Annotated in this window: 407 protein-coding genes, 7 tRNA genes, 1 other RNA gene and 13 pseudogenes (1 of these 428 only partly in view); 238 read left to right on the top strand and 190 right to left on the bottom strand. The window is 62.5% G+C overall.

Features of this window, described 5'->3' with window-relative positions:
* A protein-coding gene (locus BJG93_RS06245) for an MFS transporter (RefSeq protein ID WP_154671819.1) crosses the window boundary here: on the top strand, positions 1–1,130 show its 3' portion. 223 nt of this gene lie to the left of the window's left edge; 1,130 of the gene's 1,353 nt are visible here — the last part of the coding sequence; its start codon lies beyond the left edge, outside the window; the stop codon is at positions 1,128–1,130.
* Between the two features lie 85 nt (positions 1,131–1,215).
* Here the strand turns inward: BJG93_RS06245 and BJG93_RS36375 are convergent.
* A pseudogene (locus tag BJG93_RS36375) lies at positions 1,216–1,439 on the bottom strand (IS5/IS1182 family transposase); the annotation flags it as partial.
* Between the two features lie 54 nt (positions 1,440–1,493).
* Positions 1,494–1,805 (bottom strand): annotated as a pseudogene (locus BJG93_RS36380) (transposase); the annotation flags it as partial.
* 520 nt (positions 1,806–2,325) lie between these two features.
* On the opposite strand from BJG93_RS36380, the gene BJG93_RS06255 reads away from it, so the two are divergent.
* Positions 2,326–5,106, top strand: coding sequence for a LuxR C-terminal-related transcriptional regulator (locus BJG93_RS06255; RefSeq protein WP_027197463.1), 2,781 nt, complete (start codon positions 2,326–2,328; stop codon positions 5,104–5,106).
* A gap of 24 nt (positions 5,107–5,130) precedes the next feature.
* Here the strand turns inward: BJG93_RS06255 and BJG93_RS36040 are convergent.
* Positions 5,131–5,455, bottom strand: a pseudogene (locus BJG93_RS36040) (hypothetical protein); the annotation flags it as partial.
* Between the two features lie 170 nt (positions 5,456–5,625).
* Positions 5,626–7,110 carry a MocR-like pyridoxine biosynthesis transcription factor PdxR gene (gene pdxR, locus BJG93_RS06260; RefSeq protein ID WP_027197464.1) on the bottom strand — a complete coding sequence of 495 codons (1,485 nt, stop codon included), beginning with the start codon at positions 7,108–7,110 and terminating at the stop codon, positions 5,626–5,628.
* A gap of 306 nt (positions 7,111–7,416) precedes the next feature.
* On the opposite strand from pdxR, the pseudogene BJG93_RS06265 reads away from it, so the two are divergent.
* Positions 7,417–7,688, top strand: a pseudogene (locus tag BJG93_RS06265) (amidohydrolase family protein); the annotation flags it as partial.
* An 89-nt stretch (positions 7,689–7,777) separates the two neighbouring features.
* Here BJG93_RS06265 and BJG93_RS06270 read toward each other — a convergent pair.
* Positions 7,778–7,888, bottom strand: a pseudogene (locus BJG93_RS06270) (IS5/IS1182 family transposase); the annotation flags it as partial.
* A gap of 566 nt (positions 7,889–8,454) precedes the next feature.
* Here BJG93_RS06270 and BJG93_RS06275 point away from each other — a divergent pair.
* From BJG93_RS06275 to BJG93_RS06315, 9 genes and pseudogenes are all read left to right on the top strand, one after another.
* Positions 8,455–9,561, top strand: coding sequence for an FAD-binding oxidoreductase (locus tag BJG93_RS06275; protein ID WP_082194626.1), 1,107 nt, complete (start codon positions 8,455–8,457; stop codon positions 9,559–9,561).
* 6 nt (positions 9,562–9,567) lie between these two features.
* Positions 9,568–10,254, top strand: coding sequence for a M24 family metallopeptidase (locus BJG93_RS06280; RefSeq protein ID WP_027197466.1), 687 nt, complete (start codon positions 9,568–9,570; stop codon positions 10,252–10,254).
* Positions 10,255–10,299: 45 nt separating this feature from the next.
* Positions 10,300–11,532 carry an ABC transporter substrate-binding protein gene (locus BJG93_RS06285; RefSeq protein WP_027197467.1) on the top strand — a complete coding sequence of 411 codons (1,233 nt, stop codon included), beginning with the start codon at positions 10,300–10,302 and terminating at the stop codon, positions 11,530–11,532.
* Between the two features lie 126 nt (positions 11,533–11,658).
* Positions 11,659–12,579: a carbohydrate ABC transporter permease gene (locus tag BJG93_RS06290; RefSeq protein ID WP_082194627.1), complete on the top strand. Its 921-nt coding sequence runs from the start codon at positions 11,659–11,661 to the stop codon at positions 12,577–12,579.
* Complete coding sequence (locus BJG93_RS06295; RefSeq protein WP_027197469.1) at positions 12,576–13,421, top strand: carbohydrate ABC transporter permease; 846 nt, start codon at positions 12,576–12,578, stop codon at positions 13,419–13,421. Before BJG93_RS06290 ends, BJG93_RS06295 begins: the two co-directional genes overlap by 4 nt.
* A gap of 199 nt (positions 13,422–13,620) precedes the next feature.
* Positions 13,621–14,697, top strand: a complete 1,077-nt coding sequence (locus tag BJG93_RS06300) for an ABC transporter ATP-binding protein (protein ID WP_027197470.1) — start codon at positions 13,621–13,623, stop codon at positions 14,695–14,697.
* A 99-nt stretch (positions 14,698–14,796) separates the two neighbouring features.
* Positions 14,797–15,606, top strand: a complete 810-nt coding sequence (locus BJG93_RS06305) for a PIG-L deacetylase family protein (RefSeq protein WP_027197471.1) — start codon at positions 14,797–14,799, stop codon at positions 15,604–15,606.
* A gap of 605 nt (positions 15,607–16,211) precedes the next feature.
* Positions 16,212–16,340: pseudogene (locus BJG93_RS36385) on the top strand (SIS domain-containing protein); the annotation flags it as partial.
* A gap of 319 nt (positions 16,341–16,659) precedes the next feature.
* The gene (locus BJG93_RS06315) at positions 16,660–17,649 is read left to right on the top strand and encodes an ROK family protein (protein ID WP_051374381.1); all 990 of its coding nucleotides are present in this window, start codon (positions 16,660–16,662) and stop codon (positions 17,647–17,649) included.
* Here the strand turns inward: BJG93_RS06315 and BJG93_RS06320 are convergent.
* The 4 genes from BJG93_RS06320 to BJG93_RS06330 all read right to left on the bottom strand — a co-directional run bounded on the left by BJG93_RS06320 (position 17,644) and on the right by BJG93_RS06330 (position 19,189).
* Positions 17,644–18,198 carry a tyrosine-type recombinase/integrase gene (locus tag BJG93_RS06320; protein ID WP_407675295.1) on the bottom strand — a complete coding sequence of 185 codons (555 nt, stop codon included), beginning with the start codon at positions 18,196–18,198 and terminating at the stop codon, positions 17,644–17,646. The genes BJG93_RS06315 and BJG93_RS06320 overlap by 6 nt on opposite strands.
* The gene (locus BJG93_RS36390) at positions 18,089–18,499 is read right to left on the bottom strand and encodes a phage integrase central domain-containing protein (protein WP_407675296.1); all 411 of its coding nucleotides are present in this window, start codon (positions 18,497–18,499) and stop codon (positions 18,089–18,091) included. Before BJG93_RS36390 ends, BJG93_RS06320 begins: the two co-directional genes overlap by 110 nt.
* Positions 18,500–18,792: 293 nt before the next feature.
* Positions 18,793–18,879, bottom strand: a tRNA-Leu gene (locus BJG93_RS06325).
* Positions 18,880–19,102: 223 nt separating this feature from the next.
* Positions 19,103–19,189, bottom strand: a tRNA-Leu gene (locus tag BJG93_RS06330).
* A gap of 353 nt (positions 19,190–19,542) precedes the next feature.
* Here BJG93_RS06330 and rnr point away from each other — a divergent pair.
* The 5 genes from rnr (at position 19,543) to BJG93_RS06355 (ending at position 26,261) form a co-directional block, all read left to right on the top strand.
* Positions 19,543–22,038, top strand: a complete 2,496-nt coding sequence (rnr, locus tag BJG93_RS06335) for a ribonuclease R (protein ID WP_027197473.1) — start codon at positions 19,543–19,545, stop codon at positions 22,036–22,038.
* 131 nt (positions 22,039–22,169) lie between these two features.
* On the top strand, positions 22,170–22,913 hold the full coding sequence (rlmB, locus tag BJG93_RS06340; protein WP_027197474.1) for a 23S rRNA (guanosine(2251)-2'-O)-methyltransferase RlmB: 744 nt from the start codon (positions 22,170–22,172) through the stop codon (positions 22,911–22,913).
* 181 nt (positions 22,914–23,094) lie between these two features.
* The gene (rpiA, locus tag BJG93_RS06345; RefSeq protein ID WP_027197475.1) at positions 23,095–23,790 is read left to right on the top strand and encodes a ribose-5-phosphate isomerase RpiA; all 696 of its coding nucleotides are present in this window, start codon (positions 23,095–23,097) and stop codon (positions 23,788–23,790) included.
* A 321-nt stretch (positions 23,791–24,111) separates the two neighbouring features.
* Positions 24,112–25,347: a glycosyltransferase family 4 protein gene (locus BJG93_RS06350; protein ID WP_027197476.1), complete on the top strand. Its 1,236-nt coding sequence runs from the start codon at positions 24,112–24,114 to the stop codon at positions 25,345–25,347.
* Positions 25,348–25,838: 491 nt separating this feature from the next.
* Complete coding sequence (locus tag BJG93_RS06355; RefSeq protein WP_027197477.1) at positions 25,839–26,261, top strand: helix-turn-helix domain-containing protein; 423 nt, start codon at positions 25,839–25,841, stop codon at positions 26,259–26,261.
* A 195-nt stretch (positions 26,262–26,456) separates the two neighbouring features.
* Here BJG93_RS06355 and BJG93_RS06360 read toward each other — a convergent pair whose 3' ends face one another.
* From BJG93_RS06360 to BJG93_RS06390, 7 genes are all read right to left on the bottom strand, one after another.
* The gene (locus tag BJG93_RS06360; protein ID WP_027197478.1) at positions 26,457–27,842 is read right to left on the bottom strand and encodes an undecaprenyl-phosphate glucose phosphotransferase; all 1,386 of its coding nucleotides are present in this window, start codon (positions 27,840–27,842) and stop codon (positions 26,457–26,459) included.
* Between the two features lie 36 nt (positions 27,843–27,878).
* Complete coding sequence (locus BJG93_RS06365; protein WP_006048767.1) at positions 27,879–28,613, bottom strand: Crp/Fnr family transcriptional regulator; 735 nt, start codon at positions 28,611–28,613, stop codon at positions 27,879–27,881.
* A gap of 618 nt (positions 28,614–29,231) precedes the next feature.
* The gene (locus BJG93_RS06370) at positions 29,232–31,889 is read right to left on the bottom strand and encodes a glycosyl hydrolase 2 galactose-binding domain-containing protein (protein WP_174566104.1); all 2,658 of its coding nucleotides are present in this window, start codon (positions 31,887–31,889) and stop codon (positions 29,232–29,234) included.
* A gap of 57 nt (positions 31,890–31,946) precedes the next feature.
* Positions 31,947–32,957, bottom strand: coding sequence for a DUF1839 family protein (locus BJG93_RS06375; RefSeq protein ID WP_027197480.1), 1,011 nt, complete (start codon positions 32,955–32,957; stop codon positions 31,947–31,949).
* Complete coding sequence (locus tag BJG93_RS06380; protein ID WP_027197481.1) at positions 32,954–34,015, bottom strand: amino acid--[acyl-carrier-protein] ligase; 1,062 nt, start codon at positions 34,013–34,015, stop codon at positions 32,954–32,956. Before BJG93_RS06380 ends, BJG93_RS06375 begins: the two co-directional genes overlap by 4 nt.
* On the bottom strand, positions 34,016–35,323 hold the full coding sequence (locus BJG93_RS06385; RefSeq protein ID WP_027197482.1) for an acyl-CoA dehydrogenase family protein: 1,308 nt from the start codon (positions 35,321–35,323) through the stop codon (positions 34,016–34,018).
* Positions 35,320–35,571: an acyl carrier protein gene (locus BJG93_RS06390; protein WP_027197483.1), complete on the bottom strand. Its 252-nt coding sequence runs from the start codon at positions 35,569–35,571 to the stop codon at positions 35,320–35,322. The genes BJG93_RS06385 and BJG93_RS06390 overlap by 4 nt, the downstream gene beginning before the upstream one ends.
* A 356-nt stretch (positions 35,572–35,927) precedes the next feature.
* Here BJG93_RS06390 and BJG93_RS06395 point away from each other — a divergent pair, with 356 nt between their 5' ends.
* Positions 35,928–36,461 (top strand): GNAT family N-acetyltransferase, encoded by a 534-nt coding sequence (locus BJG93_RS06395; RefSeq protein WP_027197484.1) that lies wholly within the window; start codon positions 35,928–35,930, stop codon positions 36,459–36,461.
* Positions 36,462–36,553: 92 nt separating this feature from the next.
* On the opposite strand, the gene BJG93_RS06400 is transcribed toward BJG93_RS06395, so the two are convergent.
* Positions 36,554–38,023 carry an oligosaccharide flippase family protein gene (locus tag BJG93_RS06400; RefSeq protein WP_027197485.1) on the bottom strand — a complete coding sequence of 490 codons (1,470 nt, stop codon included), beginning with the start codon at positions 38,021–38,023 and terminating at the stop codon, positions 36,554–36,556.
* Between the two features lie 354 nt (positions 38,024–38,377).
* Between BJG93_RS06400 and BJG93_RS06405 the strand changes: the two genes are divergently transcribed.
* The 5 genes from BJG93_RS06405 (at position 38,378) to BJG93_RS06425 (ending at position 44,169) form a co-directional block, all read left to right on the top strand.
* Positions 38,378–40,237 carry an alpha/beta hydrolase family protein gene (locus BJG93_RS06405; RefSeq protein ID WP_027197486.1) on the top strand — a complete coding sequence of 620 codons (1,860 nt, stop codon included), beginning with the start codon at positions 38,378–38,380 and terminating at the stop codon, positions 40,235–40,237.
* A gap of 14 nt (positions 40,238–40,251) precedes the next feature.
* Positions 40,252–41,403, top strand: coding sequence for a mannose-1-phosphate guanylyltransferase (locus tag BJG93_RS06410; RefSeq protein WP_027197487.1), 1,152 nt, complete (start codon positions 40,252–40,254; stop codon positions 41,401–41,403).
* Entirely contained in the window at positions 41,375–41,938 is a 564-nt protein-coding gene (locus BJG93_RS06415; protein WP_027197488.1) for a flavin reductase family protein, read from the top strand. The genes BJG93_RS06410 and BJG93_RS06415 overlap by 29 nt, the downstream gene beginning before the upstream one ends.
* 305 nt (positions 41,939–42,243) lie before the next feature.
* Entirely contained in the window at positions 42,244–42,963 is a 720-nt protein-coding gene (locus BJG93_RS06420) for a FadR/GntR family transcriptional regulator (protein ID WP_027197489.1), read from the top strand.
* A gap of 159 nt (positions 42,964–43,122) precedes the next feature.
* Positions 43,123–44,169, top strand: a complete 1,047-nt coding sequence (locus tag BJG93_RS06425) for a Gfo/Idh/MocA family protein (RefSeq protein ID WP_027197490.1) — start codon at positions 43,123–43,125, stop codon at positions 44,167–44,169.
* Between the two features lie 34 nt (positions 44,170–44,203).
* On the opposite strand, the gene BJG93_RS06430 is transcribed toward BJG93_RS06425, so the two are convergent.
* The 6 genes from BJG93_RS06430 to BJG93_RS06455 form a co-directional block, all read right to left on the bottom strand.
* Complete coding sequence (locus tag BJG93_RS06430; RefSeq protein ID WP_027197491.1) at positions 44,204–44,863, bottom strand: amino acid ABC transporter permease; 660 nt, start codon at positions 44,861–44,863, stop codon at positions 44,204–44,206.
* A 185-nt stretch (positions 44,864–45,048) separates the two neighbouring features.
* The gene (locus BJG93_RS06435) at positions 45,049–45,843 is read right to left on the bottom strand and encodes a cystine ABC transporter substrate-binding protein (RefSeq protein ID WP_027197492.1); all 795 of its coding nucleotides are present in this window, start codon (positions 45,841–45,843) and stop codon (positions 45,049–45,051) included.
* Positions 45,844–45,953: 110 nt separating this feature from the next.
* Positions 45,954–46,931 (bottom strand): quinone-dependent dihydroorotate dehydrogenase, encoded by a 978-nt coding sequence (locus tag BJG93_RS06440; RefSeq protein ID WP_051374382.1) that lies wholly within the window; start codon positions 46,929–46,931, stop codon positions 45,954–45,956.
* A 156-nt stretch (positions 46,932–47,087) separates the two neighbouring features.
* Positions 47,088–47,921, bottom strand: a complete 834-nt coding sequence (locus BJG93_RS06445) for an arginyltransferase (RefSeq protein WP_027197494.1) — start codon at positions 47,919–47,921, stop codon at positions 47,088–47,090.
* A gap of 102 nt (positions 47,922–48,023) precedes the next feature.
* Positions 48,024–48,761 carry a leucyl/phenylalanyl-tRNA--protein transferase gene (gene aat / locus BJG93_RS06450; RefSeq protein WP_027197495.1) on the bottom strand — a complete coding sequence of 246 codons (738 nt, stop codon included), beginning with the start codon at positions 48,759–48,761 and terminating at the stop codon, positions 48,024–48,026.
* Positions 48,762–48,770: 9 nt separating this feature from the next.
* Positions 48,771–49,316, bottom strand: coding sequence for an NUDIX hydrolase (locus tag BJG93_RS06455; protein WP_071336537.1), 546 nt, complete (start codon positions 49,314–49,316; stop codon positions 48,771–48,773).
* A gap of 49 nt (positions 49,317–49,365) precedes the next feature.
* On the opposite strand from BJG93_RS06455, the gene BJG93_RS06460 reads away from it, so the two are divergent.
* Entirely contained in the window at positions 49,366–49,590 is a 225-nt protein-coding gene (locus tag BJG93_RS06460; RefSeq protein ID WP_027197496.1) for a hypothetical protein, read from the top strand.
* 579 nt (positions 49,591–50,169) lie between these two features.
* Complete coding sequence (locus tag BJG93_RS06465; RefSeq protein ID WP_051374383.1) at positions 50,170–51,417, top strand: phytanoyl-CoA dioxygenase family protein; 1,248 nt, start codon at positions 50,170–50,172, stop codon at positions 51,415–51,417.
* A 731-nt stretch (positions 51,418–52,148) separates the two neighbouring features.
* Here the strand turns inward: BJG93_RS06465 and BJG93_RS06470 are convergent.
* Positions 52,149–52,225, bottom strand: a tRNA-Met gene (locus tag BJG93_RS06470).
* A gap of 220 nt (positions 52,226–52,445) precedes the next feature.
* Between BJG93_RS06470 and BJG93_RS06475 the strand changes: the two genes are divergently transcribed.
* Positions 52,446–52,943, top strand: a complete 498-nt coding sequence (locus BJG93_RS06475; protein ID WP_027197499.1) for a heme-degrading domain-containing protein — start codon at positions 52,446–52,448, stop codon at positions 52,941–52,943.
* Positions 52,944–53,038: 95 nt separating this feature from the next.
* Here BJG93_RS06475 and BJG93_RS06480 read toward each other — a convergent pair whose 3' ends face one another.
* Both BJG93_RS06480 and BJG93_RS06485 read right to left on the bottom strand, forming a co-directional pair.
* Entirely contained in the window at positions 53,039–53,428 is a 390-nt protein-coding gene (locus BJG93_RS06480; RefSeq protein ID WP_027197500.1) for a hypothetical protein, read from the bottom strand.
* Positions 53,429–53,516: 88 nt separating this feature from the next.
* Positions 53,517–53,708 carry a hypothetical protein gene (locus BJG93_RS06485; protein WP_027197501.1) on the bottom strand — a complete coding sequence of 64 codons (192 nt, stop codon included), beginning with the start codon at positions 53,706–53,708 and terminating at the stop codon, positions 53,517–53,519.
* 278 nt (positions 53,709–53,986) lie between these two features.
* Between BJG93_RS06485 and BJG93_RS06490 the strand changes: the two genes are divergently transcribed.
* Both BJG93_RS06490 and BJG93_RS06495 read left to right on the top strand, forming a co-directional pair.
* Positions 53,987–54,265, top strand: a complete 279-nt coding sequence (locus BJG93_RS06490; protein ID WP_027197503.1) for a hypothetical protein — start codon at positions 53,987–53,989, stop codon at positions 54,263–54,265.
* Between the two features lie 198 nt (positions 54,266–54,463).
* Complete coding sequence (locus BJG93_RS06495) at positions 54,464–54,748, top strand: DUF1488 family protein (RefSeq protein WP_027197504.1); 285 nt, start codon at positions 54,464–54,466, stop codon at positions 54,746–54,748.
* 35 nt (positions 54,749–54,783) lie between these two features.
* On the opposite strand, the pseudogene BJG93_RS06500 reads toward BJG93_RS06495, so the two are convergent.
* Positions 54,784–54,924: pseudogene (locus BJG93_RS06500) on the bottom strand (epimerase); the annotation flags it as partial.
* Positions 54,925–55,056: 132 nt separating this feature from the next.
* Here BJG93_RS06500 and BJG93_RS06505 point away from each other — a divergent pair.
* Both BJG93_RS06505 and BJG93_RS06510 read left to right on the top strand, forming a co-directional pair.
* A complete protein-coding gene (locus BJG93_RS06505) occupies positions 55,057–55,818 on the top strand; it encodes a TetR/AcrR family transcriptional regulator (protein ID WP_027197505.1) in 762 nt (253 codons plus the stop codon).
* Between the two features lie 46 nt (positions 55,819–55,864).
* Positions 55,865–57,001: an enoyl-CoA hydratase/isomerase family protein gene (locus BJG93_RS06510; protein ID WP_027197506.1), complete on the top strand. Its 1,137-nt coding sequence runs from the start codon at positions 55,865–55,867 to the stop codon at positions 56,999–57,001.
* A 75-nt stretch (positions 57,002–57,076) separates the two neighbouring features.
* Here the strand turns inward: BJG93_RS06510 and BJG93_RS06515 are convergent, their stop codons facing one another.
* Positions 57,077–57,502, bottom strand: coding sequence for a hypothetical protein (locus BJG93_RS06515; protein WP_027197507.1), 426 nt, complete (start codon positions 57,500–57,502; stop codon positions 57,077–57,079).
* A 410-nt stretch (positions 57,503–57,912) separates the two neighbouring features.
* On the opposite strand from BJG93_RS06515, the gene ssuD reads away from it, so the two are divergent.
* From ssuD to BJG93_RS06535, 4 genes are all read left to right on the top strand, one after another.
* The gene (ssuD, locus tag BJG93_RS06520) at positions 57,913–59,073 is read left to right on the top strand and encodes an FMNH2-dependent alkanesulfonate monooxygenase (RefSeq protein WP_027197508.1); all 1,161 of its coding nucleotides are present in this window, start codon (positions 57,913–57,915) and stop codon (positions 59,071–59,073) included.
* 70 nt (positions 59,074–59,143) lie between these two features.
* A complete protein-coding gene (ssuC, locus tag BJG93_RS06525) occupies positions 59,144–59,992 on the top strand; it encodes an aliphatic sulfonate ABC transporter permease SsuC (protein ID WP_027197509.1) in 849 nt (282 codons plus the stop codon).
* The gene (locus tag BJG93_RS06530) at positions 59,989–60,885 is read left to right on the top strand and encodes an ATP-binding cassette domain-containing protein (RefSeq protein ID WP_027197510.1); all 897 of its coding nucleotides are present in this window, start codon (positions 59,989–59,991) and stop codon (positions 60,883–60,885) included. Before ssuC ends, BJG93_RS06530 begins: the two co-directional genes overlap by 4 nt.
* A 59-nt stretch (positions 60,886–60,944) precedes the next feature.
* A complete protein-coding gene (locus tag BJG93_RS06535) occupies positions 60,945–61,160 on the top strand; it encodes a TOBE domain-containing protein (protein WP_008922916.1) in 216 nt (71 codons plus the stop codon).
* Between the two features lie 35 nt (positions 61,161–61,195).
* On the opposite strand, the gene BJG93_RS06540 is transcribed toward BJG93_RS06535, so the two are convergent.
* Positions 61,196–61,447 carry a hypothetical protein gene (locus tag BJG93_RS06540; protein ID WP_027197511.1) on the bottom strand — a complete coding sequence of 84 codons (252 nt, stop codon included), beginning with the start codon at positions 61,445–61,447 and terminating at the stop codon, positions 61,196–61,198.
* Positions 61,448–61,701: 254 nt separating this feature from the next.
* On the opposite strand from BJG93_RS06540, the gene BJG93_RS06545 reads away from it, so the two are divergent.
* Together BJG93_RS06545 and BJG93_RS06550 are read left to right on the top strand one after the other, a co-directional pair.
* Entirely contained in the window at positions 61,702–61,899 is a 198-nt protein-coding gene (locus BJG93_RS06545) for a hypothetical protein (RefSeq protein WP_027197512.1), read from the top strand.
* Positions 61,900–62,044: 145 nt separating this feature from the next.
* Positions 62,045–62,287, top strand: coding sequence for a DUF6566 family protein (locus BJG93_RS06550; protein WP_027197513.1), 243 nt, complete (start codon positions 62,045–62,047; stop codon positions 62,285–62,287).
* Between the two features lie 218 nt (positions 62,288–62,505).
* Here BJG93_RS06550 and BJG93_RS06555 read toward each other — a convergent pair whose 3' ends face one another.
* The 6 genes from BJG93_RS06555 to BJG93_RS06580 all read right to left on the bottom strand — a co-directional run bounded on the left by BJG93_RS06555 (position 62,506) and on the right by BJG93_RS06580 (position 66,215).
* On the bottom strand, positions 62,506–62,775 hold the full coding sequence (locus BJG93_RS06555) for a hypothetical protein (RefSeq protein ID WP_027197514.1): 270 nt from the start codon (positions 62,773–62,775) through the stop codon (positions 62,506–62,508).
* Between the two features lie 530 nt (positions 62,776–63,305).
* A tRNA-His gene (locus BJG93_RS06560) sits at positions 63,306–63,381 on the bottom strand.
* 89 nt (positions 63,382–63,470) lie between these two features.
* Positions 63,471–64,421: a tRNA dihydrouridine(20/20a) synthase DusA gene (dusA, locus tag BJG93_RS06565; RefSeq protein WP_231337440.1), complete on the bottom strand. Its 951-nt coding sequence runs from the start codon at positions 64,419–64,421 to the stop codon at positions 63,471–63,473.
* Positions 64,422–64,587: 166 nt separating this feature from the next.
* Positions 64,588–64,947 (bottom strand): hypothetical protein, encoded by a 360-nt coding sequence (locus BJG93_RS06570; protein WP_407675297.1) that lies wholly within the window; start codon positions 64,945–64,947, stop codon positions 64,588–64,590.
* Positions 64,948–65,491: 544 nt separating this feature from the next.
* Positions 65,492–65,737 carry a hypothetical protein gene (locus BJG93_RS06575; protein ID WP_027197518.1) on the bottom strand — a complete coding sequence of 82 codons (246 nt, stop codon included), beginning with the start codon at positions 65,735–65,737 and terminating at the stop codon, positions 65,492–65,494.
* 250 nt (positions 65,738–65,987) lie between these two features.
* On the bottom strand, positions 65,988–66,215 hold the full coding sequence (locus BJG93_RS06580; protein WP_027197519.1) for a DUF3820 family protein: 228 nt from the start codon (positions 66,213–66,215) through the stop codon (positions 65,988–65,990).
* A gap of 169 nt (positions 66,216–66,384) precedes the next feature.
* On the opposite strand from BJG93_RS06580, the gene BJG93_RS06585 reads away from it, so the two are divergent.
* The gene (locus BJG93_RS06585; protein ID WP_027197520.1) at positions 66,385–67,437 is read left to right on the top strand and encodes an NADP(H)-dependent aldo-keto reductase; all 1,053 of its coding nucleotides are present in this window, start codon (positions 66,385–66,387) and stop codon (positions 67,435–67,437) included.
* A gap of 95 nt (positions 67,438–67,532) precedes the next feature.
* On the opposite strand, the gene BJG93_RS06590 is transcribed toward BJG93_RS06585, so the two are convergent.
* Positions 67,533–68,954 carry a M20 family metallopeptidase gene (locus BJG93_RS06590; protein WP_027197521.1) on the bottom strand — a complete coding sequence of 474 codons (1,422 nt, stop codon included), beginning with the start codon at positions 68,952–68,954 and terminating at the stop codon, positions 67,533–67,535.
* Between the two features lie 505 nt (positions 68,955–69,459).
* Here BJG93_RS06590 and BJG93_RS06595 point away from each other — a divergent pair.
* The gene (locus BJG93_RS06595; RefSeq protein WP_027197522.1) at positions 69,460–69,882 is read left to right on the top strand and encodes a hypothetical protein; all 423 of its coding nucleotides are present in this window, start codon (positions 69,460–69,462) and stop codon (positions 69,880–69,882) included.
* Positions 69,883–69,899: 17 nt separating this feature from the next.
* Here BJG93_RS06595 and BJG93_RS06600 read toward each other — a convergent pair whose 3' ends face one another.
* A complete protein-coding gene (locus BJG93_RS06600; RefSeq protein WP_027197523.1) occupies positions 69,900–70,727 on the bottom strand; it encodes an ABC transporter permease in 828 nt (275 codons plus the stop codon).
* Between the two features lie 19 nt (positions 70,728–70,746).
* Positions 70,747–71,661: a nodulation factor ABC transporter ATP-binding protein NodI gene (nodI, locus tag BJG93_RS06605; RefSeq protein ID WP_027197524.1), complete on the bottom strand. Its 915-nt coding sequence runs from the start codon at positions 71,659–71,661 to the stop codon at positions 70,747–70,749.
* Positions 71,662–71,999: 338 nt separating this feature from the next.
* Here nodI and BJG93_RS06610 point away from each other — a divergent pair, with 338 nt between their 5' ends.
* A complete protein-coding gene (locus BJG93_RS06610) occupies positions 72,000–72,467 on the top strand; it encodes a universal stress protein (RefSeq protein ID WP_027197525.1) in 468 nt (155 codons plus the stop codon).
* A 118-nt stretch (positions 72,468–72,585) separates the two neighbouring features.
* Here BJG93_RS06610 and BJG93_RS06615 read toward each other — a convergent pair whose 3' ends face one another.
* From BJG93_RS06615 to lexA, 3 genes are all read right to left on the bottom strand, one after another.
* Complete coding sequence (locus BJG93_RS06615) at positions 72,586–73,203, bottom strand: DUF2939 domain-containing protein (protein WP_027197526.1); 618 nt, start codon at positions 73,201–73,203, stop codon at positions 72,586–72,588.
* 119 nt (positions 73,204–73,322) lie between these two features.
* A complete protein-coding gene (locus BJG93_RS06620; RefSeq protein ID WP_027197527.1) occupies positions 73,323–73,667 on the bottom strand; it encodes a hypothetical protein in 345 nt (114 codons plus the stop codon).
* A gap of 78 nt (positions 73,668–73,745) precedes the next feature.
* Positions 73,746–74,396, bottom strand: coding sequence for a transcriptional repressor LexA (gene lexA, locus BJG93_RS06625; protein ID WP_027197528.1), 651 nt, complete (start codon positions 74,394–74,396; stop codon positions 73,746–73,748).
* Positions 74,397–74,707: 311 nt separating this feature from the next.
* On the opposite strand from lexA, the gene BJG93_RS06630 reads away from it, so the two are divergent.
* The 5 genes from BJG93_RS06630 (at position 74,708) to BJG93_RS06650 (ending at position 79,745) form a co-directional block, all read left to right on the top strand.
* The gene (locus BJG93_RS06630) at positions 74,708–75,754 is read left to right on the top strand and encodes a sulfate ABC transporter substrate-binding protein (protein ID WP_027197529.1); all 1,047 of its coding nucleotides are present in this window, start codon (positions 74,708–74,710) and stop codon (positions 75,752–75,754) included.
* A 105-nt stretch (positions 75,755–75,859) separates the two neighbouring features.
* Positions 75,860–76,756 (top strand): sulfate ABC transporter permease subunit CysT, encoded by an 897-nt coding sequence (cysT, locus tag BJG93_RS06635; protein WP_027197530.1) that lies wholly within the window; start codon positions 75,860–75,862, stop codon positions 76,754–76,756.
* Positions 76,753–77,757 carry a sulfate ABC transporter permease subunit CysW gene (cysW, locus tag BJG93_RS06640; RefSeq protein ID WP_027197531.1) on the top strand — a complete coding sequence of 335 codons (1,005 nt, stop codon included), beginning with the start codon at positions 76,753–76,755 and terminating at the stop codon, positions 77,755–77,757. The genes cysT and cysW overlap by 4 nt, the downstream gene beginning before the upstream one ends.
* Positions 77,758–78,822, top strand: a complete 1,065-nt coding sequence (locus BJG93_RS06645) for a sulfate/molybdate ABC transporter ATP-binding protein (protein ID WP_027197532.1) — start codon at positions 77,758–77,760, stop codon at positions 78,820–78,822.
* Entirely contained in the window at positions 78,819–79,745 is a 927-nt protein-coding gene (locus BJG93_RS06650) for a CysB family HTH-type transcriptional regulator (RefSeq protein ID WP_027197533.1), read from the top strand. The genes BJG93_RS06645 and BJG93_RS06650 overlap by 4 nt, the downstream gene beginning before the upstream one ends.
* A gap of 147 nt (positions 79,746–79,892) precedes the next feature.
* Here the strand turns inward: BJG93_RS06650 and BJG93_RS06655 are convergent, their stop codons facing one another.
* Positions 79,893–82,703, bottom strand: a complete 2,811-nt coding sequence (locus BJG93_RS06655) for a YadA-like family protein (protein ID WP_082194630.1) — start codon at positions 82,701–82,703, stop codon at positions 79,893–79,895.
* A gap of 546 nt (positions 82,704–83,249) precedes the next feature.
* Between BJG93_RS06655 and BJG93_RS06660 the strand changes: the two genes are divergently transcribed.
* Positions 83,250–84,296, top strand: a complete 1,047-nt coding sequence (locus BJG93_RS06660) for an asparaginase (protein WP_034479954.1) — start codon at positions 83,250–83,252, stop codon at positions 84,294–84,296.
* Between the two features lie 295 nt (positions 84,297–84,591).
* Here the strand turns inward: BJG93_RS06660 and BJG93_RS06665 are convergent, their stop codons facing one another.
* The 3 genes from BJG93_RS06665 to gcl form a co-directional block, all read right to left on the bottom strand.
* A complete protein-coding gene (locus tag BJG93_RS06665) occupies positions 84,592–85,503 on the bottom strand; it encodes a 2-hydroxy-3-oxopropionate reductase (RefSeq protein WP_027197535.1) in 912 nt (303 codons plus the stop codon).
* A 73-nt stretch (positions 85,504–85,576) separates the two neighbouring features.
* The gene (hyi, locus tag BJG93_RS06670) at positions 85,577–86,386 is read right to left on the bottom strand and encodes a hydroxypyruvate isomerase (protein WP_027197536.1); all 810 of its coding nucleotides are present in this window, start codon (positions 86,384–86,386) and stop codon (positions 85,577–85,579) included.
* Between the two features lie 48 nt (positions 86,387–86,434).
* Positions 86,435–88,210, bottom strand: a complete 1,776-nt coding sequence (gene gcl, locus BJG93_RS06675) for a glyoxylate carboligase (RefSeq protein WP_027197537.1) — start codon at positions 88,208–88,210, stop codon at positions 86,435–86,437.
* A 172-nt stretch (positions 88,211–88,382) separates the two neighbouring features.
* Between gcl and BJG93_RS06680 the strand changes: the two genes are divergently transcribed.
* From BJG93_RS06680 to BJG93_RS06720, 9 genes are all read left to right on the top strand, one after another.
* The gene (locus BJG93_RS06680; RefSeq protein ID WP_027197538.1) at positions 88,383–89,297 is read left to right on the top strand and encodes a substrate binding domain-containing protein; all 915 of its coding nucleotides are present in this window, start codon (positions 88,383–88,385) and stop codon (positions 89,295–89,297) included.
* Positions 89,298–89,471: 174 nt separating this feature from the next.
* Complete coding sequence (locus BJG93_RS06685) at positions 89,472–90,389, top strand: RNA polymerase sigma factor (RefSeq protein ID WP_027197539.1); 918 nt, start codon at positions 89,472–89,474, stop codon at positions 90,387–90,389.
* Complete coding sequence (locus tag BJG93_RS06690) at positions 90,379–91,440, top strand: anti-sigma factor family protein (protein ID WP_027197540.1); 1,062 nt, start codon at positions 90,379–90,381, stop codon at positions 91,438–91,440. Before BJG93_RS06685 ends, BJG93_RS06690 begins: the two co-directional genes overlap by 11 nt.
* 192 nt (positions 91,441–91,632) lie before the next feature.
* Positions 91,633–92,007, top strand: a complete 375-nt coding sequence (gene rpsF, locus BJG93_RS06695; RefSeq protein WP_027197541.1) for a 30S ribosomal protein S6 — start codon at positions 91,633–91,635, stop codon at positions 92,005–92,007.
* A 69-nt stretch (positions 92,008–92,076) separates the two neighbouring features.
* Positions 92,077–92,376, top strand: coding sequence for a primosomal replication protein N (gene priB, locus BJG93_RS06700; RefSeq protein ID WP_027197542.1), 300 nt, complete (start codon positions 92,077–92,079; stop codon positions 92,374–92,376).
* 2 nt (positions 92,377–92,378) lie between these two features.
* A complete protein-coding gene (gene rpsR / locus BJG93_RS06705; RefSeq protein ID WP_013588504.1) occupies positions 92,379–92,654 on the top strand; it encodes a 30S ribosomal protein S18 in 276 nt (91 codons plus the stop codon).
* Between the two features lie 27 nt (positions 92,655–92,681).
* Positions 92,682–93,134: a 50S ribosomal protein L9 gene (rplI, locus tag BJG93_RS06710; protein WP_027197543.1), complete on the top strand. Its 453-nt coding sequence runs from the start codon at positions 92,682–92,684 to the stop codon at positions 93,132–93,134.
* A gap of 166 nt (positions 93,135–93,300) precedes the next feature.
* Positions 93,301–94,689 (top strand): replicative DNA helicase, encoded by a 1,389-nt coding sequence (locus tag BJG93_RS06715; RefSeq protein ID WP_027197544.1) that lies wholly within the window; start codon positions 93,301–93,303, stop codon positions 94,687–94,689.
* 473 nt (positions 94,690–95,162) lie between these two features.
* Positions 95,163–95,468 carry a DUF1330 domain-containing protein gene (locus BJG93_RS06720; RefSeq protein WP_027197546.1) on the top strand — a complete coding sequence of 102 codons (306 nt, stop codon included), beginning with the start codon at positions 95,163–95,165 and terminating at the stop codon, positions 95,466–95,468.
* Positions 95,469–95,651: 183 nt separating this feature from the next.
* Here BJG93_RS06720 and BJG93_RS06725 read toward each other — a convergent pair whose 3' ends face one another.
* Positions 95,652–96,023, bottom strand: coding sequence for a winged helix-turn-helix transcriptional regulator (locus BJG93_RS06725; RefSeq protein WP_027197547.1), 372 nt, complete (start codon positions 96,021–96,023; stop codon positions 95,652–95,654).
* Between the two features lie 100 nt (positions 96,024–96,123).
* Between BJG93_RS06725 and BJG93_RS06730 the strand changes: the two genes are divergently transcribed.
* The 3 genes from BJG93_RS06730 to BJG93_RS06740 all read left to right on the top strand — a co-directional run bounded on the left by BJG93_RS06730 (position 96,124) and on the right by BJG93_RS06740 (position 98,794).
* Positions 96,124–96,870: an NADPH-dependent F420 reductase gene (locus tag BJG93_RS06730; RefSeq protein ID WP_027197548.1), complete on the top strand. Its 747-nt coding sequence runs from the start codon at positions 96,124–96,126 to the stop codon at positions 96,868–96,870.
* A 287-nt stretch (positions 96,871–97,157) separates the two neighbouring features.
* A complete protein-coding gene (locus BJG93_RS06735) occupies positions 97,158–97,784 on the top strand; it encodes a DUF47 domain-containing protein (protein WP_027197549.1) in 627 nt (208 codons plus the stop codon).
* Positions 97,784–98,794, top strand: a complete 1,011-nt coding sequence (locus BJG93_RS06740; RefSeq protein ID WP_027197550.1) for an inorganic phosphate transporter — start codon at positions 97,784–97,786, stop codon at positions 98,792–98,794. Before BJG93_RS06735 ends, BJG93_RS06740 begins: the two co-directional genes overlap by 1 nt.
* Before the next feature lie 59 nt (positions 98,795–98,853).
* Here the strand turns inward: BJG93_RS06740 and BJG93_RS06745 are convergent, their stop codons facing one another.
* The 13 genes from BJG93_RS06745 to BJG93_RS06800 form a co-directional block, all read right to left on the bottom strand.
* Positions 98,854–99,660 (bottom strand): SDR family oxidoreductase, encoded by an 807-nt coding sequence (locus tag BJG93_RS06745; protein ID WP_027197551.1) that lies wholly within the window; start codon positions 99,658–99,660, stop codon positions 98,854–98,856.
* Positions 99,661–99,711: 51 nt separating this feature from the next.
* Complete coding sequence (locus BJG93_RS06750) at positions 99,712–100,815, bottom strand: C40 family peptidase (protein ID WP_071336535.1); 1,104 nt, start codon at positions 100,813–100,815, stop codon at positions 99,712–99,714.
* A 211-nt stretch (positions 100,816–101,026) separates the two neighbouring features.
* Positions 101,027–102,892, bottom strand: a complete 1,866-nt coding sequence (locus BJG93_RS06755; protein ID WP_027197552.1) for a PhoH family protein — start codon at positions 102,890–102,892, stop codon at positions 101,027–101,029.
* 103 nt (positions 102,893–102,995) lie between these two features.
* A complete protein-coding gene (locus BJG93_RS36045; protein ID WP_269217460.1) occupies positions 102,996–103,130 on the bottom strand; it encodes a hypothetical protein in 135 nt (44 codons plus the stop codon).
* Positions 103,131–103,247: 117 nt separating this feature from the next.
* Entirely contained in the window at positions 103,248–103,709 is a 462-nt protein-coding gene (locus BJG93_RS06760) for a peroxiredoxin (protein ID WP_027197553.1), read from the bottom strand.
* A 141-nt stretch (positions 103,710–103,850) separates the two neighbouring features.
* Positions 103,851–104,744 carry a polysaccharide deacetylase family protein gene (locus BJG93_RS06765; protein ID WP_027197554.1) on the bottom strand — a complete coding sequence of 298 codons (894 nt, stop codon included), beginning with the start codon at positions 104,742–104,744 and terminating at the stop codon, positions 103,851–103,853.
* 10 nt (positions 104,745–104,754) lie between these two features.
* On the bottom strand, positions 104,755–105,801 hold the full coding sequence (locus BJG93_RS06770) for a bifunctional UDP-4-keto-pentose/UDP-xylose synthase (protein ID WP_027197555.1): 1,047 nt from the start codon (positions 105,799–105,801) through the stop codon (positions 104,755–104,757).
* A complete protein-coding gene (locus BJG93_RS06775) occupies positions 105,798–106,727 on the bottom strand; it encodes a formyltransferase (protein ID WP_027197556.1) in 930 nt (309 codons plus the stop codon). Before BJG93_RS06775 ends, BJG93_RS06770 begins: the two co-directional genes overlap by 4 nt.
* Positions 106,724–107,767: a glycosyltransferase gene (locus tag BJG93_RS06780; protein WP_027197557.1), complete on the bottom strand. Its 1,044-nt coding sequence runs from the start codon at positions 107,765–107,767 to the stop codon at positions 106,724–106,726. The genes BJG93_RS06775 and BJG93_RS06780 overlap by 4 nt, the downstream gene beginning before the upstream one ends.
* 6 nt (positions 107,768–107,773) lie before the next feature.
* Positions 107,774–108,925 (bottom strand): DegT/DnrJ/EryC1/StrS family aminotransferase, encoded by a 1,152-nt coding sequence (locus BJG93_RS06785; protein WP_027197558.1) that lies wholly within the window; start codon positions 108,923–108,925, stop codon positions 107,774–107,776.
* Between the two features lie 174 nt (positions 108,926–109,099).
* Positions 109,100–109,471, bottom strand: coding sequence for an SMR family transporter (locus tag BJG93_RS06790; protein WP_027197559.1), 372 nt, complete (start codon positions 109,469–109,471; stop codon positions 109,100–109,102).
* A gap of 24 nt (positions 109,472–109,495) precedes the next feature.
* Entirely contained in the window at positions 109,496–111,241 is a 1,746-nt protein-coding gene (locus BJG93_RS06795) for a glycosyltransferase family 39 protein (protein WP_027197560.1), read from the bottom strand.
* Positions 111,242–111,355: 114 nt separating this feature from the next.
* Complete coding sequence (locus BJG93_RS06800; protein WP_027197561.1) at positions 111,356–111,730, bottom strand: Mth938-like domain-containing protein; 375 nt, start codon at positions 111,728–111,730, stop codon at positions 111,356–111,358.
* 449 nt (positions 111,731–112,179) lie between these two features.
* On the opposite strand from BJG93_RS06800, the gene BJG93_RS06805 reads away from it, so the two are divergent.
* From BJG93_RS06805 to BJG93_RS06830, 6 genes are all read left to right on the top strand, one after another.
* Complete coding sequence (locus BJG93_RS06805; RefSeq protein WP_071336534.1) at positions 112,180–113,427, top strand: pyridoxal phosphate-dependent aminotransferase; 1,248 nt, start codon at positions 112,180–112,182, stop codon at positions 113,425–113,427.
* A gap of 102 nt (positions 113,428–113,529) precedes the next feature.
* A complete protein-coding gene (locus tag BJG93_RS06810; RefSeq protein ID WP_027197562.1) occupies positions 113,530–114,861 on the top strand; it encodes a homoserine dehydrogenase in 1,332 nt (443 codons plus the stop codon).
* An 8-nt stretch (positions 114,862–114,869) separates the two neighbouring features.
* Complete coding sequence (gene thrC / locus BJG93_RS06815) at positions 114,870–116,321, top strand: threonine synthase (protein WP_027197563.1); 1,452 nt, start codon at positions 114,870–114,872, stop codon at positions 116,319–116,321.
* A 129-nt stretch (positions 116,322–116,450) separates the two neighbouring features.
* A complete protein-coding gene (locus BJG93_RS06820; protein WP_027197564.1) occupies positions 116,451–117,713 on the top strand; it encodes a molybdopterin molybdotransferase MoeA in 1,263 nt (420 codons plus the stop codon).
* A 45-nt stretch (positions 117,714–117,758) separates the two neighbouring features.
* Positions 117,759–118,016 carry a molybdopterin converting factor subunit 1 gene (gene moaD, locus BJG93_RS06825; RefSeq protein ID WP_027197565.1) on the top strand — a complete coding sequence of 86 codons (258 nt, stop codon included), beginning with the start codon at positions 117,759–117,761 and terminating at the stop codon, positions 118,014–118,016.
* Between the two features lie 50 nt (positions 118,017–118,066).
* Positions 118,067–118,543, top strand: coding sequence for a molybdenum cofactor biosynthesis protein MoaE (locus tag BJG93_RS06830; protein WP_027197566.1), 477 nt, complete (start codon positions 118,067–118,069; stop codon positions 118,541–118,543).
* Positions 118,544–118,615: 72 nt separating this feature from the next.
* On the opposite strand, the gene BJG93_RS06835 is transcribed toward BJG93_RS06830, so the two are convergent.
* Positions 118,616–119,161 (bottom strand): group III truncated hemoglobin, encoded by a 546-nt coding sequence (locus BJG93_RS06835; RefSeq protein ID WP_027197567.1) that lies wholly within the window; start codon positions 119,159–119,161, stop codon positions 118,616–118,618.
* Positions 119,162–119,412: 251 nt separating this feature from the next.
* Between BJG93_RS06835 and BJG93_RS06840 the strand changes: the two genes are divergently transcribed.
* Both BJG93_RS06840 and clpB read left to right on the top strand, forming a co-directional pair.
* Positions 119,413–119,943, top strand: a complete 531-nt coding sequence (locus BJG93_RS06840; RefSeq protein ID WP_027197568.1) for an Rrf2 family transcriptional regulator — start codon at positions 119,413–119,415, stop codon at positions 119,941–119,943.
* 169 nt (positions 119,944–120,112) lie between these two features.
* Positions 120,113–122,710, top strand: coding sequence for an ATP-dependent chaperone ClpB (gene clpB, locus BJG93_RS06845; protein ID WP_027197569.1), 2,598 nt, complete (start codon positions 120,113–120,115; stop codon positions 122,708–122,710).
* Positions 122,711–122,886: 176 nt separating this feature from the next.
* Here clpB and BJG93_RS06850 read toward each other — a convergent pair whose 3' ends face one another.
* From BJG93_RS06850 to trxA, 10 genes are all read right to left on the bottom strand, one after another.
* A complete protein-coding gene (locus tag BJG93_RS06850; protein ID WP_027197570.1) occupies positions 122,887–123,318 on the bottom strand; it encodes a YidB family protein in 432 nt (143 codons plus the stop codon).
* Positions 123,319–123,421: 103 nt separating this feature from the next.
* Positions 123,422–124,009 (bottom strand): ComEA family DNA-binding protein, encoded by a 588-nt coding sequence (locus tag BJG93_RS06855; RefSeq protein ID WP_027197571.1) that lies wholly within the window; start codon positions 124,007–124,009, stop codon positions 123,422–123,424.
* 295 nt (positions 124,010–124,304) lie between these two features.
* On the bottom strand, positions 124,305–125,684 hold the full coding sequence (locus BJG93_RS06860; RefSeq protein WP_027197572.1) for an MATE family efflux transporter: 1,380 nt from the start codon (positions 125,682–125,684) through the stop codon (positions 124,305–124,307).
* Positions 125,685–125,686: 2 nt separating this feature from the next.
* On the bottom strand, positions 125,687–127,444 hold the full coding sequence (locus tag BJG93_RS06865) for an ArnT family glycosyltransferase (RefSeq protein ID WP_027197573.1): 1,758 nt from the start codon (positions 127,442–127,444) through the stop codon (positions 125,687–125,689).
* 308 nt (positions 127,445–127,752) lie between these two features.
* The gene (locus BJG93_RS06870; protein WP_027197574.1) at positions 127,753–128,016 is read right to left on the bottom strand and encodes a type B 50S ribosomal protein L31; all 264 of its coding nucleotides are present in this window, start codon (positions 128,014–128,016) and stop codon (positions 127,753–127,755) included.
* Between the two features lie 176 nt (positions 128,017–128,192).
* Positions 128,193–129,026, bottom strand: a complete 834-nt coding sequence (locus BJG93_RS06875) for a M90 family metallopeptidase (RefSeq protein ID WP_027197575.1) — start codon at positions 129,024–129,026, stop codon at positions 128,193–128,195.
* A 14-nt stretch (positions 129,027–129,040) separates the two neighbouring features.
* Complete coding sequence (locus tag BJG93_RS06880) at positions 129,041–130,597, bottom strand: MFS transporter (protein ID WP_027197576.1); 1,557 nt, start codon at positions 130,595–130,597, stop codon at positions 129,041–129,043.
* On the bottom strand, positions 130,594–131,148 hold the full coding sequence (locus BJG93_RS06885; protein ID WP_051374385.1) for a MerR family transcriptional regulator: 555 nt from the start codon (positions 131,146–131,148) through the stop codon (positions 130,594–130,596). Before BJG93_RS06885 ends, BJG93_RS06880 begins: the two co-directional genes overlap by 4 nt.
* A gap of 183 nt (positions 131,149–131,331) precedes the next feature.
* Positions 131,332–132,600 (bottom strand): transcription termination factor Rho, encoded by a 1,269-nt coding sequence (gene rho, locus BJG93_RS06890; RefSeq protein ID WP_027197577.1) that lies wholly within the window; start codon positions 132,598–132,600, stop codon positions 131,332–131,334.
* Between the two features lie 252 nt (positions 132,601–132,852).
* Positions 132,853–133,179, bottom strand: coding sequence for a thioredoxin TrxA (gene trxA / locus BJG93_RS06895; protein WP_013089343.1), 327 nt, complete (start codon positions 133,177–133,179; stop codon positions 132,853–132,855).
* Positions 133,180–133,685: 506 nt separating this feature from the next.
* Here trxA and ffs point away from each other — a divergent pair.
* The 8 genes from ffs to BJG93_RS06935 all read left to right on the top strand — a co-directional run bounded on the left by ffs (position 133,686) and on the right by BJG93_RS06935 (position 141,960).
* Positions 133,686–133,784: signal recognition particle sRNA small type (gene ffs, locus BJG93_RS06900), an RNA gene on the top strand.
* A 183-nt stretch (positions 133,785–133,967) separates the two neighbouring features.
* A complete protein-coding gene (locus BJG93_RS06905; protein WP_071336533.1) occupies positions 133,968–136,496 on the top strand; it encodes a DNA polymerase III subunit gamma/tau in 2,529 nt (842 codons plus the stop codon).
* A gap of 73 nt (positions 136,497–136,569) precedes the next feature.
* Positions 136,570–136,896 carry a YbaB/EbfC family nucleoid-associated protein gene (locus tag BJG93_RS06910; RefSeq protein WP_027197578.1) on the top strand — a complete coding sequence of 109 codons (327 nt, stop codon included), beginning with the start codon at positions 136,570–136,572 and terminating at the stop codon, positions 136,894–136,896.
* A gap of 189 nt (positions 136,897–137,085) precedes the next feature.
* On the top strand, positions 137,086–137,682 hold the full coding sequence (recR, locus tag BJG93_RS06915) for a recombination mediator RecR (protein ID WP_027197579.1): 597 nt from the start codon (positions 137,086–137,088) through the stop codon (positions 137,680–137,682).
* A gap of 74 nt (positions 137,683–137,756) precedes the next feature.
* Positions 137,757–138,998, top strand: coding sequence for a CaiB/BaiF CoA transferase family protein (locus BJG93_RS06920; protein WP_027197580.1), 1,242 nt, complete (start codon positions 137,757–137,759; stop codon positions 138,996–138,998).
* A gap of 96 nt (positions 138,999–139,094) precedes the next feature.
* Complete coding sequence (locus tag BJG93_RS06925) at positions 139,095–140,132, top strand: ABC transporter substrate-binding protein (protein WP_027197581.1); 1,038 nt, start codon at positions 139,095–139,097, stop codon at positions 140,130–140,132.
* A gap of 118 nt (positions 140,133–140,250) precedes the next feature.
* Positions 140,251–141,063 carry an ABC transporter ATP-binding protein gene (locus BJG93_RS06930; RefSeq protein WP_027197582.1) on the top strand — a complete coding sequence of 271 codons (813 nt, stop codon included), beginning with the start codon at positions 140,251–140,253 and terminating at the stop codon, positions 141,061–141,063.
* A 72-nt stretch (positions 141,064–141,135) separates the two neighbouring features.
* A complete protein-coding gene (locus BJG93_RS06935; RefSeq protein ID WP_027197583.1) occupies positions 141,136–141,960 on the top strand; it encodes an ABC transporter permease in 825 nt (274 codons plus the stop codon).
* A 78-nt stretch (positions 141,961–142,038) separates the two neighbouring features.
* Here BJG93_RS06935 and BJG93_RS06940 read toward each other — a convergent pair whose 3' ends face one another.
* Positions 142,039–143,013 carry an NADPH:quinone oxidoreductase family protein gene (locus BJG93_RS06940; RefSeq protein ID WP_027197584.1) on the bottom strand — a complete coding sequence of 325 codons (975 nt, stop codon included), beginning with the start codon at positions 143,011–143,013 and terminating at the stop codon, positions 142,039–142,041.
* A 244-nt stretch (positions 143,014–143,257) separates the two neighbouring features.
* Here BJG93_RS06940 and surE point away from each other — a divergent pair, with 244 nt between their 5' ends.
* From surE to rlmD, 6 genes are all read left to right on the top strand, one after another.
* Positions 143,258–144,016 (top strand): 5'/3'-nucleotidase SurE, encoded by a 759-nt coding sequence (gene surE / locus BJG93_RS06945; RefSeq protein ID WP_027197585.1) that lies wholly within the window; start codon positions 143,258–143,260, stop codon positions 144,014–144,016.
* Entirely contained in the window at positions 144,013–145,236 is a 1,224-nt protein-coding gene (locus BJG93_RS06950) for a protein-L-isoaspartate(D-aspartate) O-methyltransferase (protein ID WP_027197586.1), read from the top strand. The genes surE and BJG93_RS06950 overlap by 4 nt, the downstream gene beginning before the upstream one ends.
* 5 nt (positions 145,237–145,241) lie before the next feature.
* Positions 145,242–146,192 carry a peptidoglycan DD-metalloendopeptidase family protein gene (locus BJG93_RS06955; protein WP_027197587.1) on the top strand — a complete coding sequence of 317 codons (951 nt, stop codon included), beginning with the start codon at positions 145,242–145,244 and terminating at the stop codon, positions 146,190–146,192.
* An 11-nt stretch (positions 146,193–146,203) separates the two neighbouring features.
* Positions 146,204–147,295, top strand: coding sequence for an RNA polymerase sigma factor RpoS (rpoS, locus tag BJG93_RS06960; RefSeq protein ID WP_027197588.1), 1,092 nt, complete (start codon positions 146,204–146,206; stop codon positions 147,293–147,295).
* 4 nt (positions 147,296–147,299) lie between these two features.
* Positions 147,300–148,076: a 3'-5' exonuclease gene (locus BJG93_RS06965; protein ID WP_027197589.1), complete on the top strand. Its 777-nt coding sequence runs from the start codon at positions 147,300–147,302 to the stop codon at positions 148,074–148,076.
* 119 nt (positions 148,077–148,195) lie between these two features.
* Positions 148,196–149,626 (top strand): 23S rRNA (uracil(1939)-C(5))-methyltransferase RlmD, encoded by a 1,431-nt coding sequence (gene rlmD, locus BJG93_RS06970; RefSeq protein ID WP_027197590.1) that lies wholly within the window; start codon positions 148,196–148,198, stop codon positions 149,624–149,626.
* A gap of 94 nt (positions 149,627–149,720) precedes the next feature.
* On the opposite strand, the gene BJG93_RS06975 is transcribed toward rlmD, so the two are convergent.
* The gene (locus tag BJG93_RS06975; protein ID WP_034479338.1) at positions 149,721–150,581 is read right to left on the bottom strand and encodes an outer membrane protein assembly factor BamD; all 861 of its coding nucleotides are present in this window, start codon (positions 150,579–150,581) and stop codon (positions 149,721–149,723) included.
* 38 nt (positions 150,582–150,619) lie between these two features.
* Here BJG93_RS06975 and BJG93_RS06980 point away from each other — a divergent pair, with 38 nt between their 5' ends.
* The 12 genes from BJG93_RS06980 (at position 150,620) to BJG93_RS07035 (ending at position 165,092) form a co-directional block, all read left to right on the top strand.
* Positions 150,620–151,870 carry an RluA family pseudouridine synthase gene (locus tag BJG93_RS06980; protein WP_027197592.1) on the top strand — a complete coding sequence of 417 codons (1,251 nt, stop codon included), beginning with the start codon at positions 150,620–150,622 and terminating at the stop codon, positions 151,868–151,870.
* On the top strand, positions 151,867–152,730 hold the full coding sequence (gene pgeF / locus BJG93_RS06985; RefSeq protein WP_027197593.1) for a peptidoglycan editing factor PgeF: 864 nt from the start codon (positions 151,867–151,869) through the stop codon (positions 152,728–152,730). The genes BJG93_RS06980 and pgeF overlap by 4 nt, the downstream gene beginning before the upstream one ends.
* Positions 152,731–153,333: 603 nt before the next feature.
* Entirely contained in the window at positions 153,334–155,148 is a 1,815-nt protein-coding gene (gene phaC, locus BJG93_RS06990) for a class I poly(R)-hydroxyalkanoic acid synthase (RefSeq protein ID WP_027197594.1), read from the top strand.
* A 198-nt stretch (positions 155,149–155,346) separates the two neighbouring features.
* Positions 155,347–156,528, top strand: a complete 1,182-nt coding sequence (locus BJG93_RS06995) for an acetyl-CoA C-acetyltransferase (protein ID WP_027197595.1) — start codon at positions 155,347–155,349, stop codon at positions 156,526–156,528.
* A 90-nt stretch (positions 156,529–156,618) separates the two neighbouring features.
* Entirely contained in the window at positions 156,619–157,359 is a 741-nt protein-coding gene (locus BJG93_RS07000; RefSeq protein ID WP_027197596.1) for a 3-ketoacyl-ACP reductase, read from the top strand.
* Positions 157,360–157,495: 136 nt separating this feature from the next.
* On the top strand, positions 157,496–158,113 hold the full coding sequence (gene phaR, locus BJG93_RS07005; protein WP_027197597.1) for a polyhydroxyalkanoate synthesis repressor PhaR: 618 nt from the start codon (positions 157,496–157,498) through the stop codon (positions 158,111–158,113).
* Between the two features lie 277 nt (positions 158,114–158,390).
* Positions 158,391–159,434: a tRNA dihydrouridine synthase gene (locus BJG93_RS07010; protein ID WP_027197598.1), complete on the top strand. Its 1,044-nt coding sequence runs from the start codon at positions 158,391–158,393 to the stop codon at positions 159,432–159,434.
* An 81-nt stretch (positions 159,435–159,515) separates the two neighbouring features.
* On the top strand, positions 159,516–160,910 hold the full coding sequence (gene rimO / locus BJG93_RS07015; protein ID WP_034479965.1) for a 30S ribosomal protein S12 methylthiotransferase RimO: 1,395 nt from the start codon (positions 159,516–159,518) through the stop codon (positions 160,908–160,910).
* Positions 160,911–160,913: 3 nt separating this feature from the next.
* A complete protein-coding gene (locus BJG93_RS07020) occupies positions 160,914–161,861 on the top strand; it encodes a sugar kinase (RefSeq protein ID WP_027197600.1) in 948 nt (315 codons plus the stop codon).
* A gap of 88 nt (positions 161,862–161,949) precedes the next feature.
* Positions 161,950–163,134, top strand: a complete 1,185-nt coding sequence (bktB, locus tag BJG93_RS07025; RefSeq protein ID WP_027197601.1) for a beta-ketothiolase BktB — start codon at positions 161,950–161,952, stop codon at positions 163,132–163,134.
* A 73-nt stretch (positions 163,135–163,207) separates the two neighbouring features.
* Complete coding sequence (locus BJG93_RS07030) at positions 163,208–163,825, top strand: hypothetical protein (protein ID WP_027197602.1); 618 nt, start codon at positions 163,208–163,210, stop codon at positions 163,823–163,825.
* Between the two features lie 82 nt (positions 163,826–163,907).
* On the top strand, positions 163,908–165,092 hold the full coding sequence (locus tag BJG93_RS07035) for a cystathionine beta-lyase (protein WP_027197603.1): 1,185 nt from the start codon (positions 163,908–163,910) through the stop codon (positions 165,090–165,092).
* Positions 165,093–165,237: 145 nt separating this feature from the next.
* Here the strand turns inward: BJG93_RS07035 and serB are convergent, their stop codons facing one another.
* Positions 165,238–166,077: a phosphoserine phosphatase SerB gene (gene serB / locus BJG93_RS07040; RefSeq protein WP_027197604.1), complete on the bottom strand. Its 840-nt coding sequence runs from the start codon at positions 166,075–166,077 to the stop codon at positions 165,238–165,240.
* 130 nt (positions 166,078–166,207) lie between these two features.
* Here serB and BJG93_RS07045 point away from each other — a divergent pair, with 130 nt between their 5' ends.
* The 5 genes from BJG93_RS07045 to BJG93_RS07065 all read left to right on the top strand — a co-directional run bounded on the left by BJG93_RS07045 (position 166,208) and on the right by BJG93_RS07065 (position 172,722).
* Positions 166,208–167,443 (top strand): cytochrome P450, encoded by a 1,236-nt coding sequence (locus BJG93_RS07045; RefSeq protein ID WP_027197605.1) that lies wholly within the window; start codon positions 166,208–166,210, stop codon positions 167,441–167,443.
* A gap of 168 nt (positions 167,444–167,611) precedes the next feature.
* A complete protein-coding gene (ku, locus tag BJG93_RS07050) occupies positions 167,612–168,631 on the top strand; it encodes a non-homologous end joining protein Ku (protein ID WP_027197606.1) in 1,020 nt (339 codons plus the stop codon).
* A gap of 45 nt (positions 168,632–168,676) precedes the next feature.
* Positions 168,677–171,505 (top strand): DNA ligase D, encoded by a 2,829-nt coding sequence (gene ligD / locus BJG93_RS07055; RefSeq protein WP_027197607.1) that lies wholly within the window; start codon positions 168,677–168,679, stop codon positions 171,503–171,505.
* An 85-nt stretch (positions 171,506–171,590) separates the two neighbouring features.
* Positions 171,591–171,905 carry a hypothetical protein gene (locus BJG93_RS07060; protein WP_027197608.1) on the top strand — a complete coding sequence of 105 codons (315 nt, stop codon included), beginning with the start codon at positions 171,591–171,593 and terminating at the stop codon, positions 171,903–171,905.
* A gap of 268 nt (positions 171,906–172,173) precedes the next feature.
* The gene (locus tag BJG93_RS07065; protein WP_027197609.1) at positions 172,174–172,722 is read left to right on the top strand and encodes a DUF6013 family protein; all 549 of its coding nucleotides are present in this window, start codon (positions 172,174–172,176) and stop codon (positions 172,720–172,722) included.
* Between the two features lie 72 nt (positions 172,723–172,794).
* Here the strand turns inward: BJG93_RS07065 and BJG93_RS07070 are convergent, their stop codons facing one another.
* Entirely contained in the window at positions 172,795–173,601 is an 807-nt protein-coding gene (locus BJG93_RS07070) for an ABC transporter permease (RefSeq protein WP_027197610.1), read from the bottom strand.
* Positions 173,598–174,338, bottom strand: coding sequence for an ABC transporter ATP-binding protein (locus BJG93_RS07075; RefSeq protein ID WP_027197611.1), 741 nt, complete (start codon positions 174,336–174,338; stop codon positions 173,598–173,600). The genes BJG93_RS07070 and BJG93_RS07075 overlap by 4 nt, the downstream gene beginning before the upstream one ends.
* A gap of 172 nt (positions 174,339–174,510) precedes the next feature.
* On the opposite strand from BJG93_RS07075, the gene BJG93_RS07080 reads away from it, so the two are divergent.
* The gene (locus BJG93_RS07080; RefSeq protein WP_027197612.1) at positions 174,511–176,994 is read left to right on the top strand and encodes an AsmA family protein; all 2,484 of its coding nucleotides are present in this window, start codon (positions 174,511–174,513) and stop codon (positions 176,992–176,994) included.
* A gap of 140 nt (positions 176,995–177,134) precedes the next feature.
* Here the strand turns inward: BJG93_RS07080 and BJG93_RS07085 are convergent, their stop codons facing one another.
* Positions 177,135–177,626 (bottom strand): hypothetical protein, encoded by a 492-nt coding sequence (locus BJG93_RS07085; protein ID WP_027197613.1) that lies wholly within the window; start codon positions 177,624–177,626, stop codon positions 177,135–177,137.
* On the opposite strand from BJG93_RS07085, the gene BJG93_RS07090 reads away from it, so the two are divergent.
* The 4 genes from BJG93_RS07090 (at position 177,625) to BJG93_RS07105 (ending at position 182,225) form a co-directional block, all read left to right on the top strand.
* Positions 177,625–177,993, top strand: coding sequence for a hypothetical protein (locus tag BJG93_RS07090; RefSeq protein WP_154671821.1), 369 nt, complete (start codon positions 177,625–177,627; stop codon positions 177,991–177,993). The genes BJG93_RS07085 and BJG93_RS07090 overlap by 2 nt on opposite strands.
* 16 nt (positions 177,994–178,009) lie before the next feature.
* The gene (locus tag BJG93_RS07095) at positions 178,010–179,620 is read left to right on the top strand and encodes a sensor histidine kinase (protein ID WP_027197614.1); all 1,611 of its coding nucleotides are present in this window, start codon (positions 178,010–178,012) and stop codon (positions 179,618–179,620) included.
* Positions 179,621–179,700: 80 nt separating this feature from the next.
* Positions 179,701–180,192: a response regulator gene (locus tag BJG93_RS07100; protein ID WP_027197615.1), complete on the top strand. Its 492-nt coding sequence runs from the start codon at positions 179,701–179,703 to the stop codon at positions 180,190–180,192.
* Between the two features lie 59 nt (positions 180,193–180,251).
* Positions 180,252–182,225, top strand: coding sequence for a hybrid sensor histidine kinase/response regulator (locus tag BJG93_RS07105; protein WP_071336532.1), 1,974 nt, complete (start codon positions 180,252–180,254; stop codon positions 182,223–182,225).
* A 30-nt stretch (positions 182,226–182,255) separates the two neighbouring features.
* Here BJG93_RS07105 and mscL read toward each other — a convergent pair whose 3' ends face one another.
* The 4 genes from mscL to mfd form a co-directional block, all read right to left on the bottom strand.
* Positions 182,256–182,702 (bottom strand): large conductance mechanosensitive channel protein MscL, encoded by a 447-nt coding sequence (gene mscL, locus BJG93_RS07110; protein ID WP_027197617.1) that lies wholly within the window; start codon positions 182,700–182,702, stop codon positions 182,256–182,258.
* Positions 182,703–182,803: 101 nt separating this feature from the next.
* A complete protein-coding gene (locus BJG93_RS07115) occupies positions 182,804–183,838 on the bottom strand; it encodes a threonine/serine dehydratase (RefSeq protein ID WP_027197618.1) in 1,035 nt (344 codons plus the stop codon).
* An 86-nt stretch (positions 183,839–183,924) separates the two neighbouring features.
* Positions 183,925–185,148 (bottom strand): acetylornithine deacetylase, encoded by a 1,224-nt coding sequence (gene argE, locus BJG93_RS07120; protein ID WP_027197619.1) that lies wholly within the window; start codon positions 185,146–185,148, stop codon positions 183,925–183,927.
* A gap of 163 nt (positions 185,149–185,311) precedes the next feature.
* Positions 185,312–188,794, bottom strand: coding sequence for a transcription-repair coupling factor (mfd, locus tag BJG93_RS07125; RefSeq protein WP_027197620.1), 3,483 nt, complete (start codon positions 188,792–188,794; stop codon positions 185,312–185,314).
* 121 nt (positions 188,795–188,915) lie between these two features.
* Between mfd and ispD the strand changes: the two genes are divergently transcribed.
* Both ispD and ispF read left to right on the top strand, forming a co-directional pair.
* Complete coding sequence (gene ispD / locus BJG93_RS07130) at positions 188,916–189,629, top strand: 2-C-methyl-D-erythritol 4-phosphate cytidylyltransferase (protein ID WP_027197621.1); 714 nt, start codon at positions 188,916–188,918, stop codon at positions 189,627–189,629.
* Between the two features lie 82 nt (positions 189,630–189,711).
* Positions 189,712–190,191 (top strand): 2-C-methyl-D-erythritol 2,4-cyclodiphosphate synthase, encoded by a 480-nt coding sequence (gene ispF / locus BJG93_RS07135; RefSeq protein WP_027197622.1) that lies wholly within the window; start codon positions 189,712–189,714, stop codon positions 190,189–190,191.
* A 33-nt stretch (positions 190,192–190,224) separates the two neighbouring features.
* On the opposite strand, the gene BJG93_RS07140 is transcribed toward ispF, so the two are convergent.
* The 3 genes from BJG93_RS07140 to ompR form a co-directional block, all read right to left on the bottom strand.
* The gene (locus tag BJG93_RS07140; protein WP_027197623.1) at positions 190,225–190,773 is read right to left on the bottom strand and encodes a peroxiredoxin; all 549 of its coding nucleotides are present in this window, start codon (positions 190,771–190,773) and stop codon (positions 190,225–190,227) included.
* A 75-nt stretch (positions 190,774–190,848) separates the two neighbouring features.
* Positions 190,849–192,198: an ATP-binding protein gene (locus BJG93_RS07145; protein ID WP_027197624.1), complete on the bottom strand. Its 1,350-nt coding sequence runs from the start codon at positions 192,196–192,198 to the stop codon at positions 190,849–190,851.
* 43 nt (positions 192,199–192,241) lie between these two features.
* Entirely contained in the window at positions 192,242–192,976 is a 735-nt protein-coding gene (gene ompR / locus BJG93_RS07150; protein ID WP_006048917.1) for an osmolarity response regulator transcription factor OmpR, read from the bottom strand.
* Between the two features lie 227 nt (positions 192,977–193,203).
* Between ompR and BJG93_RS07155 the strand changes: the two genes are divergently transcribed.
* Both BJG93_RS07155 and BJG93_RS07160 read left to right on the top strand, forming a co-directional pair.
* Positions 193,204–193,530: a hypothetical protein gene (locus BJG93_RS07155; protein ID WP_027197625.1), complete on the top strand. Its 327-nt coding sequence runs from the start codon at positions 193,204–193,206 to the stop codon at positions 193,528–193,530.
* Positions 193,531–193,668: 138 nt separating this feature from the next.
* Positions 193,669–194,889 carry a DUF1501 domain-containing protein gene (locus BJG93_RS07160; RefSeq protein WP_027197626.1) on the top strand — a complete coding sequence of 407 codons (1,221 nt, stop codon included), beginning with the start codon at positions 193,669–193,671 and terminating at the stop codon, positions 194,887–194,889.
* A 37-nt stretch (positions 194,890–194,926) separates the two neighbouring features.
* On the opposite strand, the gene BJG93_RS07165 is transcribed toward BJG93_RS07160, so the two are convergent.
* Positions 194,927–195,763: a squalene/phytoene synthase family protein gene (locus BJG93_RS07165; RefSeq protein ID WP_027197627.1), complete on the bottom strand. Its 837-nt coding sequence runs from the start codon at positions 195,761–195,763 to the stop codon at positions 194,927–194,929.
* A 230-nt stretch (positions 195,764–195,993) separates the two neighbouring features.
* Between BJG93_RS07165 and BJG93_RS07170 the strand changes: the two genes are divergently transcribed.
* Positions 195,994–196,080 (top strand) — tRNA-Leu (locus tag BJG93_RS07170).
* A 118-nt stretch (positions 196,081–196,198) separates the two neighbouring features.
* Here the strand turns inward: BJG93_RS07170 and BJG93_RS07175 are convergent.
* The 3 genes from BJG93_RS07175 to BJG93_RS07185 form a co-directional block, all read right to left on the bottom strand.
* Positions 196,199–196,486, bottom strand: a complete 288-nt coding sequence (locus BJG93_RS07175) for a hypothetical protein (protein WP_027197628.1) — start codon at positions 196,484–196,486, stop codon at positions 196,199–196,201.
* Between the two features lie 120 nt (positions 196,487–196,606).
* Positions 196,607–197,056, bottom strand: coding sequence for a MarR family winged helix-turn-helix transcriptional regulator (locus BJG93_RS07180; protein WP_027197629.1), 450 nt, complete (start codon positions 197,054–197,056; stop codon positions 196,607–196,609).
* 62 nt (positions 197,057–197,118) lie between these two features.
* Entirely contained in the window at positions 197,119–198,264 is a 1,146-nt protein-coding gene (locus BJG93_RS07185) for a glycerate kinase (RefSeq protein WP_027197630.1), read from the bottom strand.
* 538 nt (positions 198,265–198,802) lie between these two features.
* Between BJG93_RS07185 and tig the strand changes: the two genes are divergently transcribed.
* The 10 genes from tig (at position 198,803) to BJG93_RS07235 (ending at position 210,455) form a co-directional block, all read left to right on the top strand.
* Positions 198,803–200,149: a trigger factor gene (gene tig / locus BJG93_RS07190; protein WP_027197631.1), complete on the top strand. Its 1,347-nt coding sequence runs from the start codon at positions 198,803–198,805 to the stop codon at positions 200,147–200,149.
* Between the two features lie 195 nt (positions 200,150–200,344).
* Entirely contained in the window at positions 200,345–200,998 is a 654-nt protein-coding gene (clpP, locus tag BJG93_RS07195; protein ID WP_027197632.1) for an ATP-dependent Clp endopeptidase proteolytic subunit ClpP, read from the top strand.
* Between the two features lie 199 nt (positions 200,999–201,197).
* Positions 201,198–202,469 (top strand): ATP-dependent Clp protease ATP-binding subunit ClpX, encoded by a 1,272-nt coding sequence (clpX, locus tag BJG93_RS07200; RefSeq protein WP_027197633.1) that lies wholly within the window; start codon positions 201,198–201,200, stop codon positions 202,467–202,469.
* A 201-nt stretch (positions 202,470–202,670) separates the two neighbouring features.
* Positions 202,671–205,091 carry an endopeptidase La gene (gene lon / locus BJG93_RS07205; RefSeq protein WP_027197634.1) on the top strand — a complete coding sequence of 807 codons (2,421 nt, stop codon included), beginning with the start codon at positions 202,671–202,673 and terminating at the stop codon, positions 205,089–205,091.
* Positions 205,092–205,406: 315 nt separating this feature from the next.
* Positions 205,407–205,679: an HU family DNA-binding protein gene (locus BJG93_RS07210; RefSeq protein WP_008923411.1), complete on the top strand. Its 273-nt coding sequence runs from the start codon at positions 205,407–205,409 to the stop codon at positions 205,677–205,679.
* Positions 205,680–205,780: 101 nt separating this feature from the next.
* Positions 205,781–205,856 (top strand) — tRNA-Val (locus BJG93_RS07215).
* A gap of 1,024 nt (positions 205,857–206,880) precedes the next feature.
* On the top strand, positions 206,881–207,528 hold the full coding sequence (locus tag BJG93_RS07220) for a MipA/OmpV family protein (RefSeq protein ID WP_231337441.1): 648 nt from the start codon (positions 206,881–206,883) through the stop codon (positions 207,526–207,528).
* A gap of 11 nt (positions 207,529–207,539) precedes the next feature.
* Positions 207,540–208,262, top strand: a complete 723-nt coding sequence (locus BJG93_RS07225; RefSeq protein WP_034479351.1) for a response regulator transcription factor — start codon at positions 207,540–207,542, stop codon at positions 208,260–208,262.
* On the top strand, positions 208,262–209,083 hold the full coding sequence (locus BJG93_RS07230) for a response regulator (protein WP_051374386.1): 822 nt from the start codon (positions 208,262–208,264) through the stop codon (positions 209,081–209,083). The genes BJG93_RS07225 and BJG93_RS07230 overlap by 1 nt, the downstream gene beginning before the upstream one ends.
* A 37-nt stretch (positions 209,084–209,120) precedes the next feature.
* The gene (locus BJG93_RS07235) at positions 209,121–210,455 is read left to right on the top strand and encodes a sensor histidine kinase (protein ID WP_231337442.1); all 1,335 of its coding nucleotides are present in this window, start codon (positions 209,121–209,123) and stop codon (positions 210,453–210,455) included.
* 90 nt (positions 210,456–210,545) lie between these two features.
* On the opposite strand, the gene BJG93_RS07240 is transcribed toward BJG93_RS07235, so the two are convergent.
* The 3 genes from BJG93_RS07240 to BJG93_RS07250 all read right to left on the bottom strand — a co-directional run bounded on the left by BJG93_RS07240 (position 210,546) and on the right by BJG93_RS07250 (position 214,261).
* The gene (locus BJG93_RS07240; protein WP_051374387.1) at positions 210,546–211,700 is read right to left on the bottom strand and encodes a porin; all 1,155 of its coding nucleotides are present in this window, start codon (positions 211,698–211,700) and stop codon (positions 210,546–210,548) included.
* 136 nt (positions 211,701–211,836) lie between these two features.
* The gene (locus tag BJG93_RS07245; protein ID WP_027197639.1) at positions 211,837–212,853 is read right to left on the bottom strand and encodes an alpha/beta fold hydrolase; all 1,017 of its coding nucleotides are present in this window, start codon (positions 212,851–212,853) and stop codon (positions 211,837–211,839) included.
* A 79-nt stretch (positions 212,854–212,932) separates the two neighbouring features.
* Positions 212,933–214,261: a purine-cytosine permease family protein gene (locus BJG93_RS07250; RefSeq protein ID WP_027197640.1), complete on the bottom strand. Its 1,329-nt coding sequence runs from the start codon at positions 214,259–214,261 to the stop codon at positions 212,933–212,935.
* 437 nt (positions 214,262–214,698) lie between these two features.
* On the opposite strand from BJG93_RS07250, the gene BJG93_RS07255 reads away from it, so the two are divergent.
* The 5 genes from BJG93_RS07255 to BJG93_RS07275 all read left to right on the top strand — a co-directional run bounded on the left by BJG93_RS07255 (position 214,699) and on the right by BJG93_RS07275 (position 220,283).
* Positions 214,699–215,736, top strand: a complete 1,038-nt coding sequence (locus BJG93_RS07255) for an aliphatic amidase (protein WP_027197641.1) — start codon at positions 214,699–214,701, stop codon at positions 215,734–215,736.
* Positions 215,737–215,786: 50 nt separating this feature from the next.
* Positions 215,787–216,596 carry a CbbQ/NirQ/NorQ/GpvN family protein gene (locus tag BJG93_RS07260; RefSeq protein WP_027197642.1) on the top strand — a complete coding sequence of 270 codons (810 nt, stop codon included), beginning with the start codon at positions 215,787–215,789 and terminating at the stop codon, positions 216,594–216,596.
* A gap of 20 nt (positions 216,597–216,616) precedes the next feature.
* Positions 216,617–218,356 (top strand): nitric oxide reductase activation protein NorD, encoded by a 1,740-nt coding sequence (locus BJG93_RS07265; RefSeq protein WP_051374388.1) that lies wholly within the window; start codon positions 216,617–216,619, stop codon positions 218,354–218,356.
* 185 nt (positions 218,357–218,541) lie between these two features.
* Positions 218,542–219,645 carry a transporter substrate-binding domain-containing protein gene (locus tag BJG93_RS07270; protein ID WP_051374467.1) on the top strand — a complete coding sequence of 368 codons (1,104 nt, stop codon included), beginning with the start codon at positions 218,542–218,544 and terminating at the stop codon, positions 219,643–219,645.
* Complete coding sequence (locus BJG93_RS07275; RefSeq protein ID WP_051374389.1) at positions 219,642–220,283, top strand: ANTAR domain-containing response regulator; 642 nt, start codon at positions 219,642–219,644, stop codon at positions 220,281–220,283. Before BJG93_RS07270 ends, BJG93_RS07275 begins: the two co-directional genes overlap by 4 nt.
* Before the next feature lie 160 nt (positions 220,284–220,443).
* Here the strand turns inward: BJG93_RS07275 and BJG93_RS07280 are convergent, their stop codons facing one another.
* Positions 220,444–221,358, bottom strand: a complete 915-nt coding sequence (locus BJG93_RS07280) for a response regulator transcription factor (RefSeq protein ID WP_027197646.1) — start codon at positions 221,356–221,358, stop codon at positions 220,444–220,446.
* Positions 221,315–224,827: a hybrid sensor histidine kinase/response regulator gene (locus tag BJG93_RS07285; protein WP_051374468.1), complete on the bottom strand. Its 3,513-nt coding sequence runs from the start codon at positions 224,825–224,827 to the stop codon at positions 221,315–221,317. Before BJG93_RS07285 ends, BJG93_RS07280 begins: the two co-directional genes overlap by 44 nt.
* Positions 224,828–225,300: 473 nt before the next feature.
* Between BJG93_RS07285 and urtA the strand changes: the two genes are divergently transcribed.
* From urtA to BJG93_RS07370, 17 genes and pseudogenes are all read left to right on the top strand, one after another.
* Positions 225,301–226,596 carry an urea ABC transporter substrate-binding protein gene (urtA, locus tag BJG93_RS07290; RefSeq protein ID WP_407675290.1) on the top strand — a complete coding sequence of 432 codons (1,296 nt, stop codon included), beginning with the start codon at positions 225,301–225,303 and terminating at the stop codon, positions 226,594–226,596.
* Positions 226,597–226,715: 119 nt separating this feature from the next.
* Positions 226,716–227,633 (top strand): urea ABC transporter permease subunit UrtB, encoded by a 918-nt coding sequence (urtB, locus tag BJG93_RS07295; RefSeq protein ID WP_027197648.1) that lies wholly within the window; start codon positions 226,716–226,718, stop codon positions 227,631–227,633.
* Positions 227,634–227,656: 23 nt separating this feature from the next.
* Positions 227,657–228,802 carry an urea ABC transporter permease subunit UrtC gene (gene urtC, locus BJG93_RS07300; RefSeq protein ID WP_034479356.1) on the top strand — a complete coding sequence of 382 codons (1,146 nt, stop codon included), beginning with the start codon at positions 227,657–227,659 and terminating at the stop codon, positions 228,800–228,802.
* 31 nt (positions 228,803–228,833) lie between these two features.
* Positions 228,834–229,577 (top strand): urea ABC transporter ATP-binding protein UrtD, encoded by a 744-nt coding sequence (urtD, locus tag BJG93_RS07305; RefSeq protein ID WP_027197649.1) that lies wholly within the window; start codon positions 228,834–228,836, stop codon positions 229,575–229,577.
* Between the two features lie 53 nt (positions 229,578–229,630).
* Positions 229,631–230,320: an urea ABC transporter ATP-binding subunit UrtE gene (gene urtE, locus BJG93_RS07310; protein WP_027197650.1), complete on the top strand. Its 690-nt coding sequence runs from the start codon at positions 229,631–229,633 to the stop codon at positions 230,318–230,320.
* Between the two features lie 67 nt (positions 230,321–230,387).
* A complete protein-coding gene (locus tag BJG93_RS07315; protein ID WP_027197651.1) occupies positions 230,388–230,642 on the top strand; it encodes a hypothetical protein in 255 nt (84 codons plus the stop codon).
* 54 nt (positions 230,643–230,696) lie between these two features.
* Complete coding sequence (fmdA, locus tag BJG93_RS07320; protein WP_027197652.1) at positions 230,697–231,875, top strand: formamidase; 1,179 nt, start codon at positions 230,697–230,699, stop codon at positions 231,873–231,875.
* Between the two features lie 115 nt (positions 231,876–231,990).
* A complete protein-coding gene (locus tag BJG93_RS07325) occupies positions 231,991–232,269 on the top strand; it encodes an FmdB family zinc ribbon protein (protein ID WP_231337466.1) in 279 nt (92 codons plus the stop codon).
* Positions 232,270–232,647: 378 nt separating this feature from the next.
* Positions 232,648–232,968 (top strand): DUF4148 domain-containing protein, encoded by a 321-nt coding sequence (locus tag BJG93_RS07330; RefSeq protein ID WP_027197654.1) that lies wholly within the window; start codon positions 232,648–232,650, stop codon positions 232,966–232,968.
* A 292-nt stretch (positions 232,969–233,260) separates the two neighbouring features.
* A complete protein-coding gene (locus BJG93_RS07335; RefSeq protein WP_051374390.1) occupies positions 233,261–234,265 on the top strand; it encodes an SDR family NAD(P)-dependent oxidoreductase in 1,005 nt (334 codons plus the stop codon).
* Between the two features lie 193 nt (positions 234,266–234,458).
* Complete coding sequence (locus BJG93_RS07340) at positions 234,459–235,205, top strand: GntR family transcriptional regulator (protein WP_027197656.1); 747 nt, start codon at positions 234,459–234,461, stop codon at positions 235,203–235,205.
* 271 nt (positions 235,206–235,476) lie between these two features.
* Positions 235,477–235,705, top strand: a pseudogene (locus BJG93_RS07345) (gamma-glutamyltransferase); the annotation flags it as partial.
* Positions 235,706–235,816: 111 nt separating this feature from the next.
* Positions 235,817–237,130, top strand: a complete 1,314-nt coding sequence (oxlT, locus tag BJG93_RS07350; RefSeq protein WP_027197658.1) for an oxalate/formate MFS antiporter — start codon at positions 235,817–235,819, stop codon at positions 237,128–237,130.
* Between the two features lie 52 nt (positions 237,131–237,182).
* The gene (locus tag BJG93_RS07355) at positions 237,183–237,959 is read left to right on the top strand and encodes an ABC transporter ATP-binding protein (protein ID WP_027197659.1); all 777 of its coding nucleotides are present in this window, start codon (positions 237,183–237,185) and stop codon (positions 237,957–237,959) included.
* Entirely contained in the window at positions 237,956–238,810 is an 855-nt protein-coding gene (locus BJG93_RS07360) for an ABC transporter permease (protein ID WP_027197660.1), read from the top strand. The genes BJG93_RS07355 and BJG93_RS07360 overlap by 4 nt, the downstream gene beginning before the upstream one ends.
* Before the next feature lie 41 nt (positions 238,811–238,851).
* A complete protein-coding gene (locus BJG93_RS07365) occupies positions 238,852–239,832 on the top strand; it encodes an ABC transporter substrate-binding protein (RefSeq protein ID WP_051374392.1) in 981 nt (326 codons plus the stop codon).
* Between the two features lie 20 nt (positions 239,833–239,852).
* On the top strand, positions 239,853–241,202 hold the full coding sequence (locus BJG93_RS07370) for an amidase (protein ID WP_034479978.1): 1,350 nt from the start codon (positions 239,853–239,855) through the stop codon (positions 241,200–241,202).
* A 145-nt stretch (positions 241,203–241,347) separates the two neighbouring features.
* Here BJG93_RS07370 and BJG93_RS07375 read toward each other — a convergent pair whose 3' ends face one another.
* Positions 241,348–242,508: a porin gene (locus tag BJG93_RS07375; RefSeq protein ID WP_034479362.1), complete on the bottom strand. Its 1,161-nt coding sequence runs from the start codon at positions 242,506–242,508 to the stop codon at positions 241,348–241,350.
* 377 nt (positions 242,509–242,885) lie between these two features.
* On the opposite strand from BJG93_RS07375, the gene BJG93_RS07380 reads away from it, so the two are divergent.
* The 4 genes from BJG93_RS07380 to BJG93_RS07395 all read left to right on the top strand — a co-directional run bounded on the left by BJG93_RS07380 (position 242,886) and on the right by BJG93_RS07395 (position 250,037).
* Positions 242,886–243,809, top strand: coding sequence for a LysR family transcriptional regulator (locus BJG93_RS07380; protein WP_027197664.1), 924 nt, complete (start codon positions 242,886–242,888; stop codon positions 243,807–243,809).
* A 328-nt stretch (positions 243,810–244,137) separates the two neighbouring features.
* Positions 244,138–247,407 (top strand): efflux RND transporter permease subunit, encoded by a 3,270-nt coding sequence (locus tag BJG93_RS07385; RefSeq protein ID WP_027197665.1) that lies wholly within the window; start codon positions 244,138–244,140, stop codon positions 247,405–247,407.
* The gene (locus BJG93_RS07390; RefSeq protein ID WP_027197666.1) at positions 247,397–248,602 is read left to right on the top strand and encodes an efflux RND transporter periplasmic adaptor subunit; all 1,206 of its coding nucleotides are present in this window, start codon (positions 247,397–247,399) and stop codon (positions 248,600–248,602) included. Before BJG93_RS07385 ends, BJG93_RS07390 begins: the two co-directional genes overlap by 11 nt.
* Positions 248,595–250,037: an efflux transporter outer membrane subunit gene (locus tag BJG93_RS07395; protein WP_027197667.1), complete on the top strand. Its 1,443-nt coding sequence runs from the start codon at positions 248,595–248,597 to the stop codon at positions 250,035–250,037. Before BJG93_RS07390 ends, BJG93_RS07395 begins: the two co-directional genes overlap by 8 nt.
* A gap of 110 nt (positions 250,038–250,147) precedes the next feature.
* Here BJG93_RS07395 and BJG93_RS07400 read toward each other — a convergent pair whose 3' ends face one another.
* Positions 250,148–251,329, bottom strand: coding sequence for a porin (locus tag BJG93_RS07400; protein ID WP_027197668.1), 1,182 nt, complete (start codon positions 251,327–251,329; stop codon positions 250,148–250,150).
* Positions 251,330–251,650: 321 nt separating this feature from the next.
* Between BJG93_RS07400 and BJG93_RS07405 the strand changes: the two genes are divergently transcribed.
* A complete protein-coding gene (locus BJG93_RS07405) occupies positions 251,651–251,938 on the top strand; it encodes a DUF4148 domain-containing protein (protein ID WP_027197669.1) in 288 nt (95 codons plus the stop codon).
* Between the two features lie 353 nt (positions 251,939–252,291).
* On the opposite strand, the gene BJG93_RS07410 is transcribed toward BJG93_RS07405, so the two are convergent.
* From BJG93_RS07410 to BJG93_RS07425, 4 genes are read right to left on the bottom strand one after another with little or no spacing between them, the layout of a single operon-like run.
* Complete coding sequence (locus tag BJG93_RS07410; protein WP_034479367.1) at positions 252,292–252,978, bottom strand: response regulator transcription factor; 687 nt, start codon at positions 252,976–252,978, stop codon at positions 252,292–252,294.
* Between the two features lie 37 nt (positions 252,979–253,015).
* Positions 253,016–254,422, bottom strand: a complete 1,407-nt coding sequence (locus BJG93_RS07415) for a sensor histidine kinase (RefSeq protein WP_051374393.1) — start codon at positions 254,420–254,422, stop codon at positions 253,016–253,018.
* Positions 254,423–254,426: 4 nt separating this feature from the next.
* Positions 254,427–255,104 (bottom strand): response regulator transcription factor, encoded by a 678-nt coding sequence (locus BJG93_RS07420; RefSeq protein WP_027197672.1) that lies wholly within the window; start codon positions 255,102–255,104, stop codon positions 254,427–254,429.
* A gap of 43 nt (positions 255,105–255,147) precedes the next feature.
* Positions 255,148–255,522: a hypothetical protein gene (locus tag BJG93_RS07425; RefSeq protein ID WP_027197673.1), complete on the bottom strand. Its 375-nt coding sequence runs from the start codon at positions 255,520–255,522 to the stop codon at positions 255,148–255,150.
* A 473-nt stretch (positions 255,523–255,995) separates the two neighbouring features.
* Here BJG93_RS07425 and tcuC point away from each other — a divergent pair, with 473 nt between their 5' ends.
* Positions 255,996–257,324, top strand: a complete 1,329-nt coding sequence (gene tcuC / locus BJG93_RS07430) for an MFS transporter (protein ID WP_027197674.1) — start codon at positions 255,996–255,998, stop codon at positions 257,322–257,324.
* 39 nt (positions 257,325–257,363) lie between these two features.
* Here tcuC and BJG93_RS07435 read toward each other — a convergent pair whose 3' ends face one another.
* From BJG93_RS07435 to BJG93_RS07445, 3 genes are all read right to left on the bottom strand, one after another.
* Positions 257,364–258,701, bottom strand: a complete 1,338-nt coding sequence (locus BJG93_RS07435; protein WP_027197675.1) for a ferredoxin reductase family protein — start codon at positions 258,699–258,701, stop codon at positions 257,364–257,366.
* A 454-nt stretch (positions 258,702–259,155) separates the two neighbouring features.
* Positions 259,156–259,779 carry a heme-binding beta-barrel domain-containing protein gene (locus BJG93_RS07440; RefSeq protein WP_027197676.1) on the bottom strand — a complete coding sequence of 208 codons (624 nt, stop codon included), beginning with the start codon at positions 259,777–259,779 and terminating at the stop codon, positions 259,156–259,158.
* A 122-nt stretch (positions 259,780–259,901) separates the two neighbouring features.
* Entirely contained in the window at positions 259,902–260,798 is an 897-nt protein-coding gene (locus BJG93_RS07445; protein WP_231337444.1) for a sensor histidine kinase, read from the bottom strand.
* A gap of 18 nt (positions 260,799–260,816) precedes the next feature.
* On the opposite strand from BJG93_RS07445, the gene BJG93_RS07450 reads away from it, so the two are divergent.
* A complete protein-coding gene (locus BJG93_RS07450; protein WP_231337445.1) occupies positions 260,817–261,350 on the top strand; it encodes a hypothetical protein in 534 nt (177 codons plus the stop codon).
* Here the strand turns inward: BJG93_RS07450 and BJG93_RS07455 are convergent.
* Complete coding sequence (locus BJG93_RS07455) at positions 261,265–261,948, bottom strand: response regulator transcription factor (RefSeq protein WP_027197678.1); 684 nt, start codon at positions 261,946–261,948, stop codon at positions 261,265–261,267. The genes BJG93_RS07450 and BJG93_RS07455 overlap by 86 nt on opposite strands.
* 163 nt (positions 261,949–262,111) lie before the next feature.
* Here BJG93_RS07455 and BJG93_RS07460 point away from each other — a divergent pair, with 163 nt between their 5' ends.
* The 6 genes from BJG93_RS07460 (at position 262,112) to BJG93_RS07485 (ending at position 270,987) form a co-directional block, all read left to right on the top strand.
* Complete coding sequence (locus BJG93_RS07460) at positions 262,112–262,789, top strand: response regulator transcription factor (RefSeq protein ID WP_027197679.1); 678 nt, start codon at positions 262,112–262,114, stop codon at positions 262,787–262,789.
* Positions 262,790–262,982: 193 nt separating this feature from the next.
* Positions 262,983–264,398 (top strand): efflux transporter outer membrane subunit, encoded by a 1,416-nt coding sequence (locus tag BJG93_RS07465; protein WP_034479372.1) that lies wholly within the window; start codon positions 262,983–262,985, stop codon positions 264,396–264,398.
* Complete coding sequence (locus BJG93_RS07470) at positions 264,395–265,606, top strand: efflux RND transporter periplasmic adaptor subunit (protein WP_051374394.1); 1,212 nt, start codon at positions 264,395–264,397, stop codon at positions 265,604–265,606. Before BJG93_RS07465 ends, BJG93_RS07470 begins: the two co-directional genes overlap by 4 nt.
* A gap of 5 nt (positions 265,607–265,611) precedes the next feature.
* On the top strand, positions 265,612–268,716 hold the full coding sequence (locus tag BJG93_RS07475) for an efflux RND transporter permease subunit (protein ID WP_154671884.1): 3,105 nt from the start codon (positions 265,612–265,614) through the stop codon (positions 268,714–268,716).
* A 173-nt stretch (positions 268,717–268,889) separates the two neighbouring features.
* A tRNA-Asp gene (locus tag BJG93_RS07480) sits at positions 268,890–268,966 on the top strand.
* Positions 268,967–269,052: 86 nt separating this feature from the next.
* A complete protein-coding gene (locus BJG93_RS07485; RefSeq protein WP_027197681.1) occupies positions 269,053–270,987 on the top strand; it encodes a SurA N-terminal domain-containing protein in 1,935 nt (644 codons plus the stop codon).
* A 73-nt stretch (positions 270,988–271,060) separates the two neighbouring features.
* Here the strand turns inward: BJG93_RS07485 and BJG93_RS07490 are convergent, their stop codons facing one another.
* Positions 271,061–271,402, bottom strand: a complete 342-nt coding sequence (locus BJG93_RS07490; protein WP_027197682.1) for a hypothetical protein — start codon at positions 271,400–271,402, stop codon at positions 271,061–271,063.
* Between the two features lie 113 nt (positions 271,403–271,515).
* The gene (locus BJG93_RS07495) at positions 271,516–272,220 is read right to left on the bottom strand and encodes an arylesterase (protein WP_034479376.1); all 705 of its coding nucleotides are present in this window, start codon (positions 272,218–272,220) and stop codon (positions 271,516–271,518) included.
* Between BJG93_RS07495 and BJG93_RS07500 the strand changes: the two genes are divergently transcribed.
* The gene (locus BJG93_RS07500; protein ID WP_027197684.1) at positions 272,219–272,905 is read left to right on the top strand and encodes an ABC transporter ATP-binding protein; all 687 of its coding nucleotides are present in this window, start codon (positions 272,219–272,221) and stop codon (positions 272,903–272,905) included. The two genes, BJG93_RS07495 and BJG93_RS07500, sit on opposite strands and share 2 nt — an antisense overlap.
* Before the next feature lie 132 nt (positions 272,906–273,037).
* On the opposite strand, the gene pgi is transcribed toward BJG93_RS07500, so the two are convergent.
* The 3 genes from pgi to BJG93_RS07515 form a co-directional block, all read right to left on the bottom strand.
* Positions 273,038–274,660, bottom strand: a complete 1,623-nt coding sequence (gene pgi, locus BJG93_RS07505; RefSeq protein ID WP_027197685.1) for a glucose-6-phosphate isomerase — start codon at positions 274,658–274,660, stop codon at positions 273,038–273,040.
* A gap of 189 nt (positions 274,661–274,849) precedes the next feature.
* Positions 274,850–276,493 carry a bifunctional ADP-dependent NAD(P)H-hydrate dehydratase/NAD(P)H-hydrate epimerase gene (locus BJG93_RS07510; protein ID WP_071336529.1) on the bottom strand — a complete coding sequence of 548 codons (1,644 nt, stop codon included), beginning with the start codon at positions 276,491–276,493 and terminating at the stop codon, positions 274,850–274,852.
* A gap of 116 nt (positions 276,494–276,609) precedes the next feature.
* Positions 276,610–277,905 (bottom strand): FAD-dependent oxidoreductase, encoded by a 1,296-nt coding sequence (locus BJG93_RS07515; RefSeq protein ID WP_027197686.1) that lies wholly within the window; start codon positions 277,903–277,905, stop codon positions 276,610–276,612.
* A 300-nt stretch (positions 277,906–278,205) separates the two neighbouring features.
* Here BJG93_RS07515 and purL point away from each other — a divergent pair, with 300 nt between their 5' ends.
* On the top strand, positions 278,206–282,288 hold the full coding sequence (purL, locus tag BJG93_RS07520; protein ID WP_027197687.1) for a phosphoribosylformylglycinamidine synthase: 4,083 nt from the start codon (positions 278,206–278,208) through the stop codon (positions 282,286–282,288).
* Positions 282,289–282,388: 100 nt separating this feature from the next.
* Here the strand turns inward: purL and BJG93_RS07525 are convergent, their stop codons facing one another.
* From BJG93_RS07525 to BJG93_RS07545, 5 genes are all read right to left on the bottom strand, one after another.
* The gene (locus tag BJG93_RS07525) at positions 282,389–283,168 is read right to left on the bottom strand and encodes a peptidylprolyl isomerase (RefSeq protein WP_027197688.1); all 780 of its coding nucleotides are present in this window, start codon (positions 283,166–283,168) and stop codon (positions 282,389–282,391) included.
* 10 nt (positions 283,169–283,178) lie between these two features.
* Positions 283,179–283,490 (bottom strand): BolA family protein, encoded by a 312-nt coding sequence (locus BJG93_RS07530; protein WP_027197689.1) that lies wholly within the window; start codon positions 283,488–283,490, stop codon positions 283,179–283,181.
* A 1-nt stretch (position 283,491) separates the two neighbouring features.
* The gene (locus BJG93_RS07535) at positions 283,492–284,022 is read right to left on the bottom strand and encodes a septation protein A (RefSeq protein WP_027197690.1); all 531 of its coding nucleotides are present in this window, start codon (positions 284,020–284,022) and stop codon (positions 283,492–283,494) included.
* Between the two features lie 164 nt (positions 284,023–284,186).
* Positions 284,187–284,609 carry a peptide-methionine (R)-S-oxide reductase MsrB gene (gene msrB, locus BJG93_RS07540; RefSeq protein WP_027197691.1) on the bottom strand — a complete coding sequence of 141 codons (423 nt, stop codon included), beginning with the start codon at positions 284,607–284,609 and terminating at the stop codon, positions 284,187–284,189.
* Between the two features lie 84 nt (positions 284,610–284,693).
* The gene (locus tag BJG93_RS07545; protein ID WP_027197692.1) at positions 284,694–286,250 is read right to left on the bottom strand and encodes a protein adenylyltransferase SelO; all 1,557 of its coding nucleotides are present in this window, start codon (positions 286,248–286,250) and stop codon (positions 284,694–284,696) included.
* A gap of 211 nt (positions 286,251–286,461) precedes the next feature.
* On the opposite strand from BJG93_RS07545, the gene BJG93_RS07550 reads away from it, so the two are divergent.
* The 3 genes from BJG93_RS07550 (at position 286,462) to BJG93_RS07560 (ending at position 291,740) form a co-directional block, all read left to right on the top strand.
* Entirely contained in the window at positions 286,462–288,147 is a 1,686-nt protein-coding gene (locus BJG93_RS07550) for a 3-(methylthio)propionyl-CoA ligase (RefSeq protein WP_027197693.1), read from the top strand.
* A gap of 167 nt (positions 288,148–288,314) precedes the next feature.
* Positions 288,315–290,405, top strand: coding sequence for a 3-hydroxyacyl-CoA dehydrogenase NAD-binding domain-containing protein (locus BJG93_RS07555; protein WP_027197694.1), 2,091 nt, complete (start codon positions 288,315–288,317; stop codon positions 290,403–290,405).
* Positions 290,406–290,561: 156 nt separating this feature from the next.
* On the top strand, positions 290,562–291,740 hold the full coding sequence (locus BJG93_RS07560) for an acetyl-CoA C-acyltransferase (protein WP_027197695.1): 1,179 nt from the start codon (positions 290,562–290,564) through the stop codon (positions 291,738–291,740).
* Between the two features lie 40 nt (positions 291,741–291,780).
* Here the strand turns inward: BJG93_RS07560 and BJG93_RS07565 are convergent, their stop codons facing one another.
* Together BJG93_RS07565 and BJG93_RS07570 are read right to left on the bottom strand one after the other, a co-directional pair.
* Positions 291,781–292,287, bottom strand: coding sequence for an LEA type 2 family protein (locus BJG93_RS07565; RefSeq protein ID WP_027197696.1), 507 nt, complete (start codon positions 292,285–292,287; stop codon positions 291,781–291,783).
* A gap of 69 nt (positions 292,288–292,356) precedes the next feature.
* Positions 292,357–292,755, bottom strand: coding sequence for a hypothetical protein (locus BJG93_RS07570; RefSeq protein WP_027197697.1), 399 nt, complete (start codon positions 292,753–292,755; stop codon positions 292,357–292,359).
* Between the two features lie 178 nt (positions 292,756–292,933).
* Here BJG93_RS07570 and BJG93_RS07575 point away from each other — a divergent pair, with 178 nt between their 5' ends.
* The 5 genes from BJG93_RS07575 (at position 292,934) to BJG93_RS07595 (ending at position 298,047) form a co-directional block, all read left to right on the top strand.
* Positions 292,934–294,439, top strand: coding sequence for an aminotransferase-like domain-containing protein (locus BJG93_RS07575; protein ID WP_034479993.1), 1,506 nt, complete (start codon positions 292,934–292,936; stop codon positions 294,437–294,439).
* A 64-nt stretch (positions 294,440–294,503) separates the two neighbouring features.
* Positions 294,504–294,989, top strand: a complete 486-nt coding sequence (locus BJG93_RS07580; protein WP_027197699.1) for a PaaI family thioesterase — start codon at positions 294,504–294,506, stop codon at positions 294,987–294,989.
* A 74-nt stretch (positions 294,990–295,063) separates the two neighbouring features.
* Complete coding sequence (locus tag BJG93_RS07585) at positions 295,064–296,062, top strand: NADP-dependent oxidoreductase (protein WP_027197700.1); 999 nt, start codon at positions 295,064–295,066, stop codon at positions 296,060–296,062.
* Between the two features lie 51 nt (positions 296,063–296,113).
* Positions 296,114–296,995, top strand: a complete 882-nt coding sequence (locus BJG93_RS07590; protein WP_027197701.1) for an SDR family oxidoreductase — start codon at positions 296,114–296,116, stop codon at positions 296,993–296,995.
* Positions 296,996–297,087: 92 nt separating this feature from the next.
* Complete coding sequence (locus BJG93_RS07595; protein WP_027197702.1) at positions 297,088–298,047, top strand: alpha/beta hydrolase; 960 nt, start codon at positions 297,088–297,090, stop codon at positions 298,045–298,047.
* 69 nt (positions 298,048–298,116) lie between these two features.
* Here the strand turns inward: BJG93_RS07595 and BJG93_RS07600 are convergent, their stop codons facing one another.
* Both BJG93_RS07600 and ygfZ read right to left on the bottom strand, forming a co-directional pair.
* Positions 298,117–298,983: an NRDE family protein gene (locus tag BJG93_RS07600; protein WP_027197703.1), complete on the bottom strand. Its 867-nt coding sequence runs from the start codon at positions 298,981–298,983 to the stop codon at positions 298,117–298,119.
* 155 nt (positions 298,984–299,138) lie between these two features.
* Positions 299,139–300,191 (bottom strand): CAF17-like 4Fe-4S cluster assembly/insertion protein YgfZ, encoded by a 1,053-nt coding sequence (ygfZ, locus tag BJG93_RS07605; RefSeq protein ID WP_027197704.1) that lies wholly within the window; start codon positions 300,189–300,191, stop codon positions 299,139–299,141.
* 368 nt (positions 300,192–300,559) lie between these two features.
* Here ygfZ and mltG point away from each other — a divergent pair, with 368 nt between their 5' ends.
* The 10 genes from mltG to BJG93_RS07655 all read left to right on the top strand — a co-directional run bounded on the left by mltG (position 300,560) and on the right by BJG93_RS07655 (position 310,310).
* Positions 300,560–301,570: an endolytic transglycosylase MltG gene (gene mltG, locus BJG93_RS07610; RefSeq protein ID WP_027197705.1), complete on the top strand. Its 1,011-nt coding sequence runs from the start codon at positions 300,560–300,562 to the stop codon at positions 301,568–301,570.
* The gene (tmk, locus tag BJG93_RS07615; protein ID WP_027197706.1) at positions 301,570–302,190 is read left to right on the top strand and encodes a dTMP kinase; all 621 of its coding nucleotides are present in this window, start codon (positions 301,570–301,572) and stop codon (positions 302,188–302,190) included. The genes mltG and tmk overlap by 1 nt, the downstream gene beginning before the upstream one ends.
* Positions 302,191–302,284: 94 nt before the next feature.
* Entirely contained in the window at positions 302,285–303,319 is a 1,035-nt protein-coding gene (locus tag BJG93_RS07620) for a DNA polymerase III subunit delta' (RefSeq protein ID WP_027197707.1), read from the top strand.
* Between the two features lie 50 nt (positions 303,320–303,369).
* Positions 303,370–303,885, top strand: a complete 516-nt coding sequence (locus BJG93_RS07625; protein ID WP_027197708.1) for a GNAT family N-acetyltransferase — start codon at positions 303,370–303,372, stop codon at positions 303,883–303,885.
* A gap of 29 nt (positions 303,886–303,914) precedes the next feature.
* Entirely contained in the window at positions 303,915–304,706 is a 792-nt protein-coding gene (locus BJG93_RS07630) for a TatD family hydrolase (protein ID WP_027197709.1), read from the top strand.
* A gap of 52 nt (positions 304,707–304,758) precedes the next feature.
* Positions 304,759–305,481 carry an ankyrin repeat domain-containing protein gene (locus BJG93_RS07635; protein ID WP_027197710.1) on the top strand — a complete coding sequence of 241 codons (723 nt, stop codon included), beginning with the start codon at positions 304,759–304,761 and terminating at the stop codon, positions 305,479–305,481.
* Between the two features lie 191 nt (positions 305,482–305,672).
* The gene (locus BJG93_RS07640; RefSeq protein ID WP_027197711.1) at positions 305,673–306,029 is read left to right on the top strand and encodes a Rap1a/Tai family immunity protein; all 357 of its coding nucleotides are present in this window, start codon (positions 305,673–305,675) and stop codon (positions 306,027–306,029) included.
* Positions 306,030–306,188: 159 nt separating this feature from the next.
* Positions 306,189–307,412: a mechanosensitive ion channel family protein gene (locus BJG93_RS07645; RefSeq protein WP_027197712.1), complete on the top strand. Its 1,224-nt coding sequence runs from the start codon at positions 306,189–306,191 to the stop codon at positions 307,410–307,412.
* Positions 307,413–307,572: 160 nt separating this feature from the next.
* On the top strand, positions 307,573–308,985 hold the full coding sequence (otsA, locus tag BJG93_RS07650) for an alpha,alpha-trehalose-phosphate synthase (UDP-forming) (protein WP_027197713.1): 1,413 nt from the start codon (positions 307,573–307,575) through the stop codon (positions 308,983–308,985).
* Between the two features lie 257 nt (positions 308,986–309,242).
* Positions 309,243–310,310, top strand: a complete 1,068-nt coding sequence (locus tag BJG93_RS07655; RefSeq protein ID WP_027197714.1) for a glycosyltransferase family 4 protein — start codon at positions 309,243–309,245, stop codon at positions 310,308–310,310.
* 232 nt (positions 310,311–310,542) lie between these two features.
* Here BJG93_RS07655 and BJG93_RS07660 read toward each other — a convergent pair whose 3' ends face one another.
* From BJG93_RS07660 to BJG93_RS07670, 3 genes are all read right to left on the bottom strand, one after another.
* Positions 310,543–311,130, bottom strand: coding sequence for a BPSL1445 family SYLF domain-containing lipoprotein (locus tag BJG93_RS07660; RefSeq protein ID WP_027197716.1), 588 nt, complete (start codon positions 311,128–311,130; stop codon positions 310,543–310,545).
* Between the two features lie 386 nt (positions 311,131–311,516).
* Positions 311,517–311,966, bottom strand: a complete 450-nt coding sequence (locus tag BJG93_RS07665) for a hypothetical protein (RefSeq protein ID WP_027197717.1) — start codon at positions 311,964–311,966, stop codon at positions 311,517–311,519.
* A 262-nt stretch (positions 311,967–312,228) separates the two neighbouring features.
* A complete protein-coding gene (locus BJG93_RS07670) occupies positions 312,229–312,525 on the bottom strand; it encodes a PsiF family protein (RefSeq protein WP_027197718.1) in 297 nt (98 codons plus the stop codon).
* Here BJG93_RS07670 and BJG93_RS07675 point away from each other — a divergent pair.
* From BJG93_RS07675 to BJG93_RS07685, 3 genes are all read left to right on the top strand, one after another.
* A complete protein-coding gene (locus tag BJG93_RS07675) occupies positions 312,524–312,886 on the top strand; it encodes a hypothetical protein (protein WP_154671822.1) in 363 nt (120 codons plus the stop codon). The genes BJG93_RS07670 and BJG93_RS07675 overlap by 2 nt on opposite strands.
* Positions 312,887–312,976: 90 nt before the next feature.
* Entirely contained in the window at positions 312,977–313,276 is a 300-nt protein-coding gene (locus tag BJG93_RS07680) for a YciI-like protein (protein WP_027197719.1), read from the top strand.
* Between the two features lie 546 nt (positions 313,277–313,822).
* The gene (locus tag BJG93_RS07685; protein ID WP_027197720.1) at positions 313,823–315,034 is read left to right on the top strand and encodes a transposase; all 1,212 of its coding nucleotides are present in this window, start codon (positions 313,823–313,825) and stop codon (positions 315,032–315,034) included.
* Positions 315,035–315,103: 69 nt separating this feature from the next.
* On the opposite strand, the gene BJG93_RS07690 is transcribed toward BJG93_RS07685, so the two are convergent.
* Entirely contained in the window at positions 315,104–316,675 is a 1,572-nt protein-coding gene (locus tag BJG93_RS07690; RefSeq protein WP_027197721.1) for a mannose-1-phosphate guanylyltransferase/mannose-6-phosphate isomerase, read from the bottom strand.
* Here BJG93_RS07690 and BJG93_RS07695 point away from each other — a divergent pair.
* The 15 genes from BJG93_RS07695 to BJG93_RS07765 all read left to right on the top strand — a co-directional run bounded on the left by BJG93_RS07695 (position 316,584) and on the right by BJG93_RS07765 (position 334,689).
* On the top strand, positions 316,584–317,039 hold the full coding sequence (locus BJG93_RS07695; protein WP_154671824.1) for a hypothetical protein: 456 nt from the start codon (positions 316,584–316,586) through the stop codon (positions 317,037–317,039). The genes BJG93_RS07690 and BJG93_RS07695 overlap by 92 nt on opposite strands.
* 194 nt (positions 317,040–317,233) lie before the next feature.
* Complete coding sequence (locus BJG93_RS07700; RefSeq protein WP_027197722.1) at positions 317,234–318,631, top strand: undecaprenyl-phosphate glucose phosphotransferase; 1,398 nt, start codon at positions 317,234–317,236, stop codon at positions 318,629–318,631.
* Between the two features lie 80 nt (positions 318,632–318,711).
* A complete protein-coding gene (locus BJG93_RS07705) occupies positions 318,712–320,157 on the top strand; it encodes a UDP-glucose dehydrogenase family protein (protein ID WP_027197723.1) in 1,446 nt (481 codons plus the stop codon).
* Between the two features lie 33 nt (positions 320,158–320,190).
* Positions 320,191–320,646, top strand: a complete 456-nt coding sequence (locus BJG93_RS07710; RefSeq protein WP_027197724.1) for an arsenate reductase/protein-tyrosine-phosphatase family protein — start codon at positions 320,191–320,193, stop codon at positions 320,644–320,646.
* A complete protein-coding gene (locus tag BJG93_RS07715; protein ID WP_034479388.1) occupies positions 320,640–321,845 on the top strand; it encodes a polysaccharide biosynthesis/export family protein in 1,206 nt (401 codons plus the stop codon). Before BJG93_RS07710 ends, BJG93_RS07715 begins: the two co-directional genes overlap by 7 nt.
* Positions 321,846–321,980: 135 nt before the next feature.
* A complete protein-coding gene (locus BJG93_RS07720; RefSeq protein ID WP_027197726.1) occupies positions 321,981–324,179 on the top strand; it encodes a polysaccharide biosynthesis tyrosine autokinase in 2,199 nt (732 codons plus the stop codon).
* Between the two features lie 46 nt (positions 324,180–324,225).
* Positions 324,226–325,149, top strand: coding sequence for a glycosyltransferase family 2 protein (locus BJG93_RS07725; protein WP_071336528.1), 924 nt, complete (start codon positions 324,226–324,228; stop codon positions 325,147–325,149).
* Between the two features lie 49 nt (positions 325,150–325,198).
* The gene (locus BJG93_RS07730) at positions 325,199–326,356 is read left to right on the top strand and encodes a glycosyltransferase family 4 protein (protein WP_027197728.1); all 1,158 of its coding nucleotides are present in this window, start codon (positions 325,199–325,201) and stop codon (positions 326,354–326,356) included.
* A gap of 3 nt (positions 326,357–326,359) precedes the next feature.
* A complete protein-coding gene (locus BJG93_RS07735) occupies positions 326,360–327,862 on the top strand; it encodes a glucose-6-phosphate isomerase (protein WP_027197729.1) in 1,503 nt (500 codons plus the stop codon).
* A complete protein-coding gene (locus tag BJG93_RS07740) occupies positions 327,859–329,088 on the top strand; it encodes a glycosyltransferase family 4 protein (protein ID WP_027197730.1) in 1,230 nt (409 codons plus the stop codon). The genes BJG93_RS07735 and BJG93_RS07740 overlap by 4 nt, the downstream gene beginning before the upstream one ends.
* Before the next feature lie 71 nt (positions 329,089–329,159).
* Positions 329,160–330,326, top strand: a complete 1,167-nt coding sequence (locus BJG93_RS07745; RefSeq protein WP_027197731.1) for a glycosyltransferase family 4 protein — start codon at positions 329,160–329,162, stop codon at positions 330,324–330,326.
* A gap of 243 nt (positions 330,327–330,569) precedes the next feature.
* Entirely contained in the window at positions 330,570–332,948 is a 2,379-nt protein-coding gene (locus BJG93_RS07750; RefSeq protein WP_027197732.1) for an ATP-binding protein, read from the top strand.
* A gap of 37 nt (positions 332,949–332,985) precedes the next feature.
* Positions 332,986–333,717, top strand: a complete 732-nt coding sequence (locus BJG93_RS07755) for a methyl-accepting chemotaxis protein (protein WP_027197733.1) — start codon at positions 332,986–332,988, stop codon at positions 333,715–333,717.
* Complete coding sequence (locus BJG93_RS07760) at positions 333,714–334,253, top strand: hypothetical protein (protein WP_027197734.1); 540 nt, start codon at positions 333,714–333,716, stop codon at positions 334,251–334,253. Before BJG93_RS07755 ends, BJG93_RS07760 begins: the two co-directional genes overlap by 4 nt.
* A 70-nt stretch (positions 334,254–334,323) precedes the next feature.
* Positions 334,324–334,689, top strand: coding sequence for a response regulator (locus BJG93_RS07765; protein WP_027197735.1), 366 nt, complete (start codon positions 334,324–334,326; stop codon positions 334,687–334,689).
* Between the two features lie 42 nt (positions 334,690–334,731).
* Here the strand turns inward: BJG93_RS07765 and gmd are convergent, their stop codons facing one another.
* The 3 genes from gmd to BJG93_RS07780 are packed head-to-tail and all read right to left on the bottom strand — an operon-like array spanning position 334,732 to position 337,666.
* On the bottom strand, positions 334,732–335,775 hold the full coding sequence (gene gmd / locus BJG93_RS07770; RefSeq protein WP_027197736.1) for a GDP-mannose 4,6-dehydratase: 1,044 nt from the start codon (positions 335,773–335,775) through the stop codon (positions 334,732–334,734).
* Between the two features lie 56 nt (positions 335,776–335,831).
* Complete coding sequence (locus tag BJG93_RS07775; RefSeq protein ID WP_027197737.1) at positions 335,832–336,587, bottom strand: SGNH/GDSL hydrolase family protein; 756 nt, start codon at positions 336,585–336,587, stop codon at positions 335,832–335,834.
* Positions 336,584–337,666, bottom strand: coding sequence for an acyltransferase family protein (locus BJG93_RS07780; protein WP_027197738.1), 1,083 nt, complete (start codon positions 337,664–337,666; stop codon positions 336,584–336,586). Before BJG93_RS07780 ends, BJG93_RS07775 begins: the two co-directional genes overlap by 4 nt.
* A 488-nt stretch (positions 337,667–338,154) precedes the next feature.
* On the opposite strand from BJG93_RS07780, the gene BJG93_RS07785 reads away from it, so the two are divergent.
* The 3 genes from BJG93_RS07785 to BJG93_RS07795 are packed head-to-tail and all read left to right on the top strand — an operon-like array spanning position 338,155 to position 344,332.
* Positions 338,155–340,356 carry an NHL repeat-containing protein gene (locus BJG93_RS07785; RefSeq protein ID WP_027197739.1) on the top strand — a complete coding sequence of 734 codons (2,202 nt, stop codon included), beginning with the start codon at positions 338,155–338,157 and terminating at the stop codon, positions 340,354–340,356.
* Between the two features lie 59 nt (positions 340,357–340,415).
* A complete protein-coding gene (locus tag BJG93_RS07790; RefSeq protein WP_027197740.1) occupies positions 340,416–341,882 on the top strand; it encodes a flippase in 1,467 nt (488 codons plus the stop codon).
* Positions 341,879–344,332 carry a glycosyltransferase family 4 protein gene (locus BJG93_RS07795; protein WP_027197741.1) on the top strand — a complete coding sequence of 818 codons (2,454 nt, stop codon included), beginning with the start codon at positions 341,879–341,881 and terminating at the stop codon, positions 344,330–344,332. Before BJG93_RS07790 ends, BJG93_RS07795 begins: the two co-directional genes overlap by 4 nt.
* 163 nt (positions 344,333–344,495) lie before the next feature.
* On the opposite strand, the gene BJG93_RS36395 is transcribed toward BJG93_RS07795, so the two are convergent.
* Positions 344,496–344,801, bottom strand: a complete 306-nt coding sequence (locus BJG93_RS36395) for a lysozyme inhibitor LprI family protein (protein ID WP_407675291.1) — start codon at positions 344,799–344,801, stop codon at positions 344,496–344,498.
* 439 nt (positions 344,802–345,240) lie between these two features.
* On the opposite strand from BJG93_RS36395, the gene BJG93_RS36695 reads away from it, so the two are divergent.
* From BJG93_RS36695 to BJG93_RS07815, 4 genes are all read left to right on the top strand, one after another.
* The gene (locus tag BJG93_RS36695) at positions 345,241–346,050 is read left to right on the top strand and encodes a hypothetical protein (RefSeq protein ID WP_231337477.1); all 810 of its coding nucleotides are present in this window, start codon (positions 345,241–345,243) and stop codon (positions 346,048–346,050) included.
* Between the two features lie 93 nt (positions 346,051–346,143).
* A complete protein-coding gene (locus BJG93_RS07805; protein WP_027197742.1) occupies positions 346,144–346,554 on the top strand; it encodes a hypothetical protein in 411 nt (136 codons plus the stop codon).
* Positions 346,555–346,593: 39 nt separating this feature from the next.
* The gene (locus BJG93_RS07810; protein WP_231337446.1) at positions 346,594–347,307 is read left to right on the top strand and encodes a M35 family metallo-endopeptidase; all 714 of its coding nucleotides are present in this window, start codon (positions 346,594–346,596) and stop codon (positions 347,305–347,307) included.
* On the top strand, positions 347,304–347,798 hold the full coding sequence (locus BJG93_RS07815) for an OmpA family protein (RefSeq protein ID WP_027197744.1): 495 nt from the start codon (positions 347,304–347,306) through the stop codon (positions 347,796–347,798). The genes BJG93_RS07810 and BJG93_RS07815 overlap by 4 nt, the downstream gene beginning before the upstream one ends.
* A 223-nt stretch (positions 347,799–348,021) precedes the next feature.
* Here BJG93_RS07815 and BJG93_RS07820 read toward each other — a convergent pair whose 3' ends face one another.
* The gene (locus BJG93_RS07820; protein WP_027197745.1) at positions 348,022–349,269 is read right to left on the bottom strand and encodes an acyltransferase family protein; all 1,248 of its coding nucleotides are present in this window, start codon (positions 349,267–349,269) and stop codon (positions 348,022–348,024) included.
* Between the two features lie 257 nt (positions 349,270–349,526).
* On the opposite strand from BJG93_RS07820, the gene BJG93_RS07825 reads away from it, so the two are divergent.
* Together BJG93_RS07825 and galU are read left to right on the top strand one after the other, a co-directional pair.
* Positions 349,527–349,670: a hypothetical protein gene (locus tag BJG93_RS07825; protein ID WP_167544146.1), complete on the top strand. Its 144-nt coding sequence runs from the start codon at positions 349,527–349,529 to the stop codon at positions 349,668–349,670.
* 213 nt (positions 349,671–349,883) lie between these two features.
* The gene (gene galU, locus BJG93_RS07830; RefSeq protein ID WP_051374395.1) at positions 349,884–350,801 is read left to right on the top strand and encodes a UTP--glucose-1-phosphate uridylyltransferase GalU; all 918 of its coding nucleotides are present in this window, start codon (positions 349,884–349,886) and stop codon (positions 350,799–350,801) included.
* Between the two features lie 71 nt (positions 350,802–350,872).
* Here the strand turns inward: galU and BJG93_RS07835 are convergent, their stop codons facing one another.
* From BJG93_RS07835 to BJG93_RS07845, 3 genes are all read right to left on the bottom strand, one after another.
* Positions 350,873–353,047, bottom strand: a complete 2,175-nt coding sequence (locus BJG93_RS07835) for a malate synthase G (RefSeq protein WP_027197746.1) — start codon at positions 353,045–353,047, stop codon at positions 350,873–350,875.
* An 80-nt stretch (positions 353,048–353,127) separates the two neighbouring features.
* Complete coding sequence (locus BJG93_RS07840) at positions 353,128–353,532, bottom strand: heme-binding protein (protein ID WP_027197747.1); 405 nt, start codon at positions 353,530–353,532, stop codon at positions 353,128–353,130.
* A 354-nt stretch (positions 353,533–353,886) separates the two neighbouring features.
* The gene (locus BJG93_RS07845) at positions 353,887–354,144 is read right to left on the bottom strand and encodes a hypothetical protein (RefSeq protein ID WP_154671825.1); all 258 of its coding nucleotides are present in this window, start codon (positions 354,142–354,144) and stop codon (positions 353,887–353,889) included.
* 337 nt (positions 354,145–354,481) lie between these two features.
* On the opposite strand from BJG93_RS07845, the gene BJG93_RS07850 reads away from it, so the two are divergent.
* From BJG93_RS07850 to BJG93_RS07860, 3 genes are all read left to right on the top strand, one after another.
* Positions 354,482–356,416 carry a chloride channel protein gene (locus BJG93_RS07850; protein ID WP_027197749.1) on the top strand — a complete coding sequence of 645 codons (1,935 nt, stop codon included), beginning with the start codon at positions 354,482–354,484 and terminating at the stop codon, positions 356,414–356,416.
* Positions 356,400–356,654, top strand: a complete 255-nt coding sequence (locus BJG93_RS07855; RefSeq protein ID WP_082194635.1) for a hypothetical protein — start codon at positions 356,400–356,402, stop codon at positions 356,652–356,654. Before BJG93_RS07850 ends, BJG93_RS07855 begins: the two co-directional genes overlap by 17 nt.
* 131 nt (positions 356,655–356,785) lie before the next feature.
* On the top strand, positions 356,786–357,667 hold the full coding sequence (locus BJG93_RS07860; protein WP_027197750.1) for an MOSC domain-containing protein: 882 nt from the start codon (positions 356,786–356,788) through the stop codon (positions 357,665–357,667).
* 5 nt (positions 357,668–357,672) lie between these two features.
* Here the strand turns inward: BJG93_RS07860 and cobA are convergent, their stop codons facing one another.
* Positions 357,673–358,473 carry a uroporphyrinogen-III C-methyltransferase gene (cobA, locus tag BJG93_RS07865; RefSeq protein WP_027197751.1) on the bottom strand — a complete coding sequence of 267 codons (801 nt, stop codon included), beginning with the start codon at positions 358,471–358,473 and terminating at the stop codon, positions 357,673–357,675.
* Positions 358,474–359,067: 594 nt separating this feature from the next.
* Between cobA and nirB the strand changes: the two genes are divergently transcribed.
* From nirB to BJG93_RS07885, 4 genes are all read left to right on the top strand, one after another.
* The gene (gene nirB, locus BJG93_RS07870; protein WP_027197752.1) at positions 359,068–361,608 is read left to right on the top strand and encodes a nitrite reductase large subunit NirB; all 2,541 of its coding nucleotides are present in this window, start codon (positions 359,068–359,070) and stop codon (positions 361,606–361,608) included.
* Positions 361,609–361,646: 38 nt separating this feature from the next.
* Positions 361,647–362,012, top strand: a complete 366-nt coding sequence (nirD, locus tag BJG93_RS07875) for a nitrite reductase small subunit NirD (protein WP_027197753.1) — start codon at positions 361,647–361,649, stop codon at positions 362,010–362,012.
* 49 nt (positions 362,013–362,061) lie between these two features.
* Positions 362,062–366,246 carry a bifunctional nitrate reductase/sulfite reductase flavoprotein subunit alpha gene (locus BJG93_RS07880; RefSeq protein ID WP_027197754.1) on the top strand — a complete coding sequence of 1,395 codons (4,185 nt, stop codon included), beginning with the start codon at positions 362,062–362,064 and terminating at the stop codon, positions 366,244–366,246.
* 206 nt (positions 366,247–366,452) lie between these two features.
* The gene (locus tag BJG93_RS07885; RefSeq protein WP_027197755.1) at positions 366,453–367,820 is read left to right on the top strand and encodes an MFS transporter; all 1,368 of its coding nucleotides are present in this window, start codon (positions 366,453–366,455) and stop codon (positions 367,818–367,820) included.
* A 173-nt stretch (positions 367,821–367,993) separates the two neighbouring features.
* On the opposite strand, the gene BJG93_RS07890 is transcribed toward BJG93_RS07885, so the two are convergent.
* The gene (locus BJG93_RS07890) at positions 367,994–368,359 is read right to left on the bottom strand and encodes a hypothetical protein (RefSeq protein WP_027197756.1); all 366 of its coding nucleotides are present in this window, start codon (positions 368,357–368,359) and stop codon (positions 367,994–367,996) included.
* Between the two features lie 249 nt (positions 368,360–368,608).
* The gene (gene tam, locus BJG93_RS07895; protein ID WP_027197757.1) at positions 368,609–369,406 is read right to left on the bottom strand and encodes a trans-aconitate 2-methyltransferase; all 798 of its coding nucleotides are present in this window, start codon (positions 369,404–369,406) and stop codon (positions 368,609–368,611) included.
* Between the two features lie 94 nt (positions 369,407–369,500).
* Here tam and BJG93_RS07900 point away from each other — a divergent pair, with 94 nt between their 5' ends.
* The 3 genes from BJG93_RS07900 to BJG93_RS07910 all read left to right on the top strand — a co-directional run bounded on the left by BJG93_RS07900 (position 369,501) and on the right by BJG93_RS07910 (position 371,607).
* Complete coding sequence (locus tag BJG93_RS07900; protein WP_027197758.1) at positions 369,501–370,400, top strand: LysR family transcriptional regulator; 900 nt, start codon at positions 369,501–369,503, stop codon at positions 370,398–370,400.
* A gap of 82 nt (positions 370,401–370,482) precedes the next feature.
* Positions 370,483–371,106, top strand: coding sequence for a glutathione S-transferase family protein (locus tag BJG93_RS07905; protein WP_027197759.1), 624 nt, complete (start codon positions 370,483–370,485; stop codon positions 371,104–371,106).
* Positions 371,107–371,262: 156 nt separating this feature from the next.
* Positions 371,263–371,607 carry a hypothetical protein gene (locus tag BJG93_RS07910; protein ID WP_027197760.1) on the top strand — a complete coding sequence of 115 codons (345 nt, stop codon included), beginning with the start codon at positions 371,263–371,265 and terminating at the stop codon, positions 371,605–371,607.
* A 112-nt stretch (positions 371,608–371,719) separates the two neighbouring features.
* On the opposite strand, the gene fabV is transcribed toward BJG93_RS07910, so the two are convergent.
* Complete coding sequence (gene fabV / locus BJG93_RS07915) at positions 371,720–372,916, bottom strand: enoyl-ACP reductase FabV (protein WP_027197761.1); 1,197 nt, start codon at positions 372,914–372,916, stop codon at positions 371,720–371,722.
* 134 nt (positions 372,917–373,050) lie between these two features.
* Here fabV and BJG93_RS07920 point away from each other — a divergent pair, with 134 nt between their 5' ends.
* On the top strand, positions 373,051–375,585 hold the full coding sequence (locus BJG93_RS07920) for a penicillin-binding protein 1A (RefSeq protein WP_027197762.1): 2,535 nt from the start codon (positions 373,051–373,053) through the stop codon (positions 375,583–375,585).
* A 54-nt stretch (positions 375,586–375,639) separates the two neighbouring features.
* Here BJG93_RS07920 and BJG93_RS07925 read toward each other — a convergent pair whose 3' ends face one another.
* On the bottom strand, positions 375,640–376,992 hold the full coding sequence (locus BJG93_RS07925) for an MFS transporter (protein ID WP_027197763.1): 1,353 nt from the start codon (positions 376,990–376,992) through the stop codon (positions 375,640–375,642).
* 295 nt (positions 376,993–377,287) lie between these two features.
* Here BJG93_RS07925 and BJG93_RS07930 point away from each other — a divergent pair, with 295 nt between their 5' ends.
* Positions 377,288–377,695, top strand: coding sequence for a hypothetical protein (locus BJG93_RS07930; protein ID WP_027197764.1), 408 nt, complete (start codon positions 377,288–377,290; stop codon positions 377,693–377,695).
* Positions 377,696–377,767: 72 nt separating this feature from the next.
* Here BJG93_RS07930 and BJG93_RS07935 read toward each other — a convergent pair whose 3' ends face one another.
* Both BJG93_RS07935 and BJG93_RS07940 read right to left on the bottom strand, forming a co-directional pair.
* Complete coding sequence (locus BJG93_RS07935) at positions 377,768–378,154, bottom strand: cupin domain-containing protein (RefSeq protein WP_167544152.1); 387 nt, start codon at positions 378,152–378,154, stop codon at positions 377,768–377,770.
* Between the two features lie 269 nt (positions 378,155–378,423).
* On the bottom strand, positions 378,424–379,494 hold the full coding sequence (locus BJG93_RS07940) for a DNA-binding protein (protein WP_027197766.1): 1,071 nt from the start codon (positions 379,492–379,494) through the stop codon (positions 378,424–378,426).
* A gap of 923 nt (positions 379,495–380,417) precedes the next feature.
* Here BJG93_RS07940 and BJG93_RS07945 point away from each other — a divergent pair.
* Positions 380,418–380,802 (top strand): annotated as a pseudogene (locus BJG93_RS07945) (DDE-type integrase/transposase/recombinase).
* Positions 380,803–381,001: 199 nt separating this feature from the next.
* Here the strand turns inward: BJG93_RS07945 and BJG93_RS07950 are convergent.
* Positions 381,002–381,478 carry a bacteriohemerythrin gene (locus BJG93_RS07950; protein WP_027197769.1) on the bottom strand — a complete coding sequence of 159 codons (477 nt, stop codon included), beginning with the start codon at positions 381,476–381,478 and terminating at the stop codon, positions 381,002–381,004.
* A 99-nt stretch (positions 381,479–381,577) separates the two neighbouring features.
* Here BJG93_RS07950 and BJG93_RS07955 point away from each other — a divergent pair.
* Positions 381,578–382,015: pseudogene (locus BJG93_RS07955) on the top strand (integrase core domain-containing protein); the annotation flags it as partial.
* 140 nt (positions 382,016–382,155) lie between these two features.
* On the opposite strand, the gene BJG93_RS07960 reads toward BJG93_RS07955, so the two are convergent.
* From BJG93_RS07960 to BJG93_RS08000, 9 genes are all read right to left on the bottom strand, one after another.
* A complete protein-coding gene (locus BJG93_RS07960) occupies positions 382,156–383,301 on the bottom strand; it encodes a porin (RefSeq protein ID WP_027197770.1) in 1,146 nt (381 codons plus the stop codon).
* A 326-nt stretch (positions 383,302–383,627) separates the two neighbouring features.
* Positions 383,628–384,596 carry a dihydrodipicolinate synthase family protein gene (locus tag BJG93_RS07965; protein WP_027197771.1) on the bottom strand — a complete coding sequence of 323 codons (969 nt, stop codon included), beginning with the start codon at positions 384,594–384,596 and terminating at the stop codon, positions 383,628–383,630.
* Between the two features lie 40 nt (positions 384,597–384,636).
* The gene (locus BJG93_RS07970) at positions 384,637–385,338 is read right to left on the bottom strand and encodes an ABC transporter ATP-binding protein (RefSeq protein ID WP_027197772.1); all 702 of its coding nucleotides are present in this window, start codon (positions 385,336–385,338) and stop codon (positions 384,637–384,639) included.
* Positions 385,338–386,093: an ABC transporter ATP-binding protein gene (locus tag BJG93_RS07975; RefSeq protein ID WP_027197773.1), complete on the bottom strand. Its 756-nt coding sequence runs from the start codon at positions 386,091–386,093 to the stop codon at positions 385,338–385,340. Before BJG93_RS07975 ends, BJG93_RS07970 begins: the two co-directional genes overlap by 1 nt.
* A complete protein-coding gene (locus BJG93_RS07980; protein WP_034479402.1) occupies positions 386,090–387,079 on the bottom strand; it encodes a branched-chain amino acid ABC transporter permease in 990 nt (329 codons plus the stop codon). The genes BJG93_RS07975 and BJG93_RS07980 overlap by 4 nt, the downstream gene beginning before the upstream one ends.
* Positions 387,072–387,992 (bottom strand): branched-chain amino acid ABC transporter permease, encoded by a 921-nt coding sequence (locus BJG93_RS07985; RefSeq protein WP_027197774.1) that lies wholly within the window; start codon positions 387,990–387,992, stop codon positions 387,072–387,074. Before BJG93_RS07985 ends, BJG93_RS07980 begins: the two co-directional genes overlap by 8 nt.
* Positions 387,993–388,066: 74 nt before the next feature.
* On the bottom strand, positions 388,067–389,281 hold the full coding sequence (locus BJG93_RS07990; RefSeq protein ID WP_027197775.1) for an MFS transporter: 1,215 nt from the start codon (positions 389,279–389,281) through the stop codon (positions 388,067–388,069).
* A 56-nt stretch (positions 389,282–389,337) separates the two neighbouring features.
* The gene (locus tag BJG93_RS07995) at positions 389,338–389,919 is read right to left on the bottom strand and encodes a UbiX family flavin prenyltransferase (protein WP_027197776.1); all 582 of its coding nucleotides are present in this window, start codon (positions 389,917–389,919) and stop codon (positions 389,338–389,340) included.
* Positions 389,916–391,190: a UbiD family decarboxylase domain-containing protein gene (locus tag BJG93_RS08000; protein ID WP_407675292.1), complete on the bottom strand. Its 1,275-nt coding sequence runs from the start codon at positions 391,188–391,190 to the stop codon at positions 389,916–389,918. The genes BJG93_RS07995 and BJG93_RS08000 overlap by 4 nt, the downstream gene beginning before the upstream one ends.
* On the opposite strand from BJG93_RS08000, the gene BJG93_RS36405 reads away from it, so the two are divergent.
* On the top strand, positions 391,167–391,613 hold the full coding sequence (locus BJG93_RS36405) for a hypothetical protein (protein ID WP_407675293.1): 447 nt from the start codon (positions 391,167–391,169) through the stop codon (positions 391,611–391,613). The two genes, BJG93_RS08000 and BJG93_RS36405, sit on opposite strands and share 24 nt — an antisense overlap.
* Before the next feature lie 20 nt (positions 391,614–391,633).
* On the opposite strand, the gene BJG93_RS08005 is transcribed toward BJG93_RS36405, so the two are convergent.
* The 8 genes from BJG93_RS08005 to BJG93_RS08040 form a co-directional block, all read right to left on the bottom strand.
* Positions 391,634–392,806, bottom strand: coding sequence for an ABC transporter substrate-binding protein (locus BJG93_RS08005; RefSeq protein ID WP_051374470.1), 1,173 nt, complete (start codon positions 392,804–392,806; stop codon positions 391,634–391,636).
* A gap of 110 nt (positions 392,807–392,916) precedes the next feature.
* Complete coding sequence (locus tag BJG93_RS08010) at positions 392,917–394,152, bottom strand: aromatic ring-hydroxylating oxygenase subunit alpha (protein WP_034479405.1); 1,236 nt, start codon at positions 394,150–394,152, stop codon at positions 392,917–392,919.
* Positions 394,153–394,163: 11 nt separating this feature from the next.
* Positions 394,164–394,622: an aromatic-ring-hydroxylating dioxygenase subunit beta gene (locus BJG93_RS08015; protein WP_027197778.1), complete on the bottom strand. Its 459-nt coding sequence runs from the start codon at positions 394,620–394,622 to the stop codon at positions 394,164–394,166.
* 11 nt (positions 394,623–394,633) lie between these two features.
* Complete coding sequence (locus BJG93_RS08020; RefSeq protein ID WP_027197779.1) at positions 394,634–396,097, bottom strand: aldehyde dehydrogenase family protein; 1,464 nt, start codon at positions 396,095–396,097, stop codon at positions 394,634–394,636.
* Positions 396,094–396,423, bottom strand: coding sequence for a non-heme iron oxygenase ferredoxin subunit (locus tag BJG93_RS08025; protein ID WP_027197780.1), 330 nt, complete (start codon positions 396,421–396,423; stop codon positions 396,094–396,096). Before BJG93_RS08025 ends, BJG93_RS08020 begins: the two co-directional genes overlap by 4 nt.
* A 10-nt stretch (positions 396,424–396,433) precedes the next feature.
* Positions 396,434–397,660 carry an NAD(P)/FAD-dependent oxidoreductase gene (locus tag BJG93_RS08030; protein WP_027197781.1) on the bottom strand — a complete coding sequence of 409 codons (1,227 nt, stop codon included), beginning with the start codon at positions 397,658–397,660 and terminating at the stop codon, positions 396,434–396,436.
* On the bottom strand, positions 397,661–398,059 hold the full coding sequence (locus BJG93_RS08035) for a MarR family winged helix-turn-helix transcriptional regulator (RefSeq protein ID WP_162162792.1): 399 nt from the start codon (positions 398,057–398,059) through the stop codon (positions 397,661–397,663).
* 145 nt (positions 398,060–398,204) lie between these two features.
* Complete coding sequence (locus BJG93_RS08040) at positions 398,205–399,230, bottom strand: cupin domain-containing protein (protein WP_027197782.1); 1,026 nt, start codon at positions 399,228–399,230, stop codon at positions 398,205–398,207.
* Positions 399,231–400,026: 796 nt separating this feature from the next.
* On the opposite strand from BJG93_RS08040, the gene BJG93_RS08045 reads away from it, so the two are divergent.
* From BJG93_RS08045 to BJG93_RS08055, 3 genes are all read left to right on the top strand, one after another.
* Entirely contained in the window at positions 400,027–400,542 is a 516-nt protein-coding gene (locus BJG93_RS08045; protein ID WP_027197783.1) for a hypothetical protein, read from the top strand.
* A 315-nt stretch (positions 400,543–400,857) separates the two neighbouring features.
* Positions 400,858–401,340 (top strand): MarR family winged helix-turn-helix transcriptional regulator, encoded by a 483-nt coding sequence (locus tag BJG93_RS08050; RefSeq protein ID WP_051374401.1) that lies wholly within the window; start codon positions 400,858–400,860, stop codon positions 401,338–401,340.
* 359 nt (positions 401,341–401,699) lie between these two features.
* Positions 401,700–402,620, top strand: a complete 921-nt coding sequence (locus tag BJG93_RS08055; protein WP_051374402.1) for a LysR family transcriptional regulator — start codon at positions 401,700–401,702, stop codon at positions 402,618–402,620.
* A gap of 7 nt (positions 402,621–402,627) precedes the next feature.
* Here BJG93_RS08055 and BJG93_RS08060 read toward each other — a convergent pair whose 3' ends face one another.
* Positions 402,628–403,617: a substrate-binding domain-containing protein gene (locus tag BJG93_RS08060; protein WP_027197784.1), complete on the bottom strand. Its 990-nt coding sequence runs from the start codon at positions 403,615–403,617 to the stop codon at positions 402,628–402,630.
* A gap of 347 nt (positions 403,618–403,964) precedes the next feature.
* Between BJG93_RS08060 and BJG93_RS08065 the strand changes: the two genes are divergently transcribed.
* Positions 403,965–404,186 (top strand): hypothetical protein, encoded by a 222-nt coding sequence (locus tag BJG93_RS08065; RefSeq protein ID WP_154671826.1) that lies wholly within the window; start codon positions 403,965–403,967, stop codon positions 404,184–404,186.
* A 106-nt stretch (positions 404,187–404,292) separates the two neighbouring features.
* Here BJG93_RS08065 and BJG93_RS08070 read toward each other — a convergent pair whose 3' ends face one another.
* From BJG93_RS08070 to BJG93_RS08080, 3 genes are all read right to left on the bottom strand, one after another.
* On the bottom strand, positions 404,293–404,502 hold the full coding sequence (locus BJG93_RS08070) for a hypothetical protein (protein WP_154671827.1): 210 nt from the start codon (positions 404,500–404,502) through the stop codon (positions 404,293–404,295).
* A 334-nt stretch (positions 404,503–404,836) separates the two neighbouring features.
* Complete coding sequence (locus BJG93_RS08075) at positions 404,837–405,358, bottom strand: DoxX family membrane protein (RefSeq protein WP_027197785.1); 522 nt, start codon at positions 405,356–405,358, stop codon at positions 404,837–404,839.
* A 31-nt stretch (positions 405,359–405,389) separates the two neighbouring features.
* Positions 405,390–405,920, bottom strand: coding sequence for a hypothetical protein (locus BJG93_RS08080; protein WP_051374403.1), 531 nt, complete (start codon positions 405,918–405,920; stop codon positions 405,390–405,392).
* Positions 405,921–406,295: 375 nt separating this feature from the next.
* On the opposite strand from BJG93_RS08080, the gene BJG93_RS08085 reads away from it, so the two are divergent.
* The gene (locus BJG93_RS08085; RefSeq protein WP_027197786.1) at positions 406,296–407,408 is read left to right on the top strand and encodes a porin; all 1,113 of its coding nucleotides are present in this window, start codon (positions 406,296–406,298) and stop codon (positions 407,406–407,408) included.
* A gap of 1,004 nt (positions 407,409–408,412) precedes the next feature.
* Here the strand turns inward: BJG93_RS08085 and BJG93_RS08090 are convergent.
* The 6 genes and pseudogenes from BJG93_RS08090 to BJG93_RS08115 all read right to left on the bottom strand — a co-directional run bounded on the left by BJG93_RS08090 (position 408,413) and on the right by BJG93_RS08115 (position 413,205).
* Positions 408,413–408,676 (bottom strand): DUF4148 domain-containing protein, encoded by a 264-nt coding sequence (locus tag BJG93_RS08090; protein ID WP_082194636.1) that lies wholly within the window; start codon positions 408,674–408,676, stop codon positions 408,413–408,415.
* Between the two features lie 333 nt (positions 408,677–409,009).
* Positions 409,010–409,324 (bottom strand): hypothetical protein, encoded by a 315-nt coding sequence (locus BJG93_RS08095; protein ID WP_154671828.1) that lies wholly within the window; start codon positions 409,322–409,324, stop codon positions 409,010–409,012.
* Between the two features lie 137 nt (positions 409,325–409,461).
* A pseudogene (locus BJG93_RS08100) lies at positions 409,462–409,720 on the bottom strand (IS66 family transposase); the annotation flags it as partial.
* A 268-nt stretch (positions 409,721–409,988) separates the two neighbouring features.
* Positions 409,989–411,425 (bottom strand): DHA2 family efflux MFS transporter permease subunit, encoded by a 1,437-nt coding sequence (locus tag BJG93_RS08105; protein ID WP_231337447.1) that lies wholly within the window; start codon positions 411,423–411,425, stop codon positions 409,989–409,991.
* An 8-nt stretch (positions 411,426–411,433) separates the two neighbouring features.
* Positions 411,434–412,495: a TRAP transporter substrate-binding protein DctP gene (gene dctP / locus BJG93_RS08110; protein WP_082194637.1), complete on the bottom strand. Its 1,062-nt coding sequence runs from the start codon at positions 412,493–412,495 to the stop codon at positions 411,434–411,436.
* Positions 412,496–412,734: 239 nt separating this feature from the next.
* Entirely contained in the window at positions 412,735–413,205 is a 471-nt protein-coding gene (locus BJG93_RS08115) for a hypothetical protein (RefSeq protein WP_027197791.1), read from the bottom strand.
* An 894-nt stretch (positions 413,206–414,099) separates the two neighbouring features.
* On the opposite strand from BJG93_RS08115, the gene BJG93_RS08120 reads away from it, so the two are divergent.
* From BJG93_RS08120 to BJG93_RS08140, 5 genes are all read left to right on the top strand, one after another.
* The gene (locus BJG93_RS08120; protein WP_082194638.1) at positions 414,100–415,167 is read left to right on the top strand and encodes a porin; all 1,068 of its coding nucleotides are present in this window, start codon (positions 414,100–414,102) and stop codon (positions 415,165–415,167) included.
* Positions 415,168–415,235: 68 nt separating this feature from the next.
* A complete protein-coding gene (locus tag BJG93_RS08125; protein WP_071336525.1) occupies positions 415,236–416,606 on the top strand; it encodes an MmgE/PrpD family protein in 1,371 nt (456 codons plus the stop codon).
* 7 nt (positions 416,607–416,613) lie between these two features.
* Entirely contained in the window at positions 416,614–417,708 is a 1,095-nt protein-coding gene (locus tag BJG93_RS08130; protein ID WP_071336524.1) for a mandelate racemase/muconate lactonizing enzyme family protein, read from the top strand.
* A gap of 43 nt (positions 417,709–417,751) precedes the next feature.
* Entirely contained in the window at positions 417,752–419,149 is a 1,398-nt protein-coding gene (locus BJG93_RS08135) for an MFS transporter (protein ID WP_154671829.1), read from the top strand.
* A gap of 62 nt (positions 419,150–419,211) precedes the next feature.
* A complete protein-coding gene (locus tag BJG93_RS08140; RefSeq protein WP_051374405.1) occupies positions 419,212–420,258 on the top strand; it encodes a TauD/TfdA family dioxygenase in 1,047 nt (348 codons plus the stop codon).
* A 505-nt stretch (positions 420,259–420,763) separates the two neighbouring features.
* On the opposite strand, the gene BJG93_RS08145 is transcribed toward BJG93_RS08140, so the two are convergent.
* From BJG93_RS08145 to BJG93_RS08210, 14 genes are all read right to left on the bottom strand, one after another.
* Complete coding sequence (locus BJG93_RS08145) at positions 420,764–420,952, bottom strand: hypothetical protein (RefSeq protein WP_027197797.1); 189 nt, start codon at positions 420,950–420,952, stop codon at positions 420,764–420,766.
* An 11-nt stretch (positions 420,953–420,963) separates the two neighbouring features.
* A complete protein-coding gene (locus BJG93_RS08150) occupies positions 420,964–421,482 on the bottom strand; it encodes a hypothetical protein (protein ID WP_034479413.1) in 519 nt (172 codons plus the stop codon).
* Between the two features lie 307 nt (positions 421,483–421,789).
* Positions 421,790–422,302: a hypothetical protein gene (locus tag BJG93_RS08155; RefSeq protein WP_027197799.1), complete on the bottom strand. Its 513-nt coding sequence runs from the start codon at positions 422,300–422,302 to the stop codon at positions 421,790–421,792.
* Positions 422,303–422,373: 71 nt separating this feature from the next.
* Positions 422,374–423,546: a mandelate racemase/muconate lactonizing enzyme family protein gene (locus BJG93_RS08160; RefSeq protein ID WP_027197800.1), complete on the bottom strand. Its 1,173-nt coding sequence runs from the start codon at positions 423,544–423,546 to the stop codon at positions 422,374–422,376.
* Between the two features lie 66 nt (positions 423,547–423,612).
* Positions 423,613–424,950, bottom strand: coding sequence for an MFS transporter (locus tag BJG93_RS08165; protein WP_027197801.1), 1,338 nt, complete (start codon positions 424,948–424,950; stop codon positions 423,613–423,615).
* Between the two features lie 31 nt (positions 424,951–424,981).
* Positions 424,982–426,547 (bottom strand): FAD-dependent oxidoreductase, encoded by a 1,566-nt coding sequence (locus BJG93_RS08170; protein ID WP_027197802.1) that lies wholly within the window; start codon positions 426,545–426,547, stop codon positions 424,982–424,984.
* Positions 426,548–426,597: 50 nt separating this feature from the next.
* The gene (locus BJG93_RS08175) at positions 426,598–427,662 is read right to left on the bottom strand and encodes an aromatic ring-hydroxylating dioxygenase subunit alpha (RefSeq protein ID WP_027197803.1); all 1,065 of its coding nucleotides are present in this window, start codon (positions 427,660–427,662) and stop codon (positions 426,598–426,600) included.
* 237 nt (positions 427,663–427,899) lie between these two features.
* A complete protein-coding gene (locus BJG93_RS08180) occupies positions 427,900–428,745 on the bottom strand; it encodes an amidohydrolase family protein (protein WP_027197804.1) in 846 nt (281 codons plus the stop codon).
* 44 nt (positions 428,746–428,789) lie between these two features.
* Positions 428,790–429,893: a zinc-dependent alcohol dehydrogenase gene (locus BJG93_RS08185; protein WP_027197805.1), complete on the bottom strand. Its 1,104-nt coding sequence runs from the start codon at positions 429,891–429,893 to the stop codon at positions 428,790–428,792.
* A 27-nt stretch (positions 429,894–429,920) separates the two neighbouring features.
* Positions 429,921–430,715, bottom strand: a complete 795-nt coding sequence (locus BJG93_RS08190; RefSeq protein WP_027197806.1) for an amidohydrolase family protein — start codon at positions 430,713–430,715, stop codon at positions 429,921–429,923.
* Positions 430,716–430,722: 7 nt separating this feature from the next.
* Positions 430,723–431,976, bottom strand: a complete 1,254-nt coding sequence (locus BJG93_RS08195) for a Rieske 2Fe-2S domain-containing protein (protein ID WP_027197807.1) — start codon at positions 431,974–431,976, stop codon at positions 430,723–430,725.
* A 64-nt stretch (positions 431,977–432,040) separates the two neighbouring features.
* Positions 432,041–432,346 (bottom strand): hypothetical protein, encoded by a 306-nt coding sequence (locus tag BJG93_RS08200; protein ID WP_027197808.1) that lies wholly within the window; start codon positions 432,344–432,346, stop codon positions 432,041–432,043.
* 9 nt (positions 432,347–432,355) lie between these two features.
* Positions 432,356–433,540: an acyl-CoA dehydrogenase family protein gene (locus BJG93_RS08205; RefSeq protein ID WP_027197809.1), complete on the bottom strand. Its 1,185-nt coding sequence runs from the start codon at positions 433,538–433,540 to the stop codon at positions 432,356–432,358.
* Positions 433,541–433,612: 72 nt separating this feature from the next.
* Positions 433,613–434,596, bottom strand: coding sequence for a WD40/YVTN/BNR-like repeat-containing protein (locus BJG93_RS08210; RefSeq protein WP_231337448.1), 984 nt, complete (start codon positions 434,594–434,596; stop codon positions 433,613–433,615).
* Between the two features lie 358 nt (positions 434,597–434,954).
* Between BJG93_RS08210 and BJG93_RS08215 the strand changes: the two genes are divergently transcribed.
* The 9 genes from BJG93_RS08215 (at position 434,955) to BJG93_RS08255 (ending at position 443,031) form a co-directional block, all read left to right on the top strand.
* Positions 434,955–435,911 carry a PDR/VanB family oxidoreductase gene (locus BJG93_RS08215; protein WP_027197811.1) on the top strand — a complete coding sequence of 319 codons (957 nt, stop codon included), beginning with the start codon at positions 434,955–434,957 and terminating at the stop codon, positions 435,909–435,911.
* A 56-nt stretch (positions 435,912–435,967) separates the two neighbouring features.
* Positions 435,968–436,981, top strand: coding sequence for an amidohydrolase family protein (locus tag BJG93_RS08220; protein WP_027197812.1), 1,014 nt, complete (start codon positions 435,968–435,970; stop codon positions 436,979–436,981).
* Between the two features lie 26 nt (positions 436,982–437,007).
* Positions 437,008–438,009, top strand: coding sequence for a DODA-type extradiol aromatic ring-opening family dioxygenase (locus BJG93_RS08225; RefSeq protein ID WP_027197813.1), 1,002 nt, complete (start codon positions 437,008–437,010; stop codon positions 438,007–438,009).
* Between the two features lie 15 nt (positions 438,010–438,024).
* Entirely contained in the window at positions 438,025–438,687 is a 663-nt protein-coding gene (locus tag BJG93_RS08230; protein WP_027197814.1) for an RraA family protein, read from the top strand.
* Positions 438,688–438,689: 2 nt separating this feature from the next.
* Positions 438,690–439,367: an RraA family protein gene (locus BJG93_RS08235; RefSeq protein ID WP_027197815.1), complete on the top strand. Its 678-nt coding sequence runs from the start codon at positions 438,690–438,692 to the stop codon at positions 439,365–439,367.
* On the top strand, positions 439,364–440,035 hold the full coding sequence (locus tag BJG93_RS08240) for a 4-carboxy-4-hydroxy-2-oxoadipate aldolase/oxaloacetate decarboxylase (RefSeq protein ID WP_027197816.1): 672 nt from the start codon (positions 439,364–439,366) through the stop codon (positions 440,033–440,035). The genes BJG93_RS08235 and BJG93_RS08240 overlap by 4 nt, the downstream gene beginning before the upstream one ends.
* A gap of 94 nt (positions 440,036–440,129) precedes the next feature.
* Positions 440,130–440,675 (top strand): flavin reductase family protein, encoded by a 546-nt coding sequence (locus BJG93_RS08245; protein WP_027197817.1) that lies wholly within the window; start codon positions 440,130–440,132, stop codon positions 440,673–440,675.
* Between the two features lie 133 nt (positions 440,676–440,808).
* Positions 440,809–441,354, top strand: coding sequence for a tripartite tricarboxylate transporter substrate-binding protein (locus tag BJG93_RS08250; RefSeq protein WP_162162793.1), 546 nt, complete (start codon positions 440,809–440,811; stop codon positions 441,352–441,354).
* Positions 441,355–442,332: 978 nt separating this feature from the next.
* Positions 442,333–443,031, top strand: coding sequence for a GntR family transcriptional regulator (locus BJG93_RS08255; protein WP_034479420.1), 699 nt, complete (start codon positions 442,333–442,335; stop codon positions 443,029–443,031).
* 758 nt (positions 443,032–443,789) lie between these two features.
* Here BJG93_RS08255 and BJG93_RS08265 read toward each other — a convergent pair.
* The 4 genes from BJG93_RS08265 to BJG93_RS08280 form a co-directional block, all read right to left on the bottom strand.
* Positions 443,790–443,987, bottom strand: a complete 198-nt coding sequence (locus tag BJG93_RS08265; protein WP_027197820.1) for a hypothetical protein — start codon at positions 443,985–443,987, stop codon at positions 443,790–443,792.
* Between the two features lie 499 nt (positions 443,988–444,486).
* Entirely contained in the window at positions 444,487–446,052 is a 1,566-nt protein-coding gene (locus tag BJG93_RS08270; RefSeq protein WP_027197822.1) for a methyl-accepting chemotaxis protein, read from the bottom strand.
* Positions 446,053–446,440: 388 nt separating this feature from the next.
* Complete coding sequence (locus BJG93_RS08275; protein WP_027197824.1) at positions 446,441–446,980, bottom strand: MarR family winged helix-turn-helix transcriptional regulator; 540 nt, start codon at positions 446,978–446,980, stop codon at positions 446,441–446,443.
* A gap of 454 nt (positions 446,981–447,434) precedes the next feature.
* A complete protein-coding gene (locus tag BJG93_RS08280) occupies positions 447,435–448,553 on the bottom strand; it encodes a porin (protein WP_231337449.1) in 1,119 nt (372 codons plus the stop codon).
* Between the two features lie 1,086 nt (positions 448,554–449,639).
* Here BJG93_RS08280 and BJG93_RS36410 point away from each other — a divergent pair.
* Positions 449,640–449,862 (top strand): annotated as a pseudogene (locus tag BJG93_RS36410) (DDE-type integrase/transposase/recombinase); the annotation flags it as partial.
* A gap of 710 nt (positions 449,863–450,572) precedes the next feature.
* Here the strand turns inward: BJG93_RS36410 and BJG93_RS08290 are convergent.
* Positions 450,573–450,733, bottom strand: a pseudogene (locus tag BJG93_RS08290) (ABC transporter substrate-binding protein); the annotation flags it as partial.
* 156 nt (positions 450,734–450,889) lie between these two features.
* Between BJG93_RS08290 and BJG93_RS08295 the strand changes: the two are divergent.
* The gene (locus tag BJG93_RS08295; RefSeq protein ID WP_231337450.1) at positions 450,890–451,309 is read left to right on the top strand and encodes a hypothetical protein; all 420 of its coding nucleotides are present in this window, start codon (positions 450,890–450,892) and stop codon (positions 451,307–451,309) included.
* A gap of 196 nt (positions 451,310–451,505) precedes the next feature.
* Here BJG93_RS08295 and BJG93_RS08300 read toward each other — a convergent pair whose 3' ends face one another.
* Positions 451,506–451,757 carry a hypothetical protein gene (locus BJG93_RS08300; protein ID WP_407675294.1) on the bottom strand — a complete coding sequence of 84 codons (252 nt, stop codon included), beginning with the start codon at positions 451,755–451,757 and terminating at the stop codon, positions 451,506–451,508.
* A gap of 656 nt (positions 451,758–452,413) precedes the next feature.
* Here BJG93_RS08300 and BJG93_RS08305 point away from each other — a divergent pair.
* The gene (locus BJG93_RS08305) at positions 452,414–452,986 is read left to right on the top strand and encodes an IS110 family transposase (protein WP_231337451.1); all 573 of its coding nucleotides are present in this window, start codon (positions 452,414–452,416) and stop codon (positions 452,984–452,986) included.
* Between the two features lie 105 nt (positions 452,987–453,091).
* Here the strand turns inward: BJG93_RS08305 and BJG93_RS08310 are convergent, their stop codons facing one another.
* Positions 453,092–453,283: a hypothetical protein gene (locus tag BJG93_RS08310; protein WP_027197827.1), complete on the bottom strand. Its 192-nt coding sequence runs from the start codon at positions 453,281–453,283 to the stop codon at positions 453,092–453,094.
* A gap of 275 nt (positions 453,284–453,558) precedes the next feature.
* Positions 453,559–454,170 (bottom strand): GntR family transcriptional regulator, encoded by a 612-nt coding sequence (locus tag BJG93_RS08315; protein ID WP_082194642.1) that lies wholly within the window; start codon positions 454,168–454,170, stop codon positions 453,559–453,561.
* 687 nt (positions 454,171–454,857) lie between these two features.
* Here BJG93_RS08315 and BJG93_RS08320 point away from each other — a divergent pair.
* Complete coding sequence (locus BJG93_RS08320; RefSeq protein ID WP_027197829.1) at positions 454,858–455,550, top strand: NnrU family protein; 693 nt, start codon at positions 454,858–454,860, stop codon at positions 455,548–455,550.
* 106 nt (positions 455,551–455,656) lie between these two features.
* On the opposite strand, the gene BJG93_RS08325 is transcribed toward BJG93_RS08320, so the two are convergent.
* Complete coding sequence (locus BJG93_RS08325) at positions 455,657–455,857, bottom strand: hypothetical protein (protein ID WP_027197830.1); 201 nt, start codon at positions 455,855–455,857, stop codon at positions 455,657–455,659.
* 244 nt (positions 455,858–456,101) lie between these two features.
* Positions 456,102–457,202 (bottom strand): NAD(P)H-dependent flavin oxidoreductase, encoded by a 1,101-nt coding sequence (locus BJG93_RS08330; RefSeq protein WP_027197831.1) that lies wholly within the window; start codon positions 457,200–457,202, stop codon positions 456,102–456,104.
* A 371-nt stretch (positions 457,203–457,573) separates the two neighbouring features.
* Here BJG93_RS08330 and BJG93_RS08335 point away from each other — a divergent pair, with 371 nt between their 5' ends.
* Entirely contained in the window at positions 457,574–458,170 is a 597-nt protein-coding gene (locus BJG93_RS08335) for a cytochrome b (protein WP_027197832.1), read from the top strand.
* A gap of 57 nt (positions 458,171–458,227) precedes the next feature.
* Here the strand turns inward: BJG93_RS08335 and chrA are convergent, their stop codons facing one another.
* Entirely contained in the window at positions 458,228–459,469 is a 1,242-nt protein-coding gene (gene chrA, locus BJG93_RS08340) for a chromate efflux transporter (RefSeq protein ID WP_027197833.1), read from the bottom strand.
* A 154-nt stretch (positions 459,470–459,623) separates the two neighbouring features.
* On the opposite strand from chrA, the gene BJG93_RS08345 reads away from it, so the two are divergent.
* Entirely contained in the window at positions 459,624–459,782 is a 159-nt protein-coding gene (locus BJG93_RS08345; protein WP_231337390.1) for a hypothetical protein, read from the top strand.
* Positions 459,783–459,911: 129 nt separating this feature from the next.
* Here BJG93_RS08345 and BJG93_RS08350 read toward each other — a convergent pair whose 3' ends face one another.
* Entirely contained in the window at positions 459,912–460,262 is a 351-nt protein-coding gene (locus BJG93_RS08350) for a hypothetical protein (protein WP_027197834.1), read from the bottom strand.
* Positions 460,263–460,274: 12 nt separating this feature from the next.
* A complete protein-coding gene (locus BJG93_RS08355; protein ID WP_154671830.1) occupies positions 460,275–461,072 on the bottom strand; it encodes a hypothetical protein in 798 nt (265 codons plus the stop codon).
* Between the last annotated feature and the right edge of the window lie 301 nt (positions 461,073–461,373).

Raw genomic sequence — 461,373 nt, forward strand, 5'->3', positions numbered from 1 at the left:
TTGCATTCGGCGCCATGGGCGGCGGTATAGTTGCGGATCGTATCGGACGACGAAAAAGCCTTATCGCCGCGATTACCCTCTTTGGTATAGCAACGTTGCTATCTGCGTCAACGAATAGTGTTGCGTCCTTGGCGGCGGTGAGATTCTTTGATGGACTCGGATTGGGCGGTGCATTGCCTATCTGCACGGCGTTGCTTGCAGAGACCAGTCCCCGTAATCGGCGCGCTATCGCTATCGCAGCAGGGATGTTGTTTATTCCTGCGGGCGGCGTTATTTCGGGGCTATTGAGTACAGTCATCGTGCCGACATTTGGCTGGCGCGGCCTTTTCGTGGGTGCTGGTTTGCTGGCTCTTGCATCGGCGGTGTTCTTCGCAATCGCTATTCCGGAAAGCCCTTTTTATCTGGCGTTGCGCCCCGAGCGGAAAGACGAGTTGGGTCGCGTCATGCGTCGCCTGAAAACGAATGTTGATCCGAATATTGTTTTCTACGACGTCATTCCGCCGCGCGAGGAGCGAAAGATCTCGACACTCCTGAATAGCGAGTATCGAACGATAACCATCGGCGTATGGGTTGGCTTTTTCTGCTGCCTGCTGGCAAGTTATACCCTGTTCAGCTGGCTGCCGTCACTTCTGTCGGCTCGGGGCTTCACTCATGCACGCACTGGCTTCGTGATGAGCCTTTTCCATAGCGGATCGATCGTCGGCGGGCTGATCAGCGGCATTCTTTTCCAGCGATATGGCGTACGTAAGCCCCTATTGGGAATTGCTGCTGCCGCTTTGATTATCGCCATAGTGCTCTCAGTGTGTTCGATCGATCCCGATCACAGCGTCGTGCTGACTATTATTTTCATGGCCTTGGGATTGCTGCTGGCGGCGATGCATAACGGCTTCTATACGCTCACGGCTTTTGTTTATCCTTCGGCTATTCGGGGCAGCGGCATCGGTGCTGCGTCAGGACTCGGACGACTTGGTGCGATTACGAGTTCGTTCACGGGTGTCTTTTCCATGGGGCTCAGCGCAGAGTCGAACACCTACTTTTTGGTGATCGCGGCTTGGCTTTTTATCGGGCTCATAGGCGTATCCGTAATTCGTGCGCCGAAAACACTGGTGCCGGCCGCGAGCAGCGCATAAGCTCAGCTACAAAAGTCCCGAGGCGAACCCTCCTCGGGGCCTTGCGGCCGGCAGGGCGCGCGGCCGATCTTGTGCGCGGGCACTTCTTGCGATGGCGGAACAGATTCTTGACGACATGAAACGGATGCTCGACCCGTGCGCGAGTCTGCGCCTTGGTTCGCTAGACCTGGATCGGCAGATCCTTCAGCGCACCGTCACGCATTGCCTTGATTTTTCCGTGCTTGACAGCCACACGCCACTGCACCGGATTGCCGTGCATCTCGTCGCGGTTTTCAACGCCCGTGTAGCCGGCATCGCCGAACGCTTCCTGCTCATGCCCGTGCAACGAAGCATGGGCTTGCGATCCGTCCGATACGTTGGCCGGTGTACCCACAGGCTATGCACCAGACCCGAGTCGGCATCGACGCCGATATGCGCCTTCATGCCAAAATGCCATTCGTTGCCCTTCTTCGTTTGATGCATCTCGGGATCGCGGCTGTTCCCGGCGTTCCTGGTCGACGGCGGCGCCTCGATAATCGTCGAATCGACCAACGTGCCTTCCTTCATCAGCAAGCTGCGTTCGCACAGCGAAACGCCGATCTCGTCGAACAGCTTGCGCGTCAAGTCATGCTCGACCAGCAGGCGGCGGAACTTCTACAACGTGGTCGCGTCTGGCACGTCCTCGACCGCCAGATCGTCCTCGGTGGCCGGTGCGATGACCGCCGAGCCGAATAAATCAGTGTTGCCCAAGTCGTTCATGCAGGCGAGCGTTACCGGATGCCGGCTGATGTTGTCCACGTTACTACTGCCGGGCGCTGCAGGCGCGAAGGTAATTGCAACCTGGGCTTGGAAACCCGGAAAGCCGTTCAATGTCCGCGTGCCGAACTAGCTGGTGCTGATCGACACCAGCAACATGTCCAACGTTTCGGGGGTCGGTTCAAAAATGGTGACACATGCGGCGCTATTTTCTCTTCGCAGCACACGTGGGGTATGTCGCGCGTACGACTCGACAACATGCCCCTTGTGGCATGGCTCGAATGCATCACTAGCGGCAATCCAGGCATTTGAAGCGCGGACCGTCGGTGCGGCGGGCTCGCGGGTCTGATGTCAGTCTGCTGAGTGACCTGGACGGAACGCTGTGCCATGGGTCGCAGCAATAGCGCTGGTAAAATTTCGCGCTATTATTTCTGCATTGGGGCGCCAGTAGAGGACAAACATGGATGCGTCGTCAGACAGTACCGATCGCCCATGGAGCGTGTCGCTGATTCAGACCAAGATGCTCCCGCCCCGTCTTCCGTCTGGCTGCGTGCAACGATCCGTGTTGCTTAAGTGGTTGCATAAACAGCCGGCTCGTAGCATCACCGTCGTGACCGCCCCGGCGGGGTTCGGCAAGACGACATTGCTTGCTGGTTGGTGTGAAGCGCTGTCGCAGCGAAAGCATGTTGTTGCATGGCTCAGCCTCGACGCTGAAGACGATGATCCGCAGCAGTTCTGCGCTTACCTGGTGGCCGCATTCGCCAGGGCCTCGGCGGAAATTGCCTCGCAAGCGCAACACATCCTTAATAAAGATCCGCTGACTCCTAACAGAACGGTCATTTCACTACTCCTGAACGGGATCGCTGCATCCGGCAGGCGCGTTTTCCTCGTGCTGGATGACGCCGACCGTCTGACTGCGAAACCAGTTCTTGCGATTACTTCCCGTCTGCTTCGCTATGCCCCCGAGAACATGCATATCCTGCTCGGGGTGCGAGGTGAGCCGGCCTTGATGGTTGGCCAGTTTCGAGCGCCAGAGGAACTCGTACGTATTGACGTCGACGATCTCCGTTTTTCGATCGCCGATGCGCAAGCATTTTTTGACCGGACAGGCACCGTGCCGCTTGACCGGACCAGTGTTGAGTTGCTGAACGACGCAACGGAGGGATGGGTCGCTGGCTTGCAACTTGCCGCTCTTTCGCTACGCGATGTGGGCGATGCGGCCAAGGTCGCCGGTGCGCTGGTCGGAGTCAGCTCCGGAATCGATTCGTACCTGAACGATTCCGTGCTCGCACATCTGCCGCTCCCTGTGCTCAAGTTTCTGCTGCACACGTCGATTCTTGAACGACTCGCCCCTGAGTTGTGCGATGCCATCATGGGCAGGGGAAGTGGAAGCGGGGGCCAGCTCGACTGGCTGGAGCGACACAGCGTGTTCATCCGGCCGCTGGACGAAACACGGCACTGGTACCGCTATCATGCGCTCCTGTCCGACGCACTTCGTCGGCGCCTTCTTCGCCAGATGCCGCAACAGGTCCCGTTGCTGCACCGTCGTGCGTCCCAATGGTTTGCAGGAGCACGTCTTTGGCCCGAGGCAGTCAGACATGCCTTGGCTGCGGGCGAACTCGAGCAGGCGGCACAGTGGGTTGAAAACTGTGCGACGGAGATGCTCGAGCGCGGTGAGTTGAACACGTTGCTAGGATGGATCGGAAAACTGCCACCGGATGTCATCCAGAGACGGCTTCGTTTGCGCCTGACGAAAGCATGGGCGCTCGTGTTCTCGATTCAGCCGGACGCCGCCTCGAGGGAAGTTGCTGCTGTTACCAACGAATTCTTTCGGGGGCGTCGCAAGGATACCCGCATGGTAGAGGAAGCGGCATTGGCGGAGATCAACGCGGTCAGCGCACAGATCGCCATTATGGTAGAGGACAGCGAGCGGGCGCTCGAACTGGGCCTTGCTGCTCAAACCTCAATGGCGCCTACGGCGCCTTGGGTGCAGCGATGCGCGCAATTCGCGCAGCTCTTCGGCTTGATGCACAGGGGCGGGTTCGACCAGATACGTGAAATACGCGACGCCGTCGGCGAGCGAGTTGAACAGGGCCAGGAGCCCGACTATTCGGATATGTTTCGGCGCTCGTCGTTCGGTGTTGCTGCATTTGTGCATGGCGAGCTGTCTGAATCAAGGCGAATTTTTGAGGCGATGTTCCACGACATCGAAAAAGCATGGGGCCGCTCGTCGTCCTGCGCAACCTGGGCGGCCAGTTGCCTTGCTGCGATCTACTATGAGTGCAACGAACTGCCTGAAGCGCGGAGGATGATCGCGGGCCGCACGATCATCGCACTGGAAACCTCGCCGCTAACTGGTTTGATGCGCCATATACTGTCTGCAGCACGCTTGCTGTGGCGCGACGGGGAGGTGGGTTCGGCGTTGGCTATGCTCGAAGACGGTCGACAGGCCGCCGTAACCCGACACTGGCTGCGTCTGAAGTTGGCGCTGGATGCCGAAACGGTAAGATTGCTCCTTGTAGAAGGCAACGTTGCTCAAGCCAGGCAGATCGCCGACGAGCTGAGCAAGAGCGTGCCAATGATGTGCGAAGGGCGGACTGGATGCGCGGTAGACACGTGGACAAGCTATTGTCTCCTGCAGGCTCGCGTACTGATCGCCGGGGATCGTGCAGATGAAGCCGTCACGCTTCTCACACCTTTGCTTGATACCCTGGCTGCTACGGGCAGGCGCTGTTCGGAGGCTGTGGTTACCTTGCTGTTCTCATGCGCGCTCGCGCAATGTGGAGCGTCGGAAAAGGCGCTTGGTGCGCTCGAACGAGCGCTACGGCTCGGAATGCAGAGCGGCATGATTAACAGCTTCGTGGATGAGGGGCCACCCGTGCGCGCGTTGCTACAGCAATTTCGCTTGGCTTCAGCGAACGTTCCTACGGCAGAAACGGCGTATATCGACGGGCTGCTTGCAGCTTTTGATGCCTTCGGCAATTCACCGGCTGCGTCGCCCGCGCATGTTGAGGCCGCGCCGCTGTCACCGGATGTTCTTAGTGCAAGGGAGTTCGAGGTACTCGAGTGGGTTGCCCGCGGTCTTTCGAACAAGGAAATCGGCCGGTCGTTGAAACTGGCACCCGAGACGGTCAAGTGGCATTTGAAAAACGTCTTCGAAAAGCTCGACGTAAATTCGAGAATTGAAGCCGTACAGAGAGTTTTTGGACCTGGGGTAGGAAAGGGCCGCGCGGCCATGTAGTAACGAGCCATATGCAATAGCCCTCACCAGATTCGGCGCGGACATCCCCAGATCGCCTGGAGTTTTTTTCTTAGTATCACCAGCGCAGCCGCTTCCGCCAGCGCCCTTCTGCTGCTGCTGCAATTGCTCCTCAAGCTGCTGGATGCGCTTCTTGTCAACTTTCGACTGATGACGCTGCTCGCGCGCCTGCTTGGCAGCATTCGCGTTGGCCGCCTGGCAAGCAGCCCGCCACGCCGCAATCTGTTCGGGATAAAGACCTTTGCTGTCGGCGCCACGTGTACAACGTCTGTTCTGTAATCCCCGTTTTTATGGCCAGCGCCGAAACCAGCGCATTGTCCGGCGGCATCATGCGGCGCACTAATGCTTCTTTTCTCTCTGCTGAGTAGGCTTTTCAGTCACCCTGATTTTACCGCCCCCGGACCATGTCTATAAGAATCAGATAACACGACAACGATTCTGACGCCGGGGGAGGGTGACATGAGCAGCATTGCTGTCAAAACTTGCCGCGAACGAAGTCGCCTAAGAGGATGCTCCTAGAATCAACCCCAGTTTTCGGCCTGAAAACCTGGCTTGCGACAAGCTTAAGGCGGAGTACCCCATGATAAAGGCCGGCCCAAAAGACGCTCTGCGACAGAGCGATCCAAGCGATTGCAATGCAATTCCGACAGTTGCCGCTTGATTGACGATGTCTTGCTCGTCCGTCCCCGGCTTTAGCCAAAGAATGAAGTGAAACCCTGCATGGCCGCCAGTTACGTTGTATTTTCCGGAAGCGTGACGCTCAAGCTCACGAATCAGGACGTCACGGCGTTGCTGATAAGCCTGTCGACACCGCCGCAGATGACTCGAAAAATCGCCACTCGCCATGAAAGCAGCCAAGGCAAGCTGGGTCGTTCCACTGACGGGTGACCCGATCATCTCCGACAATGCAAGCATTCTATTCTGAAGGGCTGGTGGCACTACCATAAACCCGACGCGCAGATTTGCCGCGACAGTTTTGTTGAACGAGCTGCAATAGATGACCCGTTGGTGCTGATCCTGCGACTTGAGTGCGGGAAGCGGCGCAGACTGAAAACTAAACTCTCCATCGTAGTCGTCCTCGATAATCCACCCCTGATTTTGGTGAGACCACTTCAAGAGGCTCTCTCGACGGTCAACTGACATAGTCACGCCGAGCGGCGACTGATGTGCGGGCGTGGTGTAGACAAGCGAAATGTCGGGATGCTTTTCTAGATCGGCGACTTTCATCCCGTACTCGTCGACCGCGATATCGACCATGTCAGCGCCGGCTAGCTCAAATATCTGACTTGCTCCGGGGTAGCCAGGATCTTCGATCGCTACCTTACTGGACGGCTCCAACAGCACTCGCGCCACCGCGTCAATCGCGTGCCTGATTCCTGATGTAATGAAGATATCCTCTGGGCGGCATAACAGCCCGCGGAAAACACCAAGGTAAGCGGCAACCTGCTGACGCAACGGGTACAAGCCTCGGGTCGGCATGAAATCTGCATCTATCGTCCCGCTGTCTTTCGCTGCTTCCGCCGCGTGCTTATGCCAATGCGACGCCCGCAATAGGTCCGGCGCTGCGAGACGAGCGATGAACGGGATACCCGCCTGGACCGGAGCCTCCGCAGACGTTAACAACATGCCCCTGTCCAACACGTCGGCTGCAAGTCGATCGTTAGGCTTGTGCAGATCCGCCGTTAAGGATGGCAGAAAGCTGTCCGGGACGGCCGCGCTCACGCGGGTCCCCGATCCTGGTGTTCGAGTGATATATCCCTCCGAACACAGTCGATCAAACGCCGCCTCTACCGTTCCACGTGATACATGCCATCGGTCGGCTAACGTGCGCGACGAGGGAAGGCGGCCCTGCGCGGAAAGCAGCCCTGTCGAGATCGCGTTGCGGATCGTGTTCGCTATGCAGTCGCGCTTTGAGCGATTCCCAGCTTGGGGAAGCGTTGGCGGAAAGGGAAGATCGGGCGATAAAGCGGTCTTTCCTCGGGCCATAGTGGTCTAACTTCCGCTGCGTTATCTGGTCCTTTAGTTTACACCGAACGATTTGTATAGTCGTCACATGGGATCAGTCACGGCGTCTACTGCAACAACGTGCTGTCTGCATCAACCCATGACGACAGGTCGGAAGCCGGCATTATGCTGCGAGTCGGGCCGAACGCCGCGACACCGACTTTTCACGCGGGAGTCGTGTAGCCCGAAGCATTTTGACTCCACTGATTACTGAAGCGATTGTCCAACCGAAAGTTGCCGCTTGTTACGCGTTTCCAGTAGCCCTGGATCTGATGAGTTGTTATTTATGTGGTCGAGGCTGAAGGACGAGTGCTAGCGCCGGGTTTTATCGATGCTCATACGCACGACGATACCAACGTCATCCGCTTGCCACAGATGCTACCGAAGATCCCGCAAGGCGTGACGACGGTGAGTGTAGGCAATTGCGGAATCAGTGCGTCGCCGGTGATGCTCAACGGCGATCTGCCTGATCCGATGAACTTGTTAGGCGTTCAAGGTGATTTTCGGTATTCGTTGCGTACATCGATGCCGTGAACGAAGCCCGCCCGGCTGTGAACGTTACAACGGGTGGGACATTTCGTGCCGCGTGGCGTAGGTTAGAAACTCGACGCGCTTGGGCACTTTTGACTAGAAGGGTTAGAGCGTGCCAGGAATCTTGAAATAAAGGTACGGCGTGAACGAACATAAGCATGGCGAGGATCACAAAATGAAGACCGGTGCCGGTTTCGGGTAGTCGTTCATAATCGCGCGCAAGGCAACGCCGAGCAGAGGCTCGAGCGATAAAGCGGTCTTTCCTCGATGCATAGTGGTCTAACTTTCGCCGCGTTATCTGGTCCTTCAGTTTAGTCAGAACGATTTGTATAGTCGCTGCGTGGCGCCAGGCAAAGTGTTCAACGCAACGACGTGGTTGTCGGCCATATCCCTTTTCAAAGTTCCGAATACGGCAACATTCTGTGAATCGGGGCGAGCTCCGCTTCATTGGTCTGGCATGCAGAACATCGCATTGCCTGAAGCCGTTGACTCACTGACTACTGAAGCAATCCTCCAACTACAAAGTGCCCCACGTCACGAGCTTTTATTAGCCAGGATGTTGACGGTGGGCAGGGATTTGGGCTCCGGTTTTTTTCGAGCGGCGCATACCGGGTGACTTGAAGCGAAGTTCGACTGCGTCGCGTTGGCAGGCTGTTCCCTGGGAAGAAAAGCGACGGAAACGTAGCCTTAAATCGTCGAAATAGGCGTTGCAATACGAGGCGCTTCACGCAGTCAGAGCGTCAGTAGTTTATCTCTAGGGTAAGTGGGAACCTTTCAAACAAATCAGGAAAAACCATGAGTTCGTCAGTATCGGCAGGCGAAGTGCAGGCGCAGGTGGAGAGCCTCGAACGTCGTGGAGAGTCGGTTGTAATACTCCGATTGCGTCCCGTGGACGCACCATTCGCCTATACCGAGGGCCAGTACCTAAGTATCTCTGTTCCTGGCACGGCGGAGCGGCGCTCGTACTCAATGGCTTCGCGCTGTCATCCCGATGGCGCTATTGACCTGCATATCCGTTTGCATAAAGACGGCTTGTTCTCGCGTATGCTGCGCGAGCAAATTGGCGCCGGAAGCTCATTGACCTTTTCCGGACCCTACGGAAATTGCGTCTGGAGTGTCCCTGACACTGAGGCCGCTACAGTGATTCTTCTCGCGACCGGGACGGGAATCGCGCCTCTCAAAGCCATGGTCGAAAGGCACTTACCTGATGCCGCCCGAAATGATGTCTGGCTGTACTGGGGTGCGGAAACTCCTGACGACTTCTATGTGGCAGACGAACTGCAATCACTTGAGCAAGCTTTTCCATATTTTCACTTCATTCCCGTGGTGCGATCCGAAAACGAGCGTTGGACCGGATCGAAAGGGTTCGTTCAAGATGTCGCGGCTTCAGCTCACCCCGATTTGCGGAATGCCTACGTCTTTGCATGCGGTGCTCCAGCAATGATTCGTAGCGCCCGTGATCTTCTCGTGTCCCGTAATCATCTGCTTGCTGACAGATATTTTTTTGACGCTTTCGAACCCTCAATGTTCCCTCGTGCCGCTAGTCTGAACCCGTACTCAGTTTCAAGCGTCGCAGTCGTCGTCTCCATGCCAGATCAATCTGTCCGTTCTGTTCGTTGCCCAGTGGGAGCGTCGCTGATGCTATCCCTGGTGTCCAAAAACATCATCCATGCGATCTGCGGTGGCAATCAATCGTGCGGCACCTGTCGGGTAACGATCGAGGGTTCCGCGATATCAAGGTTGCCCGAAATAACGAAATCTGAGAGGCGTTTGCTTCGCGCATTACCTGACAGTGGTCCGTTCGACCGCTTGTCGTGCCAACTGAACGTGGCTCCTGAACACGAGGGCATGCACATCACGATTCCTTGCGGAATGTTCGATCAAATTGTTACTTCGGAGTAAAGCGCCGTGAATCACCACGAAAATCCGCTTGAAGCAGTTGGGAAAAATTATGATGCAGACCAGATGATGGTGGTGCGCGAAAAAACCCGTGAAGCTGTCAGAGCGATCGCCTCAGCGATAAAGCCTGGAATGATTGAGGAAGAGACGACCGAGATGGCGAAAGACATCTTGAGCGATCTAGGTTTGCTCCGAGGCTGGCACGACGTCTGTATTCGGTTCGGGGAAAATACCGTGACCATGACCACTGCTCCTCTCAACCCAAAGATGGTACTTGGTGAAGACGATATCTTCCTTGTTGATATCGGGCCCTGCTGGAAGCACTGGGAAGGCGATGGCGGGGACACATTCGTCACCGGTTTGAATGCCGACATGGCACGTTGTGCCGCAGACGTGAAAAACGTGTTCCATGATGTACGGCGCCACTGGTTAAGTACTCACGCGTCGGGTAAGGAACTTTATGACTTCGCAAAGAGTTGCGCGGCGCGACGAGGCTGGGAATTGAATATGGACTTGCCCGGTCACCGAATCGCCGATTTTCCACACAAGGTCATTTCGAACACCCCGTTATCAGCCATCGACTTCCACCCGTCGAAAGAACTCTGGGTTCTGGAGATCCATATCTGTGACAAAGATCGTCGCTTCGGTGCTTTCTTCGAAGACATGCTGCTCGACGATTCGCATTTCGAGTTGTAAGGCAGGCTCGCTAATTTAACCAGGTAGATCCAGGAGGAGAAGGCGATGAGTTTGTGTTCGCGCGCGTCCTTTACATTCAGGAAGATTGGCGTAGCTATCGTATTTGCTGGTGCAGCTCTGTCTGCGCGCGCCGACACGGTCCGAATCACCGTTTCACACTACAGCGATTCGACTGGCCCATATTTCCAAAAGATGGCGCAGGAGTTCGAAAAGGCTAATCCTGGAACAACGATTAAAGTCGAAAGTGTGAACTGGGATTCGCTGCAGCAAAAGTTACAAACGGACATCATGGGAAATGCCAACGCAGACCTCGCAATTATCGGTACTCGCTGGTTGCTGGACTTCGTGAAAGACGATGTGGCCGAGCCGCTTGACGGCTACATGGACGCAAGCTTTAAGGACCGATTTATTGGACAGATGTTGGTCCCAGGTCAAATCAACGGTAAGGTCTACGGACTGCCGAACGCAGCTGCGGCGCGTGCATTGTATTACAACAAGGATTTCATGACGAAAGTCGGATATCCCAACGGACCAAAGACCTGGAGCGACGTGATCAACGCATCGAAGAAGCTGAAAGCGCTGGGCGTGGCCGGCTTCGGTCTGCAAGGCAAGGAAATCGAAACAGACGTCTACTTTTACTACGCCCTCTGGAGTTTTGGAGGCGACGTTGTGGGCAAAGATGGTAAGGCTGCCTTTAATTCGGCTGCCGGTGTGCAAGCCGCGACGCTGTATAGGTCAATGATCGACGAAGGTTTAACAGAATCGGGCGTAACAGGTTACAACCGGGAAGACGTGCAGAACCTTTTCAAGCAGGGGCGGGTGGCGATGGTGATCTCGTTGCCCTTCCTCGCAAAGCAGATCGCAAAGGAAGCGCCCAATCTGAAGTTTGGTATCAATCCGATTCCGACGGGGACCACCCACGCTACCTATGCAACAACTGATTCGATCATGATGTTTAAGAACTCCAAGGTAAAAAAGACTGCTTGGAAATTTCTCGACTTTCTTTTTTCAAAGGACCCGCGCGTGGAGTTCACCAGGACAGAAGGTTTCCTGCCGACCACGAAGGCTGAAGCGGCGGATCCCGCGCTCAACGATCCCATTACGAAGTCGTTCAGCGCGTTGTTACCAAACGCACACTTCGCACCGACCGTAACCGGTTGGGAAGACACCGCGAAGGCGGTTTCAGATGCAATGCAGGCAATCTATCTAGGCCGGGCACAACCGGCTATGGCTTTGAACGTGGCAGCTGCAAAAGCAAACCAGGCATTGGGCAAATAGTTTGCACTGAGCGTCTGGTATCAAGAAGGCCACGCGTGCTGTCCGACGTCGGTCAGCACGCACGCACTGAACATAAGCCAAGGTTCGCGAGCCTGCCGCGAACTCGTCCCATGAAAGGAAGTTCGAATGTGTTCAGCTATATACAACCGATTCCGCGTGAGCCGTTTTGTCTTCCCGCGCTTTTCTGCGGCATGGTTACTAATAGCGCCGAGTCTGATTTTGACGGTAGCAATTATTGGTTATCCGGTCTTCAATCTCATGTATCAATCGTTGCACGATATCTCGCGATTTGGCGCGATACGGGGCTTCGTTGGGCTCGGCAACTTTTCACAAGTCCTGGCAGACCGGGAATTTGTTGACGCACTGGAACGTACCGTCTACTGGACCGCTGGCGTCGTGGGCGGAACAATCTTTATTTCAGTGCCGGTCGCGCTGATTCTTAATCAAGATTTCTACGGACGCGGCCTCGCTCGCACCATCGTTATGTTGCCTTGGTCCATATCTTTGACCATGACCGCCGTTGTTTGGCGTTGGGCGTTTAACGATGATTATGGCATGGTTAATGTCACGCTGCATCGACTTGGTTTAATTGCAGGGCCAATCCATTGGCTAGCATCCGCAGGGCTTGCTTTCCCGGTGGAGATCTGCATTGGAATCTGGGCGTCCATTCCATTTACCGTGACTATTCTGCTCGGAGGCTTGTCATCAGTTCCGGGCGACATCTATGAGGCTGCGCGGATTGACGGCGCGAGCATCTGGCAGCAATTCCGACGATTGACGCTGCCTCTGATGAAGCCTTTCATCAACATGGCGATTTTGCTGAATGTGATCTACGTGTTCAACTCATTTCCGATTATCTGGATCATGACGCAAGGAGGGCCGGACAAAGGCACGCACATTCTCGTTACATATTTATACGAACTTGGGTTCCGCCTGGGCCGTCCAGGTCAGGCGGCAGCGGTTTCTCTCATCATGCTGGTAATACTGTTTCTGTTTGCAATGCTGTATCTACGTCTGCAGTCGTCGAAGGAAGCGGAGTCAATATGAACAGTGTAATAAGGCGTTCGCTATGGTCCTGGATTGCGTTGTTCCCGTTGATCGCGGGAGTGCTATTCCCGTTTGCGATCATGCTGTTCACGGCGCTCAAGCCGGCGAATGAGGTGTTCGTCTATCCTGCCCATTGGTTGCCGGTTCAGTGGCAATGGAGCAACTTCGCCGATATGTGGAACCGGGCAAACTTCGGGGTGGCACTGCGCAATAGCATGATGATCAGTTTGCTGTCTATGGCCCTTTCGTTGTTCGTCGCTCTGCCCGCAGCATACGCTTTGGTCCACTTCCGGTTCGGGGGTAAGGACGTGTATCGGAAATTTCTGCTAGTTACACAGATGATCTCGCCCATCTTGTTGGTGGTTGGTTTGTTTCGACTTGCTGCAATGATTCCATATGGAAGCGGCAATCTTGTTGATTCGAAGTCCGCAGTCGTGATCTCCTATGCGGCATTCAATGTTGGGTTCGCTATCTGGATGCTTTCGTCATACTTTGAGACGATACCCCGCGATCTGGAAGAGTCGGCGTGGCTCGAAGGCTGTAGTCGAACCAAGGCGGTTTTTAAGGTCTTTTTGCCGCTGGCAGTGCCCGCCGTCGTTGTCACGGCCATCTTCACATTCATTAACGCCTGGAATGAGTTCGCGGTCGTCTATACGCTAATTAGGTCAGCCGAAAACAAGACACTGACCGTTCAAGTCACCGATATGGTTGCCGGTAAATACGTTGTGGAATGGCAGCTTGTCATGGCGGCGACATTGTGCGCCACGTTGCCAGTTTCTGTCATTTTCGCTTGGTTACAGCGCTATCTTGTCAGGGGTCTCGCATTGGGCGCTGTGAAGTAGCGTCAGACCTAAGGCCGACTGCGAATGCATGGAGAACCGCGACACGGCAGCTAGCTACCTTTGCCATGTTCCCCGCCAGCGTTTCCGGCGGCTCCGGTGATCGGAGCGAAGCAAGTTGTCGGCAGCGCGGCCCTGCTTACGCAACCGACCTGTGGAAGAGATGCAAACAAAACATGCTGTAATCGAAGAAAGGGAAATCATGGCAGCAGTGCAATTGCATGGTATTCAGAAGCGCTATGGCACCACGCAGGTAGTTCACGGGATCAATCTGAACATCGACGATGGAGAGTTCATTGTGCTTGTGGGCCCGTCTGGATGTGGAAAGTCCACTTTGATGCGAATGATCGCAGGATTGGAAGATATCAGCGATGGTGACCTGATGATTGGTGGCACCCGCGCCAATGACTTTTCTCCCCAGAAGCGAAACATCTCGATGGTGTTTCAAAGTTACGCGTTGTACCCAAATCTAAGCGTGTACGAAAACATTGCGTTCGGCCCGCGAGTTCGAAGGGAGCAACCAGGCAGCTTCAAACCTCGCATCGAAGCTGCGGCGAAAATGCTCAATCTAAGCGGTTATCTCGACCGGTTGCCGCGCGCGCTTTCCGGTGGCCAGCGCCAGCGCGTTGCAATGGGCCGTGCGGTTGTTCGAGATCCGTCGCTCTTCCTTTTTGACGAGCCCCTCTCGAACCTTGATGCAAAATTGCGGGTCCAGATGCGCGCAGAGATCAAGTCGCTGCATCATCGTCTCAAAAGTACGGTCGTGTATGTTACCCACGATCAGATTGAAGCGATGACAATGGCCGACCGGATTGTGGTAATGAACGCGGGTCGGGTCGAGCAATTCGGTCGTCCATTGGACCTCTACGACCAGCCTGCAAATCTGTTTGTTGCCAGCTTTCTTGGCTCGCCGGCAATGAACTTCGCAGAAGGAATTATGGTTGCGTCACCCGACGGTGTAGGAGTGAAGTTGGCTGATGACAACGTTATCGGAGTGCCGCAGGATGTAGCTTCTACGAGGATTGGCAGCAAGGTCACGCTCGGTGTTAGGCCAGAGCATGTCGACGCGAGGTTGGAAGATCAGAGATTGTCGATGAAAGTCGACATGATGGAGCCGACTGGTGCGGAGACTCATTTGTACGGCACGGTAGGTGGGAGCACGTGGTGTGTGACGACCCGTCACCGGGTCGACGTTGCTCCTGGTCGGACCGTTGCGCTGCGGATACCGGGGGCGCATGTTCATCTGTTCGATACGGTGACCGGTTTAAGGATCGGTTAATTGCGTTGGAAAGACGCTGAGACGTGAAACGCATCGGACGTTCTTGGATGAGCGCATTGGCTTATCCGGAAAGGTGCGGTTATTTTTTCTAAAACAGGAATGACGCGAGCTATTGGCCGTAACGATCGGATTTTGGTTCTATCCCCTCACCTGGACGACGCGATTCTTAGTCTTGGGGGCAGCATTGCATCCTGGACAGACGCTGGCGCCGTGGTTACAGCGTTGACCGTTTTCACGGCAGAAGGAGATGACAGTGCTCTGAGATCAAAGATAGTAAAGAAGATGCATAAGCTCTGGAACCTCGGCGAGCATCCGTATGCAACCCGCAGAATTGAAGATATTGCTGCGTTAGAAGTCGTCGGTGCCAATTATATTCACGGTAACCTGCTTGATTGCATCTACAGGCAGACCGAAAACGGTAAGAGCCTTTATCCTTCCGAGGCATCCGTTTATTCGGCGGCTCCTGCCTCCGCGGAAACGATATACGGACCTCTTAAAGAATTGATCATCGGATGCTTGGACACAATCAACCCAACGCTCGTGCTTTCTCCAATGGGAATCGGCCGGCATGTCGATCACTTCATTACGTCCGAAGTGTTCAGGGAAATTTCGCACGGCGCCGAATACGACGTCGCCCTGTATGAAGAAATTCCGTATGCGACGGGCAAGTATCCGATGATTAACCCCGACAATGTCCAGGCAGCCAAAGACAGGAGCGCATGGGGTATCCGGTCCTCCAGGCTCGTGGAGATTGATTTTGAGCGCAAAAGGCGCGCCATCGAATGCTATAGCTCTCAGCTTGTAGACATCTTCCCTGACGGGTTTGGGGTTCTCGAGGACTATATGTCGACATTGAACGGAGAGCACGCGGTCGAGCGCATTTGGCAGGCCGACACAAATTCTAATTGAGGTGCCCAGTTCGGAGCGTGCCTGGTTGCGGTGAGGAGAGCCGGTTTCCCAAGCGTTATAGAAAATACAACCAGGAGATAGGGTTTGCGGTGTTGGAGCCTGTCGAAGTTGCTGCTCGAAGCTCCTACAGTCGAAAGGACGACGCGCCGTACGTCCCGCATGGCTTCATCTATCCGGACGTTCATCGGGGCGTGATTAGCTCTACATCGCGCACATTGCCGGGTCTGCATATGGGACGGGCAATACGCGAGGCACCGGCATGTGTGGCAGCGAATACCGTCTCGGAAGCCAGCATGTCGGAAATGCCTGGCAGCAGGTGGGCCGTCGGCATCGAACACAGCAGGCGTGTCTCGCGCGCGGTGCGCGGCCCACCATCGTCGTTTTCGATTGTGAACCGCGTTGGCCGCGATTTACGCCGAAGGAGATGTAATTGTCGAATATGCTTAAAGAGGCGCTGGCGTCCGCTGAAATAGTCGCCGCGCAACACTCGGACACTTCCGGCGTCGAGGCACTCGCGGCGATGCTCGCGCAGCAGCCGCGCCTTGTCGCGCTGACCGTCGCTCGTGGAAGCTCGGACCGCCGCTCACGCGTCGCTCGATCCGATCGCCGCTCACGCGTCGCTCGATCCGATCGCCGCGCTCCTGTCCTTTTACGTGATGGCGGCTGCTCTTGCCGACGCGCGCGGACGCAATCCCGACGTGCCACGCCATCTTAAGAAAGTCACTGAAACTCACGGATGCGAAATCAGGTTCAGCTGCGCGCGAAGCCGCACTGAAGCATGGGCATCCGGTGCAATTGTGCGCGAGGTCCGATGCATGAAAGCTGAAGGCACGGATGCCATGAAAGTATGGCTGTTCATGCGCTCCAAGACTGCGGCGACATCGACGCTGACGACGGTTGGTCTCGTTGAGGCCCCGGCTAATGCTTAGCCTCGGGTGCGTGTTGCCGGATACGTCCAGGACCTTTAGCAGTAGCTCGATTCGTAGCGCGAGTCATCTATCGTTCGCTGCAATATGCCAGAAATGAACGATCACATCCGATACGTGAAATCTCATGAACCTTAAGACCGTGAAGAACCGTCCCATCGAAATTGAAGAAGGATTCATCCTCGCAATCGATTTCGGTGGAACGAAGATTGCGATGGCGACGACCACCTTATCAGGACAACGTCTCTACGAAGCCGAAATCCCGACGTTCGCCCAAGACGGCGCCCAGTCGGTTATGCGACGCATGTTTGAGGCTGCGCGGACACTGATCTTGCGGATCGACACAAATCTCGGCGTGCCGCTGCGCGCAGTGGCCGCGGTAACGCCAGGCATCGTCGAAGCGGACGGTATCTGCCTTGCTCCGAATAACCCCGGATGGGATACGCTTGCGCTTGCGGACATGCTGCGGGAAGGGTTTGAGGTCGAATGCATCGCGGTCGAAACCGATGTAAAGGCCGCAGCCTTAGCCGAGGCGCGGCTCGGTGCACTCGTCGGTGTTGACTGTGGGCTGTATTTGAATTTGGGAACCGGACTGGCCGCCGCCGTCGTTATTCACGGAAAGGTGCTGCGCGGCGCACATGGCGCGTCAGGAGAAATCGGTTATCAGCTATGCGGTGTACCCGGAGAAGCCGGTTTTGCGCACGGCCGCGCACCGCTCGAGGAATTTGTATCGGGGCGTGCGATCAGCGATCGGGCAAGTGCGTTACTTGGCCGCCCGATCACTGCGCGCGAAGCATTCGACCTCAGTTTGTCCGATCCGACAGTCGAGGCGCTCCTCGCCGACGCGCTTGAATGTCTGGGCACCCATGTCGCAAATATGGTGCTTCTGCTCGATCCGTCGCGGATCGTACTGGGCGGCGGAATGTCGCGTGTAGCAAGAGTCGCCGTGCACATCGGCACGCGATTGCGCACCGCCGTGCCATATTCGCCCGAGATTCAGACTTCAGCATTTGCGCATGGTGCGGCGTTGGCGGGGGCCATTGTATTGGCCAACGATGCATGGGCTTCGTCGCGACGGTGCGACAAATCGAATGATCGGCGCGGCGTCCTTTTATAGGTCGTGCACGGCACGTGTCGGATGTTGGGCCGCAAACATATGCATTGTCGGACCTGGCGTACGTGAGTAGGAGACGGTCGTCGTCGAACGTTGTTCTGTCGGAGGCCTTCTGTACGTCACCTCGTTTCGCGTGAGCGAGTTGCGCTTCGAGAACATCGATGTCGATGCCGAGCCGCTCCCTGCCAACCGTTCGTAGCATGCCGCGGGAATCCCATCTGCGGCATGCATTCCTTGAAATCTCATGTCGCGTAGAGCCTTGCTTAACGCGTCTTGGTGCAAATGCGGCGTCTTCTGACGGGCGGGCGACGCAAACACATCATGTCCGCGGCCCGTCAGCGGCCGCAAGTTCCTAAGTAACGCCACCGCTTGTCGAGGTAACGGCACGATATGGTCGTGGCGCATCGTCATTCGGCTGGCTGGGACATGCCACTCGCCCGCGTCAAGATCGATCTCGTCCCAAGGTGCAGTGGCCACTACCCCGGGGCGTAAGCCAGTGAACATGGTCAGCTTCAGACCGGCCCTCGTGATTGGCGACTGATATGCATTGATGGCTTGGACTAGCGGGACAATCTCGGCGGGCTTCGTGGTCGCCGGGGATGTGTCCTTTCTTGTGTCGCGGGATGACGCCGCGTAGCGACAAGGGAACGCCGTCTTCCCTCAGGTCATGGTAGATCGCGTAGGTGACGATACCGCCTACATATTGCCGTGCCTTGGTTGCCAGGTTGGGCGCATGAATCGCTATTCCTTCTAGCACCGGTTTGACCTCCGATGTCGCGAGCGTCGAAACTGGCTTGTCGCGAAGTGGCCGCAGAAAATACTGCCCGACCGCGAATTCGGCTTTACGGTAAATCTCGCCGGCTCACTCCTTCCGTTTGAAGGCGAGCTAATTGTCGGCGACGAGGTGGAATGCGCCTTCGGCAAGAAGGTAGGGCGTTGTCGTACCTTGGCTCCGCGAACGCCAACTCCGACTTCGGTTCGGCTCGTCTGGGCATGGCAATAGCCCAAGATCCGGTATGCGCAACAGTATGCGCAAAAAGGATCGACGTCAGTGGAATGTACGGAATCTGAAGGCAACAAAAACCCCGTAAGTCTTTGATCTTACGGGGTTTCTCGAACTACTTCGGCTTACGCCGGACCATCTGATGGTGCCCAGGAGAGGACTCGAACCTCCACGGTGTTGCCACCGCTAGGACCTGAACCTAGTGCGTCTACCAATTCCGCCACCTGGGCACGTCTTAAAGCTAGACAGCTATTTTAGCAAGATGATTAAGTTTGTCAATTTCTGCTTCGGACAAACCTGTCTCATCCGCCCGGTGAACGCGCAGCGAAGTGATCCAATCGCTACCGAGCCACCGTCCTGCTCACCGGGCAATTGAGACGCAAACAACGCTCTCGACTGCCAAGCTCTAACAAAAAGTAGAGCCGCCAGAAGGCGGCTCTACTTTTTCGAATCTGGTGCCCAAGAGAGGACTCGAACCTCCACAGTGTTGCCACCGCTAGGACCTGAACCTAGTGCGTCTACCAATTTCGCCACCTGGGCAGGTGATGAACAGCAAAGACCGCCATTATAGCGACCGGTTTTGACCTGTCAAGCGATTCGCCAATCGCGATCGAACCTTGCGGCGAGCCGGTCCGCCACGTGTCCGAACCACCGCCGCAAGCCCGCTTGGCGCATGGGGCGCGGGTGTTAGAATGCCTCGCAGTACTCCATCGGCACATTGCACATTCGGTGTCCCACGGACGCCGGCAATTTCCGGTGCAAATCGCGGTAGAGCAGAAAGCAGGCAGGTGCAATGACCGAGGCAGCGCAGCCGCCCTGCAGATGCAGCCAGGCGCGACTGTGCGCATTACGCAAACGCCTTCCAGGCCGGGCCCCATCGCCGACCGACGTCCATGCAACGAGAAAAAATCATCGACAAGCCCTTGAGCAAATTTCCGTATCCGATTCCAAGCCGCGAAGAAATCCTCGGCGTGCTGCGCACGAGTGAAACGCCGCTTGCCGCGAACGACATCGCCGAAGCGCTGTCGATCAAGCGCCAGGAGCGCGAAGGATTTTTCAAGCGTCTCGGCGCGATGGAGCGCGACGGCCAGATCCGGCTCGATCAGCGCAATCTCTATCAATTGACGCATCCGTCGAACTTCGTCGCCGGCCGCGTGCAGGGGCATCGCGACGGCTACGGCTTCCTGATTCGCGACGACGGCCAGGACGACCTGTTCCTGCCCAATGGCGAAATGCAGAAGGTCATGCACAACGACCGCGTGCTCGCGCGCATCGTCGGCTATGACCGGCGCGGGCGGCCGGAAGGGCACATCGTCGAGGTCACGGACCGCGCGAACAAGCGTGTGATCGGCCGTTTGCTCAATGAAAACGGCGCGCTGATCGTCGCGCCCGAAGACAAGCGCATCGGCCACGACATCCTGATCACGCAGAACACCCGCAAGGCGAAGGTCGGCCAGGTCGTGGTGGTCGAGCTGACCGATTTCCCGAGCCGGCATTCGCAGCCGCTTGGCCGCGTGGTCGAAGTGCTCGGCGATATCGATGACCCCGGCATGGAAATCGAAATTGCGGTGCGCAAGTACGGCGTGCCGCACGAATTCAGCGAGGCCGCGCTCGGCGAAGCGGCCAAGCTGCCCGACGAAGTGCGTCCGGCCGACATCCGCCATCGCGTCGATCTGCGCGACGTGCCGCTCGTCACGATCGACGGCGAGGACGCGCGCGACTTCGACGACGCGGTCTATTGCGAGCCCGTGAAGGTCGGCCGCGGCGACGGCTTTCGTCTGATCGTCGCGATCGCGGACGTGTCGCATTACGTGCATCCGCAAAGCGGGCTCGATACCGACGCCATCGAGCGCAGCACGTCGGTCTATTTCCCGCGCCGCGTGATCCCGATGCTGCCGGAGAAGCTGTCGAACGGACTGTGCTCGCTCAATCCGCAAGTCGACCGCTGCGTGCTCGTGTGCGACGTGATCGTCACCGCGCGCGGCGACGTGAAGGCGTATCAGTTCTATCCGGGCGTCATGCATTCGGCCGCGCGGCTCACCTACACCGAAGTCGCCGCGGTGCTGACGAACACCAAGGGCCCGGAAGCGATTCGCCGTGCCGCGTTGCTGCCGCAACTGCAGAATCTGTATGGCGTCTACAAGGCGCTATTCGCCGCGCGCCAGAAGCGCGGCGCGATCGACTTCGATACGACGGAGACGTACATCGTCTGCAACGCGCAGGGCAAGATCGAGCAGATCGTGCCGCGCACGCGCAACGACGCGCACAAGTTGATCGAGGAATGCATGCTGGCCGCGAACGTGTGCGCGGCGGATTTCCTCAAGCGCAACAAGCATCCAGGCCTGTTCCGCGTGCACGCGGGCCCAAGCGCGGAAAAGCTCGAGAACCTGCGCACCTTCCTTCGCGGCATGGGCCTGACGCTCGGCGGCGGCGACTCGCCGCACGCGAGCGACTACGCTGCGCTGATGGCACAGATCCGCGACCGGCCCGACGCCTCGATGCTGCAGACGATGCTGCTGCGCTCGATGCAGCAGGCGGTCTACAGCCCCGACAACATCGGCCACTTCGGTCTTGCCTACGAGGCCTACGCGCACTTCACGAGCCCGATTCGCCGTTATCCCGATCTGCTCACGCATCGTGCGATCTACGCGATTCTGCAGGGTCGCAAGTATCAGCCGCAGCCGTCGCATGGCGTCGAGCTCAATACCGCGCTGTCGCCGCGCGCCCGCGCGATGCAGCAGGCCGACGAGGAAAAGCGTGGCGCCCGCGCGCGCGCCAACAACGTGGCGATCTGGGAAGAGCTCGGGCTGCACTGCTCGGCGAACGAGCGCCGCGCGGACGAAGCGTCGCGCGACGTCGAAGCATGGCTCAAGTGTTATTTCATGCGCGACAAGCTTGGCGAAGAGTACGGCGGCAGGGTCAACGGCGTCACGTCGTTCGGCATCTTCGTGCAGCTCGATTCGCTGTTCATCGAAGGTCTCGTGCATGTGACCGAGCTCGGCTCCGACTACTTCCAGTACGACGAAATCAAGAACGAGCTGCGCGGCGAGCGCACCGGCATTCGCTATCGGCTGTCGGATCGCGTGCGGGTGCAGGTGAGCCGCGTCGATCTCGACGCGCGCAAGATCGACTTCCGACTCGTGCGCGATACCCCGATCAAGCCGCCTGCGGCACGCGGCATCGCGGCGGACAAGGGCGAAGGCGCGGGCCCGCGGCTGCGCGCGTTGCCGTCGGCGGAAAGCGGCGCGTCGGTGCCGGGTCCGCGGCGCAACAAGGCCGCGCCCGCGCAGAGCGTGGCCGTCAAGGAGGCGCGCGCGGCGCGTGGCGCGGGCAACAAGCACGGTGTCGCGACCAGGCCGGCGTCGAAGCAGCCACGCAAGAAGCGCTGAGATTTCACGGTGTCAGGACCGCGCGCAGCGGGCACGCGAACGCGTGCCGGCTGCGCGCGGTCTGCCTTTTGGTTTCATATTCATCACAGTGGCGCGCGTTGAATGCGCGCCCAATCACAGGTTGTTCAGTCATGGCACGTCATAAGGTTTTATACGGTTTCCACGCAGTGACCGCGCGTATTCGACACGATGCGTCGACGGTCGAGGAGGTCTATTACGACGCGACACGCAAGGACCGTCGTATGACCGAATTCCTGCATGCCGCGAAGGACGCCGGCGTACGGCTGATCGCTGCCGACGAAACGCGTCTGTGGGGCCTCGCGCGCACCGAACGCCATCAGGGCGTGGTCGCGCGCGCGGGCGATCTGCCGCTCGCGCAGAATCTGGCCGAACTGCTCGACGGCATCAGCGGCTCGCCGCTGATCCTCGTGCTCGATGGTGTGACGGATCCGCACAATCTCGGCGCCTGCCTGCGCGTCGCCGACGCGGCCGGCGCGCACGCTGTGATCGCGCCGCGCGATCGCGCGGTGGGGCTGAACGCGACCGCCGCGAAGGTCGCGAGCGGCGCGGCCGACACGGTGCCGTACATCACGGTCACGAATCTGGCGCGCGCGCTGCGCGAGCTCAAGGATGCGGGCGTGTGGGTGGTCGGCACGGCCGGCGACGCGGACAAGAGCGTCTACGAAACGGAGCTCGACGGGCCGGTGGCGCTCGTGATGGGCGCCGAAGGCGAGGGCATGCGGCGTCTGACGCGTGAAACGTGCGACGTCGTGATGACCATTCCGATGGCGGGGACGGTGGAGAGTTTGAATGTGTCCGTGGCGAGCGGGGTGTGTTTGTTCGAGGCTGTGCGGCAAAGGGCGGTGAAGAAGTAGTTCTTTGTCGCTTTTGTCGTTGGTCGATGGTGGGCGCCCGGAACGCGGTGATGGTTCCGGGCGCTTTTTGATTCCTGCGACTCAATGTGTGCACAGGTGCCCGGCAAACGCCGCGCCAACCGAGCCTTCCCAGCGCCGCTCCGGTAAACTATCGGTTTTTCACGCTTCCGCCGCCTCTCCCATGACTCAAGACGAACTCAAGCAACTGGTCGGCCAGGCCGCCGCCGATTACGTCAACGCCAACGTACCGCAAGGCTCGGTGATCGGCGTCGGCACGGGCTCCACCGCGAACTGCTTCATCGACGCGCTGGCGGCCACCCGAGCCCGCTATCGCGGCGCCGTGTCGAGTTCGCTCGCCACCACCGCGCGTCTGCAATCGCACGGCTTCAAGGTGCTCGACCTGAACGAGATCGACGCGCTGCCCGTGTACGTCGATGGCGCCGACGAAATCGATTGCAGTGGCGCGATGATCAAGGGCGGCGGCGGCGCGCTCACGCGCGAGAAGATCGTCGCGTCGGTGTCGGACGTATTCGTCTGCATCGCGGACGCGAGCAAGGTCGTCGACACGCTCGGCAAGTTCCCGCTGCCGATCGAAATCGTGCCGATGGCGCGCACCGCGATCGGCCGCCGCGTGACGGCGCTCGGCGGCGTGCCCGTCGTGCGCGTGACCAAAGAGGGCGTGCCGTTCATCACCGACAACGGCAACGAGATCATCGACGTAAAGGGCTTGAGCATCGGCGACCCGCGCACGCTCGAGGCGCATCTCAACGCATGGCCCGGCGTCGTCACGGTGGGCCTGTTCGCGGGCCGCGGCGCGAATCTGTGTCTGCTCGGCACGGACTCCGGCGTGCAAACCATCACGTACGGCCAGAATTAAGCGGATTGCGTTTCCGTTCGCTCTGACGCGTGTGAGCTGTTCCAACGGCTCACACGCGTTTTTTATTGCGCTCGCGCAAAGCGATCTCCGACGCCCGCGCTACCCGCATCCAGGCGCACCCGTGAAGTGATGCCTCCGGCGTACTACGCATACGAAAGCGCACGAATGAAGCCGTCATTTCGCGGGCGCAAACGAACTGTCTGAACGACGACTCCGGTACTGTCGCATGTCGAATGTGGGCACGCGCACGCACAGCCGGGAGCGCGGCACATACACTCTTCCCTGAGGCCAAATGGCGTTTTGCGACAGATAGGACAGAACATGAAAGTGGCGATCGTGCACGATTGGCTGGTCGCTCCCGGCGGCGCCGAGAAAGTGCTCGAGCAGATCATCGAGTGCTTTCCCGACGCCGACGTTTTCAGCGTCGTCGATTTCCTCGAAGATCGCGCGCCGCTTGCCGGCAAGCCGGTCACCACCTCGTTCATTCAACGTCTGCCGTTTGCGCGCACTCGTTATCGCGCCTATTTGCCCTTGATGCCGCTCGCCGTCGAACGGTTCGATCTGTCGAGCTACCACCTGGTCATAACGAGTTCTTGCGCGGTCGCGAAGGGCGTGCTGGTCGGTCCCGACCAGACGCACATCAGTTACGTGCATTCGCTGATGCGGTATGCGTGGGATCTGCAGCATCAATATCTGCGCGACGCGAATCTGTTGCGCGGGCCGAAGTCGTGGGCGGCGCGCGTGTTGCTGCATTATCTGCGCGGCTGGGATGCGCAGTCCACGAACAGTGTGGATCGTCTGATCGCGAATTCGCAATCGGTCGCGCGGCGCATGATGAAAACCTATCGGCGCGATGCCGCGGTGATTCCGCCGCCGGTCGATGTGGACGAATTCGAACTGCGCACCGAGAAAGACGATTTCTATCTGACGGTGTCGCGCATGGTGCCGCGCAAACGCATCGATCTGATCATCGAGACGTTCAACGCGACGCCGCAGCGCAAGCTGATCGTGATCGGCGACGGGCCGCAGATGGCGTCGCTTCGCGCGAGCGCCGGACCGAACGTGACGATTCTCGGCAATCAGCCGTTCGGCGTACTTAAGGATTATCTGGCGCGCGCGCGAGCTTTCGTGTGCGCCGCCGACGAAGATTTCGGCATCGTGCCGCTCCAGGCGCAGGCCTGCGGCACGCCGGTCATTGCGTTCGGTAAGGGCGGGGCGCTCGAAGCGGTGGTGCCGGTCGGCGACCCGCATCCGACCGGGGTTTTTTTCGCGCGCCAGACGGCGGTGTCGATACTCGACGCGATCGACCGCTTCGAGCGGCTGAGCGCGTACATCACGCCAGCGGCCTGTCGCGCGAACGCCGAGCGGTTTTCGGCTCCGGTGTTCCGGCGCGCGTTCATGGCCGAGGTCACGCGCACGATCGCGGCGGGCGCACAGGGTCTGCCGGCGCTGGAGCCCGGCGAGCAGGTGGCGTGGGCGGAGCCCGATCTCGCGACGCGGGAACTCCGCATCGCCAGCGACACCGCGCCCAACAGCAGGAAGAGGGCATTGAGGTGAGCGTCTTTCGCTGTTCTCGCCTCGTGGGGTTTTCGATAGGAGAGCAACAGGTTTTCGTCGTCATGCAGTGACTTCGCAACGGGCAGTAACGAGCCGTTCTGACCAACATGTGTCCGGGCGGCTATTGGTGTGGGCGCGTCCGCTTCGCGCTTTGTATCGGCAGCGCGTATCGCGTACCGCGCGAGATGCGCCGCGCGTGCAAGGCCCGCTGTGGCGGGCCAGTGTCAAGCAAGCAGGATTGGACTTCAAAAAACGAGATCGGGGTGCGCGCCACGCGCTACGGGCGAGATATTCGCTGGCGCGGCATGCCTCGCGTGGCCATAACGACCTGAAGCAGACGTTCGCTATCGTGACCGCCGAATGACCTCACTGCGCAGTTCGCCGTGAAGGTAGCCCGGCGTGCCACGGCGATTCACTACAACAGGCAGTCGTCATTCGCGCGTCATCGATTAACGCGCGGACGGCTTTTGGACGAGGACGAATTTAAACACATGAATGCCGATCGCCTTCCGGGACCCTTTCCCGACATCTCCGCAACGTGGGCTGCGCTGAAGAGCCAGTTGCCGATCACACCGATTCGCACCGAGGAGGACTATCACCAGATGGTGCGCGTCGCGAACTCGCTGTCCGATCATCTAAGTGGCAACGACAGCGATCCGCTCGCCGATCTGCACGCGATCGTGACGGAACTCGTCGGTCACTGGCAAGCGCGCCATCTGACGATTCCAAAAGCGGAGCCCCGCGAGGTGCTGCGCCATCTGCTGATCACCCATGGGCTCAAGCAGAAGGATCTGGCCGGCATCGCGTCGCCGACCGTGGTCAGCGATATTCTCGCGGGGCGCCGCGCGATCAGCAAGAAGGTCGCCAAGGCGCTCGCGGTGCGGTTTCAGACCGACGTCAGCGCGTTTCTGTAAAGGCGGGTGTCGCGCGGCGGATCCATGCACGACGTGCTCCGCAGCGGCTGCTCATGGTGCGTCAACGACGGCTGCTGTCGATCGGGCCGCCGCGGTTGGCGTTTCTATTCGCAGCGACGTAGCAAGCGAGATCGGCGGTGCGCCGCAGAGCCGGCGCGATCACCGGCACGCGCCGATGCGATTGCCCGCGCATAGTCAGAACGCGTTGCGGCCGACAAAGCCCTTGAAAATGGTGATGAAGACAATCTTCATGTCGAACCAGAACGACCAGTTCTGGATATAGAAGAGATCGAACTTCACGCGCGCTTCCATCTTTTCGACCTTGGTGGTGGCGCCGCGATAGCCATTGACCTGCGCCCAGCCGGTGATGCCGGGCTTGATGCGATAACGGTGCATGTAGCCGCGCACCTGGTCCTTGTACAGATCGTCGTGTTCGACCGCATGCGGACGCGGACCCACCACCGACATCTGACCGAGCAGCACGTTCAGAAACTGCGGCAGTTCGTCGAGACTCGTGCGGCGCATGAAGCTGCCGAGCTTCGTCACGCGCGAGTCGTTGCGGGTCGCCTGCGTGATCTGGCCGTGCTCTTCCTGGTGCACGGTCATCGAGCGGAATTTGTAGATGCCGAACGGCCGGCCGTCGACGCCCTTGCGGATTTGCCGGAAAAACACCGGTCCCGGCGAGGTGAGCTTGATGCCGATCGCGAGCGCGACGAAAACCGGCGCGAGCGCGAACAGCGCGAGCGCGGCGAACACGCGGTCGAACATCAGCTTGGGCCACATCTGCGGCGGCGAGAACGGCGTCGCGCTCAAATTCAGCGTCGGCAAACCGACAACATCGGCGATCGCATGATTGAACAGCGACAGACTGCGTACATCGGGAATGAAGCGCAGATTGACGAAGTCGTGTCTGAAGGTGCGCGTGAAGCGGTAGATCGTGCGTTCCTCGGAGAGCGGCAACGCGAGCCACACTTCGTTCACGCGTTCATCGCGCACCTTCGTCGCGAACGCCTTCAGATCGGTCAGCACGGGTAGCCGGGTCAGACGCGCGCCATATGCGTCGTGGCCTTCCACGCTGGTATCGAACACGCACACCGGTTTGAAGCCCGCTTGCGGCGCATGCTCGAGGTGTGCGAGCAGCGTGCGCGCAAAGCCCGGTGCGCCGACGATCGCGACGGTGCGCGCGTTCATGCCGCGGCGGCGCATGAAGCGTAGCACCACGTGCATGATGCAGCGGGTCGCGATGATGAGCGCGCCGGAGATCAGTGTCGAGTAACCGAACCACAGGCGCGACACCGCATCCGTCCGATGCAGCGTGAACGCGAGCACGAGCGCGGTGGCGACCACCATGAGCCACGCGGCGGCGATTCTCGCGAGCACCGGCGCGAGCGCCTTGCCGCGCCAGGTCTCATAGACGCCAAAGCCCGGAAACAGCAACAGAACCAGCACACAGTTGAACGCGATCAAAAGGCGCTCGGTATCGGCTAACGCGATTGGCGTGGAGAAGCGCATCCAGTGGGCGAGCATGCCGCCCACAATCACGAAGAGCGCGTCGAGGCATCGAGCGGTCATCCTGAACATAGGCAAATCGATCCCGGTCATCGAGCGGCGTGCCGCTTATTCAACGGTCTCGGCCTGGCGCAGCCGCGGCAGCAGACGATCGAATTCGCGCTTCACGAGGCCGTAGCATTCGCACGCGCGGGCTTCGAGGCCCTTGCGGTCGAGCACCTTGATATGACCGCGGCTATGATGAATCAGACCTTCGTCGTGCAGCTTGCCGGCCGCTTCGGTGATGCCTTCGCGGCGCACACCGAGCATGTCGGCGATCAGTTGCTGCGTGACGGTCAGGTCGTTCGATGCCACGCGGTCCACTTCGATCAGCAGCCAGCGGCACAGTTGCTTGTTCAGTGCGTGATGGCGATTGCACGCGGCGGTCTGCGCGACCTGGGTCAGAAGAGCGTGCATGTACAGCAGCATCAGGCGGCGCAGAAAGTCGGAACGCGCGAACTGTTGCTTGAGCGCCTGCGCGCTCATCCGGTAGGCGAAGCCCGCGCATTGCACTTGCACGCGGTTAGGCATGGTCTCGCCGCCCGTGAGGACCGGCACGCCGGTCATGCCTTCGCGGCCGACCGCGGCGATCTCGACCGAACTGCCGTCTTCCATCGTCGAGAGCATCGAGATGATCGCGGTGGTGGGGAAGTACACGTGATGGATCCGTTGACCCGAATCGCACAACAGCTGCTCGGTGCGCAGATGAACCAGTTCGAGGTGCGGAGCTAGCGCTTGCCATTCGTGCGACGGCAATGCGCCCAGCAGATGGTTACCGTGCAGATCGGATTGAAGTGTCAACATGATCGGTCCTCGATGAGAGAGTCGCGCGTCGCGTGACGCTCTCCGTTTCTTTGATCCGATGTCCGCATCCTCGGGGCTGGCTAGCAGCTAGGATGAACAGCATCGGCCCCGTTTAGGCCTGTCTGCCGCCGCCTCTGTCGTTGCTCGTGTGCGGTGGCGCTCTGTTGCGCAAAGGTAATAGCGAGGACCATGCCAACGATACTGAGAACGTGCGCTGATGCGGCGCAGCGAAGAACCCCTCGACGCATCGCGAGGAGAAAAGCGGTTTTTTGTTTCAGTTCTGCACACTGCCGCCAGATCGGGAGTGCATCCAATGAAAGCTTCGGGTTTCGGCGCATCCCTTGATATCACAGGCCTCACGGCCCAAAACAGGGTGGCTGTCGAAGCTGTCGCAGATTTGAACCTGGCGCCGCATGCACGTTTTGAAGCGCTCCGCGCGCAGTGCCCGAAATGATTCAGAAGTGTTAAATGCAATGCGTATGCTGCCGCACGCAAGGCCCCGCAGACGTGGCAACAGTCGCGCTCCAGCCAACAGTGAGCGCGCACAGCAGACAGTTCGAAACGTGCGAAGCGAGCTTTGGCGCGCTTCGCGGGCATGTGACTAGTTCGGAATGACCACTAGCCGTAGAAGATGGCGGATAGCGCATTGATCGCGCGGACTTCCCCCCGGGGTGCCGCGCATGTTTCATCAACTTTAAAGACTGCGTTCGATGCAGTTGCAACGACTTCCTGCGGCGACGCGGCGAACGCGGTCGGCAGCAATGGGTCGAGCGCAAGCAACGGCACGATGGTGCGCCGGTTCGGCGCGAGATGGAACCAGTCGCGCGCCGCGCGGTAGTACGGATCGATAATATGAACGAAGCGCGCAAAGCGCTTCGTTTCGATCGCGAGATGCCAGCCGTTGCCGTCGCCGCTACGTTCGAGCTCGACGGTCATACCGATGTCATCACGCGCGTGCACGCTACGCTCGGGCAGATGAAACGCTTCAGACACGATCTCGCCGCTCGCGGCATCGTAGAGCGTTGCAATCGTGACATCGTGCGCGCGCGGGCCGAAGCGGTACGCATGCGTGAAATCGAAGAACTGGCCGAGATACGCGGCCGCGCTGATGCGTCGCAGGCTGCGCGGGGCAAGCGTCAGCGCGTGGCGCGCTGAGGCGACCTTTATGCTGCCGTCGCGCAGACAGACCAGTTCGAGTTCGCCGCTAAACGTTTGCGCATGCTCGTTGATCAGGTGAATGTCGAGGCCGTTCAGGCCTTCGTCGGTGAGCGTGACCTGCAGGGACTGCAGCGTCTGCGCGAAGCCGTGTAGCGCGCTTTTGGGCCGTCCTGTCGCATCGATTACGCCCCAGCCCGCGCCCGCTCGCAGATCCTGCAACTGCCAGACGAGACCGCCACGGCACGGAGAACCCGCGCGCCGCCATTCGGCGAACACGTCGCCGATCAGCTCGGCGACCACCGCGCGCGACAGATCCAGATAACGCGCCGCGTCTTCATAGCGCAAGCGCGCCGGCTCGACGCCGTAGAGCGACTGCAGATAGAAATCGCGCACGTCGTCGAAATCCCAGCCCGCGCCGGCATCACGCGGCACGGCGGCTTTCCAGCGCGGATCGTGCCGATGAATCGTGCCGAGCGCCTCATGCAGCGTCGCCTCGTCGGGAACGTTGGCAAACGCCAGACATTCGGCGGCGAAGCGGACCTGGGCACCGCGCACGTCGGCGAGCGGGCGCTGATACGCGCCCACTCCGTAGTAATGCGTGATGCCCTCGTTAGTCGAAAACGGCCATGGTCCGCCAGACGGCGAGTTGCTGACATAGGGGACGTCAGCGCGTTCGCGCGCGACGAGCGCAGGCAACAGCTCGGTAAACAACGGATGCGCGCGCCGCGCCACGGGCAGTCCGAACATGGCCGCCTGCTGATCGACCTCGCTGCCGCCGCACAGCACCGCGAGCGACGCGAAGCGACGTGTGCGAGTCAGGAACTGGCTCGCTTCTCGTTCGATCAGTGCGCTGAACGCGGCATCGTTCGGGTAGTCGAAGTTCGCCAACGCGAAGTCCTGCCAGATCAGCAGGCCGTACTCGTCGGCGAGTGCATAAAACAGATCGGACTCATAGAGCGTCGTGCCGCCCACGCGCAGCATGTTCATGCCAGCGGCGCGCGCGAGCTCGAACGTATGGCGCAATTGCGCCTCGGTGCCGGCGAGCGTGACGAGATCGGCGCTCGTCCAGCACGCGCCGCGGCAGAACACGGGCACTTCATTCACGCGCAACGCGAAGTCCCCGCCGTCGGCGCCGCGGTCCACTTCGATCCGACGAAAGCCGATCGAGCCAAGAGAATGAGACATCACCTTGCTGTCGGCGAGCTGCAACGTCACAGGATATAAAGTGGGCTCTCCGTGCGTATGCGGCCACCAGCGTTTCGCGTCGCGCACGCGAACGTTGCCCGTGAGTGTGTATGCATCGCGCCATTGCAAAGACGAAACATGATCGCCGCAAGAAAGTGTCGCGCGGCAGATGGTGGGGTCATGGGGGTGGACGAAACGTAACGTCAACGAAACAACCCCGTCGTCGCGCTCGAGCCGGCTGGTCAGATCAATCGTGTCGAAGGCGTGCGGCGCGTCGCCAAGCATCTCGATCGGACGCCATGGACCGACCGCCTGAATCGTCGGACACCAGCCGGGCATATGACCGAGCAGCGTGGTGCGCACATTGCGAAGCGTCGGCGGCGACACGAGCCGCGGTCGCCAGCGTGCGCGCGGGCGTTTAGCGGTCAACGCTGGGGTAAGGGAGCGAAAGCACAGCACGAGCGTTGCGCGTCCATTCAGTTCGATATCCAGATCGTGTGCGATGAACATCGATTCGGAATCGAGCCGCTTCACATCGTCGAGCCACACTTGCGCGAGCGTCGCGAGTCCATGAAAACGCAAACGGCGCGACCCCTCGCCGATCAGTGTGACGCGATACCAGTGATCGTCGAACGCGAGTTGTGGCGGGTGATCGACATCGAGCAGACCCGCTGCGCGCCGCGCACTCGCGACGGTGCCGGGTACGGGTGCGGCGAGCCAGCCTTGGGCGGGCAGATCGGCCGGCGACTCGTACGCGTGCGGTGGCGTGCTCAGACATGCCCAGCCGGTGTCGAGCCGTTGTGGCCATAGCGCGGGCGCGGTGGGCGCAGTAGGCGCAGTGCTAGCCTCGTGCGCCGGCGCGAGCGCTCCGGCCGCGCGCGGCCGGCCGGCGCCGCCCTCGTCAGCCGCCGGATCGAGTGTCGATACATCCACGGTCAATTCCCCGGAAAAGCTGCGCGGCACCAGGCGCGCGCATCAACGCATCAACGCTTAGCGCACCAGAGCGGCCAGCGGCGGCAGCGTTTTTTCATAAGCGCTTTCGAGCACGTCGAAGCAGTCTTCGCAGCTATCGCGACGGCCGCGCGCGAGCGCGCGAATCAGCCGGAATTGCATCACCATCGACTCCGACGCGATGCGTTGCGCGGCGGCCGGTATCGTCGGCGGAATCTCGAAGCCTTGTGCGAACAGCCACTGCAGATACTTCGACAGAAACTCGAAGTTCGCGCCGAGCTGCCGCATCAGATTGAACGAGTACAGGTGGAAGTACGCCTCGTCGCGATCGAACAGCATGTCGAGATGCGTGGGAAACGCGGCACGCCATTGCGATATCGGATTGGTCAACGGGCGCCGTTCCAGATGCGCGCACAGCAAGTCCGCCGACGCCTGCGCGAGCGCGCTGCCTTCAAGCGCGGGGCGCGCCTGCTTGGCGAACTCGACGTAGGGAAACAGCAGATCGGCTTGCGCGGTGAAATGCGGCAGCTTGCGAAACACGCCGTCGTAGTCGTCGCCCTCGAGCCGGTGATAGCTGGTGTTGTGGAAATAGCCGAGGCGACGCGCGGCGGTGTCGACGAAGTCGATGCCGATCGTGGTCTTCGGATGCTCACTGCGATACGAGGTCGCGCGCGTATCGGGCAGGTAGTAGCCGTCCACCTCGACGAGCACGGTATGTCCGCGCAGTGTCTGCGCGAGCACGCGTTGTTCGAGCGAGTCGTAGATCGCGAGCTCCTGCACCTGGATGCCGTACAGGCGTCCGAGATCGTCGAGTGGAAACTTGAAGAACGTGAACTGATCGCCTTCGAAATCCTGTGTGACCGTAAACGCGAGCGCCGCGCGCGGATCGAGCCCGAAGCCGTGCAGCAGCTCGATCCATAGATCGACATAGCAGTTGGTCTCCTGCCACACGCGCTCGCCCTGATGCAGCGCGTGCGCGACGTGTTCGCGCCACGGCGTGTCGCCACGGGGCGCCGCGCCGTCAAGCGCCGGACTCGGCGATGGCTTCATGCGCGCTCCGTGGCGACGCTTGACGTTGGCGTCGACGGCGCCGCCTGCAGCGCATGCGCGACGCGGGTTTCGGTATCGCCCCACAGCAGCGCGCGCACTTCGTCGGGCCACGTGTTGACGTCGAGCCCATGATGACGGAACAGCGCGAGGGTGATGCGTTCCATGCCGAAGCCCACACAGCCCGTATGCGCAGTCGCACCGTCGTGGCAGGCGATCTTCCAGATCGCGCCGAAGTGGTCCATGTGATAGTTGAACGACAGGCAGGCCGTCTTGCCGCGCGGGTCGGCGACCGGGATCAGCAACTCGAACTTGAGCGCCTGCGAGCGCTGGCTATCGGCGACGATCTTGCCGCCGCGGCCGAAGAACGGATCATTCGCGAGATCGACTTCGACCGGCAAGCGCAGCAGCTTCACGAGCAGCGAGCCGCGCTCGATCCACATCTGGCGGAACGCCATCACCTGCTCGGGACTGCCGAGGCGCACGTATTCGCGTTGGCGGAACATCTGCATGCGGCCCGGATCGAGCGATGGCTCATGGCGAAAGCAGTACGACAGCACGTCGACCGTGCGGCCGCCGGCGGGCAGGGGGCCGCGCCGCGCCATCACCGGATAGATCGGATAGCAGGCGGCCGGCGTCAGCACGACGCGCGTCGGTTTCTGTTGCGCGAGCCATGCGTCGCCGCGATCGTCTTCGCTGTCGGCCATCGCATCGTCGAGCGCGCGCAGCAGACGGTGGTGGCCCATGTCGTTGCCGCAGAACGAATGAATGGTGCCCGCGAGATTCGGAAAACTCTTCAGGTACTCGCTATCCTCGAAGTCGGTGCGGCGCATCGCGGGCGGAAAACGCAGTACTTCGGGCTGCTGATCTTTACCCAGCTGCGTAATCGCCACGTTCAGACGGTCGATCACGTCCTCGAAAATCTGGCTGCGGCCATACAGCCCGTTTTCCCCGGTATCGATCAGCAGGCCGGCGGCCAGCATCTCGTCGCGCAGCGTGAGGGAAGGCCCCAGATCGGCGGCGGCCGCGGCGACAGCGGCGGTATGGGTCATCAGCTTCATTCAGGCTCTCCCCGGCGCGGCAGGACGTTGCGCGAGCAGCAGACTCGCGGTGTTCTGCGCGATGCGGTCGTTATTGATCATCAAGGGCGCCGAGTGCAGGTCGCGCAGATGGCGGCCGACGCTATAGGGCGTGCCGTTCTTGTAGCCCGCCATGCCGCAGATCATCAGCACCTGCTGGACGACCTGCAGCGCGGTGGTCGAGATGCTGGTCTTCAGCGTGTTCATGTCCGACGCGAAACCCAGCATGGCCGCGAGCGGGGCGTCCGCTTGTGCTGCGCCGTCGCGTGCCCGATGCGCGGCGCGCGCGGCTTCCAGCGCGACCGACAGACGCGCCTGCATCATCTGCAGCAGGCCGACCGCTTCAGCCAGCCGCAGGCCCGCGGGCGGCATCGTGCCGGGCTTGGCGCGCGCCTGCGCACGGAAGAACGCCTTCGCGCGATTGACCGCGTCGAGCGCGATGCCGGTCCACACCGACGCCCACAGTATGTGCGACACGGGCAGCATGGTCTGATCGGCGATGTCGGCGAACGGTGTCGCGAGAATCTGTTCGGCCAGTCCCGTCGCGACGAGCCGGAAGCCCTCGCTGCAGGTGCCGCGCATGCCCATCGCGTCCCAGCCGCCGCGCCGCTCGAGCTGCGTATCGGCGCGCAGCGCCACGATCAGCAGCTGGTCGGACGCGGCCGCGTCGGCGGTGCGGCGCGCGGTCACCAGGATGCCGTCGGCGTGCGCGCCGTAGGAGATCGTCGGGGCGAGCTTGTCGATCCGAAACCGCGCGCCATCGAGTTCGACCGAGCACGCGCTGGTGCGCATGTTGCCGCCGATCGTCTCTTCCGACGTCGCCGACGCGAGCAGCCATTGCTGCTCGGCCAGCTGCGCGAGCAGGCTCGCGTGCCAGGCCGAGGCGCCGCGATGCGAGTCGATGCACGCGACCTGGATCTGATGCATCGCATAGATCATCGCCGTCGACGCGCAGCCCTGCGCGAGCGTCTCGCAGATCGCGCCGATATCGGCAAGCGACAGCCCTGCGCCACCGTAAGCGCTCGGCACCATCGCCGAGAGCAAACGCTCGCCCTTGAGCGCGTCGAACGCCTCGGCCGGAAAGCGCGCCTCGCGGTCCACGGCGTCCGCGTGCTGCGCGGCGATGGCCGCGCAACGATGCGCTGCGGCACGCCATTCGGGACCGGACGCGAGCGCGGTCAGCGCCACGTTGGCAGCGGCGTGGCCATCGTGGGTCTGTGTGTCGGTAGTCGAGTTCGCGGCCGCCCCGGAGGCCGCCGCGGCGGCCTGATCCAGCAGCGGTGCACTCATGCCGCCGCCTTAGCCCGCTGCAGCTCCGTGATCGCGGCGGCCATCGAGTCGAGGCTCGAGAATAGTCGGCGCGTCAGCATACGGTCAGGAATCTCGACGTTGAATTCGTCTTCCATGGCAAGCATCAGATGCACGGTCGCGAGCGATGAGAGTCCGGCAGCATAGAGGTCGGCGTCGTCGGCAAGACTATCCACCGGGACATCCAGGCGTGCGGATTCGGAAAGGATGCGTCTCAATGCAGTCTTCATGCAGTGTTCCCCTTATGTTCGAAGGTCTGTCGGTTGGTGCCCAGCTCGAACGATCGGCGGCACCTGATTTTCGTGTGTAGAGTCCGGGCGGTGCGATGACCGCGGCGCGCGTGCGCGATGTCGCAGTGCCGTGATGCAGATGGATCTCGGTTGAGCCATCTGCGATAAGCGGCCTGCGCTTCATTGACTCGTATTTAAGAATTGTCAAGCCCGAGCGTCAGTGCGATGGCGCACGGAAGCGCATCTTTCGCGCACGTACCGTGTAGCCCATGATGAGGGACCGTCATGGATCGGGCTGCCGTCGCGCACGCCAGGCGTTGCCGGTCCGCCGAGATTGTTGACCACCCGGGGACGTGATGAACTGGAAAACGCTGGAGTTCGATCAGCTATCTGCACGTGAGCTATACGTCGTGCTGCGTGCGCGCAGCGCGGTATTCGTCGTCGAGCAGTCGCATGTATGCCTCGACCCGGACGGTCGCGACGAGCAGGCCTTGCATGTGTTCGCGGTCGAGGACATGGCGCGGCCGATGCCGGTGCTCGCCTATGCGCGGGTGCAGCCCGGCGATTCCGAAGATCCGGAAGTGACGATCGACAAGGTGCTGACGAGCCCGCTGCGGCGCGGCGACGGTACCGCGGAGATGCTCATCGAGCGCGTGCTCGAAGCGGTCGCCGAACGCTGGCCGGGACGCGCCACGCGCGTGAGCGCACCGCTCGGCTTGCGCGGGTTCTACGAGCAGTTCGGTTTCCGTAAGACGGAGGGGCCGTACCTCGAACACGGCGCGCCGTTCATCGGTCTCACGCGTCAGGTGCGCGGCGCGCCGGCGCGCTTCGGTTCGCGGCGCCGCGAGCGCGGCGCCGCATCGTTCGTCAACACGTTCGAGCTGTTGTAGTGCGCGTGGGCCGGTTACGCCTGGTCAACCCTGCATCCAGGTCTGCCGCCGCTTAGCGGTGAACCTGCGTCATTGAGTCGTGCGCCGCGCGCTTAGCCTTGCGCCGGTCCGGACCACGGCACGAAACGCAGCCACAGCCTGTAAAGCGCAGCGCGCAACTCGCTCGATCCAAGCAGCGACATGCCGAAGTTCGCTGCGCTCAAACCGAGCGCGACGGCGATCGCCAGCAGCAACGCGTCGATCGAATCCGCGAGCGCGAGCGCGACAAGTAAAAACGCCAGATGCGCGAGCATATTGCGCACGATCGTCCACGCATGCAGTCGTGAGAATGCAAGCAATACGGAATAATCGAATAGCGCTTTCAGCACGACGACGAGCGCCGCGCCCATGATCCCGAACCAGTGGATGCCGCACCACAATGCGCCGGTGAAGAACGGCAACTGCAGCCAACTGACGCTAGCCACCGCCGCGGGATGGGTCTGCGCCTGCAACAAACTGCTGAGGATGCTCGACTGCCCGCTCAGCCACACGCCGAGGATCAGCACGCTCGCGACCGGCGCCGAGGCGGCGAGCTGCGGTCCGAGCCACAGCAGCAGGAACGGCTTCAGCGCGAACAGCGCGACGATCATGCACGGCGTAAAAGCCCCGTTGAGAAACGCGAGCGCGTGGTGCGCGAGCACATCCGCATCCTCGCGCGACGCCGCCGACAGACGCGGAAACAGGGTTCGCACGATCGCGAGCGGCAGCAGGTTCAATCGATTGATCAGGTTTTGCGGCGTCGCATAGTAGGTGACGAAGCGCGCGCCGAGCAGCCCGCCGACGAGCACCCGGTCGAGCGTCGACGCAATCATGTTGGCGCCGGAAAACATCAGCAGCCAGCGGCCGTAGCGAAACAGGCCGATCATCAAACGCCAATGCGGCATGCGCATGCGGCGAATGTGGAGCGCGCGAATCGCGGCCACGCCGAGCAACAGGCCGGCGACCAGACGCGCGATCACGGCGGCGGGAATCGCGATCGCGAGCGACGGCGAAAAGCAGACGATCGCCGCGATCGGCAGCAACTGGAACAGCGCGGTGCCGAACATCTGGTTGATGTTGTAGCTCGCGAAGCGCTCGACGCCGGTGATCGCGCCCGCGAACACCCAGGTGACGTTCGCGATCGGCACGGCGACCGCGATCCACGGCAGGCTCGCCATCACTTCATGCTGGAACGTCGGCTCGATTTTTACGCCGTAGGTGATGTAGACGATGGTGGCCGCATAAATCAGCGCACCGCCGATGATGCCGGTGCCGAGATTCATGAAACACGCGCTCCAGAAAATCGGTTCGATCGAATCGTCGTTGGCCGCGCGGGCCTTGGCGATCTGATTTTCCGTCGCGAGACTGGTGCCCAGATCGAGGACGCTGAAGTAGCCGATCAGCGTCCACAGCAGATTGATCACCCCATAGCGCTCGACGCCCAGCAGATGAATGTAGGCGGGCACGGTCACGAGGGAAACGAAGGTCGGCGCAACGGCGCCGGCAAAGTTGACGAAGATGTTCCTGACGATGCTTCTTTCCATGTTCCATTGTCCGGCCGTTGAGGCGTGAGCCTATCGTGTGATTTTTCTCGTCGGCGTTGCCGCTGGATAGAGACATTTTCGCGCGCACATGGGCGGCGGCGGGAACGCGTCGCAGTGTTGCATCTTGCCCCCAGGTGCCGCGTGGCTGTGTGGGTGGCCGTACAGATAGCCGCGATTGGGCGGGGGTTAAATGTCAGAGGTGTCGATGCGCGGGCATGCTGCACTGCACCACCTGGCCATCGAAGCGCAAGCGCAGCTCGAATCGGAGTCCAAACGAATGCGGTGGGACGCACATAACGGGAACAGCACCTTTGTTGTAATGACTTGAAAGAAAGAAACCGTAAGGAGCGGACTGTGAGACCCATCGTCTTCGACGGCAACTTCGGCTGGTTGCATTCAGCCCACGGCCCGGATGGCGTTGTGATGTGTTCCCCGTTTGGCTACGACGCGCTGTGCACCTATCGCGGCATGCGCCGGCTCGCCGAGCGACTCGCCGCGCGCGGCATGCCGGTGCTGCGCTTCGACTACCCGGCGACCGGCGATTCAGCCGGCGATCCGAGCGACGCCGGCCTGTGGCGCGCGTGGATCGACAGCGTCAAACAGGCGGTCGCGCAGCTGCGCGCGGCGACCGGCGTCGAGCGTGTGACCGTGTGCGGTTTGCGTCTTGGCGGCATGCTGGCCGCGCTCGCCGCGCAGGAACTCGGCGACGTCCACGGTCTGGTGCTGATGTCGCCGGTGCTCTCGGGCAAGACCTACCAGCGCGAATTGCGCGCGCATTACCGGCAGTGGCTGAAGTTGCCGGCCGCGATGGATTGCGTGGTCGAGCCCGATACCGACGAGTTCGTCGAAGCCTATGGATTCCGCATGTATCGCGACACGCTCCAAAGCCTGCACGCGGCGGAGCTGTTTCGCGCGACGAGCCGGCCGGCCGCGCGCGTGTTGCTGCTCGATTCGCTCAACCCTGTGCGTACCGATGCGCTCGCCGCCTATTACACGAAACATGGCGTGGAAGTCGAGCGTCGCCCGTTCGACGAATATAGCCGCTTCATGATGGAGCCGCTCGACAGCGAGATACCGCACGCCGCGTTCGAATCCATCGAGAACTGGCTGGCGGCGGGTGGTGCGCGAGCTCACGGCATGGCGAGCGTGCCCCGGCGAGGCGAAGAGCCGGCGAGCGGTCACCATGTCGCGCCGGGGTTGCGCGAAACACCGGTGTGGCTGAACGACGGCAAGGTGTTCGGCATCTACTGCCTGCCCGACGGCGCCGCGGCGGCGAGCGCGCCCGCGGTGCTGCTGCTCAATACGGGCGCGGTGTCGCGGATCGGCAATGGGCGTTTCGGCGTGCATTTCGCGCGGCGCCTCGCGCGCCAGGGGATCGCGTCGCTGCGCATCGACGTCGGCGGTGTCGGCGACAGCATGCCGTCGTGCGACACGCTGAGCCTCGACGCGCTGTACTCGCAGTCGAGCGCCGACGATGCGGCGTGCGCATCGCGCTGGCTCGCCGCGCGCGGCCATGCCGGCGCGGTGCTGCTTGGCATCTGCTCCGGCGCCTACACCGGCCTGCATGCGGCGACGCGCGAACCGGCGGTGGTGGGCGCGGTGATCGTCAACGTGCAGAAGTTCAGATGGCATAACGTCTGCGACGAACACGGCAAGCCGATGATCCCGGTGTCCGAGTTCGGTTCGACGCGCAACTACATGCGCTCGATGAAGCAGCCCGGCAAGTGGCTGCGCATGCTCAAGGGGGAGACCGGCGGCTGGCGCATCCTGCGCGAGGTGGTGGTGCGCCACCTCGCACGGACCGGCGAAACGCTGGCGGACCGCATCGAGCAGCTGTGCGGCCTCCAGCTCGGCGCGCGCGAGGAGCGGCATATGTTCGCCAGCCTCGATGCGCGGGGCGTCGACACGCATCTGGTGTTCGGTGTGCTGGACGAAGGCGTCGAGGAACTCGAGCGCTACTTCGGCGTGCGCGGTGCGCGGCTCGCGCGCTTCGCCCGCATTCACGTGGCCTTCTGCAAGCACACCGATCACGCGATCCTGTCGTCGGTGGCGCAGCAAAACATCATGTCCTACGTCGAGAACGTCTATCGCGACGGCTTTGCGAAGCTGCGTCAACCCCGCGGCGCGGCCCTCGACGGCGAGCTGCGCAGGCAGCAACCGGAGCATGACGAAGATCGCGGCGCGGACGCGTTGCGTCCGTTCGAAGAAGCATAGGGAGTGTGTGCGAAATGAATCGGATAGTTGAACCAGGCAATCCGCTCGCGACACAGGGCGGGACTGCCGCCGCGCTTCGCGAACTGACCGTGCAGCCGGTGATTCTCGCGGGCGGCTCCGCTACGAGGCCGTGGCCGCTGTCGCGCGAACGCGATCGAAAGCAGCTGATCGGGCTGATGGACGAGCAATCGCTGCTCGAAGCGACGCTGCGCCGGCTCGACGACGCGTTCGACGCGTTCGACCCGGCCGCTCACGACGCGGCGCGCACCGCGCCGCTGGCCGTACCGCTGGTGGTCTGCGCCGAGGAACCGCGGCTGCCGACGCTCGAGCGCGTCGGGCAGTACCGCAAGCCGGTGCGCATGCTGCTCGAACCGGTGGCGCGCAACACCGCGCCGGCGCTCAGCGTCGCGGCGCTCGCCGCGCGTGCGTCGAGCGTGGCCGGCGACGATCCGATCCTCGTCGCGCTGTCCGCCGATCATCCGATCGCCGATCGCGCGGCGTTCGGCGCGGCGCTCAACGAGGCGCTCGGGTATGCGTCGCGCGGCGCGATCGTCACGCTCGGGGTGCCGCCGCAGCGCGCGGCGACCGGCTACGGCTATATCCGCACGGCCGCGGCATTGGGCGACCGGGGGGCGCGGGGGATCGCGCGCTTCGTCGAAAAGCCCGATGCCGAACGGGCCGAGCGCTATTTGGCGTCCGGCGAGTACTGGTGGAACAGCGGCATATTCGTGGTGCGCGCGTCAGTGTGGCTAGACGCGATCGGCCTGTGCCGTCCGCTGATCGCGGCGGCCTGCAAGGACGCATTCGCGGGCGCGAGCGTCGACGACACCGGCGCGTGGCATCTCGCGCGCGACGCGTTCGCCGCATGTCCTGCCGACTCGGTCGACCATGCGGTGATGGCACGCATCGGCAGCGACGCGCGCCTCGTCGGCGTGACGGTGCGGCTCGACGCGGGCGGCTCGCACGTCGGCGCAGCGGACTCGGTGCGGGATGCGTCGAGCAAGGTCGCGCGGCCGTGGGGCTTTGATGATCCGCTCGGACGTGGCGCGCGCTTTCAGGTGGCGTCGGGCGGCTATCCCGGCGAAGACGACCTGGTGCGCTTCGACGATCGGTACGGCCGCGGGCAGGGGAGCGCCCATGCGCGCCACGGCACTTCAGGCCGATAAGCCAGCCGATGAAGCGCCGCCGCCGTCATTCGACGAGCGGCGCTTTCGGCATGCGCTCGGGCGCTTCGCGACCGGCGTGGTGGTGATCTCGACCGGCAGCGGCGAGAGCCTTCACGCGATGACCGCCAACGCGTTCATGTCGGGGTCGTTGAAGCCGCCGCTGATCGTCGTCTCGGTCGGGCATCGGGCGCGCATGCATGCGCGGCTGATGGATGCCGAGCTATTCGGCGTCAGCGTGCTATCGGCAGCGCAGGAGCCGTACAGCCGCCATTTCGCGGGCGAGGCGCAAAGCCGCTTCGCGCCGCCTTGCGCGCCGCGCTTCGCGGCGGTCGACGGCCTCGTCGGCGTCGTGCTGCTCGAGCACGCGGCTGCGCGCTTCGCCGCGCGCGTGGTGGACCGCCATGCGTGCGGCGACCATACGCTGTTCGTCGGCGAGGTGCTGGTGTTCTCGCTCGACGAGCACGCGCCGCTGCTGTTCTTCGGCGGCCGCTATACGTCGGTCGCGGCGAGCGCGTCGAACGAAGATTCGGTGTGATGCCGAATGCTGACCAGACCCGCGTAAATCAGACGATTTCATCTCGCAACGTGCGAATGCGCACTAATCAAAGCCCGCAACGCAGGCACGCTTTGACGAGCGAGCTGTGTGCCTGGCGAAACAGATGGCGTTACATGAAAGAAACAAATCTTCAGAGGGATAACCCTGTCAGGAAGTGTCCCAACTGGCGCATCTGTTTTGAAGCTAGCAACGTATCGAAAAACGATCCTATTTGCATAGCAACGATACGTACGGGCCCTTCATTCACAGGCCACGCGGGGTCAACACCGCTTCGGGGATATGTCATGGAACACGCAAACAAGGATCGCTCGTTGGTGAGCAAAGTCATGGACGGCCTCGTCAGCGGCATCGTCGAGGAGAAATACGGCGCGATACTGCCGCCGCAGGATGTGCTGTCGAAGGAATTCGACGTGAGCCGCACCGTGATGCGCGAGGCGCTGTCGATGCTGCTCGCGCGCGACATGCTCGACGTGCGGCCGAAGATCGGCACGCGCATCCGGCCGATGAGCGACTGGCGCATGATCGACGAGGACGTGGTCAACTGGCGTTTTCGCGCGAAGCCCGATCCGATGTTTCTGCGTGACGTCATCGAGTTTCGCATCCTGATCGAACCGCGCGCGTCGGCGCAGGCGGCCGCGCGCGGCAATGCGGCGGACGTCACGGCGATTCGCGAGGCGTTCGAGGCGTTTCGCGTGATCCGTCCGGCCGAGGCCGGTTATCAGGAAGCCGACGAGCTGTTCCACACGCGTATCGTGATCGCGAGCGGCAATCAGTTCTTCAAGCAGATGGCGGCGATCATTCGCGGCGCGCTGTCGACCGTCAATCCGATCGTGCACGACCGGGAAGGGCTGTGGGAGAACGCGGTCGCATCGCATCAGCGCGTCGTCGAGGCGATCGAGCGGCGCGATCCGAAAGAGGCGGAACTCGCTTCGCTCGCGATGATCGATGACTCCACCGAGGACGTCGGCGGCCGGTTTTCCGTGGAGCCGCCGGCGCGGAGGTGAGCGAAGGTTCGAGTGCGGATTCGAGTGCGGGTTGAGCGTATCGGGGAGCGCTTGGCCGCGGGAGCGGCGCGCGGGTGTCGAAGGTCGGTGCGCGGCGCGCGCAAGCGGCATCGGTGACAATAGCGGCTGTTTCGAACCGCACGGACCTTTGCACACACGATGACAGACACGACAGCGGCACCGCACGCACCCACCGCCCAACCGACCCAGCGGGCAGCGCAGGACAACACTTCATCGCGCGAGATCCGTTGGGGGATCGTCGGTGCCGGCCGGATTGCGCACCGCTTCGCGCAAGGGCTCGCCTACGTGCCGCGGACGTGTCTCGCCGCGCTGTGGTCGCGTCGCGTGGAACCGGCGCGGGCGTTCGCCGACGAATTCGGCGGGACCGTGTGCGGCAGCTTCGACGCGTTGCTCGCGAGCGGCATCGACGCGCTCTATATCGCGACGCTGCAGGACAGCCACGCCGACTACGCGATCGCCGCCTTGCAAGCCGGGCTGCACGTGCTGTGCGAGAAACCCGCGTGCATCAATCGTGCGCAGCTCGAGCGCGTACTCACGGCCGCGCGCGCTTCGCAACGGCTCTTCATGGAAGCGATGAAGCCGCCGTTCTATCCGCTCTACACCCGCTTGCGCGAGCACCTGGCGGCCGAGCCGATCGGCGAGGTCGGCCTCGTGCGCGCGGGCTGCTCGGTGCCGGGCGTGCCGGACGATCATCCGTCGCTGTCGTTCGAGCATGCGGGCGGCGCGTTGCTCGATATCGGCATCTACGAGATGTTTCTCGCGGTCGACTGGCTCGGCGCGCCGCGCGACGTACAGACCTTCGGCCGGCTTGGCGCGACCGGCGTCGATACGTTCGCGAGTCTGAACAGTCAGCACGAGCGCGGCGGTATCGCGCAGCTGTTCTGTGGGCTCGACCTGCATGGCAGGGGCGATGCGCTGTTGATGGCCAAAGGCGGCCACGTGACGCTGCACGAGCCGTGGTGGAACCCGTCGCGCGCGACGATCCGTTACGCGGACGGTCGCGTCGTCGAACTCGACGAGCCGTTCGAAGGCGGAGGCTTGAACTACGAGACCGCGCACTTTTGCGAGCTGATTCGCGCCGGTCGGCTGGAGAGTCCGCTGATGCGGCACGACACGTCGCGCCAGATGATCGCGATGGCCGACGCGGCGCGCGCGGCGCTGGGACTCAGGTTCGCCGGAGAATGAGCCGCTCGCGTGAACCAAAGGGCGCGGGCGGCGCTCAGTGCCGCGTCGGCAGCGACAGACGCCGCTCGTACCAGCGCTGCGCCCACTCGAGCACCTGGCACAGCACCCAGTACACGGCCGCGGCCGCAAGATAAAGCGGCAGCGGCTGATAGGTCGACGCGATGATTTCCTGCGCGCTGCGCAGCAGCTCAGTCACCGTAATCACCGACACGAGCGAGGTGTCCTTGATCAGGCTGATCAGGCTGTTCGACAGACTCGGCACCGCGATACGCAGCGCCTGCGGCGCGATCACGTAGCGCAGCGTCTGGCGCCGCGACAGCCCGAGGCTGTACGAGGCGAGCCACTGGCCCTGGTGGATGCCCAGAATCGCGCCGCGCATGCTCTCGGACAGATACGCGGCGACGTTCGCCGACAGCGCGATCACGCCGGCCGGCGTCGGATCGAGTGAAATGCCGAAGCTCGGCAGACCGTAATAGATCACAAAGATCTGCACGAGCAGCGGCGTGCCGCGCATCACGCTCACGTAGACGCGCGCGATCCAGTTCAGCGGACGGCTGTGGCTGATGCCCATCAGCGCGAGCACGGCGCCGCCGATCAGGCCGAAGATCATCGACAGGATCGCGAACTTGATCGTCAGCAATGCGCCTTGTGCGAGCACCGGCAGCGATTGGAGCAGCAGGGAGGTGATGGACATGGGCAGTGTTCTTATTGACGCACAAAGCGCACATCATAAACTTTGGCGCGCCTTAAGACGCGGGGCGCTCGATGGCGCTTGGGGTATACGCGACGCGCGGTTCGGACCCGGGGCCTCGCGCGTGCCCCGCAAACGCGAAGGGCGGCACCGTGGTCGATGCCGCCCTTCGTTGGACTCCACGCGCGTTACTTGATCGGCTTGCTGACGTCGATGCCGAACCACTTGTCCGAGATCTTCGTGAAGGTACCGTCCGCTTCGAGCTGGGTCATCGCGTTGTCGATCGCCTGCGCGAACTTCGGGTTGCCCTTCCTGAACGGAATGCCCGACGGATTGCCCGGGCCGACGTTCGCGCCGGTGCGCAGCGGCAGGTTCGAGTTCTTCAGCAGGTACGCGAGCATCAAACGGTCGTTCAACGCCGCGTCGAGCCGGCCGGCGGCCAGATCACGCAAGTATTCGGGCGCGCCCGGGTAGGTCTTCACGTCGATGCCCGGCACCGCTTTCGCCATGTCCATGTAGTTCGTGCCGAGACCGACGCCGAGCTTCTTGCCCTTCAGGTCTTCGAGCGAATTGAACTGGCGCGTGTCGTCCTTGCGCTGGATCAGCTGCGCGGCCGAGTAGGTGTAAGGCGGCGAGAAGTCGAGCGTCTGCTTGCGCGCATCGGTGATGCCAACCTGGTTGACGATCACGTCGAACTTGCCCGCCTGCAGACCGGCGATGATGCCGCTCCACTCGGTCGTGACGAACTGCGGTTTCACGCCGAGCTTGGCCGCAACCGCCTTGGCGATGTCGACGTCATAGCCGACCAGCTCGCCCGACGGCGCTTTCGAGTTGAACGGCGGGAAGGTTCCTTCGAGACCGATGCGCAGTGTGCCGCGCTGCTTGACCTGGTCGAGCAGGTCTTCCGCGTGCGCGGCAACGGCGGTCAACGACGCGCCGACGAGCGCGGTGGCGAGGAGCTTTTTCAGCAGGCCAAATTTCATCGTGTTCCTTTTGTACGTCTGACGTTTTGACGGTCGAGAGCATAGCAAACGGCACTATCACAACCTAAATACCGTTTGTTTATGTCTATATGCGCCGGCGGCGCGAATGCCTAGCGCAGCGCCTGCGCGCATTCGGCGACGAGCGCCGGACCGCGGTAGATGAAACCAGTATAAAGCTGCACCAGCGACGCGCCGGCCGCGAGCTTCGCGCGCGCATCGTCGCCCGAGAAAATGCCGCCGACGCCGATGATCGGCACCGCCTCGCCGAGTTCGGCGCGCAGCTTGCGGACCACCGCGTTCGACGCGTCGAACACCGGCTTGCCCGACAGGCCGCCGGCTTCGTCGCCGTGCTGCATGCCGGTGACGGCAGTGCGCGAGAGCGTCGTGTTGGTGGCGATCACGCCTTCGAATTGGTGGCGCAGCACGGTGTCAGCGATCGACTTGATCTGCTCGTCGTCGACGTCCGGGGCGATCTTCAGCGCAAGGGGCACGAGCTTGCCGTGCAGGTCGGCGAGCCGTTGCTGTTTGTCCTTCAGCGCGGCGAGCAGCGCGTCGAGTTCGTCGGCGCCTTGCAACTGGCGCAGATTTTTCGTATTCGGCGACGAGATGTTGACCGTCACGTAGCTCGCGAACGGGTAGACGCGCTCGAGGCAGTACAGGTAGTCTTCAGCGGCGCGCTCGATCGGCGTATCGGCGTTCTTGCCGATGTTCAGGCCCAGAATGCCGCGATAGCGCGCGGCCTGGACGTTCTTTACGAACTGGTCGACGCCAGCGTTGTTGAAGCCCATCCGGTTGATCACCGCGTTGGCCTGCGGCAACCGGAACATGCGCGGGCGCGGATTGCCCGGCTGCGCGCGCGGCGTCACGGTGCCCACTTCGATGAAGCCGAAGCCGAGCGCCGCCAGACCGTCGATGCACGCGCCGTCCTTGTCGAGGCCCGCCGCCAGTCCGACGGGGTTGCGGAACGTCAGGCCCATCACGGTGCGCGGCGAATCGGGCACGCGCGCCGCGAGCGCGCCGGCCAGACCGGTGCGGCCGGCGGCCCCGAGCATGCGCAAGGTCAGATGGTGAGCGTCTTCCGCGTCCATGCGAAAGAGTTGGGCGCGAACGAGCGGATAAAGGGAACTGAGCACGGGAAGAAGCCGGACGGCCGGAAAATGGGAACCCGCTATTTTACCGGCTTTAGGCTCTATAACACTGGCAGCGCGTGGCCGGCGACGACCCGGACCTGGACGATGCCTCGACTACGGCCTGAGCGGCCCGCGCCGACCATGCAGCGCAAAATCGACCGGCGGCAGGTCGATAGCGGACGGATCGAGCACGCGCCACGCGCCGTCGATCAAGCCTTCGAGCGGCCGGAAATTCGCCTTGTAGGCCATTTTCGGGCTTTCGCGAATCCAGTAGCCGAGATACACGTAAGGCAGGTTCAGGCTGCGCGCCTGCTCGATCTGCCAGAAGATGTTGTAGGTGCCGAAGCTCGCGTGCGGCAGGTCCGGCTCGAAGAACGTGTACACCGACGACAAGCCGTCGCCGAGGATATCGATCATGCTGATCATGCGTAGCGCGCCCTGCGCGTCGGGGCGCCCATCGGACCGCGGCGACGCCGGCTCGCGAAACTCGACGAGCCGCGAGTTGATCCGGCTTTGCAGCAGGAATTGCTCGTACTGGTCGCGGCTGTCGCGATCCATCCCGCCGCCCGCGTGGCGCGCCGACTGGTAGCGCATATACAGCGCGTAATGCTCCTCGTCGTAGTGCAGTGGCGCGACGGTTGCCATCAGGTCGCCGTGCTTTCTCCATACGCGCCGTTGCGTGCGGTTCGGCTGAAAACGCTCGACCGGCACGCGCACCGGCACGCACGCGCGGCAGCCGTCGCAGTACGGGCGGTACGTAAACACGCCCGAGCGCCGGAAGCCCGCCTTGACGAGGTCCGTGTAGACGTCCGAATTGATCAGGTGACTGGGTGTGGCGACCTGCGAGCGCGCGATGCGGCCGTCCAGGTAACTGCAGGGATAGGGCGCCGTTGCATAAAATTGCAGCGCGGAAAGCGGAGATAGAGGCAGCTCGTTGGGATGAGTCACGTTGGCAGCTCTCGAAGCGTCTCTGGTAATGCAAACCCGGCGCGCCCGGCGGTTGATGCCGCTATTCGATGGGCGGCGGACCCGGGTACGGGCTGACTTTTCCTACGCCGCCCGCGCGAGGATTTCGAGCAGGGCGCTCTTGTCGAACCGCCACGGGATGGCCGGTGCGCCGACAGACGCGCGAACGTGCGCGACGAACGCCTTGCGCGCTATCTCGCGGCCGCCGAGCGACGCCAGATGCGACGTATTCTGCTGGCAGTCTATCATTTCTATTTCGTGACGTCGCAGGTGGCCGACCAGTGCGGCCAGCGCGATTTTCGAGCCGTCGGTGACGTCGGTGTACATCGATTCGCCGAAGAACATCCGGCCGAGCGACACGCCATACAACCCCGCTACACGCTTGCCCTCGAACCAGGTTTCGATGCTATGCGCATCGCCCAGGCGGTGCAGCGACGCATAGGCTTCGACGACGTCGGCGGTGATCCACGTACCGCGCTGGCCGCGGCGCGGCGCCTGCGCGCACGCGCGCATCACGGCCGCGAAGTCGTGATCGACGCGGATTTCCCACGCGTCGTCGCGCAGCACGTGCTTGAGCGTCTTGCGCAGCGATGGCGATACCTTGAACTCGGCGGGGCGCAGGATCATGCGCGGATCGGGACTCCACCACAACACCGGCTGGCCGTCTGAATACCAGGGGAAAATGCCGCGCTGGTAAGCGTCGATGAGGCGCGACGGCAGCAGATCGCCGCTTGCCGCGAGCAGACCGGGCGCGCCGCTCGCGGCGCCGAGCGCGCGCTCGACGGGGGGGAACGGATCGTCAGCGCCGAGCCAGGGAACCATGCGCGGCGCTCAACCTTCGCGCAGGGAGCGGAAGATGTCGCCGGTATGCAGGCCGAAACTGCCGGCCGCGCGATCGGCGAAAAAAAAGCGCAGCGTCTGGCCGACGGTCGGAAACGCGATCTCGTCCCACGGAATCTCTTGTTCTTCGAAGAGCTTGACTTCGAGGCTTTCCTCGCCAGCAGCAACGTCGAGATCGAGCAGCCGCGCCATGTAGAACAGATGGACCTGATGCACGTGTGGCACGTTCAGCAACGAAAACAGATTCTGCACCTCGACGCGCGCGCCGGCTTCCTCGAGCGTTTCGCGCGAAGCGGCTTCGGCCGTCGTTTCTCCCATTTCCATGAAGCCGGCGGGCAGCGTCCAGTAACCGTAACGCGGCTCGATCGCGCGACGGCATAGGAGCACTTTGTCGTCCCACACCGGTACCGTGCCGACTACGTTGCGCGGGTTCTGATAATGTACGGTGCCGCAACTGCCGCATACGAAGCGCTCGCGATTGTCGCCCGGCGGAATGCTCAGGCTGACGTCATGGCCGCAGACAGAACAGAATTTCATGGGAAAGGGAACGAGAAGGGGTGATAGGAGTTTATCACCGGGGCGGGGCGTGACTGAGGCCCGGGCAGAGGCGGCGCGACATGACGTCACCAATGCGCAGGTGGTCTCGGTGATGGACGGTTCAACGCCCACCGTGGGGTTCCTGTCAATTCTGCAGATGACAGCACCGCTGGCAGACACTGTCAGCGCACGGATTTTAGTCAATCCCGATTGCGGCGCGAGCTTCAGACAGACTGAAATATTCAACCGGCATCAGTCGATCAAATACGGATAAGTGACAATAAATACGATTTATACTCATCATCAATTCGCGGCACCGGTATTTAGTGATATTCGAGGAGCGACGTCTAGTCGGCAATCGGGACTTGGCGCCGTTGTGTAAGGATTCGAAAACGCCGCTCCGTTGCGCATGGCTTCGTCCGGCATTACAGGTAAAAGAACAATGAATATCCGTTGTTTCCGACGTGGGTTTAGCAGGCATCGGGGTATGCTCACTGCCGCTAAAGAAACGGCAACCGAACGTGGAAACTTGAGCCACGGTGAGGCGGGGTCATCGCTCGCGACTCAGCCCTTCATGCTGGTAGCTACCGGATTCGCTGCCGATCTCCCGGACACGCGGATCCGATCCACCCGTCGGTTCTTCCTTATGTTGCTCACATTCCTCATTTCGATGCAGTGCAATCGCTTCAGAGGAATCCCGACGTAGCACAAGCCGTTGCGCAAGAGCACGTCAGCCCTGCGCAAAACACCTCACCCGCGATGGCCGTGCGGGAGGGCGCTCGTTCAGACGATCGACACGGCACAGCCAGCGTTACCTTAAAGCCAGTTACCTCGAAACGCGAACCGTCAAAAAATGAATACTCTCGAGAATCAGCGCTTTTTCGATAAGCCCGTCGTCGCGGACGTTCCGATCGACAGTCAGACACAGATCTTCAAATTCGAAAACTTTCCCGCGGCTGGCCCGACGCCTTGGCTCGATCGTCCCGATGCGCTGGAGCGCGTCGCGCAATTGTTGTCCGACCGAGTGATCAACGAAGAGCAAGCCGAGTGGTGCCGAAAATGGGTGAGCGACGGCTACCTGATCGTTGAAGGTTTCTTCACGGACGAACAGCTCGATGCGACGTGGCAAGCGTACGAAAACGCGATTGCCGACGGCACGCTGCGCCCGCCGCACGAGCCGCTCTTCGAAGGCGATACACTGCCTGGGCGCACGCTGAATCCGCATTTCAACGTACCGGCTATTCGCGACATGTTGTTCGACGCGCGCATGAACGAGATCGTGAGTCTGCTGCTGGGCGCGAAATCGGCGCCGTTCCAGACGATCGGCGGTCACAAGAGCAGCGAGCAACTCGAGCATTCCGATTCGATTCATATGTCGACCTATCCGAACGGGTATCTGGTCGCGAACTGGATCGCCTTCGAGGATATTCATCCGGACTCGGGGCCGCTCGTGTATCACCCCGGCACGCACAAGCTGCCGTATCTGATGTCGACGGAACTGGGCATGCCGTTCGGTTGCGGTTACTCCGCTTACCACGATATCTATGAGCCCGCGATCCAGAAGCTCATCGCCGAACGTTCAGCGGGCCCGAAATATTTCTACCCGAAGAAGGGGGATGTGCTGTTGTGGCATGCGAATCTGCTGCACGGCGGCAGCAAGATGAGCCATCCCGAGCACGTGAGTCGCAAGGCACTGGTTTGCCATTTCTTCGCGCATGGCTGTCTGTGCTATCACGACCTGACCGGCATGCCGTCGAGCCTGACGCCGATCGTCGACTTCGACGGCGAGGCGTACTTCGACGCGAATCCGGACGTGGCGGCGAGCGGCGGCAATGCGTTGCAGCACTACATCTACTACGGTCGATTCGAGGGGCGCCCCTTGAGCAGCGCCGAATCGTTACAACGCAAAGCGCGGCTGGCCGCACTGCCTAACGGGTTCGATCCGACGCTCTACCTCGAGGCGAATCCCGACGTCGCCGCCGCGGGTGTCGACGCGGTCGATCACTTCATCGAATTCGGCCGCGTGGAAGGCCGGCCGCTGCGGCCCCAAGACACGCTGGCGCCGAGGCAGATGCAACCTGGTGCGACAACCGTTTCATGACAGCAGTCGGACGATTGGCGATCTTGTGAACTCGGACGGTTTGCTTTCGTCGGCACCAGGCTGTGAGCTGACGTTTCTGACGAGGCAATGGCTTGGCGCGAAATCGACCTATGGATTTCACTGCCCTGCCGGGCACGAATTCACGCGCGTAGGAACGGTCGCGATGCGCGGCACCATGACCTGTCTGGAGCGCGTGGAGGAAAGCACGCAACGCGGCTTTCTGGAAATCCTGAGTGAACGCGACACTGTTTGCCACGAGGTGCGCTAGCGTCTCTCCGACCTCCACGCGAAGGCGGTCTCATACGGTGGCCAGTGCTTGGACGACACCCGTGGTGGGACGAATGCCATTTACCGGTTCGGCTGCGCCGGGGCGTGAACGCTCGGCCCGCGCGCATTTTGTGCTGGCCGGGACGTGGTGCGGAAAGTGTGCGAATGCGGACCAGCGTCTGGCGATCGAACGGATGCAGCAGGTCGCGCAGGAGCGTGGCGGGCGTTGCCTGAGCGAGACGTATGTCAACGGGCGGCCGGGCTCACCTGGGAATGCAGCGTTGACCCTGTCCGGGAGTTCACGCCGGGCACCGTCATCTATGTGGCGCGTGGTGCCCGAACTGCTTCCGGCTGCGGGGCACGAAGCACGCGGGGAGACGCCAGATAGTACGCCCGGTTACACGGACGCCAGAAACAAAAAAGGGTTACACGCCAATGCGTTGTAACCCTTCGATGATTTCGTTTGGTTGCGGGGGTAGGATTTGAACCTACGACCTTCGGGTTATGAGCCCGACGAGCTGCCAGACTGCTCCACCCCGCGTCCGTCGAAGAAAAGATTATAGACCACCCAGACAGACAGCGCAATAGCCATGTAAGGATTGGCTTCATTGAGTTTGCCCGGCCGCGCGATGTCACATATCGGTGAGGCTGCGGAAAGCCGCACGCGGACGCTGCGCTAGAATTCAGATCTCCATGCGGCTCGCCCGATCTTCGAGACGGCGGGCCGTTCGACTCTGATCCTCCGACCCGTTCTGAACCTCATGGATATCGCTCACGATCTGCAGGTCATCGCCATTCAGGAAAAGACCCTCGTGTTTCCGCGCTTCGATGCCGACCGCGCGTGGCAAGTCGGCGCGTATCTACACGAGGTCGCGAAAGCGCGCGGCATTGCCGCCGCGATCGACGTGCGCACGTTCGGCCAGCCGCTGTTCTTCAGCCTTCTCGATGGCGCCACGCCCGACAACGTCGACTGGGCGCGTCGCAAGGGCAACACCGTCGCGCATTTTCGCCGCAGCTCGTACGCGATCGGTCTGAAAATGCAACTCGCGGGCGCGACGCTCGCCGACAAGCACGGTCTGCCGGCCACCGAGTACGCATCGCACGGCGGCGCGTTCCCGCTGACGGTGGAAGGCGCGGGCGTAATCGGTTCGATCACGGTGTCCGGCCTGCCGCAGCGCTTCGATCACGAACTCGTGGTCGAAGCGCTGTGCGCGCATCTGGGCCACGACTACGGCAAGCTCGCGCTCGCGAAGGGCTGACCGATGCGCGTGCGCCCGCATGCGCGGCTCGCGAAGAGGGGGCCATCGAGTGCCCGCGCAGGCCGCCACGATGGCCGTCAGCAACGTAAATAGGCTTACTTGCAGCGCACGATCATCGAGCGGTTCTTCACGTTCGCCGACACCACATTCGTGACGCTGCCGCCGGCGGTGCCACCTTCGTCGTTATCCTTCGACACGATGTCGTAGCCGGTCGCGCCGCAGGCCTTACCCGCTTGCACGTAGCACGAGGCCCAACTCGAGCCGGCGTCGGCGCCGCTGCAATTGACCGCGAAGCCGGTCTGGCCGTTCGGCAGATTGATCAGCGTGGTCGTGTTCGACGACGCGCAGCCGCCCAGTCCCGCGGCGAGCAGCAGCGCGGCGGGCAATACGGCCGACAGCGACGCGCGACGCACGAGGGCAAGCGCGGCGCTGGGTCGAAGGCGGTGGAATCGGCCGGCGCGCCGCGGTTGCGTCGTGAATTGCATCGTAGTGTGTCCTTTCATTCGGATAGAGGGTCTGCCGGATCGGCGCGGCCGTGGTTGGCTGCTGCGCAACGCCTTGGCGCGCCGCGCGTCAAATCGCTTCGACCTTGATGCCCGCTGCGCTGACGAGCCGCCGGGCTTGCGCGCCGTCTTCAGTGGCCGCGTCTTCCCAGATGCTGATCGCTTTCGGGATGTCGATGCCGTGACTTTCGGCGTATTCAAACCAGTGGTTCGCCGCATCCGGCTCGGGTAGTTCGTGATTCTGCAGAAAATATTTTCCCATATTGCGCTCGGTGGGCTCGAAATGGCGTCCTAACCGGTACCGATGCGACAGCATGGAGTATGCCGGTCCGGACAGTTGGACCGGCGCGCGCGGCCGAGGTGCGAGGCGCCTTGGGTGCGATGCGAGGGCGGGTTTCGCGGCAGAACTTATCGCGCTGCAACGCGCCTTATCGTTATGGGGCGGGCCGCCCGCACACGGTAGCGCGGCCCGCGGCATGCTGAAGACGGAGGCGGCGCCGCGATTGGCGCCACCTCTCAAATCGCAACAGGAGGACGAAGATGGCTGAACGGGTCAGTGGCCCTTATCGCGGCTATTACATCAGCGCCGCCGCGCGCCTCGTGCCAGGGGGCAGCGCGTCGGTCGACGCGCACGCCAAAGCCGGTGGCACTTACGTTGGCTCGGTCAGCCTCGCCGAACTCGGTCCGGACGATCCGCATCGCATGGAAACGCTGCTCGAACTTGGCGATCGGCAACGGTTCGGCAGCGAAGAAGAGGCACTCGCGTTCGTCGAACGGGCGGCGCGCGAGTATGTCGACCGATTGCTGGATGGGCAGTGAGCGTGGCGCCGAATCCCGCGCAATGGGCCGGCCCCAGCGCTCGCCAAGACAACGCGCGATGCCCGCAACCAGGCGCCCGCGTGCGCTGGACCGTGATCCGGCGGCGCGAGTACGATAGCGGGACTCGCGAGCACCGGCGGCAAGCAGCCGCATTGCGCGCGTGCTCCGTTCCCGCCGCCACCTTCTGACGAGGCGACCATGGACATCCGTTTTCTCGCAGACGCGCCTGCTTACCGCGACGCCAACCTGACCGTCGTCTTTTCGGCGCTGGTGGACGGTGAGCCGGTGCCGTGCGCGATCTCGGTGGAAGCGCTCGAGGATCATTTCGGCGCTCACAGCGAGGACCTCGAAGGCTGGCTGCGCGCGTTCGATGCGGGGCGCCCGCGCATCGAGGCTGTGGCACGCGAGCATTTGCAGATCAGCAACGGCGCGCCCGTGCTGCTCAAGAGCGGCCATTTTCCGCCGGGGCAGATGGCAGGCTAGCGACCTCCCGCTAACGCATCGTCAATGGCTTGCCGCTAATTTGCCTCGCGCGCCCGCTCTGCCTCGCGCGCCGCTTCGAAGCACCGCCTGATTCCTTCCCGATATGACGTTTTGCTGAGCGGGCCGATCAACGTCGCCAGCGCCGAATCGTCGAGCACGACCGGCTCCGTCATCAGGCGGCGCGACATCGCCGCGTGAGCTTGCGACTACGGAATCTTCACAGATCAAAATTTTTCCTGAACAACGTTCAGTAAACGATGTTCAGTTTAATTTGACATTTCAGTTTGTGAATCCGAGAATTGCGCATCATGGGAATCGCCGAACGAAAACACCGGCAGAAACAGGCGCTGCGCGAACGCATCCTTGATGCCGCGCGGCGCATCGTCGTGCGCGAGGGCTTTGCCGCACTGTCGATGCGCAAGATCGCCGACGCGATCGAATATTCGCCCGCCACGTTATATCTGCATTTCGAGAGTCGCGATCACATTGCGCACGCCTTGTGCGCGGAGGGTTACGCTCAACTGCTCGCGAGCTTCGCGCCGCTCGCGCAAATCGCCGATCCCGCCGAGCGGCTGAGGGCGCTTGGGCGCGCGTACGTCGCGTTTGGTGTCGCACATCCGGAAACGTATCGGCTGATTTTCATGGAAGATCCGAGCTATACCGGCGCGGCGCTGGCCGGCGCGGCGGGCGTTAGCGAAGACGACACCGCCGGTGACGCCGCACTGCAGATCATGATCGATGCGCTCGACGAGTTGCGCGGAGCGGGGCGTCTATCCGGGTCGGTCGCATCGACGGAGCCCGCGGTCTGGGCGGAGGCGCTGTGGGCGAGTCTGCATGGCATCGTCGCGCTGAATCTCACCTGCTCGGTATTTCCGAGCGCGCCGCTCGAGACGCTTGTCGGCGTGACGCTCGACGCGTGGCTCGGCGAGCCGCAGGCCGCAGGGGCCGGTGCTTCGACCAGCGCCGCCGGCCGCGGCAAAAAAACCGCCGCGCGGCGTCGCCCGTCGACCGCCAGCTCCAAGCACACGGCCCCCGAGCCTGCCACCAAACGCAAAGCCGCAGGCCCGTGATAACGTTCAGTTCCACTTCATCACGTGCCGCCGCGCCCAAGTCCCCATGTCCACGTCCGCCTCACCCGCCGTCAGCGACGAAATCGCCACCCACGTAGCCAACCGTATCGGTTTCATCGAACTGGAGCGCCCCAAAGCGCTGAACGCGCTATCGACCGGCATGATCCGCGCGATCCACGGGGCGCTCGACCAGTGGCGCGAAGACCCCGAGGTGCTCGCCGTCGTCGTGCGCAGCCAGCACGCGCGCGCGTTCTGCGCGGGCGGCGACATCCGCATCATGTACGAGGCGGCGCAACGCGGCGACCAGCAGGCGCGCGACACGTTTTTCAGCGAGGAATATCGCCTCAATCACGCGATCTTCGTGTACCCGAAACCGTATATCGCTTTGATGAACGGCATTGTGATGGGCGGCGGCATGGGCATCTCGCAGGGCGCGCATCGCACCGGCGGCCTGCGCGTCGTCACGGAATCGACGAAGATGGCGATGCCCGAAACGCGCATCGGCCTGTTTCCCGACGTCGGCGCAAGCTGGTTTCTCGCGCGCACGCCCGGCGCGATCGGCCGCTATCTGGCGGTGACGGGCGAGACGATCGGCGCGGCCGACGCACTGTACGCGGGCCTCGCCGATGCCTACATCGACGACGCGGCGTTGCCCGCGCTCATCGATACGTTGCGCTGCGAACGGTTCGAGCGCAGCGCGGATGTGGTTGCGTGCGTCGAGCGCGAGACGCGCGCGCATCAGGTCGCGCCGCAGCCCGGGCAGAGCGCGCTTGCGAAGGCGCGGATCTTGATCGACCGGCATTTCGCGCTGCCCGACGTCGCTCGAATACTCGCGTCGCTCGAACAGGAACGCGAGCGCGGCGGCGACGCGGCGGAGTGGGCCGAGCAGACGATCGCGGTGCTGCGCGAGCGCTCGCCGCTGTCGATGGCGATCTCGCTCGAAGTGGTCACGCGCGCGGAAGGGTCGATGGCCGAGGTGCTGCGCGTCGATCTCGATCTGACGCGCTCGAGCTTCCTGCTCGGCGATACGGTGGAAGGCATACGCGCGCGCATCATCGACAAGGACAATGCGCCGCGCTGGCGCTTCGCGCGCATCGAGGACATCGATCGCGCGTACGTGGAGAAGATGTTCGAGAGCCCGTGGCCGGCAAGTGAGCATCCGCTGGGCGCTCTACGGGGGTGAACGCGCGCTGAACGCGCGGCCTCGCGATCCCGCCGGCGCGAATCAACCCGTTGCGCGAATTCACGCGCGATACGCTTACTCCTCTGCCTCGCTCGCCATGAACGCGCGCATGAACACGAGTGCGCCCCAGCCCCACATCGCATTCGCCGCGAAGCCGACCGCGAGGCGCGGCAGCATGTTGCCGCTCGGCCAGATGCCGCGCAGCGGGTCGACGACGAACACGCTCGCCGCCGTCAGCACGATGCCGCCGAACACGAACGCCGGTACCCACGGCGCGTGCCGTTGCGGCGCGACGCGCAAGAGCCAGGCCATCAGCACCGCCCAGCACGCGCTCCAGATTGCGTTCGCGATGAATTCAGGCAGGCCGAGCGGCAAAAACGGCGCGGTCGAAAAACCGCTGGGATCGATCATGCCGGCGGCATGCATCAGCGCCAGCGTCGATTCGCGAAAGAACAGGGAAGCCAGAAAACCGGCGATGAACGGCAGAATAATTTTTTGCATGCATGGCACCGGCAACGTACAGGCGTCGCGAATCGTAAGACCTGTACCGGGTGATTGGAAACGAGCGCCATTATATCGACCGGGGTAGGACCGGCCGGGGCCGCGTGTATAAAGCGCAACAACCGTACGCGGTAGCGCCGGGCTAATCACGAAAGCGGAAATCCTAAGCTCGAAAAAATCGTTCAAAAGCCGTGGACCGCTCCATAGACTGTTCCCTCATGCAAACGGCGCGGGTGTCGCCGTCAGCCGTTAAATCGAGCGCATCATGCGCACGTTGGTGGTCTGAGTCCATCGTCCGTTTTTCAATCCGTTGACACGTCGCAGCGCCTTGTCTTTGCCGGCTCGATGCCGCGCGGCCGGCGCTCGCGCTCACCGTTTTCATTCCGTCAAGAACGGGCAGGAGCAACCGCATGAATGTGTTCTGGTTCATTCCGACTCACGGCGACAGCCGCTATCTCGGTACGTCCCAAGGCGCACGCGCAGCCGACTACGACTACTTCCGGCAGATCGCCGTCGCCGCCGATACGCTCGGCTACGAGGGCGTGCTGCTGCCGACCGGCCGCTCGTGCGAGGACGCCTGGGTGGTCGCGTCGAGCCTGATTGCCGCGACGCAGCGGCTGAAGTTCCTCGTCGCGATTCGCCCCGGGCTGTCGTCGCCGGGGCTCGCCGCGCGCATGGCGGCGACGTTCGACCGGCTGTCGAACGGGCGTCTGTTGATCAACGTGGTGACCGGCGGCGACGCGGCCGAGCTGGCCGGCGACGGCGTGTTCGTCGATCACGACACGCGCTACGAAATCACCGACGAATTCCTGCATATCTGGCGCAAGCTGCTCGCGGCGTCGCACCGCAAACAAGCGATCGATTTCCACGGTGAGCATCTGCAATCGAAGGGCGGCAAGGCGCTGTATCCGCCGGTGCAGAAACCGCATCCGCCGCTGTGGTTCGGCGGCTCGTCGGCGGCCGCGCACCATATCGCAGCCGAGCACATCGACACCTATCTGACGTGGGGCGAGCCGCCTGAAGCAGTCGCTCAGAAAATCGCCGACATTCGCGCACGCGCCGCGGCGCGCGGCCGGCAGATCCGCTTCGGCATCCGTCTGCACGTGATCGTGCGTGAGACCGAGGAAGAGGCGTGGGCCGCGGCCGACAAGCTGATCAGCAAGCTCGACGACGAGACCGTTGCGCGCGCGCAGGCCTCGTTCGCGAAGATGGATTCGCAAGGGCAGCGCCGCATGGCCGCGCTGCACGGCGGCAAGCGCGGTGGGCGCGAGCAGCTCGAGGTCTATCCGAACCTGTGGGCGGGCGTAGGGCTCGTGCGCGGCGGCGCGGGCACCGCGCTGGTCGGCAGTCCGCAGCAGGTAGCCGCGCGCATGAAAGAGTATGCGGCGCTCGGCGTCGAGACCTTCATTCTGTCGGGCTATCCCCACTTGGAGGAATCCTACCGTTTCGCCGAACTCGTTTTCCCGCTGCTGCCGCAACGATCGACCAAGCTCGCCAATGGGCCGCTGTCGGGGCCGTTCGGCGAAATCGTCGGAACCAGCTATCTGCCGAAGGCGGCGAGCGCAAGCTGAGCGGACACGAAGCGTGGGTTGCGCGACACACGCGCGACGATCGACAGGCATGGGATGGAGAAAAGCCAACATGAGTGACACTACTTTTCGCACGGGAACGGGGGCAGCCCCACAGCCCGTGCCCGCGGCGCGCGCTGCCGCGCTGCGCCGCTTCGGCGCGCACCTTCTGCCGTGGCTGGCGCCGATCGCCATCCTGCTCGCGTGGGAAATCGCCGCGCGCAGCGGCGCGCTGTCGACGCGCGTGCTGCCCGAACCGCTCGCGGTCGTGAAGGCCGCATGGTCGCTCATTCAGTCCGGCGAAATGTGGGCCGACGTGAAGGTCAGCACATGGCGCGCGGTGTCGGGCTTTGCGATCGGCGGGGGCATCGGTCTCGTGCTCGGACTCGCGACGGGTCTCTTCAAACCCGCGGAAATCGTGCTCGATTCGACGGTGCAGATGATTCGCAACATCCCGGCGCTCGCGATGATTCCGCTCGTGATCCTATGGTTCGGCATCGAGGAAGAAGCGAAGATGTTCCTCGTCGCGCTGGGCGTGTTTTTCCCGATCTATGTGAACACGTTCCACGGCATCCGTTCGATCGATGCGAACCTGGTCGAGATGGCGCGCAGCTATGGCGTCAAAGGCTTCGCACTGTACCGACATGTGATTCTGCCGGGCGCGCTGCCGTCGATTCTGGTCGGCGTGCGCTTCGCGTTCGGTCTGATGTGGGTCACGCTGATCGTCGCCGAGACTATTTCCGCGCAATCGGGCATCGGCTACATGACGATGAACGCGCGCGAATTCCTGCAAACCGATGTGGTGGTGGTCGGCATTCTGCTGTACGCGGTGCTCGGCAAACTCGCGGACATGCTCGCGAAGAGCCTCGAACGTGTGTCGCTGCGCTGGCATCCGGCCTATCAGCGAGGAGCGAAAGCATGAGCGCAACGACGCTGTCGACGACATTCCGCGTCATCGCGGGCAGCGATCGCGAGGCCGAACTCGACGCACGCCCCGCCACCGACTACGCCGTGCGGTTGCGCGGCATCGGCAAACGCTATGGCGAGCGCGAGGTGCTCTCGGGCTTCGATCTGTCGATCGAGCGGGGCAGCTTCGTCGCGATCGTCGGCCGCAGCGGCTGCGGCAAGTCGACCTTGCTGCGGCTCGTAGCGGGTCTCGAAGAAGCCAGCTCGGGCCTGCTCGAAAAACGCGCCACCAACGGCGGTCCGCTCGACACCCGCATCATGTTTCAGGACGCGCGTCTGCTGCCGTGGAAAAACGTGCTGCAAAACGTGATGCTCGGCCTCGGGCGCGGCGCCCGCGACGATGCCCGCGCGGTGCTCGCCGAAGTCGGCCTGCTCGAACGCGCGAACGACTGGCCCGCGCAACTATCGGGTGGACAGCGGCAGCGCGTCGCGCTCGCGCGGGCGCTCGTGCATCGTCCGCAATTGCTGTTGCTCGACGAACCGCTCGGCGCGCTCGATGCGTTGACGTGCATCGAAATGCATGCGCTGATCGAGAGGCTGTGGCGCGAGCATCGCTTCACCGCGCTGCTCGTCACGCACGACGTGCACGAAGCCGTCGCGCTGGGTGACCGGATCCTGCTGATCGAGGAGGGCCGCATCGCGCTCGATCAGCCGGTCGCGCTCGCGCGTCCGCGCGCGCGGGCGTCGGCGGGATTCGCCGCGCTTGAAGATCATGTGCTGCAACGCGTGCTGAGAAACGCGCCGAACGACGACACGCGGGCGCATCGCGCGTATGAGCCTTATGACCCGGACGGCCTGCCCGGAGCTGGCCGACTTACGCGGCCGACCGACGTGCGCTGGGCCGTCTGAGTCTTCAACCGATTCGATCCATCCGTTCCGCTATCAACCGTTTCTATGGAGTTATCGACATGAGCATTTCCGCCATCAACGTGCGCAATCAATTCAAGGGAAAGGTCAAGGAGATCATCCGCGGCTCGGTGGTGTCCGAAGTCGACGTGGAGACGCCGTTCGGCATCGTCACGTCGGTGATCACGACGCGCTCGGTCGACGAACTCGAGCTGAAAGTCGGCTCGGAGGTGGTCGCGCTCGTGAAGTCGACGGAGGTGTCGATCGCGCGGCTTTGACGACGCTTAACTGATGTGAGCGGCGCGCACGCGAGTTACTTCGCGTTCGCGCCGCTCGCGGGCGGCTCGTGCGACATGCGGTCGTTGGTCGGCTTGGCCGGCCGCTTGATTGGCATATTGTCCGGATTGCTGGAACCGCCGGCGCTTGACGCCGCCTCGGGCTGTTTGGCCATCGGCGCATGGCTGTCCGGTGGCGCGCTGGCCGCCGTTTGCGCGACGGCGCTCGCTATCAGCGCCGCCAGCGCGGTGCCAGCGGCCGTTTGCATGGCCCATTTCCGTCGCTTCATGTCGTTCTCCGTCAATCGCGCGTGCCGTCGGTCGGCTCGCGGCTGTGTGCACAATTTGCTCGTAGCAGATCGTGTTCCGGGGCCGCTGCCGGCGCGCTGAATCGTGCTTCTGCCCGTGCTCTCACTTCTCCGCGCCGCCTTCAGACGCCAATTGCCAGATTCGGCGCTACAGGCAGTGGGCTTGTGAGGCGCGCCCGCCTGCATCCGCCGATGAAACTTGCTACGATAAATTGAGCAATCCGACGGAGACGGCCATGTCGAAGTCCTTGAGTCCCGAAGCGGTCGAAGCGTTGCGGCGTCTGAACGAAGTCGGCGTCGGACAGACGGCGCCCGAAGTCGCGCAGTCCGTCGCGGCCGAGTTGCTGGCATGCGACCTCGTTGCCGAAGCGGGCAGCGGTGGGGTCGAAATCAACTGCAACGGCCGGCAGTACCTTTCCGGCGACTGCAACTGATGCGCCGATCGGCGGTCGGCCAGCAGGCTGGTGTGAAGAGTGAGACGGCGCGTCGCGGGTGAGTCGTGAGCAGGTGGTTGGCAATCGCGACGCCCGTGATGCCTGTGTTCGCTTACCCGCGATCAGCGTCACCACGGAGGCGAGCATGGAGCCGAAGGGCATCGACATGGGCGACTACCAGGCGCGCTATGGCGACTACGACATCGAGGTGGCGGTCGAACAGGTGTTGACCGGCGTCAAGGCGCACTTCCGGGTGCTGCGCGACGATTCGACGGTGGTCGACTGGCAGCTAGTGCATATCGATAGCCTGTGGTCCACCGAGCATGCGGCCGCGGAGGCGGGTTTTCGCGCGGCGCGCGAGTTGATCGATGCGGGGCTGGCGGGTTAGAGGCGGGTAGGCGCGGCACGACGGGAGGGATGCCGCGAGGCTTGTGCAAGACGCGGCATGTGCGTGGCAGAAGGGTTGCAAACCATTGGCCGCGCACGGCGTGCCAGACGCAATAGTCGACGTAAACGCAACTGGGCGCCGGCATCGATACTGCATGCGCGGCGCCCAGTTTGATCGCTGCCTTCGGAGGCAGCGGATCTAGCGGTACGGCTGGCGGCTTAGTGGCCGAAATACACCGATTGCGGGCCCGAAGCCGATTCGCTGCGAGTGCCCGATTGCGTCGACACGCTATTCACACCACCGTATGCATTCGATTGCACGTTGGCGCGTTCAGCAGCGACGGTCTGCGCATTCTGGCCTTGTTGCGATGCCGGCGCGCCAACCGACGGACGGTAGTACGGTGCGGGACCGTAGCCGCTTGCAAAGGCGGGAGCGGCGATCGAGGCAGAAGCGGCAACCAGCAGGGCGGCGATGAACTTGGTCTTCATGGTAGGACTCCGATAACGGTTGGACTGCGTTTCAGGAAGATGTTGCAGGAGCCAGTGGACCAGGTGTCTGCAACGTCGATGGAATGCAGTGTATACCCCTACTATCGAAAATTTGTGCCGATAATCTGAAATTACTATTCCCGATCGGGAAACAATTGTTGCGACGTATGCGCGACAGGGCACAGCGGGGATCGTGCCCTGTTGGCCAAGCGGTTTTTTGAATGAAGTTGGGAGAGTGCGCCGCGTCGCGGTATCCGGCCTGACGTGCTGGTGGCCCGACTATTTCGTTTGTCGCGCGCGCACTGCGTTCGAGCGTGGGGCTGCGTCCCCCGGCCGTGGGCGGCTGCATGGTGGGGTGGGGTGAGGTGAATCGCCGTGTGTCGGCGTCTGGATTCGAAGTGGCGAACGTCGAAATGTTTCGCCAGTTTCCATCACTCTTGTGAGAGCGGCGGCGCTTGCGCCGGCACTGACATAAATCCCAGAAAGCAAAAAGCCCAGCGGCTATGGCTGGGCTACGTACTTGAATTCTCTGGGGTGGCTGATGGGACTCGAACCCACGACGACAGGAATCACAATCCTGGACTCTACCAACTGAGCTACAGCCACCACTAACATCTGCTTGACACACTGTAAAAAGCTGTCTCGCCGACGAAGAAACGAGATTATAGAGACCGGATCCGCGTTTGCCTAGTCCTTTATTCAGAAATTCCGACGGGCTCGCGCAGATGTTGTCTGGCTTCGTCGAAGATGCTCAGATCTCGGGCCGCGAGCCGCTTGCTGTCGGACAAAACTCGACGCCAACCACGCGCACCCGCTTCGCTGCGATACAGGCCGAGCGCGTGACGCGTGATCGCGCCGAGATAGGTGCCGAGCGCCATTTCGGTCGCGCAATACTCGATCAGTTTCGCTTCGACCTGATCGCGTGTCAGCGGCGTCTGCGCAGACCCATAGAAACGCGCGTCGACATCGGCGAGTACGTAGGGGTTGTGATAGGCCTCGCGCCCGAGCATCACCCCGTCGACGTGCTGAAGATGTGTGTCGACTTCGTCGAGCGTCTTGATGCCGCCATTGACGATGATCTCCAGCTGCGGAAAATCGCGCTTCAACTGATATGCGAAGTCGTATTTGAGCGGCGGGATCTCCCGGTTCTCCTTCGGACTCAGGCCCTTCAGGATCGCGTTGCGCGCATGAACGATAAAGACCTCGCAGCCCGCCTGCGCAACCGTGCCGACGAAATCGCGGACGAAGCCGTATTCCTCGACCGTATCGACGCCGATCCGGTGCTTGACCGTAACCGGTACCGATACGACGTCGCGCATCGCCTTCACGCAATCGGCGACGAGTTGCGGCTCGTTCATCAGGCACGCGCCGAACGCACCGCGTTGGACGCGCTCGGACGGGCAGCCGCAATTCAGGTTGATTTCGTCATAGCCCCATTGTTCGCCGAGCTTTGCCGCACGCGCGAGATCGTCGGGCTCGCTGCCGCCGAGTTGCAGCGCGACCGGTGCTTCATGGGGCGTGAACGCCAGGTGACGCGGCACGTCGCCATGCAGCAGCGCACCGGTCGTCACCATCTCCGTATAAAGCCAGGTATGGCGCGAAATCATCCGATGCAACGAGCGGCAATGCCGATCGGTCCAGTCCATCATCGGTGCCACGCAGACGCGGCGAGGGCTCAGAGTGTGAGGTAAAGACATGGGACTGCCAGACGGCGCGGATCAAAACAGCAATTTTACCGCAAGGCCAAGAAGCGCCGAGCGCGCGGAAACCGTGCCACTCTCGCGACGGAGGCGGGCACCGGTTCGTCAATCCTCAATGTCCATGCCCGCCCGTCCCGCCGCCACTGCTCCACGAACTGCCGCCGCCGTGCATGCCGCCATAGCCGCCGCCATGCCATCCGCCTTCCCCGCCGTGCCACCCACCGTTCCCGCCGTGCCCGCCATGCCAGCCACCGCCATGCCATCCGCCGCGCCCGTGCCAGTATCCATGTCCGTAATAGCAGCATGGGCCGCCGAACCCCCCGTAGATGCCAACCGAGCCGTACGCCGGTCCGTAGTAAGGCGGTCCATACGCGTAGGGATAGTAGGGCTGCGCATACGAATAGCCGTATCCCGCCGGCGGCGCCTCGACGCATCCAGTGATGCTCGCTGCGGCAGCCGCTAGCAGCGTCATCGATGCAATGAGCCTGATCACGATTTTCTCCTCGCATAAAGCTCAGAGAAACCGGGCGCAACGGAGTTCAGCCGCATTTGTGTCCGAGCGTTACCGGCATCGGCGCGGCCGTGCTTGCTCGGGGCCTGGACTGCGCGAGCTATTGCCGCGATGCTCGAGCCTTCCATTAATCCTTACGCGCATTACCGGGCGGCGCTGCGGTAACAGTTCGTTAACGGTCCGAAAACGCTACGGAAGGGCACGGCTGCCGGGTTCCGTCGGACGTTCGACTACGACCTGGGCGAACTGGGCCGCTATGACCGCGCGTACTAGGAGTTGGTCGACGATCTCGACGCGAGCGGGCGTCACATGCTCGCGCATTGCGGGCGCGTGTGGGACCAACGTTGCTCGCGTTTCACGAGCCGACGCGGCGTGTGAGCACCGCGAGTTCAGCGCAGGTGCGCCGAGCGCTGTTTGGAACGCCGATGTGGCGCTGGCAGCCGCGACGGGAATCGCTCGAATCGCTACGGGACGGTCACGGACCGGAGCTCGCAGCGGCCGACGCTCAACGCGCGACCACCGACACGTGATGTAGCCATGGGTACACCCCGGCGATGAACGCCGCATAGAGCGCGGCCATCGTCACGCCGGCGGCCGTGCCCCAGATGTCGCGCGAGGCCGCACCCTGGCGAAAGTGCACCGGCAGTCCGACCACGACGTAGCCGATCACGAAGAACAGGATCACCGCACGCACCGGCGACAGATCGTGGCCGATAAATTCGAGCAACGCGAACAGGTTGAAATGGGACATGATGGACATGCAGGCGATCACGAAGGCGGGGGATCGCACGGCGCAAGAACAGCTTGAAACGGTTCGAACCAACGACGATTGCTCCGCTCACCATCGACGTTTCATAGCGCGACGACCTATGCCGATTAAAGGCCACGCGAACGCGATGCGCAAGAAAAATCCTGCGCGAATTTGTGCGCGCGTACATTGCTTGCAGCTTGCCTGCGGCGCGACTTTCGGCCGGCTTCGCAACGCTTTCACGACGACGGTCTCAATGCTGCCGAGGCTGCGATTTGCGCAGCGGGTCGAGCAGTGGTTTCAAACCGTTGTGATCGATCTCGTGCATCAACGCGAGCAGACGGCCGATCTCACCGGGAGGAAAGCCCTGGCTCGCGAACCAGTTCAGATAGTGGCCGGGCAGATCGGCAATCACGCGGCCTTTATATTTTCCGTAGGGCATCACGCGCGTGACCAGCAATTCGAGGTGTTCGTGGTTCATGGCAATGAAGTCGTGATGAAGCGCGCATCAGTACGGAAAGCACGTACCGCGCGAATCGCCAGGCAGCGCGATAGAGCGCATGGGCCCCGCATTCTAGCGTTGCTGCAGGTATGGCGCCGGCGTGGTAACGTCTGCGGTTTCCGTTCACCTCTTCAACAGGACAAGTTAGATGGAATACCGCAGACTCGGCGACTCCGACGTGCACGTTAGCCTGATTGGTCTCGGCACGATGACGTGGGGCGAGCAGAACACCGAGCAGCAAGCGCACGCGCAGATCGACTATGCACTCGATCACGGCGTGAACCTGATCGACACCGCCGAAATGTATCCGGTGCCGCCGCGCGCCGAAACGCAAGGCTCGACGGAGCGCTACATCGGCACGTGGCTCGCGCAGCACAAGAGCGCGCGCGAGAAGATCGTGCTCGCCACCAAGATCGCGGGCCCGGCGCGTCAGCCGCACAATCCGCGTCATATCCGCGGCGAAGGCAACCAGTTCGACCGCAAGAATCTGACCGAGGCGCTCAACGACAGCCTCAAGCGCCTGCAAACAGACTACATCGATCTGTATCAGCTGCACTGGCCGGATCGCAGCACGATGACGTTCGGCCGCCCGTCGTATCCGTGGGTCGACGACGCGTACACGGTGCCGATCGAGGAAACGATGACGGTGCTCGCCGAATTCGTCAAGGCTGGCAAGGTGCGCCATATCGGCGTGTCGAACGAAACGCCGTGGGGCGTCGCGCAGTTTCTGCGCGCGGCCGAAAAGCTCGGCTTGCCGCGCATCGTCAGCATTCAGAATCCGTACAGCCTGCTGAACCGCACGTACGAAGTGGGTCTGTCCGAATACGCGCATCGCGACAACATCGGTTTGCTCGCCTATTCGCCGCTCGCGTTCGGCTGGCTGTCGGGCAAGTACGAAGGCGGCGCGCGTCCGGCCGGCGCGCGCATCACGCTGTTCGAGCGCTTCCAGCGCTACAGCAAGCCGCAAGCCGTGCAGGCGACCACGCGGTACGTCGAGCTCGCGAAGCGCCACGGCCTGTCGCCCGCGCAATTCGCGCTCGCGTTCGTCAATAGCCGGCCGTTCGTGACCAGCAATCTGATCGGCGCGACGTCGCTCGAGCAGTTGAAGGAAAATATCGCCAGCGCGGACGTGAAGCTGTCGGTGGAAGTGCTCGCGGAAATCGACAGGCTGCACGAGCTGCAGCCGAATCCGGCACCGTGACGTCGACGTAATCGCGGTGTGCTTGCCGCGGTGGCACCGGTCGATTGCCGGTGCGGCTGCGGCAAGCGCGTCGAATCAATCGGCGCCAGCCGAACTCAACCCGCGGCCTTTGCCGTATCCACCTCGCGCTTCGCCGCAAGCGGCGAATTCTCGCCGAGATCCCAGAACAGTCCCGCCATCATCTGCAGGCCCTCGCGCACCACCGGGCTCAGAAGATGCTCGTTCGGCGCATGCTGCGAGCAGGCCGGATACGAATGCGGCACCCAGATCGTCGGCAGACCGAGCGTGTCGGCGAATACTTCGTTCGGCAGCGTGCCGCCGAGATTCGGCAGCAGCGCGGTCTTTTTGCCGGTGGTTGCTTCGAGCGACGCGGTCGCCCACAAGACCCACGGATCGTCGGGATTGAGCCGCGTGGCTGGCGCGCCACGTTCGACGTCGATCTCGACCAGCTGAAAACCGTGCGCGTCGAGATGGGCCCGCAGATGCTCGCCAAGGTTTTCCCAATCGGTGCCGATCACGAAGCGCAACTGGCAGACTGCGAACGCCGACGGCGGAATCGCGTTGACCGGGTTCTCCGGATTGCCCGCCTTGAAAGCCAGCACTTCGAAGCTGTTCCAGCCGAATACGCGCTCGGGCGCGGAAAGACCGGGCTCGCCCCAGTTGTCGTCGACGGTGGGGTCGCCCGGACCGCCGCCCACCGCGATGTCGGCAAGCGCATCGCGCACGGCCTCCGGGATCGGCGGCGGACGCAGACCCTCGACCCCGATGACCCCGCGCGCATCGACGAGACTCGCGAGCGCATTGGCGAGCACCGTCGCCGGATTGCGCAGCAGGCCGCCCCAGTTGCCCGAGTGATGCGCGCCGTCGCGCAAGTTCAGCGACAGTCTGAAATTGACCGCGCCGCGCGAGCCGAGAAACACGGTCGGACGACGCGCGGCGAGACGCGGACCGTCGGAGGCAATCAGCACGTCGGCACGGAGTTCGTCGCGATGTGCATGGCAGATCGCGTCGAGTCCCGGCGAGCCGGTTTCCTCGCCCATTTCGATCAGCAGCTTCGTGTTGAAGCCGAGCTTGCCGTCGCGCGCGGCGAGCGTGCTGGCGAGCGCGGCGAGGTTGATCGAGTGCTGGCCTTTATTGTCGGCGGTGCCGCGGCCGAACCAGCGCTCGCCTTCGACGGTCACGGCCCACGGCGTCAGCGGCGCGCGCCACTGGCTGTCGTAGCCGCGCACGACGTCGCCGTGGCCGTAGATCAGGACGGTCGGTAGATTGTCACCTTCGTGACGGTTGGCGAACAGGAATGGGCCGAAGCCTTCGACCGGGTTATCGACGATGCGCGTGCCGAAGCCGAGGCGCTCTGCTTCGGGCGCGATTTCGTCGGTCAGATAGGACAGCAGCAGCGCGCCGCGATCGGGTTCCTGACTTTCGGTGCGAAAGCCGACGCGGCGGTTCAGATCGGCGAGAAAAGCGCCGGATTCGAAGTGCCGGGTGGCAAGCTCGATGGCCCGGTTGCGGCTCATGTTGATGTCTCCAATACGGGTGGGTGAGTCGGGCACATGACCGCGAGACTCGCCTGCTCGACGCGCGGCGTGGCGTTCGGGGGAATCGTCTGCGATGTCATTGCGACCGATTCTAGAAGTGCGCCCTTTTTGTCACAATGATCATGTTTCGAAGCGTGCATTGCCGGAAAAGCAAAGCGTCGTGCGGCAAGCGTGCGCCGTCGGCGCCCGTGAGCCGATGCACGAAATGCGCCATATGCAACGCACCGAGCGGCAAATGTTCTCCCGGAATCCGAATCACGACCTAAACTGTGGTGGACGGCAAGGACGGCCATAAGAAAACGACCCTGATGGTGCGCGCAGCGATCAGGCAAAACCGCAGAACAATGACTGTCGAACCGCTGACATGCCGCCCGGCCGGGATGCTGCAATGCACACGAGCGGCAACCGGTGGACCCAAAAAGAAGCGCGGCGCGTCGACCCAATGGCGCGTCGCCCACAACAGAGCGATAGGACCAACACATCCATGGCGCAACAGAAAACCAATCCGAAACTCGAGCAGGCGCTCACGCGTGGCGATCTCGCGATCCGTCAGGCAAACTCGGCGAGAGCGACCGCGCTGTTGCGTGCACTCGCCAAGATGATCGTCGATGCGTCGGCGACCATCGGCGTGGAAGCCTTCACGCTGATTCACGACGGCGACAAGATCTACGATCCCGCCGATGGTCTATGGCCGCAGGCGCTGCTGATCTCGCTCGATGGCCCAGTCGAGGATGCCGATCCCGACGAATTGCGCACGGTGCGGCTGATCGCGGATGATCCGGCCACTGTGTTCCGGGTCGAATGGCAGCGCGCCGACGGCAAGATCGGGCGTCACGAGGGCGGGCCGTTCGCGACGGTCGCGTTCATCTCCGACGTCGAGATTCCGTGGACCGATGACGAGGACTGACCGGCGCGTGGGGGCTATTACTTCATCATCCGGCGCCGAAACAGAATCGCCGACGCGATAAAGCCGCCGATCGCATAAGCAGCCAGCACGCTCACATGCAGCGTGGCGTGCTCGATCGGCCGGCCGAGCATCGCCGGGCGCATCAGGTCGACCGCATTGGCGAGCGGCAGCGCTGCGGTCACGGCTTGTGCGGCGGCGGGCAGTTGCGAGATCGGAAAGAACACCCCGGAGAGCAGCAGCATCGGTGTGAGCACGAGCGTCTGATAGAACATGAAAAAGTCGTAGGACGGCGCGAGCGCCGTCACGATCATCGCGAGGCTCGCGAACGCGAGTCCGGCCAGCACGATGATCGGCAACGCGAGCAGCATCGACGGAAAGTTCGCATAGCCGAGCGCGCCTGCCACCAGCATGATCGCCGCACCCGACAACACTGATTTGCTCGCGGCCCACACCACTTCGCCGAGCACGATATCGCCGAGCGTGAGCGGCGTATGCATGATCGCTTCCCATGTGCGTTGCACGTGCATGCGCGAAAAGCCCGAATACATCGACTCGAAGCTCGCCGACATCATCACGCTGGACGCCACCGTGCCCGCCGCGAGGAACGAGATATACGACACGCCGTCGACGTGGCCGACCATCAGCCCGAGCCCGAGGCCGAGACCGAACAGATAGATCATCGGATCGGCGAGGTTGCCGAACATCGACGCGATCGCGAGCTTCTTCCACACCAGATAGTTGCGGCGCCAGACCGCGATCCAGTTCGTGGCGTTGGCGGGGAAGGCGCCGAAGGGCTCCTGTGCCGATGGCGTGCCGTCGTGGGTTTCGTAAGTGCGTGCGTCCATGAGTTGTCTCGTTGCGTAATCAGTCCTGCATCTCGCGTCCTGTGAGCCGCAAAAATACGTCCTCGAGATTCGCCGGACGATGCAGATAACGCAAGTCAGCCCGCTGCTTGAGCCGCATATGCATGGGCTGCGCGTCGTTCACATAACAGAACAGTGTCTCGCCGCTGATCTCGGTGCGCTCGGCGAGCGGCGCCAGTTCGTCGCGCAGCGCAAGCGGATCGGCACCGTAGATCTCGATCACGTCGCAGCCGATCTCCGACTCGATCAGCTCGCGCGGCGCGCCCTCGGCGATCTTGCGTCCTTCCTCGATCACGCATAGTCGATGACAAAGCCGTTCGGCTTCTTCCATGAAGTGGGTGGTCAGCAGGATGGTCTTGCCGCGCGCGAGCAGCGAGCGTAGCCGCTCCCAGATCAGATGGCGCGCTTGCGGATCGAGACCGGTGGTCGGCTCGTCCATGATCAGCACGTCGGGATCGTTGACCATCGCACGCGCGAGCGTGAGGCGCCGTTTCATGCCGCCCGATAGTTCGCTCACGCGCGCGTCGGCCTTGTTCTCGAGGCGTGCGAATTCGAGCAGACCGGGCACTGCCGCGCGACATTGCGCGGCAGTGAGACCGAAGTAGCGGCCGAACACGAGCAGATTTTCGCGCACCGTGAAGTCGGGATCGAGGTTGTCGAACTGCGGCACCACGCCGACGCGCGAGCGCGCGAGGCGTGCGCGGCCCGGGATCGGCTCGCCGCAGAGGCGGATCGCGCCGACGTCGGGCGCCGCGATGCCGAGCAGCATGCGCAGTGTCGTGGTCTTGCCGGCGCCGTTGGGGCCGAGCAACCCGAAGCATTCGCCGGTGTTGACATGAAACGACAATCCGTCGACGACTGTTTTTTCGCCGTAGCTTTTCCTGACCTGATGGAATTCGATGGGGGCGGCAGCCATGAGGCGAGCGAAGCTCCTGAAGAAGACGCAGCGTACGCGCGAGACACACAACATACCTGCGATGCACCGACTGCGCACGCGAAGCCGTTTATTCTAGGGTATGGGCATCGCCGATGCGAGCGAGCCTCCGGGAACGCGTAATGCGCGCGTTGCGTGGTGGTGTACCGTTTTGCATTGCGGCATCCGCGCGTAAACGCCGCTTCGGATCGCCCGACGCTTGTGCGGACGGGACCTGCGTGCACCGACTATGCACTTAGCGTTTTCCATCCCTTGCAAGCCGAATTGCGGCGCACCATGATTGATTCAGACCGCGCCTTCCGCGCGAATGGAGAAAACTGATGGCGAGCTACCGGAAAATCCTGTTGTGCTATGACGGCTCGCGCGAAGGCCGCAAAGCCCTGCGTTGCGGTGCCGATCTGGCGTTGGACCTGAAGGCGGAAACGCATCTGTTATCGGTCGTCGACATGCGTTCGAGCATTGCGCAAAGCGCGGGCTTGTTGACGGACGTAGCGTGCGGCAGTTTCGAAAAAACGGCCCGGGAGATTCTGCAGGAAGGCGTGAACTGGCTGACCGAGCGCGGCGTGAGCGCGCAAGGGCATTTCGCGTTCGGTCATCCGATCGACGAGATCGCCAATCTTGCCAACGAGTTGCAGGTCGATCTCGTGGTGGTCGGCCATCGCTGCCGCACCGGTTTGTCGCGTTGGTGGATGGGAGCGGGCAACACGCCGCTGCTCGACAGGGTGTCGTGCAGCATTCTGGTGGCGTGCTCGTCCGTGCAGGAGCAGCAGCAGGCGGCTGCGGCGTAACACGCTAGCCGAGGGCGCGAAGCGGTGTGCCCTCTCATGTAGCCAAGATGTGAACAAAGCTGTCATGTGGCTGGCCTCGGATGGCCAGCCACGCATTCCTTCCGGCCAGGCTTCGATCTCACTCGTTCAGATTGATCGCGGCGAGCTTCCACGTGACGAGACCTTCGCGACGGAAGATTGCCGAATAGTTCGCATTGCCTTCGCCACGTCGGTACGTGACGACGAATTCGTTGAGACTGCGATAGCCGGCCGTGCTTTGACGCCCGGGTGGCGGCGAGCTTGCCTGATTGGCGGTGTCGCCCGCGGCTGGTGCGGCCGGCGCTTCGCCGCCCGCCGCTGGTGGCGCGGACGGTTGTTCACCCGGCATACCGCGTGGGGGCATGCCGTTCAGCAGCGCCGCGACGCCGTCGGGTGTCGCATAGGCATCGACGAGCGGGCCGATCAACGTCACGCCGATCACCGCGCCGATCGTGGCCATCTTGTTGCCGGCGTCCGCTTCGAGCCGTCGTGTCAGCATGGCGCCGACCTGTTGTTTCAGGCTATCGCGCAGCGCGGGAAAGTCCACGTACTGATTGACGGTTTGCGCGTCTCGCGCGTCTGCTGCGCGTTTGAGATTGTTCACCGCGATATACGGTGACGCATAAATAAACCCCAGCGCGGCAACCACGATCACCACGATCAGCGTGATCAGCAGCGGCCGGGTGGCGCTGCCTTGTATACGTTTCGGAATTCGCATCGAATGGGACTCCACGTCAGTGATGATCTAACGTCGACCACGGCGAGGTCGAAACGATCCCATCCCACGCGAAACGCTGAACATCCGAAGTGCGTATTGCATGCGTGCTCAGGATTCGCTCAGGCTTCGAACACCGCGCCGTGCACGTTGGCTTCGTCGGCTATGCAACGATCGATCATACGGCATACGGCGTCGACCGTGCCGACCATGATCAGTCGCGACGGTCCATGGTAGACCCGCACCGGTGCGCGACGCGCAGGCTCGGCGATGTTCAGCGCTGAATTCAGCGACACGCGAGCGAACGCCGGCAACGACGACGGCAGAGCGGAAGCTGCGGCAGGCACGTCGAACAGCGACGGCGTGCGCGTTGCGGGCGCCTCGATCAGCGCGCAGGGCGTGAGCTTGCGCAGATGGCGCAAACGGCCGAACTGGCGAAAAGGCAGCAGGCGGGCAAGGCGTTCCATGAGTCTCTCCAGGCGATACGGCGTAAATGCGGCTTGAGTTGGACAAACCGGCGCAAGCGTTCCGGCGACAGTGAAAGATCAGAATTCGCCGGGGCGGATGAGCCCGACCGCAATCCCTTCCAGCGCAAAATCGGCGCTGCCGGTTGCCACGAAGATGTTGTCGTAATCGGGGTTTTCGGCGATCAGCTCGATGCCGTTCGGCCGGCGCTTCAGACGCTTGACCGTCACGTCGTCGCCAAGCCGCGCAATGATGATCTGGCCGTCCTTCGCTTCGCTGCGCTTTTGCACCGCGAGCAGGTCGCCGTCGAGAATGCCGGCGTCGCGCATCGACAGGCCGCGCACTTTGAGCAGGTAGTCGGGCTTGCTCGAGAAGAGCGCCGGGTCGCACGCGTAGTGCTGCGCGATATGTTCCTGCGCGAGGATCGGACTACCCGCCGCGACCCGACCGATCAGCGGCAGTGACAACTGCATCAGGCCCGCATGCGGGAGCGTGAACTGATGTGGGGCGTCCTCTTGCCCGGACAGCAGACGGATGCCGCGCGACGCGCCGGCTGCGAGTTCGATCACGCCCTTGCGCGCCAGCGCGCGCAGATGCTCTTCCGCGGAATTGGCCGAACTGAAACCGAGTTCGGCGGCGATTTCCGCGCGAGTGGGCGGAAAGCCGGTGCGTTCGATCGCGCGGCGGATCAGATCGAAAACCTGCTGCTGTCGTGCGGTGAGTTTTGTCATGGCCACTGTATGTATGAACAGGTGACTGTATTTTTATACAGTATTCGGCGCATTTCAAGCTTTACTTTAGGTTCGATGGAAGAGGCGCGCTGCGGCGTCGCTTATCGGCGACAGCGCGTCGTTTTTGGCGCGTCAGCAGCCGTCGCATCTGCCGTTACCACTTTTAAGCATTAAAAAATGAAGAAACATTATTTTTAATGATGAAAGCCCTTCGATAGACTGCCTCGGGGTTAGCGCTCATGTGCACGTGACCGCGACGCAGAACAACATCGGACGCTCATCAGCGGACCATCACGCGGAGAAAAATTGAGATGAACTATCGGCACACGGGGCTTGCGGCTCGAACCAAAAAACGGATCGCGGCTCTCGCCGTCGCCGCGGCGGGCGCGCTGGGCATGTTGGGCGCGAGCGGCGTTGCGCACGCCGACACCACGCTGCTGAACGTGTCCTACGATCCGACGCGGGAGCTGTATCAGGACATCAATCAGGCGTTCGGCAAGCAATGGCAGGCGAGGACCGGCGAAACCGTCACCTTCAAGCAGTCGCACGGCGGCTCGGGCGCGCAGGCTCGCTCGGTTCTCGATGGGTTGCAGGCCGACGTCGTCACGCTCGCGCTCGCTTATGACATCAACGCGCTCGCGAACAAGGGGCTCGTCGACAGGAACTGGCAGAAGCGTCTGCCGGACAACGCGTCGCCGTACACCTCGACGATCGTGTTTCTCGTGCGCAAGGGCAACCCGAAGCACATCAAGGATTGGGACGACCTGGTGAAGCCGGGCGTGTCGATCGTGACGCCGAATCCGAAGACCTCGGGCGGCGCGCGCTGGAACTATCTGGCCGCATGGGCGTACGCCGAGCATCAGCCGGGCGGCAACGTGCAGACGGCCAGGGAGTTCGTCGGCAAGCTGTACAAGAACGCCGGGGTGCTCGATTCCGGCGCGCGCGGCGCGACCACGAGCTTCGTGCAGCGCGGTATCGGCGACGTGCTGATCGCGTGGGAAAACGAGGCATTCCTGTCGCTGAAGGAGTTTGGTCCGGACAAGTTCGAAATCGTCGTGCCGTCGGTGAGTATCCTCGCCGAGCCGCCGGTCGCGGTGGTCGACAAGGTCGTCGACAGGCACGGTACGCGCAAGCTCGCCGAGGCGTACCTGAACTTCCTGTATAGCGAGCAGGGCCAGGAGATCGCCGCACGCAATTTCTATCGGCCGCGTTCGAACAAGGTACCGGCCGATCTGACCGCGAAGTTTCCGAAGCTGAAGCTGTACACCATCGACGATTCGTTCGGCGGCTGGGCCAGTGCGCAGAAGACCCATTTCGCGGACGGCGGCGTGTTCGATTCGATTTATCAGCCGCAGTAACGACCGCCGCCTGAATCATAGGCAGCGGCAACAGGGCGCGCTCAAGCGGCGCGCCTTCGGCGAACGAATGACCGCGCGAGCATCAACCATGAATGAGTATCCAGCATGACCACGTTGACCTTCCGCAAGCCGAGCGCATTGCCCGGTTTTGGCCTGACACTCGGCATCACGGTGGCTTATCTGAGCCTCGTGGTGCTGATTCCATTGGCGGCGACCTTTCTGAAGACCGCGACGCTCGACTGGGATCAGTTCGTGCGCGCGGTCACGTCGCCACGCGTGCTCGCGTCGTATCGGCTGACGTTTTTCTCGGCGCTCGGCGGCGCGCTGATCAACGCGGTGTTCGGCTTTCTCGTCGCGTGGGTGTTGGTGCGCTATACGTTTCCGTTCAAGCGCATCGTCGATGCGGTCGTCGATCTGCCGTTCGCGCTGCCCACCTCGGTCGCGGGCATAGCGCTCGCGGCCGTGTATGCGGGCAACGGCTGGATCGGCCAGTTCCTCGCGCCGCTCGGTATCAAGATCGCGTTCACGCCGGCGGGCGTGCTGCTCGCGCTGACGTTCATCGGCCTGCCGTTCGTCGTGCGTACGGTGCAGCCGGTACTCGAGGAGTTCGAGCGCGAGCAGGAGGAGGCGGCCGCATGCCTCGGCGCGTCGCGCTGGCTCACGTTTCGCCGCGTCGTGCTGCCGGCCGTGTTTCCGGCGCTCCTGACCGGCTTCGCGCTCGCCTTCGCGCGCGCGCTCGGCGAATACGGCTCGGTGATCTTCATCGCCGGCAACGTGCCGATGAAGTCGGAGATCACGTCGCTGCTGATCATCACGAAGCTCGAGCAATACGACTATGCGGGCGCCACGGCACTCGCGGTCGTGATGCTGGTCGTGTCGTTCCTGATGCTGCTGTTCATCAACACGCTGCAGTGGTATCTGCAGCGGCGCACGAGCCGCGGCAACGCGCGGGCCGCGCCGGTGGTCACGAACGTCGTCGCAATCGGTGGGGGTGTGCAATGAGCCGCGTTCCGGCGAACCCGGCGAGCGCCGCGCGTCGCCCCGATCCGGTCAGCGAACCGCCCGTCGTGCGCTGGCTGCTGATTGGCCTCGCGCTGCTGTTTCTCGCGCTGTTTCTGCTCGTGCCGCTCGCCGCGGTGTTCTATCAGGCGCTGAACAAGGGGCTGGGGTTTTACTTCGCATCGCTTGTCGATCCGGATGCGCTATCGGCCATCAGGTTGACCCTGACCACCGCGGCGATCGCGGTGCCGCTGAACCTCGTGTTCGGCCTTGCGGCGTCGTGGTGTATCGCGAAGTTCGAATTCCGCGGCAAGGCGCTGCTGACCACGCTGATCGATCTGCCGTTTTCGGTGTCGCCCGTGATCTCCGGCCTGATCTACGTGCTGATGTTCGGCGCGCAGGGCTGGTTCGGCCCATGGCTCGAGGATCACAACGTGCAGATCATCTTCGCGGTGCCGGGCATCGTGCTCGCGACGATCTTCGTCACGTTCCCGTTCGTCGCGCGCGAGCTGATTCCGCTGATGCAGGCGCAAGGCAACGACGAGGAAGAAGCGGCCCACGTGCTCGGCGCATCGGGCTGGCAGACGTTTCGCCGCGTCACGCTGCCGAACGTCAAATGGGGTCTACTGTACGGCGTGATTCTTTGCAATGCGCGCGCGATGGGCGAGTTCGGCGCGGTGTCGGTCGTGTCGGGCCATATTCGCGGGCAAACCGACACGATGCCGCTGCACGTCGAAATCCTTTACAACGAATACAACTTCTCGGCCGCGTTCGCCGTGGCCTCGCTGCTCGCGCTGCTGGCGCTGGTCACGCTGGGGCTCAAGCTGCTGGCCGAGCGCCATATGTCGGCGGAACTGTCGGCGGCGCGCGAGGTGCCCGCGTATGCGGGGCCGGCGCCGTCCGGTGCTGTGCGGGCCGGCAGCGCGCAGTCCGCTTCTGATTCGTTTTTCATCAACGCCACGCCTGCGTCGCCGCGACATCCGCTCAAGCAAGGAGAGCTGTAAATGGGTATCACCGTTCGTAACCTGCACAAGCGCTTCGGCGATTTCGTCGCGCTCGACAACGTGTCGCTCGACTTTCCGCCGGGCGAACTGGTCGCGCTGCTCGGGCCGTCGGGTTGCGGCAAGACGACCTTGCTGCGCGTGATCGCCGGCCTCGAATACGCGGACGGCGGCCAGGTCGAGCTGCAAGGCCAGGACGTCGCGGCGGTCGGCGCACGCGAGCGCGAGGTAGGCTTCGTGTTCCAGCATTACGCGCTGTTCCGTCACATGACAGTGTTCGAGAACGTCGCATTCGGCCTGCGCGTGAAGCCGCGCAAGGAACGTCCGTCGGAGAAGGTGATTCGCGAGAAGGTGCACGAGTTGCTGAAACTCGTGCAACTCGATTGGCTCGCGCAACGCTATCCGTCGGAGCTGTCCGGCGGTCAGCGGCAGCGCATCGCGCTCGCGCGTGCGTTGGCGGTGGAGCCGAAGGTGCTGCTGCTCGACGAGCCGTTCGGCGCGCTCGACGCGAAGGTGCGCAAGGAACTGCGCAGCTGGCTGCGTCGCTTGCACGACGATCTGCATATCTCGACGATCTTCGTCACGCACGATCAGGAAGAAGCGCTCGAGGTGGCCGATCGCATCGTCGTGCTCAATCGCGGGCATGTCGAGCAGGTGGGCAGCCCCCAGGACGTGTACGACCATCCGCAGACGCCGTTCGTCTACGAGTTTCTCGGCGCGGCGAACCGTCTGCACGGCAGCGTCGATGCGCAAGGCTTCGTCGTCGACGGCGCCGCGCTGCCGGTCGCCATTGCGGCTGGTTTCAGCGGTCCTGCGTTTGCCTATGTGCGGCCGCACGATCTGCGGTTGTATCCGCAGGCGGCTGGGCATCGCGACGGCATCGTCGTCGACGTGCGGCGCGTGGTGACGCTTGGCGGCTCGGTGCGTGTCGAACTCGCGGGCCGCGAGGGCAATCTGCTCGAAGCCGAACTCGATCGCGAAACGTGGCGTGATCTGCAACTGACAATAGGCGACGGCGTGACGGCAGTGCCGCGCGCGTTACGCGTTTTTCCGGAGACAAATCGATGAATTTCCAGCAGTTGCGCTTCGTGCGCGAGGCCGTGCGTCAGAACATGAATCTGACCGAAGTGGCGAACGTGCTGTACACGTCGCAGTCGGGCGTATCGAAGCAGATCAAGGACCTCGAGGACGAACTCGGGGTCGACATTTTCATCCGCCGCGGCAAGCGTCTGACGGGGCTCACCGAGCCGGGCAAGGCGGTGCATCAGCTGATCGAGCGGATGCTGCTCGATGCGGAGAATCTGCGCCGTGTCGCGCGTCAGTACGCCGATCAGGACAGCGGTCATCTCGTCGTCGCGACCACCCACACGCAGGCGCGCTACGCGCTGCCTAAGGTGGTCCGGCAATTCACGAAGGTGTTCCCGAAAGTGCATCTGGCGCTGCGCCAGGGCAGCCCGCAGCAGATCGCGCAGATGATCATCAACGGCGAAGCGGATATCGGCATTTCGACCGAAGCGCTCGACCGTTTTCCCGACATCGTCACGTTCCCGTGCTATTCGTGGCATCACGTCGTGGTGGTGCCGAAGGATCACCCGCTCGTGGGCCGCGTGAATCTGACGCTCGACGAAATCGCCGACTATCCGATCGTCACCTATGACCAGGACTTCACGGGCCGCTCGCATATCGACCAGGCGTTCGCCAAAGCGGGCGCATTGCCCGACGTCGTGCTGACCGCGATCGACGCCGACGTGATCAAGACCTACGTGGAACTTGGCATGGGTATCGGCGTGGTCGCTGCGATGGCCTACGACCCCAAGCGCGACACGGAACTCGTCGCGCTGGACACGCAGCATCTGTTCGAGGCGAGCACGACCCGCGTCGGGCTGCGCAAGGGGGCATTCCTGCGCGCGTACGCCTATCGGCTGATCGAGATGTTCGCGCCGCAGTTGAGCGAGGCGGACATCGCGGCGCAGTTGCGCGAGGCGGCCTAGCGTCGCGAACAGCTTAGGGGTGAGACTTGCACCCGCACGGTGGGCGCAAAAAAATAGAGTCTTGCCGTGCCCGGCAAGACTCTCTCTAAACACCCGCTATACAGCTATTGGACTAACGGACCTTCTGCTGCTTACGTGACATGGCTATTAGAACTCGTAGCCAACCTGCGCACGTACACCAGCGTCACCCGTCGACGTGACCGACATCGCAGCGTTGACGAGCCACTTATTGTTCCGTGAGCGGTACGTGGCTCCTACTGCTGCGGCGCTGCCGCCCTTATAGGTCGCTCCACCCGCTGCGACGATTGTTTTGCCCGGGCCCGAAGGCGTCATGTTCGGCATTGCCATCGCTGCTGCGATACCTGCATAGGCGTTCTTCGCGACGTCGTTGATTGCCTGGTTGGTTGCGTTGATACGCTGATCGGTGTAGTTGTTGGCCTGCTGAAGGCCCTGTGCGACCGAGCTGTTCATCTGACCAACATTGACTGCATCCGTGTCCGCCGTACCCGCCGCGACGTTGGTGATCTGGCGTTCATTACCCGCTGAGCCCACCGATACCGAGTTATCGCGATCCGTCATCGAGCCCTGACCCAACGCGACCGAGTTCGCATTGCCAGCCTGCGAGCCGGTGCCGATCGCCGTCGAGTTGACGCCGGTCGCCGCTGCGTTGGTACCCACTGCCACCGCGTTCCCCGCTGCGGCGCTGGCGTTTGCCCCGACCACCGTGCTGCCCGCACCGGTACCCGGCATCGCCGCGTTAGCCACTGCGTCATTGTTGCGGTCCGGCGACGAAACATCCGGGGTGACCGGCTGGATGTTCGACACCTGGGAACCGAGATCCGTCACCTGGCCGTTGAGATCCGTCACCTGGTCCTGCAACGCCGACAGCTGGCCGAAGTTCACCGCGTCATACTGGCTCGTGCCGTTCGCCACATTGCTCAGGATCACCGGGCCTGCGCTCAGGCTTCCGCCGAGCGTCACAGAACCGAAGTTCACCGAGCCGTCAGCGTGACGGTCGTACTGCACCGCGCCCGACAGTTGCGTTCCGACGTCGCCCACCTGGTTCTGCAGCTTCGTGATGTCCGTGGTGTTCTCCGTCACCCGGTCATCGAGGTTGGTGACGGCATCGCCTACGCTATGCACCGTTGTACCACCCACGCTGTAGCTCGGTGCGCTGATCGTGCCATCCGCGTTCACGGCCGAGCCGCCACCCAGACCCGCGGCGACGCTCGCCGAGTTCGCATGCAGTTGGCTGCCATTGACGGCTTCCTTGCTGCCCGCAGCAATCGCACCTTCGGCCACGCCGCTCAGCGTGCGCGCGCCATCGGTGCCACCGAAGTCCACCGTCGTGCCGTCCAGGCCCCTGGCCACCGTGATGGCCTTGCTGGTCGCGTCCTGCTGCACCAGGCCGACGCTGCCGCCGTCCAGTTGCTGCGTCAGGTTCGTGACCGAGCCTTCCACGTTGGTCACGCGGCCCTCGATGCTGGTGATCGCCGTCTTGTTGGTCGCGACGTTCGTCGCGTTGTCCGCGATGCTGGCCGTGTTGGTCGTCACGTTCCGGTTGGTCGCGTGCAGCTGCGAACCGTTCACCGCTTCGGTGCTCGTGTCGCCCAGCGCGCCAGCCTTCACGCCGCTCAGCGTGCGCACGCCATCGGTGCCACCGAAGTCCACCGTCGTGCCGTCCAGGCCCCTGGCCACCGTGATGGCCTTGCTGGTCGCGTCCTGCTGCACCAGGCCGACGCTGCCGCCGTCCAGTTGTTGCGTCAGGTTCGTGACCGAGCCTTCCACGTCGGTCACGCGGCCGTCGATGCTGGTGATCGCCGTCTTGTTGGTCGCGACGTTCGTCGCATTGGCCGCAATGTCGGCCGTGTTGGTCATCACGTTCTGGTTGGTCGCGTACAGCTGCGAACCGTTCACCGCTTCGGTGCTGGTGTCGCCCAGCGCGCCAGCCTTCACGCCGTTCAGCGTGCGCACGCCATCGGTGCCGCCGAAATCCACCGTCGTGCCGTCAAGATCCTTGGCCACCGTGAGGTTCCGGGTCGCTGCGTCGTGCTGCACCAGACCGATGGTGCCGTCGTTCAGGTTGTTGGTGACGTTCGTGATGTTGGCTTTGTTGATCGCGATGTCATTACTGTTGTCGCGCGCGATGTTGTGGATCATCACCAGGCCATCGTTGAGGTCGTCCATCTTCGAGGCGTTGCGGCGCACGTTTTCGTCGATGTTGGCAACCGCGTCACCCACGTTGTTGACCGTCGTACCGCCCACGCTGTAGCTCGGCGCGCTGATCGTGCCATCCGACTTGATCGCCGCCCCACCGCCTAGCGCATTCACCACTCCTCCGAGCTGGCTCAGATTGACAGCATCCGTACCTTGGGTACCTGCAGCCAGGTTCACAATCTGGCGTTGGCCGGTGGTCGCGCCTACCGACACCGTATTCGCCCGGTCGGCCACCGAATTCACGCCCAAAGCTACGCTATTGGTGGCGGTGACGGTGCTTCCGAAACCGAGCGCCACAGAATTTGAGGCACTCACGGTTGAAGCTGGGCCGAAAGCTGCCGAGTGATCACCGTTGACAACGGCCATTTCGCCGAGTGCAATCGCGCCACCCCCGTTCGCCTTCGCCGAATCGCCGATGGCGATGGCCGAGCTACCGTCATAATTAACGTCGCCTTTAGCGTTTGCACCAGCACCAATCGCTATCGATGCAGCAGTGCTGGCAGAAGCAGCGGCGGTAGTAGTGGTCGCATTGTTAATAGCAATGTTGCCATAGGCGCCAATAGGATTCGTAACATTAGCGGCAGCATTCCCACTGTAGCCGGCAATCACACCCAAGGCTACGCCGATGCTACCCATCACGCAGTGTGACTTGCTGCGCTTGCCGCGACGCGCAGTGTGCTCGGATGCAGCCACCCACGACCCAAGGGCTTCACTCCAGATGCTGACATAGGACTTGTTCATGGCATGATTCCTTTTAAAGTTTGAAAAGAATTGAGTTATGCGAACTAATGCCAAATCGCCGTTGCCATTTCTTGCTGTTCAATATCAGCTGCAAAAACGGGGGCGATGACGATCCAGAAAGCTCATGGCCGCAGTACGAATCGGCCAGATTTCTGCTGAGCCAATCCAGGGCCGGCCTTTGCTAAATCTCTGTAACTGGGTTCAGTCTATATTTTTGAGATTAGGCAAAAATAGGTCAGGTCCGAATCGACGCTGACCGGCATTTGAGCGCTGCAGCGCGTGAGTTGGCGGTACCTGCCTGTAATTGCGGAAAGCGTGGCAACGCCAGCAATCTCGACACGACGACAGATAGTAGAAAGGGGCCCCTCATGTGTTTCATCAAGTATCAGCAGTTCAGCGATGTCCGCCTTCAATACTTGCGCTGAGGAGTGCAACTGGGCGTCGCACGGGATTCAGGCCCGCTCGCATGTTGCGCGCACGCGGGGCGAGCCTGCGTCCGGTTTTTCACGCATGGCGGCGCATAGCGCATCGCTTACAATCGCCGCCATGAATACCTCGACTTCTCCCTCTCTCCCGATTCCCCCCGGTCATAGCACCGCGCCGCCGCTGCCGCGCATCGCGGTGCTCGCGACCGGCGGCACGATCGCCGGCTCGGCCCCGGATGCCGCCAATACGTCTGGCTATCAGGCGGGCGTCGTCGGCGTCGATCAGCTGCTCGCGGCGGTGCCGGCGTTGTCCGCGGTCGCGCGAATCGCGCCCGAGCAGATCGCCAGCGTCGACAGCAAGGACATGGCGATGCCGCTATGGACCACGCTCGGGCAACGCATCGACACGCTGCTCGCGACGGACGACGTCGACGGCGTGGTGGTCACGCACGGTACCGATACGCTCGAAGAAACCGCTTACCTGCTGCATCTGACCGTCAAGTCGGACAAGCCGGTCGTGCTGACCGCGGCGATGCGCCCAGCGTCGGCGCTCTCCGCCGACGGTCCGCTGAATCTGCTCAATGCGGTGACGGTCGCCGCGCACGCGGCGGCACGCGGGCAGGGCGTGCTGGTCGCGTTCAACAACCGGATCCACAGCGCGCGCGACGTCGTGAAAACGAGCACGTATGCGGTCGATGCGTTCCAGTCGCCAGAGATCGGCGCGCTCGGTTGGGTGCAGGATGGCCGGGTCGAATTCCAGCGCGGCGTGGTGCGCGCGCATACGTTGGCGAGCGAATTCACGCTCGATGCGGCGTGGCCGCAGGTGGAGATCGTCACGAGCTATGCGGGAGTGTCGCGGATCGCTATCGATGCGCTGGTCGCCGCGGGTGTGCGCGGCATCGTCGTGGCGGGTACGGGCAATGGCTCGATCCACCAGTCGTTGCAGCAGGCGCTGGCGGATGCCGCGTTGCGCGGCGTGGCGGTGGTGCGCTCGTCGCGCGTGGGTTCGGGGCATGTGATGCGCAACGGCGCGGCGGCCGACGATGCGCTCGGGTTCGTCAGCGCTGGTTCGCTGAATCCGTACAAGGCGAGGGTGTTGCTGATGCTGGCGCTGGCCGCGGGCCATACCGCGCCGGCGGCGTTGCAAAAGGTCTTCGATACGTATTGATCGCGACGATCGCGACCGCGCAGCCGATACCGGTCGTATCGACACGGGCAGCGAAATGGCGCAACGCAGAATCCGACAGCCGGACACCCGACGACGACGTCTGACCGACCAAGGCTTCCCCGGCGTCGCCGGGTGCCGCTGCGGACCCCACTTGCCGCTCTCAGCCCAGAGCGGCGCGATTTGCCCGTTCGGCCGCGCCAGCAGCCCTCGCTGCCACGCGACCAACGGGCGCCCCACCAGTGCTCACGGTGACGTCGCCGATGCCCAGGCGAATCACAGAGCAATCACGCAGACCTCAGGCCGCGTTCGCTTCGTTGCTGTCCGGCGTCTGCGCGACCTCATGATTCGCCATGATCTCGAGTGCACGCACCATCGCGGAGTGATCCCATGCCTTGCCGCCGTTCGCCGCGCAGACGCTAAACAGCTGTTGCGCGCTCGCGGTATGCGGCAGCGCGATGCCGAGCTTGCGCGCGCCGTCGAGCGCCAGATTCAGGTCCTTCTGATGCAGCTCGATGCGAAAGCCCGGCTTGAACGTGCGCTTCGTCATGCGCTCGCCATGCACTTCGAGAATCCGCGACGCCGCGAAGCCGCCCATCAGTGCCTTGCGCACTCGCTCGGGATCGGCGCCCGAACGCGACGCGAACAGCAGCGCTTCGGCCACCGCCTCGATGTTGAGCGCGACGATGATCTGGTTCGCGACCTTGCAGGTCTGACCCGCGCCGTTCTCGCCGATCAACGAAATATTCTTGCCCATCAGTTCGAACAGCGGCCTGGCCAGCGCAAAGGCTTTCTCGGGACCCCCGACCATGATCGTCAGCGACGCGTCGCGCGCGCCGATTTCACCGCCGGATACCGGTGCATCGAGATAGTCGACGCCGAGCGCGTTGATTTTCTTCGCGAACGCCTGGGTGTCGAGCGGCGAAATCGAACTCATGTCGATCACGAGCTTGCCTAGGGTGAGACCCGTGGCGACACCGTCGTCGGCGAACAGCACATTGGCGACGTCAGGTGTGTCCGGCACCATGATGATGACGATGTCGGCAGCCCGCGCGACCGCGGTCGAACTGGCGACCACGCTCGCGCTCTTCGCGATGTCGTCCGGCACCGGATACGCGCCGTTAACGAACAGCGCGTGACCGCCCTTGATGAGGTTGCGCGCCATGTGGGCGCCCATGATGCCGAGCCCGATGAAGCCGATCTTTGCCATGTGTGTGAATCTCCTGGGTGATAGGGGCGTGCGTCGATGATCTTCACGTAGTCGAGAGGATGCTCGATGCGTGTCAAGCCGCCGCGTGCGCGGCGCCGCACGTCTGACCGGCCACGCTTTGCACCCAGCCGAGGCCGGCCGCGGTCGTCGCGCGCGGCTTGTATTCGCAACCGACGTAACCGTCGTAGCCGAGTGAGTCGAGTAGCGCGAACAGATACGGATAATTGATCTCGCCGGTGCCCGGTTCGTGCCGCCCGGGGTTGTCGGCAAGCTGGATGTGCGCGATCTGCGCGAGGTTCTTTTCGATCGTCGCCGCGAGTTCGCCTTCCATCCGCTGCATGTGATAGATGTCGTATTGCAGGAACAGATTGTCCGAGCCGACCTCGCGAATCACATCGAGTGCGTCGCGCGAACGGTTCAGCGCGAAGCCTGGAATGTCGTACGAGTTGCACGGCTCGACGAGCAGCCGGATGCCGGCCTTCTTCAACTCGCGCGCGGCGAAGCGCAGGTTGTCGACGATCGTCGCGCGGGCGGTGTCGGCGTCGACGTTCGCGCCGGGAATGCCGACGAGGCAGTTCAGTTGCGGCACCTTCAGTGCGCTGGCGTATTCGATCGCGCGGCCGACGCCTTCCTGAAACTCGCCGACCCGATCGGGCAAACACGCAATGCCGCGTTCGCCGGCTTCCCAGTTGCCCGCCGGCAAGTTGTGCAGCACCAGCTTCAGGCGGGCCTGTTGCAGACGTTCGCTCAATTCGGCGATCGAATACGGATACGGAAACAGGAATTCGACGGCATGAAAGCCGGCATGTGCGGCCGCCGCGAAGCGCTCGAGGAACGGCACTTCGTTGAACAGCATCGTCAGGTTCGCTGCGAATTTCGGCATGGTGCGTATGTCTCTCAGGTCGGTCAGGGAATGGCGCGGGTGCCACGCTTAGTCGAGCAGGCTGATCGCAGTCGGCGCGTCCGCGCGCTTTTCGGCCAGTTCTTCGAACTCGTTGATCGCATCGATCTCGGTGCCCATCGAGATGTTGGTTACGCGTTCGAGAATCACTTCGACGATCACCGGCACGTTGAATTCGGCGAGCATCGACTGGGCTTTTTGCAGCGCCGGCTTTAGCTCCTCCGGCTTGAACACGCGAATCGCCTTGCAACCCAGACCTTCGGCCACCGCGACGTGATCGACGCCATAGCCGTTCATCTCCGGCGAGTTGATGTTTTCGAAGCCGAGCTGCACGCAGTAGTCCATCTCGAACGCGCGCTGCGCTTGACGAATCAGCCCAAGGTAAGAGTTGTTCACGACCACATGCACATACGGCAGCTTGAATTGCGCGCCGGCCGCGAGCTCTTCGATCATGAACTGGAAGTCGTAGTCGCCGGACAGTGCGACGATCGGCCGTTGCGGATCGGCCGCGCGCACCCCGAGCGCCGCCGGAATCGTCCAGCCGAGCGGGCCCGCCTGGCCGCAGTTGATCCAGTTGCGCGCCTTGTAGACGTGCAGGAATTGTGCCGCGGCGATCTGCGACAAGCCGATCGTGCTCACGTAGCACGTATCGTGACCGAACACCTGGTTCATCTCTTCGTAGACGCGCTGCGGCTTCATCGGCACGTTGTCGAAGTGCGTCTTGCGCAGCATCGTGCGCTTGCGTTGCTGGCAATCGGCGACCCACGCGCTGCGATCCCTCAGCTTGCCCGCGGCCTTCCATTCGCTGGCGACTTCGACGAACAGTTCGAGCGCGGCCTTCGCGTCCGACACGATGCCGAGATCCGGGCCGAACACGCGGCCGATCTGCGTCGGTTCGATATCGACGTGCACGAACTTGCGCCCCTTCGTATAGACATCGATGCTGCCGGTGTGACGGTTTGCCCAGCGGTTGCCGATGCCGAGCACGAAGTCGGACGCGAGCATCGTCGCGTTGCCGTAGCGATGCGAGGTCTGCAGACCGACCATGCCGACCATCAGCGGATGGTCGTCGGCAATCGCGCCCCACGACATCAGCGTCGGGATCACCGGCACGCCGACCGTTTCGGCGAACGTCACGAGCAGGTCTTCGGCCACCGCGTTCAGCACGCCGCCGCCCGATACGATCAGCGGCTTGTCGGCATCGTTGAGCAGCGTGAGCGCCGCCTCGATCTGCTTGCGGGTTGCCTTCGGCTTGTAGACCGGCAGCGGCTCGTACGTGTCGATGTCGAATTCGATTTCGGCGAGCTGCACGTCGATGGGCAGATCGACCAGCACCGGGCCCGGACGGCCCGAGCGCATCAGATGAAACGCCTGCTGAAACACACGCGGCACCAGTGCCGGCTCGCGCACGGTCACGGCCCATTTGGTGACGGGCTTCGCGATCGATTCGATATCGACGGCCTGGAAGTCCTCCTTGTACAGCCGCGCGCGCGGCGCCTGGCCTGTGATGGCCAGAATGGGAATCGAGTCGGCCTGCGCGGAGTACAAACCGGTGATCATGTCGGTGCCGGCGGGACCCGACGTGCCGATGCACACGCCGATGTTGCCCGGCTGCGCGCGGGTGTAGCCCTCGGCCATGTGCGACGCACCCTCGACGTGACGCGCGAGCACGTGGCTGATGCCGCCGGCTTTGCGCATCGCCGAGTAGAACGGATTGATCGCGGCGCCTGGCACGCCGAACGCGGTATCGATGCCTTCCTTTTCGAGCACCAGAACGGCGGCGTCGACGGCTCTCATTTTGGCCATGAATGTCTCCTGAATGTCGGGGAATTACGTCGGTTGGAGGACACTGTAGGCTTGCGCCAAAGGTTTGATAAGATCAGTCCGGGTCGCTTATTCCGAAACAAAAAGTATTGAATGGCGTGAAGGCCGGCGCACTGCCAGCGGCAGCTCGCCGGCAGCCAGGTGGGAGACGAGCATGGACCGCTTCAAGCAGATCGAAACCTTCGTGCGGGTCGCCGATGCCGGCAGTCTCGCCGCGGCGGCGCTGGAGGAGGGGGTGTCGCCGGTGATCCTCGGGCGGCGTATCGACGCCCTCGAAAAGCGCCTCGGCGTGAAGCTCATGTATCGCACCACCCGGCGGCTCGTGGTCAGCGAGGACGGCGCCGCATTTCTCGAACGCTGCCGGGGGCTCCTCAGCGAATGGGATCAGGCGGAAAACGAACTGAGCGCGGGGCGTCGCGCGGTGAACGGCCATCTGATCGTGTCGGCGCCGGCCGCGTTCGGGCGCAAGCACGTCGCGCCGCTCGCGCCCGCGTTCTTGCGCGACAAGCCCGGATTGCAGATGTCGTTCAATCTGACGGATCGGGTCGTCGATCTGGTGCGCGAGGGCTACGACCTGTCGATTCGCATTGGCGGCGCCGTCGATCCGAACTTCGTCGCGGTGAAGCTCGCGTCGAACCGGCGTGTGGTGTGCGGCACGCCCGACTATTTCCGCCGCCACGGCAAGCCGAAGACGCTCGAGGATCTGCCGGCCCACAACTGCCTCGCGTTCAATCTGCAAGGCGGGCAGAACCGCGGCTGGTACTTCCGCCGCAACGGCAAGCTCGCGACGGTGCGGGTTGGCGGCTCGCTCGACTGCAACGATGGCGAACTGCTGCATCGCTGGGTCTCGGAGGGGCTCGGACTCGGCTGGCGCTCCACCTGGGAAATCCAGCGCCAACTCGCGCGCGGCGAGCTCGAAACCGTGCTCGACGAGTATGCGTTGCCCGATTACGACATTCTTGCGGTGTACCCGCAGCAGCGCTACGTGCCGGCGCGCGTGCGCTATTTCATCGACTATCTGAAAGACGTCTACGCGAGCGACGACTACTGGAGCCGGTCGTCGTACTAGTTGGCGCGCGGCGCGCGCAGCCGATCGCGGTGTTTTTGCGAATCTTCGCGTGAGTCGGGAATAAACTGGGTCTATGGCCAGTTCTGCCGTGAAAGACACGTCACGAACGACGCGTCGCGGGGCGCGCAACAGCAGCGACCCGCACGACGCAGCCATGCCCTTGGAGGGGCCCACGTGGTCCAGACCGACTCAGACGCCGCCCGCGCGCGGGGCGACTCAAACGCCGGCACCGACGCCGATGCCGATGCCGCGAAAAGCCGCCGCTTCCAGCAGCTGGCGTTGCCGCATCTGGACGCCGCGTACAACCTCGCGCGCTGGCTGTGCGGCAATCCGAACGATGCCGAGGACGTCGTGCAGGAAGCGTTCATGCGCGCGTTCCGCTTCTTCGATACTTTTCGCGGCGACTCCGCGCGGCCGTGGCTGCTCGCGATCGTACGTCGCACCTGGTACACGGAATGGCGGCGGCGCGCGCCGTCGCACGACATGCTCGAATTCGACGAAACCATGGACGACGCGACCCTCGACGGCTGGAGTGCGGGCGGCGACGATCCGCAGACGCTGCTGATCCGTGACGAGGACGCACGACAGGTGCACGAGGCGTTGGCGCGTTTGCCGGTCGAGTATCGCGAGGTGCTCATTTTGCGTGAATTCGAGGAGATGGGATATCGCGAGATCGCGCTGGTGGCCGACGTGCCGATCGGGACGGTGATGTCCCGGCTCGCGCGTGGGCGGCGCAAGCTGGCGGAGGTATTGATGGCGCTGCAGCAAGGCGGGGGGGCGGTTGGCGGGGGGCGCAAAGGCGGGCAGGGTGGGCGGCGCGCGCCGACGGATGCGCCGCTTGATCCGGCTGCGCAGTCGGGGCGACTCGCGCGGTCTGCGGCCTCGGCGTCTTCTCCGTCCTCTGCGTCCTCGGCGTCCTCTACGTTCCCCGCCCAGCCAACGCGAAGTTCCGGCGAGGGTCGCCCAGCATCATCGGCGGACGGGCCCGCCACCGCATCGGTGACACAGCTCCGGGCGTTTGCCGACGGCCGGCCTCTCAACATTCCCGGCCCCGCCGCTGGCCCCGCTCAGGAGACGCCGGATGGACTGTAACGAAGCTCGGCCGCTCCTCGATGCGAATGCCGATCACGAACTACCGGCGCCCGATGCGCGCCGGGTGCAGCAGCATATCGAGAGCTGCGACGACTGCCGGCGCGTGAGCGATAACCTCCGCGCGCTGAGCGGTGCGCTGCGCGCAGCGCCGTATCATCGGGCGCCGCAGGCGTTGCGGGCGCGAATCGTGGCGGGCTTGCCCGGCGCGCTCGATAAAGCGACCGCGGGGTCGGCCGCGACGGCGGCGCCTGACGATGTACCGAAGGAGTCCGCGGGGAACGCTGCCACCGGCATCACGGAGCCGGCGACGCAGGAACCGCGGCGTCAGCGTCGCGGCGCGCGATGGCCCGCGTGGCTCGCCGGATGGTTCAGGGGCTTCAGCGGTTCAGGTGGCGCGGACCGCTCGGGTGCACCGAGTGGCCGGTGCGATTCACGGGGGCGGCAAGCGGACGCCGGCGGTGGGAGCGGCTGGACCGGCTTCGGCGGCCCGCTCGCCGCGGGCGGTGTGAATCGCGCGGCCGCGCGCGGCGGTCTCGCAGCACTGGTGATCGCGTTGTGCGCGGCCGCCGCGGTCCTGACGCTGACGCTGCGCCGCCCCGCCGAATTCACGGCATTCACCGACGAACTCGTTGCAAGCCATGTGCGCGCGCAGATATCCGGCCGAGACATCGACGTCATTTCGACCGACCGTCACACGGTCAAGCCGTGGTTCAACGGCCGGATCGACTATTCGCCGCCGGTCGAGGATCTCGCGGCGAGCGGCTTCGCGCTGCAGGGCGGCCGGCTCGACTACCTCGCGCATCGGCGGGTCGCGGTGCTCGTCTACCGCTCCGGCAAGCATGTGATCGACGTGTACGTGCTCCCGCAGTCCGCGGCGGGGGGCGCGGCGCCGGCATCGCTCGGTCACGACGGCTATTCGATCGCGCACTGGGACGCGGCGGGCATGACCTGGTGGGCGATCACGGACGCCGCGCCGGACGCGCTGAGCGGCTTCGAAGCGGCGCTCAGAGCGCGTCTGCAGAGCGGCAGCCAGCGCACGGAAGCGGGTTGAGTGGCCATAGCGTTCCGGCTCGCGCGACCCGCCGCCTCTAAGCTCTTGAAAACACATCCGATTCCGCCGCAGAATCGGCGCTATACCTTGCAACCCGTCCCCATTCGAGTTACACTCTTCGGCTTCTCACTTGCCGCACCGGTTCCGACGCCCGGGCGGCTTCTATCCAAAAGTCAGCACAAGGAGTGTGTAATGCGTCATTACGAAATCGTTTTTATCGTGCATCCGGATCAGAGCGAGCAGGTGCCCGCCATGATCGAGCGTTACAAGAGCACGATCACGTCGCACGGTGGTCAGATCCACCGCGTCGAAGACTGGGGCCGTCGCCAACTGGCCTACATGATCGAGAAACTCGCGAAGGCTCACTACGTCTGCATGAACATCGAATGCGACCAGACCACGCTCGACGAACTGGAACACGCGTTCAAGTTCAACGACGCCGTTCTGCGTCACCTCATCGTCAAGATGAAGAAGGCCGAAACCGGCCCGTCGCCGATGATGAAGGAAGTGCACCGCGAAGAAGCCAAGAAGTCGGCAGCCGCTCAGCCGACCGAAGCGCAGGCTTAAGACTCACTATTTAAGCTGCCAGACACGCAGCGTCGCTCCGCTCAAGTACACGAAGGCATACACAGGTACATGAACCGGCTGCAACTCACGGCCAGCGTCGTCGAACGCGAACCGGTGCGGTATACCCCCGCTGGCGTTCCGATTGCAGGCTGCACGTTGCACCACCGCACGGAAGTCGTCGAGGCGGGCATTGCCCGTCAGGTCGAACTCACCATGCAGGCGGTTGCCGCGGGCGAAGCGAGCGGTAAGCTCGAAAACTGTCAGATGGGCGTCGAAACGCTCTTCACGGGTTTTCTGGCTAAAAAGCACCGTAACGCGCGAACTCTGGTATTTCACATCACAGCATTGCAGGACATTGGAAAGGACTAATCATGCCCCGCCCGACTGGTAAAAAATTCGACAAGCGTCGTCAGCAACAGAACCCGCTGTTCAAGCGCAAGAAGTTCTGCCGTTTCACGGCTGCTGGCGTCGAGTACATCGACTACAAAGACATCGAAACGCTGAAGGACTTCATCGGCGAGAACGGCAAGATCACGCCGGCGCGTCTCACGGGTACGAAGGCGCATTATCAACGCCAGCTGGACACGGCCATCAAGCGCGCGCGTTTCCTCGCGCTGGTGCCGTACACCGACCAGCACAAGGCCTAACCCGACGACGCGATAAGGAGCATTCGAATGCAAATCATTCTTCTGGAAAAAGTCGTCAATCTGGGTAACCTGGGCGACATCGTGAAGGTCAAGGACGGTTACGCACGTAACTTCCTGATCCCGAACAAGAAAGCTCGCCGTGCAACGAAGGAAGCCCTGGCTGAGTTCGAAGTGCGCCGCGCGGAACTCGAAAAGACCGCTGCCGAAAAGCTGGCAGCCGCTCAGGCTCAAGGCGAAAAGCTGGCAGGCCAGACCGTTCAGGTCAATCAGAAGGCTGGCGTCGACGGCCGTCTGTTCGGCTCGGTGACGAACGCCGACATCGCCGCAGCGCTCGGCAAGCAAGGCTTCCAAGTCGAAAAGTCGCAAGTGCGTCTGCCGGAAGGCCCGCTGAAGATGGTCGGCGAGCACCCGGTTCAGGTTTCGCTGCACACCGACGTTCTCGTCGATGTGACGGTGGCTGTGATCGGCGAGCACGCCTAAGTCGACCGCTGAGCATCACGCAGTACCAGCCAGCACTTGGCTGGTGAAGGGCAGGGGCCGGGCAACCGGCCCCTGCTTTTTTTGTGCCCGACTATCTGTCGAGTATTCCCGGGTTTGCGTTTATTCCGCTCGCAGCCGTCGCTGGATTGCCCGATAATTCCTCCCCATGAACGCACCGTCCAAAGATCCCCAACTCGAGTCGCTGAAAGTCCCGCCGCATTCGATCGAAGCCGAGCAATCGGTACTGGGCGGCCTGTTGCTCGACAATGCGGCGTGGGACCGCATCGCCGACTTCCTCGCGCAAAGCGACTTCTACCGCTACGACCACCGCATCATCTTCGAGCACATCGGCAAGCTGATCGCGGCCACGCGGCCGGCCGACGTGATCACCGTCTACGAAGCGCTCGGCACCGCGGGCAAGGCGGAAGACGTCGGCGGCCTCGCTTACCTGAATGCGCTCGCACAGAACACGCCGAGCGCGGCGAATATCCGCCGCTATGCGGAAATCGTCCGCGACCGTGCGGTGCTGCGCCGGCTCGTGTCGGTCGCCGACGAAATCTCTGCCGACGCGTTCAACCCGCAAGGCAAGGAAGTCCGGCAATTGCTGGATGAAGCGGAATCGAAGGTGTTCTCGATCGCCGAAGACGGCGCGCGCGGCACCCAGGGCTTTCTCGAGATCGGGCCGCTGCTGACCGAAGTGGTCGAACGGATCGACACGCTCTATCACACCGCCAATCCGAGCGACGTGACGGGTACGCCGACCGGCTTCGTCGATCTGGACCGCATGACGTCGGGGATGCACGGCGGTGAGCTGATCATCGTCGCGGGCCGTCCGTCGATGGGTAAGACGGCGTTTTCGATGAACGTCGGCGAATATGTAGCGGTCGAGTACGGGCTGCCCGTCGCGGTGTTCTCGATGGAAATGCCGGGCACTCAGCTCACGATGCGTATGCTGGGCTCGGTCGGCCGGCTCGATCAGCATCGCATGCGAACCGGGCGGCTGACCGACGAGGATTGGCCCAAGCTCACGCACGCGGTGCAGAAAATGAGCGAGGCGCAGATCTTCATCGACGAAACCGGCGGTCTTAACCCGATGGAACTGCGCTCGCGCGCGCGCCGGCTGTCGCGCCAGTGCGGCAAGCTCGGCCTCATCATCATCGACTACCTGCAGCTGATGAGCGGCTCGTCGTCGGGCGAGAACCGCGCGACCGAAATCTCGGAGATCTCGCGCTCGCTGAAAAGCCTCGCGAAGGAACTTGACGTACCGGTGATCGCGTTGTCGCAGCTTAACCGCGGCCTCGAGCAGCGGCCGAACAAGCGCCCGATCATGTCGGACCTGCGGGAGTCGGGTGCGATCGAGCAGGATGCCGACGTCATCCTGTTTATTTACCGCGACGAAGTGTATAACCCGGACAGCCCCGACAAGGGCACCGCGGAGATCATCATCGGTAAGCAGCGAAACGGTCCGATCGGTCCAGTTCGCCTCACGTTCCACGGCCAATACACGAAGTTCGACAACTTTGCCGGAGCGCAGAACTTCTACGGCGGCGAATGACGCGAGACGTCGCGAGCGAGTTGTAGCTGCACTGTCGCGAGCGCGGCAACCGCATCCCACGATGTCTGAAGACAGCGCGCCGAGAGCTCGCGCCGCGCCGCGGCCCGTCTTGGGAACGCATCGCCTTGGGCGTTGACGTCGGATTTCGAAAACTCGAAGCGGGCGGCCCACGCGGATCGGCCGCCGCAAACACGGCCGGAAAAGATCAGTGCATTCGGTGACATTCTCGGGAACGACGCAGCGCGCAATCTGATCGAGAAACTGGCCGATGAACCGCCGGTCGGCCTCCGACAATCAGCCGTGCTTTTGCTTGCCGAGTGCCTCGTGCCGTTTTTTCATTGTTACGCGGGGATTGTTGATGTGGCTCGAATGCTGTTGTCCATGAGGGCCACTTTATCGACGAAGATGGAGCGGGCACGATTCGACGTTCGAGCTGCGCACTGTGTGCAGCCGCTAAAACAGGAAATCCGATCATGCCAAAAGGCTACCTCATCGCCCACGTGAACATCACGGATGCAGCGGCCTATGCGATCTACTCACAGGCCGCCGGCGAGGCAATCGCCAGCTTCGCAGCGAAGCACGTTGCGCCGAAAGTCGTCGCGGTCTCCGGCAAACACGAGCACGTGGAAGGCGAGACGCACACGAAACACATGGTGATCGAGTTCGATTCGTTCGCTGACGCGAAGGCGTTCTACGAGAGCCCCGAATATCAGGCGGCAAAGGCGCTGCGTGCGCAGGCTGCGAGCGGGAATTTCGTGCTGCTTGAAGGAACCGCGTAGCAAGCGGGCATTTGAAGACGCTGACCGGATTCGGTGAGTGTGGTTGCGCCATAGGAGCCCGCCGTGTGCGGGCTTTTTTTATTCCGGCGCGGCCGCGGGCTGCCGTGTATGCGCTCCGCGGCCAAACGGATTGGTTCACCACGTCATGCTCGAAACTGATGCTCGCGCCATCGCAACGCGTTTCTATCCGATTTGACCCGCGAGTTCGCGCCTTGCCTCGGCCCATTCTATGAGCGCCTGCATTGACGGCCCCAGCGCGTACCCAATGGCGCTCAGTTCGTACTCAACCCTCGGCGGAACTTGTGCGAACACCGTTCGCGTCACGATTGCGTCTTTCTCTAACTGCTTAAGCTGCTGGATAAGCATCTTCTGGCTGATTCCGTCGACCATTCGCTCGAGATCAGAAAATCGCAGCGGGCCTTTCGCCGCAAATAGTTGGCAAAGGACGATGATCTTCCATTTCCCTTCCAGGACTCGAAGCGTCTCTGTCGTGGCGGCGGCCCATTCCATGCGTCGTTGAGGATCGTCGCAGTTCCATTCACGTTGCTCCGGCATCACACTCTCACTGTTTGTTACTGACCTTTTGGTGGGTACTTACCATTATGACAGCAGCAACATAGACTATCCGTTGCACGATCAGACGAGGGCCAAGCAAATGCGAATCGGAATCATCGGAACAGGCCACATCGGCGGGACCATCGCCCGAAAATTGAAAGCTGTCGGACACGACATTCGCGTTGCGAATTCGAGAGGGGTGCAGAGCGTGCGCAGCTTTGCCGCAGAAATCGGCGCAACGGCCGTCGATGTGAGTGGTGCCGTCCGCGATGTTGACGCGATCATTGTGGCGATACCGCTGCCTGCCATGGCGCTATTACCGAAAGAGCTGTTCGACTCTGTTCCTGCGGATGTACCGATTGTCGATACAAGCAACTACTATCCCGGCATGCGCGATGAGTCGATACCGGAAATCGAAGACGGGATGCCGGAAAGCGTCTGGGTCTCGAAGCAACTCGGCCGTCCGGTTATCAAGGCATTCAACAATATTCTCGCCTATTCTCTTGCCGAGCTAGGCCGTCCCGAAGGTGCGCCTGATCGTCTTGCTGTAGCCGTGGGCGGGGACAATCCGACATCGAAGCAGATCGTGATCGCACTGGTGAATGACGCCGGCTTCGATCCCGTCGATTCGGGCTCGCTCGAAGACTCCTGGCGGCAGCAGCCGGCGACCCCCGCATATTGTTGCGATTACGGCATCGAAATGATGCGCAAGGGGCTCGCCGCAGCCGTGAAGGGGATGGCGTCCGGGAAACGCGGCCGGATGGCCGAGCTATTCGCCCAGCTAGGACCTGATCCAAGCCATGCCGATATCGTGAAGATGAACCGGTCGCTCAATCCGCTTGCTTGACTTTGCGAGCCGACCGACCACGAGAACTAATCTATTTGCGAGCCGGGAAATTCTTGTCGGTTGCGCCCCCGCCACGAAGGTAGGGCACAAGGGTTGCGATCATGACGGCGACCCGGCGCTTTCCGGTACACTGTGCGCCGTCACAAATGTGTCACCTACAGCCGCCGCGCGTAGCCGCCATGCAACCCCGCGATTCATACGGGCGGACAGCCAAACTCGGAATACGTAAAGAATACGTAGGTGCCACACTCCTAACCGGTTGATTTTAAATAGTTTGAGTGGACTTTATGTTAGGTCGCCTACTGCCCACCGAGGGCAAGTTCTTCGAAATATTCAATTCGCACGCAATCTGCATCATCTCGGCAAGCCGCGAACTCGAACTCCTGATCGACAATCTGCAGGACGCCGAAACCCACAAGCAGAACGTGCAGAAGGCCGAGAAAGCGGCTGACAAGCTCACGCACGAAGCCATCGATCTGCTGCACAAGACCTTCATCACGCCGCTCGATCGTGACGAGATCCACAAGCTGATTACGACGATGGACGACATCCTCGACCTGATGGAGGACGTCGCCACCGCGATCTCGCTGTATGACGTGCAAGCGGTCACGTCGGAGGCGAGCCAGCTCGCGCATATCTGCACGGCGACCTGCGAGCGCGTGCAGTTCGCGGTTAGCCTGCTGTCGGACATGAAGCAGGCGAGCCAGATCCTGAAGGCCTGCGAGGACATCGACCGGCTCGAATCGGAAGCCGATCGCGTGCTGCGCGCGGCGATGTCAAAGCTGTTCCGCGAGGAAGACGACGTCAAGGTCCTGATCAAGCTGAAGGCGATCTACGAACTGCTCGAAACGATCACGGACAAGTGTGAGGATGTGGCGAACATCATCGAAGGCATCGTGCTGGAAAACGCATAATGCAATCGATACAACTCGCTATCTGGGTCGTCATCGGCCTGGTTGCTATCGCGCTGGTGTTCGACTTCATGAACGGTTTTCACGACGCGGCGAATTCGATCGCCACGGTCGTGTCGACTGGCGTGCTGAAGCCGCAGCAGGCGGTGGCGTTCGCCGCGGCGTTCAACGTCATCGCGTATTTCGTGTTCCACCTGAAGGTGGCCACGACCGTCGGCAAGGGGACGATCGACCCGGACATCGTCGATCACTACGTGATCTTCGGCGCGCTGGTCGGCGCGATCGCGTGGAACGTGATCACCTGGGTGTACGGTATCCCGTCCAGCTCGTCGCACGCGCTGATCGGCGGGCTCGTGGGCGCGGCGCTCGCGAAGTCGGGCTGGGGGTCGCTCAACTGGGACGGCCTGATGAAGACCGTCGCGTTCATCTTCATTTCGCCGCTGCTCGGCTTCGTGCTCGGCTCGTTTTTCATGCTGCTGGTGTCGTGGCTGTACTTCCGCACGCCGCCGAGCAAGGTCGACCGGCGCTTCCGCCGCCTGCAGCTGATCTCCGCTGGCCTGTATAGCCTCGGTCATGGTGGCAACGACGCGCAGAAGACCATCGGCATCATCTGGATGCTGCTGATCGCCACCGGCTTCGCGTCGATGAAGGCGGATGCGCCGCCGCTGTGGGTGATCGGCGGCTGCTATCTGTCGATGGGCTTGGGAACGCTGTTCGGGGGCTGGCGCATCGTGCGCACGATGGGGCAGAAAATCACAAAGCTCAAACCAGTCGGCGGCTTCTGCGCGGAGTCGGGCGGGGCGATCACGCTGTTTACCGCGTCGGCGCTCGGCATTCCCGTGTCGACCACGCACACGATTACCGGGGCGATCGTCGGGGTCGGCGCGACGCAAAAGTTGAGCGCGGTGCGCTGGGGCGTGGCCGGCAACATCGTCTGGGCGTGGATTCTGACGATTCCGGCTTCCGCGGTGCTGTCCGGCGGGGCCTGGTGGCTGGGTCACCACTTGCTGTAGTCACCGTGGGATGCGGCCCACGCTGCTCTGCTTTGCAGCCGTCGGGTCGTCGAACCCGTTCAGATTAACGGTGCATTCGCGCCATCCATCGGCACGATCGCGCCCGTCACATAGCTCGCGCGGCGGCTCGCGAGGAACATCGCCACATCGGCGATTTCCTCCGGTTTTGCGTAGCGGCCGAGCGGCATCCCGGCCTGGCCGCGCGCGAGCGCTTCGTCGTTGTTGATGCCTTGCTGCGCCGCCTCCAGCCGGACGGCTTCCTCGACGCGCTCCGTTAGTGTCGCGCCGGGATTGATCGCGTTGATGCGGATGCCGTAGCGCGCGTAGTAGTGCGCGAGGCCTACCGTCGCGAGCATCAGCGCCGCGTTGGCCGCGCCGCCCGCAATGTGAATGTCGCTCGCCACCTTGCCGCCCATGCCGATGATATTGACGATCGCGCCCGGCTCGGCACCACCGTTGGCCTTCGCGCGCTCGGCCATACGGCGCAACACTTCCTGCTGTGGATAGATGTACGGGAAATACTTCGCTTCCATCGTTGCGCGGAATGCGTCGGCATCGAGCGTTTCGGGGTCGTACCGGCGCGCGGCGCCGGCGCTATTGATCAGCACGTCGATCGGGCCCACTGCGGTGCTGACTTCCTCGACGATATCGGCGGCGCTGTGCGGCTCGTGCAGGTCTGCGCGCGTGCGGTGTACGTGGAATCCTTCCTGTTTCAGCTGCTCGTAGGCGCGCGCCAGATTGGCGGGGTCGCGCGACACGATCGCGACCTTCGCGCCTTCCTGCGCGAAGGCTCGCGCGCAGGCGAAGCCGATGCCTTTGCTGCCGCCGGTGATCAGCACCACCTTGTTTTTGAGCCCGAGTTCCATGGTCGTCACCCGCCGTCGAAAGAATATCGATGACGATAGCAGATCGCGGCGTCAGAAGTTGCCGTTCGCGAAACGGGCGATCGGGTCGTCGCTGCTTTGCGTGGGCGCAGGCGCGCCGTGGGACGCCGTCGACGCGCGCATGAGCTGAACGCCGCCAGTGCCTTCGGTCTGCTGGGCCTGCCGGGCCTGGCGTTCCGCGATCGAGGCGGGCGGGGGCGGCTCGAACGCGTCGGCGGCGGCGTCGATTGGGTCGGGCGCAGTTTGCGCAACGGTGCGGGCGGTCGTCGCGGGCTGCATCGGTTGCGCGGGCGAAGAAACGCCGCTTTCATACGTGCTCGCGCGAGCCATCGGGGTCTCCGGCGGTGCCACGGCGCCCGCCGAGCGCGCCTGCATCTGCGCGGCGCTGAGGCCGGACGGCGGCGGCTCGAACTGATCGGCTTGCGCGACGGGCGTGCTGCCTGCACTGGTCGCCCGGCTCGCCGGGGTTGCGCGCGCGGCCGGCTGGGCGGTCGCCATCGACGGCGCGCTAGACATCGCCGTCGCCGCGACCGCGGCACCACGCTCGGGCTGCGGCGCCGCCGCCTGATAACTCGGCGTATCGAACGGCGCCGGCGTCGCCGCCGGCCCCGCCATCCGGCGGATGCCGTCGAAGCGCCGCGCCCAGTAGGGATTGGTCAGATAGTCGAGCCGCACCGTGCCGCCCGTCGACGGCGCGTTGACGAAACGCAGCTTGCCCACGTAGATGCCGACGTGCGAATGCGCACGCCCGGTCGTGTTGAAAAAGATCAGATCGCCGGGCGCGATTTCGTCCGGTTCGATCGACTCGCCGCGCCCGCTCATCTCTGCCGTCGTGCGCGGCAGGTTCACCGACGCCGCGCGCAGCACGACGTAACGCACGAGCCCGCTGCAATCGAAACCGCTGTCAGGCGTATTGCCGCCCCAGCGGTACGGCACGCCGACGAGGCTCATTGCCTGAATCGAGATTTCCTCGCGGCCGATGCTGTGATCGACGAAGTGGGGGAAGCCGGGCGGCGGCGCGTGGTAGGCGCCGTTCGCGACAACGATGCCGCCGGACCCGCGCGAGCTCTTCTGCGGCGCGCCGGCGCAGGCGGCGAGCAACAGGACGGGCAGCAGCGATAAGGCGAGTCGGCGCATGAAGAGGACACGGGCGGTAAACGCCCGCTTACTCACTGACGATGTCGCGATGGTAGCCGCCCAACAAGGCTGCCGCAAGAATTGTTGATAAATTACTTGAAGTTCGGGCGCTAAGTGTTGCCCGCATGGAACGCCGGCGCAATAAAAAAAACCGCGTCCGGAATCAACCGGCCGCGGCTTGCGATGAAAAACCGAAAAAACCGGCGAACGCCTAGAGGATCTCCGACGCGTAATCAGCGAGGCGCGAGCGCTCGCCGCGCGCGAGCGTCACATGTCCGCTGTGCGCCCAGCCCTTGAAGCGGTCGACCACATACGTCAGGCCGGAACTGCCCTCGGTCAGGTAAGGGGTGTCGATCTGCGCGATGTTGCCGAGGCAAATGATCTTCGTGCCCGGACCCGCGCGCGTAACGAGCGTCTTCATCTGCTTCGGCGTCAGGTTCTGCGCTTCGTCGATGATCAGATACTTGTCGACGAACGTGCGGCCGCGCATGAAGTTCATGCTCTTGATCTTCAGGCGCGAGCGGATCAACTCCTGGGTCGCGGCGCGGCCCCATTCGCCGGCGGCGTCGTCGGTTTTCTGCAGGACTTCGAGGTTGTCGTCGAACGCACCCATCCACGGCTGCATCTTTTCCTCTTCGGTGCCCGGCAGGAAGCCGATGTCTTCGCCGACCGGCACCGTCGCGCGCGTCACGATGATCTCGTTGTAGCGCTTGTCGTCGAGCACTTGCGCGAGACCCGCCGCGAGCGCGACCAGGGTCTTGCCGGTACCGGCCTGGCCGAGCAGCGTGACGAAGTCGATCTCCGGATTCATCAGCAGGTTCAGCGCGAAGTTTTGCTCGCGATTGCGCGCCGTGATGCCCCACACGTTGTTCTTGTGGTGGCCATAGTCACGCAGTGTTTGCAGCAGTGCGGTCTTGCCGTTCAGCTCCCGCACCAATGCATGAAAAGCGGGCTCGCCGTTTTGCGGCTCGAGATAAACGAACTCGTTGACCAGCATCGACGCGCACAGCGGACCTGTCACACGGTAGTACGTGGTGCCGGTTTTCGTGTCCTGCCAGCTTTCCATGCCCTTCGCGTGCCGGGTCCAGAAATCCTGCGGCAGCGCGCGGATGCCCGTGTACAGCAGGTCGCTGTCCTCGAGCACCTGGTCGTTGAAGTAGTCTTCGGCGGGCAGGCCGAGCGCATGCGCCTTGATGCGCATATTGATGTCTTTCGACACCAGCACGACCTGGCGATCCGCGCGATCGCGCTGCAGCGCGCGCACGACGCCGAGAATCTGGTTGTCCGCCTTGCCTTCGGGCAGACCTTCGACGCGCTCGATGGCGGTCAGCCGGGTCTGGAAGTAGAGCCGCCCGGACGCCTCGCGGCTACCCAGACGCGCGAGCGAAATGCCGTCGGCCATGTCGCCCGCGTTGGCGACCAGTGCGTCGAGCGTGCGGCTCACCTGACGCGCATTACGCGCGACTTCCGACATCCCCTTCTTGTGGTCATCGAGCTCTTCCAACGTCATCATCGGCAGATAGACGTCGTGCTCCTCGAAGCGGAACAGGCAGCTCGGATCGTGCATCAGCACGTTGGTGTCGAGAACGAAAAGCTTCTGGACCTCGGCTGGCGTGGCGCCCGTACCGCGTTTCTTGCGCGTGGTGCCCCGGGCTGCCGCGGCGGGTGCTGGGGCTGTTTCCGCCGTGGGCTGCCTTGCCGCAGGCGCGCGCGCGACGACCGGCTGCGCGTCAAGCTGCGCTTGGGCCGCATCGGTTTCGAGCTGCGCGCGCCCGGCGGGGACCGGCTGCAACAGCGCGGCGGTTTGCCTGGTCCGGCGGCCGCGCGCGGGCGCGGGCGCCGGTTGTGCGGCGGGCGGCGATTCGACGGCGGGCACGGGCCACAACGTGGTGGCGGCGTTGGCGGCGTGCGCCATGGGTGTGGCGACATTGGCGCGGCCGTAATCGGCCGAGTCTGCGGATTCCCCTTCACGCGCCGGTTTTTTCGCGGTGGAGCGCGCGGGCGTGACGGCTTTGGCCTTGTATTCGTCAGGCGACAAAAGATTGCCGAGCTTGTTGGGGGGGGTAGGCAAAGGCATGGTTTCCCTCGAAATGATCGGGTCACATATCGTGCGCCGCCCGTCGCATTCTGACGATGCCCTTATGGGACACCCAGTTTGCGCGAGGAGGCGCGCATTCGGTCTAGAGATGCCGGTTCGCCTGGTCTTCGATAGGCTCCTTGACGGAAGCGCGCGAACCAATGAACGAACGGTCGCGCGCAATCAAAAAAGCCGCCGCCCCGGCATTCGGGGCAAGCGGCTCGACGATGACGCTCACGTTGCGCCTCACGCTCGGAACGGCACCGGTGGATCCGGTCAAGCGGCCGTCAGAGCTGGCGCAGCGGAGAAAAATGTGGGGTGGACAGGCACTCATTGCGGCCCAATATAACGCGCATCAAAGCGCTTGTACAGCCTCCAGAATATCGTCGACGTGGCCCGGCACCTTGACGCCGCGCCACTCCTGGCGCAGCACGCCATCAGCGTCGATGAGGAAGGTGGAGCGCTCGATTCCGCGTACCTCTTTGCCATACATTTTCTTCATTTTGATGACGGCGAAGAGGGCGCACAGCGTTTCTTCCGGATCGGAAATCAGCGGGAAGGGTAATTCGAGCTTGGCCTTGAAATTGTCATGCGACCGTAGGCTGTCACGCGACACGCCGATCACTTCCGCGCCGGCCTTCTTGAACTTCGGATACAGATCGCGGAACTGCAGCCCTTCGGTGGTGCAGCCCGGCGTGTTGTCCTTCGGATAGAAATACAGCACCACCTTCTTGCCCCGCAGCTTTGACAGCGTGATCTCGCCGCCCGTCGCGGCGGCGGTGAAGTCGGGGATGGGTTGGGCGACTGCGATGGACACGAGGTTCTCCGGTTATTGGTGCCGGCGTCGCTAGGTGCCGCGGCGTCGGCTGGTCTGTCGTCGGGGTTGTTGTTCTTGTTCGGGAACTCGGACGGGCGCGCGGCCGTGCATTTGACGACTACCGCGCCGGGCCGCGGCCCTTCAGGGCTGGATGATCAGTTCGCCGGAGCGCCCCGGAATCTCGCCCCACGTAACAGGGTACGATGGCAGCGTGTCCCGGTCTAGCGTGGCGTAGTAATCGCCCATCGTCGCAAACGTGTGGCCTTGCGCGCGCCAGCCCTCGAGCAGCTGTTCGAATACCGGCGCGAGCTTCTGTCCTTCGAGTTCCGCGTGCAGTGTGAACACCTGGTCGTGCGGATTTTTTTCGGTCTGCTTCAGCATCCACGCGGCGACGTTGTGCGTGTCGACACCGTCGACACCGAGCACTTCGTCGAGGGTCGGCAGCGTGGTCGGCATCTGCACGTGCGCAAGCGTCTTGCCGTCGACCACCGGCCGATACGGCGAGTGGCCGCGGCCGTCGGACGCGTAGCGCATGCCCCACGCGTCGATCTGTTCGAACGCGTGGCCGTTCATCTGCCAGCCCGCCGCGCCGTGAGTGACGGGCGACGCCCCGAACACGTCGATGAATCGCGCGTGGCTCCGCTGCATCTGCGCGACGGTCCACGCGCGATCTTTGGCGCGCACGTTGTCCTGCCAGTACACGTGATCCCACGTATGGATGCCGCACTCGAAGCCGGCTTCGTGGATCGCGCGCATCTCGGCCGCGGCCTTCGCGCCGATATCCGGAGCGGGCAGCAGCACGCCGTACATCAGCTGCCTGACACCGTAATGCTCGACCACCGAGGTGCGCGACACCTTCTTAAGGAAGCCCGGCCGCAGCACCCGACGCATCGCCCAACCGGTGTGGTCGGGCCCGAGGCTGAACAGGAAGGTGGCGCGCGCCTTGAAGCGGTCGAAGATGCGCGCGAGATTCGGCACGCCTTCGCGGGTGCCGCGCAGCGTGTCGACGTCGATCTTCAGGACGATGCGAGCCAAGGACGCGCCCTTATTGCTGTTCGACGAGTGCGCGGGCTTCGGCGACGTGGCCGCGATACGCTTCGAAAATCTTGCGCAGCGCTTCGTCGAAAGTCGAGGTGGGCGCCCAGCCGAGTTCCTGCATCGTGTTGTCGATCTTCGGCACCCGATTCTGCACGTCCTGATAGCCGGCGCCGTAGTACGCGCCCGACGACGTCTCGACCAGTTGCACCTGCCTGGCCGAGTCCGCGTATTCGGGGAATTCGGCCGCGAGTGCCAGCATCTTGTGCGCGAGCTCACGCACCGAGAAGTTGTTGGTCGGATTGCCAATGTTGTAGATCTTGCCGGTGGCGACGCCGTTCTTGTTCTCGATGATTTTCATCAGCGCGCCGATGCCGTCGTCGATGTCCGTGAACGCACGCTTCTGCGCGCCGCCGTCGACGAGGCTGATGTTCTCGCCGCGCACGATGTGACCGAGGAACTGTGTGACCACGCGCGAGCTACCTTCCTTCGGCGTGTAGATCGAGTCGAGGCCCGGGCCGATCCAGTTGAACGGACGGAACAGCGTGAAGTTCAGGCCTTCCATGCCGTAGCCCCAGATCACGCGGTCCATCAGCTGCTTCGAGCACGCGTAGATCCAGCGTGGCTTGTTGATCGGGCCGTACGACAGCTGCGATTCTTCCGGATCGAACTGCTCGTCCGAGCACATGCCGTAGACCTCGGAGGTCGACGGAAACACCAGATGCTTGCCGTACTTGACGGCCGAACGCACGATCGGCAGGTTCGCCTCGAAGTCGAGTTCGAACACCCGCAGCGGCTGCTTCACATAAGTAGCGGGTGTGGCGATCGCGACGAGCGGCAGGATCACATCGCACTTCTTGACGTGATATTCGACCCATTCCTTGTTGATCGTGATGTCGCCTTCGAAGAAGTGCATCCGCTCATGATTGAGAAGGTCGCCCAGACGTTCAGTCTGCATGTCCATCCCGAACACTTCCCAGTCGGTGGTTTCGAGAATGCGTTTGGACAGGTGATGGCCGATGAAGCCATTCACACCCAGAATCAGGACTTTTTTCATGAATGAGATTGGATGAGCTGGGCGAATTCCGCCGGACTGACGGCAGTCTCGCCGCCGTCGTGCTGGTGCCGCAATTCTTGGATGTTGATCGCGCGGCCGTCGCCGCAGATCGCGAAAACGGCATTATCGCTTACGTGCAGGCCCGGGGGCAAATCCGAGCGGAGCGCCCCGGGCGCGGCCAGACGCGCGCGCGCGACGATGAAACGATGCCCGTTCAGATCGGCAAAGGCGCCCGGATACGGCGGCGCGACCGCGCGGATCAGGTTGTAGACCTGCTGCGCGGACTGGTTCCAGTCGATGCGGCCGTCTTCCGGTTTGCGCCCGCCGTAATAGCTGCCGTGCGCGAGATCGTTCGGAAGATGCGGCGCCTCGCCCGCGAGCAGCGCCGGCAGCACGCGCCATAGCGTCTGCTCGGCGGCGACCGTGACCTTGTCGAAGACCTGCGCGGCCGTGTCGTCGGGCAGGATCGGCACCGCTGTTTGCGCAATGATCGCGCCCGCGTCGGGCTTCCCGGCCATTTCGTGCAGCGTTGCGCCGGTTTCGCTTTCGCCGTTGAGCACCGCCCAATTGGTCGGTACGCGACCGCGATACTTCGGCAGCAGCGAGCCGTGCATGTTGTAAGCGCCCCGTGCAGCGATCGCGAGCAGGTCGAGCGGCAACATGTGGCGGTAGTAGAACGAGAAGATGAAGTCCGGCCGCGCGGCGCTCACCGCGGCGCGCAGCTGTGGGCTTGTCGGATCGGCCGGCGTGACGACGGCGATGCCGTGCTCGGCCGCCACCGAGGCCACGCTGCCGAACCAGATGTTTTCGCTCGGGTTGTCTTCGTGCGTAACGACGAGCGCGACGTCGACGCCGCGCGCGAGCAGCACCTGCAGGCACCGCACGCCGACGTTGTGATACGCGAATACGACCGCGCGCGGCTTCATGGATTGCGCCCCTGATCGACAACCGGCACCGGCTGCACGGCCTGCACGACGGTCTGACGCGGCGCGTCGGTGACGGCCGCGCCGTCGCGTTCTTCGAGAATGGTCTGCACCAGATAACGCGGCCGCGCACGCACCTGCTGATAGATCCGGCCGATGTATTCGCCGAGCAGGCCGAGCGCGAAAATGATCACGCCGAGCAGGAAGAAGGTGATTGCAAACAGCGTGAACACGCCTTGCACTTCCGCGCCGATGATGAAGCGGCGAATCAGCAGCAGGACGAAGAGCGCCGCGGACCCCAGCGACAGGATCACGCCGATGAACGACAGCCATTGCAGCGGCACCACGGAGAAGCCGGTGACGAGGTCGAAATTCAGACGGATCAGCGAGTACAGCGAGTATTTCGATTCGCCGGCGAAGCGTTCTTCGTGCGCAACCTCGATTTCCACCGGATTCTGCGCGAACGTGTACGCGAGCGCCGGAATGAAGGTGTTGATTTCTCCGCAGCGGTTGATCGTATCGACGATATGGCGGCTATAGGCGCGCAGCATGCAGCCCTGATCGGTCATCTTGATACGCGTGATGCGCTCGCGCAGATGATTCATCGCGCGCGAGGCCTTGCGCCGCCACAGGCTGTCCTGGCGCTGCCGACGGATCGTGCCGACGTAGTCGAAGCCCTCGCGCATCTTGGCGACGAGCTTGCCGATTTCCTCGGGCGGATTCTGCAGGTCGGCGTCGAGCGTGATCACGATGTCACCACGCGACTGCTCGAAGCCCGCGAGAATCGCCATGTGCTGGCCGTAGTTGCCGTTCAGCAGGATCACGCGTGTCGTGTCGGGGCGCGCGCGGAACTGCCCGGCGAGCAGCGCGGCGGACTTGTCGCGGCTGCCGTCGTTGATGAAGATCACTTCATAACCGGCGCCGAGCGCGTCGAGCGCCGGATAGAGGCGCGCAAACAGCGCGGCCAGTCCGGCTTCTTCGTTGTACACCGGAATGATGATCGACACTTCCGGTGCGACGGCGCGATGTTCCGAATAAGTCATGTCCGCTTACTTTCCGTAGTGTTCGCAAATTTCGTTGACCGCACGGCACACGCGCTCGACGTCGCCTTCGCGCATCAGCGTGAAGAGCGGCAGCGTGACGGTGGTGGCGCCGAAGCGCTCCGCGTGCGGGAACATGCCTTCCTTGAAGCCGCGCGCGCGATACAGGGAAAACAGATGCAGCGCCGGGTAGTGCACACCCGAGCCGATGCCGCGCTCCTTCAACTCGCCCATGAAGCCGGCGCGGTCGATCGACAGCTTGTCGAGCGGCAGCGTGATCTGGAACATATGCCAGTTGCTGTTTTCGAAATCGGCGAACGGCAGGCCGACGCCGAGCTTCACCGCCGCGCCGCCTTCGAGTTGCGCGAAGTATGCGCGCACGAGCTGCTTGCGCTGCGCGATGAAGCGCTCAAGATGCGGCAGCTGGCCGAGACCGACCCGCGCGGCGACGTCGGTCAGGTTGTACTTGCCGCCGAGCACGTCGCAGTCCATGCCGTCCAGGCCCGTGCGCGTGATGCCCTGCAGCCGGTACTTCTGAGCGAGCACCGCCTCTGCCTCGTTGTTGAGCACGAGCGCGCCGCCTTCGATCGACGTCAGGTTCTTGTTCGCGTGGAAGCTGAACGACACGATGTCGCCGAGCTTGCCGATGCGCTCGCCGTTCCAGCTGGAGCCGAACGCCTGCGCGGCGTCTTCGATCACGCGCAGCTTGTGCGCGCGGGCGATCGCGTACAGACGGTCCATGTCGACCGGCAGGCCGGACAGGAACACCGGCAGCAGCGCCTTGGTGCGCGGCGTGATCGCTTGTTCGAGCAGGTCGAGATCGATGTTGCGCGTGACCGGGTCGATGTCGGCGAACACCGGGGTCGCGCCGGTCTCAAGGATTACGTTGCTGGTCGATACCCAGGTGGCCGGCGTCGTGATGACTTCGTCGCCGGGACCGACACCGGCGATGCGCAGGCCGATTTCGAGCGTCGCGGTGCCGGAATTGAAGGTGCGCACCGGGCGGCCGCCGCAGAACTCCGAGAGCGCGGCCTCGAACTTCTGGTTCTGCGGGCCGGTGGTGATCCAGCCGGAACGCAGCACGTCGGCGACCCCCTGGATCGTTTCCTCATCGATCTCGGGTTTGACAAACGGCAAAAACGGGACTTGTGACTGGCTCATGAATGCATCGCTCGATTGAAAGGGGGGCGGCCCGACGGGCGCGAAGTAAACCACAAACTACGCGCAAACCCAAGGCCGCGGCTGAAAAAACGCAACCGCGCAGCTTACCGCGGCCTACCTTACGTCTGGCTTAGGCGGCGCGCGTGCCGCGCGGGTTTCTGCGAGGCGCCACGCCTAGCTGCGCGCGAGCACGACCACGCCGACGAGAATGATGCCGATGCCGACCAGCTTCTGCACCGACATCACTTCGCCGAACAGGTACCACGCGGCGACCGCGTTGACCACGTAGCCGAGTGACAGCATCGGATAGGCGATCGACACGTCCACGCGCGAGAGCCCGATGATCCACACCGCCACGCTGATCACGTAGCAGGCGAGCCCGCCGATGATCGGCGGCTGGGTTGCCAGCTTCAAGCCGATGGGCAGGATGTTCGCACGGGTGAATTCGAAGTGTCCAACGGCATTGGTGCCGGCTTTCAGCAGCAGCTGCGCGCCGGCGTTCAGCGTGACGCCGGCGAGGATGCAGAAGAGGGAAATCGGGTTCATCGAACGGTCCGGTTCTCGAAATGGTTATGGTTTTGCCGCGGACGTGGCGGAGGCGGCCGCAGCCGCGTCGGCGAGCGGCTTCATCACCACCACGCGCCGCGGGTCGCGCGCGATCACCTGCATCGGCACGCCTTGCTCGACGAGGCGCTCGTAGGTCGGCGGCGGGATCAGCGCGAGCGCGTAGCGATCGGCCTTCCAGCGCTCGATCCACGCGTCGACCGTCGGCACCCATTTTTGCGGCTCGACGGACACGCCGAACGCGAGCTCGTCCGGATGCGCGACCATGATCATCGTGTGACCGACGTAGAACGGCAGCGTGTGGTCGAGCACGCCGACCGAGTAGAACGGCGTGTCGGGCGGCAGCTTCGCGAGTTCGGCCTTGATCGCGGGCGCGAGCGGCGCGCCGGAACTCAGGCGGCCGAACACGTCGTGGCCGGTGCCTGCGATCGTGGCGAGCAGCAGCCAGCCCGCGCCGAAGGCGGCGAGGCTGCCTAGGCCGACCCGTGCGTTGGCGCCCGTGCCTGCCTGGCCGCGGCGATTGAGCCACAGCGCGACGAGCGTCAGCACGAACGCGACGGCCAGCGCGGCGAGCACCCACACGCGGAATTCGACATACAGGGCGGCCGGATTGCGCTGGGTGCCCAGACGCGGCAGGAACAGCGCCGCGAACGCGGCCACCACGAAAAACAGCGCATAGCCCGCCAGATGCCGGCGCAGCTGCTCGCGCGTGACGAGCGACAGATACATGCCGATCAGCATCGCGATCGGCGGCGCGATCGGCAGCGTGTAGGAGAGCAGCTTCGAGTGCGACGCGCTGAAGAACAGGAAAATGAAGACGATCCACGTGAGCATCAGCGTGATCGGCGCGAAGCCGTTCGGCTGACGCGGCTGGCGCCATGCATGGCGCACGCTCTGCACGCTCACCGACAGCCACGGCAGGAAGCCCACCAGCAGTACCGGCACGAAGTAGTAGAACGCGCCGGGACGATTCTGCTCGGGCGTCAGATAGCGCTTGAACTGCTGGACGACGAAGAAAAAGTTCAGGAACTCCGGATTGCGCTGTTGCACGAGCACGAACCACGGCGTCACGATCGCGAAGAAGACGATCAGGCCGCTCACCAGATGCAGACGCTTCCATAGCCCCCAGTCGCGCGCGATCAGCGTGTAGAGCACCAGCACCGAGCCCGGCAGGATCAGCCCGACCAGGCCTTTCGAGAGCACCGCCAGCGCCATCGACGCCCAGCACGCCAACATCCAGCCGCGCACGCACGGGGGCCGCAGGCCGGGACGCTGCGCGAGCAGCAGCGCGCATAGCGTGAGCGTCATCCAGAACGACAGGCCCATGTCGAGCGTGTTGAAGTGGCCCATCAGGCTCCAGTACGGCGAGCAGGCGAGTACGAGCGCCGCGAACACGCCGGTCGCCGCGTTGAACACGCGCGCGCCGGTGAAGCCGATCAGTAGCACGCCGGCGAAGCCCGTCAACGCGGTGTAGAGGCGCGCCTGCCATTCGCCGATGCCGAACCACGCGAACGTCAGCGCGTTCGCCCAAGTCTGCAGCGGCGGCTTCTCGAAGTACTTGTAGGCGTTGTAGCGCGGCGTGATCCAGTCGCCGGTCAGGAACATTTCGCGCGCCATTTCGGCGTAGCGGCCTTCGTCGCTCGGCAACAGATGGCGCCAGCCGAGCGGCACGAACCAGATCACGGCGAGAACCAGCACCAGCAACAGGATCGCGGTGCGATTGAGCGGTAGCCTCGACGGCGTATCGTTCATGAATTTAACCTTTTTGTTATCGGCGGCGCACAGACGGGCGCGGCGGGGGGCCAGAACAAGGCGGCCGGGCGCACCGGCGCGGGTCCGCGCGGGATGCGCCAGCGCCGGGCACGTTCAGGCTTCGATCAGCAACGCAGCCGCGACCTTGCGGCCCTCGGCCATCAGAATGTTGTAGGTGCGGCAGGCGGCCTTGAAGTCCATCGTTTCGACGCCGATGCGTTTCGCGGTGAGCCCGGCGGTCAGGCGCGGGTGCGGAAAGCGCAGCCGCTCGCCGCTGCCGAACACGACCACTTCTGGCGCGGCGTCGACCAGCATCGCGAAATGCTCGGCGCTCAACTGCTCGAACGACGAGACGGGCCAGGCAATGACCGGTGCGTCAGGCAGCACGAGAACACTGCCCGCGTGACGCACCAGATTGATTTCGACGTAGTCGGCGCCGTAGCCGGTAACGGTATTGAGCGCGCCGCTGGAATCCTGATGTAATTTCAAATTGGTTTTCCGAAGTCGTCGTGAGACGTCATGCGTGTTGCCGGCCTGGCTGCACGTCGCACAGGCCGCGCGGTTCGACGCGTGTGACACACGAGAAGGCCGAAAAGGCTTGCCGTTGCGGGTGGTGCATTGCGGAAGTCGGCCAAAATCCGCTAAATTATAACTTTTTAGCCGCCTTGCGGCGCCCCTCGCTCAAGTGCCGCCACAAGCCGCGCTGAGCGCCTCGGCTTGGCCTACCGGCCACCTGTGTCGGCATCGCCCGCTTTGGCCGCGTTTTTTTCCGCGCCGGAGCCCGGACAGCCGCAGTCGCTCGACAGCTCGACCCATTTCGCGGCTGGCCGCCGTCGCCGCCGCGTCCGAATTCTCAGTAGCGGTGAATCCAGGCGGCCCGGCGTCGTCAGCCGCGCCCCGTTTGCCCAAGATTCGCCCCAGCCATCAACCAGGATGAAGTGCCCGCCGTGAAACCGATTCTCAAATCCAACAAGCTGTTGAATGTCTGCTACGACATTCGCGGGCCCGTCCTCGAACATGCGAAGCGGCTCGAAGAAGAGGGCCACCGCATCATCAAGCTGAATATCGGCAATCTGGCGCCGTTCGGTTTCGAGGCGCCGGACGAGATCATTCAGGACATGATCCTGAACCTGCCCAGCTCGTCGGGCTACTCCGATTCGAAGGGCGTGTTCGCCGCGCGCAAGGCGATCATGCACTACACGCAGCAAAAAGGCGCGCACGGCGTCGAGCTCGACGACATCTACATCGGCAACGGCGCGTCCGAGCTGATCGTGATGGCGCTGCAGGGCCTCGTCAACGATGGCGACGAAGTGCTGCTGCCCGCGCCCGACTACCCGCTGTGGACCGCCGGCGTGAGCCTCGCGGGCGGCACGCCGGTGCACTACATCTGCGACGAGTCCAACAGCTGGATGCCCGATCTCGACGACATCCGCGCGAAAATCACGCCGAACACGCGCGCGCTCGTCGTGATCAACCCGAACAATCCGACCGGCGCGCTGTATTCGGACGAACTGCTGCTCGGCCTGATCGGGATTGCCCGCCAGCACGGCCTGGTGATCTTCGCCGACGAGGTCTACGACAAGATCGTCTACGACGGCAAGACCCATACGTCGATGGCGTCGCTGTCCGAAGACGTGCTGACCGTCACGTTCAACAGCCTGTCGAAGAGCTACCGCTCATGCGGCTACCGCGCCGGCTGGATGGCGATCTCGGGCCTGACCGGCGAGAACCGCCGGCTCGCGAAAGACTATCTGGAAGGGCTCGGCATCCTCGCGTCGATGCGGCTGTGTCCGAATGTGCCCGGCCAGTACGCGATCCAGACCGCGCTCGGCGGCTATCAGAGCATCAACGACCTGATCGTGCCGGGCGGGCGCCTGTATAAACAGCGCGAGCTCGCCTACGACATGCTGACGGCGATCCCCGGCGTCAGCTGCGTGAAGCCCGAGGCGGCGCTGTACATGTTCCCGCGCCTCGACCCGAAGGTGTATCCGATCCAGAACGACCAGCAGTTCATTCTCGACCTGCTGCTCGAAGAGCGCGTGCTGCTCGTGCAGGGCACCGGCTTCAACTGGAAGACGCCGGATCACTTCCGCGTCGTGTTCCTGCCGAACGTCGATGACCTCGCGGATTCGATCAACCGGATCGCGCGCTTTCTCGACGGCTATCGCAAACGTCACACGGCCTGAACCGGCCTCGCGTACGATGTGGCGCGTGATGTGGCAAATGAAGCGCGTCGCGCGTGCGACCCTCGACACCCTTTTCAAACCTCTACTACAAACACACGCTGCATGGAACCGATCAAAGTTGGACTGCTGGGCTTCGGCACGGTAGGCAGCGGCACCTTCACGGTACTGCGCCGCAATCAGGAAGAAATCAAACGTCGCGCGGGCCGCGGCATCGAGATTGCGCGCATCGCCGTGCGCAACCCGGCCAAGGCGACCGCGGCGCTCGGCGGAGAAGCCGGCAGCGTGGCGCTGACCGATGACTTCAACGCGGTCGTCGACGATCCGTCGATCGCGATCGTCGCAGAAATGATCGGCGGGACAGGCATCGCGCGCGAGCTCGTGCTGCGCGCGATCAAAAACGGCAAGCACGTGGTTACGGCCAACAAGGCGCTGCTCGCCGTGCATGGCACGGAGATTTTCCAGGCGGCGCGCGCCAACGGCGTGATGGTCGCGTTCGAGGCGGCGGTGGCCGGCGGCATTCCAATCATCAAGGCGCTGCGCGAAGGTCTGACGGCCAACCGCATCCAGTACATCGCCGGCATCATCAACGGCACGACGAACTACATCCTGTCGGAGATGCGCGATCGCGGTCTCGATTTCGCGACCGCGCTGAAGGCTGCGCAGGAGCTCGGCTACGCGGAAGCGGACCCGACCTTCGACATCGAGGGCGTCGACGCCGCGCACAAGGCGACGATCATGAGCGCGATCGCGTTCGGCGTGCCGGTGCAGTTCGACCGCGCGTACGTCGAGGGCATCAGCAAGCTGGCCGCGATCGACATCACGTACGCCGGGGAGCTCGGCTACCGCATCAAGCTGCTCGGCATCACGCGCCGCACCGACAAGGGCATCGAGCTGCGCGTGCACCCCACCCTGATTCCGGAAAAACGCCTGCTCGCCAATGTCGAAGGCGCGATGAACGCAGTCGTCGTGCACGGCGACGCAGTCGGCACGACGCTGTACTACGGCAAGGGCGCGGGTGCCGAGCCGACGGCTTCCGCCGTGGTGGCCGATCTCGTCGACGTGACGCGTCTGCACACGGCCGACCCCGAGCACCGCGTGCCGCATCTGGCCTTCCAGCCTGACAGCTTGTCGAATACGCCGATCCTGCCGATCGAAGAAGTCACGAGCGGCTACTACCTGCGCCTGCGCGTCGCCGACGTGACCGGCGTGCTCGCCGACATCACGCGCATTCTGGCGGACAGCGGCATTTCGATCGACGCGCTGCTGCAAAAGGAATCGGAGGTCGTCGACGCGAACGGCAAGGGCGAAACCGACATCCTGCTGATCACGCACGAGACGGTGGAAAAGCAGGTCAACGCCGCAATCAGGTCGATCGAGGCGCTCGAAACCGTCGTCTCGCAAGTCACGAAGCTGCGCATGGAAGCGCTGAACTAGGCCGAACTATGAACTACCTCTCCACGCGCGGCGCCGGAGCCGGCGAGCGCCATACCTTCTCCGACATCCTGCTCGGCGGTCTCGCCAAAGACGGCGGCCTGTATCTGCCGGCCGACTATCCGCGCGTCACCGCGGACGAACTCACGCGTTGGCGCACGTTGCCGTACGCCGACCTCGCATTCGAGATTCTGTCGAAGTTCTGCGACGACATTCCCGCCGACGATCTGCGCGCACTCACGCGCAAGACCTACACGGCCGCGACCTACTGCAACGTGCGCGACGACGAAAGCGCCGCGCAGATCACGCCGCTGAAGACGCTCGGCGTCGAAGACGGCGCGCCGCTGTCGCTGCTCGAACTGTCGAATGGGCCGACGCTCGCGTTCAAGGACATGGCGATGCAGCTGATCGGCAACCTGTTCGAGTACGCGCTCGCGAAGCACGGCGAAACGCTGAACATTCTCGGCGCGACGTCGGGCGACACCGGCAGCGCCGCCGAATACGCAATGCGCGGCAAGAAGGGCATCCGCGTGTTCATGCTGTCGCCGCACGGGAAAATGAGCGCGTTCCAGACCGCGCAGATGTACAGCCTGCAAGACCCGAACATCTTCAACCTCGCGGTGCAAGGCGTGTTCGACGACGCGCAGGACATCGTGAAGGCGGTGTCGAACGATCACGCGTTCAAGGCGAAGTACAAGATCGGCACGGTCAATTCGATCAACTGGGCGCGGGTCGTCGCGCAGGTCGTCTACTACTTCAAGGGCTACTTTGCCGCGACGAAGTCGAACGACGAGCGGGTGTCGTTCACGGTGCCGTCGGGCAACTTCGGCAACGTGTGCGCGGGTCACATCGCGCGCATGATGGGTCTGCCGATCGAGAAGCTGGTCGTCGCGACCAACGAGAACGACGTGCTCGACGAGTTCTTCCGCACCGGCATCTACCGCGTGCGCAAGGCGGCCGAGACGTATCACACCAGCAGCCCGAGCATGGATATCTCGAAGGCATCGAACTTCGAGCGCTTCGTGTACGACCTGCTCGGCCGCGATCCGGCGCGGGTGCTGCAACTGTTCCGCGACGTGGAGGAGAAGGGCGGCTTTGACCTCGCGGCAAGCGGCGACTTCGCGCGTGTGAAGGCGTTCGGTTTCGTGTCGGGCAGCAGCAGCCACGACGCCCGCGTCGAGACGATCCGCGACGTGTTCCAGCGTTACGACACGATGATCGACACGCACACGGCCGACGGCGTGAAGGTCGCGCGTGAGCACCTGCAGCCGGGCATGCCGATGATCGTGCTCGAGACCGCGCAGCCGATCAAATTTGGCGAGACGATCCGCGAGGCGCTGCTGCGCGAACCGGAGCGGCCGGCGGCGTTCTCGGGCATCGAGTCGCTGGCGCAGCGTTTCGAGGTCGTGCCCGCCGATGCGCAACGGGTCAAGGACTTTATCGTCGCGCATACCGGCGAATAGCGAGCAGCCGGGCCGCGCGAGCCGTTTTACGGCTCGTGCGGCATTCGCGAAGCCCCATGACGCCCGCCGCCCAGGCTGTCGGCATCGGCCGCTACAATGTGCTTTTAACCTGCGGCTTCGATACTCCAGATGTCCATTCCCACGCCCCGCGCTCCGCTGCTCGCCACTGCCGATGCGTTGGCGATCCTGCTCGACGCCGCGCGCCCGATCGACGGTACGCAAACGCTGCCGACGCTCGACGCGCTGAATCGCGTGCTCGCCGCCGACGTTACGTCGCCGCTCGACGTGCCGCCGATGAACACGAGCGCGATGGACGGCTACGCGGTCCGCATCGCCGATCTCGCGCACGGCAGCCGGCTGCGGGTCTCGCAGCGCATTCCGGCCGGCCATGCACCGACGCCGCTCGCGCCTGACAGCGCGGCGCGCATCTTCACCGGCGCGACGGTGCCCGCTGGCGCGGACGCGGTCGTGATGCAGGAGCAGACCGAGGTGGCGGGCGACGAAGTCACGATCGTGCACCGTCCGCGCGCGGGCGAGTGGATCACCGCGCAGGGCGCCGATATTCGCGCTGGCTCGGTCATCCTGCCGGCCGGCACGCGGCTCACGCCGCAGGCGTTGGGACTTGCCGCGTCGGTCGGATGCGCGGGGCTCCAGGTGCGCCGCCGCGTGAAGGTCGCCGTATTCTTTACCGGCGACGAACTGACGATGCCCGGCGAGCCGCTGAAGCCCGGCGCGATCTACAACTCGAATCGCTTTACGCTGCGCGGCCTGCTCGACAAGCTCGGCTGCGACGTGACCGACTACGGCATCGTCGCCGATCAGCTCGACGCGACCCGCGCGACGCTGCGCGAAGCCGCCCGGGCGCACGATCTTATTCTCACCTGCGGCGGCGTGTCGGTCGGCGACGAGGATCACGTGAAGCCGGCGGTCGAGGCCGAAGGGCGTCTGTCGATGTGGCAGATCGCCATGAAGCCGGGCAAGCCGCTTGCGTTCGGCACGGTGCGCCGTGGCGCGGGTGGTACACGTGATGCCGTTGGGGGCGAGCCGGCCGAAACGTTTTTCATCGGCCTGCCCGGCAATCCGGTGTCGAGCTTCGTGACGTTCCTGCTGTTCGTGCGTCCGTTCGTGCTGCGGCTGGCCGGCGCGCAGGCGGTCGCGCCGCGCGCGCTGTCGCTGCGCGCCGACTTCACGCAGGGCAAGGCCGATCGCCGCAACGAGTTCCTGCGTGCGCGCGTCAACGCGGCGGGCGGGCTCGATCTGTTCGCTAACCAGAGCTCGGCCGTGTTGACGTCGACCGTCTGGGGCGACGGCCTGATCGACAATCCGCCGAACCACGCGATCAGCGCCGGCGAAACCGTGCGCTTCATTCCGTTTTCCGAACTGTTGAACTGAGACCGGTCATTCGCGGCATGCGCGGCACAGACCGGCGGTACCCCGATGAAGATTGAACTCCGATACTTTGCGAGCGTGCGAGAAGCGCTCGACACGTCCGACGAAACCGTCGAGGTGCCCGACGGCATCGCGACCGTCGGCGACGTGCGTGCGTGGCTGCGCGTGCGCGGCGGCATCTGGGCCGAGACGCTCGCCGAAGGCCGCGCGCTGCGCATGGCCTGCAACCACGTGATGACCGACGCGAGCACCCGCATCACCGAGGGTTGCGAGGTCGCGTTCTTTCCGCCTGTCACCGGCGGCTGAGCCGCGCTCACGCACCTCTCGCCAGCGACACAAGCCCTCAGGAGCCATCCATGCCCGTCCGGGTTCAGACCGAAGACTTCGACCTCAGCGCCGAGGTGGCCGCGCTGCGCGCGCGCAATCCGAAGATCGGTGCGCTCGCGTGCTTCGTCGGCACCGTGCGCGACGTCAACGAGGGCAGCGCAGTCGAAACGATGGAACTGGAGCACTATCCGGGCATGACCGAGAAGTCGCTCGAGGCGATCGTCGAGCGCGCGCGCGAACGCTGGCGCGGCATCGAAGTGCTGATCGTGCATCGCGTCGGCAAGCTGTATCCGCTCGATCAGATCGTGCTCGTCGCGACGACGGCCGCGCATCGTGGTGACGCGTTTGCGTCATGCGAATTCGTGATGGACTATCTGAAGACCGAAGCGCCGTTCTGGAAGAAGGAGAAAACCGACGCGGGCGAGCGCTGGGTCGACGCACGCGTGACCGACGATGCCGCGCTCGCGCGCTGGCGCACCGAGGCGGGAAAGCCGAGCGCGGAGTAGGCGAGCCCGCCGGCCGCCGGGCTGCCACGGCGGGAGCGGCGTCCTTGTGTCAGGGCGGGTGCCGGCTCGAGTTCACTCGTCCCGTGGGCGTCCGATGATCGGCACCGGAAACGGTTCGCCGGCCGGCCGCGACAGATGCTCGCCATCGTCATCATCGCGCGCCCGACGCTTCGGCGCGACGCGCTCGAGCAGCGCCTGCTGCTCCGGCGGAATCTTGTAGTCCCAGCCGAAACGGCTCAGTTGCAGACTCTGCGCGATCCGCAGCGCCGGCTCCATGAAACGGACCGCCGCGGCCGGCTGATAGCGCGATTCGACCGTATCGAGGAACAGGTGCAGCCAGCGGCTGAAATGCTGCGGCTCGATGCCTTCGAGCGGTTGATGCGCCTGCTGCACATTGCCGCGATACTGCTTCGCACCGAGCACGAGGCTGCTCCAGAACGTGCACATCTTCGGCAGATGGTCGTCCCAGCGGCCCGCGAGCTTCGCGTCGAAGACGGGGCCCAGCAGCGGATCGGCGCGCACGCGATCGTAAAAGCCGTGGACGAGGTCGCGGATATTCGCGTCGGTGGGTTCGGCCGCGCGCTCGACCGGTGGCGCGGCGGGGAAAGACGGATTCATGCGGATTCCAAAAAATGCGGGTGCCGATGGCGGCTGAGCAGAGCGCCGAACCCCCCGTTTTTCTAACAAACGGTTGATGCGGAAAAAGATACTATTGCTATCCGAAACAGCCATGCAACGCGATTCGACGAACGACGCCGCCAGCCAGTCATGTTAGGGCGCGGCGCTCGTTCAGGGCAAGCTTTGCGTCGATGCGGTTATCGGCACGTTCAAGGCACTTGCTCGCAGCCTTTCACGCTATACCAGGACTTATGAGACTTACCGACTATACGGATTACGCGCTGCGCGTGCTGGTGTACCTTGCCGTGCGGGGCGACGGATTATCGACGATTCAGGATATTTCGCAAGCTTACGGCATCTCGAAGAACCATCTGATGAAGGTCGTGCAGCAACTCGGCGAACTCGGCTGGGTGGAAACCGTGCGCGGCCGCAATGGCGGGCTGCGGCTCGGCGCGCAATCGCTCACGCTGACCGTCGGCGACGTGGTACGCGTCACCGAAAGCGACTTTGCGCTGGTCGGCTGCCTGCCAGACCGGCAGGGCCAGCAGCGGCCTTGCGTGATCACGTCTCAGTGCCGGCTGCGTGGCGCGCTGCAGGCGGCGAACCTCGCTTTTCTCACCGAGCTCGATCACTATACGATCGGCGCAGTCGCGCAGCCGGAAAGTCACCTCGCGGCGTTGCTGGGATTAGGTCCCACGATTCAGGTGGTGCCGCTGCCGGTTCCGGTGGCTTCGCAGAGCACGCACAGCGGCGGTTCGGCGCGGCTGGGCCTGAAGAACTAGAACATCCGGACGGCTGAGCGATGCGCAAACGCGCGCAGCCACGGCACGGGGAAACATCGCGGCAGTTCTTGCGCTCAAATGTTAAATAGTTGCGACCGAGGCCAAAAAAGCGCTTGAAACCCTAATAAAACGCCTCATTTTGGTGGTAATCGAAATTGGAGGTCTCTTGATGAGAATCGACAAACTCACCACTAAATTCCAGGAAGCGCTCGCGGACGCCCAAAGTCTGGCGGTTGGCCACGACAACCAGTACATCGAACCGGTCCACGTACTGGCGGCGCTCGTCGCGCAGCAGGACGGCTCCGCCCGTTCGCTGCTGTCGCGCGCCGGCGTGCATGTGCAGCCGCTGCAAACCGCACTGAACGATGCGATCACGCGGCTGCCGCAAGTGCGGGGCACCGACGGCAACGTGCAGATCGGCCGCGAACTGACCGGTCTGTTGAACCAGGCCGACAAGGAAGCGCAGAAGCTCAACGATACGTTCATCGCGAGCGAAATGTTCCTGCTCGCGGTCGCCGACGACAAGAGCGAGGCCGGTCGCCTCGCGCGCGAGCACGGGTTGTCGCGCAAGTCGCTCGAAAGCGCGATCGCCGCGGTGCGCGGCGGCTCGCAGGTGCATAGTCAGGACGCCGAAAGCCAGCGCGAGGCGCTGAAGAAATACACCATCGACCTGACCGAGCGCGCCCGCGCCGGCAAGCTCGATCCCGTGATCGGTCGCGACGACGAAATCCGCCGTTCCATCCAGATCCTGCAGCGCCGCACCAAGAACAACCCGGTGCTGATCGGCGAGCCGGGCGTGGGCAAGACCGCGATCGTCGAAGGTCTCGCGCAGCGCATCGTCAACGGCGAAGTGCCGGAAACGCTGAAGAACAAGCGCGTGCTGTCGCTCGACATGGCCGCGCTGCTGGCAGGCGCCAAATATCGCGGCGAGTTCGAGGAGCGCCTGAAGGCCGTGCTCAACGACATCGCGAAAGACGAAGGGCAAACCATCGTCTTCATCGACGAAATCCACACCATGGTCGGCGCCGGCAAGGCCGAAGGCGCGATGGACGCGGGCAACATGCTCAAGCCTGCGCTGTCGCGCGGCGAGCTGCATTGCGTCGGCGCGACCACGCTCGACGAATACCGCAAGTACATCGAGAAGGATGCCGCGCTCGAGCGCCGCTTCCAGAAAGTGCTGGTGGACGAACCGTCGGTCGAGGCGACCATCGCGATCCTGCGCGGTTTGCAGGAGCGCTACGAGCTGCACCACGGCGTCGACATCACCGACCCGGCGATCGTCGCGGCCGCGGAACTGTCGCATCGCTACATCACGGACCGCTTCCTGCCGGACAAGGCGATCGATCTGATCGACGAAGCCGCGTCCAAGATCAAGATGGAGATCGACTCGAAGCCGGAAGAGATGGATCGGCTCGATCGTCGCCTGATCCAGCTGAAGATCGAACGCGAAGCGGTGAAGAAGGAGAAGGACGAAGCATCGCAAAAGCGTCTGCAGCTGATCGAAGAGGAAATCGAACGGCTCAATCGCGAATATTCGGACCTCGATGAAATCTGGACCGCGGAAAAAGCAGCGGTGCAAGGCAGCGCACAGTTGAAGGAAGAGATCGAGAAAACCCGCGCGGAAATCACGCGTTTGCAGCGCGAAGGCAAGCTCGAGAAGGTCGCCGAACTGCAGTACGGCAAGCTGCCGGGTCTCGAAGCGCAGTTGAAGGAAGTCACGCGCGCCGAAGCCGAGGAGCAGAACAGTCCGAAGCGTCCGCGTCTGTTGCGCACGCAGGTCGGCGCGGAAGAAATCGCCGAAGTCGTGTCGCGGGCCACCGGTATTCCGGTGTCGCGCATGATGCAGGGCGAGCGCGAAAAGCTGCTGCAAATCGAGTCGAAGCTGCACGAGCGCGTAGTCGGTCAGGATGAGGCGATCAGCGCGGTTGCTGATGCGATTCGCCGCTCGCGCGCCGGTCTGTCGGACCCGAATCGACCGTACGGCTCGTTCCTGTTCCTTGGGCCGACCGGCGTGGGCAAGACCGAGCTGTGCAAGGCGTTGGCGTCGTTCCTGTTCGATTCGGAAGAGCACCTCATTCGTATCGACATGAGCGAGTTCATGGAGAAGCACAGCGTCGCGCGTCTGATCGGCGCGCCGCCGGGATACGTTGGCTACGAGGAGGGCGGTTATCTGACCGAGGCCGTGCGTCGCAAGCCGTATAGCGTGATCCTGCTCGACGAAATCGAGAAGGCGCATCCGGACGTGTTCAACGTGCTGCTGCAGGTGCTCGACGACGGCCGCATGACCGATGGCCAGGGCCGCACCGTCGACTTCAAGAACACGGTGATCGTGATGACCTCGAACCTCGGTTCGCAGGTGATCCAGTCGATGGTCGACGCGTCGCAGGACGCAGTGAAGGACGCAGTGTGGGAAGAGGTGAGGCTGCACTTCCGGCCCGAGTTCCTGAACCGGATCGACGACGTCGTCGTGTTCCATGCGCTCGACCGCTCGAACATCCAGTCGATCGCGCGGATCCAGTTGCAGCGTCTGCACGAGCGGCTGGCGAAGCTCGACATGCAGCTGGTGGTGTCGGACGCGGCGCTAGAGCACATCGGCAAGGTCGGCTACGATCCGCTGTTCGGTGCGCGACCGCTGAAGCGCGCGATTCAGCAGGAGATCGAGAACCCGATCGCGAAGCTGATTCTCGCCGGCAAGTTCGGTCCGAAGGATGTGATTCCGGTCGAAGTGGACGATGGCGAACTGCAGTTCGAACGCGTCGTGCACTGAGCGCGATGGCTCGGTGACACGACGGCACGGCGGTAGATGAGCCGTGCCCGCCGACGTTAAAAAAACCGGCAGCGAAGGTCACTTCGTTGCCGGTTTTCTTTTGCCCGAGGATATTGAACGGGCGTTGGCGTCGAGCGACGGCCAAGGCAGCCGCCAGCGACTGGCGCTCCGCGCGCTTAAGCGTTGCCCTTGTTGCCGAGCAGCGCCGACAGCCCGCCGAGCGCGCCGAGCACGGTGGTTGCGTTCAGCTTGCCCTCGGCCGGCACTTCGCCTTCCGGCGTGGCCGCGTTGACGACGTGCGGCAGAATCTGCGACAGCAGCCCCGTCACCTGATCCGGCTGGACGCCGGCCTTCGCGGCGAGGTCGGTCACGGCTTGCGAGCCGAGCACGCTGTGCAGCGCTTCGGGCGCGATCGGCTGGTTTTCGCCGTTGCTGACCCACGACGACACGACGTCGCCGAGGCCCTTTTCCTGAAAGCGCTGGATCAGGCCGTTCAGGCCGCCCGGCTGGTTGTTGACGAATTCGAGCGCGGCTGCGATCAGCGCTTGCTGGCCGCCGCCTTCTGGCGATTTGCCAAGCAGGGAACCGAGGGTATCGAGTAGGCTCATGACGGTCTCTCTTGAATGCCGGCGCGCGCATGACGGCCGGACGGTGACAACGACGCGCGGTTGCGCGGCGCGGTGAAACGCAAGGGCGGCAGCCCGTCGGGCATCATGCGCCGGACGCAGCCGCGGCGGATGCCGCCTTGCTCTTCTTTGCTTTCTTCTTCGAAGCCTTGGCGCCGGACGCGTCGGCCGGTGCGCTAGCTGCCGCGGCGGCCGGTGCGGTAGCGGCTGCCGCAGCGGATGCAGCGGCCTTGCCCTTCTTCGACTTCGACGGCTTCGCGGCCGAGGCGGGCGCAGCCGGGGCGGGCGCCGCCGTCGTGGTAGCGGGCGCGGCGGCGGTGGTTGCCGCGGGCGTGGCCGGAACCGTCTTCGTGGCCGCCGTTCCGGCCGGCTTGGTCGACGTCTTCGCGCCGGTCGGCGGCGCCGACGAGCCGTTGATCGTGAGCCCGGCTGCTTCGAGGTTCTCGACCGATTTCTGCCCGATGCCTTTCACGCGCGCGGCGAGATCGTCGGCGTTCTTGAACGGGCCGTTTTTGGCGCGTTCGTCGACGATCGCTTTCGCATGCACGGGGCCGATGCCCTTGACCGATTCGAGCGCGGCCTGATCGGCGGTATTGACTTCCACGGCCGCGGCAAATCCGGCCGACAGCGACAAAGCCACAGCGACGCAAAGCATCAAAAGCTTTTTCAGCATGGCAAGCACTCCATTGAGGGCAAAAAAGTTAGCCGGGAACGGACGACGCATCCTGTCAGCGGGCGCTGCGTTTAAGGATAGGACAAATCGCAGGCCCGATTCGAGATCGCGGACGAGTTATACCGATCGATCGATGACAAGTAAATCGGGCAAACAATATTTAAAGCTTTTACGACCGATGCAATCCAGGTGAATGAATCGATCGATCTCGGTCGCGATAAATCGCCCGCGAAACCATTGCACGCGTCGATCAGCTGCAATGGGCACCGCCCGACCGAGGCGCTGTGCGCTGCCTTCAAACCGCCGAATCCGCCCGCGCGCCCGCGCCCGCACGCAGATGCCGCTGACTCACCACTTGCCAGTACACGAGCAGGCCGACCCCGGCAATCGCCAGACTCGCGGTATTGGCAACCCAGAAGCCGCGCGCGCCGGTCAACCACGGCGGCGTGAGGCCGGTCGTATCGAAGCCGAGCGCGTAGCCGCCGCCGAGCCCGACGCCCCACAGCGCCAGCGCATAGATGACGGTCGGCACGACCGCGACCTTGTAGGCGCGCAGCACGAACGCGGTCGAAATCTGCAACGCGTCGAACAGGTGATAGCCAGCGACGATCAGCACCAGCGGCAACGCCTTCGCCGCTACCTGCGCGTTCGTCGTATAGCCGTCGACGATGTACGGCCGCAGCACCAGCACGAGCGCGCCATAACAGCACGCGATCGCGACTGCCATCGCGATGCCGTGACGCGACAGCGTGCGCGCCGCCTGCGGCCGATGTGCGCCGAGCGCCTGCGCGACCAGCGTCGACGATGCGATGCCGATCGATAGCGGCGTCATGTACAACACGGCGCCGATGTTGCCGGCGATCTGATGCCCGGCGAGCGTCGTCGTGCCGAGCCGCGCGATGAAAAGCGCCATGAATGTGTACGACGTGACCTCGATCAGATACGACAGCCCCATCGGAATACCGAGCCGCAGCAGCGCGGCCTGGCGCTTCCAGACCGGCCAGCAGAAACGCGTGAAGATACCGAGCGCCTTGAAATCGTCGACGCGCACGAGCAGCAGCATGCCGAGCGCCGCGAGCCCCCAGTTGAGCAGCGTGCTCGCGAGCGCGCAGCCCGGGCCGCCCAGCGCGGGCACGCCGAAGCCGCCGAAAATGAACCAGCTGTTGAGCGGAATTTTCAGCAGCAGCGCGGCGATCTGCAGGAACATCACGAGCCGCGGTTTGCCGAGCGCATTGGCAACCGAGCCGTAGACCCGGAAGGCGAGGCCGGCCGGCAGCCCGAACGCGAGAATCCGCAGATACGCGAGCGTGCGCTCGTGCAGCGCGTCGGGCACGCGCGACAACGCCAGAAGCGGCCCCGGGAAGAACAGGATCAGAAAGCCGATCACGGTCAGCGCGGCGGCAAGCCACCATGACTGACGCACCTCTTCGCCGATCTCGCCGTAACGGCGCGCGCCGTACAGTTGCGCGGTGATCGGCTGCAGCGCGGTCAGGATGCCGGTCAGACCGATGTAGACCGAGACGTAGATCGACGAGCCGAGGCCGAGCGCGGCAAGATCGACGGCCGAGTAGCGCCCGACCATCGCCGTGTCGATCACGCCAAAGGCGATGATGGCCAGCTGGCCGATCAATACGGGCCACGCGAGCGCGGCGATTTTCCGTACATCGGCGAACATCGTCAGTCGAGCTTCTTGCGCCAGTTGCGACGCTTGCCGGGCGGCGGCTTTGGACGGTCGATGCGCACGTACAGGCGGAAGCGCTCGTCGCGGTCGGCGGCGCGGCGGCCTTCCCACACCAGCTTCCAGGTGTAGTCGGGCATCGCGCTCGGTTCGCCGTAGTCCTGCGAATCCTGACGCAGGATCACGTCGCAATCCTGGTCGAACGAGAAGTGCATATCGCCGAAGTAGGCGAACGTCGCGATCTGCGCATTGCCGAGGCGCACCGGCGCAATGCATGTGTAGTCATCGGGCAAGTGGTTTGCGATCTGCTGCGCGACGTCGCGATAGGTTCGGCTGTAGTTGACGACCGGCAGCCACAGCGTCATCAGCAGCACCCACATCAGCGTCGTGCCGGCGCTCGACAGCACGACGCTGCGCCACAACACCTTCGGATGACGCGCGAGGCGCCAGCGCACCAGCAGGAACCAGCACACGGTCACCGCGACCGCGCACGCGAACGACAGAATCTTGAACTGAGGCACGAAGCCGGGCGCGAGCCGCGCAAGATTGCGCGCGAGCGGGTGAGGAAAGCCGGTCAGACCCGCCACATACACGAGCCACACGAAGCTGCCGAGGATCGTGAAGCTCAGCAGCGCGAACCAGTCGATCGCGTTGATCGCGCCGCGCTTGAGCGTCGGCAGCGCGAACGTGGCGAGCACGGCGAGCGGCGGCAGTAGCAGCATGTAGAGTCGGTTCGACTGATGGCTTTGCAGCACGACGAGCACGAACAGCGGTCCGATTACCGACAGTGGAATCGCCACATGCGGCGCGCGCCGCAATCCCTTCCAGCTGAACCACGCCCACAGCGCGAGCGGCCAGGCGGGCCAGGTGAAGAGCGGCAGGTTCTTCAGCGCATACGCGGCGACCGAGCCGGGTGGGCCCATGAACGAGTTCACGCTTACGTGCAGCCACTGGTTCAGATACCAGACGGCGTCGTCCGGGAAAGCGGCGAGCGCGATGATCGGCCACGACACCGCGAGCGCGAGCGCGACCGGCAGACCGGCGAGCAGCAGCCAGCGCGAACGCGTTTCGCGTACGATTAGCGTCATCGCCAGCGTGCCGAGCAGCAGTGCGCCGACTAGCACCGGGCTGCTCGCGAGTGTGACGAGGCCCATCGCGAGACCCCAGACCAGCGCGCCCTGGATCGGTTTGTCGATCATGCGCACGAGGCCGTACACGAGCATCGCGATGCAGACGAACTGCGCGAGCTGCGGCGTGGTTTCGTGGCCGCGCTCGGCGAGGCCGAAGCACGCGAGCAGGATCAGCAGGGCGCCATCGGCCAGCGTGCGGCCATAGTCGCGCGGTTCCGGCTCGCCGCCGAACGCGTACTTGAACGGCTGAACTTCGGCGCGCCGGCCGAGCAGATACGCTGCGTACCAGACGAACGCGCAGCCCGCGCAGAACAGCAGGCCCGTGAATACGCGCGACGCGTTGCTCGCGTCGACCCATGGCGCGAGGACGCGGATCGCGCTTGCGCCGAGCCAGTAGCCGAGCGGGCCGTCCTCGGTCAGATATTTGCCGACGAGATTCGGCAACAGCCAGTCGTGCGCGCCGCCGTTGGCCATCGTCCACATGACACCGAAGCCGGCTGCGTCCTCGTTCTTCCACGGATCGCGGCCGAACAGGCCGAACGAGGCGTAGACGATACAGATGGCCAGCAGGAGCCAGCGCGGCAACGCACTGGTCGCAGAGGCGGTGAGGCGAACGACAGGTCTCATGCGGTGTGTGAAGTGTGGAGGATCGATGCAGCCGCGGCGGCCCGGCGGGTCAGCGCGGCAGGGCCAGTTTCGAGCATCCGGCATTGTAGTCGTGCCGTGCGATACGCGTCACGGCCGGTAACGCGCGGCAACGTCAATGGACAAGCTGTAACGCGGTGTCGCGACAGCGCGGAGTGTTGATGCCGGACCGAGGCGTCGCGGGGGCGTGCGACCCAGCGGCTGCACAAGCACAGGCGACAAAAAAGGGCAGCTCGCGCTGCCCTTTCCGTTTGCTCCGCTGCCGGCCGGAAGCCGGCACCGTTGCGGTATTACTTCACTGCCTTGCCCGAAGCGCGCGTGCCGAACTTCTTGTTGAACTTCTCGACGCGGCCGGCCGTGTCCATGATCTTTTGCTGGCCGGTGTAGAACGGATGCGATTCCGACGACACTTCGATCTTCGCGAGCGGGTAGCTCTTGCCGTTGAACTCCGCGGTTTCGCGCGTCTGGATGGTCGAGCGCGTTACGAACCTGAAGTCGTTCGACATGTCGACGAACAGGACTTCGCGGTATTCCGGGTGAATGCCTTCTTTCATGGTCTTTCCTTTAATCTGGCGGTAGCCAACCCGCGTGCAGCCTAGTATTAGACTGCCTTCAGGCGCGAGCCACTTGCCTACGGTCGAAAAACCGCAATTATGCCAGAGAATCAGTCGCTTGACGATTTTTCTGCCAGCGGATTCTATTCAGGCGCAAGCGCTCCGTTCGCGGCGTCTCAAACCGGCGCGAACGTCAATCCCACGCGCGCCGGATCCTGCCGGTAGTAGCGTGCGAGCAGTCGGTACAGTTCCGGATACTCCGCCTCGAAGGCCTGCGGCTTCACGAACAACGCCTCGCTGCACACGGCAAAAAATTCCGACGGATGGTCCGCCGCATACGGGTCGATCAGCGATTCGCGCTCGAAACGCGCCCAGCGTCGCTCGGGCACCGCGTCGACTTTCGCGCAAAAGTGATCGTACGCATGATCGAACACGTCGGCCCATGCCTGCGTATCGAGCGGCGCATGCCAGCGGCGCATCAGCGGCGGGTGGCCATCCGCTTCGCCGTTCAGCATGTCGATCTTGTGCGCGAACTCGTGAATCACGACGTTGTATGCGTCGCCGCCGTCGGTCATCTGCGCGTCTTCCCACGACAGCACCACCGGGCCGCCTTCCCACGCTTCGCCGCTTGCGTCGTGTTCGATCTCGTGCACGACGCCGTCTTCGTCTTCGACGGTCTTGCGGATCACGAATTCGCCCGGATAGACGATCACGCCGACCCAGCCGCGATACAGATCGAGGCTCAAGTTCAGCACCGGCAGGCACGCCTGCGCGGCGATGCTGACCGTCATCGCATCGGTCAGTTCGAGCTCGTGCGCCGTCGAGAACTCCTTTTGCGCAATGAAGAGACTCGCCAGCTCGCGCAGCCGGGCGAGATCGTGAGCTTCCAGATGCGTGAGAAATGGCAGCCCCGCAAGCGTCGCCTGCCACAAGGAATCGTCGATCGCGTAGTCACGCAGCGTGCGCTCGCGGCGGCGCATGCCCAGCCAGTTCGTGAATTTCGACAGCATGCTTGAGTCCACCTTCAGTCGATCTGTTTTTGCCACGCGGCGAACAGGCCGCCGCATATCGCGACGCCAATCAGAAAATAGAAGCCGTCGACCGACGCGAGGAAACTCGCCTGCTGCGCGACCGACCGGCTAATCGACGCGATCGCGAGCGCGTGGACGTCGCTCGTCGCATGACCGGCGGCGGCGAAGCCGCGGGCCAGCGTCGCAAGCGTGTTCCGGTAGACCGGATTGTACGGATTCACGGACTCCGCCAGGCGACTTTGATGCAGCGCGAGCCGATGCTGCTCGATGATGATCACCGAGGCGGTCGCAAAGGAGATCGTCAATTGCCTCACGATGTTTTTCAACCGGTAGCCGTGCGTGAACTCCTCGATCGCGAAGATGCGGAACGTCAGATTCGCGACCGGCAGCACGATGAACAGCAACAGCAGGCCGCGCAGCAGCAGTGGCACGACGAGCGCCGCCTCGCCGACCTCGGGCGACATGCGCGTCATCCACGCGGCGGTGAACGCGGCAAGCGCGAAACCCGGCACGATGATCCACTTCTTGCGCGGCAGCAGCTTCGCGTAGCGCAGATAGACGAACAGCGCACTCGCCGAAATCAGCGACGTCGCACCAACCAGTCGCCCGGTGTTCTCGACCGGATAGCCGAGGCCGCCTTCGAGAAAGCGCGAAATCAGATAACTGAACACCGTCGTCATGTAGTAGTAGAACATGTACAGCACGATGCCGACCTGGAACACCTTCTCGCGCAATGCATGTAGGCGCACGAGCGGCGCGGGGTGATGCCACTGGTGATACACGAACCAGCCGAGCGCGGCGCTGCCCGCCACCGTCAGCACGATCAGCGCCGGCGACGCACTGAACAGCTCGAAGCGTACTTGCTGCATGACGATCTGCAGCGCGCCTTGCGCAAATGCGAAGATCAGGTACGGCCAAAAATGCGCGGAGCCGCGTTCCTCGGGCAGCCGATTGCCGACCTCGGGCAGCGCCAGCAGCGCGAACACCGCGAACAGCACGCCGGCGGGCAGCGTGCACGCGAACAACGCGCGCCAGTCGAAATAGCCGACCAGTTGTCCGCCGACGAGCGGCGCAAGCGCGCTCGCGAATACGATCAGCAGCAGGAACGCGCGCGTGGCCGCGGGCCGCTGCTGCGTCGTGAAACTCATCTGGATCAGGATGCGGCAGGTGCCCATCATCGGGCCGATGAAGTAGCCTTGAAAGCCGCGCGCGAACGCTAGTTCGATCGACGATTCGCTGAGTGCCGCGGCGGCCGCGCCGGCCGAATAGAGCAGCATGCAGCCGGCCACATAACGTCGGTAGCCGAAACGCTCGACCCACCATTCCTGCTGCAAGATGCCGAGCACCGCCGCGACCGCATAGGCGCTGGACGCCCACACCAGCTCGTCCGGCGATGCATTGACGCCACCGGCGATATAGCTGGCGAAAAACGAGAAGATCGCGTTGTCGAAATAGTCGAGACCGGTGATGACCGCGAGCACCCACGGGAAAAAGTCGCCGCGCAGCTTATCGACGCTGAACCATGCGGCGCGGAACGAGCCGGGGTTCATGACGATTTGGCCGATGTGACGGTGCGGGATTTGCCTGTGCGCTTGCTGCGCGCCGTGGCGGGTTTTTCAGCCGCGCCGGTCTGTCGGGCGCGCGCGCGCCGACGCTGTTCGAGCAATTGGTCGGCGTTTTCGCCGGCGAGGCGTCGCTCCAGATAGTCGAGGTCGGGGACCAGTTCGGCGCGCAATGCCTGTGCTTCTTTCAGTTCGCGGCGCACCGCTTCGATGCGGGCGTCGAGCGCTTGCACCTGCTTGGCGATCGCGTCGCGAATCTGCTGCAGCGATTCGGTCGAAAAACGATGACCGCCTTCGACCGGTTCGAGCGGCCGCTTCAGCATTTCGGTGATGCTATGCAGCGAGAAACCGAGCGAGCGCAAGCGCAGAACGCGCGCGAAGCGCTTCAGGTCTTCCTCGTCGTACAGACGGTAGCGGCCTTCGCTGCGGGTCGGCGACACGAGGCCGCGTTCCTCGTAGTACTTCAGCGTGCGCGGTGTGACGCCGAGACGGTCGGCGGCGTCGCGCACGGTCAATAGCGCGGGGGAGTCCTTCGGCATGGCGGTGACGGCAGGGGTGAATTGTCGGCATTGTACTGCAACGTGTACGTTAACGTTCACGTTGAGGCGGCGCACCGCTTCGGGCGGAGGGGACGATGGACGAAAAAAAACCGCTCGCAATTTGCGAGCGGTTTTTCATGCGGTTTAGTTGCCGGCTAATGCAGCCAGCATGGACGTCGCGTGTTAGCTGCCGCCACCACGACGCATCATGTCGAAGAACTCGGAGTTGCTCTTCGTCTGGCGGATCTTGTCGAGCAGGAATTCCATCGACTCGACTTCGTCCATGTCGTGAATGAACTTGCGCAGCACCCAGATCTTCTGCAGCACTTCCGGCTTGATCAGCAGTTCTTCACGGCGCGTGCCCGACTTGTTCAGGTTGATCGACGGGTAGACGCGTTTCTCGGCGAGACGGCGCTCGAGGTGCACTTCCATGTTGCCTGTGCCCTTGAACTCTTCGTAGATGACGTCGTCCATGCGGCTGCCGGTTTCGATCAGCGCCGTGCCGATGATGGTCAGCGATCCGCCTTCCTCGATGTTGCGGGCCGCGCCGAAGAAGCGCTTCGGGCGCTGCAACGCGTTCGCGTCGACACCGCCCGTCAGCACCTTGCCCGAGGCCGGCACGACGGTGTTGTAGGCGCGCGCGAGACGCGTGATCGAGTCGAGCAGAATCACGACGTCGTTCTTCATTTCGACGAGGCGCTTGGCCTTCTCGATCACCATTTCGGCGACCTGCACGTGACGTGCGGCGGGTTCGTCGAACGTTGAGGCGATCACTTCGCCGGCCACTGAACGCTGCATTTCCGTCACTTCTTCCGGGCGCTCGTCGATCAGCAGCACGAACAGCACGACGTCGGGATGGTTCTGCTTGATCGCGTGCGCGATGTGCTGAAGCATCACGGTCTTGCCCGACTTCGGCGACGCGACGAGCAGCCCGCGCTGGCCCTTGCCGATCGGCGCGATCATGTCGATGATGCGGCCGGTCACGTTCTCTTCGCCGCGCATTTCGCGCTCGAGCAGCAGCACCTTGTTCGGGTGCAGCGGCGTCAGGTTTTCGAACATGATCTTGTGCTTCGAGGCCTCCGGCGGCTGGCCGTTGACCTTATCCACCTTCACCAGCGCGAAATAGCGCTCGCCGTCTTTCGGCGTGCGCACTTCGCCTTCGATCGTGTCGCCCGTATGCAGGTTGAAGCGGCGGATTTGCGACGGGCTGATGTAGATGTCATCCGTGCTGGCGAGGTAGGAGGTTTCCGGCGAACGCAGGAAGCCGAAACCGTCCGGCAGCACTTCGAGGGTGCCGTCGCCGAAGATCGTGTCGCCCGCTTTGGCTCGTTTTTTTAGAATGGCGAACATCAATTCCTGCTTGCGCAGGCGGTTCGCGCTCTCGATCTCGAGGCCATTGGCCATCTCGATCAATTGGGAGACGTGCTGAGTCTTAAGCTCGGATAAATGCATACGGAGAACCCGCAGGAGAAGGTGCGACGAAATGAAATCTGGGAGGAGGGTGAGCGGAGCGCTCAAAGACTTACACGTCTGTTCGACGTTTTGTGGATTCTAGCATAGCACACGCCAATTTCCGCCAGTGCGGCGGCGTGGCATCTTTGTCGTCAAGCGTGTTGCCGGCTGACAACACGTTTGACCGGCGGGCGCGACGGTTTGCTTACCTGATGCGCCCGCTTCTCGAGCGGGTTGTGGCGCGCTGCTGCTTTACAGGTTGCCGTCGAGGAACGCGGTGAGTTGCGACTTCGACAGAGCACCGACCTTCTGCGCCGCGACCGCGCCGTTCTTGAACAGGATCAGCGTGGGGATGCCGCGCACGCCGAACTTGACCGGCGTGGACTGATGCTCGTCGACGTTGATCTTCGCCACTTGCAGGCGATCGGCGTAATCCTTCGCGACTTCGTCGAGGATCGGCGCGATCATCTTGCACGGACCGCACCATTCGGCCCAGAAATCGAGCAACACGGGTTTATCGGATTTCACGACGTCCTGTTCGAATGATGCGTCGCTGATATGCTTGATTTGTTCGCTCATTTATGAATACCTCTGTCGGTTCGAGGCCCGCCTGAATTGCTCGCCACGATACGTCAAAAACCGGGAAATTTCCGTTCGCTTTCCGCATCCAGAGCCTCGCCGCGCACGTCTGTGAATATCGGAAAAACCACCTGAAAAAAGCGCCGGATTTTCACGAATGTGCGGAAAGCGTCATGTTTGCGGGTCTTCCAACTGGCAGTGTAGCTTAATTCGCTATGCGTTGCCGATGGCGATAGTACTGGTTAGGGCAGTGGGGCTAATGCGCCGCCGCGGCAGCGTCGGCCGGTTTCTGCGGCTGCCGGATGCCGCGTTGAAAGCTAGATGGTAGCGGGCCCGGCGAACTCAAGTGCCGCGCGTGGCGGGCGTCGCCGCGCTTGCCGGCAGAGCGCGAGGCGGCGCGCAGGAAGCGCGCAAAAAGCGGCGCGATGCAGTCCGAACCGGCGCGTCCTCCGCTTTGCGCGGATCAACAGTCGCACAATGTGCGCGGCAATGATAGAATCTTTCGTGACGGGCCTCCTCGCATGGAGGGATGGTCAATCTGGTCAGGTCGGGAACGAAGCAGCCACAGCCGTTTTCCACCAGTGCCGAGGGTCGGGCTCGTCACCTTCCTTTGTTGTTCTTTCTTCGCGGCCGTTTTCACGGTTTCTCTGCAGCTTCCCCACAGTCATTCCCAGCTTCCGCATTGATCGCTCGCCGCGTTTTGACGCAGCATCAGCGTGGCCGCGTGGCGCTCTCGTGCGTCTTCCTGAATCGGTTTTGCGCGGCATTGTTACTGATACAATTTCCGGATGACCTATCAAGTTCTCGCACGCAAATGGCGGCCGAAGGATTTCGCTTCGCTCGTCGGACAGGAGCACGTGGTGCGCGCGCTCACCCATGCGCTCGACGGCGGCCGTCTGCACCATGCGTATTTGTTTACGGGTACCCGCGGCGTCGGCAAGACTACGTTGTCGCGCATCTTCGCGAAGGCGCTCAATTGCGAGACCGGCGTGACGTCGACGCCGTGCGGCGTGTGCCGTGCGTGCCGCGAGATCGACGAAGGGCGCTTTGTCGATTACGTCGAGATGGACGCGGCGAGCAATCGCGGCGTCGATGAAATGGCCGCGCTGCTCGAGCGCGCGGTGTACGCGCCCGTCGATGCGCGCTTCAAGGTCTACATGATCGACGAAGTGCACATGCTGACGAACCACGCGTTCAACGCGATGCTGAAGACGCTCGAAGAGCCGCCGCCGCACGTCAAGTTCATCCTCGCGACGACCGACCCGCAGAAGATTCCGGTCACCGTGCTGTCGCGCTGTCTGCAGTTCAATCTGAAGCAGATGCCGGCCGGCCATATCGTGTCGCATCTCGAACGCATCCTCGGCGAAGAGGGCGTGCCGCACGAGGCGCAGGCGCTGCGCCTGCTCGCGCGCGCGGCCGACGGGTCCATGCGCGACGCGCTGTCGCTGACCGATCAGGCGATTGCCTATTCGGCGAATCAGGTCAGCGAAGACGCGGTGCGCGGCATGCTCGGCGCGCTCGACCAAAGCTATCTGATCCGATTGCTCGACGCGCTCGCGCAGGGCGACGGCGCGGCGGTGCTGTCTGTCGCCGACGAGATGGCATTGCGCAGCCTGTCGTTCTCGACGGCGCTGCAGGATCTGGCGAGCCTGCTGCATCGGATCGCGTGGGCGCAGTTCGCGCCTTCGTCGGTGCTCGACGAATGGCCGGAGGCCGCCGATTTACGCCGCTTTGCCGATGCGTTGAGCGCCGAGCAGGTGCAACTGTTCTATCAGATCGCGACCATCGGCCGAAGCGAACTCGGCCTCGCACCCGACGAATACGCGGGCTTCACGATGACGCTGCTGCGCATGCTCGCGTTCGAGCCGGCGCCGACAGACGGCGGTGGTGGAGCGGCGGGAGCCGCCGGCACGCAGACCGGTGCGGCCAGCGCCGGTGTAAAGCGCTCCGGTGCGCCGACCGTGGCGGCACTGCGCGCGCTGTCGCCGTCGTCCGCAACGGCCATGGCCGCAGCCACACCGGATGGTGAACCGCCGGTTGGCGTGGTCGTCGAGGGCCACGGCGATGCGACGAAATCCACCGCGCAGCTTGCTATGCCGATTGCGAAGCCCGCAGCCGACCCCGTGCAAGACAACGTAGCGCGGCCATCGCTCGAAGTCGAAGCCGCGCGCACGACGGTCCGGTCGCCTGCCGCCACCGCACGCCCGCTGGCGCCGTGGGAAGACGCGCCCGAGAACGATGGCGCCAGAATCGCCAGTTCGAGCGCGCCGGTCTCGAACGAAGTTGGCGACACCGACCCTGCGTCGGCATCGAGCGCGCCTGCCACTGCCGCACCGGCGCGCGCGGAGCAAGCCGCGTCGCCAGAGCCGGAGCCGCGGCAGGAACTGGCGACGACCGCTTCAGCGGCGGCGGAGCCGACCGCAGCCGACCCCGCGCCGCGCCGCCCCGGCGGCGCCACCGCCGCGCTCGACGTGCTGCGCAACGCAGGCATGAAAGTATCGTCCGATCGTGGCCGCGCAAATACCGCCACCGCCGCGCCCGGCACGTCGACACGCGCCGCGCCGCGCGTGATCGTGCCTGTGCCGACGCCTGCCGTGCCGCGCCGCGCGTCGCAAGAGCCGGCCGCGCATGCTGCGCTCGCCGCCAACGCAAACAACGGCATCAGCAGCAACGCGCAAGAGCACAGCGCGTCGCTCCCACCTTGGGACGACATGCCGCCTGACGACTACATGCCGCTATCGGCCGCGGACGATGCCTACTTCATTCCGCCAGACGAAAATTTCGTGCCGGTCTTCGACCGCGGCCCCGACGACGTCCGGATGGACGGCCCGGCCGGGCAGGCCGCCGCGCCCGCGCCGGTCGTCGATACGCGGCCGCTGCCGCCAGCCGTGCCGCTCGATCCGCTCGGTTTCACCGGCGACTGGCCCGCGCTCGCCGTCGATCTGCCGCTGAAAGGCATCTCGTATCAGCTTGCGTTCAACAGCGAACTGATGGCGCTCGAGGGCAGCACGCTGAAGTTGAACGTGCCGGTGCCGCAATACGCTGAAGCGTCGCAAGTCGCTAAACTGAAGTCAGCGCTCGTCGAGCGGCTCGGCCAGAACGTCGACGTGCAGGTCGAAGTCGGCCCGGCGCGCCGTACCGCCGCCGCGCACGACGCGAAGCTGCGCGCGCAACGCCAGCAGGAAGCCGAGCGCGAGATCAGCGCCGATCCGTTCGTGCAGTCGCTGATTCGCGAGTTCGGCGCGAGCATCGTGCCGGGCTCGATCCGCCCGATTACGCCCGACGCCGCGCCGAACGGCGCGTCGCCGGCGGCTTGATTCATCGTTCGCGGCGTCGTCGCAGCGCGGCGCCGGAATACCCGATTTCACGCTATCTAGAAGGAGCACGTCCATGATGAAAGGCCAACTCGCCGGGCTGATGAAACAAGCCCAGCAGATGCAGGAAAACATGAAGAAGATGCAGGAGCAACTCGCGCTGATCGAAGTCGAGGGGCAGTCGGGCGCCGGTCTCGTCAAGGTGACGATGACCTGCAAGAACGACGTGCGCCGCGTGTCGATCGACCCGAGTCTGCTCGCCGACGACAAGGACATGCTGGAAGATCTCGTCGCCGCTGCGTTCAATGATGCCGTGCGCAAGGCCGAGGCGACCGCGCAGGAAAAGATGGGCGGCATGACCGCCGGCCTGCCGCTGCCGCCGGGCTTCAAGCTGCCGTTCTAAGCCCGCGCACCTGATAGCGGGCTCGAGCGGGCAAGCGCCGCGGCGGTGATCGCCCCGGTGTCAGCGCAAACGCTCGCTGGCCGCGCGCCGCGCGCAGGCTGGCAACGTCGAAAGCGCAGCCCGGTTCGAGCTCTGCCCCCGCATCCAAATTCGCCTACCCGGGCACCACCCACGTCGACGCCGATCCGCATGAAACAACCTTCCGCCCTGTCGGCGCTCGTCGAAGCGCTGCGCGTGCTGCCCGGTGTCGGGCCGAAGTCCGCGCAACGCATGGCGTATCACCTGATGCAGCACGATCGCGAAGGCGCCGAAAAGCTGGGCCGCTCGCTGCTGTTCGCGACCGAGCATCTGCGTCACTGCGAAAAGTGCAACACGTTTACCGAGGCGCAGATCTGCGAGGTGTGCCTCGATGAGGCGCGCGATCCGTCGCTGCTGTGCGTCGTCGAGACGCCGGCCGACCAGATCATGCTCGAACAGACGATGACCTATCGCGGCCTCTATTTCGTGCTGATGGGGCGGTTGAGTCCGCTCGACGGCATCGGCCCGAAGGAAATCCATTTCGACCGGCTCGTGAAGCGCGCGTCGGACGGCGTCGTCAAGGAAGTCGTGCTGGCCACCAATTTCACCAACGAAGGCGAGGCCACCGCGCATTACCTCGGGCAGACGCTGAAGGCGCGCGGCCTCGTCGTGACGCGTCTCGCGCGCGGCGTGCCGGTGGGCGGCGAGCTCGAGTATGTCGACGCGGGCACGATCGCGCGCGCGATGCTCGACCGTCGTTCGATGTAGCCACGCGACGTCCGTTGCCGGCCGCAGTCGCCGTGCACGCACGCGTCGCCATTTCTGGCCGACAAAGGAGACTCATGAGCGCCACCCCCGAATCAGGCGCGAGCGCCGCACCGCACGACGCGCGCGGTCCGCTCGCCGGTGTCAAGGTGCTGGAGCTCGGCACGCTGATCGCCGGGCCGTTCGCCGCGCGTTTTCTCGGCGAATTCGGCGCCGACGTCATCAAGATAGAAGACCCCAAAGGTGGCGACCCGCTGCGCAAATGGCGCAAGCTGTATCCGGAAGTCGGTGGTACGTCGCTGTGGTGGGCCGTGCAGGCGCGCAACAAGAAGTCCGTCACGGTTAACCTGAAAGCCGAAGAGGGCAAGCAGATCGTGCGGCGCCTCGCGAAAGAGGCCGATATCGTCGTCGAGAATTTCCGCCCCGGGCTGCTCGAAAAGCTCGGGCTCGGCTACGACGTGCTATCCGCCGAAAACCCCGGTCTCGTGATGGTGCGTCTGTCGGGCTACGGCCAGACCGGACCGTATCGCGACCGCCCGGGCTTCGGCGCGATCGCCGAGTCGATGGGCGGTCTGCGCCATATCACCGGCTATCCGGATCTGCCGGCGCCGCGCATCGGCATTTCTATCGGCGATTCGATCGCCGCGCTGCACGGCGTGATCGGCGCGCTGATGGCGCTCCACTATAGGCAGGTGAACGGCGGCAACGGGCAAGTCGTCGACGTCGCGCTGTACGAGGCGGTCTTCAACATGATGGAAAGCGTGGTGCCCGAATACGGCGTGTACGGCATGGTGCGCGAGCGTACCGGCGCGTCGCTGCCGGGCATCGTGCCGTCGAACACTTATCCGTGCCGCGACGGCAGCATCGTGATCGGCGGCAACAGCGATCCTATCTTCAGGCGCCTGATGATCGCGATCGAACGCGACGATCTCGCGAACGATCTCGCGCTCGCGCATAACGATGGCCGCGTGCCGCGCACCCGGGAAATCGACGCGGCGATCGCCGCGTGGCTGTCCTCGCGCACGATTGACGAAGCGCTCGCGGTGCTGAACGCGGCCGATGTACCGGTGGGCCGCATCTACAGCGTCGCCGATATGTTCACCGATCCGCAGTTCATCGCGCGGCAGATGATCCAGCGGTTCAAGTGGCAGGACGGCAAGGAAATTACGCTGCCCACGGTCACGCCGAAGCTGTCGGCGACGCCCGGCGAGACGCGCTGGCTGGGGCCGGAACTGGGTGAACATACCGATGAAGTCCTGCGATCGCTAGGTTATGATGCTGACGGCATCGCGGGGTTGCGGGCGCAACAGATCGTCTGATGCGCACAGCGCAACGCACAGAGACAAGCGCGTAAAGCGCGGCACTGACGCACGGCGGCAAAAGCCGGACTACAAGAAATCTGGAGACAACGGACCATGCAACGCAGAACCTTCCTCGCCGGGGGTGCGGCACTCGCGGGCGCTTCGCTTGCGGCCGCACCGTTCGCTTTCGCCCAGGGCAAACCCGAGACCACCAAGGTGGCGATCGCGGTGGGCGGCAAGAACCTGTTCTACTACCTGCCGCTGACGATCGCCGAGCGCCGCAACTACTTCAAGGACGAGGGGCTCGAGGTCGACATTTCCGACTTCGCGGGCGGCTCGCAGGCGTTGAAGGCGGCAGTCGGCGGTAGCGCGGACGTGGTCTCCGGCGCGTTCGAACACACGCTGCTGTTGCAGGCGCAAAAGCAGATGTTCCGCGAATTCGTGCTGCAAGGCCGCGCGCCGCAGATCGTGCTCGCGGTGTCGAAGAAGACGATGCCAAACTACAAGTCGATTGCCGATCTGAAGGGCAAGAAGATCGGCGTGACCGCGCCAGGTTCGTCGACGGCGATCATGGCGAGCTTCGTGCTCGCGAAAGCAGGTCTCAGTCCGAAGGACGTCGCGTTCATCGGCGTGGGCGCGGGTGCCGGCGCGATCGCCGCGCTGCAGTCCGGGCAGATCGACGCGATCGCCAATCTCGATCCGGTCGTCACGCGCCTCGAGCGCGCGGGCGACGTGCGCGTCGTGTCGGATACCCGCACGCTCGCCGATACGCACACCGTATTCGGCGGCGACATGCCGGCGGGCTGCCTGTACGCGTCGCAGTCGTTCATCACGAAGAATCCGAACACCACGCAGGCGCTCACCAATGCGATGGTGCGCGCGCTCAAGTGGCTGCAGAACGCGAGCGGCAGCGAACTGATCAACACGGTGCCGGAGAGCTATCTGCTCGGCGACCGTGCGCTCTATCTCGACGCGTGGCAGCATGTGCGCGAAGCGATGTCGCCCGACGGCCTGATGCCCGCCGATGGTCCCGCGACGTCGCTGAAGACGCTGAAGGCGTTCGATCCGATGATCCAGAACGCGCAGATTGATCTGTCGAAGACGTGGACCAACGACTTCGTGAAGAAGGCGCTGACGACCGTCAAGGCGTAAAACGAAACGCGCGCGTAGGCGTATCGAACAGCACGTGGACAGTGCGATTCGCCGCGTCCACGCCCGCAGCGTCGCCGCGACGCCCCCCGCAAACCCGATCCCCCAAGCGAGCCGTACGATGACCGTTGCTGCCCTGGCGCTCGAAAACATCACCTGCACGTTTGCTGCGCGCGACGCTCGCGCACAGCGCTACACGGCGGTCAAGGACACGACGCTGCGCATCGAGCCGGGCGAGTTCGTGTCGGTGGTCGGGCCGACCGGCTGCGGCAAGTCCACGCTGCTGAACATCGGTGCGGGGCTGCTGCAGCCGTCGGCGGGCGAGGTCAGCGTGTTCGGCGAAAAGCTCGGTGGCCTGAATCGCCGCGCGGGCTACATGTTCCAGGCCGATGCGCTGATGCCGTGGCGCTCGGCGCTCGACAACGTGATGGCCGGCCTGTCGTTTCGCGGCGTGTCGGCCCCGGAAGCGCGCGCGAAGGCCGAAGAGTGGTTGAAGCGCGTCGGTCTCGGCGGCTTCGGCGACCGCTATCCGCACCAACTGTCGGGCGGCATGCGCAAGCGCGTCGCGATGGCGCAGACGCTGATACTCGATCCCGACATCATCCTGATGGACGAGCCGTTTTCCGCGCTGGATATTCAAACGCGGCAACTGATGGAAAACGAGCTGCTCGATCTATGGGCTGCCAAGCGCAAGGCGGTGCTGTTCATCACGCACGATCTCGACGAAGCGATCGCGATGTCGGATCGCGTGGTGGTGCTGTCGGCCGGTCCCGCCACGCATCCGATCGGCGAGTTCCGGATCGACCTGCCGCGGCCGCGCGATGTGGCCGAAATCCGCTCGCATCCGCGCTTCGTCGAATTGCATGCGCAGATCTGGGGTGTGCTGCGCGATGAGGTGCTCAAGGGGTATCAGCAGCAACTGACCGCTGTTTGACCAGGCCGCGCATCGCTGCGCGCGCATTAAAAAAGAAGACGTGTTCGATAATCGTCGAAGGCGAACCAAGTCATGTGGAAGACGTTGCGCCCAAGCCGGGCGAATCTGGTGATCTGGCAGTGGCTGCTGCTCGTGCTGTGCTTTGTGCTGTGGTATGTGCTGACGAGCCCGACGCTAATGCCGCCGTTCTATTTCGACGATCCGAACAAGGCCGCGTTCTTTTTCGGCGAGCCGCAGAAAGTACTGCAGCGGATCTGGGAGTGGTTCACGGGCGGCGAGATCTATCTGCATTTGTGGATCACGCTCGTCGAGACCGTGCTCGCGTTCATGTTCGGCACCGCGATCGGGCTCGGCGTCGGCCTGTGGCTCGCGCTCGCGCCGACCGCGAGCGCGCTGTTCGATCCGTACGTGAAGGCCGCGAACTCGATGCCGCGCGTGATTCTCGCGCCGATCTTCGGCGTGTGGTTCGGCCTCGGTATCTGGTCGAAGGTCGCGCTCGGCGTCACGCTGGTGTTCTTCATCGTGTTCTTCAACGTGTATCAGGGCGTGAAGGAAGTGAGTCCGGTCGTGCTCGCGAACGCGCGCATGCTCGGCGCGAACCGCCAACAGCTGCTGCGCTTCGTCTATCTGCCGAGCGCGATGAGCTGGGTGTTTTCGAGCCTGCATACGTCGGTCGGGCTCGCGTTCGTGGGCTCGGTGGTGGGCGAGTATCTCGGCTCGGCGCGCGGTGTCGGCTATCTGATCCTGCAGGCCGAAGGTACTTTCGATATCAACACCGTGTTCGCGGGGATTCTGGTGTTGACCGCATTCGCGCTGGTTCTCGATGCGATCGTCGGGATGGCGGAGCGGCGCTTGATGAAGTGGCAGCCGCGCAGCGGAGAAACCGAGAAGCTGTGAGCGTGGATCGCGAGCGGCGCGGCGTCCGAACGAGGCTTCGGCCGCCGCGCTGTTTTTCATGCCGCTTGATGTGCTGCGCTACGGCGTGATCACCACCTTGCCGATCACCCGACGCTCGGCCATGTCGCGCAACGCGCGGCCGGTGTCGTCGAACGAATAGCGGGCGGACACGTAGGGCTTGAGCTTGCCTTCGCGAATCCAGCCGGTCATCTGCTCGAATGCCGCGCGATTGCGCTGTGGCTCACGCTTCGCGAAGTCGCCCCAGAACACCCCGACCACGCTTGCGCCCTTGAGCAACATCAGATTCAGTGGCAGCTTTGGGATCTCGCCGTTCGCAAAGCCGACCACCAGATAACGCCCCCGCCAGCCGATGCTGCGAAACGCCGGCTCCGCATACATGCCGCCGACCGGGTCGTAGATCACGTCCGGGCCTTTGCCGTCGGTGAGCGCCTTGATCCGCTCGCGCAGATCGTCGGTGCTGTAATTGATCGTCGCGTCCGCGCCATGCTTCACGCAGATCGCGAGCTTTGCGTCGCTCGAAGCGGCCGCGATCACGCGCGCGCCGAGCGCCTTGCCGATTTCGACCGCGGCGAGCCCGACGCCGCCTGCCGCACCCAGCACGAGCATCGTCTCGCCCGGCTGTAGCGCGCCGCGATCGACCACCGCGTGATGCGAGGTGCCGTACGCGAGCGTGAACGCGGCCGCGAGTTCGAACTCGACGTCGTCGTCAAGCGGCACGCAGGCCGCGGCGGGCGCGAGCGCCTGCTCGGCAAACCCGCCCGAGCCGATGAACGCGGCGACGCGCGAGCCCGGCCTGAACTGCGTGACACCTGCGCCCACCGCGCGTACGATGCCCGCCGCTTCCGAGCCCGGCGTGAACGGCAGCGGCGGCTTGAACTGGTATTTGTTCTCGATGATCAGCACGTCGGGAAAGTTGACGGCGGCGGCCTTCACATCGATCACGACGTGGCCAGGCGGCGGGTCGAGATCCTGCAGGTCGTCGACGACCAGACTCTCGGGCGGCCCGTACTGCTTGCAGCGAATCGCGCGCATCGCGTCTCCACATCGTTGAGGGTTCGCAACGGTTTCGAGTGTAAAGCAAGGCGTACGACCGTGCGATTTATTGCGCTGCTGTTGAGCACGTGCGGCGCGCGCTTCGTCGCAAAGCAGCATCTTCACCTTCGACGCAAGCATCCGCGCGCCGGAAAAACATCGGCTCACGCGACACTCGGGCCTGCTATGCGGACACGCCGGCCATGTCGTTCGCCTGCCATCTTTCCTCGGTTACAATCGGCGCATGCGAATCCTACTCAGCAACGACGACGGTTATCTGGCGCCGGGCCTCGCCGCGCTTTACGAAGCGCTGAAGCCGATCGCCGACATCACCGTGATGGCTCCCGAACAGAACTGCAGCGCGGCATCGAACTCCCTGACGCTGTGGCGGCCGCTGTCAGTCCTGCGTTCGGCGAACGGTTTCTACTACGTGAACGGCACGCCGACCGACTCGGTGCACATCGCGCTGACCGGCATGCTCGACCATAGGCCGGACCTCGTCGTGTCGGGCATCAACAACGGCCAGAACATGGGCGACGACACGCTGTATTCCGGCACCGTCGCAGCCGCCACCGAAGGCATCATGTTCGGCGTGCCGGCCATCGCGTTTTCGCTCGTCGACAAAGACTGGGCGCATCTCGAAGACGCGGCGCGGGTTGCCGCCGAAATCGTCGCGCATTATCTCGACCGTCCGTTGCCGGGGCATCCGCTGTTGAACGTCAATATTCCTAACCTGCCGTACGACCAGCTGCGCGGCTGGCAGATCACGCGGCTCGGCAAACGTCATCCGTCGCAGCCGGTGATCCGCCAAACCAATCCACGCGGCGAGCCGATCTACTGGATCGGCGCCTCGGGCCAGGCGCGCGACGCGAGCGAAGGCACGGACTTCCACGCGGTGGCCAACGGCGCCGTGTCGATTACGCCGTTGCAGCTCGACCTGACCTACACGCAAATGCTGCCCGCGGCGCGCGACTGGCTGCGCGCCGGGAGCGGCACTTCATGACCGGCGAGCGCGCGAAGCGCTTTCCGCTGGGGCTCGAGGACCTGGTGCGCGAACCGCGCCGGTCCGAGGGACGTCCGGGTGAGATGCGCGCGGCGGCGCTCGCGGCGAGCGCGGCGTTGAATACGCGGCAGCAGTCGGCGAAACCGACGCAGGGCGGGGCGGCCGCACGAGCGCAAGCGAAGACCTCCGCCGCTGCGCAACCTGCGCCGGCGACGCGACCCCAGGTGATTCCCCAGGCGAAGACGCCAAGCGCTTCGTCGGGCACGGCAACGGCCGCGACCGGTGCGATGCCGCCGAAGCCGCAAGCCGCACCAGTCGGGAAGACGACGGCGAACACGTTGGCTGGTGCATTGGCGGGCCAGCCTGTCCAGCAAGCACCGAAGTCGTCGGTCAAGCCGGCCAAGACCTCGACGCATGCGCGAGGCCATGGCGTACGCGCGACGCCATCGCCGCTTCGGTCGCAAGCGCAGCAAACCGCGAAACCCGCGCCGAACGCAGCGCTGGCCGGTGCGATGAGCGGCGCATTCGGCGGCGCGTTCAGTGGCGCAAGCAACGGCGCGATGAATAACGCGTTGGCGCTGACGTCGGAACGGGTTCGCGAACGCATGGTCGAACGCCTGCGAGGCAATGGCGTCAGCGATCAGCGGGTGCTGAACGCGATGGCGGCGGTGCCGCGCCACATGTTCGTCGATCCGGGCCTCGCGGCCCAGGCATACGAAGATGCCGCGCTGCCGATCGGTCATCACCAGACCATCTCGAAGCCGTCGGTGGTTGCGCGAATGATCGAGCTCGCGGCCGCCGGGCGCGCGCTGAACACCGTGCTCGAAATCGGCACCGGTTGCGGTTATCAGGCGGCCGTATTGAGCCGGGTCGCGCGCGAGGTTTATTCGATTGAACGCATCAAGCCGCTGTCCGAACGCGCGAAGACGAACCTGCGTCCGCTGCGCATTCCGAATATCCGGCTGCATTACGGCGACGGGCGGCTCGGTTTGCCGTCCGCGGCGCCGTTCGACGCGATCGTGATCGCGGCTGCCGGACTTGACGTGCCGCAGGCGTTGCTCGAGCAGCTTGCGATCGGCGGACGTCTGGTTGCGCCGGTCGGTTCACAGGAAGGACAGAGCCAGGTGCTGACGCTGGTCGAGCGCCTCGGGCCCGCGCAGTGGCGCGAGTCGCGGCTTGATCGCGTTTTCTTTGTACCCTTAAAATCCGGAGTGATTTGACACCGATGAGTATGTTGCGCGCGATGCAGAGAACCACCCCGAATACCCCCATGACCGTAACCCAGCGCAGCGTGTGCGTGCTCGCCTTGTCCCTGTTGATGACGGCCTGTGCATCCCGGCTCGACCAGGCGCCCGTCGTCGACCGCTCCGGCGCCGGCACGCTCGGCACCGCGCAGGCCGCGGCGCAACCGGCCGTGCCGCTCGGCCCGCCGCCGCCCGGCTACTATCGCGTGAAGCCGGGCGATACGCTGTACCGCATTGCGCTCGAGAACGGCCAGAATTACCGCGATATCTCGACGTGGAACAACCTGACCAACCCGAATCAGATCGAAGTCGGTCAGTTGCTGCGCGTCGTGCCGCCGGGCGCGAATACCGCGGCCACGACGCCGGGCGTGTCGACCGCGCCGATCGGCAGCACGGGCTCGGTGCAAAGCGCACCGCTGAACAACAACGCGCCGGCCGTGGTCGGCGCTGCGATGCCGCCGCTCTACGGCGGCCCGACCAACGGTACGCCCGCGAATGGTGCGCTCGCTGCGCCTGCGGCCAATTCCTCTGCGGCGAGCGCCGACACCGGCAGCGTCGCGGCGGGCAACGTAGCATTTGCATGGCCGGTGCGCGGTCCGCTACTCGGCACGTTTAACGACTCGACCAACAAGGGCGTGAATATCGGTGGCTCCGCGGGCGAGCCGGTCAAAGCGTCAGCGGATGGTCGGGTCGTCTATGCCGGAAATGGGCTGCGTGGTTACGGCAATCTCATTATCATCAAGCATGATGCAACTTATCTCACCGCGTATGCACACAACCGCGCTTTGATGGTAAAAGAGGGGGACGCGGTAACGAAAGGACAGAAAATCGCGGAGATGGGCAATAGCGATTCCGACCGCGTGATGTTGCATTTCGAAGTTCGCCGACAGGGTAAACCAGTCGACCCACTGAAGTATTTGCCGCCGCAATAAGCGATACGACCATGCCGAAATCGAAGCGCCGCCCACCGCAAGCCGAGTCTGAAAAGATCAGCGAAGTCACGTCCGCCGCAGCAGTGGACGAAAGCGGCGCTTCGGAAGTGGAAGACGAGGTCGTCGAGGAGCGCGGACTCGACGAACGCCAGAGCGGCCTCGACGACAGCGAGGGCGCTGACACGCGCGAAGGCACGGCCGACGCGCTGCCCGATGCCGACGATTTCCGCGCACTGCTGCAGGCCGAACTCACGGCCGACACGATCCAGCATTATCTGAATCGCATCAGCGTGAAGCCGCTGCTCACCGTCGAGGAAGAGCAGAAATATTCGCGCCTTGCCAAGGCCGGCGAGTTCGAAGCGCGGCAGGTGATGATCGAGCGCAATCTGCGGCTGGTCGTCAGCATTGCCAAGGGTTATCTGAATCGCGGCGTGCCGCTGCTCGATCTGATCGAAGAGGGCAATCTCGGCCTCATGCACGCAATCGAGAAATTCGATCCGACGCGCGGCTTCCGTTTTTCGACTTACGCGACGTGGTGGATCCGCCAGAGCATCGAGCGCGCGATCATGAACCAGGCGCGCACCGTGCGATTACCCGTGCATGTGATTCGTGAGCTCAACCAGGTGTTGCGCGCGAAGCGTCATCTGGAAAAGAACTCGATGAATTCCGGCGAGGCGGCCGAGCGCCGTGACGCGAGCATCGACGACATCGCCTATCTGACCGGCAAGACCGCCGACGAAGTGACCGACATCCTCGCGTTGAACGAGCACACCGCGTCGCTCGACGCCCCGCTCGACCTCGATCCGGCCAGCAGTCTGCTCGATTTGCTGTCGGACGACCAGAGCCAGTCGCCAGACGCCGAGGTGCAGCATCGCGAGCTTGAAACGCTGACGCGGGCCTGGCTCGCGCGCTTGTCGGACAAGCACCGCCATGTGATCGAACGGCGCTTCGGTCTGAATCACATCGAGCCCGCCACGCTCGAGGAACTGGCCGACGAAATGGGCCTCACGCGCGAGCGTGTGCGCCAGATCCAACAGGAAGCGCTGGTGCGACTCAAGCGCTTCTTCGCCTCGAACGGTGTCCGCAAAGACGCCGTTCTCTGACCTGATGACACCGATTCTTGTTTTCGACATCGAGACGATTCCCGATGTCGCCGGCATCCGCCGTCTCGAAGATTTGCCCGCGTCGATGAGCGACGCCGAAGTCGCCGAGCACGCGTTCGCCGCGCGCCGCGAAAAAACCGGCAGCGATTTTCTGCCGCATCACCTGCAAAGGGTCGCGGCGATTTCCTGCGTGTTCCGCGACAACAACGGTTTTCGCGTGCGCTCGCTCGGCGCGCCCGAGGACGGCGAGGCGACGCTCGTGCAGTCGTTCTATCGCGTGATCGAGAAGTACACGCCGCAGATCGTGTCCTGGAACGGCGGCGGTTTCGATCTGCCGGTGCTCAATTATCGCGCGCTCGTCAACGGCATCCCGGCCTACCGGTTCTGGGATCTCGGCGAGGACGACCGCGATTTCAAGTGGAATAACTACATCAGCCGCTACCACGCGCGCCACACCGATCTGATGGACGTGCTCGCGATGTACCAGGCGCGCGCCAATGCGCCGCTCGACGCGCTCGCGAAGATGTGCGGCTTCCCGGGCAAGATGGGCATGGACGGCAGCCAGGTCTGGCAGGCGTTCCAGCAAGGGCGCATCGAGGAAATCCGCAATTACTGCGAGACCGACGTCGTCAACACGTACCTGCTGTATTGCCGCTTCCAGTTGATTCGAGGCGGCTTTTCACCGTCGGAGTATGCCGACGAGATCAACCTCGTGAAGAACGCGCTTGCGCTGGAAACGGCGCCGCAGTGGGCCGGGTATCTGGCGGCGTTCGAGCAGTAAGCGCGAGCGAGCAGGGCTCGCGTGCGGCAGCCGCGCCGCGATCCGCACGCAGCGCAGGCGAGCCCGGCGCTTCGTCTACAATCTCGCCTTTCCCCACAGTTTGTCCAGGAAGTCCGCAGGTGTCCCGAACTGCCCCCCAACGTCGCTCGCCGCGGCGCTCATCGAAGCATGCCAGGGCGCAGGCCCCGGCGCCGGCGCCCGTCATCACCGGCAACGAACCGGTTATCGAAATCGTGTCGCTCGACATGGAAGCGCGCGGCGTAGGCCGCACCACGAGCGAAGACGGCACGTCAGGCAAGGTCGTGTTCGTCGAAGGCGCACTGCCGGGTGAACTCGTCAGCTATGCAACCTATCGCAGCAAGCCGAAATTCGAGCAAGCCGAAGTGGTCCAGGTGTTGCGCGAGAGCGTGATCCGCACGACACCGAAATGCGCGTACTTCGACATCTGCGGCGGCTGCTCGATGCAGCATCTCGACACGCGCGCGCAGGTGGCGGTCAAGCAACGCGTGCTCGAGGACAACCTGCAGCATCTGGCGAAGCTGCGCCCCGAAACGGTGTTCCGGCCGATTCACGGGCCGTCCTGGGGTTATCGCTATCGCGCACGGCTCGCGGTGCGCTTTCTACCCGAGCGCGGCGGCATGCGCATCGGCTTTCACGAGAAGAAGAGCAGCTATATCGCCGACATGAAGACCTGTGAGGTGCTGCCGCCGCATGTGTCGGCGCTGCTGATGCCGCTGCGCTTCATGGTCCGCAAGCTGTCGATCTACGACCGGATGCCGCAGCTCGAGCTCGCGGTCGGCTCGTCGGTGACGGCGCTCGTCGTGCGCAACCTCGAACCGCTGACGGCCGGGGACGAGCAGGTGCTGCGCGAGTTCGCCGACGAGCACGACGTGCAGTTCTGGATCCAGCCGGGTGGTCCCGACACGGCCACGCCGTTTTATCCGCTCGACGTGCAGCTCGAGTACACGCTGCCCGAATACGGTATCCGCATGCCGTTCAAGCCGACTGATTTCACGCAGGTCAATCACGCGATCAACCGCGTGCTGGTGAGCCGCGTATTGCGCTTGCTCGCGCCGTCGCGCACCGACCGCGTGCTCGACCTGTTCTGCGGGATCGGCAACTTCACGCTGCCGCTCGGGCGAATCTCGCGAGAAGTGGTCGGCATCGAGGGCAGCGAAGCGCTGGTCCAGCGCGCGCTCGCGAACGCGGAGCTAAACGGCGTCGCGGGGCATACGTCGTTCGCGTGCCGCAACCTGTTCGAAGTCACCGCCGACGACCTGCGCGCGCTCGGCCACTTCGACAAGTTCCTCATCGATCCGCCACGCGAGGGCGCGCTCGCGATCGCGAAGGCGCTCGCGGAGATCGCGCAGAGCGGCAACGGACCTCTGCCGAAGCGCATCGTCTACGTGTCGTGCGCGCCGGCGACACTCGCGCGCGACGCCGGCCTGCTCGTGCACGAGGCCGGCTATCGGCTGGTCGGCGCGGGCGTCGTCAACATGTTCCCGCATACGTCGCACGTGGAATCGATCGCGCTGTTCGAGCGCGATTGAGTCTCGCGGCGCGCATAAAGCAAAAACGCCACGACCGAGGTCGTGGCGTTTTTGCTTTCAGACGACGCTCAGCGTGGCGTCGGCGCGTGGGGCGTCAGAACTGCCACCACGACTTTGCCGTGCCGGCCCGTGCGCGGCCGGTGACATACGGGCTGTCGGGGAAGGTGCCGGCCAGCACGCGACGCGTGTCGTCGGCCAGTTGCTGGTTGTTCAGCTTCTCGTACGACAGGATCATGATGTGCAGCGCGTCTTCGATGGCCGGCGCGTTCTTGTACTCACGCAACGCGAGCTGCGCGCGGTTGATTGCGGCGACATAAGCGCCGCGGCGATAGTAGTAGTCCGCCGTGTGGACTTCGTGCGATGCAAGCGCATTCACGATGTAGCGCATGCGCTGCGCGGCGTCGGGCGCGTACTTGCTGTTCGGGAAACGGTCCACCACGACCTTGAACGCGTCATACGACTCGCGCAGCGACTTCGGATCGCGCTCGCTCATGTCCTGGCCCGAGAAGCGGCCGAACAGACCCAGGTCGTCGTTGAAGTGGATCATGCCTTTCAGGTAGTACGCGTAGGCGATGTCCGGATGATCGGGGTGCAGCTGGATGAAGCGGTCGATGGCCTGGTCGGCGGCGGCGTTTTCGTTGTCCTTCCAGTTGCAGTACGCGACGTTGATCTGCGCCTGCTGGGCGAAGTGGCCGAACGGGTCGCGGCCCTCGAGCATCTCGAAATACTTCGCGCACTTGCCGAAGTCACCACCGGTCAGGGCGTCGTTCGCCTCCGTATATAATTTGTTGTTGGGCCACGTTGCCGTTTCGTCGGTCTTCTCCGGCAGGCCGTGGCAAGCCGCGATAGCGACGACGGCCGCGGCGCACGCGACGTATCCGGCCACTTTCCGGGCCGCCTTCTTGATGGCCGCCAAATTGATCGCCGCTTCAGTGATGGTGTTCAAGGCTCGCATTTTCCAGTCTAGCTTTACGTCCAGGTGACCCAGACTCAATGACCCGCTCAAATACTCCAGGCACCGCAGGCGCCGGGAATGGCAACGAAGATTATAGCGTAAGCGCCGACCCCGCCGACGCGTTGGGCGCCGATTCCCTCGACGACGATTTCACCGGCGACGCGCTCGCGGCAAGCGGCCCGCAAGGCTCCGCGGCCACGGCCGCAGCCGTGCCGGTTCGCCCGGCCGACGAGGCGCCGCGCAGCGTCGTGGCGCCCGACGAACTGGCCGGCGAACGCCTCGACAAGGTGCTCGCGAAGGTATTTCCGGAGTTCTCGCGCAGCCGTCTGCAAAGCTGGATCGAGGCGCAGCGGGTACACGTCGACGGCAAGCCGGCCAGGATCCGCCAACCGGTGCCGCTTGGCGCCACGATCGAACTCGTGCCCGATCTGCTGCCCGAGCAGCTCGCCTTTACGCCCGAGCCGGTGCCGCTCGACATCGTCTACGAGGACGACACGCTCGTCGTCATCAACAAGCCGGCCGGCATGGTCGTGCATCCGGCCGCCGGCAACTGGAGCGGCACCGTGCTGAACGGTCTGCTGCACCGCTACGGCGAGGCCGCGGCGGGTCTGCCGCGCGCGGGCATCGTGCATCGGCTCGACAAGGAGACCTCGGGACTGATGGTGGTCGCGCGCACGCTCCAGGCGCAGACCGACCTCGTGCGTCAGTTGCAGGCGCGCACGGTGAAGCGCCGCTATCTCGCGCTCGTGTGGGGCAACATGCCCGACGAAGGCACGATCGACGCGCCGATCGGCCGCGATCCGCGCGAGCGCACGCGCATGGCCGTGGTGACGGGCGCGGCCGGCAAGCCGGCGCGCACGCATTTCCGGCGCGTCGCCTCGGCGATCTGGCAGCGTCAGCCGGTCACGGCGATTCACTGCGATCTGGAGACCGGGCGCACGCATCAGATTCGCGTGCATTGCGCGCATATCGGCCATCCGTTGCTTGGCGACCCCGTGTACGGACGCGCGCGCGGCAAGCGCTCGGTCACGCCGCTGCCGGACGGCTTCGCGCGTCAGGCGCTGCACGCGTGGCGGCTCGGGCTGATCCATCCGAACACCGGCCGCTCGATGCAATGGCGCGCCGACGTGCCCGCCGATATGGAGGCGTTGTCGGCGGCGCTCGGTCTGGGGCGCGACGACGCGGGCGGGTTCGACGACGCGTATGACGAGGATGAGGACTACGATGCATCGCTCGACGACGGCGCGTACGATGAAGACAGCGACCAGGACGAGGACGATCGCGCATGAGCAGGAATTTGCCGGAACTGAGTTTTGCCGATGTCGTGCAACCCCCGTGGAACGTGTCGCCGCGCGTGCGCGCGCTGGTGACCACCCGTGACGGCGGCGTCAGCGACGCGCCGTTCGGCCGCTGGCGCGACGGCGCTGACCGGCCAGGCGGTCTGAATCTGGGCCTGAAGACCGGCGACGATCCCGCCGCGGTCGCGAGCAATCGCGCACGGCTCGTCGCGCTGACCGGTGTTCGCGAGGCCGCGTGGCTCGAACAGATCCACGGCGCGGCCATCGTACGTGCGGAGGATGCGCTCGCGCACGCGCGCGAGCATGGCGCGCCGGCGCGCGCCGACGCGGGCGTCACCGATCGCGCGGGCATCGCGTGCGTCGTGATGGTGGCCGATTGCATGCCGGTGCTGTTGTGCGACGAAGCGGGGCGCGCGGTCGGCGCGGCGCATGCCGGCTGGCGCGGACTCGCGGCGGGCATCGTCGAGCAGACGGCAGCGCGGGTCGCGGCGCTGGCGGGGGTGCAGGCGAACGAGCTGCATGCGTACTTGGGACCGTCGATCGGGCCCAACGCATTTGAAGTCGGCACGGACGTGCGTGACGCCTTCATGAATGGGACCGACGGCGCACAACGCAATGCGGCCGCGAAGGCATTCGTCGCGCATCCCGAGAATGCCGGCAAATATCTCGCCGATCTGCCCGCGCTCGCGCGCCTGCGTCTGCAGCGGCTCGGCGTGACGCGCATCAGCGGCGGCGATCTGTGCACGGTCACGCTGCGCGAGCGTTTTTACTCGTATCGCCGCGACCGCGAAACCGGCCGTATGGCCGCGCTGATCTGGATCGACGAACAGGCGCAATCCATTGCCGATTAATTCGGGATGCCGCGCGTGCGCATCTCGTCATACTTTTAGAATCGAACGGTGGTTTTATTCCATCTGAATGAGCCTCGGCTCATGATTGTCGAATCTGATTGCGGGTGCGCCGCCGAAAGCCTGTGTCCGGGCCGTCAGCCGGATTTTTGTTGCACTGCCGAAACGCCCGCCGATAGCGCGAATCGGCCGCCGGCTGTGTGGGCGGCCGAACGGATAAATATGCTTAAATGCCATGCGTCGCGGGAGTTTGTCGATCTGCGCCCCGCGTGAGTCATTGGGTCCGTGATAGCGCGATTAGCCATACAGGGAAAACGATAATTAAAAAGCTATCGCACTGCGGCAAAATCGGGAACAAGCATTGACATGCCTTGTGATGGGGAGCAAGAATGTTCGTCCAAGCTCCTCCTTGTTCATGGGCCAGGGCGTGACGGATTCGCGAGTCATCGCTACGCGCACATGAACCTGCCTCTCAACCCGTCCGCGAGGACTTACCGGTCAAAAGCAGGCATGGCAGCATCTCATTCCTCAGCTTCCCCCAGCACGGACTCCTCGAAGGAGCACACGCAGCAGGCCGGTACGAGCGGTGCATCGTCAGCCGCAGGCATGCAGCAATTTCTCGACGCCTGGATGAACGCATGGCGTTCGTTCGGCGCCCCGCCAAACGGCACGATGTTCCAGATTCCCTCACTGCCGCACATGCCGGACCTCGCGCAGATCGCGGCAGGCTTCCCGCAAATACCCGCGTTTCCCGGCATGCCCGACTTCAGCAAGCTCGCCGCCGGCGCGCTGCCGTCGTTGCCGGCGCTGAGCATTCCCGCCGCCGCGATTCCGCCCGAGCGTTTGCAGAAGCTGCAGACCGACTATTCGCGCGAAGCGATGGAACTGATCCAGCAGGCCACCACGTCGGCGAGCAAGGCGCCCGAACTCAAGGACCGGCGCTTTAGCGCGGACGCCTGGAGCGCGGCGCCGGCCTACGCGTTCACCGCCGCATGGTATCTGCTGAACGCGCGCTATCTGCAGCAGATGGTCGACGCGCTCGACACCGTGCCGAAAATGCGCGAGCGCATTCGCTTCGCGGTTCAGCAGTGGACCGCGGCGGCCTCGCCGAGCAACTACTTGGCGCTGAATCCCGAAGCGCAGAAAACGCTGCTCGACAGCAACGGCGAGAGCCTTCGCCAAGGAGTGATGAACCTGCTCGGCGACCTGCAGCGCGGCAAGATTTCCCAAACCGACGAATCGCGTTTCGCGGTTGGCGAGAACCTTGCCAACACCGAGGGCTCGGTCGTGTTCGAGAACGAGCTGCTGCAGCTGATCCAATATAAGCCGCGCACGCCGAGCGTGCGCGAGCGGCCGCTGCTTATCGTGCCGCCGTGCATCAACAAGTTCTACATTCTCGATCTGCAGCCCGAAAACTCGCTGGTCGCGCACGCGCTCGATTCGGGCCACCAGGTGTTCCTGATTTCGTGGCGCAACGCGGATCAGTCCATCGCGCACAAGACATGGGACGACTACATCGACGAGGGCGTGCTCACGTCGATCGATACCGTGCGCAAGATCAGCGGCCGCGAGCAGATCAATACGCTCGGCTTCTGCGTCGGCGGCACGATGCTCGCCACCGCGCTCGCGGTGGCCGCGGCGCGCGGCGAACATCCGGCCGCGTCGATGACGCTGCTCACGGCGATGCTCGACTTCTCCGACACGGGCGTGCTCGACATATTCGTCGACGAGGCGCATGTGCAGATGCGCGAGCAGACCATCGGCGGCAAGAACGGCGCGCCGCCGGGACTGATGCGCGGCATCGAGTTCGCCAACACGTTCTCGTTCCTGCGTCCGAACGACCTCGTATGGAACTACGTCGTCGACAGCTATCTGAAGGGCCGCACGCCGGTGCCGTTCGACCTGCTGTACTGGAACAGCGACTCGACCAGTCTGCCGGGGCCCATGTACGTCTGGTATCTGCGCAACACGTATCTTGAGAACAAGCTGCGCGAGCCCGGTGCATTGACCACCTGCGGCGAGCCGATCGATCTAACGAAAATCGACGTGCCGACCTTCATTTACGGTTCACGCGAAGACCATATCGTGCCGTGGCAAACCGCGTATGCGTCGGCGCCACTGCTTACCGGACCGCTGAAGTTCGTGCTCGGCGCATCGGGCCATATCGCCGGCGTGATCAATCCGCCCGCGAAGAACAAGCGCAGCTTCTGGAAGCTCGATACCGACGCGAAGACGCTGCCCGAACGCGCGGACGATTGGTTCGACGCGGCGACCGAAGTGCCCGGCAGCTGGTGGCCCGAATGGACCGGGTGGCTCGATCAGTACGGCGGCAAGAAAGTGAAGCCGCGCGCCACGCTGGGCTCCGACGAATTCCCGGTCATCGAGCCGGCGCCGGGCCGCTACGTGCGGCAACGGGAGTAAGGTTCACGCACAGGCTCGACGCGCGCGTCCGATGTTGCTGTCGACGTCGGCCATAGCGCGCAGTCAGCAGGTGCGTAGCTGTTTGGCAGGTGAATGAGCGTCTGGTTGACGAAGGCGTGAGAGCAACGCGAGTTGCAACGCAATTTTTAACGTAACGGGCTGCGGCGCGGTTGGCCGCGATGCCCGGAGGATATGGAAATGACTGATGTTGTGATCGTATCGGCCGCTCGTACTGCAGTGGGCAAGTTTGGTGGGTCGCTGGCGAAGATCGCCGCGCCCGAACTCGGCGCGCTCGCGGTGCGCGCCGTGCTCGAACGGGCAGGCGTGAAGCCGGAACAGGTGAGCGAAGTTATTCTGGGCCAGGTGCTGACCGCGGGCTCCGGTCAGAACCCCGCGCGTCAGGCGCTGATCAAGGCGGGGTTGCCGTCGTCCGTGCCGGGCATGACGATCAACAAGGTCTGCGGCTCCGGTCTGAAGGCCGTGATGCTCGCGGCCAACGCGATCATTGCCGGCGACGCGGACATCGTCGTCGCAGGCGGCCAGGAAAACATGAGCGCCGCGCCGCACGTGCTGCCGGGTTCGCGCGACGGTTTCCGCATGGGTGACGCGAAGCTGATCGACTCGATGATCGTCGACGGCCTGTGGGACGTCTACAACCAGTACCACATGGGCGTGACGGCTGAAAACGTCGCGAAGGAACACGGCATCACGCGCGAACAGCAGGACGCGTTCGCGGCGCTGTCGCAGAACAAGGCGGAAGCCGCGCAGAAGGCAGGGCGCTTCAACGACGAAATCGTGCCGGTCGAGATTCCGCAACGCAAGGGCGAGCCGCTGCGCTTCGCCACCGACGAATTCGTGCGTCATGGCGTGACGGCCGAATCGCTCGCGGGCCTGAAGCCGGCGTTTTCGAAGGAAGGCACGGTCACGGCGGCGAATGCATCGGGTCTGAACGACGGCGCGGCCGCGGTGCTCGTGATGTCGTTGAAAAAGGCGGAAGCGCTCGGCCTCACGCCGCTCGCGCGCATCAAGGCGTACGCGAACGCGGGTGTCGATCCGAAGGTGATGGGCATGGGCCCGGTGCCGGCTTCGCGCCGTTGCCTCGAGCGCGCGGGCTGGACGCCGGCCGATCTCGACCTCATGGAAATCAACGAAGCGTTTGCCGCGCAGGCGCTCGCCGTGCATAAGCAGATGGGCTGGGACACGTCGAAGATCAACGTGAACGGCGGCGCGATTGCGATCGGCCACCCGATCGGCGCGTCCGGTTGCCGGATTCTCGTCACGCTGCTGCACGAAATGCAGAAGCGCGATGCGAAGAAGGGTCTGGCGTCGCTGTGTATCGGCGGCGGCATGGGTGTGGCGCTGGCGGTCGAGCGCGTTTAAAGTGCGCTGAGTACGCCGCGCTGCAACCCGCATCAGGCGAGGCACGAGGCGGCCGGCGGGCGCCTCGACAACGATAACGGAGTATGGTTTATGACACAGCGAATTGCGTACGTAACGGGCGGCATGGGCGGCATCGGCACCAGCATCTGCCAGCGTCTGCACAAGGAAGGCTTCAGGGTGGTCGCGGGCTGCGGCCCGAACTCGCCGCGCCGTGCCAAGTGGCTCGACGAGCAGAAAGCGCTCGGCTACGACTTCGTCGCCTCCGAGGGCAACGTCGGTGACTGGCAATCGACCAAGGACGCATTCGACAAAGTGAAGGCCGAAGTCGGCGAGATCGACGTGCTGGTCAACAATGCCGGCATCACGCGCGACGTCGTGTTCCGCAAGATGACGCACGAAGACTGGACGGCGGTGATCGACACCAACCTGACCAGCCTGTTCAACGTCACGAAGCAGGTGATCGACGGCATGGTCGAGCGTGGCTTTGGCCGCGTGATCAACATTTCGTCGGTGAACGGCCAGAAGGGCCAGTTCGGTCAGACCAACTACTCGACCGCGAAGGCCGGCATTCACGGCTTCACGATGTCGCTCGCGCAGGAAGTCGCGACCAAGGGCGTGACGGTCAACACCGTGTCGCCGGGCTACATCGGTACCGACATGGTCAAGGCGATCCGCCCGGACGTGCTGGAAAAAATCGTCGCGACGATTCCGGTGCGCCGCCTCGGTCAGCCGGACGAAATCGGCTCGATCGTCGCTTGGCTCGCGTCGGAGGAATCTGGCTTCGCTACCGGTGCGGACTTTTCGCTGAACGGCGGCTTGCATATGGGCTGAGCCATCGCTGCGCCGGACCGCAGGGCGGCGCACTTCGGCTCAGATGGTTTCGCCGGCGTCCCGGCTGCGCAATCGCTCGATTGCACAGCCCGGACGCCGTTTCCGCGTTTGCTTAACTGGAGCTTAAAGGCGTTACATGACTACTACTACAAAGAAAACGGCCGAACGACTGATCAAGAAATATCCGAATCGTCGGCTCTACGACACCGAGACGAGCACCTACATCACGCTGACCGATGTGAAGCAGCTCGTGCTCGATCAGGAAGATTTCAAGGTGATCGATGCCAAAAGCAACGAGGACCTGACGCGCTCGATCCTGCTGCAGATCATTCTCGAAGAAGAGAGCGGCGGCCTGCCGATGTTCTCGTCGTCGATGTTGTCGCAGATCATCCGGTTCTACGGTCATGCGATGCAGGGCATGATGGGCACCTATCTGGAAAAGAATATCCAGGCCTTCATCGACATTCAGGCAAAGCTCGCCGACCAGTCGAAGAATCTCTATGAAGGCAAGGCGATGAATCCCGAAGTCTGGTCGCAGTTCATGAACATGCAAGCGCCGATGATGCAGGGCATGATGACCAGCTATATCGAGCAATCGAAGAACATGTTCGTGCAAATGCAGGAGCAGATGCAGAACCAGGCGAAGACCATGTTCGCCACGTTCCCGTTCACGCCGGGCGGCGCGGTCAACGCGAGCAACGCGAGCAATGCGCCGGCTACGCCGCAGGGGAATCCGGAGACGGAAAAGAAGTGAAGCAATGAGTGGCCGCGAGCTCGCGGGAGTGCGCAGCCGCCGACGCGCTACAATGGCGGCCCGCGCGTGCGGGACGCTGGTCCGTCGGAACCCGATTCCGGCGGCGGCTCAGTGTCCGTTGCGTCCACTGCCGGCACACCGCTGCATGCGCCGTTACCGTTTTCCTTCCGCTGGCCCCATCCTATGTTTCAGACCGTCTCCCTGATCGCGTCGGTGTCTTGCGTTGCCAAGGCGGCGCGGATCATTCTGCGGTGACCCGCTGTTCACCCACATCCTTATGAGTCGGCTGTTTCTCGCCCCAATGGAAGGGCTTGCGGACTACGTGCTGCGCGACGTGCTGACGAGCGCGGGCGCTTTCGACGGCTGCGTGTCCGAGTTCATCCGCATCACAGGCTCGCTCTTGCCGACCCGCGTCTACGAGCGCGAAGCGCCCGAAATTTTGCACTCGAACGTGACCGTCAGCGGCACCCCGATGGTGATCCAGCTGCTCGGCAGCGATCCTGAATGGATGGCGCGCAATGCCGCGCATGCGGCCACGCTGTCGCCCTACGGTATCGACCTGAACTTCGGCTGTCCCGCCAAAGTCGTCAATCAGCATGGCGGTGGCGCGATGCTGCTCGCGAACCCGAAGCTGCTGAACCGGATCGTCGCGGCCGTGCGCGCCGCGGTGCCGACCGACATCGCGGTGACGGCAAAAATGCGCCTCGGCGTGGCCGACACGTCGCAGGCGATCGAATGCGCGCAGGCGCTCGCGGACGGCGGCGCGGCCTCGCTCGTCGTGCATGCGCGCACGCGCGACGACCGCTACCGGCCGCCTGCCCACTGGGAGTGGATCGCGCGCATCGACGACGCCGTCGACGTGCCCGTGATCGCGAACGGCGAGGTCTGGACGGTGGCGGACTGGCAGCGCTGCTGCTCGGTCAGCGGCTGCGCGGACGTGATGATCGGGCGCGGCGCCGTATCGGATCCGTTCCTCGCGCAGCGAATCCGCGGGCTCATGGACCCGTGCCCGTCGTCCGACGAATGGCAGCAGGTGTTGCGATCGATCATCGGCTACATCGACAAGCTGCGTGCGCACGGCACGCTGACCCACGAGCACGGCCGCGTCAAGAAGTGGCTCAGCTACCTGCAACGGACGTGGCCGCAAGCGGCCGAACTGCATGCGGCGATCCGGCGAGTGCAGGACTCTGACGAAATTCTTACGGTGATCGGCCAGGCGCTGACGGTGGCAGGCGCGTCCACGCCGACGCGTCAGGACGTTTTCAGCGACGAAAACTGCGAGCTGGATCAGCCCGATCGGGCCGAATCCGTCTCCGTTTGAAGACTAGAATTCAAAGACTTACGAGCGGTGGCGGTGGCGAACCGCTACAATTCAGGGTTTAACGTCTTCAAGCGGTTCCCCATGTCTTCCACCCCCTCGAACGCTCCCGTCGTGCCGGGCGCCACGCCGAAAGTCGGCTTCGTTTCTCTCGGCTGCCCCAAGGCCCTCGTCGATTCCGAGCAGATCATCACCCAGCTGCGCGCCGAAGGCTACGAAATCTCCGGCACCTATGACGGCGCGGACCTCGTGGTCGTCAACACTTGCGGCTTCATCGACGAAGCCGTGCAGGAAAGCCTCGACGCAATCGGCGAAGCGCTCAACGAAAACGGCAAGGTGATCGTCACTGGCTGCCTCGGCGCGAAGAAGAGCGCGAGCGGTTCGGGGCTGATCGAGGAAGTGCATCCGAAGGTGCTCGCGGTGACCGGCCCGCACGCGCTCGGCGAGGTCATGCAGGCGGTGCACAGCCATCTGCCGAAGCCGCACGATCCGTTCGTCGATCTGGTGCCCGCCGCGGGCGTCAAGCTCACGCCGCGCCACTACGCATACCTGAAGATTTCCGAAGGCTGCAATCACCGTTGCACGTTCTGCATCATCCCGTCGATGCGCGGCGATCTCGTGTCGCGCCCGGTCGCCGACGTGATGCTCGAAGCGGAGAATCTGTTCAAGTCCGGCGTTAAAGAACTGCTGGTGATTTCTCAGGACACGAGCGCGTACGGCGTCGACGTCAAATACCGCACCGGTTTCTGGAACGGCAAGCCGATCAAGACGCGCATGACGGATCTGGTCGCCGCGCTCGGCGAACTCGCCGCGCAATACGGCGCGTGGGTGCGCCTGCACTATGTGTATCCGTATCCGAGCGTCGATGAAGTGATTCCGATGATGGCCGCCGGTCCGTACAAGGGCCACGTGCTGCCGTATCTCGACGTGCCGTTCCAGCACGCGCACCCGGAAGTGTTGAAACGCATGAAGCGCCCGGCCAACGCCGAGAAGGTGATGGAGCGCGTGAAAGCGTGGCGCGAGATCTGCCCGGATCTGACGATTCGCAGCACCTTCATCGCGGGCTTTCCCGGCGAGACCGAAGAGCAGTTCCAGACGCTACTCGATTTCATCCGCGAGGCGGAGCTCGATCGCGTTGGGTGCTTCGCGTATTCACCGGTCGAAGGCGCGAGCGCGAATGAACTCGACGGCGCGCTGCCCGACGAAGTGCGCGAGGACCGTCGCGCGCGCTTCATGGAAGTGGCCGAGCAGGTGTCGGCCAAGCGCATCGCGAAGAAGGTCGGCAAAACGCTGAAGGTGCTGGTCGACGACATCAACGCGGACGGCGGCATCGGCCGTACCGCGGCGGACGCGCCGGAGATCGACGGCGTTGTCTATATCGCGCCGTCCACCAAGGCGTCGAAGCGCTACAAGGTCGGCGAATTCGTATCCGTGAAAATGACCGGCGCGGACGGTCACGATCTGTGGGGCGAGGTTTAAGCGATGACGCTCAGCGCAGCAGGTTCCGAAGCTCGAACACCGGACATCCTCGCGCTCGGCGAGGCGATGATCGAGTTCAACCAGTCGGCCAAGGATCAGCCGAACTATCTGCAAGGTTTCGGCGGCGACACGTCGAACTTCTGCATCGCGGCCGCGCGCCAGGGCGCGCGGACCGGCTTCGTGTCCGCAGTCGGCGCCGATCATTTCGGACGCCTGCTCGTCGATCTGTGGGAGCGCGAGCGCGTCGATACGTCGTTCGTGCGCATCGATGCGCAAGCGTCGACCGGCGTCTATTTCGTCTCCCACGGCCCCAACGGCCACGCGTTCGACTATCTGCGCGCGGGCTCCGCGGCGAGCCGCTATGCGCCGGCCGATCTGCCGCGCGACGCGCTCGCGGCGGCGAAGGTCGTGCATCTGTCCGGCATCAGCCTCGCGATCAGCGTGAGCGCCTGCGACGCCGCGCTCGAGGCGATCGCGCATGCGCGCGCGAATCGCGTGCGCGTGAGCTTCGACACCAATCTGCGGCTGAAGCTGTGGCCGCTCGCGCGGGCGCGCGCGGTGATGCTCGAGGCGATCCGCCAGACCGACATCTGCCTGCCGAGCTGGGACGACGTGACCGAACTGACGGGGCTGACCGGCCGCGACGAAATCGTCGATTTTCTGCTGTCGCACGGCCCGCGCGTGGTCGCGCTGAAGCTCGGCAAGGACGGCTCGTATATCGCGACGCCTGACGAGCGGCGCGTCGTGCCGGGCCACGTCGTCGATGCGGTCGATGCGACCGGCGCCGGCGACTGCTTTGGCGGCGCGTTCATCGCGCGCATCGTCGCGGGCGACGATCCATTTACCGCCGCGCGTTACGCGAACGTCGCCGCCGCGCTGTCGACGCAAGCTTATGGCGCGGTCGCGCCGATCCCGTCGCGCGAGACAGTCGAGCGGGTGCTGGCGGGCTAGCTATGACGTGAGCCGAGCGCGGCGCAGCCTGGCCCCGCGCTTGCGCAATCATCCAGGCAGACTGAACAGACGACAGGAGGGGCAAGCTATGCAACGGGACGTCGTGGTGGTAAGCGGTGTACGCACGGCAATCGGCACGTTCGGCGGCAGCCTGAAGGAGTTCGCGCCGACCGATCTCGGCGCGCGCGTCGTGCGCGAAGTGCTCGAACGCGCGAGCGTGTCGGGTGACGAAGTCGGGCACGTCGTGTTCGGCAACGTCGTGCACACCGAGCCGAAGGACATGTACCTCGCGCGCGTCGCCGCGATCAACGGCGGGGTCGCGCAGCATACGCCCGCGCTGACCGTGAACCGGCTGTGCGGATCGGGCTTGCAGGCGATCGTGTCGGCCGCACAGAGCGTGCTGCTCGGCGACGCCGACATCGCGATCGGCGGCGGCGCTGAAAACATGAGCCGCGCGCCTTACTCGATGCCGGCCGCGCGCTTCGGCCAGCGCATGGGCGACGCGCGCCTCGTCGACATGATGGTCGGCGCGCTCAACGATCCGTTTCAGTCGATCCATATGGGCGTGACCGCCGAGAACGTCGCGCGCAAGTACGAGATCTCGCGCGACGCGCAGGACGCGCTCGCGCTCGAGTCGCATCGTCGCGCAGCCCACGCGATTACGAGCGGCTACTTCAAGGAACAGATTCTGCCGATCACGATTCCGTCGAAAAAGGGCGACGCCGTGTTCGACACGGACGAGCACGCGCGGATGAACGCAACGGCGGAAGACTTCGCGAAGCTGAAGCCGGTGTTCGCGAAGGACAATGGCACGGTGACGGCTGGCAACGCGTCGGGCATCAACGACGCGGCCGCGGCCGTCGTGCTGATGGAGCGTAGCGTCGCCGAGCGGCGCGGCGTGAAGCCGTTGGCGCGGCTGGTGTCGTACGCGCATGCGGGCGTCGATCCGGCGTACATGGGTATCGGGCCGGTGCCGGCGAGCCGCAAGGCGCTCGAGCGGGCGGGCATCACCGTCGCCGAGCTCGATGTGATCGAGGCCAACGAGGCATTCGCCGCGCAAGCGTGCGCGGTCAGTAAGGAGCTCGGCTTCGATCCGGCCAAGGTCAATCCGAATGGCTCGGGCATTTCGCTCGGCCATCCGATCGGCGCGACCGGCGCGCTGATCACCGTGAAGGCGCTGTACGAGTTGCAGCGCATCGGCGGGCGCTATGCGCTCGTCACGATGTGCATCGGCGGCGGCCAGGGCATCGCGGCGGTTTTCGAGCGTCTGTGACCGCGCGCGGCAGGCCGGCTTCGCACGGGTAGCAAGCAGGAACCAGCAGGAACCAGCAACAAGGATGGACAGCATGCAGGAAGCGGAAGTGACGAAGGGGTCGGCAACGCGCAGGTTGCGCCGCCGCACCGGCGCGGTGACGTGCGCCGCCGCGCTGTTGTGCGCCGGCACGATACTTTGGATGCCATCGCAGGCGTGGGCGGAAAGCGATGCGGTCAAGGAGCTGGCCGCGCCGCCGCCGATCCAGCTGCCGCTGAAGCCGAGCCCCGAGTTCGCGAAGTTTCCGCGCTACGTGGGCACGCTCGGCGCGCGCCCCATCGTGCTGCGGCTCGGGCCCAAGACCGACGATCCGTCCGGCGTGCACGGCGAGTATCAGTACACCGATAGCGGCGAGGTGATCCTGATCGCCGGCGATCGCGACGGCGATACGCTCGAAGTCGAGGAATCGAACGACGGCACGCATATCACCGGCAACTGGGTCGGCAAGTTCGCGGCGGACGGCTCGCTCGAAGGCGACCGCATGAACGTCGACGATTCGAACCCGCAGGCGTTCAACCTGAAGCCGCTGGCGGCGGCCAAGGCTGCAACCCCAGCTCCGCAACCGGCCGCGGTCAACGGCGCTCCCGCGCCGGCGCCCGCTGCCGGCGCACACCCGGTAGGCGGCGTCAGCAACCTGCAAACGGGCGACTGACGCGCTCGCCCGCCGGGCCTCCGGCATCGTGAGGCGCGGCGGCTGTGTCAGTGCCGCTTCCCTGGTTTTCATCGAACTTCACATGACAGAATCCAAACGCAAACGTGGTCTGCAAACCCGCATCGTGCATGCCGAGGACCAGATCACGCCGGGCTTCGAGTCGTTCTCGACGCCGGTCACGCGCGCGTCGACGGTGGTGTTCCCCGACCTCGCCGCGATGCGCGCGCTCGACTGGAAGAACGACGCGCAATGGCGCTACGGCCTGCATGCGACGCCAACGCAGATCGCGCTCGCGCAGCGCCTCGCCGCGATCGAGGGCGGCAAACATGCGTTGCTGCAGCCGTCGGGGCTGTCGTCGATCTCGAACGTGTACTTCGGTCTTTTGAAGGCCGGCGACGACGTGCTGATCCCCGATAACGTCTACTCGCCCAACCGCGACCACGGCGACTGGCTCGCGCGCGATTTCGGCATCACGGCGCGCTACTACGATCCGCTGATCGGCGCGGGCATCGCCAGTCTGATCCGGCCGAACACGCGCCTGATCTGGATCGAGGCGCCGGGCTCGGTGACGATGGAAGTGCCCGACGTACCCGCCATCACCGCGGCGGCGCGCGCGCGCAAGGTCGTCACCGCGATCGACAACACGTGGTCCGCGGGCCTCGCGTTCCGGCCGTTCGACCACGGCGTCGACATCTCGGTGCAGGCGCTGACCAAATACCAGTCGGGCGGCGGCGACGTGCTGATGGGCGCGACGATCACGGTCGAGCGCGACGTGCATGTGAAGCTGAAGGCGGCGCGCATGCGCATGGGCATCGGCGTGTCCTCGGACGACTGCTCGTTGATCCTGCGTAGCCTGCCGAGCATGCAACTGCGTTTCGCGCAGCACGATCGCGCGGCGCTATCGCTCGCGGCGTGGTTGAAGAGCCGGCCGGAAATCGTCGCGGTGCTGCATCCGGCGCTTGCCGACTGTGCGGGGCACGAAGTGTACAAGCGCGACTTCACCGGCGCGGGCGGCCTGTTCTCGGTCGTGTTCGACGAGCGGTATAGCGCGGCACAGATCGACACGTTCTGCGAATCGCTCGAACTGTTTTCGCTCGGCTGGAGTTGGGGCGGCGCGCATAGCCTCGCGATGCCATACGACATTGCGTCGATGCGCACGGCGGCACAGTGGCCGCACCGCGGCACGCTGGTGCGCTTCTATATCGGTCTCGAGGACGAGGCGGATCTGCGTGCGGATATCGAGCAGAGCCTCGCGACGCTCGCTTAGCGCGCGAGCCCGGTTCGCAACGGTGGTCAGCGAAGCCCGCCGGGAAGCGTTCCCGGCGGGCTTTGTCGTTCCGAACGTATCCCGCAGGCCTGACCGTTCGGCCGGATCTTCGATGCCGCGGCGCGATGCTGCGATGGATGCCGCGTCAAAGCAGCCGCAGCAAGCCGTCCAGTCCCACGAAATTGAACGACACGCTGGCTGCTTCGCGCACCACCGGTTTCGCGCGGAATGCCACGGAGAGTCCGGCTTCGGCCATCATCTTCAGGTCGTTCGAGCCGTCGCCGATCGCGATTGCGCGCGACGCTTCGATGCCGAGCGTCGCGCAGGTTTCGCGCAGCATGCGCGCTTTCACGTCGGCATTGACGATCTCGCCGATCACGTTGCCCGTCAGCTTGCCGTCGATGATTTCGAGCGTGTTCGCACGCGTGAAATCGAGGCCGAGGCGCGCCTTCAGCTTCGCGGTGAAGAACGTGAAGCCGCCCGACACGAGCAGCGTTTTCAGGCCCGCCTGTTTCGCGCCGGCAAGCATGCGTTCGGCGCCTGGCGACAACTGCAGGCGCTCTTCGTACACACGCTCGAGCGCGCTGGCGTCGAGCCCCTTCAACAGCGCGACGCGACGCGTCAGACTTTCGTTGAAGTCCTTGATCTCACCGCGCATCGCAGCCTCGGTGATCGCCGCGACTTCGGCCTTGAGCCCGCAGAAATCGGCGATTTCGTCGATGCACTCGATCGTGATCAGCGTCGAATCCATGTCCATCGCGACGAGGCCGAAGTCGCGCAACTGGCGGCCCGCTTCGACAAACGCGTAATCGAGCTGATGCGTGTAGCAATACGCTTCGACGTCGGCGCGCTGCGCAGGGTCCGCATCGGCGATGCGAATGGCGTTCGCGTCGATGACGGCGGCGTGCGAGCCGCGCGCAAGCGCGACGAGGATTTTGTGGTGGTCGGTGGAAAGGGGGGCGACGCTTTGAATGACGAGGTTCATGGACGACCAGTGACGCGGAAAAAGAGGCGCGTGGGGCGCGGAAAATCCCGCTATTGTATCGGTTCCGTCGTTTGCGCCGTCGCAGGCGGCTGCGCGCGAGGCGCAACAAGACGCCCCATGGAGACAACGCATGACCCTAGCGAGCGCCAGCGATGCATCCTCCCTTGCCCGCGACTTCGATCTGCGTGATCCGGACCCCGCGTTCTACGCCGATCCCTATCCGGTCTATCACGCACTGCGTACCTACGAGCCGATCCGGCGCATGCCCGACGGCTCGATCTTCTTGACGCGCTTTCGCGACGTGCAGGCGGTCTACCGCGACCCGAACACCTTCAGCTCCGACAAGACCGTCGAGTTCCGGCCGAAATATGGCGACTCGCCGCTCTACGCGCATCACACCACGAGCCTCGTGTTCAACGATCCACCGCGCCACACGCGGGTGCGCAAACTGATCGCCGGCGCCCTGACCGCGCGTGCGATCGCGGCGATGGAGCCCGCGCTGATCCGGCTCGTCGACAGCCTGCTCGATGCGGCCGCGCAACGCGGGCGTATCGATCTGATCGGCGAGTTCGCAGCGGCGATTCCGCTCGAGGTCATCGGCAATCTGCTCGACGTGCCGCACGGCGAGCGCGCGCCGCTGCGCAACTGGTCGCTGGCGATCCTCGGTGCGCTCGAGCCGTCGCTGACCGGCGCGCAGTTCGAGCGCGGCAATCGCGCGGTCAGCGAATTCGTCGACTATCTGCGCGGCCTCGTCGCACGACGCCGTTGCGAGCCGGGCGATCCGCAGCACGACGTGCTGACGCGACTGATTCAGGGCGAGGGGCCGGACGAACAGCTATCCGAAGTTGAACTGCTGCAGAACTGCATTTTCATTCTGAACGCCGGGCACGAAACGACCACCAACCTGATCGGCAACGGGCTCGTCACGCTGAGCGAATGGGCCGAGGAGCGCGCCGCGCTGCGGCGCGAGCCGGCGCTGATCGCTAGCGCGGTCGAGGAGTGTTTGCGCTTCGAGAGTTCGAATCAGCTCGGCAACCGCATGACTACCGTCGATACCGAGATCGGCGGCGTCGCGCTCGCGCGCGGTACGCCGGTCACGCTGTGCATCGGCGCGGCCAATCGGGACCCCGAGCAGTTTGCGCAACCGGACCGCTTCCACATTCGTCGCGACCCGAACCGGCATCTCGCGTTCGGATTCGGGATTCACCAGTGCGCGGGCTTGTCGCTGGCGCGGCTGGAAGCGCGAATTGCGATCGGGCGCTTCGTGCAGCGCTTCCCGGCGTATCGCCTCGACGGCGAGCCGACGCGGGGCGGGCGCGTGAGGTTTCGTGGGTTTGCGTCGGTGCCGGTCCTGCTCGCGCCTTGAGGCTAGCTTCACCTCTACCGCGCCCACCCGCAACGCCGTAGCTTTTGCCGCCTCATCGCAAGACTTACAGCCCGATGACAGCGCGCCGCCGAGTCGACTACGCGCTGAAACGCGGGCACGCTTGCTGCTTCCCGTCATATCTCAAGCCCACGGGACACGGAGCGCGCGATGGCACACATGATCTGGAAAGGCGCAATCAGTTTCGGGCTCGTCCACGTGCCGGTTCAGCTCTATCCGGCGACGCAGTCCGAAAAGGTCGGCTTCAATCTGCTCGACAAGCGCTCGATCGACCCGGTCGGCTACAAGCAGATCAACAAGCGCACCGGCAAGGACGTGACTCGCGACAACATCGTGCGCGGCTTCGAGTACGAGAAGGACCGCTACGTCGTCCTATCGGACGACGAAATCCGCTCGGCGAACCCCGAGTCGACGCAGACAGTCGACATCCTCGCGTTCGTCGACGCCCCTGACATCTCGTTCCTCTATCTCGACACGCCGTATTTCCTGACGCCCGACCGCAAGGGCGAAAAAGTCTATGCGCTATTGCGCGAGGCGATGACGGCGTCGGGCAAGGTCGGCGTCGCGAGTGTCGTGCTGCACAACAAGCAACATCTGGCGGCGCTGATTCCGCTTGGTCCGGTGCTGGCGCTGAACACGCTGCGCTGGGCCAACGAGGTGCGCAGTCTCGACGAATTCAAGGTGCCGCCCGAGGGCATGAAGGCCGCTGGCGTGTCGGCGAAGGAACTCGACATGGCGAAAAAGCTGATCGACGACATGAGCGAGACGTGGGACCCGACGCAGTACCACGATACGTTTCGCGACGACATCATGGCGCTCGTCGAGCGCAAGATTCGCGCGGGCAAGACCGAGGAGATCACCGAAGTCGAAACGCCGCGCGAGTCGCGCAAGTCCGCCGACATTCTCGACCTGTCCGATCTGCTGCGGCGCAGCCTCGGCCGCGGCAAGGGCAAGCAGGCCGCCACGGGCCGCAAGCGCGCAGCCGACGAGGACGAGGACGAGGATCAGGCCGACAGCGAGGCCGACTCCGAAGAACAGACAACCGCGCCCGCGCGCAAAAAGTCTCGCGCCGCAAGCACCGCGCGCAGTCGCAGCGGTGATGGCGGCAGCAGCGGCCGCGCGAGCTCGAAAACCACGGCGACGTCCCGCAAACGGCGTGCGGCGGCCTGAGCGCACGGCCGGCCCGCCAACACCCAACGCACCGGAGTCATCGCCATGAACGACCGACTCGACCTCTATCACCGCAAACGCCGCTTCGAGGACACGCCGGAGCCGGCCGGCGCGGCGGCCCGCAAGCGCGCCGCGAGCAAGACCGGCAAGCGCGCACCGCGCGCCGCGCCCGACACGCTGTCCTACGTGATCCAGGAGCACCACGCGCGGCGTCTGCACTACGACTTCCGGCTCGAACTGAACGGCGCGCTGCTGTCGTGGGCGATTCCGAAGGGACCGAGCCTCGACCCGTCGGTCAAACGGCTCGCGGTGCACGTCGAGGACCATCCGATCGAATACGGTACGTTCGAGGGCGAGATTCCGCCCGGCAACTACGGCGCGGGCACGGTGATCGTGTGGGATCGCGGCACGTGGGAGCCGGCGGGCAGCGCGGCCGAAGCCGCGCGATCGTATGCGGCCGGCAAGCTCAAGTTCCATTTGCACGGCGAGAAGCTGCACGGCGGCTGGACGCTCGTACGTAGCCACATGCGCGGCAGCGGCGACAAGGAACAATGGCTGTTGATCAAGGAGCGCGACGAGCAAGCGCGCGACGAAAGCGACTACGACGTGCTCAAAGAGCTGCCGGGCAGCGCGCTGACCGACGGGGCTTCGAAAGGCAGGAGAACCAAGCAATCGAAAGCGGACACGGCAACGCCGCGCGACGGCACGTCCGCGAGCGCAGGCAAGCCGGCCAGGTCCGCATCCTCGCGCCGCACCACCGATCCCAAACGCCCCGACATCGTCGCGACCCGCAGCGCGCAATCTCTGCGCGAACTCGCCGTGTCGCCATCGATAGAAGGCGCGCTCAAAGCCGCATTGCCCGCGAGCCTGAAGCCGGAACTGGCCACGCTCGTCGACACCGCGCCGCCAGGCGACGACTGGCTCTACGAGATCAAGTTCGACGGCTACCGCGTGCTTGCGCGCATCGACCATGCATCGAAAGCGAAGGGCGGTGCCGTCAGTGTTTTCACGCGCAACGGCAACGACTGGACCGCCAGGTTCAGCAAGCAGATCGAGGCCTTCGCGGCGCTCGAGCTGCAAAGCGCGTGGCTCGACGGCGAAGCGGTCGTGCTCGACGAACGCGACGTGCCGAACTTTCAGTTGCTGCAAAACGCGTTCGACGCGCATCGTCCGCAGGACATCGTGATCTATCTGTTCGATCTGCCGTTTCTGAATGGCTACGACCTGCGCGGCGTACCGCTCGAACAGCGTCGCGCGATTTTGCGCGCGCTGCTCGAAGGCGTCGACGATCGCGTGCTGCGCTTTTCAAACGACTTCGCGTTCAGCGCCGACGAGCTGCTCGAGAGCGCGTGCGACATGGCACTCGAAGGCATCATCGGCAAACGGCGCGACAGCAGCTATGTGTCGGGCCGCTCGCCGTCGTGGATCAAGCTGAAGTGCCGGCGCCGCCAGGAGTTCGTGATCGGCGGCTATTCCGAGCCGAGCGGCAGCCGCGCGGCGTTCGGCGCGCTGCTGCTCGGGGTGTACGACGGCGACGGCCGGCTGCGGTACGCGGGGCGCGTCGGCACCGGCTTCGACGCCGCGCTGCTGCGCTCGGTCAAACGGGCGCTCGACGCGCACCCGAGCAAGCGCATGCCGTTCGCGAGCGAGCCGCGCGAGCGCAGCCGCACGCCCGTGCATTGGGTCGATCCGGTGCTCGTCGCCGAATGCAACTTCGCCGAATGGACGAGCGACGGCATCGTGCGCCAGGCGTCGTTCGTCAGCCTGCGCGACGACAAGCCGGCGCGCCAGATCGTCAGGGAAACCGCCCGACAAGGAGCCGACGTGCAACAGCAAACCGACACCGCTTCCGACGATACACCGCAAACAAGCGCGCCGAATCAGCGCGCGGCCAAAAAGACCGGCAAGACCGCCAAGAGCGGCAAGACGGCCGCCGCCGCCGAAACCGCGCCCGCCCGAACCACGGCAACACGCTCGCGCGCGCACAGCGAAATCGCCGGCGTGCGCATCTCGCATCCCGATCGCGTGATCGACAAAAGCAGCGGCGCCAGCAAGCTCGAACTGGTGCAGTACTACGCATCGATCGCCGAATGGATGCTGCCGCATCTGCGCGAGCGGCCGGTCGCGCTGGTGCGCGCCCCCGAGGACATCGGCGGCGAGCTGTTCTTTCAGAAGCACAGTCAGAAGCTGTCGATTCCGCACGTCACGCAGCATGAGGGACTCGATCCGGGGCATCCGCCGCTGATCACGATCGACACGGCCGCCGCGCTGGTCGGCGCCGCGCAGATGGGCACCGTCGAACTTCATACGTGGAATGCGGTCGCGTCGAATATCGAAAAGCCCGATCGCGTGGTGTTCGATCTCGACCCGGATCCGTCGCTCGGTTGGGAACGCATGGTCGAGGCCGCGCAACTGACCCGCTCGCTGCTCGACGAACTGGGCCTGAAGTCGTTTTGCAAGACGAGCGGCGGCAAGGGCTTGCACGTGATCGTGCCACTCGCGAAGCAGGCCGGCTGGGACGAAGTGAAGGCTTTCTCGCAGGCGGTCGCGCAACATATGGCGTCGACGCTGCCGCAGTACTTCAGCGCAAAGATGGGCGCGCAGAATCGCAAGAAGAAGATTTTCATCGACTATCTGCGCAACAACCGCGGCTCGAGCACGGTGGCGGCCTTCTCGGTGCGCGCGCGGCCGGGGCTCGGCGTGTCGGTGCCGCTCGCGTGGGACGAACTCGACAGCACGACGAGCGGCGATCAATGGAACATCCGCAACGTCCACGAGCGCGTGGACGGCCTCGACAACGACCCGTGGGCCGACTACGCGAAGACCCGTCAGCGCATCACCGCGGCGATGAAAAAACGTCTGGGCGTCGCGTGATCCGCGCTCGTCCGGGTGGCCGAAATCAACCCGCGAATTCGCCGTGCGCACTCAGCGCGAACGCGATTCGCGAAGGAGCAATGCAATGAAGACCCTGCCGCAATCGACAGACGGCGACCGGCAAGCGAACCCGCCAGCCGACCCGCACGCGAAGAAGGATCCGAAGTCGTTGCAGGAAGCCGCGGCGCCGCTGCCGCATGAAACCGATCAGCGTCCGGAGTCGCAGCACGAGGACCAGCCGCGCGATGTCGGCAAGCAGGCGCATGAGGATATCGAGCATGGGCAACAGGACACCGACCGCCGCGGCGGCGGCGAGTATCAGCAACGCACGCAGAACGACGCGCATACCGATGTGAACTCGGATCGCAAGGAGGGCGGCGCACAGAGCGGCAAGCGCTGACGAGCACGCTGACGAGGAGCTCGGCGGCATCGACGCGGCGAATCGACGCGCAGAAAGCGTGTCGCCGCAAGCGGGTTAACACCCGAGCCGACACGACACGCGCGCTAGCGCGCTTGGCGTTAGACTGACGACGCAGCATGCCAAAACGGTTGCGCGTCTTGCGGCGAGGCAAGCCGGTATGAACCGGCCGGTCCCTGGCAGTGTGCGAACAGTGCACCGGCAGTCGCGTCGGCGCGAGCGCGCAGCGGCACAACAACGAGGTGACAGTATGAGCTTTAGCTTCAAACTCTCCGCCGTTTCCGTTGTCGCTTCTCTCGCCTGCGCACTGGTGCCGGCTGCTCGCGCGGCCACGCCGATCACGGTGACCAACCAGGCCGCGCTCGACGGTCCGATTCGCTACACCGTTCGCGTCACGTCGAAACAGTTCGGCAATTCCCAGGAGACCCGCACGATCCGCTCGGGCGAATCGGACGACTTCACGTGGAAGACCGTGCCGCCCGGCGGTCCGGTGGCCGCGACGGACGCATGCCCGGACTATTCGTCGCTGCCGGTCGACGCGAATGGCGCGATGATCCGTCAAACGCAGATCCGCTTTGCGCCGGTCGTGTCGAGCGACGGCACCGCGACCGTGCAGCTGAGCTTCCAGGCGCAGACGCCGCATGGCGTGAAAACCGTGACGAGCGGCGGCAAGACGCTCAAGTGTCCGAACGATGTGCGCGCGAGTCAGATCGTGCGGTTCACGATGCCGGTCAACGGCACGACGAAAACGCTGACCCTCAGCGACGGCACCGAGGTCGCGGTTACCGCGAAGCGTTGAGCGCTCGAACGCGCGCGCTGCGAGCGCCGCCTGCGCGCCGCGTGGCATGCGCCAGCGCGTGATGCTGGCGCGTCATCCTTGACGCGCGTCACGCTCGACGAGCCGCGCCGGCAAGAACTGATGCTCGGCCGAAAAGAGCCGCCGGTACGTGAGCAGCACCGCGCCCACGGTCCCTAGCGCCGACGCCGCCGCGATCAGAAACATGATGACGATCTGGTAGCGCACCGCCTGCAATGGCGATTGCCCGGCTAGCACCTGACCGGTCATCATGCCGGGCAAACTCACGACGCCGACCACCGCCATCTGGTTCAACGTCGGCATCATGCCCGCGCGCACCGCCTGACGCGCCGGCGCCTGCGCGGCCTCCCAGCGCGTCGCGCCGAGCGCGAGCGCCATGTCGACGCGATCGCGCCGCGCGGTCAACTCCTCGGTCATCCGCTCAATGCCAAGCGACACGCCGGTCAGCGTGTTGCCGAGGATCATGCCGAGAATTGGAATCGCATATTGCGGCGCGTACCACGGATGAATGCGGATCACGACGAACAGTCCCACCGCGGCAACTAGCCACGAGCTGACCCAGATCGACAGCACGCTGTCGGCGCGCTGGCCGGCATAGCTGCGGCTGCCGCGCTGCGCGCCCGCGAAACCGGCGATCAGCGTCATTACGATCATCAGCGGCAGCACGACGTACCAGCGATCGAAGCGGAACACCCAGCCGAGCACATAGCCGATCGCGAGCAGCTGGACGACGGTGCGCACCGCCGCCCATGCGAGCTTGCGTTCGAGACCGAGCTTCAGCGCGACCGATACCGCGCCGTTCACGACGATCAGCAGCGTCGCGATCGCGACGTCCCACAAGCTCAGATTCTGCAGGCTCATTGGCGAGACTCCCGGGGCAGGTCCGCGGGGGCGGGTCGCTCCGCGTCGCGCCGCACGAGCGTTTCTTCGGTCAGTACGCCGGTGCGCATCGTCAGATGCCGTTCGCTCATGCGTGCCGCCTGCCCGAGATCGTGCGACACCCACATCGACGCGTGAGCGTGCGGCGCGGCATCGAACCACGCCTGCACGAGCGCTTCGATCGCGCGCGACGATGCCGGGTCGAGCGATGCGGTCGGCTCGTCGAGCAGCAGCACTTCGGGCGCGAGTTGCAGCACGCGGATCAACGCAGCGATCTGCGCTTCGCCACCCGACAGCTCGCTCGCGCGCTTGCCGAGAAAGTCCTCGCCGCGGCCTGCTTGCATGGCAAGCCCGGCCGCGTGCGCGCGATCGAAGCGCACGTCGCGATACGCGCGCAGCTCGAACGGATAGCGTAGATTGTCTTCGACGCTGCCGTCGATCAGCGCGGGCCGCTGCCGGATATACGCGACACCGCGCCGGTAGCGCGGAATCGCGGCGCGCTCGACCGGCGCGCCATGCCACAGGATGTGGCCCGCATCGATCGGATCGAGCAGCGCGAGCGCGCGCAGCAAGACGCTCTTGCCGGAACCGGACGGTCCGGTTATCGCGACGCGCTCGCCGGCGCGCAGGGCGAAGGTGGTCGGCTGCAACAGCGTCTGGCCGCGCTGCGCATCGCGCCGCACGATGCCGTCGGCGAGGACGAGGGGAGCATCGGTCATGGTTGGAACGTCGTTGACGGAGCGTGTAAGGGTTGGTCCGCGGGAAAAGCGTGCGCCATGATAAAACGCGAGGGCGCGACAACGCACGACAAGCGCGGCGAATCATCGTAGCGTGTTGGGCACGATAACTGCTGCAGCTTGCGCAACGTAGAAGAACACGCGGAGCCTTGCAATGGCAGTGTCGAGCGGCACCGGACGACGGATCGCAAAAATCCTTGCATGGCTGCTGGCGGCGCTCGTGATCCTGATCGTCGCGCTCGTCATCTTCATCCTGACCTTCGACTGGAACCGCGCACGGCCTTATATCGACGACAAGGTCAGCCAGGCGATCGGCCGGCCGTTCGCGATCAACGGCGATCTGAAAGTGGGCTTGCGTCATCCTGTCGGCGAAACCGGCTGGCGCGGCTGGGTGCCCTGGCCGCGCTTCTCGGCGGCCAACATCACGATCGGCAATCCCGACTGGACCAAACACCCGCAGTTCGCGACGCTCGACGAAATCGACTTCGAGGTCGAGGTGCTGCCGCTGCTCGCGCACGACATCGTGATTCCGGCGATCAATCTCGTGAATCCGTCGGTCGATGTCGAGCGTCTGCTCGACGGACGCAATAACTGGACCTTCAAGCTGCCGTCCTCGAGCGGACCGTCCGAGTGGAAGCTCGATCTGCACGATATCGCGTTCGCGAAGGGCAATATCGCGCTGTCGGATCAGCAGAAGAAGATCGAGCTGCAGATCGTCGTCGATACACTCGGACAGCCGATCCCGATCGGCGACGCGCTCAAGCAGCAGGAGGCGGCCTCGCGCAGCGCGTCGGCGCAGGCGATCGGCCGCGCGGGCGCGAGCAAGCTGGCCGCGCAGGCCGAGGCGCAGGCGGCCTCGGAGGCGAAGGCGGCTTCCGCCGCGGCGGCTTATGAAGCGGCAGCTCAGGCGTCGGGCGCCTCGGGCGCATCCGCCACGTCAGGCGCGGCCGTGAGTTCCGGCGCGCTCGCGACCAGCGGCGCCGCCGCGCCAGCCGAAACCGCCAGCGGGAGCGCCGCCCCCGCCGCGGCTGTATCGGGGGCGAGCGGCAGCGCAGCTGGCGCCACACGCGCGACGCCGCTTTATGCGATCGCCTGGACCGCCAAGGGCACGTATAACCGCGCGCCGATGTCGGGCAGCGGCAAGCTCGGCGGCGTGCTCGCGCTGCAGGATACGAACCGGCCGTTCCCGGTGCAGGCCGACCTCAAAGCCGGCGACCTGCATATTGCCTTCGTCGGTACGATCACCGATCCGGCGCATCTCGCGGCGCTCGATCTGCGTCTCTGGCTGCAGGGCAACAGCATGGCGCGGCTGTATACGCTGACCGGCGTGACCTTGCCCGAGACCCCGCCGTACGCGACCGAGGGTCATTTGATCGGCCGGTTCAAATCGAGCGGCAACGTGTTCACGTATGAAAACTTTACAGGCCGGGTCGGCGGCAGCGATCTCAATGGTTCGTTGACCTACACTGCGCGCAAGCCGCGTCCGCTGTTGCAGGGGGAACTCGAGTCGCACTTGTTGCAGTTCTCCGATCTCGCGCCGGTGATCGGTGCCGATTCGAACAAGAGCAAGGCGAAGCGCGGCGACGCGGTCGCGCAGCCGAGCAACCGCGCGCTGCCGGTCGAGGAGTTCCGCACCGAGCGCTGGAAGGCGATCGACGCCGACGTCAAGTTCACCGGCCGGCGCATCGTCAAGAACGCGAACCTGCCGATCACGGATCTGTACACGCACGTGGTGATGACCGACGGCGTGCTGTCGCTGGTACCGCTGAAGTTCGGCGTCGCGGGCGGCTCGCTCGCGTCGGACATTCATCTGGATGGCAGCGCGGCGCCGCTCAAAGGCCGCTTCGCGATGTCGGCGCGGCACGTCAAGCTGAAGCAATTGTTCCCGACCTTCAAGACGATGCAGAGCGCGCTGGGCGAGATCAACGGCGATGCGTCGCTGTCGGCGACCGGCAATTCGCCGGCGGCGCTCGCGGCGACCTCGAACGGCGAGTTGAAGGCGCTCGTGACCGAAGGCACCGTGAGCCGTCTGTTGATGGAGGCCGCCGGGCTCAACGTCGCGAACGTCGTCTATGAAAAGCTGTTCGGCACGAACGACGTGAAGATCAACTGCGCGGCCGCCGATTTCGTCGCCACCGACGGCGTGCTCGAAGCACGCGTGTTCGCGCTCGACACCGGCGACGCGGTGATCAACATCGACGGTCACGTGAATCTGCGCGACGAGACCATGGACCTGGGCGTGCATCCGCATACGAAGGGCTTTCGGGTGTTTTCGCTGCGCTCGCCGCTGTACGTGAAGGGCACCTTCAAGGATCCGCACGTCGGCGTCAATGCGGCGGCGCTCGCGTTGCGCGGCGGCGCGGCGGTCGGGCTCGGGCTGATCAATCCGTTCGCGGCGCTGATCCCGCTGCTCGCGCCGAGCAACAACAAGCCGCTGCCGTGTGCGCGATTGCTCGCGCAAGTGCGGCAGGCGCCGAAGGCGCCCCCGCCGGGCGTGAAGCAAGCGCCGAAGGCGCCGATGTCGCTGGAGGGCGCGCCGGTCAACAAGTCTTCAGCCGGTGCGTCGTCGCCCGCCGCGGTGGAGCGCAAGCCCGCGACGCCGTCGCCGGCGAGCGCGGCCGAATACAAGGGCAGCTGATGCGCGTCGATGATGCGATCGTCGAATCACGGCACGATGCCGCGCGATGCACTGCGCGCGGTGGCCGTCGAGCCAGGGTTGGAATGAAGCGAAGAGAACGACCCGTCAGTAACCCTGAACTTCAGGGTGGCTGATCGCCGCTATCTGAGCGAGCGCGGTGTTGCATCACCGGACGCGTCCTGGCGACGCACGCCGCGGCGCGTGCCGATCCGCGTCGCACCGAACTCCGTCAGGATCTTGCTGCGCGCACGGCTCGCGAACACGAGGAAGCCGAAGCCGTCGGCCTCGTACCAGTAGCCGCCGTTCTCGAGACCGTCGAGCGGCTGCTCCAGCGCGTTGGTAATGGATTCGATGCAGCGCCGCCGTAATTCGGCGGGTGCGGGGTAGGGTGGCTGCGCGCCGCGCACACTGCATAGAAGCACGTCGAGTCCGGGCAGCACGTGGGCATAGAGCACCGGTTCGTCCTGCGCGCGAGCCCGCGCGATCTTCGTGTCGAGTTGGCCGAACGGCTTGAAATGCCGCAGAACCGCGAGGAACGACTCGTCGCCGTCCACCTTCGCGCGTCGACGCTTTTTCGGGAAGGACATAAAAATTCGCCTGAAAAAGAATTGCAAGAAACGCTGCGTCCTCATGCGACCACTCCCGGCTTTGGCGCGCCGCACGTCGATCTTTTATAGCATACGACAAGGCCGGATTCACGATGATTCGACGCTGCCGCATCGCCCCACCGCCTTCCGCACGAATCATGCCGAACCGCCTCGCCGCGCGCATTTGCATCCCAGCACACCTGTCTCCATCATAGACGCAGGCGGCGCGGAAAAAACATCCCATCCCAATAAAAAAGTCATTTTTGTGTGGTCGAACGCTTGCTGGCGCGCCGTTGAAATATCCGCCATTCACGTCGATAATGGCCCGTCTGGCCGCGCTGTGCGCGCCTTCGAGGGCGCGACGGGTATGCGCGAGCCCCGCCGTTCGAGTGACAGCCTGATCGCAGCCTGAACGCCCTGACGGAACCATGAAACTATTCACCAAAGGCCTGCTGCTGATCGCGATACCGAGCGCGGTCGAACTCGCGCTGCTCGGGGCCGTCTTCGATTCGCAGCAGCGGACCGCGCAGGCCGCGCGATGGGTCGATAACAGCAAGCAGATCCTCTATCAGTCGTCGGCCATCGTCGATCCGCTGCTGCGCCAGGCCGCGCGCGTGCGCACCGCGATGGTGACGGGCAACGCATCGCTGATCGACCGCCCCGCCGTGTGGATCGACCTGAACGACCGGCTCGCGAAGCTCGATGCGCTCGTCGCCGAAACACCGGGCCAGGCTGAGCGCGTACGCAGCATGCGGCGCGCGATCGACGCATATCGTCAACAAAGTGTCGCGATCTCGCAGGCGTTACGCGAGGGCCGCAGTCTACGCCCCTATATCGCGCTCGAAACCGGCGCGTTGCCGGAGCAGATCGCCGTGTTCCGCGAGGAGCTGGCGCAGTTCGGCGCGGCGGCCTCGGAGCTCGACGCCGAGCGCTCGACCGCGCTTGGCGAGCGGCGCGAGCTTCAGCAGCGTGCGCTGATCGCCGCGGTGTTCGGCTCGATGCTGATCTGGGCGATTACCGCCTTCGTGTTCGCGCGTGGCATCGGCCAGCGCCTCGAAGTGCTGACCGATAACGCCGAGCGGCTAGGCAGCAGCCGTCCGCTCGCGGCGCCGTTGTCGGGCAGCGACGAAATCGCCGCGCTCGACACGGTGCTGCATCAGACCGATGCGCGGCTGCGCGAGGCCGAAGCGGGGCAGCAGGCGTTGAAGACGGAGCTCGAAGCACGCGCGCGCGAGCTGGCATCGGTCAATGAGGCATTGCGCCAGGAAACGCAGGACAACGAGATGTTCATCGATAGCGTGTCGCACGACCTGCGCTCGCCGCTCGTCAATCTGCAGGGGTTTTCGAACGAGCTGCACGTGTCGTGCGACGAACTCGACGGCCTCGTCGGGCAGGCTCGTCTGCCTGCCAACGAACAGCGGCGCATCACGCAGATCCTCGATGGCGACGCGCGCGAGTCGCTGCACTATCTACACACCGCGGTCGCTCGCGCGGCGGCGATCATCGATGCGCTGTTGCGTATCTCGCGCGCGGGACGGCTCGAATACCAGTGGCAGCGGGTCAGCGTCGGGCGCGCGGTGGCGCGCGTCGTCGATGCGCTGCAAGGCACGATCGAGCAGCGCGCGGCGAGCGTCATGGTGCGCGAGCTGCCGCCCGCATGGGGCGATCCGGCGGCGGTCGAACAGATTTTCAGCAACCTGATCGGCAATGCGCTGACTTTCCTCGATCCGGCGCGCCGCGGACGCATCGAGGTCGGCGCGCTCGAGCCCGAACCCGTCGATGAAAGCGAGCCGCGCGCGGTCCGGATGCGCACCTATTACGTCCGCGATAACGGGCTCGGCATTCCGGCCGCGTATCTGTCGAAGGTGTTTCGCGCGTTCCAGCGTCTGCATGGGGACGTCGCGAGCGGCGAGGGCATCGGCCTCGCGGTGGTGCGGCGCACCGTCGAACGGCACGGCGGGCGTGTTTGGGTCGAATCGGCCGAAGGCGCGGGATCGACTTTTTTCGTGGTGCTGCCCGAGCAGCCGGTGCGCCTCTGAGCGAGGCGCATGCCGGCGCGAGAGGGGCCGCTGCCAGCCGACCGGCGGCGCGGATGACGAATCGTTAGCACGGAGAGCTTATGAATCACGCGCAAACGGTCAGCATCGTTCTGATCGAAGACGACGATGGCCACGCGACGCTCGTCGAGCGTAATCTGCGCCGCGCCGGCGTGTCGAACCGCTTCGTGCGCTTTCGCGACGGCCAGCAGGCGCTCGATTACTTCTTCGGCCCCGCGCCCGCGCAGCCGTTGAGCGATGCCGACGGTCGTCCGTATCCGCCGCGCGAGAATCTGGCGAATTTCGTCGTGCTGCTCGATCTGAAGATGCCGCGCGTCGATGGCGTCGAGGTACTGCGGCGGCTGAAGGAAGCCCCCGAGACGGCGGCCGTGCCGGTGATCGTGCTGACCACCACGGACGACCCGCGCGAAATTGCGCGTTGCTACGAGCTCGGTTGCAACGTCTATATCTGCAAACCGGTCGAATATGATGCGTTCATCGAAGCCGTGCGCCGGCTTGGTTTTTTCCTGCAAGTGGTCAAGCTGCCGGCGGGGTATCGGCTCGGCCCGCCCTGAAGCTGTCCGAAAGCCGTTCATGACAACATAAGCACTGAACTCAGCCAGAGAGCACCTGCATGACCGAAGAAGTGTCCATCCCGCACGCCGCGTATGTGCTCGTCGTCGATGACGACGAGGGCATCCTGCGGCTCGCGCGCAAGTCGCTCGAACGCGCCGGCTGCCGGGTGGCGATCTGCGCCGGTGTCGAAGCGGCCCGTGATCACCTCGCGAGCGGCCGCCCCGATCTGCTGGTACTCGACTATCAGCTGAGCGGGCCGGAGACCGGGCTCGACTTCTTCCGGCGTCTGCGCGCGGAGGGCGTGCGCGTTCCGGCGATCCTCGTGACCGGCTTCACCGACGAATCGCGCGTGATCGACGCACTGCGCGCGGGCGTGTCCGACGTGGTGCCGAAGTCCGGCGACTATCTCGACTATCTGCCGGAGGCCGTGGAGCGCGTGCTGTCGCAGGTGCGGCTGCAACGCGCGTCCGACGAAGCGCTGCTGCTGCGCGATCGCGAGCTCCATTACCGTACGCTGTCCGAGGCCTTGCCGCATCTCGTGCTGACCTGCGACGCGGCCGGCGATTGCGACTTCCAGTCGAAGCAGTGGTACGACTACACCGGCTTGCCCGAGCACGCGTTGCACGGTCTCGCGTGGCTCAACGCCGTGCACCCCGACGATCGCGAGCAGGTCCGTCAAAGCTGGTTGAAAGCGGTCGCGAGCCGCAGCGGCGACTATCGGCACGAGCTGCGGATTCGTCGCCACGACGGCGAGTACCGCTGGTTCGACGTGCGGGTGGTCGCGATGCGCGACGCCGATGGCAACGTCAGCAAATGGTTCGGCAGTTGCACCGACATCCATTCGCAGCGCGAGGCGATCGCAGAGCGCGAGCGGCTGCTCGAGTCCGAGCAGGCCGCGCGCCAGGCCGCCGAAGAAGCGAATCGCGCAAAGGACCGCTTTCTCGCGATGCTGTCACACGAATTGCGCACGCCGCTTACGCCGGTGCTCGCGGGCGCGAGCGTGCTGGAGATGATCCCCGAACTGCCCGAGCAGGCGCGCGCGAGCGTGCGCATGATCCGCCGCAACGTCGAGCTGGAGGCGCGGCTGATCGACGATCTGCTCGACCTGACGCGGGTCGCGAACGGCAAGCTGCGATTGTCGCTGGAGACCGTCGACGTGCACGAGGTAATCGACAGCGTGCTAGAACTCTTTCGCAGCGAAATCCAGGTCAAGCAGCAGGACGTGCATATCGACAAGCACGCGACCCATCACTACGTGCTCGCCGATCGCGCGCGCCTGCAGCAGATGCTGTGGAATCTGATTCGCAACGCCGCGAAGTTCACGCCGGACGGCGGCCATATTTACGTGCGCACGTGCGACGAACGCATGCACGTGCAGATCTCGGTCGAAGACACCGGCATCGGCATCGAGCCGGAGCAGATCGGCAAGCTGTTCAACGCGTTCGAGCAGGGCAATCAGAATATGACGCGGCAGTTCGGCGGGCTGGGCCTCGGTCTCGCGATCACGAAGGCTTTGACCGACGTGCACGGCGGCATCGTGACCGCGCAGAGCCCGGGTGCGCATTGCGGCGCGACCTTCACGATCACGCTGCCGACCGCGGCCGCGCCGGCCGCCACTGTGCCGGTCATCGTGCCGAGCACCGTGCAGCCCGCGAGTCCGCTGACCGTGCTGCTGATCGAGGACCACGCCGATACCGCCGACGTGATGGCGCAATTGATGCGCGGGCTGGGTCATCAGGTGACGGTGGTCGGGCGCATCGACGATGCGCTGGCGGCCACGCAGTTGCAGACGTTCGATCTGGTCGTCAGCGATGTCGGGTTGCCGGATGGCACCGGCCTCGATTTCATCAAGGCATTTCGCGAACATTCCGAGGCGCCAGCCGTCGCGCTGACCGGCTTCGGCACCGACGAGGACGTGCGCCGTTGCTTGAGCGCGGGTTTTACGTCGCATCTAACCAAGCCTGTCAATTTCGGCCAGCTCGAGGCGACGATTGAAAGCGCGGCGCAATTGAAGGCGCGAAAGGGTGCGTAAGCCGAGCCTTAGCCGAGCTTTATCTGGCGATTAACGCTGCTGTTCCTTTAGCGTATCGCGGATCTCGCGCAGCAGCAGCACGTCTTCCGGCGGGGGCGGGGCCGCAGCCGGCGCGGCTTCCGGCTCCTTGCGCAGATTGTTGATGAACTTGACCATCAGGAAAATGATGAACGCGAGAATGATGAAGTTGATCAGCACGGTAATGAACGAACCGTAGCCGATCACCGCCACGCCCGCCGTCTGCAGGTCTTTATACGATTCGGGGTTGCCTTTGTAAGTCGCCGGAATATGGCCGAGGCGAATGAACATATTGGAGAAATCGAGGCCGCCGGTAGCGAGCCCGACAATCGGCATGATCAGGTCTTTAACCACGGAATTGACAATGGTGGAAAATGCGCCGCCGATAATCACACCGACCGCCAGATCCATCACATTGCCTTTGAGGGCAAATTCTTTAAACTCCTTGATCATGCTCATATAAGCACCTCCCCAGATATGAATAGCCGAATCATACCAACCCGAAGCGGATAGGCTAGTGCTTTTAACCGCGATGCAACAAGTGCATTCGCTGCGCGTCGCTAATGAGGAAACTGTGACTCGCTATGACGCGCGCGCTCCAGATGCGCGGCAAAACTGACCGGATCGATATTGGCACCGCATAGCAGCACGCCCACGCGTTTGCCCTGCAAGTGCTCGCGCAGCGGGCCGAGCAGTGCGGCGGTGGCGGCTGCGCAAGCGGGCTCGACCGCGAGCTTGAGCTGATTGAACAGGATCAGCATCGCCTCGCGCAACTGGTCGTCGGACACGGTCACGAGCCGATCGATATGGCGGCGGCACAGCTCGTAGCTGTATTGCTCCGTATGCGGCGACATCAGCGAATCGGCGATGCTGTACATATGGCCCATTTTGACCGTATGGTTGGCGGCAAAACTCTTGCACATCACATCGGAGCCTTCGGGTTCGACGCCGTACACGTGCACGTTCGGATTCGCGAGTCGCAGCGCGGTGGAGATTCCGGCCGCGAGTCCGCCGCCACCGATCGGCACGATCACCGCTTCGAGGTCGGGCGTTTGCGTCACCCATTCGTAGCCGAGCGTGGCCGAGCCGAGCACCGTGCGATAGCCGTTGAACGGATGCACGAAATAGCGGCCTTCCTCGGCCTCGATGCCGCGCACCAGCTCGAACGCTTCGGCGAGATCTTCCGCATAGACGATCTCGGCGCCGTACTCGCGGCACAACGCGACGCGCGCCGGATTGGCCGCTCTGAACAGCACGACCTTCGCACTGACGCCGAGCCGCATCGCCGCATAGGCGAGCGCCACCGCATGATTGCCGCCCGACACGCAGGTGACGCCCGCGCTCTTTTGCGCCTCGTCGAGCGCGAGCAGGTTCGTGAATGCGCCGCGTGCCTTGAAGCTGCCGCCCGCCTGCAGCAGTTCGAACTTGAAATTGACGACCGTGCCGTGCAGCGACGAGAAGTCGAGCCGGTCGAACACCGGCGTGCGCGCGACCCACGGCGTCAACGCGAAGTGCTGCGCGGCGATGTCGTCGAGCGTGGGGATCGGCTCGCCGTCGATGGTGTGATCCGTGTGCTGCGGCAAGGCGCTGGACATGGCGGTCGCTCCGGAGTCGTCGATGTCGTTAAGACCCGTGGCGCGGCGCGCAGGTTCAGTGCTGCGCGCCGCTGCAACGAAATGGCCTAAGCGGCTTCGACCGACATGCTGTGGATGAACTTGCGCAAGAAGCGCTCGCACGCGACGAGCTGCTCGAGTTCGACGAATTCGTTCGCCTTGTGCGCCTGCTGGATGTCGCCGGGGCCGCAGACGATGCTTGGAATCCCCGCGTTCGAAAAGAGGCCGGCCTCGGTGCCGTACGCGACCTTGCGCTTGTCCTGATCGGCCGTCAGCGCACGCACGAGTTGCGTGATCGCGGCCTGTTCAGACGAATCGAGGCCGGGCGCCGCGGCGATCTTCGTGATCTCGATCGCGGCAGACGGATGCTCGCGCAGCATTTTCGGCAGCAGCGTTTCGCGCGCGTAGGTGTCGATGCGCGCGAAGATCTGCTCGGGGTCGAGCGTCGGCAGATTCCGGAATTCGAACTGGAACTGGCATTCGGCCGGCACCGTGTTGATCGCGTTGCCGCCCGCGATCGTGCTGGTCTGCGCGGTGCTGAACGGCACGTCGTACAGTTCGTCGAACGGGCCTTGCTCGCGGAACCGGTCGGCCATGTCGCGGATGTAGCAGATCAGGCGCGCCGCGTACTCGATCGCGTTCAAGCCCTTCGGTGTCAGCGACGAATGCGCGGCCTGGCCTCGCACGCAGCACTGATACGCGTTGATGCCCTTGTGCGCGATGATCGGGCGCATGCCGGTCGGCTCGCCGACGATGCAACCGTCGGGCTTCACGCCGCGCTTGATCAGATCGGCGATCAGAAGCGGCGCGCCGACGCAGCCGACTTCCTCATCGAACGACAGCGCGAAGTGGATCGGCTTCGCGAGCTTCGCGCGCTGCATGTCCGGCACGAGCGTAAGTGCGGCGCCGATGAAGCCCTTCATGTCGCAGGTGCCGCGGCCATAAAGCTTGTCACCGCGAATCTCGGGTTTGAACGGATCGCTGTCCCATTGCTGGCCGTCCACCGGCACGACATCCGTGTGGCCCGACAGCACGACGCCGCCGTTCGTGTCGCCATCGTGCGCGGGAATCGTCGCGAACAGGTTCGCCCATTTGCCGCCTTTGCCGTGCGTGAGCGTCGCGTCGATACCTGCCGCGCGCAGTTCGTCGCGCACCGTTTCGATCAGACCGAGATTCGGATTGCGGCTCACCGTGTCCATCGACACCAGACGGGTGACCCAGGGCAGCGATGCGGGCGAAGCCGGGGAGGTGGACGACTGCGGCGATTGCGCTGTTTCAGCGACGTGGGACATGACATGACTCCAGCGTTTTATGTCTATCGATCATATCCCAAATCGCATTTTCGTCAGGTCTCGCCCACAGCCGGGCGCGCGTTGGCGCAGCGCAGCATCGATGCGAAAAACGCCGGACATCCCCACGTTTTCCGCCGTATTCGCGAACCTTGGTGCGCAGCGCTCAACGCGCAGGCGTCGCCGTGGCCTTGCCGCGGCTCGGCGAACCGAGCGCGCGCAACGTCTCCTTGACCGTCGCGACGCGCACCGCGAGATCGGGGCTGCGCGTTTCGATACGCAGCTTGTCCTGTCCCGCGAGTTTGATGTGCTTGTGCTTCTGCACCATCTCGATGATCCGCATCGCGTCGACCGGCGGGTTCGGGATGAACTGCAGGCCGATCACCGCTTCGCCCGCATCGATCTTCGAAATGCCGAGCGGCTTCGCGGCGAGCCGCAGACGATGCGTCTCCACCAGCGCATGCGCTTGCGGCGGCAGCTTGCCGAAACGGTCGATCAGCTCCTCGTGGATGCCGTCGATCGAATCGTCGTGTTCGCAGTTCGCGAGGCGCTTGTAGAGCGACAGACGCTCCTGCACGTCGCCGCAATAGTCCGACGGCAGGATTGCCGGCGTGTGCAGATTGATCTCGGTGGTCGCGGCGAGCGGCGCGGTGAGGTCCGGCTCCTTGCCGTTCTTGAGGGCCTTCACCGCGTCGTTGAGCATGTCGGTATAAAGCTGGAAGCCGATCTCCTGAATCTCGCCCGACTGTTTGTCGCCCAACACCTCGCCGGTGCCGCGAATTTCGAGGTCGTGCATCGCGAGATAGAAGCCCGAGCCGAGTTCCTCCATCTGCTGGATCGCTTCGAGCCGCCGTTGCGCCTGCTTGGTGAGCCCTTGCGGATCGTGCACGAGCAGATACGAATACGCCTGGTGATGCGAGCGTCCGACGCGGCCACGCAATTGATGCAATTGCGCGAGACCGAACTTGTCGGCGCGATGGATCAGGATCGTGTTCGCGCTCGGCACGTCGATGCCGGTTTCGATGATCGTCGTGCACAACAGCACGTTCGCGCGTTGCGCGACGAAGTCGCGCATCACGCGTTCCAGTTCGCGCTCGTGCATCTGGCCATGCGCGACCGCGATGCGCGCTTCGGGCACCAGCGCTTCGAGCATATGCCGGCGATTCTCGATCGTCTCGACTTCATTGTGCAGGAAGTAGACCTGGCCGCCGCGCTTCAACTCGCGCAGCATGGCCTCGCGAATCACGCCGTCTTCCTCGCGCCGCACGAAGGTCTTGATCGCGAGCCGCTTTTGCGGCGCGGTCGCGATCACCGAGAAGTCGCGCAGTCCTTCGAGCGCCATGCCGAGCGTACGCGGGATCGGCGTCGCGGTCAGCGTCAGCACGTCGACTTCCGCGCGCAGCGCCTTCAGCGCTTCTTTCTGGCGCACGCCGAAGCGATGCTCCTCGTCGATGATCACGAGCCCGAGCCGCTTGAACTGCACGTCCGACGACAGCAGCTTGTGCGTGCCGATCACGATGTCGACCGAGCCTTCGTTGATCTGCTGGATCGCCGCGTTCACTTCCTTGGTCGACTTGAAGCGCGACAGCTCGGCGATGCGCACTGGCCAGTCGGAGAAGCGGTCGCTGAAGGTTTGCGTGTGCTGCTCGGCGAGCAGCGTGGTCGGCGACAGCAGCGCGACCTGCTTGCCGCCCATGACCGCGATGAACGCCGCGCGCAACGCGACCTCGGTCTTGCCGAAGCCGACGTCACCGCACACGAGCCGGTCCATCGGCTTGCCGCTCGTCATGTCGCCGATCACGGCTGCGATCGCCGCGGCTTGGTCCGGCGTCTCCTCGAAGCCGAAGCTCTCGGCGAACTTCACATAGTCCTTCGGTTCGAGCGCGAACGCGTGGCCCTCGCGGGCGGCGCGGCGCGCGTACAGATTGAGCAGCTCGGCGGCGGTGTCGCGGATCTGCTGCGCGGCCTTGCGCTTGGCCTTTTCCCACTGGCCCGAACCGAGCGAATGCAGCGGGGCGCTCTCCGGATCGGCGCCGCTATAGCGCGAGATCACGTGCAATTGCGCAACCGGCACATAGAGCTTGCTGTCGCCCGCGTATTCGAGGTGCAGGAACTCGGTTTCGCCTTCGCCGAGGTCCATCGTCACGAGACCCATGTAGCGGCCGATACCGTGCTGCGAGTGCACGACCGGATCGCCGAGCTTCAGCTCGGACAGATCGCGTACCATCGAATCGACGTTGCTCGCCTGTTCCTGGCGGCGACGTCCCGCGCGGCGCGCGAGCGGCCCGTACAGCTCGGTTTCGGTGATGATCGCGATGCCGTCGCCCGGCACCGCGAAGCCGTTCGCGAGCGGCGCGACGCCGAGCGAAAAACGTGCGTCGCCGGCGAGCCAGTCGGCGAAGCTGTCGGCCGAGGCCGGCTTCAGCTGGTTGTCGGTGAGCAGTTGCAGCAGCGTCTCGCGGCGGCCCGCCGATTCGGCGGCGAACAGCACGCGGTTCGGCGTCGCGCCCAGATACGCGCGCAGCGACGAGACGGGGTCGTCGGCGTGACGGTCGATGGCGAGGTTCGGCAAAGCGATCGACCAGGCGCCGCCGCCGTTGGTGGAGAGCACGAGCCGTGCGAACGGTTTCGCGAACGTGAAGAAATCCTCATCCGACAGGAACAGCTTCCGCGGTTCGAGAATCGGCCGGTCGCGGTCGTGCGACAGGAAGTTGAAGCGCTGCTTCGTGTCGTTGGTGAAGCGCCGGATCGCCGCGTCCAGATCGCCGACGAACGCGAGTTGCGAACCGTCGGGCAGGTAATGGAAGAGCGTGGCCGTCTCCGCGAAGAACAGCGGCAGATAGTATTCGATGCCCGCCGACGGCACGCCGTTGCCGATGTCTTTATAGATCGACGCGCGACTCGGATCGCCCTCGAAGGTCTCGCGCCAGCGGCTGCGGAATGCGGTGCGCGCGGCTTCGTCGAACGGGAATTCGCGGCCCGGCAGCAGACGTACGTCCTTGACCGGATAGAGGCTGCGCTGCGTGTCGGGGTCGAACGCGCGAATCGAATCGACCTGGTCGTCGAACAGGTCGATCCGGTAGGGCAGCGGTGAGCCCATCGGGAACAGATCGAGCAGCGAGCCGCGCACGCAGTATTCGCCGGGACGCACGACCTGACTCACGTGCTCGTAGCCGGCGAGCGTCAATTGCGCCTTCAGCTTCGCTTCGTCGAGCCGCTCGCCCTGTGAGAACGAGAACGTGTAGGCGGCCAGAAACGATGCGGGCGGCATCCGGTACAGGGCCGTCGTGGCCGGCACGAGCAGGATGTCGCAGCGGCCTTCGCCGAGATCGTGCAGCGTCGCGAGACGTTCGGACACGAGATCCTGGTGCGGCGAAAACGTGTCGTAAGGCAGCGTTTCCCAGTCGGGCAGCAGACGCACCCGCGCATCGGGCGCGAAGAAGCCGATTTCTTGCGACAGCCGCTGCGCGTCGACCGCGCTTTCGCAGACCACCGCAAGCAGCGGCATCTTCTCGCGATACGCGAGATGGTAACGGGCGATCAGCAGCGCGTCGGACGAACCGCGCGTGCCGTCGAAGGCGAAACGCTGGCCGGCCTTGACGAGCGCGACGGGCGGGGAGGACTGCGAGGTTGCGGCGATGTCTGGCATAAAGGAGAAAAAGGGCGGCTCGGGGCTCACGCGACGGCCAAGTTTACGCGTGTACGGGCGTGGATGCGAAGGACCTATTATAAAATCCGTCCTTTACTTTGACCTGGCGGCATCCGCACTCGTGACTTCCCGTCTCTTCGCCCTGATTCCGTGCGCGGGCACCGGCAGCCGTTCCGGTGCCGCGATGCCCAAGCAATACCGCACTGTCGCCGGTCGCGACATGCTGCATTACTCGCTTGCCGCATTCGACGCGTGCAGCGAATTCGCACAGACGCTCGTCGTGATCGCGCCCGACGACCAGCACTTCGACGCCCGCCGCTTCGGCAATCTGCGCTTCGCGGTGCGGCGCGTCGGCGGGGCGTCGCGCCAGGCGTCGGTGCTCAATGGTCTGCATGCGCTCGCCGAGTTCGGCGCCCGCGACGACGACTGGGTGCTCGTGCACGACGCGGCGCGCCCGGGCATCACGCCGGCGCTGATCCGCACGCTGGTCGGATCGCTGAAGGACGATGCGGTCGGCGGCATCATGGCGTTGCCGGTCGCGGACACGCTAAAGCGGATCGACCGCGCGTCGGTCGATGGCCGCATCGCCCGCACCGAAGCGCGCGACGGCTTGTGGCAGGCGCAGACGCCGCAGATGTTCCGCATCGGCATGCTGCGCGAGGCGATCCTGCGCGCGCAGGCCGACGGCCACGATCTGACCGACGAGGCGAGCGCGATCGAATGGGCGGGCCATGCGCCGAAGCTCGTGCAAGGCAGCCTGCGCAATTTCAAGGTGACGTATCCCGAAGACTTCGATCTGGCCGACGCGATCCTGAGCCGCACGGCCGGTTCGTGACGCGTGGCCGTGGGCCGTTAGAACGATTTGGAAAGGCTTTAAAGAAGCTTTAATTGCTTCAGCACTCGAGGACGTGACGCACATGGATTTCAGAATTGGGCAGGGCTACGACGTGCATGCGCTGGTGCCGGGACGCGCGTTGATCATCGGGGGCGTGACGATTCCGTACGAGCGCGGGCTGCTCGGCCACTCGGACGCGGACGTGCTGCTGCACGCGATCACCGACGCGCTGTTCGGCGCCGCCGCGTTGGGCGACATCGGCCGACATTTCTCCGATACCGACGCGAAGTTCGCCGGCGCCGACAGTCGCGTGCTGCTGCGCGAATGCGTGGCGCGCGTGAAGGCGGCGGGCTTTGCGATCGGCAACGTCGATAGCAGCGTCATCGCGCAGGCGCCGAAGCTCGCGCCGCATATCGAAGGGATGCGCGCAAATATCGCGGCGGACCTCGGCGTGCCGATCGAGCGCGTGAACGTGAAGGCGAAGACGAACGAGAAGCTCGGCTATCTCGGCCGCGGCGAGGGCATCGAGGCGCAGGCCGCGGTGTTGTTGATCAGGAGCTGACGGCTCTTGTGTGAGGGTGATCGACGGTGTCGCTTACAGCGTCGCGCCGCCGATCGCCCGATTGCTCGGACATAGCTCGTCCGTTTGCAGGCCGTCGAGGATGCGCAGCACTTCTTCGGGGTTACGGCCCACGTACAGATTGTTGACCGACACGTGCTGGATCGTGTTGTCCGGATCGACGATATAGGTCGCGCGCAGCGCGACTCCCGCTTCCTTGTCGCGCACGCCGAGCTGGTCGATCAGCTCGCCTTTCACGTCGCCGAACGAGTAGTGGTTGAGCCTGTCGAGATCCTTGTGCTCGCGGCGCCAAGCGAGCTTCACGAATTCATTGTCGACGCTGCCGCCGAGCACGACCGCGTCGCGGTCCTCGAATTCCTTGACGAGCTTGCCAAACTCGACGATTTCCGTCGGACAGACCAGTGAAAAATCCTTCGGATAGAAGTAGATGATTTTCCACTTGCCTGGAAACGACTGCTCGGTGATCGCTTCGAACGCCGAGACGCCGTGTTCCTCATGGTGGTTGAAGCCCGGCTTGGCGGCGATGACGGTGAACGCTTCGAGTTTATCGCCAACGGTTTTCATGCTTGAGCTCCTTCGGAAGTCGCAAGAACGGCATGGTTCGCATGGCGGCTGCGCGCCGTGCCGTGGGTCGTCGGCTCACGCGCCTTTCGCGAGCGGAAACTCGATCGTCACCTCGAGCCCGGGCCCGGGCGAACGGTTGCGCAGCCGCAGCGCGCCGCGATAACGCGCGACCAGCCGCTGCACGATCGCCATGCCGAGCCCGGTGCCGTTGGCCTGGGTGCGCGCCGAATTCACGCGATAGAACGGCCGCGTGACGAGCGCGAGCTGGTCTTCGGGAATGCCGGGGCCTTCGTCGACCACCGTGAGTTCGACGCGCGAATGCGACACGCGCGTTTCGAGGATAACGTGTGGCACGCCATCGTCTTCGCTGCCCCCGTACTTGCGCGCGTTCTCGAGCAGATTGCCGACCACGCGCCGCATGTCGGTTTCATCGGCCTCGATCACCGCCGACGGAGCGAGCCGCGTGATCAGTCGCATGCTGTCCTCGCTTTGCATGCGCGCGGCGAGTTCGCTCGCGATCACCGAGAGGTCGACCGGCTCCGGCACGCGCTGCACCGGACGCGCGTAGTCGAGGAAGCGGCCGATGATCATGTCCATCTGCTCGATGTCGTCGACCATCGCGTCCTTGGTGGCCTGGTCGGACGGGCTCATTTCGGTCTCGAGCCGCAGCCGCGCGAGCGGCGTGCGTAGATCGTGCGAGATGCCCGCGAGCATCAGCGCGCGATCCGCCTCGAGCTGCTCGAGGTCGCGCACCATCTGGTTGAAGCTTCGATTGGTTTCGGCCGCGACCCCCATGCCGCGCTCGGGCAGCGGCTCGGGCGATTGCCCCGAGCCGACCCTGCGCGCGGCCATCGCGAGACGCGCGAACGGCCGGTTCACCAGACTCGTGATGAACGCCGCGCCGAACAGCGACAGCGCGAGCGCGAACACGCCCCAGCCGGCCCATTGCAGGCCGGTCGCGTTGTCGAGCTGATCGCGATCGAGTGCGACCCAGTAATCGTCGTCGTCGATCTTGAAGCTGATCCATACGCCGTTGATGTCGTTCACGCTCTGCGCGATCACGGTGTCGTCGCCGAGACGGCCGCGGATGTCGTGCTCGATCAGGCGATTGAGCGATTCGTCGGGTTGGAGTTTGTATTTGTCGGTGGCTTCGCGCGGGTACACGCGCACCCCTTCATTGCTCTCCAGATCCTGCAGCAGCGCGCGCCGCAGGTCGGGATCGGAATAGAGGAGTGCGGTGCGCGTGAGCTTGACGATCGCGACGAGTTGCAGCGCCACGCGCTGCGCGCGCGGCTCCCGTTCGATCACGCGAAAGCTCTGGAACCACGCGGCCAGACTGACTGCGATCAACAGCGCGATCAGCAGAAAGGTCCGCCAGAAAAGGCCGCCGAACGCGAGCGTCAGGAGGCGCCGGTCGATCCGCATGGGCCCTTCTTATGTGACACAGAAACGAAAACGGAGCACAAACTCAGGCTGCACCGTCGGGGATGAACACGTAGCCGAGGCCCCACACGGTCTGAATGAAGCGCGGGCTGCCCGGATCCGGCTCGATCAGCTTGCGCAGACGCGAGATCTGTACGTCGAGGCTGCGGTCGAACACCTCGTATTCGCGGCCGCGTGCGAGTTCCATCAGCTTTTCGCGCGACAGCGGCTGACGCGGATGACGGGCGAACACCTTCAGCACCGAGAACTCACCGGTGGTCAGCGGAATTTCCTGGCCGGCCTTGGTCAATGTGCGGGTGGCGAGATTGAGCGCGAACTCGCCGAACTCGAACACCTCGGTGGTCTCCGACGGCGCACCCGGCAATTCGGACGGCGACTGACGACGCAGCACCGCGTGAATGCGCGCGACCAGTTCGCGTGGATTGAACGGCTTGGGCAGGTAGTCGTCGGCGCCCATCTCGAGGCCGACGATGCGATCGACATCTTCACCCTTGGCCGTCAGCATGATGATCGGCGTACGGTCGTTGCTGCCGCGCAGGCGCCGGCAGATCGACAGGCCGTCCTCACCGGGCAGCATCAGATCGAGCACCAGCAGGTCGAAGCGCTCGCGTACCCAGAGCTTGTTCATCGACGGCGCATTTTCGGCGACGTAGACGTTGAAGCCCTGCTCGCCGAGATAGCGGCGCAGAAGATCGCGCAGGCGTGGATCGTCGTCGACGACGAGGATTTTCGAAGGGTTTTTGGTTTCCATGGTCGGCATCTTAGCGCGATTAGAAAGTGGTGCGCGGTTACACCATTTCTGGGGTTACAGTCGGTTACAAAATTTACCCGCGGCGTGGCGCGACGTAAAGTATGCGCGTTTAGACTCCTTTACTGAATGCGGCTGTTCGGTGGATACTTCACTCGACAAAACTCTCGTACCCGGCTGTTACCGGGGTTTGTACACGCATCTGAGGTCGCCGGTTGCCGCGCCACGAAGGGAACAACATGAAGGGAGGGGTTTGGCCAACTGTGCGCTTGAGCGTGATTGCACTGGCGGTAGCCGGTACGCTCGCAGGCACACTGGGCCCGACGCTCGCCCATGCGCAGCCGTCCTCGGACCGAGCGGCGAGCGAGCATGCGTCCCGCTCCGGCAATAGCAGAGTCAGCCGTCATAATACGAGCATCGATCGTCCTGCCTCTGAGGTGATGCTGCGTACCGCCGTTCCCCCCGATCTCGATCAACGTCGCCGCGACGGGCATATGACGCCCGAAGAGCGTCGGCTGTTGCGGCAACACATCGAAGATGCCGTGCGCGAGTTGTACAAGCGTTAATGTCCGCGCGCATCGTCGCGTGAAAGAATCCTGTTGCGCGTTCAGCGACAACTTCCAGATCCGATATTCGACGTGTGAATGGTGAGCCGCGGCCTGATGTCCGACCGGCGTGGCAGCGTATTCGGAACGAGGTGCAGCATGAAACGACGCAGCTTTCTTTCGATGAGCGCGGCCGCCGGCGCGTCGCTGTGCTTGCCTCGCTCATTCGGCGCGTCGAGCGCGGTGGACGCGATGGATGCGCAGTGGCGGAATGCGTCGCGTGCGCCGGTTGTGCCGGGGCGCGGTGACGACAGGCTGCTGATCCTGATCGAACTGAAAGGCGGCAACGACGGCTTGAACACCGTGATCCCGTTCGCCGATCCCGCGTACTACGCGCTGCGCAAAAACATCGGTATCCAACGCGAGCAGATGCTTCAGCTCGACGAGCGCACCGCGCTGCATCCCGCGTTGCAGCCGCTGATGCCGCTATGGCGCAGCCGGCAGTTCGCGATCGTACAGGGCCTCAGCTACGCGCAGCCGAACCTGTCGCATTTTCGTTCGATCGAGATCTGGGACACCGCGTCGCGCTCCGATCAATATCTGCGCGACGGTTGGCTCACGCGCGCGTTCGCGATGCGTCCGGTGTCCGCCGGTTTTGCGGCCGACGGCGTCGTGATCGGCAGCGCCGAAATGGGACCGCTCGCGAATGGCGCGCGCGCGATCACGCAGCGCAATCCGGCGCTCGCCCCTATTCTCGACGTCGAAAACGACATGCCGAAAGCGGCCGATCCTCTGCGCCCAGTGCAACCGCAACCTCGGTTGCAGACGGTGTTTCCGGGCGGCACGTTTGGCAACTCCATCAAAACGGCGATGCAGTTGCTGGCGGCTTCAGACGCGCCGAAGGTAAGCGCCGCGGGACCCGCGTCACGAGAGCAGCCATTGAGCGGACAGAGCGTGGCCGTGATCCGGCTGACGCTCAACGGTTTCGATACGCACCACAACCAGCCGGGACAGCAGGCCGCGTTGCTCAAACAGCTTTCGGAAGGGATGGTGGCGATGCGCGCCGCGCTCGTCGAGTTCGGCCGTTGGAACGGAACGCTCGTGATGACCTATGCGGAGTTCGGGCGGCGTCCGCGCGAGAACGAGAGCAACGGCACGGATCATGGCACGGTAGCGCCGCACTTCGTGATGGGCGGTCGCGTGCGGGGCGGTTTGTATGGCGTGCCGCCGATGCTTGCGCGGCTCGATGGACAGGGCAATCTGCCGGTCGGCGTGGATTTTCGTCAGCTTTACGCGACCGTGCTCGGGCCGTGGTGGGGGCTGGACGCGTCGGCGATTCTGCAGCAGCGGTTCGAGCCGCTGCCCTTGCTGCGGGCGTGAGCGGCTCGGCGCGAATCGGCGCGCCTGGCTGTCGGGACTACTTCGCGCGCCAAGCGATCCAGAGCTTGCGGATCGGCGTCAATGCGATGCGTTGATGCAGCACGTGATAACCGTCGCGCTCGATTTCGTCGAGCAACGCCAACGCGAGCGCGGCCAGCGCGAGCAGCGTGCGCTGCACGCGCCGCGCGTCGGCGGGTACTGCGGCGAGCGCGGTTTGCACCGCATCGCGCGCGCGCTGCGTTTCGAAGCGCATCAGTTCGGTGAACGCGTCGGTGTATTTGCGGTTGATCAGATCGGCGGCGGTCACGTTGAAGCGCTGCATCTCGTCGATCGGCACATAGATGCGGCCGTGACGCGCATCGTTGCCGGTCTCGGCGACGAACTGCGCGAGCATCAGCGCCTCGCCGAGCGGCGCGGACCACTCCGACGCTGGCGCGGCACCGTAAGCCAATCCCGTTGCCGCGGCGCGTGACACCAGCGACGCAAAATTGCCGCCGACCCCTCGCACATAGCGCCGCAGGTTCGGATAGTCGAGATAGCGTGCCTGGTCGAGATCCATCTCGAAGCCCGCAAGCAGTTCCTGCAGAGCCGGATATTCGTCCCGCGCGTCGGGCAGATAGGCCGCCAGCGCCTTGGACACGGGATGCGACGGCGAGCCCGCGGCGAGCCCGGCGATTTCTTTGTGCCACCACGCGAGCTTGGTGCGGCCGACCGCGGGATCACTCGTTTCCTTGACCGTTTCTTCGAGCTCGCGACGCAACGCGAAGAGCGCCGTCAACAGCGGCTGACTCGCTGCGCGCGCCCGGCGAAGCGCATAGTAAGTACTCGATCCTGGGGGTGCCGCTTTCTGCTGGCAATAGTCGTCGAAATTCACGGGATGAGATTGTGGGGAAGGGCTGGCGAGAAGGGCGCCGGCGTTCGTCGCGGCGCTTTTCTCGACGAGCCGAAAATTGTAGCATCGGCGCCGCGCGCGCAGATACCGCCGGGTGCAGACAAGCGCGAATCAATCGGTTAGAATCTCGCGCTTACGCTTTCGGGCACGTGTTTAGCGCGCCCTGGGAGTGCCAGGACAATCGGGCGCGACGCATCGCGGCGTACCCGGCTGCGAGGGTGGCGAAATTGGTAGACGCACCAGGTTTAGGTCCTGACGCCCGCAAGGGTGTAGGGGTTCGAGTCCCCTCCCTCGCACCACTTATCGGTAGTCAAGAAAAACCCCGTCAGATCTTCGGACCGACGGGGTTTTTTCTTTCTTGCGCGGTGGCTGGAAGGCCGCCGTGTTGCCCGCGGCCCTTCATTGCGAACGCGTCACTCAGGCGCCCGGCGTTCCCGGGGCTTCCTGCGAGCCCGGCAATTCCGCCTGCGCGGCGCCTTCGAGGAAACGGCGCGTCGACTCGAATGCCTGCAGCATCGGGTCCGGCCACGGCGTTTGGAGCATCACCGCCTGATGATTTTCAAATGCCGACGACAGCAGTTTCGCCAGCTCGGGCGAACGAAGATGACGCAGCACGACGCTGACCGCGATCGCGGTCGCCTGGCTCGCGCCGGCGGTCTGAAGTTCCGAAGCGGTGAGTGCCGCGACCTGTTTGTTGATATCCACTGAGACGTCCCCGGATGGAAAATAGGGTGAAGGCGCGTTGGCCGAATGCTCAATTTTGACACGCGTGGCCCGATGCCGAGATACGGCGCCTTTTCAATCGCGGATTCGCCGCGCGCGTTGTCACTCCTGCGGGCTCAGGGTGCTGATCACCTTGTCGAGCGCCGCGCCGAACGCGGCCCTTTCTTCTTCGTCGAGACAGTCGAACATATCGCCGTTCCACTTACGCGCGATCGGCATCACCTTGCGATAGAGCGCGCGTCCTTCCGGCGTCAGCGAGACCAGCACCACGCGGCCGTCCGCCGCGCTCGCCTCGCGCTGCACGAGTCCCCGCCGGATCAGCGCTTCGGCCGCGCGACTCGCCTGGCTTTTGTCGAGATTGGCATGGCGCGCCAACGCCATGATCGAGAACGGTCCGAACGATCCCACCGACGCAATCACCCGCGCTTCAGGTAGCGTCACGCCGAGCTTTGCCGCGTAGCGCGCGCTGATGCCGCGCTCGGCCAGTTTGTTCAGCACATGCAGACGATACGTGAGGAACTGCTCGAGCCCGGCTTTGGCGGAGTCCTTCATGGTCACCCCGTAATGAGTGGAACGGTCGTGGGCTGTGATTGTTGCCGCAACCGTTTCGCGGGTCAACGCACGCCGTACTTCAAGCGCGTCAGCTGCTCGGCCTCGTTGGCGAGCAGGCGCGCCGCGTCGCGAATCGCGACGTCGAGCGTGATCGGTCCCGGCGCCGGCGAAAAGCAGCCGCTGAAGTATTCGGCAAGCCGCGGGAGCGCGGCGGGGTCGACCGCGCCGGACAGCAGCGTGGCGGGCACGCCCGCGGCCCGTGCATGCGCGCACGCGACGAACGGCGCTTTGCCGTGCAACGTCTGCACATCGGAGCGGCCTTCGCCGGTGACTAGCCAGTCGGCGCCGGCAAGCGCGGCGTCGAGGCCGATTTGCCGCGCGACCGTTTCCGCGCCCGGCTCGAACCGCGCGCCGAGCATGTGCAATGCGAAGCCGAGACCGCCCGCCGCACCTGCGCCCGGCAGGTCGCGCGCGGTACGGCCGAGCGCGGCTTCCAGCAGATCGGCGAAGCGTGCGAGCGCCGCGTCGATCGGCGCGACCTGGTCAGGCGTCACACCTTTTTGCGGACCGAAAATCGCGGTCGCGCCGTGCTGCCCGGTCAGCGGATTGTCGACATCCGACATGCCGACGAACTGCGCGTCGGCAAGCCGCGCGTCGAGCAGCGACGCATCGACCCGCGCCACGTGCGCAAGCTGCTCAGGCGTGGCTTCGAGCACGTTGCCTTGCGCGTCGAACAACTGCAGGCCGAGGCCGGTCAGGAGGCCCGCGCCGCCGTCGTTCGTGCTGCTGCCGCCCAGCGCGACGAAAAAGCGCCGCACGCCCGCATCGAGCAGCGCGCGAATCGCCTCGCCCATCCCGCGCGTGCTGCGCGCCTCGACCGGCACGCCCATGCCGACCGGGTCCGTAATGCCGACGATCTCCGCGGTTTCGATGATGGCGCTGCCGTCCGCGAGAAGCGCTGTCAGCGCTTCTCGCGTCGGACCGGCCGCGCCGCGCACGTTGAGCGTGCGACGCTCGCCGCCGCTCGTGAGCATGGCGTCGAGCGTGCCTTCGCCGCCGTCGGCCATCGGGCAGATGCGCACGCTCGCATCGGGGCGCGCGCGCTGGATGCCGGATGCGATCGCCTGCGCGACCTGTTCCGCGCTGAGCGAGCCTTTGAATGAATCGGGAGCGATGACGACGACAGGCGAGGGCGACGAATTCGGCATGGTGTCTCTGGCAGGTTTGAGTCGTTGCAAGCGGTTGCTGGAGCGGATCGAACGACTGGCTGCGGGGGCCGGCTCGACCGAGTGCGTTAGCTTATCAGCATGGGGGCGTCGGCTGAATATGTCGAAAGGCATAGGCGGGATCGCCGCCGCCACGCGTCGGCGGGGGCGGGCGTAGGCGATCGTTTGCGCGAACCCATGCGTTGCATGACGCAAAAGCGCCGGAGGAAAGCGCGGGTGCCAACCGGATAGCCAGGCCAACGGCGAACCGCGCTCCCTGTGCCAAAACTACCCGAAAATGGCCCTCAAAACGCCTGGAATGCAGCGGAAACTGGATGCAATCGTCGAATCCCGGTTAGGCGCGCGAATAGTTTGCTAAAATATTCGGCTCTTTGGACTCAACCGTGCTGCCGGCGGCCTGCAAGCCCGCGGCGCAGGTGCGTGATCGATGCAAGCGGCGCAAATCGATGCGAAGCGACATCGACGGGCAGCACGGAGAAGATAACTGATTCGCTCGAATAATTTTAGGACGATTGAAGCCATGGCTAACGTTGTTGAAAACCTCGGCAAGCTCGAACGCCGCGTGACGATTTCCCTGCCGAAGGATGCCGTGCAGAAGGAAGTGGATTCGCGTATCCGTCAACTCGCGAAGAACGTGCGCATGCCGGGTTTCCGCCCGGGCAAGGTGCCGCTCAAGATGGTGACGCAACAGTATTCGGGCCAGGTGGAAGCCGAAGTGCTGAGCGACAAGGTCGGCAAGGAATTCTTCGACATCAGCCGTGCCGAGAATCTGCGTGTCGCGGGTCAGCCGAGCTTCGCGCCGAAGGTCGACGCCGCGGAAGGTAGCTACGCATTCGACGCGACTTTCGAGGTGTACCCGGAAGTCAAGCTGGGCGACGTCGCCACGGCTGAGATCGAGCGCACCACGACCAGCATCAGCGAAGCGGAAATCGACCGCACGTTAGATATCCTGCGCAAGCAGCGCGTGCACTTCCACGCTCGCGGCGAAACCGGCGAGCACGGCGACGGCGGCACGGATACGGCCGCGAAAGAAGGCGACCGCGTGACGGTCGACTTCGTCGGCAAGCTCGACGGTGAAGCATTCCAGGGCGGTAGCGCCGAAGACTTCGGGTTCATCCTCGGCGAAGGCCGCATGCTGCCGGAATTCGAAAAAGCGGCCATCGGCCTGAAGGTCGGCGAAGCGAAGGAATTCGACCTGAAATTCCCGGACGACTACCACGGCAAGGACGTGGCAGGCAAGACGGCGCAATTCACGATCACGATGAAGAAGATCGAATGGCCGCATCTGCCGGAAGTCGACGCTGAATTCGCGAAGTCGCTCGGCATCGAAGACGGCGATCTGACCAAGATGCGCGCCGAAATCAAGGACAACCTCGAGCGTGAAGCGAAGCGCCGCACGCAAGCCATCGTCAAGAACCAGGTGATGGACGCACTGCTGAAAATCGCGGAACTGGAAGTGCCGAACGCGCTGATCGAACAGGATCAGGAACGCCTCGTCGCGATGGCTCGCCAGGATCTGGAGCAGCGCGGCGTGCCGAACGCGAAGGACGCGCCGATCCCGGCCGAAATGTTCAAGGAGCAGGCCGAGCGCCGCGTCAAGCTGGGTCTCGTGCTGGCCGAACTCGTGAAGGCGAACGAACTTCAGGCGAAGCCGGAGCAGATCCGTGCCGAAGTCGACGAATTCGCGAAAAGCTACGAAGACCCGAAGGAAGTCGTCCGCTGGTATTATTCGAACCAGCAGCGCCTTGCTGAAATGGAAGCGTATGTCGTTGAAGCCAACGTCGTCGAGTTCGTCCTCAGCAAGGCCAAGGTGACGGACAAGGAAGTGAGCTTCGAAGAACTGGCGAGCGCAACGGCGCAAGCGTAAGCGCTGCTGCAACGGCGTGCCGGCTGTCGGAGCGACCGACGGCTCGCACGCCGTTTTTGTGTGCCGCGTCAATGTGTGTCGTAACGGATCCGGTCGTGCGGCGCATACATGAGACGGGACTTGAATACGGGGTCGTCGCACCAACCTGTGTCCAGCAGCTAATATTCGGAATATTTCCAGACAAGGATCCATTGCATGACCTTTCGCGCCCAAATGCTGGACACGTTGACCTCCCTGCCGTCCCGGGATCTCGAAGCGCAGGCACTCGGTCTGGTGCCGATCGTCGTGGAAACGAGCGGCCGGGGCGAGCGTTCGTATGACATTTATTCGCGCCTGCTGAAGGAACGCATCGTGTTTCTCGTGGGCGAAGTGAACGACCAGACGGCGAATCTGGTGGTTGCGCAGATGTTGTTTCTCGAAAGCGAGAATCCGGACAAGGACATCTACTTCTATATCAACAGCCCAGGCGGCTCCGTGTCGGCGGGTATGGCGATTTACGATACGATGCAGTTCATCAAGCCGGACGTCTCGACACTGTGCATGGGGCTCGCGGCGAGCATGGGCGCGTTCCTGCTCGCGGCCGGCGCGAAGGGCAAGCGTTTCGCGCTGCCGAATTCGCGCGTGATGATTCACCAGCCGCTCGGCGGCGCACGCGGTCAGGCATCGGACATTGAAATCCAGGCACGTGAAATCCTTTACCTGAAGGACCGGCTGAATCATCTGCTCGCGCATCACACCGGTCAGCCCGTCGAGCGTATCGCGCGCGACACCGACCGCGACAATTTCATGTCCGGTGATGACGCGCAGGCGTACGGCCTCGTCGACCAGGTCGCGCACAAGCGTCCCTGATCGGGTACGGGTTTGCCCCGCTGCGTCGTCCCTGTTGCGGCAAAACCGTCATTGGGTCGGTTGTGAATGTTCAAGTTCCTTCCGTCCGGGCGTCTACGGCAAGCGCCGTTATCGTGCTCACTAGCCCCGCCGCGCCCAAACTGCGTGACGGGGGCAAACGGCGTATTATGTAATTCGGTGTCCGGAGGCTCACACATTTATGGCGGACAAGAAAGGTTCTAACAGCGAAAAGCTGTTGTATTGCTCGTTTTGCGGCAAGAGCCAGCATGAGGTCAAGAAACTGATTGCTGGTCCGTCGGTGTTCATCTGCGATGAATGCATCGATCTATGCAACGAAATCATCCGCGACGAGGCTGCAGGCGCGGGCATCGAGGCAGGCCTGTCGAAGTCTGAGCTGCCGACTCCGCAGGAAATCCGCGAAATTCTCGACCAGTACGTGATCGGTCAGGAACGCGCGAAGAAGATCCTCGCGGTCGCGGTCTACAACCACTACAAGCGCCTCAAGCATCTCGACAAGAAGGACGAAATCGAACTGTCGAAGAGCAATATCCTGCTGATCGGCCCGACCGGCTCCGGCAAGACGCTGCTCGCGCAGACGCTCGCGCGCCTTCTAAACGTGCCGTTCGTGATCGCCGACGCGACCACGCTGACGGAAGCCGGTTATGTCGGCGAAGACGTCGAGAACATCATTCAGAAGCTGCTGCAGAATTGTAACTACGAAGTGGACAAGGCTCAGCGCGGCATTGTCTATATCGACGAAATCGACAAAATCAGCCGCAAGTCCGACAACCCTTCCATCACGCGCGACGTGTCGGGCGAGGGCGTGCAGCAGGCTCTCCTGAAGCTAGTCGAAGGTACGATGGCGTCGGTGCCGCCGCAAGGTGGCCGTAAGCATCCGAACCAGGACTTCATCCAGGTTGATACGACCAACATCCTGTTTATCTGCGGTGGCGCGTTCGACGGCCTGGAGAAGGTCATCGTCGATCGTACCGAGAAGACCGGCATCGGTTTCGGCGCGAGCGTGAAGAGCAAGCAGGACCGCGATGCCGGCGAAGTGCTGCGCGAAGTGGAGCCGGAGGATCTGATCAAGTTCGGCCTGATTCCGGAGCTGATCGGCCGTCTGCCGGTGGTCGCCACGCTTGGCAAGCTCGACGAAGCGGCGCTGATGAAGATTCTCGTCGAACCGAAGAATGCGCTGGTCAAGCAGTATCACAAGCTGTTCAGCATGGAGCGCGTCGAGCTTGAGATCCGTCCGGCCGCCTTGCAGGCCGTGGCGCGCAAGGCGATCCGCCGCAAGACCGGTGCGCGGGGCCTGCGTTCGATCTTGGAACAGGCGTTGCTCGAGGTGATGTACGACCTTCCACAAATGAAAGGTGTCAGCAAGGTCATCATCGACGACAACGTTATTGACGGCGACGGCAAACCGCTGCTGATCTACGAAGACGCGCCGAAGGTCGCGGGTTCGAACTGATCGGCTTTCGAGTTCTGCAAAAAGGCCGTTCATGGCGACGTGAACGGCTTTTTCGTTTATCGTGTGGTCAGGCTGGTTGTTCTCAACTATGGAGTCACTGAACCTTCGGAGTCACTGAACTTTTCCCACACGCGGAGGCTTGCAATATTTTCTGCTGGCCTCACCTATCGAACGAACTGATTCCACTCATGGGGAAATGAAATGTCAGGAACCCAACTCCTCCCGCCGGAACGCATTACGCTGCCGCTGCTCCCGCTGCGCGACGTAGTCGTTTTCCCGCACATGGTGATTCCGCTCTTCGTAGGCCGCCCGAAGTCGATCAAGGCTCTCGAAGCAGCGATGGAAGGCGGCAAGCACATCATGCTCGTCGCCCAGAAAACGGCTGCGAAAGACGAGCCGACCGAAAAGGACATGTACGAAGTAGGGTGTATCGCCAACATCCTGCAGATGCTGAAGCTGCCCGACGGTACCGTGAAGGTGCTCGTCGAAGGCTTGCAGCGCGCAAAGACGCTTTCCATCGAAGAACAGGAAACGCAGTTCTCGTGCGAAGTCATGCCGCTCGAACCCGACCACGCCGACAGCGCTGAAACCGAAGCGCTGCGTCGCGCGATCGTGTCGCAGTTCGACCAGTACGTGAAGCTGAACAAGAAGATCCCGCCGGAGATCCTGACGTCGCTGTCGGGTATCGACGAAGCCGGGCGTCTGGCCGACACGATCGCGGCGCACCTGCCGCTCAAGCTCGACCAGAAACAGCACATCCTCGAGATGTTCCCGGTGATCGAGCGCCTCGAGCATCTGCTCGCGCAACTCGAAGCTGAGATCGACATCCTGCAGGTCGAAAAGCGTATCCGTGGGCGCGTGAAGCGTCAGATGGAGAAGAGCCAGCGCGAGTACTACCTGAACGAACAGGTCAAGGCCATCCAGAAGGAACTCGGCGAAGGCGAAGAAGGTGCGGATCTCGAAGAACTCGAGAAGCGCATCACGGCTGCCCGCATGCCGAAGGAAGCGAAGAAGAAGGCCGATGCCGAACTGAAGAAGCTCAAGCTGATGTCGCCGATGTCCGCGGAAGCGACGGTCGTGCGCAACTACATCGACACGCTGATCGGCTTGCCGTGGCGCAAGAAGAGCAAGGTCAACAACGACCTGTCGAATGCGGAGCGCGTGCTCGACGAAGACCACTTCGGTCTCGAGAAGGTGAAGGAACGCATTCTCGAGTATCTCGCGGTCCAGCAACGAGTCGACAAGGTCAAGGCGCCGATCCTGTGCCTCGTTGGGCCTCCGGGTGTCGGTAAGACTTCGCTTGGCCAGTCGATCGCGCGCGCGACGAACCGCAAGTTTGTGCGCATGGCATTGGGCGGCGTGCGTGACGAAGCCGAGATTCGCGGCCACCGTCGTACGTACATTGGTTCAATGCCGGGCAAGATCCTGCAAAGCCTGACCAAGGTCGGCGTGCGCAATCCGCTCTTCCTGCTCGACGAAGTCGACAAGATGGGCCAGGATTTCCGCGGCGATCCGTCATCGGCGCTGCTCGAAGTGCTCGATCCCGAACAGAACCATACGTTTGCCGATCACTACGTCGAAGTCGACTTCGATCTGTCGGACGTGATGTTCGTCGCGACGTCGAACTCGCTGAACATTCCGCCGCCGCTGCTCGACCGGATGGAAGTGATCCGTCTGGCGGGTTACACGGAAGACGAGAAGGTCAGCATCGCGCAGCGTTATCTGTTGCCGAAGCAGAAGAAGAACAACGGCCTCAAGGAGGGCGAGGTCGATGTGACTGAAACTGCGATTCGCGACATCATTCGTTACTACACGCGTGAAGCGGGCGTCCGTTCGCTCGAGCGTGAAGTGTCGAAGATTTGCCGCAAGGTCGTGAAGATGCTGCTGCTGAAGAAGGCGGAAGGCGCGGTGAAGGTCGACGGTAGTAACCTCGACACGTTCCTCGGCGTGCGCAAGTACGACTTCGGTCTGGCCGCGAAGGAAAATCAGGTGGGCCAGGTCACGGGTCTCGCGTGGACGGAAGTGGGCGGCGATCTGCTGACCATCGAAGCCGCGGTGATGCCGGGCAAGGGCAATGTGATCCGCACGGGTTCGCTCGGCGACGTGATGAAGGAATCCGTCGAAGCGGCGCGCTCGGTCGTGCGTTCGCGTTCGCGTCGTCTCGGCATCAAGGACGAAGCGTTCGAGAAGCAGGACATTCACATCCACGTGCCGGAAGGCGCGACGCCGAAAGATGGTCCTTCGGCCGGCATCGCGATGACGACCGCGCTGGTGTCGGTGTTGACCGGTATTCCGGTGCGCGCCGATGTCGCGATGACGGGCGAAATCACGCTGCGTGGCGAAGTCCTGCCGATCGGTGGCCTTAAGGAGAAGTTGCTCGCGGCGCATCGCGGTGGCATCAAGCTGGTGCTGATTCCGGAAGAGAACGTGAAGGACTTGACGGAGATTCCGGACAACGTGAAGAACGCGATCGAAATCGTGCCGGTCCGCTGGATCGACAAGGTTCTGGAGCTTGCGCTCGAACGTGTACCGCAAGCGCTGCCGGAGGAAGAGCCGAAGCCCTCGGCGCCGGTTGCGGCTGAAGCGGGCAAGGATGCCGCGACGGACGTCGTCAAGCACTAAGGCTCGAAGCGCATGAGAATGCGCTGACGCCGGTACTCTGCAGCACTGCTGCTTGCTGAAGTAGACAACCCGCGGTCAAGGCCGCGGGTTTTTTTTGCCCGCACGACTCGGTCGCTGAGTCGCATCGCCAGTCTTTCCGCTGCAACATACTGTGACGAAAGCGCCCCCTCTAAGACCCCCTGATCAGGCTCAACCCCGGTTGACATAAGGGTTTCGGCCGCTTCTAATGAGGCGGCCTGGCGTTAGCGCCGGCCGCGTGGCGGGAGTGCTGGAAAGCACTGTCTGGGTTGCCAATAACTATTCACGGGGGTTTGAATGAACAAGACGGAATTGATCGATCACATCGCACAACAAGCCGACATTTCCAAGGCCGCGGCCGGCCGTGCGCTGGATGCAGTCATCGCGGGTGTCAAGAGCACGTTGAAGAAGGGTGGATCGGTCACGTTGGTCGGCTTTGGCACGTTCGCGGTCGGCAAGCGCACAGCGCGCACCGGACGCAATCCGCGCACGGGCGCTGCGATCAAAATCAAGGCAGCGAAAGTTCCCAAATTTAGGCCTGGCAAAGCGCTGAAGGATGCGCTAAACTAATTGGCTTGCTGCATCAGGAATTGCATAGTCCGATTGCATGAACGATTCATGTGGAGAGCGGCAGCACGACAGAAAGCACATCAAGCACTGAATCACGAAACGGGTGCTTAGCTCAGTTGGTAGAGCGGCGCCCTTACAAGGCGTAGGTCGGGAGTTCGAGCCTCTCAGCACCCACCAGTTTCGCGATTTTCTGTTGTCCAAGGCAGTCTGAACAAGGCTGTTGCAGTACCCGGAAACCCGCACGGCCATCGGCTCTGCGGGTTTTTTCTTGCCCGCGGACAGTACAAAGATGGCCACGGTCGGCTATTAGAATCCGCGCTTTTATCGTCGTATTTTCCGTTATATGTTTTGTCTTTTGTCAGCCCCCGTCAACGATCCATTGTCCGCAATCGTCGGCATGGCCACCGTGACGCGCAACCTGTGCTTCGGTTTCACTTCATCGGTATTTCCGAGCGCCCGTATGTGTTCGCGCGGCGTATCTCGACGCTCGACCAGCTAACTGACGGTCGCGTCGCATGGAATGTGGTGACGTCGTATCTTCCCGCCGCGATGGGGAATCTTGGCGTGTCGCAGCCTCGCTGCACGTGACCGGCGTTGCGCGTACGCGGACAAGTCGGCGCCTTTTTTTGACGTGCCCGGCGTGCACCATGTCGAGTCGCTAGGCTCACGAACGCCCCTGCTATTCCCGACCGGGGCGCCGAGTCGTGGAGTAACGTTCTGCGCCGAGCACAAGCGCGCAAAGCGGGTCCGCGCGGTCGTCATGACGGTCGCGGCAGTGCCGGCGAGCATGCTACCGGGCGCGTGCGGCACGTCTGCTGACATCGACCGCGTCAAGTCTTATGACCGTCCCAGTGGTGTTTTCAATGTCGATGGGTTGCGGCGCAGAACCGATGGCCTGTCGGTCCAACTGGTGCGGTCCGTCGCGTTGGGCGATCACGCCGATCAGCAAAGCGCTCATCCGAGTAAGTGAGCGGTAAGTCTGCCAGTCCTAAAGTCAATTCTGTCTCATCCCACGACTTTAGGACCGACAGTGAATAAAAGACTTCGCCGCAGACATCATTTGCTTCTGGCCGTCGCATCGGTCGCCCTGTATTCGGGCTCCGTCCGGGCCGATGACGACGGCGCCGAGTCGCGCAACCCGGACGACTCCGGACTGACCGTTCTGAGCAACGCGACGAACGTCACACATTGGGGCCTCGGTGTGGCCGCCGGAATCGAAGCGGCGCCTTATAAAGGCTACGGCACGAAGTACACGCCGATTCCGCTGCTTTTCTTCGACAACAAATGGGTGCACGCTTTCGGCACGTCGGCCGATCTCAAGCTCGGCAGCTGGGCAGGCGTCAGTGTCGCGCTGCGTGGACATTTCGCAATTGGCGACGGCTATAAAGGCTCGGATGCGCCCATTCTGAACGGCATGCAGGACCGCAACGGAGCTTTCTGGTATGGTCCCGCGCTGGCGTGGCACACCGCATTTGGCACGCTGTCCGGCGACTTTCTCGAAGGCGGCAACAAAGGCCAGAGGGCCGCGATCGACTTCGGCAAAGTATTCGACTACGGCAGATTCTCGATCGAGCCGCACGCAGGTGTGGAATGGTTGAGCAGCAAATATGTCGACTACTATTACGGCGTGCGACAGTCCGAAGCGCGCGCCGGCCGGCCCGCCTACACAGGGAAGTCGACCTACGACATGTCCCTCGGCACCCGAGTGGATTATCACTTCACCCGGCATCAAGGCGTGATATTCGACGTCGGTATATCGCATCCCGGCGGCGGCATTACCGACAGCCCGCTGGTCGGAAAGCGCTATATCCCTGAGGTCAAGATCGGGTACCTCTATCAATTCAACTGAGCGGAATTACTATGTCGCGAGTTGCACTGATCGAAGACCATGCACGTCTCGCCGCGATGGTTCGCCAGGCCCTCTCGTCCGCCGGAATCGAGACTGATCTGTTCGCCACGCTATCCGAGGCCCGGTACGGCGTCACCCGGGCCGAGTATGCGGTGCTGATCATCGACCGTGGCTTGCCCGACGGCGACGGCCTGACGTTTCTGCGAAACCTGCGGGCAGCCGGCCAGATGACGCCCTGTCTGATGCTGACCGCTCGAGACGCGCTGCACGACCGCGTGGATGGACTCGAAAGCGGCGCGGACGACTACGTGACCAAACCGTTCGCGATGAGCGAACTGGTCGCGCGAGTACGCACGCTGATGCGCCGGCCTGTCGTGCTGACGGCGTTGTGCGCGTGGTTCGCCGACATCGAGGTCGATCCCCAGGAACGCGCGATCCGCTGCGGTGAGCAAACGCTGCCGCTCGCGCCCGCCGAACTGCAGATCATTCTGCATCTCGTCAGGTCCAAAGGCGGTACCGTTCGCCATTCCGCGCTCGAACATGCCGCTTGGGGACTCGGCGAAGCCGTCACCCCGAATGCACTGGAAGTGACCGTACACCGCCTGCGCAAGAAACTGGCCGCGATCGGTGCAGCGACGCGCATCGTCAACGTGCGCGGCGCGGGGTTTTCGTTGCACCATACCTCCGCACCCGCCAACGTTCCTCACCATCCGGCGTCTGGACGGAGCGACTGATGAAACCACGGATTCTCGTCGTCGATGACGACCCCGACTGTCGCGACGCGTTGCGCACGTGCCTACAGTCGAACGGTTTCGACGTGGCCGTCCTGTACGAGCCCGCGCGCGTGCTCGAGCGCCTTGAGCTCGAACGCCCGGCGTTGATCGTGATGAAAAGCGGTCCGTCGTTCGGCGGCGGCCTCGCCACATTGCGCATGCTGCGCGAGCATCGCGACGACATGCCGGTCATCCTGCTCGCCGAACCGGACGACGTCGTCGAACGGATTGTGGCGCTGGAATGCGGCGCCGACGATGTCCTGTCGCGACCGTTCAATGTGAAGGAAGTGCTGGTCAGGATCCGGTGCGTACTCAGGCGTGTCATGGACGAACCGCTGCACAGCCCAGTCCATCGCCAGCCGTTCCGGTTCGGCGGCTTTGAATTGAACTTCGCTTTGCGCACGCTCTCGTTTGAAGGCCGTCCGGTCCCGTTGCAGCAAACAGAATACGCAGTGCTTCATCTTTTTACGACCGCGCCGGACCGGGTGCTGTCGAGAGAATTCATTGCACACTGCATTCACTCCAATGCGCGGGACCAGCTTCCCGTCGTGGGTCTGTGGATACACCGTCTGCGTCGACGGATCGAAATGGATCCGTCGTACCCGAAGCTGATCCAGACGGTGCGCGCAAGAGGCTATGTTTTCCACCCTTGGGCCACAGACGATGCCACGACGGGCGCACTTCTTTCGCCGCCTCACGGCACGCTACAGCGCTCGGCTTCTACCCGGACCGACTATCCGCTTGCCACCCACCAGCCGGCCATCCGATCTCGGCAGGCCTGAACCACTCTCTACCATGCTCAATCGATGGCTTCGAAGTTTGTCCGTCCGTGTCTGGGTGACGAGCGTTGCCGCGCTCGCTGTCAGCCTTGCGGTGCTGTCCGCCGTCGTCGCCTACGCGTTCAATCACTTTCCCGAACAGATGCTCGGGAGGCACGAGCAGATCGAAAACGCCGTCAAGATTGCGGACGGCCTGAAGTTCGACGCGTCGGGTCGCCCGGTATCGATACGGCTTCCGGATAAGACTGCGTGGCTTTTCGAGGTCGTGCCGGCCGAGCTCAAGTACCGAGTACTGGATGCGCAGGGCAACGTGCTGCTTTCATCGAATTCTGCCGAGCGCGACGCGCCCTGGAGCGTGGCTGATCTGGAGACGATCGCCGGCGGCGTTCAACGCGTTCACATCGACGGGAAACCGTACGACATCATGACGCTGCGCGTCCCCCATGGCAACGCTGTGTTCTACGTTCAGACCGCAATGAGCAGGCGTCTTCTCAATGCCATCATCAGCCAGAAAATCACGCCAATCCAGATCATTGTCCCGGTGACGATTCTCGTGGCAATGGTTACCTTCGGCCTCACGCTGACATTGACGGTTTATTGCGTGCTCCGCCCGCTGCGGGAAGCATCGAAGGCTGCAGCGTCGATCACGCCGCGCAACCTCAAGACACGTCTTTCGCTGACAGGGATACCGGGTGAGATCACGCCGCTTATCCATGCGTTCAATGACGCGCTAGGCAGATTGGAGAATGGTTTTGCCGTTCAGCAACAGTTTCTCGCATCTGCCGCCCACGAACTTCAAACGCCGCTCACGCTGATTCGCGGGCAGATAGAACTGCAACCGGACATTGAAGACAAGGACCTGCTGCTACGCGAGATCGACATGATGGCGCGTCAGGTGCGGCAACTCCTGCATCTGGCGGAAGTGAGCGAATCGCAGAACTTTACGTTCGGCAACGTCAATAGCCTTGACGTCGCGCAGGACGTGGTGGCCTATCTTTCGCGCAAGGCCGACGCACGACAGATCAAGCTTGAACTCCATTCGGCGGGCAACGGACCATCGATCTGGGCGGACCGCAGCGCGCTGTTCATCCTCATCAAAAACATTCTAGAGAATGCGATTAACGTAACGCCAGCGAACAGCACGGTGTCGGTCCTCGTCGACGACGTTTCGGTGCAGATTCGCGACGAGGGGCCCGGGATCAAGGACGAACATCTGCCATTTCTTTTCAAGCGTTTCTGGCGCGCGCCCGATTCGCGGCACGATGGCGCTGGGCTGGGTCTGGCCATCTGCAAGGAGATCGCTTTGGCCCACGACTGGCGGCTAACTGTCAGTAGCCTGCGCCTCGGCACCTGCTTTGTCGTCCGGTTCTGCTGAACTGACGCTGCAGCAGATGCAACGTTCGCGCGCTCAATGTCATGACTTGCCGGCGCGCCCACACGGATGCACGCCGGTCTGCCTGGAAGCTCAGAAGCTATGGCGCACACCCACACTGACCTGCGTCTGGCTGTTAGTACCCGAAGGAATGCCGGTGTCCGTTATTTCCGCGTAGGAAAGGCTGAGGCCGTTGCCTCCGGAGACGTGTTGATAGGCTGCCTCGGTGTACAGCAGCGTCCTCCTGCTCAGGTCGTAATCGACCTCCATCGTGACCTGCTGATTATGCAACGTTGCGCTCGTAGCACCGGAAAGGTGTTCAGTCGTCAAAGTGTAGCCGGCGCCAAGGCTCAGCGCGTGCGTGAGCGGGTAATGTCCGTAAGCGCTGTAGTTATCGAAGCGGAGGTCTTCTCCGGCGCTCACACCGAGCAAGTTGCCGCTGGCGAGCGAGAGGTATGTGGAATGTGTATACAACAGACCGGCCGTCCCGCCGCCGATGTCGAAACGGGCACCCGCGCCCAGCACGGTCTGATCGCTCGCGGCGATGGCGTACCCCATGTTCGAATTCACCGCACCGGCGGCGTTCGCGCTCGCCGGATTCGTTGCGCTCATATAAGCCGCTGCTACATGGACCGGACCGTGGTCATAGCCCGTGCCGACGCTCACGAGACGGTTGTTCTGAAACTGGCCAGCCGCGTTGGAAAAGGCATACATGCCGCCGAAATGCCAACCGCCAATCAACGGACTTTCATATTTCACGGCGTTGCTGACCGTGTAGCTGCCGCCCACCGTATCGTTGTCATACACGTGTGCCGATGTGTTTCCACCAAACGTGCAGTAGGCCGAGACAGGGCATAGATAATCGGTGACGGACGTGTACTGCTTGCCGAGAGTCAATGTACCCCAGCGGTCATCCTTGAGGCCGACCCATGACTGTCTTGAGAACATGTAGCCGCTGATGGAACTAGCGCCGTTATTGATGCCGAATTGACTTTCGAGATCGAAGATGGCGTGCGTGCCGCCGCCAAGATCCTCGCTGCCTTTGATGCCCCAGACCGTGGTGTTGTTGGCGGAATTCGCCAGCGCCCATGCGGGGCCGGCTTTACCGCCTGCGGTCTTTTCGCTGTTGGTGAACTGGACGCTTTCGTCCAGCGTACCGTATAGCGTCACGCTGCTTTGGGCATGAGCGACGGATACGAGTGCGCCCGCAACGGCGGTCGCCGCCAAATGTTTGATTTTGATGGACATGACTAGCGTAATTACGTTTTAGTTAATAAGGAATCCGGTGTAAACGGGGCAGGCATTGACTTACATCTCACGATTTTTCGATCATTCGCCGCACCACCGGTCTATCGGCGGCGCGGCGCTTTCCCGGTGTCAGGCTTTAGCTTGCGAGCAGCTCACGCAGTGCGTTGTGGAGCACCTCGATATCGACGGGGCTGGTGCCCGGGCCGCCCGCGAAGTGCCCCCAGATCGAATCGACCACGACCAGCTTTGCATGCGGCATATGCTTGACTTCAAATTCGCTGTCTTCCGGCGGGAAGTAAAGATCGGTCTTGCAAGGCATGACGATTGCCTTTGCGCGAATCGACGAGAGCGCCTTGACGAAATCGCCTTGGTAAAGCTCGTTATTGCTGATATCGCCGTTTTGCCACGTCCACAGCATGCCGAGCAGATTGTTTGCGTCCTTCGACAGCAGCCAACCCTCCCAAAAACCGACGAGAAAGTCTTCCAGCGAGGAATAGCCGAGCTTCTCGAGATCGAACTTCTCGCGATAAAACGCTTGCGACAATCCCCATCCCGCATAAACTCGTGCCGCCGCGCGCAGCCCTTTTTCGGGCTGCGTTTCGTACCAGCCGTCAAGAAATGCGGCGTCGGCGGTGAGCGCTGCCTTGACGCCTTCGAGGAATACAAAGTTGTGCCTTGAGCATTTCGACGATCCCTGGAACGGCAGAATTCGCTCGACCATGTCCGGATACATCGCACCCCAATGGAACGTTTGCAACGCACCCATCGACCAGCCCGTGACGAGCGCGATCTTCTCGATGCCGAACAGCTCCGTGACCAGCCGCCATTGCATGCGCACGTTGTCATACGCGGTCACGTTCGGGAAGCGCGCCTTACTGTATGGAGCAGGCGTATTGCTCGGGGACGATGAAAGTCCGTTGCAGAACATGTTCGGCACGATGATGAAGTACTTGCGCGGATCAAGTCCCTTATCGTCGCCAATCAGCCATTCATTCTCGTAATGCTGCCCCGAATACCACGTCGGGTAGATAATCACATTGTCTTTCGCAGCGTTGAGCGTCCCATACGTCTTATAGGCCAGTTTTGCGTCGGGGATACGTAACCCGCATTGGAGCTCGATATCGCCGAGAGAATAGATCTCGTAGTCCGACATGTTGATACATTCCTTATGAAAGATACATCGAGGTGGGCGCGGCCAAGCGTCCGCTCAGGCCTTCTCGCGCCGATAATCGTCAAGCGCGATCGGTAGCCACGCCCGCTTTCTTCGTAACCTGCGCGATCAAGCCGTAGACGATTGCGCTCACTACGAACGCCGATACGGCTGTCGAGAATTCGGGAATCTGTTTTTCCACCGCATACGCTGCCACCGATCCTATCGCCCACGCCGCGAACGCTTGAGCGCGCCACTCGCGGTCAATGCCGGCGCGGGGACGGGCCAAATACAGGTCGACGATCACGATTGCCCCGATCGGCGGGACGATGATGCCCAGCAAAGAGAGCCAGGGAATGAACAGCGCCCAGACGTTGGTTGTGGCCACGGCAATGCCGATGGCGGCCAGGATGACTGCGGCCGTGCGCATCTTGATGCCGACGATCCTCGACCAGCCGACGGCGGAGTTATAAAGACAGTGTGCACAAACGGAGCCGAGGCTGCAAAAGAGGAAAACGACTGCAGCCGCGCTCAGCCACGTGTGATGCTGATTCAGCATGTATCCAAACATGTTGTCCATCGCGAACGGTTGCGGATCCGGCAACGCGAGGGCCGCCGTCATGATGCCGCCCATCAGCATCGCGTAGCAGTTCGCGAACGGAAAGGCCGTGAACGTCGCGATCCATGAATCGCGACCATTCTTCGCCCAGCGATTGAAGTCGGCCGAGACTGTGCCGGCATCGACAAAAAGACTGATCACGATTGTCAATCCAACGCCGAATGCCATCGACGATGCCGGGTGGGTGCCGGTATAAGCAGACACCGCATGCCATCCCGCATGTTGGGCCGCATCGATTGCCACCCAGGTCCCGAGCACTAGAAAGAGCGGCACCGAAACCATGCCGAGCCAGTGCAGCCCGCGGATGCCTACGAAGGTGACCGCAAGATAGAGCACGCCCGCGATCAACGTCATGGCGAGGTAGTTCGCGCCAGACGATGAGTGAATAAGATTACCCGTAATGCCGGTCTGTACCGCGTACCAGCCGAGCAGCAGGCTTGAAAGCAAGCCCGAAGCCAATGCATAGCCCTTGCGCCCGAAGACCTGACTTGCCAACAGGGCGAAGTTGAATCCGTGCTTCGCTCCCAGGCCGCCAAGCAAGCCAACATAAGCGAACATCAGGAGGTTGCCGGTGATCATCGCGCTCAGCGCACGCCCGAAACCCATTCCCGCGACCAGAATCGAGCCCGTCATCGCACTCGTGATGATCATCGGAAAACTGACCCACACGGTTGCAACCGAGGTCACACTGCGCCGCGCTGTTTTGGGGACGGGAGCGTGCTCGTACTCTTCGCCGAGCACGTGGTCAAGCGCCGTTTCTCTGCCGATGCCTACTGATTGTGGAGATGACATGACGTAGTTCCCAATGGGGCCAAGCCGCCGTCGCGCGAGCCTGAGCCGTGACCAAAAAAAAAGCCCACCAGGCGCCTTTGCAGGCTGCGCGGTGGGCTCTGTTGCCTCTTGCATTCGTCGCTGTTGACGAAAGGATGTGTTGCTGGACCGAAGCATCTGGCAACGAAAAAGGACTGTCAAGTCATTTACCATTTCATCATGTTTCATTCAACGAGTAGCCTGTATCGCGGTTCTCAACCGTCACGTTGCAGCCAAGGCGAGAGACGAATTCTGATTCCTTGACAAGCGTTCGCTTGTTTCGTACGCTTGAGCGCAATGAATGTATCTCCTTGTCGCCAACATTGTCGGCAAGAGCGAAAAGGCAATAGAGCCCGAACAGACTGATGAGTCTGCTCGGGCTTTTTTTTTGTTTCCCGACTCAACCCGGAGAGAAAGCAATGCGTCATGGTGATATTTCGAGCAGCAACGACTGCGTTGGTGTAGCTGTCGTCAACTACAAAATGCCGCGCCTTCATTCGAAGGCTGAGGTACTCGAGAACGCGCGCAAAATCGCCGACATGGTGGTCGGCATGAAGCAGGGTCTGCCCGGCATGGATCTCGTCATCTTCCCCGAGTATTCGACGCACGGGATCATGTACGACCCGAAGGAAATGTATGAAACGGCTGCCACCGTACCCGGTGCCGAGACCGAGATTTTCAGCGCGGCGTGCCGGAAAGCCAATGTGTGGGGTGTGTTCTCGCTGACCGGAGAGCAGCACGAAGAACATCCAAGCAAGGCACCGTATAACACGCTTCTGCTCATTAATAACCATGGCGAGATCGTCCAGAAGTATCGGAAGATCATGCCGTGGACACCGATCGAAGGCTGGTATCCCGGCGACCGTACGTATGTGTCGGAAGGACCGAAGGGAATGAAGATCAGCCTCATCATTTGCGACGACGGCAACTACCCGGAAATCTGGCGTGACTGCGCGATGCGCGGCGCCGAACTGATCGTGCGCTGCCAGGGTTATATGTATCCGGCGAAAGAGCAGCAGGTCATGGCCGCAAAGACGATGGCGTGGATGAACAATGTCTACGTCGCAGTGGCGAACGCCACCGGTTTTGATGGTGTCTATTCGTACTTCGGCCATTCGGCGATCGTCGGTTTCGACGGTCGCACGCTTGGCGAGTGCGGAACGGAAGAAATGGGTATCCAGTATGGCGAACTGTCTGTCAGCCTGCTGCGCGACGCACGCAAGAACATGCAGTCGCAAAACCATCTCTACAAGCTGGTGCATCGCGGCTATACCGGAAAGATCAATTCGGGCGAGGACGTCCACGGTGTAGCGGCATGTCCTTACGAGTTCTACACCAAGTGGATCAATGACCCCGAAGGCACGCGCCGCGAGGTCGAAGCCATCACGCGCTCCATGCCGGGGACCCCGGAGTGTCCGATCGAAGGCATTCCGCACGCCGATCCGCAACACCGCTAACACGGCTGGCGCCGGGAAACCGGCGCACCGATCGACAAGGAACGATGCCGATGAAGGATGTCCTCGCGCAATACCGATTGGCGACGGAGCGTTATTACCGGCCGATTGGGCAAGAGATCGAACTATTCGCCGCGGCACACGCGCGGCGCATGCCGATCATCCTGAAAGGCCCGACCGGATGCGGCAAAACGCGCTTCGTCGAGCACATGGCGGCAAGCCTGAACAAGCCCCTCATTACGGTCGCATGTAACGAAGATACGACCGCTTCCGATCTCACCGGTCGCTTTCTGCTGCGCGGCGATAGCACTGAATGGCATGACGGACCGCTAACCACGGCGGTCCGTTATGGTGCGATCTGCTACCTTGATGAAGTCGTCGAGGCGCGTCCCGATACGCTGGTTGTCATTCATCCACTGGCGGATGATCGCCGGGTTCTGCCGCTCGACAAGCGTGGCGAATTGATTCACGCGCATCCCGACTTTCAGTTGGTCGTGTCATACAACCCCGGATATCAGTCGTTCGGCAAGGAGCTTAAGGCTTCGACGCGGCAGCGCTTCGGCGCGATCGATTTCCAGTACCCCGACGAGGCGGCCGAGACCGATGTGGTCGCTCATGAGGGCGAAGTCGATCGCGACATCGCGCTCAAACTCGTGCGTATTGCAACTCAATCGCGCGAGCTCCGCGGTCGAGGCCTGGCTGAGGGCATATCCACGCGCATGCTCGTGCACGCATGCGGCCTGATTCGAGGCGGAATCGACGCTCATGCGGCCTGTGCGCTCGCCATGACGCGCCCGCTCAGTGACGACGATGAAGTGCAGAGCGCGCTCGACGGCTTTGTCCGCGCGCAATTCGGAGCTTGATTCCGATGCCCGCGGAACGGATGGGTAACGAAAGCGGGTCGGCGATGCAAGGCGTCGTCGACGCATCGTTCACCGCAGCGACGCGGATGCTTGAATGCTATGCAGCCGGATTCGGGCAGTGGGATGTCGACGCAATGGAGGCGCGAAAAGAACCTGCGCCGACACGCGTCTGTGTGCAGACCGAGCGGCTCGACGAACTCGGCGGCGGCGCATTACGAACGTCGATCGGCGAAGGTGGCGTGATCCGCGTTGCGCCAGCCGTCGATGAGGGCAGCGAGCGCTCTGGCGCGGCGCGCCTATATCAAGCTTCGGTGGCCCATGCGCTGGCGCATTTGCGCTATTCGCGTCCCGCTTCGCCGATCGGCAAGCGGGGAGCGTTAAGGATTGCGGTGGCGTCGTTGATCGAGGATGCTCGTGTCGAGCGCTTGTTGATGCGTGATTACCCGGGCCTGCACAGCTTGTGGGGTGCGTTTCATACGGCATCGGGCGAACTCGGTATGTTGACCTTCTCGTCACTGGCGGCTCGCCTGGCGCGCGCGTTGCATGATGTCGGCTACGAGGATCCGAACGAATGGGTCTGTAAAGGCCGGAGACTTTTCGACGCCATTGCCGCGCATCACGACGATATGGCCGCCTGTCACGAAGTTGCCGACATACTGGCCGTTGACCTTGCGCAGATGCGCGTGAGGTTCGATGTATCGTCGTACCGCACTGAGCCGCGGTACCGCGACGACAACAGTTATTTGTGGACGACCGAGTCGGAACCGGTGCATGCACGAATGGAACCGGCCCCCGATGCGACCGACCGGACCATGGCGCGGCCGAACGCGGCGGACAACATGCGCCTACTCGACAATCCGCCCATCGAGACTGAAGCCTGGCGTGCTTATAGATATCCAGAGTGGCACTCACGAGTAGGGCTCCTTTTACCCGATTGGACCTGCGTCTACGACCGCGCGCCGGCCGCGGAACCTCTGAGCGAGAGCGAGCGTGCCGACGCTGGACTACTCGCCGTCCGGCGAGCGTTGCCATCCGGTTGGCAGCGATCGCCCACGCGCCTTCGCCGCCGATCCGAAGGTCCTGAGCTCGATCTCGACGCGCTCATCGATGATCGCATCGCCCGACGCATGGGTGCGGCCGGCGATGGAAGAATCTTCGAACAAAAGCGGCGCACGCCGCCAAGCATGTCCGTACTGTTTCTGCTCGATTTGTCCACGTCGACAAACGACAGAATCGGCGTAACACAACAGACCGTGCTCGATATCGAAAAAGAGGCCGCTGCGACGATCGCGTCCGCGCTGGAGCCGACGGCCACACGCGTTGCACTGCACGGGTTTTCGTCAAACGGGCGTCACGATGTCCGATACACGCGAGTCAAGGATTTCGACGAACCGTTTGGCAAAGCGCAGCGAGAGCGGCTGCTAGCACAGAAAGGCGCATTGTCGACACGCATGGGCGCGGCGTTGCGACATGCGGCAGCGCAGTTCGATGAAGAGCAAAGCGAGGCGAAGCTATTGGTGCTCGTCACTGACGGCGAGCCGTCGGACGTGGATGTCCACGACTCCATGCATCTGATCGAAGACGCCCGCCACGCGGTATCGGCTCTATCATCGCGCGGGATCTTGCCGTTTTGTTTCGCATTCGATCGCGATGGGCACCGGTATGTCCGGACCATCTTCGGTCCCGGCCATTACCTCGTACTGAATGGCGCCGGGAACCTCGCCCAGCAGGTCAGCAAGGTGCTCGCAAGCTTGAGGTGAGCGGCCGATGCTACTGGGACGGTGCCGAACATATGCCGGCTTTTTTTGGTCGGAGACAATGACGTATCGGGTCGCGCGGCGCCCGGTTATTCTGGATCAGGCGAACCAGGCAATTACAGGCGCGTAAAAACGTGGCAAATACCGAAACGATCAAAGTGGGCGTTCTGTTTTCCGAGACGGGTGTGATGTCGGCGATCGAGTCGTCGCAGCTTTACGGAACGCTTTTCGCAATACGCGAGATCAATGAGGCAGGGGGCATCGGAGGGCGCGAACTCGTGCCGATCCACCATGACCCCGCCTCCGATCCCGCGAAATATCGCATGTTTGCGGAACGGCTCATTCTGGCAGAAGATGTTCAGGTCATTTTCGGTTGCTATATGTCGAGCGCGCGAAAGGCCGTATTGCCGATTGTGGAGCGCTGCAATCGGCTGCTTTTCTACGCCACGCTCTACGAAGGCTTTGAGTTCTCCGATAACGTCATCTATACCGGTGCAGCGCCCAATCAGAACAGTGTGCAGTTGGCCGATTTCATGACGTCCAACTTTGGTGCGCGCGTCTATCTCGTCGGATCGAATTACATCTATCCCTACGAGTCGAACCGCATCATGTCTGACCTCGTGTCGCAATACCGGGGTGGCGTGAAGTTGGGCGAACGGTACGTCCGCCTTGGTGCCACGGAAGACGATTTCGCCGCAATCGTCGAAGACATTCGCGCGGCACGGCCTGATTTCATTTTCTCCACGGTGGTCGGCGACGCAACGCGGCACTTTTATCGCGCCTATGCGCGAGCCGGCCTCGATCCGGCATCGATGCCGATCGCGAGCCTGACGACCTCGGAAGTGGAAGTCGCCCAAATGGGCACGGACGTCGCCGAAGGTCACTTTACTGCGGCGCCTTACTTTCGCTCGATCGACTCTGCGGGCAATCTTGCCTGTCTGGAGAAATTCGGCCGGATGTTCGGCTCCGAAACGATTCCGAACGCGAGCTGGGAGGCGGCGTACTTTCAAGTTCATCTTTTTGCGCAGGCCATGCGGGCCGCCGGCTCGCCCGAGCTTGAAACGCTCATGCCGGAATTGCTGCGCTGCGAACTGGACGCGCCGCAGGGACGCGTCAAGATCGATCCGTCGACTCACCACACGTATCTGAATCCGCGTATCGGCCGGGTCAATGGCGAGGGACAATTCGACGTTGTGTGGCAAGCCGTCGCCCCTGTACGGCCGGACCCGTATCTCGTCGCGCATACGCTCGGCGACTGGATGGGTTCAACGATGAGCTGGAGCAGTGAATGAACGACGAAGAGGAAGCCGGCCGAGGCGTGCCGGCGCCGGCTCTCCCCATCTCTCACTTGCTGATGGATTTGCGGTCACTGCGCGTGTGCGTGTTTCATCCGCACGACCGCGACGGTGCGCAGCTTACCCAGCAGCTGCAGCGCATCGGCTGCCACGTGCAGGCGTTCTGGCCGCCGCTGGCTTCCGCACCGGCAGGCACCGACGTCGTTTTCTTCGCCTTGTTTCCGGACATCCTGGACCTCATTGACGATTGGTGCACGGACGACGACGCACCACCGTCGATTGCCGTTCTCAACTATGAGAACCCGACGCTCATCGAGGCGATGCTGCACATCGACGCAAAAGCCGTCGTTACGTCGCCCATCCGGTCGTTCGGTCTCCTCAGTGCGCTCGTCCTTGCACGCGAGCTCGGGCGGGAGCGCAGGAAACTGCGCAAGCGCATCATGCGTCTCGAAGAAAAGCTCGGTAGCGCGCGCAAAGTCGCGGAAGCACAGGAGATACTCTGCCGCCAGCGCGGCGTCAACAAGGCCGAGGCCTATCGCATCATGCGCGAGCAGGCGATGGCCAAGCGGATGACGGTAGAGGACATCGCTTCCGCGCTTATCAACGCGAACGACATTCTGTCGTCAGGCCGCTGACGCAGCGCCTGACGCGGCAACGTGATTCCGCCCCGGCGTGCGCGTTCGCTAGATCGCCGTGCGCGCAGCCGTGCCCGAGGCTGCAATCCGTCAGTCGTCATGTCGCGCACCGCGCGGTAACACGCCGTGTAGCCAGCGCCCTTCAGCCGACGCTTTGCCTTTACTGCGTGGTCTGCGGTGTGACCAGATTCAACGCCATGCGCGCGGCCGTGGTCCGAGTCTCCACGCCCAGCTTTGCGAAGACGTGTTCCAGGTGTTTGTTGGCCGTGCGCGGGCTCATACCGAGGATATCGGCGATATCGCGATTGGTCTTGCCGACAGCGACCCAATACAGCACATCGGCTTCGCGAGGGGTCAGCCGGAACGCCTGCATCAACGCGGCGGGTCCGGGCGAACCGGGCTTGGACTGGATCACCAGCAGTTCCTCGCCGTGAGCGCCGCGACGCGGTCGGCTGACTATCAGTTGTTCCGTTGCGGTCAGCAACTCGAACGGTCCGACCTCGGGCGCCCGCAGCGCCTCCTGGAGCCAACTGCACAATGCCGCCGGCAAGCGACCCTGGGCGTCGAGCGAGCCGCGTAGCCGCGCCTGGGCAAGCGGCGTCAGCCAGAGCACTTCGCCGCTGGGGCCCACGGCGACCACAGCCTGGCCGGCCGCATCCATCGCCGCACGGGTCTGCACGACCTGGCGCGAATTGCGCAGATGCGACGCGATGCGCACCATCACTTCCGCGGGACGGATCGGCTTCGTGATGTAATCGACACCACCCGCCTGGAAGCCCTGCAGAACATGCTCGGTCTCCGTCAGCCCGGTCATGAATATCACCGGAATCGGACGGGTCTCGAGGTCTTCCTTGAGCCGTCGACAGGTCTCGAAGCCGTCGATACCGGGCATCAGCGCATCGAGGAGAATCAAATCCGGCGGCAAGCGGCGCGCGCGATCCAATGCCCCGGCGCCGTCGGTTGCCACCAGCACCGTATAGCCCGATTTGTCGAGCAGGCTGTGCAGGATGGACAGGTTTTCGGGCGCGTCGTCAACAATTAGAACGACATCGCGAAGCGGATCGGGGCGTAGCATCGGAGTGGGCCTGCAAGGTTCGGTCAAGGTGTCGCACATATTCAGCCAGATCGAAGCGCTCGACGTGCGCGCGCAAAACGCCGGTGAAAACGCCATAGGACGGGTCGAGCTGGTCGATTTCCTCGAGCTTGTCGAGGATGCCGCGCACGTACCCAAGGCTGCCCAACTCGTGCAGACTGCGCAGCAGTTCGGGGCCGGGCAGCGCCGCCTTGGTCGGCAGGGGCGAGGGCGCGGCGGCGAGTGACAGGTCGACCGACGGTGTCTGCGCCGCTACAGCGGACGTTGCCGGGACCCATCGCAGGTCAAGGCGCTCGCGGATCAATTCGAGCAGTTCCACCACATTGACAGGCTTCACGAGAAAATCCTCGTTGCGAATGCCCGCGGCGTTTTTGCGGCCCTTGTCGAAGGCATTGGCGGAGACGACGATGATCGGCGCATTGCTCATCAAGTTGGCGCGAAACAGACGCGCGGTTTCCCAGCCGTCCAGCAGCGGCATGCCGATATCGAGCAGAATCAGGTCGGGCGCGAACGACGAGACGGCCTTCAGTGCCTCGAGCCCGGAGCTTGCTTCCTGAACCTCGAAGCCCAGCGGTTCGAGCAACTTGACGTGCAGCTCACGGTCCACCCGTTCGTTGTCTACCACCAGCACCCGCCGCGTCGGACCGGCGTAGCCGCCTATGGGCAGTTTCGGGACGGCTTGAACCGGCTGCGGCTCGCGTACTTCCGGTAAGAACAGCTGGACGCGAAAGGTGCTTCCGCGGCCGATCTCGCTGTCGACGGTGAGGGTGCCTCCCATGACGTCAGCGAGCATTTTGGCGATGGTCAGGCCTAGCCCTGTGCCATTTTCCGAGCCGCCCGGGACATTGCCGCCGCGCTGGAACGGCAAAAAGATGCGAGTCAAGTCATCGGCATCGATGCCCATGCCTGAATCGATGATTTCGAAGACCGCCATCTCCCGGCGGTATTGCAACCGCAGCGTAACGTTGCCGCGATCGGTGAACTTCACCGCGTTGCCCAGAACGTTGATGAGGATCTGGCCCACCCGCTTTTTATCGGCGCGCACCGCGCAGGGCAAATTGGGAGGAGCTTCGTAATGGAAGGCGATGCCTTTTGCGCTTGCCTGCAAGCTCACCATGTCGGCCAACTGCGAGACGAATTCGGGAAAACGGACTTCCTCGAATTCCAGCGTCATTTTGCCGGTCTCGATTTTGGCGATATCGAGCAACCCGTCGATCAACGATACAAGGTGTTCGCCGCTGCGGCGGATCACCGCCAGCGCGAGATGGTGGTGTGGGGGAATGGACATATCCTGCTCGAGCATCTGCGCATAGCCGAGAATGCTGTTTAGCGGCGTGCGCAGTTCGTGGCTGATGCCGGTAACGTAGCGGCTCTTTGCCAGATTGGCTTTTTCGGCTGTCTGCTTGGCACGCTGCAACTGCGCATCGGTGCGCTGATGGGCGTCGATTTCCTCGAGCAGCAGATGCGTCTGCCGATTCGATTCCTCTTGCGCAACGCGCCGGCTTTCGGACGTCAGCACGCTCCACCAACAACCAATCCCGCTCGCGAGCGCCAGTACCGCAAACAGTTTCAGGAATGCCGTGCGCAGCAGCACATCAACGGCCGGCGAGAGTTGGTCGACAAGCACCGACTCCTGCGTATAGATCAGGCCGAGAATGGCGGCCATGATCATGGTCACCAGCAGGAACAGCAGCAGGTATTGGCCGATGCGGGTATTGAAACGGGTTGACAGGGCCTTGGGCAAAAGCCAGCGTATCGTCGCACTGGTTTGTTCGGATAGCCGTGCGCCCGGTTTGCACATGTCATGGCAGCGCGCATCCACCGTGCAGCATAAAGAGCAGATGGAACCTTCATAAGCCGGGCAGTGCGCCATGTCTTCAGTTTCGTACGCCTTGTCGCAAATGCAGCAACGAATCGACTGATAGCCTTTGCCCAGTGGAACCCCGGCGAACGCAACCGGTTGGCGCGCGATGTAGTATTTGCCACCGGTCGCCCAGGCAATCGCCGGCGCGGCAATCAGAGCGGTGGTGAGCGCGATCAGCGCCGAAAACGCGTGGGCGGTCTCCCCCAGCACGTGAGTAAACGCCAGCACCGACAGCGACGAGGCAATCAGTGTCGCGCCGACGCCCACCGGATTGACATCGTACAAATGCGCGCGCTTGAACTCGATGCCCTTTGGGCTCAGGCCAAGCGGTTTGTTGATCACCAGATCAGCCACTACCGCACCGACCCAGCTGATCGCGATATTCGCATACAGCCCGAGTACTTGTTCGAGCGCGCGGAATACGCCCAGCTCCATGAGCATGAACGCGATCAGCACATTGAACACAAGCCACACCACGCGACCCGGGTGGCTATGCGTCAGCCGCGCGAAGAAGTTCGACCATGCGAGCGATCCCGCGTAGGCGTTGGTCACATTGATCTTGAGTTGCGACAGGACGATGAAGAACGTGGTGACCAACAGCGCGCATTCCGGCGAACCGAACAAATACTTGTACGCAACCAGGTACATCTGGGTCGGCTCGACCGCGCGGTCGGGCGACACGCCATGCCGAATCGCGAGCACCGCGAGGAAAGACCCGCCGAGCAGCTTGGCTACGCCGAGAACGATCCAGCCTGGGCCGGCGCTCAGCATGCTCAAAGTCCAGCGGCGCTTGTTGAGCGAGGTCCGCTCGGGCAGAAAGCGAAGAAAGTCGACCTGCTCTCCTACCTGCGCGATCATCGAAGTGAGCACCGTCGTGGCGGTGCCGAACATCAGCAGGTCGAAGTGTCCATGCCCGCCGGCGTTGCCGCCGAAGCTGGGCAACGCTCGCAATAAGCCCGGCTCTTTCCAGATCACGGCCGCATAAGGCAGCATCAGCAACACGAGCCACAGTGGCTGGGTGACGGCTTGCAGGCGGCTGATCAGCGTAATGCCGTGGGTGACGAGCGGGATCACGATGACTGCGCAGATCAGATAACTCAGTGAAAGGGGAATCCCAAAGTACAACTGCAACGCCATCGCCATGATGGTGGCTTCCAGCGCGAAGAAAATGAACGTGAACGACGCGTAGATCAGCGATGTGACGGTCGAGCCGATGTACCCGAACCCGGCGCCGCGGGTCAGCAGATCCATGTCGACGCCGAACTTCGCTGCGTAATAGCTGATCGGCAGGCTCGTCAGAAAAATGATCGCGCCGACAAGCACGATGGCCCAAAGCGCGTTGGTGAAGCCGAAACTGACGGTGATCGAGCCGCCAACCGCTTCGAGCGCCAGAAACGAGATCGCGCCAAACGCCGTATTGGCTACCCGGAACTCGGACCACTTGCGAAACGTGCGTGGCGTGAAACGCAGCGCATAGTCTTCGATGGTTTCGTCGGCGACCCAGGTGTTGTAATCGCGCCGCACCTTGATGATGCGCTGCACGGGTGTTGCGCGGGGGACCGCGGGTTCGGGAGACTGGTTCACCAAATTGTCCGGAATCGGGCTGTGGTTAAAGCGAAGCAGCCAAGAGTTGCAAGGCGCATGCCACATGTACGCGGCGCGTGATGCAGTCATCAGCGTGCAGCACTCCGCGCGAGCGCGCACGCGCGGCGCAGACTCAAAGCGGTGCGCGACGCATCCCAAATGTCGCATTGGCGCACCGCCACAGCGCGCCCCGTCACGTTGATCGCCAGGCCGTGGCCTACGCCACGCTTGCCCGCGTCGAGCATAGCGATGTGTGCCCGACCTGCCGATACGTCATTTGACGTAGGCCTGCGCATGCGCCACGCAGGTAAGTCAAATGACGTATTCCGACCGGAAATTCGGATCCCTATTCTGCGTCAGCCGCTCAACGACCAAAGAGCCGCCGTGTCCGCGCCATGCAGGCTGGCGCGCGCACTTCGCGTCACGCCGGGCTCGCCAGCCAGACCTGAAACCCACGCAGACAAGGACCTTGAAAAATGACACAACGCTTCGACGACAACGGCGACGACCAAGCTGGCGAATCATCCGCCCGCGCAGTGCAACTCGCTTCTCCGGGCCGCCGCAAAGTCGCACTGACACTTGCTTCTCTGCCGCTTGCGATGATGGTCAAGCCATCGTTCGCTGCTGCTCCGCCGACTTCGCAAGTCAACACGACGGGCAGGGCGATCACGGATACGACGGTGACGGTCGGTCAGCTGCATTCGTCGACCGGCACGATGGCGATCAGCGAGACCGGATCGATCCGCGCCGAACGCCTCGCGATCGAACAGATCAACGCGATGGGCGGCGTGCTTGGCCGCCAGATCAAGGTGATCCGGGAAGACGGCGCCAGCGACTGGCCGACCTTTGCCGAAAAGGCGACCAAGCTGCTCGAAAGCGACAAGGTTGCCACGGTGTTCGGCTGCTGGACCTCAGCGTCGCGTAAAGCCGTGCTGCCGGTCTTCGAAAAAGACAATGGCCTGCTGTACTACCCGACCTTTTACGAAGGCCTCGAGCAGTCGAAAAACGTCTTCTATACCGGCCAGGAAGCGACCCAGCAAGTGCTGGCCAGCCTGAGCTGGTTCGCCAAGGAGAAGAAGGCCAAGACTTTCTATCTCATCGGCTCCGACTACATCTGGCCGCGCACCTCCAACAAGATCGCCCGTAAGCACATTGAAAACGTGCTGCATGGCGAAGTGGTCGGCGAAGAGTACTACCCGCTCGGCAATACCGAGTTCGGTTCGCTTATCAACAAGATGAAGTTCAAGAAGCCGGACGTGATTTTCGCGGACGTGGTGGGCGGCAGCAATGTCGCGTTCTACAAGCAACTGAAGGCTGCCGGCGTGACAGGCGACAAGCAGCTGTTGCTGACCATCTCGGTGACCGAAGATGAGCTGCTGGGTATCGGTGGCGAAAACTTCGAGGGCTTCTACTCGTGCATGAAGTATTTCCAGAGCCTGGACAACCCTGCCAACAAGAAATTCGTTGCGGCGTTCAAGGCCAAATATGGCAAGGACGCGGTGATCGGTGACGTGACTCAGGCCGCGTACCTCGGCCCATGGCTCTGGAAGATGGCCTGCGAGAAAGCCGGCAGCTTCGACGTCAACAAGGTCGTGGCGGCTTCGCCGGGTCTGGAGTTCAAGGATGCGCCAGAAGGCTACATCAAGGTTCACCCGAATCACCACCTGTGGAGCAACACGTTGATCGGCCAGGGCCAGCGCGATGGTCAATTCAAGGTTGTCTACAAGTCGGACTTGATTGAACCGAATCCGTTTCCGAAGGGCTATCAATAAAACTGAGCATCATCGCCGGCGGCGGCCATGGTTGGCGCCGGCGGGAATCGCAAGTCGATATTGCACTTTTCGATGTTCAACACCGCCTGCTCGAACGCAGGCCGCGCAGGGGATTGACCATGGCTTGGTTCTCGCAGTTCGGCGCGATCGTCGCTATGCAGGGCTTCAACGGCCTCTCGGTATTCAGCGTCTTGCTGCTGATGGCGCTCGGTCTGGCTATCATCTTCGGGCAGATGGGCGTGATCAATATGGCGCATGGCGAGTTTTTGACGATCGGCGCCTACACGACTTATGTGTTGTCGGCCTTGACACACAAATATGCGCCGGCACTGCAACCTGTCTATTTCTTTGCGGCCATCGTGGCCGCGTTCGCGGTTGCTTTCGCCTTCGGCTACCTGGTGGAATGGCTGCTGATTCGCCATCTATACCGGCGTCCACTCGACACCCTGCTGGCGACCTGGGGCCTGTCGCTTGCCATGCAGCAAACGTTTCGTTCGGTGTTCGGCTCACAGGAAGTCAGTCCGGATCTTCCGCAATGGCTAATGGGTTCACTATCGCCCTATCAGGGCCTCGACATCCCGATCAACGGCCTGATGGTGATGGTCCTTACCGTGATGCTCACGGCGATCCTGCTGCTGTTTCTGTATAAATCGCATTGGGGTGTGACGGTGCGGGCTACCACCCAGAACCGGATCATGGCCGGCGCCGTCGGGATCAACACCGGCAAAGTCGACCGCCTGACCTTTGCGCTCGGATGCGGGATTGCCGGCATAGCAGGCGCGGCCTTCACTACCGTGGGCTCGACGGGTCCGACAAGCGGTTCGCTGTATATCGTGGACACCTTCCTGACCGTGGTATTCGGCGGCGCGCAAAGCCTCTTCGGCACGATTGCCTCCGCGTTCTCGATCGCCCAGACCCAGTCAACCACAGAGTTCTTTCTGTCTGGCTCAATGGCGAAAGTGCTGACCTTGTCAGCCGTTATCGTCATTTTGATGCTACGTCCGCAAGGTCTTTTCGCACCGAAAGTGCGGCGCTAACTGTTCGATCGCAGGAGAAAGCAATGAATTCGGGATCTCTCAAGTGGCTGGGTGGGCGCTCCGGTGTGATGGGGTTCGTCTGGCTGGGTCTTCTGATACTGGTGCTGCTGCCGTTGACGCTGGACATTTTCAGGCTGAACCTGGTGGGCAAATACCTCACCTACGGGTTCGTGGCGATAGGACTGACGCTGTGCTGGGGCTACGGCGGGATCCTCAGCCTGGGGCAGGGCGTGTTCTTCGGTCTGGGCGGCTACTGCATGGCCATGTTCCTGAAGCTGGAAGCATCGGATCCGGTCAGTACGAAGATCCAGTCCACGCCGGGAATTCCAGACTTCATGGACTGGAATCAGATTACCCATCTGCCGCTGATGTGGGAACCATTCAGGCACTTCTGGTTCGCTATCGCCGCGGTGCTGGTGATACCGGCTCTGCTTGCGTTTGTCATCGGTCTCGCCATGTTCAAACGACGCGTCGGCGATGTGTACTTCGCGATTGTGACTCAGGCGATTGCCGCCATTCTGTCTATCCTGATCATCGGGCAGCAGGGGCTGACCGGTGGCGTGAACGGTATAACCGATCTGCGCACGGTGCTCGGCTGGGACATCCGCACGACTTCGGCGCACTACGTCCTGTACTTCGTCAATGCCGGCCTGCTGTTCCTGTGCATCGCGTTTGGCAAGTTTCTCCTGTCGAGCAAGCTCGGCAAGCTGCTGGTGGCGATGCGCGACAAGGAGGAGCGGGTACGTTTCTCAGGCTATGACGTTGCGGCCCTGAAGATCTTCGTGTTCTCGGTCGCCGCCGTGTTCTCCGCCATCGGCGGCGCGATGTTTTCGCTGCAGGTCGGCTTCATGTCTCCGTCGTTCGTGGGCATCGTTCCGTCGATCGAGATGGTGATCTTTTGCGCCGTGGGGGGCCGCACATCCTTGTTTGGTGCAGTCTACGGCGCGTTGCTGGTGAATTTCGGCGAGTCGTATTTTTCGGAATCGTTCCCACAACTGTGGCTATTCCTGATGGGGGCGCTCTTCATCGGTGTGGTGATGTTCTTCCCGAATGGCCTCGCTGGTCTTTATGAAAGTCATGGCAAGCAACTGCTTGCACGCTTATCGGTGAGCGGCTATCTGAAGCGTCGCGCGCTCGTGACGCTGCCGGCTTCCGATCCCGAGGCCTGACGCAGGTCTATCCGCAAAAACAGAGAACACCATGGCTAAAAAAGATTTCGTACTATCGGTCGAGGATCTGACGGTTTCGTTCGACGGCTTCAAGGCCGTGGACGGGCTGAACCTCTATGTGGACCGCAACGAAGTGCGTGTCGTGATCGGACCGAACGGAGCGGGCAAGACCACGGTACTCGACCTGATCAGCGGGAAGACGCGAGCCACCAGCGGCAGCATCAATTTCAAAGGCCTGGAATTGACGAAGATGAGCGAGCACATGATCGTGCGCGCCGGGATAGGCCGCAAGTTCCAGACTCCTTCGATATACGAAAACCTCACGACGTACGAAAACCTCGAAGTGTCGTTTCCGCGTGGGCGCAGTGTGTTCGGCGCCATCGCTTTCCGCCGTACCGCTGACGTGGATGAGCGAGTGCGCCAGATTGCGGAGGAAGTGTTTCTCACCGAGATGCTGGATCAAACGGCTGAGTTACTGAGTCACGGGCAGAAACAGTGGCTCGAGATCGGCATGTTGCTGATGCAGGATCCTGAACTGATGCTTCTCGATGAGCCGGTTGCGGGCATGAGCGTGTCGGAGCGCGAAAAGACCGCCGAATTATTGTCGCGGGTCGCCAAAAATCGGTCGGTAGTCGTGATCGAGCACGACATGGAATTCGTCAAGAACATCGCACACCGCGTCACCGTGCTGCATCAGGGCAAAGTACTGGCCGAAGGAAGCATGGAGGCCGTGCAGTCCAACCCGAAAGTGATCGAAGTGTATCTCGGGCATTGAAGCGCGATCGCGTAGCGCCCGAACGGCAACTTGGCATTCAAAAGGAACAGTTTATGTTCAACGTTACAGGACTGGTCGCGGGCTACGGTCAGAGCGAAGTGATCCATCAACTCGATCTGAGCGCGGCCACCGGCGAAATCGTCGCCGTGATGGGCCGCAACGGCATGGGTAAAACGACCTTTTTCAAATCGTTGATGGGCATTCTCACGTGTCGTGCGGGCAAGGTGGAAGTGGCCGGTGTCGACGTCGCAAAACTGCCGCCGTTCGAGCGCGTCGCGCGAGGGATTGCGTATGTGCCGCAAGGCCGGATGATCTTTTCGACGCTCACCGTGCTCGAAAACATCAAGACGGGCTTGCCGAAAGCGGCGCGGGGCAGGGTGCCGGCGGAAATCTTCGATCTCTTTCCTGTTTTATACGATATGCGCGATCGCCGCGGCGGGAATTTGTCGGGCGGGCAGCAGCAGCAACTTGCCATCGCGCGCGCGCTGGTCACCAATCCAAAAGTACTGTTGCTCGATGAGCCTACTGAAGGCATTCAGCCCTCCATCATCAAGGACATTGCCCGCTCGCTGAAAGAGATTCGGGATCTCAGGCAACTCACCATCATCGTTTCGGAGCAAGTGCTGAGTTTCACGATGGAAATTGCCGACCGTCTGCTGGTGATCGAGAAGGGCCGCTTCGTCCACGAAGATGGCCGCGACGAAGTCGATATCGCGAAGATCAGCGGCTACCTCTCTGTTTGACGTCCCAACGGATGCAAGACAAGGCGGGCGTTTATCGCACGCTGCTTACTGGAAAGGAGTGAACACGATGCTGGGTTATATGTACTACAACCGCTTCGGCCATGCCGGCTTTACCGACAGGCATAAAGGCCGCAGTGTAGCCGGCGTGCAGACCTGTGCGGTTTGCCTGCTGCGCTTCGATGCACGCGGCGGCACCTTGCCTGACGGTACGGTGCTGGAAAAAGCCGAATGGACCGCCAAAGTATGTACGCAGATCAAGGACGACACGGTCAATGGCGGCTACCAGGCCGGTTGCGCCGCATGCGTCTATCGCGCAGCTTAGATCGAGCCCGCCCGCCGTCACCGCCAACACGTTCTGATACCACGGAGAGACTACATGCAACATTTCACGATCAAGCCAGGCGTGCCGCTTGCCGAACAAGCGGAACTGGGCCATAACCGCTGGCATCCGGATATTCCGTTCCTGTCGACCGTTAAGCCCGGTGAAGAGATCATCATCGAGTCGCTCGACTTTCTGGACGCGCAAATCAAGGACAACGACAGCACTGACGATGTGCGCGATATCGACCTGACTCGCGCACATCCGCTTACCGGTCCGTTCCATATCGAAGGAGCGGAGCCTGGCGACCTGCTGGTCGTCGATCTTCTCGATATCAAACCGATCACGCCGGTGGGCTTTTCCGGCGTGTTCGCGAAGAGCAACGGCGGCGGTTTTCTCGGCGACTATTTTCCGGATGCGGCCAAGGCGATCTGGGACCTGAAAGGGCTGTACGCCACTTCGCGCCATATCCCGGGTGTGCGCATCGCCGGGTTGACGCACCCGGGCCTGATGGGCTGTCTTCCATCGACCGAATTGCTGGCCGAGTGGAATCGCCGTGAGGCGCCGCTGGCGGAGCTGGGTCTTGCAAAACCGCCGGAGCCGTCGACCGCTGTGCTGCGCGGCGTACGCGGAGCCGCCTTTGACCGGATGGCGAAAGAGGCGGCCCGCACCGTTCCCCCGCGCGAGCATGGCGGCAATACCGACATCAAGGATCTCTCGAGCGGAACCCGGATCTTCTTCCCGGTTTACGTCAAGGGCGCGGGCTTCTCGATGGGCGATCTGCACTTCTCCCAGGGCGACGGCGAAATCAGTTTTTGCGGCGCGATTGAAATGGACGGCGCGACCCATGTCGGCTTCGACCTCATCAAAGGCGGCATGGCCAAGTACAACCTCAGCGCACCGGTTTTCATGCCTAGCCCGATCAGGCCGCATTACGACCGATGGCTGACCTTTGAAGGAATCAGCGTCGAGAACGGAAAGAACTATTACATGGACGCTACGGTCGCCTATCGCCAGGCTTGCCTGAAGGCTATCGACTACCTGAAGCAGCATGGATTTACCGGGCCGCAAGCATACATGTTGCTCACCGCGGCGCCGGTTGAAGGTCGCATTGGCGGCATCGTCGATATTCCGAACTGCTCGGCCACGGTGTCATTGCCACTCGCAATCTTCGAGAAGAACATTGCACCGACCGGAATGCTCAGCGAGCGCGCGTTCTGGGGCCACAGGGACTGACGGGCAGGTCCAGAGTCAGGGCGGCGGAGTGGGCGGCTCCGCCGCGAGACGCGCAGCAATGCGCGTCCGATCTTTTTACGACTGAAGGGGAGTACGTAACATGCCGCTTTACGACATGCGTTGTCCGTCATGTGGGGGAATCTTCGAGAAATTGCTAGCGGTGTCCATGCGCGACAATGTTCTCGACTGTCCCTATTGCGAGCAACGCGTTGCGCCCGAGACGATGATCACGGCACGCAACGTGCAACTCAACATCACCGAACGGTGGAGGCCGCAAAGTCAGGCCGAGCAATTGACGGGAGCCGGCGTGCAAGGGCCCGGAACACGCGCCGAGGCGGGACGCGCGAGTGTGTTGCATGTGTGCAAGGGCGGCAATTGCAGCCTTTGCGGCTAACGGCGTAGCTGGACACCGGCCTGCAGCACGAGGCCAATCTCGCATATGGGTGGGTGAAGCTCAGCGAGACCTACACGAATGGGTTCGTCGAAGAGGCGCGGCGCAAATCGCGCCGACACCGTTGGTGCCCCGTTCCTCAACGAACCAGAAGCGCCACTAGCCATGGGCTCGCGCGAGCTCAATCGTGCAACCGGCCGGGACATCACCCCTGGATCGCAGCCAGTTTGATTAACTAAGCTTCACGTTTGCGATGTGTAATCGCGCTGACCGGCCAGATATCGTGATGGCACGCATTCGTGTCGTTGGGCATCGGGCTCGCAGAGTCGATGACGACGGCGGTTTGCGATTTCTTAAAGTCGCGATAACCTGGAGCTCGATATGAACAGCCGATTCAAACTAACCTCAATCATCGCCTTGATGGTAATTAGCGTATCCGCGAGTGCAGCGGAAAAATTCTCGGCAGAGGAATGTCACTCGTATCCCTTTGTAGCGACCAAAGCGGGGTTAACACATCGCGACATCATCCGGGAATTGTCGGAGCTCGAATCGGTTGGATACCAACCGGCCAGAAACGATCCGGAGTATCCGAACCAACTCGAGCAGGCGGAGGCGCGCCTGCATGCCAAGTTCGTTGCCGATTGCGCCCCGGCAACGCAGACGTCCGCAAAGGGGAATCAGGACACCGCGGCAAGCTCCTGACCTGTTGGCTCGGCCCACGCCCGCGCCAACTGCCTGGCGAGCTGCTTTCCGAGTAAGGATCGCGAGATTTAGTCCTCCGAATTCGATTCGCGCTACGCCTGGCCTCCGAAGATTCCGATTTCAGGGTCTGCACATCGCTGCGTCGCCGCCCACGGCATGACCTTTCTGTCACGCATCGTCATCGGCGAGGCGCGCTGCCCGAACCCTATCCGAAAGGAGCATTGCATTGGTAACGAAAGAAAAAAAATCTGACAGCGACCACGACGATCCCGATCGCTCGCGACGAAAGTGGATGGTTGGCGGCGGCGTGGCCGCAGCCGGCATGTTGCTGTCAGGCGTCGCGCAGGCTCAGAAGTCGACCGGCGGCGCTGCGACGATGGACGGGCTGCCCGTGCCGGTACCGCCGGCGGATAAGACGGCCGGGCCGATCGTCGCTGGCCGGGATTCCAGGTTGCAGGGACGCGTTGCGGTCGTCACCGGAGCGGCCCGCGGAATCGGTCGCGCCATTGCGGTCGAGTTCGCGGCAAATGGAGCGGACGTCATTGCGCTCGACATCTCGGGACCGGTCAGTCCCGCCTCTGATGCAGCACCCGCCACGCCGCAAGAGCTGGCTGAGACGGTCAGCATGATCCACGCGTATGGGCGCCGCGCCGAAGGTATTCGCGCGGACGTCCGCGACCCGGGCGCGTTGCGCGCCGCCGCTAATCGCATCGAACAGCGTTACGGAAAGATCGATATCGTGGTAGCCAACGCCGCCATTCAGTACTGGAAGCCGCTTCTGGATCTAGAGGATACCGAATGGACGGACGTCATCGACAATAACCTGAACGGGACCGCGAATACTATCCGGGCATTCGCACCCATGATGGTGAAGCGCAACTATGGCCGCATCATCGTGGTGTCTTCGATGCAGGGACGGCACGGTACGAAAGACGCAGCCAGTTATGCGGCGTCCAAGTGGGGCATCTTTGGACTGATGAAGTCGGCGGCCCTCGAACTCGGTCGCTACAACATTACAGTCAACGCCGTGGTGCCGGGGCTCGTCGCCACCGCGTTGACGCTGTACGAAAAGCGACTGACCGAAAGCGTCGGTGAGACCGGCTACCACAAAACGAACGGTTTCCTGACGCCGCAGGAGGCGTGGGACCGCCGCGCGGCAACGATGCCGCTTGGAGTCGGGTGGGTGCAGCCGGAAGACATCTCGCCTGCGGCGGTCTATCTTGCCTCGGATGCCGCCGCGATGGTCACCGGCTCCGAAATCGAAGTGACGGGCGGCGACAGCGCGAAAAGCCTATAGCGGGATAACAACGGTCCAACCGGCGCAGCTGCCGCTCGCGTATATCCGGCACAGGAAAGATAACAAGAGATAGGGGGGGGCTCACGCATAGGCGGGCTTGTGACTGACTCCGGCAAGCTAGATTTGTGTTGACTAATGTTTTGAAGTTGACCGATAGTCACTGCCGAAAAGTCCGTTACTTCCAGGCCCGTGCGTGAAAGACACAACCCACTCCCGCTCATCGCGCGCTGACCATGTTTACTTCAGCGTGCGCGACGATATCTTCGAGATGCGCCTGCTGCCCGGCGATCGTATGACCGAAGGCAGTATCGCCGAGCGCTTCGGCGTTTCGCGCACGCCGGCGCGCGAGGCGCTGCAACGGCTTCAAAGCGACGGTTTGATGCGCGGCTATGTGCGAGGCGGCTGGGAAGTCGTGCCGATCGACTTCAAGCGCTTCGAAGATCTGTACGAAATGCGCAAGCTGATCGAGACGTTTTCGGTCAGCCGGCTCTTTGGGGTCGACGGCACCTTGTCCGCGACCGCCTTGCAGATGCTCGACCGGCTCCACCGTATCTGGAACGTTCCTCACACGCAGCGGGTTCGCGACGGCCGGCAACTGGTGTCGCTCGACGAAGCCTTTCACGAGGCGCTGGTCCTCGCCGCCGGCAACGCCGAGCTGAGCGCGGCCATGCAGCGCGTGACCGACCGCATCCGCTTGGTGCGGCGGCTCGATCTCGTTTATGGCGATTGCATCGACGACACTTACGACGAGCACATTGCGATTCTCTCGGCCATCCGCGATCTTGCGGCGGACCGTGCGGTCGCGTTGCTGGGGTCGCACATACAAGGGAGCCGGGCGGAGGTACGCACGCTCACGACCGAGCGCCTGCAACGCGCCCGCACCGCATCGGAGCCTCACAGCGCTCCCTATGCACCACCGAGGTTGCGCGGCACCATCTAGCAACACGGATTCGAGCGCCTCGATTGCTCAAGCGCCTTCTGCACGCGAGCTTTGCCGGGACTCTATCCGTTGGCATGGTTCTCGCATATGCATTGGCCATGTATACAAGCAAGCCCCTGTGCCGCCAATGCCATCCGAATTCCTGAACCCGAGCCGCGCAACCCGCGGCATGGCGGTCGCGCCCCACGCGCTCGCCGCGGCCGCGACGATCGCGGTCGTCTATCCGCACATGAACAGCATCGGCGGAGATGGCTTCTGGTTGATCTCGCGTCGTTGGCTGCTGGGCCGCACCTGGGGCCAGTCGACCGACACGCTCAAGCTCGAAGCGCGTTTCGCGCCGGACACCGTCGCGCGGCTCGTAGCGCTCGGCCACGACGTCGAGACGATGCAGGCCCTATGACGAGGCAATGGGACATGCCGGCGCGATCGTTCGGTATCCAGATGGATTGATCGAAGCGGGCTACGATCCGCGCAGTGACGGGGCAGCCGCGGGCTGGTAGACGCACACGCGCGCTTTTTTCAATCAGATTGCAGGTCCGGCCCTCGCGGCCCGGAGGACGCTGCACGCCTGCCGGTCGCCGGCAGTCATTTGCTCAGTAAATGGAGTCACCATGACCACACGCTTGCAATCTTCGTTGCAACCTGTCGCATCGGCGGAACTCGGCACCACTTCGTCGGGCGCGATCCATAACCGCTGGCTTCAGCTAGCCTTGGGTCTCGTCTGCATGATGGCGATTTCGAGTCCGCAGTATGTATGGACACTGATGACCAAACCGCTCGCCGCAAAACTCGGCGTAGCGCTGCCTGAACTGCAAGTCACGTTTTCGCTGCTGATCATCTTGCAGACGTTTTTCTCGGCGTTTCAGGGCAAGCTGATCGACCGCTTCGGGCCGCGCATGCCGATCTCGATCGGGACCGCGATGGCGGGCCTGAGCTGGGTGCTGGCCTCACAGGTGCATAGCGCGCCGATGCTCTATCTGACCTACGGTGTGATCGGCGGACTGGGCACGGGCATTGTGTATGTCGGCGTAGTGGGACTGATGGTGCGGTGGTTTCCGACCAACCGCGGCTTCGCGGCCGGCGCGGTCGCGGCCGGCTATGGCATGGGTGCGATCGTCACGACGTTTCCGATTGCCACGTCGCTGCAGGCACGCGGCGTCGAAGCCACGCTGTGGATGTTCGGCATTGCCTTCGCGGTGGTCGGTCTGCTGGCTTCGCAGGGCCTACGTGTGCCGCCTTCGCACGACGCCGCCGCCGCCGCCGCTTCCGCGAGTTCTATTTCCACACGAACGGTCGCGAATTTTCGCCCGTCGCAGACACTGAAGACGCCGCTCTTCTGGCTGATGTTCGCGATGATGACCATGATGTCCACGTCAGGTCTCATGGTCACCTCGCAGATGGCCACCTTCGCCGCCGACTTCGGCGTGACCAAGGTGCTGGTGTTCGGCATGGCTGCGCTACCGCTGGCGTTGACCATCGACCGCTTCACGAACGGGCTCACGCGGCCGCTGTTCGGCTGGGTGTCGGACAAGGTGGGGCGCGAGAACACGATGTTCTTCGCGTTCGCGCTCGAAGGCGTGGCCATGGCGCTGTGGCTGCTCACGCGCGATGACGCCGTGCTGTTCGTACTGCTGTCGGGCGTGGTGTTCTTCGGCTGGGGGGAAATCTTCTCATTGTTTCCGGCGACGCTGACGGACACCTTCGGCACCCGTCACGCCACCGAGAACTACGGCTGGCTTTACATCTCGCAAGGGATTGGCTCGATTTTCGGCGGCCCGCTCGCGGCATTGCTGCATCAGCACGCGGGCAGTTGGGAGCCGGTGTTCTCCACCGCGATCACGCTCGACATCGTCACCGCACTGCTGGCCATTGCCTTGCTCAAGCCGATGCGCCGCCGCTTTCTCGCCGCGCAGCGGGGCGTTTGACGCCGCCCGCCGTCTGCCGCAATGCACACCGAACCGTCGTCGAGGAACAAACATGTCAGTTCAGCTTGCGTTACGCAATATCCGTAAATCGTTTTCGAACAAAGTCGGTTCGGTCGACGTCCTCGGCGGCCTGACCTTCGATATTCACGAACGCGATTTCGTCAGCATCATCGGGCCGTCGGGCTGCGGGAAAACCACCGTGTTCAACGTGATCGCCGGTCTGCTCGAGGCGGATAGCGGCGAGATTATCTATCGCGGGAAAAGCGTCGACGGCTTGCGCGGCAAAGTCGGCTACATGATGCAGCGCGATCTGCTGCTGCCGTGGCGTACCGTGCTGCAAAACGTGCTGATCGGACCGGAATTGTCACGTATGCCGGCTGCCGAGGCGCACGACATGGCGATGGAATACCTCAACACGTATGGTCTCGCGGGCTTCGAACATGCTTATCCCCGCATGCTGTCGGGCGGCATGCGTCAGCGCGTCGCGCTCATCCGCACGCTGATCAACGATCCCGACATCATCCTGCTGGACGAGCCGTTCTCGGCGCTGGACTACCAGACACGCCTGTATCTGGAAGGCGTGTTGATGGAAGCTGTCGACACGTTCCACAAGACAGTGGTGCTCGTCACACACGACATCGACGAAGCGGTCGCCTTGTCCAGGCGCGTGGTCGTGCTCGGCGGCCGGCCTTCGCAAGTCAAGAAAATCTATGACATCGACATCGCCGCGCGCTCGCCGATCGGTGCGCGCAGCGACCCCAACTTCGCGGGTTATTTTCATGCGTTGTGCGGCGAGCTCGATATTCAGACGGAGGTAAAGGCAGCATGACGCAGTCCGTTTCCATCGATAAATCCGCACCGGCACGGCGCGCGCCGAAGGCTCGCGGGCGTTACGCACTCGACAGCGGCTTGGGCCGCTCGCTGTTGCAACTGGCGGCCGTGGTTGCGTTCTTCGCCATCTGGGAGGGTGCGGCGCGCCTTGGCTGGGTATCGAATTTCCTCGTCGGCTCACCGTCGAAAATTCTTGCGGCGCTCGTGCGCGACATCGAATCGCAGCAGCTTTTTATCGACACCGGTTATACGCTTTTCGAAGCCATTCTCGGTTTCGTGTTCGGCACGGCGGTCGGATCGGTGTGCGGGCTCGCGCTGTGGTATTCGCCGTTCGTCGCTCGGCTGATCGAGCCATTCATCGTCGCGATCAACAGTGTGCCGAAGATCGCTTTCGCACCGATCGTCATTCTATGGTTCGGCACGGGGCTGATCTCGAAGGTCGCGCTGGCCATTTCGCTGACAGCGATCGTCGCGCTGATCGCCGCCTATGAAGCGGCCAAAGACGCCGATCCCGATTTGCAGGCGCTGCTTGTCACGCTCGGCGCGAACAAGAACGATGTCTTCATGAAAGTGGTGGTGCCGTTCACCCTGCCTTACGTGATCTCCACCTTTCGCATCAACGTCGGCTTCGGTCTGGTCGGCGCGGTAGTGGGCGAATTCATCTCGTCGGAGAAGGGCCTCGGACACATGATCTTCACGGCGTCGAGCCTGTACGACCTCAACACCGTGTGGGCGGGCCTGTTCGTCCTGATGGCGATCGGCTTCGTTCTGTACTTTTTGATCGACCTGCTCGAGCGCAAGCTGCTGCCGTGGCGGCAGGCGTCGAATACCACCACGCTCAAGGTCTAACGCATTTCCGGCAGTCCCACCATTTCATCTTAGGACAGACGATGGCACGAACCGCAATAAAGGCGCTGAGCGCGCTGAGCACCGCGTTAATAGTTGGCGTTGCAGCCGTTTCGACACCGGCGCTGGCAGCCGGCAAGAAAGTGACAATCTCACAGGCGTTCCAGTCGATGCTGTATCTGCCGCTCTATGTGGCGATCGACGGTGGCTTCTTCGAGAAGCAAGGACTCGACGTCGACAAGCAGACGGCGGGCAGCCCGAGCGCGGCGCTCTCCGCCGTATTGTCGGGCAGCGCCGATTTCTCGCTGCACGGGCCGGAGTGGACGGCCGTGGCGGCCGAGAAGGGCGCGGACGTCGACGTGATCGCCAATGTCGTGAACGGCGCGGCGGTATGGATCGCGGTTGCGCCGGACGTGAAGTTCAGCGGCATCAAGGATGTGAAGGGCCAAGTTGTCGTGGCGGGACAGATGCCGACTACGAGCACGTCGCTGTTCTTCAAACTGCTGAAGGAGAACGGCATGTCGCAGAGCGACGTCAAGCTGGTTCAGGTGCCGCTCGGCTCGGAAATTGGACCGCTGGTCGCCGGCCAGTCGAAGATCGCGGTGATGTATGAGCCGGGTCTCGATCAGGCCGTCGCGAAGGGCATGAAAGTCGTGCTCGGCTTCCCGAAGCTCTATGGCGAGTACGCGTTCTCGTCGATCTCCGCCAAACGCAGCGTCGACCCCGATGCGGCCGCGCGGTTCGTGAAGGGGCTGCAGAACGCGCTGGTCTACATGCAGGGCCATCCTGCGCAGACCGCGGCGATCGCTCGCAAGGAATTTCCCACGCTCGATCCTGTGGTAGTCGATGCAGCCGTCAAGCGCATGCTGGACGAAGGCGTGTATCCGAGAAACGTCGGCATCACGCCGAAAGCGCTGACCGTCGCGATGGACACGCAGATCGCACTGGGCAACCTGAAGCAGCAACCCAACTACGATAGGTTCATCGTTCAGAGTTACATTCAGCCGGCGCTTGCCGCGAAATGACACCGTTTGCCGACGCTTCCATGACCACGTTCGCTGCTTCTTCCATCCCCCCGATTCCCACCATTGCCCGGATTCGCGCCGAGATTGCGTCGGGCGACGCCGGCGTCGAGCAATACGTCGCGCGCGCCTATGACGCGGCGTGCGAATCGCAGGCGTCATTGCATGCGTTCTGCTATTTGCCGGAGGCTGCGCCGATCAATGCCGCTGATGCGACGGCCCCGTTGGCGGGCGTGCCTGTCGCGGTGAAGGATGTTCTGGATACCGCCGACATGCCGACCGAATTCAACTCACCCGCCTACAAGGGCCGACGCCCTGAGCGCGATGCGTGGGTGGTGGCGCGTCTGCGTGCGGCGGGAGCGTCGATTATCGGCAAGACCGTGACCACCGAATTCGCGTGGCGTCAGCCGGGTGCGACCGTCAATCCATGGAATGGCGCGTTCACGCCGGGTGGTTCGTCAAGTGGCTCTGCGGCGGCGGTGGCGGCGGGCATCGTGCCGCTCGCGCTCGGCACGCAGACCCAAGGCTCGGTGATCCGACCGGCGGCGTATTGCGGCATCGTCGGGTTCAAGCCGACTTACGGCGCGATCGCGCGCACGGGCGTGTTGCCGCTCGCGTGGTCGCTCGATCACGTCGGCATCTTCGCGACGCGCGTCGCCGATGTGGCCTACACACTGGCGCTGGTTGCCGGCGCCGATGCAGCCGATCCACACGTCTCGTGCGTTCCGCACTCTGCAGCGACGGCGCGCGGCACTCGGACGCGGCGTATCGGCGTGCTGTCGAGACAGGCCGGCGGCGAAATCGAGCCGGCGCAGCAGGCCGCGCTGGACAGGCTCGCGGCCCAGCTCGCGCGAGACGGCGCGGAGATCGTCCCGGTCGATCTGCCGGCCGAGATTTTCGAAACGCCCGCGTATGCGTTGAAACTGATGTCCGTGGAAGCGGCGGTCGCCCACGGCGAACTCGTCGATCGCACGCCCGAGCTCGTGAGCCCGGCAATGCGCGGTCTCGTCAACGACGGGCGCAAGCTGCCCGCCACCGCATACGCCAGCATCAAGGCGGCGCAGATGCCGATGGCGCGTCGCTTTCACGACTGGCTGACGCGCACGATGGCGCTCGACGCGCTACTGGTCGCGCCGGCCACCGGCGAGCCGCCGCGCGGCCTCGACTACACGGGCGACGCATCGTTTTGCGCGCCGTGGACCTTCCTCGGCGTGCCGGCCGTGACCGTGCCGGCGGGGTTCGGGCCGGCCGGCTTGCCGCTTGGCGCGCAACTGGTGGGCGCCGCTCACGGCGACCTGGATTTGCTGATGCTGGCGGAATGGGTCGAAGCGCGCACAGGTTGGCAAACGGCCGTGGCACAGCGGCGAGCTTGAATGCGGTGGCAGACTGGGGCATCGAGATCAAGGCGGCCGATGCCCATGTCGCGGCAGGCAATGACTGAACGCTATCTCGCCCAGCGCTCTGTGGAGCGCTGGGCTCAAACGTCATCGTTTGTCGTGCGTGCGATAGCTCGCCGCCTTAGAAGCGATGAATCATGGCGACGCGATAGACCATCTGGTTCTCGCTGCTAGACATACCGGCCGCGGCAGGGATATCAGCAAAGTCGAAGTCAGTGCCGGTGTGCGCGCTGACGACGTGCTGGTAGGCACCTTGTGCATAGACCGACGTGCTCTTGCTCAGATCGTAGTTAAGCGTGAGACCCAATTGATGCCACTTGGGAGTAAAGGAACCGCTGGTGGAGTGAAGGTGTGCGACCGTAAACGTGTAAGCCGCTCCGAGCCACAGGTCCGGTCGGAAGAAGTACTGCTCGTTTGCTTCGAAGTTGTCGAATTTCCAGGAATTCCATGTCCCGCCGGAGGGCCCGTTGTTGGACGTGAAATACGAATTGGAAGTCGGGTCGTACACGTCGACGTGCGAATAGGCGAGTCCGGCCAGCGAATGCGCAAAGCGGTAAGTCGCGGCCACGCCGATGTCCTGCTGCGATGAGGCGGCAAACAGCGTGTCGCCGGAAACGGCGCCGCTGGCGTTTGCACCGGGGTTGTCGAGCTTAAGATAGGAAGCCGCCGCCGTTAAGCCACCGTTCTGGTAGTTCAACGTCGCGCCCCAGGTGCGGTTATTCGCGAACCCGCCCGCCTGGTTGCTAAAACCGTACATCGCTTCGCCAGTCAGGCCGCGGTATGTCGGGCTCACATACTTGACAACGTTGTTGACGCGGAAATCCCAGTCTGCGTTGTCGTTGTCGAACGGATGCGCGTTCACATCGCCAGCATAATTTCCGGCCGCAGTGAGGCCGCCGAAGCCAAGCTCGTCGACGCTCGTATCGTACTGACGGCCGAACGTGACGGTGCCGTACTGATCGGACGACAATCCTACGTACGCCTGCCGGCCGAATAGACGCCCGCTCTGGCCTGCCTGTCCACTGTTTGTATCGAAGCCGCTTTCCAGCTTGAATACCGCCTTCAGACCGCCACCGAGATCTTCCTCGCCTCGCAAGCCCCAACGGCTCCCGTACGTGTCACCGCTTTTCATTTGATACGTGGCGTGTCCGTTTGCGTTGCTCGTGAAGTTGAGGCCCTCATCGAGAAGCCCATAGAGTGTCACGCTCGATTGTGCGTGCGCGACGCCGGTGACCAGCGTCAACGAGGCGACAGCTGCCCACGTCAAATTCGTCTTTTTCATTTTGACTCGCTATTTAAGGATTGTCCGCATGATGTTGCCAGGAGCCGCAGAGACTGCCTACGCAATTTCGCTCGCTCGGCTCCAAAGGCGAAGCCAGTCTAGGCAGCGAGAATTGCTACCGTTCACAACAAAATGAAATCGAGCATTCAGTAAAGTTGAACAAGGCGCGTGAGTTGTTCTCGGCGGGGAAAGTGCCGGCAGACAGACGTGTTGCGGTGGCGCAAGCCGTTGTATTTGGCTACCCCCCGCTTGACTTGTTTTTTTTAGCGTTGGTGTCGGCACGAAGCAAAACTAAAAAAGGCTTCATCAACGTGGAGCGGGCACTTTAGGGGAAGCGAGCAATGATGCATCCATCGTTCAACCATGGGCATTGCGTCATGAATCAGCTTCAGGCTATGCGCGTCTTCACCCGTGTGGTCGGCCTCGGCAGTTTTAATCTGGCGGCCAAGCAGCTTGGCGTGTCAGCGGCATCGGTCACGCGCAGCATTGGCTTGCTGGAAGCTCATCTGAACACACGCTTGATCAACCGGACTACGCGCACGCTGTCGCTAACGGAGGCAGGTCGCGATTATCTCGAAGGCTGTCGCGTGATTATCGAGCAGTTGGACGAAATGGAAACGTCCCTCGTACAGTCGACCCGGGAGTTGCGCGGGGCGCTGCGGATTGCAAGCGTGGCAACCTTCGCTGACGGCGGACTCGTACGCCTGGTTGCCGCCTACCGCGAGTTGCATCCTGGCGTGTCTTTCGAGGTAACGACTTTCGATGTCCATATCGACATGGTCGAAGGTGGCTTCGACGTCTGCTTCTCGGACGATCCTGGGCTATTCAGCTCAGCGCTCGTTTGCCGGCCACTTCTGCGCATCCCACAGGTTGTCGTCGCATCGCCTCAGTACCTGTCCAGGCACGCCACGCCGATTGCCCCCGCGGATCTGACCCGACACACGTTGCTGTACCGGTCGGGAAGCGGGGCGCGCTGCTGGGAGTTCGTGGATCGTAGCCAGGTGTCACGCGTCACCGCATCTGCCGGGATTGCGTCGTCCAGCTATGCGATGCTGAAGTCCGCATCCATGCACCACTTGGGAATCGCTTTGTTACCCCGTTCGATCGTCGAACCGGAATTGCAACGCGGCGCATTGGTCGAGCTATTCGAACAGTTCAATGTCGGCAGCGGCGCGAGAAATCTTTGCGCGTTGTATTCGTCGCCTGGGCTGTTGTCGAGGAGGGTGCGAAGCTTCGTAGACTTCGCGGTGGACCACTACCGCGCAATGGATCGCACGTCATCGCTCAAGGCGGTTGCTTGAACTTCGAGCCACCGTCTTTCAATGAGGCTTTGCGGCAAGCTCCGCACTGCACGTGAGAACTGCGCGTCCAGCCGGCTGGGTGAAAGTTATCTAACTCGCAAAGCCCCGCAGCGGGCAGCAATGCGCACAAGTGTCCCCGATCTCTGCGGTGCTGCGTCGAGCTTTCGTCCATGCGAGTCTCGCTAACTAAAAGTTCCTTAATGTTCGAGGTAGAACACTGTTAGCGCCCTACGTCGAGAATCCCCATATAAACATGCGTGCCATGCATCAGGCGCATACCGATGCCTGCGCGCGATGACCATGCGCTTTCCTGAATGGAGCTGTTCCAATGTTGAAACTGGTCAGGCTGGCGTTGACGCGGCCCTATACGTTCGTCGTGCTCGCGATGCTCATTCTAATTCTGGGCCCTTTATCGGCATTGCGCACACCGACGGACATTTTCCCCGACATACGCATTCCGGTGATTAGCGTCGTATGGAGCTATACGGGACTTCAGCCTGACGACATGGCGGGTCGAATCGTTACTTACTACGAGCGCACGCTCGGTACGACAGTGAACGATGTTGCGCATATTGAATCGCAGTCGTTCACGGGCTACGGCATCGTCAAGATATTTTTCCAGCCAACGGTCGACATCCGGACCGCGACGGCCCAGGTCACATCGATCTCGCAGACTGTGCTCAAGCAGATGCCACCCGGCACGACTCCGCCGCAGATTCTCAACTACAACGCATCGACTGTTCCCGTATTGCAGTTAGCGTTGACAAGCGACACACTCGACGAGCAGCAACTCGCCGACTACGCGACAAACGCGATTCGCCCGCAATTGCTGAGTGTGCCGGGCGTCGCGATTCCGACGCCATACGGCGGAAAGACGCGCGAGGTGCAGATTGACCTCGATCCCAAAGCGTTGCAGGCGAGAAAGCTGTCGGCAGAAGACGTCGCCGCGGCGCTTGCCCGGCAAAACCAGATCATTCCTGTCGGCACGCAGAAGGTTGGTGCATTCCAGTACAACGTCAAGCTGAACAATAGTCCGGTGGACCTCGAGGAGTTGAATGCGCTGCCCGTGAAAGTAGACGGTGACGCGACAATCTACATTCGCGATGTTGCGCATGTACGCGACGGATATCCGCCGCAAACCAACATTGTCCGCGTTGACGGCCGCCGCGCGGTGCTGATGAGTATCCTGAAGAACGGGTCCGCTTCGACACTCGACATCATTTCTGGCGTCAAGGCGAAACTGCCGCTCGTCGAAGCTTCGCTTCCCCCGCAATTGAAGCTGGTCACGATGGGCGACCAGTCAAAGTTCGTCAAGGGTGCCGTGAGCGGCGTGGTGCGTGAAGGCGTCATTGCCGCGGCCCTCACGTCCGCCATGATCCTGCTCTTCCTCGGCAGTTGGCGCTCGACCCTCATCATCGCGGCGTCGATTCCGCTAGCCTTGCTTGCGGCAGTGGCGGCGCTTTCGGCGATGGGCGAGACGCTGAACGTGATGACGCTAGGCGGGCTCGCGCTGGCAGTAGGAATACTTGTCGACGACGCCACGGTCACCATTGAGAACATCAATTGGCACCTGGAACAGGGGAAAGATGTGCAGCGGGCGATCATGGACGGCGCGCAGCAGATCGTCACGCCAGCACTGGTTTCATTGCTGTGCATCTGCATCGTGTTCGTTCCGATGCTGTTGCTCGACGGCATTGCGCGGTTCCTTTTCGTGCCGATGGCGGAAGCCGTGATGTTTGCGATGATCGCTTCGTTCATTCTGTCGCGCACGTTTGTGCCGATGATGGCACAGTACCTCCTCGCCCCTCATGCGTCGGGCGGGCATTCAAGCGGTGAACTCGCGGCGATAATCGAATCTCACGGCAGCATGTCCACAAGCCCAACGTCGCGCAATCCGTTTGTACGTTTCCAGCGCGGCTTCGAGCAATGCTTTGTGCGCGTGCGAAACGTTTACCGCGTGCTTCTCGGCCTTGTGCTGACGCACCCGAAGCGCTTTGTGGTCGGCGTACTGGCCGTCGTATGCGTGTCTTTCCTGCTTTCACCGTGGCTCGGACGGAACTTCTTTCCCGACATCGACGCGGGCGAGATCGCCTTGCATGTTCGCGCGCCGGTTGGGACACGCATCGAAAATACGGCAAGTATTTTCGATCACGTTGAAAACACCATTCGCCAGGTTATTCCGCCGGATCAACTCGGCAGCGTGGTGGACAATATTGGCCTGCCAGTCAGCGGTATCAACCTGACATACAACAACAGCGGCACCATCGGCTCGCAGGATGGCGACATCATGATCGCGCTGCGTGAGAATCATGAGCCGACGGCGGGATATGTGAAAAGGCTACGCGAAGTGCTGCCCGCAGCGTTTCCGGGTACGACCTTCTCTTTCCTGCCGGCGGACATCGTTAGCCAGATCCTGAATTTCGGCGCACCGGCACCGATCGATCTGCAAGTCGCCGGGCCGGACCAGGCCGGGAATCATCGATACGCGAACGAACTGTTGCGACGTGTGCGGATGATCTCCGGTATTGCCGATAGCCGTATCCAGCAGGCGGTCACTTATCCGCAGTTCACCATCGCGGTGAATCGCTCTCACGCGGGACGACTGGGCATTAGCGAGGAGGATGTGACGAACTCCGTCGTAGCAACGCTCGCCGGTACGAGCCAGGTGGCGCCCACGTACTGGCTCAATCCAACGAACGGGGTTTCGTATCCGATCGTCGCGCAAACCCCCGAATACTGGATGGCATCGCTGTCCAATCTCGAGAACCTGCCGATAACGGACTCGAGCGGCAGGTCGCAATTACTGGGCGGTGTCGCGAGCATCTCGCGCGGCGTTGGCAGCGCGGTGGTATCGCATTACAACATCGAGCCGCTGTTTGATATTTATGCCACTCCGCAGGGCCGCGATCTGGGTGCGGTCGCGAGCGACATCGACGGCATCGTGCGTGCCACAGCGAAAGATGTGCCCAAGGGCTCAACGGTCACGCTGCGTGGTCAGGTGCAGACGATGAATAGCGCATTTACCGGGCTGTTACTCGGCCTCGTCGGTGCAATCGCGCTCATCTATCTGCTCATCGTCGTCAACTTTCACTCGTGGGGCGACGCCTTTGTGATCGTCTCCGCGTTGCCTGCGGCGCTGGCTGGCATCGTGTGGATGCTGTTTGCGACGCACACGCCGCTGTCGGTGCCTGCTCTCACTGGTGCCATCCTCTGCATGGGTGTGGCAACCGCGAACAGCGTGCTGGTCGTCAGCTTCGCACGCGAACGGCTCGCGGTGACTCACGACGCATTGCGAGCGGCCTTCGAAGCGGGCTTCTCGCGGTTTCGCCCTGTGTTGATGACGGCACTCTCGATGATCATCGGCATGGCTCCGATGGCGCTGGGTCTCGGCGACGGCGGCGAGCAGAACGCACCGCTCGGGCGAGCCGTTATTGGTGGCCTGATCTGCGCAACCTGTGCCACCTTGCTGTTCGTTCCTGTCGTTTTCAGTCTGGTGCACCGGCGCGACGCCGCCCCACCCGACGCTGGGCCGAGCGAACCACAACGCGAGTCATACGACCATTCATCTTCCGAACCTGGAGTCATCCATGTCAACTGACATCGACATCGCAGCGCCGCGGCGGCTGCGGTCTCTCAAACTCGCAGGAGTTGTCGCTCTGCTGGCTGCCGCAGCGGTTGCAGCGACCGGCATCGCAACGCGCGTCCATGCAAAGGAGCAGATGGCCAAATGGTCGGCCGCGCAGGCGATTCCAACGGTCGTCGCCAACCCGCCGTTGCATGACAGTTCCGCGCAGGTGCTAGTCTTACCAGGCCAATTGTCGGCCTATGTGAAGGCACCGATCTATGCGCGCGTGTCGGGTTATCTGCATGCGTGGTATGCGGACATTGGCGCGCACGTGAAGGCCGGGCAGTTGCTGGGCGTAATCGATACACCCGATCTCGATCAGCAACTCGCTCAGGCACGTGCCGATCTGCGCACCTCACAGGCGAACGAAACGCTCGCGGCATCCACGTCGCGCCGGTGGACCCAGATGCTGCAGCAGGACTCCGTATCGCAGCAGGAGACAGACGAAAAAACGAGTGACCTTGCGGCAAAGCAGGCGATGGTGGCCGCGAACCAGGCGAATGTTGCACGGCTGGAAGCGCTTGAATCGTTCAAACGGATCACCGCACCTTTCGACGGCGTCGTGACCGCGCGAAAGACCGATGTCGGCGCGTTGATCAGCGCGGGCGGCGGCAACGGACCGGAGTTGTTCACCGTCTCCGACGCACGGCAACTGCGCGTGTACGTCAGCGTGCCACAGAACGAAGCCGCCGTGATCCGGCCCGGACTGGTCGCGAGTCTGACCGTGCCTGAACGCCCCGGCATGCAGTTCTCCGCAAAGCTTGTCGATACGGACGACTCCATCACGCCTTCTTCAGGGACGCTGCTGGTGCAATTGGCAGTCGACAATTCCAGCGGCGTGCTGATTCCGGGCGAATACACGGAAGTTCATTTTGAACTGCCCACGGACAAGCATGCGATGACCATTCCTGCTAGCGCGCTGATGTTCCGGGAAAGCGGTTTGCAAGTGGCAGTGGTCGGTCCGGGCAATCACGCCATGCTGAAGCGGGTGAGCGTCGCGACCGACTTGGGTACCACGATTGTGATTGCATCGGGTTTGACTGCCACCGACCGGGTGATCGACAACCCGCCTGATTCGCTGGCAAACGGCGATTCAGTGCGACTGGCTTCGACATCCGCGACGACCGCGCTGACACAGCATAATGAAGCGGAGCGCAGTCATGGTTAGGCGTCGCGTATGCACGGTTCTGATTGCCGCAGCGCTCGTCAGCGGCTGTTCGTTCGCGCCGCCGTATCAGGTGCCGCCGTCCGCCATACCGAGCGCGTTCAAGGAGGCCCGCGGATGGCAGCTCGCGCATCCTGCCGACCAAATGCCGCGCGGTGAATGGTGGACTGTGTATCGCGATCCGGTGCTCGATGGACTGGAAAGCAAGGTCGCCAGCGCTAACCCCGACGTGGCCGCCGCGATCGCTCGCCATGACCAGGCGCAAGCGTATCTGGACCAGGCTCGCGCTGGCCTCTTTCCCACCATCGGCGCGTATGCGCAGGTCTCACGTTCGCGTCAGTCCGACAACCGGCCATTGAGGGGCGCTACTCAACCAGCGCTCTACAATTCGGCGACTGTCGATGTCGGCCTGAACTACGACCTCGATCTATGGGGAAAGGTGCGCAATGAGGTTGCCGCGGGCAAGGCGGCCGAGCAGGCGAGCCAGTACGACATCGAGTCATTGCGATTGAGTTTGCAGGAAAAGCTTGCTGAGGCGTATTTCCATCTGCGTGGTCTCGATCAACAGCAGGAATTGCTGGGAAATACCGTTCGCACCTATGAGCATGCATTGCAGTTGACTGAAAGCCGGCACGGTGGCGGTATCGCATCCGATCTCGATGTGTCTCGTGCTCAAACCCAACTTGAATCGGCAAGGGCGTCGGTTGAAGACGTGTCGGCACGAAGGGCCTTGTACGAGCATGCGATCGCGACTATTGCGGGTGAAGCGGCCTCAGGATTCTCCCTGGCGCCCGCCGTCGCCCCGACGTATTTGCCGTCGATCCCAGCTGGCGTGCCTCTCGCACTGCTGCAACGTCGGCCCGATATTGCGGCCGCCGAGCGCCACGTCGCCCAGGCGAACGCGCAGATCGGCGTCGCCAAAGCAGCTTTTTTCCCGGATGTGTCGTTAGGTCTTGACGGCGGCTATCAAAGCACAACTTTATCCCCGTGGCTGGCAGCGCCTAACGAGATGTGGTCGATCGGTCCGAGCCTGCTGATGACCTTGTTCGACGGCGGCCGGCGAGCGGCTGTCACGCGGCAGGCGCAGGCCAAGCTGGCGGAAAATGGTGAAAAGTACAAGGCCACGGTGCTGCTGGCGGTACAGCAGGTGGAAGATCAGCTGTCGCAGTTGCATTACCTGGGCAACGAATCCGCGAAAGAAGGACGCGCGCTTGCGGCTGCGCAACGTACGCTCGAGTTGTCGATGTCGCGTTACCGCGATGGCGTCGTGAGTTATCTGGACGTCGTGAGTGCGCAGGCAATGGAACTCGAAACGCAAACCTTGGTGCTGGATTTGCAAACTCGCGAGTTGATCGCCTCGGCTGCATTGATAGACGCGTTAGGAGGTGGATGGGCCAACGAACCCGCCGGCACGCCCACGTCCACAACGACCAGGTGAACCGTCACGTTTCGCAGAACAGGATGCCTCGCAGCGGTTTGCGGCGGTTTGCAGCGACCGGCGGCGAGGCGTCCTGCTCGTCATGCGCAACGCGAGTTAAAGACAGAGGTCTAGAAGCGGTGGCGCAAGCCCATTGCGACCACGGTCTGCTGATTGCCTGCTGACGGTGCCAGCGTGAAGATCGAAGCGTTGCCGAGCGCCGGTATGCCGCTGGCGCCGGACACATGCTGATAGACCCCTTCAAGATAAACGTCTGTCTGGTGCGACAGCGCATAGTCGGCTTGCAGCATCACCTGATTCCATTTCGGCGATGCGACGCCGCTCGCGCTGCTGAAATGCCCATCGGTGAAGGTATACGAGCCACCGAGGCTCAGGGCCGGCGTCAGCGCATATCGCGCGTTCAGTTCGTAGTTGGTGAACGTCAACAGGTCCCCGTTCAGAGCGACGTAGGTACCCCCTTGCGCGACTTGAGCTGGGTCGTCCATGATCGTGCGCGTGACGACCAGGCCGACGGTGGCGGCCCCGAATGCGTAACGGCCCGCTGCGCCGAGGATGCGTTGACGCGCGCCCGTCAGCATCGCGTCGCCGTCACTGCTGCTGATCGCACCGCCTGTGTTGGTGGGCGCGTCGACGCCGCCTGGATGATTACCCTGAAAATATCCGACTGCCAGGTCGACCGGCCCGCGCGACCAAGCGGCGCCGGCGCTGAATGCGTTATTGTTGCTGAAGCCGCCAGCCGCATTGCTGAATGCGTAAGCCCAGCCGAATTTGAAACCGTGGTAATCCGGGCTGCGGTACTTGACCGCATTGTTCATGCGGAAGTCGTTAGCCAGGTTGTCGTTATCGAATGGGTGATCCGCGAGATTTCCGCCGAAGCCAGAGCCGGTTGCCGACAAGGGCGCGACAAAGTCGACGAGGAAGTCGTATTGGCGCCCCATGGTCACCGTGCCCCACGTGTTGCTCGACAATCCCACCCACGCCTGCCGCCCGAAGAGGTCTCCGCCATTAGCCAGTTTGCCGTTGGCGATGTTGAATCCGTTCTCCACATCGAACACCGCGTGCAAGCCGCCGCCCAGGTCTTCGGTGCCGCGCAGCCCCCAGCGGTCACCGTTGAGATTACCGCTCGCCATCATCCAGTTGTTATGTCCCTGACCGTTGGCTGTCTTCTGGTTACTCACATAGTCGATAGCCGTGTCGAGCGTGCCGTAGAGAGTGACGTTGCTCTGAGCGTGCGCGGCTGTGGCGAAAGCCGCCGCCAGCGCCGCACAGGTTGTTGCCAATGCTTTATTCATGTGGTTTTTCCCTGGAGATAGATAGGTCTGCCGCGCTTTTCGGGCGCGGGTTCACGCCTCGATGCGAGCGACTGGCGGGAATGTATTCGGACACGATTGGCCGCGGATGATAAAAAGCGATCGATTAAATGAAATTCCTTTAATTTTTCGATCCGCGCGGGTTCAGCGAGTCGTGATCACCACTATGTCCTCGATAAACTAATTTTCACCGTTCAGCTAGTCATCCGATAAAGGTGGCTGGTTATGCTGATCCTCAACCGGTTCTCGCGAGGCATAACGCGCAGCGACCGGCCAATTAACCTAAATGTTGAGGATTAGAAAATGAAACGGATCACATTGGCGATCGTTCTCGCTGGAACACTGTCGGCCGCAACGGCCTTTGCACAGTCGGCTCCGGCCGGTTCCGCGGGTAGCATGCAGATGAGCAGTCAGGCGGCTCAGGTCGCGTCAAATGTCACATCGGCGGGTGCTGCCAGTGGCCAATGGGTGGCGCCATATGGTCAACCGGAGGCGCCGAAGACCCGCGCTCAGGTCTACCAGGAACTGGTGCACGCCGAGCAGGATGGGCAACTTGCTTACCTGAACTCGACGATCTATGCGCACCCGTAACGCAGCAAAGCGCTTGGCCAACGGCGGCACGATGACGTCGTTGGCTGAGATTCGTGCCCTACAAACGCTTCTAATCTGGAGCCGAGATGAACCGAAGCCGAACCACGACATTCCGCGTGGCCCTGATTCTGGCGACCGTTGCTAGCGCTCTCCTGTCCGGCTGCGCGTTGGAAGCAACGAACACCGCCGACCAATGTGTCGGTCCACCAAGCTTTTGCAACGTCTACTTTGGTGGATCATAGGGAGTGCGCTTCCCTTGCTCGGGAAGCGTACAGTCAGCGGCTTGCGAAGCGGGAGAGAAGCGGAGAAGAAGCGGGAAAGCCACTATGTGTCGGATCGACCGGCAACTGTCGTCAACCATTCGTCAGCGTGAGCTGATAGCCGTAGCGTTTTAACGTATCGATGTGCACATCGGGATGATGCGGCGCGAGCTTGCGACGCAGACGCGATATCACAAGATTGACGCTCGAAGCAGCAACGTCATCGTGATCAGGCCACGCGTATCGGATCAGATCGAATCGTGATACAGGCAGATTCGGCTGGCGCAGCAGGCATTCGAGCAGCATGGATTCGCGGCGCGTTAGAGAGAGCCGCTGTCCTCTCAGCACCAACTCCCGCGTGGCGGTATCGAAGGTGGGAGAAACGGGCACCTGTCCCTCGCGTTGGACCGCATCAGGGCTAATGCGCCGCAATGCATGCATGCGCTCATGCAATTCAATGAAAGACAGCGGGTGGCAGAAGCAGGCGTCAGCACCGGCTCGCAGTACCTGGGTCCTTTCCTTTGCGTGAGCCGCACCGAGCGTCACAATAATCGGTGCACCGCGGCTTTCGCTCGCGAGTTTGGGTAGCGCAGCTAGCAGGCAGGCATATGGCGGAACGTCTGCCGACATGACAATCACTGCGTCAAAGCGCTCCTGCCCTGCGAGGAAGATCGCATCCTTCAAATCGTCGACCTGCTCGAGGCTGTGCGCGCTCTCGATCAGGGCTTTGTGAAGCCAGGCGGCTTCCGGTTGTGTACCGATCACTAGTAGGACACGCATGAACTGTCGAGTGCGAGGGGTTGTTTGAGAAAATCGGTCATGTCAATGTCTTGGTCCAGCACTGAATCGTCACGCGCGTGCCCGGGTTCGCATCGCTGATCTGCATGCAGTAGTCATGCACGTTCACGACTGCCGAGACGATGCTCAGCCCGAGACCGGAACCCGGCAAATGTCGCGTCCGGTCGCTGCGGTAAAAGCGCTGCAGGACCGCGTTGCGTTCATCCGCCGGAATGCCGGGACCACTGTCGATGACATCGATCTGCGGGCCGCGCGACGTCCGAATGAGTTCGAGCCTGACGGTGCCGCCATCCGGCGTGAACTTGATCGCGTTGTCAAGCAGATTGCTGAGCGCTTCGAAAATCAACGCGCGGTCCGCATGCGTCGTACCGACGTTCGCAATGTGTGTGACGACGCCGATCGATCGGCTCTCGGCCAGCGGTTCAAAGAGTTCGCCGACTTCCGTCAAAAGCGACGCCAGTTGCATTTCCTCGAAACCGCCGCGACGTTGCAGGCTTCCGATCTCGGAGATGCGCAGCATCGCGCGGAAGCGCTCCAGCAGCGCATCGGTGTCGCGCCGCGCGTCGTTGACTAGCCTGTTCAGCTCTGCGTCCGGTAGTCCGGCTATGCGCTCGTCAATGTGCAGCAGCGACGTGCGTATATGGCTAAGAGGCGTTCTGAGATCGTGAGCGATTCCGTCACAGGTTCCTTTCACCTCGTTCATCAGCCTTTCGACTTCGGCAAGCATGTGGTTGACCAGTTGAGCAAGCATATCGATTTCATCGCGTCCCCCGGTCGGCAGACGCTGTCCGAGCTCGCCGCGTTGCGCGATACGTTGGGTCACGCGGCGGATCGCTTTCAGGCGTCGAGCCTGTCTGACGCTCAGTGCTAGTCCGGCAATGATGCCCGCGCTGAGACAAAAAAGACCACCGCCGATCAGCGCGATGATCATAGTTTCCCGTATGCGCAAGACGTGGGTGAGATCTCTCGCGATTACCAGTGTGTCGCCGTTCGCGCGCTGGGCGGCCATGACGCGAACCATCGGGGCGGTTTCGTTGCCGCCGAGTGCGAGTTTGTCTCCGAGCGTCATACCCACGCGATTAACGGGGACACCAGGCGGGCGCGCGAGTATATCGCCAGCCAGATGCCGTCCGTCGGAACCAAACAGGCCGTAAAAGTTGGGGTGCATGCGCTCGTGTTCGGAACGCTGACGAACGGCGTCGGCGAGACTGTCGACGGGCGTGGTATCGAAGTAGATCAATTGCCAGTGGAGGACTGCATCGGTTTCGCGGTCCATGACGAACGTGACCGAACGTTCCACCAACACTAACAGCAGCATGACGGAGACGGAGAAGATCGCCGCGTAGACCGTCACGATGCGCAAGGTCGTTGAATGCCAGCGGCCGCCCAGCACCGGCTGCGAGGAGAATGGCTGGTCGCTCGACATGCCGCTAGCCAAGTAGATATCCTGAACCGCGTACGGTCTGGATCAATGGTTGCACGCCAGGCGGATCGATTTTCTTGCGCAGACGGCCCATATGAACATCGATCAGATTGGTGCCCGGGTCGAAGTGATAGCCCCATACTGCTTCGAACAGCATCGTGCGGGTGATGGTCTGACCTGCATGGCGCATCATGTATTGAAGTACACGATATTCGGTGGGGAGCAGCACGATCTCTGTGTTGTCTCGTGTAACCGTGCGTGCGACCAGATCGAGTTCGAGAGGACCGACTCGCAAGGTTGCCTCGGACTGTGCCGGTTGCATTTGCCGGCGGCGTAGCAGCACTTCTATACGTGCTGCCATCTCGTCGGCGTCGAAGGGTTTGGTGAGATAGTCGTCGCCGCCGGCGCGCAAGCCGCGAATGCGTTCGTCGACGTCGCCCAGCGCGCTGAGCATGAGCACAGGCGTCTGAATGCCGATGCCGCGCATTGTCTTGAGTATCGTCAATCCGTCGGCGCCTGGCAGCATGCGGTCGAGGGTGATGACGTCGTACTCATCGCTGAACGCGCGCGCCATTCCCTCGCGGCCGTCCGCAACCCAATCGACGGTGAAGCCACGATCATTTAGCTCTCGCACGATTTCGCGCGCCGTCATCTCGTCATCTTCTATGGTCAACACTTTTGACATCGTCTTTCCTCGGTTCGCGTCCAACAGAGCAGCGCGAGATGCGCTAATTCGGCATGCAATGTTCCTGGTCGAGGGCCGCCAGATGCCGGGTTATCGCTTCGCGCAGTTGTGTGAGGCTGTGCGTCGGTAATGCGAATCCGGTCCATCCCAACCCGCTATGCCGAAGGATCAGTACCGCACCGTCGTACAGCGGGTGCTTTTCGGTATGCCAGCATGGGTCCATCTCCAGTACGAACTGCTGCTGTGGGGACGGCTGCAAGGGAATATCGGGGCGCATGCTCGCACGCAGGTAGCTCAGACGGTGAATCACTGCGTCGATGTCTTCCGCGTCTAGAAGCACCCCTGCATGTCCGATACCCACGCGTACCGCGGGTTTTCCGTGTTCGTTGACGACTTCCAGGCTCATAGCTTGTGGCATTGCGTGCTCCCAGGATAGTTTTTCCTCGCCCATTATTGCGCGCGGAAAACCCCGGCTGTCTGAAAGAGCGCGACGCTGCGATGAAACTTTCTTTAAGCACGAGACTAGCCTGAGAATTCCCGCTTGGAAGAGGCATGTTGCAGCTTAGTCCGGGTCGTATTTCGGGGCTTTCGCCCGCACATTAAAAAATTTTAATGTGGCGTCGGCTCCTCAACGCTGCCGCTGGCAGATTAACTAATCTTCATCGTTTGGCTAGCAAGCCGATACCGGCGGCAGACTACGCTGGTCAGCAGCCTGTTTACACGTTTAGTACCCAAGCGGTCGGCTATCCGGCTTGCCCGGCAACTCAGTATCAACGTCGTGATGTCGCATTCGCGCCGATTCACTACGTCTTTGGTCGTGCCCAAACGACGATAGCCAGCACCTGCAAAACGCCAACAAAACGGGAGATCGCCATTCCTTGGAGACAATCCATGCAGTCCAGCTCAACTGACGCCCACCGCCGACAGTCGCCGCTTATCGCCATCTTTCGCGTGACAGCCGGTAATTTTCTCGAGCAATTCGATTTTTTTCTCTTCGGCTTTTACGCCACGCAGATCGCCGCCGCCTTCTTTCCTCTGCATAGCGAGTTCGCTTCGTTAATCTCCACCTTTGCGGTATTCGGTGCCGGGTTTCTGATGCGCCCGCTTGGCGCGGTATTTCTCGGCGCCTACATCGACGACGTCGGCCGGCGCAAGGGCCTTATCATGACGCTTGGCCTCATGGCCAGCGGTACCGTACTGATAACGTTCGTGCCTCGGTACTCGACAATCGGGCTGCTGGCGCCGGCTCTCGTGCTGATTGGCCGCTTGCTCCAAGGCTTTGCGGCGGGCGCCGAGCTGGGCGGGGTTTCTGTTTACCTGGCGGAATTGGCGTCGCCAGGAAAGAAAGGTTTCTATACCAGTTGGCAGTCAGCCAGCCAGCAATTGTCGATCGTCGTTGCAGCGAGTCTCGGGTTCGCGCTGAACCGACTGATGGATGCGGCGGCTGTCGCGGCATGGGGATGGCGTATCCCATTCTTCATCGGTTGCCTGGTTGTGCCGTTCGTGTTCATGCTCCGATACAAGCTCGAGGAAACAGAGGCGTTCAAGAGGCGCGAGACTCGACCCGCGATGCGCGAGGTGATCCGCACCTTGGCCGCTAACTGGAAGGTCGTGGTAGCTGGAGCGATGCAGGTAGCCATGACCACCACGACCTTCTACCTCATTACTGTCTATGCACCGACATTCGGCAAGACGGCCTTGCGCTTGGGTACGGCGGACAGCCTGCTCGTGACCGTCTGTGTCGGCCTGTCGAACTTTATCTGGCTGCCGGTGAGCGGTGCCTTGTCGGACCGGGTAGGGCGCCGGCCGCTGCTGCTGTCGGCAACTGCGCTTGCGCTCGCCACCGCGTACCCCGCACTTTCGTTTCTGGCCGACGCGCCGACATTCGGCAGAATGCTAGCAGTGCTGCTTTGGCTTTCGTTCCTCTACAGTATGTACAACGGGGCAATGGTCGCGTCCCTTGAGGAAGTGATGCCACCGGAGGTGCGCGTTGCGGGGTTTTCGCTTGCTTATAGTGCTGCGACAGCGCTATTCGGCGGCTTCACGCCGGCAATCTCCACCGCATTGATCCACGCCACGCACGACAATGCGGCGCCTGCCTGGTGGTTGAGCTTCGCTGCGGCATGCGCATTCTTCGGTACCTTGGCTTTGTGTCGGCATAAGCCGGCGTCTGTGAGTCCGTCTTCAGCAGCCGAATCTCGGTCTGTTCCGCGACCTTAGTCGGCACGGCCGCTTATCCCTTCTGACCGCCAATCCGAATCAGCGCATGTCGAATAGCTCCTGATGGAAGTCTTCGTGCGCTAATCCACCTGCAACCAGATCGTGCCGCAAGTTCTGGCCGAAACTCGCTGGCCCGCAGAACCAGACATCGGAGCACATCCAGTCGGGCACGATCTCACGGACGCGCTGCCCGGTCAGGCGGTCGTCCTTGCCGCTAATCAGCACGTGAAGACGCACTTGGGCGGCAATTGCCAGTTGACTCAGCTCACGGACGAACTCGTCGTCCATCGCGTTGGTGCTATAGAACAGGTCCACTGCGCGTTTATCGGAATGACGCTCTCGCGCTTGCATTCGCGCGAGAAATGGGGTTATTCCAATTCCGCCGGCGATCCAGATCTGTCCTGGTTTGTCGCTGCGAAAATCGAAGCGGCCATAGGGCCCCTCAACGCTGACGCGGTCGCCAGTCTTCAGAACGGCCGGCAATTGCTCGGTGTAATCGCCAATGCTCTTGATATGAAAGCGCACTTTGCCATCGTCGTGCCACGCCGAGGAGACGGTGAACGGATGCGCGCCCTCGTGCGCGTCGAACGTGACGAAGGCAAATTGTCCAGCGGCATGACCCAACCAGCGGTCCTTGAGTTTGATGACGATGCTCAGTACCCGCATCTCCCGGTAATGCACAAGCTCCTCGATATGCCCGGCTGCTTGTCGCGTTCGTCCGATACGGCGCAGCAGCGAGACGGACGTGGCCACCATAGCCAGAAAAATCAGCAGTGTTATGACTGGGCCAATCGCCGTGGTCCAGTAGCCGTGATTCATGAGTACCACCGCATGGAACGCTAATAACGGGTACGCAACTGCCAGCAGACGATGTGTCTTGGAGAAATGTCGGTAAGGAAAGACTTTCAGCAATGCAACGACGATGATCGCAACCGTTGCATAGAATGTCCATTCGCCAATCCCTTTCGCGAGCCCATGCTGCGCGTCGAGAATCTGGACCAAGGCTGACGGCGCGACCGATGATGCCAAGGCGCGCTCGCGCAACGGCCTTTGTATCCACCCCAGGCCGATTAGCCAGTTTGGAGACTTTACACACAGCCAGTGAAGTGTGGAAAGCAACAGTGCGCTGATACCGAGCCATTTGTGCAGTCGGTACATCTTGTCCAGCCCGCCGAGAAAGCGCTCCATGCTGGTCGGCCGAACTGCTATAACGATGCCCGCGCTCATGCAGCCGATCGCGAGAATGCCGGTCAAATTGATCACTGACAGTTGCAAGGCGCGGAATCCATGCGACCCGGGCAATGAAATTTCAGCGATTAGCCAGAGCAGGGCCAGCCCTGTCAGCAAAAGCAGATAGGTTAATCTGATGTTTTTCATGATGTCGATGCGCCGCAGTGTGACTCCGGTGCGCAGTCGTCGAGCCGCGCTGGAGCTGAGAACACGGTTGAAACGGCCTGCCGTCAGTTGACAGCAGCCGCGAGCCTTGGTCCGGCTATGTCGACGGTTTTTCGGAGTGCCGAGCTTACTGCCGGACGGTGACCGGACCAGACTGACGCAATCGATCAATAGCCGGGGGGCGGGCGATTGGATGTATGCGATGTTGAGGGTCGGCAGATCCGGAAAGAAGCTTCCGACCCGTCGCCGTTTCGTGCCTGCGCCCGGTCACTATTCTCGTGAGCTAAAGAAAGTTTGCGGACGAGCCAATGTAGCCCGTACAGCCTAAAAGGTGAGCTGCCGGAACATGAAGTTATTTTTATGCAGTTGTCAGTGCAATCGCTCACCGAGCGTTGCCTGGGCCGCGTCGCGGCGAGACGCGGACTTGCGAGATGAACTAGCTTGCCTTGCTGAGAGTGCTAGAGTCAACGTGACTGAACGACTTGCCGTACACATGTAATTGCGTTTTTTGCGCGTATTTCAATGTATCTCCCGTCATGTCGAACGTGATCGAGAAAACACTTGTCGCGTCGTTCTTCAGCATGTACTGAGATTCGGCTACCCCGTGAGATTTTGACGTTAGCGTCATCTTATCGCCGGCTTTTCCTTCCGCCACAACGCAGACCGCCCGGGGAATACAAAATGAGTCATAGACAGTCTGGTTCTTCTTGTCGTAAATCAGATAGCCGCGTTGGTCATGGAACTGTTTGTTGTCTCTTTTTCGGAACACCTGCAGCGAGTAAGCCATGGCCACCAGGTATTGATCACTGGCATTCGTTGCATCCGCTGCGGGTTCAAAGGTCAACTGTTCGTAATAAGGTTCCACTGCGGGATTGCCTGTGCCCACTTTGGAACCCACTTGACCGGGCGCCACGTCGAGGCCGCCGGCAGCAACGGTTTTCCAGGTTCCGGCCAGTTTGGCTAATGGACCGAAGTCCATTCCTTTAAGGACGGTTCCCTGCGCGTAGGCGGTGGACATCGTCGACAGGGCGATTGCAAAACAAACGACGTATTTATTCACGATTGGCGTTCCGTTATTCAAAAAAAGTTTTCGTGTCTGACGGCTATTTGACAACAGAAGCTCACGCGAATTGTTTTATGTCCTGTAATTCCGGGTTTCAAAAAAGTCCGCGCGCCGATCGATCATCGGCTATCTGCCAGTTGGCTTTGCGCGGGTTTGAACAGACTGATCTCGCAACCGACGTCCGCGTCGTGGAACGCCAGCGTCATGCCGTGCATGCCGGCCACGGCGGCCACAAGACTGAGCCCCAGGCCGCTGCCGGGCGTACGACGGCTGGCCTCGCCACGATAGAAGCGGCGCAGGACGGCATCGCGCTCGGCCGGTGCGATGCCTGGTCCATCGTCCTTGACAGTGACGCCGGTGCCTCTCGCGTCGTGCCACAGCGTGATATGCACGACTCCGCCATCCGGTGCGAACTTGATGGCGTTTTCGACCAGATTCGCCAGCGCCTCGAACAGCAGGTTGGGATCGCCCCGGATCTCCAGCGGCCCGGACACGGTGCGCTGCAGTCGGAAGCCGATCTGCTTGTCTTCGGCGGTCGGCTCGTAGAATTCGAACACGTCGTCGGCCACCGCGGCCAGATCGACGCTGGTGAAGCCGGCGCGCCGCACCCCGCTTTCGATCTCCGAAATGCGCAGCAGGGCGTTGAACGTGCGTAGCAAGCCGCTGGTTTCCACGATGGTTTCATCAATGGCCGCGCGATACTCTGCCTCGGTTCTGGCGCGCCGTTGCGCACGTTCGAGTCCGCCGAGCACCCGCGTGAGCGGCGTGCGTAGATCGTGCGCAATCGCATCGCACACGCCTTTGACCTCGTTCATCAGGCGTTCGATTTCGTCGAGCATGCCGTTCACGACGACCACCAGCCGGTCTATGTCGTCGCGTTTCGCATGCACCGGCAAGCGTCTGCTGAGATTGCCGGCGACGATCTCCTCGATCGAAGCGGTCACCGCATCGAACCGCCGCATCGCCGAAATGCCAATCAGGGTCGCCCCGAGCAGGCCGATCACGAGCGTGATCATCGCGGTGGAGAGCAGCGCATGCAGCAGTTCGTTGTCGAAGTGGTCGAGCTCGAGGGTGTTCTGGCATTGCAAAGCGATGCGGTCATCGGGCACGTGCGCAGCGATGCATCGCCCAGGCGGTTGGCCCGGCAGATTGACGAGTCGCATCGAAAACGGCTGGTCAAAGACCGGGATCGCCGGCTGAGCGCCCGCATAGCCGCCGGCAAGGTGTTTGCCGCCGGCTTCGAACAGGCCGAACGGGCGCTGGCGGCGCGGATCGAACTGGTCTTGATGTTCGAATCGCGCGACCAGTTCATCCGGCGCTTCGCGTTTCAACTGTGCGTGCTCGCGAAGCAGCCAGTCGTCGATGCGTTCCTGTTCGAAGCCGGTGATCTCGCGGTACAGGTAACCGAACAGCAGCAGCGCGATCACGCCGAACAACACCAGAAACAGCGTGGCGAGGCGATAGCCGGTGGTGCGGTGCAGTTCAGTCAGGCGCATGGAGCATGTACCCGGAACCGCGCACGGTATCGATCATCGGAGCCGTGCCGTCCGGGTCGAGCTTCTTTCTGAGACGGCTGATGTGCACGTCGATCACGTTGGTCCGCTCGTCGAGCCGGTAGTCCCATACGGCTTCGAACAGCATGGTGCGGCTCACCACCTGGCCCTGGTGCTGCATCAGATATTCGAGCAGCCGGTACTCGCGCGGCAGCAGCGGTACCGGGCGGCCGGCGCAGGTCACTTCGCGTTTGAGCGGGTCCAGACGCAACGGGCCGACCAGGTACTCCTGGACACCGGGCGCCGCCTCGCGACGGCGCATCAACGCATCGAGGCGCGCGGTCAGTTCGATGAACTCGAACGGCTTGGTCAGATAGTCGTCGCCGCCGGCGCGCAGACCGCGCACACGTTCGTCGACCGCCGACAGCGCGCTCAGGATCAGCACCGGCGTGAGCACGCCGGCGCTGCGCAACGCCGACAGCATGCCGAGCCCTTCGAGACCGCCCGGCAGCATGCGATCGAGCACGATGGCGTCGTAACTGTTGGCGACCGCGAGCATCAAACCGTCGCGGCCGGTACTCGCCGTTTCGACCCGGCAGCCGTGATCGTTGAGCGCTTCGACGATCTCGGCGAGAGTCTGCTCGTCGTCCTCGACGACCAATACGTTCAACATGCCTTTTTCCAGAAATGAGCGAGCGTCGAACCTGCGCTGGCCGGCCGATTTACACTAGGCTCGTACCTACGACGTGGGTAGTATGCCGTGTGAAGCCGTGCAGGCGTTTCGCGCCAACATGAAAAAATTTTAATGTAAGCCCCTCAAACGTAAGCCGCAGCGCATGCGAATCCTGCTGATCGAAGACGACCTGCGCGCCAGCCAGTTCCTGGCGCGTGGCCTGAGCGAGAGTGGTCTGGTTGTCGACACGGTGGCCGACGGCGCGACCGGGCTCGCCTATGCGCGCGAAGGCATCTACGACGTGATCGTGACTGATCGGCGCTTGCCGGCGCTTGCCGGCACGGTCCTCGTCCAGCAGTTGCGCGCCGGCGGAAATACGACGCCGGTGCTGATGCTGTCGGCGGTCGGCGGCCTGAACGAACGCGTGGAGGCGATTCGCGCAGGCTGCGACGACTATCTCGTCAAGCCATATGCCTTCGTCGAAGCGCTGGCAAGAATCGAGGCGCTCGCGCGGCGCGCCGATCGCAGCAGGATGAGCGAGCGGCTCGAATGCGCGGATCTGGTACTCGACACGCGGGCGCGGACCGCAAACCGCGGCGGGCGCGATCTGCGCCTGCAGCACCGCGAATTCCTGCTGCTCGAATGTTTGTTGCGCCGCGAGGGGCAGGTGGTGACGCGCAGCATGCTGCTCGAGGCCGCATGGAATTACGATTTCGAGCCGCGCGGCAACATCATCGATATGCACATGCATCGGCTGCGGGCCAAGGTGGACCGCGACTTCCCGCTGGCGCTGATTCATACGGTGGTCGGCGCCGGATACGTGCTGAACCCGGCGCCCTGACACGCGCGCAAAGCCTTGCAAGCCCCGATTCGGTGCGCCGAGGCTACCTATCGCGCCGCATTAAATTTTTTTAATCGATGGGCGAAAGCGCCGACAGGACCCGCTGACTAATCTGGCGACATTGCCTTGTTAGGGTTCTCCCATGTCAGGACTGTCCCGTTCCGCGCAGACGTCGCGCACAGCGAGTCCTCCCGTGCTCCTTTTCACCGTGCGCGTCGTCTGTGCGCTCGGCCTCGCGGTGCTCGCCGGCTGCTCGCTCGTGCCCGCCTATCATCGGCCTGGCGCGCCGCTGGCGCAATCCTTCGACGGCGCGGCCGGTGGCTCGCTCGCCGCTACCGTGCCGGTCAGAAGCGGCTGGTGGCGCGAGTATCACGACCCCGCGCTCGACGCGCTGGTCGACCGCAGTCTGCGCAACAACTTCACGCTAGCGTCCGCGATTGCGAGCGTCGAACAGGCGCGCGGCAACGCCGAGCAAGCCGGTGCGCCGCAGTATCCGTCGCTATCGCTCGGCGCCAGCTTCGATCGCAGCCATCAGGGACGTGGCTCGACCACGAAGACCCAGAGCCTGTTCGCCGAAGCCAGTTACGAGGTGGACTTCTGGGGCTTCAACGCCGCCAACGCCGGCGCCGCCGACTTGCTTGCGCGCGCCTCCGGCTTCGATCGCGACACGGTGGCGCTCACGCTGACCGCATCGGTCACCGACATGTATTTTCAGGTGCAGAGCCTGCGCCGCCGGCTGGCGATTGCGCGTTCCATTTCCGACGATGCCGCGCGCATTCTGCAACTGCTGCTCGCACAACAGCGGGCGGGCGTAGCGACCGAATTGCAGGTGCAGCAGCAGCGCAACGCGCTGGCCACCTTCCAGGCGGCCGTGCCGGCGCTGCAACAGCAGCTCGACACCGACATTCATGCGCTCGCGGTGCTGGCGGGCAGCGCGCCTGAACACTTCACCGTCAGCGACGCCACGCTTGCCGACATCCCGATTCCCCAGCCGCGCCCGAATCTGCCCGCGAGCCTGCTGGAAACGCGCCCCGACATCCGTTCGCAGGAAGCGCAGTTGCAGTCGGCGAATCAGAGTGTCGGCGCGGCGCGCGCGGCCTTTCTGCCGAACATCGTACTGACCGCGGACGGCGGACTGGGCAGCAAGTCGCTGTCGCATTTCCTGTCGAGTCCCTTCGCCAGTCTCGCCACCTCGCTGGCGGCGCCAATCCTCGACGGCGGCGCGCTGCGTGGCCAGTTGCACGCGAGCCGGGCGGCCGAAGCGAAGGGCGTCGCGGATTACCGGCAAGCCGTCATCTCCGCGCTGCAGGACGTGGAGGACTCGCTCACGGCGGCGCAACAGCAGCAGCTCGCGGAAGTCGCCGACCAGGACGCCGCCGACGCCGCCCGCAAAGCCGCCGCGCTCGCGCAAACCCAGTACAAGCTCGGCACCGTCGACTTTCTGACCGTGCTTGACGCGCAACGCACGCTGTATCAGTCCGAAGACACCCTGGTGCAGGCGCGGCTCGCGCGCCTGCAGGCGTCCGTGAGCCTGTTTCGCGCGTTCGGCGGCGGCTTTGGCGTGACCGACGGCAGCAGCGCCCCTTCTTCTATGGCTTCCAGCTCATGAAATCCGCAGATCTTCCGAACCGTGAAGCGCCGCATGCGCGCCGGCGCGTCCTTCTCGCCGCAGCGTTCGTCATCGTTATCGTGATTCTCGGGGTGTCGAGCTGGCCGAAGCATCGGGCGGCCAAGCCGGCCGCCGCCGTGCCGGTCAATGCCGGCCATCCGGTGAGCCGCGATTTCCCGATTCGCGTCGCGGCCGTGGGGACGGTTCAGGCGCTCAATACCGTGGACGTCAAAGTGCGCGTGGACGGCCAGTTGCAGCGCATCGCCTTCGCCGAAGGACAGGACGTCAAAGCCGGCCAACTGCTCGCGCAACTCGATCAGGGACCGCTCACTGCCCAGTTGCATCAAGCGCAAGCGGCGCAGCGCAAAGATCAGGCATCGCTCGACAACGCGCGGCTCGATCTCACGCGTTACTCGCAACTCGTCGGCGTCGGCGCGGCGACGACTCAGGCGGTGGATACGGCGAAGGCGCAAGTCGACGAGCTCTCGGCGACGGTCGCAGCGGACGCCGCGCTGGTCCAGAGCGACCGGCTACAACTGGGCTTCACCACGCTCGCCGCGCCGTTTACCGGACGCGTCGGCGCGCGCGAGGCCGATATCGGCGCGATCGTCCATCCGACCGACACCACCGGCATCGTCACCGTCACGCAGATGGAGCCGATCACCGTGCTGTTCTCCGTGCCGCAGGACGTGCTGCCTGAAGTGCTCGCGAATCAGGCGAAAGCGCCGCTGGGAGTGAACGTGACCACGCGTTCCGGCAGCACGCCGCTCGCCGACGGCACGCTAGTGTTCATCGACAGCACGGTCGATCCTACGACCGGCCAGATCAGGCTCAAGGCGTCGTTCACCAACCAGGACCGCAAGCTGTGGCCCGGCGAGCTGGTGAATGCGCGTGTGCTGGTGCGCACCGATACGCAGCGGCTCGCGGTGCCGAGCCGCGCGGTGGTGAATTCGCAGAACGGCACCCAGCTCTATTTGATCGCCGCGAACGGCACCGCGCAGCTGCGCCCGGTGCAAACCGGTATCACCGTCGACGGCATGACCGAGATACGCCGTGGCATCGCGCCCGCGGATCTCGTCGTGTTCGATGGCCAAAGCCGCTTGAACCCGGGCGTGCCTGTCACGGCGACGACGGTTCCCGCCAGTGCCGAAGCGCCGCCCAACGCGAATCTGGCAGGCAGCCAGACTGATCAGGATATGCCGTCGTGAGCCTCATGGAACTGTTCATCAAGCGGCGCATCGCGACCAGTTTTCTGGCGATCGCGGTGCTGCTGGTCGGCGCGGTGGCGTATTTTCTGTTGCCGGTCGCGCCACTGCCGCAGGTCGATTTTCCGACCATCCAGGTTGTCGCCCAGTTACCCGGCGCGAGCGCGGAAACCATGGCGACCTCGGTGGCGACACCGTTGGAGCGGCAACTTTCGCTGATTGCGGGCGTGACGCAGATGACGTCGTCGAGCTCGCTCGGCAATACCAGCATCGCTGTGCAATTCGATCTGTCGCGCGACATCGATGGCGCGGCGCAGGATGTGCAGACGGCGATCAATGCAGCCGGCGGCACGTTGCCGAAGAACCTGCCGAACCCGCCGACCTATCAGAAGGTGAACCCGGCCGACTTTACGTTGCTGTCACTGGCGCTGACGTCGCCCTCGCTGACGCTCACGCAGCTCGACAGCTACGCCGAAGACTATCTGGCGCAACAGATCTCGCAGATGCCCGGCGTCGGTCTGGTTGATTTCCACGGCCAGCAGCGCCCCGCGGTACGTATTCAGCTCGACCCCGACAAGCTCACCGCGCGCGGCCTGACGCTGGAAGATGTGCGCTCGATCGTCGGCGTGCAGACGGTCAATGCACCGAAGGGCAGCCTGAACGGCCCGGATCGCTCGGTGATCTTCAACGCGACCGACCAGATCACGACCGCCTCGCAGTACCGCGATCTGGTGGTCGCGTACAAGAACGGCGCGCCGATTCGCGTGTCCGATCTCGGCACCGTGCTGAACGCCGCCGAGGACGACCAGCAGGCCGCATGGCTTCAGTCCGAACGCGCGATCGTGCTCGATATTCACAAGCAGCCGGGCTATAACGTGGTGCAGACGATCGCCAACATCGAGGCGAAGCTGCCCGCGCTCGAAGCGATGCTGCCCGCGGCCGCGCATCTGCATGTGGTGGGCGATCGCACGCAAACCATCGACGCGTCGGTGCACGACGTGCAGTTCACGCTGATGCTGACGATTGCACTTGTCGTGATGGTGATCTTCTCGTTTCTGCGCAACCTGTGGGCGACGGTCATTCCGAGCCTGACGATTCCGCTGTCGCTGGTCGCCACGTTCGGCGTCATGTACCTGCTCGGCTATAGCCTCGACAATCTGTCGCTGATGGGCTTGACCATCGCGGTCGGCTTCGTGGTGGACGATGCGATCGTCGTGATCGAAAACGTCATGCGGCATATCGAAGAGGGCGTGCCGAGAATGAAGGCCGCCTTGCTCGGCGCGATGGAAGTGCGCTTCACGATCATTTCGATGACCATCTCGCTGATCGCCGTGTTCATCCCGATCCTGTTGATGGGCGGCATCGTCGGGCGGCTGTTTCGCGAATTCGCGATGACGGTGAGCGCCGCGATCGTGATGTCGGCACTGGTATCGCTGACCGTTACACCGATGTTGTGCGGCTGGCTGATCCGTTTGCCCGAGCCGGGTGACGGCGGCCGGATGCGCAGGCTCGAAGCCTGGCTGGAAGCGATCTTTAGCGCGGTAGAGCGGCGCTACGAGCGTGGCCTCGATTGGGTGCTGGACCACCAGAAGCTGATGCTGGCTGTCACCGTGGCGACGATCGTTGCGACCGGCGCGTTGTTCGTCGCGATCCCCAAGGGATTTTTCCCGCAGGAGGACTCCGGCCTGATCATGGGCGTCGCCCAAGCCGCGCCGGACATTTCGCCCCGCTCGATGTCGCAGAAGATGCAGCAGGTGGGCCATATCATCGAGGCCGACCCCGCCGTCGACAACGTTTACTACTGGATGGGCGCTAACCCGACCGTGAGCCAGGGGCGCGTCATGATCAACCTGAAACCGTTCGCTCAGCGCAAGGACAGTGCTGTGCAGGTGCTCAATCGCTTAAAGCCGCAGTTGGCGAAGGTCATGGGCATCTCGGTGTCGATGCAGGTCCGGCAGGACATTCAGGTGGGGGGCCGTATCAGCGCCGCGCAGTATCAGTACACGTTGCAGGATCCTGACATCAACGAGTTGAATCACTGGGCGGGCGTACTGACCGAGCGCCTGTCGAAACTGCCGCAACTGGCCGACGTCACGTCCGACCAGCAGGCCGCCGCTACCAGCGCAACACTGGTGATCGATCGCAGCACCGCGTCGCGTTTCGGCATCACGGCGCAAGCCATCGACGACACGCTTTACGATGCATTCGGCCAGCGGCAGATCGCGACGCTGTTCACGGAGCTGAATCAGTACCACGTCGTCGAAGAAGTCGACCCGCGCTTTCAACTGACGACGGATGCACTGGCGCATCTCTACGTGCGCTCGCCGCTCACGAACGAACTGGTGCCGCTCGATACGCTCGCCAGGATCGAAAACGACGTGTCGCCGATCTCGGTGAATCACCAGGGCTTGTTCCCGGCCGTGACGATCTCGTTCAATCTGGCGGCGGCTCAGTCGCTTGGCAACGCGGTGGCGGCGATTCGCCAGGCCGAAGTCGCGGCGGGCAAGCCGGATAGTTTGACGGGCTCGTTTCAGGGCACCGCGCAGGCGTTCCAGGCGTCGCTCGCGACTGAGCCGTATCTGATCGCCGCGGCGCTCGTGGTGGTGTATCTGATTCTCGGCATCCTGTACGAAAGCGCGATTCACCCGCTCACCATCATTTCGACGCTGCCCTCGGCGGGTGTGGGCGCCTTGCTTGCGTTGATGCTGTGTGGTCAGGATCTGTCGATCATGGGAATGATCGGCATCATCTTGCTGATCGGCATCGTCAAGAAGAACGCGATCATGATGATCGACTTTGCGCTGGTGGCCGAGCGCGAGCATGGTTTGTCGCCGCGCGATGCGATCCGGCAGGCCTGTGTGCTGCGCTTCCGCCCGATCATGATGACGACGCTCGCCGCGCTGTTCGGCGCGCTGCCGCTGGCGCTCGGGCATGGCGCGGGTGCCGAATTGCGCGTGCCGCTTGGCATAGCGATTGTCGGTGGACTGATTGTTTCGCAAATGCTGACGTTGTTCACGACGCCGGTCGTGCACCTGTGGTTCGACCGTCTGTCGCATTGGCACGCTGATCGGCGCGCGACAGACAGTGTCGTCGAGCGGGAGGCCGTCGGTTGACTGCCTTCTGCCTGCCTGGGGCTTCTTACTGTCGCCATGCGCGCCGCTGATTCCGCACGGCGGCCGCGCGCTGAATTCCGTTGCCAAACTGCGACATTTGCGGCAAAATCTCAGATCGTTGTAGATTCGGCGGCAGTGTTTTCGGCAGCGAACGTAGCAAAAGCGCAGTATAAGGAGTGGTAGTTCAGTCGGTTAGAATACCGGCCTGTCACGCCGGGGGTCGCGGGTTCGAGTCCCGTCCACTCCGCCAGTATCCACGAAAGGCGAACTCCGGTTCGCCTTTTTTGTTGCCCGCTGTTGTAAGATCGGGCGTTCTGTTTTTGGCACCCCTCACGCATGCTCGATTTTTTCCGCAATCACCAACGCCTGATGATGTTCATGCTCATCCTCGTCATTTTGCCGGGGTTGGGTTTCGTGGGTATCCAGGGCTTCCGCGGCTTCTTTGACGAAAGTGCAAACGTCGCGAGTGTCAACGGTCACAAGATCACTCGCGTCGAATACGACGACGCGATGCGTCAGCAGATCGATCGCGGGCGCCAGATGCTCGGCGCGCAGTTCGACATGAAGTTGTTCGACACGCCGGAGCGCCGTCGCCAGATGCTCGACGGCATGATCGAGCAGCGCGTGCTCGCCGACGAAACCCAACGTCTGCATCTGACCGCATCGGACGAAGCGGTGCGCCGCGCGCTGCTGTCCGATCCGGTGATCTCGTCGCTGAAGAACCCCGACGGTTCGATCGACCTCGACCGCTACAAGCAATTGCTTGCGATGCAGGGCATGACGCCCGATCAGTACGACGAACGCGTGCGCTACAACCTCGCGATGCAGGAACTGCCCGCGAGCATCGAGGCGAGCGCGTTCACGTCGAAGACGCTCGCGCAGCACCTGACCGAGCTCGCCCAGCAGCAGCGTGAAGTGCAGGGCATCGCATTCCATCCGCACGACTACGCGGCGAAGATCCAGCCGACCGATGCGCAGCTGCAAGCGTATTACGACGCGCATCGCAACGACTTCGCGACGCCCGCTACCGCAACGATCCAGTACCTGGTGATGTCGCCCGCCACGCTGAGCGCATCGGTGCAGCCGAGCGACGCGGACCTGAAGAAGTACTACGACGACAACATCGCGCACTTTCGCACCGAAGGCGAAGTGCGCGCGAGCCATATTCTGATCGCGGCACCGAAGGACGCGAGCGCGGCCGACAAGGCCAAGGCGAAGCAGAAAGCCGAGGCGTTGCTCGCGCAAGTCAAGGCGCATCCGGACCAGTTCGCGCAGATCGCGCAGCAGAATTCGCAGGACCCGGGCTCCGCATCGAAGGGCGGCGATCTCGGTTACTTCGGCCGCGGCATGATCGCGGGCGGCCAGGCCTTCGACGACGCGGTGTTCGCGCTGAAGAAGGACGAAATCAGCGGCATCGTGCAGACCGACTTCGGTTTCCACATCATCAAGGTCACGGATGTGAAGCCGGCGGTCACCAAGCCGTTCGACGAAGTGAAAGACCAGATCGCCAAGGAGTTGAAGACGCAACTGGCGAGCAAGGCGTTCACGGACAGCTCGGAAGCCTTCACGTCGCTCGTCTATGAAAAGGCCAAGAGCCTGCAGCCGGCTGCGGACAAGTTCAAGCTGCAGATCCAGACGGCGACGGTCACGCCGCAGCCGGATCCGAAGCTGCCGCCCGATAGCCCGCTGAATAACCCGAAGTTCCTCGCGGCCGTGTTCGCGAACGACTCGGTGTCGGCGCACAACAATACGCAGGCCATCGACGTCGGCAACAACACGCTGATTGCCGGGCGCGTCACTGACTACAAGCCCGCTGCCGTGCCCGCATTCGACGCGGTGAAGGATGCAGTGCGCCAGAAAGTGATCGCCGAGCAGTCGAACGAAGCGGCGCACAAGGACGGCGTCGCGAAGCTGGCCGAGTTCGAGAAGTCGAAGTCGACCGCCGGTTTCTCGTCGCCGCTGAAGGTGTCGCGCAATGACGCGCAGGGCGTGCCGCCTGCCGCATTGAGCGCAATCTACAAGGTCGATGCGCAAAAGCTGCCTGCCTACGTCGGTGTCGATCTCGGCGACGACGGCTATGCGATCTATCGCGTGAACCAGATCTTGCCGCCGGCTCCTACCGATGCACAGCATCTCGCCGTCGCGCAGCAGCAGATTGCGCAGGTGGACGCGCAGTCGCAGGTCGAAGCCTATCTGAAAGCGCTGCGCGAGCGCTCCAGCGTGAAGTTCTACGGTACGCCCGACAGCGCTGCGCAGACGGCCGACCAATAAGCGTTACCTGGTCGGCAAAAAGAAAAGCCCCGCGGATGCGGGGCTTTTTTTGTCTACAGCCCGAGCGGCAGCTTCACAGACAGCCGCTGATCGCACCGGTGGCGTTGCTGCCGCCAGCGCCGCCGGCGCGGAAGCCGACCCAGGTGCCCTTGCCGCTATACGACGGACGGACCACCGCGGCCGCGCCGTTGGGTGGCTGCTGGCCCGGGACATAGACGTCCATGGCCTGATCGTTGGCGAGGGTGCTTTGCAACACCACCTGTTGCTGCGAGCTATCCGCCCATTTCTGCGCAATGCAGGTTGCGACGGCGCGAGGCGGCTGCTGGCTTTGACCCACCGACTGAACGCCGGCCGGCGGTTGCGCCGCGCAGGCCGAAATGGCAACGGTCAAAGCGATTAACGGTAAATATTTCAACGTTATCTCCTCAGAAGTCGCTCAAGAATGAGCCGGGTGGCACGGGATGGCGAATGTGTCGGGGCTACGATCCGTGCTCCCCAAGTTCCGGAAACAAGTCGTTAGCAGGCTTTTCAGTGCGGCGAACTTGTGCGAAGGAGTGGCTTGACAGCGGGCCACACGTTGTTGAGTAGCAGCGGCTGTGCCTGCTGCGTGGGGTGGATCTGATCGGCCTGGAACATGTCCGGTTTATCCGCGATGCCGGCGAGCAGAAACGGCACGAGCGGCAGATGGAATTCCTTCGACAACTGGCCGTAGAGGCCGTGGAACTTTTGCGTGTAGTCGGGGCCGTAATTGGGCGGCACGTACATGCCGATGAGCACGACCTTCGCGTGGCCTTGCTGCGCCTGTTCGATGATCGTGCGCAGGTTGTCCTCGGTCGTGGTGAGCGGCACGCCGCGCAATGCGTCATTGGCACCGAGCTCGACGATCACGATGCTCGGCTTGAGCCGTTCCATCAGCGCGGGCAGACGCGCGCGTCCGCCGCTCGTCGTGTCGCCGCTGATACTCGCATTGGCGACGCTATAATCGATGCGCTCTTCGGCAAGACGCTGACGCATCAACGCAACCCAGCCCGTATCGCGGGGCAAACCGTATTCGGCTGAGATGCTGTCGCCGAGCACGACGATCACCGGCTTCGCGGGCTGGGGCGCATTCGCCGCGCGAGCCTGCAACGGTAACGAAACCAGCGCGGCGGCCATCATGGCCGCGCCGAATGCCGCAGTCAGCGCCGCGGCGCGAGGGGCGATGGCGCGCACTTTCAACCTACGCTTCACCATGCCAAACAGAACTGATCCAGTCATTGAAGTGCGGGGTTTGTGCAAGAGGGTTAAGGATGCGACGGGTGAACTGACGATTCTCGATCACATCGATCTTGCCATCGATGCCGGCAGCAGCGTGGCGATCGTCGGTGCATCCGGGTCGGGCAAGTCTACGCTGCTCGGCTTGCTCGCGGGATTGGACAGCGCGAGCGCGGGCTCGGTTCGGCTGCTGGGCCGCGACCTCGGCGAGCTCGACGAAGACGGGCGCGCCGCGTTGCGCAGCGGCGCGGTCGGTTTCGTGTTCCAGTCGTTTCAATTGATGCCGCACCTGACCGCGCTCGAAAACGTCACGCTGCCGCTCGAGCTGCAAGGCGGCATCGGCACACGCGAGGCCATCGCGCGTGCGCGCGAGCTGCTGGAACAGGTCGGGCTCGGGCAGCGTACCGGTCATTATCCGAAGCTGCTGTCGGGCGGAGAGCAGCAGCGCGTGGCGCTCGCGCGCGCGTTCGTCACGCACCCGGCGATCCTGTTCGCCGACGAACCTACCGGCAGTCTCGACGCGGCGACTGGCCACGCGGTCATCGATCTGATGTTCGAGATGAATCGCGCGCATGGCGCGACGCTCGTGCTCGTGACGCATGACATCGAACTCGCGCGCCGTTGCGATACGACGGTGACTATCGAAGCAGGGCGGCTCGCTTGATGATCGGGCGGATCGCAGGCTTGCGCTCGCGTACCTCGAGCGTGTCGTCGTCGCGGCAAAAACGAAGCGGGCCGTAGCCCGCTTCGTTTATCGCCCGTTATCGCATGCTATTGCGCGCTTCAAACTGCCGAGTCAGCGCTTTAGCGCAGCACGCGCCCGCGCGATCAACGCCGAAGTCGACGAGTCATGCTTCTTCACGTCGGCGCTTGCGGCGCCCAGGTCGGCCTCGACCACCTTGCCGAGGATCTTGCCGAGCTCGACGCCCCATTGATCGAACGGGTTGATGTTCCACACCGACGCCTGCACCAGCACCTTATGCTCATAAAGCGCGATCAGTGCGCCGAGCGTGCGCGCGGTCAACGCGTCGAGCAGCAGGGTCGCGGTGGGGCGGTTGCCAGGGAACGTCAGGTGCGGCGCGAGTTCCGGTTTGTCGGGGCCGGCCACCTTCTTCGCTTCTTCAAGCGTGCGACCCAGCATCAATGCTTCGCTCTGCGCGAAGCAGTTCGCGAGCAGCTTCGGATGATGGCTCGCGAGCGGATGCTCGGGCGTCAGCACCGCGATGAAATCGATCGGCACGATCGTCGGGCCCTGGTGCAGCATCTGGAAGAACGCGTGCTGTCCGTTCGTGCCCGGTTCGCCCCACGTGACCGCGGAAGTCGCATAGTCGACCATCGCGCCGTCGAGACGCGCGGACTTGCCGTTGCTCTCCATTTCGAGCTGCTGCAGATACGACGGCAGGAATTGCAGCGCCTGCGAGTACGGCGCGACCAGATAGCTCTGCGAGCCGAAGAAGTTGCGATACCAGATGCCGATCATGCCGAGCAGCACCGGCAGGTTCTTTTCGAGTGGCGCGGTGCGGAAATGCTGGTCCATCTCGTGGGCGCCGGCGAGCAGTTCGTCGAACTGCTGCGGGCCGATCGCGATCATGATCGACAGACCGACGGCCGACCACAGCGAATAGCGGCCGCCGACCCAGTCCCACATCTCGAACACGTTCTCTTTCGCGATGCCGAACTTCACGACTTCGGCGGGATTGGCCGACACGCCGACGAAGTGCTTTGCAAGCGCGCTTTCCGGACAGCCGTTCTTGATGAAGAAGTCGCGCAGCGAGCGCGCATTGGTCATCGTTTCGAGCGTCGTGAAGGTCTTCGACACGATGATCGCGAGCGTCTCTTCGGGATCGATCTGCTGCATCACGTTGTACAGATCGGCGCCGTCGACGTTCGACACGAAGTGCGTCGAGATCTCGGGCGCTGCGAGATGATGCAGCGCGTGCACGACCATCTTCGGCCCGAGATCCGAGCCGCCGATGCCAATGTTCACGACATGACGAATCCGCTTGCCGGTATAGCCGGTCCATGCGCCGCTGCGAACCTGCTCGGCGAACGCGGCCATTTTCTTGCGCTCGGCCTGCACTTCGGCGAAGAACGGCGCGTTCGGGTCGGTTGCGCGCAATGCGGTATGCAGCGCGGCGCGGCCTTCGGTCGGATTGACGATCTCGCCCGCGAACATCGCGTCGCGGCGCTTTTCCACGCCGGCCTCGCGCGCGAGTTGCACGAGCAGCCGCAGCGTTTCTTCGGTGATGCGGTGCTTCGAGAAATCGGCTGAGAGACCGCCGCCCGCGAACGTGAAGCGTTCGGCGCGGGTGGGAGCGGGATCGTTCTCGGGGGCGAACCAGTCGCGCAGATGCGCATCGCGAATCGTGTCGTAATGCGTCTGCAGCGAGGACCAGGCGGGGAGCGAGTTCTGGGTCATAGCGTCCGTCTAACCAAGGGGCACGAAGGAAGGCGCGCGCATGATGCTCTGGCGCGCGGCGCAGAGGCAATCAGTATAGCGGGGATGCGCGACGGGCAGCGGTGCGTTGCGCGCGTTCGCGATGATTGGGATCGCGCCGTGTCATCGGTGCGAACGAGCGATGCGAGCAACCCGCGCGCGATACGTGCGTCAAGCCAGCGTCGCCGGATAGAACAGCCGGTTCAACAGGGTCCGCACCATCGGCGCCAGCTCGCCGGCCGTCAGACCCGCGGGGCCATCGCCTTGCGCGCTCAGCGTATCGGCGGCAAGGCCGTGCAGATAGACGCCCGCGAGCGCCGCCTCGAAGCGTGGCAGGCGCTGCGCGAGCAGCGCGCCGATGATGCCGCCGAGTACGTCGCCGGTGCCGCCCGTCGCGAGCGCGGCGTTGCCGGTCGGGTTGAGCGCGAGGCGGCCATCGGGCGCGGCAATGAGGGTGCCGACGCCCTTCAGCACGACGACGCTCGCAAAGCGCGCCGCGAGCGCGCGGGCGGCCGCGAGCCGGTCGCGCTGCACGCTCGCCGCGTCGCTGCCAAGCAGACGCGCCGCTTCGAGCGGATGCGGCGTGAGGATGCATGGATCGCCTTGCACGCCGCGTGCGGTGACTTCCGCGGCGAGCGCGGGATCTTGGGCGATCAGGTTGAGCGCATCGGCATCGAACAGCTTCGGGACGTCGAGCGGCAGCACGTCGTGCAGTACGCGCGTAGCACGTTCGCCATGCCCCATGCCGCAGCCGATCGCAAGTGCGTCCATCGAATCGAGCGGCAGCGTGTCGATCGGATGCAGCATCAGTTCTGGGTGCGGCGGATCGTAGGGCGGGGCGCCTTCGCCGAGCAGCGCGACGTGCACCTTGCCCGCGCCGGTGTAGAGCGCCGCGCGCGCCGCGAGGATCGGCGCGCCGCACATGCCGGTGTCGCCGCCGACCACCGCGAGGCTGCCAAAGGTGCCCTTGTTGGTCGCGAAGTCGCGCGGGGGCATGAAGGGGCCGAAGAGGGCGGGGGCGCTGAGCTGGATCGCGGCGCGCGGGGCGCCGGTGCCGGCAGCCGGGCTGCCGTCGCCGTCCATCCCGGCGGCGAGCCCGATCGGAGCGACCGTCACCCGGCCGGCGAGATCGCGGCCCTGCGCGGTGAAAAGCCCGGGCTTCGCGCCGATGAAGGTGATCGTGTGCGTCGCATGGACCGCCGCCGCGCCGTTGACGTCACCGATCACCGCGCCGGTGTCGCTGTCGAGGCCGCTGGGCACGTCGAGCGCGAGCACGGCGCCTTGTGTCGGGCGCGTCTTCGTGCGCTGCGACAACTGCCGCGCGAGTGCCGCGAACACGCCATCGAGCGGCCGCGCGAGGCCGATGCCGAACATGCCGTCGACGAGCCAGCCATAGCCGTCGAGCGAGGCGGGCGGCGCCGCGTCGATCGGCACGCCCGCGGCGCGCGCGGCGTCGAGTGCCCAGCGCGCGTCGGCGGGCCTCACTTCCACCGGCATGCAGACTTCGACGGCGATGCCAGCCTTATGCAGTTCCGTCGCGACCACCAGCGCGTCACCGCCGTTGTTGCCGGGGCCGGCGATCAGCCACACGCGCTGCTGCGACTTCGTCACCGATGTATCGGCGGCGATTCGTTCGAGCAGCCAGCGCGCGGCCGCGTGGCCGGCGCGCGCCATCAGCGTATGTTCGGGGAAGGTCGCGGCGGCCTGGGATTCGGCGATCCGCAAATCGGTCAGCGTCAGCAGCGGCAGCGCGCGCGGCTGCGAGTCGCTCAGCGGATCGAAAAGAGTGGGCAGCGAGTTTTCTGCGTCTGTCATGGCGAAGCCTGGCGGTGTGCCCGCGGCACGGCGGGCAGACGTTGGAATCGCTATGGTAGTGCCGATGCGCGCATGGCGTGCGGCTGTTTCGGTTGCAGAGGAGCGCGCGCGAGGCCTTACTGGAACCGCTGCGGCCGCAACGCCGCGAGCGTGTCCGGTGGCAGCGTCGGCGTCTGTTCCGACAGCAGTTCCGCCACCAGTTTGCCCGCGCCGCACGCGAGACCCCAGCCGGCCGGGCCGTGTCCGAGGTTGACGAACAGCCGCGGATGCAGCGCGTTGCCGATCACCGGCAAGCCATCGGGCGACAGCAGTTTCACGCCTTCCCACGGCAGCGCCGCCGAAATGCGCGCGGCGCCCGGAATCCAGTCGTGCGTCGCCTGACCGAGCAGCGCAAGCGCCTCTTTTGTCAGCGCTTCGCCGAGCGGCTTGTCGATCTGGCTGGCGCTTTGCAGCACCGCGCCGCCCGCGATGCGTAGCCGATGGTTCATGCGGCTGATGCCGATGCGCTTGACCGCATCGACGATCGCGACGTGCGGCGCGCATTCCTCGTGCGCGATGGGCGCGACCAGCGTATGCAGCCGCAGCGGATGCAGCGGCAACCTGAGCCCGGCGCGCTCGAGCAGCGCGAGGCTGCCGTAACCGGCCGCGACCACGACCGCGTCGGCCTGGACCACGTCGATGTCGCGCGAGCGCGGCGCGTTATCTCGCGGCGCCAGTTCGACCGCCGCGCGTTCGCTTTCGAGACGAATGCCTGTCACCTCGCAGTTCGGCATGAACCGCACGCCGCCCAGCGTATCGAGCACCTGTTTGACGAGCTTCGTGAAGAGCGGACAGTTCGCGGTGCGCTCGTGCTCGAACCGCACGCCGCCCGCGAATTCCGGGTCGGTCGGCACCGCATGCTCGAACGCCGCGCATTCGACCGGGCCGAGCACGTGATGCGGCACCTCGAACTGGCGCAGCAGATCGAGCGCGGCCGTGCTCAGTTCCCATTCGTGTGCGGCGCGCACGAGGTACAAGAGCCCGCTCGCCTGCTCGAATTCGAGACCGAAGCGGGCTTCGACGTCGGCCATCGCGTCGCGCGAGGATTCGATCAGCGGCCGCAGCAGCGCGTACTGGCGCGCGAACGCCTCGGGTTCCTGCCACGCTCCGAGCTGCTTGATGAACTGCCGCGCGGCGCCGTTGAAGCCGGTCTTGCTGATCACGCCGTTTTTCGCGTTGTGGCGGCTCGCCATGAAGGTCGGGCCGAACCAGACGTCGAGCGGCGTCGGCAGCACGCTGCCGCCTTGGCCGTAGGTGGCGCCTTGCGCGACGGTCGCATGACGCTCGACGACGCATACCCGGTGGCCGGCCGCGCGCAGGTGATAAGCGGTGGCGACGCCCGCTACTCCGCCGCCAATGACGATGACATCCATGCTCTGATTCGATGTGCCGACGAGCGGCTCGCGCGTCCCGTTGGCTGTGACATGCGGCGCGCTGCCGGGTGAAGCCCGGGCCGCGTGCGCCGATCTGGTGAAACGCGAATGATAGCAGTCAAAACACGCGCGCGGCGACGTGGCGGGCAGCGCGGCGCGCCCGGCCGCAGCCCGCCGTCCACGCACTCCCGAGCCCGCTGGAAGCCTGCTCCCGGGGTATAATCTCGGACTTCCTTTCCGCCTCACGTCGCCTGCATGCGCGGCTCTCCGGCATCATCGAGCGACGCAACGTCAAGTCCCATGGCCCACTTCTCGTGTTTCCCCGGCGCTTCGGCCCTTTCCGATTTCCGTCAAACCCGCCTGCTCGACACGCTCACACGCATCGACGCGAATGTCACCGGCGTGCGCGGGCAGTACCTGCACTTCGTCAACGCACAGACCGAACTGTCCGCTGAAGACCGCGCGAAGGTCGAGGCGCTGATGCACTACGGCGATCCGTTCGAAGCAGGCACGGAGCGTGGCGCCGTCGAGCGCTTCCTCGTCGTGCCGCGTTTTGGCACCGTGTCGCCGTGGGCCAGCAAGGCAACCGACATCGCGCATCTGTGCGGGCTCACGCAGGTGCGCCGCATCGAGCGCGGCGTCGAATACACGGTGACGCTGAAAAGCGGCCTGCTCGGCGGCAAGAAGACGCTGTCCGACGAAGCGCGCGCGGCCGTCGCCGCGGCGCTGCACGACCGCATGACCGAGAGCGTCGCGCCGTCGCGCGACCATGCGCTGCATCTGTTCGACGAACTGCCGGCCAAACCGCTGCAAACCGTCGACGTGCTCGCGAGCGGCCGCGCCGCGCTCGCAACCGCCAATGCGGAACTCGGCCTCGCGCTCGCCGACGACGAAATCGATTATCTGATCGACGCATTCAACAAGCTCGGCCGCAATCCGACCGACGTCGAGCTGATGATGTTCGCGCAGGCCAACAGCGAGCACTGCCGCCACAAGATCTTCAACGCGGACTGGACGATCGACGGCGAGAAGCAGGACATGTCGCTGTTCAACATGATCCGCAACACCGAGAAGCTGAACCCGCAGGGCACGATCGTCGCGTATTCGGATAACTCGGCGATCATGGTCGGCGGCATGGCAGAGCGCTGGTTCCCGCGTACGCCGGCCGAGCTCGGCGCGAGCGAGTTGCCCGAGCACTATGGCCGCAGCGTCGAGCTCACGCACACGTTGATGAAGGTCGAAACGCACAACCATCCGACCGCGATCTCGCCGTTCCCGGGCGCCGCGACCGGCGCCGGCGGCGAAATCCGCGACGAAGGCGCGACCGGCCGCGGCGCGCGTCCGAAGGCCGGCCTCGCGGGCTTTACGGTGTCGAACCTCGAACTGCCGGATGGCGTCGAGACGTGGGAAAACGCGCGCGATACCGCGCAGCCGCTCGCCCAGCGCAATCCCGCCGAGCAGCACGAAGCATACGGCCGCCCGGACCGCATCGCGTCGCCGCTGCAGATCATGATCGACGGCCCGCTCGGCGGCGCCGCGTTCAACAACGAATTCGGCCGGCCGAATCTCGGCGGCTATTTCCGCACCTACGAGCAGAATGTCGCCGGCCTCGTGCGTGGCTATCACAAGCCGATCATGATCGCGGGCGGCATTGGCAATATCTCCGACCAGCACACCCACAAGCACGATCTGCCGGAAGGCTCGCTGCTGATCCAGATCGGCGGTCCGGGCATGCGCATCGGCATGGGCGGCGGCGCCGCGAGCTCGATGGCGACCGGCACCAACACCGCCGAGCTCGACTTCGACTCGGTGCAGCGCGGCAACCCGGAAATCGAGCGGCGCGCGCAGGAAGTGATCAACGCGTGCTGGCAGCTCGGCGACAAGAACCCGATCCTGAGCATTCACGATGTCGGCGCGGGCGGTCTGTCGAACGCGTTCCCCGAGGTGGTGGACGGTGCGGGCAAGGGCGCAGTGTTCGAACTGCGCAAGATCCAGCTCGAAGAGAGCGGCCTGTCGCCACGCGAAATCTGGTCGAACGAAGCGCAGGAGCGCTACGTGCTCGCGATCGCGCCGGCCGATTTGCCGGTGTTCGAGGCAATGTGCGAGCGCGAGCGCTGCCCGTTCGCGGTAATCGGCAAGGCCACCGCCGAGCGTCAGCTGAAGTTGATCGATGCCGAACTGCAGGAAGGCGCGCATCAGCCGGTCGATATGCCGATGGAAGTGCTGCTCGGCAAAGCGCCGCGTATGCACCGCGACGTGAAGCGGGTCGAGCGCAGGCTCGAACCGGTCGACGTGACCGGCCTCGCGCTGCAAGACGTCGCGCAGAGCGTGCTGCGTCATCCGACGGTCGCGAGCAAGTCGTTTCTGATCACGATCGGCGACCGCTCGGTCGGCGGTACGACCGCGCGCGATCAGATGGTCGGTCCGTGGCAGGTGCCGGTGGCCGACGTGGCGATCACGACGATGGACTACGCGGGCTTTAGCGGCGAAGCGATGACGATGTCGGAGCGCACGCCGCTCGCCGTGATCGACGCACCGGCCTCTGGCCGTATGGCGGTCGGCGAGGCGATCACCAACATCGCGGCCGCGCCGATCGCGTCGCTCGACAAGCTGAAGCTGTCGGCCAACTGGATGGCCGCGTGCGGCGCGCCTGGCGAAGACGCGGCGCTTTACGACACGGTCAAGGCGATCGGCATGGAACTATGCCCGGCGCTCGGTATCGGCATTCCGGTCGGCAAGGATTCGCTGTCGATGCGCACGCGCTGGGAAGAGAGCGGCGTCGCGAAGGAAGTGGTCGCGCCGGTGTCGCTGATCATCTCCGCGTTCGCGCCGGTCGAAGACGTGCGCCGCCATCTGACGCCGCAACTGCAGCGCGTGAGCGACGTCGGCGAGTCGGTGCTGATCGCGATCGATCTCGGCCGCGGCAAGCAGCGCCTGGGCGGCAGCATTCTCGCGCAGGTCACGCAGCAGGTCGGCGACACGGTGCCCGACGTCGACGATCCGCAAGATCTGAAGCGCTTCTTCGATGCGATCCAGGCGCTCAATAGCGACGGCAAACTGCTCGCGTACCACGACCGCTCCGATGGCGGCCTGTGGGCGACGGTCTGCGAAATGGCGTTCGCAGGTCACACGGGTGTCTCGCTGAACGTCGACATGCTCGTGCTCGACGCGCACCACGAATCCGATTACGGCGACGCCAAAGACTGGGCGAAGCAGACCAGCGGCCGCCGCGAGGACCGCACGCTGCGCGCGCTCTTCAACGAAGAGCTGGGCGCCGTCGTGCAGGTGCGCGCGGCCGATCGCAACGCGGTGCTCGCCGCGCTGCGCGAGCATGGTCTGTCGGCCTGCTCGCACGTGATCGGCAAGACCAACGAGCGCGACGTGATCGAGATCTATCGCGACGCGAAGAAGGTCTACGACGCGCCGCGTGCCGAACTGCATCGCACGTGGAGCGAAGTGAGCTGGCGCATCGCGCGTCTGCGCGACAACCCCGCTTGCGCCGACGCCGAATACGACGCGCTGCTCGACGCGGCCGACCCAGGCATCACGCCGGTGCTGAGCTTCGATCCGGCCGACGATGTCGCCGCGCCGTTCATTGGCAAGGGTGCGCGTCCGCGCGTCGCGATCTTGCGCGAGCAGGGCGTGAACTCGCACCTCGAAACGGCCTATGCATTCGATCGCGCCGGCTTCGACGCGCACGACGTGCACATGAGCGACCTGCTCGCGGGGCGCGCCAACCTCGCCGATTTCGCGGGCGCGGTTGCGTGCGGCGGCTTCTCGTACGGCGATACGCTGGGTGCTGGCGAAGGCTGGGCCAAGACGATTCGCTTCAATGCGCAGCTGGCCGACATGTTCGCCGCGTTCTTCGGTCGTGACGACACGTTCGCGCTCGGCATCTGCAACGGCTGCCAGATGATGAGCAGCCTCGCGTCGATGATCCCGGGCGCCGAAGCATGGCCGAAGTTCACGCGCAACAAGTCGGAGAAGTTTGAGGCGCGTTTCTCGCTGGTCGAGGTGGAGGCGTCGCCGTCGATCTTCTTCGCCGGCATGGAGGGATCGCGCATTCCGGTCGCGGTCGCGCACGGCGAAGGCTTCGCGGATTTCTCGCAGCAGGGCGACAAGTCGAAGGTCGCGGTCGCGATGCGCTACGTTGATCACCGTGGTCAGGCGACCGAGCAGTACCCGTTCAATCCGAACGGCTCGCCCGAGGGCATTACGTCGGTCACGACGGCCGATGGCCGCTTCACGGTGCTGATGCCGCACACGGAGCGCGTGCATCGCGCGGTGCAGATGAGCTGGCATCCGCAGGGCTGGGGCGAAACCGGCACGGACGCGAGCCCGTGGCTGCGGGTGTTCCAGAACGCGCGCCGCTGGCTCGGATGAGTCGAAGGGCGCCGCCGCCGCGCATCTCGCAGCAACAAAAAAGCCGCCCCACGGGGCGGCTTTTTTGCATTCGGGCTTCAGCGCCAGGCGGCGCCGAGCCTTACTGAATCTTCGCGTTCTTACGCAGGCTCTCTTCGAATGCCTGCAGCTTTTCCTGCTGGATCTGCTGGACGATCTGCTGGCGCACCTGCTCGAGCGGCGGCGGCGTGACGGCACGGATGTCGTCGACACGAATGATGTGCCAACCGAATTGCGTATGCACCGGCGTGTCGGTCATCTGGCCTTTCTGCAGATGCGTGGCCGCGTCCGCGAATTCAGGCACGTAGGCCTTCGGGTCCGACCAGTCGAGGTCGCCGCCGTTCTTGCCCGATCCGGGATCCTTCGAGTACTGCTTGGCCAGAGCCTCGAAGCTTGCGCCGGCCTTGATCTTCGCGATCAGGTCTTTGGCCTGCTGCTGATTGTCGACGAGGATATGGTGCAGATGATATTCCTTGCCGCCCGCATCCTTGACGAGCGCGTTATAGCGCGCGGTGACTTCGGCATCGGTCGGCTGATTGTTCTTCACGAAGTCTTCGATCAGCGCGCGCAGCACCACGGTTTGTTGCGCGACCGCGATCTGCGCCTTGACGTCCGGACGGTTGGGTAGCCCGCGACGCAGGGCTTCCTGCATCAGAATTTCGCGATTCACGAGCTCTTCGCGCACAGCTTGCTGCAGCTGCGGCGTGTTTTGCTGGCCTTGGTGAACCAGCTGTTCGATCAATGCATCGGCGCGCGACTTCGGAATCGGCGTACCGTTCACGACGGCGATGTTCTGTGCGAATGCAGGTGCGGCCGCGAACGCAGCCAGCAATACCCAGAGGCGGGTTTTCTTCAAGGTCATCGAAAGGTTCCTAGCGGGGCAACAAAGCAAATTCTTCGGGCGTGTACGCCGTGATGGCAAGAGCATGGATGCCGCGCTGCATGGCATCGGCCAGCGCATCATACACCATGCGATGCCGCGCCACGCGGGGCTTGCCGGCAAACGCGACGGCCACGATCGTGACACTGAAATGACCGCCGGCGGAGGCGCCCGCGTGGCCCGCGTGCTGCGCGCTGTCGTCGGTGATGCGGATCGACTCGACCGGCGCGAGCGCGGCCGCGAGGCGCGCTTCGATCAGCGCGGCGCGCTCGGCGGTGCTGGCGTGCATGAACAGGTCGCTCATGTCATTCCTCCTTCATGTACTTCGACAGCCACAGGCTCTGTCCGACGATGAACACGAGCAGGCAGCCGGTCGCGCCGAAGAGTTTGAAATTGACCCACTGATCCGTCGTGTAGTGATACGCGACGAACAGGTTCAGGAGCCCGAGCAGCACGAAAAACACCGCCCAGATCAGGTTCAGCTTGCCCCAGATCGCGTGCGGCAGCGCGATCTGCTTGCCCATCATCGCTTCGATCAGGTTCTTGTTGAAGCCGAGCTGCGACACGATCAGCGCGACCGAGAACGCCCAGTACAGCACGGTCGGCTTCCATTTGATGAAGGTGTCGTTGTGCAGCACGAGCGTCGCGCCGCCGAATACCACGACGACGCCGAGGCTCACCCACAGCATCGGGTCGACCTTGCGGTGGCGGAAAGCCACCCACGCGATCTGCACCAGCGTGGCGACGATCGCCACTGCCGTCGCCGTGAAAATGCCCCAGATCTTGAAGGCGACGAAGAACAGGATGATCGGGAACAGATCGAACAGGAATTTCATTATCTGGTCGGGAAGTCGGAGAATGAGTCGAACGGTGAAAGGCGCCAGGCTGGCGTGCAAGGCGCGCGGTGCCCGCTGGCGAGCGGGACTGCCGCGTTGGAAGGGCGCCGCGCGCGGTTCGTGCCGAGGCGCCCAAGATGCAACGGCCTGCTGCCGCCGCCGCGTTACTTGGGCTCGAATTGTAACGCAGCCGAATTGATGCAGTAGCGCAGACCGGTCGGCGCCGGTCCGTCCTCGAACACGTGGCCCAGATGCGCGCCGCAGTTCTTGCACTGCACCTCGATGCGCAACATGCCGTGCGAGCGGTCGGTCTTCTCGGCGATCACCTCGCCGTTGATGGGCCGAAAGTAGCTCGGCCAGCCGCAGCCAGCGTCGAACTTGGTGTCCGATTCGAACAGCGGCGTACCGCAGCACACGCAGTCGTAGATGCCGCGTTCCCAGTGATCGTGGTAGCGGCCCGAGAACGGTCGCTCGGTGGCAGCGTGGCGCGTCACCTGGTATTCGATGTCGGACAGCTCCTTGCGCCAGTCGGCGTCGCTTTTCTGTGCGGCTGGCGCGTCATGCTTGAGATCGTCGGGGTTGCTCATGGTCGGGTTCCTGTCTCGGGTTTGTCTCAGTTTGTGCCGGTGTTGCGTGGCGGGCGGCCGTGGCGATCGAGCAGCGCCGGCGCGTCAGGACGAACAGCTCACCTCCAGCGAGTTCGCCCAGTCGGGCGGCAGGCCCGCATACGACGCGTGTTCGGGCTGTTCGTCGAACGGCCGACGCAGCACGGTCGCGAGCCGTTCCACTTCGGAAAAATCTTTCTCTTTCGCACGCTGGATCGCCGTTTCCGCCAGATGGTTGCGAAGTACGAATTTGGGGTTCACGCGGTTCATTGCAATGGCGCGCGTGGTGTCGTCGCGTGACTCTGCGGCGAGCCGCGCGCGGTAGTCGTTCGCCCATGCGTCGAAGGCGACGCGATCGAGGAACAGGTCGCGCGCCGGCGCATCGCCGCTCGCATCGTGTTTCGACAGGCGCGCGAGGTTGCGGAACGTCAGCGTGAAATCGGCGCGGTTCGCGTGCATCACTTCGAACAGCCGGTTCACGAGCGCATCGTCGCCGTCGCGCGCCTGTTCGAGTCCGAGCTTCGCGCGCATGCGGTTTTCGAGCGCCGGCGCGAAGCGTTCCCGGAAGCCGGCAAGCACGTGCTGCGCGTCTTCGACCGCCTTGTCGGCGCGTACGCTTTCGTCGTGCCGTGCGCCGAACAGCGGCAGCAGTCCCTGCGCGAGGCAGAAGAGGTTCCAGTACGCGATTTGCGGCTGCAGCCGGTACGCGTAACGGCCCTGCGTATCGGAGTGATTGCAGATGTGGCCGGCGTCGAAGCCATCCATGAAGCCGAACGGGCCGTAGTCGATCGTCAGGCCAAGGATCGACATGTTGTCGGTATTCATCACGCCGTGACAGAAACCGACCGCCTGCCAGTCGACCATCAGATCCGCGGTGGAACGCACCGCTTCGGCGAGCAGCGCGAGATACGGATCGTCGGCCTCCTTGCAATGCGGACAGAAGCGTTCGATCACGTGATCGGCCAGCGCGCGCAACGCGTCGATGCGATCGTTCGCATAGAAGTGCTCGAAGTGGCCGAAGCGCACGAAGCTCGGCGCAACGCGCGTGAGCACCGCGGCGGTTTCGATCGTCTCGCGCCGCACCGGCTGGTCGGAGCCGATTACGCACAACGCGCGCGTGGTCGGAATGCCGAGATGATGCATCGCCTCCGAGCACAGATATTCGCGGATCGACGAGCGCAGCACCGCGCGGCCGTCACCCATGCGCGAATAGGGTGTGCGGCCCGCGCCCTTGAGTTGCAACTCCAGACGCTCGCCGTCGTGTTCGAGCTCGCCGAGACCGAGCGCGCGGCCGTCACCGAGCTGACCGGCCCATACGCCGAACTGATGGCCCGAGTACACCGACGCATAGGGCAGCGCGTCAGCTGGCCAGTCGCGCGTCGCGTTACCGCAGAACAGCTCGACGAAGCCCGGATCGCGTTCGATGCCCTCAGGCATCCCGAGCCGCGCGGCGGTCTCGGCCGAGAAGCCGACGAGGTAGGGCGCCGCGAGCGGCGCGGCGGGCAGGCGCGTGAGGAACGAGCCGCCGAGGCGCGCGAACGCGTTGGATGGGGGAGTGGCGAGTGTGTTGGAAAGATCCGTCAAAGCTGCGGATAGCCCTGCAATGCTTGGGGAAAACGACATGTTGAGCGCCTCTGGATTAACCGATATTGTAAGTCCGCGTCCGCGGCGCTGCTGGCCAGCCGCCTTTATCGTTCGGACCATGTTGCCGCGTTCGACGCCGCCACGATCTTCCGCCTCGCGCTTCATGGCGCGTTATCCGTTTCGCGATCACATACCCAGCCATACCCGAGCCCATCCCATCGACACCGACAAGCCGAGGAGACCCCGCCTTATGACGACGCCGCTGCTGGGCCAGATGATGGACGTCCCGCTCACCGTGTCATCGTTGCTCGCGCATGCCGCGCGCCATTTCGGCAGCACCGAGATCGTGTCGCGGCGCATCGAAGGCGACCTGCATCGCTACACGTACCGCGATTGCGAGCGGCGTGCGAAACAGCTCGCGCAGGCGCTGCTCGCGCTCGGCGTCGAACCGGGCGAACGGGTCGCGACCCTCGCGTGGAACGGCTACCGGCATCTCGAAGCGTATTACGGCACGACCGGGTTCGGCGCCGTGTGTCACACGATCAACCCGCGGCTTTTCCCCGACCAGATCGCGTACATCATCAATCACGCGGACGACGCGTACGTGCTGTTCGACACGACCTTCGCCGCACTCGTCGATACGCTCGCGCCGCAGTGTCCGCGCGTGCGCGGCTGGATCGCACTGTGCGACGAAGCGCATCGGCCGTCGATGCGAACGCCGGATGGCCGGCCCCCGGTGCTGTGTTACGAAACGCTGATGGACGGGCAGGACGGCCGCTTCGACTGGCCTGCGCTCGACGAGCGCCAGGCGTCGTATCTCTGCTATACGTCGGGCACGACCGGCAATCCGAAAGGCGCGCTGTACAGCCATCGCTCGACGGTGCTGCACGCGTACGGCGCGGCGTTGCCCGACTCGATGAACCTGTCGGCGCGCGACGCGGCGCTGCCCGTCGTGCCGATGTTCCATGTCAACGCATGGGGCCTGCCGCATGCGGGGCCGCTGACCGGCGCGAAGCTCGTGTTTCCTGGCAAGGACCTCGACGGCAAGTCGTTGCATGCACTGATGGAGAGCGAACGCGTCACGTTTTCGGCCGGCGTGCCGACCGTGTGGCTCGGTCTGCTCAACTACCTGCGCGAAACGGGCGCGAGGTTTTCGTCGCTCGAGCGCACGGTGATCGGCGGCTCCGCCTGTCCGCCCGCGATGCTGCGCACGTTCGAGGACGACTACGGCGTGCAGGTGATCCATGCATGGGGCATGACGGAGATGTCGCCGCTCGGCACCTTGTCGAAACTGACGTGGGAGCAGAGCCAGCGGCCGCTCGCCGATCAGCGCAAGCTGCTCGAAAAGCAGGGCCATGCGATCTATGGCGTCGATATGAAGATCGTCGGCGAGGACGGTTGCGAGCTGCCCTGGGATGGCGTCGCGTTCGGCGATCTGCACGTGCGCGGGCCGTGGGTGATCGACCGGTATTTCCGCAAGGAAGACTCGCCGCTCGTCGACGGCTGGTTCCCGACCGGCGACGTCGCGACGATCGACCCCGACAGCTTCCTGCACATCACCGACCGCTCGAAAGACGTGATCAAGTCGGGCGGCGAATGGATCAGCTCGATCGAAGTCGAGAACGTCGCGATCGCGCACCCGGCGGTCGCGGAAGCCGCCTGCATCGCGTGCGCGCATCCGAAGTGGACCGAGCGACCGTTGCTCGTCGTCGTCAAACGCGCGGGGCACGACGTCACCCGCGACGAGCTACTTGCGTTCTACGACGGCAAGGTCGCGAAGTGGTGGATTCCCGACGACGTCGTGTTCGTCGACGAACTGCCGCACACGGCGACCGGCAAGCTGCAGAAGCTGAAGCTGCGCGATCTGTTCCGCGACCACGTGCTGCCGTCCGCGCTCGAAGACAGCCGCAACTGTCCGCTGACACCCGGGGCTTAGGGAAACCCCGCGCAGCAATAAATGGAACGTTCGTGCTTTTTACGTGTATTCTGCCTGCTGACCCCGGAATCGTCGCTTGCAAAAGCCTGACAATAAGCAGGCTCGATGAACCGGCAGGCGGCGCATCATGCGCCGTCTCAATGCATGGATCGCACGGAGGCACGCAGATGGCAGTGGACTACACAACTCATGACGGCGTGGCCGTTCTCACGCTGAACAACCCGCCCGTCAATGGGCTCGGTCTGTCGACGCGAGCGGGTATCGTCGAAGGACTCGAGCGCGCGCAGAACGATCCGGCTGTCAAAGCCATCGTGCTGACTGGCGCGGGCAAAGCCTTTTCGGGCGGCGCCGACATCACCGAATTCAATACGCCGAAGGCGACCCGGGAGCCGACGCTCGCGACCGTCATCAAGGCGCTCGAAGGCAGCGCGAAGCCGGTCGTCGCCGCGATTCACAGTGTCGTGATGGGTGGCGGCCTCGAGCTTGCGCTCGGCGCGCATTACCGCGTCGCCGCGACCGGCGCGCAGATCGCGCTGCCCGAAGTGAAGCTCGGCATTCTGCCGGGCGCGGGCGGCACGCAGCGTCTGCCGCGCGCGATCGGCCTGGAAGCGTCGCTGAACATGATCGTGTCGGGCGCGCCGGTGCTCTCCGACAAGCTCGCCGATTCGGGGCTGTTCGACGAACTCGTCGCGAATCCCGCTGAACTGGCCGACGCCGCACTCGCGTTCGCGCGCAAGGTCGGCGCGCAGGCCAGCTCGCATCCGAAGTTGCGCGAGCGCAAGATCGAGCATCCGAACCCGGCCGGTTTCATCCAGTTCGCGCGCAACAGCGTCGCGGCGATCGCAAAGCACTTCCCGGCTCCGCTCAAATGCATCGATGCGGTCGAAGCCGGTGTGAAGGACGGCTTCGACAAGGGCCTCGCATTCGAGCGCGAATGCTTCGTCGCGCTCGTGCAGACGCCAGAGAGCCGTGCGCTGCGTCACGCGTTCTTCGGTGAGCGCGCGGCGAGCAAGATTCCCGACGTGCCGTCCGATACGCCCGTGCGCGACATCGATCAGGTGGCCGTGATCGGTGCCGGCACGATGGGCGGCGGCATCGCGATGAACTTCATCAACGCGGGCATTCCGGTCACGCTGCTGGAAACGAAGCAGGAAGCGCTCGACCGCGGTCTCGCGACGATCCGCAAGAACTACGAGGCGACGGTCAAGAAAGGCAAGCTGAAACCCGAGGTCATGGAACAGCGCCTCGCGCTGCTGAGCCCGACGCTGTCCTACGACGACCTGAAGCACGCCGACCTGATCGTCGAAGCCGTGTTCGAAGAGTTCGCTGCGAAGGAGCAAGTATTCCGCCGGCTCGACGAAGTCGCGAAGCCCGGTGCGATCCTCGCGTCGAACACGTCGACACTCGACATCGACAAGATCGCCGCATTCACGAAGCGTCCGCAGGATGTGGTCGGCATGCACTTCTTCAGCCCGGCCAACGTGATGAAGCTGCTCGAAGTCGTGCGTGGCAAAGAGACCGCGAAAGACGTGCTCGCCACCGTGATGAAGCTCGCGAAGAAGATCGGGAAGACCGCGGTGGTGTCGGGCGTGTGCGACGGCTTTATCGGCAACCGGATGATCGAGCAGTACATTCGTCAGGCGCTCTTCATGCTCGAAGAGGGTGCGCTGCCCGCGCAGGTCGACCGCGCGATCGAGAAGTTCGGCTTCGCGATGGGTCCGTTTCGCATGAGCGACCTCGCCGGTAACGACATCGGCTGGGCGATCCGCAAGCGTCGCTACCTCGAGCATCCCGACATGCACTACGCGAAGATCGCCGACCGTCTGTGCGAGATGGGCCGCTTCGGCCAGAAGACCGGCGGCGGCTGGTACGACTACCAGGCGGGCGATCGCACCGCGTATCCGTCGGGCGTGGTCAACGACATGATCGGCGAGTACTCGAAGGAAACCAACGCCGAGCGCCGCGCGATCAGCGACGAGGAAATCGTCGAGCGTCTGGTGTTCGCGCTCGTCAACGAAGGCGCGAAGATTCTCGAGGAAGGGATCGCGTCGAAGGCGTCGGATATCGACATGGTCTATCTGACCGGCTACGGCTTCCCGCTCCATCGCGGCGGCCCGATGCTGTACGCGGACACGGTCGGGCTCTACAACGTCGAGCGCGCAATTCGCCGCTATGCGGCGCAGCCGAACGGCGACGCGTGGCAGCTCGCGCCGAGCATCGCGAAGCTGGCCGCCGAAGGTCGCGGATTCACCGGCTGAGAACGGCTGAGAACGGCTGAATTTAGCGCACGGACTGAGCGGTGCGGGCTGCTCCCGCATCGTTCGCATCAAACGACAAAGCGGCGCGGTGAGGCGCTTTCGAACGCACGGCGAACAGCCGGCGCGCCGCTTTCGACATTGCACTGGGAGACACGCATGACTGACGCCGTAATCGTATCCACCGCCCGTACGGGCCTCGCCAAATCGTGGCGCGGCGGTTTCAACATGACGCACGGCGCGACGCTCGGCGGCCACGTGACGCGGGCCGCGGTCGAACGCGCGAAGCTCGACCCGGCGCGCGTCGAGGACGTGATCATGGGTTGTGCGAATCCGGAAGGCGCGACGGGCGGCAATATCGCGCGGCAGATCGCCTTGCGCGCGGGTCTGCCGGTCAGCGTGCCGGGGATGACCGTGAACCGTTTCTGCTCGTCGGGATTGCAGACGATCGCGCTCGCGTCGCAACGCGTGATCGCCGGTGAGGGCGACGTATTCGTCGCGGGTGGCGTCGAGTCGATCTCGTGCGTGCAGAACGAGATGAACCGCCACATGATGACCGACGGCTGGCTCACCGAACACAAGCCGGAAATCTACTGGTCGATGCTACAGACCGCCGAGAACGTCGCCAAGCGCTACGCGATCTCGAAGGAGCGTCAGGACGAGTACGGCGTGCGCTCGCAGCAGCGCGCGGCCGCCGCGCGCGAAGCCGGCAGGTTCAGCGATGAAATCGTGCCGCTGACGGTGCTCGCCGGCGTCGCCGACAAGGCGAGCGGCCGTCTCTACACGAAGGAGGTGACCGTCAGCGGTGACGAAGGCATTCGCGCCGACACGACGCTCGAAGGCGTGTCGAAGATTCGCACCGCGCTGCCGGGTGGGGTGATCACCGCGGGCAATGCGAGCCAGTTTTCGGACGGCGCATCCGCTTGCGTCGTGATGAACGCGACGCTGGCCGAACGCGAAGGGCTGCAGCCGCTCGGCATTTTCCGCGGCTTCGCGGTGGCCGGCTGCGAGCCCGACGAGATGGGCATCGGCCCGGTATTCGCGGTGCCGAAGCTGTTGCGCAAGGCCGGCCTCGAGGTCGAGGACATCGGCCTGTGGGAGCTGAACGAAGCGTTCGCGGTGCAGGTGCTCTATTGCGCGGACCAGCTCGGTATTGCGCACGACCGCCTGAACGTGAACGGCGGCGCGATCGCGGTGGGTCATCCGTATGGCGTGTCGGGTGCGCGGCTCGTTGGCCATGCGCTGATCGAAGGCAAGCGGCGCGGCGTGAAGTTCGTCGTCGTGACGATGTGCATCGGCGGGGGCCAAGGCGCGGCGGGATTGTTCGAGATTGCGTGAGTCGGGTGCGCACGTGGCTGGTTCTCAGTCACGTGCGTATCTACTGCGACACCATGCCCGGCAGCGTCAACATGCCCTGATCGACGAAGCGTGTGGTGCCGGTCAGGCCGCCCGCGAGCTTGCCTTGCAGCCGGTACGGGACCTGCCCGGACTGCGCGATGCCCGCCAGCCCGAGCGCCTGTCGGAGCGCGGCGAAAGCCGGCACGGTCAGCGGCACGGTGACGACCGTTTCGCCGAAGCGCGGCACGCTGCCGCTCTGGTCGCTGACGCCGCTCGCGAACGGCTTGCCGTTCAGTTCGAGATCGAGCGACACGCCGTTGAAGCTGACCGCGGAGTCGTTGGGATTCTGCACGCGTAGCTTGACGTTGAAGCGCATCTCCATGCCCTGGCTGGCGATCGGCTCGATGCCCGCCACGTTGACGCGCAACGGGTCGGCGCCGAACAGGCCCGCGCAGCCAGCGAGGGTCAGCGTGACAGCGACGACGACGGCGAACAGGCGCCGCACATGTGAGACCTGGCCCGGCAGCCGCGCGCAAAACAACGACATGACCTGCACCTCGAACGAAGCGGGTTGGTCAGGCATTGTAACGGGCGACCTGGCACACGCAGCGATGATTCAGGCGGCGCGCCGCCACCGTGTGCGCACGGCGCCTGCGAGCCGCCGAACGGTTTGCAGAATAAAACCGGGCGCGCTCCGTTCAGTGCGTGCAGGCAACACCATGAACGCGACGCGATTGGCCGGCGTCGCGCGGATCGATACGACGCCACGTTGCGACGTCACGAACCGCTCGCCTTCGTGCAAGGTCAGCGACGTGAGCGGGGCGTCGCTGCCGAGCCAGGCCAGCGAATGATCGCGGAACACGAGTTGCAATGCACCTTCGAGCGCGATGATCGAACTGCGGGCGCGCAAGTCGTGCAGGGCCATCTGACCAGCGGCAAGACGCGACGCCGCGGGGCGATGCAGTTCGGCACCGGGCGAAAAGCGAGGCAGATAGCGGTATGGACGTGCAGGCATGACCGATTCCCTTAAACCGTTGTCGTGTCACCCAGCTTAAGGAGTTCGTCCACATGAAAACAGCCGCAGCTGTCGACAATCTGAACCGGTACAGAGATGCGTCTGGTCACGCTGTATCGGTCCGAATCGCGTCGTTGTGTATCTGTCGCGGCGCGCGAACTATCCGCACCATCGGCTCATGAGCGAAGCCCTCTTCACACCGCACGGTCCGTCGACGGACCGGCCATCCGAGCGCCAGCCGTTGTACCGGCAACTGGCCGATCAGTACCGCCGCGCGATCGGCAACGGCGTGCTGCGCCCGGGCGACCGCATGCCGTCGATGCGCGCGTTCATGCAGCGCCACGGCGTGAGTCTCGCGACCGCGACCGAGAGCTATCGCGAGCTGGAGCGCGCCGCGCTGATCGACGCCCGGCCGCGCGCCGGCTACTTCGTGCGCGTGCCGTCGACGGCTGCGCTGCCCTGCGCCGCCGAGCCCGATCTCGCGATGCAACCTGGCGCCGCCGCGCAGTTCGTCGGCATTCACTCGGCGATTTCGGCGCTGGTGTCGAAATTCCAGCGCAACCCGCACGCGCTGAATCTCGGCGGCGCAACCGCGTCGCCCGATCTCTACCCGACCGATATGTTGCAAAAAGCCGCGGTGCGCGCGTTGCGCCGGCGGCCTACCTTGCTGACCGCCGTCGGGCCCGATCAGGGCGATCCGGCGTTGCGCGCGATCATCGCCCGGCGCGCACTCGAGGCCGGCAGCCAGATCGGCGCGGACGACATCATCATGACGCACGGCGGCGTCGAAGCGATGAACCTGGCGTTGCGCGCGGTGACACAGCCGGGCGACACGGTCGCGGTCGAGTCGCCGTGCTTCTTCGGTTTGCTGCAGGCGCTCGAAAGTCTCGGTCTGCGCGCGCTCGAAATCCCGACCAGCCCGAGCACCGGCCTCGCGATCGAGGCGCTGGCGTTCGCGCTGCACACGCATCCCGACATCAAGGCGGTGGTGGTGGTGCCGAACCTGCAAAACCCGCTCGGCAGCGTGATGCCCGACGCGCACAAGGCGAGGCTCGTCGACCTTTGCGCGCGCGCCGGCATCGCGCTGATCGAGGACGATCCCTACCGCGAGCTGGTGGACGGCGCGCAGCCGCCCCGCTCGCTGAAGGCGTGGGACACCGATGGCACCGTGATCCATTGCACCTCGTTTAACAAGACGCTGGCGCCTGGCATGCGGGTCGGCTGGATCAACGGCGGCCGGTGGCATCCGCGCATCGGCATGCTGAAGTTCGCGCAGTCGCGCCACAACGAGCAGTTGTCGCAAGTGGTGCTCGCCGGGTTCCTGGAGACGAGCGCGTATGAGCGCCATTTGCGGCGTTTGCGCGAGAGTTTGCGGCTGCAGCGCGAGCGGATGGCCGCGGCGGTGGCGGCCTCGTTTCCCGACGGCACGCGATTCACGCCGCCGCGCGGCGGGATGTTTTTCTGGATCGAATTGCCGCGCGAGGTATCGTCGTCGGCTTTTTTCGAAGCCGCGTTGGATGACGGTATTCGCATCATGCCGGGCACGGTATTTTCGAACGCGGGACGCTTCGATCACTTCATTCGGCTCAGCTGTTCGAGCGCCGATCTGGATCTGACCGACGAAGCGGTGCGCCGGCTGGGGCGCCTCGCGGCACGGATGGCGGCCCATGCGCCAACGCGATAGCGCGTATCATTTCTCGCCGAAGGCTCGACACCCGCCGTCGGCTATGAAACCTGATACCTACGCAATGACCGATCCATCCACCTCATCCAGAACGGGCCATGCATCGTTACCCGAGAGCCCCTTTATCGATCGTCTCGGCGCGCGTTTGCTGTGCGCTGCCGATGGCGTCAGCGAAGTCGTGCTGCCGTTGCAACGCGATCATATGAACACATGGGACGTCGCGCACGGCGGCGTCACGATGACGCTCGCCGACGTCGCGCTCGCGATGGCCGCGCGCAGTCTCGCGGGCGACGGCGTCGGGGTCGTCACCGTCGAGATGAAGGTCAATTTCATGCAGCCGGGCCGCGGTGAATTGCGCGCGACCGGCCGCGTGCTGCATCGCTCGACGACGATGGCCTATTGCGAAGGCGAGATCCGCGACAGCGAAGGCCACTTCGTCGCCAAGGCGCTCGGCACCTTCAAGTACATGCGCCGCCTCGCGGTGGGCCGCGACGTCAGGCAACAGCGTCTGCGCAGCGACCCGGCGGCGAAGCCCGGTCCGAGCGACTGAGTCCCGCCGCAGTCGACCTCAGGCCTGGATCCGGCGCATGCCGCTCAACCCCAACAACCCAAGGAGACGATCACATGGCCCAGATCAACCGCCAGTTGCTGCTGGTTTCGCGCCCGCAAGGCGAAGCCACGCCCGCTAACTTCAAGCTCGTCGAAACGCCGCTCGCGCCGCTTGCCGACGGCGAAGTGCGGGTGCGCAACCACTACCTGTCGCTCGATCCGTACATGCGCGGACGCATGAACGACAGCAAGTCGTACGCGGCGCCGCAGCCGTTGAACGAAGTGATGATCGGCGGCACGGTCGGCGAGGTCGTCGAGTCGAAGAATCCGAAGTTCGCGCTCGGCGACAAGGTCGTCGCGATGTTCGGCTGGCAGGAGTACGGCACGTCGAACGGCGCCGGCCTGCAGAAGGTCGACGACACGCATGTGCCGCTGTCGGCGTATCTCGGGCCGGTCGGTATGCCGGGCGTCACCGCGTGGTACGGGCTGAACCGCATCATCGCGCCGAAGGCCGGCGAGACGGTGGTCATCAGCGCGGCGAGCGGCGCGGTGGGCAGCGTGGTCGGCCAGCTCGCGAAGGCGGCGGGCGCGCGCGCGGTCGGCATCGCCGGCGGCGCGGACAAGTGCCGCTATGTGGTCGAGACGCTGGGCTTCGACGCGTGCGTCGACTACAAGGCCGGCAATCTGTACAAGGACCTGCAGGCCGTGACACCCGACGGTGTCGACGGCTGCTTCGAGAACGTCGGCGGCGAGGTACTCGACGCGACGCTCGCGCGCATGAACGCGTTCGGACGCATCGCGCTGTGCGGCTTTATCGCGGGCTATGACGGCCAGCCGCTGCCGCTCAGACATCCGTCGCTGATGCTGACGCAGCGGCTGCTGGTGCAGGGCTTTATCGTCAGCGAACATATGGACGTGTGGCCCGAGGCGCTCAAGCAGCTCGGCACGCTCGTCGCGCAGAAAAAGCTGCAGTATCGCGAGACGATCGCGCAAGGGCTCGAAGCCGCGCCCGAGGCGTTCATCGGCTTGCTGAAGGGTAAGAACTTCGGCAAGCAACTGGTCAAGCTGATCTGAGCGCGACGTCGTCACCAACGGCAAGCCGCCGCTCAACGAGGGAATCACAGGATGTTCGAATTCGCAGGCAAGGTGGCGGTGATCACCGGCGCGGGCAGCGGCTTCGGCCGCGCGTTCGCGCACAAGGGCGCGGCGCTCGGCATGAAGCTCGTGCTCGCCGACGTCAGCGCCGACGAACTCGCGCGGACCGTCGACGCATTGCGCGAAGCCGGCGCCGACGTAATCGGCGTGCCGACCGACGTGTCGAATCCCGCGCAGGTCGAGGCGCTCGCGAGCGCCGCGCTCGCCGCGTTCGGCAAGGTGCACCTGCTGTTCAACAATGCGGGCGTCGGCACGGGCGGCTTCCTGTGGGAAAGCTCGGCGAACGACTGGTCGTGGGTGTTCGGCGTCAACGTGATGGGCGTCGCGCACGGTGTGCGTGTGTTCGCGCCGATCATGCTCGCGCAGAACGAGCCTGCGCATATCGTCAACACGGCATCGGTGGCGGGGCTGCTGGCGCCGCCGGCGATGGGCATCTACAACGCGTCGAAGCATGCGGTAGTGGCGCTGACCGAGACGCTCTATCACGACCTGAAGCTCGCGCAGGCCGGCACGGGCGGCGAAGTCGGCTGTTCGCTGCTGTGTCCCGCCTTCGCGCCGACCGGCATCGCGGATGCCGAGCGCGCGCGGCCCGACGCGCTGCGCAACGCGAGCCGGCCGACGCGCTCGCAGATCGCGGCCGGCAAGCAGTTGCAGCGCGCGGTGCAGTCGGGCAAGCTCACCGCCGACGAGGTCGCCGCGCTCGCGTTCGAGGCGATCGCCGCGCGGCGTTTCTATATCATCACGCATCCGGGCATCATGGCGACCGTGAAGCTGCGTCACGAGGACATCGAGCAGTTGCGCGAGCCGTCCGATCCGCTGTCGCTGAAGCCCGAGGTAAAGAACCTGCCGTAGCGGCCGGCTGCAGGACCGCTGCGCTGACGCCTGTCCACTGTTGGCGCGCTTGCGCCGCCCGATGCGTGCCACGCATCACGTTGCCGAAAACCATGCCGCTGAATCCAACGATCGAGCAGGTGCTCGACATGATTGCGCGGGCCAGACGCCCGCAGTATCACCAGATGAGCGTGCAAGCGGCGCGCGCGTCGTACGAGAAAAGCGCGCCAATCCTCGAGATCGCGAGCGCGCCGATGTTTTCCGTTGAGGAGCTGCGCGTGCCGACGCGCGACGGCGCGACGATCCGCGCGCGTCTCTACTTCCCGGTCGAGCCGAACTGGGTCGAGCCGATGCCGGCGTTCGTGTACTACCACGGCGGCGGCTTCACGATCGGCAGCGTCGACACGCACGACGCGCTGTGCCGCATGTTCGCGCGCGACGGCCAGTGCGCGGTGCTGTCGGTCGATTACCGGCTCGCGCCCGAGCACAAGTTTCCCACCGCGGTCGACGACGCATTCGACGCGTTGAGCTGGCTGTACGCGCATGCGGCGGAATTCGGCATCGACGGCGCGCGTCTCGCGGTGGGCGGCGATAGCGCGGGCGGCACGCTCGCGACGGTCTGCGCGGTGCTCGCGCGCGACGCCGGCATCGCGCTCGCGCTGCAGCTGCTGATCTATCCGGGCACCACCGGCCATCAACAGACCGACTCGCACTCGCGCCTCGCCGACGGCTTTCTGCTGTCGGGCGAGACGATTCAGTGGTTCTTCGAGCACTACCTGCGCGAGCGCGGCGATCGCGACGACTGGCGTTTCGCGCCGCTCGACGGCGAGCGCGGCGCGCCCGACTTTCGCGGCGTCGCGCCCGCGTGGATCGCGACCGCCGAATACGATCCGCTCAGCGACGAGGGCGATGCGTATGCCGAAAAACTGCGCGCGCTCGGCAATCCGGTGACGCTCAAACGCTACGCCGGCATGATCCACGAGTTCTTCAAGATGGGCGGCTTCGTACCCGAAGTCGCGCAGGCACATGCGGATGCCGCGGCGGCGTTACGCGCGGCGTTCGGCATCGGCTGACGCAGGGCGGTCCATCCGAAGCGGTGAGCGGCTGGCGGCGAGCGCGCCGGCCAGGCGGTGATCAAACGATCATGCGACGCTCATCCGGTCGCGCTCGACATTGAACGCGAAGCTGCGCTCGAAATCGCCGGGCCGCACGATCCGGTGCGAGCCGTTGTCGTCGCTGCGCTCGGCGACCGCGACGCCGATCACGTCGCCATAGGCGGCAACGCGCAGCGCGGTGGTGCTGCGGGTGCCATAGTCCGGCGATTCGATGAACGCCGCCGACAGCACGCGCTCGCGCTCGAGCGCAATGCCGGTCGACGGCAATTCGTCGTCGCGCGCGAGCCGTGGATCGCGCATCAGATCGATCAACCGTTCGAGCGGCGGCATCGCATCACGCGCGAGCAGCGTGGAGAGCTCCCCGCGCTTTCTGACGAGCTTCGGCCACGGCGTATCGAGCACCGCGTTCGAGATGCCGTGCGTGCCCGGCGCGAGCAGCGCGGGCCCGCTGTCGCCGTCGACGCTGCCCCGATTGCAGTACCACGCGAGCTCCCGACGCGTCCAGTCGCCGACCAGCAGATTGAAGCCGTTGTAGATGTCGCCGGTCTGCGCGACGTGCTGCAGATAGGCGAGCGGCGTCTCGTGCGGATTGCCGTCGTCGTCGCGCGCGGCGCTGGTCAGCCAGTCACTCACGAGTGTGCCGCGGGTCGGTGCATCGGCGCGCATTTCGCCCGGCGCGCGGTAATTGGTCAGCGCGGCGAAGCGGCCGTCGCGCGACAGCCCGAGCCACGTGCCGCCGCCCACGAGGTCGCGGCCCGCCAGCACGGCCGGCGCGTCGCGCCACCAGCCGATCGGCTCGGCCGTGCGGCGGAAGAACTCGTCGCGATTGGCGGCGAGCGTGAACAGCGGACCATCGAGCGCATCAGGTCGCCAGTCGAATACGATCAGGCACATCGGGGGCGCGTCTCCCGGTCAGAGCATCGGGCGGCCGCCTGATGCAAAGGCAGGCCGCTAAAGAAAGCGGCAAAAAACGGACGAGCATAAAGCAGCCAATCAGCAGCCAATAAAAAACGGCGCCCTATTGCGCCGCCTTTTACCGTGACCGATGCTCAGACCTCGGCCGGCAACCCGTAGGGCAGCGTCAGGAAGCGCAGCGCGGGGCCGTCGGCCGCGCCGACATGCACGCTGCCGCTGCCCAGCGCCGTGAGCTTGATCTCGACCAGCAGATCGACACCGTCGCCGTGTGCCGACGCCGCGTTGACGATCATTCCGCACGGCTGGCCCGGGTCATCGGAGTGAAACAGTTCGGCGCCGGGGCGGACCGTGTCCAGTTCGCCGGCGACGTTGGCGAGCGACGTGCGTCGCTTGATCGTGCCGCGATACTGGCTGCGTGCAACCACTTCCTGACCCGGATAGCAGCCCTTGCGGAAATTGACCGCGCCGAGCACGTCGAAGTTGACCATTTGCGGCACGAACTGATCGACGACCGGCTGCGTGATGCGCGGTTCGCCCGCGCGGATGTCGAGCCAGTCCCACACCGCCGGCGACACGCGCGCGAGCTTGCCATCGAGCGACGGCAGCACTGCCTCGACTTGCGCCTTCGGCCCGATCCACAGATAGCGCAGCCGCTCCAAGGCGTCCGGCACGCGAATCAGCGTGCCCGCCGCGCCGTCGACCTGCACGTGCACACCGTCGGGCAGCGCGTCGAACACGCCGGACAGTGCGCTGCGCACGTCGCCCGCGAGGCCGATCACCGCGAGCTCGCCGCTCACGTCCGCGAGCTTGGCCTTCGCGCGCAGCACGAACATCGACAAGCGCTTTTGCACCGCGGCCTGCACGTCTTTCGACACCAGCAGGCGGATCGTGTCGCCGCTGCGCCAGCTCAGAAACGACGCGAGCAGCCGCCCCTTGGCCGAGCAGTAGCCGGCGAGGCGCGCGTTCGCGGCATCGAGGTGCTGGATGTCGTTGGTCAGCTGGGCGTGCAGGAAGCTCGCTGCGTCGTCGCCGGTCGTGTCGATCACGCCGAACTGCGGCAACGGCATGTAGGCGCCGCGCTCGAGCACCGCGGTGAATTCTTGGGCCGACGGGCGCGGCAGGACGGGCAGGGCGGCGGGAGGGTGAGCTGAAGCGTTGCCAGATGCACTAACGAGCGGTGTGTTCATGGATTCCGGGAACAGTCAGTTCTGACTTGGGCTAGGCAAAGAGTCATTATATTCAGTCCAGCCCTATCGCGTTTCACATGTCCCTGGCGAGGGAAGGTTTCCGCGACATTACGCAGCAGGGGTTTGACCGTTACAGCTCAACATCTGAGCTGTGTCGTGACGGCGCACGACTCGAGTAGCATCAGACCGGCGCCAGCGGATTTCACATCGTTGTTTCCGGCCGTGACCATCTTGCGCCCGCATCTATACAATACAGGTCGCAAAAGGCCGAAAGGGCTGCAGAACGGCACCGTCTCCAAGTTGACCGACGCAAGACTTTCCCGTTAAAAATCAGTTCGTTGCCATCTAAACGCTAATTCCTTCCTGTCGTGTCCCTTCTGAAGAAAAGTTTCGTCGCCGGCGCGCTTGTCGTTGTGCTGGCCGCGGCGGCCATCGCCGCTGCATATCACTGGGCCACCCGCCCGCTCGAATTGACCCCGGCGCAACTCGACGTCACCGTCAAGCCGCACAGCAGTTTGCGCAGCGTCGCGCTGCAGCTCAATCGCGGCGGCGTGCCGGTCGAGCCCGAGCTGTTCATCGCGATGACGCGGGTGCTCGGCCTACAAAGCGAGCTGAAGTCCGGCAATTACGAGTTCAAAAGCGGCATCACGCCCTACGAGGTGCTGCAGAAAATTGCGCGCGGCGACGTCAACGAATATGTGGCGACGGTCATCGAAGGCTGGACCTTCAAGCATATGCGCGCCGAGCTGGACGCGAATCCCGCGCTCAAGCACGATACGCTCGGCATGAGCGACGCCGACCTGATGAGTGCGATCGGCGCGCCCGAGGCGTCGATCGGCAACGGCGAAGGGCTCTTCTTCCCGGATACCTACCTGTTCGACAAGGGCACGAGCGACCTCGACATCTACCGCCGCGCGTACCGGCTGATGCGCGTGCGTCTCGATGAGGCGTGGCTCGCGCGCGCGCCGAACCTGCCATACAAAACCCCGTACGACGCGCTGACGATGGCGTCGATCATCGAAAAGGAAACCGGCAAGCCGTCCGACCGGGCGCTCGTCGCCGCGGTGTTCGCCAACCGTCTGCGCGCGGGCATGCCGCTGCAGACGGACCCGACGGTGATCTACGGGATGGGCGAGAGCTACACCGGCCACATCAGGAAGAAAGACCTGCAGACCGACACTCCCTACAATACCTACACCCGCATGGGCTTGCCGCCGACGCCGATCTCGCTGCCGAGCGTCGCGTCGCTGCAGGCGGCGATGAACCCGGCGCAGACCAACGCGCTGTACTTCGTGTCGCGCGGCGACGGCAGCAGCATCTTTTCTGACACCCTCGGCGAACACAACAAGGCCGTGGACAAATACATTCGAGGGCAATGATGGCGCGCGGCAAATTCATTACGTTTGAAGGCATCGACGGCGCGGGCAAGACCACCCATCTGGCCTGGTTCCGCGAACGGCTCGAGGTCAGGCTCGCGCCGAGCGGCCGCTCGGTCGTGATGACGCGCGAGCCGGGCGGCACGCCGCTTGGCGAGCAGATCCGCGAGATCGTGCTGCACCAGAAGATGGACCTCGAAACCGAGGCGCTATTGATGTTCGCGTTGCGCCGCCAGCATCTGGCCGAGGTGATCGAGCCGGCTCTCGCGCGCGGCGACTGGGTGCTGTCCGACCGTTTCACCGACGCCACTTTTGCATACCAGGGCGGCGGCCGCGGCTTGCCGCGCGACAAGCTGGAGGCGCTCGAGCGCTGGGTGCAAGGCGGTTTCCAACCCGACTTGACCGTGCTGTTCGACTTGCCGCCGGCTATCGCGAACGAGCGGCGCAACGCGGCGCGCAATCCTGATCGTTTTGAGAGCGAGTCTGAAGCGTTTTTCGAGCGCACGCGTGCGGAATACATGCGCCGTGCCGACGAAGCGCCGTATCGATTCGCTATCATCGACTCTTCGCAGAGCATCGTGCGAATCCAGAAGCAGCTTGAGGAATTGATTGCAACGCTCTGATTTCAAAGCAATATAAGCTGTTGTTATGCCGGCGCTCGAAGTTCGTGCAATATCTGAAACAACACGCTGATCCTTTTGATCCAAAAGATAAACGATGATCTATCCGTGGCAAGCCGATGACTGGAACCGCCTGCAGCAACTGCGCGCCCACTGGCCGCACGCGTTGTTGCTGCACGGCCAGGCGGGCATCGGCAAACTGCGCTTCGCGCAGCACCTCGCGCAAGGTCTGCTGTGCGAGGCGCCGCAGCCGAACGGCGGGCCGTGCGGCGCGTGCGTGGCCTGCAACTGGTTCGCCCAGGGCAATCATCCCGACTACCGTATCGTCGTGCCGGAGGCGCTCGCCGGGGAAGCCGGTCCGGCGAACGCGACGAACGGCGCCGACGACAAAGCCGATGGCGACGAAGGCAAGAAGACCCGCGCGCCGAGCAAGGAAATCAAGATCGAACAAATCCGCGGCCTGCTCGACTTCGTCGGCGTCGGTTCGCATCGCGGCGGCGCGCGCGTGGTGGTGGTGTATCCGGCCGAGGCGCTTAACGTCGCGGCCGCCAATGCATTGTTGAAGACGCTCGAAGAGCCGCCCGCGGGCGTCGTGTTCCTGATGGTGTCAGCGCGCATCGACCGTTTGCTGCCGACCATCATCAGCCGCTGCCGTCAATGGCCCATGAGCGTGCCCGCGCCTGACACCGCGGCGCAATGGCTCGCCGCGCAAGGCGTCGGCGATGCCGCCGCGCTGCTTGCCGAAGCGGGCGGCGCGCCGCTCGCCGCGCTCGCGCTCGCCAGCGACGAAAACCGTCCGCTGCGCGACTGGACGATCAAGCAGCTCGCGGCCGGCGCCGGGTGCGACGCATTCGCGTGCGGCGAGGCGCTGCAGAAGCTGCCGGTGCCGCTCGTGCTCGGCTGGCTGCAGCGCTGGACGTACGACCTGCTCGCGCAGCGCACCGCCGGCGCGCCGCGCTATTTTCCGCAGGCCTCGGCCGCGCTCGCGCGCTGCGCCGCGCAGGCCGACGCGCATGCATTCGCGCGTTTTTTGCGCACCGTCACGCGCCAGCGCGCCGTCGAAAACCATCCGCTGAACGCGCGGCTCGTGTTCGAGGAACTGTTCATCGGCTATCGCGCGCTGTTTGCGTGAGCCCGCAGCCGGGAAGCCTTTCCGTCTTTTCTCATCCAAGCCATCTCACCATGAGCCTTTCCTACCGCGATGCCACGCTCGACGATCTGCCCGCGATCGTCGCCATCTACAATTCGACGATCGCGTCGCGCCGCGTCACCGCGGACCTCGAACCGGTCAGCGTCGAAAGCCGGCATGCATGGTTTCACGCGCACGTCCCGCACAAGCGACCGCTGTGGGTGGTCGAGGATCCGAACCAGGCAGGCCGCGTGATCGCGTGGCTCAGCTTTTCCGATTTTTATGGCCGGCCGGCCTATCAGCGCACCGCCGAAGTCAGCATCTATCTCGACGAAAGCGCGCGCGGCCAAGGGCTCGGCAAGCAACTGCTGGCCGCATCGCTCGACGCGGCGCCCGGTCTGGGCATCGACACCGTGCTCGGCTTCGTATTCGGTCACAATGAAGCGAGCGTGCGGCTGTTCCGCGGCTTCGGCTTCGACGCATGGGGCACGCTGCCGCGGGTGGCGGTGCTGGACGGCGTCGAGCGCGATCTGGTGATTCTCGGCAAGCGCCTCGCGCACGCCAATTGAGCGCAAGCTTTTTTTCGCAGGACCTGACCATGTTTGTCGATTCGCACTGCCATATCAACTTCGAAGGACTCGCTGACCGTCTGCCGCAACTGCTCGAGAACATGCGCAGCCATTCGGTCTCGCACGCGCTGTGCGTCTCGGTGGATCTCGAAACGCTGCCATCGGTGCTGGACATCGCCAGCCGCTATGACAACGTGTACGCGTCGGTCGGCGTGCATCCCGATCATGAGCACATGCGCGAGCCGAGCGTGGCTGAGCTGGTCGAACTGGCCGGGCATCCGAAGGTCGTCGCGATCGGCGAAACCGGGCTCGACTACTACCGCCTCGAAGGCCGCTCGATCGCCGACATGGAGTGGCAGCGCGAGCGCTTTCGCACGCACATCCGCGCCGCGCACGCGACGAACAAGCCGCTGATCATCCACACGCGTTCGTCGTCGGAAGATACGTTGCGCATCATGGCCGAGGAGCGCGCGGGCGAGCCGGGCGGCGTCATGCATTGCTTCACCGAGCCGTGGGCCATCGCCGAGCAGGCGCTCGCGCAGAATTTTTACATTTCGCTGTCGGGCATCGTCACGTTCAAGAACGCGACCGACGTGCAGGAGGTCGCGCGCCGCGTGCCGCTCGAGCGTTTGCTGATCGAAACCGACTCGCCGTACCTGGCGCCCGTGCCGTATCGCGGCAAACCGAATGAACCTGCGTATGTCAGTTATGTCGGACGCTTCATCGCGCAGCAACGCGAGATGCCGGACGAGGCGCTGGCCGCCGCCACGACACAAAACTTCTTCAGGCTGTTCGGAATCGCCGCACCGGTCGGAATCTGATCGAGAAAGCCGAATAACATCAAATGGATAGGAAAGTTTCCTAAAGTACTATATGAAAAAATTTTCGACGTCTTCCGCTGATTTGCAACCGCTGTCCGCCGGGCCGGCCGCCCGGGCTCTCGCGCCGGCGCGCCGTCTCGCGTGCGCCGCCGCGCTCGTGTGCGCGGCGCTGGTCGCGGTGCCCGCGCATGCGGCGCCGATCGACTCGCTGATCAAGGCGGTCAAGTTCGACGACGTCGACGGCGTCAACAAGCTGCTCGCGAAAGGCATGGACCCGAACAGCATCGACAATCAGGGCATGCCGCTCCTCGTGATCGCCGCGCGCGAGAAATCGGACAAGGTCGCGGCCGCGCTGCTCGCGAACCCGAAGACCGACGTCGAGATTCAGGACAAGGCCGGCGAAAACGCGCTGATGATGGCGTCGCTGGTGGGCGACCTGAACTTCGTGAATCTGCTGATCGCGAAGGACGCCGAAGTCAACAAGAAGGGCTGGGCGCCGCTGCACTACGCGGCCGCGAATGGCCACGACGACATCGTCAAGGTGCTGCTCGATCACTCGGCCTACGTCGACGCGGGTTCGCCCAACGGCACCACGCCGCTGATGATGGCCGCGCGCGGCGGCCACGTGTCGACCGTCAAGCTGCTGCTCGACAACGGCGCGGACCTGTCGGTGAAAAACCAGATCGGCATGACCGCGCTCGATTTCGCGAAGACCTACAAGGAACCGGACGTCGTCGAAGGACTCACGGCGCGCATGCAGCAGCAGAAGCAATGACGCTGACGGCAGGCGGTGCGGTGCGCCCGCGAGGCGGTGCCGTTTTGCCGCCGTTGTGTCCGCTGTGCGCGGCAACTGGCCTGCTGCCGCCGCGTAAAACAGTGCAGAATGACGACTTCGGCGCGCCGCATGGCGCGCCGTCCGGACGCGGCAGAAAGACCGCGTGATAAACAACCCTGGAAAGGAACACCATGCTGCGGGCTTTGATTTTCGCCGGCGCGCTTGCCTTGCCGCTTTCGGCAGCCGCGTTTACGGGAGGCGACCTCAACAAGCTGTGCACCAAGACGGACGTGGCGTCGCGTAGCGCCTGCGCGGCCTACATCGAAGGCGCGGCCGACGGTATCTTCAACACGATCGACGCGATCGGCGGCACCACCGGTCCGCGTGTCGGTCAGTACTTCTGCCTGCCGCCGGACGCGCGCTCGGCGCAGTTGACCGACGCGGTGCGCAAGTACATCGCCGAGAACCCGAATGCCGCGAGCTACAACGCGAGCACGGCGATTTCGCTGGGACTCGGCAAGGCGTTTCCGTGCAAGAGCGGCGGCTGATCGATCACCGCCGCGCATCGGAGAACCCGTTGTAACGCCCAGGCGCCGTCGTGCGCCGCGGGTGTCGAGGTCATCGCTCCGGCTGGGGGCGAGCCCCTCGGATATCAGTAGTCCCGCAGGCGCGCCGCCGCTCATCGAGTCCGGAGGAAGATGCCCGTTATGCCGACTATCGACGACTTCTACCGCGTGGCCGCCGCGCCGCTGCATACGTGGTTCGGCGCGCTGATCGTGACGGCCATCGTGACGGTCGTGGTCATCGGCATTCACCGCTTCGGCGCGCGCATCGTGATGCGTCTCGCGCGGCCGCATGCGGTGACGAGCGTCGTGCTGCGCTACATCGACAAGCCTTCGCTGTGCGCCCTCGTGATCCTCGTGTTCGCGTGGGTCTGGTCCGAGGCGCCCGATACCCTCAACTTCATCGAACTCATGCGCGACGTCACCGGCATCGCGCTGATCGCCGCGCTCACGTGGCTGTCGGTGCGCTCGGCCGCGGCGATCGGCGAAGCGATCATCCGCGCCCATCCGCTCGATGCCGCCGATAACCTGCAGGCGCGCCGCATCCATACGCAGGCGCGCGTGCTTGCACGCTCGGTGATGATCGTGATCGTGATCATCGGGGTGGGCGGCGCGCTGATGACCTTGCCGAACGTGCGGCAGATCGGCGCGAGCCTGCTGGCGTCGGCCGGTGTCGCCGGTCTGGTCGCCGGTATCGCGGCGCGGCCGGTGCTCGGCAACCTGATCGCCGGTTTGCAGATCGCGCTGTCGCAGCCGATCCGCCTCGACGACGTCGTCGTGATCCAGAACGAGTGGGGGCGCATCGAGGAAATCACCGGCACTTACGTGTCGGTGCGGCTGTGGGACCAGCGCCGGCTGATCGTGCCGCTGCAATGGTTTATCGAAAATCCGTTCACGAACTGGACGCGCAGCAGCTCGCAAATCATCGGCACCGTGTTCCTGTTCGTCGATTACCGGATGCCGCTGGCGCCGCTGCGCGAGGAGCTCGCGCGCATCGTCGAGAACGCTCCCGAGTGGGACCGCCGCGTGCAGGTGCTACAGGTGACGGACTGCAGCGAGCGCGCGATGCAATTGCGCGCGCTCGTCAGCGCGCCCGACTCCGGCCTCGCGTGGGACCTGCGCTGCCGCGTGCGCGAAGGGCTGCTCGATTTCGTTCACCGGCATTACCCGGAATATCTGCCGCGCGCGCGCGCCGAGGTGTCGGCGGAACTGGAGACCAGTGGCGCCGGCCCGAGCGACTGGCTGCCGCGCAGCCGGCAGGCGCCGGCCGGCAGCACCGCCGCGCATACCGAAGCCGATCCGGTGGCGAGCCGCATCGGCCGCACTGACGACGCCGGGGTCGCGCAGAAGGCGAAAGAGCAGGCTTAGCCGCGTATCGCGTATCGCGTATCGCGTATCGCGTATCGCGAGCCGCAGGCGGTGAGCGTGCTCGCGCGAAACGATGCGCGGGCACGCGCATTGCGGCGCTGGGGCGCGCCACGCCCCGTCAGGCGGCGCGGCGCACCGCAAGACTACGGAGGAGATCGATATGGGCCGATTGATCGTCGTGTCGAATCGCGTCGCGACGCCGACGGAGACCAAGGGATCGGCGGGCGGGCTCGCGGTCGGCGTATTCGGCGCGCTGAAGGATGCGGGCGGCGTCTGGTTCGGCTGGAGCGGCGACGTGGTCAGCGAGACGGTCGCCAACGCGGGGCCGACGCTCGAGCAGGACGGCGCGGTGACCTTCGCGACCGTGGGACTCACGCGCAAGGACTACGACCAGTACTACCGCGGCTTCTCGAACGCGACGCTGTGGCCGGTATTCCACTACCGCAACGACCTCGCGCGCTACGAGCGCGACGAGTACGCGGGCTACCGGCGCGTCAATGCGTGGCTCGCGCACAAGCTGGTCAAGCTGCTCGAAGCCGACGACATCATCTGGATTCACGACTACCACCTGATCCCGTTCGCCGAAGCGCTGCGCAGCGAGGGCGTGACGAACCGCATCGGCTTCTTCCTGCATACTCCGTTTCCCGCGCCGCAGATCCTGCTCAACATTCCGCCGCACGAGGAGCTCGTGAAGTCGCTGTCGTGCTACGACCTGCTCGGGTTCCAGACCGCTACCGACCAGCAGGCGTTCCACGACTACGTGACGCGTCACGCGCGCGGCACGGTGAGGGCGGACGGCATCGTCGAGGCGTTCGGGCGCAAGCTGCGCACCGGCGTCTATCGGATCGGCGTGTTCCCCGACGAAATCGCCGAGCAGGCCAAGCGCTACGAAAGCCGCCAGCACGTGCTCGAGCTGAAGCAAAGCCTCGAGGGGCGCAAGCTGATCATGAGCGTGGACCGGCTCGATTATTCGAAAGGACTGGTCGAGCGCTTTCGCGCGTTCGAGTTGCTGCTCGAACGCTCGCCGGAATGGCGCGGCAACGTCACGCTCGTGCAGATCGCGCCGCCGACGCGCTCGGATGTCGCGACCTATCAGAAGATCCGCCACGATCTCGAATACGAGGCCGGGCGGATCAACGGCCGCTACTCGGGGCTCGATTACACGCCGATCCGTTATCTGAACCAGCAGTACGACCGCTGGAAGCTGATGTCGCTGTTCCGCGAGTCGCAGATTGGCTTCGTCACGCCGCTGCACGACGGCATGAACCTCGTCGCGAAGGAGTACGTGGCCGCACAGAATCCCGACGATCCCGGCGTGCTCGTGCTGTCGATTTTCGCGGGCGCCGCAGCCGAGCTCTCCGGCGCGCTGCTGGTCAATCCGCACGACGCGATCGGCATGTGCGAAGCCTTGCAACGTGCGCTGCAGATGCCGCTCGACGCGCGCCAGCGGCGTCACGAGGTCAACATGGCGGCGCTGCGCGAGAACGATCTCGGCGTGTGGCGCGACAGCTTCCTGACGGATCTGCGCAGCATGCCCGTGCGCAAGCCGGGCGAGTTCGGCAGCCGCACGTGAGCGCGCGACGAGGGCCCGGCATCCGCCCAGAACCGCCGCGCCTCGCCGTATCGCCGAATGTAAGTCGCGTGTAACAGCACCGAGCAATTGCAAGACCTGCGGCTTTTGCGCCGGTGTCAGGGAATAATGATCGGTAGCGACGATGCCTGCGACGCTTATGCGCGGCGTGCATTGATCCGACGTCATGGCGCTGTCATACTCGGCGTCGCCGACGGCATCGCGCATCGCGCGCCAGCCGTCGGATCACGGAGACAAATATGAAGATTGCGCAGATCGCCCCGCTGACCGAATCGGTGCCGCCGAAGCTCTACGGCGGCACCGAGCGCGTCGTGTCGTACATCACCGAAGCACTGGTCGAGCAGGGCCACGACGTGACGCTGTTCGCGAGCGGCGACTCCGTCACGAGCGCGAAGCTGGAAGCGGTATGGCCGCGCGCGCTGCGCCTCGATCCGGGCATTCGCGACCGCATCGCGCCGCATATGCTGCTGATGGAACTCGTGCGCCGCCAGGCCGAAGCGTTCGACGTGCTGCATTTCCACCTCGATTACTACTCGTTCTCGGTATTCAAGCGGCAGGAGACGCCGTTCGTCACGACGATGCACGGCCGGCTCGATCTGCCCGAGCAGCAGCCGGTGTTCGATACCTTCAACACCGCGCCGGTGATCTCGATTTCGAATGCGCAGCGTCATCCGCTGCCGCAGGCGCGCTGGCTCACCACCGTCTATCATGGCCTGCCGGAGCAGCTCTATACGCCGCAACCGGTCGAGCAGAAGTACCTCGCGTTTCTCGGCCGGATTTCGCCGGAAAAGCGCGTCGATACGGCGATCCGCATCGCGGGCCGCTGCGGCATGCCGATCCGCATTGCGGCGAAAGTCGATGCGGCCGACAGCGAATATTTCGAGCGCGACATCCGGCCGTTGCTCGACCTGCCGTACGTCGAGTACATCGGCGAGATTGCCGATCACCAGAAGGCCGAATTCCTGTCCGGCGCGCATGCGCTGCTGTTTCCGATCGACTGGCCGGAGCCGTTCGGTCTCGTGATGATCGAGGCGATGGCGTGCGGCACGCCGGTGATCGCGTTCAATCGCGGCTCGGTGCCCGAAGTGCTCGAAGACGGCGTGACCGGTTTTATCGTCGAGGACGAGATCGGCGCGGTGGCCGCCGTGAACCGGCTGCACAAGGTGCCGCGCGCGGGTGTGCGGCGGCGCTTCGAGGAGCGCTTCACGTCGCACCGGATGGCGCGGCAGTACGTGGAGGCGTATCAGTCGGTGATTCGCACGCAAAAGCGCTCGCGGTTCACGGTGGTGGATTCGTCGGGCAGTTGACGCGCGATCGTTGGGGCGCGTCGAAGCGAAGGACGGCGGTGCGTGATACGCAGCGCCGTTTTTTTTCGTGCGCGCGCGGCGGCATCGGCATCACGCAACACCAAGGCCGCGCGAAGACCCGCGCAGGGCTCTTCGCGCGGCCTTCGCCGCGATGCGATCGGGATGCAAACGCCTGCGCGCGCGTCCTGCTGCGCGCGCCAGTGAGCTCAGCGCAGTTCGCCGATGAGCGCGCTTAGATCTTCAGCCGCGTGACCTTCGTGCCTTGCAGCGACACGTCGCCCATCAGGCCCGCGTTGGTCAGCACGAAAACCTGCACCGGTGCGGTGGCAGTGGTCGTGTCGACGGCGCCGTTCGCGCCCACCTTCACGAGCGCGACCGATGCATCGACGCCGGCCGACCAGCCGTCCGCGTTGCGGAATTTGTCGAGCGAATCCTGCGTCATGAACAGGAAGATGATCGCCTTCGACTGCGCACCCGCCTGCAAGCCGAACGAGCCCGACACGGTGCTGTAATAGCCGACCGTCGCGCCGCCCACCCGCAATGCGCCTTCGCCATACTGGCCGCCGACGATAAAGCCCGCCTGCAGCACCGATGGGAACACCAGCACGCCGCGCGCCTTCGACACCAGCTCGCGCGAGCCTGGCACGGTCGTGAACAGCTTGGACATCGTGCCGTCGACGTTTGCGTCGATCGACTTTCGTTTCGAGGCGTCGACATGAGCATTGTCCGGCGTGTTGCCCGTGGTCGTGCACCCGGCGAGTGCGAGGCCTCCGAAAGCAAGCGCAGCGGTCGTCTTCAACATGAAGTGTCGTCTTTGCATCGTTTTTCTCCGTCATGGATCCGGGGCGCAACCGTGGTGGTGTCGTCTGGTTGCCTTTAAGTTATAACACACGCCGGTTCAAACGGTGCGTTGCATGGCAACGCGAAAAGCCTTATGGGACAAGGGTTTGAGGCTGATCGCAAGAGCTGTGTCGGCAAATTTGACCGGCCCTGCGCGCGGTCTCGAAGCAGGCGTCGAGCGATGATCCGAGGGGAAAACCGGACCACGCCTCGAGCGCCGCGATGGGGTGGACGCTTCAACGAGACCGCGCGATGCGCCGGTTTTTACCGATTTTTTGCCGCGCGCGGCGAACCCCGGGCAGGGAAAACGAAAGTGTCGTTCCGGCGCGGCAAACCGGTGCGGCGGGCAAGCTGCGCGGCCGCCGCTCAGCCGTGATTAGCAGGACTTTTGACCGCGGGCGGGCGCCGCAGTGCGCGGCGCACCATGCCGATGATCATGCCGATCGCGAACAGGATCGCGGCCGGCACGACCCAATAGCCGACGAACGCGTGCCATAAATAAGAGAACAGCGTCGAGCGGCGCACGCTGTATTCGTTGAGCGCCTCCTGCTGGCGCGGCGCGTTGGCGGCCAGCACATCGGCCGGGCAGCCGGCGGCTTTTGCCTCGTCGGGCTTGCCGTGGCAATGCGCGGGCGCGCCGGCGGCGCGCTGCGCGGCGGTGAAATCCCAGGTGGTCAGCGCGCGGTCGAGATCGACCGCGTTGTACGACATTTCTTCGCGGATCTCGTTGACCGCGACGATCGCCACGGGTACGGCCCAGAATATGATGACCAGCAACCACCGCCTTAACCAGCGGTTTTTATGCTTCGATACCATCCTTGCCTCCGATCGATGCTCAGTAGCACCAACGACAAGATGGCGGCCCGCGTAGTTGATTGGTTCTATATATGAGGGTGGGCCGTCTCCGCAGCCATCATAGAAGAAAACCGCGCGTTCCGGCGGGGGACCCCGAAGTGGGTGGACTGCGGGTGAGCTGCGAAGCGGGGAGAATGTAATCGATGCGCATCGTGTCTGGCACGATGCGCCGGCGCCGCGTCGATCGGACGGCGCCAGCGAGGGGAATCGCCAGGCCTGTCGCTCAGTGGGCCGGCGCCGAAGACAGACAGGTCTTCATGAACGCCTTGCGGTCGTCGCCCTTCTTGTCGGCCGCCTGCTTGTTGCAGGCCTTCATCTTGTCTTGCTGGCTCATCGGCGCCGCGGCGGCCGGCTTTGCGGCGAGACAAGTTTTCATGAACGCCTTGCGCTCGTCGCCTTTCTTGTCGCCGGCCTGCTTGTTGCAGTCGGCCATTTTGGTTTGCTGGCTGTTCTGCGCGAACGCCGGCGATACGAGTACCGCGCCCAGCACCAGCGTAGCGATAGCGGATTGGATTTTCATGGGAGACTCCATCGGTGGTGAAAACGTTTTCTGGTCGTTCATGCGCGCGAGCGACGACGGCATCCAGCGGACCATCGGCGCATCCATTATGGCAAATGCCGTCTGCCAGAACGGCCGAAAATGCATTCCGGTTGACAGCGGTCTGCGCTCGTTTTCCCTGAGTGGCGGGCAGCAAGCGGGCCTGCGGCGTTTGAAACACTCGAATGAACGGGCGCGCGAATGTCGTTATGCAATGCAGATTAATTGGCGCGTTTATTCATGCAGATTGGAGAACGAAATTGCGATGTCAGGTGTTTGGCTTAATGACTATCACGCAATCAGCATTTCCACATTGCTGCGAATGCAACTGAATAAAAAATAGGCGTTAAATTAGGGCGTCGCGGTTATGCTGAACCACTGAACCGATGCAAGCCGCTCCATGTAGACCTTCATCCTCGCGAGGAGACTGACCATGCACTACCTGTTGACGTACGAGCTTGTACCCGACTACCTGGAGCGGCGCGGCCAGTACCGCGACGCGCATCTGAAACTCGCATGGGCCGCCGCCGAGCGGGGCGAACTACTGCTGGCCGGCGCGCTCGCTGAACCGACCGACACAGCGGTGCTGCTCTTTACCGGCGCCTCGCCGGCCGCCGCCGAAGCCTTTGCCAAGGCGGATCCCTACGTGCTCTCAGGACTCGTCACGCGCTGGCGCGTGCGCGAATGGACCACGGTAGTCGGCGAGCACGCATCGAAACCGGTGCGCGCGTAACATCGCTCGAAGTGGCTTCGTCGTCTCCGTCACGCTTCGAAATCCGCGCATGCGCCGTGGCCGCATGCGCGTCGCCGTCCTTCCGCCAACGCTCGAAACCGATGGTCCGGTCCACCATCACAGGGCCCCGAAATGCATGCCGGATCGGCAATGGCATTTCTAAATTCCATTCGTTCTGCTCTTGCGGTATTGTGCTTTGCAATAGATAGATCCGGTGCAGGATTAGCCGCCGCTTCTGTGACGGCAATACGTGAATCGACGCGGCGAAACTGACAAGATTGTTTCATTCCGTAACACTTGTCTCAATGGTACTCATGCAAAGAAGGGGATGGTATGCTTCGTGCACAAATTCTCCCACGCACGAGTGAGACCGCGTTTTGTGCTTCGCAATAGGGAAGAGCCGCACCACCTGAGGGCGGGCTGCTCCAGCGAGCCGAACGGACAAAACAAATTTGTGCAACCGAGGGCCGCACACGGGTCGTGAACGCTGAGAATCCGTGGCAGGCCCAACGCCGCGGCCAGGCCAGGCCGCGTGGAGAAAATCCAATGTTTTTCGATGAGCTAAACAACGACGAGTGGGCGCTGGTCGCGCCGCTCGTCTCCGACGAGCCGGCCGTCCGTCTGAACCGGCGCGGCCGGCCGCGCGCCGAACCGCGCATCGTGACGAATGCCGTGCTGTGGATTCTGACCACCGGCGAACCGTGGTCGAAGCTGCCGGGCCGCTATCCGTCCGGTCCCACGTGCCGCCGCCGCTTCGAAGAGTGGCAACTGAACGGCACACTGCTCGACATGGTCCGCCTGCTGTCGCAGCGAGGGCGCACGTTCGCGTACATTCCCCAACCGGCGCCGCCCGTCACGGCCAGACCCGCGGCACCGGTTGCGCAAAACCCGAGCCCGCGCGACGACCATGATCTGCGCGGCGTGTCGTGGAAGCGTCCCGAGTCGTGGCAGGCGCCCGGCGTCGCGAGCGCGTTGAACCAATCGCACACGGCCGATCCGATCGGCGACATCACGCGGCAACTGTCTGGGCTTCCGCCAGCGGCGGCGCCGGCTGGGCCGGTGACGAGCTCCGCTGTCGCGACAGCCGTGACGGCGGCGCAATTGCACGACGAACCGGCCGTGTCCGGCAGGCTCGAACCGGTCGCGGCGGACCACCCGCGGCCGTCGCTCACCGTGGCCCTCGCGCCGCACGGCGTGCAGGTCGCCGATTCGCGCGGTTATCTGATCTACGTGGTGGTCGAGGAAGTGCCGAATGCGATGTATCGCGCGTGGGCGGAGATCATCAGGGACGGCAAACGCGTCGAGCGCTCCGGCCTCGTCGGTCCGCGCTTCGCGGATGCGCAGCACGCGCAGCAGTTCGCGCTCGACTGGGCGCGTCAGTGGATCGATCGCGAGTGCACGACCGAGGCGGCGGCCACGGCGATGGACCATGCCAGCGTCGAGCCGGCATCGGCAGCCGCATCGGCACCCGCATCGGCGAACGCTGCGCAACGGTGCTCGAGCCGTGCGTTCTCGGGTGTGCGTCATGTGCCGGAAGCGACGTCGATCAATGGCATCGCGAATCAGGCCGGAAATCACGGCGCGCCGTTGCACGGGCCGCTGAAGGCATCACTGAACCCATTGCGCGCGCCGCTGCGTCGCTATCCGTCCGACTCCGCTACCACGGGCGTGGCAAGCACACCGACCGTGACGACCGACAGCGGCACCGCGGAACGCTTTTCGGCGACCTACCTGGAACTCGTCTCGCACGTGGGATGAACCCGGCGGTCCCCGCGGCCGCTTTGCGCCGCCGCAGGTTCCCGCTTCGTCATGGCGACCGCTCGCGGGTCATTGCCGTCCGTACGTATCGTCGAAGCGCACGATATCGTCTTCGCCCAGATACGAACCCGACTGCACCTCGATCATTTCGAGCGGCATCTTGCCCGGGTTTTCCAGGCGATGCGTGACGCCGAGCGGAATATAAGCCGACTCGTTTTCGGACACGATAAAGCGCTCGTCGCCGCGCGTAACGAGCGCGGTGCCGCGCACCACGATCCAGTGCTCCGCGCGATGATGATGCATCTGCAACGACAGCCGGGCGCCGGGCTTCACGACGATACGCTTCACCTGGAAGCGCTCGCCGGTGTCGACGGAATCGTAGTTGCCCCAGGGCCGATGCACCTTGCGATGATTGGCCGCTTCCAGCCCGCCGTCCTCGCGAATCCGGTTGACGATCTTCTTGACGTCCTGCACGCGCGATTTGTCGGCGACGAGAATCGCATCGGCGGTTTCGACGACGACGAGATCCTGCGTGCCGACGCAGGCGATCAGTCGTCCTTCGGAATGCGCGAAGGTCGAGCTCGCGCCTTCGAACATCACGCGGCCGCGGCTCACGTTGCGATCGGCGTCCTTCTCGGAGATGTCCCAGATCGCGCCCCAGGAACCGACGTCGGACCAGCCAGCCGCAAGCGGCACCACCACGCCGGATGCGATGCTCTGATCGCCGCCGAGCTTTTCCATCACCGCATAGTCGATCGAATTCGACGGCGACGCGCTGAATGCATCGCGCTGCAGGCGCAAGAAGTCGCCGTCGGCCTTGCTGTCCGCGAAGGCCGCCTCGCATGCCTCCCAAATGGCCGGCTGAAAATGGCGGATCGCCTTGAGCCACGTCGATGCGCGCATGATGAAGATGCCGCTGTTCCACCAGTATTCGCGTGATTCGACATAGCGCTGCGCGAGCTCCAGATGGGGCTTTTCGACGAACCGGTCGAGCCGATGCGCTACCAAACCATCCGATGCTTCGGTCTGCGCAGCATCCCGCGCATCCTCGCGACCGAGCGGCGCGCCGATGCGGATATAGCCGTAACCGGTTTCGGGACGTGTCGGCACGATACCCATCGTGACGATATGGCCGGCCGCCGCATGCTGGACGCCCGCGGCGACCGCCGCCTGAAAGCCCTCGCCGTCGGTGACCGCGTGATCGGCGGGCATCACGACCATGATGCCGTCTTCGTCCTGCGCGGCGACGGACAGCGCCGCCACCGTCAACGCGGGCGCGGTGTCACGGCCCACGGGTTCGAGTATCAGCCGGCTCGGCTTGCCGCCGGTGCGCAACTGTTCGGCCGTCGTGAAGCGCTGTTCTTCATTGGCGACGACCACCAGCTGGCCGGCGAGCGGATAACCGGCTTCGAGCCCGTCGAGACGGCGGGTCGTCGATTGCAGCAGCGACGCTTCGCCGAGTAGGCCGATCAGCTGCTTCGGATGCTGCTCGCGCGACATCGGCCATAGACGCGTGCCCGAGCCGCCCGCGAGTATCACGGGATGAACCTTGAGCTTGACGCTGGTTGCGGTGGAAGACATCGGCGAATGGGCGGGTGCGGGCCGGGTGCCGGCGGGCGTGACAGGGGCCGGAGCTGTCATGGTGAACTCTCCTCGAGGCTGGATGAATGCGTCGAGTTTTATCACGAAGTCGCGAATCAATAAAATCGCGTTAAATACGATTTCGATAAGCGGCGCATCGAACTTTATTCGAAACGCAACAAATAACGCCAGGTCGAATTATTTAAAAAAGGAAAATTACACGAAAAAAATCGGCCGGGATTTTTTTGCACTTAATGATGCGCAACAATGGGGCGCCGGCATCACGCCCATGGTTGGGGGCGAGCCTGGCGAAAAGCGAAATTGTCCTTGCCGGAACGCTCGAATCGGGCGTTCTGCGGCCCATGTCCGTCCGCAATGCGGCAAGATGTACCGCATAAAATACATAAAAATTCCGAAATTTTGACCGATACAATTTGAGATTTTTTGTGGTCTTGTCGCGTGAATTTTAATACCGCTTTATTGAGGGATGTACAAGGGTATTCACTCATTCGGATTCGATGTTTCAGACTTGGCCATTCAGGCTGATGCCAGTCCCATTCGGCCGCGAGGCAGCTGGGAAATAAAAAGCGCAATGACTGACGAACAGAGGGGCGCCGCATGCTGAGCGTTTTAGCGAGAATCATCGACATCGCCATGGTCGCGCTCGCCGCGGTGCTGGCGGCGGCCGTGCACAGCGGCGCAGTGACGTGGCTCGACGATATGCAAAGCGTGTCGCTCGCGTTCGGCTGCCTGCTCGTGGTGGTGTTCTTCCCGGCGCTCGGCATCTATCAGTCCTGGCGCGGCAAGCCGCTCTACGATCTGCTGTCGCGCGTCGCGGGCGGCTGGCTATTGGTCGAAGTGACCGGCGTGCTGATCAGCTTCAGCGTGCACCGCTCGGACAGCCTGTCGCGGCTGTGGCTCGTGTACTGGGCGCTCGCGTCGATCGTGCTGCTGGTCGTCACGAAGGTCATCGTCTATTCGATCCTGCGCGGGCTGCGCCGCGAAGGCTTCAACCAGCGCGCGGTCGCGATCGTCGGGGGGGCGCCGTACGGCCGCTTCCTGATCGAACAGATGCGCGGCCGTCCCGAAGCCGGCTTCACGCCCGTCGTCGTGTTCGACGAGGACGGCACGATCAACCCGTACGAAGACCCGGACGCGGCGCACGCGGTCGCGGGCGTGCCGGTCGAGCGCGACTATCAGCGCATGATCGAACTGGTGCGCCAGCGCGCGATTCGCGAACTGTGGCTCGCGCTGCCGATCTCGAAGGAGAGGGCGATCCATCGCTTCGTGATGGACTTGCGCAACGACTTCGTGAACATCCGCTTTATCCCGGACGTCGGCAGCCTGACGCTGTTCAATCAGCCGATGGTCGAGCTGCTCGGCGTGCCCGCGATCAACCTGGCCGCCTCGCCGATCACCGATCTGCGCGTGCTCCCCAAGCGCGTCTTCGACAGCGTGTTCGCGCTCGGCGCGTTGCTCGCGCTGGCGCCGCTGATGCTCGCGATCGCGCTGATGGTGAAGCTCAGTTCGCCGGGGCCGGTGTTTTTCCGCCAGCGGCGTAAAGGCATCGACGGCCGCGAGTTCGAGATCTACAAGTTCCGCTCGATGAAGGTGCACCAGGAAGCGGCCGGCAAGATCACCCAGGCGACGCGGCGCGATCCGCGCATCACCGCGGTCGGCGCGTTCCTGCGCCGTACCAGCCTCGACGAACTGCCGCAATTCATCAACGTGCTGCGCGGCGAGATGTCGGTGGTCGGTCCTCGTCCGCATGCGCTCGAGCACGACGACATCTACAAGGATCTGGTGAAGGGCTACATGCACCGCTACCGGATCAAGCCGGGCATCACCGGCTGGGCGCAGATCAACGGTTATCGCGGCGAAACCGATCGCATCGAAAAGATGATGGGCCGCGTGAAGCTCGATCTGTACTACATGCAGCACTGGACCTTCTGGCTCGACATCAAGATCGTCGTGCTGACGCTGTGGAAGGGCTTCGCGGGCAGCAACGCCTATTGAACGCGGAGCGCCGCGCCGTGCCGATGCCTGCGGCGCGCGAGCGCATTCCTGAATCAACTCCATTTATCGAGGTGCAATCCATGAACCTGACGATCATCGGTAGCGGCTATGTCGGCCTCGTGACTGGCGCGTGTCTGGCCGACATCGGCCACGACGTGTTCTGTCTCGACGTCGACGCGCGCAAGATCGAGGTGCTCAACAACGGCGGCGTGCCGATCCACGAGCCGGGTCTGCAGGAGATCATCGCGCGCAATCGCCGCGCGAAGCGCCTGACGTTTTCCACCGACGTCGAGGCCGCGGTCGCGCACGGCGACATCCAGTTCATCGCGGTCGGCACGCCGGCCGACGAGGACGGTTCCGCCGATCTGCAATACGTGCTCGGGGCCGCGCGCAACATCGGCCGCCATATGAGCGGCTTCAAGGTGATCGTCGATAAATCGACGGTGCCGGTCGGCACCGCCTCGCGCGTGCGCGAAGTGGTGGCTGCCGAACTGGCCGCGCGCGGCGTCGAGCAGATGTTCTCGGTCGTATCGAATCCGGAGTTCCTGAAGGAGGGCGCGGCCGTCGACGATTTCACGCGGCCCGATCGCATCGTGCTCGGCTGCGACGAGGACGTGCCCGGCGAAAAGGCGCGCGAACTGATGAAGCGCCTGTATGCGCCGTTCAATCGCAATCGCGAGCGCACGCTGTATATGGACGTGCGTTCGGCGGAGTTCACCAAGTACGCGGCCAACGCGATGCTGGCGACGCGCATCTCGTACATGAACGAGCTCGCGAATCTGGCCGATCGCGTCGGCGCGGACATCGAGGCGGTGCGCCGCGGTATCGGTTCCGATCCGCGTATCGGCTACGACTTCCTGTACGCGGGCTGCGGCTATGGCGGCTCGTGTTTTCCGAAGGACGTGCAGGCGCTGATCCGCACCGCAGCCGATCACAGCGCGAACCTGCGCATTCTCGAAGCGGTGGAAGCGGTCAACGACGCGCAGAAACAGATCCTCGAGCAGAAGATCGTCGCGCGTCTCGGCGAGGATCTGTCGGACCGCACCTTCGGCGTGTGGGGGCTTGCGTTCAAGCCGAACACCGACGACATGCGCGCGGCGCCGAGCCGCGAGCTGATCGCCGGGCTGCTGCGCCGCGGCGCGCGCGTGAAGGCCTACGACCCGGTCTCGATCGACGAAGCGAAGCGCGTGTTCGCGCTCGATCTGCAGCACGTGCCGCAGCAGCATGCGCGCCTCGCGTTCGTGAACGAAGAGATGGAGGCGGCGAGCGGCGCCGATGCGCTGGTGATCCTGACCGAATGGAAGGTCTTCAAGAGTCCCGATTTCGATGCGCTCAAGCGCATGCTGAAGACGCCGTTGATTGTCGATGGCCGCAATCTGTACGAGCCGGACGCGCTGCTCGAACTCGGCATCGAGTATCACGCGATCGGCCGGCGGCATGCGTTGCGCAATGCGCCGGCGCGGGTCGGCGCGAACGGTTCGATGCGGGCGGCGGCCGTTGCCGCGGCGGCGAACTCCGGCCGCTGAGGCCACTGCGATCGCCGCGCGAGGGAATCCGCCATGTTCGACAACGTCCTGATCGTCTGCCACGCCAACGTGTGCCGCTCGCCCGCCGCCGAGATGCTGTTCAGGGCACGCCAGGCGCGTGCGCCGCGCGCCCGCACCGCGCCGATCGCGTTTCATTCGGCGGGCATTCGCGCGGTAAACGGCCACGGCATGGACCCGGTGATGCGGCGCCTGCTCGAAGAGCACGGCGTCGCCGCCGGCATCCACCACGCGCGGCGCCTCGACCGCTCGCTCGTCCGCGCGGCCGATCTCGTGCTGGTGAGCGAGCGCGCGCAGGTGAGCGAAGTCGAAGCGCTCGATCCGGCCGCGCGCGGCAAGGTCTATCCGCTCGGCAAGTGGGAAGCCGATTCGGACGTCGCCGATCCGCACGGTGGCGCCGAAGACGAATACAGGGAGAGTCTCGTGCTCATCGAACATCTGGTCATGGGATGGCTGAAAAAAATATGCTGAAGAAACCCCGCATCGAAAACTCATTCGCGGGCGTGCGCGCGAAGCTCGCCGCCTCGCTTTTGCTGACGTCTTTTCTGTCGGCCTGCGCGACCGCCCCGGGCAATTATCTCGACACGTCGCGTCTCAAAGACAACGATCAGGCGCCGAGCGAAACCTATCCGGTGCATCTGATCGACGGCAAGCTGATCGTCGCGCAGGCGCAGGCCGCCGCCGAAAAAATCCAGCCGCTGCCGCCGTCGGCGCTGCCCGACCCGTCGCGGTACGTGTACCGGCTCGCGCCGCAGGACATTCTCGGCATCACCGTATGGGATCACCCGGAGCTGACCACGCCCCAGGGCAGTACGTTGTCCTCGGGCGGCAACACCACGCAGACGATCGCGGGCGCGTTGCAGCAGCCGTATACGGCCGCGCTGCCCGGTCAGGCCGATCCGTACGGCCAGACCATCGCCGCCGACGGCACGATCTTCTTCCCGTTCGTCGGCCGCATCCAGGCCGCGGGCAAAACCACGACCGAGCTGCGCGATCAACTCGCCGCCGGCCTCGTGCGCTTCATCCGCAATCCGCAAGTCGACGTGCGCGTGCTGTCGTATCGCGGCCAGAAGGTGCAGGTCACGGGCGAGGTGAAGCAGCCGGGACCGCTCGCGGTCAGCGACGTGCCGCTCACGCTGGTCGACGCGATCACGCGCTCGGGCGGCACCAACCCGGACGCCGACATCCAGCGCGTGCGCCTCACGCGCAACCATAAGCTCTACGTGCTCAACGCCGATCGCATGCTCGATCAGGGCGACACCACGCAGGACGTGATGCTGCAGAACGGCGACGTGGTCAACATCCCTGACCGCACCGACAGCCGCATCTTCGTGATGGGCGAAGTGAAGACGCCGATCCAGGTGCCGATCGCGCGGGGCCGCATGACGATCGCCGACGCGCTCACGCAAGGGGGCGGCATCCTCAACACCGACGCCAATCCGCGCCAGATCTACGTGATGCGCGGCATGCGCGAGCATCCGACCACGCCTGAGGTGTTCCGCCTCGACATGACGCAGCCGGACTCGATCATGCTGTCCTCGCAGTTCCAGTTGCAGCCGCTCGACGTCGTGTACGTGGGCACCGCCGCGTCGACCACGTTCAACCGCGTGTTGCAGCAGGTGCTGCCGAGCGTGCAGACGCTGTTCTATCTGAAGCAGCTGACGCGCTGAACGTTGGTCTGTAGCGTCCCGCGCCGCTGTTCTCCGGGCGGCGCGGGACGCGCAACGAAAGCAGAAGTACCGCTGACGCGCAAGCCGAAGCCAACGACACGGGATCGAACAGTGAGCAATCAACTCTCTCCACACATGGCTGGTCCGATCAAGACCGAAGAAGAAGACCTCGTCCTCGGGCAACTGGTGCAGGTGATCCTCGACGACATCTGGTGGCTGCTCGCGATCACCGCGATCATCGTCGCGATGGCGGTCGCCTATTGCTACCTCGCCAAGCCGATCTATTCGGCCGATGCGCACGTGCGCGTCGAGCAGTCCGACAATACGTCGCAGGCGCTGACGCAGACCCAGACGGGCGCCGCGATCACGAGCGGGTCGACCTCGCTGCCGACCGACGCCGAGATCGAAATCATCAAGAGCCGCGGCGTGGTCGGCCCGGTCGTGCAGCAACTGAAGCTGAACTTCAGCGTCACGCCGAAGACCATGCCGCTGCTCGGCAATATCGCCGCGCGCCTCGCGACGCCGGGCCAGCCCGCGCGTGCCTGGCTGGGGCTCACGTCGTATGCATGGGGCGGGGAGAACGTCGTGGTCGATTCGATCGACGTGACGCCGTCGCTCGAAGGCGAGAAGCTGCTGCTGCGAGTGATCGACGCGCAGCACTATGAACTGTTGGCGCCGAACGGCTCGCTGCTGCTGCGCGGCCAGGTCGGCCACGAGGCGCAGGGCGGCGGCGTGACGATGCGCGTCACCACGCTCGTCGCGCGCCCCGGGCAGGAGTTCACCGTCGTGCGCGCGAACGATCTCGACGCGATCACCGCGTTCCAGTCGGCGATCACGGTGCAGGAGCAGGGCAAGCAGACCGGCGTGATCCAGATCTCGCTGGAGGACAAGAGCCCGGAACACGCGGCGCTCGTCGCCAATGCGCTCGCGCAGTCGTATGTGCGCCAGCACGTGTCGAACAAGCAGGCCGACGCGAGCAGGATGCTCGACTTCCTGACGAGCGAGGAGCCGCGCCTGAAGGCCGATCTCGAACGCGCGGAAGCGGCGCTGACCGCCTATCAACGTCAGTCCGGCTCGATCAACGCGAGCGACGAAGCGAAGGTCTACCTCGAAGGCAGCGTGCAATACGAGCAGCAGATCGCCGCGTTGCGTCTGCAGATGACGCAGCTCGCCGAGCGCTACGGCGACGATCATCCGACGCTCGTCGCCGCGCGTCAGCAGATGGCCGAGCTGCAAGCGCAGCGCACCAAATATGCGGACCGTTTCCGCGATCTGCCGGCCACCGAAGTGAAGGCCGTGCAATTGCAGCGCGATGCGAAGGTCGCCGAAGACATTTACGTGCTGCTGCTCAATCGGGTGCAGGAACTGTCGGTGCAGAAGGCGGGCACGGGCGGCAACGTGCATATCGTCGATGCCGCGCTGCGCCCCGGCGCACCGGTCAAGCCGAAGAAGATGCTGATCATCTCGGCGGCGGTGATTCTCGGGCTGATCGCGGGCACCGGTTTCGTGTTCCTGCGTCGCAATCTGTTCAAGGGCATCGACGACCCCGATCACGTCGAGCGCGCATTTCATCTGCCCGTGTTCGGACTCGTGCCGCAAAGCGTCGAACAGGTGCAGCTCGAAAACAGCTACGCGCGCGGCGGCGAACGGCTGCGTCCGGTGCTCGCGAATGCGCGGCCGAAGGACGTGACGATCGAAAGTCTGCGCAGCCTGCGCACCGCGATGCAGTTCACGCTGATGGACGCGCGCAACCGCATCGTCATGCTGACGGGCCCGATGGCCGGCGTCGGCAAGAGCTTCCTTAGCGTGAACCTCGCGATGCTGCTCGCGCATTCGGGCAAGCGCGTGCTGCTGATCGACGGCGACATGCGGCGCGGCGCGCTCGAACGTTACGTGGGCGGCATGCAGGAACACGGCCTGTCCGAGCTGCTGAGCGGCCAGATCTCGCTGGAGGAAGCGATTCGCGGTTCGAGCGTCGAGGGCCTGAGCTTCATCGCGTGCGGCCGCCGTCCGCCGAATCCGTCCGAGCTGCTGATGTCGCCGCGTCTGCCGCAGTACCTCGACGGCCTCGCGAAACGCTATGACGTGATCCTGATCGACACGCCGCCGGTGCTCGCGGTGACCGATGCGTCGATCATCGGTGCGTATGCGGGCTCGACGTTCTTCGTGATGCGCTCGGGCATGCACAGCGAGGTCGAGCTTGCCGATGCGCTCAAGCGCCTGCGCTCGGCGGGCGTCCACGTGCAGGGCGGGATCTTCAATGGCATGCCGGCGCGCTCGCGGATCGGCTACGACCGCGGCTACGCGGCGACGCAGGAATACCTGAGCACCTGATGCGAGCGACGGAACCCAGCACGAGACGAAGACAGAGGACACCACGATGAAAGTGACGGTACTGGTACCGACTTATCGCCGCCCGGCCGATCTCGCGCGCTGCCTCGCGGCGCTCGAGCGGCAATCGCGCGCGCCCGACGAAGTAGTCGTGGTCGCGCGCGTCGACGACGACGCGACGCACGCGTGCCTGCGCGATCCGTCCACGGGCGGGCGCCTGCCGCTCGTGATCGCGCCGGTGGACGCGCCCGGCCAGGTCGCGGCGCTCAATCGCGGGCTCGATGCCGCGAGCGGCGACGTCATCGCCATCACCGACGACGACGCCGCGCCGCGCCGCGACTGGGTCGCGCGTATCGCGGCCGCGTTCGAAGCCGATGCGCGCCTCGGCGCGCTGGGCGGGCGCGACTGGGTGCACGAAAAAGGCCGCGTGCTCGACGGCGAGCGGCCGCTGGTCGGCAAGGTGACCGCGCACGGCAAGATCATCGGCAACCATCATCTAGGCGCCGGTGCCGCGCGCGAAGTCGACATCCTGAAGGGCGCCAACATGAGCTACCGGCGCGACGCGGTGCGCACGATCCGCTTCGACGCGCGGCTGCGCGGCGCGGGCGCGCAGGTGCACAACGACATGGCGTTCAGCCTCGCGGTAAAAAACGCGGGCTGGAAGCTCGTCTACGACCCGCAGGTCGCGGTCGATCATTTCCCGGCCGAACGTTTCGACGACGACAAACGCGACGCGCAGACGATGGCCGCGCTGCGCAACGCCGCGTTCAACTTCCATCTGATCCTGCGCGACCAGTTGCCGCCGCTGCGCCGCGAAACCGCGTGGTGGTGGTGGACGCTGGTCGGGACACGGCTTTATCCGGGCCTCACGCACGCGGCGCTCGCGCTGCTATCCAGACGGGCGGCGCTACAGCTGTCGCGCTGGCGCGCGGTGCGCGACGGCGCGCACGAGGCGCGTCGCGCGTTGTCGTGAAGCGTATCGACCACGAGGCCTCTTTCCACCGGCACAGCGGAGCGTCCGCATGAGTACGAAGGTTCATGTTCATCTGTTTTACGGCGCCGATCCGCGCTTTTATCGCAAGGGCGACGACATCGGCTGCCTGTATGGCTATCACCATGCGCAGTCCGAAGCATTCGCGCTGACCTATTCGAAGGACGCGCGCGAAAGCCGGCCGATGCGGCTCGTGCGGCGCGCACTGAAGGCCGCGCTCGGCTTCGATTTCATTCATACGTGGCGCAATCGCGCGGAGATGCTGCGCTCGGACGTGATCTGGACGCATACCGAGCAGGAGTGGCTGTCCGCCGCGCTGATGCTGCTGCTGTGCGGCCGCAAGGCGGGGCCGGGCGCGTCGCCGCTGCTGCTCGCGCAGAGCGTCTGGCTGCTCGACAAGTGGCCCTCGTACGGCATCGCGCGCAGCTGGTTGTACCGGAAGCTGATGACGCGCGCGGATCGATTGACCACGCTCGCGAGCGAAAACGCCGAGTTGTGCCAACGCTATTTCCATCGCGACGCGACGCCGCTGCTGTATGGCCTGAACACGCGCGACTTCCCGGTCACCCCGCCGACCGAGTGGAAGCCGCGCACGCCGCTGCGCATCGCGGCGATCGGCAACGATCGCGACCGCGACTGGGAGACGCTGATCAAGGCGGTCGGCAACGATCCGCGCTACACGGTGAAGCTCGCGACGCGGCGACGCATTCCCGCGTCGCTGCGCGCGTCGAATGTCGACATCGCGCTGTTCTCGGGCATCAAGAAGCAGCACGAGCTGTACGACTGGGCCGACGTGATCGTCGTGCCGCTGCGGCCGAACTCGCACGCGTCGGGCATCACCGTGATGCTCGAAGCGGCGGCGGTGGGCAAGCCGATGGTCGCGACCGACGTCGGCGCGCTGCGCGATTATTTTCCCGCCGACGAAGCCGCCTACGTGCCGCCGTTCGATCCGCAGGCCCTGCGCGATGCGCTCGACCGGCTCGCCGCCGAGCCTGCCGAAGCGCTGCGCCAGGCGCAGGCAGCGGCGGCCGGTCTACTCGCGCGCGATCTGACCACGCAGCACTATGCGATGCAGCACGTGCGGATCACGCGCGAGATGCTGAACGCGCGCGGGCAGGCGAGCGCGCCCGCCGCGCCCACGCAACAGCAACGCGCCGCACCTGCGCGCGAATCGCGCGGAGGCCTATAAGCGATGTCGACGATTCCGCGTGCGAACCCGCTGCCGCCGACCGGCGCAGCCGACCCCCGCTCCGCCAAAAACGCCGCGAGCGGGCTGCTGTCCGGCGGCCCGCGGGAATGGCTGCCGCCGCTCTTGCTGTGGCTGATCACCGCGGTGCTGATCGTCGCGCACCAGGGCACGGTGCTCACCCTCGCGTTTCCGGTGCTCGCGATCCTGACGGGCCTGTGGCTCTACTTCAGGAGCCCGGCGCGCTACATCGGCTTCATGTGGTGGCTGTGGTTTCTGAGTCCCGAAGTGCGGCGTCTCGCCGACTGGTCGAAGGGCGCCTTCACGCCGACGAGCCTGATCCAGGTCGCGCCACTCGCGGTGACCATGATCAGCGGCTTGTCGCTGCTGCGCTACTACCGGCTGCTCGCGCAGCGCCGCGGCTTGCCCGTGCTGCTGATCCTGCTTGGCCTCGTCTACGCGTTCCTGATCGGTGTGATGTCGAGCGGCCCGCTCGCGGCCACCTACGACCTCGCGAACTGGCTCTATCCGATTCTGATCGGGTTTCACATCATGGCGCACACGCGCCAGTATCCGCACTATCGCGACACGATCATCAACACGTTCATCTGGGGCATGCTGGCGATGGGCGGCTACGGCCTGATCCAGTTTTTCATCATGCCGCCGTGGGATGCGCTGTGGATGCTCGGCTCGCAGATGAACTCGCAGGGTGACCCGGTGCCGATGGGCGTGCGTGTGTTCAGCACGATGAATTCGTCGGGACCGTTCGCGTTCGCGATGATGGGCGCGATGGTCTTCGTGATGGCCGCACAGCACCGCGTGCGCTGGATCGCGGCCGGGCTCGGCTTCTTTTCGTTCGCGCTCAGCCTGGTCCGCTCGACGTGGGGCGGCTGGGTTATCGCGCTGCTGATCCAGCTGGTGAAGTCGAACAACAAGGTGCGCGTGCGCATCGTCGGCAGCGCAGTGCTGCTCGCCGGCTTTTGCGTGCCGCTGCTCGCGGTCGGCCCGGTGGCCGAACGGATGCAGGCGCGGCTCGACACCATCGTCAATCTGCACGACGACCAGAGCTACGCGGCGCGTAACGCGTTCTACGCGAGCTTCGCGAAGACCGCGTTCACCGACGTCTCGGGCGAAGGCATGGGCGCGACCGGCACGTCGACGAAGCTCTCCAACGACGGCGGCCAGCTCGGCCAGTACGGCAACTTCGACAGCGGCGTGATGAACATTCCGTTCGTGCTCGGCTGGCCCGGCACCTTGCTGTACATGTCCGGCATCGTGTGGCTGCTCACGCGTGCGGTGCTCGCGTCGTTCAGGCTGCGCGACGACAAGTTCGTCTCGGCGTGCCTGAGCCTGTGTCTGGCGACCTTCGCGATGCTGGTGTTCACGAACTCGCTGGTCGGCACCGGCGGCCTGCTGCTTTTCATGAGCGCGTTTTCGATTCTTGCCGCGGTCCACTACGAAAAAATGAACCGCGGACGCACGCAATTTCTTCACGGAGGCACGCATTGAGAGTCGCCATTGTCACGCACGTAGTGCGCCATAACGACGGCCAGGGGCGCGTCAATCACGAGATCGCGCGCGCGGCGCTCGACGAGAACATTCGCGTGACGCTGGTTGCGTCTCACGTGGCGCCCGAACTGCTCGCGCATCCGAACGTGCGCTGGGCGCCGGTGAAGATCGGCCGCTGGTGGCCGACCAATCTGCTGCGCCAGCAGGTTTTCGCGGCGAAGAGCGCGCTCTGGCTGCGCGCCCATCGCCGCGACTACGACGTGCTGCATGTGAACGGCTTCATCACGTGGATGCGCGCCGACGTCAATACCTCGCATTTCGTCCATAGCGGCTGGTTCGCGAGCAAGTACTATCCGTTCGGCCTCACGAAGGGCGTGTGGTCCGCGTACCAGTCGGTTTATACGCGCTGCAACGCGCTGCTCGAGCGCTGGGCGTACCGGCGCTCGAAGGTGATCACCGCGGTGTCGCAGAAGGTCGCCGACGAAATCCGCGCCATCGGCCTCACGCCGCGCAACCGCGTGGAGGTCATCTATAACGGCGTCGATATCCAGGGCTTCGCCGCGGCGAGCGGCGATCGTGCCAAGTTCGGCTTGCCAAACGATGCGTTCCTGCTGCTGTTCGTCGGTGATCTGCGCACGCCGCGCAAGAATCTCGGCACCGTGCTCGCCGCGTTGAAACATCTGCCCGAGCACGTGCAGATCGCGGTGGCCGGCTTTCTGCCGGGCAGTCCGTATCCGGACGAGGCGAAGGCGCTCGGCATCGCGCATCGCGTGCATTTTCTCGGGCTGGTGAAGGAGATGCCGGTGTTGATGCATTCGGTCGATGCGTTCGTGTTTCCGTCGCGCTATGAAGCGATGAGCCTGTCGCTGCTCGAAGCGATGGCGGCGGGGCTGCCCGTCGTGACCGCGCGCACCGCGGGCGGCGCCGAGATCATCACGCCCGAGTGCGGCATCGTGCTCGATGATCCCGACGACCCGCAAGCGCTCGCTCGCGCGGTCGCGCAACTCGCCGGCGACGACACCGCGCGCCGCGCGATGGGCGCAGCCGCGAGCGAACTCGCGACCGGCTTCGGCTGGGCGCGCATGGCCGCGCAATACATCGCGCTGTACCGGCAACTGGCCGGGCAGCAGGACAACCGCCGGCGCAGCCAATCCGAAGCCGCGGTGGTCGCGCAGAACGATGCGCTGACACTGAACCATCTCGCCGGACAGAAGAGCGTGGACTGAACGCGCGAACCGCGCAAGCCACGCTAACGACATCGCAATTCACCGCAAGCAACGCACAGGGGCACACCTTCATGACGACTGGCTCAATCAAATCACTGCAGATCGGGATGCACTGGTTTCCCGAACGCGCGGGCGGTCTCGACCGCATGTACTACTCGCTGGTCGGCGCGCTGCCGGGCGCGGGCGTCGCCGTGCGCGGCGTCGTCGCCGGCTCGCCAAAAGTCGCGGCCGATACCGGCGGCGCGATCAACGGCTTCGGCCCCGCCGCGCAGTCGCTGCCGCTACGGTTGATGGCGGCACGCCGCGCGCTGCGCCATGAAATCCGCAGGTCGCGGCCCGACGTGATTTCGTCGCACTTCGCGCTCTATACGTTTGCTGGTCTCGACGTGACGCGCGGCATTCCGCAGGTGTCGCATTTTCAGGGGCCGTGGGCCGACGAGAGCCAAGTCGAAGGCGCCGCTTCGCTCGGCCAGCGCGCGAAGCGCTATCTGGAGCAGTCGGTGTACGCGCGTTCGTCGCGGCTGATCGTGCTGTCCGATGCGTTCGGCAAGATCCTCACGACGCGCTACGGCATCTCGCCCGAACGCGTGCGCGTGGTGCCGGGCTGCGTCGACGTCGAGCAGTTCAATCTGCCGATGACCCAGGCCGACGCGCGTCTGCGATTGCAACTGCCGCAGGATCGGCCGATCGTGCTCGCGGTGCGGCGACTGGTGCGGCGTATGGGCCTTGAAGATCTGATCGACGCGGTGAAGCTGCTCAAACGCAGTGCGCCAGACGTGCTGCTGCTGATCGCGGGCAAGGGCCGGCTCGAAGGCGAGCTTCAGGCGCGCATCGCCGACGCGGGGCTCGAGCACAACGTCAAGCTGCTCGGCTTCGTGCCCGATCAGCATCTGGCGGCGCTGTATCGCGCGGCCAATCTCAGCATCGTGCCGACCGTCGCGCTGGAAGGCTTCGGGCTCATCACCGTCGAATCGCTTGCGTCGGGCACGCCGGTGCTGGTGACGCCGGTCGGCGGATTGCCCGAGGCGGTGGCGGGACTGTCGCCCGATCTGGTGTTGCCGGAGACCGGCGCGCAGGCGATCGCCACCGGTCTCGCTGGCGCGCTGAACGGCACGCTGAAGCTGCCCGATGCCGATGCGTGCCGCCGCTATGCGCGAGAGCACTTCGACAATGCGGTGATCGCGAAGCGCGTCGCCGCGGTCTATGCCGAGGCGATTGCGGCGGACGCGCGGCATTGAAGCGGCGGAAAAACAGCCCATCAATAACGGCACTTTTCGCTCGAACTTGAGCCCGGATCAGCCCTTAGCCGAGATTTTTCGCCGCGATTTCGCAAATCCTTGAAACATGGCGGCTGACGTCCGTTCCGTCACGTGTACGTCACACATTCGCGACGATAATCCCCGCGCCCGAAAGCACAAAAACACAGGGGCGTCCCGCTAAAAGCGGGGGACGTTGTATTTCCAGACTTCGGGGATTCTCAGATGACCATCCGTCACCGCATCACGCTTCTTGTCATTTTGATGCTTGTCGCGCTATCCGCCATTGGTGGATACGCTGTGCTTCAGACCCGCAGCAGCGCGGTCAACGTCAGGCAGGTTACCCAGGGCGTCGTGCCGAGCGCGCTCGCGTCGGCAGACCTGGTGTCCCAGGTCAAGGACGTTCAGCTCGCGATGATGACTCTCGTCTATGCGCCCGACGCGAACATGGTCTCGCAGGCGCAAGACCTTCTGAAGAGCAAGGAAGCCTCGTTGCAGGCGGCGCTCGACGTGCAGGCGAAGGCCGCGCAAGGTCAGGCGCAAACCGGGCTCGTGAGCCAGGCGCGCGAGAGCCTCGCGAATTATTTCAACGCGGTCAACGACACCGCGAAGATGAAGGCCGACGGCAAGAACGAACTGGCGCAGGCCTATCTGTTCGCGAACGTCGCGCAATACCGCGATGAACTCGAAGGCATCGTCGAGACGCTGCGGATCGAGAAAAACCGCCAGAAGGACGCCGCGATCGACGAACTGAACAGCGCGCTTGCCACAACCACGACGGCGATCGCCGCTGCCACCGGCGCGGCCATCGTCGTGCTGGTGCTGATCAGCGCGCTGCTGTATCGCCAGATCACCCGTCCGCTGAGCCGCATGCAAGTGGAGATGAGCGAGATCGCGGCGAGTCAGGACTTCACGCGCCGCGTGCCGGTCGGCCGCATGGACGAGATCGGTCATTCGATTGTGGCGTTCAACGGCATGATCGAGAAGATCCAGCAAAGCTCGCTGCAGTTGAAACAGAAGACCGCCGACATCCAGGCGATGCTGCAAAACATGCAGCAGGGGATTCTGACGGTGGTCGAAGGCGTGGTGGTGCATCCGGAGTACTCCGCGTACCTCGAGGCGATCTTCGAGACGCGCGAGATTGCCGGCCGTCCGTTGCTCGATCTGGTGTTCGGCGGCACCGATATCAACAGCGATGCGCTCGCGCAGATCGAAGCGGCGCTGCACGCATGCATCGGCGAAGACAGCATGAACTTCGCGTTCAATCAGCACCTGCTCGTCAACGAGATCGCAAAGCCGATGGCCGATGGCCGTGTGAAGACGCTCGACTTGAGCTGGTCGGCCATCACCGACGACAACGATGTCGTACTGCGATTGATGCTGTGCGTGCGCGACGTGACCGAACTGCGCGCGCTCGCCGCCGAGGCCGGCGAACAGAAACGCCGGCTGGAGATGATCGGCGAGATTCTCGCGGTGAGCCAGGAGAAGTTCCATCACTTCGTCGCAAGCGCGACAGGCTTCATCAGCGAGAACGAGCGGATCATCCGCCAGCATCACGAGCCGAGCCACGAAGCCGTCGCCGAACTGTTCCGCAATATGCATACCGTCAAGGGCAATGCGCGCACCTACAGCCTTCAGCATCTGACCGGCATCGTCCACGAAACCGAACAGCGCTACGACGCGCTGCGCCGCGCGGACAGCAGCGAAGCATGGGATCAGCAGCTGCTGATCGAGGATCTGCAGCGCGTGAAGGCGGCGCTCGAGACCTACGCGACCATCAACGAAGTGAGCCTCGGCCGCAAGGGGCGGGGCCAGAGCGGCGCGGAGGATCGCTATCTGATGGTGGATCGTGAGTCGATCCAGAAGCAGTTGGATCTGCTCGAAAGCGCCGACCCGGCCGACCGGGACGCACTCGTGTCGATGCGCGAATCGTTGCAGCGCGAGCTGCGTTTGCTGGGCACCGAATCGATCTACGAGGCGCTAGCGGGCCTGCTCGAATCGCTGCCGTCTCTGGCGGCCGAACTCGGCAAAGAGCCGCCGGTGGTCAGCATCGACAGCAACGGCTACCGCGTGCGCAGCGAGGTTAGCGATACGCTGCGCAATGTATTCACGCATCTGCTGCGCAATTCAGTCGACCACGGTATCGAGCCCGCCGCCGAGCGGGTTGCGAACGGCAAGGACGCGGCCGGCGTCATCGAGCTCGAGGTGGGCGTCGATCATCACGCGCTGCAGATCACCATCAGCGACGACGGCCGCGGCCTCGCGCTCGCGAAAATCCGTGCGGCCGCGATCGAACGCGGCTGGATCGACGCCGATGCCGCGCTGAGCGACGAAGCGATTGCCGAGTTGATCTTCCGTTCCGGCTTTTCGACCGCGCAGACCGTCAGCGAGATTTCCGGCCGAGGCGTCGGCATGGACGCCGTGCGCGATTTCGTGCGGCGCGAGCACGGTCGCATCGAATTGCGTTTCACCGACGATCGGCGCGGCGCGGACTATCGCCGCTTTCAGACCGTGGTGTCGTTTCCCGAGGACTGGGCGGTGGACAGTCTCGACGCGTCCGCCGATCAAGCGCGGCAGCGTGACGCGGATGAGGTGGCAGGCTAACGGCCTGATGGATTGGACGAAGCGAAGGGAGCAGGTTGTGCTTGAAAGTTATCTTCTGGCCGCAGGCCTTGGCGGTATCGTCTGCGCACTCGCCACGGCAATGATTTATCGTCGCAAGCTTCGCGCTGGCGCACAAGCGCAGCGTCTCGACGCGCTCGCGCGGCAGGCCCTCGAACAGCAACTCGACGCGACGGTCCGGCGCGTCGAGCAGGCGAACAGCGAGCGCGCCGCACTCGAGGCGATGCTCGCCGATCTGCGCGCGCAGGCCGAGCAGGGCGCGCACGATCGCGACGCGTTGCAGGCATCGCTCGACGCCGCGAGCGCGCGAAGCGACGAATGGCTGCAGCATGCGACGCGCATCGCGCAGGAGGCGACCCGCCTGAAAACGCTGACCATCACGTTCGAGCGTTGGCACGAGCAGATGATTTCGCTGATGTCGCAGAACCGCGACATGCACAAGAAGAACCAGGAGCTGTCGTCGATCGTGCAGCACGTGTTGATCGTTTCGCTGAATGCGTCGATCGAAGCGGCGCGCGCCGGCACCGCGGGTCGCGGCTTTTCGATCGTCGCGGGCGAAGTGCGCTCGTTGGCCTCGCGCTCGCAGGAGTTGTCGAAGAGCTACCGCGAGAGCCTGCATCGCAACGACCTGACGACGGCCGCGACGTTCCAGGACATCCAGGCCGGCGGCAAGATGATCACGGCGTCGCTCGGCGGCGTCGAGGTGCTGGCGGCCCAGTTTCAAACCCGGCTCGAGCAGGCCGCAGCGTGATCGCCGATCAGGCCAAGCAAAGCATCGCGGACATCTTCTGTCACGCGGCTCGCGCGCGATTGCCCGCCACGCCGGGCGACGCGTGCGAGATCACCGCGGTGCCGAGGTGGGGTCGCGATCATCCGGCCGGACCCTGCGCGATGGCGCTGACGATCTCGTCGATCGGATTTCGTCTGCTGTTCGTGCTGCACTTCGACCAGGACGACGCGACGCGCGAATACTACGCCAGCGGCGATACGACGCGCTCGCTGTCGGAAACGCTGATGGAGCTCGGCAATCTGTGTTGCGGCTACATGAACCAGCAACTGGTGAATCATTTCCCCGATCTCGGCATGTCGACGCCGTATGAATTGAACAGCGCCTGTGTCGAGTATCTGGACGAGTTGCGGCCCGATCACGTGTGGGCGTACGAGCTGATGATGGGCGGTGCGGTCCGCCTGGGCGTCACGCTATGTCTTTGCGCGCAGATGCCACTCGATTTCAAGGCTGAGCTCGCCACGGCCGACGAGGCCGAAGGCGAACTCGAACTCTTCTAGCAACACATCGTCGAGTCCGGCGAACTCGATCCGATTTGATACGACGCGTCGGTGACGCAAGGAAATGGTGATGGCAAAGATTCTGGTGGTGGACGATTCGAGCACGGTACGCGATGAAGTCGCGGGTTTTCTGGCGAAAAACGGTCTCGACGTCGCGACGGCCGTCGACGGCAAGGATGGCCTTGCCAAGCTGAAGACGGATACCAACATCCGCCTGATCGTCAGCGACGTGAACATGCCGAACATGGACGGCCTGACGATGGTCGAAAAAATCCGCGGCGAACTCGCGAACAAGGCCGTCAACGTGATCATGCTGACAACCGAAAGCAGCCCCGCGATGAAAGAGCGCGGCAAGGCGGCCGGCGTGAAGGGCTGGATCGTCAAGCCGTTCAGGGGCGATGCGGTGCTGGAGACGTTCAGGAAACTGGCGGGTTGACGGGGCAGTGTGCGGCGAGCGTCGCCGCACACCGGTGCCGCATCAGAACGTATCGTGATGCTCGTTGCGGCCAATGTCCGCCTGCACCATCATCTGGCACAGCTGTTCGAGCGAGGTTTGCGCTTGCCAGCCGAGCGTATCGCGCGCCTTGTCCGCGCAGCCGATCAGCAGGTCCACTTCGGCCGGCCGGTAGAACTTCGGATTCACGCGCACCAGCGTCTTGCCGGTCGCGACGTCGATGCCGGTCTCGCGCTCATCCTTGCCCGACCATTCCAGCTGATAGCCGGCCGCCGTAAAGGCCATGCGCACGAAATCGCGGACCGTTTCGGTGCGGCCGGTCGCGAGCACGAAGGTGTCGGGCGCGTCGGCCTGCAGCATGCGCCACATCCCCTCGACGTATTCGAGCGCGAAACCCCAGTCGCGCTGGGCGCTCAGATTGCCGAGTTCGAGCACGTCCTGTTTGCCGAGCTTGATCTTCGCGACTGTGTCGGTGATCTTGCGCGTGACGAATTCGCGGCCACGTAGCGGCGATTCGTGATTAAACAGAATGCCGCTGCTCGCGAACAGGTTGTACGACTCGCGATAGTTGATCGTCGACCAGTGCGCAAACAGCTTCGCGACGCCATACGGGCTGCGCGGATAGAACGGCGTGCTTTCGCGTTGCGGCACCGCCTGCACGAGGCCGAACATCTCGGAGGTCGATGCCTGGTAGAAGCGCGTTTTCGGGCTCAGGATACGCAGGCCTTCGAGCAGATTCAGCGCGCCGATGCCGGTCACTTCGGCGGTGGTCGCGGGCTGGTCGAACGACACGCCGACGAAGCTCTGCGCGGCGAGGTTGTACAGCTCGTCGGCCTGCGTGCTGTCGAGCAGACGCAGCGTCGAGCCGAGGTCGGTGAGGTCGTGCTCGACCAGACGCAGATTCGGGTGGTCGAGCACACCAAGCTCACGCATGCGCCAGAAGTTGACCGAACTCGTGCGCCGGTAGGTGCCGGTCACGTGATAGCCCTTGTCGAGCAGCAGCCGGGTCAGATAGGCGCCGTCCTGTCCGGAGACGCCGGTGATGATCGCTTTGCGTGGTTGGCTCATAGCTTGCCTTCTAGTTTGTGAATGGAAAGGAACGGAACGCGGCGTGACAGCGTGGCTCAATGGGTGTCGTCCAGCAGCCGCCGCACCAACGGTTCGACGACCCGATAGTCCTGCTCGGCCTTCAACCGGTACAGCTCCGGCTTCGGATGCGCGCCGTCCGACATCAGCGTTTTCCAGTCGGGCAGGCTGCTCACATACCCGTATTGGTCGACGAGCGGCACGCGCTGTTCGGCGGCCACGCGCCGTGTCATGGCGACCATCACGGCGAGCCGCGCGTTGATCCGGCTGTCGGGCATCGGATTCGAGGTCTGCAAGACAGGCTCCTTGCCGAGCGCTCGCGCGGTCTGCACGAGTGTCGTTTCGGCCGCATAGAACTGCTCGGGCGTCTGGTTCTGCATCACTTCGTTGATGCCGTAGTTGATCAGCACGATGCGCGCGGGCGATGCCGCGAGGCGTTCGCGCCACGGCAGGCCAGCCGTCGGCCCGGCGCGGCGATTGCCGGTGCCGTCGCGCAACTGTGCGGCCGTCGTGCCGCCGACGCCATAATTCGTGACGCGCACGCGCTCGCCGTCATGCTCGTGCAACGCTTGCTGCAGATAGGCCACGGCGTTGCGCGCTTGCGCGGCGCAGTGGCCTTCGCTACAGGTGATGCCGAGCGTGGTCGAATCGCCGTAGGCGTCGATCAGCAGTTGTGTCGACGATCGCGTTGCCGGCGCGGCGGTGGCCGTGGCCGCGCTCGTGGTCGGCGCGAGCAGCGTCAGTGCCGACACGACGCCCAGCATGCGAGCAGCCATAGCAGCCTGGCGTTTCATGCGCGGCTTTGCGGTGCTTGCCGCGCAACGTTGGCGCCGGCGCTGGTCGTGGTCCTTGCACCGCGCGCGCCAAAAATCAAGCGCTTCTCGAATGCGAACCACGTGATGCTGGCGTACACGAGCGTGATCGCGAGTGCGATCGCGGCGCTCAGATAGCGATTCAGATGCAGCGGCCACACCATGTAGAGCACGCTCAGATGGATCAGATAGATCGTGTAGCTGACGGTGCCGATATAAACGAGCACGCGATTGCACAACAGCCGCTTCACGACGCCCTTGCTCTGCAGCGCGATCACGACGATCGACGTACACAGCACCAATGAGATGCTATAAAGCCCCGCATTCGACAACGGCGTATTCGCCGCGCGAAAACGCGGGAAGTGCAGGTGCAGCCACGCCAGCACCGCGAGCGCGGCCAGCGCGCCGAGCACCGCGAGTCCCTTGAACGGTTCGAGCGCATTGCGATCGCGCCGCACGGCGACCGCGAGCAACGCGCCGGCCGCGAGCAGATCCATGCGAAACGGCGTCAGGTAATAGATCGGCCAGAACGAATCGAACCACGGTGTCGCGAGCGCGCGCAGCAGGGGTACCAGCACGATCAGCGCGGCCGCCACGTAGCCGAGCAGACGCTCGGGTACGAGCAGGATCACGAACGGCCAGAAGATGTAGAACTGCTCCTCGACCGCGAGCGACCACAGCACGTTGAGGCTGTCGTGACCGCTTTGATTCAGCGCATCGCCGATATTGGTCGCGAAAAACGCGTACCAGTACCAGTGCTGCGCCCACGCGAGCCCGAACAGCACCGACGACACGGCCATCAACAGCAGATACGGCGGCAGGATGCGGCGCGCGCGCCGCGCATAGAAATAGCTGAAATACGACTGCTGACGCGACTTGCGATCGAGCAGGATGCCGCTGATCAGAAAGCCGCTCAAAACGAAAAACAGATCGACGCCCATCCAGAGCGGCGCCTTCAACGCGTGCTGCGCGAATACCGCGAGCACGGCGATCGCGCGCAGGCCGTCGAGCTGCACGATGCGGGAATGGGAGGGCGCGAGGGGCAATGCGCTGGCTGTCATGAACCGTCCATGAGGTAAAGCGGGATAGGAAATCGATTCTAGGGAAAAGAAAATCGAGAAAAAACCGGCAGGAATGGGCTAAATGAATCAGATTGAAACAGGGTGTTTCTTTATCCATTCTCTGCGGAATTATATGTTTATGTGGCGAGCATCTAGTGGCGTGCAATAGCTGCGGATCACGTGGCATCGCGCCGGAATCAGCGGAAATTCTTACGCTCGACGACGAGCGACGCCAGCTAGGTGATGTGATAGGTTTTTAAAAATTCGTCGAATTACCGATGAATAAGTCGACGAATATTTTTGAATTATTTTCGTTTTTCGTCGCCGGATTTTTTCCGCGTAATGTAGCCGTGTGGACGGCTGTCTTCAGACGCTCCGCTTCGATCGGTTGCGCTTCGATTCGCGTCGCCATATTCACCGAATTTCGCCCCGAACGGGCATAGGTCCGCGTGCATCGCGTTGATCGGACATCGACTGGGGGACCCGCCTTGCCTCGTTTCACGTTCAAAAGCTGGTTCGCGCCGACGGCTTGCATCGCCGGCGTCGTCACGGCACTGGCCGGTGTGCCGGCTTGCGCCGAAACCGCGCTGAACGCGAAGACCTCATGGATCGGCAACAGCTTTGGCTTTGGCGATGGCACATGGACGCAAATCAATATCACCGCGATCGCGGTCTCGCCCGACGGCAAGGTGTACACGAACGCGCCGTGGGACGAAAGCGGCGCCGAAGCGAGCGTGTACCAGGACGGCAAGATGCTCGGCTTCGCGGGCGGCACGCATGGCTGGGGCAACGCCGGCGGTAATGCGATCGCGGTCAACCGGAAGTATGCGTTCGTCGCGATCACGGTCGGCAATGAGAAGGGGCACCTGGTCGAACCGGGCGTGTGGCCGGACAAGGGCAAGCAATGGTTCGGCATTTCGCGGCGTCTGATCGACGATCCGAAGCGCGTCGCGCCGTTTCAGCGCGCCGCGAAGAACACGGACCCGCATGCGCAGCTCGCGGCCGGCTTTCTGATGATGAACGAAGTGCCGACCGGCACGAACGCGGAGATCCGCGGGCTCGCCGCGAACGACACGACGCTGTTCGCGGCCAATACCGCGCGCAATCGCATCGAAGTCTACGATGCCGAGTCGATGCAGCAGAAAGCGACGTGGAACGTGCACGAGCCCGGCCGTATCGCGCTCGCGCCCGACGGCACGCTATGGGTGCTGAGCGGCACCCGCGGCGATCGCGCGCCGGGTATCGAGCATTACACGGCAAGCGGTCAGCGCATCGACGAGACGGTCACGCTGCCGACCGGAACGGTCGCGGTCGACCTCGCCGTCGATGCGCAAGACCGCATCCTGATCGCCGACAACGGTCCGCGCCAGCAGGTGTTGTTCTTCACGAAGCGCGACGGCCGCTACACCGAGTCGGGCACGCTCGGCGAGCGCGGCGGCATTTTCAGCGGCGTCACCGGCAAGCCGGGGCCGTTGCGATTCAACGGGCTGACTGGCGTGGGTGCCGACGCGCGCGGCAACGTGTACGTGTCGACCAATGGCATCGGTCCGCGTTACGAGCCGATCGGCGCGGGCCTCGGCGCAACGCTCGAAAGCTATGCGGCGGACGGCAAGCGCAACTGGCAGGTCGAGGGGTTGCTGTTCGTCGACGGCGCGTGGATCGATCCGGGCCGGCCCGACAGCGTTTACACGGGCAACAAGCGCTTCGAACTCGATCTGTCGAAGCCGTCGGGACAGGACTGGAAATATGCGGGATTCCTCTCGAATCGGTTCAAGTATCCGGACGACCCGGTGTTCGATACCGACCAGTATCCGGGCCTGCCGATCGCCCGGCGGCTGAAGGGGCACACGTTCCTTTATCTGACCGACATGTATGCGGACCATCTGAAGATTTATCGCTTCGACCCGCAGCACGACGGCGAGACCGCGATTCCTTCGGGCTTTATCGCGGGCCGCGAGCGCGCGGTCGCGAAGGTGCCGAATGCGCCGCCGGGGGGTGACTGGATCTGGCGCGATGCGAATGGGGACGGGCGCTTCGATCGCGACGAATACACGCTGAACACGAGCGGCACGAAGCTCGCGGGCGGCTGGGGCTGGTGGGTCGATTCGGCTGGCGACATCTGGCGCACGCGGGACACCAAGGGCATCTACCGCTTCCGCTTCGGCGGACTCGATGCGAAGGGCAACCCGCTCTACTCGTACTCGAACCTGACGCAGTACCCGGTGCCGCCGCCGTTCACCGACCTGCATCGCGCGATCTATGAACCGGACACCGACACGATGTACGTGAGCGGCTATACGGCCGACATGCCAAGCGCGCAAGGCTTCTGGAAAGAAGTGGGACGCGAGCTGGTGCGTTACGACAAATGGTCGAGCGGCAAGCCGGTGCAGCGCTATGCGATTGCGCTGCCGTGGCAGACGCAGAGCAAGCCGATCGCGACGATCATCGGCTTCACCGTCGAGGGTCGATACGTGTTCGGCGTCGAGCCGGTCGGCGCGGTGCACGTGTGGGACAAGGACAGCGGCAAGGAGCTCGGCGTGATCCGGCCGGGCCCGGAAGTGGGCCGCGCGACAGGTTGGGTCGACGTGCCCAACGGAATCAGCGCGGCCAGGCGCAGCGATGGCGAGTACCTGGTGTTCGTCGAGGAAGACGCGCGCGGCAAGGTGCTGATGTATCGCTGGAAGCCTTGATATGCGTTGGCCTCGCTGACGCAGCACCGCGCGCAATCTAACCGCAACAAAGGGATTCGATGGACAAAGGCATTCTCAGGAACGTGGCGATCAATTTTTTCGGGCTCGTGCTGCCGACGTTCGTGTCGCTCGTGACGGTGCCGGCGTATATCCGGCTGCTCGGCGTCGAGCGCTACGGCGTGATCAGTCTCGTGTGGACGCTGATCGGCTACTTCGGGATTCTCGATCTCGGCATGAGCATGGCGGCACAGAACCATATTTCGAAAGCGCGCGCGTCGGGCGATCAGCAGGAAAGCGCGCGCGTGTTCTGGAGCGCGACGTGGCTCAATCTGGCGACCGGCGTGATCGGCGGTCTGATCATTTACTTCGGCGCGTTCCTGTACACCGCCTATTTCACCAAGGTATCGCCCGAATTGCAGCACGAAGTCTATATGGCGCTGCCGTGGCTCGCGGTCGCGATTCCGATCGCGAATGTGTCGTGGGTGTTCGCGGGCGCGATCAATGGCGCGGAACGCTTCGGCATCTACAACACGAACCAGACGATCGGCACCTTCCTGTTCCAGTTGCTGCCGCTCGGCGCCGCGCTGTGGCTCGGCGCGACTTTGCAGAACGTGCTCGCCGCGGCAGTCGTCGCGCGGATTCTCGCAGCGTTGCTGCTCGGGCGCTACGCGCTCAAAGTGCTTGAAATACGCAGCATTGAACCGCCGCGGCTCGGCGTCGCGAAGGGGCTGTTCAACTTCGGCGGCTGGATGCTGATCGCGAGCGTGACGACGATGGTCGCGGATTCGCTCGATCGCGTGATGCTCGGTTCACGGCTCGGCGCGCGTTTCGTCACGTATTACACGGTGCCGCAGAATCTCGTCACGCGTCTGAACATCGTGCCGACCGCGCTGGTGCGTACGCTGTTTCCGCGCCTGTCAGCGGTCGGCCGCGCGGACGCCGACACGATCACGCAGCAGTCGCTCGAATTTCTCAACGGCGTGTTCACGCCGGTCGCGCTCGTCGCCATGCTGGTGCTCGAACCGTTCCTGCACCTGTGGGTCGGCAATGAGATCGCGACGGTCGCGGCGCCCGTGGGCCGCATCATGATCGTCGCCGTGTGGCTCGTCGGTCAGGCGAACGTCACGCGCATCCTGATCCAGTCGCAGGTCAATCCCGCCACGGCCGCGCGGGTCGGCCTCGTCGAGCTGCCGCTTTTCGCCGGCGCGTTGTGGTTCGGGATCACGCATTTCGGGCTGACCGGCGCGGCCGTCACGGTCGCGGCTCGCGCGCTATTCGACTACGCGGTGCTGCTGCATTTCGCCGCGATCCGCGCACGCCAGATCGTCCTCGACATGCTCGCCCATCTCGCCTTTCTGCTCGCCAGCCTGTGGCTCGCGAGCTTCGTGCCGAGCCTCGCGCTCGCGATCGCCGCCGGCGTGCTGATGGTCGGCGCGAACGTCGCGTGGTCGATCACGATGACGCCCGCCTTGCGCACTCTTGCGCGTTCACTGCTACTGCGACTGAATCCGAGGAGAAGCGCATGAATCAAGACGTCCTTGAAAAAGATCTGTTGAGGCCCCCGACGCGCAGCGCGCTCGACGAACTGACGAGCGTGCCCGGCGTGCAACCGGCACCGCGCCGTCATGCGCAACGCGCGAGCAAAAACGTGCGCATCGCGATCGTGCACGACTGGCTCGTCACCTACGCGGGCGCGGAGAAAGTGCTCGAGCAGATCATCGCGTGCTTTCCCGATGCGGACCTGTTCAGCCTCGTGGACTTTCTCGACGATCGCAGCTTCCTGCGCGGCAAGCCGGTGACGACGTCGTTCATCCAGAAGCTGCCGCTCGCGCGCAGCAAGTACCGCTCGTATCTGCCGCTGATGCCGCTCGCGATCGAGCAGCTCGACGTGTCGGCTTACGATGTCGTGATTTCGAGCAGCCACGCAGTCGCCAAGGGCATTCTGACCGGTCCCGATCAGGTGCATATCAGCTACGTGCATTCGCCGATCCGCTATGCGTGGGATTTGCAGCATCAGTATCTGCAGCAGTCGAAGCTGACCAACGGCCCGAAGTCGGCGCTGGCGCGGCTGATTCTGCATTACATGCGCAACTGGGATATCCGCACGTCGAACTCGGTGGACGGCTTCGTGGCGAACTCGGCGTTCATCGCGCGACGCATCAGGAAGGTGTATCAGCGCGACGCGCAGGTGATCTTCCCGCCGGTCGACGTCGACGCGTTCACGCTGTGCACGAACAAGGAAGACTTTTATCTGACCGCGTCGCGCATGGTGCCGTACAAGAAAATCGATCTGATCGTCGAGGCCTTCGCGCAGATGCCCGAGCGCAGGCTCGTCGTGATCGGCGATGGACCCGAGATGGCGAAGGTCCGCGCGAAGGCGGGGCCAAACGTCGAGATCATGGGCTATCAGCCGTTCGAGGTGCTGAAGGACCGCATGAGCCGCGCGAAGGCATTCGTGTTCGCCGCCGAAGAGGACTTCGGCATTTCGGTGGTCGAGGCGCAGGCTTGCGGCACGCCGGTGATCGCATACGGCAAGGGCGGGGCGCTCGAAACCGTGCGCGACCTGTCCGAACCGAAGCCGACCGGCATGTTCTTCGATGAGCAGGATACCGACTCGATCATCGCGGCGGTCAATCGTTTCGACGAGGTCGCGCACCGTTTGCTGCCGGAAAATTGCCGCGGCAACGCCGAGCGGTTTTCGGCCGCGCATTTCCGTGAGCGCTTTTTCTCGCTTGTGCGCGCGTCGGTACCCGCGTTGCGCACGGCGACGCTGCCGGCCTATACGCCGTATCGGCCGGGCGCGCCGAGCGCGGCGAACGTGCCGCGCATTCTCGCCGTCGATCAGAGCGGCGTACTCGGCGGCGCGGAGCTGTCGCTGCTCGAAATCGTCAAGGCGCTGCGCTCGCGCATCGAAGTCGTGCTGTTCGACGATGGTCCGTTCAACACCGCGCTCGCGAAGGCCGGCGTCGAGGTCACCGTGCTCGATGCTGGTGCACTGAAAAATGTGCGCAAGCAGGGTGGTTCGCTGCCGAAAGGCCAGGCGCTGAAAGGGCTCATATCGCTCGTGCGCGCCACCGCAAGACGCGCGCGCAAGGTCGACGTGATCTACGCGAACACGCAGCGCGCGATGGTGATCGGCGCGGTGGCCGGCAAGCTCGCGCGACGGCCGGTGGTCTGGCATCTGCGCGACATCGTCAGCGCCGAGCATTTCGGCGGCAAGCAGCTCGCGATCATCAAGTGGTGCGCGCGGCTCGGCCTCACGCATGTGATCGCCAATTCGGCCGCGTCGGCGCAGGCGTTCGCGAAGCTCACGCAGTTCGACAGCGGTCGCATCGACGTCGTGTTCAACGGGATTGCCGCGGAGCCGTTCGACGCGTTGCGCGCGGTGCCGCAAGCCGTGCTGCGCGAGCGTCTGAATCTGCCGCGCGACGCCTTTCTCGTCGGCTCGTTCAGCCGGCTTGCGCGTTGGAAGGGGCAGCATGTGCTGCTCGAAGCAATGGTGCTCAATCCGCAGATGCATGCGGTGCTGGTCGGCGCGGCGCTGTTCGGCGAGGACCAGTACGAGAGCGAACTGCGCTCGTTCGTCGCCGCGCACGAACTTGGCGGACGCGTGCATTTTCTCGGCTTCCAGCACGATATCGCCGCCTGCATGTGCGCGGTCGACGCGGTCGTGCATACGTCGATCACGCCGGAGCCGTTCGGCCGCGTGATCGTCGAGGGCATGCTCGCGCAGCGGCCGGTCGTGGCGTCGCGCGCCGGCGGCGTGCTCGAAATCATCGACGACTACCAGAACGGCGTGCTGTGTACGCCGGGCGATGCGCATGCGCTTGCCGATACGCTCGCCGAATTGCGCTCGAACGGCGACTTGCGCGAGAAACTGGTTAAGAACGGTTATCGAACCGCGCAGGAGCGCTTCGGCACGCGCAGCTATGTGGATGGGGTCGCGCAGATTCTGACGGGCGTGGCAGCGCGGTGATGAGGTGATTTTACGCGAGGGTAGACGAGGGCTTGGCCAGTCCTTGCTTGGCGTAGCGGAGCGAAAGTCTTGAACGGCTTTCGCTCCGTTTTTTTTGTCGCTGTGCGGGTGGTGGAGTGATCCGCGCCAAATCCATGCGGCATGGCTGGGCGGCCGGTTTCCGTTAGTTGTCTGCGTCAGGCATGGGCAGATGATCCAGCCTGTTATTTGTTATTCGGGTCATGCAGTCTCGAAATGTCATATAACGCATTGACGCCTGACATGGTGAGTGCATATCAGCGTAACGCTCGTTATTGCGAAACGCTTGCCAATGTTGTTGATCCGCCTCGAAATATGGCAAAGCAGGCGATTCGTCGCTCAACTTCAAATCCGCATTGTTATTTTGGAGATCTTCTGGGATTAACGAAACATTTCTAATTACGGGAAAATAATAACATAAACAGTGAACCGTGTATCGCGTCCGCGCCACGAAGTCATAAAAAATCGACTATGTGATCTGGTATGCAACCAAGTCTCCGGGCTCGCCGTAGGCGTCCCAATATTCCCGCTTTCTTGCGGCTCGATTGGACGTTTTCTGAGCTACCAAGGTGCGCCGGGAAAATTGATCGGATAATCGGATCGCAGTCAATAGATTTAATTCGAAATAGAGTGATTTTGACAAACGCTGGCGATAGTTCTTGCTATCCAATTGTTGAGCGCGTGGTTCCGACCGCTACAGACAACAAAATACAGAATTGAGCCTTTTTGTTGTGTTGCTACACCGGAAAGATGCGCGTGAGCATGAGGTTCACATAACCATTATTGTCAAATCCGTCAAAAAAGCTTTATCTCAATTTAAAGTCGTTGACTGTGTCGTGCTTTAGATGGTTAATTCCTTGGGTGTGTTCTGAAAAATCAAGAAAGGTCAAATGGAACAGCCGGAACAGGATGAGATCGCGGGCAAGAAAGAGCGCCTGCGTTGCCGTATCACCGATTCAGTCGACTCAAACTTCCCGCCAATGCGGTCCGCAATGGCGCTGAACGCCGAAATCGGCGAATGGTTTCCATTCGATAGGCAACCACGCATACCATTAGTATTCACGAGATTTTTTGCGAAACCCGTGATTTCACGTCGGGAGGCGCCTCGAAGCTGTCAACGATCATTCATGAGTGTATGCACTTTACGGACACTTTTGGCAGCAAAGATTGGAAATATACGATCACCAAATTCTTGGCAATCTGGGGGCAAGAAAACCCACGGCAAGCAATTAATACCGCAGACAGCCTGGCCGGATACGTCGCATACGAATACTAAATTTGGTGCCTTGACATTTTGGCTGCTGTCTATCAGCGCACAGGCATGCAATACGTCTCATAATCTTCCCGGTCAAAATATCGATTTGTATTTTGAAAGAAATTCGACTCAGGTATCGGCGGGTCAAGTTTTAAAATTGGCAAATTGGGCCATCGACATGCGCCTTAAGTATCCTATTCAAGAGGTGCTGTCCATCGGTGGATTGGCCGAGGCAAGCGAAAAAGAACCGAAGAAATTGGCAGTGCAACGTGCGGATACTGCAAAGGCAATACTCATGCAGTTTGATCTTACTGAAACTTCATACGATGTCCGGGCTGGAATCTACAAGCCCCTTGATTATTTCGTCGAGCCGTCCGAAAAGGTCAGACGTGCGGAGATTGAACTATCCCCCGGTTGTCCTAATAATTGCTGCGACGGAAAGTGAAGCGAGCACGTCCTTTAGCAGGTTGCGGAAATGCACCCCGACCGTGCATGATTAATTCATCGGGTGTTTTTTTGGAAGATCAGCGGAGGTCAAATGGAACAAGAGAAACAGGATGAAACCGGGGGCAAGGAGGAGTGCCTGCTTTGCCGTATCACCTATTCAGTCTACCCAAACTTCGCGCCAATGCCGTCCGCAATGGCGCTGAACGCCGAAACCGGCGAATGGTTTCCATTCGATAGGCTGAAGTCGTATTCAAATGGTTACGAGATGGCCGAAGCTTTGGGTTACGCATGGGCGTGCGATTGTCGCGAGCGTGCCCCCGATCGGTTCAATGAGCGGTTCGAGCTAAGAGACTTCACTGGCAATCGACAGGCTGGGGTGTGTTACCGGATACGCGCCGGTTCAAGGGTCCTTGCGAAAGGTGTCACGGATGCCCAAGGGCGCACCCAGCGTGTTTCAACAGATAACGCAAAGCAGGTCTCGATCGAAGTTGCCGGGTCATAGGGCGCAGAGGAGTTGAGTCTTTTTGCTAAGGGAAAACAGATGACAAATGAATTTTTGAACAAAAATAGCCACTACTTCATGACCGACCAGAATGAAGAATGGACCGAGGTCGGCACAGCGATTACCAATGCAACTCCCGGGTCAATAGCCAATGTCATAATTAATACGACGCCTATCTGCCCAAACATGAGCAACAAGGAATTCAGAAATGACGTCATGCGGGCACGCGATGCCGGCGTTTCGTTGATTAGGGACCGCATTGCAGCAGTGGCACGTTGGGACGTAAAAGAGCGGGACCGAGCCGAAATCTATTTCGCTCGCGCGGATGACGAGATCCGAAGCACTTTGGCTGCCGGTCTACCGCGCCTGCTAACTGCGATGCAGGAGCTTGTGCCAGAAAAGATTGTTCGATGGGATAGCGAACTGAGCAGGAGTCTTACATGCTCAGTCGCGCCAGATAGCGGCGTCAATCACGCCGCAGTGTGCAAACCCGATTCCGAAAAGCGTGTTATCGCTATCTATTCGAAGTTTTGCAGTATCTCACAGGGCGAGTTGTTTCACGAGTGCAAGATCAAGACGTTGATTCACGAGTGTACCCACTATAGGGATACTTTTAATTCGATCGATGAGGTATATGCAGATACGGAGTCAGGAGCGAAGCATTTCGCAAAAAATCATCCTGATATCGCAATCAGAAATGCAGACAACATAACCGGCTATATTGCAACATTCGATGGGAGAAATATCAGATGAGCAAGAAGCTGAAAGTGAGGAGCAGTGTTGTGATCGTAGCGCTTGCCATTTTGACTTGTCTTTATGGATCGGCTGGCGCATGTACTATCGGGGAAGAAGCGGAGATAGCGCTGCCATTCAATACAACTGCGCTGACTAACGCAAACAGGCTCGCAATTACGGATGCTGTAATTGAGGCGAAAAAATGGCCCGACGTTCAGATTCAGGCGGTTATCGTGGCTGGCGCATATGCGGTAGAACGCAATGTGGATCAGTTGAAAGAAGACCGGGCTAGAAACGTCAAGGTGTATTTGCAGCAGCTTGGTATCAGAAGTGAAAACATTCTGATCGAGAAGCATACTTTCACAGATGAAATGGTAGTCAAGCGTCCTGATGGCACACTTAGTTACCGTCAGGTCTTCGTAGAGTTCAAGCCGATCTGTAACGGTAGCTGCGCCTGGATGTGCGGCGATCCAAGGGTGACGCCACGCAGCAAGGTTATCAACCCGTAAGCACACGAACACGGCTCCGCCGAAGCGGGGCCCATTCATAGACAGGTCAGGCAGGCAAGCGGCACCATCACGACTGGGCATAGGCGACATCGCCGATGAACTCGATGCCGGTAAGCACGAAGCCGTTAGCGATGGTCTTCAAAACTCGCTCAAGCCGCGATTGATTTTCCGTCTCGCCATGCCGCCATGAATACGGTGAGGGTGACCCGATGCCCTCGTTCTGCTAGCGCCTTCCACGCTTAAAACTCGCCGACCACTTCATCGCAGGCAATTCAACCAGCCGATAGAACACATAGGCGGACGGCACCGCGACCAGCATATAGCCGAACGACGGCCAGATCGACATCTGCAGCGACGAACGAAACAGCCATGCCGACAGCAGCACGAAGATCGGCAGATGGATCAGATACAACGAGAAGCTGAAGTCACCGACGCGGGACAGCAGGCGCGACAGCGCGTGCGACGCTGCGCGAAGCAGCGCGAGCCCGCCGCTCGCTTCGCGTTGCGGGTCATTGCGCACATCGAGCGCCTTGTACAGATAGCACGCGAAGCCGAGCGCCCATATCTGGAACGCGCCGTACTGACCGAAATGAAACGCGACGCAGCCGGCCGCGATCAAGGCCGCCGCGAGCGCGTACAGCGATGCAGGCGCACGCGCCGCTCGCGCGCTGCGCGCTTTGGCGTCGGCGATCCACGCGCCGAGCGTCCATGAGAACCAGTACGACGTGAAGAACTGCAGATCGTGGCGTTCCAACCCGTATGCGGACGCCACGTTGATCGCGCCGATGAGCGCAAGCACGGCGTTCATGCCGATGCGTCTGCGTAGCACGAACAGCAGCGGATAGATCGCATAGAACTGCACTTCGAGCGACAGCGTCCACAACGCACCGTTCGAGCCATAGGTTTTCCCTGCCACGCCCTGCAGCGAGAACAGATTGACCAGAAACGCGTGCAGACCGATGTCGCGAATCTTGTGGCTGACGGGTGGCAATTGCAGGCTCAATGAATCGAGCGCGAAAGTCAGCACCAGCGCCGCGAGCAACACGGGGTAAATGCGCGCGAAGCGCCGCAACCAGAAGTTGCCCGCATCGAGCCGGTAAGCGGGATTGTCCGCGAGCCGCAGCGCGCCGCCGCGATGGATGCAATAGCCGCTGATCACGAAGAACATCGGCACACCGGCCGAGCCCCAAGCGATCGGAAACGTCAGATATGCAGCAAGCGTACCGGGACTCAATGAATGTCCGGCGCTCTGATGAAACGCCTGCATGCCGACCCATACGATCTGGCGGCAATGAAAGTAGGCGACCAGCAGCGCGGCGAAGCCCCGCATCGCGTCGATCACGTGCTCCTTGCTGGCGCTGTCGATACGCGCATCGCCGCGCGCGCCCGCCGCGGGCGGGCTTGTTTGCCGGCGCGGCGGCGCAGGCAGGGGCAGGGACGAGCCGGCGGCATCCAGTGCTGGGTCGCTCATATGCGGTCCTCATCTGAATCGGGAAAAGAAGAATTGACGCGCAAGCAGCGTTCGAGCTGGCGTCTTACGAGCCCGCGACGCATCCATGCTAAAGCACAGCGATTCCGAAAAAATCGATAAAAAATTGCATTTCTGATTGGATGCCGAATAGATTTTGTGACGAATTGTAATTGCGCATCGGCGTATGCAACGCCGAATTATTTGTCGCTTTTGTCGTGCTAATTTAAGCCACGGATTTTCTGATTCGAGGTGAAGTCATGAACCTGCATTTACTGGCCGGCGTGGCCGTCCTGCTGATCCTGGTGGCCGCCTCCGCCTACCGGGATGCGTTGCGCAACGAGCCGATCCGTCGTCATCGCATGAACCCAGGCAAGCTCCCGCCGGTCGACGAACAGGAATGACGCGCTGTTGGACCGCTCGTTGAATCGCCGGGCGTGCAATGTCGACGGTCGCCCGAGAGGTAAGATTTTCGGATTCGTCATTAACGGCCGACAACACAATACGTAATAGTTTCATCAGTTTCTTCACAATACCGCATTGCAATAAATATGCGAATTGTCCGACCGCCAAGTGCGCGAACACACCAATTTCTAACCGATGTGGGAATGCCTACCATGCTGAAAGTCACCAAAGCCGTGTTTCCCGTAGCGGGCCTCGGGACACGATTCCTGCCGGCTACCAAAGCAAGTCCGAAGGAAATGCTGCCGATCGTCGACAAGCCGCTGATCCAGTACGCCGTCGAAGAAGCGATCGCCGCCGGCATCACCGAAATGATCTTCGTGACGGGCCGCAGCAAGCGCGCAATCGAAGATCACTTCGACAAATCCTATGAGATCGAATCCGAACTCGAAGCGCGCAACAAGCAGAAGCTGCTCGATCTCGTGCGCAGCATCAAGCCGGCCAACGTCGACTGCTTTTACGTGCGCCAGGCCGAAGCGCTCGGTCTCGGCCATGCGGTGCTGTGCGCCGAAAAACTCGTGGGCGACAGCCCGTTCGCGGTGATTCTCGCGGACGACTTGCTGCATAGTACGAAGCCGGTGATGAGCCAGCTCGTCGATACGTTCAATCACTATCACAGCTCGGTGATCGGCGTCGAAACGATCGCGCGCGAAGACAGCCGCTCGTACGGCGTCGTCGACGGTCGGGAGTGGGAAGACAACGTGATCAAGCTGTCGGGCATCGTCGAGAAGCCGGCGCCGGACCAGGCGCCGTCGAACCTCGGCGTGGTGGGCCGCTATGTGCTGATGCCGACGATCTTCAAGCACATCCGCGCGCTGAAGCCGGGCGCGGGCGGCGAGCTGCAACTGACCGACGCGGTGCAGTCGCTGCTGACCGAAGAGCAGGTGCTCGCGTACCGCTACTTCGGCACACGCTTCGATTGCGGCAGCAAGCTCGGCTATCTGAAGGCGACTGTCGAATTCGCGCTGCGCCATCCCGAGGTGAAGGCTGAATTCGAGGCGTATCTGCAGGCGTATCTGCAAAACGAAGTGTCAGGCGGCGAGGCGGCGCAATTGACGGCCGAAGCCGCGTGAACTGAGGTAGCCTGAAAGACAAACGGGCGTCGCATTGCGCGGCGCCCGTTGTCGTTTTCGGCCGGACGGCGTTACCGCTGTTTCTTCACTTCGAGCCGGAACTTGTGCAGCAACGGCTCGGTATATCCGCTCGGCTGCTGGCGGCCCTCGAATACCAGTGCCTGCGCGGCCTTGAACGCGATCATGTCGAACCCCGGCGCCATCGGCTGATACAGCGGATCACCCGCATTCTGCGCGTCCACCACTTTGGCCATGCGCTTGAACGTCTCTTCGACGAGCTCACGTTTGACCACGCCGTGATACAGCCAGTTGGCGATGTGCTGGCTCGAAATGCGCAGCGTTGCCCGGTCTTCCATCAGGCCGACGTTGTGAATGTCCGGCACCTTCGAGCAGCCGACGCCCTGGTCGATCCAGCGCACCACGTAGCCGAGAATGCCCTGCGCATTGTTGTCGAGTTCGGCGCGGATTTCGTCGTCGTTCCATTGCGCGTTTTCGACGACCGGAATCGTCAGCAGGCCGTCGAGCAGTTCGTCGCGCACCGTCGCGTAATCGGTGCGTTCGAGCTCCTGCTGGACCGCTTGCACGTCGACCTGGTGATAGTGCAGCGCGTGCAGCGTCGCGGCGGTCGGCGAGGGCACCCACGCGGTGTTCGCGCCGGCCTTCGGATGGCCGATCTTCTGTTCCAGCATCGCGTGCATCAGGTCGGGCATCGCCCACATGCCCTTGCCGATCTGCGAGCGGCCGCGCAAGCCCGCGCTCAAGCCGACCAGCACGTTGCTGCGTTCGTACGACGTGATCCACGTGCTCGACTTCATGTCGCCCTTGCGCATCATCGGCCCCGCTTCCATCGCCGAGTGCATCTCGTCGCCGGTGCGATCGAGAAAGCCGGTGTTGATGAACGCGACGCGCGCCGACGCTTCGGCGATACAGGCGAGCAGGTTCACGCTGGTGCGGCGCTCCTCGTCCATGATGCCCATCTTGATCGTGTTGCGCGGCAGCTTCAGCAGGTCTTCGACGCGCGCGAACAACTCGCTCGCGAACGCGACTTCGGCCGGCCCGTGCATCTTCGGCTTCACGATATAGATCGAGCCGGTGCGCGAGTTCAGCTTGTTGTGGCGGTCGCGCAGCGCGCACAGCGTCGTGATCACCGCATCGAGAATGCCCTCGGGAATCTCGTAGCCGTCTTTCGTCAACACGGCCGGGTTCGTCATCAGGTGGCCGACGTTGCGGATGAACAGCAGCGAGCGGCCATGCAGCTTGACCTGCGACTTGCCGTCCGCGCTGGTGTACTCGCGATCGGGGTTGAGCCGGCGCGTGAAGGTCTTGCCGTTCTTGGTGACCTCTTCGGTCAGGTCGCCGTTCATCAGGCCGAGCCAGTTGCGATAGAGCTGCACCTTGTCGTCGGCGTCGACGGCTGCGACCGAGTCCTCGCAATCGATGATCGTGGTGACCGCCGCTTCGACGACGATGTCCTTGACGTGAGCGGCATCGGTCTTGCCGATCGAATCGTTCGCATCGATCTGAATCTCGACATGCAGGCCGTTGTGCTTGACCAGCACCGCCGACGGCGCGCTCGCGTCGCCCTGATAGCCGACGAATTGCGCGGGTGTCGCGAGCGCGCTGGTGCCGCTCTTCAGCGCGACGACGAGCTGGCCATGTTCGACGCTATAGCGCGTCGCGTCCCCATGCGAGCCGTTCGCGAGCGGCGCGGCCTGATCGAGGAACTTGCGTGCATACGCGATCACCGCGGCACCGCGCACCGGGTTGAAGCCTTTCTGCTTTGCCGCGCCGTCCGTGTCGGGAATCGCGTCGGTGCCGTACAGCGCGTCGTACAGGCTGCCCCAGCGCGCGTTCGCGGCATTCAGCGCATAGCGCTGATTCGATAGCGGTACGACCAGCTGCGGGCCGGCCTGCTCGGCGATTTCGCTGTCCACGTGGTCGGTCGTGGCTTTGACGCTGGCGGGCACCGGCACGATGTAGCCGATCCCTTCGAGAAACGCCCGGTACGCGCCTGGATCGCGCACCGGGCCGGGATTGGCCCGATGCCAGTTGTCGAGTTCGCTTTGCAGGCGCTCGCGCTCGGCGAGCAACGTACGATTTTTGGGCGCCAGCTCGTGCACGAGGGCGTCGAAACCCGACCAGAAGGCGGCGCTGTCGATTCCGGTGCCGGGCAGGGCTTCGGTTTCAACGAACTGGTCGAGGTTGGCGGCGACCTGCAGTCCGCCGCGCGGGTTCATCTGAGTCATCGACTGCTCCATCTGTTGTGGGACCGATGAGGGGGCATCGGTCCGCGTTGTGCCACGGGATTGCTGTGCCGCTCGGCGCTTTAGACGCCGAGCGCCTGAATGCCCGCCTTCGCGATCTGCGCATCCTGCTCGGACTTGACGCCCGACACGCCGACCGCGCCGACCACGTGGCCGTCGACGATCACCGGCACGCCGCCTTCGAGCGTGCCCTGCAACGGCACGCTGAGGAACGCGGTGCGGCCGTTGTTGATCATGTCTTCATAGACCTTGGTTTCGCGCCGGCCGAGCGCCGCGGTGCGCGCCTTCTCGGTGGCGATATACGAGGTCGACGGCGCCGCGCCGTCGAGACGCAGCACCGCGAGCGGATGGCCGCCGTCGTCCGCGACCACGATCGCGACAGGCCACTTGTTCTTCTCGGCTTCCGCGCGGGCGGCATCGACAATGCGGGTCGTCTCGGTGACGGTCAACACGGGTTTGCTCAGCATCATGAATATCCTGTCTCGGTGATTGATGGGAGGGAGGGTAGCTGGTGCAGGCACGATCAGTGACTGGCGCGGCGTAGCTTGGGGAGATCGGGCAGTTCCGTTGCCAGGTTCGTGCGGCTCTCCGGCGCGCGCCAGATTCGACGATTTTACTTCCGCGCGAGGCAGCGCGAAACGGCGGCTTCCCCGGGCGGCTCGGCCCATGCGCCCGACACCGCCGCCGCAACGCCTGAAACCCGACCCGCGCACGGGCGGCGCGAACACCGGTTGGCCGCCCACGGACCGGTCGAAACCAGCGAAGGGCAGCCGAAACTGGCGATACGCTCGAAAAGAGGTTCGATGCGAATTCGACCTGACTCAGGTCGGTTTTCGGCACTCGTCCACGATGAGGCCAACCGGGGCGGCAGCGTTGACGATGATCGCGCTGTCGGTCCGGGGAACACGATATCGAGCCGGCGGTGCTACCCAGTCAGCGATCGGGGCGCGGCGATGAACGGCCATCGCGGAGAAATCCTTGCACCCGGTTTTCAGGACGATGTTCGAGCTGGGGTGGGCGATAGCAAGCTGGGCGAAGCCCAAACATATTCCAGCGCATAGTGCAGACAGCGTACGCATGATTTGTCCTCCTTGTGCGAGAGAACCAGGAACGTGCCCGTCAACGGTCTATCGGCTTCGCAGAGCAGGGCACTGCCGAGACCGAGATTGCGCCGCGCCGGCGGTAGCGAATCGATGGTTGGCTCGTTGAAGGCAGCGCACGCCTGGTACGCTTTCAATCTATGCAGTGCCGATTAAAGCAGGCTTAAAAGCTTTCTCCGTACCGCGCTACGACCGTCAAGGTTGGTGAACGCGCGTTGATGGGACTATAGTGCATGGCACGGTATGACATGATTGCCGAGGCCTGTTTACCCGGTCGAACGAGGCCACGGTGTTGTCATCCGAGGAGAGGCGGGATATGGACCCCACGAAGCTCGACGGCAATGAAGGAGATTCGGCGCCTCCTGAAAACGCGGAAGAAGTCGTGAAGCCGCTCGACCTGTATCGCATGAGCATGCTGGCGTTCTGCCTCGGGATCGTGACCGGTTTTGGCGCGGTCTTGTTCAGGATGCTGATCGGCACGATCCATAATGCGGCGTTTCTCGGACGTCTTTCGCCGCTGTACGACGCGAGCCAGTTTACCCCGCCGTCGCCGTGGGGCGCGTGGGTGATTCTCGTGCCGGTAGTGGGCGGCTTGGCGGTCACGTGGCTGGTCAACAGCTTCGCACCGGAAGCGAAAGGGCATGGCGTGCCGGAAGTGATGGACGCGATCTACTTCGGGGGCGGCGTGATCCGGCCGGTGGTCGCGGTCGTCAAGTCGCTTGCATCGGCGATCGCGATCGGCACCGGTGCGGCAGTGGGCCGGGAAGGTCCGATCATCCAGATCGGTTCCGCGCTGGGCTCGACGCTGGGCCAGTGGCTGCGGATACCCGCCAGTCAGCGGATCATTCTCGTTGCGAGCGGCGCGGGGGCCGGCATCGCCTCGACGTTCAATACGCCGATTGGCGGCGTACTGTTCGCGACCGAACTGATGATGCCGGAAATCAGCGTGGGGACCTTTCTGCCGGTTGCGCTGGCAACCGGCACCGCCACGTTCGTGGGGCGGCTATTCCTTGGCGGCGCGGCGGCTTTCCTGGTTCCCCCTCAGCTCGGCGCGCTCGATAACCATCTCGCGAGCGGGTTTACGCTGCTGCTTTACGCGCTGCTCGGGGTCGCCGCCGGCGTGGCTGCCGCCTTGCTGATACGCGCATTGCACTGGGCGGAGGACGCATTCGATCGCGTTCCGGGACGTTATGCGCGCCACACGCTAGGCATGCTGTTCGTCGGCGTAATGATGTATCTGCTGATGCGCTACGCGGGCCACTACTACGTGGAAGGCGTAGGCTACGCAACGATCCAGGCAACGCTCAATGCACAGTTGCAAGGCGGCCTGTTCCTGCTGCTGCTCGCGCTGTGCAAGATGGCCGCGACCTCGGTGAGCCTCGGCTCCGGTTCCTCGGGCGGCGTGTTCTCGCCATCACTGTTCATCGGCGCGACGTTGGGCGCCGCGATGGCGTCCCTATTCCATCTGCTGGTGCCGGCCGCTCCGGTCAGTGTGCCGGCATTCGCGATGGTCGGCATGGGGGCGGTGGTCGCGGGCGGCACGGGTGCCGCGATGACCGCAGTGGCGATGATCTTCGAAATGACGCGCGATTATGACATCGTGCTGCCGATGATACTTGCGGTCGCGTTCAGCATCGGCACCCGCCGGCTCCTCTCGCGCGAGACGATCTACACGGCGAAGCTCGTCAGACGCGGTCATGTCATTCCGAATGCGTTGCACGCCAATATGTTTCTCGTGCAAAGCGCGGCGGCGATCATGGAGGCCGACATACTGGTGCTCCGCGCGGACGTGCCGTTTCGCGATCTCCTCGACCGTATGGGCATCGCGCCGTTCCGGCACATCGTCGTCACGAAGGCGGGCATGCTGTACGGCGTGCTGCGTATCAACACGGGCCTGCGCCGCGCGGTCAGCCACGACAATCCGACGGTCACGATCGGGCAACTCGCGCATCGCAACTTCATCGTAGTGAAGCGCTCCGATGCGGCGTTCGAAGTGATCAGCGAACTCCAGCGGCGCCGAGCGGTCATGGCGGTGGTCGTCGCGGATTCTGCCGTGGACGGCGCGTTCGATGTTTTCGGCGTTATTGCGAAGGAGCATATTGCGGACGCCGTCGCGCGAAGTATCGACATTTTTCCGCGCCGGGACCGTGGGTGGATCGCGCCGTCAACGCAATCCGTGCGCGTCAACGATGCTTCGCATACCGCGCACGGCAAGGCTTTCAAGGTGAGCGACAGTGAAGCTGAAAACTGAGTGGCATACGTTGCGCGAGTGGTTCAAGACGGCTGCGCACGCTGCACAGTCCGGTACCGCGCCGGAGGGCCGCTCGGCCGATGCGCTCCCCGACCCACGCGAGTGGGTGATCGTCTACCGCACCGCGCGCGGATTCTGCTGCATGTACCGGGGCGAGCCGGTCGAATTCGACGAGATGCTGGACGTGCAGATATGGTCGGAGGAAGAGGACGTGCGGCTTTGGTTCTTCGGACTTTGAACCGCTCCGCGCGTCGTGCGCTGCGCAGTTAGCGGTACGCGCGTCCACGGCCGCACTAATTTCGGTACCATACGGCGTTATTTTCAGTCCCTCGTCTTTACCGAAAACTGCGCTCTCACGTGCGTGCAACCATGCCTATCATCAGCGAGCTGTTCGTCTATCCGATCAAATCCTGCGCCGGCATCGCGCTTGGCGAGGCGCGCCTGCTGGCGACCGGCCTCGAATACGACCGCAACTGGATGATCGTCGATCCTGAAGGCGCGATGTTCACGCAGCGCGCGTATCCGCGCATGGCCTTGATCAAGGCCGAAATCGGCGAGCACGATCTGATCGTGAGCGCGCCGGGCATGCGCGAGCTGCGCACACCGCTCGATGTCGCGCGGCTCGCGGCTGCCCCAAAGATCGACACCGCGGTGTGGCGCGACGCGGCCTACGGGCTCGACACCGGCGCGGAAACGGCGGCCTGGTTCACGGAGTTCCTCGGTCTGCCCGCGCGCCTGCTGCGTTTCGATCCCGAGCGCGAACGCATCGTCGATCGCGACTATACGGACAGCACCGGCGGCGCCACGACCTTTTTTGCCGATGGCTTTCCGCTGCTGGTGGTCGGCCAGGCTTCGCTCGACGATCTGAACGCGCGCCTGAACGGTAAAGGCGCGCCGTCGATCGGGATCGATCGCTTTCGGCCCAACATCGTGCTCAGCGGCCTCGATGCGTATGAAGAGGACTATGTGGAGACGCTCGCCGTCGACGCCAATGCGGACTCGAGCGCGCGCGTCGAGTTGCGTCTGGTCAAGCTGTGCTCGCGCTGCCCGATGCCGACCATCGATCAGGCGCGCGGCGCACCCGATCCCGATTGGCCGAACGAGCCGACCGACACGATGCTCGGCTACCGCGTGAGCGAACGCTTCGACGGCGCGGTCACGTTCGGCAACAACGCGCTGGTCGCGAGCGGGGCGGGGGCCTGGCTGCGGATCGGGCAGCAAATCGATGCGGAACTGGGGTTCGGCGACTGAGCCTGTCAGGCCGCCCGCACAACGGATAACGCGGGCAGCATCTTCCCACCTTGTTCGCCGCGGCGTTCCCGCTCCCAGCATGGCGCTTCGGCGCTCTCGCCGACAGCGTCTCCCACCAGAATCACCGCGGGACTGCCGAAGCCCGCGCCGAGCGCATCGGCGGCGAGCCGGTCGAGCCGCGTCAACAGGCGCCGCTCGTCGATGCCGCCCGCCCATTGCACGACCGCGGCCGGCGTGTCCGCCGGCAGATGCGCGAGCAACGCGGCGGCGATGCCGTCGATACGCCGCATTCCCATATAGATCGCGAGCGTCGTGCGCGTCGCGGCGAGCGCGGCCCAGTCCGGCTCGCCGTGATCTTCGGTGTGGGCGGTGACGAAGCTCACGCCGTGGCAATGCCGCCGATGCGTGAGCGACACGCCTAGGGCCGCCGCAGCGGCGAAGCCCGACGAGATGCCGTTGACGATCTCGACCGCGAGGCCTGCGTCGCGCAGCACCGCGAGTTCCTCGCCCGCGCGGCCGAACAGCAGCGCGTCGCCGCCTTTGACGCGCACCACGTGCAGACCCTTGAGCGCATAGCGGCGCATCAGTCGCTCGATGAACGCCTGCGGCGTCGAGCGGCAGCCACCGCGTTTGCCGACGCGAATCACGCGCGCCTGCGGCGCGAGCGTGACGATGTCCGGATTCGCGAGGTCGTCGAGCAGCACGACGTCGGCCGCCGCGAGCGCCTTGACGGCCTTCAGGGTCAGCAAGTCGAGCTCGCCTGGGCCCGCGCTCAGCAGCGTGACCTTGCCGGTGTCGGTGTTCATCTTCATGTCCTTGTGCCGTTTGTTTCTCGTGGCTCGAAACGAAAACGGCGTCCGCTCGTGGAGATCACGAGGGGACGCCGTTGTCCGTTGCATTGCCTGTTGCCGGGTTGAGTCTGCGCACCGCGGCCACGTTGCCGCGATGACGTTGCGCAGGGTCAACGCAAGGACCGGGCCATCGACCGGATCAAGGCGCGCAAGTCCTTGCCGCGCGCTGCGATTCACGCGGAAAACGTGATGTCGATGGCGCGCGCGTGCGCAGTCGTTTCGCACGTCCGCAGTGCTGCGTCGCACCATCGCTGTGCTTTGCCGCATCAAAACGCGTCGCGCGCGGGGTGCGCTCCGACACCGTGCGATATGCCGCGAATCCCCGCCACACCGCGCTCGGCGGCGCATTGATTCAACTTGGCACGGCCTTTGCAACAAGCGTTGCCATCGGACCAACGTCGGTTCGCCGCGCCTGCAGCACCACTGCACGCGCTCCGCAGCACCGAATAGGACAACGGCGTCCCCCGGATTCAGCCCTCGGCTGGGTTCGCGGGACGCCGTTTTTATTTTCGCAACCGCTTTCGCCAGACACCAGAGGACAGCGCGCTCATGAAAATCATCGTTATCGGCCACGGGATGGTCGGCCACAAACTGGTCGAATGCCTGGCGCAACAGGCCGCGCACGATCTCGACATCACGGTGCTGTGCGAAGAATCGCGACCGGCCTACGATCGCGTGCATCTGTCCGAGTTCTTCGCCGGCAAGAGCGCCGATGACCTGTCGCTCGTCGAGCCTGGCTTTTTCGAGCGCCACGGCGTGCAGCTGAAGCTGAACGCGCGGGCTGTCACGGTGGACCGCGACGCGCGCACGGTGACGGTCTCGAACGGCGAAACGCTGCCGTACGACCGCCTCGTGTTCGCGACCGGCTCCTATCCGTTCGTGCCGCCGGTGCAGGGCCGGGAGCGCGGCGACTGCTTCGTGTATCGAACCATCGACGATCTCGAAGCGATGCGCGAATGCGGCGCTCGCTCGAAAACGGGCACGGTCGTCGGCGGCGGCCTGCTCGGTCTGGAATGCGCGAAGGCGCTGCGCGACATGGGCCTGCAAACGCACGTGGTCGAATTCGCTCCGCGCCTGATGGCGGTGCAGGTGGACGACGGTGGCGGCCGCGTATTGCGCAGCCGCATCGAAGAACTCGGCGTCACGGTGCACACGCACAAGAACACGACGGCGATCGTCGACGGTGAAGCGGGCACGCACCGTATGCAGTTCGCCGACGGCAGCCATCTCGACACCGACATGATCGTGTTCTCCGCGGGCATTCGTCCGCGCGACGATCTCGCGCGCGCATGCGGCCTCGAACTCGGCGCGCGCGGCGGCATCGCCATCGACGACGCGTGTCGCACCAGCGATCCGCACATCTACGCGATCGGCGAGTGCGCGCTCTGGCACGGCCAGCTGTTCGGCCTCGTCGCGCCCGGCTACGAGATGGCGCGCGTCGTCGCGAAGCAGTTGCTCGGCGACACGGCCGAATTCGCGGGCGCCGACATGAGCACCAAGCTCAAGCTGATGGGCGTCGACGTCGCCAGCATCGGCGACGCGCACGGCACTACGCCGGGCAGCCGCACCTATCAGTTCAGCGACGAACGCAAGCAGGTCTACAAGAAGCTCGTCGTGTCCGACTGCGGCAAGCACCTGCTCGGCGGCGTGATGGTCGGCGACGCGAGCGAATACGGCACGCTGCTGCAGATGATGCTGAACCGCATCGAGCTGCCTGAGTCCCCCGAATTCCTGATCCTGCCGCAAGCGGACGGCAACGCGAAACCGGCGCTCGGCGTCGAGGCATTGCCCGCGGCCGCGCAGATCTGTTCATGCAACAACGTGTCGAAGGGCGCGCTGTGCGCGGCCGTCTGCTCGGGCGCGACCGACATCGGCGCATTGAAGAGCGCGACCGGCGCGGGCACGTCGTGCGGCGGCTGCGTGCCGCTCGTCACGCAGGTGATGAAGGCCGAGATGAAGAAGCAGGGTCTCGCGGTGAACAATCACCTCTGCGAGCACTTCCCGTATTCGCGCCAGGAGCTGTATCACCTCGTGCGCGTCGAGGGACTGCGCAGTTTCAACGCGCTGCTCGCGAAGCACGGCCGCGGACTCGGTTGCGATATCTGCAAGCCGGCGGTCGCGAGCATTCTCGCGTCGTGCTGGAACGAATTCGTGCTGAAGAAGGAGCACGCGTCGCTGCAGGACACCAACGACTACTACCTCGCGAACATCCAGCGCGACGGTACCTATTCGGTCGTGCCGCGCATGCCTGGCGGCGAAGTGACGCCCGATGGCTTGATCGCGGTCGCGCAGGTCGCAAAGAAATACGGCCTCTACACCAAGATCACCGGCGGTCAGCGGGTCGATCTGTTCGGCGCGCGCGTCGAGCAATTGCCGCTGATCTGGGAAGAGCTGATCGCGGCCGGCTTCGAATCGGGGCACGCGTATGGCAAATCGCTGCGCACCGTGAAGTCGTGCGTCGGCTCGACGTGGTGCCGCTACGGCGTCGGCGATTCGGTCGGTCTCGCGGTCGAACTCGAGAATCGCTACAAGGGGCTGCGCACGCCGCACAAGATCAAGTTCGGTGTGTCGGGCTGCACCCGCGAATGCGCGGAAGCGCAGGGCAAGGACGTCGGGGTGATCGCGACCGAGAAGGGCTGGAATCTCTATGTATGCGGCAACGGCGGCATGAAGCCGCGTCACGCGGAACTGCTCGCCGCGGACCTCGATAAGGCGACGCTCGTGCGCTACATCGACCGCTTCCTGATGTTCTACGTGCGCACCGCCGATCGCCTGCAACGCACCAGCGTGTGGCGCGACAACCTCGAAGGCGGGCTCGCTTATCTGATCGACGTGATCGTCGACGATCGCCTCGGCGTCGCTGCGGAACTCGAATCGGAGATGCAGCACGTGGTCGCCACCTACGAGTGCGAATGGAAGAAGGCCGTCACCGATCCCGAGACGCGCAAGCGCTTCCGCCATTTCGTCAACAGCGGCGAGTCCGACGGCAACGTCGCGTTCGTCGAGGAGCGCGGACAGATCCGGCCGGCTACGCCGGACGAGCGGCAGGTGCAGCGCATCGCGATTCCAGTCGTCGTCGAGACGGTTTGATCTCGGCCAATCCCAGCTTACCCATCAAGGAGCCCGTCATGAAGAACGAACACTTGCCCCGCGCCTGGACCCCGATCTGCGCGCTCGACGATATCGTGCCGAACACCGGCGTTTGCGCGCTCGTGAACGGCGAACAGGTGGCGGTATTTCACGTGGACGGCGGCGCAACAGAGGCGCCGGCCGCGCCCGCCGTCTACGCGATCGAAAACTTCGATCCGGGTTCGCACGCGGCGGTACTGTCGCGCGGGCTCGTCGGCAGTCTTGGCGAACGCATCGTGGTCGCCTCGCCGATCTACAAGCACCACTTCGATCTGCGCACCGGCGAATGCCTCGAAACGCCGTCGTATTCGGTCAGCGCATTTGCCACGCGGGTCGAAAACGGCCAGGTGTGGGTCGCGGTTTGATGTAGTGGCCTTTGTCCATCGTTCCGATTTCCAACCAGATCATTCGCGCATGTCTGCTACCAGCGTAAAGAGCGTGTGTCCGTATTGCGGCGTCGGCTGCGGCATGGTGCTGCACGTCGAGGACGGCCAGGTCGTGAAGATCGCTGGCGACAAGGAGCATCCGGCCAACCTCGGCCGGCTGTGCACCAAGGGGCAGTCGGCCCACGTCGCGCTGCGCAAGTCGGGACGGCTCGAAGGCGCGTTCGTGCGTCGTGCGCGCGACGAAGACCCGGTGCCGCTGCCAATGGCGCAGGCGTTGAGCAGTACCGCGGCGCGTCTGCGGCGTCTGATCGACGAACATGGTCCCGATGCGGTGTCGTTTTATGTGTCGGGGCAGATGTCGCTCGAAGCGCAGTATCTCGTCAACAAGCTCGCGAAGGGCTTTATCGGCACCAACAATATCGAAGCGAACTCGCGCCTGTGCATGGCGAGTGCGGCGAGCGGCTACAAGCTGTCGCTTGGCGCGGACGGGCCGCCCGGCTCGTACGAAGACTTCGACCACGCCGAGCTGTTTTTCGTCAGCGGCGCGAATATGGCCGACTGTCATCCGATCCTCTTCCTGCGCATGATGGATCGCGTGAAGGCGGGCGCCAAGCTGATCGTCGTCGATCCGCGCCGCAACGCGACCGCCGAGAAAGCCGATCTGTTCCTGCAGATCAAACCCGGCACCGACCTCGCGCTGCTGAACGGCCTGCTGCATCTGCTGCACGAAAACGGCGCAACGGATGCGACCTTTATCGCCGAACACACCGAAGGCTGGGATGCGATGCCAGCGTTCCTCGCGGACTACACGCCGGAGCACGTTGCGCGCATCACGGGCCTCGCCGCCGACGACATCCGCCGTGCTGCGCACATGATCGCGTCGGCCAACGACTGGATGAGCTGCTGGACGATGGGCCTGAACCAGAGCACGCACGGTACGTGGCACACCAATGCGCTGTGCAATCTGCATCTGGCGACCGGCCGCATCTGCCGGCGCGGCAGCGGACCGTTCTCGCTGACGGGCCAGCCGAATGCGATGGGCGGCCGCGAAATGGGCTACATGGGCCCGGGTTTGCCAGGGCAGCGTTCAGCGCTCGTCGCCGAAGACCGCGCGTTCGTCGAAGCACTGTGGGGCATCGCACCGGGCACGCTCAAAGCGGACCCGGGCACCGGCACGATCGACATGTTCGCGCGGATGGCCGCGGGCGACATCAAGGCGTGCTGGATCATCTGCACGAATCCGGTGGCGACCGTCCCGAACCGGCAGACCGCGATCGCCGGTTTGCGCGCGGCCGAACTCGTGATCGCGCAGGACGCGTTCCTCGATACCGAAACCAACCGCTACGCCGACGTGCTGCTGCCCGGCGCGCTATGGGCGGAAGCCGAAGGCGTGATGGTCAACTCGGAGCGCAATCTGACGCTGATGCAGCAGGCCATCGAACCGCCCGGCGCGGCGTTGCCCGACTGGCGGATCATCGCGCGCATCGCATGCGAAATGGGCTTTGCCGACGCGTTCAGCTATGCGAGCGCCGACGAAGTGTTCGCCGAACTCACGCGCGCGGCGAACCCCGCGACCGGCTACGACCTGCGCGGCGCGAGCCATCGCCGTTTGAAGGACTCGCCGCTGCAGTGGCCGATCGCGTCGGCCGATTCATCCGAGCGCAACCCGCTTCGCTATCTGAACGACGGCGTAAGCCAGACGCTCAGGGAATCCGACGATGGCAGCCGCCCGCGCATTGCTTTTCCGACCGCCAGCGGCAAGGCGAAGTTTTTCGCGCGCGCGTACGCACCCGCGGCCGAGGTGCCCGATCGCGAGTTCCCGATCGTGTTGAACACGGGCCGCCTGCAGCATCAATGGCACACGATGAGCAAGACCGGCAAGGTCGCGATGCTGAACAAGCTGAACCCGGGACCGTTCGTCGAGATTCATCCGGACGACGCGGCCGAACTCGGGATTCGCGCGAAAGACGAGGTCGAGATCCGTTCGCGCCGTGGCCGCGCGGTCCTGCCCGCCGTCGTCACCGATCGTGTCGACGCGGGCCAGTGCTTCGCGCCGATGCACTGGAACGACGTGTTCGGCGACGAACTGTGCATCAACGCGGTGACCAACGACGCGGTCGATCCGGTTTCCCTGCAGCCCGAACTGAAACTCTGCGCGGTCGCGCTGAGTCGGGTGACGGCCGATCGCGTCGCGCCCACGCGCGATGACGACGACGCGCTCTCCACCCCCGCCGACGCAGCGGTGTTCACGCCCAGCGCCAAGGATCAATCCATGCCTCGTATCGAAGCCCTCACGACTTTGCTGCAATTGCCGCCCGAGCCCGCGCCGATGCCGTCGCTCTGCGAGGCGGAGCGCGCGTATCTGGCGGGCTTCGTCAGCGGCCTGCGTTCGGCCGAAGCGCAAGGCCTCGAGAACGTGCCGGTGCTGCCGCACAGCGCACCGTTCGATGCGATGAAACGGCTCTACGTCGATGGTCTGCTGGCCGGACTGTACAGCCGCAGCTCGACGACGGCGCAGCCGTCAGCCGCTGCGGTGCGGCCATCTCTTGCGCAGGAAGAGGCGCGCGAATCGGGCGTGCGCATCGTGCGCGTGCGGCCGAAGGTCACGCTGTTGTGGGCTTCGCAAACCGGCAACACCGAAGCGCTGATCGAGCGTTACGCGACGCGTCTGATGGAATCGGGCTTCGAAATTCGCACCGCGTGCATGGCCGACTATTCGTTCGCGACGCTCGCGAAGGCGCAATACGTGCTGCTGATGACCAGCACGTTCGGCGACGGCGATGCGCCCGACAACGCGCAGGACTTCTGGACGCAACTGAACGCCGCCACGGCGCCGCGCCTCGACGGCGTGCGTTTCGCGGTGCTCGCGCTCGGCGATCGCAACTACGACCAGTTTTGCGGTCACGGCCGCCGTCTCGACGAGCGGCTCGCCGCGCAGGGCGCGCTGCGTCTGACCGAGCGCGTCGACTGCGACATTGAATATCAGCCGAGCGCCGATGCATGGCTCGAACGTGTGATCGTCTGCATCAAGCAAGCGGATGCCGCGCTGTATGCGGTGCCGCCGGGCGGCATGATCAACGCGGTGGCGGGCGCGGTGCCGACCAAGGCGCGGCCGGCCGCGTCGCGCGTGGTCGGCAATCTGCGCCTGAACCGGCAGGGCGCAGCGAAGGATACGCGCTACGTGTCGCTGCAAACCGGCGAGACGAACCTCGAATACGAGGCCGGCGATGCGCTCGGCGTATGGCCGAGCAACTGCCCGGAACTGGTCGACGAACTGATCACGCTGAGCGGTCTGCACGCGGACGCGTCGGTGCAGGTCGCGGGTGTCGGCGACATGCGGCTCGCCGATGCGCTCGGCAAGCACTACGAGATCGCGCGGCCGAGCGCCGAAGCGCTCGCGTTCGTCGCCGCGCGCAGCCGCAACGGCGCGCTGCGCGATCTGCTCGCGCCCGAACGCAAGGCAGACCTGAAGCAATGGCTATGGGGACAGCAGCTCGCCGACGTGTTGCACGAGTTTCCGGTGAGCCTGACGCCCGCCGAGCTGACCGGCATGCTCAAGCGCCTGCAGCCGCGTCTGTATTCGATCGCATCGAGCCCGAAGGCGCATCCGGGCGAGGTGCATCTGACGGTGTCGGCGGTGCGGTACAGCAATGGCCGACGGCATCGCAAGGGCGTGTCGTCGACGTTTCTCGCCGATCGCGCCGGTGACGCCGACGTGCCTGTGTTCGTGCAGAAGTCCGCACACTTTCGTCCTCCTCACCAAGCGGACACGCCGATGATCATGGTCGGGCCCGGCACGGGCATCGCACCGTTTCGCGGCTTTCTGCACGAACGGCAGGCACGTGGCGAGCGCGGACGCAATTGGCTGTTCTTCGGCGAACAGCATGCCGCGACCGACTTTTACTATCGCGACGAACTCGAAGCGATGCGCGCAAGCGGTCTGCTGAGCCGACTCGACGTCGCGTTCTCGCGCGACCAGGCCGACAAGATCTACGTGCAGGACCGCATGCGCGAACACGGTGCGCAATTGTGGGCATGGCTCGAAGACGGTGCGCATTTCTATGTGTGCGGCGACGCGAACCGGATGGCACGGGACGTCGACGCGGCGCTCAAGGACGTGATCGCGACGCACGGGGGCATGAGCGAAGACAAAGCACTCGAATACGTGAGCCGTCTGACGCGCGAAAAACGCTATGCACGCGACGTCTATTGAGCAGCTTGGCGCATGCGGCTGCGCAGTGACGAGCGCGCCGGCACGTTTCGAAAAAGGCCTTAAAAAAAGCCTCGAAACAGACATCGGCATGGCATGACGCTTGCATGTTGAGCCCGGATGAAAAAACTCTGAATCACACGCCGGTGCAAAAATATAAGCAGCGTAGTAACCGGATTACCAGGCATTTTATTTACTGAGGATCTCTGATGAAAAACGTGATGCACTCTCTGCGAAGCGGTGATTGGCGCGCACTGGTCGCCTGCTTTCTGTATTTCGACACGGGCTTCACCGTTTGGGTGCTGTACGGACCGCTCGCGCCGTTCATCAGCAAGAGCATCGCGATGACGCCCGCGCAGCAGGGTCTGCTGGTCGCGGTACCGGTGTTGTCCGCGGCGATCCTGCGCGTGACGCTCGGCAATCTGTATCAGTCCGCGCATGGCAAACGCATTGCGTTGATGGGCGTACTGCTGTCGGCGGTGCCGACGATCGTGCTGCCGCTGCTGCCTGCGGTGCCGTCGTACGACATGCTGTTGGTGCTCGGCGTGTTCCTCGGTGTCGGCGGCGCCAGCTTCGCGGTCGCGCTGCCGATGGCCGGCAGCAACTATCCGCCGAAAGTGCAGGGCCTCGTGCTGGGCCTCGCCGCGGCCGGCAACATCGGCGCGGTGCTCGACGGCTTCCTGTTCCCGCAACTGGCGACGCATTACGGTTGGCAAATGGCGGCGGGTGGCGCCTTGCCGCTGCTGGCGATCGCCGCGATCACGCTGTACTTCTGGGCCAACGACGCTGGCGTGAAAACCGGCAGCGTGCTGCGCGCGTTCGGCAGCTTTGCGACGACGCTCGTCGGCCTGATCGTGCTCGTGCTGCTCGTCGAAGCGGGGCTGTTCGGCGCGGGCAAGACCGGCGTGCTGCTGTTGCCGGTGGTCGGCGCGCTGCTCGCGATCGCGGTGCTGCCGCAACGCTACCGCTCGGTGCTCGCCGAGCGCGATACGTGGGTCATCATGCTGGTCTATAGCATTACGTTCGGCGGTTTCGTCGGCATGTCCTCGTATGTGTCGCTGCTGCTGACCAATCTGTATCAACTGTCGAAAATCGACGCGGGTCTGTTCATGGCGCTGCTCGCCGCGACCGGCGCAATGGTGCGCCCGCTCGGCGGCCTGATCGCCGACCGGGTCTCGGGGGTGCGCGCGCTGACCGTGCTGCTCGCGATCATCGCGGTGTGCGACTTCCTGTTCGCCGCGGCGATGCCGTCGCTCACAGGCGGCATCGCGTTGCTGCTGTGCCTGTATGTCGCGTTCGGACTCGGCAATGGCGCGACGTTCCAGCTGGTGCCGCATCGCTGGGCCGGCCGCACCGGTCTAATGTCCGGCATCGTCGGCGCGGCGGGCGGCATCGGCGGCTTCTATCTGCCGGTGGTGATGGGCATCGCGAAAGAAAGCACCGGCAGCTACCAGATGGGCTTTGCGACGTTCGGCACGCTGTCGGCATGCGCGTTCCTTGCGATCGTCGCGCTGCGCCGCCCCTGGATGGCGTGGTCGATGCAAACCGGCGGCATGCACGCGCATGCGACGGAGTAAGGCTCCGCGTGCGGCGTTCGGCGGTGCCGGCGGCGCATGCATCATGCTTTGAGACAAAGCGCAGTCGAATGCTTGCAAGCGGCGCATCGCGCATCGACGGAAGAAACAACGCAAAAGGGGCCAAAAATTGGCCCCTCAACCGTTGCAAACAGCGCAGAAAAACCAGGCCGCGGCTAGTCGGCGATCCGCTTGTCGGCCAGCGCGTTCTGACAGTCGGCCAGCACCTGCCGGACTAGCCGCGCCTGTGGGTCGAGTTCGTCGGTATCGAGAATTTCCTCGACCGCGTCGCGGGCCCAGTCGGTGTCGACGAAGCGCGCGTGGCGCCGCGCGATTTCGACCGCAGTGGCCGACAGCTTCGCGATGCAGAGCCAGTCGGCTTCGCGCGCGCGGCGGTCGAGCCACTTGTGCGCGGATTGCACGTGAAACGCCGCGTCGGGCCAGTCTTCGTTCAGATAATAGGCGCCGAGGCTTCCGCATGTGAGCCAGCACAACAGCTCCAGGCGGTCACGGGGACTCAGATGTTGGCGTACATCACTCATGGCGACGCTCGCTGCAGTAAATGGCTTCCCGGTGAGGCCGGCGGGCGCCGTCCTCCGCTAATTACAAACATTAGCATGCGGAATTCCCGGGCGGCAATTCCTGACCACCCTGGCGTGCGGCGCCGCCACAGGCGGGTTTTTGGGCGATGCATCAGCCGGGCGCGGGGGGGCGAGCTGATCGACCCGCTGCCGGCGCGCCGGAGCCGCCGCGCCAGCAGCTAGCGGCTTGCAGCGGTCGCCGCCGCGGCTTCAGCGTTCGCCGCGCGTCGCGACGATGAAAAGCCGCGGAAACGGCAGCAGCACCGTGCCGTCGGCGAGCGCCGGGTAGGCCTTGGCGATTTCGTCGCGATAGCGCTGCACGAACGTGCTGCGTTCGGCGTCGTCGAGCGCGGCGAGAAACGGCCGCAGCGCGCTGCCCTTGAACCATTCGACCACCGCGTCGGCGCCCGCGAGCGGGTGGTGATAGACCGTGCACCACACGTCGACGCGCGCGCACAGCGGTTTGAGCAGCGCGTAGTACCAGTTGGCGTCGTGCCGGACGGTGCGCTCGACACCTTTGAGCCTGGGCGCCCAGGGCCCGTCGGTGGCGATTTCGCGCAGCAGCCGATGGGCCGGTTCGTCGAGATTGACAGGCATTTGCACCGCGAGGCTGCCGCCGGTGGCAAGTTTCGCCACCAGCGCGGGGAACAGCCGCTCGTGGTCCGGCACCCATTGCAGCACCGCGTTCGCGAGGATCACGTCGTAGGGACCGGGTGCGTCCCACGTCGACACGTCGCTGATGTCGAAGCGCAATTGCGGCAGGCGTTGGCGGGCCGCCGCGATCATGTCGGCGGAGCTGTCGATGCCGCTGACCGACGCGCCCGGCACACGCTCCGCCAGCACCTCGGTCGAGTTGCCCGGCCCGCAGCCGATGTCGACCGCGAGCCGTGCGCCGTCCAACGGCACCGCCGCGAGCAGATCGCGCACCGGGCGGGTGCGCTCGTTCTCGAACATCGCGTACTGCTTCGCGTACGAATCGCCGTGCGCGGCGGGGGCGGTCTCGGTCATTTGTCGCTCCTTGGTGGGGTTCGGTGCGGCCATTCTCGGTCGCCGGCTGGCCGCAGTAAAATGAATTTACGATTCCGATTGCTTCATTTTTCTAATGAAAATCGACACCCTCGGCGTGCAGGCTTTCGTCGCGATCGCCGATCGCGGCAGCTTCCAGGGCGCGGCGGATTCGCTGCACGTGACGCAAACGGCGATCACGCAGCGGCTACGCAAGCTCGAAGGCTATCTCGGCGTGACGCTGATCGAGCGCACCACGCGCTCGATGGCGCTCACGGAGATCGGCCGCCATTTTCTGCCGCAGGCGCGTCGGCTGCTCGGTGAACTCGCCGACGCACTCGTCGAGATCCGCGAAACCGGCATCGCGCGACGCGGCGACGTGTCGATCGCGTGCGTGCCGACCGTCGGCGTGCAGTATCTGCCGCGCATCTTGCAGGCGTATTCGGCGCGCTATCCGCACAATCGCATCAAGATTCTCGATCACGCGTCGTCGGCGGTGGAGCAGGCCGTGTTGCGCAGAGAGGTCGAGTTCGGTATCAACATCGCACGCGAGCGTCATCCCGAGCTGACCACCGTGCCGCTCACCGAAGATCGCTACGTGCTGATCTGCCATGAGGACCATCCGCTCGCGAAGCGGCGGCGCATCGCGTGGGCGCAGTTGCAGGCGTTCCCGCTGATTTTCGCCGGCGAGGTCAGCGGCAACCGCGCGCTGCTCGACCTCGCGTTGGCATCGAGCGAGCTTACGCTGCGGTCGTTCTACGAGGTGCAGCGCAGTTCGACCGCGGTCGGACTCGTCGCGCAACGGGTCGGCGCGGCGGTGGTGCCCGCGCTCGCGCTGCACAAGGGCGCGTATCCGAGCGTGCGCACCGTCGAGCTCACGCGGCCCACCGTGTCGCGCACGCTGGTGCTCGTCGCGCGCAAGACCGCGCAACTGTCGCCGGCGGCGCAGGCGCTGTACGACATGATTCGCGAGCAGGCGACCCTCAAAACCGGATGACGGCGCGCCGCGCGCACGGCAAACTGGCCGGCTTCGGCGTGTCATTTCCTCAACCCGATCAACCACGCGACGCACCCCACCCATGCTGCAGATACTCGGCAAGACCACCTCGATCAACGTGCGCAAGGTGCTGTGGACCTGCGCGGAGCTTGGGCTTTCGTTCGAACAGGAAGACTGGGGCTCGGGCTTTCGTTCGACCGATGTCGCCGAATTCCGCGCGCTGAACCCGAACGCGATGGTCCCCGTGATTCGCGACGGCGACTTCGTGTTGTGGGAATCGAACGCGATCATTCGTTACCTCGCGAACCGTTATCGCGGCGAGGGGCTCTATCCGGCCGATCCGGTCGAGCGCGCGCGCTGCGACCAATGGATCGACTGGCAAGCGAGCGAGTTGAACCGCTCGTGGAGTTACGCGTTTCTCGCGCTGGTGCGGCGCTCGCCCGAGCATCAGGATGCGCGGCAGATCGCGGCGTCGTGCGCGAACTGGTCGAAGCATATGGCGATCGTCGAGCAGCAGCTCGCGCGCACCGGCGCGTACATCGCGGGCGACGCGTTCTCGCTCGCGGATATTCCGATCGCGCTGTCCGCGAACCGCTGGCTCGAAACGCCGCTGCAGCACGCCGATTTTCCGGCGCTGGCCGCATATATGGCGCGCCTGGCCGAGCGCGACGGATATCGCACGTATTGCCGCAATGGCACGCCGTGATCGTTGATGCACGCGCTTCGCCGAGCCGTCGCAGCTTGCGGAAAACTGTCTTCGATGCTTACGCGCCGCTTATAAATTCCCGCCTTCGGGCGCGGCTGCGCGGAACACCCGCGTCGCCTACAATGGCGGCCATTTAGCGACATTGAAGGTCCAACGATGCGGGTAACGAAATGCGCGCTGGCATTGCTCACGGCGTGCTTCACCTTGAACGCGAGCGCCGAGATGACGGCGGCCCAATACAGGCGATGGGCGCACGCCGACAACAACTCGATCTACGCGGCGTACATCACCGGCACGATCAACGCGTTTGGCTGGGCGAACGGTGATCTGGTCACGAAGAAACAGCCGCCGCTGTTCTGTCCGCCGCAAACGCTCGCGATCGGCAACCAGACGGTGTATCCGTTGCTCGATGCGTTCTTCGCGAACCATCCCGGCGTTTCCGACGATTTCCCGATCGGGCTCGCGATCCTGCGCGCGTTGCAGGGCGCGTATCCGTGCTGAGGGATTGAAGCGCTCGAAGGCACTGGCGCCTTCGGCTTGCGGTTTGCGGTTTGCGGCAAAGAAGGGGCAACGCCAGCGGCGAGCTCGCGAAGCGAGCCCGCCGCTGCGCGCATCAAACCTGCACGAGATTCGGAATCTGCACGTCCGGATTGACGTCGGCCTCGTAATCGACGCCCTTCATTTCAAAGCCGAACAGACGCAGGAAATCGGTCTTGTAGCCGGCGAAATCAGTGAGTTCGTAGAGGTTGTCGTTGGTCACCTGGTTCCACAGTTCCTGCACGCGAGCTTGCACCTGCGCATCGAGTTCCTTGTAGTCCGCGCGCAGACGGCCTTCGTCGTCCAGATGCGGCTGGCTGCCATAGAGGCTGTCCTTGTACAGGCCGTAGACCTGCTCGATGCAGCCTTCGTGCGTGCCTCTTTCCTTCATCACCTTGAAGAGCAGCGACAGATAAAGCGGCATCATCGGAATCGCCGAGCTCGCCTGCGTGACGACCGCCTTGAGCACCGCGACGCGCGCATCGCCGCCCTTGGCCGCGAGTTTTTCGCGGATGCCGAGCACTTTCTGGTCGAGATCCTTCTTGGCCGCCCCGATCGAGCCGTTCCAGTAGATGTCGTGCGTGATCTTCTCGCCGAGGTAGGTGAACGCGGTGGTCTTCGCGCCGTCGGCGAGCACGCCGGCTGCGCCGAGCGCGTCCATCCACATCTGCCAGTCCTCGCCGCCCATGACCGCGACCGTGTGCGCGATTTCTTCGGGCGTCGCCGGTTCGAGCACGGTTTCCTTGATCACTTCCTTGTCGGTGTCGATGCCGCGCAGGTTGACCGCCTTGCCGATCGGCTTGAGCACCGAGCTGAACACTTCACCGGTCTTCGGATGCTGGCGCTTCGGCGCCGCGAGGCTATAGACGACCAGATCGACCTGGCCGAGGTCGCGCTTGATGACTTCGATCGTGCGCGCCTTCACTGCGTCGGAGAACGCATCGCCGTTGATACTGGTCGCGTACAGACCTTCGGCCGTGGCGAATTTTTCGAACGCCGCGGTGTTGTACCAGCCGGCCGTGCCAGATTTGGTTTCGCTGCCGGCGCGCTCGAAGAACACGCCGAGCGTCGACGCGCCCGAACCGAACGCAGCGCTGATGCGGGCAGCGAGGCCGTAGCCGGTCGACGCGCCGATCACCAGCACCTTTTTCGGACCGTTGGCGATGGGGCCGCGTGCCTTCACATACTCGATCTGTTCCTTCACGTTGGCTTCGCAGCCGATCGGATGGGTCGATACACAGATGAAGCCACGCACACGCGGTTTGATGATCATGAAGCACCTCTTGTCGGAATTGGCGACATTATAGTGGCCCCGCCGCAGCCGCACTGCCTCGCGCGAAGCAGGCAAAAACCGGCGCACGCCCCACATCTTGGTAGGATTGCGCCTTTCCCAGCCGACGACAGCACGTGAAGCGCCTCTTTTCCTCCTTTCTGGCGGCCCTCGACAAAGGGCTGACCCTCGCGAATCCGCTGTTCGCGAAGGCCGCGTGGCATCTGCGCCATCCGAGCCGCCGCACGTTCGCGTGGGGGCTCGCCGCGCTGCCGGTGCTATTCGTGCTGTACGTGCTGCTGCTGATTCCGTTCACGCCGAGCATCGGCGACATCCGCAAGGCGAAGATCGAGCAGCCCGCGCAGATCCTGTCGGCGGACGGCAAGCTGCTCGCCGAGTTCAAGCCGTCGAACCGCGAGTGGGTCAAGCTGGCGGATATCTCGCCGAACGTCGTCAACGCGCTGATCGCGACCGAGGATCACCGCTTCTATCAGCATTTCGGGCTCGACTGGCGGCGCACCGCGTCGGCCGCGCTGCACACGTTCTCCGGCGAGCGCCAGGGCGGCTCGACGATCACCCAGCAACTCGCGCGCAATCTGTATCCCGACCAGATCGGCCGTGCGCCGACGTTGACGCGCAAGCTGAAGGAAGCGATCACCGCGCTGAAGATCGAGGCGTTCTACACGAAGGACGAAATCCTCGAAACCTACCTCAACACGGTGCCGTTCCTGTACAACGCCTACGGCATCGAGATGGCCGCGCGCACTTATTTCGACAAGTCCGCATCCGCTTTGAACGTGCTCGAAGCGGCGACGCTGACCGGCATGCTGAAGGGCAACGCGTACTACAACCCGGTGCTTAATCCCGAGCGCGCATTGCAGCGGCGCAATACGGTGCTCGCGCAGATGGTCAAGTACGGCAAGCTGACGCCGTCCCAGTACGACACGCTCTCGCGCAAGCCGCTGCGTCTGGACTTCGAGCGCCAGATCGAGCCGCCCGGACCCGCGCCGCATTTCACGCAGCAGCTGCGCAAATGGCTCGTCGCGTGGGCCGATCGCAACGACTACAACATCTATGCCGATGGACTCGTCGTGCGCACGACGATCGACTCGCGTCTGCAAACGATGGCAACCCAGGCGGTCACGCTGCAGGGCAACCAGTTGCAGAACATCGCGAATTCGGCGTGGGGCACGCGTGCCGGCTGCTCCGCGGACAACGATCTGCTGCGCACGTTCCTGCGCGAAACGCCTGAGTTCCGCGCGGCGAAAGACACGGGCCTCGCCGACGACGACGCGCTCAAACGCCTGCTCGCCGATCGCAAGCTCGTGCAGAGCGTCTGCGATACGAAGACGCGCGTGCAGGCCGACTTCCTCGCGATGGACCCGCGCACCGGCGAGATCAAGGCGTGGGTCGGCAGCCGCGACTTCGGCGAGGATCCGTTCGATCACGTGCAGCAGGCACGCCGTCAGCCGGGCTCGACCTTCAAGCCGTTCGTCTACGCGGCAGCCTTCGAGGCCGGCGCGAAGCCGGACGACAAACTGCCCGACAATCCGGTCCAGATCGAACTCGCCGGTGGCGAAGTCTGGAAGCCGAACGACGAGGACGAGCCGAGCGGCCGCATGATCAGCCTGCGCGACGCGCTCGCGTATTCGCGCAACCGCATCACCGCGCAGGTGATGGAGTCGGTGGGTCCGGACCGGGTCGCGAAGCTCGCGCGCGCGATGGGCGTGCGCGACAGCCAGCTCGACCCGGTGCCGTCGCTCGCGCTCGGCACGAGCCCGGTGACACTGAAGGAAATGGTGTCGGCGTACGGCACGATCGCGAACCTCGGCAGCTACGTCGAGCCGCTGATGGTCACGCGCATCGAGGACCGCAACGGCAACCTGCTCGCCGAATTCAGGCCGGCCACGCCCACACGCGAACTGCCCGCCGACACGGCGCGCACGCTCGTCGACGTGATGCGCGACGTGGTCAGCCGCGGCACCGGCGCGAGCATCCGCACGCGCTTTGGCGTGCGCGGCGACGTCGCGGGCAAGACCGGCACGACCCAGGGCAACGCGGATGGCTGGTTCATCCTGATGCAGCCGCAACTGGTGGCGGGGGCCTGGGTCGGCTTCAACGACAGCCGCGTGACACTGCGCAGCGATTACTGGGGGCAGGGCGCGCACAGCGCGCTGCCGATCGTCGGCGATTTCTTCCAGCGCGCGCAGCGTTCGCGGCTCATCGACAGCCACCTGAAGTTCGACACCGCGCAGCAGCCGGGCTGGTTCGCGCAGCGCGCGGAACGCTTGCGCGACTGGATCGAGCACCTGTTCACGCGCGCGCCGGCGCGGCCGGCCAGGCAGGTCGTGGCGCATGCCCCGGCGCGCCGCGCGCCGGTGGTGTCGGCGCAGCCGGCGACCTCTGCCGTGGCCGCACCCGCGGCGGCGTCGCAGGCTGCGGGCGGGTCCGCGGTGCAGGGCGAAGCGCGCGCGTTGCCGCCGTTGCTGCCGGCGCCCGGGTCGGAATCGGAATCGGCTCCGACGCCAGCGCTCGGTCATACCGTCGACGGTGAAACGCATGGCGGCGGTGCGGCAGCGCTCGCGCCGACACCGACGCCAGACGACGTCGTGCCGCCCGATGCCGGCGCTCAAAGCGATGAAGAATCGAATAACGGCAGCGGGGCGAACTGAACGCGACCCGGGCGCGCGGCCCGGGTGCGTGTCGAACCGCGCGAGCGGAAAGCGCTAAGACTTCGCGACGTCCCCTTCACCCGGCGGCTGCTGATGCGGATTGCCATGCACCGTCTCGAGCGACGTGTCGTGATGCAGCAGCAACACCGCCGCCGTCCCGATGAGCCCCGCGCCCGAGAGGCATAGCAGCCCGGCGCCGAAGCCGCCGGTGCTGTCCTTGATCCAGCCCATCGCGAACGGCCCGAAGAAGCCCGCCAGGTTGCCGAGCGAATTGATCCCGGCGATGCCACCCGCGGCCGCCGCGCCCGAGAGGAACGCGGCCGGCAAGGTCCAGATGACCGGCAGGCAACCGAAGATGCCGAAGCCGGCAATCGACAGCGCGATCATCTTCTGCACCGGATTGTCGAGCCCGGCCGCGGCCGCGATGCCACCCGCCGCGACGAATAGCGCAATCGCGACGTGCCAGCGGCGTTCCAGGTGGCGATCCGAATGCCGTCCCCACACGATCATGCTGACGAGGCCGACCACATACGGTAGCGACGTCACGAAACCGGTCTGCAGATTGGTGAGGCCGAACGCCTTCACGATCTGCGGCAGGAAGAAGCTCAGGCCATAGTTGGTCGCGTTCGCCCCGAAATAGATCAATGCGATCGCAAGCACGCGCGGATTGATCAGCGCCTCTTTCACGCTGAAGTGGCGCACCGCCTCGCGATGCTCGCGCTCCTGCTTCTGGCGCGCGATCAGCCAGTCGCGCTCGTCGGCATTGAGCCAGGTGGCGTCGGCGGGCTTGTCGGTCAGATAGAGCAGGACCGCGACCGACAGCAAGATCGCGGGCAGCGCCTCGATCAGATACAGCCACTGCCAGCCGCCGAGTCCGCCGCGACCGTCGAGCGACAGCAGAGCGCCGGAGATCGGTCCGCCGATCACTGTCGACAGTGGGATCGCCGCCATGAAGTAGCCGACCACGCGTCCGCGATACGCGGCCGGAAACCACAAGGTCAGCAGAAAGATGATGCCCGGGAAAAAGCCGGCCTCGGCGACGCCAAGCAGAATGCGCAGGCCGAAAAATACGTGCGCGGAGGAGAGCCCGGTGAAGCGCGCGATGTTCGGGATGAACGCCATCGCGCCCGCGAGAATGCCCCATGTGAACATGATCCGCGCGATCCAGCGGCGCGCGCCGAATCGTTCGAGCAGCAGGTTCGACGGCACTTCGAAAAAGAAGTAGGCGATGAAGAACACGCCCGCGCCGAAGCCGAACGCGCTCGCGGACAGATCGAGCGCCTTGTTCATCTGCAGGGCCGCGAAGCCGACGTTCACACGATCGAGATAGGCGACGAAATAGCACAGCATCAGGAACGGCACGAGCCGAACCGTGACGCGCTGCATGGTGCGTACTTCGAGATCCATATATGTCTCCTCCGGCTCGTCGACCGGTGTATGCCGCTATGTTGTGGGGGCTGTCTGCGGTTCGCTATGCCTCTCCGTGGAAAAGGCATCGTTACAGACTAGGCGCTGAAAAGCGATTCGGGAAGTCCTTTATGAACCATGTGGTCCGCTCATCGCCGACGTTGGCGCGGCCGTCGCGGTGCCATCCATTGTTAAGGGGCGCGCAACAGTGTTTTCGGTGGTATCGGCTGATCTTGCGCGAACGATTCCGGATAATTGCAGCTGGTTAATCGGTTAAAAGTGCAGGTGTTCCACGATGTCGAATCAAGGTCCGGACAGTCTTGCCGAAGCGCGCCACACGATGCGGGTACGCGAAGCTGCGTGCGCCGCGCGAGCGGGAAGCAGGGAAAAGAAGAGGGCGGCGCTGCTCATGCGCATGCGCGGGGTGGCTGCGGTGGCGCTCGCGTGCGCGAGTCTCGTCGGCTGTGCGTCGAGCACGGACGTGGTCGAGAGCGGCAAGCCCGGCACCTACACGGTGGCCGCCAGCGCGACCGGCGGACGCATGGCGTGGGCGCGCGCGCACGAACTCGCGATGAACGAAGCACGCGACTACTGTGAGCGCCGCGGCATGCAAAGCAGCGTGAGTACGGAAACCGTCAGCGGCGTGCGGGTGATGACCGAGCACGAGTCGTCGCTCCGCTTCGAGTGTCATCCGCGGTTCTGATGCGGCGCTGCGCGCGCATCGTTGCACGTGCATCGATGCGGCCGGGCGGCGAATGCCGCTGTCCGATCCCGACTACTTTTTATCGAACGTCACCAGCTGTCGGTCGTTCGTATCCGCGACGAAAATCGCCAGCAGCTTTGCCGGCTCGGTCGTGCTCGCGTTCTCGCTGACGGTGTGATGCGCGCCGGGCTTCTCGGTCCACGATTCGCCCGCATGGTAGACGTGCTCGGCGCCGTTATCGATGCGGCTGCGGATCGCGCCCGACAGCACATAGCCCACCACGAACGCCTGGCCATGCCGATGCGGCGCCGATTTGCCGCCCGGCGCATAGTCGACGACGAGCGCGGTCATCGTCTTGCCGGGCACGTTCGCGATCGGTACGGCGAAGGCGGGGGTGATGGCTTCGTGCGGGGCTGCGCTCGCGTTGCCGGTGCCGGCGGCATAGGCGGACTCCAACATGCCCGCGAGCGCGACGCCGGCAAGCAACGCCGTCGCGAACAGTGTGCGGAACACGCTCAGGGTGTCACGCCGCGTCAGCCTGGCCGTCGCGACCGCCGCCAACTCGCTGGCGCCGACGTGCGTGATCTTCATGATGTCCGTCCTTGCGGTGTGTTCAACCTGAGATCAGATTAGACGGTCCGCTGCTTTCGCGGAATAACCGGTTGCGTCGAATTCAAGGTGACCGGTTTTGCGATTCTCGCGGTGGCACGCCGGGACGCCCGCGGGCCTCAACCTTCGCGTGGTTTGGCGCTGGTTGAACGTTTGACGAACGGTGCGCCTGCGAACCCTGCCATCGCACGCCCTTGCGCGGGCGATTTGTCGCGCGCGCGGCGGGCAGGGCGCGCCGACGTTTTTTCTGTTCGCGCCGTGTCGAGCTGCCGCGCCAGCGTGTCGATACGCTGGCGCAGCAGGTCGGTCTGCGCCACACGCTCTGCCAACGCCGCATCCTTTTCCGCGAGCTGCGCTCGGGTCGCGACATGCCGCGCAGCGGAGGCGGCCAGTTCTGCTTTCGATGCGGCCAATTCGTCCCGCAGCGCGTCGCGCTCAGTGCGCGATTGTGCTTCGAGCGTCGCCGCGCGCTCCTGACTCGTCTGAAGCTCCTTGCGCAGACGCTGCGCCGCGGCCCGCTCACTGTCGATTTCGAGCAGTGCGCGCTTTTCCGCTGCGGCGAGCCGCTGCTCGTTCTGCTGTTGCGAGTGGCGCAGCTTCGCGAGTTCGTCGGCGAAATCGCGCCGCGCATCGGCGAGCGCGGCGTCTCTAGCGGCGATTTCTTCCTTCGATGCAGCCAGTTGGGCCGTCAGCATGTCGTTGGCGGTCTGCAACTCGACGATGCGCGCGTCGAGCCCGGCAATCCGCGCCTGCGCGGTTGCGGCATCGCTGGCTGCGTGTTCCGCCTGGGCGACGGCCTGCTGACGCTGGGTGTCCTGTTGCGCTGCCTGTTCTCGCGCCGCGGCGATTTGCGCGTCGGCGTCCTGCCGGAACACGTCGAGCGCGGCGTTCGCGGCATCGCTCGACAGACGCCACATCTGGGCCGCAAACTCGCCGACGGCCGCCGCGACCTCGGGCGGCAAGTCCGGGCGGCCGACGTCGACACGCGTCTTGTCACGCACGTCGGTCCAGAACTCGCGCAACGCCTTGGCCGGCGCGCTCATGCTGCCTTTGCGCACCAGTTGATACAGGCGGTTCGCGGTCGGCGTTTCGCCGTAGCGGAAAAACAGCAGCGCGCAGACCTCACGGTATAGCGTCTGCGTATCCGGCGCGTTTTGGCGGGCGACTTCGATGTCGGATTCGAGGGACATGGCGGGTGTGATGTGCGGGGATCGGTAGGCGTTGATAATACAACGTAATACGCCAAGAACACTACATACACTCTTGTCGTACACGACATTAGTACTATAATGTCGTGTTTACGGTATTCGTGGCGTGGCTATGGTTTTCGTCCGTTTGCAGCATTTTGTTACTGCTTTTTGCGCGAATTTGTAGCCAATCGGACCTGCGGCCCGGCGAACCTGATGCCACGCCGCGCCGAGAACTGTTACTTCCACTTCTGGGTCCCGCGCGTTGCCTGCGAGACGCCGCCGGTTGGTATATGGGCGGTCTCAAGAGTCAAGGGCAACGTTTAGCTAAATTCCGCTGTCTTGCAGCTTGCCGTACAAGTTGCAGTTCTGCGCCCGGTGCGTGTGTGGCTGACCCGTGTTCCCCTCGGTCCCCGCCCCTGGCTCCGCCCTCTCCGCAACTGGTTCCCCAGCCTTGTTCGCAGGCTTCATCGCTACTACGGCGGAGTCTGACTTCTCCCGTCCGTTCATCATCATCGGCTGCGGCTCCTCGCCTTCCCGATGCGGACCTGTCCATCCTGCAACAGGCCAGACTGGAGATCTCCCTGTTCCGGAACAAGGAGCGTGCGCACATGCCAGGTTCTATGACCACGCCGGGTCATCCGGGCGCTCGCGATTGCGCGCTCGGACGTTTTGCCTTCCGATACACAGACAGCGTCGGCACCCGGAATCAGTTTTCTATCGTGGCTCAATGGCTGGCCTGCACGTACCCCTGCCGACGCTTCGCCGACATCCTCACGGATGCCTGCGCACGGCTCGGGGCCGATGTGGTTCGCTATTCCTTCATCGCAGTGGACTTGCCCCACTGGTTCTGTCGCGCTAACGCGGTGCGCTAGAATTCGCATTCCCTCACGAACCAGGAACGAGATGGGCAAAACGAAGAATTCATCGCGTGCGACGTTCCTGCGGGGATCGGCAAGGTTCTCAAGCGCTTGCACTATCCGCTGGACGTGATTCTGCTGTGTGTTCGCTGGTACATGGCGTACTCGCTGAGCCTTGCGTGCGCATAGCGACGAGGCTGCTGCACGTCGGTATTTCGACAAGGCGATTGCCCAAAATGTTGAGCCCGAGACTATCACTGTGGACAAGAGCGGCGCCAATCTGGCCGCGCTCGAAGAGTTCAACGCTGAGCGGAACAAGCCAATCAAGATCCGGCAGAACAAGTATCTGAACAACGTCATCGAGGTGATGCACATGATTCGCAAAGGGCAGGTGCAGCACGATGGCGACACCAGAACCGCTGCCGAGCAATTCTATTCGCTGGTCATATGAGCAGCCCTCTTCATATCAAATCCGCTCGCACTGACTTCCTTATCGCGACAAAACCATTCGGCAAAGCTTCACGGATTCCGGCCGGCCCCATCTAAAATACCGCGCGTGGTCAGTTCTTGCTTAAGGAGCCCCTTTTCCGGAAGGCAGTACGGCGACTTGCGTTTTGATTAGCGCTATTCAAAACGTAACGGAACAAAGCTCAAATCGTCCGTCTCAAGACAACAGGCTTTCCACCCATCGTCTGCTTCGTCATCCACGCCGCAAGCGCCGAGTCCATGTAGTCGGCGTGCCCTGGAAACCAGCTGTACAGATGCAAGCCGATGTCATGCACCAGCGCGCAACCGGCCTGCCCTGCTTCGACCGCTGCTTTGACGTCCCGCACTGACTTCAGCACGGCTTCGTGCTCTTCTATGTGGCAGTCGCGCGGAGGAAAGTTCGTCGTGCGCATCCATTCGTCTTCCTGCTCGAAATGGCTAACGGCGTGTTTCTCGAACTCCACGATAGCGGCGAGGGCGCTCGCATCGGTGCAAGCCACGAGCCCTAGCGCGACTCTGTAGAATTCTTCATGGACATCGTCCATCGGTGCGAAGCCGAGTAGCCGCGCATCTGACCACGCAAGGCTATTATCACTTTCCCGCACAGGGGCTTCAGCGTCTTTCGATACAAGGTCATTCATGTTCACTCAGTCCGGCGTTAGAAACAGCTATATCATAGCCAAGTTATATTAAGCGTTGGAAGATTCCCGGCGTTCTGTGGCTGCACTCAAGCAATGGGACGCGTCGGCGCTTTGACGGTCGTGGACGTCGTCAACCGAGAGGCGCTCGCCATTGAGGTTGGACATCGTCTGCGTGCACACGACGTTGTGTCGGTACTGAACCGGCTGGCGGCGCTACGTTTCCTGTTTGCCAATAACGGCAGCGAGTTCTCTCGTCGCCTGCTGAATATGCGCGCGTACCACTACAAGTTACAGATCGACTTCAGCCGTCCGGGCAAGCCGGCAGATAACAACTTCATCGGGACGTTCAACGGCTCATTCCGGGACGATTACCTCAACCTGCACTGGTTCGGATCTATGGCTGAAGCAAAACGCGAGATCGAGGCATAGCGGCGGGACTCCAACGAGACCCGAGCTGACTTGGCCCTCAACGATTTAACACCGGGCGAGTTTCCCGCCTGGCAATATAGTCTTCGGCCTGCGGCCGAAGACTCATGAAAGGCCAGACACTAACACTTCAACCTGACCAGGAAACCCAAAGCGGTTCAGAAAACACCCCAAAGGTTGGATCGGTGTCCAAGCTTGAGGTGCGGTTCGCTCTGGAGGCTTTCTTTTCTTTTTATTGCCCGCTTAGAGCGTTAGAACTTGTGCTGGATGCCGACCATGCCACCCGTCTGGTTCGCGCCCGTTTGGACCGTACCGCCACCCGTAAGCGCCACTGCACCATTTCGGCTGTTGATCATGTACCCGAGCATAGCGTACACCGAGGTACGCTTCGACACGAAGTACGTCGCACGAGCCGTAATCATGGTCGAATTCGACGTCGCCGGCGCTACGCTACCCGGGACGATCGCACCGTTCTCGATCACGCCGCCGATATTCGACGGGTTGCTCACATTAAAATGCGCGCCGACGAGATCGAGTGCCAGGAACGGCGTGGGCAAATAGGTACCGTTCAGGAAGTACAGATCCGTGTGGTACGACCGACCGACGTTCACGTTGTGGTGTATCCAACCACCTGCGAACTTCCCGTGGCTGAAATCGTAATACGCCGTAGCTTGGATGTGCGTGTCTTTGTCCGCGCTACTCACAAGCGGGCCGAAGTCCGTTGATGCCCCACCGCGCATCTGATCGAAAGACACCGATGCGCCGTAGTTCGCGGTGTCATACATCACCATAGCGGTGACCTGCTTACAGGCCTGGAAATCGCCGGGAACCTGGCCAGCACAGCCTGTTCCACCGGGCCCTGGCACCGTCGCCGAATCGCGACCGAAGCTATACGTCGCGCCGATCGTCACGCCGCCGAACTTGCCCATGTAACCGATCGCATTGTCGCTACGTGCGTTCGCCAGGTAGGGGTCAAAACTGGCCAAGCCGATCAGCGCCGGTCCCAGGATATCGGCGTTTACGACCGAGTAATACGTCATGTTGCTTTGGCGTCCAAACAGCACTGTGCCGAACCGGTTGCCAAGACCGACGTTGGCCTGACGACCGAACAGACGCCCACCGTAGTTCAGACCGCCCGTCCCCGGCGCGAAGCCGCTTTCGAGGTTGAACACAGCCCTCAGGCCACCGCCCAGATCCTCCACACCCTTCAGGCCCCAACGCGAAGGCAATTCGCCCGTCAGTGCCGGCATGCCATAGACCGAACCACCAGTCTTGGCGTGGTTATAGAACTCGATGCCGGTATCCATGATGCCGTAGAGCGTGACACTACTTTCTGCATAGGCTTCCGTAACGAAGAGCAACATTGCCGCCCCGATAGCGAGTTTCTTCACCTTCATAGGAATCTCCAATTTTATTATGAAGACGCGTTTCTTCGTTTCGCGTCCAGTCGAATTATCAGGAGGATTTGTGCGAACGTAACGCCCGGTTTACCTGCAATTATTAATCCGTATCTCGCCCACACCTCCACCATCACTCTGCATACCTAATTACCAAAACCGAATCAGATCGTAGATGTTGGTCATGAATATCTGATATCGGTAGCTTCGATTAAAGAGCGCTTGGAAGACCACTGCTCGTGGACTACGTGACGACCCTACGCATCAAAGTTGTTGCACCGGGATAACGCGCCAGGAAAACGCCTCGATTTGACGAGGCTCTTCTATCACTGCTGTGCCTGAAACTCTCTTTCCAACTGCGCCCAGCGTTCACCGCACTCGACTGCGCCCGCCACATATTCCTGGGGAACTTCGAGGTACGGGGGACGCGATGGCCCCGGATCGATCAGGCCTGCCGCCTTGAACCGCAGATGGCCGATCTGGATACTGTAGTCCATGAACCGCGCGAGGTCGCCGCCCGGGAACATCGGTGCTTCCGCCCATTTCAATTTAGCGGTGATTTCCTTCGCCCGTTCCCAGTCGCCTGCCAGAATGGCACGCGAGTTTGCCACGATGGGGCTCGGCGCACAGGCAATGCCACCCGTCCAGCACGCGCGTGCGAGCTCGGGATGCTTGATCGCCACCGGATACCATTCCGGCGCCAGCGGCAAGATGCGCATCTTGTCGCCGACGGCGATCATGTCGGGTTCGAGCGTGGGGCCACCGACGTGCTTCGCCGCGACAACTTCCGGAATTTCCGCCAGAGCCTTGTAGGCCTCGGGGCTGATCTTTGCCTTGAACGCGATCGGGTTGTCGTACACGACGAGCGGAACGCCAGGCAACGCTTCAGCGATGTCCCGGTAGTAGCGAACGATGTCCTTCTGATCAACGGACAGCCACATCGGGCGGCCGACAAACAGGCCATCGGCGCCCAGCTCGATCAGTTCACGGCCACGAGCGATAGTGTCACGCGTATTCATCGTCGTGACACCAGCGAAAAACGGCCGGGATTTGCCGTTCGTTTCGATGATGCACTTCGTGAAGTCGAGATGTTCCTCACGCGTCAGCGTTGCCCCCTCACCGAACGTGCCGTTTGCCATCAAGATATCAACGCCGGCCGCCGTCACCAGTTTGATCATCTTCTCGGTTTCGTCGAGATTGACGCTGTTCTTCGTATCCCACCGGCCTGCGTCCGGCGTTGCAGGCGTCGGTACAATCCCAAGCACACCAACGATGTCTTCAACCGTAAGTCTCATTTTCACTCCTGAGTTTGTTCAAGAAAAAACTTGAGTCAAATTACAAGCCAACGTACTGTCTAACGCAGTCACCGTCTGCCTCAAGTGCAGCCGAATCTCCAGTCCAGACCACGCGTCCCTTTTCGATCACATAGTGACGATCAGCCAATCTCGACAGCGGCGCCAAATTCTTGTCGACCACGAGCATTGCCTGACCCTCGTCCTTCAACATGCCCAGGCATTGCCAGATTTCTCGCCGGATTAACGGAGCCAGACCTTCCGTCGCCTCATCGAGAATAAGCAGACGAGGGTTCGTCATGAGTGCCCGTCCGATTGCCAGCATCTGCTGCTCGCCGCCCGAGAGATTCGAGCCCAAATTCGTTTCGCGCTCCTTCAGGCGGGGGAACCTTTCGTACACGCGATGCAGGACCCAAGGGTTATTCACCTGTCTACGGTTTGTCGCCGCACAGATCAGGTTTTCCTTGACGGTCAGATTGGGAAAAATTCCGCGTCCCTCCGGCACCAATCCGATGCCCGCCTGAGCAATGCGGTAATCCGCCATGCCCGAGATCTCTCGACCATCAAAGAAGATCGACCCGCCCTTGATCGGCAGTTGTCCCATCAGTGTTTTGATGGTGGTGGACTTCCCCATGCCATTACGGCCAATCAGTGTCACGACCTCGCCAGCCGCGATCCCTAGCGATATATCCCAAAGTACCTGACTCGTGCCGTAGCTCGCCGCGATATTCTTTATTTTCAGCATCACATGAGCTCCGACGGCTTCCCCAGATACGCTTCCTGCACCGTCTGGCTGCACCTGATTTGATCCGGAGTGCCGGTCTCGATCGGTTGCCCGGAAACCAAAACCGTCACGCGATCTGCGAGTTCAAACACCGCATCCATGTCATGCTCGATCAACAGCATGCTGATGTCGCTCTTAAAGCGTTTCAGCAGCGCCACCATTGCTTCCGATTCAACCTGGCTCATACCTGCAAGCGGCTCGTCCAGAAGCATAAGGCGCGGCTTGAGTGCAAGTGCCATTGCCAATTCAAGCTGGCGCCGCGCGCCGTGCGCCATTTCGGAAACCGGCGTGTTCATTTCGGTCTCCAATCCCACCTGCAAGAGGGCTTCGACCGCCTCGCCAATGAGATCTCGATCTCGGCGCGTCGGCGTCCAGACTCCGAAATTCCGCCCCGTACGGCCCTGAACCGCCAGCATGACATTCTCGAGCGCCGTCATATCGTTGAACACGGAAGTGATCTGATAGGAGCGCACGAGCCCCATCTGTGCGCGGCGATGGGTGGGCGCGGCCGTCACATCCTGCCCGCGAAAAACAATGCGCCCTTCGTCCGGCACAAGTTCGCCCGACAATTGATTGATGAGCGTCGATTTCCCCGCACCGTTCGGGCCGATCAGGGCATGGATCTCACCCTCTAGCACGTCAAGCGTTGCGTTGTTCGTGGCGGCCAATCCGCGAAAGCGCTTGACCAGATTTTTCACCTCGAGCAAGGGCCTCATCCACGCCCCCAGGTGTTTGGAATCGATCCAAAGATGCCGCGCTTAACCGTCATCGTCACAATCACGATAAACGCGCCGAGCAGCGCCATCCAGTGGTTATTGAGCAGCTGTTCGACGTCATGCGGCAACCCGAACTTTGAACTGGAAAATACCTCCTCGAACGTCAACATGACGATAGTCCCCACGAACGGCCCAATAATGGTCGCCTGACCGCCCAAGACCACCATGGCCATCAGTTCGCCCGAAACCGTCCAGGTGACGTATGAGGGCGCTGCAATCTGCACCAGATTCGCCAGAAAGAAGCCGGCGAGCACGCAGATCAATGCCGACAAAACGTACGCGGCCAGACGGTATTGAATCGTCGCAAATCCCAATGCTTTCATCCGCCGTTCGTTCGAGCGGCAACCCTGCACCGCCTGACCGAAGCGGGCGTTCATCATCCGGTTCATGAAAAAAAGTATCGCGATGAACGCGGCGAACACAACGTAATAAAGTACCGTATTCCCCCCAAGATCCAGTCCGCCGAACGCACTGCGATGTTCGATCGTCAAGCCGTCGTCTCCGCCGTAGTCCGTTAGCGTCATGATCAGGAAATAAAGCATTTGCGCGAACGCCAGCGTAATCATGATGAACGCCATGCCTGACGTGCGCAGGCTGATCAATCCCACCATGGTGGCCACCACGCCACCGACGATCAATCCAACCATCAATTGCGTCCAGCCACTATCGATACCGTGAAATGCACAGATGCCGACAGCGTACGCCCCGATCCCCATGTACAGCGCATGACCCAGACTGATCATCCCGCCATAGCCGAGCGCCAGGTTGAGTCCGCTCGCGGCCATCGCCATAATCAGAATACGCGTGGCGAACGTCGTGTAATAACTTTGCCGGAGCACGCCCGAAAGCAACGGAATGAGGGCGAATGCCGCCAACAGGATGATGGTGACCGCCGTCGGTGGCGTGACAATGATTTTCTTATCCATGCTTAACCGAAAATAGACCTTGCGGGCGCAATGCCAGGACTGCCGCCATGACGAGATAAATCAGAATGGAAGCCAGCGACGCCCCGACAACCTGAGCACTCGCGTGCGGCATGACACCTCGAAGCAGAGCGGGCAGGAACACGCGTCCACCTGTATCCACCAGCCCGACGATCAGCGCGCCGTAAAAAGCCCCGCGCACGGAACCAATACCGCCCGTCACGATGACCACCAGCGTCAAGATCAGGATTGGACCACCCATTCCTGGTTGAACAGACGATAGCGGACCATTCATGAAGCCCGCGAGCCCGGCCAGGCCGGCACCGATCGCGACGACTGCGCAGTTCAACCTCCGGATGTTGATACCCAAGGCTGCGATCATCGTGGCGTTGGATGCCCCCGCGCGAATCAGGATACCGACGTGAGTTCGATGGATGAAAATGTATAGTGCGACGGCCACGAAAAGACCAACGAGGAGGATCGCGAACCGATACGTCGGGTAAGGAATTCCGAATATCCGAATTGCACCGCCGAGGGAGTCCGGAACCTGCGTGGCAATCGATCCTGATCCCCAGATGATGCTAACGAGCTCGTTAAAGAACAGGATCAGGCCGAACGTGGCTAGTACATGCGTCATGTGATCGCGGATGTACAGTTTGCGGAAGATCGCCGTTTCGAGCACGACACCGACGAGCAGTGTTCCGAAAACACCGGCCGCCGCAGCCTCGACAAAGGACTCTGTAGCGTTGAACGTAACAGCCGCGAAATACGCGCCGAGCATGTAGAGCGAACCGTGCATAAGGTTCACGAAGTTCATGATGCCCAGCACGAGTGTCAGTCCGGCGGAAAGCAGGAAAAGTAGCACGCCGAACTGTAACCCGTTGAGTAACTGCAGAAGCATAAGTGATGGCGACATAGGACTGCCCTGTTCGGCTCTCCAACTATCAAATTGACCAACGGTGTGCGCCCTTGAGAGCTCACACCCGGCACTTATCCTGGTGTCGCTCGGGTCACCGATTTCCGTGGCTTGAAGGACAGGAAAAGACCGATCGCAATCACCAGGATAATGATGCCTACGGCGCGGATTCCAACCAGGTTGCTCCCCGTGTTGGCGCTGATGATAGCCACGACAATCGGGGCTGCGAATTCGCCGAAGAACACGCAGGAGACGTATCCGCCTGATCCCTTCGCGCGGCGTTCGACCGGAAGTTTAGACATCACGATATCGGCGATGGACGGAATTGCGACCCCACAGCCGGCAGAGTGGAGTACAACGGCTACCAACGTCCACCCTAGACCGATAACCGGCGCCTCCGAGATTCCGATCAGGCCAACGGCCATGAACGAAAAGCTGGCAACCAGGCAGAACTTCGAGCCCAACGGACGGGTGAACCGTGTACACAGCGCACCGATAACCAATGCCAGGTGCGAGACACCCATGATCATGCCGATCTGGCCCGGCGTTGCCGTCCCGATGCTTTTGAGCACAAAACTGAGTTCGACGGCAGCGACGAACATGGAGATCGCTGCGAAAAAGAGCAGTGCATAACTCGGGAGCATTCCAGTCCACTTGAAATCCGTGTTCCTGGCGGGCTGGACCTCCTCCTGTCGCCTCGCGGGTTCCCAAAGGAGCGCGAGTGCCATCGGGATCAGAATCACACCGCATATGTAAAGCCAAAATGGAGTGCGCCAGCCGTGGTTTCCAAGCAGACCACCGAAGACAAAGAACACCGACGCGGCCAGTGAACTGATCGCCGTTTGATAAGCGAACACGCGCTCGCGGGCGGCACCCGTGTAGTAGTCGCACATCAGAGCCGTGCATATCGTGATCGCCATCGCTTCGGTCACGCCGAGCGCAATACGACTGCCGACAATCCAGTGAAGATCGGCCAGGTACAGCGGTGCTGTGCCGAATAGCGTATAGAAGAACAGGGTAACGCCGATCATTGGACGCCGCCCGAACTTCTCTACCAGCCATCCTGCAACTGGTCCAAGCAAAGCAATCATGAGTGCAGGCGTTGTCATGGTGAAACGTACCCACATCCCTACATGCGCTACATCATGAAAGTTCTCCGCCATTCGTGGAAGCGACGGCGCAATCAGAACCCCACCCAGGACCGGCAGACAACTTATGACCATCAAAATGAACGTCTGTGCTGCTCCTGCTACTCTCGGCTTGGAGCCGTGCCCCAGATGATCGACCATCATGTCTCCACATCATTGATTGAATCAATTTTTTTGTTTCGTGTGCATCCGGGCTGTCACTGCGTGCTCTGAGATTTTCCTGTCCATCGTTTGATCAGACCGGTATCGATGTCGAACAGATCGAGCGCCCGACCAACGGTGTGATTCACCATCTCGTCTATCGTTGCTGGACGAGAGTAGAACGCAGGCACGGGCGGCATTATGATCGCGCCACTATTTGCGGCCCTTTGCATAATGTCGATATGCCCGGCATGCAAGGGCGTCTCCCGAACCATCAGAACGAGCGGTCGCCGCTCCTTCAGGCAGACATCAGCCGCTCGCGTCAACAGGTTGTCTCCAAAGCAATTAGCGATGCTTGATAGACTCTTGATAGAACACGGTGCGACCAACATACCGGCGGTGCGAAATGAACCGCTGGCGATCGCGTCCCCGATGTCAGCGTAGTTGTAGACAACACTGGCGAGAGCCTTTACGTCCTTTACCGTCCAGTTAGTCTCTTCGGCGATGGTACGGGACGCCGAAGGAGACATAACCAGATGGCTTTCGACGTCCGGGCTCTCGCGCAGAGCCTCCAAAGCGCGGATGCCGTAAATGGCACCCGACGCTCCCGAGATTCCGATAATAAGGCGCCGTTTCACTCCATTTCCTTGATGGCATTTTCATCTGGCCGACCATCGTCACCGATCGGCAGACGCTTGGCCAGCGCGCGTTCACCCACCTTGTGATAATTACCCTCGACGGCCCACTGCGCTTCTTCACGATCACGTTCCGAGCGCAGGCCAAGCTCATAGCCGAACCAGGGCATTCGCGGCGTCAGCGAAGGCAATCCGAGTTCTTCCCAGATTGCCTTTGCGTTTTCCATGAACGGACGCGCGGGCAGCGAAACCGGCGCCATGTTCTTCTTGCGCATGGCGTTGACAAGCATCATCGAACCGTAGAGCAGCTCGTTCGAATGACCGTCACGGGTCGCATACCGACGTTCCGCAGACGGATCGAGACCCATGCATCGCTCAGGCAAGGTCACGAAGTCCTTATGCGGCTGCGTGCGATAGCACATCGCCCAAATTACGGATTCGAGGTCGTTCGGATCGATGTCCTCGTCAACCGCGATTGCGAATTTGCCCACGTGGTTGTGGCGCCCCGGCAGTGCATAGAGCGCTTGCCATGCCACCGCAGGATCACATGGCTTCATCTTGACGACACACCAGTAATCCAGCGCGATCTGGTGGAAGGCGACGTCCACGACCTGCGGGATGCCACAGTGATTGCGAAGGTGGAACAGATACGTATTGTCCTGACCGACCTTCTTGAGCATGCTGCTCTCGCTAGGAGGCATCTGGCTCGTGATGTTCGTAAACACCGGATTACTGCGGTGCGTGATTGCCGTCACCTGGAACACCGCGTTGTATTCGCGCTCGCCCATGTAGCCGGTGTATTCGCCAAACGGCGCCTCAGGCTCCATGCAGTCCGTGAGGAAGTAGCCCTCGATGACGAGTTCGGCGTTAGCCGGAACCTGCAAATCGACGGTCTTGCAGCGCACGAGATCGAGCGGCTCACCGATCAGGCTACCGGCGACCGCGTATTCCTCTACGCCATACGGCAAACGGGTGCCTGCCGCGTAAGTCAGTGCAGGCGGGCCGCCGATAACCAATGCGGCGGGCATGACCTTACCCAGCTTCCGGTAGGCGTGCCAGTGGATCGAACCGTGATTCAGGTGGCCGAGCAGCACACCCATGCGATCTGGTCCCTTGATCTGGCCACGGTAGTTGCCGACGTTCAGCCAGCCGGTCTCCGGGTCCTTTGTGACCCAATTCGAGGCCGTCGTGTAGGGACCGACGTCGAAGCCAGGCGTAGAGATCGGAAGTGCAAACTCGTCCAGACCGCTATGCGCAAGCAGATCGTCGCCCATGTGCACTTCTTCCTGCACGGGACCGTATTCGACGATTCGCGGTGCGATCGGTGCGGCCTGTGCTTCCTGCCAGCGTTGTTTGACGTCCTTGACGTCGCAGCCCATGCCCAAGGCATAGACTTCTTTCGACGACGCGTAGATACCTACTGCGGCGCCGCCATTGACCTTGTTGCCCTTGGCATCGACAACGTGTTCGAACAGAAAGCCGCGTCGCTCCGATTCCGGCAGACCCCGGAACTGCCACTTCACCAGTGGCATCAGTTCCGTCTCCTTGCAAATCGGACGGCTGATTCGGAACAACTTGCCGGCCCGTTCAAGTTTTTCGAGGTAGGTACGGAGATCCTGCGGATTATCTTTCCGTTCCTGCGTAGGCGTATCAGACATTGTAGATTCCCAAATTTCCAGGTGAAGGTCAGCCGATAAGGCGGCTTACCTGTCGAGGCTTACTTCAGCGCGCAAGCGCTGACAAAAGGATCGGACGGATCGTGCATCGGCGCGGCGATCAACTTGAGGGTGACACCACCCTTACCGTCCTTAACGGCTTCCAGGACGTCGTAATCTTCATTCGGGAAGTGGTTTTTCGCGAACGAGAAGTGGCCGCGAATGGTCGCGAACTTCGCCTCCTTCAGTGCGGCGCCCAACGCTTCCTTGTCGTCCATATTGCCCTTGACCTTGGCAATGGCCGAGTCGATCAGCTGTGCTGCGTCATAGCTTTGCGCAGCGAACATCGTCGGTTCCCGGTGATACTGCTTCTCGAAGGCAGCGACGAATTCCCTGTTCGCTGCGTTATCGAGATCCGGCGACCATGCACCGCTCGTCACCGCGCCTAACGCAGCATCCTTCAGAGCCGTGAGGTTGTTGCCATCGACAGCGCCCAGTGCGAGCAGCGGGGTCGTCTTGCCCAAACCGGCTTGTTGATACTGACGCACGAAGTTGATGCCCAATCCGCCCGGGTAGAAAACGAATACCGCATCGGGCTTCGACGCTGAAACCTGAAGGATTTCAGCCGAGAAGTCCTGCTGCGAGAGCGGCGTGTAGATCTCGTCCGGTACTTGACCCTTGAAGACATGCTTGAACGTCGCCAGGAAGTTCTTTCCCGAAACGTAATTCGGCGCCATCAGGCTGATGCGCTTGTAGCCTTTGTCGTTCGCATACTTGGCGAGCGTCGCGCTCAGCAGTTCCGGTTGCCACGAGGTGACGAACTGGTACGGCGAGCACTCCGCGCCTGCCATCGGGTTCGTCGTTCCGTTCGAGATAACGACAAAGACCTTGTGCGGCGTCGCGACCCTCACTGCCGCAGCTGCCATCGGCGAAAACGTCAGGCCCGTGATAATGGGTACGTTGTCCTTTTCGATCAGTTTTTGCGTGACCTGTGCTGCCACCTCGGGCTTAAGCTGGCTATCCTCCCGGATAACCTGAACGGGAACGCCACCCAGTTTTCCGCCGTTCATCAGAACGCGCAACATGAAGCCGGCGTATTGATCTTCACCCAACGTCGCTTGCGGACCCGACAACTCCGCTTCAAACCCTATCTTGATCGGAGTTTGTTCGGACATCGCTTGCTGAGAAGCGAACGCCACGACGGAAGAAGCGATCACCGAAACTGTACGCAGCATCTTCAAGACTTCACTCCTTTACTTAGGATAACGATTGTTGCGTCACCACTGTCAGGTGTCAACGTGACACTGATCAGCATTTACCCGATTCGCATTGACCCAACGAGGTCTTACGCCGAGTACATGATCTTGCGATAGAACTCATAGAAGCCTCGGATCGCTGCTTCGGAGACCATATCGCCCTTCGTCGGCGTCTCGGTTGTGTAGCCACCCATCTCCATCACGCAGTCGCGGTCGTTGTTGGGCAGCATGCCGTTACGCGAAAACTCGAAGACCTCCGTGTCATCCACCGAGATATAGCCAGCGGAGCCCGTGAGGTTCGCCAGCCGCGTGCGGCGAAGCGTCATCTCTTCCGTGTCGTCTTCGTAGCCGAAGAACGTCCACGCGAGTTCGAACTCGTTGGGGCCCATCGGCAGCACGTTGCGTGTCTGAAGGAGATTCTGTTGCTGCTGCACGGTTAGCGCGGGGAACATCGTGAGGTTCTGGATCGTGATGTCGTCGTCGAACTCTTTGACCGGCGTCACGGGACGCATATCGTTCAGTTGGTAGCCGTCCTTGAACGAAATCATCTCTTGCTGGCCGGTCAACTTGTCACGCGCCGTCGCCGTCGATGCAACGACGTTGTTCGCACGCGTGCGTTCGTCGTGGAACAGGAGACCATCCTGGTCCATGCGATAGAGACCGAAGCTGATGAGAAATACATGCAGGAGCGTCGCGTGATACGAGTCCTTCAGGTTTTCCGGATAAAGTTTCCAGTTCGCCTTGATGCGCTGACGCTGATAGCCAATGACCTTGAGTTTCCGGCCATCGAACACACGGGTCAAGCGCGCGTAGACGTCTTCGCCCAGATATTCCTTCATCGGCAGTGCCCGCTCATCGAAGGTGGCGAACACCGCACCGTTGACGATCTCGACACGCAGTTTGCGCAGGCCGTGTTGCTTCAGATCGAACTCTTTCGGATAGCCACCAGCACCCTTTTGTCCGCGACGGAAAGGAACGCCCGTGAGGGTTCCCTTCAAGTCATACGTCCATTGGTGATACGGGCACATGAGAGCAGTGTCGTTGTCGAATTTCTTCTGAACGACTTCTGCGGCTCGGTGAGCGCAACTGTTGAGCACGACGTTGACGCCACCCTCCTCGTCACGCGTCATCAGCACGGAGCGCTCGCCGACCGTGGCACGCTTGATGTCGCCGGCGTTAGGAATCTCGCATTCGAGGCCGATGAAGCTCCAGAACGGACCGTAGAAGATCTTTTCGAGTTCGTCCTGATAGTTCTCGGGATCGGAGTAGACCCAATTCGGGACGCGCGTGCAATCCTCAGTCGGCCATTGGCGGGAGTTAGTCATTTGAATTCTCCTTACACCGGATACACAACCGAACCGGGCACCAGTTCGTTATCGAATACAACAAAGCGGCTCTTGAATTTCAAGGCCTCGCCGCTCGCGTCGATCTGGTCAAACGTGCGGCCCAGCAGTTGTAATTCGGGAGTGCCGTCCACCAGGGTCTGGTACACCGCGAACTGGCTGCGGGTATCCAGCACACCCTCCTTTTCGCCGACGATCCGTACGCTACCAATCAGGTGCGTCAAGTAGCGCGGGGAAAACACCATCGTGTTGCGAATGGCCGTGACCCGATCGATCAGTGCTCCCTTGCTCTCTGCGAAGATCACACCGACCGGCAGCGAACGCTCGTAGTTGACGCGCGAAATGATTTTGTAGACGCATTCGTCGGCATACAATTCCGGCCATTGTTCGAGCCGGTCATCACAAATGATTTCGGCATGCTGGGCGTAAAAATCATCAACTTTTTCGATCATGAAGTCGCTCATCAGGTCAGCGAAACGTGCACGTTCTTGGTCTGGGTATAGGACAGGAGTTCCGACAACCCTTCTTCCCTGCCCATACCGGATTTCTTGTAGCCGCCGAATTCGGCACCGATGAAGTGCGAGCTGACGTAATTGATCCAGACGAATCCGGATTCAACGCGGCCGGCCAGACGGTGCGCCCGCGCCAGATCCTTCGTCCAGATCGAAGCCGTCAGGCCGTATTCAACCGAGTTGATCTGTTCGAGCAGCGTTTCTTCGTCATCCCATGGAATCACTGCCAGCACTGGCCCAAATACTTCTTCGCGGAATAGACGCATTTCAGGCGTCACGTCGGCGAACACCGTCGGCTCCACGAACCAGCCCTTTGCGAGTGCGGGATCATCCGGGGGGCCGCCACCGCAGATCAGACGTGCACCTTCTGCCCTGGCCGACTCGATGAAGCCCATGACCTTGTCGAATTGCGGCTTCGAGATCAGGCAGCCCATTGTCGTTTTCGGGTCCGTGGGCATGCCGCACTTGTGCTGCTCGACGATCAGATGCTTCATCGACGACAACACGCGTTCGTAGACACTGCGATGAACGAACAGACGCGACGTCGAGCCGCACGATTGACCGGCCCACAGGAAGTTCATGCCGGACACTGCGCCCTGGATTGCCTTGTCGAGATTTGCGTCGCCGCAAATCACGAGCGGGTTCTTACCACCGAGTTCAAGCGTCACCGGCATGATTTTGTCGGCCGCGCCCTTGAGGATCGCGGCGCCGGTAGCGGTCGAGCCGATGAGAGCCGCCTTCCGAACCAGCGGGTGCGCGACCAGCGCTTCACCGCACTCACGGTCGCCGCTGATGATATTGATGACGCCCGGAGGGAACACTTCGGAAACGAGTTCGGCCAGCAGGTAGCCCGACAGCGGCGCCTGAGCAGGTGGCTTCAAGATCACGGTGTTGCCTGCTGCCACCACGGGTGCCAACTTGCTGGCGAGGAACATCAGCGGATGGTTATAAGCTACGATGCGCGCGACGACGCCAAGCGGCTCACGCAGCGTGTAGTTGAGTACGCCGTCACCCATCGGTACCGTGTCGCCCTTGGTTTCGTGAACAAGCCCGGCGAAGTACTCGATCTGTGCCGCAGCGATCACTGCATCGCGCGCCATTTCCTTGATCGGGTTACCGCAATTGAGCGAGTCGAGCCACGCGAATTCGTCAGCGCGATCCCTGACCTTTGCAGCCAGTTCGCGCAGCAGCCGGGCGCGCTCGATCGGCTTGACCAGACGCCACGACTTGAATGCTTCATGTGCCGCCTTGACCGCCAGATCGACGTCTTCCTTGTTAGCGACCGAGACCGTGCCAAGGCTTTCCTGTGTGGCTGGATTCACCGTCATTTCGGAACCACCGAGCGGCGCGTGCCACTCACCACCAAAGAACAGCCCCCGCCTGGTCGGCAATTCGAATTCAGTCGTCGCGCTCATGCGTCGTCTCCGTTCAGAGTAATGCGGATTTGGCCATCGGACTCCTCCACCTTGTGGCATGCCAGAGCGCAGGTAATCGGGGCGCCCAGGCCTTCTCCGGTGGCAATGTCAAAACGTCCGCCGTGCAGCGGACATTCGATTACGCGGTCTTCGAGATAACCGTCGGTCATCAGCGCGTGACCGTGCGTACAGATGTTGTCCGTTGCGTAGAGTTGACCGTCAACGCGATAGATGGCGATCGGACGCCCTTGCACAGTGAAACCCTGCATGCCACCTTCCTCGATTTCCTCGGAACGGGCTACCAACTCATTGGTGATGTCACTCATATTGATTCGCTTAACGTGATAAGGACTGGAGTGGCGTGGCCGGATCGGCCAATTTCTCTCGATCGACGATCACGCGATTGGTGATCATCTGACGGGCGTATCTCATATCCCGCCCGTTATTGATGCAGATCGCTCCAATAATTCTTCGGTCCGCGAGCGCGAGCACAGTGAACTTGCCGTCTTCCGGTTTTCCGCGCCAGACAAAATCGTTCCAGTCGCCCGGATTGCCGGCCGTTTGGATATTCAGGTGGTATTGATCACTCCACAGCCATGCAACTTCGGCATATGCCTCGGGCTCGCCCGTGATTGCCTTCGCCACAGCGATCGCCTGATTCTGTGCGTTTTGCCACGACTCGAGCCGGATATGACGATCAAGCAGCGGATTGAAGTGCCGGGTGACGTCGCCTGCAGCGTAAATATCCGGGTGGCTGGTGCGACCGTATTCATCGACCACGATACCGTCTTGAACTACGAGCCCACAGATTTCGGCAATTTCCGTATTGGGAATTGCGCCGACGCCCATAACCACGCAATCGACGTCCAGAAAATCATCGGCGTCGAGCAGTACTCGCACTCCGGATTCAGACTGTTCAAAGCCACGCAAGCGTGCGTTGGTCACGATAGCGACGCCGTTTTCCTTATGAACGTCAGCCAGGAACGTCGCGACGGATTCCGGAAGCGAACGTTCCATCAGACGGGGTGCAGCTTCCAGAACGGTGACGGCGACACTCATTGCCCGGGCTGAGGCCGCAACTTCCAGTCCAATGAAACCGCCTCCAACGACCGCAATGCTTTTAGCCGTGCGCATCTGTTCGGATAGGCGTAGGGCGTCGTCGATGGTGCGCAGGACGTGAATCCGATCATTGTTTGTGCCCGGAAGCGTCAGCATGCGGGGCCGCGCACCCGTGGCTAGAACGAGTTTGTCGTAACTGATCTGGCTTCGGTCCGACAAAGTCAGCACCCGACGTTCGGCGTCAATCGCGGTTACCCGGATATCGAGGCGGACTTCAATTTCTTTTTCATTGAAAACGGAAATCGGCTGAATCCACGTCTTTTCGACGGCTGTGCGGCCTTGGAGAACGTCTTTCGACAGGGGTGGTCGCTCGTAGGGCGGATGCGGTTCATCGCCGATCAGCGTTATCGCGCCATGAAATCCATTATTGCGCAATGCCATTGCAACGCCGGCGCCCGCCTGGCCTGCACCCACTACGACGACGTGTGATTTCGAATTACTCATTCAAGGCCCTGTTTTCAGATACAGTTGCTTCGCTTCAATCGCAAGATCCCGAACAGCGAGGCTTCCGGTAGCTGAATGTGCGAGTACGAGCTTCATCATCATCCGCATGAATTCCTGACGTTCATTCGGCGTCAGCGGGGCCAGCAGGCATGCCTGGGAGGCATCTGCTCCTTCAATCAATTGGCCGATCCGCTCACGACCAGCCTCCGTAATGGAAATACTGCTGACTCGCCGATCCTCGGCATTGGCCTCTTTCGTTACAAGGCCTTCCGATTTAAGACGCTCGATCACACGCATAATGCTGGTGCGATCTACGTCAGTTGCCTGTGATAGCGAGATTTGATCGATACCGGGCCTATCAGCGATAATCTGAAGCGCACCCAACTGGATCGACGTCATGTTGTGGGGCTTCGTCTCCTCTGCAAACAGACGCACCGCGACTTGCTGAAGTCGGCGAATGAGTGCCCCAGGCTTTGTGAACGGGTTGAACATAGAAGAGATAAGCCGGTATGCCCTGGCGCTGGCGCTCGGGCGGGGCCGCGATCTAATCCTTGAAGGATTCCTTAAGAAGACCGAGTTTCCGATAGATTTCACGGTCGGTGACCATGAAAATCTGTGCGCCCTCGCCTGAGGTGTGGGTGACCCACGTGTTTTGCGGGATCGTGAAAACGTCTTTCTCGCCCCACTTGATTTGACGGTCACCAATCTGGCTAACGCCTTGGCCAGCGACCACACAGCACACCGTGTTCGCCGTCGTCCTGAATTCCCGCGTCGCCAGGCCCGCAATCAGACCCGTGAGATAGCAATCGAGCGTCGCCATCACGGCCTGGCCATTGAGCGGATTGACGTAACGAACTCGGCGAGAGCCGTCCTCTCCTATCGGAGCCGCGTAGAGGGCCGTCACTGCATCTTTCCACGCATAACGGAAGACCGGCGAATATGGACGCTCCGTGGCATCCAAGTCGGGCACGATGCCGGCCACGGCGAACGACGAGTCCACGACTTGCGGAGTCTGATCGACGATCGGGCCTGGCTGAAATTCATCAGTGCCCAAGTACAACTGGAGGTCCACGTCCAGGACGTCCATCCAGATCGTTGCGCCTTGACCATTATGGTGATGCGAGTGCCACGTCCATGCCGGCGTCAACACCAGGTCGCCTGGTTCCATCGGACAGTCCTTGCCGTCGACGATAGTGGATGCGCCGTGGCCTTCCATCACGAACCGCAGGGCATTCATCGAATGGCGATGCGGGCGAGCTATTTCACCGGCCAGAAGCGTTTGCAGCGTTGCACTAATGGTGCCGGTCGTTGCTTCGTCTTCGGGCGTTTTGGAGAACGGATTGACCATCGAGAGGACGCGTCGCTCGACAACCTTCGGCGACGAAATCTGCGCTGTCTCAGTCAGGATCGGTCGAGTTGCACTCCACGGCCAGATGTGAGCCTGCTCGCGCTGAACATCCAGCTTGTGTGCCGTGGGGCTTTCCCACAACGGGACGAGATCCGTATCGACCATCTTTTCCCGCAGCGAAGCAGGGATCATGTTCGTCTCTGAACTAGAGCTAACTCTCATCGGGTCTCCTGATAATTTGTCTACCGCGGAATTAATCAGCATGCTGACAGATGCTAGATATTCGTCAGCATAGTGTCAATCTTGATGATCATCAGGAAAACCCGATCGGTGCTAACCCCGGTGCGCCCGAGCCTGTGCGTCAAGCCGGCCCACTGCAAACGGCCGGCATGGCGGCTCCCGACTCGCGCTGCGGTGAAGCAAGCCTCGGAATGCAGCGTATGCATGCATTCGCAAAGGCGTAAGCCATTCAATTCGCCGGTGAATCGATCGCTAACGCGCCACCGTTTTGAAGCACGCGCGTCTTCTCGAACACCTCGAACGAGCGGTGGTCGTGCGTCGTAGAGACGGGCAAAATGATGCTCTATAGCGCGATCGGCGAATGCTCGTATCGCCCAGCGGTGCCCCGGGGCGCCGAGGCGCAGTACGGCCGAGATCAGGAACGAGGCTTCGGACTCCGCGCTGCGGCGCGTGCTAGCGATGCGCTCTCCGGAACGTATGCATGACGCCAACCGGGACCGTGAAATGACTGCGAGCGTGTGAACCGACTCGTGCCATAATCTGTCCGCACAACATGTGCGAGAAGTTGCTACTCAAGCCGTTCGACTTGCGGCGAGAATCCAGCCGCGCGTGCGTCACCCGTTGACAAGCTCATTCAGCAGGTAGTTCTTTGCTAATAGCAGCGCATACTCACCACGCTGGTCCGCCATTCGGCGGCCTTTTTCGTTGGACGGGCTGTTTTTTTCGCCCGCAACTTTTCTCGCCTCAGCGACAGGACACCGACGAAGGAATGAACACGATGAGTGATGCCAACGCGGCGACTCACAGCGCCGATCGACTGCAGTTCGATGCGTGGCCACCAGCGCTGCTGGACTGGTTCGACGGCCGTGCACTACTAGCCCGGACAGGCTTCGCGGCGTCGCTCGTCACATGCCACGAGGATGGGCGTTTCGGGACGTCGCTGCTTGGCATCGGTGAGCTGTACGCGTCAGGTCCCCGTTCGTTGCGCTTCGCGCTGTGGGCGCAAGCGAGAGCGGCACGCGCGCTCGCCGCAGGCGGACGCGCGGCGCTGACCTTCGTATTCGACGGTGCGTTTTTTCAGGTGCAGCTCGATGCAATGCCGATCGAGTCGACTGGAGCGCAGGGCGTCGGGCTCGCCTGCTTCGAGGCGGTGGTCGCGTCGGGTGAGGCGCAGCGCGTGCCTTACGCGCAGCTCGACGCTGGCATCACGTTCACGCTCGATGAGCGGGATCGTGAGATGACCTTAGAACGCTGGAATCAGCAGATCGAATGGTTGAAGGCAGTTGGGCGGTGAGTAGGCGCCACGCCGCGCCTTCGAGCCGAACTGACAAAACCGTGTGGGCTGTGTTGTCAGTTGCCGCGGCGTCATCCAAAGGACGACGTCGCGATTAAATCGACTGAAAAAAAATTTTGACGTTATCGTAAAATACGAGGGGTTCGCATTCCGCGCGCAAGGGCGATGCCTCGATTTTCATGCTTACTGGTCGCGAAGTATTCCGAAAGTGGGAGCTGGTCAAGGCAGCATACTTGGTCTGACTGCTGACAGTGCCATTGAAAATGACGTCGGCGTCGCTCCCTTGAAATCATTCATCAGCCATTTAAATTGTCTATGTTCAACCCCTATACAAAGCCTGGAGCACTCATTCGCCGACTTCAGCAGGTGGCGGTGCGTCTGTTTGCAGAAGAGACAAAATGCTACAACATGACGTCGATTCAATTCGGCGCTCTTCAGGTGATCGCGGATAGGCCCGGCATCGACCAAATATCCTTATGTCAGGCAACCGATATAGACCGTACAAGCATCATGCGTGTGCTAGAGCGTCTCAAGTCTGAAGACCTGATAACGAAGGAAGCAAGCACTGAAGATCGCCGAGTCAGTAGTATTTCCATTACAGAAGCGGGTCGAGAACGCATTGATAGTCTGGTAGCGCGGGCCGAGGCGTCTCAAGTTCGCTTGTTGGCTCCGTTGACATCAGGTGAACGTCAAGAGTTTATGCGGATAATGATCAAACTGGTGCTTGCGCACTCAACCCAGGAAAGCCCAGCTATTCGTGAGCTCGTGAATGATGCCCGGAAACGAATGCGTTTGTAAACCGGAACATGAATGAGTAGGAAAGGCGCATATCACTGTCGGTGTGTTGACCGTAGCCATCGAGATACTTCTATTATTCAGCAATGAACCCATAGCATACATGCTACCGGCCGGCATCGAAGTAGATATGTGAACCTAGTTCACCGCAGTTAGTATTGCTCCATAAACCAGAGACGGTTAAATTATGCTCTCTTCTGGTTCTTCACCTTCGTGTGTGCTTTTCAGTGCCGATCGCGCGAGGTTCCCCATGCCGGGCTCTCTTTTCTGGACGCTCGCCGCATCTCGAAGCCGGCCACACTGCCCGTGCGGATTCCTTACTGGGCGTTCGCTCTCGATGTGCACAGCGTTGGAGTTGCAACATGAACCTACGTCAGTTGAACTACCTCATCAGAGTCGTTGAAGCGGGCAACATCACTCGCGCGGCGGAACTGTTGCATGTCGCCCAGCCCGCGCTCGGCATGCAGATACGGCAGCTCGAAACGGAATTGGGTGTGGAGTTGCTGATACGGCATTCGCGGGGCGTCGCAGCTTCCGAGGCCGGCCGGCTGCTTGTCGAGCGCGCGCGAGAGATCCTGGGGTTGGTGGAGTCGGCACGATACGATGTGGCGGCGCTGGCTGGCAAAACCCGCGAGTACCTCAGTGTAGGCCTGACCCCGAGCGTGATGTCGGTGATGAGCCCTGACCTGATTGTCAAAGCAAAGGAGTGTATCCCGGACCTGTCGGTCAGCTTCACCGAAAACCTGAGCTATGCGCTCGTCGACGCAGTGGAAAAAGGGGAACTCGACCTTGCCCTTGCTTTCGACGCCGACGAACGAACCGGATTGGACTACATTCATCTGCTTTCTGAGGAACTGCTGTTCGTCGTCGCGCCTGACCAGGCTACCGCGGAAGGTCATATCTCCGCAGAGGATTTGCTTGGGTGGCCGCTTATCCTGACCGGTCCCCGGGACTCCGTACGCCGGACGCTGGAAATCGCCGCACAAGCGATCGGCATGACGCCGGACATCGTGTTTGAGGTGCAATCGGTGGCGGCCATCAAACGCCTCGTCGCGCTCGGCCTCGGCGCCGCTATCTTGCCGCCGGCAGTCATACGGGAAGAACTTCAGCAAGGAAAGCTCGTCGCACGACACATCGTCGACCCGCCGCTGATGCGCAACCTCCATCTGGTCAAAGCTATTGCTCAACCGCAACGCCACCACGAGGCGGCGTTGGTGGCCTTGATGCGGAACATGCTAGCAAATACGTTGCAGGCGACGCCCGGGTTGTCCCACGTCGCCTGACGAATCGTCAGATCTTGAAGGCTTCCAAGGTCTCTGGCGCGAAGAGGTCCTCAGGAGCATAGCGCTGCCTGGACAGACCACACTCGTGGTGGTAGCGCAGAAAGGTCTCCAGCGTATTGCGGTTATTCTCAAAGCCGTATGACCAGAAATCCGAGCCCATTTCCTGTTCCACCTGTTCAAGCGTTGCCATCAACCACGGATGCATCACCTTGAGCGCTGCGGTTTCTCGCAGGTTCTCGTATGCCGTCCGTTGGGCCTGTGCAAAAGCCTTGAAGAGCGACTGAGCAAGCCAACGGTTGGCTTCGTAGATTTCGCGGCGGATGACGATCGTATGCATGATGGGGAAAATACCCGTCTTGCGAAAGTAGTCGCGCTCGAGCTCGCCGTAGTCGGGAAACAACCGCTTGACGCGGTCCGGATGCGTCAGGAATGTAGACGGCGTCCGGGCGGTGTGCAGCGCGTCGATCTCACCTTCGAGCAGCATTCGCGAAAGGGTCTGAGTGCCGCCGATAGACTCAATCTTGATGTTAGGCGGCAGATCGAGCTTGATCTTTTCGGGGCGGCCTGGCTCTTCCTCGCCGCCAGTCACGTAGGTTACGCTGTCGACCGGAACGCCGTAATATTCGGCCAACGTGCCGCGAATCCACACCGGCGCGGTCATTTGAAATTCAGGCGTTCCGACGCGCTTGCCGATTAGATCTTTGGCTTCGCGGATATCAGCATTGGCGTTGACGTAAATGCACGAATGACGGAAATATCGCGACGGAAAAACCGGAATGGCGACGAAGGGACGATCCTTGCCCAACGATACCGTGTACGATGACAGCGACATTTCAGCAACGTCGAATTCGCGATGCCGCAACATGCGAAAGAACGTCTCTTCCACCGGCATATTCAGGTAGTTTAAATCCACGCCTTCTATTGCGACCGTGCCATCCATCAGAGGGCGGGTGCGGTCGTAATCCCAGCAGCCCAGCGTTAGTTTCAGCTTCGACATAGTGTCGCCATTGCTCCGTTCAAGGTTGACATCGATGCTCTTTCGTTGCGCATCGCAGGGTAGCGAAGTGCCTAGGCGGCGTCACTAGACCGTTTTCGGTGTTTTAGGCCCGGGCCCGGATGGTCTGTGGATCTCGACATGCGCAGCCTGCCCCTACTCGTAGTGCGGCGCGAGGTATTTAATACCCCTGTCGGCGACGCCTCGGTCTATGAATCACGGCGCTTCAATGCACCGTATTAAAGCGGAAACGGGGCGGGACGACCAATATCGTTTTGTTTCCGCTGCTACAACAATTCATTTTGGACTGGTCTCGATGTGAGGCACGATGGTGAACAGGAGGTCGCACCATGCAGCCTAAATCACTCAACGATTCGAGCGAACGCATCAGGGATGTTCGGCGCGATGGCATGGACATGGTCTTCACCAAGGTAGCGGACAATGCAACTGAGCGTGTCAATCTTTCGCGGCGAACCTGCCGGCATTCCCTGGCATCGGCATTGACCAGGAACAACAATCGTCCCGCCACTTCGACCTTTGAACGGTCGAACCATCTGGCAGCTGCTCGTTGAGCTTGATCTGGCCGACGCATTCCAAGCGCCTTGCCGATCGATGCGCTGCCGTATTGCATGTCGCCTTACGTATGCCCCTATGAACTCGGTGTGCTAAATCGCGCGCTTACCATTGGTCACGCGCGAGCGTGAACTTTACGCCCTGTTCGATTGCTCGCGCTTCACCTCGCGGCGTCTCCTGCAGTTCAGTTTCTTGATGGGCCACGCGCCGGTCGTAAAATTCCGGATCGAAACCACTGAAGTGATTTGCAAGGTCTTGACCGTAGTCATTTGAACCGGGATGTGTGTTGGACTGTGATTTAAAAGAATAGCTCATATCATTTACCGTAACTGAGTGCGCCCTCTTCGTCAGACACTTGAAGGAATGCCGCAATCGCCCCAGGTCGCCCCAAGTTCCGACGCTGCGCCGATATCGCCTGCGCAGACGCGGACAGGACTATGATCGGCTTGAATCCGAACTTCGTTATTGCACGATCAACAGCATGGCAAACAATGCACCCCGAATGTCGCTACAACTCGGCTGAATGACAAACCGATTAAGACGTAGCAACCTTTGTGTCGTTTGTTCGGGAATATCGCGAGATACTCACACGAAAAAGAGCTACGTTGCCGAAGCAGCGTAGCTAAAACCCTCACTTCAAAATCCGAATTCAGACCAGATCAGCAGCATCTGGTTTGAAAATTTTGGACAACTTCTTCCAGTCGCTGATGCGGCCAATCGTCGTCTTGAACGTCATCATCGGCAGGTAGTAGCGGATATACCAGACCAACAGCACCAGGTTGATGTAGAGACACCCGACGCCCATGTACGGCGTGAACATCTTATCGAAACGATGGTTCAGGATGATTGCGTTGTACCAGACCACAAACGACACCGGCAACAGTACCAGTAGGCCGATCGGCACGAAGAGGCCAAGCACGAGAGACAGGCCGCCCAAGATCTCGAGCGTCTTCACGATGTGGAAGAAGTGCGTGTGAACCATCGTGACAAGCAATTCATTCGACGCATGGAGCGTGCCGAACGGCTGCGGAAAGATTGGTCCCATCCCGAGTACGGTGCGCCAATAGCTGGTGCCGCTCACCACCATCCAACCGCCGAGATACAGGCGACAGAAGGTCAGAATAATTTTGCCGACGAGTTGAGCCGTCGTCCTGCGATCATCGTTAGACATATATGCTTTCACCGTTTTGTTTGCGACCCGCTTATTTGGAGGCCTGCTTTTGCGCGGCAACCTCAGTGTTCGCCGCCTGTTCTTGCACCGGAGCCGTGAGACGATCACGTCGAATGATCCAGCCCGACCCGTCGAGCTGGAATACATCAACGACGTCTTGCGCGGCCTGACCGCGCGCGGCGCCAATCGTGTGGTAGACAGCGACGTCAAAGCCTTCAACGATAACCTTCTTCACGTGATCGGGGATCGGCTCGCCATCCCGGTGATCGACGGTCTGGGGCGCGGTATCGATCGCTTTAGCCGAGAAGTATTCCTTGTAGGCCTCGCTCCCATGGCCCTGCGCGTAGGCCATGTCCATAAATTCGTGAACGACCTCATGGGGAAGTTTGCCGGTGCCTGCGTGCCACTTCCAACGTGGATCCGAATGGAGATCGTGCGCAATCCAGCCGACGAAAATGAATCCGACAAGCATTGCTGCTACGCGTCCCGTCCAACTATCGAGCCATCCATCTGCTTGCGCGATGAACTCGGGCGACGAAAGACCACCCTGAATGTTTGACATCGTTTCTCCTTGGCACATTGCAATAGTAACCTTGGGCCCGCTGCCCCGGTCCGCGTTTTGTATTCAATTTAGCATATCGAATGCTATAGGCAAGCAGGACGCCTTGTAAACGTGGGGAAAACCCCATTTTGACTTACGACCCTAAAAAATGGTCCCTATTTGCACATTACTTTGGAACGCTAAGTAATAAATTCATGCCGAATGGATCTCGCGGCTGTCATCTAGTGGATACCCTTAAGCAAGATTTTTGTGTTTTTCCACACAACTTATGCAACAAAGAATATCATTTTGAATTCGTACACCCCACGTCTCGGCGTGTCACGGTGGGTCGGCAGCCCGCCCTACGACCAATATCAATTTTTGGAGGCTTTTCCAGTGCGTAAACTTATTACCTGCGGCGCAATTGCCGCAGCAGCATTCGCGCCGATGATGGCTCAAGCGCAGCAGAGCAGTGTCACACTGTATGGCGTGGCCGATGTGTTCATGGGTTATTTTGCCAACTCCAATGGGCAGCACGTCATCAGCATGAACAGCGGTGGTGCAGGTGGTTCGCGCTGGGGCTTGAGGGGCCAGGAAGATCTCGGTAACGGTCTATCGGCAATCTTCACCCTCGAAAGTGGCTTCAATATCAACAACGGCACCTCAGGCCAAAGCGGCCGTCTGTTTGGTCGTCGTGCGTTTGTCGGCCTGCATAGCGCACAGTACGGCGAGTTGATCGCCGGTCGCCTCCAGACGATGGGTTACGATTGGGGTGGCACGTTCGATCCGATGCTGCTCGCACCGGGATCCCCGCTGGGTTCGATCGGCGGTGAGAATCCGCGTCCGTGGCTGTTCAACATGCTGCAAGACCCGGCACGGTCGGACAATTCGATTCAGTACACGAGCCCGACATTTCGCGGCTTGACCGGCACGCTAACCTATTCTTGGGGTGATCCGTCCGATCCACTGACGGCTCAAGCCTACCAGCGGCACTTCGAACTCGCGACGCTGCGGTATGAAAACGGCCCCCTGATCACGGAATACGGTTTCGGCCATAGCCTTCAGAACCAAGCTGCCGTGGCTCGCAATACGTACGAAAATGTCCTTGGCATCCGCTACAACCTGAATTTCATGGAATTGTATGCCTCGGGCCAAATCCGTACCAACGATCCAGGCTTCGTTGACAAGGGGTGGCAGGTTGGCTTCACGGTCCCGACCAGCCCTTTCGGCACGGTCCGCGTCTCCTATGGCGAGCTGAGCGACCAGAATCTCACTGCGAGCGGCAAACAAATCACGACGCCGGTTAAAGCCGGAGACTGGTTTATCCGTTCCGCTGCTATCGGCTACACCTACTCGTTTTCGAAATCCACTATGTTCTATGGCTTCGTCAAGAAGCTCTGGAATAGCGGTATCGCAAGTCAGTCGATTTACCCCCCGGGGGGCTTGGCTACGACCGGTCAGCACTCGAATGTGACAGCTATCGGTCTGGGCATGTCGACGCGCTTCTGAGCGTAGTTGCTGTTGCAATTGAAAACCCGCCGAGCGAACTGACCCCACGAAGTCGGACAGTTAAAATCTGGCGGGCCATCAAGGCCTGAGTCCTTTTCTGAATAGGATCAGGCCATTAATTTTTCCTGACGCGTTCGTGGTTGTTGTAGTGGATGCATCTATCCAGCGCGCGTGCAATTGACCGGCGCGCGCAAAGCGCTCGAGCCCGGCGGATTCAGACTGAGCGCGCCGAAGAGGCTTTCCATGGCCGCGTTATCGAGGCGATTGCCCTTGCGGGACATGCTTTGCACGTGGCTGCGGCGCTCCTGCAGTTGACGATAGGCTGACGCGCAGCGGTGTCAGCACTGGTCTGAACGCTGCAGTGGCCACTCCTTGCGTGGCAGTGAGGTCTGTGCCTTCTTCAACATCCGCTGGCCAGTTCGTAGGTGAGTCGCTGATCCATCCGGAAGCAACGATTTCTCCGTTGTATGAATCCATCACCGGCGACAGGTAGAAGCTTTGGCCCGTCGACTTTGAAGCCGGCTACATCGGAACCCACTTCTGGACGGGCCACCGGCGCGGTACTTGATCAACTGTCCGGCCTTCCGGATTGCCTCCATGACATGCACATCGCCGTAACGCGCCCGCGATGATCGTAGACGTTCCGGAACTCGACTCTGAGGTCCGCGTACCGGACACTCATCCTCGGAGTAGCGTCTCTGAAAAGGCTCGATGCGCTGCTGCAGGCAAAGCACCGACGGCCTAAACCGGGCATCGTGGCCAATGATCTTAGTGCAGTCGCCGGCCAGGCGATGTTCCCGGTAGCTCGCCCCCGGGTCGGATCGCCCTGCCACCCATGCCATAACGCGCGGCCGACGTTCGTGTGCTCGCGCCCGGCTCCAGATACCACCGAACTATCTGCCGCCGAAACTGCTCTTTGTACTTTGCGTCCAAAGGTCGGATCAATATCCAACTATCGGGGCGCGGCACACACGAGCGGTCTTTCCAGTCGAGGATCGCCGCGGTCAATGGCGCGCGCCACCCGCAGGAGTGGCAGTCTCTGCACGCCGTTCTGCAACGATGGCGCCTGCGCGTAACGCGCTTTCAGGGTAGTGGGACCAATCGTCGGACTGATCGTAGCCCGCCCGCTGCCATTCGATCACCTCGGCGCGCACCTGGACGCGTGTCAGCGGCGCTGTGGAATCGTATGGTTGGGCGAGCGCCGCAACCGACGCAAAGCAGCACGCTGCGGCAAGGGCGCCGAGCGTAATACGCGGAAGAGAGGTCATGGCAAGGCCTTTTTTATCGGGGATATCCCTGAGAGTATAGGCGCTGTCTTGACAAAAAAAAGGCAGATCGAAACGACATTGCTTCTGCCTGATGTGTACCGGCGAGACCCTCGAAATGTGGCTACAGCAAGCGGCGCGCCGACGTGGTGCCCTACTTTCTGCGCCGCCGAAGCAAGCTTCGACAGACCGCCGGCTTCGCCGCAGTCCTGCGTCCAGGCGCGAATTTGGACCTCGCGGCCATGGCCGGCCCGAGGCGTTTGATGGATCGCCTAGCATCGAGCCACGCCGCAATTGTCAAAGGAATACGCGGCGCACTCTTCTGGCTGCCGTCCATCACAAAGGGACGTGAAGGGCGGGAAGCCCGCGTCGCGTCTTCAATGCGGCGGCTTGGACGTCGGGCACCGTCGTCGCTTCTTCACGACGTGCGACGTTATTGAAAACGTCGGGACGCTTGAAATCTGCTTCGCCAGTTTCGCATTCCGGCAATACTGCTTCTCGATGACCGTCAGCGAGATGATCGGCACCGTTCATCCCCCTGCAATTCGGAAAGGCGAACGAGGTCAAACTGAGTCCGTGAAAACAGATCTTCTGCTTTCGCTTTTGTAATTTCTCTTGCGATTTGCTTCCAGAGACGCCGTTCGATCTCACGCCGACGCGCCGGTGCACCTGACCAGCGCATCGCCCCTCGCCGGGTCAGCTTATGCATCCATCCCGCTGGTCGCCCCATAAACACCAACATGCAAAGATTGCGACGACCGGTTGAATCCGCCTTTCCTTTCCTACTCTACCGCTCTCAGGGCGCGTTCAGCGGCATGGTTGTCGATCTCGACTATCCCCTCGTCGACGTACATTGTAAGCGGGGGCCACTGGTTGAGCGCGTAGTTGATGGCTTTGTCGGTATCGGCTTTCTGCGACATATGACTCAATGTCGAGCGCAGCCAGGTCTCGAGGACGTCGAGTAGCGGACGCGCCTGCTCCTGACAGACACGTCTTCGCACGTCCGTGGCTTGCCGCGGATGCGGGCTCAATTGCATACAGCTCGCCTCCGATGTAGCGCGCCCAGCCCTTCGGTATTCCGCCTCCTTGCACCATCCGGTTCTCCGGGCTCACTTCAGTGCCTGGGCTTTTCTCTTAACGGTTAGGCCCGACGGTATCGTCCGCAAAGTCTAGTCGACAAGCAGATCGGGCCGAATGTGAAGCGTGCGAAGCGCACATCACGATCGTGGCCATCATAATGGCTAGCTAAACTCCGCCCGAAATTGTCGCTGACTGCGGGTGCGCATCCGGCGCTCATCGTTTTAACCGAGATCACTTACCGCAGCTCGGCACCTTCATCGTTCGGAAGACGGAGGAACGCAGGCATTGACAGACAACTCAACGCCCCGACGATAAAGAACATCATCGGAAAATCGCTCATCGTCAAATGCTCCGCACTATGTCCGTGAGCCCGCGCACTAAACGTCAGGCAGGAAGCGCATAGTGCGACACCGATACTCATCGACGTCTGCTGCATCATAGTTGAAAGTGCAGTTGCTTTGCTCATGATGGCCTTCGGAACGCCGGAATATCCGACCGTATTCATCGTGATCATTCCAAGCGAATTGAAGATGCCAGCCGCGAAGAGCACCGCGCATATGAAATAGATCGACGTTCCGGGCGAGAACAAACCATAAGCAGCAAATGCGGCACCTGACAGTACCGTCGCTGCAATCATAAGAGGTTTGAATCCGAATCTATTAATCGCCCGTCGCATAATTGGCCGAATTCCAAAGGCTCCAACCGAAAGCCAGGCACTCGTCAATCCGGCCTGAATAGGCGTGAATCCCAAGCCGATTTGCAAAAGCAGCGGAACGAAAATCGGAGACGATCCAACCGCTATTCTTAATGGCATACCGCCGATATTTGTGATACTGAATGCTTTATATCGGAACAGGCTGGGCGGAATGATCACGTCAGCACGATCTCGACTATAGATCCAATAGGCGATTGATGCCACGATACCAATACTTGTAACAAAAATTGTAGCGCTCAGAGAAACAAAATTGTGCCCGATAGTTTCCAGGCCGCAGACCACTCCAGAAAGTCCGATCGCCATCAAAACAAAGCCGGTGACATCAAACGGTTCGCTTTTTTCTGACCGCGAATCCGGCACAAACTTTAGTGACAACAAGATCCCCAGTACGCCGAAAGGGATGTTGAGCAGGAATATCCAGCGCCATGACGCCAGCGTGACGATGAAGCCTCCGAGGAGCGGTCCCAAGACACGACCGATGGTCCCAGGCACAGTAAACCAGACCATCGCCATTACCAAATGTGCAGGCGGAATGCTGCGCAAGAGAATCAACCGGCCGACCGGCACCATCATTGCGCCGCCAAGGCCCTGCAATACCCGGAACAGAACTATTTGAGTGATAGAAGTTGCGGCTCCGCACAGTGCCGACGCCACCGAGAATATCGCAACTGCCGAACAGAAAACACGGCGGGTACCGAAGCGATCCGTGAGCCAACCGCTCGCGGGCAGAAACAGCGCCAAACTTAAAAGATACGCGGTGATGGCGAAGTTGAGGTGCAGTATCTCGACGTTCAACGACGTAGCAATCGATTGAAGTGCCGTGCCCAATATCGACGTATCGATTGCCTGCAAAAACATCGGCACAGCGACGATCATAGGAATCAGTCGCGTCTGCCGAGGGGGCGATGCCGCTTTGGCGTCCTGCTTTGCCCCGAGGATTATATTTTCGTCATTCACCGAATTATCTAACGCTTTGCTACCTGACGCCGGTAGGTATTGAGAATTATGGGATCATAGTTCCGGAAGAATTGCTCTCTGACGGGCTCCGTCATGGATTCCATCCTTGCAATTTCCTTTGGCGAGAGGCTCTGAACGATCATTCCATGATGTGCAAGTGTGGCTCTATCTGCCTCGGCCTGTTCTCGAACCAGGTCGCGTTCATAGCGCCCTGCTTCCACCGCTGCGAGTTGCAGAACATTCCGGTCCCCAACCGACAACTTTTGCCATATTGCGGAGTTAGCAACGACTGCAATCGCGCTATAGGAATGATTCGTCACCGTCACGCTCGACTGAACGTCATACAGATGCCCAACCAGGATTTGGGAGTAAAAGTTGTCTTCCGCCTCCACTCGTCCCGACTTCAGAGCCGGATATAGATCGGGATACGGAAGACCAACGACCTTGGCACCTAAGGCCTTGAACGTCTCCACAAACGCCGGTTCCGGAATCACACGAACCGGACGGTCAGTCAGATCATCAGCGTGTTTGAACGGCTGCCCCGACGTCGTGATCTGCCGGAATCCGTTTTCCCACCAAGCGAGACCCGTCAGTCCATGGCCCTGGAGACGCGACAGCAATTCCCGGCCAAAGGGGCCGTCCAGCAGTTCATGCGCCTGGCGATCGCTATTTACCACGAACGGAAGGTCCATGATTTCGAATTCGCGTTCGAGATGACGCAGCGCCGGCGTAACCAGCAGCATCATATCGGGAGCACCAGGTCCCGCCTTTTGCAACGCCTTGATCTGGTCTTCGGGCGATCCAGGAACCGTTGCTCGACTTACTGTCACTGCCAGGCGTCCGTTGGACTCTTCGTTGACGAGTTCCGCGAACCGGATCATGCCGCGCACTGTCGGTTGATCCGAATTCAGGGGCGACCGATATTCCATGATCGTAAGCGTTTGCAGGGGCTGTGCACGTACCCATATCGGCTGTGCAGTCAAAAGCGCTCCGAGCAGCGCCCCGGTAATGTGATTGCAAATATGGTTCAGCGACCATATCGACTTGAAACGTGTAAATCGCTTCGTCATGTTTCCAGCGTCCTTCAAGACGGTGAAGTGAAGGTACGGTGCGCTGTGGACGGCGCGTCAATCTTTCTATCGCCTTGATACCGCGGCCCGGACCATCATCGCCAAAACAATGATCCCGGCGCCCAAAGGCGGACCATAATCATAAAGACGTAGATGACGGGCGAAGAAAACTGTCGAAGTGGAAATTACAATCAGCGTGACCGCCACTACAACCATAAAAACGACGACGAAATCCCTCTTCACGACTCACCCCTCGGCTCAAGTCCTTCGCGTTTCATCCCGTCCCAAAACCAAAACGGCTGCGCCTTTATGCGGCAAAAATTTGCATAGTATCCACCGTATGCCAGCAAAAGTGCGCCGTTCAGGAACAACTCCTGAAGGCCGGTGAACAATTCACGCGGATCAGGCGAGACGAAGAGATTCAGAAAGACGATCGTCGTACTGATACCCGCCATGACGATCAGCGCAAGCGGCACGCCTATATCGAGTAGCAGCGACGTACCGAGTATGACCTCAACGTACTTGATCATTTGATAGAACCCGACGTCCGCCATCGCACCGATATACGCACCAACTTTGCCGGCGTGGCTGAAATCCGGCACGTATCTAAAAATTACGTAATAAAGTCCTGACTCAAGATAGTGGAACGCGAAATACAACCTCCCCCACATGACTAGGTACTTCCACGGTGATTCATGTGCCATCTTCATCGTACTTTCCTTTGATACAGATAAAAAGACTACGTCACCTATGCGAGGCAGCCAACCCTCACTTGGGGTAATCAGCTGCAATTTCGTATATCCGACTTACACACTTACGCGACGTCCGGCCAGCAAATGCTCGACAACGCCTTCCAGTCGACGATACGGCCGATCACCGGCTTGAACATCACCATCAGGAAGCAGTACCTGGTGTGCCACACCATCATGTACAGGCACCTTTGCGGAAGCCCTCGTCCATGAACCCCGCCGAAGATTTCATGCCGGAGCTTGCCTGTGTCCGCGTACCAGTGCCAATGCGGGCCGAAGTGGAACTCGTGAGCGATCTGCACGATGAACAAGACCCCAGAAGTGCAACGCCCCACATCCATGCAAACTGTCGAACCAGGCGCTTACTCGAGTCGCAGTGTGCTGCTCAAGCAGAGTTCCCGTGGCGAACCAAACATACTCCCCGCGGGCTCAACGACGAAAGAACCGCCCCGCCGGCTTTTGTATTCAATTTAGCCTATCTAAAGTATAGTATATCGTCGCGTCGCGCGGACGCAGGGAAAACCCGCATTCTGATTCCGACAGCTCATTCCGGGAGGCAGGCGCAGGTCTAGCGAAAGAATTCGCTCAAATTCCAATACTCATCGGGAATGTTAACCAGGTTAAACCTTGAGGGCCGGGCCGTGCGTGGATGGTATATCTTCTCGCCTGCGATATTACCGGCATAAAGAGCTAGCTATCGAGTGTGTCTGCGGTGATCAGAAGCAGGCTACTTGCGGATTCGATGTGTTTTCGATGTGGTAGCGAACATGTTCGATCCCGCAAGCCGCGAAGTGTCGTTCTGCACTCCTGCCCTTCTGACAAGCGTCAAAATTAAAACGATCAGGAGGCTATCTTGTGAAAAAGGCCAGGTACAGCGTGCTATGCGCAGTCGCTTTACTCGCGGGCACCAACTGGGTTTATGCCCAATCCAGCGTAACCTTGTACGGCATCGTCGATGACAGCCTGAGCTACAACTCCAACTCCAATGGGCACTCGCTTTGGTCACTAGCCAGCCAAAAGCGTTGGCCGAACATGTGGGGGATGATCGGAACAGAAGATCTGGGCGGCGGTCTGTCGGCAGTTTTCCGATATGAAACTGGTATCCAGTTGAATACTGGCGGTTCGTACACGCGTCAAACCTGGGTTGGCCTGTCGGACAAGAAATACGGTGTGCTCACGTTGGGCAAGCAGTATGACGCCGCTTACGGTATCGTGCCGTTCACCACGGCGATCGACAACTCGACGACGGCGGCGCACGCCGGCAATTACGACCGCGGTACCGGTCTGACGCTGAACAATACGATCAAGTACCAAAGCGAGCCGATTGCCAACACGCGCGCGATGCTGTTCTACAGTTTCGGCTCGCCCGACTCCGGGACGACGAACACGGGCCGGGGTGTCGGCGGCAACCTCGTCTACTCCAACGGTCCGTATAACCTGTACCTCAGTTATCAGAGCATCAACGGCACGACGATTAACCCGGCGACTGACATCGGGGTTCATCGCATGTTCGGCCAGAATTTTTCGGCGCGAAGTTTCCTCCTCGATCACAGCAATATATTGGGTGTCGGCGCGATGTATCGGACCCGAGACCTCAAGGTCACGGCGACGTTCACGCAGACGAAAATGGCGTTCCACAACATCACGGAAACGATGTCGAGTTGCGAAGTCGGCGGTCGCTATAACGTCATGCCCGACGTCATCGTCCAAGGCGCCTATTCTTACTCGACCATGGACCAATACAAGTGGAACGTGTTTGCTGTGTCATCGGCGTATCTTCTGTCGAAACGCTCGCAACTCTTCACCACGCTTGTGTATCAACAAACGGGCGGCGATGGTCAGGTCGCTGTTCTAAATGGAGAATCGCCATCCACGACGAACAAGCAGCTCGTGTTGCGTGTCGGTATCCTGCATAAGTTCTGATTTGCTGAAGCCCGGGGCGGCCGTGGAGGCCCCGTCGCAATACGTTCTACATAGAGTGAGAAAGCGTCATGGCGCCAAACGAAAATTCAGTGGCTTTCAAGCCACCGATCGACAATCCCACACTCGAAATCGTGAAGATGGCGCGAGGCGTTGGGATCGAAAATCTGCCACAGCAAACACAACGTCGCGTCAGGTCGATTCTGCTGGATACGATCGGCTGTGCGGTTGCCGGCGCAACGACAGAAGTTGGACAGATCGTCGCCGACTATTGTGCTGGAGAGCACGGACCTCTGGAAGCCACTATGTTGGGCCATAAGCCCGTCAGCCTACTGAGCGCCGTTTTCGCAAACACGATCTTCGGAAACGCCCTTGATTACGATGCATTCGGTCCTGAAGGACATATGGCAGTCGTCGTTGTACCTGCCGCCCTTGCAGTAGCGGAAGCCATCGACTCTTCCAGCGACGACTTGATCACCGCTATTGCGCTTGGAATGGAAATCGGGGGCCGTCTCGGCGCCGCCCTTCGCAGGCCGACTCAATCGAAGGCTCCGCTGACGGGACATACCTTTGCAACGATCGGTGCTATGGTCGCCGCCGGTCGCCTTTTGAAACTTTCTGAAAACGAATTTCTGAACGCGTTCGGTATCGCAGCCTACTCGGCCCAGATACCGACCCTCCGGCGGTTCTTCAGCAAGTCCCAGGATGCGATGACCAAATATGATCATATCGGTTTGGCGGCGCGCAATGGAGTCGAGGCTGCACTGCTGGCCCGCCGCGGCTTTACCGGCGATCAATCTGTCCTTGAGGGCGACTATCCCTTTTGGCGATTATCCGGCGCCGAGGGCTGTGACTGGGACCATCTTCTCACGGGGCTCGGTGAAGTTTGGAAACTCGATACTGTCGAATTCAAGCCCTATCCTGTCGGCACCGGGTCTGTACCGATCATCGAGCTGTTGCTCGGTCTCATTTCCAATAATGATCTGACCATAGGCGATCTCGACCATGTCGATGTCTTGACAAGAACACACTATCTTCATCACGAGAAAGATGTCAGCACCCCCATCGAAGCGTGGACCGACTTGCGATACGGCCTGGCACTCGCGATTCTTCGCGTTCGTCCCTATCGCGATTGGTATGAGGCTGAGAACATCTCAAACCCCGTCGTCCAGTCGATGATGAAAAGGATTAGCATCTTGCCGCTAAATACGGGCCCCGGACGATGGTCTACAGAGATTACTCTGCGGACCCAGGACGGGCGTTCATTTACCGGCAGCCAGCACGAAGCTTCTCCCGTAACAACAGCGCAGATCGTCGAGAAGTTTCGAGACAATACCGACGGATCCGGACTCGGATTTGACACGGCCAAGGCTGTACGCCTCTGTCAAGACGCAGATCGATTCTCAGTACGTTCTCTCGCGTCCCTCTTCTCTGTCGTGTGAGCATCAAATGGTAGAAAATCTCGACGTTGCAAGTCTTCTCGGAACGAAGATCGCGATCTCCATTGGAGCCGCTGAAATTCCGATTACGCCTTTTCGCGCGCTATCCGGTTTCCGCAATCATGTAACCGTGTTCTATGCATTGATCTGCGATGGAAATGGCCGGTGCGGATTCGGCCATGTGCAGCACATGACGCGCGAGGCTTCGTTGGATGCGGCGCAAGCCGCTCAAGAGCTATTGAGAGCACAGAGCATTAAACTCTCCACCCTGATCGCTATCGAAAGAAGCGAAGAACGGCATTTCGGTCGGGATTCGGATAACGCGACTCGCGCGGCAGCATGCGCTATCAGTCTTGCGGCGTGGGACCTCTTAGGTAAGATCCTCGATGTTCCGGTTGCGCATCTTTGGGGCGGTTTCGCTCGTCCGGTGCCCTGTTATAGCAGTTACCACCTCGCATTTGCAGCCGACGACGATCTAGAAGCGGCGGCCACTCACTGCTTTGAAGAAAACTTCACTCGCGCGAAAATGATCGTCGGAGCCCAGCCCTTCGAGGTCGATATCAAGCGCGTCGAGCGCATGCTCATGATGTTCGGTGCGGACAACCTGGCGATCGACGCCCTTCGTCGCTGGACGCCGCAACAGGCGAACGATTTCGTCAAGCGACTTTCGGCCCCGCTGTTCTGGGTAGAAGATCCCGTTGCCTATCCGGAACTTAGCCGTGTATCGGTCGCCTCACCCGTTGCCGTTGGTGAGATTAGCACGAGCGTCTCCGAGCTGCTGCTCCTCGCCGAGTCAAGCGCTACCCATATGCTGCTCGATATGGGACTCTTGGGCGGTCCATTGCGTCAACTCGAAGCCGCTCGCATTCTAAACCGCATCGGAACTCGCGTCGGCTCCCATGCCTATCCGTACTACTCCGCGCATATCGCCTGCTGCGTGGACGATCATCTGCCCGTAGAAGTATTGGACTGGGGCGACTGCCTGTTCCACAAGGTGCCGCGTCCCGACGGAGTTGGCAGCCTGGCCGTTAGCGGACCTGGCTTCGGCCTGGACGTGGATCGTTCCTTCTTGGAAAGCCGCTGCTACCGGTCCGTTGACTTTTAATCCGTTTAGCATTTTTTGGACTATTTTCTAACAGAGCATACCCGTGATTGAAAATATATCAGGACGAGTAGACGTCGATAAGATGATCGAAGGCGCGAAGTTTCAAGGCCTTTTGATCGCGGTGTCGATCTGTCTGTTCTTTACGCTATTGATTGACGGCATGGACTTCACGACACTTGGCTACCTGATGCCGGTCGTGGCCAAGCATTTCAGCGCGAGTCGTAGTCTCGTGACGCTGGCGCTGTCTGTCAGTCCGATTGGTGGCGCTTGCGGTGGTTTTATCGGTGGCTCGCTTGGTGACCGGTGGGGCCGTCGCCGTGCATTGATCGCAAGTGTGATTCTTTTCGGTAGTGCAACGCTTGCGATTTCGGCGGCACCCAGCATGCAGGCTATCATCGCATTTCGCCTGATTGCTTCCGTCGGACTTGGTGCCGCAACTCCGAATATCGCATCACTCCTGTCCGAACTGTTGCCACAGCGCATTCGCAGTCAGGTCATGGCCACGGCATTTATCGGATTCCCGCTCGGTGCATCGCTGAATGGTCTGCTGATTCCATTGGTCTTGCCGCATTTCGGTTGGCGCGGTGTCGTCATGTTTGGCGGTGTAGTGCCGCTACTTCTCGTTTTCGTACTTTTCGGACTCGTGCCGGAATCTCCCGGCTTTCTTACGCTGAGAAAATCAAGAAATAAGGAACTCGCAACGACGCTACAAAAGTTGCGCCCGGACCTTACGGTATCCAGCGAAAGCCAATTCTTCGTTGAACGCCCCAAGTTCGGTCGCGTTGGTGTTCGCATGCTATTTTCGCCGCAATATCTCCGGGATACCCTTTGTCTTTGGGTCAGCGGGGCGTCCAATCAGTTTGCGGCCGTCTCTTTCTCCAGTTGGGCTTCCTCGGCACTGACGGGCATGGGCTTCAGTTTCTATGTCGCAGTTCACGGCCTGATGGTTTCGAATTTTGCCGGCGCAATCGGCGCATTGATCGGCGGCTGGCTGCTTGGCCGGTTGGGTTCCAGAAAATCGCTGCAGTATACTGCTCTGCTCGGCGTATTCGTTGCCCTCGGATTGTTCGCGCTAACAATCAACCACGTGAACGGCCCCTCGACACCGCTTGAGGACCTGGCGTTGATTGTCGGCATGGGCTTGACCGGCATTTCGATCGCAGGCATTCAACTCGGCGAATATCCTCTTTCTACCAATATCTACCCCCTCGAATTTCGTGCGTCCGGAGTGGGGTGGGTGGTCGCCATCTCGCGCGCGGGCGCCATTTGCTCCGTTTCGATTACTGGGTGGGTGATCAAGAGTTTTGGTGCGCCGTATCTTTTCCTGGGCGTTGCAATCTCCATTACTGTCACGTTTATCGCGCTCGGTTTGCTCAAGACTCATATTCCGAAACGAACTGTAGAACAGCAGGTTACGGAATCCCAAGCATCGCCCGTCTAGAGTTCACTGAATGACGCACGGGATAACTGATCGTCGACCCGCTTTTATATTTGGAGAATCATATGAATACTGTTATTGATGACCCCTGCGACTGGCGCGGCGCCGCTATGGGGTCCGCGACAGACTGGATTCACTCGTTGACGCCGGATGAAATTGACGAGATCGAACGGGCAGCAGCGCATGCCTATTCCCTCGGAAAGACAATCGATACGTTGACCATCGAAGATTTTCCGCTTCCGAACGTCGGCGTCCGCTTGTCTCACCTAAAGGAGTCACTGGAGAATCAATACGGGCTGTATGTCCTTCGCGGATTTCCGACGGAAGGCAAATCAGTCGACGATCTTCGCTATATCTTTTGGGGAATCGGACTGCATCTCGGGACCGCCGTTTGCCAAAGCTATAAAGGAGATTTTCTCGGCGATGTCCGTGATTTTGGTACAAGCGACGGTCGACTTTACAATACCAACGCCGCCGGTGGATTCCATGTCGATACCTGCGACGTAGTCGGTCTGTTTGTCGTGCGTCCGGCGAAGTCTGGCGGACTGTCACGAATTGCCAGTACCGTCGCAATACACAACGAAATCGCGCGGACCCGATCAGATCTGTTGGAGGTGCTCTACCAGCCGTTCTACTGGAAAACTACAATCCCAGCTCCGTTCAGTGCAGGTCATCCGCCCTACTTCCAGCAGCCGTTGTTTTCGCGAGTAGCCAACAAGCTCTCGTGCTTGTGGCTTCCCGTGAAGATCAATCTCGCGCAAGGGATGGAAGGCGTTCCCCATCTGACGGATAAGCAACGCGAGGCCATCGACCTGGTCACCCAACTTGCCGAAAGCGAAGAGTTTGCAGTGTCCATGATGTTCGAGGCCGGCGACATGCAGTTCGTCAATAACCATGTCTGTGTCCATGGACGTACGGCGTTTGAGGATTACACCGACGAAGCGAGGAAGCGTCATCTGTTCCGCCTCTGGCTCTCGGTGCCGAATTCTCGTGAACTTGATGTGAGCCTGAAGCCGACATATGGGGAGGTCGGCGCTGGCCAAGTCCGTGGTGGCATTGGCCGTGAGTGTGGGCTGCGCAAGTATCGTACATACGAGGCGCCGGAAAATTGATTTTTCGTGGGAAATGCGAGGTGGTACCGCTCGCCGCGCTCCTCGCGTTTCTATTCCTCTATAGTTCTACACGAATTTAACGCACGTATCTTCTCAAGGCCCATGTGGCGATGGACACTTTGGCGCTGTTGCTCCCCCGTGCATGTGACGGCAGCCAACGAGCCGTGGACGTGCCAGTTGGCCAACTGGCGCGTCGAGTTCAAAAAGCCGCCGGTCAGACTGTCCGGTGGCACTCGCCGGTGACGGCTCATCGGCGAGGAGCCTGCCAGGCCGAGTCGGGCAAGGCATCCAGCGTTAGTCGTCAGGCTACCGGTCGCGAAAAAACCTTCGCTCGGTTGCGGAGCCGCTGGATGGTCGAACGCATTTTCTGGCTCAGCAGCTTCGTATTCTGCGAGCTTCAGCGCATCCACTTTCGAACTCTCAACAGCACCTTTTAGCGATACATTTCAAATAGAAAAGCCCGGAGAGTCGTCTCCGGGCTCTTTTATAGATCCACAACCGAGGCTCAGGCTTCACCTTTGATCTTGTCGCGGATGAGCACGCCGATAAAAAGCAGCCAGGAGACGCCGAGACCGAAGTAATCGAAGTTACGCAGCGGACGGTAGTCCGCCCAACCCCAACCCGTTGAGCCGTCGATGGCCAGCAGCGTCAGCGCGATACAGATGGCGATTGCGATCCAGGTATTTTTTTTCATGCGAGTGCTCCTTAAGCCGATACTTTTTCTTCGACAGACACACCGACCAAAGTCGGGTCGGTTTGCAATAGACCACCTTTACCCTTCAGGTTGAAGCCATTCCAACCGTCCCACAGCCACATAGGGTTCAGGGTCGGGCGGAAGCATGCAGCCATATAACCGCTATACGCAAGCAGAAGCAAACCGTTCATCAGCAGTTCTTGCGGGCCCGAGAACAATTGACGCGGCGTTGCGGAAATGAACGTATTCAGCCAGAAAATCGTGACCGTCGTCGGCATTTCGAGAATCAGCGTCAGTAAGACAAAACGGTTCGTCAGAAGCAGGAAGCCGTAAACCGCCTCCATATACTTGACCCAATGATACATACCGATTGCATCGGCACCGGCCAAATACTGACCGGCAAGACCAGGAACCATCGGTACGTAACCGTCGATCACGAATCGAATGCCTGAGAAGAAAAGGTGTGCGCCGAAATACAGCCGAAGCCACGTAATGACGTACTTCCACGGGGAAGAATTAGCGCTTTGCATAGGGAAATATTTCCGAAAAGTTAGTGCAGTACAGCGACGAAATATGCCTGCGGCAGGCATACCTCAAAGGCGGTGGTCTAGACCCCCGCCTGAGAGCCCGTTAAATGATGCCTTTGCGTCGATCCCGGATTAAGACGGTGATGACGCAGATCCATGGAATTGCCAGGCCAAACATATCGCGTGCGCGCAATTCTCGATATTCTGTATAGCCCAGTCCTGTGGATCCGAAGAATACCCAGCATGTCATGATGACGCAGCATGCAAGGCCAATATAAAGATTCCGGTTACTTTTCATCTTCGATCTCCCTTATGCGAAATCGTTTGATTTCTTAGTAGTGGACGTCGATTCGGCGCCTTTACTCAGCCTCAAATGCTCTTTCCAGACGTCAACCTTGAAGCCCTCCCATAGCGCGAGCGGCTTGTTTGGCTTAAACACATTTGCCATGTAGCCACCATATGCCAGCAGAATGAGGCCATTCATTAACAGTTGATTCGGACCCGAGAACAATTGACGTGGAGTCGCAACGATAAAAGTATTAATCCAGAAAATCGAGATGGATGTCGGGAACTCGAGAATTGCGCCGAGCAACACGTATCGGTTCGTCAGCAACAGGATGCCGGCCAGCATTTCCACTGCTTTAACGGCATAAAACATGTGAATGGCATCGAGTGCCTGCACGTATTGACCTCCAATGCCTGGAATAAACGGAACCCAGCCTGTCGAAAGATAGCGGAAACCCGACCACAAAAGATCGGCGCCGAAATAAACCCGGAGCCAAAGTACAGCATATTTCCACGGTGGCGAATTAAGTCCCTGCATCGAATGTCTCCTATATTGGATTATGCTTATGCAACGCGGCGGAATCGAGCCCGCCGCGTTGTGTTCCGCTATTACGCTTCGACAACCCGATGCTGCTGTCCCGGCGTACGAATCTTGGCCAGTAATTCTTGATTCAATGCAAATCCGAATCCGACGCCTTCGCTCGGATACGCAAAGCCGCCGCTAAAGCGCTGGCCACCGATAGCCAAGTCCTGATCAACGGGGATATCACCACTGTTCCATGCTGCGTGAATCGCGAGCGGGCCCATGCTTTCGCTCATGAACTGGCATGCCCACTCGTTTGCGACCATGAGATGCGTGCTCGGCCCGGATTCGACACCCGATCCGATCAGCGTGCTGCAAAAGACGGGAATGTCGTACATGCGACATGCGGCCAGGAATCGCTGTGCCTTGACCAGTCCGCCGACCTTCTGAATCTTGAGAACAACGCCATCGGCCGAACGCCTTTCGGCGATTTCGCGCAGATCGCCCAACTCTTGCGCCCCCTCGTCTGCGTATATTGGTGTGGTGATACGCTCGCGCAGTTTCGCCAGGCTGTCGCGGTATTGATGCGCCAGTGGCTGTTCCATGAATGAGAGGTTGTATTGATCGAGGCGCTTCATCGTCGCCAACGCCTGCTCGTAGTTCCATGAGCCATTCGCGTCCAGGATGATCTTGGCATCGGGCCCGAGCGCAGCTCGCACTTCGCGGACCGTAGCCACGTCGTTATTGAACGTATGACGGCCCACTTTGAGCTTGAACGCCGAAAAGCCATTTTCGCGGACCTGGATCGCGAGTTCGGCCACCTTTTCGGGCTCACCCGCCGACAATACCCAACCGAGCGGAATCTTCTCGCGAGTGCGGCCACCCAACAGGCTGTAGACTGGCACGCCCAAAGATTTGCCCTTCAGATCATGCAGCGCACAGTCGACCAACGCCTTCGCCTGATTGTTGTCGCGGGCGAGTTGGTCCATCATGCCGACGATCTTCTCGATATTGCACGGATCTTCACCAAGCAGGATTCGCGGTGCGAAGATATCGGAAATCATGGCCGTCATGGATGCCTGGCTTTCACCGCGATACCACGATGAAGTGTCACCCGACTCCGCATAGCCGACGAGACCGTTGTCGGCTGTAATAGCTAAGAGAAGCGTATTCAGGCATGTGATTGTGACGTTCGGCAGCTTAATCGGCTTCTTCAGCGGCATCGAAATAGGAATGCACTCAACGCGGGTTATCTTCACTTGAATTAAACCTATAGGAATTCGTAGAAAGGGGCGTCAGAAATGACGCCCCAAGGCGACGACGAGTTATCGCACGACGGGCCGACGCAATGCACCGCAGACACGAATCAGCAGAATTACTGCCAATGCCACAGAGACCACATAGCAGATGATGAACGAGGCGCCTAGTGCATTCGGACCGTCAAAGCATTTAGCGACGAGCGCCACCACTGTCGGGCCGAGTGCCAAACCGACGAGATTGGTGATCAGGTAGTAGATGGCGGTGACCTTGCCCATCATGTTACCCGGCGTGAATTCGGCATTCGTTGCACCGCCTGCCACCGCGAACATCGCAAACATGAACATCTGGATGAAGTAGAGGACGATACCCGCGCCCATCGTATGGACGAGCGGGAAGCATGCCGTAACGACAGCGGCGATTGCCGTTGTGAGTGCCGCTACCCTGACAGGCGCATCGACCATGCCGCGCTTGCGCAGCCGGTCCGCGATTCCGCCGCAAATCAGCAGACCGAGCGGGGAAGCGAGCAGTGCCACGCCGCCTATCGCCTTACCGATTTCCGGACGGGCAACATGTAGCGTACGAGCGATGATTTCCGGAAGCCATGCCATCTGTGAACCGACGGCAATACCGTATAGGCAGATCGCAGCCCAGAGTTGAACATACACGCCGCGATTGTTCCAGACGAAGCACATGGTCTGCCTGTACGTCACCTCGGAAATAGCGGTCTGGAAACGACGGGGCGGCTCACGAAGCAGCCAAAGGAGAATCGCGAACGGAACTCCAATGATGCCCGGCACTAGCAGTACAAAGTGCCACGGCTTCATGCCGCCGACGACAGGTAGTGCATCGAATGCGCCTGCGGAAGCTGCCTTCAACAGGACGGCACCGAGAGCCATCGACAAACCGGTACCCAACATCGGGCCGATATTGTAGATGCCGAAAGCAACACTGCGACGATGCGGCGGAAATGCGTCACGAATCATCGACTGCGATCCGGGGGCCAGCGCCGATTCACCGACACCGAGACCAACACGCGTCAAGAACAACTGGAGATAGGTCGTACTCAGACCACACAGCATCTGAACCACCGACCATGCCATGATCGCACCGCCGAGGAGCGTCTTACGTTGGTATTTGTCGACCAGAATGCCCATCGGAATACTGAGCATGCTATACAGCAACATAAAAGAGAGGCCGAGCAACAAACTGACCTGAAGATCGGAAATTCCGAGGTCTTGCTTGATCGGTCCGACAACGAGAGCAAGCGCGCCCCGATCGATAAACGAGATGACGTAGGTGGACGTCAAAACGATAAGCATCCACCATGCACCTTTGGCCGTCTTTGAATCTTCCACGTTGTCGGCGGGTGCCAACTCCGTATGTACCTCTGCGATCTCACTCACTACGGTGTCTCCTTGCTAATTATCGGTGTAACTATTTTTGGCCATTCTCCCGCCCACTATCGGCGAGTGCGGTCTTTGCCGCAGTCACGCCAGATACGATGAACTCGGCGATATCGCCCATCGAGTTGTAGTACGGTCCCCATAGCGATCCGCACTCTCCGATTGCATAAAGACCGTCGATCGGTTTGTTCTGGTGATCGAGAACACGCTGACCTGCGTCGTGTTTCGGACCGCCGTGCGTGTTCAAATAGGTCGGGAGCATTGGCCCGATCGCGTAGTACGGGCCTTCATCGTTGAGCGGCACGAGGAACGTTTCGCGCCCGCAATCGCGATCAAGGTTGTTGCGGCAGTGATCGTTGTAACGCTCAACCGTCTCGCGAAGTGCGGCCGGATCGAGGTGGCCGGCCTTGCACACACCCTGGATCTCCGGCCACTGGCACTTCAACGCCAGTTCTTCAAGCGTATCGGCCTTGATGACGAGGCCTTCTTCGATTTCCTTGAGGTTGTCTTGCGACCACGGCGGCACACGCGAATTCAGCGTCGTCATTGCCGCCCCACCCGCACGCACCTTTTCATCGAAAATGTGGAATGCCGGCACGTTCGTGAATTCCGGGGTGCCCGGCGTCGTTGCCAACCAGGTATCGCGATTGGCCAATCCATGTTGGACAACCGACGTGTCCACCGTTTCGTTATGGAAGCGCTTCGCCTGGCGGTTGACCCACAACAGACTGCCGCCGTCCTTGAAGGCACCGCTTTTATAGCCGAAGCCCGCGACCTTGTTCAGGTCGTAAGTCACATAGACGTAGCCTTCCTTCGTCTTGATGCCCATGTTCAGGGGGCCCGCTACGGCGTTCATGTGCCAGAGTTGCGCGCCAACCTCCTGCGCCATTCGAATGCCGTCGCCGGTCAGATTCGGGCTACCAAGGAAGTAGATCGGGCAAGCAGTCAGGAATTGTTTGCACATGGCGTCGTTCGCCTCGAAGCCGCCACTGGCCAACACGACTGCCTTGCGAGCACGCACCGCGATCGTCTTGCCGTCATGTTCGGCTTCAACACCGAGAATCCGTTTCGTGGCCGGGTGCTGAACCAACCTGGTGACGCGAGTGTTGCACTGGACGCGGCCACCCGCCTTCTCCGCTTGTGCGGAGATCGCATTCCAGAGACTAGCTCCGCCCGGTGCGGCGACGACGCTCATACCTTTGATGCTTTCCCCGCCGGGAGCCCCAGGGAATTCGGGAAAAAATCCCGGTGCCGAGAACGGCTGCGGGTTGTCCTTGAGCGGCAATTCGAGTTTGTGCTGCCAGGCGGGTATGTTCTTGAGGCTCGACACGAAATGGCGAAGAACGCTTTCATCAGTTTGGCCTCCACACAGCCAATTCAGATATTTGAACGATTCTTCTTCGTCGACAGAGGTCATGATCAGACCGCCCGCGACGCAGACCGAGTTGCCGCCGCCCTGCACACCCTTTTCGAGAATGAGCACGTCGGCGCCCTGCTCGGCAGCTTCAAGCGCAAACACCGCGCCGGCGCCGCCGTAGCCGACAACAACCATATCGGCCTGGTCATCCCATCGGGGCTCGGTCCAATTCAATTCCATTTTCGTTATTCCTCGTGTCTCAGAAAACATACCAGCGCGGTTCGATCTACCTAGGCTGCGGGGGCAGCAGCGCCTCGCTCAGCCTCTTCCGCCGAGCGAAGACCGTTGTAGATTTCGTTGTAACGCAGCACCGGTTGATCCATCACCAACATGATCATCTTGCGCCCCGGCGTTTTCGAGATCGTTGCCTGCTGCGTCTCGATGATTGCCTTGTCTTCAGCGAATGCGGCTTCGGCGATCGCGAAAGCGTGATCTGCCAGATCCGCATGCTCGTGATCGGGACCGAAGTTGTAGAAGAACATCGATTCCGTATCGTTGATCGGCGTGATCATCTGGCATGTGCAACGGCGGAAGATCGGCTCTTCTGCGGGCCTGCCATCGACGAGACGATCCTGAACGCCCGGGGCGTACGAATGGATCTTGAGGATGAAGACGCCCGGTACGAGGAACGTGCTGACGACGTTGTCGTCGGAAGGGATTTCACCGAAGTATGGATTCGACTGACGTCCCAGGTGCCAGCGGTCGGCAACGACGCCACGCTCGACCGTATCGATGCCGCGCTTTGCTTCGCCATCTTTCTGAATCTTGAGCGACACCTTGTTGTTGGCACCGAACGTCGCTTCGTGAACATACGGTGCGTGCGAAAGGTCGAGCAAGTTGTCAGCGACAATTTCCGCGTTCCCTTTCCATACCTTCTTCGAGCATTTCATCGCGAAGACAGCGCTGTCCGGACCTTCGATCGGCGGAATCAGCGCGGGATCAGCCTTTGCAGCGTCACCCATCCAAACCCATGCAGCACCATGTTTTTCTTCGATCGGGTAGCTACGAACGCAGACCTTCGACGAGATACGATCGGTGCCCGGGATTTCGGTGCAGCGTCCGTCGGCGGCGAACTTCAGACCATGGTACATACAGCGCAGTTCATCACCCTCCTTACGGCCGACCGACAGCGGAACCAGGCGGTGCGGACACAGATCTTCAAGTGCTACGAGCGTGCCGTCTTCCTTGCGGTAGAGCGCCAGTGCCTCGTTCATCACCGTGAACGGGACGATATCAGTAGCCGAGAACTCGCTCGACCACCCAACCATATACCAGCAGTTCCGGAGGAATTTCATTGTCAGTCTCCTGAGAAAGGAATCGGGAACGGATAAATCGGAACAAGGTGCGACACAACAGACCTGCCAGTTCGCGCATGCGACCTCTGTGATTCAACCGGGCCGACATCCTAAATAGTATTCAATCCAGTATTCACGACATCTTATCGCGTTGCTTCGCGCGACATGACTCGGGATTACCCTGAAATGCACGTAAACGGCGTTCCAGTCAGAACGCCGTTTATGTTTGCAACTTCATTAGCTGAAGTAGACGCGCTCAGCCGTCGTATGCAGCACCTTGCGCTGATCTTCGGCCGACAGGGTGGCGACGGAGTCCTTCGCCAGCTGGACCATGTCCTTGTAGTCGCCCTTCGATTGAGCGATGTCGGAACCCCACATCACACGATCGGCACCGAACGAGCGCACCACACGCTCGACAACCGGCGCGGACGGCAGCTCGAGCGCCTTCAACTTGCCGAGGTTGATCATGGAATACAGCAAGAAGACGTTCGGGCTGTCGACGAACTTCAGCAATGCTTCATCCACGCCGTAATCCGGTCCCGGGCCCTCGCCGACAATATTTGAAAAGTGGTCAAGAATAACCGGCGTATCAGGGAACTCCCTCACCACGTCTTGAAGCGCTTCGAGTGCTGCCAAACGATTCCAGCGGTAGAAGTGCAGACGCACGCTGCCGCCGAGGTCCGTCACTGCTGCCCATGCACGACGCGCTTGCGTCGAAGCGAACCAGCTGCTGTCTGCACCTTTCTTCGGTTCCGTCAGACGGATGCCGACCGAGCCGCGTTCGCCGACCCAGTATTTCACCGTTTCTTCGACGTTCGGTGCCAGTGCGTCGAGCATGCACAGCGAACGCAGACGATCCGGATATTTCTGTGCGGAATCCACGACGTAGTCGTTGTGAAAGCCGTAGAGGTGCGCGCGTTGGACCGCGAGCGCCTTATCGATACCGAATGTGTCGAGCAAATCGATCAAGCGCTCAGCCGTTACCGGATTGTCGAATGCGTTTTCTTCCAGAACGCCGCTCAGCGGCGACGGCGGATATTTCTCGCGGTCGGTCGAAATAAGGTGTGCGTGGCTGTCAATCATGACGTTACCTCTATTAAATTCAATTTAACCAATGATCTGCGGCATTATTTCCACGGGTCCACGCACACGTGGATCGCACCTTGAATGCCCCGACCTGCGGTGGCCAGAATTGCGTCGTGCACCTGCGACAGGCCGAACGTGTGCGAGCACACTTCATCGATCGGATAGCGGCCTGAGCCTACATAGCGCAGTGCCAATTCGACCGCTGCGTAGCTACGGCCACGCGGTGCACGAACCGTCAGATAGCGCTTCTTGATCTCGCCGATCGGTACGTGCTGCTCCAGGCCGTTCAGGCTCAGATAGGCGCCTTTTGCCGCCAGTGCGATCGACTGCTTGACGATCTCGCCCTTGGGGTCGCCGGTCGTATCGACCACGACGTCCACGCCTCGTCCCCTGGTGATACGCATCACTTCGGCTTCGAGGTCTTGCGTTTCGACGTTGATTGCATAGTCGGCGCCCAGGCGCAGCGACAGATCGAGACGACTTTGATCGCGCGTCATGCCGGCCAGAATCACCGTATATGAGCCTGCGGCCTTTGCCGCCAGCACGCAGCCCAAGCCCTGCTGGCCCGGTCCCCACACGAGTACGACCTTACCGGGACCTGCGCCGCCGTCGAGACACGCCCACTGCACGCCGTTACCGAACGGCACTGCCAGTGTTGCGTGCGTCGCCGGCATGTCTTGCGGAATTTTATGCAACACCGTGTTGAGCGGCAGATGCATATACTGCGCGTAGCCACCCCACAGATGCGGTGCCTTGTTGGCGGTGGACATGCCGAACCGATCGGTATTCAGGCGATCCTTCACATTGAAGAAATCGACTTCCATACACAGACGGAAATCTCCCTTCATGCACCATTCGCAGTGCCAGCACGGGAGATATTCGTGCAGAGCAACGCGATCGCCTGGCTTGACGCCCCAACGCCTGGCCGCGACTTCACCGACTTCTTCGATGGTCCCGACGTTTTCGTGGCCCATGATGACCGGAACGTGGCCGGCCTTGCGGTAGAGCTCGGGATCGCTGCCACCGACGCCACTGGCTTCGATGCGCAGAATTCCGGTTTCAGGCTTGACAGTCGGATAATCGAATTCACGAATTTCCGTGGTTTCGACATCCGTCTTGACTGCTGCCAGTACCTTCTTCGTCATGTGTTTGTCTCCTGCTCGTTTTCGACCTCAGAGTTTCCCAAATACGCGAAGTGCGTTAGCACCGAAGATCGCGTTGAGATCCTCGTCAGGTAATCCATTGAGTGCAATACGGGTGAGATTCAATGCATTCCCGTAGCCTTCGCGAGAACTCACGACTGGGAAATCGGAACCCCACATCAGGCGATTCGCGCCGAATGCGGCTACCGCCTCGTGGACAAGCGGCGACGCCGCGTCCCCGAAGGGACGGCCCAGATGCCACGTTTTCGGGTCGCGAGGCATCAATTCGCCGAGCCCCGGAAGCTTGAGCATGACATTCGGAAAGGCGGCGAGCTTGAACACCTGGCGACGAATAGCTAACTGCTCATCTGTCGTGACAGGCATGCTGGTGCCACCCAGATGTTCGAGGACGATGGTCGTCCCTGCCAACCTCGCAACCAGTTCGATAAACCCCGGCGCGTTGAATGCTTCCGCGGACCCCACGCAACTGACGGGTAATCCAGTTTCCTGGACTGCACGCCATGCTTCCGGAACACGACCATCCGGAAGACACGAGGAGGGGCGAAGCCGAATACCCGACACGCCATCGGCTGCGAGGTTTTCGATCGTCATTGCAACGTCCGGGGCTTCGACATCAACCCAAGCCACGCTCGACAGACGGCCCGGATATCGCTTGACGCAGTCTTGCTGATATCGGTTATCCGTCTGTCCGATCATCTGAGTGAGAATGGCCATATCAACGCCATACTCATTCATTTGATCGATCAACGTCTCGACAGGCTCATACCAATGAGGCGAAACATGCGCGTGACTATCGACGATCATGTGGACCTCAGGCCTTCAGAGCGACTTCCGGATTGAGGGGTACTTCTTCTTTCCACGTACGATCGTTCGGAAAAATCACCGTCGAAGCGTGAATCTCATTCCACGGAATCGTGGTCGTCAGCACGCTCGGCAATTCGCCGCTTTCCGAGTAAGCACGAGCCGCACGGATCATCTGACGACGCCATGCAACGACCGCGACATCCGATGTGCCGAGGTGTTCCTTCGTGCGGTCGAGGATACGGCCCTGAGTTTCACTGACTGCGTGGTCCTGCGTCAGGATGCCCTTGATGCCCGACATCGACGTCGTCTTCATGGCCTCGCGATCCTGCTTGTACCAGTTGTCGATGTTGAGCTCCTTGCGGAAGTTTTCATCGAGCCAGTGACCGCCTTCCTGAATACGATATTCGATATCGACAGGCTGCGTTTCGTCGAAGAACCACTGGATATGCCACGTCGATTCGTCATCGCGCGGAACAAATGCATTTGCCATGCGACGGTTCTTGCGCACGCCGAATCCATCGGGCGGAATCAGCGTGAAAAACGGCAGGACCACTTGCGTGACGCGGGCGTGCAACTTGCCTTCTTCACGGAAATTGCGCACGCCTGCATAGCGCAGGCCGTAGTGCGTGTACTCGACTTCGATCTTCGGACGCAGATCGCGTTCGTGTTCGTACTTGGCCGGCGCTGCCCACGGTTGTTCACGGTGCAGGACGCCTGCGTGTGCGGAGTCGATCGTGCCCTCGACGGCTTGGGCGTAGTTGCAGTCTTCGAGTACCTTGAACGCAACAACCTTTTCCGCCGGGTACGATAGGAAATCGAAGTCGGGGAATTGGGGAACCTTCGCGGGATCGCCCATGTACGTCCAGATCACGCCGGCGACTTCTCGAGTCGGATACGCCACTGCCTTGATACGCGAGCACAGCTTCGAATCTTCCGGCTCCGTCGGAGTGTCCATGCACTGACCATCGACGGCGAACTTCCAACCGTGATACAGACAACGCAGGCCGCCGTCCGAGTTGTCGCCCAGCGCGAGCGACGCACGACGGTGCGGGCACTGTTCTTCGAGCAGGCCAACCTTGCCGTCGCTATCGCGGAACGCCACAAGGTCTTCGCCCAACAGACGCACACGCACGGGCTTGCCGCCCGGCTCGCTGATTTCGGACGCCAGCATCATCGGAATCCAGAATTGGCGGATCATGTCGCCGTTCGGCGTGCCTTTACCAACCTGGGTCAGAACGTCGTTATCTTCGCGGGAAAGCATGGTTTGCTCCTAGATTTTGTTTATCTGTGAATATGCGCGGGAGATAAATGCGCTCCCACTAGCGTTAAACGAGTTCGACGGCCTTCAGCAATCGATCACGCGCGTCTTCGGTGTTGCTGTCGTTGCCAATGAAATCGTGCGCTTCGACAATCAGGTTGCGCAGAGCAGCAAGGTTCTGCACTTCCCGCACATTCGAGCCCTGCCGTGCAGCAGCGACGATATCGTTATCGAGCAGCCGCCAGACTTCATCGAGCTCGGATTCGCGGTAAATCATGTGCTCGAACGTACTCGACTTCTCCACGCGCCCGATCAGTTCACGCAGCGTTTGCGGTGAGTAATCTTCGATCGAGTGAATATCATCCACGTTCATGGCTCATCCTTATTTCTTGGGACCTGGACCGAACTGCGAAGGTGGGAGGCCGAGCGCATGGCGACCAAATGCCGTCAGCGCCGAATCCCACGTGAAAGCAAAGTGCTGGGCGGCGGAATTGACGTCGCGCCAGATACGTTGGAGCTCCGAAGCGTTGTAAATGCTGGTGCCGCCGGCAGCTTCGAAGACACTGTTGGCGGCGCGACGAGCGGTTTGAGCGGAATACGCCCAGTCGCGCGGTATACGCGACCATTCGAGCGCCGTCAGTGACTCTGCACTTTCTGCCGTATCGACGCGGCGCGTGTCTTCGAGAATCAATGCGTAGGCCGCGTCGAGATCTGCCGTCGCGTGTGCCAGGCGTTCGATCGTAGCCGACTGTTCCGCCATTTGAGCGGCCGGCATTGCCTGCAGACGCGGCGCCAAACCCTCAGCGAACGAACGGAGTGCTGCGCGTGCCATGCCCAGCGGCGCGCCGATGAGCGAGAACGGCGTGACGTTCTGGAAAGGCATCCGGTAGATCGAGGCACGCATTGCGTCAGCGCCTTCGACGTTGCCCGTCATCATGTCTTTGACCGACACCGAACGATGTTTCGGGATGAACGCTTCCGCGACCTTGATCGTGCGGCTACCGGTGCCACGCAGGCCAGCCGTGTGCCAGTCATCGACAATTTCGATATCCGAACGCGGGATCACGAAAAAGCGCGGTTCAGGCGGCCCATCGGAACGCTGCACGGCGTTTCCGATGATGACCCATTGCACATGGTCGATACCCGAACAGAAGCGACCGTCGCCGTTCACGAGTTTGTAGCCGCCGTCGACTTCGGTAATCGTGCCGCCCAAGCGGAACACGGTTGCCGTCAATACGTGGCCTTTGCCAAGCACGTCTTGCTGTGCTTGCAACGGGAACAGATTCAACATCCAGCTATGACCCGCCAGAACGCCGAAAACCCAACCCGTCGAGCCACAGGCCGATGCGATTTCTGCCGTAACTTCGACGAGCGTAGTGAAACCTAGTTCGGAACCGCCAAACGTCTTCGGTGTGATGATGTTGAAAAGACCCGTTTCGCGCAGTGCATCGATCGTTTCTTTGGGCACCACGCGGTCGCTTTCGGTCTGTTTGACGCGTGAACGAATCGCGTCATGCAAACCACGGGCAATATCGAGGGCTTCCTCGCGGCTGTTAATACGGCTCAAGACATTCTCCTGGGAGGACTTGGTGCGCCGGAACGTGGCCGGCGTGCAGAATGGTTTTTGCTTAGATATCGCTCAGTGTTCGTTGCGACCATAACGATCTTCGACGGTCATACGTTCCTTGGCGTCGAGGAACCAGCGATAGTGACCGCCCTTCGAGATCGGCGGAACGTCTTCGGAGACGACGTACCAGCTTTCGCCGTCGTTTTCCGTCGCATAGATTTCGCCCGTTGCCGTACCGGCGATGAGCATGATCTTGTCATCCCAACGGTACATACCCATACCCTCGATGTTGCCGATAATTTCCTCGGGCAGACCGTTACGCATATGTTTCCAGGTAACACCACCATCGGTGCTCTTGAGAACAGTTGCGTTCGCCGACTTACGGGCGCCCCAATCGCGCGGTGCGTTACCCGGTCCACCGAGATACAGAACGTTCTCGTTGCGCGGGTCGATAAACATGGCGTCGGGATAACCGATAAGGTCTTGACGCGTCATCAGGTGAACCCAGGTCTCGCCAGCGTCTGCGCTGTAGTGCAGGCCTTCGCCGCCGCACATGAAGATCTGTTTCGGATTCGACGGGCGGATCACCACGCGGTGGTTGTCGTGGTAGAACTTGTCGTTTTCCGATTCGTACGACCGCGGCTCGTTCCACGTCTTGCCGTCGTCGGTAGTCTTGAGAAGCGCGCCCTGTTCAATACAGACATAAAGCGTTTCGGGTTCGGCCGGGTGAAACGAAATATTCTTGACGTGTGCAATATGCGGGGGCGGCGGGAACGTCCACCTGTCCTGGTCCGGCACCGTCATCATTTCGGGAATTTCGACCCACGAAGCACCCAGATCGTCGCTGCGATAAAGCGCGGACGGCTCAGTGCCCAGAAACAGGACGGTCTTCCCGTCGCGCTCCTGCTTCGCCATCGTATAAATATGCGTGCTCTTCAGGCCATTGTTGGCCGGTTCCCACGTCAGGCCCAAGTCCTTCGAGACTACGAGACTGCCTTGGCCGTGTGCGCCCGCGAACAACAGGCCCGCACCCGGAACATAGAGCAACGCGCTCACGTGGCGATCTTCCAGCGTCGTGCGCGTGAGATCCCACGGGGCACTGGCGTCTTCACGCTCGAATACGAGCATGCCGCGAATCGTAGCAACCAGTAGCGTCGTTGCCGCGCCATCACCGTGCGTAACGGTTCCACCGTTGGTGGTCAGAACTGCAATCATTTCTCCTCCCTAGGGAATACCCCATGTGATGTCGCCTGTCTTTGACTTTTTCCCGCTCAGACGAAATAATATGCAAAAAAGAATTACGCGTCAAACGGTTGGCAAGAAACTTTCAATGATTGGTGACTGAGGAAGCGTGATGTGTGATGCCTGCCCCCCATTCGCAGGGTTCCGCGCGTTCTATGATTTTGGAGGTGAGATGACTGAACTTAATGAAGTGATGACTCTGCGCTTGACGGCGAGTCAATATTTAGCGCGCAACACGCTGGCTCTGACCTTTGAAGACCCCGAGGGCGAGCGTCTGCCCGCCGCTGACGCGGGTTCGCACGTCGCACTGATCCTGCCGAACGGATTGACGCGTCAGTACTCCCTCCTTGAGTCCAGCAATAGCCTGACGCAGCGTTCGTACGTGATTGGCGTCAAACTCGACCCGCAGTCGCGTGGTGGCTCCCGCTACATCCACGAAACGATGCGTGTCGGCGACCTGGTGCAGGTCGAAACCCCGCGCAACAACTTCCCCCTCGACGAAGACGCTGAGCACACGGTTCTGGTTGCCGGTGGTATCGGGATCACGCCTATTCTGTGTATGGCGCGTCGCCTGAAGGAAATCGGAAAGTCGCCGCGTATCTATTATTCGTGCCGAGACCGGGTTGACGTCGCCTACGCTGAAGAATTAAAGACGTTCGAAGGTTCGCTCGTTCACGTCGACGCAGACGTCGGCACGTTTCTGAATATCGAAGACGTGGTGAAGCGGGAGCCGGCGTCGGCCCATTTCTATTGCTGCGGCCCCGGCCCGATGCTCGAAGCATTCGAAAAGGCTTGCTCGACTTTGCCCCCTGAACAAGTCCACGTCGAGTACTTCAGTGCCAAACACGAAGCCGCACTCGATGGCAACTACGTAGTTGAACTGCGTAAGAGCGGCAAGACGCTCAGCGTCCCTCAAGGCAAGACGATTCTCAACGTCGTGCGCGAAGCCGGTGTACCGATCTCATACTCGTGCGAAGAAGGCGTATGCGGTGCATGTGAAGTCCGCGTGCTGGAAGGTGAGCCGGATCACCGCGACGCCATTCTGTCGGAGCCCGAAAAGGCTTCGAACAAGACGATGATTATCTGCTGTTCTGGCTGCAAGGGCGATCGTCTCGTCCTCGATCTGTAACAAACACCCGTGTGCCTACGGGCACCCACCATCACGTTAATCAAGGAGACAAGTAAGTGATTATTGATTGCCACGGTCACGTCAGCGCACCCGCAGAATTGTGGGTCTACAAGGCACACATTCTGTCGCATCGGGGCGAACACGGTCGCAAGATGCCGGAGGTGACCGACGAGGAAATCCTGCACTACGCCAACAAGAAGGAAATGGCGCCGGTTGGCCACCTCGACATGCTCGACCGCGTCGGCACGAACGTCCAGCTGATGTCGCCGCGGCCGTTCCAGATGATGCACAGCCAGAAGCCGGGCAAGCTCGTGCACTGGTTCACGGAAGAAACCAACAACATCATCTCGCGCACTGTCAAGCTGCTGCCGAAGCGTTTCATCGGAGTCGGCGGCCTGCCGCAAGTGTCGGGCGACCCGATCGAGGTCGTGCTGCCGGAACTGGAGCGCTGCGTCAAGGAACTGGGTTTCAAGGGCGTACTGCTGAATCCCGACCCATTCGAAAACAGCGGCGTCGAAGCCCCCGGTCTCGGTGATCGTTACTGGTACCCGCTGTACGAGAAACTGTGCGAACTCGACGTACCGGCGCACATCCATGCTACTGGCTCGCAGTCGGCACGTTCGCCGTACACCGTTCACTTCATTAACGAAGAAACGATCGCGGTGTTCAACCTCGTCAATTCGAACGTCTTCAAGGACTTTCCGAATCTCAAGATCATGGTGTCGCACGGCGGCGGTTCGATCCCCTACCAGATCGGCCGTTTCCAGTCGGGCGCCTCGCGTGCCGGCCGCAACTTCCTCGAGGGCATGCGAAATCTGTACTACGACACCGTGCTCTACTCCGAAGAATCGCTGCGTCTACTGATCAAGACGGTTGGCGCTGACCGCTGCATGTTCGGCGCTGAGTGCCCGGGTGTGGGTTCGGCTATCAACCCGGACACCGGCCGCACCTTCGACGACATCAAGCCGTATATCGAAAGCTTCGACTGGCTGTCGAAAGCAGAGAAGGATGCAATCTTCTTCGGCAACGCTCGCGACTTCTTCAAGCTCAACCTCGCGGATTACGAATAATCCCGACGCCCACAGGACTCGAAATCATGGCAAAAATCGTATTGGGAATGGGAACTTCGCATGGCCCTATGCTCATCACGCCACCGGAGACCTGGGGCGCTCGCGTACCCGATGATCGACTGAGCAAGCATGATTTCGAAGGCCGCGAATGGGCTTTCGATGAACTCGTCGGATATCGCCGTAGCGAGAACCTCGCGGATCAGATCACGCCGGCGAAGTGGAAGGAGCGGCATGCCCAGTGCCGGGCGGCTATCGAGGAAATGGCGCGGGTGCTGGCTGAGGCCAAACCTGACGTCGCTGTCATTGTCGGCAACGATCAGATGGAAATTTTCACCACTGATTGCATTCCCGCATTCGGCGTCATGCACGGCCCGACGATCGTGAACAACATGATCAGTCACGATAAATTGATGCAAATGCCTCCGGGCGTGCGCCATTCGATGCCGGGTTACAAGCCGGAAACTGCCACGCATGAAGGCGTTCCCGCGCTTGCAAAGCACATCATCAAGAACGCGATCGCCGACAACTTTGACGTGGCCGCTCTTGGCCGCTTGTCAGAAACGGAAACGCCGCATGCATACGGCTTCGTGTTCCGCCAGCTGATGAAAGACCAGGTCGTTCCGACCGTGCCGGTGTTTGTCAATACGTTCTATCCGCCGAATCAACCGACAGTCGCACGCTGCCACGCTTTCGGTGCATCGATTGCTCGCGCGATCGAATCGTGGGATTCGGACGCACGTGTAGCTGTCATCGCTTCCGGTGGTCTGACGCACTTCGTCATTGACGAGCGCGTCGACAATCTGATTCTCGACGCGATGAAGAACCACGACCTCACGCCGGTATTCGCGTTGGGCGAAGAAATCTTCCAGGCGGGTACATCGGAAATCAAGAACTGGATTCCCGTCGCCGGCATGATGGATGAACTCGGCTTCGACATGACGGTGGTCGACTATGTGCCCTGCTATCGCAGCGAAGCCGGTACCGGCAACGCCATGGGCTTTGTGTACTGGAAGCCGCAGTCCGAATAAGGAAACATCAAATATATGGCAACTAAAGACGAATTCGTCCACCGCCTTCGTCGGCTGGACTGCTGCGCAGTCTCGGACGCACTCGATAAACTCGGCTTGTCCGGCGTCGTGAGCGGCGTCGCCCAAGCCTCAGGCACGAAGCGCATCGCAGGTCGCGTCATCACGATGAAACTCGGTGTTGGTGATCCGCCTCCCGGCCCGCCGCGTCATCTGGGCACCACCGCGATCGAACTCGGCCACTCCGACGATGTGATCGTTGTCGAGCAGCGCACCGGTATTGAAGCCGGTTCGTGGGGCGGCATCCTGTCGCTGGGTGCCAAGGTTCGCGGTATCGCGGGCGTGATCGCTGACGGTCCGGTTCGCGACATCGATGAATCCCGCGAGATGGGCCTGCCGGTGTTCACAAACAAGTTCACGGCGCTCACCGCTCGTGGTCGTATCGTCGAAAAAGGCGTGAACGTCCCCATTGAAGTCTTCGGGGCCGCAGTGGAAGCCGGCGACTACGTGATCGCCGACAGCAGCGCCGTGATTTTCATCGGCAAGGCAAACATCGCCAGAGTGGTCGAGACTGCTGAATCGATCGTCGCACGCGAAGCCTTGATGGCGAAGGCACTACTGGCGGGCACGCCGATCCATGAAGTCATGGGTGGCAACTACGAATTTATGCTTAAGGATTAATCATGTCCGAGATCGAACAAGACAAGAATGTTGCCCGCGCAGCAAAACTCGAAACGGCGACCCTGAGCGACGCACTGGACCGATTGGGCCTGAACGGTCAGTGCTACAAGATCAAGCCGCGTGATGCGTCGTTCCGAATGGCCGGTCGGGCATTCACGATTCTCTACGGCCCCGCCGCTTCGCCCGCAGGCACCGTGGGTGACTTCATCGACGACGTTCCGCCGGGCTCGGTCATCGTCCTCGATAACGGTGGTCGCGAAGACGCAACGGTATGGGGCGACATCCTGACCGAGATCGCTCATCGCCGTGGTATCGCTGGCACCGTAATCGACGGCATAAATCGTGACGTACACCTGTGCCTGTCGCTCGGTTACCCGGTTTTCTCCAAGGATAACTGGATGCGCACGGGCAAGGATCGCGTGCAGGTCGAAGCCACCAACGTTCCGGTGAATATCGGTAACGTGCGCGTTGCTCCGGGCGATCTGCTGCGCGGTGACGCGGACGGCGTGATCTCGATTCCGAAGGAACACGAAGAACGCGTGCTTGCCGCTGCTGAAGAAATCGATGCCGCGGAAAATGCAATCCGACGGTCTGTGGCAACGGGTATGCGGCTAGACGAGGCTCGCAAACAGTTCAAGTACCATCAACTGCAAACGCGTCGGACTGGAGAAGAGGCATGACGGGCCCGGTTTTCAATCGTCATGAGACCACGCGTCTCGCTATCGAGCGACCGGACGTCAATTTGCTTGACGCCGCCGCGAAATTGCCGGCAGCAACGCTTCACGAGGCTGCCGGAAAGATCGGCGTTTTGCCTTATGAAATTAAGCCTGTCGCGCCCGGCTTCAAGATTTGCGGCCCAGCCGTGACCGTCCATTCGCCCGGTGGCGATAACCTTTGGCTTCACCGTGCGATTTACGCAGCACAAGCAGGTGATGTCCTGGTCGTCTCCGTAAGCGAAGCATATGAACACGGGTACTGGGGCGAGATCATGTCAACGGCCGCAAAGGTTCGGGGGCTTGCCGGTCTCGTCATTAACGGCTGTGTTCGTGATCAGCGACTGCTGTCCGAGATTGCGTTTCCCGTTTTTGCTCGCGGTCTTTGTATCCGTGGCACAGGAAAAGATTTCGGCGCCAGAGGTTGGATCAACGCCCCGATTCGATTCGACGATGTCACTATAAATGCAGGTGACCTGATCGTTGGTGACGAAGACGGCGTCGTTTGCATCCCGCGCGAGCGAATCGCCGAGGTGATCATTGCATCCGAAGCACGCGAAGCAGCAGAAGCACAGCAGATGAAGCGACTGGAAGCGGGCGAGAGCACGCTCAGTATTTTCGGTTGGGATCAATAAACCGGCTGAGACTCGCGTCTATAGCATGGGGTGGCGCCCGGAAAAAACGCCACCCCTCCATTTTCTCCGTCTGGTTTTTTGATTGGAGGGTGAAGTGAGCATAGAAGAATCCGAATTCAAACGCGCCATGCGCTGTTTGACCGGGCACGTATGTTTGATCACTACCGGTTCGGACACGGACGGACCGCTTGCCGGCATGACCGCAACCGCTGTGACGTCTGTTAGTGCCGCGCCTCCTATTCTGCTGGTCTGTATCAATCGTGCAAACTCGTCTCTGGCGCACGTGCAGGCCACTGGCAACTTCGTCGTCAACGTTCTGGCGCGCAGTGAGCAGGAATTGGCGCAGCAGTTCTCGCGACCCATTTCGCCGCAAGAAAAGTTTCAGGCGGGGACGTGGAATCGTATTAAGACGGGTGCTCCGGCTTTGGCCAATACTATGGTCAATTTCGATTGCAGCGTCGAACGCATCATTGAGATTGGTACCCACGCCGTGATTTTTGGGCATGTCGAAGGCACTGCCATTAATGGTGACGCAACGACGCCGCTGCTGTATTCACAAGGCTCTTACGGCGAATTTCAGGCGAATAGAGCCGTCGATTTCCATGATTTACTGTGGATCTCCAACTGGGGGGCCGACTAATCCAAGAATTTCAGACGGAGGTACGGCCCGCATTATTCCGCACGCAAGAAATGATGCTATTTTGTTAATCACAGAATGCATTATCGTTAGCCGCCTTTCAGGCATCCTTTAGAATACTTGGAGACAATTGATCTTGAAATCGAACCGGAAACTCTTCCTCTCGGCAGTCCTCTCAGCGGGCGCACTGATCTCGGGCGTCGCCCTCGCGAGTACGCCTGCCAAACCGGCACCTGCACCTATTGCGGCACCTGCGGCTAAGCCGGCAGCGGCAGCCCCGGTTGGTGCGCCCACGGGTGTTGTTCTGGTCGCTGAAATCGGCAAAGGCGTGTCCGGAACCGACATCAAGGACTACGCGGACCTGATTAGTCGCCTGAAAGACAATCCGGATTGCTACACCTTCGGTACGACGGCTGACGGTGCGCGCGACCTGACCGCGATGACCACATTGCAAAAGCGTAACGGTGTTCGCATGGTCAAGTTATCCTACAAGGATACCGCAGAGGAAATCGACGGTTTGATGAAAGCGAAGGTTCAGGTGATCCCGGTTCCGTACGATGTCGCAGCCCCGTACATCAAGAAAGGTCAGATGCGTCCCCTGGTGGTCTTTGGTTCGGCGCGTATCCCCGAGATCAAGGATGTTCCCACTGCGAGCGAAGTGATGCCCGGCTTCGTGTACTGATCTGAAACCACGGTGCAACATAGAAAACCCCTGTCGTTGCGCTGAACCCCGAGAGTTGGAGATAAATCCGACCCTTGGGGTTTTCCATGGCAAAGCAGAGTAAGACGCTTAAACCCAAGGTCGTAATGGGCTGGCTTTTGCGTGACCAGGTTGCAGTGAAAGCGTGCACTTGCGTCGTTTGGCATTCGGATCACGCATGCGCCACCGGTGCCGCGGAAGAATGTTTCGCACTCCGCCAGCAGGAGATTTCGACACACTTGAACATGTCGCGCAGTACCAGCCTAGCGATACATTTGTAGCCTACGCAGCACGGGATCGGTGGTGCAGGACGAACGGGGAAGTTTTTGTTTGGGGCCTCGACTGCTACATCTGGCACTGGCCGAAATGTCTCTGAACAGACGTACTCTCATCTATGCGACATAAAGTCCTTCACGCTTCTCCACATTGACAGTACCGCGTGCCGAGTTTGCGGCCGGTGGTAACCAGGTTTTTTGCGCAAGCCAATTCCGGCGTATAAATGACTGCGCGTCTGGCTCAGCCGGCGGACGCAGTTGAGCCAGCAAAGCTGCATTCGCGTGGACCTCGCCGCCGCATTTTCGTTTGTCGCCGTCGTGACCCGCACCTGGCGCTCTCGCGAAGGTCGACCGTCCACAAAGACCGCGCTCGATTTACCACTGCGCTCCTGCGCGACCCGGACGATCTAGCACAGGTCATTGTCTATCGCATCGAGACAGCCTCCTCAACCCGGCGCTGCGTCTGCTGTTCGACGACTCCCACGCTCGAAACTCATTGGGCAAGCAACAAGCGTCACGATGCACCAGCCCACAACCCAGCAGAAATACCATTCCTCATCCGATTGTCTCCGTTGGCCAGGCTCTGCGTTTTTCCTGGCCGGGATTTTTATAAGACATCCTAACGGTCGATCACCGAATCCCCTGACAACGTTGTCAGGCGAAGATTCTCAGATATAATACTAAAATGAATGCGATCCGGACACCAAGCCGAACTCCTATCACTACCGTCCCGGAAGTGGATGGCATTGACTTTCCAGCTCAGGTGGCGTCAGAGACGCGAAAACTAATCAATAGGGGAACGCTCGCGCCCGGCTTTCAACTACGACAGTCGGACCTCGCGGAACGTTTCGGCATCAGCCGTGTGCCGGTGCGTGAGGCATTGAAACTACTGGCGGCGGAAGGCATCATCGAACACGATCCGAATCGTGGATTTTTCGTCGCTCAGCTGTCGAGCGGTGAGGCCCGACAGTTGTATTGGATGCGCCAACTCCTCGAAGCAGAGTTGCTTATGACGGTTGAATGGCCCACATCCGCGCAGATCAGGGAATTCAAGGGCTTACTGTCCCGGCTTGAAAAATTGATTCAAGCCGGTAATCGTGAGGGGTGGATCGAATTACACCGCACACTTCACGATAAGATTTTCAACCTCTCGCCTAATAAAGTGATTAAACGGGAAGTCCTACGATTGTTGCGACTCACCGATCGTTATCGGGCGCTCGCTGCTGATATTTCAGCGCATCCGCAAAATCGTAACGCTGATATCGAAGCAAAACTCGTGAAGGCTTTGGAAAGCAAAGACCGGGAATTGCTGCTCTCAACTTATGAGAAAGGGCGAACGGTGGTTCTTGAAGGGTTGATGAGAGTGCTTGCGGCCCGGGAATAAACGAAAAAACGGCACCGTGAGTGATCTGCTGTCGGAATTCTGGACAAAAAATTGAGTGTTTATTGTTGCGGAGCAATTTTTCGGATATCCGAGCAGACGGCTTCAGCCGGTCACCCTTCAGGTGCGCGTCGAGCCCACCGTGCGGTGCGTTACGATCGGTGCTGGCGGCGTCGGCGCCAGTCTGACTTCCGACGAAGTTCGGTCCGGTCACCCATGAGTCCATCGTGATCTTGGCGCCTCGAAGGCTTACTGATGGTTGATGCCGCGCTTCGCCCCTCTCCGAGCGCCCGACGCTCACAGGCAAGGCGGCCGCTAGCGTGGCGCGTATTGAACTTGTCGGGAGCTGCCTGCGGCGGAAGTTTCATCGGACGCCGGAAGCTGAAAGGCGGAAATGCACGGGAATCATTTTGGTGGGGAGTAGATGGTCACCGCACTTCGCGAAACGGACACCGTTGATTTTCCGGCTCGCGTGGCCGCGGAGACGCGCAAGCTGATTAATCGAGGGGTGCTAGCACCGGGCCTCCAGCTGCGGCATTCAGTGGTTCTGGAAGGACTGATGCGGGTGCTGGCCGCTAGAGGCGCCTAAAAACGAAAGGAGGGCCGCAATCTGTGCCCCCCTACGCTAATTTGATTGGAACGTCGTGTACAGGAGGTGTTCGGCCCCACGGTACCTTGCCGCTGGACACGATGTTGGCATTCATGGCGTTGTTAGCACCATCGGTTCGGTGATACGCGCTCACCGCCCAGTCCCGCGATTTTCAGTAGTGCGGCAAGCGGATACCGAGTCCGCAGCCCTTCACGATTTGCGTGTTTTTCTTTTGCGCTGTTTGGTTTTGTTCCTTGAACAGCGCATCGAGCTTTTTCAGGTACGCCGCCTCCATCCGCAGATACGCGAGTTCCCTGAGTTGTTCTTCATGATCGCGTATCGGCAGCTTTCTCTTCAACAGGCAGGTCACGCCCGGTCTTGGGCATTTTTTGACGCCCTCGTCGGCGGGGCATCAGAGCATCTGCAGCGCCCTCATCATATAGTCGCACCCATTGCGAGACCCTGGCAGGATCGTGGATGTCCTACAGAGCCGTGACTTCGCGCAGGGAAAGCCCCTCACGCGACGTGAGCCTGAGCACCTTCGGCCCGCGAAGTGAACGTCGTATCGGCTGCGCCTAGGGCATAGCGTTGCGTCGCCGTACAAACGATAGGCATCAACCCAGCGACGCAACATCGAGTCGCCGATCCCGTGGCGGGCTGCCAATACTGGCCGCCCAACTCCCCCCGGAGCAAATGCGTGTTGCTTAACTTCAGTTTGAACCGCTTATCGTACTTCGCCATGAAAAACACCCCAAAAGTTTGCTTTTTCTCGCCTCTGTTGCAATAAGGCGTCCGCAGTACTGCAGTCTTCGTCGATATCAAGGAAAACATCCCTCACCGATGGCTTTTTTGTGCCTGGAGACGCTGATTTAGATGGCGCGTGCGATCATGAAGTTAGTAACCAGTGTCTGTAGGCGCTCTGCTTCTGCATGAACGCCACGGGCTGCAGCAGCGGCCTCTTCGACCAAGGCTGCGTTGTGCTGGGTCACTGTATCGATTTCGCCGATCGCCTTATTTATCTCCATGATGCCCCGGTGACCGTCATCGGATGCGTGGGTGATCTCCTCCATCAGAGTCGATACGTGGGCGAACTCACTCACCACCTCGTTGATTTTGGACCCGGCATCGTTCACCAGTCGAGATCCCTGGTCAACGCGGGTGACCGAATTGCTGACCAATTCCTTGATCTCTTTGGCCGCCGTTGCCGAGCGTTGAGCCAGCGTGCGGACTTCCTGGGCCACGACGGCGAAGCCACGGCCTTCGTTGCCGGCACGTGCGGCTTCGACCGCCGCGTTAAGGGCCAGGATATTGGTCTGAAAAGCGATGCCCTCGATAGTCGCAATGATGTCGGCGACTTTCCTCGATTGATCGGCAATGCCGCTCATGGTGGTCACAACGTGTTTCATGACCTCTCCACCTCTGTTTGCCAGATCGGACGTAGTCTGTGCGAGTTTGAGGCCTTGTTTGGCATTCGCCGCGTTGTTCTGCACCGTCGCCGTCAACTGCTGGATCGAAGCTACCGTCTGCTCGAGAGACGCCGCCTGTTCCTCGGTGCGCTGGCTCAGATTCTCGTTCCCCGCGGCGATTTCGGATGCGCCGGTCAATACCGCCTCACTGCCGGACCGGACTTGCTTTACGATGTCCACGAGACTCTCATTCATGCTGCGAAGCGCACGCATCAATTGGCCGAGTTCAGTGTCGGAATGTACCCTGACTTCTGACGTCAAATCCCCTGACGCAACTGCCTCAGCAATCTTTACGGCGTCATTCAACGGGAAGACGATCGACGTCGCAACCGTGTTGCAGACATATACCGTAGCAACCATAGCGATACATATTACGGTGCACGTCAGCATCAAGGCCACATCGTAATCATGAATGGCCTTTTCCGCAGCCTGATCTGCCTGCTTCTGAATGAAGTCCATATGGGCGGTGAGCGTCTCCTCCGTGGCTTTGAAAACAGCAAAGATCTTGGTGTTGGCGAGCACACGCTCGGTAGCAAGATCCGGATTATCAGACATTGCAAGCGTGTAGAGTTCTTTGTTGATCATCGCGTACGCAGCGATTGCTTTCTTATCGTTCTCGAAATACTGACGATCCTCGCCCGGGCGCGCGTGTTTCTCATAGCGCTCGACACTCTTTCTCAGCTGATTCAAGGCTTCGGCTCGAATCGCAGCATTGGTATCTTTGGCATTCCTGGTATCAGACAAGACAAGACCCAGCGTGGAACGACGATCTGTACTGAGCGCCAGACGAAGATCCGCAATCGTTTTGACTGACTCCATCCAATTCTGTTTGATGTCCAGTAGATGTGATTGAATCTCATGCGCCTGGAAGAGCGCAAATCCCGCGGCACTGCATAGCAGCAGGATAACGATCGCGAAGCTAACGAACAGCCGGTTGCGTATTTTGAGATTGCGAAGAAGCAGGAGCATGTTTTATTGCCTACATTGATTGTATTCTTTGTATTTCGGCATGAGCCGTATGAGTATGGATAGGTGACAACGTTAATTGTGTAATGTGGCCTGATGCGTTATCGCCGCGCCCCGGAAGATCGATAACCGCCCTGTACGCGTGCGCACTGGAAACTCTGAACTCGAGCAGGACCAGCGTGCCGCGCGTGCGGCATCCGGACAGTCGCGTCGACTGCGCGAAAGCCGTGCATGGCGCGCAGTGCTGGCGTTTGTTCAGACCGTTGCTCGCGGCCGCGACGATCACTGGACCCGCGCGCGAGAAGACGTCGTGGACAAAGGCCAACGCAAAGACCCGCTGGATTAGATCATCCGCTGGACACGTTTTAGGGCGGAGGAAGGAGATTGCCGTTCACGCCGGTGCGCCAACGACGCTGGAGGGTCTCGGACTGCCCGTCACGGCAAATCTCGAGACATCGATTGAGCCGTGGGCTGGTGAATTAGCAAGCAGGCGCTTAAGCAACGCAATAAAAATATCGGCTTCATCCTCAGTTAAGAGGCGAATCAATTTATTGTCAGCTGCGCCGAGAATGGCTGTAATGTTCGCAGCCATCGCAACTCCGCTTCCCGTAAGCTGAACACACCAGCAGCGACAGTCGTTTGGATGCCGAGACCTCATTACAACCCCAGCATCCATGAGACGCGGAATGATTCTGGATAGCGCCCCCATATCTAAATGCAGCCGGCGCGCGAGTTGAACCTGCGTCATGAATTGGTGCCCAGCGAGGCATGCGACGATCTTCGCCTGTGCAAACGAAATCCCAAGCGATGACTTCAAATGTTGATCAGCACACTCGGAGATCGCTTTGTCAATCTCAACGATACGGGTGAGCCAACTTAAAGCCAGGACTCCCGCCTCATAACTTAGGTGTAGCCCCTCCTCGCTCTTCATTTCTTGCTGCTTTTCCTGCAAAGGTGTTCGGAACCAGTGGTTGGGCGTGCTCTATACGTCCTAACACCACCTCGTACTATGGTTGATCATTCGCTCCTGCGCTGCTACTGCTTGCCCGGCGCACCGAATTGCTCTCATCCGCGGGTCGAACGTTTCTGAAGATATTCAACTTTATTATAGCATTCAACTTTGAATACTATCATTACTTCGGACGAGGGGAAATTGGGGCGCTTTCTGAGCTTGACGGGGCGGACTTTCCTACCCAAATCGCAGCGGAAAGGCAAAACTGATCAATCGAGGCTCACTGGCGCTGAGTTCGAATTGCGCCGCGCTGACCTTGGCGACCGCTTGGAACGGACGGATAGCAGTATTTGCGGCCCCCGATGCATAACCCAAGAAGACCACGACAGCGATGACGAAAACATGGTCATCGCTGCCGTTCCTCAATGAAGCATCAGAATCGATGCATCATGCCAAGCTGGAAAACAGTCTGGATATTGCCGCTTGCCACGATGTTCCCGATTTCTGCAGCGTATGCGCCGTTGGTGCGTTGATATACGCCGGCGGCATAGACCGCGGTGCGTCTCGACAGCGTGTACGTCAACTGCAACGCGGCCTGGTTGATCACCACGTTCTTCAGCAACGCGTTACCATTTTCGTAGGTATAAGCGCCGCCGAGGTTCCAGGCCGGTGAGAAGTCATATCCCACGCCACCAGCCAGGGCGTAAATCTTGGCCCCCGTATGGGTGTTGCGCGCGTCGCTATACATCCCGGAGACAGTGAAATGGCCGAACTTCGTCCTTGCTCCGGCGAGCAGGTTGGCGATGCCACTATGTCCATTGTTGACCGGCGCATAGTTCTGCTCAGTGTAAACAACAGCAGCACGCGTTTCACCATTCCGGAAGCTGATCGCCGCGCTTTTTCCGGCCCCGTTGTTGAAGTCGCCCGCTGTGCCGCCGAAGCTATACATGACGCCAGCCGACAGCCCGGCATATTTCTCCGATACAACCTTGATGGCATTCGCCATCCGCTTGCCGCCGACACGATCCCAGTTGATGGCCGCTAATCCAGAAAGTTGGCCGTTCGTCGTGATAGGCGCGAACGGGCCGCCCGAGACGGCGCCAGCAATCTGCGCCGGCCCTGAAACGCCGAGCAGGTCGGCACCGAAGCTACCGGTCCGGAAGTTGAGCATACCGCCAGCGATGCCCGTTGCCGGATCGATACCACCAATCAGGTAGTAGTCGAAGGCGAAGTCGTTCTGGCGCCCGAGGCGGAAGCTGCCAATCCCTGCTTGACCGAGTCCGACCCACGACGAGTTCTCGAACATCGCGCCGCGCGACTGCGGATCAAGTCCCCCTGTGCTCAGGCTGATCATCGAGTCGAGGCTGAAGTTTGCGCGCAGGCCCCCTCCCATGTCCTCGCTCCCGCGGAAGAAAAACTTGGTGGGAAAGATGGCGGAATCCTGCATTTGATACAAACGGGCCCCACCTGAATCTCGATAGGTGGCGACACCTTCGTCAAGAAATCCCCCAAGCATGACGCTACTTTGCGCATGGGCGGCCGTAACGCTCATGCAAACTGATGCGCATGCAAGCGGCACCGCGGCCCACCGGTGTTTCCTCCACGTCCCCTGGCGATTCATACATTCTCCTGATTGTTATATGTGGTCTCTGAAACCGACTTCTATTGAATTAGAAACGCGAGTAGGTCAATTTGTTACGCTGGTCCGTTGCCCTCCTGGAGATGTGCAGCATCCAATGCGGCGTCGGGACCCGGCGGGACGCCCGAAGAAATTCTTGAATGACGAGCGCCTGGGGCGGTGCCAGTTGCCCGTAGGCACCGACCAAATAGAGAAAGGGGCCGGCGTCGGCCCGGTTGTCGACCACCCCTAGTAGCCATGAGCTTGCCCACACAATCTTCCGACTCCTCACGGCCATCAATCTTCTAATCGTTCACTCCGTGCGGGCCCGCGGATCAGCCTTCAGCACCATGTTCGACTTCGGATTCGCATGATCTCGATAACGCTTTTCTAACGCATCCTGATACCACCTGATGCGCACCACATAATGCCGATCGCAACCGCCTCCCCGACGGAAACGTAAGCAGCAACCGACGTCTTGATTGCCAATCCGGCGGTCGATACCGCGCTAATCGCACCGACATGGGAGAGAGTCACCATCCATCCCACATCGGATCCCCGGAACGGGTTGGATAGATATGGGTCGACAGAGGATATTCGCCAAGCTGTATGCCTGCGATCGAAATGCCTTTCACTATCATCCTCGCGATCAAAGCCACGTTTTCGGCTGTCGTAGTTGCCCCGCCACCATGACCCGATGACAGAAGAGAAAGCGCGCTCGCAGCCGTGACCCCGCGGACCGCGAAGAGCCGCGTGTCACGAAGATGCGTGGCGGAAAGCAGGGTGCGCATGCCAACGTGTTCCACTGGGAGCGCGCACCTAAAAGCAGGCACAATAGAATTCGTTGCCGTCAGTCAAAATAGTATTTAGAGACGCCTACAATGTCAATGAACCATATTCTGGTGAAAACCCTTGGCTTCCCCAACTGGCGCAATTTGCCAGTCAATGGTGCCGGTTCGCGACTATTGAGTTGCGCGTTATAACCTTTCGCACCTATCACGACCTTGTGCTGTGATGCCGCGTGAGGTCGCAGCAGCTAAGGCCTTTTTCACCAAGGCAATCAAGCATCACGGCGACCACGGGAGACGGCCACGCCATATGGGTGTGCAGCGTCGCACCGGGCTGGGCGTGAGATGAAGTCCTATGGACTGCTTCCAAGGATGCGAAGGTGCGCTCCTCGAAGTACCTCAACAACCTGATCGAACAAGACCACCGTCACATCAAGTCCAGGACAAATGTGATGCGCAGTCGGCGATACCGTCGAAGCGTGCATCGGACAGCACCGGATCGTACTGCGCGCCGTTTCATGTACCGGAGAAGCATTCATTCGCAAACGCGGGCGATGCGCGACGCGCATCCATGGTGTACGCCGAACAGCTTATTGACCGCGGCGCGCTCGGCCCGTTGACGCCGCTCGAGCAATGACCCTAAGCGATCCTCCTTACACGATCAAAGTCGGAGAACCGCGCCCGGGCATGGTTACGAATCGTCGGTAACTGCATGCCATCACCCAACGGCCTCCTACATCGAGCCCGTTTCGAACCGATTGAGCAGTACCAACGCACAACACGCCCGCTTAAGTTAAACTTAGTTACCGCGTAAATGATCTGGAAAGTCTGCGGAGCTTCAATCGCTACGTGGTCTACCAATGCCATAGCTGCGCATTCTTTTGCGTTCGGAACGTAATCCTTATTTAGAACCTTTTGACAAGCAACACGTAGCTTCGCGCATGTAGGCGATGCGGTCGGAAAGTGCCCGATTCATCTTCGACACTGATTGCCCGTGGTAAGAGGCGGCACACCAAAAAGGAAAGTAACCATCTCGAATGGCAACGTGACGGCGACGGCCGACGGCAGCCCACCGTCAGCCGTGACCGTCTACGGTCACCCGAGCGGCAGTGGCGTCACGCAACGGTCGTCCGGCGGACCGCGCTTCTACACCCTTCCCTGCCATTTACTCGAGCGGCGCGACAGAGGCACCTGCAATACGGTGGCGTTCAAGCACTGGCGCGACGAAACCGTTTCGTTTCATGTCCTCAACGAACTCATGCAACACCTTCACAGCCATTTCGCCCCGACTCCTGGCGATCCCATCGCCTGCCGGATGACCATGAAGGGCACTGTCAGGTTGGTGGGGAGGCAGCGGTAGAATGAAGTGATGAAAAAACGAAATCGCCTTATCACGGCCACCGCTTCCCTGCGGTCATCATCAGTTGCGCGGCTCGCTGGTATTTCCGGTTCAGCCTGAGCTTGCGCGACATCGAGGAGTTGATGCTCGAGCGTGGTGTCGTGGTCACGTGCGAAACGATCCGTTGCTGGTGCGACAAGTTCGGCGCTCGATTCGCCCAGTGCGCGAAGACGGCGCGGCGCAAGCCGGGCAGCACCTGGCATCTGGACGAGCTGTTCGTGACGCTGCGCGACGAGCCGTATCTGCTGTGGCGTGCAGTGGACGAGCATTTGCGCCGATCTCGATGCGCTGGTGACGAACACGCGGCAGTGCTGAAGTCGGTCGGCGAGGTGAAGGCCGCGGTCGCGGAAGGACGGGCCGGCGCGGAACTGGCGCGCGAGCTCGGCCTGCATCTGTTCGAGTCGTTTCCCGGTCACGCGGACTACCTGGACTCGGCGCTAGCGGCATGGATGACGAAGCGGACGTTGGGCGGCAAGCCGGTCGTGTTCAGAAGTTCGAACTGAACTGTCGTCCCCGCTCTTGAGCCCGTCTGCGCACGGACGCGCGAAGCCGGAAAAGCACTACTTCGCGGCCGATGTATTACGGTCCGCGACGACTGGCCCTGCCTCGATTATGCGTACAGCAGGAATTTTGATAATTTCCTGCTTGTACGCAGGGTTGTATGCCTCGAACACGAATTACTGACAGGCCCGATTTAGGCTACGCAAACAGACGCTCCAAAGCCATCTCTGGCAACGCCGGAGCAGGAGGAAAGACCTTCCAGCATCCGTCGTCGTGCCGAAAGAAGAACAGCGCGAGTCTTTCGCTGCCGTATACGGTCTCGACGCACACGAAACGCCCTTTGCCCGAGCGCGGACGGCCCACTGCCGTCACCCTTGCGCTCTCTGGAGGTTGCAACCCGAGCCACTTTTCAACTACGAAACGTAAAGATTGCTCTCCGGTCTTCATCACTTTATCCTCTCTGTCCCGCGAAAAGGCGCCTGTCGATGCACTGTGCCGATGTTGGGTGCCCGTGCGAACCCCGAGTAGAAAAGATGAGCTCCGAAGTAGAGCCGCAACCACGTGACGACGTACTCCCAGGGTGATGCGTTGGCGCAATTCATTCAAGTTTCCTAATCTAAATGCTCGTGATCGATTTGCACGACCATCCGGCCACAGCATTTGCATTTACCCCGACAGCCCGCTAGGCCAGCGCGCGGTGCGACGCAAACTGCACCATCCGTTGGCTGTAAAAACTGCAACATATTATTTAATTCGGCATTCACAATGTTATGCGCCTTGGCCACGAGACACAAGGGTTGCGATTGACGGGTATACCCGGGATGTTCGAGAACGTGCTTCAACTCATACGGCGTCTGAACGACCGGAGGCCGGATGTTCAACGTCACGCTTTGGGTGAGGGTTTCCCGCCCCGCTTTCACGTCCGAGCGCGCTTAGAGATCGCGCTTCGAGCGAAGCGATCAGATGCTTTTCCCGCCACCAGTCGCAATCATGATTCGGGGTGTTGTCACCGGGTCTGGTGGGTGGCTGGTGATCGCTAATAGGGGTTCGGTCAGGATATCTTGGGGCCGTCCGTAACGTGGATGCCGAGACCTGCAAAGGTTTCGATGCAAGAAAACCAACAACATGACTCAGTCGACGTATTCGTCGGCGTCGATGTCGGCAAAGGCCGCTATCACACCGTCGCTCTGGATCGGACCGGAAAACACCTGTACAACAAAGCGCTGCCCAACGATGAGGCCATACTGCGTGCCCTGATCACCGAGCTCAAGACGCACGAGCAACTGCTGTTCGTCGTCGACCAGCCCGCGACGATTGGCGCGTTGCCCGTGGCAGTCGCCCGCGATGAAGGCGTCCCGGTCGCCTATCTGCCGGGTCTGGCCATGCGCCGCATCGCCGCTCTGCATGCCGGTGAGGCCAAGACCGACGCCCGCGATGCCGCCATCATTGCGGAAGCCGCCCGCTCGATGCCGCATACGCTGCGCTCGCTTCGAGTGGCTGATTTCTGGACGAGAGCATCGCGGCTTATCGGGATGCGAATGGCTCTCGCCCAATCCAGATGCAGGACTCTGCGATCTTTCCGACGAAGTTCTTCTTTCGCGGGACGAGGACCTCGACGGTGGGCTCAGCGCCAATTTCAGCCTGGACTCCCTGATCAGTCTGAGCACCGGCAACATTGACCCGCACTCGCGCGGGGCGCTGTTCGAGAACTCCGCTTCGGTCGGGATGCGCCAGACAGGGCTGGGCTTTTTCCGCATGGGGCAACAGAATGATTTTGCCTTCGACTACTTCTGATCGACGGCATTGATCCCGCAACGGTAGCAGCAGGAGGCATGCTGAACTTTCGCACCGGAAGCGTCGGCAGCCGAACTGCTCTGTGTCGCGGGTCCCGCGCAGATCGGCGCGGCGGCCGGCGTCACGAGGAGGCTTTGCGCGATACCGATCTGCCTGGCACCGAGTTCGGTCCAGCAGAACATCCAGTTTCCGATTGCTCTTCTCTAGCTGATGCCGTCATCGCCTGCTCCTGATCGAGTTGAACGAAGAGCATTGTGCGATCGCCTCTACGCGAGATCTATAACGCCCATGGCTTACCGCTTACCTACGAACGGCGCTTACCCTGCCAAAATTGGCACTGCGGCGGCGGGCAAGATCCAGTCGGTCCCCGCTGCCGGGATGCAGTTGCGGTTCTAGAAGCAGCGAAACGGGCGCGCCGCGGACCAGCCTGATCCCGGCGGCCCCTTAATGAACATTCCTAAACGCCGCGCGCAGCCAAAACCGCCATCAAGCCTTGGAGCACGATGGCGCGGCCCTTGTCGTAGGTGCTCAGGAGCAGTTTGCGATCTTTCGCCGACAATGCCTTGAGAAGCTGTTCCTCGATTCGCGCGTCGAGGTGCGTACCTTGGCGCGTGATGTCCGCCGCCAACGAGCGATACCGATCGGTCAGGCGCATCAGCCGCAAAGCTTCACGCTTTAGGATCTTGTTTTCTGACAGGTCGAAGATCGCGTCGTGAAACGCCCGGTGGCGCTCAATCCAGGCGTCGCGCGAGCCGCTTGCCAGTAACTGGTTGAGCTCGGCCACCATTGCCTTGAGGCTCTTCAACTGGGGCGGGCTGGGCCAGACAATGGTGGCGAGCAACTCGGATTCAAGCAGATGGCGCATCCGATAGAGTTGACGTGCCTCGTCACTGGACAAGGGCGCCACGAAAAACCCACGATTCGGGTCGTGTTCGATGATGCCCTCAGCTGCCAGAAGCTTGAGCGCTTCGCGGACTGGCACGCGACTAATGCCAAAACGTTCGGCCAGATCGGACTGGCGAAGTTGCAAGCCGGGCGCGAGTGTTCCGCGATTGATCAGTCTGCGCATCTCCGACGCGATCTGGGACGGGAAGTCGACCCCATCAAGTTCTGTAATTGTCACGATGACGCCCAAGGGTTGTATTCAATCCGAAATTATATCGTGATTGTCGACGGCGAAAGGCGTCCGAGCCCTTGCTGCTTGGGCCGCCGGGGGGCGCTACATTCATTTATTACCGGCCGAGGACCGTGGTGACACGAGGCGAGGGTACATCAAGTCTCGCTCGTCAACGAAGCTTGATCGCTCACTGCGTATGACCGCAAACGATGCACCAATGCAGTTGCGCATCGCATTAATGTCGAGGTCGCCCGGGCTCTCGAGGGCGCGGCGAACGCCGCCGGAACGGCCGGGTTCTCGATAGATGAGGCGCTCGGCATGAGCGACGCCCGAGTCGCGGTGAAGCGCTACTCTGTAAGGCTGCACTCTAAGCGTAGGCAGCCTTGAGCAGACGCAGTAGTAAAACTTACGAATGCGTGCAACGGTTCTCGAAAAGAACAAATTTCTGCAACGATCTGGGATTGCTTTTTGTAACCCGCCGTGCGAAAAATCGTTTTCCACTAAGCGCATCGGCCAGTCAGATTTCGCCGGTTTGGGAACCGACGTGGCGCAGCGATCAACGCGGTCGTTGCGGCACAACACGTAGTATTCTCCAGTGCACACGGTCGATCCATCATCTGACTTCGAGGAGCCGGGCCAATGGAAAGCATCGAGATACTCGTCGTGGCGGCATTCGCGTTTGTCGGCAGCCATTTTCTTTTGTCCCATCCGCTGCGCTCGGGGATGGTCCATGCGCTCGGCGAACGCGGCGCGATGGGCGTCTATTCGCTAATTGCGATATTGACATTCGGCTGGATGGTCATGGCTTACGACAGGACACCCGTGTCCGCGCCGCTATGGCCGGCCGGCGATGCGCTGTGGGCAGTGGTGACCGTGGTCATGCTGATCGCGTCGATCCTGCTGATGGGCTCGCTGATCCGCAACCCGGCCTTGCCTGCCATGCGCGGGCCCGCCGCGTTTCCCGACACCGCGCACGGCGTGTACGCGGTCACACGTCACCCGATGATGTGGTCGTTCGCCCTGTGGGGACTGTGTCATATCGCGGTGTTCCCGATCACCCGCAACATCGTGCTTGCCGGGGCGATCATCGTCCTCGCGCTGGTCGGTGCCGCGTTACAGGACCGCAAGAAGCAGCGGCTGCAACCGGATCTGTGGCCCGTATGGGAATCGAAGACGAGCTATCTGCCGTTCGCGGCGATCGCCGCGGGCCGCGCGCGGCTGGGCGGGTTCGGCATGCACGCGCTGGCGGGCGGCGTCGTGCTCTGGCTCGTGGCGACCTGGGCTCATATCCCGCTCACCGGCTGGCCCGCCGGCATCTGGCGCTGGCTTTAACCGGCCAGTTGCCGGCCAACGCCGCCGCCGTCATCGAACAGACCCTGCCTGCCCGCGCGATGCGCCCTCTTCTCGCGCCGCGACGCAGGTATCAGCGCCGTTCGCGTTACCACTCCTTGACGGCCACGTCGTAGTTTTCGTCGTGGAATGCGACCAAAAACTCCTCGGGCATCAGCCAGGAGTCGACACTCACGCTTTGCGTGCCAACATCGACGCCGACTTTCGCGTCGGGATCCACCGACTTGATCGCATGCTCGATCTTCGAGACATCGTCGGCGCGGATTTCAGTTTTCATCGAGAACTTCACTTTCCACCTCTGCGTCAGCAAGCTGCGAACAAAGCCGCACATCGCGATCGATCCAGCCTGGCCTGGTCCCGGAGCGCCGTTGCGCGATGCGCGCCGAGGCGAATACACCGGCGACCTGTGCGGCTATATTATTGCGGCAGCGATTCGACCGCTACCGTGGGCGGGCTCCGCCGCGACGCCCGTCTCCCTTATTTTTTGCTCAAGAACTCCTTGATTTGTGCCGCGCTGCACCGAGTCAAACCGCTCACTTCCGCACCGATTGCAGCCGCTCGATACTTTCACGCGTTTCGCGTTCAAGCTGCGCCATCAGTTCGCCCGCGGGCAGCGCACGGGCAAGCGGCGCGGCCTGCCCCGCCCATTGCGCGCCGTAGCCGAACTCGCCCTTGGCCTTGGCGGCCGCGTTGAGCGCCTTGCCCGCGTCATAGGTAATCGGATAGGACGGTGTGCGCGGGGCCTGCGGGTCTTCGCCAAGCGCGGTGAAGCGATTGACGATGCTGCGCGCGAGGCGCCCGGAAATGGCCGAGGTCAGCGTCGTCGAGCGCGCCGCATCGCTGAGCAAGGCGCGGCGATAACCGTCGTCGATCGAGGTTTCCGGACAGGCGACGAACGCCGTGCCCAGTTGCGCCGCCTGCGCGCCCAGCGCGAGTGCGGCTGCGATGCCCGCGCCGTCCATGATGCCGCCCGCCGCGATCACAGGCAGGTCGAACTCACTCACCAGCAGGCGCGTCAGCGCGAACGTGCCGAGGCGCTCGTCGCGCCCGGTCGTGTCGAACACGCCGCGATGGCCGCCCGCTTCGATGCCTTGGGCGACGATCGCATCGACACCCGCCTCGACCGCCGCTGCCGCTTCGTCGAGATGGGTCGCGCTCGCCAGCAAACGGATGCCCGCGTGCTTGAGCTGCGCGATCACCGCATCGGGCGGCAAGCCGAAATGGAAACTCACGACGGCCGGCTTTTCCGCGAGCAGCATCGCCTGCATCGCTGTGTCGACGACGAAGCTCGTGTAGATGTCGCAGAGCGATTGCGGCGGCGTCGCGCCGTATTCGCGGAAAACCGGTTCGAGCCAGTCGAGCCATGCACGTTCGACGGCGGCATCGGCCGTGGCCGGGCGATGGCAGAACACGTTGACGTTGAACGGCCTCGTCGTTAATTCCCGCGTCTGCCGGATCGCGCGGCGCGCGTTTTCCGCGTTCATCGCGGCAACGCCCAGCGAGCCGAGACCGCCCGCATTCGACACCGCGGCGGCCAGCGCCGGCGTGGTGACGCCGGCCATGGGCGCCTGAATGATCGGCTTGTGGATGCCGAGCGCGCGCAGCAACGCGCGATTGTCCGGTTGAATGCTCATGTTGCCCTTCCCACGGATGCGTTAAAAAGTTGGATGCGCCTGCCAGCCTACCAGCCACGCTGCCGAGCATCGGGCCCACCACCAGGCCGCTGACCTGCACCGATTGCAGATTAGCCAGCATGCCATGACCAGGCCAGCCACGCGCGCAAGATGCGCCGCACCCACGCCAACGCCAACGCCGCCGATATACACGGCGACGATCGGCTCGACCGGAGCAAGCGTCGGGTTCATTTAGCTCTACGCGCGGAAAAAAAGGGCCATGCAATCGTGAGACCTAAGGTGGCGATGGCGCCAGGCTTGTCCTACCCTTAGGCAGTGATTCACCGGATCCCGATACGCTCCAGTGGCGCTCATTCTGTTCGATCGACCCGATGACCAAGCTCAAACATTCATCCGCGAGCGCGACGGCAACGCGAATCGCCGCCGGCGATGACCGTACGCAATACGACGCTGTCTCGATCCTGCTGCATTGGATCACGGTGATTCTGGTGTTGGCACAATTCGGTCTCGCCCACACCTGGGGATTTGCGCCAAAACCCACGCGCCACTTGATGATCGTCGGCCACATGTCGTTTGGAATCGTGCTGTCGGCCGTGCTGATCGTGCGCATTGCCTGGCGTCTGGTACCCGGACGTCAAAGTCCCGCGGCTGGCGCGGGGTGGGTCGAGCTGGCCGCGAAAGGCGTTCACTATCTTCTCTATGCGCTGCTGATCGGCGAAGCGGTACTTGGCTTCGCACTGCGATGGTCCGGCGACGAATCGATGAGCTTTTTCGGACTGGAGATCCCCGCTCCGTTCGCGCCGACCAGCAAGGCGACGCATCATGCGATTGGCGAGGCTCATGATCTCGTCGGCTGGGCCATCATCGTCATCGCGGCGGGACATGCCGCCGCCGCGCTGTTTCACCACTATGTGCTGCGCGACGACGTGCTCAAGCGCATGCTGCCCGGAAAAGCGGGCGACGCATAAACCGCTCGCTGCGCTCGATGCCGATCAGTGCTTTTGAAACGCGTGCCGATCAGCCCGTCAGAGCCGGTGCAGTACCGTTTGCGCGACGCCGGCGGCCACGCACAGCACGACGACCGCAAGCGGCGGCACCTTCCAGCGCATCAACAGCAAAAAGCCGATGCACGCCACGGCGAAATCCGTCGGCGACAAAACCGCGCTCGTCCACACCGGCGAATAAAGCGCGGCGGCCAGTAAACCGACCACCGCTGCATTGACGCCGGCAAGCGCCGCCGACATCGCCGCGCGCGCGCGCAGCGCCTGCCACCAAGGCAATGCGGCGACGACGAGCAGCAGACCCGGCAGAAAGATGCCCAGTGTCGCCAGCAGCGCGCCGCTCCAGTGTCTCGGTGGCAGGATCATCATCCAGCCGAGAAACGCCGCGAACGTGAACAGCGGTCCCGGTACGGCCTGCGCCGCCCCATAGCCGGCGAGGAAGTCGTTGGGCGCGATCCATCCCGCCGCGACTGTTGCGCGTTGCAACAGCGGCAGGACCACGTGCCCGCCGCCGAATACGAGCGCACCGGAGCGATAGAACGCATCGAACACCCGGATGCCTTGCGAAGCGCCACTTACCGCCCACAGCGGCAACGCGAAAAGCAGCGCGCAAAAAACCATCAGCGCGGCGATGCCGGCCGTGCGCGACACGTGAAAGTCACCGGCCCGTCGCGCAGCGGGGCGTGGCGCTTGCGCTGGCGTCGTCCGGCACAGCGCGACACCGAGCACGGCGCCGGCGCCGATTACGATCAGTTGGGCATAGGCGGTGGCCAGCAGACTTAGCAATCCGAGCGACGCGAGCGCGATCGCCGCGCGGCGGCGATCCGGACATAGACGACGCGCCATGTCCCACACAGCCTGCGCCACGACGGCCACCGCGACGAGTTTGAGGCCGTGAATCACGCCCGTGCCGAGCGTTCCGCCCAAGTCCGGCGCGATCGCGGCAAAGGCCAGCATCACGAGTACCGACGGCAGCGTGAAGCCGCACCAGGCGGCAAGTGCCCCAGCCCACCCCGCCCGCAGCAGCCCGATCGAAAATCCCGTCTGGCTGCTCGCGGGGCCCGGCAGAAATTGACACAGGCCGAGCAGATCGGTGAAGGCTTCGTCGTCGAGCCAGCGCCGGCGCTCGACGAACTCGCGCCGGAAGTAGCCGATGTGAGCGATCGGGCCGCCGAAGCTGGTCAGCCCGAGTTTCAGAAATACGATGAACACCTCGACAACGCGCGAGAGCCGTGAGGGGCGCGACGACGGCAAATCAGGATCCATGGCTGTGCGGGTTCGAGCGATGCCGACGTCGGCAGGCCCCGGGTTTGACGACGCACAGTATAGAGGTCCGCGACGCGACGATGCGGCGCATTCGCGCACCGTTCTTCAAATGGTTCGACGACGTTCTGCTGAACGCGTCGTACGACTGCCCAAATTGCCATCTGCACGACGGCAATGCCACAACAAGACCGCGATCGTTTTTCAGGTCAACGACGTCAGCGCGACGGCCATCGCCTACCGGCAACTGCATCCGCGGGTGTGCCGCCTCGCGAATGCGTCGCGCGCGGCATTGCGTGCGGCGAACGCGCAATGATCTATTTGCTCAATTGACCCAATAGAAGAAAAATCATACTTCCGTTGGAAAAAAACGTCCTCGTTCCTTTTTCATTGCCCGAAGAAAAGAAACGCACGTCGGTGGCTTTGTTCGCCAGTACTCGCATCGCTATTCAGCGTCAATTTCGAGCGTCTCGAACTCGACGGCCAGCTCCGCGCCGGCCGTTGCGAGGACGATCGCTACCTGGCGCCCCGCCGTCCGAGAAAAACGCTCACTTTTCGAGAGCATGGCGAGCGCGAGATCGTAATTCGCGTCCCCCGGTCTTAGGATCTTTATCTCGAAGACAATATTGTTGGACACGCTGAAATGCTCGACGGTGCAGCGAGTCGTTCCGCTAAAAGTCGCGGTTGCTCGCTTCCCATCATATTCCAACATAACAACAAGTTTATGCCTATCGCGAACGGCGAGCGCGTCGATATTCCAGTCGTGGAAATAATGAAATCCCTCCAGCTTGTCCATCAAAAGCTCCTCTTACCAAGGTAACAGCGAAAAGGCATTTCCTTTGTCTCTGATGCCGTTATCCCAATTGTGGGAATGTGGAATGCCAAAACCGTGATCGTGACCAAAATCGATATCGACGACCGCGTTACCGTCGCCGTCATAAAGGCGCCATTGCTTCTTACCCGATGCATTTTCGAGCCATTGGTTAGGCGGCCCTCCTACCGAGGGAAGCCAAGCCGTTTGCGTGTCGTCGCCGATTGGCATTTCCACGCTGTAGCCGAACGGCTGCGCATTGCCGAGATTCTGCGGCACGCGCGGGCTGTTGCCATAAAGCGAAGTCGCCATGTTCGCGTCGGCTGGTTGTTGTTGGTGGGCGGCGGCAGCACCGGAAGCCTTATTCCGCAGTTCTCCGATCGCCTGCACACACTTGCCCATCTCCTCTCGCTCAGGCACAAAGAGCAGGTTCCCTCCCTGCACTTCGTTGTACAAGGCCGTGGCAATCTGATGGTCGTCCATCGTGCGCATATCGAAGCGATTGCAACTTTTGCCAAGCACGTCGCGCAGCCGGTACGAGTGGTGGGACAGCAGTCGGGATGGCGAATTGCGTTGCAACCATGCTGCGCGCGCTTCCTCCATGCCCTCCACCAGGTCGTCGTGTCCCTCGCGGGATGCGCTGGCCGGCAGTGCAAGATGAAACCACCGGACCACGTCAAACATGTGGGGAGACTGAACCGAAAGATAGAGCGACTGGTGAAGGCTTTTCCAGAAGAAATGTCCATGTTGCCTTTCACCGACGTTGCGACAAGAACCTAGAAAAAGTGAAGTCATCGCGCGTCACAGTCGATTGAAAAAGCACGATTGTGCAACGGGACGCCATCTCATAAAACCCCTGGCTTCACCACGCTCCCCGGACGAATGCCACTTGTGGCGCGCGCACGTCCCAACTCATGGGCCACGCCCCGAAGGCACGGACGCAAAGAAGATCGCCGATCAGCTAGCAGCGTGCGTCGGCAAGGAAATCAGGCCAATCACCAAGCCGAGCAAGCACATTTCGAACTACTGCAGTTCCGACGCCTTTGTGGCCGAGAATGCGGCCCGACTCGCAGGTCGGCACATCGCGCCTGAGAAT

This window comes from Paraburkholderia sprentiae WSM5005 (genome assembly GCF_001865575.2).
GTDB lineage: Bacteria > Pseudomonadota > Gammaproteobacteria > Burkholderiales > Burkholderiaceae > Paraburkholderia > Paraburkholderia sprentiae.

Bases quoted from the DNA above. Each gene is read 5' to 3' on its own strand.
- ispF (WP_027197622.1), top strand. From the start codon at position 189,712: ATGGATTTCAGAATTGGGCAGGGCTACGACGTGCATGCGCTGGTGCCG.
- BJG93_RS07250 (WP_027197640.1), bottom strand. From the start codon at position 214,261: ATGTCATCTCCACAATCAGTAGGCATCGGCAGAGAAACGGCGCTTGAC.
- BJG93_RS08270 (WP_027197822.1), bottom strand. From the start codon at position 446,052: ATGCTCCTGCTTCTTCGCAATCTCAAAATACGCAACCGGCTGTTCGTT.
- BJG93_RS06570 (WP_407675297.1), bottom strand. From the start codon at position 64,947: ATGACGCTGCTAGCGGCTGCCGCAGCGAGCATCACTGGATGCGTCGAG.
- BJG93_RS06975 (WP_034479338.1), bottom strand. From the start codon at position 150,581: ATGCGAGCCTTGAACACCATCACTGAAGCGGCGATCAATTTGGCGGCC.
- BJG93_RS07380 (WP_027197664.1), top strand. From the start codon at position 242,886: ATGAATCAGCTTCAGGCTATGCGCGTCTTCACCCGTGTGGTCGGCCTC.
- BJG93_RS06715 (WP_027197544.1), top strand. From the start codon at position 93,301: ATGAACGCACCGTCCAAAGATCCCCAACTCGAGTCGCTGAAAGTCCCG.
- BJG93_RS06920 (WP_027197580.1), top strand. From the start codon at position 137,757: ATGAGCGCCACCCCCGAATCAGGCGCGAGCGCCGCACCGCACGACGCG.
- BJG93_RS07745 (WP_027197731.1), top strand. From the start codon at position 329,160: ATGACGACTGGCTCAATCAAATCACTGCAGATCGGGATGCACTGGTTT.
- BJG93_RS08170 (WP_027197802.1), bottom strand. From the start codon at position 426,547: ATGGAATTGAATTGGACCGAGCCCCGATGGGATGACCAGGCCGATATG.
- BJG93_RS08155 (WP_027197799.1), bottom strand. From the start codon at position 422,302: ATGCAGGGACTTAATTCGCCACCGTGGAAATATGCTGTACTTTGGCTC.
- BJG93_RS06955 (WP_027197587.1), top strand. From the start codon at position 145,242: ATGAGTATGTTGCGCGCGATGCAGAGAACCACCCCGAATACCCCCATG.
- BJG93_RS07535 (WP_027197690.1), bottom strand. From the start codon at position 284,022: ATGAAATTCCTGTTCGATCTGTTCCCGATCATCCTGTTCTTCGTCGCC.
- BJG93_RS08150 (WP_034479413.1), bottom strand. From the start codon at position 421,482: ATGCAAAGCGCTAATTCTTCCCCGTGGAAGTACGTCATTACGTGGCTT.
- BJG93_RS07470 (WP_051374394.1), top strand. From the start codon at position 264,395: ATGAAATCCGCAGATCTTCCGAACCGTGAAGCGCCGCATGCGCGCCGG.
- BJG93_RS08240 (WP_027197816.1), top strand. From the start codon at position 439,364: ATGACGGGCCCGGTTTTCAATCGTCATGAGACCACGCGTCTCGCTATC.
- BJG93_RS08060 (WP_027197784.1), bottom strand. From the start codon at position 403,617: ATGTCGAAGCTGAAACTAACGCTGGGCTGCTGGGATTACGACCGCACC.
- BJG93_RS06580 (WP_027197519.1), bottom strand. From the start codon at position 66,215: ATGAACCACGAACACCTCGAATTGCTGGTCACGCGCGTGATGCCCTAC.
- BJG93_RS07845 (WP_154671825.1), bottom strand. From the start codon at position 354,144: ATGCGTACGCTGTCTGCACTATGCGCTGGAATATGTTTGGGCTTCGCC.
- BJG93_RS07105 (WP_071336532.1), top strand. From the start codon at position 180,252: ATGACCGAAGAAGTGTCCATCCCGCACGCCGCGTATGTGCTCGTCGTC.
- BJG93_RS07575 (WP_034479993.1), top strand. From the start codon at position 292,934: ATGAGCGAAGCCCTCTTCACACCGCACGGTCCGTCGACGGACCGGCCA.
- BJG93_RS07730 (WP_027197728.1), top strand. From the start codon at position 325,199: ATGAGTACGAAGGTTCATGTTCATCTGTTTTACGGCGCCGATCCGCGC.
- BJG93_RS07365 (WP_051374392.1), top strand. From the start codon at position 238,852: ATGGCACGAACCGCAATAAAGGCGCTGAGCGCGCTGAGCACCGCGTTA.
- BJG93_RS07460 (WP_027197679.1), top strand. From the start codon at position 262,112: ATGCGAATCCTGCTGATCGAAGACGACCTGCGCGCCAGCCAGTTCCTG.
- cysW (WP_027197531.1), top strand. From the start codon at position 76,753: ATGAGCCGCGTTCCGGCGAACCCGGCGAGCGCCGCGCGTCGCCCCGAT.
- BJG93_RS07415 (WP_051374393.1), bottom strand. From the start codon at position 254,422: ATGTCGAGCGACCAGCCATTCTCCTCGCAGCCGGTGCTGGGCGGCCGC.
- BJG93_RS06285 (WP_027197467.1), top strand. From the start codon at position 10,300: ATGAGTTTGTGTTCGCGCGCGTCCTTTACATTCAGGAAGATTGGCGTA.
- BJG93_RS06435 (WP_027197492.1), bottom strand. From the start codon at position 45,843: ATGAAATTTGGCCTGCTGAAAAAGCTCCTCGCCACCGCGCTCGTCGGC.
- BJG93_RS08035 (WP_162162792.1), bottom strand. From the start codon at position 398,059: ATGACGTCGATCCAGTTGGGTGCGCTTCAGATTATCGCTGATAGGCCC.
- BJG93_RS07180 (WP_027197629.1), bottom strand. From the start codon at position 197,056: ATGAAGGACTCCGCCAAAGCCGGGCTCGAGCAGTTCCTCACGTATCGT.
- mscL (WP_027197617.1), bottom strand. From the start codon at position 182,702: ATGAGCATGATCAAGGAGTTTAAAGAATTTGCCCTCAAAGGCAATGTG.
- BJG93_RS07710 (WP_027197724.1), top strand. From the start codon at position 320,191: ATGTTCGACAACGTCCTGATCGTCTGCCACGCCAACGTGTGCCGCTCG.
- BJG93_RS07245 (WP_027197639.1), bottom strand. From the start codon at position 212,853: ATGTCGGACTACGAGATCTATTCTCTCGGCGATATCGAGCTCCAATGC.
- rpiA (WP_027197475.1), top strand. From the start codon at position 23,095: ATGACTCAAGACGAACTCAAGCAACTGGTCGGCCAGGCCGCCGCCGAT.
- BJG93_RS06590 (WP_027197521.1), bottom strand. From the start codon at position 68,954: ATGAGCCGCAACCGGGCCATCGAGCTTGCCACCCGGCACTTCGAATCC.
- BJG93_RS07545 (WP_027197692.1), bottom strand. From the start codon at position 286,250: ATGTCGTTTTCCCCAAGCATTGCAGGGCTATCCGCAGCTTTGACGGAT.
- BJG93_RS08045 (WP_027197783.1), top strand. From the start codon at position 400,027: ATGAGTGATGCCAACGCGGCGACTCACAGCGCCGATCGACTGCAGTTC.
- BJG93_RS07735 (WP_027197729.1), top strand. From the start codon at position 326,360: ATGTCGACGATTCCGCGTGCGAACCCGCTGCCGCCGACCGGCGCAGCC.
- BJG93_RS07725 (WP_071336528.1), top strand. From the start codon at position 324,226: ATGAAAGTGACGGTACTGGTACCGACTTATCGCCGCCCGGCCGATCTC.
- BJG93_RS06295 (WP_027197469.1), top strand. From the start codon at position 12,576: ATGAACAGTGTAATAAGGCGTTCGCTATGGTCCTGGATTGCGTTGTTC.
- BJG93_RS08335 (WP_027197832.1), top strand. From the start codon at position 457,574: ATGACCAAGCTCAAACATTCATCCGCGAGCGCGACGGCAACGCGAATC.
- BJG93_RS07315 (WP_027197651.1), top strand. From the start codon at position 230,388: ATGCTGGGTTATATGTACTACAACCGCTTCGGCCATGCCGGCTTTACC.
- BJG93_RS07080 (WP_027197612.1), top strand. From the start codon at position 174,511: ATGGCAGTGTCGAGCGGCACCGGACGACGGATCGCAAAAATCCTTGCA.
- BJG93_RS06535 (WP_008922916.1), top strand. From the start codon at position 60,945: ATGAGCATTTCCGCCATCAACGTGCGCAATCAATTCAAGGGAAAGGTC.
- BJG93_RS08145 (WP_027197797.1), bottom strand. From the start codon at position 420,952: ATGAAAAAAAATACCTGGATCGCAATCGCCATCTGTATCGCGCTGACG.
- rho (WP_027197577.1), bottom strand. From the start codon at position 132,600: ATGCATTTATCCGAGCTTAAGACTCAGCACGTCTCCCAATTGATCGAG.
- BJG93_RS07560 (WP_027197695.1), top strand. From the start codon at position 290,562: ATGACTGACGCCGTAATCGTATCCACCGCCCGTACGGGCCTCGCCAAA.
- BJG93_RS07935 (WP_167544152.1), bottom strand. From the start codon at position 378,154: ATGTTGGAGTCCGCCTATGCCGCCGGCACCGGCAACGCGAGCGCAGCC.
- BJG93_RS07940 (WP_027197766.1), bottom strand. From the start codon at position 379,494: ATGTCCCTCGAATCCGACATCGAAGTCGCCCGCCAAAACGCGCCGGAT.
- galU (WP_051374395.1), top strand. From the start codon at position 349,884: ATGCTGAAAGTCACCAAAGCCGTGTTTCCCGTAGCGGGCCTCGGGACA.
- BJG93_RS08040 (WP_027197782.1), bottom strand. From the start codon at position 399,230: ATGAGAGTTAGCTCTAGTTCAGAGACGAACATGATCCCTGCTTCGCTG.
- BJG93_RS07860 (WP_027197750.1), top strand. From the start codon at position 356,786: ATGCCTATCATCAGCGAGCTGTTCGTCTATCCGATCAAATCCTGCGCC.
- BJG93_RS08015 (WP_027197778.1), bottom strand. From the start codon at position 394,622: ATGATCGAAAAAGTTGATGATTTTTACGCCCAGCATGCCGAAATCATT.
- BJG93_RS06935 (WP_027197583.1), top strand. From the start codon at position 141,136: ATGTGGAAGACGTTGCGCCCAAGCCGGGCGAATCTGGTGATCTGGCAG.
- tam (WP_027197757.1), bottom strand. From the start codon at position 369,406: ATGACCGAGACCGCCCCCGCCGCGCACGGCGATTCGTACGCGAAGCAG.
- chrA (WP_027197833.1), bottom strand. From the start codon at position 459,469: ATGGATCCTGATTTGCCGTCGTCGCGCCCCTCACGGCTCTCGCGCGTT.
- BJG93_RS06515 (WP_027197507.1), bottom strand. From the start codon at position 57,502: ATGCAAAAAATTATTCTGCCGTTCATCGCCGGTTTTCTGGCTTCCCTG.
- surE (WP_027197585.1), top strand. From the start codon at position 143,258: ATGCGAATCCTACTCAGCAACGACGACGGTTATCTGGCGCCGGGCCTC.
- BJG93_RS07670 (WP_027197718.1), bottom strand. From the start codon at position 312,525: ATGAAAATCCAATCCGCTATCGCTACGCTGGTGCTGGGCGCGGTACTC.
- BJG93_RS07880 (WP_027197754.1), top strand. From the start codon at position 362,062: ATGTCTGCTACCAGCGTAAAGAGCGTGTGTCCGTATTGCGGCGTCGGC.
- BJG93_RS08055 (WP_051374402.1), top strand. From the start codon at position 401,700: ATGAACCTACGTCAGTTGAACTACCTCATCAGAGTCGTTGAAGCGGGC.
- hyi (WP_027197536.1), bottom strand. From the start codon at position 86,386: ATGCCGAAATTCGCAGCGAACCTGACGATGCTGTTCAACGAAGTGCCG.
- BJG93_RS07640 (WP_027197711.1), top strand. From the start codon at position 305,673: ATGCTGCGGGCTTTGATTTTCGCCGGCGCGCTTGCCTTGCCGCTTTCG.
- trxA (WP_013089343.1), bottom strand. From the start codon at position 133,179: ATGAGCGAACAAATCAAGCATATCAGCGACGCATCATTCGAACAGGAC.
- BJG93_RS08125 (WP_071336525.1), top strand. From the start codon at position 415,236: ATGGCGCCAAACGAAAATTCAGTGGCTTTCAAGCCACCGATCGACAAT.
- BJG93_RS08320 (WP_027197829.1), top strand. From the start codon at position 454,858: ATGGAAAGCATCGAGATACTCGTCGTGGCGGCATTCGCGTTTGTCGGC.
- ompR (WP_006048917.1), bottom strand. From the start codon at position 192,976: ATGCCGACCATGGAAACCAAAAACCCTTCGAAAATCCTCGTCGTCGAC.
- BJG93_RS07115 (WP_027197618.1), bottom strand. From the start codon at position 183,838: ATGTCCAGCGCCTTGCCGCAGCACACGGATCACACCATCGACGGCGAG.
- BJG93_RS06650 (WP_027197533.1), top strand. From the start codon at position 78,819: ATGAATTTCCAGCAGTTGCGCTTCGTGCGCGAGGCCGTGCGTCAGAAC.
- BJG93_RS06530 (WP_027197510.1), top strand. From the start codon at position 59,989: ATGAGCGCAACGACGCTGTCGACGACATTCCGCGTCATCGCGGGCAGC.
- BJG93_RS07405 (WP_027197669.1), top strand. From the start codon at position 251,651: ATGAAACGGATCACATTGGCGATCGTTCTCGCTGGAACACTGTCGGCC.
- BJG93_RS07815 (WP_027197744.1), top strand. From the start codon at position 347,304: ATGAGCAAGAAGCTGAAAGTGAGGAGCAGTGTTGTGATCGTAGCGCTT.
- BJG93_RS06360 (WP_027197478.1), bottom strand. From the start codon at position 27,842: ATGTTCAGGATGACCGCTCGATGCCTCGACGCGCTCTTCGTGATTGTG.
- recR (WP_027197579.1), top strand. From the start codon at position 137,086: ATGAAACAACCTTCCGCCCTGTCGGCGCTCGTCGAAGCGCTGCGCGTG.
- BJG93_RS08115 (WP_027197791.1), bottom strand. From the start codon at position 413,205: ATGAAGATGGCACATGAATCACCGTGGAAGTACCTAGTCATGTGGGGG.
- BJG93_RS07095 (WP_027197614.1), top strand. From the start codon at position 178,010: ATGAAACTATTCACCAAAGGCCTGCTGCTGATCGCGATACCGAGCGCG.
- BJG93_RS06385 (WP_027197482.1), bottom strand. From the start codon at position 35,323: ATGAGTGCACCGCTGCTGGATCAGGCCGCCGCGGCGGCCTCCGGGGCG.
- BJG93_RS07435 (WP_027197675.1), bottom strand. From the start codon at position 258,701: ATGAAAAACATCAGATTAACCTATCTGCTTTTGCTGACAGGGCTGGCC.
- BJG93_RS07835 (WP_027197746.1), bottom strand. From the start codon at position 353,047: ATGACTCAGATGAACCCGCGCGGCGGACTGCAGGTCGCCGCCAACCTC.
- BJG93_RS08310 (WP_027197827.1), bottom strand. From the start codon at position 453,283: ATGTTCTGCTGGACCGAACTCGGTGCCAGGCAGATCGGTATCGCGCAA.
- BJG93_RS07225 (WP_034479351.1), top strand. From the start codon at position 207,540: ATGTCGCGAGTTGCACTGATCGAAGACCATGCACGTCTCGCCGCGATG.
- BJG93_RS06855 (WP_027197571.1), bottom strand. From the start codon at position 124,009: ATGCTGAAAAAGCTTTTGATGCTTTGCGTCGCTGTGGCTTTGTCGCTG.
- BJG93_RS07360 (WP_027197660.1), top strand. From the start codon at position 237,956: ATGACGCAGTCCGTTTCCATCGATAAATCCGCACCGGCACGGCGCGCG.
- BJG93_RS06350 (WP_027197476.1), top strand. From the start codon at position 24,112: ATGAAAGTGGCGATCGTGCACGATTGGCTGGTCGCTCCCGGCGGCGCC.
- ssuD (WP_027197508.1), top strand. From the start codon at position 57,913: ATGAATGTGTTCTGGTTCATTCCGACTCACGGCGACAGCCGCTATCTC.
- gmd (WP_027197736.1), bottom strand. From the start codon at position 335,775: ATGAGCCAACCACGCAAAGCGATCATCACCGGCGTCTCCGGACAGGAC.
- BJG93_RS06540 (WP_027197511.1), bottom strand. From the start codon at position 61,447: ATGAAGCGACGGAAATGGGCCATGCAAACGGCCGCTGGCACCGCGCTG.
- BJG93_RS08315 (WP_082194642.1), bottom strand. From the start codon at position 454,170: ATGCGCAGACTGATCAATCGCGGAACACTCGCGCCCGGCTTGCAACTT.
- moaD (WP_027197565.1), top strand. From the start codon at position 117,759: ATGAAGATTGAACTCCGATACTTTGCGAGCGTGCGAGAAGCGCTCGAC.
- BJG93_RS07990 (WP_027197775.1), bottom strand. From the start codon at position 389,281: ATGGTCGATCATCTGGGGCACGGCTCCAAGCCGAGAGTAGCAGGAGCA.
- BJG93_RS07160 (WP_027197626.1), top strand. From the start codon at position 193,669: ATGAAACGACGCAGCTTTCTTTCGATGAGCGCGGCCGCCGGCGCGTCG.
- BJG93_RS06925 (WP_027197581.1), top strand. From the start codon at position 139,095: ATGCAACGCAGAACCTTCCTCGCCGGGGGTGCGGCACTCGCGGGCGCT.
- BJG93_RS07635 (WP_027197710.1), top strand. From the start codon at position 304,759: ATGAAAAAATTTTCGACGTCTTCCGCTGATTTGCAACCGCTGTCCGCC.
- BJG93_RS06875 (WP_027197575.1), bottom strand. From the start codon at position 129,026: ATGCTGTCGAAATTCACGAACTGGCTGGGCATGCGCCGCCGCGAGCGC.
- BJG93_RS06415 (WP_027197488.1), top strand. From the start codon at position 41,375: ATGCGCGCCACGGCACTTCAGGCCGATAAGCCAGCCGATGAAGCGCCG.
- priB (WP_027197542.1), top strand. From the start codon at position 92,077: ATGAACCGGCTGCAACTCACGGCCAGCGTCGTCGAACGCGAACCGGTG.
- pdxR (WP_027197464.1), bottom strand. From the start codon at position 7,110: ATGGCCCGAGGAAAGACCGCTTTATCGCCCGATCTTCCCTTTCCGCCA.
- BJG93_RS06600 (WP_027197523.1), bottom strand. From the start codon at position 70,727: ATGGACGCACGCACTTACGAAACCCACGACGGCACGCCATCGGCACAG.
- BJG93_RS08020 (WP_027197779.1), bottom strand. From the start codon at position 396,097: ATGAGCGCGACGACTGAATTCGAATTGCCGACCAGGCGGGGGCTGTTC.
- rpsR (WP_013588504.1), top strand. From the start codon at position 92,379: ATGCCCCGCCCGACTGGTAAAAAATTCGACAAGCGTCGTCAGCAACAG.
- BJG93_RS06755 (WP_027197552.1), bottom strand. From the start codon at position 102,892: ATGCCTTTGCCTACCCCCCCCAACAAGCTCGGCAATCTTTTGTCGCCT.
- BJG93_RS08195 (WP_027197807.1), bottom strand. From the start codon at position 431,976: ATGCTTTCCCGCGAAGATAACGACGTTCTGACCCAGGTTGGTAAAGGC.
- BJG93_RS06300 (WP_027197470.1), top strand. From the start codon at position 13,621: ATGGCAGCAGTGCAATTGCATGGTATTCAGAAGCGCTATGGCACCACG.
- BJG93_RS07890 (WP_027197756.1), bottom strand. From the start codon at position 368,359: ATGAGTGATGTACGCCAACATCTGAGTCCCCGTGACCGCCTGGAGCTG.
- BJG93_RS07960 (WP_027197770.1), bottom strand. From the start codon at position 383,301: ATGAAGGTGAAGAAACTCGCTATCGGGGCGGCAATGTTGCTCTTCGTT.
- BJG93_RS07790 (WP_027197740.1), top strand. From the start codon at position 340,416: ATGGACAAAGGCATTCTCAGGAACGTGGCGATCAATTTTTTCGGGCTC.
- BJG93_RS07085 (WP_027197613.1), bottom strand. From the start codon at position 177,626: ATGAGGACGCAGCGTTTCTTGCAATTCTTTTTCAGGCGAATTTTTATG.
- BJG93_RS06550 (WP_027197513.1), top strand. From the start codon at position 62,045: ATGGAGCCGAAGGGCATCGACATGGGCGACTACCAGGCGCGCTATGGC.
- BJG93_RS07570 (WP_027197697.1), bottom strand. From the start codon at position 292,755: ATGCCTGCACGTCCATACCGCTATCTGCCTCGCTTTTCGCCCGGTGCC.
- BJG93_RS06910 (WP_027197578.1), top strand. From the start codon at position 136,570: ATGATGAAAGGCCAACTCGCCGGGCTGATGAAACAAGCCCAGCAGATG.
- BJG93_RS07020 (WP_027197600.1), top strand. From the start codon at position 160,914: ATGACGCTCAGCGCAGCAGGTTCCGAAGCTCGAACACCGGACATCCTC.
- cysT (WP_027197530.1), top strand. From the start codon at position 75,860: ATGACCACGTTGACCTTCCGCAAGCCGAGCGCATTGCCCGGTTTTGGC.
- BJG93_RS06465 (WP_051374383.1), top strand. From the start codon at position 50,170: ATGAATACTCTCGAGAATCAGCGCTTTTTCGATAAGCCCGTCGTCGCG.
- BJG93_RS06690 (WP_027197540.1), top strand. From the start codon at position 90,379: ATGGACTGTAACGAAGCTCGGCCGCTCCTCGATGCGAATGCCGATCAC.
- clpB (WP_027197569.1), top strand. From the start codon at position 120,113: ATGAGAATCGACAAACTCACCACTAAATTCCAGGAAGCGCTCGCGGAC.
- BJG93_RS08275 (WP_027197824.1), bottom strand. From the start codon at position 446,980: ATGAAGAGCGAGGAGGGGCTACACCTAAGTTATGAGGCGGGAGTCCTG.
- BJG93_RS06255 (WP_027197463.1), top strand. From the start codon at position 2,326: ATGGATGCGTCGTCAGACAGTACCGATCGCCCATGGAGCGTGTCGCTG.
- BJG93_RS06440 (WP_051374382.1), bottom strand. From the start codon at position 46,931: ATGGACGCGGAAGACGCTCACCATCTGACCTTGCGCATGCTCGGGGCC.
- BJG93_RS07765 (WP_027197735.1), top strand. From the start codon at position 334,324: ATGGCAAAGATTCTGGTGGTGGACGATTCGAGCACGGTACGCGATGAA.
- BJG93_RS07100 (WP_027197615.1), top strand. From the start codon at position 179,701: ATGAATCACGCGCAAACGGTCAGCATCGTTCTGATCGAAGACGACGAT.
- BJG93_RS06930 (WP_027197582.1), top strand. From the start codon at position 140,251: ATGACCGTTGCTGCCCTGGCGCTCGAAAACATCACCTGCACGTTTGCT.
- dusA (WP_231337440.1), bottom strand. From the start codon at position 64,421: ATGGACTGGACCGATCGGCATTGCCGCTCGTTGCATCGGATGATTTCG.
- BJG93_RS07720 (WP_027197726.1), top strand. From the start codon at position 321,981: ATGGCTGGTCCGATCAAGACCGAAGAAGAAGACCTCGTCCTCGGGCAA.
- BJG93_RS06575 (WP_027197518.1), bottom strand. From the start codon at position 65,737: ATGTCCCATTTCAACCTGTTCGCGTTGCTCGAATTTATCGGCCACGAT.
- BJG93_RS07090 (WP_154671821.1), top strand. From the start codon at position 177,625: ATGCGACCACTCCCGGCTTTGGCGCGCCGCACGTCGATCTTTTATAGC.
- BJG93_RS07840 (WP_027197747.1), bottom strand. From the start codon at position 353,532: ATGCTGAGCAAACCCGTGTTGACCGTCACCGAGACGACCCGCATTGTC.
- BJG93_RS06950 (WP_027197586.1), top strand. From the start codon at position 144,013: ATGACCGGCGAGCGCGCGAAGCGCTTTCCGCTGGGGCTCGAGGACCTG.
- BJG93_RS07010 (WP_027197598.1), top strand. From the start codon at position 158,391: ATGAGTCGGCTGTTTCTCGCCCCAATGGAAGGGCTTGCGGACTACGTG.
- BJG93_RS07900 (WP_027197758.1), top strand. From the start codon at position 369,501: ATGAAAATCGACACCCTCGGCGTGCAGGCTTTCGTCGCGATCGCCGAT.
- BJG93_RS06555 (WP_027197514.1), bottom strand. From the start codon at position 62,775: ATGAAGACCAAGTTCATCGCCGCCCTGCTGGTTGCCGCTTCTGCCTCG.
- BJG93_RS07035 (WP_027197603.1), top strand. From the start codon at position 163,908: ATGACAGAATCCAAACGCAAACGTGGTCTGCAAACCCGCATCGTGCAT.
- BJG93_RS06630 (WP_027197529.1), top strand. From the start codon at position 74,708: ATGAACTATCGGCACACGGGGCTTGCGGCTCGAACCAAAAAACGGATC.
- BJG93_RS06750 (WP_071336535.1), bottom strand. From the start codon at position 100,815: ATGCGCCGACTCGCCTTATCGCTGCTGCCCGTCCTGTTGCTCGCCGCC.
- BJG93_RS07975 (WP_027197773.1), bottom strand. From the start codon at position 386,093: ATGAGGCCCTTGCTCGAGGTGAAAAATCTGGTCAAGCGCTTTCGCGGA.
- BJG93_RS06475 (WP_027197499.1), top strand. From the start codon at position 52,446: ATGGATATCGCTCACGATCTGCAGGTCATCGCCATTCAGGAAAAGACC.
- BJG93_RS07270 (WP_051374467.1), top strand. From the start codon at position 218,542: ATGTCGGCGATCGAGTCGTCGCAGCTTTACGGAACGCTTTTCGCAATA.
- BJG93_RS07385 (WP_027197665.1), top strand. From the start codon at position 244,138: ATGTTGAAACTGGTCAGGCTGGCGTTGACGCGGCCCTATACGTTCGTC.
- BJG93_RS07065 (WP_027197609.1), top strand. From the start codon at position 172,174: ATGAGCTTTAGCTTCAAACTCTCCGCCGTTTCCGTTGTCGCTTCTCTC.
- BJG93_RS08350 (WP_027197834.1), bottom strand. From the start codon at position 460,262: ATGGACAAGCTGGAGGGATTTCATTATTTCCACGACTGGAATATCGAC.
- BJG93_RS08230 (WP_027197814.1), top strand. From the start codon at position 438,025: ATGGCAACTAAAGACGAATTCGTCCACCGCCTTCGTCGGCTGGACTGC.
- BJG93_RS08130 (WP_071336524.1), top strand. From the start codon at position 416,614: ATGGTAGAAAATCTCGACGTTGCAAGTCTTCTCGGAACGAAGATCGCG.
- BJG93_RS07425 (WP_027197673.1), bottom strand. From the start codon at position 255,522: ATGCCACAAGCTATGAGCCTGGAAGTCGTCAACGAACACGGAAAACCC.
- nirB (WP_027197752.1), top strand. From the start codon at position 359,068: ATGAAAATCATCGTTATCGGCCACGGGATGGTCGGCCACAAACTGGTC.
- BJG93_RS07700 (WP_027197722.1), top strand. From the start codon at position 317,234: ATGCTGAGCGTTTTAGCGAGAATCATCGACATCGCCATGGTCGCGCTC.
- urtD (WP_027197649.1), top strand. From the start codon at position 228,834: ATGGCTAAAAAAGATTTCGTACTATCGGTCGAGGATCTGACGGTTTCG.
- BJG93_RS06790 (WP_027197559.1), bottom strand. From the start codon at position 109,471: ATGAACCCGATTTCCCTCTTCTGCATCCTCGCCGGCGTCACGCTGAAC.
- BJG93_RS08200 (WP_027197808.1), bottom strand. From the start codon at position 432,346: ATGAACGTGGATGATATTCACTCGATCGAAGATTACTCACCGCAAACG.
- BJG93_RS07185 (WP_027197630.1), bottom strand. From the start codon at position 198,264: ATGCCGAATTCGTCGCCCTCGCCTGTCGTCGTCATCGCTCCCGATTCA.
- BJG93_RS06865 (WP_027197573.1), bottom strand. From the start codon at position 127,444: ATGAGACCTGTCGTTCGCCTCACCGCCTCTGCGACCAGTGCGTTGCCG.
- BJG93_RS07825 (WP_167544146.1), top strand. From the start codon at position 349,527: ATGAACCTGCATTTACTGGCCGGCGTGGCCGTCCTGCTGATCCTGGTG.
- BJG93_RS07685 (WP_027197720.1), top strand. From the start codon at position 313,823: ATGTTTTTCGATGAGCTAAACAACGACGAGTGGGCGCTGGTCGCGCCG.
- BJG93_RS06315 (WP_051374381.1), top strand. From the start codon at position 16,660: ATGAACCTTAAGACCGTGAAGAACCGTCCCATCGAAATTGAAGAAGGA.
- BJG93_RS07420 (WP_027197672.1), bottom strand. From the start codon at position 255,104: ATGTCAAAAGTGTTGACCATAGAAGATGACGAGATGACGGCGCGCGAA.
- BJG93_RS06940 (WP_027197584.1), bottom strand. From the start codon at position 143,013: ATGCGCGCGATTCGCTGCAAGCAGTACGGGCCGCCCGAGAGTCTGGTC.
- BJG93_RS06395 (WP_027197484.1), top strand. From the start codon at position 35,928: ATGAACTGGAAAACGCTGGAGTTCGATCAGCTATCTGCACGTGAGCTA.
- BJG93_RS06355 (WP_027197477.1), top strand. From the start codon at position 25,839: ATGAATGCCGATCGCCTTCCGGGACCCTTTCCCGACATCTCCGCAACG.
- BJG93_RS07240 (WP_051374387.1), bottom strand. From the start codon at position 211,700: ATGTCCATCAAAATCAAACATTTGGCGGCGACCGCCGTTGCGGGCGCA.
- mfd (WP_027197620.1), bottom strand. From the start codon at position 188,794: ATGCCAGACATCGCCGCAACCTCGCAGTCCTCCCCGCCCGTCGCGCTC.
- BJG93_RS08215 (WP_027197811.1), top strand. From the start codon at position 434,955: ATGACTGAACTTAATGAAGTGATGACTCTGCGCTTGACGGCGAGTCAA.
- rpsF (WP_027197541.1), top strand. From the start codon at position 91,633: ATGCGTCATTACGAAATCGTTTTTATCGTGCATCCGGATCAGAGCGAG.
- BJG93_RS08295 (WP_231337450.1), top strand. From the start codon at position 450,890: ATGCTCGAGCGTGGTGTCGTGGTCACGTGCGAAACGATCCGTTGCTGG.
- urtA (WP_407675290.1), top strand. From the start codon at position 225,301: ATGACACAACGCTTCGACGACAACGGCGACGACCAAGCTGGCGAATCA.
- BJG93_RS36695 (WP_231337477.1), top strand. From the start codon at position 345,241: ATGGAACAGCCGGAACAGGATGAGATCGCGGGCAAGAAAGAGCGCCTG.
- BJG93_RS06455 (WP_071336537.1), bottom strand. From the start codon at position 49,316: ATGAAATTCTGTTCTGTCTGCGGCCATGACGTCAGCCTGAGCATTCCG.
- oxlT (WP_027197658.1), top strand. From the start codon at position 235,817: ATGACCACACGCTTGCAATCTTCGTTGCAACCTGTCGCATCGGCGGAA.
- ku (WP_027197606.1), top strand. From the start codon at position 167,612: ATGGCACACATGATCTGGAAAGGCGCAATCAGTTTCGGGCTCGTCCAC.
- BJG93_RS06730 (WP_027197548.1), top strand. From the start codon at position 96,124: ATGCGAATCGGAATCATCGGAACAGGCCACATCGGCGGGACCATCGCC.
- purL (WP_027197687.1), top strand. From the start codon at position 278,206: ATGGCCCACTTCTCGTGTTTCCCCGGCGCTTCGGCCCTTTCCGATTTC.
- BJG93_RS06850 (WP_027197570.1), bottom strand. From the start codon at position 123,318: ATGAGCCTACTCGATACCCTCGGTTCCCTGCTTGGCAAATCGCCAGAA.
- BJG93_RS07690 (WP_027197721.1), bottom strand. From the start codon at position 316,675: ATGACAGCTCCGGCCCCTGTCACGCCCGCCGGCACCCGGCCCGCACCC.
- BJG93_RS06880 (WP_027197576.1), bottom strand. From the start codon at position 130,597: ATGAACCCCGGCTCGTTCCGCGCCGCATGGTTCAGCGTCGATAAGCTG.
- BJG93_RS07930 (WP_027197764.1), top strand. From the start codon at position 377,288: ATGTCGAATCAAGGTCCGGACAGTCTTGCCGAAGCGCGCCACACGATG.
- BJG93_RS06390 (WP_027197483.1), bottom strand. From the start codon at position 35,571: ATGAAGACTGCATTGAGACGCATCCTTTCCGAATCCGCACGCCTGGAT.
- BJG93_RS06490 (WP_027197503.1), top strand. From the start codon at position 53,987: ATGGCTGAACGGGTCAGTGGCCCTTATCGCGGCTATTACATCAGCGCC.
- BJG93_RS06305 (WP_027197471.1), top strand. From the start codon at position 14,797: ATGACGCGAGCTATTGGCCGTAACGATCGGATTTTGGTTCTATCCCCT.
- phaC (WP_027197594.1), top strand. From the start codon at position 153,334: ATGCAGCAATTTCTCGACGCCTGGATGAACGCATGGCGTTCGTTCGGC.
- BJG93_RS07485 (WP_027197681.1), top strand. From the start codon at position 269,053: ATGCTCGATTTTTTCCGCAATCACCAACGCCTGATGATGTTCATGCTC.
- BJG93_RS07680 (WP_027197719.1), top strand. From the start codon at position 312,977: ATGCACTACCTGTTGACGTACGAGCTTGTACCCGACTACCTGGAGCGG.
- lexA (WP_027197528.1), bottom strand. From the start codon at position 74,396: ATGACAAAACTCACCGCACGACAGCAGCAGGTTTTCGATCTGATCCGC.
- pgeF (WP_027197593.1), top strand. From the start codon at position 151,867: ATGAGCAGGAATTTGCCGGAACTGAGTTTTGCCGATGTCGTGCAACCC.
- BJG93_RS08050 (WP_051374401.1), top strand. From the start codon at position 400,858: ATGTTCAACCCCTATACAAAGCCTGGAGCACTCATTCGCCGACTTCAG.
- BJG93_RS08065 (WP_154671826.1), top strand. From the start codon at position 403,965: ATGCAGCCTAAATCACTCAACGATTCGAGCGAACGCATCAGGGATGTT.
- BJG93_RS07655 (WP_027197714.1), top strand. From the start codon at position 309,243: ATGAAGATTGCGCAGATCGCCCCGCTGACCGAATCGGTGCCGCCGAAG.
- BJG93_RS07210 (WP_008923411.1), top strand. From the start codon at position 205,407: ATGAACAAGACGGAATTGATCGATCACATCGCACAACAAGCCGACATT.
- fabV (WP_027197761.1), bottom strand. From the start codon at position 372,916: ATGATCATCAAACCGCGTGTGCGTGGCTTCATCTGTGTATCGACCCAT.
- BJG93_RS06485 (WP_027197501.1), bottom strand. From the start codon at position 53,708: ATGGGAAAATATTTTCTGCAGAATCACGAACTACCCGAGCCGGATGCG.
- BJG93_RS07950 (WP_027197769.1), bottom strand. From the start codon at position 381,478: ATGAATGACCTTGTATCGAAAGACGCTGAAGCCCCTGTGCGGGAAAGT.
- BJG93_RS07665 (WP_027197717.1), bottom strand. From the start codon at position 311,966: ATGGTATCGAAGCATAAAAACCGCTGGTTAAGGCGGTGGTTGCTGGTC.
- BJG93_RS07140 (WP_027197623.1), bottom strand. From the start codon at position 190,773: ATGAAAACCGTTGGCGATAAACTCGAAGCGTTCACCGTCATCGCCGCC.
- rplI (WP_027197543.1), top strand. From the start codon at position 92,682: ATGCAAATCATTCTTCTGGAAAAAGTCGTCAATCTGGGTAACCTGGGC.
- BJG93_RS07850 (WP_027197749.1), top strand. From the start codon at position 354,482: ATGGACCCCACGAAGCTCGACGGCAATGAAGGAGATTCGGCGCCTCCT.
- BJG93_RS06610 (WP_027197525.1), top strand. From the start codon at position 72,000: ATGGCGAGCTACCGGAAAATCCTGTTGTGCTATGACGGCTCGCGCGAA.
- BJG93_RS07515 (WP_027197686.1), bottom strand. From the start codon at position 277,905: ATGGATGTCATCGTCATTGGCGGCGGAGTAGCGGGCGTCGCCACCGCT.
- BJG93_RS08180 (WP_027197804.1), bottom strand. From the start codon at position 428,745: ATGATTGACAGCCACGCACACCTTATTTCGACCGACCGCGAGAAATAT.
- BJG93_RS06615 (WP_027197526.1), bottom strand. From the start codon at position 73,203: ATGCGAATTCCGAAACGTATACAAGGCAGCGCCACCCGGCCGCTGCTG.
- BJG93_RS07905 (WP_027197759.1), top strand. From the start codon at position 370,483: ATGCTGCAGATACTCGGCAAGACCACCTCGATCAACGTGCGCAAGGTG.
- BJG93_RS06425 (WP_027197490.1), top strand. From the start codon at position 43,123: ATGACAGACACGACAGCGGCACCGCACGCACCCACCGCCCAACCGACC.
- BJG93_RS07495 (WP_034479376.1), bottom strand. From the start codon at position 272,220: ATGGTGAAGCGTAGGTTGAAAGTGCGCGCCATCGCCCCTCGCGCCGCG.
- BJG93_RS06785 (WP_027197558.1), bottom strand. From the start codon at position 108,925: ATGAGCCAGTCACAAGTCCCGTTTTTGCCGTTTGTCAAACCCGAGATC.
- aat (WP_027197495.1), bottom strand. From the start codon at position 48,761: ATGGTTCCCTGGCTCGGCGCTGACGATCCGTTCCCCCCCGTCGAGCGC.
- BJG93_RS07715 (WP_034479388.1), top strand. From the start codon at position 320,640: ATGCTGAAGAAACCCCGCATCGAAAACTCATTCGCGGGCGTGCGCGCG.
- BJG93_RS07775 (WP_027197737.1), bottom strand. From the start codon at position 336,587: ATGAAACGCCAGGCTGCTATGGCTGCTCGCATGCTGGGCGTCGTGTCG.
- nirD (WP_027197753.1), top strand. From the start codon at position 361,647: ATGAAGAACGAACACTTGCCCCGCGCCTGGACCCCGATCTGCGCGCTC.
- BJG93_RS07395 (WP_027197667.1), top strand. From the start codon at position 248,595: ATGGTTAGGCGTCGCGTATGCACGGTTCTGATTGCCGCAGCGCTCGTC.
- BJG93_RS06835 (WP_027197567.1), bottom strand. From the start codon at position 119,161: ATGAATCCGTCTTTCCCCGCCGCGCCACCGGTCGAGCGCGCGGCCGAA.
- BJG93_RS07445 (WP_231337444.1), bottom strand. From the start codon at position 260,798: ATGATCACGCTCGTGATCGGCCTGCTCGGGGCGACCCTGATTGGCATT.
- BJG93_RS07985 (WP_027197774.1), bottom strand. From the start codon at position 387,992: ATGTCGCCATCACTTATGCTTCTGCAGTTACTCAACGGGTTACAGTTC.
- msrB (WP_027197691.1), bottom strand. From the start codon at position 284,609: ATGAGCAACCCCGACGATCTCAAGCATGACGCGCCAGCCGCACAGAAA.
- BJG93_RS07145 (WP_027197624.1), bottom strand. From the start codon at position 192,198: ATGCGGATCGACCGGCGCCTCCTGACGCTCGCGTTCGGCGGCCTTTTC.
- BJG93_RS07155 (WP_027197625.1), top strand. From the start codon at position 193,204: ATGAAGGGAGGGGTTTGGCCAACTGTGCGCTTGAGCGTGATTGCACTG.
- tcuC (WP_027197674.1), top strand. From the start codon at position 255,996: ATGCAGTCCAGCTCAACTGACGCCCACCGCCGACAGTCGCCGCTTATC.
- BJG93_RS06495 (WP_027197504.1), top strand. From the start codon at position 54,464: ATGGACATCCGTTTTCTCGCAGACGCGCCTGCTTACCGCGACGCCAAC.
- BJG93_RS07595 (WP_027197702.1), top strand. From the start codon at position 297,088: ATGCCGCTGAATCCAACGATCGAGCAGGTGCTCGACATGATTGCGCGG.
- BJG93_RS07060 (WP_027197608.1), top strand. From the start codon at position 171,591: ATGAAGACCCTGCCGCAATCGACAGACGGCGACCGGCAAGCGAACCCG.
- BJG93_RS08280 (WP_231337449.1), bottom strand. From the start codon at position 448,553: ATGAGCGTTACGGCCGCCCATGCGCAAAGTAGCGTCATGCTTGGGGGA.
- BJG93_RS06505 (WP_027197505.1), top strand. From the start codon at position 55,057: ATGGGAATCGCCGAACGAAAACACCGGCAGAAACAGGCGCTGCGCGAA.
- BJG93_RS07070 (WP_027197610.1), bottom strand. From the start codon at position 173,601: ATGAGCCTGCAGAATCTGAGCTTGTGGGACGTCGCGATCGCGACGCTG.
- BJG93_RS07265 (WP_051374388.1), top strand. From the start codon at position 216,617: ATGGGTAACGAAAGCGGGTCGGCGATGCAAGGCGTCGTCGACGCATCG.
- BJG93_RS07390 (WP_027197666.1), top strand. From the start codon at position 247,397: ATGTCAACTGACATCGACATCGCAGCGCCGCGGCGGCTGCGGTCTCTC.
- BJG93_RS08075 (WP_027197785.1), bottom strand. From the start codon at position 405,358: ATGTCTAACGATGATCGCAGGACGACGGCTCAACTCGTCGGCAAAATT.
- BJG93_RS06430 (WP_027197491.1), bottom strand. From the start codon at position 44,863: ATGTCCATCACCTCCCTGCTGCTCCAATCGCTGCCGGTGCTCGCACAA.
- BJG93_RS07645 (WP_027197712.1), top strand. From the start codon at position 306,189: ATGCCGACTATCGACGACTTCTACCGCGTGGCCGCCGCGCCGCTGCAT.
- BJG93_RS06620 (WP_027197527.1), bottom strand. From the start codon at position 73,667: ATGGAACGCCTTGCCCGCCTGCTGCCTTTTCGCCAGTTCGGCCGTTTG.
- BJG93_RS07500 (WP_027197684.1), top strand. From the start codon at position 272,219: ATGCCAAACAGAACTGATCCAGTCATTGAAGTGCGGGGTTTGTGCAAG.
- BJG93_RS06680 (WP_027197538.1), top strand. From the start codon at position 88,383: ATGGACCGCTTCAAGCAGATCGAAACCTTCGTGCGGGTCGCCGATGCC.
- BJG93_RS06870 (WP_027197574.1), bottom strand. From the start codon at position 128,016: ATGAAAGAAGGCATTCACCCGGAATACCGCGAAGTCCTGTTCGTCGAC.
- BJG93_RS08175 (WP_027197803.1), bottom strand. From the start codon at position 427,662: ATGAAATTCCTCCGGAACTGCTGGTATATGGTTGGGTGGTCGAGCGAG.
- BJG93_RS07370 (WP_034479978.1), top strand. From the start codon at position 239,853: ATGACCACGTTCGCTGCTTCTTCCATCCCCCCGATTCCCACCATTGCC.
- BJG93_RS08140 (WP_051374405.1), top strand. From the start codon at position 419,212: ATGAATACTGTTATTGATGACCCCTGCGACTGGCGCGGCGCCGCTATG.
- BJG93_RS07400 (WP_027197668.1), bottom strand. From the start codon at position 251,329: ATGAATAAAGCATTGGCAACAACCTGTGCGGCGCTGGCGGCGGCTTTC.
- BJG93_RS07475 (WP_154671884.1), top strand. From the start codon at position 265,612: ATGGAACTGTTCATCAAGCGGCGCATCGCGACCAGTTTTCTGGCGATC.
- rnr (WP_027197473.1), top strand. From the start codon at position 19,543: ATGCAACGAGAAAAAATCATCGACAAGCCCTTGAGCAAATTTCCGTAT.
- BJG93_RS06885 (WP_051374385.1), bottom strand. From the start codon at position 131,148: ATGCCGAAGGACTCCCCCGCGCTATTGACCGTGCGCGACGCCGCCGAC.
- pgi (WP_027197685.1), bottom strand. From the start codon at position 274,660: ATGACCCAGAACTCGCTCCCCGCCTGGTCCTCGCTGCAGACGCATTAC.
- rimO (WP_034479965.1), top strand. From the start codon at position 159,516: ATGTCTTCCACCCCCTCGAACGCTCCCGTCGTGCCGGGCGCCACGCCG.
- BJG93_RS08000 (WP_407675292.1), bottom strand. From the start codon at position 391,190: ATGGGCGACGATCTGCTTGCGCATAGCGGTCTGGACGAGTTTGCACTT.
- BJG93_RS07355 (WP_027197659.1), top strand. From the start codon at position 237,183: ATGTCAGTTCAGCTTGCGTTACGCAATATCCGTAAATCGTTTTCGAAC.
- BJG93_RS07280 (WP_027197646.1), bottom strand. From the start codon at position 221,358: ATGCTACGCCCCGATCCGCTTCGCGATGTCGTTCTAATTGTTGACGAC.
- BJG93_RS36405 (WP_407675293.1), top strand. From the start codon at position 391,167: ATGCGCAAGCAGATCGTCGCCCATGTGCACTTCTTCCTGCACGGGACC.
- BJG93_RS06840 (WP_027197568.1), top strand. From the start codon at position 119,413: ATGAGACTTACCGACTATACGGATTACGCGCTGCGCGTGCTGGTGTAC.
- BJG93_RS06795 (WP_027197560.1), bottom strand. From the start codon at position 111,241: ATGAACGATACGCCGTCGAGGCTACCGCTCAATCGCACCGCGATCCTG.
- BJG93_RS07810 (WP_231337446.1), top strand. From the start codon at position 346,594: ATGACAAATGAATTTTTGAACAAAAATAGCCACTACTTCATGACCGAC.
- rpoS (WP_027197588.1), top strand. From the start codon at position 146,204: ATGCCGAAATCGAAGCGCCGCCCACCGCAAGCCGAGTCTGAAAAGATC.
- BJG93_RS07925 (WP_027197763.1), bottom strand. From the start codon at position 376,992: ATGGATCTCGAAGTACGCACCATGCAGCGCGTCACGGTTCGGCTCGTG.
- BJG93_RS08185 (WP_027197805.1), bottom strand. From the start codon at position 429,893: ATGACGAAGAAGGTACTGGCAGCAGTCAAGACGGATGTCGAAACCACG.
- BJG93_RS08010 (WP_034479405.1), bottom strand. From the start codon at position 394,152: ATGACTAACTCCCGCCAATGGCCGACTGAGGATTGCACGCGCGTCCCG.
- BJG93_RS07750 (WP_027197732.1), top strand. From the start codon at position 330,570: ATGACCATCCGTCACCGCATCACGCTTCTTGTCATTTTGATGCTTGTC.
- dctP (WP_082194637.1), bottom strand. From the start codon at position 412,495: ATGACGAAGCGATTTACACGTTTCAAGTCGATATGGTCGCTGAACCAT.
- BJG93_RS06645 (WP_027197532.1), top strand. From the start codon at position 77,758: ATGGGTATCACCGTTCGTAACCTGCACAAGCGCTTCGGCGATTTCGTC.
- BJG93_RS07705 (WP_027197723.1), top strand. From the start codon at position 318,712: ATGAACCTGACGATCATCGGTAGCGGCTATGTCGGCCTCGTGACTGGC.
- BJG93_RS07510 (WP_071336529.1), bottom strand. From the start codon at position 276,493: ATGACAGACGCAGAAAACTCGCTGCCCACTCTTTTCGATCCGCTGAGC.
- argE (WP_027197619.1), bottom strand. From the start codon at position 185,148: ATGTCCCACGTCGCTGAAACAGCGCAATCGCCGCAGTCGTCCACCTCC.
- BJG93_RS08070 (WP_154671827.1), bottom strand. From the start codon at position 404,502: ATGAGCTATTCTTTTAAATCACAGTCCAACACACATCCCGGTTCAAAT.
- phaR (WP_027197597.1), top strand. From the start codon at position 157,496: ATGACTACTACTACAAAGAAAACGGCCGAACGACTGATCAAGAAATAT.
- BJG93_RS06965 (WP_027197589.1), top strand. From the start codon at position 147,300: ATGACACCGATTCTTGTTTTCGACATCGAGACGATTCCCGATGTCGCC.
- BJG93_RS06510 (WP_027197506.1), top strand. From the start codon at position 55,865: ATGTCCACGTCCGCCTCACCCGCCGTCAGCGACGAAATCGCCACCCAC.
- BJG93_RS07375 (WP_034479362.1), bottom strand. From the start codon at position 242,508: ATGAAAAAGACGAATTTGACGTGGGCAGCTGTCGCCTCGTTGACGCTG.
- BJG93_RS06655 (WP_082194630.1), bottom strand. From the start codon at position 82,703: ATGAACAAGTCCTATGTCAGCATCTGGAGTGAAGCCCTTGGGTCGTGG.
- BJG93_RS07450 (WP_231337445.1), top strand. From the start codon at position 260,817: ATGCAGCAGTTCGTTGTCGAAGTGGTCGAGCTCGAGGGTGTTCTGGCA.
- BJG93_RS06400 (WP_027197485.1), bottom strand. From the start codon at position 38,023: ATGGAAAGAAGCATCGTCAGGAACATCTTCGTCAACTTTGCCGGCGCC.
- BJG93_RS07590 (WP_027197701.1), top strand. From the start codon at position 296,114: ATGTTCGAATTCGCAGGCAAGGTGGCGGTGATCACCGGCGCGGGCAGC.
- BJG93_RS06410 (WP_027197487.1), top strand. From the start codon at position 40,252: ATGAATCGGATAGTTGAACCAGGCAATCCGCTCGCGACACAGGGCGGG.
- BJG93_RS06745 (WP_027197551.1), bottom strand. From the start codon at position 99,660: ATGGAACTCGGGCTCAAAAACAAGGTGGTGCTGATCACCGGCGGCAGC.
- BJG93_RS07335 (WP_051374390.1), top strand. From the start codon at position 233,261: ATGGTTGGCGGCGGCGTGGCCGCAGCCGGCATGTTGCTGTCAGGCGTC.
- BJG93_RS07000 (WP_027197596.1), top strand. From the start codon at position 156,619: ATGACACAGCGAATTGCGTACGTAACGGGCGGCATGGGCGGCATCGGC.
- BJG93_RS06380 (WP_027197481.1), bottom strand. From the start codon at position 34,015: ATGAAGCTGATGACCCATACCGCCGCTGTCGCCGCGGCCGCCGCCGAT.
- BJG93_RS07455 (WP_027197678.1), bottom strand. From the start codon at position 261,948: ATGTTGAACGTATTGGTCGTCGAGGACGACGAGCAGACTCTCGCCGAG.
- BJG93_RS07045 (WP_027197605.1), top strand. From the start codon at position 166,208: ATGACCCTAGCGAGCGCCAGCGATGCATCCTCCCTTGCCCGCGACTTC.
- BJG93_RS07820 (WP_027197745.1), bottom strand. From the start codon at position 349,269: ATGAGCGACCCAGCACTGGATGCCGCCGGCTCGTCCCTGCCCCTGCCT.
- BJG93_RS06735 (WP_027197549.1), top strand. From the start codon at position 97,158: ATGTTAGGTCGCCTACTGCCCACCGAGGGCAAGTTCTTCGAAATATTC.
- BJG93_RS06480 (WP_027197500.1), bottom strand. From the start codon at position 53,428: ATGCAATTCACGACGCAACCGCGGCGCGCCGGCCGATTCCACCGCCTT.
- BJG93_RS06810 (WP_027197562.1), top strand. From the start codon at position 113,530: ATGGAACCGATCAAAGTTGGACTGCTGGGCTTCGGCACGGTAGGCAGC.
- BJG93_RS07585 (WP_027197700.1), top strand. From the start codon at position 295,064: ATGGCCCAGATCAACCGCCAGTTGCTGCTGGTTTCGCGCCCGCAAGGC.
- thrC (WP_027197563.1), top strand. From the start codon at position 114,870: ATGAACTACCTCTCCACGCGCGGCGCCGGAGCCGGCGAGCGCCATACC.
- BJG93_RS08025 (WP_027197780.1), bottom strand. From the start codon at position 396,423: ATGAGTGACATCACCAATGAGTTGGTAGCCCGTTCCGAGGAAATCGAG.
- BJG93_RS06775 (WP_027197556.1), bottom strand. From the start codon at position 106,727: ATGAAGCCGCGCGCGGTCGTATTCGCGTATCACAACGTCGGCGTGCGG.
- BJG93_RS07550 (WP_027197693.1), top strand. From the start codon at position 286,462: ATGACGACGCCGCTGCTGGGCCAGATGATGGACGTCCCGCTCACCGTG.
- cobA (WP_027197751.1), bottom strand. From the start codon at position 358,473: ATGAACACCGACACCGGCAAGGTCACGCTGCTGAGCGCGGGCCCAGGC.
- BJG93_RS06830 (WP_027197566.1), top strand. From the start codon at position 118,067: ATGCCCGTCCGGGTTCAGACCGAAGACTTCGACCTCAGCGCCGAGGTG.
- urtE (WP_027197650.1), top strand. From the start codon at position 229,631: ATGTTCAACGTTACAGGACTGGTCGCGGGCTACGGTCAGAGCGAAGTG.
- BJG93_RS06995 (WP_027197595.1), top strand. From the start codon at position 155,347: ATGACTGATGTTGTGATCGTATCGGCCGCTCGTACTGCAGTGGGCAAG.
- ligD (WP_027197607.1), top strand. From the start codon at position 168,677: ATGAACGACCGACTCGACCTCTATCACCGCAAACGCCGCTTCGAGGAC.
- BJG93_RS08030 (WP_027197781.1), bottom strand. From the start codon at position 397,660: ATGAGTAATTCGAAATCACACGTCGTCGTAGTGGGTGCAGGCCAGGCG.
- BJG93_RS07230 (WP_051374386.1), top strand. From the start codon at position 208,262: ATGAAACCACGGATTCTCGTCGTCGATGACGACCCCGACTGTCGCGAC.
- ssuC (WP_027197509.1), top strand. From the start codon at position 59,144: ATGAGTGACACTACTTTTCGCACGGGAACGGGGGCAGCCCCACAGCCC.
- BJG93_RS08355 (WP_154671830.1), bottom strand. From the start codon at position 461,072: ATGACTTCACTTTTTCTAGGTTCTTGTCGCAACGTCGGTGAAAGGCAA.
- bktB (WP_027197601.1), top strand. From the start codon at position 161,950: ATGCAACGGGACGTCGTGGTGGTAAGCGGTGTACGCACGGCAATCGGC.
- BJG93_RS07075 (WP_027197611.1), bottom strand. From the start codon at position 174,338: ATGACCGATGCTCCCCTCGTCCTCGCCGACGGCATCGTGCGGCGCGAT.
- BJG93_RS06780 (WP_027197557.1), bottom strand. From the start codon at position 107,767: ATGACTTATTCGGAACATCGCGCCGTCGCACCGGAAGTGTCGATCATC.
- ygfZ (WP_027197704.1), bottom strand. From the start codon at position 300,191: ATGAACACACCGCTCGTTAGTGCATCTGGCAACGCTTCAGCTCACCCT.
- BJG93_RS07330 (WP_027197654.1), top strand. From the start codon at position 232,648: ATGAACAGCCGATTCAAACTAACCTCAATCATCGCCTTGATGGTAATT.
- BJG93_RS08330 (WP_027197831.1), bottom strand. From the start codon at position 457,202: ATGAGCATTCAACCGGACAATCGCGCGTTGCTGCGCGCGCTCGGCATC.
- BJG93_RS06595 (WP_027197522.1), top strand. From the start codon at position 69,460: ATGGCGCAACAGAAAACCAATCCGAAACTCGAGCAGGCGCTCACGCGT.
- BJG93_RS07620 (WP_027197707.1), top strand. From the start codon at position 302,285: ATGATCTATCCGTGGCAAGCCGATGACTGGAACCGCCTGCAGCAACTG.
- BJG93_RS06365 (WP_006048767.1), bottom strand. From the start codon at position 28,613: ATGTTGACACTTCAATCCGATCTGCACGGTAACCATCTGCTGGGCGCA.
- BJG93_RS06420 (WP_027197489.1), top strand. From the start codon at position 42,244: ATGGAACACGCAAACAAGGATCGCTCGTTGGTGAGCAAAGTCATGGAC.
- BJG93_RS07530 (WP_027197689.1), bottom strand. From the start codon at position 283,490: ATGAGCGACCTGTTCATGCACGCCAGCACCGCCGAGCGCGCCGCGCTG.
- rlmB (WP_027197474.1), top strand. From the start codon at position 22,170: ATGGCACGTCATAAGGTTTTATACGGTTTCCACGCAGTGACCGCGCGT.
- serB (WP_027197604.1), bottom strand. From the start codon at position 166,077: ATGAACCTCGTCATTCAAAGCGTCGCCCCCCTTTCCACCGACCACCAC.
- BJG93_RS08080 (WP_051374403.1), bottom strand. From the start codon at position 405,920: ATGTCAAACATTCAGGGTGGTCTTTCGTCGCCCGAGTTCATCGCGCAA.
- BJG93_RS07325 (WP_231337466.1), top strand. From the start codon at position 231,991: ATGCGTTGTCCGTCATGTGGGGGAATCTTCGAGAAATTGCTAGCGGTG.
- BJG93_RS08255 (WP_034479420.1), top strand. From the start codon at position 442,333: ATGAATGCGATCCGGACACCAAGCCGAACTCCTATCACTACCGTCCCG.
- BJG93_RS08090 (WP_082194636.1), bottom strand. From the start codon at position 408,676: ATGACCTCTCTTCCGCGTATTACGCTCGGCGCCCTTGCCGCAGCGTGC.
- BJG93_RS06740 (WP_027197550.1), top strand. From the start codon at position 97,784: ATGCAATCGATACAACTCGCTATCTGGGTCGTCATCGGCCTGGTTGCT.
- BJG93_RS07525 (WP_027197688.1), bottom strand. From the start codon at position 283,168: ATGACCTTGAAGAAAACCCGCCTCTGGGTATTGCTGGCTGCGTTCGCG.
- tig (WP_027197631.1), top strand. From the start codon at position 198,803: ATGGCTAACGTTGTTGAAAACCTCGGCAAGCTCGAACGCCGCGTGACG.
- clpP (WP_027197632.1), top strand. From the start codon at position 200,345: ATGACCTTTCGCGCCCAAATGCTGGACACGTTGACCTCCCTGCCGTCC.
- BJG93_RS06905 (WP_071336533.1), top strand. From the start codon at position 133,968: ATGACCTATCAAGTTCTCGCACGCAAATGGCGGCCGAAGGATTTCGCT.
- BJG93_RS07625 (WP_027197708.1), top strand. From the start codon at position 303,370: ATGAGCCTTTCCTACCGCGATGCCACGCTCGACGATCTGCCCGCGATC.
- BJG93_RS07630 (WP_027197709.1), top strand. From the start codon at position 303,915: ATGTTTGTCGATTCGCACTGCCATATCAACTTCGAAGGACTCGCTGAC.
- BJG93_RS06660 (WP_034479954.1), top strand. From the start codon at position 83,250: ATGAATACCTCGACTTCTCCCTCTCTCCCGATTCCCCCCGGTCATAGC.
- BJG93_RS07965 (WP_027197771.1), bottom strand. From the start codon at position 384,596: ATGAGACTTACGGTTGAAGACATCGTTGGTGTGCTTGGGATTGTACCG.
- BJG93_RS07910 (WP_027197760.1), top strand. From the start codon at position 371,263: ATGCGGGTAACGAAATGCGCGCTGGCATTGCTCACGGCGTGCTTCACC.
- BJG93_RS08190 (WP_027197806.1), bottom strand. From the start codon at position 430,715: ATGATCGTCGATAGTCACGCGCATGTTTCGCCTCATTGGTATGAGCCT.
- BJG93_RS07675 (WP_154671822.1), top strand. From the start codon at position 312,524: ATGGGAGACTCCATCGGTGGTGAAAACGTTTTCTGGTCGTTCATGCGC.
- BJG93_RS07030 (WP_027197602.1), top strand. From the start codon at position 163,208: ATGCAGGAAGCGGAAGTGACGAAGGGGTCGGCAACGCGCAGGTTGCGC.
- BJG93_RS06860 (WP_027197572.1), bottom strand. From the start codon at position 125,684: ATGTTCGCCGATGTACGGAAAATCGCCGCGCTCGCGTGGCCCGTATTG.
- BJG93_RS07255 (WP_027197641.1), top strand. From the start codon at position 214,699: ATGCGTCATGGTGATATTTCGAGCAGCAACGACTGCGTTGGTGTAGCT.
- fmdA (WP_027197652.1), top strand. From the start codon at position 230,697: ATGCAACATTTCACGATCAAGCCAGGCGTGCCGCTTGCCGAACAAGCG.
- BJG93_RS07555 (WP_027197694.1), top strand. From the start codon at position 288,315: ATGGCAGTGGACTACACAACTCATGACGGCGTGGCCGTTCTCACGCTG.
- clpX (WP_027197633.1), top strand. From the start codon at position 201,198: ATGGCGGACAAGAAAGGTTCTAACAGCGAAAAGCTGTTGTATTGCTCG.
- BJG93_RS06585 (WP_027197520.1), top strand. From the start codon at position 66,385: ATGGAATACCGCAGACTCGGCGACTCCGACGTGCACGTTAGCCTGATT.
- BJG93_RS08225 (WP_027197813.1), top strand. From the start codon at position 437,008: ATGGCAAAAATCGTATTGGGAATGGGAACTTCGCATGGCCCTATGCTC.
- urtC (WP_034479356.1), top strand. From the start codon at position 227,657: ATGAATTCGGGATCTCTCAAGTGGCTGGGTGGGCGCTCCGGTGTGATG.
- BJG93_RS07565 (WP_027197696.1), bottom strand. From the start codon at position 292,287: ATGTCGTTGTTTTGCGCGCGGCTGCCGGGCCAGGTCTCACATGTGCGG.
- BJG93_RS08005 (WP_051374470.1), bottom strand. From the start codon at position 392,806: ATGCTGCGTACAGTTTCGGTGATCGCTTCTTCCGTCGTGGCGTTCGCT.
- lon (WP_027197634.1), top strand. From the start codon at position 202,671: ATGTCAGGAACCCAACTCCTCCCGCCGGAACGCATTACGCTGCCGCTG.
- BJG93_RS06375 (WP_027197480.1), bottom strand. From the start codon at position 32,957: ATGAAGCCATCGCCGAGTCCGGCGCTTGACGGCGCGGCGCCCCGTGGC.
- BJG93_RS07410 (WP_034479367.1), bottom strand. From the start codon at position 252,978: ATGCGTGTCCTACTAGTGATCGGTACACAACCGGAAGCCGCCTGGCTT.
- otsA (WP_027197713.1), top strand. From the start codon at position 307,573: ATGGGCCGATTGATCGTCGTGTCGAATCGCGTCGCGACGCCGACGGAG.
- BJG93_RS06720 (WP_027197546.1), top strand. From the start codon at position 95,163: ATGCCAAAAGGCTACCTCATCGCCCACGTGAACATCACGGATGCAGCG.
- BJG93_RS06665 (WP_027197535.1), bottom strand. From the start codon at position 85,503: ATGGCAAAGATCGGCTTCATCGGGCTCGGCATCATGGGCGCCCACATG.
- BJG93_RS07275 (WP_051374389.1), top strand. From the start codon at position 219,642: ATGAACGACGAAGAGGAAGCCGGCCGAGGCGTGCCGGCGCCGGCTCTC.
- BJG93_RS07980 (WP_034479402.1), bottom strand. From the start codon at position 387,079: ATGGATAAGAAAATCATTGTCACGCCACCGACGGCGGTCACCATCATC.
- urtB (WP_027197648.1), top strand. From the start codon at position 226,716: ATGGCTTGGTTCTCGCAGTTCGGCGCGATCGTCGCTATGCAGGGCTTC.
- BJG93_RS06290 (WP_082194627.1), top strand. From the start codon at position 11,659: ATGTGTTCAGCTATATACAACCGATTCCGCGTGAGCCGTTTTGTCTTC.
- BJG93_RS06820 (WP_027197564.1), top strand. From the start codon at position 116,451: ATGTCCATTCCCACGCCCCGCGCTCCGCTGCTCGCCACTGCCGATGCG.
- BJG93_RS07885 (WP_027197755.1), top strand. From the start codon at position 366,453: ATGAAAAACGTGATGCACTCTCTGCGAAGCGGTGATTGGCGCGCACTG.
- BJG93_RS06545 (WP_027197512.1), top strand. From the start codon at position 61,702: ATGTCGAAGTCCTTGAGTCCCGAAGCGGTCGAAGCGTTGCGGCGTCTG.
- BJG93_RS06770 (WP_027197555.1), bottom strand. From the start codon at position 105,801: ATGAAAAAAGTCCTGATTCTGGGTGTGAATGGCTTCATCGGCCATCAC.
- BJG93_RS06980 (WP_027197592.1), top strand. From the start codon at position 150,620: ATGACCCGCTCAAATACTCCAGGCACCGCAGGCGCCGGGAATGGCAAC.
- BJG93_RS07580 (WP_027197699.1), top strand. From the start codon at position 294,504: ATGACCGATCCATCCACCTCATCCAGAACGGGCCATGCATCGTTACCC.
- nodI (WP_027197524.1), bottom strand. From the start codon at position 71,661: ATGGCTGCCGCCCCCATCGAATTCCATCAGGTCAGGAAAAGCTACGGC.
- BJG93_RS07660 (WP_027197716.1), bottom strand. From the start codon at position 311,130: ATGCAAAGACGACACTTCATGTTGAAGACGACCGCTGCGCTTGCTTTC.
- BJG93_RS06275 (WP_082194626.1), top strand. From the start codon at position 8,455: ATGAGTTCGTCAGTATCGGCAGGCGAAGTGCAGGCGCAGGTGGAGAGC.
- BJG93_RS07780 (WP_027197738.1), bottom strand. From the start codon at position 337,666: ATGACAGCCAGCGCATTGCCCCTCGCGCCCTCCCATTCCCGCATCGTG.
- BJG93_RS08235 (WP_027197815.1), top strand. From the start codon at position 438,690: ATGTCCGAGATCGAACAAGACAAGAATGTTGCCCGCGCAGCAAAACTC.
- BJG93_RS07260 (WP_027197642.1), top strand. From the start codon at position 215,787: ATGAAGGATGTCCTCGCGCAATACCGATTGGCGACGGAGCGTTATTAC.
- BJG93_RS07970 (WP_027197772.1), bottom strand. From the start codon at position 385,338: ATGCTGAAAATAAAGAATATCGCGGCGAGCTACGGCACGAGTCAGGTA.
- gcl (WP_027197537.1), bottom strand. From the start codon at position 88,210: ATGGCCAAAATGAGAGCCGTCGACGCCGCCGTTCTGGTGCTCGAAAAG.
- BJG93_RS08305 (WP_231337451.1), top strand. From the start codon at position 452,414: ATGCAAGAAAACCAACAACATGACTCAGTCGACGTATTCGTCGGCGTC.
- BJG93_RS07805 (WP_027197742.1), top strand. From the start codon at position 346,144: ATGGAACAAGAGAAACAGGATGAAACCGGGGGCAAGGAGGAGTGCCTG.
- tmk (WP_027197706.1), top strand. From the start codon at position 301,570: ATGGCGCGCGGCAAATTCATTACGTTTGAAGGCATCGACGGCGCGGGC.
- BJG93_RS07795 (WP_027197741.1), top strand. From the start codon at position 341,879: ATGAATCAAGACGTCCTTGAAAAAGATCTGTTGAGGCCCCCGACGCGC.
- BJG93_RS07600 (WP_027197703.1), bottom strand. From the start codon at position 298,983: ATGTGCCTGATCGTATTCGACTGGCGACCTGATGCGCTCGATGGTCCG.
- BJG93_RS06725 (WP_027197547.1), bottom strand. From the start codon at position 96,023: ATGCCGGAGCAACGTGAATGGAACTGCGACGATCCTCAACGACGCATG.